Source organism: Bordetella genomosp. 5 (assembly GCF_002261475.1).
Lineage (GTDB): Bacteria > Pseudomonadota > Gammaproteobacteria > Burkholderiales > Burkholderiaceae_B > Bordetella.
The window spans coordinates 1-426947 of record NZ_NEVN01000008.1 but is presented as its reverse complement, the minus strand read 5'-3'; the positions used below and the strand labels follow the sequence as shown (position 1 = coordinate 426947).

General features: G+C 67.3%; 363 protein-coding genes and 6 tRNA genes. 201 read left to right on the top strand and 168 right to left on the bottom strand.

Features of this window, described 5'->3' with window-relative positions; genetic code table 11:
• The first annotated feature begins 258 nt into the window (after positions 1 to 258).
• A complete protein-coding gene (locus CEK29_RS16435; RefSeq protein WP_369597739.1) occupies positions 259 to 717 on the top strand; it encodes a GNAT family N-acetyltransferase in 459 nt (152 codons plus the stop codon).
• Between the two features lie 52 nt (positions 718 to 769).
• Here the strand turns inward: CEK29_RS16435 and CEK29_RS16430 are convergent, their stop codons facing one another.
• Entirely contained in the window at positions 770 to 1378 is a 609-nt protein-coding gene (locus CEK29_RS16430) for a TetR/AcrR family transcriptional regulator (RefSeq protein ID WP_094858713.1), read from the bottom strand.
• Between the two features lie 142 nt (positions 1379 to 1520).
• Between CEK29_RS16430 and CEK29_RS16425 the strand changes: the two genes are divergently transcribed.
• Positions 1521 to 2744, top strand: coding sequence for a YbfB/YjiJ family MFS transporter (locus CEK29_RS16425; RefSeq protein ID WP_094858712.1), 1224 nt, complete (start codon positions 1521 to 1523; stop codon positions 2742 to 2744).
• Between the two features lie 42 nt (positions 2745 to 2786).
• Here CEK29_RS16425 and CEK29_RS16420 read toward each other — a convergent pair whose 3' ends face one another.
• Positions 2787 to 4160, bottom strand: a complete 1374-nt coding sequence (locus tag CEK29_RS16420; RefSeq protein WP_094858711.1) for a sigma-54-dependent transcriptional regulator — start codon at positions 4158 to 4160, stop codon at positions 2787 to 2789.
• On the bottom strand, positions 4157 to 6088 hold the full coding sequence (locus CEK29_RS16415; protein ID WP_255176173.1) for an ATP-binding protein: 1932 nt from the start codon (positions 6086 to 6088) through the stop codon (positions 4157 to 4159). Before CEK29_RS16415 ends, CEK29_RS16420 begins: the two co-directional genes overlap by 4 nt.
• A gap of 294 nt (positions 6089 to 6382) precedes the next feature.
• Here CEK29_RS16415 and CEK29_RS16410 point away from each other — a divergent pair, with 294 nt between their 5' ends.
• The gene (locus tag CEK29_RS16410; RefSeq protein WP_094802181.1) at positions 6383 to 7750 is read left to right on the top strand and encodes a dicarboxylate/amino acid:cation symporter; all 1368 of its coding nucleotides are present in this window, start codon (positions 6383 to 6385) and stop codon (positions 7748 to 7750) included.
• A 92-nt stretch (positions 7751 to 7842) separates the two neighbouring features.
• Here CEK29_RS16410 and CEK29_RS16405 read toward each other — a convergent pair whose 3' ends face one another.
• The 7 genes from CEK29_RS16405 to CEK29_RS16375 all read right to left on the bottom strand — a co-directional run bounded on the left by CEK29_RS16405 (position 7843) and on the right by CEK29_RS16375 (position 13104).
• Positions 7843 to 8451 carry a Maf family protein gene (locus tag CEK29_RS16405; RefSeq protein ID WP_094858710.1) on the bottom strand — a complete coding sequence of 203 codons (609 nt, stop codon included), beginning with the start codon at positions 8449 to 8451 and terminating at the stop codon, positions 7843 to 7845.
• A complete protein-coding gene (rlmH, locus tag CEK29_RS16400; protein ID WP_094802177.1) occupies positions 8448 to 8918 on the bottom strand; it encodes a 23S rRNA (pseudouridine(1915)-N(3))-methyltransferase RlmH in 471 nt (156 codons plus the stop codon). Before rlmH ends, CEK29_RS16405 begins: the two co-directional genes overlap by 4 nt.
• 10 nt (positions 8919 to 8928) lie before the next feature.
• Positions 8929 to 9315 carry a ribosome silencing factor gene (gene rsfS / locus CEK29_RS16395; RefSeq protein ID WP_094802175.1) on the bottom strand — a complete coding sequence of 129 codons (387 nt, stop codon included), beginning with the start codon at positions 9313 to 9315 and terminating at the stop codon, positions 8929 to 8931.
• 99 nt (positions 9316 to 9414) lie between these two features.
• Positions 9415 to 10002 (bottom strand): nicotinate (nicotinamide) nucleotide adenylyltransferase, encoded by a 588-nt coding sequence (nadD, locus tag CEK29_RS16390; RefSeq protein ID WP_094802173.1) that lies wholly within the window; start codon positions 10000 to 10002, stop codon positions 9415 to 9417.
• 8 nt (positions 10003 to 10010) lie between these two features.
• Positions 10011 to 10934, bottom strand: coding sequence for an oxygen-dependent coproporphyrinogen oxidase (hemF, locus tag CEK29_RS16385; RefSeq protein WP_094802171.1), 924 nt, complete (start codon positions 10932 to 10934; stop codon positions 10011 to 10013).
• A gap of 11 nt (positions 10935 to 10945) precedes the next feature.
• Positions 10946 to 12256 (bottom strand): phosphoribosylamine--glycine ligase, encoded by a 1311-nt coding sequence (purD, locus tag CEK29_RS16380; protein ID WP_094802169.1) that lies wholly within the window; start codon positions 12254 to 12256, stop codon positions 10946 to 10948.
• Between the two features lie 116 nt (positions 12257 to 12372).
• Positions 12373 to 13104, bottom strand: a complete 732-nt coding sequence (locus CEK29_RS16375) for a YebC/PmpR family DNA-binding transcriptional regulator (protein WP_094802167.1) — start codon at positions 13102 to 13104, stop codon at positions 12373 to 12375.
• A gap of 152 nt (positions 13105 to 13256) precedes the next feature.
• Between CEK29_RS16375 and CEK29_RS16370 the strand changes: the two genes are divergently transcribed.
• Positions 13257 to 14780, top strand: a complete 1524-nt coding sequence (locus tag CEK29_RS16370) for a helicase HerA-like C-terminal domain-containing protein (protein ID WP_094858709.1) — start codon at positions 13257 to 13259, stop codon at positions 14778 to 14780.
• Between the two features lie 149 nt (positions 14781 to 14929).
• Positions 14930 to 15118 (top strand): hypothetical protein, encoded by a 189-nt coding sequence (locus CEK29_RS16365; RefSeq protein ID WP_094802163.1) that lies wholly within the window; start codon positions 14930 to 14932, stop codon positions 15116 to 15118.
• Positions 15119 to 15190: 72 nt separating this feature from the next.
• Here the strand turns inward: CEK29_RS16365 and CEK29_RS16360 are convergent, their stop codons facing one another.
• The gene (locus CEK29_RS16360) at positions 15191 to 16558 is read right to left on the bottom strand and encodes an aspartate aminotransferase family protein (protein ID WP_094858708.1); all 1368 of its coding nucleotides are present in this window, start codon (positions 16556 to 16558) and stop codon (positions 15191 to 15193) included.
• 290 nt (positions 16559 to 16848) lie between these two features.
• Between CEK29_RS16360 and CEK29_RS16355 the strand changes: the two genes are divergently transcribed.
• Complete coding sequence (locus CEK29_RS16355) at positions 16849 to 17691, top strand: 2-hydroxyacid dehydrogenase (protein ID WP_094802234.1); 843 nt, start codon at positions 16849 to 16851, stop codon at positions 17689 to 17691.
• A 114-nt stretch (positions 17692 to 17805) separates the two neighbouring features.
• On the opposite strand, the gene CEK29_RS16350 is transcribed toward CEK29_RS16355, so the two are convergent.
• The 9 genes from CEK29_RS16350 to CEK29_RS16310 form a co-directional block, all read right to left on the bottom strand.
• The gene (locus CEK29_RS16350) at positions 17806 to 19299 is read right to left on the bottom strand and encodes an aldehyde dehydrogenase (protein WP_094858707.1); all 1494 of its coding nucleotides are present in this window, start codon (positions 19297 to 19299) and stop codon (positions 17806 to 17808) included.
• 20 nt (positions 19300 to 19319) lie between these two features.
• Positions 19320 to 20201 (bottom strand): DMT family transporter, encoded by an 882-nt coding sequence (locus tag CEK29_RS16345; RefSeq protein ID WP_094802158.1) that lies wholly within the window; start codon positions 20199 to 20201, stop codon positions 19320 to 19322.
• 72 nt (positions 20202 to 20273) lie between these two features.
• Positions 20274 to 21338, bottom strand: coding sequence for a histone deacetylase family protein (locus CEK29_RS16340; RefSeq protein ID WP_094802156.1), 1065 nt, complete (start codon positions 21336 to 21338; stop codon positions 20274 to 20276).
• 18 nt (positions 21339 to 21356) lie between these two features.
• Positions 21357 to 21647 carry a cupin domain-containing protein gene (locus tag CEK29_RS16335; protein ID WP_094802154.1) on the bottom strand — a complete coding sequence of 97 codons (291 nt, stop codon included), beginning with the start codon at positions 21645 to 21647 and terminating at the stop codon, positions 21357 to 21359.
• A 24-nt stretch (positions 21648 to 21671) separates the two neighbouring features.
• Positions 21672 to 22937, bottom strand: coding sequence for a 4-aminobutyrate--2-oxoglutarate transaminase (gene gabT / locus CEK29_RS16330; protein ID WP_094858706.1), 1266 nt, complete (start codon positions 22935 to 22937; stop codon positions 21672 to 21674).
• Positions 22938 to 22962: 25 nt separating this feature from the next.
• A complete protein-coding gene (locus CEK29_RS16325; RefSeq protein WP_094858705.1) occupies positions 22963 to 24591 on the bottom strand; it encodes an ABC transporter ATP-binding protein in 1629 nt (542 codons plus the stop codon).
• Between the two features lie 10 nt (positions 24592 to 24601).
• Complete coding sequence (locus CEK29_RS16320) at positions 24602 to 25441, bottom strand: ABC transporter permease (RefSeq protein WP_094858704.1); 840 nt, start codon at positions 25439 to 25441, stop codon at positions 24602 to 24604.
• Positions 25438 to 26445: an ABC transporter permease gene (locus tag CEK29_RS16315; RefSeq protein WP_094802146.1), complete on the bottom strand. Its 1008-nt coding sequence runs from the start codon at positions 26443 to 26445 to the stop codon at positions 25438 to 25440. Before CEK29_RS16315 ends, CEK29_RS16320 begins: the two co-directional genes overlap by 4 nt.
• Before the next feature lie 129 nt (positions 26446 to 26574).
• Positions 26575 to 28149 (bottom strand): ABC transporter substrate-binding protein, encoded by a 1575-nt coding sequence (locus tag CEK29_RS16310; RefSeq protein ID WP_094802144.1) that lies wholly within the window; start codon positions 28147 to 28149, stop codon positions 26575 to 26577.
• Positions 28150 to 28640: 491 nt separating this feature from the next.
• Here CEK29_RS16310 and pdxR point away from each other — a divergent pair, with 491 nt between their 5' ends.
• From pdxR to CEK29_RS16265, 10 genes are all read left to right on the top strand, one after another.
• Positions 28641 to 30194: a MocR-like pyridoxine biosynthesis transcription factor PdxR gene (gene pdxR / locus CEK29_RS16305; RefSeq protein ID WP_094802142.1), complete on the top strand. Its 1554-nt coding sequence runs from the start codon at positions 28641 to 28643 to the stop codon at positions 30192 to 30194.
• Between the two features lie 123 nt (positions 30195 to 30317).
• Positions 30318 to 31430, top strand: coding sequence for a tartrate dehydrogenase (locus CEK29_RS16300; protein WP_094858728.1), 1113 nt, complete (start codon positions 30318 to 30320; stop codon positions 31428 to 31430).
• A gap of 353 nt (positions 31431 to 31783) precedes the next feature.
• Complete coding sequence (locus CEK29_RS16295; protein WP_094858703.1) at positions 31784 to 31996, top strand: hypothetical protein; 213 nt, start codon at positions 31784 to 31786, stop codon at positions 31994 to 31996.
• Between the two features lie 83 nt (positions 31997 to 32079).
• Positions 32080 to 32352, top strand: a complete 273-nt coding sequence (locus tag CEK29_RS23940) for an acyl carrier protein (protein ID WP_176456922.1) — start codon at positions 32080 to 32082, stop codon at positions 32350 to 32352.
• Positions 32345 to 33607, top strand: coding sequence for a beta-ketoacyl-[acyl-carrier-protein] synthase family protein (locus CEK29_RS16290; protein WP_176456921.1), 1263 nt, complete (start codon positions 32345 to 32347; stop codon positions 33605 to 33607). The genes CEK29_RS23940 and CEK29_RS16290 overlap by 8 nt, the downstream gene beginning before the upstream one ends.
• Before the next feature lie 248 nt (positions 33608 to 33855).
• The gene (locus CEK29_RS16285; protein ID WP_141218356.1) at positions 33856 to 34719 is read left to right on the top strand and encodes a hypothetical protein; all 864 of its coding nucleotides are present in this window, start codon (positions 33856 to 33858) and stop codon (positions 34717 to 34719) included.
• A gap of 3 nt (positions 34720 to 34722) precedes the next feature.
• The gene (locus CEK29_RS16280; protein WP_094858700.1) at positions 34723 to 36804 is read left to right on the top strand and encodes a peptidase domain-containing ABC transporter; all 2082 of its coding nucleotides are present in this window, start codon (positions 34723 to 34725) and stop codon (positions 36802 to 36804) included.
• Positions 36801 to 38015 (top strand): efflux RND transporter periplasmic adaptor subunit, encoded by a 1215-nt coding sequence (locus CEK29_RS16275; RefSeq protein WP_094858699.1) that lies wholly within the window; start codon positions 36801 to 36803, stop codon positions 38013 to 38015. The genes CEK29_RS16280 and CEK29_RS16275 overlap by 4 nt, the downstream gene beginning before the upstream one ends.
• The gene (locus tag CEK29_RS16270) at positions 38012 to 39991 is read left to right on the top strand and encodes an ABC transporter permease (protein WP_176456920.1); all 1980 of its coding nucleotides are present in this window, start codon (positions 38012 to 38014) and stop codon (positions 39989 to 39991) included. Before CEK29_RS16275 ends, CEK29_RS16270 begins: the two co-directional genes overlap by 4 nt.
• Positions 39992 to 40003: 12 nt before the next feature.
• Positions 40004 to 41389, top strand: coding sequence for an efflux transporter outer membrane subunit (locus CEK29_RS16265; RefSeq protein WP_094858697.1), 1386 nt, complete (start codon positions 40004 to 40006; stop codon positions 41387 to 41389).
• 4 nt (positions 41390 to 41393) lie between these two features.
• Here CEK29_RS16265 and CEK29_RS16260 read toward each other — a convergent pair whose 3' ends face one another.
• From CEK29_RS16260 to CEK29_RS16185, 15 genes are all read right to left on the bottom strand, one after another.
• Positions 41394 to 42989: a DHA2 family efflux MFS transporter permease subunit gene (locus tag CEK29_RS16260; RefSeq protein WP_094802125.1), complete on the bottom strand. Its 1596-nt coding sequence runs from the start codon at positions 42987 to 42989 to the stop codon at positions 41394 to 41396.
• Positions 42990 to 42991: 2 nt separating this feature from the next.
• A complete protein-coding gene (locus tag CEK29_RS16255; RefSeq protein ID WP_094858696.1) occupies positions 42992 to 44179 on the bottom strand; it encodes an EmrA/EmrK family multidrug efflux transporter periplasmic adaptor subunit in 1188 nt (395 codons plus the stop codon).
• A gap of 17 nt (positions 44180 to 44196) precedes the next feature.
• Positions 44197 to 45615: an efflux transporter outer membrane subunit gene (locus tag CEK29_RS16250; RefSeq protein ID WP_094858727.1), complete on the bottom strand. Its 1419-nt coding sequence runs from the start codon at positions 45613 to 45615 to the stop codon at positions 44197 to 44199.
• Between the two features lie 117 nt (positions 45616 to 45732).
• On the bottom strand, positions 45733 to 46245 hold the full coding sequence (locus tag CEK29_RS16245) for a MarR family winged helix-turn-helix transcriptional regulator (RefSeq protein ID WP_094802119.1): 513 nt from the start codon (positions 46243 to 46245) through the stop codon (positions 45733 to 45735).
• An 81-nt stretch (positions 46246 to 46326) separates the two neighbouring features.
• The gene (locus CEK29_RS16240) at positions 46327 to 47226 is read right to left on the bottom strand and encodes a hypothetical protein (RefSeq protein ID WP_094858695.1); all 900 of its coding nucleotides are present in this window, start codon (positions 47224 to 47226) and stop codon (positions 46327 to 46329) included.
• Positions 47227 to 47234: 8 nt separating this feature from the next.
• Complete coding sequence (locus tag CEK29_RS16235; protein ID WP_141218355.1) at positions 47235 to 49646, bottom strand: type I secretion C-terminal target domain-containing protein; 2412 nt, start codon at positions 49644 to 49646, stop codon at positions 47235 to 47237.
• A gap of 12 nt (positions 49647 to 49658) precedes the next feature.
• A complete protein-coding gene (locus CEK29_RS16225) occupies positions 49659 to 51137 on the bottom strand; it encodes a hypothetical protein (protein ID WP_141218354.1) in 1479 nt (492 codons plus the stop codon).
• A 17-nt stretch (positions 51138 to 51154) separates the two neighbouring features.
• On the bottom strand, positions 51155 to 52246 hold the full coding sequence (locus tag CEK29_RS16220; protein ID WP_094858691.1) for a hypothetical protein: 1092 nt from the start codon (positions 52244 to 52246) through the stop codon (positions 51155 to 51157).
• 77 nt (positions 52247 to 52323) lie between these two features.
• Positions 52324 to 53484: an HlyD family efflux transporter periplasmic adaptor subunit gene (locus CEK29_RS16215; RefSeq protein WP_094858690.1), complete on the bottom strand. Its 1161-nt coding sequence runs from the start codon at positions 53482 to 53484 to the stop codon at positions 52324 to 52326.
• Positions 53481 to 55217 carry a peptidase domain-containing ABC transporter gene (locus CEK29_RS16210; protein ID WP_094858689.1) on the bottom strand — a complete coding sequence of 579 codons (1737 nt, stop codon included), beginning with the start codon at positions 55215 to 55217 and terminating at the stop codon, positions 53481 to 53483. The genes CEK29_RS16215 and CEK29_RS16210 overlap by 4 nt, the downstream gene beginning before the upstream one ends.
• On the bottom strand, positions 55214 to 56641 hold the full coding sequence (locus CEK29_RS16205) for a TolC family protein (RefSeq protein WP_094858688.1): 1428 nt from the start codon (positions 56639 to 56641) through the stop codon (positions 55214 to 55216). The genes CEK29_RS16210 and CEK29_RS16205 overlap by 4 nt, the downstream gene beginning before the upstream one ends.
• A 490-nt stretch (positions 56642 to 57131) precedes the next feature.
• Positions 57132 to 60389: an ATP-binding protein gene (locus CEK29_RS16200; RefSeq protein WP_176456919.1), complete on the bottom strand. Its 3258-nt coding sequence runs from the start codon at positions 60387 to 60389 to the stop codon at positions 57132 to 57134.
• A gap of 84 nt (positions 60390 to 60473) precedes the next feature.
• Positions 60474 to 61115 carry a response regulator transcription factor gene (locus CEK29_RS16195; protein WP_255176172.1) on the bottom strand — a complete coding sequence of 214 codons (642 nt, stop codon included), beginning with the start codon at positions 61113 to 61115 and terminating at the stop codon, positions 60474 to 60476.
• A gap of 237 nt (positions 61116 to 61352) precedes the next feature.
• On the bottom strand, positions 61353 to 61817 hold the full coding sequence (locus tag CEK29_RS16190) for a hypothetical protein (protein WP_141218353.1): 465 nt from the start codon (positions 61815 to 61817) through the stop codon (positions 61353 to 61355).
• A gap of 152 nt (positions 61818 to 61969) precedes the next feature.
• A complete protein-coding gene (locus CEK29_RS16185; RefSeq protein ID WP_094858685.1) occupies positions 61970 to 62827 on the bottom strand; it encodes a DMT family transporter in 858 nt (285 codons plus the stop codon).
• Positions 62828 to 62861: 34 nt separating this feature from the next.
• On the opposite strand from CEK29_RS16185, the gene CEK29_RS16180 reads away from it, so the two are divergent.
• Together CEK29_RS16180 and CEK29_RS16175 are read left to right on the top strand one after the other, a co-directional pair.
• Entirely contained in the window at positions 62862 to 63806 is a 945-nt protein-coding gene (locus CEK29_RS16180) for a DMT family transporter (protein ID WP_094802109.1), read from the top strand.
• A 73-nt stretch (positions 63807 to 63879) separates the two neighbouring features.
• The gene (locus tag CEK29_RS16175) at positions 63880 to 64869 is read left to right on the top strand and encodes a quinone oxidoreductase family protein (RefSeq protein WP_094802105.1); all 990 of its coding nucleotides are present in this window, start codon (positions 63880 to 63882) and stop codon (positions 64867 to 64869) included.
• A 115-nt stretch (positions 64870 to 64984) separates the two neighbouring features.
• Here CEK29_RS16175 and htpX read toward each other — a convergent pair whose 3' ends face one another.
• Complete coding sequence (htpX, locus tag CEK29_RS16170; protein WP_094802103.1) at positions 64985 to 65866, bottom strand: protease HtpX; 882 nt, start codon at positions 65864 to 65866, stop codon at positions 64985 to 64987.
• A 204-nt stretch (positions 65867 to 66070) separates the two neighbouring features.
• On the opposite strand from htpX, the gene CEK29_RS16165 reads away from it, so the two are divergent.
• Positions 66071 to 66925, top strand: coding sequence for a DMT family transporter (locus CEK29_RS16165; RefSeq protein WP_094802101.1), 855 nt, complete (start codon positions 66071 to 66073; stop codon positions 66923 to 66925).
• A 54-nt stretch (positions 66926 to 66979) separates the two neighbouring features.
• The gene (locus CEK29_RS16160) at positions 66980 to 67828 is read left to right on the top strand and encodes a sulfurtransferase (protein WP_094858684.1); all 849 of its coding nucleotides are present in this window, start codon (positions 66980 to 66982) and stop codon (positions 67826 to 67828) included.
• 51 nt (positions 67829 to 67879) lie between these two features.
• Here the strand turns inward: CEK29_RS16160 and CEK29_RS16155 are convergent, their stop codons facing one another.
• A complete protein-coding gene (locus CEK29_RS16155; protein WP_094858683.1) occupies positions 67880 to 68449 on the bottom strand; it encodes a phosphonate degradation HD-domain oxygenase in 570 nt (189 codons plus the stop codon).
• A 24-nt stretch (positions 68450 to 68473) separates the two neighbouring features.
• Positions 68474 to 69388, bottom strand: coding sequence for a LysR family transcriptional regulator (locus CEK29_RS16150; protein ID WP_094858682.1), 915 nt, complete (start codon positions 69386 to 69388; stop codon positions 68474 to 68476).
• Positions 69389 to 69554: 166 nt separating this feature from the next.
• Here CEK29_RS16150 and CEK29_RS16145 point away from each other — a divergent pair, with 166 nt between their 5' ends.
• From CEK29_RS16145 to CEK29_RS16125, 5 genes are read left to right on the top strand one after another with little or no spacing between them, the layout of a single operon-like run.
• Complete coding sequence (locus tag CEK29_RS16145; RefSeq protein ID WP_094858681.1) at positions 69555 to 70652, top strand: putative 2-aminoethylphosphonate ABC transporter ATP-binding protein; 1098 nt, start codon at positions 69555 to 69557, stop codon at positions 70650 to 70652.
• A 7-nt stretch (positions 70653 to 70659) separates the two neighbouring features.
• The gene (locus tag CEK29_RS16140; RefSeq protein ID WP_094858680.1) at positions 70660 to 72408 is read left to right on the top strand and encodes a putative 2-aminoethylphosphonate ABC transporter permease subunit; all 1749 of its coding nucleotides are present in this window, start codon (positions 70660 to 70662) and stop codon (positions 72406 to 72408) included.
• Between the two features lie 38 nt (positions 72409 to 72446).
• Positions 72447 to 73262, top strand: a complete 816-nt coding sequence (gene phnX / locus CEK29_RS16135; RefSeq protein WP_094858679.1) for a phosphonoacetaldehyde hydrolase — start codon at positions 72447 to 72449, stop codon at positions 73260 to 73262.
• 58 nt (positions 73263 to 73320) lie between these two features.
• Complete coding sequence (locus CEK29_RS16130) at positions 73321 to 74349, top strand: putative 2-aminoethylphosphonate ABC transporter substrate-binding protein (protein WP_094858678.1); 1029 nt, start codon at positions 73321 to 73323, stop codon at positions 74347 to 74349.
• A gap of 55 nt (positions 74350 to 74404) precedes the next feature.
• Entirely contained in the window at positions 74405 to 75532 is a 1128-nt protein-coding gene (locus CEK29_RS16125; RefSeq protein WP_094858677.1) for a TIGR03364 family FAD-dependent oxidoreductase, read from the top strand.
• 79 nt (positions 75533 to 75611) lie between these two features.
• Here CEK29_RS16125 and CEK29_RS16120 read toward each other — a convergent pair whose 3' ends face one another.
• The 3 genes from CEK29_RS16120 to CEK29_RS16110 form a co-directional block, all read right to left on the bottom strand.
• Positions 75612 to 76763 (bottom strand): aromatic ring-hydroxylating oxygenase subunit alpha, encoded by a 1152-nt coding sequence (locus tag CEK29_RS16120; protein WP_094858676.1) that lies wholly within the window; start codon positions 76761 to 76763, stop codon positions 75612 to 75614.
• A gap of 278 nt (positions 76764 to 77041) precedes the next feature.
• Positions 77042 to 78094, bottom strand: a complete 1053-nt coding sequence (locus CEK29_RS16115) for an acyltransferase (protein ID WP_094802080.1) — start codon at positions 78092 to 78094, stop codon at positions 77042 to 77044.
• Between the two features lie 282 nt (positions 78095 to 78376).
• On the bottom strand, positions 78377 to 79348 hold the full coding sequence (locus CEK29_RS16110) for a Bug family tripartite tricarboxylate transporter substrate binding protein (protein WP_094802078.1): 972 nt from the start codon (positions 79346 to 79348) through the stop codon (positions 78377 to 78379).
• 193 nt (positions 79349 to 79541) lie between these two features.
• Here CEK29_RS16110 and CEK29_RS16105 point away from each other — a divergent pair, with 193 nt between their 5' ends.
• From CEK29_RS16105 to CEK29_RS16050, 12 genes are all read left to right on the top strand, one after another.
• The gene (locus CEK29_RS16105; RefSeq protein ID WP_094802076.1) at positions 79542 to 80354 is read left to right on the top strand and encodes an IclR family transcriptional regulator; all 813 of its coding nucleotides are present in this window, start codon (positions 79542 to 79544) and stop codon (positions 80352 to 80354) included.
• A gap of 67 nt (positions 80355 to 80421) precedes the next feature.
• Complete coding sequence (locus CEK29_RS16100) at positions 80422 to 80688, top strand: exodeoxyribonuclease VII small subunit (protein ID WP_094802074.1); 267 nt, start codon at positions 80422 to 80424, stop codon at positions 80686 to 80688.
• Positions 80689 to 80696: 8 nt separating this feature from the next.
• The gene (locus tag CEK29_RS16095) at positions 80697 to 81608 is read left to right on the top strand and encodes a polyprenyl synthetase family protein (protein ID WP_094858675.1); all 912 of its coding nucleotides are present in this window, start codon (positions 80697 to 80699) and stop codon (positions 81606 to 81608) included.
• Between the two features lie 53 nt (positions 81609 to 81661).
• The gene (gene dxs / locus CEK29_RS16090; RefSeq protein WP_094858674.1) at positions 81662 to 83518 is read left to right on the top strand and encodes a 1-deoxy-D-xylulose-5-phosphate synthase; all 1857 of its coding nucleotides are present in this window, start codon (positions 81662 to 81664) and stop codon (positions 83516 to 83518) included.
• 177 nt (positions 83519 to 83695) lie between these two features.
• A complete protein-coding gene (gene folE2 / locus CEK29_RS16085; RefSeq protein WP_094802068.1) occupies positions 83696 to 84493 on the top strand; it encodes a GTP cyclohydrolase FolE2 in 798 nt (265 codons plus the stop codon).
• Between the two features lie 180 nt (positions 84494 to 84673).
• Entirely contained in the window at positions 84674 to 85591 is a 918-nt protein-coding gene (locus CEK29_RS16080; protein WP_094858673.1) for a DUF817 domain-containing protein, read from the top strand.
• 192 nt (positions 85592 to 85783) lie between these two features.
• Complete coding sequence (gene rpsF / locus CEK29_RS16075) at positions 85784 to 86158, top strand: 30S ribosomal protein S6 (protein WP_094802064.1); 375 nt, start codon at positions 85784 to 85786, stop codon at positions 86156 to 86158.
• A gap of 138 nt (positions 86159 to 86296) precedes the next feature.
• Complete coding sequence (priB, locus tag CEK29_RS16070) at positions 86297 to 86620, top strand: primosomal replication protein N (protein ID WP_094802063.1); 324 nt, start codon at positions 86297 to 86299, stop codon at positions 86618 to 86620.
• Positions 86621 to 86695: 75 nt separating this feature from the next.
• Positions 86696 to 86968, top strand: coding sequence for a 30S ribosomal protein S18 (gene rpsR / locus CEK29_RS16065; RefSeq protein ID WP_029579690.1), 273 nt, complete (start codon positions 86696 to 86698; stop codon positions 86966 to 86968).
• A 15-nt stretch (positions 86969 to 86983) separates the two neighbouring features.
• Positions 86984 to 87439 carry a 50S ribosomal protein L9 gene (rplI, locus tag CEK29_RS16060; RefSeq protein ID WP_094802061.1) on the top strand — a complete coding sequence of 152 codons (456 nt, stop codon included), beginning with the start codon at positions 86984 to 86986 and terminating at the stop codon, positions 87437 to 87439.
• A 193-nt stretch (positions 87440 to 87632) separates the two neighbouring features.
• Positions 87633 to 88466 (top strand): RIO1 family regulatory kinase/ATPase, encoded by an 834-nt coding sequence (locus CEK29_RS16055; protein ID WP_094802059.1) that lies wholly within the window; start codon positions 87633 to 87635, stop codon positions 88464 to 88466.
• Complete coding sequence (locus tag CEK29_RS16050) at positions 88463 to 89836, top strand: replicative DNA helicase (RefSeq protein WP_094802057.1); 1374 nt, start codon at positions 88463 to 88465, stop codon at positions 89834 to 89836. The genes CEK29_RS16055 and CEK29_RS16050 overlap by 4 nt, the downstream gene beginning before the upstream one ends.
• A 63-nt stretch (positions 89837 to 89899) precedes the next feature.
• On the opposite strand, the gene CEK29_RS16045 is transcribed toward CEK29_RS16050, so the two are convergent.
• The 6 genes from CEK29_RS16045 to CEK29_RS16020 form a co-directional block, all read right to left on the bottom strand.
• The gene (locus CEK29_RS16045; protein ID WP_094802055.1) at positions 89900 to 90868 is read right to left on the bottom strand and encodes a bile acid:sodium symporter family protein; all 969 of its coding nucleotides are present in this window, start codon (positions 90866 to 90868) and stop codon (positions 89900 to 89902) included.
• Positions 90869 to 91009: 141 nt separating this feature from the next.
• Positions 91010 to 92308 (bottom strand): UDP-N-acetylglucosamine 1-carboxyvinyltransferase, encoded by a 1299-nt coding sequence (locus CEK29_RS16040; protein WP_094858672.1) that lies wholly within the window; start codon positions 92306 to 92308, stop codon positions 91010 to 91012.
• Positions 92309 to 92340: 32 nt separating this feature from the next.
• The gene (gene pdxA / locus CEK29_RS16035) at positions 92341 to 93339 is read right to left on the bottom strand and encodes a 4-hydroxythreonine-4-phosphate dehydrogenase PdxA (protein ID WP_094858671.1); all 999 of its coding nucleotides are present in this window, start codon (positions 93337 to 93339) and stop codon (positions 92341 to 92343) included.
• Between the two features lie 114 nt (positions 93340 to 93453).
• On the bottom strand, positions 93454 to 95124 hold the full coding sequence (locus tag CEK29_RS16030) for a PhoH family protein (RefSeq protein ID WP_094858670.1): 1671 nt from the start codon (positions 95122 to 95124) through the stop codon (positions 93454 to 93456).
• Between the two features lie 56 nt (positions 95125 to 95180).
• Positions 95181 to 95645, bottom strand: a complete 465-nt coding sequence (locus CEK29_RS16025) for a peroxiredoxin (RefSeq protein WP_094802047.1) — start codon at positions 95643 to 95645, stop codon at positions 95181 to 95183.
• Positions 95642 to 96100, bottom strand: coding sequence for an Mth938-like domain-containing protein (locus CEK29_RS16020; protein WP_094802045.1), 459 nt, complete (start codon positions 96098 to 96100; stop codon positions 95642 to 95644). Before CEK29_RS16020 ends, CEK29_RS16025 begins: the two co-directional genes overlap by 4 nt.
• A gap of 236 nt (positions 96101 to 96336) precedes the next feature.
• Between CEK29_RS16020 and alaC the strand changes: the two genes are divergently transcribed.
• The 4 genes from alaC to CEK29_RS16000 all read left to right on the top strand — a co-directional run bounded on the left by alaC (position 96337) and on the right by CEK29_RS16000 (position 100642).
• The gene (gene alaC / locus CEK29_RS16015) at positions 96337 to 97524 is read left to right on the top strand and encodes an alanine transaminase (protein ID WP_094858669.1); all 1188 of its coding nucleotides are present in this window, start codon (positions 96337 to 96339) and stop codon (positions 97522 to 97524) included.
• Entirely contained in the window at positions 97521 to 98825 is a 1305-nt protein-coding gene (locus CEK29_RS16010) for a homoserine dehydrogenase (RefSeq protein WP_094802041.1), read from the top strand. Before alaC ends, CEK29_RS16010 begins: the two co-directional genes overlap by 4 nt.
• Entirely contained in the window at positions 98822 to 100234 is a 1413-nt protein-coding gene (gene thrC / locus CEK29_RS16005) for a threonine synthase (protein ID WP_094858668.1), read from the top strand. Before CEK29_RS16010 ends, thrC begins: the two co-directional genes overlap by 4 nt.
• Before the next feature lie 186 nt (positions 100235 to 100420).
• Positions 100421 to 100642, top strand: a complete 222-nt coding sequence (locus CEK29_RS16000) for a YgdI/YgdR family lipoprotein (protein ID WP_094802037.1) — start codon at positions 100421 to 100423, stop codon at positions 100640 to 100642.
• A gap of 144 nt (positions 100643 to 100786) precedes the next feature.
• Here CEK29_RS16000 and CEK29_RS15995 read toward each other — a convergent pair whose 3' ends face one another.
• Together CEK29_RS15995 and pepN are read right to left on the bottom strand one after the other, a co-directional pair.
• Positions 100787 to 101806 carry a class 1 fructose-bisphosphatase gene (locus CEK29_RS15995; protein WP_094858667.1) on the bottom strand — a complete coding sequence of 340 codons (1020 nt, stop codon included), beginning with the start codon at positions 101804 to 101806 and terminating at the stop codon, positions 100787 to 100789.
• Positions 101807 to 101815: 9 nt separating this feature from the next.
• Positions 101816 to 104521, bottom strand: a complete 2706-nt coding sequence (gene pepN, locus CEK29_RS15990; protein WP_094858666.1) for an aminopeptidase N — start codon at positions 104519 to 104521, stop codon at positions 101816 to 101818.
• 160 nt (positions 104522 to 104681) lie between these two features.
• Between pepN and CEK29_RS15985 the strand changes: the two genes are divergently transcribed.
• Positions 104682 to 105341: a DUF4136 domain-containing protein gene (locus CEK29_RS15985; protein WP_094858726.1), complete on the top strand. Its 660-nt coding sequence runs from the start codon at positions 104682 to 104684 to the stop codon at positions 105339 to 105341.
• A 258-nt stretch (positions 105342 to 105599) separates the two neighbouring features.
• Here the strand turns inward: CEK29_RS15985 and CEK29_RS15980 are convergent, their stop codons facing one another.
• Positions 105600 to 105968 carry an H-NS histone family protein gene (locus tag CEK29_RS15980; protein ID WP_094802031.1) on the bottom strand — a complete coding sequence of 123 codons (369 nt, stop codon included), beginning with the start codon at positions 105966 to 105968 and terminating at the stop codon, positions 105600 to 105602.
• Between the two features lie 123 nt (positions 105969 to 106091).
• Between CEK29_RS15980 and CEK29_RS15975 the strand changes: the two genes are divergently transcribed.
• The 7 genes from CEK29_RS15975 (at position 106092) to glcF (ending at position 115329) form a co-directional block, all read left to right on the top strand.
• On the top strand, positions 106092 to 106934 hold the full coding sequence (locus tag CEK29_RS15975; protein WP_094802029.1) for a carbon-nitrogen hydrolase family protein: 843 nt from the start codon (positions 106092 to 106094) through the stop codon (positions 106932 to 106934).
• A gap of 4 nt (positions 106935 to 106938) precedes the next feature.
• Positions 106939 to 108399 (top strand): metalloprotease TldD, encoded by a 1461-nt coding sequence (gene tldD, locus CEK29_RS15970; protein ID WP_094802027.1) that lies wholly within the window; start codon positions 106939 to 106941, stop codon positions 108397 to 108399.
• A 273-nt stretch (positions 108400 to 108672) separates the two neighbouring features.
• Entirely contained in the window at positions 108673 to 109746 is a 1074-nt protein-coding gene (gene aroG / locus CEK29_RS15965) for a 3-deoxy-7-phosphoheptulonate synthase AroG (RefSeq protein WP_094802025.1), read from the top strand.
• A gap of 114 nt (positions 109747 to 109860) precedes the next feature.
• Positions 109861 to 111270, top strand: coding sequence for an FAD-binding oxidoreductase (locus CEK29_RS15960; protein ID WP_094802023.1), 1410 nt, complete (start codon positions 109861 to 109863; stop codon positions 111268 to 111270).
• Positions 111271 to 111475: 205 nt separating this feature from the next.
• Complete coding sequence (locus CEK29_RS15955; protein WP_094858665.1) at positions 111476 to 112975, top strand: FAD-linked oxidase C-terminal domain-containing protein; 1500 nt, start codon at positions 111476 to 111478, stop codon at positions 112973 to 112975.
• Positions 112976 to 112986: 11 nt separating this feature from the next.
• Positions 112987 to 114093 carry a glycolate oxidase subunit GlcE gene (gene glcE / locus CEK29_RS15950; protein ID WP_094858664.1) on the top strand — a complete coding sequence of 369 codons (1107 nt, stop codon included), beginning with the start codon at positions 112987 to 112989 and terminating at the stop codon, positions 114091 to 114093.
• A gap of 3 nt (positions 114094 to 114096) precedes the next feature.
• Positions 114097 to 115329, top strand: a complete 1233-nt coding sequence (gene glcF, locus CEK29_RS15945) for a glycolate oxidase subunit GlcF (RefSeq protein WP_094858663.1) — start codon at positions 114097 to 114099, stop codon at positions 115327 to 115329.
• Between the two features lie 33 nt (positions 115330 to 115362).
• Here glcF and CEK29_RS15940 read toward each other — a convergent pair whose 3' ends face one another.
• Both CEK29_RS15940 and CEK29_RS15935 read right to left on the bottom strand, forming a co-directional pair.
• Positions 115363 to 116298: an alpha/beta hydrolase gene (locus CEK29_RS15940; protein ID WP_094858725.1), complete on the bottom strand. Its 936-nt coding sequence runs from the start codon at positions 116296 to 116298 to the stop codon at positions 115363 to 115365.
• 88 nt (positions 116299 to 116386) lie between these two features.
• Positions 116387 to 118594, bottom strand: a complete 2208-nt coding sequence (locus tag CEK29_RS15935) for a TonB-dependent siderophore receptor (RefSeq protein ID WP_094858662.1) — start codon at positions 118592 to 118594, stop codon at positions 116387 to 116389.
• A 205-nt stretch (positions 118595 to 118799) separates the two neighbouring features.
• Here CEK29_RS15935 and CEK29_RS15930 point away from each other — a divergent pair, with 205 nt between their 5' ends.
• Complete coding sequence (locus CEK29_RS15930) at positions 118800 to 119867, top strand: helix-turn-helix transcriptional regulator (RefSeq protein WP_094858724.1); 1068 nt, start codon at positions 118800 to 118802, stop codon at positions 119865 to 119867.
• Positions 119868 to 119895: 28 nt separating this feature from the next.
• On the opposite strand, the gene CEK29_RS15925 is transcribed toward CEK29_RS15930, so the two are convergent.
• The 5 genes from CEK29_RS15925 to CEK29_RS15905 form a co-directional block, all read right to left on the bottom strand.
• Complete coding sequence (locus CEK29_RS15925; RefSeq protein WP_094858661.1) at positions 119896 to 121335, bottom strand: NAD(P)(+) transhydrogenase (Re/Si-specific) subunit beta; 1440 nt, start codon at positions 121333 to 121335, stop codon at positions 119896 to 119898.
• A complete protein-coding gene (locus CEK29_RS15920; protein ID WP_094802011.1) occupies positions 121332 to 121649 on the bottom strand; it encodes an NAD(P) transhydrogenase subunit alpha in 318 nt (105 codons plus the stop codon). The genes CEK29_RS15925 and CEK29_RS15920 overlap by 4 nt, the downstream gene beginning before the upstream one ends.
• Before the next feature lie 2 nt (positions 121650 to 121651).
• Positions 121652 to 122770, bottom strand: coding sequence for a Re/Si-specific NAD(P)(+) transhydrogenase subunit alpha (locus CEK29_RS15915; protein ID WP_094858660.1), 1119 nt, complete (start codon positions 122768 to 122770; stop codon positions 121652 to 121654).
• A 357-nt stretch (positions 122771 to 123127) separates the two neighbouring features.
• Positions 123128 to 124003 carry an N-formylglutamate amidohydrolase gene (locus tag CEK29_RS15910; RefSeq protein WP_094802008.1) on the bottom strand — a complete coding sequence of 292 codons (876 nt, stop codon included), beginning with the start codon at positions 124001 to 124003 and terminating at the stop codon, positions 123128 to 123130.
• A 61-nt stretch (positions 124004 to 124064) separates the two neighbouring features.
• Positions 124065 to 125054: a Bug family tripartite tricarboxylate transporter substrate binding protein gene (locus CEK29_RS15905; RefSeq protein ID WP_094858659.1), complete on the bottom strand. Its 990-nt coding sequence runs from the start codon at positions 125052 to 125054 to the stop codon at positions 124065 to 124067.
• Between the two features lie 150 nt (positions 125055 to 125204).
• Between CEK29_RS15905 and gcvA the strand changes: the two genes are divergently transcribed.
• The 3 genes from gcvA (at position 125205) to CEK29_RS15890 (ending at position 128204) form a co-directional block, all read left to right on the top strand.
• Positions 125205 to 126131, top strand: a complete 927-nt coding sequence (gcvA, locus tag CEK29_RS15900; RefSeq protein ID WP_094802005.1) for a transcriptional regulator GcvA — start codon at positions 125205 to 125207, stop codon at positions 126129 to 126131.
• Positions 126132 to 126138: 7 nt separating this feature from the next.
• On the top strand, positions 126139 to 127260 hold the full coding sequence (gene mnmA / locus CEK29_RS15895; protein ID WP_094858658.1) for a tRNA 2-thiouridine(34) synthase MnmA: 1122 nt from the start codon (positions 126139 to 126141) through the stop codon (positions 127258 to 127260).
• A gap of 128 nt (positions 127261 to 127388) precedes the next feature.
• Positions 127389 to 128204, top strand: coding sequence for a sulfite exporter TauE/SafE family protein (locus tag CEK29_RS15890; protein ID WP_094802001.1), 816 nt, complete (start codon positions 127389 to 127391; stop codon positions 128202 to 128204).
• 176 nt (positions 128205 to 128380) lie between these two features.
• On the opposite strand, the gene CEK29_RS15885 is transcribed toward CEK29_RS15890, so the two are convergent.
• The gene (locus tag CEK29_RS15885) at positions 128381 to 128992 is read right to left on the bottom strand and encodes a glutathione S-transferase (RefSeq protein WP_094858657.1); all 612 of its coding nucleotides are present in this window, start codon (positions 128990 to 128992) and stop codon (positions 128381 to 128383) included.
• Positions 128993 to 129139: 147 nt separating this feature from the next.
• Between CEK29_RS15885 and purB the strand changes: the two genes are divergently transcribed.
• Entirely contained in the window at positions 129140 to 130516 is a 1377-nt protein-coding gene (gene purB / locus CEK29_RS15880) for an adenylosuccinate lyase (protein WP_094802224.1), read from the top strand.
• 71 nt (positions 130517 to 130587) lie between these two features.
• On the top strand, positions 130588 to 131043 hold the full coding sequence (locus CEK29_RS15875; RefSeq protein WP_094801997.1) for a c-type cytochrome: 456 nt from the start codon (positions 130588 to 130590) through the stop codon (positions 131041 to 131043).
• Positions 131044 to 131146: 103 nt separating this feature from the next.
• On the opposite strand, the gene CEK29_RS15870 is transcribed toward CEK29_RS15875, so the two are convergent.
• Both CEK29_RS15870 and CEK29_RS15865 read right to left on the bottom strand, forming a co-directional pair.
• The gene (locus tag CEK29_RS15870) at positions 131147 to 131821 is read right to left on the bottom strand and encodes a cytochrome b/b6 domain-containing protein (RefSeq protein ID WP_094858656.1); all 675 of its coding nucleotides are present in this window, start codon (positions 131819 to 131821) and stop codon (positions 131147 to 131149) included.
• 54 nt (positions 131822 to 131875) lie between these two features.
• A complete protein-coding gene (locus CEK29_RS15865) occupies positions 131876 to 132157 on the bottom strand; it encodes a hypothetical protein (RefSeq protein WP_094801993.1) in 282 nt (93 codons plus the stop codon).
• 1064 nt (positions 132158 to 133221) lie between these two features.
• Between CEK29_RS15865 and CEK29_RS15860 the strand changes: the two genes are divergently transcribed.
• Both CEK29_RS15860 and CEK29_RS15855 read left to right on the top strand, forming a co-directional pair.
• Positions 133222 to 133893: a DUF3053 family protein gene (locus tag CEK29_RS15860; protein WP_176456917.1), complete on the top strand. Its 672-nt coding sequence runs from the start codon at positions 133222 to 133224 to the stop codon at positions 133891 to 133893.
• Between the two features lie 54 nt (positions 133894 to 133947).
• Positions 133948 to 135072: an AI-2E family transporter gene (locus CEK29_RS15855; RefSeq protein WP_094858654.1), complete on the top strand. Its 1125-nt coding sequence runs from the start codon at positions 133948 to 133950 to the stop codon at positions 135070 to 135072.
• 88 nt (positions 135073 to 135160) lie between these two features.
• On the opposite strand, the gene CEK29_RS15850 is transcribed toward CEK29_RS15855, so the two are convergent.
• Positions 135161 to 135496, bottom strand: coding sequence for a YnfA family protein (locus CEK29_RS15850; protein ID WP_094801987.1), 336 nt, complete (start codon positions 135494 to 135496; stop codon positions 135161 to 135163).
• Positions 135497 to 135606: 110 nt separating this feature from the next.
• On the opposite strand from CEK29_RS15850, the gene CEK29_RS15845 reads away from it, so the two are divergent.
• The gene (locus CEK29_RS15845; protein ID WP_094801985.1) at positions 135607 to 135984 is read left to right on the top strand and encodes a hypothetical protein; all 378 of its coding nucleotides are present in this window, start codon (positions 135607 to 135609) and stop codon (positions 135982 to 135984) included.
• 1 nt (position 135985) lies between these two features.
• Here CEK29_RS15845 and CEK29_RS15840 read toward each other — a convergent pair whose 3' ends face one another.
• The gene (locus CEK29_RS15840; protein ID WP_094801983.1) at positions 135986 to 137425 is read right to left on the bottom strand and encodes a diguanylate cyclase; all 1440 of its coding nucleotides are present in this window, start codon (positions 137423 to 137425) and stop codon (positions 135986 to 135988) included.
• A gap of 106 nt (positions 137426 to 137531) precedes the next feature.
• Entirely contained in the window at positions 137532 to 138710 is a 1179-nt protein-coding gene (locus CEK29_RS15835; RefSeq protein WP_141217942.1) for a GGDEF domain-containing protein, read from the bottom strand.
• A gap of 829 nt (positions 138711 to 139539) precedes the next feature.
• Here CEK29_RS15835 and CEK29_RS15830 point away from each other — a divergent pair.
• Complete coding sequence (locus tag CEK29_RS15830) at positions 139540 to 140145, top strand: HD-GYP domain-containing protein (protein WP_094858652.1); 606 nt, start codon at positions 139540 to 139542, stop codon at positions 140143 to 140145.
• A gap of 55 nt (positions 140146 to 140200) precedes the next feature.
• On the opposite strand, the gene gvpU is transcribed toward CEK29_RS15830, so the two are convergent.
• From gvpU to CEK29_RS15815, 3 genes are all read right to left on the bottom strand, one after another.
• Positions 140201 to 140686 carry a gas vesicle accessory protein GvpU gene (gvpU, locus tag CEK29_RS24135; protein WP_249279118.1) on the bottom strand — a complete coding sequence of 162 codons (486 nt, stop codon included), beginning with the start codon at positions 140684 to 140686 and terminating at the stop codon, positions 140201 to 140203.
• A gap of 74 nt (positions 140687 to 140760) precedes the next feature.
• Complete coding sequence (locus tag CEK29_RS15820) at positions 140761 to 141726, bottom strand: 2-hydroxyacid dehydrogenase (RefSeq protein WP_094858723.1); 966 nt, start codon at positions 141724 to 141726, stop codon at positions 140761 to 140763.
• A gap of 91 nt (positions 141727 to 141817) precedes the next feature.
• Positions 141818 to 142810 carry a Bug family tripartite tricarboxylate transporter substrate binding protein gene (locus tag CEK29_RS15815; protein ID WP_094802219.1) on the bottom strand — a complete coding sequence of 331 codons (993 nt, stop codon included), beginning with the start codon at positions 142808 to 142810 and terminating at the stop codon, positions 141818 to 141820.
• A 156-nt stretch (positions 142811 to 142966) separates the two neighbouring features.
• Here CEK29_RS15815 and CEK29_RS15810 point away from each other — a divergent pair, with 156 nt between their 5' ends.
• Complete coding sequence (locus CEK29_RS15810; protein ID WP_094801977.1) at positions 142967 to 143872, top strand: LysR family transcriptional regulator; 906 nt, start codon at positions 142967 to 142969, stop codon at positions 143870 to 143872.
• 71 nt (positions 143873 to 143943) lie between these two features.
• Here the strand turns inward: CEK29_RS15810 and CEK29_RS15805 are convergent.
• From CEK29_RS15805 to egtD, 3 genes are all read right to left on the bottom strand, one after another.
• Positions 143944 to 144020: transfer RNA gene (locus CEK29_RS15805), tRNA-Met, on the bottom strand.
• A 123-nt stretch (positions 144021 to 144143) separates the two neighbouring features.
• On the bottom strand, positions 144144 to 145505 hold the full coding sequence (egtB, locus tag CEK29_RS15800) for an ergothioneine biosynthesis protein EgtB (protein WP_440588330.1): 1362 nt from the start codon (positions 145503 to 145505) through the stop codon (positions 144144 to 144146).
• Between the two features lie 2 nt (positions 145506 to 145507).
• Positions 145508 to 146479, bottom strand: a complete 972-nt coding sequence (gene egtD, locus CEK29_RS15795) for an L-histidine N(alpha)-methyltransferase (RefSeq protein ID WP_094858651.1) — start codon at positions 146477 to 146479, stop codon at positions 145508 to 145510.
• Positions 146480 to 146802: 323 nt separating this feature from the next.
• Here egtD and CEK29_RS23720 point away from each other — a divergent pair, with 323 nt between their 5' ends.
• Positions 146803 to 147390: a hypothetical protein gene (locus CEK29_RS23720; protein WP_094801973.1), complete on the top strand. Its 588-nt coding sequence runs from the start codon at positions 146803 to 146805 to the stop codon at positions 147388 to 147390.
• Between the two features lie 54 nt (positions 147391 to 147444).
• The gene (locus tag CEK29_RS15785) at positions 147445 to 148899 is read left to right on the top strand and encodes a phospholipase D-like domain-containing protein (RefSeq protein WP_255176174.1); all 1455 of its coding nucleotides are present in this window, start codon (positions 147445 to 147447) and stop codon (positions 148897 to 148899) included.
• Between the two features lie 57 nt (positions 148900 to 148956).
• Here the strand turns inward: CEK29_RS15785 and CEK29_RS15780 are convergent, their stop codons facing one another.
• The 4 genes from CEK29_RS15780 to CEK29_RS15765 all read right to left on the bottom strand — a co-directional run bounded on the left by CEK29_RS15780 (position 148957) and on the right by CEK29_RS15765 (position 154410).
• A complete protein-coding gene (locus CEK29_RS15780) occupies positions 148957 to 150645 on the bottom strand; it encodes an FMN-binding glutamate synthase family protein (protein WP_094858648.1) in 1689 nt (562 codons plus the stop codon).
• A 131-nt stretch (positions 150646 to 150776) separates the two neighbouring features.
• The gene (locus tag CEK29_RS15775; RefSeq protein WP_094858647.1) at positions 150777 to 152003 is read right to left on the bottom strand and encodes a YeeE/YedE family protein; all 1227 of its coding nucleotides are present in this window, start codon (positions 152001 to 152003) and stop codon (positions 150777 to 150779) included.
• A gap of 140 nt (positions 152004 to 152143) precedes the next feature.
• On the bottom strand, positions 152144 to 153454 hold the full coding sequence (locus tag CEK29_RS15770) for an arsenic transporter (RefSeq protein WP_094858646.1): 1311 nt from the start codon (positions 153452 to 153454) through the stop codon (positions 152144 to 152146).
• A 5-nt stretch (positions 153455 to 153459) separates the two neighbouring features.
• Positions 153460 to 154410 carry an AEC family transporter gene (locus CEK29_RS15765; protein ID WP_094858645.1) on the bottom strand — a complete coding sequence of 317 codons (951 nt, stop codon included), beginning with the start codon at positions 154408 to 154410 and terminating at the stop codon, positions 153460 to 153462.
• A gap of 150 nt (positions 154411 to 154560) precedes the next feature.
• Between CEK29_RS15765 and CEK29_RS15760 the strand changes: the two genes are divergently transcribed.
• Positions 154561 to 155001 (top strand): GNAT family N-acetyltransferase, encoded by a 441-nt coding sequence (locus tag CEK29_RS15760; protein ID WP_094801962.1) that lies wholly within the window; start codon positions 154561 to 154563, stop codon positions 154999 to 155001.
• Between the two features lie 100 nt (positions 155002 to 155101).
• Here the strand turns inward: CEK29_RS15760 and CEK29_RS15755 are convergent.
• Together CEK29_RS15755 and CEK29_RS15750 are read right to left on the bottom strand one after the other, a co-directional pair.
• Positions 155102 to 155186, bottom strand: a tRNA-Leu gene (locus CEK29_RS15755).
• 262 nt (positions 155187 to 155448) lie between these two features.
• Positions 155449 to 155533: transfer RNA gene (locus tag CEK29_RS15750), tRNA-Leu, on the bottom strand.
• Between the two features lie 246 nt (positions 155534 to 155779).
• Here CEK29_RS15750 and CEK29_RS15745 point away from each other — a divergent pair.
• The gene (locus CEK29_RS15745; RefSeq protein WP_094858644.1) at positions 155780 to 156400 is read left to right on the top strand and encodes a tRNA-uridine aminocarboxypropyltransferase; all 621 of its coding nucleotides are present in this window, start codon (positions 155780 to 155782) and stop codon (positions 156398 to 156400) included.
• A gap of 241 nt (positions 156401 to 156641) precedes the next feature.
• Here CEK29_RS15745 and CEK29_RS15740 read toward each other — a convergent pair.
• A tRNA-Leu gene (locus CEK29_RS15740) sits at positions 156642 to 156726 on the bottom strand.
• Between the two features lie 320 nt (positions 156727 to 157046).
• On the opposite strand from CEK29_RS15740, the gene rnr reads away from it, so the two are divergent.
• The 11 genes from rnr to CEK29_RS15685 all read left to right on the top strand — a co-directional run bounded on the left by rnr (position 157047) and on the right by CEK29_RS15685 (position 169229).
• Positions 157047 to 159473: a ribonuclease R gene (gene rnr / locus CEK29_RS15735; protein WP_170948514.1), complete on the top strand. Its 2427-nt coding sequence runs from the start codon at positions 157047 to 157049 to the stop codon at positions 159471 to 159473.
• A 111-nt stretch (positions 159474 to 159584) separates the two neighbouring features.
• Positions 159585 to 160322 (top strand): 23S rRNA (guanosine(2251)-2'-O)-methyltransferase RlmB, encoded by a 738-nt coding sequence (gene rlmB / locus CEK29_RS15730; RefSeq protein ID WP_094801956.1) that lies wholly within the window; start codon positions 159585 to 159587, stop codon positions 160320 to 160322.
• A gap of 55 nt (positions 160323 to 160377) precedes the next feature.
• Complete coding sequence (locus tag CEK29_RS15725) at positions 160378 to 161619, top strand: cystathionine gamma-synthase family protein (RefSeq protein ID WP_094858643.1); 1242 nt, start codon at positions 160378 to 160380, stop codon at positions 161617 to 161619.
• Positions 161620 to 162085: 466 nt separating this feature from the next.
• Positions 162086 to 162358, top strand: coding sequence for an HU family DNA-binding protein (locus tag CEK29_RS15720; protein WP_094801953.1), 273 nt, complete (start codon positions 162086 to 162088; stop codon positions 162356 to 162358).
• A 97-nt stretch (positions 162359 to 162455) separates the two neighbouring features.
• Positions 162456 to 162531: transfer RNA gene (locus tag CEK29_RS15715), tRNA-Val, on the top strand.
• Positions 162532 to 163069: 538 nt separating this feature from the next.
• Positions 163070 to 163879: an energy transducer TonB gene (locus tag CEK29_RS15710; protein ID WP_094858642.1), complete on the top strand. Its 810-nt coding sequence runs from the start codon at positions 163070 to 163072 to the stop codon at positions 163877 to 163879.
• A 1-nt stretch (position 163880) separates the two neighbouring features.
• The gene (locus CEK29_RS15705; protein WP_094801949.1) at positions 163881 to 164855 is read left to right on the top strand and encodes a MotA/TolQ/ExbB proton channel family protein; all 975 of its coding nucleotides are present in this window, start codon (positions 163881 to 163883) and stop codon (positions 164853 to 164855) included.
• Positions 164855 to 165397 (top strand): ExbD/TolR family protein, encoded by a 543-nt coding sequence (locus tag CEK29_RS15700; protein WP_094801947.1) that lies wholly within the window; start codon positions 164855 to 164857, stop codon positions 165395 to 165397. Before CEK29_RS15705 ends, CEK29_RS15700 begins: the two co-directional genes overlap by 1 nt.
• Positions 165398 to 165472: 75 nt before the next feature.
• On the top strand, positions 165473 to 166144 hold the full coding sequence (locus CEK29_RS15695; protein ID WP_094801945.1) for a response regulator transcription factor: 672 nt from the start codon (positions 165473 to 165475) through the stop codon (positions 166142 to 166144).
• Positions 166145 to 166236: 92 nt separating this feature from the next.
• The gene (locus CEK29_RS15690) at positions 166237 to 167322 is read left to right on the top strand and encodes a sensor histidine kinase (protein WP_094801943.1); all 1086 of its coding nucleotides are present in this window, start codon (positions 166237 to 166239) and stop codon (positions 167320 to 167322) included.
• Positions 167319 to 169229 carry a potassium transporter Kup gene (locus CEK29_RS15685; protein WP_094858641.1) on the top strand — a complete coding sequence of 637 codons (1911 nt, stop codon included), beginning with the start codon at positions 167319 to 167321 and terminating at the stop codon, positions 169227 to 169229. The genes CEK29_RS15690 and CEK29_RS15685 overlap by 4 nt, the downstream gene beginning before the upstream one ends.
• An 80-nt stretch (positions 169230 to 169309) precedes the next feature.
• On the opposite strand, the gene CEK29_RS15680 is transcribed toward CEK29_RS15685, so the two are convergent.
• The 4 genes from CEK29_RS15680 to CEK29_RS15665 form a co-directional block, all read right to left on the bottom strand.
• On the bottom strand, positions 169310 to 170926 hold the full coding sequence (locus CEK29_RS15680; RefSeq protein WP_094858640.1) for a methyl-accepting chemotaxis protein: 1617 nt from the start codon (positions 170924 to 170926) through the stop codon (positions 169310 to 169312).
• Positions 170927 to 171166: 240 nt separating this feature from the next.
• Entirely contained in the window at positions 171167 to 172507 is a 1341-nt protein-coding gene (gene argG / locus CEK29_RS15675; RefSeq protein WP_094858639.1) for an argininosuccinate synthase, read from the bottom strand.
• A gap of 150 nt (positions 172508 to 172657) precedes the next feature.
• Positions 172658 to 173599, bottom strand: coding sequence for an ornithine carbamoyltransferase (gene argF / locus CEK29_RS15670; protein WP_094801935.1), 942 nt, complete (start codon positions 173597 to 173599; stop codon positions 172658 to 172660).
• 57 nt (positions 173600 to 173656) lie between these two features.
• Positions 173657 to 174838 (bottom strand): aspartate aminotransferase family protein, encoded by a 1182-nt coding sequence (locus CEK29_RS15665; RefSeq protein WP_094858638.1) that lies wholly within the window; start codon positions 174836 to 174838, stop codon positions 173657 to 173659.
• Positions 174839 to 175017: 179 nt separating this feature from the next.
• Here CEK29_RS15665 and CEK29_RS15660 point away from each other — a divergent pair, with 179 nt between their 5' ends.
• On the top strand, positions 175018 to 175308 hold the full coding sequence (locus tag CEK29_RS15660) for a DUF3579 domain-containing protein (RefSeq protein ID WP_094801932.1): 291 nt from the start codon (positions 175018 to 175020) through the stop codon (positions 175306 to 175308).
• Between the two features lie 159 nt (positions 175309 to 175467).
• Here the strand turns inward: CEK29_RS15660 and CEK29_RS15655 are convergent, their stop codons facing one another.
• The 3 genes from CEK29_RS15655 to CEK29_RS15645 all read right to left on the bottom strand — a co-directional run bounded on the left by CEK29_RS15655 (position 175468) and on the right by CEK29_RS15645 (position 178680).
• Positions 175468 to 176424 (bottom strand): 2-hydroxyacid dehydrogenase, encoded by a 957-nt coding sequence (locus CEK29_RS15655; protein WP_094801930.1) that lies wholly within the window; start codon positions 176422 to 176424, stop codon positions 175468 to 175470.
• 170 nt (positions 176425 to 176594) lie between these two features.
• Positions 176595 to 177536: a Bug family tripartite tricarboxylate transporter substrate binding protein gene (locus CEK29_RS15650; RefSeq protein WP_249279124.1), complete on the bottom strand. Its 942-nt coding sequence runs from the start codon at positions 177534 to 177536 to the stop codon at positions 176595 to 176597.
• A 142-nt stretch (positions 177537 to 177678) separates the two neighbouring features.
• Positions 177679 to 178680 carry a tripartite tricarboxylate transporter substrate binding protein gene (locus tag CEK29_RS15645; protein ID WP_176456916.1) on the bottom strand — a complete coding sequence of 334 codons (1002 nt, stop codon included), beginning with the start codon at positions 178678 to 178680 and terminating at the stop codon, positions 177679 to 177681.
• 205 nt (positions 178681 to 178885) lie between these two features.
• Between CEK29_RS15645 and CEK29_RS15640 the strand changes: the two genes are divergently transcribed.
• From CEK29_RS15640 to garL, 5 genes are all read left to right on the top strand, one after another.
• Positions 178886 to 179815: a dihydrodipicolinate synthase family protein gene (locus tag CEK29_RS15640; protein ID WP_094858636.1), complete on the top strand. Its 930-nt coding sequence runs from the start codon at positions 178886 to 178888 to the stop codon at positions 179813 to 179815.
• Between the two features lie 177 nt (positions 179816 to 179992).
• A complete protein-coding gene (locus CEK29_RS15635; protein ID WP_094802213.1) occupies positions 179993 to 180712 on the top strand; it encodes a FadR/GntR family transcriptional regulator in 720 nt (239 codons plus the stop codon).
• Between the two features lie 85 nt (positions 180713 to 180797).
• Positions 180798 to 181907, top strand: coding sequence for an Ldh family oxidoreductase (locus CEK29_RS15630; protein WP_094802211.1), 1110 nt, complete (start codon positions 180798 to 180800; stop codon positions 181905 to 181907).
• 154 nt (positions 181908 to 182061) lie between these two features.
• Positions 182062 to 183054, top strand: a complete 993-nt coding sequence (locus tag CEK29_RS15625; protein ID WP_094858635.1) for a Bug family tripartite tricarboxylate transporter substrate binding protein — start codon at positions 182062 to 182064, stop codon at positions 183052 to 183054.
• 78 nt (positions 183055 to 183132) lie between these two features.
• A complete protein-coding gene (gene garL, locus CEK29_RS15620; protein ID WP_094801922.1) occupies positions 183133 to 183906 on the top strand; it encodes a 2-dehydro-3-deoxyglucarate aldolase in 774 nt (257 codons plus the stop codon).
• 93 nt (positions 183907 to 183999) lie between these two features.
• On the opposite strand, the gene rpsT is transcribed toward garL, so the two are convergent.
• The 10 genes from rpsT to CEK29_RS15570 all read right to left on the bottom strand — a co-directional run bounded on the left by rpsT (position 184000) and on the right by CEK29_RS15570 (position 192407).
• Positions 184000 to 184263: a 30S ribosomal protein S20 gene (rpsT, locus tag CEK29_RS15615; RefSeq protein ID WP_094801920.1), complete on the bottom strand. Its 264-nt coding sequence runs from the start codon at positions 184261 to 184263 to the stop codon at positions 184000 to 184002.
• Between the two features lie 370 nt (positions 184264 to 184633).
• Entirely contained in the window at positions 184634 to 185626 is a 993-nt protein-coding gene (locus CEK29_RS15610; protein WP_094801918.1) for a FecR family protein, read from the bottom strand.
• Positions 185627 to 185970: 344 nt separating this feature from the next.
• Positions 185971 to 187548 (bottom strand): murein biosynthesis integral membrane protein MurJ, encoded by a 1578-nt coding sequence (gene murJ, locus CEK29_RS15605; protein WP_094858634.1) that lies wholly within the window; start codon positions 187546 to 187548, stop codon positions 185971 to 185973.
• Between the two features lie 116 nt (positions 187549 to 187664).
• Positions 187665 to 188423, bottom strand: a complete 759-nt coding sequence (locus CEK29_RS15600) for a 3-hydroxyacyl-CoA dehydrogenase (protein ID WP_094801914.1) — start codon at positions 188421 to 188423, stop codon at positions 187665 to 187667.
• A 99-nt stretch (positions 188424 to 188522) separates the two neighbouring features.
• Positions 188523 to 189179: an adenylate kinase gene (gene adk, locus CEK29_RS15595; RefSeq protein WP_094801912.1), complete on the bottom strand. Its 657-nt coding sequence runs from the start codon at positions 189177 to 189179 to the stop codon at positions 188523 to 188525.
• Positions 189180 to 189273: 94 nt separating this feature from the next.
• Positions 189274 to 190038 (bottom strand): 3-deoxy-manno-octulosonate cytidylyltransferase, encoded by a 765-nt coding sequence (kdsB, locus tag CEK29_RS15590; protein ID WP_094801910.1) that lies wholly within the window; start codon positions 190036 to 190038, stop codon positions 189274 to 189276.
• A 50-nt stretch (positions 190039 to 190088) separates the two neighbouring features.
• The gene (locus CEK29_RS15585; RefSeq protein WP_094801909.1) at positions 190089 to 190268 is read right to left on the bottom strand and encodes a Trm112 family protein; all 180 of its coding nucleotides are present in this window, start codon (positions 190266 to 190268) and stop codon (positions 190089 to 190091) included.
• Between the two features lie 75 nt (positions 190269 to 190343).
• On the bottom strand, positions 190344 to 191378 hold the full coding sequence (gene lpxK / locus CEK29_RS15580; protein WP_094858633.1) for a tetraacyldisaccharide 4'-kinase: 1035 nt from the start codon (positions 191376 to 191378) through the stop codon (positions 190344 to 190346).
• 1 nt (position 191379) lies between these two features.
• On the bottom strand, positions 191380 to 191799 hold the full coding sequence (locus tag CEK29_RS15575) for an ExbD/TolR family protein (RefSeq protein WP_094858632.1): 420 nt from the start codon (positions 191797 to 191799) through the stop codon (positions 191380 to 191382).
• Positions 191796 to 192407 (bottom strand): MotA/TolQ/ExbB proton channel family protein, encoded by a 612-nt coding sequence (locus tag CEK29_RS15570; protein WP_094801904.1) that lies wholly within the window; start codon positions 192405 to 192407, stop codon positions 191796 to 191798. The genes CEK29_RS15575 and CEK29_RS15570 overlap by 4 nt, the downstream gene beginning before the upstream one ends.
• 354 nt (positions 192408 to 192761) lie before the next feature.
• On the opposite strand from CEK29_RS15570, the gene xseA reads away from it, so the two are divergent.
• The 3 genes from xseA (at position 192762) to pcaF (ending at position 196262) form a co-directional block, all read left to right on the top strand.
• Positions 192762 to 194129 carry an exodeoxyribonuclease VII large subunit gene (gene xseA / locus CEK29_RS15565; protein ID WP_094858631.1) on the top strand — a complete coding sequence of 456 codons (1368 nt, stop codon included), beginning with the start codon at positions 192762 to 192764 and terminating at the stop codon, positions 194127 to 194129.
• 93 nt (positions 194130 to 194222) lie between these two features.
• Positions 194223 to 194801 carry a superoxide dismutase [Fe] gene (sodB, locus tag CEK29_RS15560; RefSeq protein WP_094801900.1) on the top strand — a complete coding sequence of 193 codons (579 nt, stop codon included), beginning with the start codon at positions 194223 to 194225 and terminating at the stop codon, positions 194799 to 194801.
• 255 nt (positions 194802 to 195056) lie between these two features.
• The gene (gene pcaF, locus CEK29_RS15555; RefSeq protein WP_094801898.1) at positions 195057 to 196262 is read left to right on the top strand and encodes a 3-oxoadipyl-CoA thiolase; all 1206 of its coding nucleotides are present in this window, start codon (positions 195057 to 195059) and stop codon (positions 196260 to 196262) included.
• Positions 196263 to 196368: 106 nt separating this feature from the next.
• Here pcaF and CEK29_RS15550 read toward each other — a convergent pair whose 3' ends face one another.
• Both CEK29_RS15550 and CEK29_RS15545 read right to left on the bottom strand, forming a co-directional pair.
• The gene (locus tag CEK29_RS15550) at positions 196369 to 196833 is read right to left on the bottom strand and encodes a DUF192 domain-containing protein (protein WP_094801896.1); all 465 of its coding nucleotides are present in this window, start codon (positions 196831 to 196833) and stop codon (positions 196369 to 196371) included.
• A gap of 389 nt (positions 196834 to 197222) precedes the next feature.
• Positions 197223 to 197468, bottom strand: coding sequence for a cold-shock protein (locus CEK29_RS15545; protein ID WP_094801894.1), 246 nt, complete (start codon positions 197466 to 197468; stop codon positions 197223 to 197225).
• Positions 197469 to 197690: 222 nt separating this feature from the next.
• Here CEK29_RS15545 and clpS point away from each other — a divergent pair, with 222 nt between their 5' ends.
• The 14 genes from clpS to CEK29_RS15475 all read left to right on the top strand — a co-directional run bounded on the left by clpS (position 197691) and on the right by CEK29_RS15475 (position 221616).
• Positions 197691 to 198005: an ATP-dependent Clp protease adapter ClpS gene (gene clpS / locus CEK29_RS15540; protein ID WP_094801892.1), complete on the top strand. Its 315-nt coding sequence runs from the start codon at positions 197691 to 197693 to the stop codon at positions 198003 to 198005.
• Between the two features lie 175 nt (positions 198006 to 198180).
• A complete protein-coding gene (locus CEK29_RS15535; RefSeq protein ID WP_094858630.1) occupies positions 198181 to 203415 on the top strand; it encodes an alpha-2-macroglobulin family protein in 5235 nt (1744 codons plus the stop codon).
• Positions 203370 to 205595, top strand: coding sequence for a penicillin-binding protein 1C (gene pbpC, locus CEK29_RS15530; protein WP_094858629.1), 2226 nt, complete (start codon positions 203370 to 203372; stop codon positions 205593 to 205595). Before CEK29_RS15535 ends, pbpC begins: the two co-directional genes overlap by 46 nt.
• Before the next feature lie 55 nt (positions 205596 to 205650).
• A complete protein-coding gene (gene clpA, locus CEK29_RS15525; RefSeq protein ID WP_094801886.1) occupies positions 205651 to 207960 on the top strand; it encodes an ATP-dependent Clp protease ATP-binding subunit ClpA in 2310 nt (769 codons plus the stop codon).
• A 13-nt stretch (positions 207961 to 207973) separates the two neighbouring features.
• On the top strand, positions 207974 to 209308 hold the full coding sequence (locus CEK29_RS15520; protein WP_094801884.1) for a paraquat-inducible protein A: 1335 nt from the start codon (positions 207974 to 207976) through the stop codon (positions 209306 to 209308).
• A 120-nt stretch (positions 209309 to 209428) separates the two neighbouring features.
• Positions 209429 to 211093 (top strand): PqiB family protein, encoded by a 1665-nt coding sequence (locus CEK29_RS15515; protein ID WP_094801882.1) that lies wholly within the window; start codon positions 209429 to 209431, stop codon positions 211091 to 211093.
• Between the two features lie 3 nt (positions 211094 to 211096).
• Positions 211097 to 211756 (top strand): PqiC family protein, encoded by a 660-nt coding sequence (locus CEK29_RS15510; protein WP_094858628.1) that lies wholly within the window; start codon positions 211097 to 211099, stop codon positions 211754 to 211756.
• Positions 211757 to 212093: 337 nt separating this feature from the next.
• The gene (gene putA, locus CEK29_RS15505) at positions 212094 to 215915 is read left to right on the top strand and encodes a trifunctional transcriptional regulator/proline dehydrogenase/L-glutamate gamma-semialdehyde dehydrogenase (RefSeq protein ID WP_094858627.1); all 3822 of its coding nucleotides are present in this window, start codon (positions 212094 to 212096) and stop codon (positions 215913 to 215915) included.
• 370 nt (positions 215916 to 216285) lie between these two features.
• On the top strand, positions 216286 to 217431 hold the full coding sequence (locus CEK29_RS15500; RefSeq protein ID WP_094801876.1) for a branched-chain amino acid ABC transporter substrate-binding protein: 1146 nt from the start codon (positions 216286 to 216288) through the stop codon (positions 217429 to 217431).
• Positions 217432 to 217678: 247 nt separating this feature from the next.
• Positions 217679 to 218608 (top strand): branched-chain amino acid ABC transporter permease, encoded by a 930-nt coding sequence (locus CEK29_RS15495; RefSeq protein WP_094858626.1) that lies wholly within the window; start codon positions 217679 to 217681, stop codon positions 218606 to 218608.
• On the top strand, positions 218605 to 219699 hold the full coding sequence (locus CEK29_RS15490) for an ABC transporter permease subunit (protein ID WP_094858625.1): 1095 nt from the start codon (positions 218605 to 218607) through the stop codon (positions 219697 to 219699). Before CEK29_RS15495 ends, CEK29_RS15490 begins: the two co-directional genes overlap by 4 nt.
• Entirely contained in the window at positions 219696 to 220499 is an 804-nt protein-coding gene (locus tag CEK29_RS15485) for an ABC transporter ATP-binding protein (protein WP_094858624.1), read from the top strand. Before CEK29_RS15490 ends, CEK29_RS15485 begins: the two co-directional genes overlap by 4 nt.
• Positions 220496 to 221233, top strand: coding sequence for an ABC transporter ATP-binding protein (locus CEK29_RS15480; RefSeq protein ID WP_094858623.1), 738 nt, complete (start codon positions 220496 to 220498; stop codon positions 221231 to 221233). Before CEK29_RS15485 ends, CEK29_RS15480 begins: the two co-directional genes overlap by 4 nt.
• A 164-nt stretch (positions 221234 to 221397) precedes the next feature.
• On the top strand, positions 221398 to 221616 hold the full coding sequence (locus CEK29_RS15475) for a hypothetical protein (protein WP_094801866.1): 219 nt from the start codon (positions 221398 to 221400) through the stop codon (positions 221614 to 221616).
• Between the two features lie 150 nt (positions 221617 to 221766).
• Here CEK29_RS15475 and CEK29_RS15470 read toward each other — a convergent pair whose 3' ends face one another.
• Positions 221767 to 223056: an MFS transporter gene (locus tag CEK29_RS15470; protein ID WP_094801864.1), complete on the bottom strand. Its 1290-nt coding sequence runs from the start codon at positions 223054 to 223056 to the stop codon at positions 221767 to 221769.
• An 84-nt stretch (positions 223057 to 223140) separates the two neighbouring features.
• On the opposite strand from CEK29_RS15470, the gene CEK29_RS15465 reads away from it, so the two are divergent.
• Together CEK29_RS15465 and CEK29_RS15460 are read left to right on the top strand one after the other, a co-directional pair.
• The gene (locus tag CEK29_RS15465; RefSeq protein WP_094858622.1) at positions 223141 to 223839 is read left to right on the top strand and encodes a TetR/AcrR family transcriptional regulator; all 699 of its coding nucleotides are present in this window, start codon (positions 223141 to 223143) and stop codon (positions 223837 to 223839) included.
• A gap of 963 nt (positions 223840 to 224802) precedes the next feature.
• On the top strand, positions 224803 to 225099 hold the full coding sequence (locus tag CEK29_RS15460) for a hypothetical protein (RefSeq protein WP_094858621.1): 297 nt from the start codon (positions 224803 to 224805) through the stop codon (positions 225097 to 225099).
• A gap of 273 nt (positions 225100 to 225372) precedes the next feature.
• Here CEK29_RS15460 and CEK29_RS15455 read toward each other — a convergent pair whose 3' ends face one another.
• The 4 genes from CEK29_RS15455 to CEK29_RS15440 all read right to left on the bottom strand — a co-directional run bounded on the left by CEK29_RS15455 (position 225373) and on the right by CEK29_RS15440 (position 230224).
• Positions 225373 to 226878 carry a tripartite tricarboxylate transporter permease gene (locus tag CEK29_RS15455; protein ID WP_094801842.1) on the bottom strand — a complete coding sequence of 502 codons (1506 nt, stop codon included), beginning with the start codon at positions 226876 to 226878 and terminating at the stop codon, positions 225373 to 225375.
• A gap of 11 nt (positions 226879 to 226889) precedes the next feature.
• Positions 226890 to 227312, bottom strand: a complete 423-nt coding sequence (locus CEK29_RS15450) for a tripartite tricarboxylate transporter TctB family protein (RefSeq protein WP_094801840.1) — start codon at positions 227310 to 227312, stop codon at positions 226890 to 226892.
• A gap of 546 nt (positions 227313 to 227858) precedes the next feature.
• The gene (gene gudD / locus CEK29_RS15445; protein WP_094858620.1) at positions 227859 to 229208 is read right to left on the bottom strand and encodes a glucarate dehydratase; all 1350 of its coding nucleotides are present in this window, start codon (positions 229206 to 229208) and stop codon (positions 227859 to 227861) included.
• A 65-nt stretch (positions 229209 to 229273) separates the two neighbouring features.
• Entirely contained in the window at positions 229274 to 230224 is a 951-nt protein-coding gene (locus CEK29_RS15440; protein ID WP_094858619.1) for a Bug family tripartite tricarboxylate transporter substrate binding protein, read from the bottom strand.
• A 232-nt stretch (positions 230225 to 230456) separates the two neighbouring features.
• On the opposite strand from CEK29_RS15440, the gene CEK29_RS15435 reads away from it, so the two are divergent.
• Complete coding sequence (locus tag CEK29_RS15435; protein WP_094801834.1) at positions 230457 to 231488, top strand: LacI family DNA-binding transcriptional regulator; 1032 nt, start codon at positions 230457 to 230459, stop codon at positions 231486 to 231488.
• Positions 231489 to 231603: 115 nt separating this feature from the next.
• Here the strand turns inward: CEK29_RS15435 and amt are convergent, their stop codons facing one another.
• Complete coding sequence (gene amt / locus CEK29_RS15430; protein WP_094801832.1) at positions 231604 to 232842, bottom strand: ammonium transporter; 1239 nt, start codon at positions 232840 to 232842, stop codon at positions 231604 to 231606.
• 34 nt (positions 232843 to 232876) lie between these two features.
• Positions 232877 to 233215: a P-II family nitrogen regulator gene (locus tag CEK29_RS15425; protein WP_094801830.1), complete on the bottom strand. Its 339-nt coding sequence runs from the start codon at positions 233213 to 233215 to the stop codon at positions 232877 to 232879.
• A gap of 771 nt (positions 233216 to 233986) precedes the next feature.
• Between CEK29_RS15425 and CEK29_RS15420 the strand changes: the two genes are divergently transcribed.
• The 9 genes from CEK29_RS15420 (at position 233987) to CEK29_RS15380 (ending at position 241604) form a co-directional block, all read left to right on the top strand.
• Positions 233987 to 234268 (top strand): accessory factor UbiK family protein, encoded by a 282-nt coding sequence (locus CEK29_RS15420; RefSeq protein WP_094801828.1) that lies wholly within the window; start codon positions 233987 to 233989, stop codon positions 234266 to 234268.
• Between the two features lie 192 nt (positions 234269 to 234460).
• Positions 234461 to 235969 carry a YifB family Mg chelatase-like AAA ATPase gene (locus tag CEK29_RS15415; RefSeq protein WP_094858618.1) on the top strand — a complete coding sequence of 503 codons (1509 nt, stop codon included), beginning with the start codon at positions 234461 to 234463 and terminating at the stop codon, positions 235967 to 235969.
• Between the two features lie 237 nt (positions 235970 to 236206).
• Positions 236207 to 236404 carry a 50S ribosomal protein L35 gene (gene rpmI, locus CEK29_RS15410; RefSeq protein ID WP_006387997.1) on the top strand — a complete coding sequence of 66 codons (198 nt, stop codon included), beginning with the start codon at positions 236207 to 236209 and terminating at the stop codon, positions 236402 to 236404.
• A 15-nt stretch (positions 236405 to 236419) separates the two neighbouring features.
• Positions 236420 to 236779: a 50S ribosomal protein L20 gene (gene rplT / locus CEK29_RS15405; protein WP_094801824.1), complete on the top strand. Its 360-nt coding sequence runs from the start codon at positions 236420 to 236422 to the stop codon at positions 236777 to 236779.
• Between the two features lie 76 nt (positions 236780 to 236855).
• Positions 236856 to 237878: a phenylalanine--tRNA ligase subunit alpha gene (pheS, locus tag CEK29_RS15400; RefSeq protein WP_094801822.1), complete on the top strand. Its 1023-nt coding sequence runs from the start codon at positions 236856 to 236858 to the stop codon at positions 237876 to 237878.
• A 12-nt stretch (positions 237879 to 237890) separates the two neighbouring features.
• Positions 237891 to 240308: a phenylalanine--tRNA ligase subunit beta gene (pheT, locus tag CEK29_RS15395; protein ID WP_094858617.1), complete on the top strand. Its 2418-nt coding sequence runs from the start codon at positions 237891 to 237893 to the stop codon at positions 240306 to 240308.
• 2 nt (positions 240309 to 240310) lie between these two features.
• Positions 240311 to 240655 carry an integration host factor subunit alpha gene (locus tag CEK29_RS15390; protein ID WP_094801818.1) on the top strand — a complete coding sequence of 115 codons (345 nt, stop codon included), beginning with the start codon at positions 240311 to 240313 and terminating at the stop codon, positions 240653 to 240655.
• 57 nt (positions 240656 to 240712) lie between these two features.
• Positions 240713 to 241126 (top strand): MerR family transcriptional regulator, encoded by a 414-nt coding sequence (locus CEK29_RS15385; RefSeq protein ID WP_094801816.1) that lies wholly within the window; start codon positions 240713 to 240715, stop codon positions 241124 to 241126.
• Positions 241127 to 241527: 401 nt separating this feature from the next.
• Positions 241528 to 241604 (top strand) — tRNA-Pro (locus tag CEK29_RS15380).
• A gap of 131 nt (positions 241605 to 241735) precedes the next feature.
• Here the strand turns inward: CEK29_RS15380 and CEK29_RS24195 are convergent.
• Positions 241736 to 242272 carry a DUF6622 family protein gene (locus CEK29_RS24195; protein WP_369597738.1) on the bottom strand — a complete coding sequence of 179 codons (537 nt, stop codon included), beginning with the start codon at positions 242270 to 242272 and terminating at the stop codon, positions 241736 to 241738.
• Positions 242273 to 242689: 417 nt separating this feature from the next.
• Here CEK29_RS24195 and CEK29_RS15370 point away from each other — a divergent pair, with 417 nt between their 5' ends.
• Positions 242690 to 244897 (top strand): TonB-dependent receptor, encoded by a 2208-nt coding sequence (locus tag CEK29_RS15370; RefSeq protein WP_094858615.1) that lies wholly within the window; start codon positions 242690 to 242692, stop codon positions 244895 to 244897.
• A 28-nt stretch (positions 244898 to 244925) separates the two neighbouring features.
• Entirely contained in the window at positions 244926 to 245609 is a 684-nt protein-coding gene (locus CEK29_RS15365; protein WP_094801812.1) for a Fe2+-dependent dioxygenase, read from the top strand.
• 55 nt (positions 245610 to 245664) lie between these two features.
• Here CEK29_RS15365 and CEK29_RS15360 read toward each other — a convergent pair whose 3' ends face one another.
• Positions 245665 to 246384, bottom strand: a complete 720-nt coding sequence (locus CEK29_RS15360; RefSeq protein ID WP_094858614.1) for a hypothetical protein — start codon at positions 246382 to 246384, stop codon at positions 245665 to 245667.
• Positions 246385 to 246676: 292 nt separating this feature from the next.
• Here CEK29_RS15360 and azu point away from each other — a divergent pair, with 292 nt between their 5' ends.
• The 14 genes from azu (at position 246677) to CEK29_RS15290 (ending at position 263269) form a co-directional block, all read left to right on the top strand.
• A complete protein-coding gene (gene azu / locus CEK29_RS15355; protein ID WP_094801808.1) occupies positions 246677 to 247129 on the top strand; it encodes an azurin in 453 nt (150 codons plus the stop codon).
• A gap of 194 nt (positions 247130 to 247323) precedes the next feature.
• The gene (locus tag CEK29_RS15350; RefSeq protein WP_094858613.1) at positions 247324 to 247833 is read left to right on the top strand and encodes a sigma-70 family RNA polymerase sigma factor; all 510 of its coding nucleotides are present in this window, start codon (positions 247324 to 247326) and stop codon (positions 247831 to 247833) included.
• Between the two features lie 61 nt (positions 247834 to 247894).
• On the top strand, positions 247895 to 248848 hold the full coding sequence (locus tag CEK29_RS15345; protein ID WP_094858612.1) for a FecR domain-containing protein: 954 nt from the start codon (positions 247895 to 247897) through the stop codon (positions 248846 to 248848).
• Between the two features lie 124 nt (positions 248849 to 248972).
• The gene (locus CEK29_RS15340) at positions 248973 to 251381 is read left to right on the top strand and encodes a TonB-dependent siderophore receptor (protein WP_094858611.1); all 2409 of its coding nucleotides are present in this window, start codon (positions 248973 to 248975) and stop codon (positions 251379 to 251381) included.
• 218 nt (positions 251382 to 251599) lie between these two features.
• Positions 251600 to 252106 carry a sigma-70 family RNA polymerase sigma factor gene (locus tag CEK29_RS15335; RefSeq protein ID WP_094801800.1) on the top strand — a complete coding sequence of 169 codons (507 nt, stop codon included), beginning with the start codon at positions 251600 to 251602 and terminating at the stop codon, positions 252104 to 252106.
• Entirely contained in the window at positions 252103 to 253098 is a 996-nt protein-coding gene (locus CEK29_RS15330) for a FecR domain-containing protein (protein WP_249279116.1), read from the top strand. The genes CEK29_RS15335 and CEK29_RS15330 overlap by 4 nt, the downstream gene beginning before the upstream one ends.
• A 129-nt stretch (positions 253099 to 253227) precedes the next feature.
• Positions 253228 to 255813, top strand: a complete 2586-nt coding sequence (locus tag CEK29_RS15325) for a TonB-dependent receptor (RefSeq protein ID WP_094858610.1) — start codon at positions 253228 to 253230, stop codon at positions 255811 to 255813.
• Positions 255814 to 255874: 61 nt separating this feature from the next.
• The gene (locus CEK29_RS15320; RefSeq protein ID WP_094801796.1) at positions 255875 to 256921 is read left to right on the top strand and encodes a hemin-degrading factor; all 1047 of its coding nucleotides are present in this window, start codon (positions 255875 to 255877) and stop codon (positions 256919 to 256921) included.
• The gene (locus tag CEK29_RS15315; RefSeq protein WP_094801794.1) at positions 256918 to 257760 is read left to right on the top strand and encodes a heme/hemin ABC transporter substrate-binding protein; all 843 of its coding nucleotides are present in this window, start codon (positions 256918 to 256920) and stop codon (positions 257758 to 257760) included. Before CEK29_RS15320 ends, CEK29_RS15315 begins: the two co-directional genes overlap by 4 nt.
• A 43-nt stretch (positions 257761 to 257803) precedes the next feature.
• On the top strand, positions 257804 to 258769 hold the full coding sequence (locus CEK29_RS15310) for a FecCD family ABC transporter permease (RefSeq protein ID WP_176456924.1): 966 nt from the start codon (positions 257804 to 257806) through the stop codon (positions 258767 to 258769).
• Positions 258766 to 259545, top strand: a complete 780-nt coding sequence (locus CEK29_RS15305; RefSeq protein WP_094858720.1) for a heme ABC transporter ATP-binding protein — start codon at positions 258766 to 258768, stop codon at positions 259543 to 259545. Before CEK29_RS15310 ends, CEK29_RS15305 begins: the two co-directional genes overlap by 4 nt.
• A gap of 91 nt (positions 259546 to 259636) precedes the next feature.
• Entirely contained in the window at positions 259637 to 260494 is an 858-nt protein-coding gene (gene kdsA, locus CEK29_RS15300) for a 3-deoxy-8-phosphooctulonate synthase (protein WP_094801792.1), read from the top strand.
• A 269-nt stretch (positions 260495 to 260763) separates the two neighbouring features.
• Positions 260764 to 262452: a methyl-accepting chemotaxis protein gene (locus CEK29_RS15295; RefSeq protein WP_094858609.1), complete on the top strand. Its 1689-nt coding sequence runs from the start codon at positions 260764 to 260766 to the stop codon at positions 262450 to 262452.
• Between the two features lie 61 nt (positions 262453 to 262513).
• Positions 262514 to 263269 (top strand): YoaK family protein, encoded by a 756-nt coding sequence (locus CEK29_RS15290; RefSeq protein ID WP_094801788.1) that lies wholly within the window; start codon positions 262514 to 262516, stop codon positions 263267 to 263269.
• Between the two features lie 59 nt (positions 263270 to 263328).
• Here CEK29_RS15290 and CEK29_RS15285 read toward each other — a convergent pair whose 3' ends face one another.
• Positions 263329 to 263733: a hypothetical protein gene (locus CEK29_RS15285; protein WP_094801786.1), complete on the bottom strand. Its 405-nt coding sequence runs from the start codon at positions 263731 to 263733 to the stop codon at positions 263329 to 263331.
• Positions 263734 to 263975: 242 nt separating this feature from the next.
• Here CEK29_RS15285 and CEK29_RS15280 point away from each other — a divergent pair, with 242 nt between their 5' ends.
• The gene (locus CEK29_RS15280; protein ID WP_094801784.1) at positions 263976 to 264536 is read left to right on the top strand and encodes a hypothetical protein; all 561 of its coding nucleotides are present in this window, start codon (positions 263976 to 263978) and stop codon (positions 264534 to 264536) included.
• 4 nt (positions 264537 to 264540) lie between these two features.
• Here the strand turns inward: CEK29_RS15280 and CEK29_RS15275 are convergent, their stop codons facing one another.
• The 6 genes from CEK29_RS15275 to CEK29_RS15250 form a co-directional block, all read right to left on the bottom strand.
• Entirely contained in the window at positions 264541 to 264927 is a 387-nt protein-coding gene (locus CEK29_RS15275; RefSeq protein ID WP_094858608.1) for a hypothetical protein, read from the bottom strand.
• Positions 264924 to 265751 carry an isocitrate lyase/PEP mutase family protein gene (locus CEK29_RS15270; protein ID WP_094801780.1) on the bottom strand — a complete coding sequence of 276 codons (828 nt, stop codon included), beginning with the start codon at positions 265749 to 265751 and terminating at the stop codon, positions 264924 to 264926. The genes CEK29_RS15275 and CEK29_RS15270 overlap by 4 nt, the downstream gene beginning before the upstream one ends.
• A gap of 80 nt (positions 265752 to 265831) precedes the next feature.
• Positions 265832 to 267427, bottom strand: a complete 1596-nt coding sequence (locus CEK29_RS15265) for a sensor domain-containing diguanylate cyclase (RefSeq protein WP_217903885.1) — start codon at positions 267425 to 267427, stop codon at positions 265832 to 265834.
• A 120-nt stretch (positions 267428 to 267547) separates the two neighbouring features.
• Entirely contained in the window at positions 267548 to 268186 is a 639-nt protein-coding gene (locus CEK29_RS15260) for a hypothetical protein (protein ID WP_094858607.1), read from the bottom strand.
• 14 nt (positions 268187 to 268200) lie between these two features.
• A complete protein-coding gene (locus tag CEK29_RS15255) occupies positions 268201 to 268878 on the bottom strand; it encodes an HD domain-containing protein (RefSeq protein WP_094858606.1) in 678 nt (225 codons plus the stop codon).
• Positions 268879 to 269552: 674 nt separating this feature from the next.
• Positions 269553 to 269885 carry a DUF4148 domain-containing protein gene (locus CEK29_RS15250; protein ID WP_094801774.1) on the bottom strand — a complete coding sequence of 111 codons (333 nt, stop codon included), beginning with the start codon at positions 269883 to 269885 and terminating at the stop codon, positions 269553 to 269555.
• Between the two features lie 364 nt (positions 269886 to 270249).
• On the opposite strand from CEK29_RS15250, the gene CEK29_RS15245 reads away from it, so the two are divergent.
• Positions 270250 to 270804, top strand: coding sequence for a DUF4142 domain-containing protein (locus CEK29_RS15245; protein ID WP_094858605.1), 555 nt, complete (start codon positions 270250 to 270252; stop codon positions 270802 to 270804).
• A 303-nt stretch (positions 270805 to 271107) separates the two neighbouring features.
• On the opposite strand, the gene CEK29_RS15240 is transcribed toward CEK29_RS15245, so the two are convergent.
• Positions 271108 to 271383, bottom strand: a complete 276-nt coding sequence (locus tag CEK29_RS15240) for a hypothetical protein (protein ID WP_094801770.1) — start codon at positions 271381 to 271383, stop codon at positions 271108 to 271110.
• 178 nt (positions 271384 to 271561) lie between these two features.
• On the opposite strand from CEK29_RS15240, the gene CEK29_RS15235 reads away from it, so the two are divergent.
• Both CEK29_RS15235 and CEK29_RS15230 read left to right on the top strand, forming a co-directional pair.
• Positions 271562 to 273436, top strand: coding sequence for an ABC transporter ATP-binding protein (locus CEK29_RS15235; RefSeq protein ID WP_094858604.1), 1875 nt, complete (start codon positions 271562 to 271564; stop codon positions 273434 to 273436).
• 80 nt (positions 273437 to 273516) lie between these two features.
• Positions 273517 to 274116, top strand: a complete 600-nt coding sequence (locus CEK29_RS15230) for a low affinity iron permease family protein (protein WP_094801766.1) — start codon at positions 273517 to 273519, stop codon at positions 274114 to 274116.
• Between the two features lie 16 nt (positions 274117 to 274132).
• Here CEK29_RS15230 and CEK29_RS15225 read toward each other — a convergent pair whose 3' ends face one another.
• A complete protein-coding gene (locus CEK29_RS15225; RefSeq protein WP_094801764.1) occupies positions 274133 to 274603 on the bottom strand; it encodes an Lrp/AsnC family transcriptional regulator in 471 nt (156 codons plus the stop codon).
• A 153-nt stretch (positions 274604 to 274756) separates the two neighbouring features.
• Here CEK29_RS15225 and CEK29_RS15220 point away from each other — a divergent pair, with 153 nt between their 5' ends.
• From CEK29_RS15220 to CEK29_RS15210, 3 genes are all read left to right on the top strand, one after another.
• Positions 274757 to 275689 (top strand): DMT family transporter, encoded by a 933-nt coding sequence (locus CEK29_RS15220; RefSeq protein WP_094858603.1) that lies wholly within the window; start codon positions 274757 to 274759, stop codon positions 275687 to 275689.
• Between the two features lie 195 nt (positions 275690 to 275884).
• Positions 275885 to 276478, top strand: a complete 594-nt coding sequence (locus CEK29_RS15215) for a BPSL1445 family SYLF domain-containing lipoprotein (RefSeq protein ID WP_094801760.1) — start codon at positions 275885 to 275887, stop codon at positions 276476 to 276478.
• A gap of 82 nt (positions 276479 to 276560) precedes the next feature.
• The gene (locus CEK29_RS15210; RefSeq protein WP_094801758.1) at positions 276561 to 276842 is read left to right on the top strand and encodes a CsbD family protein; all 282 of its coding nucleotides are present in this window, start codon (positions 276561 to 276563) and stop codon (positions 276840 to 276842) included.
• Between the two features lie 120 nt (positions 276843 to 276962).
• Here the strand turns inward: CEK29_RS15210 and CEK29_RS15205 are convergent, their stop codons facing one another.
• Entirely contained in the window at positions 276963 to 277145 is a 183-nt protein-coding gene (locus CEK29_RS15205; RefSeq protein ID WP_094801756.1) for a hypothetical protein, read from the bottom strand.
• Positions 277146 to 277862: 717 nt separating this feature from the next.
• Between CEK29_RS15205 and CEK29_RS15200 the strand changes: the two genes are divergently transcribed.
• The 6 genes from CEK29_RS15200 (at position 277863) to CEK29_RS15175 (ending at position 281757) form a co-directional block, all read left to right on the top strand.
• Positions 277863 to 278084, top strand: coding sequence for a hypothetical protein (locus CEK29_RS15200; protein WP_094801754.1), 222 nt, complete (start codon positions 277863 to 277865; stop codon positions 278082 to 278084).
• Positions 278085 to 278241: 157 nt separating this feature from the next.
• The gene (locus tag CEK29_RS15195) at positions 278242 to 278454 is read left to right on the top strand and encodes a hypothetical protein (protein ID WP_094801752.1); all 213 of its coding nucleotides are present in this window, start codon (positions 278242 to 278244) and stop codon (positions 278452 to 278454) included.
• A gap of 219 nt (positions 278455 to 278673) precedes the next feature.
• Positions 278674 to 279792 carry an AGE family epimerase/isomerase gene (locus CEK29_RS15190; protein ID WP_094858602.1) on the top strand — a complete coding sequence of 373 codons (1119 nt, stop codon included), beginning with the start codon at positions 278674 to 278676 and terminating at the stop codon, positions 279790 to 279792.
• 278 nt (positions 279793 to 280070) lie between these two features.
• Positions 280071 to 280286, top strand: coding sequence for a hypothetical protein (locus tag CEK29_RS24130; RefSeq protein ID WP_094801748.1), 216 nt, complete (start codon positions 280071 to 280073; stop codon positions 280284 to 280286).
• Between the two features lie 283 nt (positions 280287 to 280569).
• Positions 280570 to 280902 carry a hypothetical protein gene (locus CEK29_RS15180; RefSeq protein WP_094801747.1) on the top strand — a complete coding sequence of 111 codons (333 nt, stop codon included), beginning with the start codon at positions 280570 to 280572 and terminating at the stop codon, positions 280900 to 280902.
• A 156-nt stretch (positions 280903 to 281058) separates the two neighbouring features.
• Positions 281059 to 281757 carry an alpha/beta fold hydrolase gene (locus CEK29_RS15175; RefSeq protein ID WP_255176171.1) on the top strand — a complete coding sequence of 233 codons (699 nt, stop codon included), beginning with the start codon at positions 281059 to 281061 and terminating at the stop codon, positions 281755 to 281757.
• A gap of 42 nt (positions 281758 to 281799) precedes the next feature.
• Here the strand turns inward: CEK29_RS15175 and CEK29_RS15170 are convergent, their stop codons facing one another.
• A complete protein-coding gene (locus tag CEK29_RS15170; RefSeq protein ID WP_094801745.1) occupies positions 281800 to 282174 on the bottom strand; it encodes a Rieske (2Fe-2S) protein in 375 nt (124 codons plus the stop codon).
• A 61-nt stretch (positions 282175 to 282235) separates the two neighbouring features.
• Entirely contained in the window at positions 282236 to 284182 is a 1947-nt protein-coding gene (locus CEK29_RS15165; RefSeq protein ID WP_094858601.1) for an ABCB family ABC transporter ATP-binding protein/permease, read from the bottom strand.
• A gap of 183 nt (positions 284183 to 284365) precedes the next feature.
• Between CEK29_RS15165 and CEK29_RS15160 the strand changes: the two genes are divergently transcribed.
• Together CEK29_RS15160 and CEK29_RS15155 are read left to right on the top strand one after the other, a co-directional pair.
• Complete coding sequence (locus CEK29_RS15160; protein ID WP_094801743.1) at positions 284366 to 285193, top strand: aldo/keto reductase; 828 nt, start codon at positions 284366 to 284368, stop codon at positions 285191 to 285193.
• 50 nt (positions 285194 to 285243) lie between these two features.
• A complete protein-coding gene (locus CEK29_RS15155) occupies positions 285244 to 286224 on the top strand; it encodes an aldo/keto reductase (protein WP_094858600.1) in 981 nt (326 codons plus the stop codon).
• Positions 286225 to 286282: 58 nt separating this feature from the next.
• Here CEK29_RS15155 and CEK29_RS15150 read toward each other — a convergent pair whose 3' ends face one another.
• Both CEK29_RS15150 and CEK29_RS15145 read right to left on the bottom strand, forming a co-directional pair.
• Positions 286283 to 286468: a hypothetical protein gene (locus CEK29_RS15150; RefSeq protein WP_094801739.1), complete on the bottom strand. Its 186-nt coding sequence runs from the start codon at positions 286466 to 286468 to the stop codon at positions 286283 to 286285.
• Positions 286465 to 287640, bottom strand: a complete 1176-nt coding sequence (locus CEK29_RS15145) for a PepSY-associated TM helix domain-containing protein (protein WP_094858599.1) — start codon at positions 287638 to 287640, stop codon at positions 286465 to 286467. Before CEK29_RS15145 ends, CEK29_RS15150 begins: the two co-directional genes overlap by 4 nt.
• A gap of 201 nt (positions 287641 to 287841) precedes the next feature.
• On the opposite strand from CEK29_RS15145, the gene CEK29_RS15140 reads away from it, so the two are divergent.
• Positions 287842 to 288606: a metallophosphoesterase gene (locus CEK29_RS15140; RefSeq protein ID WP_094801735.1), complete on the top strand. Its 765-nt coding sequence runs from the start codon at positions 287842 to 287844 to the stop codon at positions 288604 to 288606.
• A gap of 90 nt (positions 288607 to 288696) precedes the next feature.
• On the opposite strand, the gene CEK29_RS15135 is transcribed toward CEK29_RS15140, so the two are convergent.
• On the bottom strand, positions 288697 to 291342 hold the full coding sequence (locus CEK29_RS15135) for a penicillin-binding protein 1A (protein ID WP_094858598.1): 2646 nt from the start codon (positions 291340 to 291342) through the stop codon (positions 288697 to 288699).
• Between the two features lie 231 nt (positions 291343 to 291573).
• Positions 291574 to 293487, bottom strand: a complete 1914-nt coding sequence (locus tag CEK29_RS15130) for an alpha/beta hydrolase family protein (protein ID WP_094801731.1) — start codon at positions 293485 to 293487, stop codon at positions 291574 to 291576.
• 167 nt (positions 293488 to 293654) lie between these two features.
• Between CEK29_RS15130 and CEK29_RS15125 the strand changes: the two genes are divergently transcribed.
• Positions 293655 to 294107 (top strand): BPTD_2524 family lipoprotein, encoded by a 453-nt coding sequence (locus tag CEK29_RS15125; RefSeq protein ID WP_094801729.1) that lies wholly within the window; start codon positions 293655 to 293657, stop codon positions 294105 to 294107.
• Between the two features lie 2 nt (positions 294108 to 294109).
• Here CEK29_RS15125 and CEK29_RS15120 read toward each other — a convergent pair whose 3' ends face one another.
• The gene (locus CEK29_RS15120) at positions 294110 to 294541 is read right to left on the bottom strand and encodes a PaaI family thioesterase (RefSeq protein WP_094858597.1); all 432 of its coding nucleotides are present in this window, start codon (positions 294539 to 294541) and stop codon (positions 294110 to 294112) included.
• A gap of 218 nt (positions 294542 to 294759) precedes the next feature.
• Between CEK29_RS15120 and dinB the strand changes: the two genes are divergently transcribed.
• Positions 294760 to 295842: a DNA polymerase IV gene (gene dinB, locus CEK29_RS15115; protein WP_094801725.1), complete on the top strand. Its 1083-nt coding sequence runs from the start codon at positions 294760 to 294762 to the stop codon at positions 295840 to 295842.
• Positions 295843 to 295897: 55 nt separating this feature from the next.
• Here dinB and CEK29_RS15110 read toward each other — a convergent pair whose 3' ends face one another.
• Positions 295898 to 296356 carry a GatB/YqeY domain-containing protein gene (locus CEK29_RS15110; protein WP_094801723.1) on the bottom strand — a complete coding sequence of 153 codons (459 nt, stop codon included), beginning with the start codon at positions 296354 to 296356 and terminating at the stop codon, positions 295898 to 295900.
• Positions 296357 to 296499: 143 nt separating this feature from the next.
• On the opposite strand from CEK29_RS15110, the gene hmpA reads away from it, so the two are divergent.
• The 3 genes from hmpA (at position 296500) to CEK29_RS15095 (ending at position 299666) form a co-directional block, all read left to right on the top strand.
• Positions 296500 to 297717 (top strand): NO-inducible flavohemoprotein, encoded by a 1218-nt coding sequence (hmpA, locus tag CEK29_RS15105; RefSeq protein ID WP_094858596.1) that lies wholly within the window; start codon positions 296500 to 296502, stop codon positions 297715 to 297717.
• Between the two features lie 59 nt (positions 297718 to 297776).
• A complete protein-coding gene (locus CEK29_RS15100) occupies positions 297777 to 298217 on the top strand; it encodes an Rrf2 family transcriptional regulator (protein ID WP_094858595.1) in 441 nt (146 codons plus the stop codon).
• 201 nt (positions 298218 to 298418) lie between these two features.
• A complete protein-coding gene (locus CEK29_RS15095; RefSeq protein WP_094858594.1) occupies positions 298419 to 299666 on the top strand; it encodes a D-amino acid dehydrogenase in 1248 nt (415 codons plus the stop codon).
• Between the two features lie 59 nt (positions 299667 to 299725).
• Here CEK29_RS15095 and CEK29_RS15090 read toward each other — a convergent pair whose 3' ends face one another.
• The 3 genes from CEK29_RS15090 to imuA are packed head-to-tail and all read right to left on the bottom strand — an operon-like array spanning position 299726 to position 305061.
• Entirely contained in the window at positions 299726 to 302929 is a 3204-nt protein-coding gene (locus CEK29_RS15090) for an error-prone DNA polymerase (RefSeq protein ID WP_170948511.1), read from the bottom strand.
• Positions 302930 to 302933: 4 nt separating this feature from the next.
• Positions 302934 to 304397: a Y-family DNA polymerase gene (locus CEK29_RS15085; protein ID WP_094801715.1), complete on the bottom strand. Its 1464-nt coding sequence runs from the start codon at positions 304395 to 304397 to the stop codon at positions 302934 to 302936.
• On the bottom strand, positions 304330 to 305061 hold the full coding sequence (gene imuA, locus CEK29_RS15080; protein ID WP_094801713.1) for a translesion DNA synthesis-associated protein ImuA: 732 nt from the start codon (positions 305059 to 305061) through the stop codon (positions 304330 to 304332). Before imuA ends, CEK29_RS15085 begins: the two co-directional genes overlap by 68 nt.
• A 265-nt stretch (positions 305062 to 305326) precedes the next feature.
• Between imuA and ypfH the strand changes: the two genes are divergently transcribed.
• Entirely contained in the window at positions 305327 to 306031 is a 705-nt protein-coding gene (ypfH, locus tag CEK29_RS15075; protein ID WP_094858593.1) for an esterase, read from the top strand.
• An 82-nt stretch (positions 306032 to 306113) separates the two neighbouring features.
• On the opposite strand, the gene CEK29_RS15070 is transcribed toward ypfH, so the two are convergent.
• Entirely contained in the window at positions 306114 to 306713 is a 600-nt protein-coding gene (locus CEK29_RS15070; RefSeq protein ID WP_170948510.1) for a C40 family peptidase, read from the bottom strand.
• 224 nt (positions 306714 to 306937) lie between these two features.
• On the opposite strand from CEK29_RS15070, the gene CEK29_RS15065 reads away from it, so the two are divergent.
• Positions 306938 to 308416, top strand: a complete 1479-nt coding sequence (locus CEK29_RS15065; protein ID WP_432759246.1) for an AMP nucleosidase — start codon at positions 306938 to 306940, stop codon at positions 308414 to 308416.
• Positions 308417 to 308667: 251 nt separating this feature from the next.
• Complete coding sequence (locus CEK29_RS15060) at positions 308668 to 309501, top strand: EAL domain-containing protein (protein ID WP_094801707.1); 834 nt, start codon at positions 308668 to 308670, stop codon at positions 309499 to 309501.
• A gap of 40 nt (positions 309502 to 309541) precedes the next feature.
• On the opposite strand, the gene CEK29_RS15055 is transcribed toward CEK29_RS15060, so the two are convergent.
• The 5 genes from CEK29_RS15055 to cyoA all read right to left on the bottom strand — a co-directional run bounded on the left by CEK29_RS15055 (position 309542) and on the right by cyoA (position 314668).
• Entirely contained in the window at positions 309542 to 310345 is an 804-nt protein-coding gene (locus CEK29_RS15055) for an SURF1 family protein (protein WP_255176170.1), read from the bottom strand.
• Between the two features lie 71 nt (positions 310346 to 310416).
• Positions 310417 to 310884 carry a cytochrome o ubiquinol oxidase subunit IV gene (gene cyoD, locus CEK29_RS15050; protein WP_440588327.1) on the bottom strand — a complete coding sequence of 156 codons (468 nt, stop codon included), beginning with the start codon at positions 310882 to 310884 and terminating at the stop codon, positions 310417 to 310419.
• Positions 310881 to 311519, bottom strand: a complete 639-nt coding sequence (cyoC, locus tag CEK29_RS15045) for a cytochrome o ubiquinol oxidase subunit III (protein WP_094801705.1) — start codon at positions 311517 to 311519, stop codon at positions 310881 to 310883. The genes cyoD and cyoC overlap by 4 nt, the downstream gene beginning before the upstream one ends.
• Complete coding sequence (gene cyoB / locus CEK29_RS15040) at positions 311512 to 313515, bottom strand: cytochrome o ubiquinol oxidase subunit I (protein WP_094801703.1); 2004 nt, start codon at positions 313513 to 313515, stop codon at positions 311512 to 311514. Before cyoB ends, cyoC begins: the two co-directional genes overlap by 8 nt.
• 100 nt (positions 313516 to 313615) lie before the next feature.
• On the bottom strand, positions 313616 to 314668 hold the full coding sequence (gene cyoA / locus CEK29_RS15035) for a ubiquinol oxidase subunit II (protein ID WP_094801701.1): 1053 nt from the start codon (positions 314666 to 314668) through the stop codon (positions 313616 to 313618).
• Positions 314669 to 314984: 316 nt separating this feature from the next.
• Here cyoA and CEK29_RS15030 point away from each other — a divergent pair, with 316 nt between their 5' ends.
• A complete protein-coding gene (locus CEK29_RS15030) occupies positions 314985 to 316349 on the top strand; it encodes an MFS transporter (protein ID WP_094801699.1) in 1365 nt (454 codons plus the stop codon).
• Between the two features lie 267 nt (positions 316350 to 316616).
• On the opposite strand, the gene CEK29_RS15025 is transcribed toward CEK29_RS15030, so the two are convergent.
• Positions 316617 to 317552 carry a YicC/YloC family endoribonuclease gene (locus tag CEK29_RS15025; protein WP_094801697.1) on the bottom strand — a complete coding sequence of 312 codons (936 nt, stop codon included), beginning with the start codon at positions 317550 to 317552 and terminating at the stop codon, positions 316617 to 316619.
• A gap of 194 nt (positions 317553 to 317746) precedes the next feature.
• Between CEK29_RS15025 and rph the strand changes: the two genes are divergently transcribed.
• On the top strand, positions 317747 to 318481 hold the full coding sequence (gene rph, locus CEK29_RS15020) for a ribonuclease PH (protein ID WP_432759245.1): 735 nt from the start codon (positions 317747 to 317749) through the stop codon (positions 318479 to 318481).
• 98 nt (positions 318482 to 318579) lie between these two features.
• Here the strand turns inward: rph and CEK29_RS15015 are convergent, their stop codons facing one another.
• Positions 318580 to 319962 carry an MmgE/PrpD family protein gene (locus CEK29_RS15015; RefSeq protein ID WP_094801693.1) on the bottom strand — a complete coding sequence of 461 codons (1383 nt, stop codon included), beginning with the start codon at positions 319960 to 319962 and terminating at the stop codon, positions 318580 to 318582.
• A 21-nt stretch (positions 319963 to 319983) separates the two neighbouring features.
• Positions 319984 to 321144, bottom strand: coding sequence for an acyl-CoA dehydrogenase family protein (locus CEK29_RS15010; protein WP_094858592.1), 1161 nt, complete (start codon positions 321142 to 321144; stop codon positions 319984 to 319986).
• A gap of 133 nt (positions 321145 to 321277) precedes the next feature.
• Here CEK29_RS15010 and CEK29_RS15005 point away from each other — a divergent pair, with 133 nt between their 5' ends.
• Entirely contained in the window at positions 321278 to 322198 is a 921-nt protein-coding gene (locus tag CEK29_RS15005; protein WP_094858591.1) for a LysR family transcriptional regulator, read from the top strand.
• Between the two features lie 174 nt (positions 322199 to 322372).
• Positions 322373 to 324064 (top strand): methyl-accepting chemotaxis protein, encoded by a 1692-nt coding sequence (locus CEK29_RS15000; RefSeq protein ID WP_094858590.1) that lies wholly within the window; start codon positions 322373 to 322375, stop codon positions 324062 to 324064.
• A 7-nt stretch (positions 324065 to 324071) separates the two neighbouring features.
• On the opposite strand, the gene CEK29_RS14995 is transcribed toward CEK29_RS15000, so the two are convergent.
• Positions 324072 to 324452 (bottom strand): RNA-binding S4 domain-containing protein, encoded by a 381-nt coding sequence (locus CEK29_RS14995; protein ID WP_094858589.1) that lies wholly within the window; start codon positions 324450 to 324452, stop codon positions 324072 to 324074.
• A gap of 144 nt (positions 324453 to 324596) precedes the next feature.
• Between CEK29_RS14995 and CEK29_RS14990 the strand changes: the two genes are divergently transcribed.
• Positions 324597 to 325253 carry an SMI1/KNR4 family protein gene (locus CEK29_RS14990; RefSeq protein WP_094858588.1) on the top strand — a complete coding sequence of 219 codons (657 nt, stop codon included), beginning with the start codon at positions 324597 to 324599 and terminating at the stop codon, positions 325251 to 325253.
• A 177-nt stretch (positions 325254 to 325430) separates the two neighbouring features.
• On the opposite strand, the gene CEK29_RS14985 is transcribed toward CEK29_RS14990, so the two are convergent.
• Entirely contained in the window at positions 325431 to 327269 is a 1839-nt protein-coding gene (locus CEK29_RS14985) for an EAL domain-containing protein (RefSeq protein ID WP_094858587.1), read from the bottom strand.
• 234 nt (positions 327270 to 327503) lie between these two features.
• Between CEK29_RS14985 and rdgB the strand changes: the two genes are divergently transcribed.
• The 6 genes from rdgB (at position 327504) to CEK29_RS14955 (ending at position 334928) form a co-directional block, all read left to right on the top strand.
• Complete coding sequence (gene rdgB, locus CEK29_RS14980) at positions 327504 to 328127, top strand: RdgB/HAM1 family non-canonical purine NTP pyrophosphatase (RefSeq protein ID WP_094858586.1); 624 nt, start codon at positions 327504 to 327506, stop codon at positions 328125 to 328127.
• A gap of 23 nt (positions 328128 to 328150) precedes the next feature.
• Positions 328151 to 329377, top strand: coding sequence for a radical SAM family heme chaperone HemW (hemW, locus tag CEK29_RS14975; protein ID WP_094858585.1), 1227 nt, complete (start codon positions 328151 to 328153; stop codon positions 329375 to 329377).
• 182 nt (positions 329378 to 329559) lie between these two features.
• Positions 329560 to 330972 (top strand): type I glutamate--ammonia ligase, encoded by a 1413-nt coding sequence (gene glnA, locus CEK29_RS14970; protein WP_094801675.1) that lies wholly within the window; start codon positions 329560 to 329562, stop codon positions 330970 to 330972.
• Between the two features lie 92 nt (positions 330973 to 331064).
• On the top strand, positions 331065 to 332126 hold the full coding sequence (gene glnL, locus CEK29_RS14965; RefSeq protein WP_170948520.1) for a nitrogen regulation protein NR(II): 1062 nt from the start codon (positions 331065 to 331067) through the stop codon (positions 332124 to 332126).
• Positions 332123 to 333661, top strand: a complete 1539-nt coding sequence (gene ntrC, locus CEK29_RS14960; protein WP_094858584.1) for a nitrogen regulation protein NR(I) — start codon at positions 332123 to 332125, stop codon at positions 333659 to 333661. The genes glnL and ntrC overlap by 4 nt, the downstream gene beginning before the upstream one ends.
• 214 nt (positions 333662 to 333875) lie before the next feature.
• The gene (locus tag CEK29_RS14955) at positions 333876 to 334928 is read left to right on the top strand and encodes an ankyrin repeat domain-containing protein (protein WP_094858583.1); all 1053 of its coding nucleotides are present in this window, start codon (positions 333876 to 333878) and stop codon (positions 334926 to 334928) included.
• Between the two features lie 125 nt (positions 334929 to 335053).
• Here CEK29_RS14955 and CEK29_RS14950 read toward each other — a convergent pair whose 3' ends face one another.
• Complete coding sequence (locus CEK29_RS14950) at positions 335054 to 335755, bottom strand: GntR family transcriptional regulator (RefSeq protein ID WP_094801667.1); 702 nt, start codon at positions 335753 to 335755, stop codon at positions 335054 to 335056.
• 207 nt (positions 335756 to 335962) lie between these two features.
• On the opposite strand from CEK29_RS14950, the gene araD reads away from it, so the two are divergent.
• From araD to CEK29_RS14935, 3 genes are all read left to right on the top strand, one after another.
• On the top strand, positions 335963 to 337693 hold the full coding sequence (gene araD, locus CEK29_RS14945) for an L-arabinonate dehydratase (RefSeq protein WP_094801665.1): 1731 nt from the start codon (positions 335963 to 335965) through the stop codon (positions 337691 to 337693).
• Positions 337694 to 337808: 115 nt separating this feature from the next.
• Positions 337809 to 338528 carry a ribonuclease activity regulator RraA gene (locus CEK29_RS14940; RefSeq protein WP_094801663.1) on the top strand — a complete coding sequence of 240 codons (720 nt, stop codon included), beginning with the start codon at positions 337809 to 337811 and terminating at the stop codon, positions 338526 to 338528.
• A 135-nt stretch (positions 338529 to 338663) separates the two neighbouring features.
• Positions 338664 to 339659, top strand: a complete 996-nt coding sequence (locus tag CEK29_RS14935; RefSeq protein WP_094858582.1) for a Bug family tripartite tricarboxylate transporter substrate binding protein — start codon at positions 338664 to 338666, stop codon at positions 339657 to 339659.
• Positions 339660 to 339744: 85 nt separating this feature from the next.
• On the opposite strand, the gene CEK29_RS14930 is transcribed toward CEK29_RS14935, so the two are convergent.
• On the bottom strand, positions 339745 to 340704 hold the full coding sequence (locus CEK29_RS14930) for a LysR family transcriptional regulator (protein WP_094858715.1): 960 nt from the start codon (positions 340702 to 340704) through the stop codon (positions 339745 to 339747).
• A 183-nt stretch (positions 340705 to 340887) separates the two neighbouring features.
• On the opposite strand from CEK29_RS14930, the gene CEK29_RS14925 reads away from it, so the two are divergent.
• Both CEK29_RS14925 and CEK29_RS14920 read left to right on the top strand, forming a co-directional pair.
• Positions 340888 to 341586 carry a pirin family protein gene (locus tag CEK29_RS14925; RefSeq protein WP_094801657.1) on the top strand — a complete coding sequence of 233 codons (699 nt, stop codon included), beginning with the start codon at positions 340888 to 340890 and terminating at the stop codon, positions 341584 to 341586.
• 122 nt (positions 341587 to 341708) lie between these two features.
• On the top strand, positions 341709 to 342617 hold the full coding sequence (locus CEK29_RS14920) for a pirin family protein (protein ID WP_094801655.1): 909 nt from the start codon (positions 341709 to 341711) through the stop codon (positions 342615 to 342617).
• A gap of 10 nt (positions 342618 to 342627) precedes the next feature.
• On the opposite strand, the gene CEK29_RS14915 is transcribed toward CEK29_RS14920, so the two are convergent.
• The 3 genes from CEK29_RS14915 to CEK29_RS14905 form a co-directional block, all read right to left on the bottom strand.
• Positions 342628 to 343407, bottom strand: a complete 780-nt coding sequence (locus tag CEK29_RS14915) for an ABC transporter ATP-binding protein (protein WP_094858581.1) — start codon at positions 343405 to 343407, stop codon at positions 342628 to 342630.
• Between the two features lies 1 nt (position 343408).
• Positions 343409 to 345094 (bottom strand): ABC transporter permease, encoded by a 1686-nt coding sequence (locus CEK29_RS14910; protein ID WP_094858580.1) that lies wholly within the window; start codon positions 345092 to 345094, stop codon positions 343409 to 343411.
• 97 nt (positions 345095 to 345191) lie between these two features.
• Positions 345192 to 346250, bottom strand: coding sequence for a Fe(3+) ABC transporter substrate-binding protein (locus CEK29_RS14905; RefSeq protein ID WP_094801649.1), 1059 nt, complete (start codon positions 346248 to 346250; stop codon positions 345192 to 345194).
• Between the two features lie 354 nt (positions 346251 to 346604).
• Here CEK29_RS14905 and CEK29_RS14900 point away from each other — a divergent pair, with 354 nt between their 5' ends.
• Positions 346605 to 347381, top strand: a complete 777-nt coding sequence (locus CEK29_RS14900; protein WP_094801647.1) for a ferredoxin--NADP reductase — start codon at positions 346605 to 346607, stop codon at positions 347379 to 347381.
• Positions 347382 to 347500: 119 nt separating this feature from the next.
• Here CEK29_RS14900 and CEK29_RS14895 read toward each other — a convergent pair whose 3' ends face one another.
• Genes CEK29_RS14895 through CEK29_RS14885 form a run of 3 tightly spaced genes read right to left on the bottom strand, consistent with a single transcriptional unit; the run spans position 347501 to position 350265 of the window.
• Positions 347501 to 348478 (bottom strand): Bug family tripartite tricarboxylate transporter substrate binding protein, encoded by a 978-nt coding sequence (locus tag CEK29_RS14895; protein WP_094801645.1) that lies wholly within the window; start codon positions 348476 to 348478, stop codon positions 347501 to 347503.
• Between the two features lie 43 nt (positions 348479 to 348521).
• Entirely contained in the window at positions 348522 to 348914 is a 393-nt protein-coding gene (locus tag CEK29_RS14890; protein WP_094801643.1) for an AtuA-related protein, read from the bottom strand.
• The gene (locus CEK29_RS14885) at positions 348907 to 350265 is read right to left on the bottom strand and encodes an acyclic terpene utilization AtuA family protein (protein ID WP_094858579.1); all 1359 of its coding nucleotides are present in this window, start codon (positions 350263 to 350265) and stop codon (positions 348907 to 348909) included. The genes CEK29_RS14890 and CEK29_RS14885 overlap by 8 nt, the downstream gene beginning before the upstream one ends.
• A 139-nt stretch (positions 350266 to 350404) precedes the next feature.
• Here CEK29_RS14885 and CEK29_RS14880 point away from each other — a divergent pair, with 139 nt between their 5' ends.
• The 5 genes from CEK29_RS14880 to CEK29_RS14860 all read left to right on the top strand — a co-directional run bounded on the left by CEK29_RS14880 (position 350405) and on the right by CEK29_RS14860 (position 355718).
• Positions 350405 to 351313, top strand: coding sequence for a LysR family transcriptional regulator (locus CEK29_RS14880; RefSeq protein WP_094801639.1), 909 nt, complete (start codon positions 350405 to 350407; stop codon positions 351311 to 351313).
• Between the two features lie 122 nt (positions 351314 to 351435).
• Entirely contained in the window at positions 351436 to 351822 is a 387-nt protein-coding gene (locus tag CEK29_RS14875; protein WP_094801637.1) for a Rid family detoxifying hydrolase, read from the top strand.
• Positions 351823 to 351863: 41 nt separating this feature from the next.
• The gene (gene recG / locus CEK29_RS14870; RefSeq protein WP_255176169.1) at positions 351864 to 354053 is read left to right on the top strand and encodes an ATP-dependent DNA helicase RecG; all 2190 of its coding nucleotides are present in this window, start codon (positions 351864 to 351866) and stop codon (positions 354051 to 354053) included.
• Between the two features lie 64 nt (positions 354054 to 354117).
• Entirely contained in the window at positions 354118 to 355077 is a 960-nt protein-coding gene (locus CEK29_RS14865; RefSeq protein ID WP_094801635.1) for a LysR substrate-binding domain-containing protein, read from the top strand.
• Positions 355078 to 355208: 131 nt separating this feature from the next.
• A complete protein-coding gene (locus tag CEK29_RS14860; protein WP_094801633.1) occupies positions 355209 to 355718 on the top strand; it encodes a Dps family protein in 510 nt (169 codons plus the stop codon).
• 139 nt (positions 355719 to 355857) lie between these two features.
• On the opposite strand, the gene CEK29_RS14855 is transcribed toward CEK29_RS14860, so the two are convergent.
• The 3 genes from CEK29_RS14855 to CEK29_RS14845 all read right to left on the bottom strand — a co-directional run bounded on the left by CEK29_RS14855 (position 355858) and on the right by CEK29_RS14845 (position 361664).
• Positions 355858 to 357996 (bottom strand): capsular biosynthesis protein, encoded by a 2139-nt coding sequence (locus CEK29_RS14855; RefSeq protein ID WP_255176168.1) that lies wholly within the window; start codon positions 357994 to 357996, stop codon positions 355858 to 355860.
• A 228-nt stretch (positions 357997 to 358224) separates the two neighbouring features.
• A complete protein-coding gene (locus tag CEK29_RS14850) occupies positions 358225 to 360309 on the bottom strand; it encodes a glycosyltransferase (protein ID WP_094858577.1) in 2085 nt (694 codons plus the stop codon).
• 32 nt (positions 360310 to 360341) lie between these two features.
• Complete coding sequence (locus CEK29_RS14845) at positions 360342 to 361664, bottom strand: glycosyltransferase family 2 protein (RefSeq protein WP_094858576.1); 1323 nt, start codon at positions 361662 to 361664, stop codon at positions 360342 to 360344.
• A 354-nt stretch (positions 361665 to 362018) separates the two neighbouring features.
• Here CEK29_RS14845 and CEK29_RS14840 point away from each other — a divergent pair, with 354 nt between their 5' ends.
• Genes CEK29_RS14840 through CEK29_RS14785 form a run of 12 tightly spaced genes read left to right on the top strand, consistent with a single transcriptional unit; the run spans position 362019 to position 376894 of the window.
• Complete coding sequence (locus tag CEK29_RS14840) at positions 362019 to 362789, top strand: ABC transporter permease (RefSeq protein ID WP_094802191.1); 771 nt, start codon at positions 362019 to 362021, stop codon at positions 362787 to 362789.
• Between the two features lie 7 nt (positions 362790 to 362796).
• Positions 362797 to 363522 (top strand): ABC transporter ATP-binding protein, encoded by a 726-nt coding sequence (locus CEK29_RS14835; RefSeq protein WP_094801625.1) that lies wholly within the window; start codon positions 362797 to 362799, stop codon positions 363520 to 363522.
• 31 nt (positions 363523 to 363553) lie between these two features.
• Positions 363554 to 364735, top strand: coding sequence for a capsule biosynthesis protein (locus tag CEK29_RS14830; RefSeq protein ID WP_094801623.1), 1182 nt, complete (start codon positions 363554 to 363556; stop codon positions 364733 to 364735).
• A gap of 40 nt (positions 364736 to 364775) precedes the next feature.
• Positions 364776 to 366860 (top strand): glycosyltransferase, encoded by a 2085-nt coding sequence (locus CEK29_RS14825; RefSeq protein WP_094858575.1) that lies wholly within the window; start codon positions 364776 to 364778, stop codon positions 366858 to 366860.
• Positions 366861 to 366871: 11 nt separating this feature from the next.
• A complete protein-coding gene (locus CEK29_RS14820; protein ID WP_249279110.1) occupies positions 366872 to 367798 on the top strand; it encodes a capsular biosynthesis protein in 927 nt (308 codons plus the stop codon).
• A gap of 10 nt (positions 367799 to 367808) precedes the next feature.
• Positions 367809 to 368903, top strand: a complete 1095-nt coding sequence (locus CEK29_RS14815) for a polysaccharide biosynthesis/export family protein (RefSeq protein WP_094801619.1) — start codon at positions 367809 to 367811, stop codon at positions 368901 to 368903.
• A 21-nt stretch (positions 368904 to 368924) separates the two neighbouring features.
• Positions 368925 to 370214 (top strand): Vi polysaccharide biosynthesis UDP-N-acetylglucosamine C-6 dehydrogenase TviB, encoded by a 1290-nt coding sequence (gene tviB, locus CEK29_RS14810; protein WP_094858574.1) that lies wholly within the window; start codon positions 368925 to 368927, stop codon positions 370212 to 370214.
• Positions 370215 to 370229: 15 nt separating this feature from the next.
• Positions 370230 to 371267: an SDR family oxidoreductase gene (locus tag CEK29_RS14805; protein ID WP_094800179.1), complete on the top strand. Its 1038-nt coding sequence runs from the start codon at positions 370230 to 370232 to the stop codon at positions 371265 to 371267.
• Positions 371264 to 373330 (top strand): capsular polysaccharide biosynthesis protein, encoded by a 2067-nt coding sequence (locus CEK29_RS14800; RefSeq protein ID WP_094858573.1) that lies wholly within the window; start codon positions 371264 to 371266, stop codon positions 373328 to 373330. The genes CEK29_RS14805 and CEK29_RS14800 overlap by 4 nt, the downstream gene beginning before the upstream one ends.
• A gap of 3 nt (positions 373331 to 373333) precedes the next feature.
• Positions 373334 to 374554, top strand: coding sequence for a capsule biosynthesis protein (locus CEK29_RS14795; RefSeq protein ID WP_094858572.1), 1221 nt, complete (start codon positions 373334 to 373336; stop codon positions 374552 to 374554).
• Entirely contained in the window at positions 374551 to 375318 is a 768-nt protein-coding gene (locus CEK29_RS14790; protein WP_094858571.1) for an SDR family NAD(P)-dependent oxidoreductase, read from the top strand. Before CEK29_RS14795 ends, CEK29_RS14790 begins: the two co-directional genes overlap by 4 nt.
• Complete coding sequence (locus CEK29_RS14785; protein WP_249279035.1) at positions 375311 to 376894, top strand: LTA synthase family protein; 1584 nt, start codon at positions 375311 to 375313, stop codon at positions 376892 to 376894. Before CEK29_RS14790 ends, CEK29_RS14785 begins: the two co-directional genes overlap by 8 nt.
• A 7-nt stretch (positions 376895 to 376901) precedes the next feature.
• Here the strand turns inward: CEK29_RS14785 and CEK29_RS14780 are convergent, their stop codons facing one another.
• The 3 genes from CEK29_RS14780 to CEK29_RS14770 all read right to left on the bottom strand — a co-directional run bounded on the left by CEK29_RS14780 (position 376902) and on the right by CEK29_RS14770 (position 387073).
• Complete coding sequence (locus CEK29_RS14780) at positions 376902 to 378248, bottom strand: aminotransferase class I/II-fold pyridoxal phosphate-dependent enzyme (RefSeq protein ID WP_094858570.1); 1347 nt, start codon at positions 378246 to 378248, stop codon at positions 376902 to 376904.
• A gap of 12 nt (positions 378249 to 378260) precedes the next feature.
• A complete protein-coding gene (locus tag CEK29_RS14775; protein ID WP_094858569.1) occupies positions 378261 to 385853 on the bottom strand; it encodes a type I polyketide synthase in 7593 nt (2530 codons plus the stop codon).
• Positions 385854 to 386452: 599 nt separating this feature from the next.
• The gene (locus CEK29_RS14770) at positions 386453 to 387073 is read right to left on the bottom strand and encodes an RBBP9/YdeN family alpha/beta hydrolase (protein ID WP_094800292.1); all 621 of its coding nucleotides are present in this window, start codon (positions 387071 to 387073) and stop codon (positions 386453 to 386455) included.
• A 215-nt stretch (positions 387074 to 387288) separates the two neighbouring features.
• Between CEK29_RS14770 and CEK29_RS14765 the strand changes: the two genes are divergently transcribed.
• Positions 387289 to 388416: a branched-chain amino acid ABC transporter substrate-binding protein gene (locus CEK29_RS14765; RefSeq protein ID WP_094800173.1), complete on the top strand. Its 1128-nt coding sequence runs from the start codon at positions 387289 to 387291 to the stop codon at positions 388414 to 388416.
• Positions 388417 to 388599: 183 nt separating this feature from the next.
• Here CEK29_RS14765 and CEK29_RS14760 read toward each other — a convergent pair whose 3' ends face one another.
• The gene (locus CEK29_RS14760) at positions 388600 to 389481 is read right to left on the bottom strand and encodes a LysR substrate-binding domain-containing protein (RefSeq protein ID WP_094858568.1); all 882 of its coding nucleotides are present in this window, start codon (positions 389479 to 389481) and stop codon (positions 388600 to 388602) included.
• Positions 389482 to 389602: 121 nt separating this feature from the next.
• Here CEK29_RS14760 and CEK29_RS14755 point away from each other — a divergent pair, with 121 nt between their 5' ends.
• Together CEK29_RS14755 and CEK29_RS14750 are read left to right on the top strand one after the other, a co-directional pair.
• Positions 389603 to 390847 carry an amidase family protein gene (locus CEK29_RS14755; RefSeq protein ID WP_176456915.1) on the top strand — a complete coding sequence of 415 codons (1245 nt, stop codon included), beginning with the start codon at positions 389603 to 389605 and terminating at the stop codon, positions 390845 to 390847.
• The gene (locus CEK29_RS14750) at positions 390844 to 391815 is read left to right on the top strand and encodes a Bug family tripartite tricarboxylate transporter substrate binding protein (RefSeq protein WP_249279033.1); all 972 of its coding nucleotides are present in this window, start codon (positions 390844 to 390846) and stop codon (positions 391813 to 391815) included. The genes CEK29_RS14755 and CEK29_RS14750 overlap by 4 nt, the downstream gene beginning before the upstream one ends.
• 119 nt (positions 391816 to 391934) lie before the next feature.
• On the opposite strand, the gene CEK29_RS14745 is transcribed toward CEK29_RS14750, so the two are convergent.
• The 4 genes from CEK29_RS14745 to ugpB form a co-directional block, all read right to left on the bottom strand.
• Positions 391935 to 393023: a sn-glycerol-3-phosphate import ATP-binding protein UgpC gene (locus tag CEK29_RS14745; protein WP_094800170.1), complete on the bottom strand. Its 1089-nt coding sequence runs from the start codon at positions 393021 to 393023 to the stop codon at positions 391935 to 391937.
• 117 nt (positions 393024 to 393140) lie between these two features.
• Positions 393141 to 393992, bottom strand: coding sequence for a sn-glycerol-3-phosphate ABC transporter permease UgpE (gene ugpE, locus CEK29_RS14740; protein WP_094858566.1), 852 nt, complete (start codon positions 393990 to 393992; stop codon positions 393141 to 393143).
• A 25-nt stretch (positions 393993 to 394017) separates the two neighbouring features.
• On the bottom strand, positions 394018 to 394899 hold the full coding sequence (ugpA, locus tag CEK29_RS14735) for a sn-glycerol-3-phosphate ABC transporter permease UgpA (RefSeq protein WP_094800168.1): 882 nt from the start codon (positions 394897 to 394899) through the stop codon (positions 394018 to 394020).
• Positions 394900 to 395192: 293 nt separating this feature from the next.
• The gene (ugpB, locus tag CEK29_RS14730) at positions 395193 to 396506 is read right to left on the bottom strand and encodes a sn-glycerol-3-phosphate ABC transporter substrate-binding protein UgpB (RefSeq protein WP_094800167.1); all 1314 of its coding nucleotides are present in this window, start codon (positions 396504 to 396506) and stop codon (positions 395193 to 395195) included.
• Positions 396507 to 397031: 525 nt separating this feature from the next.
• Here ugpB and proC point away from each other — a divergent pair.
• The 8 genes from proC (at position 397032) to CEK29_RS14690 (ending at position 405919) form a co-directional block, all read left to right on the top strand.
• Positions 397032 to 397865 carry a pyrroline-5-carboxylate reductase gene (gene proC, locus CEK29_RS14725; RefSeq protein WP_094858565.1) on the top strand — a complete coding sequence of 278 codons (834 nt, stop codon included), beginning with the start codon at positions 397032 to 397034 and terminating at the stop codon, positions 397863 to 397865.
• Positions 397866 to 397939: 74 nt separating this feature from the next.
• On the top strand, positions 397940 to 398440 hold the full coding sequence (locus CEK29_RS14720; RefSeq protein ID WP_249279047.1) for a queuosine precursor transporter: 501 nt from the start codon (positions 397940 to 397942) through the stop codon (positions 398438 to 398440).
• A 326-nt stretch (positions 398441 to 398766) separates the two neighbouring features.
• On the top strand, positions 398767 to 399882 hold the full coding sequence (locus CEK29_RS14715; RefSeq protein WP_094800164.1) for a branched-chain amino acid ABC transporter substrate-binding protein: 1116 nt from the start codon (positions 398767 to 398769) through the stop codon (positions 399880 to 399882).
• 99 nt (positions 399883 to 399981) lie between these two features.
• On the top strand, positions 399982 to 400908 hold the full coding sequence (gene livH, locus CEK29_RS14710) for a high-affinity branched-chain amino acid ABC transporter permease LivH (RefSeq protein ID WP_094800163.1): 927 nt from the start codon (positions 399982 to 399984) through the stop codon (positions 400906 to 400908).
• Positions 400908 to 402143, top strand: coding sequence for a high-affinity branched-chain amino acid ABC transporter permease LivM (locus CEK29_RS14705; RefSeq protein WP_094800162.1), 1236 nt, complete (start codon positions 400908 to 400910; stop codon positions 402141 to 402143). The genes livH and CEK29_RS14705 overlap by 1 nt, the downstream gene beginning before the upstream one ends.
• Positions 402140 to 402907, top strand: a complete 768-nt coding sequence (gene livG, locus CEK29_RS14700) for a high-affinity branched-chain amino acid ABC transporter ATP-binding protein LivG (protein WP_094800161.1) — start codon at positions 402140 to 402142, stop codon at positions 402905 to 402907. Before CEK29_RS14705 ends, livG begins: the two co-directional genes overlap by 4 nt.
• The gene (locus CEK29_RS14695; RefSeq protein WP_094800160.1) at positions 402908 to 403609 is read left to right on the top strand and encodes an ABC transporter ATP-binding protein; all 702 of its coding nucleotides are present in this window, start codon (positions 402908 to 402910) and stop codon (positions 403607 to 403609) included.
• A 354-nt stretch (positions 403610 to 403963) separates the two neighbouring features.
• Positions 403964 to 405919 carry a methyl-accepting chemotaxis protein gene (locus tag CEK29_RS14690; RefSeq protein WP_176456914.1) on the top strand — a complete coding sequence of 652 codons (1956 nt, stop codon included), beginning with the start codon at positions 403964 to 403966 and terminating at the stop codon, positions 405917 to 405919.
• Positions 405920 to 406021: 102 nt separating this feature from the next.
• Here the strand turns inward: CEK29_RS14690 and CEK29_RS14685 are convergent, their stop codons facing one another.
• The 3 genes from CEK29_RS14685 to CEK29_RS14675 form a co-directional block, all read right to left on the bottom strand.
• Positions 406022 to 406765, bottom strand: a complete 744-nt coding sequence (locus tag CEK29_RS14685) for an aspartate/glutamate racemase family protein (RefSeq protein WP_094858563.1) — start codon at positions 406763 to 406765, stop codon at positions 406022 to 406024.
• Positions 406762 to 408222, bottom strand: a complete 1461-nt coding sequence (locus CEK29_RS14680; RefSeq protein ID WP_094800157.1) for an N-acyl-D-amino-acid deacylase family protein — start codon at positions 408220 to 408222, stop codon at positions 406762 to 406764. Before CEK29_RS14680 ends, CEK29_RS14685 begins: the two co-directional genes overlap by 4 nt.
• A 93-nt stretch (positions 408223 to 408315) precedes the next feature.
• The gene (locus tag CEK29_RS14675; RefSeq protein ID WP_094858562.1) at positions 408316 to 409293 is read right to left on the bottom strand and encodes a Bug family tripartite tricarboxylate transporter substrate binding protein; all 978 of its coding nucleotides are present in this window, start codon (positions 409291 to 409293) and stop codon (positions 408316 to 408318) included.
• A gap of 183 nt (positions 409294 to 409476) precedes the next feature.
• On the opposite strand from CEK29_RS14675, the gene CEK29_RS14670 reads away from it, so the two are divergent.
• Positions 409477 to 410418, top strand: a complete 942-nt coding sequence (locus tag CEK29_RS14670; protein WP_094858561.1) for a LysR family transcriptional regulator — start codon at positions 409477 to 409479, stop codon at positions 410416 to 410418.
• Between the two features lie 57 nt (positions 410419 to 410475).
• On the opposite strand, the gene CEK29_RS14665 is transcribed toward CEK29_RS14670, so the two are convergent.
• The gene (locus CEK29_RS14665; protein WP_094800154.1) at positions 410476 to 411198 is read right to left on the bottom strand and encodes a glutathione S-transferase; all 723 of its coding nucleotides are present in this window, start codon (positions 411196 to 411198) and stop codon (positions 410476 to 410478) included.
• Between the two features lie 344 nt (positions 411199 to 411542).
• Between CEK29_RS14665 and CEK29_RS14660 the strand changes: the two genes are divergently transcribed.
• Complete coding sequence (locus CEK29_RS14660) at positions 411543 to 412502, top strand: N-carbamoyl-D-amino-acid hydrolase (RefSeq protein WP_094858560.1); 960 nt, start codon at positions 411543 to 411545, stop codon at positions 412500 to 412502.
• A 28-nt stretch (positions 412503 to 412530) separates the two neighbouring features.
• Here CEK29_RS14660 and CEK29_RS14655 read toward each other — a convergent pair whose 3' ends face one another.
• Positions 412531 to 413142, bottom strand: a complete 612-nt coding sequence (locus tag CEK29_RS14655) for a glutathione S-transferase family protein (RefSeq protein WP_094800152.1) — start codon at positions 413140 to 413142, stop codon at positions 412531 to 412533.
• A 207-nt stretch (positions 413143 to 413349) separates the two neighbouring features.
• Here CEK29_RS14655 and CEK29_RS14650 point away from each other — a divergent pair, with 207 nt between their 5' ends.
• Complete coding sequence (locus CEK29_RS14650) at positions 413350 to 414579, top strand: PQQ-dependent sugar dehydrogenase (protein ID WP_303396601.1); 1230 nt, start codon at positions 413350 to 413352, stop codon at positions 414577 to 414579.
• A 46-nt stretch (positions 414580 to 414625) separates the two neighbouring features.
• Here CEK29_RS14650 and CEK29_RS14645 read toward each other — a convergent pair whose 3' ends face one another.
• From CEK29_RS14645 to CEK29_RS14615, 7 genes are all read right to left on the bottom strand, one after another.
• Positions 414626 to 416023, bottom strand: a complete 1398-nt coding sequence (locus CEK29_RS14645; protein WP_094858559.1) for a M20 family metallopeptidase — start codon at positions 416021 to 416023, stop codon at positions 414626 to 414628.
• Positions 416020 to 417003 carry an ABC transporter ATP-binding protein gene (locus tag CEK29_RS14640; RefSeq protein ID WP_255176167.1) on the bottom strand — a complete coding sequence of 328 codons (984 nt, stop codon included), beginning with the start codon at positions 417001 to 417003 and terminating at the stop codon, positions 416020 to 416022. Before CEK29_RS14640 ends, CEK29_RS14645 begins: the two co-directional genes overlap by 4 nt.
• Positions 417000 to 417986 carry an ABC transporter ATP-binding protein gene (locus tag CEK29_RS14635; RefSeq protein WP_094858557.1) on the bottom strand — a complete coding sequence of 329 codons (987 nt, stop codon included), beginning with the start codon at positions 417984 to 417986 and terminating at the stop codon, positions 417000 to 417002. Before CEK29_RS14635 ends, CEK29_RS14640 begins: the two co-directional genes overlap by 4 nt.
• Position 417987: 1 nt before the next feature.
• On the bottom strand, positions 417988 to 418917 hold the full coding sequence (locus tag CEK29_RS14630) for an ABC transporter permease (RefSeq protein WP_094858556.1): 930 nt from the start codon (positions 418915 to 418917) through the stop codon (positions 417988 to 417990).
• A 10-nt stretch (positions 418918 to 418927) separates the two neighbouring features.
• Positions 418928 to 419845, bottom strand: a complete 918-nt coding sequence (locus CEK29_RS14625; RefSeq protein WP_094858555.1) for an ABC transporter permease — start codon at positions 419843 to 419845, stop codon at positions 418928 to 418930.
• 63 nt (positions 419846 to 419908) lie between these two features.
• The gene (locus CEK29_RS14620) at positions 419909 to 421459 is read right to left on the bottom strand and encodes an ABC transporter substrate-binding protein (RefSeq protein ID WP_094858554.1); all 1551 of its coding nucleotides are present in this window, start codon (positions 421457 to 421459) and stop codon (positions 419909 to 419911) included.
• A gap of 154 nt (positions 421460 to 421613) precedes the next feature.
• Positions 421614 to 422393: a GntR family transcriptional regulator gene (locus tag CEK29_RS14615; protein WP_094858553.1), complete on the bottom strand. Its 780-nt coding sequence runs from the start codon at positions 422391 to 422393 to the stop codon at positions 421614 to 421616.
• A 228-nt stretch (positions 422394 to 422621) separates the two neighbouring features.
• On the opposite strand from CEK29_RS14615, the gene CEK29_RS14610 reads away from it, so the two are divergent.
• The 3 genes from CEK29_RS14610 to CEK29_RS14600 all read left to right on the top strand — a co-directional run bounded on the left by CEK29_RS14610 (position 422622) and on the right by CEK29_RS14600 (position 425695).
• Entirely contained in the window at positions 422622 to 423809 is a 1188-nt protein-coding gene (locus CEK29_RS14610) for a pyridoxal-phosphate-dependent aminotransferase family protein (RefSeq protein ID WP_094858552.1), read from the top strand.
• A gap of 28 nt (positions 423810 to 423837) precedes the next feature.
• Complete coding sequence (locus CEK29_RS14605; protein WP_094858551.1) at positions 423838 to 424896, top strand: serine hydrolase domain-containing protein; 1059 nt, start codon at positions 423838 to 423840, stop codon at positions 424894 to 424896.
• Between the two features lie 118 nt (positions 424897 to 425014).
• Complete coding sequence (locus CEK29_RS14600) at positions 425015 to 425695, top strand: glutathione S-transferase family protein (protein ID WP_094858550.1); 681 nt, start codon at positions 425015 to 425017, stop codon at positions 425693 to 425695.
• A 124-nt stretch (positions 425696 to 425819) separates the two neighbouring features.
• Here CEK29_RS14600 and CEK29_RS14595 read toward each other — a convergent pair whose 3' ends face one another.
• Positions 425820 to 426713: a DMT family transporter gene (locus CEK29_RS14595; protein WP_094800142.1), complete on the bottom strand. Its 894-nt coding sequence runs from the start codon at positions 426711 to 426713 to the stop codon at positions 425820 to 425822.
• Positions 426714 to 426947 lie beyond the last annotated feature (234 nt).

Sequence of the window (426947 nt, the reverse complement as noted above, 5' to 3'; positions counted from 1 at the left end):
CATCCCGAACAGGACCGTGAAACGCCTTCGCGCCGATGATAGTGAACATTCGTTTGTGAAAGTAGGTCATCGTCAGGCTTTTATTGCTCAAAACCCCACTGGCTCACGCCAGTGGGGTTTTGTCTTTGGGGCGACGCTTTACGTCATGCGCTGCGCGACCCGGAGCACACGTGCGGAGCGAGGCTCGAGCAGCATGAGCCAGGCGCCGCGTCGATGCGCCGCCCGACGAACACGGCACGCAATGGAGACTCGACGAACATGATGGATCTCACGTTTACCTGGAATCGTCTGGAAGATTTCAGCGCGCTCGCGCTGTACGACATCCTCCGGGCACGCGAATCCGTGTTCATCGTCGAGCAGCAGTGCGTGTATCAGGAGGCCGACGGCCTCGATCTCAAGGCCTGGCATCTGGCGGTGCGAACCGGCGACACACTGGTGGCGTATGCCCGCGTGGTCGAGCCTGGCTTGAAGTACGACGAACCGTCGATCGGACGCGTGATGACCTTGCCCGCGTTCAGACATCTCAAGGTGGGGCGCGCGCTGGTCGCCGAGGCGATCGCGTTTACCGAAAAGACGTATCCAGGCGCCGGCATCCGGATCGGCGCGCAAGCACACCTGCAGAAGTTTTATGGTGAGCTGGGCTTTCGCCCGGTCGGCGGCGTGTACGACGACGACGGCATTCCACACATCGATATGGTGAAGTCCCCGGCGGGCTGAACCAGGTGCGCGCCGGGCTCAGGACGCGACAGCGCGAGAGGGCGGGCTGGATTTAAGCCGCACGCGCTTGCGGTGACGCGGCCGGGGCCAGCAGGGCGTCGATCATGCTTTGCACGGCGCTGCGCAGGCGTTCGGGATCCTGGTAGATACGCTCGATCACGACCAGGCCACGCATGAATGTGATCAGGACCTGGGCCGCCTGCGCCGGCGGCAAGGTGCCCAGCTGAGCTGGGCCCGCGGCCTCGAGACGCTGCCGGAACACGCGTTCTTGTTCGTCGATCAAGCTGGCCAGGGTGTCGCGGATGCGGGCGTCGATGTGGTCGCCGCCGCCCAGCGCGGTCTTGGTGCTGAGACAGCCGCGCGAGGGCGTACCCAGCGTCATGGAACCGATCAGGAACTCGAAAAAGCCCGTGAGCGCCTGGCGCAGATCGGGATGCTCGAGGGCGCGGCGCGCCTCGCCCAGGAAGCGGGCGCGATAGCGGTCGAACACGCGCAGGAAGAGCGTCTCTTTGTCGCCATAGGCGTTGTATAGGGATCCCCGCTGCACCCCGGTGGCGGCCGCGAGCTCCTGCATCGTGGCGTCGGCATAGCCCTGTTGCCAGAACACCGATAACGCACGGTCGAGCACCGCGTCTTCATCGAACTGCCTTACGCCAGCCATCTCTGTCTCACTGAATATTTTCTGAAAGCCTCAGCCCAGTTTGTACGCCATTCTTGTCATTGCTGTCAATCTTGACTAGTATGTCAAACTTGACTGGTATGTCAAAGATGCGACGTGCCGATATCGATCTCCACGAGGCTTTATGTCTACCCCATCCGCAATCGCGCCTGCCACGCCTGCCGACACTGTCGATACGCGTCTGCTCTGGCGCTACATGTATGCCGGCGCCGGCGCCAGCCTGGCCAGCATCGGGCTGGCCCGTTTCGTCTACACGCCGCTGCTGCCGGCACTGCTGGAGGCGCATTGGTTCTCGCCCGCGGATACGGTGTATCTGGGCGCGGCCAATCTGGCCGGCTATCTGGTGGGTGCGCTGGCGGGCCGGCCGCTCGCGCGGCGCTATGACAGCGTGGCCGTGCTGCGCACGATGATGTTGTTGGTCACGCTCGCCTTCTTCGCCTGCGCGTTACCCCTGTCCGTGAGCTGGTTCTTTGGCTGGCGGCTGGCCTCCGGTATCGCCGGTGGCGTGATCATGGTGCTGGTGGCGGGCACCCTGCTGCCGCATGTGCCGGCGGGGCGCCGGGGGCTTGCCGGCGGCGCGATTTTTCTGGGCGCGGGGATCGGCATCGCGGCCTCGGGCACCTTGGTGCCATTGCTGCTCGACCAGGGGCTCGCCGCTACCTGGGTGGGACTCGGCGTGTTGTCGCTGCTGCTTACCGTGACCGGATGGCGGTGCTGGCCGGCGTCACCGGCGCGCACGCAAGCCAGCAGCACGGGCTCGGCCAGCGTGCCTTCCGAATCGGCGCGGCCGGTGATGGTGTTCTACGCGGAATACGGATTGGTGGCGCTGGGCTTCGTGCCGGTCATGTCGTTCCTGGTGGACTACGTGGCGCGGGGTCTCGGCGCGGGTGCCCACACCGGCGCGCTGTTCTGGATCATCTACGGCGCCGGTGCGATCGTGGGGCCGATGCTTTACGGCGCGCTGTCCGACCGGTACGGATCAGGACCGACCCTGCGCGGGGTGCTGGCCGTGCAGGCGGCCGTGACTGCCGGTCTGGTGCTGACCGACAGCTACGCGATCATCGCGGTGCTGACGTTCGTGCTCGGCACCTTTCCGCCCGGTGTGGTGCCGCTGGCGCTGGCGCGCGTGGCGCATGCGGTGCCGGACAACGCGGCCGTCCAGGGCCTGGTCTGGACGCGCGCGACGACGGTGTTCGCGGCCTTTCAGGCGGCCGCCGGGTATGGCTGTTCCGCCTTGTTCAACCTCAGCGGCGGCAGCCATCGCGCGCTGTATTTGATCGGCGCGGGGGCCATGGCCCTGGCGCTGGTGATCGATCTGACCGCCGGGCGCGGCCGCAGCGCGCGGTAGCGCCGTGCGGCGCCGGGCGCCGCCGCGCCGCCGTTGCGCGGCTCAGTTTTCGTTGGCGCCGGCCACGTATTCCTGGCGGTCGATGCCGTGGCGCTGCAGTTTGTCGTAGAAGGTCTTGCGCGGCAGACCGAGCTCGTCGAGCGTGGCACGTACGTCGCCGCCATGCGCGGCCAGCGCCTGGCGGATCTGCGCGGCTTCGTACTGCTCCATGCGTTGTGGCAGCGTCAGAATGGGGCCCGGCGCGGGCGCCGCGGCGGGCGTGGCCGGCGGGTTGAGCACGCCCAGCACGAAGCGTTCGGCGAAGTGGGCCAGCTCGCGGATGTTGCCGGGCCAGTCGTGCTCGCGCAGATGACGCCGCACCTGATCGTTCATCTTGGGAACCTCGCGCTGGAAACGCTGTGCGGCCTGGCCGACATAGTGGGCGAACAGCAGCGGGATATCCTCGCGCCGTTCGCGCAGCGGCGGCAGGTGGATCGTAACGACGTTCAGCCGATAGTAGAGGTCTTCGCGGAAGCGCTCGCGCAGCTTGGGATCGCCCAGGTCGACCTTGGTGGCGGCCACGACGCGCAGGTCGGCGCGGCGCACCTCGTTCGTGCCCAGGGGCGTGACCTGACGCGTTTCGAGGACGCGCAGCAGTTTGACCTGCACGCCCAGCGGCATGCTCTCGATTTCGTCGAGAAACAGCGTGCCGCCGCTGGAATGTTCGATGCGGCCGATGCGGCGCCGTTGGGCGCCGGTGAAAGCGCCTGCCTCGTGTCCGAACAGCTCGCTTTCGATCACGGTTTCGGGCAGCGCGCCGCAATTGATCGCCACCAGCGGATGCGTCGCGCGGCGACTCAGCCGGTGCAGCATCGTGGCGACGACCTCCTTGCCCGTACCCGTTTCTCCTTCGATCAGCACGTCCACATCGGCATCGGCGATATGGCGCAGCGTTTCCTTGATGCGTTGCATGGCGGGCGTGACGCCGATGAACGGGAGATCGTCGGGTTCACGTCGCGCGGCCGCCGCCCGCAGTGCGCGATTGGCCAGCACGAGCTGGCGCTTCTCCGCGGCGCGGCGCAGGGCCGCCACCAGCTGTTCGCCGGGATAGGGCTTGGACAGGAAATCGTAGGCGCCGTCGCGCATGGCCTGCACGGCCATCGGAATGTCGCCGTGCCCGGTGATGAGAATGACCGGGATATCGGCGTCCAGAGCACGAACCCGGGCGAAGAGTTCCAGCCCGTCGATACCGGGCATGCGCACGTCGGTGACGATCACGCCGTCGAAATCGGGCGTCAGGGCGCTGAGTGCGTCGGCGGCCTTGGCATGCGCATGCACCTGCATGCCCTGCAGGCGCAAGGTCTGCGTCGTGGCATGGAGCAGGTCGGGGTCGTCGTCGACGAGGATGACGGAAATCGGGGTGTCGGGAGTCGTCATGGCTGTGTCGCGGGTGGCACGGGGGCACGCCGCAGCGTGAGCGTGAATTCGGCGCCGCCGTCCGCGGGATTGCTGGCGTGCAGCGTGCCGCCGAACTCGGTGAGGATGTCGCGGGAGATCACGAGACCCAGCCCCAGGCCCTCGGGCTTGGTGGTCTGAAAAGGGGTGAAGAGTTTGGCCAGCACGCCGGGGTCGAGGCCCGGGCCGTTGTCGCGCAGGCGCAGGGCCACCGTGTCCGTGTGCTCGGTCAGGGTCAGCGAGATGGCCGGTGTGGCCGGGCCGGCGGGCTGATGCTCGAGGGCATCGAGCGCGTTCTGCAAAAGATTGACCAGGACCTGCTCCAGCCGCATGCGGTCGGCCAGCACGTCGAGGTGGGCGGGCAGCGGGTCGTAATGCAGCGCCACCTGCTGGCGCTTGAGCCGGGGGCCGACCAGCATGAGCGCGCCCTCGATGGCATCGGCCAGCCGCAATGGCACCACGTGGGCGGCCGCCTTCCGGGAGAACGTCCTCAGCTCGCCGGTCACGTTGCCGATGCGCTCGGTGAGCCGCGCGATGGTTTGAAGATTCTCCCGGGCCGGGGCGGGCTCGTCGCGCCGCAGGAATTCAGCGGCGTTATCGGCGTAGGCGCGAATGGCCGCGAGCGGCTGATTGAGCTCGTGCGCCACCCCTGCGGCCACCTGACCCAGCAGGGCCAGCTTGTTGGCCTGCACCAGTTCGTCCTGCATGGCGTGCAGGCGCGACTCGGTGCGTTGCCGCTCATCGATCTGTGCCAACAGCTCGGTGTTGGTGGCGCGCAGTTGGCGGGTGCGGGTCTGCACCTGGGTCTCGAGCTCCTGTTTGATGCGGGCCTGTTCGAGTGTGCGGCGCTGCAATTGATTGCGGCGGTAGACGAGAAAGACCGCCAGCGCACTGGCGCCGGCAAGCAGCAGCAGCACCGTGAGCTGCGCGTTGGTGGTTGCCCGTGCGACGGCGGCCTGCGTGGGCGCGAGGATGTGCAGGGTCCAGCCGGCCGTGCCCTGCACCGGCAGCGCCGAATGCAGCACCGTGGCGCCGGCCGGCAGGTTGCCGACGGATTCGCGCAGGCGGGCGAGCACGTTGCGCGGCGCGTCCGCCGTGACGGGCGGCTCGGACGAGCGCGAGGGCAGGGGCTCGAGCGGCAATGGCGTAAGCGGCGCTTCGCCGAACTGCAGGCTCTCGCGCAGCGCCTGGACGCGGGCTTCAGGCAGGGAATGGAGCGTGCGGAATTGCCATTGCGGCACGTTGCCGATGAGCAGCACGCCCTGTTCGTCGGTGACGAACAGCGGATCGCCGAAGACCTGCCAATCGGCCTCGAGCGCGTTGAACTCCATCTTCAGCACGATCACGCCCGCCAATCGACCCGGCGCCGCGTCGATGCGGCGCGAGAGGTAGAGGCCGGGTTCGTGGCTGACCGTCCCTAGCGCGAAATATTCGGCCTGGCCCTGCGCCACCGCGAGGCGGAAGTAAGGGCGGAACTGGTAATCGACGCCGACGAAGGTGGCGGGCTCGCGCCAGTTGCTGGCCGCGATGGCCCGCCCTTGTGTGTCGAGCAGGTAGATCGCCGAGGCGCCGACGCCCCGCGCCAGCGCGTCGAGTTTGTCGTCGAGCCGCTCGATCTGGGCCTGGTCGCGCTCGCGCAAGGCCAGCAGCACCTCGGGGTCCTGCGCCAGCACCAGGGGCATCGCCCGGAATTTGTCCAGGCTGCTGCGCAGCGCCACGCGGTTCAGCTGGATGGCCGCATCGGTGCGGGCGGCCACTTCATCGAGCGCGCGCTGGCCGGCCCAGCGCGTCGCGGCGAACAGGGCCACGAGGGTCAGCGCCAGGCCCGCCAGCAGCAGCGTGGCGGTCAGGCCCCAGCGGCGCGGTGAGGCCGGGGCTTGAGGCGGGAGGGGATCTGAGTCGGGGCGCATGGGGATGGCCAGCAGGCCGATCACGTACACCGCACGGGTGTGCGGAATTTCGCACAGTATAGCTTGTTCGCGTGCGGGTTTCCGCTCATTGGCGCAGCCGTTCCCGTCGCCACATCGCGCAGAAGTTGAGTGTAATCAATGGCTTGCTAGAAATCCTACGGGTCGGTCGAAACTGGCACAGGCTTTGCATAAGAAAAGACGGTGCCGCGGCAACGCGGCTTCATAAACGTCAAAACATAACCGCCTGGAGAGTGGCCGCGTGGCTGCCCGAGGGTTTCTGGTGGGGACATCCCGATGATCGACATGGATCAAGGCGCCGGCACGCCGGTGCGCAAGCAGAAGTTCTATCAAATCCTGTACGTGCAGGTGCTGTTCGCGATTGTGGTGGGCGTGCTGCTCGGCTACTTCAAGCCCGACCTGGGCGAAGCCATGAAGCCGCTGGGCGACGGTTTCATCAAGCTGGTCAAGATGATCATCGCGCCGGTGATCTTCATCACCGTGGCGACCGGCATCGCGGCCATGAGCGACCTGAAGAAGGTGGGCCGCGTAGCGGGCAAGTCCATGCTGTACTTCCTGGTCTTCTCGACGCTGGCGCTCATCATCGGCATGCTGGTCAGCCACATCGTGCAGCCGGGTGCGGGTCTGCACATCGATCCGGCCTCGCTGGACCAGAAGCAGGTGGCCGATTACGTGACGAAGGCGCACGATTCGACCATCACGGGCTTTCTGCTCAACATCATCCCGTCGACGATCTTCAGCCCGTTCGTGAGCGGCGACATCCTGCAGGTGCTGTTCGTGGCCGTGCTGTTCGGCATCTCGATGGCGCTGGTGGGCGAACGCGCCAAGCCGATCCTGGACTTCCTGAATGCGCTGTCGCGGCCGGTGTTCAAGCTGGTGGCCATTCTGATGCGCGCGGCGCCCGTGGGTGCGTTCGGCGCCATGGCCTTCACCATCGGCAAGTACGGCATCAAGTCGGTGATCAACCTGGCCATGCTGGTCGGCACGTTCTACGCCACCTCGGTCCTGTTCGTGGTCGTGGTGCTGGGGCTGGTCGCGCGCTACAACGGCTTTTCGATCATCAAGCTCGTGCGCTACATCCGCGAAGAGCTGCTGCTGGTGCTCGGCACGAGCTCGTCCGAAGCCGCTCTGCCCACGCTGATGCAGAAGATGGAGCGCGCAGGGTGTTCCAAGTCGGTGGTGGGCCTGGTGGTCCCGACCGGTTATTCGTTCAACCTGGACGGCACCAATATCTACATGACGATGGCGGCGCTGTTCATCGCCCAGGCGTGCGATATTCCGCTCAGCCTCGGTGACCAGATCCTGCTGCTGCTCGTGGCGATGCTGAGCTCCAAGGGCGCCGCCGGCGTCACCGGCGCGGGCTTCATCACGCTGGCCGCCACGCTGTCGGTGGTGCCCACCGTGCCGGTGGCCGGCATGGCACTGATCCTCGGCGTGGACCGCTTCATGTCCGAGTGCCGCGCGCTGACCAATCTGGTGGGCAATGCCACGGCCTCGATCGTGGTGGCGCGCTGGGAAGGCGAGCTCGACCACGACCAGCTCGACGCCGCGCTCAACGGTCAGCTGCCGGACGTGGCGCCCGCCGTGCCCGAGGCCCAGCCGCATCTGCCGGTCTCGCATCAGCCTTCGCATCAGGCAGGTTGACCGCCTCCGCGGCCAAGCCGCGGTGAGGATAAAAAAACCCGTTGCGCGCGCAACGGGTTTTTTCTTGGGGCGACGGCTGCGAGCGGCGCGCGTCAGGGAATGACGATGCCGGCCTCGCGCAGCAGCCCGGCGGTTTCGAATACCGGCAGTCCCATCACGCCGGTGTAGCTGCCGGAGATGTGGGCGATGAAGGCGCCGCCCAGGCCCTGGATGCCGTACGCGCCCGCCTTGCCGAAGGGTTCTCCGCTGTCGCAGTAGCGCTCGATGTCGTCCGCCTCGAGCACGCGCATACGCACCGTCGTGACCGACAACGCTTCCGCGAGCGTGCCGGCATGGGCCAGGACGACCGCGGTGCGCACCTCGTGTTCGCGGCCGGACAGGGCGCCGAGAATCCGGGCCGCGTCGGCGCGGTCGGCCGGCTTGCCCAGCACCAGGCCGTCGAGAATCACGGTGGTATCGGCGGCGAGCAGGGGGAGGGCGGGCAGATCGGACGCGGCCAGCCAGGCCATGCCGCGCTCGGCCTTGTCGCGCGCGGTGCGCCGCACATAATCGGCCGCGCTCTCGCCCGCCAGCTGCGGTTCGTCTTCGCCGGGTGGCGACGGGACGCGCAGCACCTCGTGGGCGACACCGATCTGGGTCAGGAGCTCGCGGCGGCGCGGGCTGGCCGAGGCGAGGTATACGCGGGCGTCGGACACGGTCATGCGCGGTGATAAGGGTGATTGGTCATGATGGCCCAGGCGCGATAGAGCTGCTCCGCCAGCAGCACGCGCACCATGGGATGGGGCAGGGTCAGCGACGAAATCCGGATCATGCCCGCGCAGGAGGCCTTGAGCTCGGCATCCAGGCCGTCGGGGCCGCCCACCAGAAACGCGACATCGCTGCCGCCGGCGCGCCACTTTTCGAGCTGCTGCGAGAGGGCAACGGTGGTGAGGTCGCGTCCGCGCTCGTCGAGCGCGATGCGCAGCACGCCCGAAGGCAGTGCCGCGTCGATGCGGCGGGCTTCGGCGGCCATCATCTGGGCCGGCGTTTTGCCGCTGGTGCGGGGTTCGGGCTTGATCTCGCGCAGTTCGAGCGCGCAATCGGCCGGCAGGCGCTTGGCGTAGTCGTCCCAGGCGGTTTCGACCCAGCCCGGCATGCGGGTGCCGACGGCCGCGACGATCAGCTTCATCGGAAGCCGATCAGTACGGATCGGCGTCGGTCGGCGCCGGGCGGGACGATTCGGGCAGCAGCTTGACGCGCACCGGCTTGTCGCCCCAGATCTCTTCGAGGTTGTAATACTGGCGGATCGCGGGTTGCATCACGTGCACGACGATATAGCCCAGGTCGACCACGACCCATTCGCCGGTGTCTTCGCCTTCGACCGTCACGCCGGTCAGACCCAGGGCACGGCCGCAATCGGCAGCGCTCGAGGCGAGTGCCCGGGTCTGGCGATTGGAGGTGCCGCTGACGATGATCACGCGGTCGAACAGACTCGTCAGGTGCGTCGTGTTGAACACCTTGATGTCTTGCGCCTTGACGTCTTCGAGGGCATCGATGACGGCGCGTTGTAGTTTCTGAATATCCATGGATGCAACTATAACCCGCCTCGCGCCGGGCTCAGGCCCGCCGCGAGGGTGAAAAGGGGATGAAAAAAGGGTGATAAAAACGGGGGCGGCCCCCGGGTGTCATTGGTACAGATCGTGGTGCGCGATGTACCGCGCCACGGACGGCGGCAGCAGCCCCTCGGTGGACTCCCCCCGCGCCAGCCGCCGGCGGATGTCGGAGGCCGAAATATCGAGCGGGGTGAACGGCAGCTCGCGCAGTCGTCCGCCCTGGCGGGCGAGCCAGGCGGCCAGCTCGGGCGGGGTCTTCAGGGGCGTGCCGGGGCGCACGGCCACGGCAAGCTCCACCAGGGTGGCGATCTCCTGCCAGTCGCGCCAGGTGCAGAAATTGGCGAGCTGGTCGGCGCCCAGCAGCCACGAATAACGCGCCTGACCGGGAAGCGCGCGCAGCGTGTCGACGGTGTAGGTGGCGCCGCCGCGTTCGATCTCGATCGGGTTGATCGACAGGCCGGCGTGTCCCTCGATCGCCAGCGACAACATGGCCAGGCGATGATCCGGGCTGGCGGCCAGCGGCGCGCGCTGCCAGGGGTTGGCGGCGGGCAGGAGCTGGACTTCGTCGAGGCCAAGCGCGGCGCGTGCCGCGTCGGCCAGCGCCAGGTGCGCCACGTGCACGGGATCGAAACTGCCGCCGAGCAAACCGATACGTTTCATGATGGCGCTCAGGCCCAGTCCCGCGGCTGCAGGAAGGGCGCCAGTTCGGCTTCGGGCGAACCCGGCTCGGGCTGCCAGTCGTAGCGCCAATGCGCCACCGGCGGCATCGAGAGCAGGATGGATTCGGTGCGCCCGCCGGATTGCAGGCCGAACAGCGTGCCCCGGTCGAAGACGAGATTGAACTCGACGTAGCGGCCCCGGCGATACGCCTGGAAATCGCGTTCGCGTTCGCCGTAGGGCAGTGCGCGACGGCGCTCGACGATGGGCATGTAGGCCGGCAGGAACGCGTCGCCCACCGAGCGCATCAGCGCGAACGAGGCCTCGAAACCGGGCTCGTTGAGGTCGTCGAAGAACACGCCGCCCACGCCGCGGGTTTCGTTGCGATGCTTGAGAAAGAAGTATTCGTCGCACCAGCGCTTGTAGCGCGGGTAGTAGTCGGGGCCGTGCGGGGCGAGGGCGTCGCGGCAGGCCACATGGAAGTGGCGGGCGTCGTCGGCGTGAGGGTAGTAGGGCGTCAGGTCGAGCCCGCCGCCGAACCAGAACACGTCGGCTTCGTCGTGGCCCGGCCGCGCCGCCGCCATGAACATGCGCACGTTCATGTGCGTGGTGGGAATGTGCGGGTTGCGCGGGTGCAGCACCATCGACACGCCCATCGCTTCCCAGCCCCGGCCCGCGAGCTCGGGGCGGTGCGCGCTCGCCGACGGCGGCAGGCGCGTGCCTTTGACGTGCGAAAACAGCACGCCGCCGCGCTCCAGCAGGGCGCCGCCCTCGATCAGGCGCGACACCCCGCCACCGCCCTCGGGGCGGTCCCAGGCGTCGGTGCGGAACGATTCCCCGCCCGCCTGCTCGAGCGCATCGACGATGCGCCCCTGCAGGCCGGTGAGGTAGTCGCGGACGGCGTGGGTGGGAATGCCGGAGGTGGGCTCGCTCATGGGCGCTCGGCTCAGGCGCCCGACTTGCCGGACTTCTGCTGCGAGGGCTTGAGCGCGCGCCAGCCGATGTCGCTGCGGTACTGCCGGCCGTCGAAGTGCACCTGATTGACGACCTCGTAGGCGCGTTCGCGTGCGATGCGCACGGAGTCGCCCAGCGCGGTGACGCACAGCACGCGGCCGCCGGTGGTCTGGACCTCGTTGCCTTCGATGCGCGTGGCGGCATGGAACACGACGGCGTCTTCGGTGTCGGTGGGCAGACCCTTGATGACGTCGCCGGTGCGGGGCGGGTTGGGGTAGTTGTGCGCGGCCAGCACGACACCCAGCGCGGTGCGGCGGTCCCAGACGATGTCGGCCTGATCCAGCGTGCCGTCGACGGCATGCTCGAGCGCCTCGAGCAGGTCGCTCTTGACGCGCATCATGATGGGCTGGGTTTCGGGATCGCCCATGCGGCAATTGAACTCGAGCGTCTTGATGGGACGGTCGGGGTCGTCGCCGGCGGCGATCATGAGGCCGGCGTACAGAAAGCCGGTGTACGGAATGCCATCGCGCGACATGCCCTGCACGGTCGGCAGGATGATCTCGCGCATGATGCGGTGGTGCAGCTCGGGCGTCACGATGGGAGCGGGCGAATACGCGCCCATGCCGCCGGTGTTGGGACCCTGATCGCCATCCTGCAGGCGCTTGTGGTCCTGGCTGGTGGCCAGCGCGAGCACATTGCGGCCATCGCACATCACGATGAAACTGGCTTCTTCGCCGGTCAGGAATTCTTCGATGACCACGCGCGCGCCGGCATCGCCCAGCGAACCGTCGCCCAGCATCGCGTCGATCGCGCCGTGGGCTTCTTCGAGGGTCATGGCGACCACCACGCCCTTGCCGGCGGCCAGGCCATCGGCCTTGATCACGATGGGGGCGCCTTCGGCGTCGACGTAGGCATGCGCCTGCGCCGGATCGGTGAAGGTCTGGTAGCGGGCGGTGGGGATGCCGTGACGCTCCATGAAGGCCTTGGCGTAATCCTTGGAGCTCTCGAGCTGCGCGGCCGCCTTGGTGGGGCCGAAGATCTTCAGGCCCTGGGCACGGAAGACGTCGACCACGCCGGCGGCCAGCGGCGCCTCGGGTCCGACCACCGTCAGCGATACCCCTTCGCGCTGCACGAAGGCGGCGAGATCCTCGGCGGTGGTGTAAGGCACGTTCTCCAGCAGGTCGCCGTGCTGCGTGCCGCCGTTGCCGGGCGCCACGTAGACTTTGTGCACGCGGGGGGAGCGGGCCAGTCGCCATGCGAGGGCGTGTTCGCGGCCGCCCGAGCCAATAACCAGGAGTTTCATGTTGCGGTGATTCTGAAGGAGTTGCCCGGTGGCCGGGGAACTGGCGCGGTGCCCGCGAACGGGCGCCGGCATGTCGATGCGACGCGGCCCGCCAGAAGCCGCGTCACGGTCATTGCTTACTGTGCTTCGTCGAAGACGACGTTGGTGTAAACCTCTTGCACGTCGTCCAGACCCTCGAGGGCGTCGAGGAGTTTCTGCATCTTGATGGCGTCGTCGCCGGTCAGCTCGGTTTCGTTGAGCGCCTTCATGACGATGCCATCGACCTCGGCCTTGAGACCGGCGGTTTCGAAGGCCTTGCGCACGGTGGCGAAATCGGCCGGCGCGCAGATCACTTCGATGCCGCCTTCTTCGTCGGTGGCGACGTCTTCGGCGCCAGCCTCGAGCGCGACTTCCATGACCTGGTCTTCGGAGCTGCCCGGGGCGAACAGGAACTGGCCGCAATGCTTGAACATGAAGGCCACCGAGCCTTCCTGGCCGAGGTTGCCGCCGTTCTTCGAGAAGGCGTGGCGCACTTCGGCCACCGTGCGGGTGCGGTTGTCGGTCATGCAGTCGACGATCACCGCCGCGCCGCCGACGCCGTAGCCCTCGTAGCGCACTTCTTCGTAGTTGTCGCCGTCGGCGCCGCCCGCGCCGCGCTGAATCGCGCGCTGGACGTTGTCCTTGGGCATGTTGGCGTCGGTCGCCTTGTCCCAGGCCAGACGCAGCCGGGGATTGCTATCGGGGTCGGCACCGCCGGCGCGCGCGGCGACGGTGATCTCGCGGATGATCTTGGTCCAGAGCTTGCCCCGCTTGGCGTCTTGGCGGCCCTTGCGGTGCTGGATATTGGCCCATTTACTGTGTCCGGCCATGGCTTCTCGAAAAGTGGCTGCAAAAAGGCATTTTAGCGTGCCCGGCGCACCCTCGCCGGACCGTGACCGTAATGTGTCGCGAGCGCCACGCCCGCAAGCCGGGCCGGACGCTCTACACTTGACGCCACGCCAGACACCGCCGGAGAGTTGCCATGCCCGATCCGATCGTCATTGCCCGCCACGCCGGCACCGAACTGTCCCTTTTGCCGGGCCTGGCCAATCGCCACGGCTGCATCACCGGCGCCACCGGCACCGGCAAGACCGTCACCCTGCAATTGCTGGCGGAATCGTTCTCGCGCATCGGCACGCCGGTCTTCATGGCCGACGTCAAGGGCGACCTGACCGGCATCTCGCAGGCCGGTGTGGCCTCGCCCAAGCTCCAGGAGCGCCTGCGCAATCTCGATCTGCCGGAGCCCGTCTGGGGCGCCAGCCCGGTCGCCCTGTGGGACGTGTTCGGCGAGCAGGGTACGCCGGTACGTGCCACCGTCTCCGACATGGGGCCGTTGTTGCTGGCGCGCATGCTCGAGCTCAACGACACCCAGGAGGGCGTGCTCAGCCTGGTGTTCAAGGTGGCCGACGACGAAGGCCAGCTCATCCTCGACCTCAAAGACCTGCGGGCGATGCTGCAGCACGTGGCCGACCGCGCCGCGGAGCTCAAGCTGCGCTACGGCAACGTGTCGTCCGCATCCGTCGGCGCGATCCAGCGCAGCCTGCTGCAGCTCGAGTCGCAGGGGGCCGACCGTTTTTTCGGTGAGCCCATGCTCGATGTGGCGGATCTGATGCGCACCGACGCGCAGGGCCGCGGCGTGGTCAACATCCTGGCTGCCGACAAGCTCATGCAGGCGCCGCGCCTCTACGGCGTGTTTCTGCTGTGGCTGCTGGCGGATCTCTACGAGAAGCTGCCTGAGATCGGCGATCCCGAGCAGCCGCGCCTGGTGTTCTTCTTCGACGAGGCGCATCTGCTGTTCGCCGACGCGCCGGCGGCGCTGCTCGGCAAGATCGAGCAGGTGGTGCGGCTGGTGCGCTCCAAAGGCGTGGGCGTGTATTTCGTCACCCAGAATCCGCTGGACATCCCCGATACGGTGCTCGGGCAACTGGGCAACCGCATCCAGCACGCGCTGCGGGCGTTCACGCCGCGTGACCAGAAGGCGGTAAAGACGGCGGCGCAGACCATGCGCCCGAATCCTGGCCTGGATATCGAGGCCGCCATCACGGAGCTGGGGGTGGGCGAGGCCCTGGTGTCGCTGCTCGACGCGAAGGGCCGTCCCAGCCCCACCGAGCGCGCCTGGATTCTGCCGCCGGGCAGCCGCATCGGCCCCGCCAGCGCAGCCGAGCGGCAGGCCGTGCGCCAGGGGATGCCGCTCGCGGCAAAGTACGAGCAGAGCGTCGACCGCGAGTCCGCCTACGAGGTGCTGGTGCAGCGCGCCGCGCGCCCCGCGGAGAGCGCCGGAAAGCCGCAGCCGCCCGCCCCGGCTGGAAAAGCGGGGACGGCGCCCGCCGAAGAGGAGGGCGGCCTGCTCAAGGGACTGAACGATATTCTGTTCGGCTCGACCGGCCCGCGCGGCGGCAAGCGCGACGGGGTGGTGCAGTCGGTGGCCAAGAGCACCGCGCGGCAGGTGGCGCGTGAACTCGTGCGTGGCGTGCTGGGTTCGCTACTGGGATCGCGTCGGCGATAGCCGATTGCGTCGGCCCTGGCGCGCCGCCGGGGCCGTTCTACGTCGTTTATGCGCGGCCTGTTTCGCTGCGTTTCATGACCGGAACCGCCGCCTTCGCGCGGCGGTCTTTATCTGTGGCGGCCTTGGTTTATGCCGCGATGGAGCAGGTCATGAAGATGCTGATGCGCGCGCTGGGCGGCACTGCCGTGCTGGCGCTGTTGGGCGGATGCGTGGTGGTACCGGCCCGGCCGGCCGCGGTGGTGCGGCCTTATTACTCTCAGCCCTACTATGTGCAGCCCTATTACGTGCAGCCGTATTACCGGTACCCGCGCGGCTATGGACGGCCTTACTACTGGTAGGCGAGGGCGGCGCCGCGGCATCCGGCCTCGCGTGTAGCGGACCGGATGCCGTGACGGGTGGCCAGGCCTGGCTTAGCGGCCGAGCTTGGCCGCCGTGTCGTCGAGCACGCGCGCGAAGCGGGCGACCATGTCGCGCACCTGGCTGGCGCTGATGATGAGCGGCGGGCAGAACGCAACGGTGTCCTGGATGCCGCGCACGATCAGACCGTGATCGTGCGCGCGTTCGTAGGCGTAGGCACCGGCGCTGCCGAGCGGATCGAACGGCGCGCGCGTTGCCTTGTCGGCCACGAGCTCGACACCGGCGATGAGGCCGACGCCCCGCACTTCGCCCACCAGCGGGTGACCGGACAGCGCGTTGAGCTCCTGGTGCAGCAGCTCGCCCATGTCGGCGGCATGCGCGATGAGACCGCGTTCGTCGATGATGCGGAGGTTTTCGAGCGCGACCGCGGTGGCCACCGGATGGCCGCTGGCGGTATAGCCGTGGCCGAAGGTGCCGAGCTTGCCGCTGTGAGCGGCCACCGTGTCGGCCACCTTGGAATTGAGCAGCACGGCGCCCAGCGGCTGGTACGACGAGGTGATCTGCTTGGACAGCACCATGACGTCGGGCTCGATGCCGAACACGTCGGAACCGAAGCGCTTGCCCAGACGGCCGAAGCCGGTGATGACTTCGTCGGCCACGATCAACACATCGTATTTGCGGCAGACGGCCTGGATCTTGTCCCAGTAGGTGCGGGGCGGAACGATCACGCCGCCGGCGCCCATGACCGGTTCGCCGATGAACGCGCCCACGGTGTCGGCGCCCTCGCGCAGGATCAGCGCTTCGAGCTCGTCGGCCAGGCGCGTGGCGAAGTCTTCTTCGGTTTCGTTGGGCAGCGCGTAGCGGTAGTGGTGCGGGCAGGCCGTGTGCAGCATCTGCGGCAGCGGCAGGTCGAAGTCTTTGTGGTTGCCGGCCAGGCCGGTCATGCTGGCCGAAGCCACGGTCACGCCGTGATAGCCGCGCTGGCGCGCGATGATTTTTTTCTTGGCGCGCTGGCCCAGGGCGTTGTGGTAGTACCAGACCAGCTTGACGACGGTGTCGTTGGCCTCGGAGCCCGAGTTGGTGAAGAACACCTTGGCCATGCGGCCTTCGGTATAGCCGATCAGGCGCTCGGAAAGCTCGATCACGCTCGGATGCGACTTGTGCGTGAACGTGTGATAGTAGGGCAGCTCCTGCAGCTGGCGCGTGGCCGCGTCGACCAGCCGCGGTTCGCCGAAGCCCACCGCCACGCTCCACAGCCCCGCCATGCCTTCGAGGTAGCGGTTGCCTTGATCGTCGTAGACGTAGATGCCTTCGCCGCGCGTCATGATGCGCGGTCCGACCTCACCGTGCTTGACGGCGTTGGTGTAGGGGTGAAGCTGGAAGTCTACGTCTTGCTGCTGAGTGGGACTGAGAGTGGACATGAACGTCGGTTCCGGGAGGTGTGGCGACGATGGCCACGCGCGGTGCGCCATCGTCGCAAATCAGTGCCAGCGTGCTGCGTGGCTGGGATATCATCGGGATGCATTATCCGCCAATCCGCAGCGCCTCACACGCGCGTGTCCGCCAGTCGTGACGCATTTCGCGGTTTTTTTTCAGTCAGCACGAAGTACGGGTCCCAAACGTGAAAGTTATCTTTTCTTCGAGTCATGAAATCGAACCGGCCGAGTGGCTCGATCCGCTTGCCGCCGCCTTGCCGGGCACGGAAGTCGTGATGTGGCATGCCGATCAGCCCGTGCAGGATGCCGATATCGCGGTCGTCTGGAACGCGCCCGATGCGCTGTTCGCACGAGAGCGCAAGCTGCGTGTGGCGTTCAATCTCGGCGCCGGCGTCGACGCGCTGTTCCGCCTGCCCAGCCTGCCCGCCGATCTGCCCATCGTGCGCCTCGAAGACGCCGGCATGGCCGTGCAGATGGCCGAATACGCGGCGCACGCGCTGGTGCGCGCGAGCCGTCAGTTTGATCAATACGAAGCGCAGCAGCGCGAGGGCGTGTGGCAGCCGTTGCCCGAGATCGACCGCGCGGCGTGGCCCGTGGGCGTGCTCGGCATGGGCGTGATGGGTGCGCGTGTCGCCACCGCGCTCGCCGCGCTAGATTATCCGGTGGCGGGCTGGTCGCGCAGCGGCAAGACCCCCGACGGCATCGAGGCTTTTGGCGGTTCCGCCGGCCTGTCGCCGTTCCTGGCGCGCACCCGCGTGCTCATCAACACGCTGCCGCTCACGCCCGATACGCGCGATCTGATCAGCTTCGAAACGATGCTGCAGCTGCAGTCGGGCGCGTACATCATCAATATGGGCCGCGGCGCGCATCTGGTCGAAGAAGACCTGATCACGCTGCTCGACCAGGGCCATGTGTCGGGCGCCACGCTCGATGTGTTCCGCGAAGAGCCTCTGCCCGCGGGCCATCCGTTCTGGAACGACAAGCGCGTCACGATCACGCCGCACGTGGCCGCGCTGAGCCTGCGCCGCGAGACCATCGCCCAGGTGGCGAGCAAGATCCGCGCGTTCCAGCGCGGCGAGCCCGTCAGCGGAATGGTCTCGCGCGATCGGGGCTATTGAGCCGAGCTCGGCCGCCTCTTCGGTCCCCGCGCGGGGGCCGTCGGGGGCGCGCCGGCAGCCGCTGCCCGGCCCCCCGCTACGCCCGCCGGCGTCCCGGAGGCCGCCGTCCCCGCCTTACAGCTTGAACCAGGTCGTCTTGAGCGCGCTGTATTTCTCCAGCGCGTGCAGCGACTTGTCGCGGCCGAAGCCGGATTGCTTCACGCCGCCGAAGGGCACCGTGACGTCGCCGTCGAAATAGCAGTTCACCCACACCAGCCCGGCCCGCAGGCGGCGCGACACCCGGTGCGCGCGCGAGAGGTCGGCGGTCCAGAGCCCCGAGCCGAGACCGTAGATCGACTGGTTGGCGAGCGCCACCACTTCGTCCTCGGTCTCGAAACGCGTCACCGCGAGCACGGGGCCGAAGATCTCTTCGCGCACGATGGTGTGGTCCGCGCCGTCGACCTCGAAAATCGTGGGAGCCACGAAGTAGCCGCCACTCTCGTGCCGCACCCGCTCGCCGCCGGTGCGCAGCCGCGCGCCTTCCTGCTTGCCGGTGCCGATGTAATGCATGACGCGGTCGAGCTGACGTTCGTCGACGATGGCGCCCATCATCGACGAGGGATCCAGCGGGTTGCCCGGCTGCATCTTGCCGGCCCATTCCTCGATCTTGGCGAGGAAGGCGTCGTAGACCTTGCTGTGCACATACAGCCGCGATCCGGCGATGCAGACCTCGCCCTGATTGTTGAAGATGCCGACGGCGGCGGCCAGCGCCGCGCGATCGAGGTCGGGGCAGTCGTCGAAAATGATATGCGGCGACTTGCCGCCGCACTCCAGCCAGATCTGTTTCAGGTTGGACTGGCCGGAATATTCCATGAAGCGTTTGCCGGTCGCGGTCGAGCCCGTGAACGCCAGGCAGTCCACGTCCATGTGCAGGCCGAGCGCGCGGCCGGCGACGGGACCGGTGCCCGGCACGACGTTGAGCACCCCGGCGGGTATGCCCGCCTCGAAGGCCAGCTCGGCCAGCTTGAGCGCCGTCAGCATCGATTGCTCGGCGGGTTTGAGCACCACGCTGTTGCCGGCGGCCAGCGCGGGCGCGACCTTCCAGCTCGCCATCAGCAGCGGATAGTTCCACGGCACCACCGCGGCCACGACGCCCAGCGGCTCGCGGGTGATGGTGGCGAGCGAGTCGGCATCGGTCGGCGCGATCTCGTCGTATTGCTTGTCGAGGGTTTCCGCATACCACTGATACGTGGTGGCGGTCTCGGGGATGTCGTAGGCCATCGTGTCGCCGATGGGCTTGCCCATGTCCAGCGTTTCGATGAGCGCCAGCTCTTCGGCATGCTCGCGGATCAGCGCCGCGAGCTTGAGCAGCCGCGCCTTGCGTTCGCGCCGGGGCAGGCCGCTCCAGGCGCCGCTTTCGAAAGCGCGGCGGGCGGCCGCGACCGCGCGGTCGATGTCGGCCTCGGTGCAGGCGGCCACTTCCGTCAGCACGCGGCCCGTGGCGGGGTTGATGGCGGCGATGGGCTCGCCACCGCCGCTGACCCATGCGCCGTCGATGAAGGCCTGGTTACGGAATTGGATCTGGGCAGCGCGGGCTTCCCATTCTGAGAGCGGAGGAAGTTGAGACATGAGGAGGCTCCGAAAGACGTTCAGGCCGCGCGAGGGCGGCGCGTGACGAGAAAGATGCCGGCGGCCACGATCAGGGCCATGCCGGACATGGCCAACGCGTCGGGCGGCCGGTCGAACCAGAAGGTCGAGAACGCGACCGCCATCAGCAGATGGCAGTAGTTGAGCGGGGCGAGCGTGGAGGCTTCGACGCGCTGGAAGGCGGATATCAAAAAGATCTGGGCCGCGCCGTTGCAGATGCCCAGCCCCAGGATGAACAGCGCATCCCGCAGCCCCGGAAACGGGTCGGGCAAAAAGAAGGGGGCGGGCAGCGCGGTCATGACCAGGCAGACGAAGGCAGTGTAGGCGTACTGAACCGGGCCTGGCACCTTGCCCGCCAGTTTGCGCGTCAGTACCTGGAACACGGCATAACTCACGGCGGAGATGGCCATGAGTGCCGTGCCCAGCGCGGGCAGATTGGCGCCGGGGCGCACGATCAGCAGCATCCCGGCAAAGCCCGCGATCACGGCCGCCCATTGGGCGCGTCCCACGCGTTCGCCCAGCAGCCAGGGCGACAGGGCCACCATGATGAGCGGCGACGTGAAATAGATGGCGGTGGCCTCGGAGAGCGGCATCCAGATCAGCGCCGTCATGAAGCAGGTGCCGACGGTGCCGAGCGCCAGTCCGCGCACCAGCAGCAGTCCGCGATGCGTCTGGGTGGACCAGCGCGGCACGCCATGGCGCACCAGCAGGTAGGCGGCGAGCACCGCCACCGTGCTGTAGCGCATGATGTTCAGGAACGGCGCGGGGTAGAACTGCAGCAGATGCTTGCACGCAGCATCGAAGGTGGCGAACGACACCAGCGCCGCCATGAAATACGCAATGCCGGCGCCGCGTGACGGCGCGGCCGGAGAGGAAGCGCTCATGCCGCAAGCTCCTGCGACGGTGGCGCGCGGTCCGGTCGCCCGGACCGCGCCATCAGCGGGGTGTCCATGGCGTCAGGCCGGCACCGCCGCCATGCCCTGCATGAAGGCGTCGAGCGCCCGGCCGATGCTGTCGACCTGGTAGCCGCCTTCCTGCACCACCACGGTCGGCAGGCCCAGGCTGTTGATGCGCTCGCCGATATGGCGATAGGCATCGAGGTCCAGGCGCAGCACGCTGATCGGGTCGTCCTTGTAGGTGTCGAAGCCGAGCGCGAGCACCAATGCCTGCGGCCGGTAGTCGCGCAGCGCGATCAGCGCGTTGTCGAGCGCCTCCAGGAACACGGCATTGTCGGCGCCGTGGGCCAGCGGAAAGTTGAGGTTGTAGCCGTGACCGCTGCCGTAGCCCCGCTCGTGCGCATAGCCCGTGTAGAAGGGGTAGTAGGCGGTCGGATCGGCGTGCAGGGACAGCGTCATCACGTCCGAGCGCTGATAAAAGATGTTCTGCGTGCCATCGCCATGGTGCGCGTCGACATCGAGCACGGCGACGCGGTCCCAGGTCTGCGACAGACGATGCGCGGCGGTGGCGCTGCTGTTGAGATAGCAGAAGCCGCCGGCGCGGTCGCGATGCGCATGGTGACCGGAGGGGCGGCAGAGCGCATAGGCCAGCCCGTCGTTCTGCAGCACCCAGTCGGCCGCCGCGACGGCATTGTGGGTGGAGCGCAGCGCCGAGCGCCAGGTGTGCGGGCCAATCGGGCAGGACAGGTCGCTCAGGTAATAGCCCGTCTCGGCCACGATCGAGGTCGAGGGGCAGGGACCGCGCGCCGCGTGTTCGACCCGGCCGTTGTAATAGGGCGAGAGGTTGGGCAGCACTTCCATGCCGGGCTCCAGGCCACTGCCGCGCAGCGCCTGCCAGCGGGTGTAGGCATGCTCGAGGTAGTCGAGATACTCGTTGCTGTGCACGCCCTCGAGCGGGGCGCGGCCGAAGTCGGGCGGATTCTCGACGCTGATGCCGCGGCTCTGCAACATGGCGCGCAGGGTCTCGGCGCGGGCGGGCAGATCGGTGGGCGCGCACAGGCGGCCCAGACGCATGAACTGCTGCGGTTCATGCAGCAGCTGTTCTTCTGAAAAAAACGCCTTCATGGTGGTCCTCGCGATGGCTTATGCGTGCTTGAGTTCGATCTCGACGAAGACGAATTCGGTGTCGTTGGGATTGATGACGTTGTGTTCCACGCCGACCGGGCGGGTATACGACACGCCCGTCTTGAGCGGGCTGCGCACTTCGCCGTCGGGCGTTTCGAGCAGCAGGTCGCCGGTGCTGATCGGCACCACCACGTAGTGCATGCCATGGCGGTGCCAGCCGGTCTCGCCGCCGGGCGGAAAGCGCCACTCGGTGACCTTGACCTGGTCGTTGTCGATCTGCACGGTCGGGATCGCACTGGGACGGTTCATCGATGTCTCCTTGGATGTGTATGTTCAGCCGCGCAACGCCTGACCCAGGATGTCCAGCGCCTCGTCCATCAATGCTTCGGTGATGGTGAGCGGGAACAGGAACCGGATCACGTTGCCGTCGGTGCCGCAGGTGAGCAGCAGCAGGCCTTTCTCGAGCGCGCGCGCCTGCACGCGCCGGGTGAATTCGGGGCTCGGCGCATCGGAGCCGGGCTGGCGGAACTCCACCGCCACCATGGCGCCGAGCGCGCGCACCTCGGCGATCTCGGGCACCTCGTGCCGCAGCTCGTCGAGATAGTGGCGCAGGCGATCGCCGAGCTGGGTGCCCCGCGCCAGCAGGTCTTCCTGCTCGATCACCTTGATCACTTCCAGCGCCGACACCACCGCGAGCGGGTTGCCGGCGTAGGTGCCGCCCAGCCCGCCGGGGGGCGGCGCATCCATGATCTCCGCGCGGCCGCAGACGGCCGACAGCGGCATCCCGCCCGCCAGGCTCTTGGCCATCGCGGTGAGGTCGGGCGCCACGCCGTAGTGCTCCATGGCGAACAGCTTGCCGGTGCGGCCGAAGCCGGTCTGGACTTCGTCGGCGATCAGCAGAATGCCGTGGTCGTCGCACAGGGCGCGCAGCGCCAGCATGAAATCGGGCGGGCAGATGTTGAAGCCGCCTTCGCCTTGCACCGGTTCGATGATGACGGCCGCGACGCTGCGCGGATCCACGTCGGTCTTGAACAGCGACTTCAGCCCGGCCAGCGCGTCGTCGGTGCTGACGCCGTGCAGCGCGTTGGGGTAGGGCGCGTGATAGATGTCGGCCGGGAAGGGCCCGAAGCCCACCTTGTACGGCACGACCTTGCCGGTCAGTGCCATGCCCAGCAGCGTGCGGCCATGGAAGGCCGACGAGAAGGCGATCACCGCCGGCCGCCCGGTGGCGGCGCGCGCGATCTTGACGGCGTTCTCGACCGCCTCGGCGCCGGTGGTGAAGAGCGCGGTTTTCTTGGCGAACGCGCCGGGCACCAGACGGTTGATCTCTTCGGCCAGCTCGATGTAGCTGGCGTAGGGCACGATCTGGTAGGCCGTATGCGTGAAACGCCGAATCTGCGCTTCGATGGCCTCGATCAGGCGGGGGTGCCGGTGACCCGTATTGAGCACCGCGATGCCGCTGGCGAAATCGATGTAGCGGCGGCCTTCGATGTCCCAGAGCTCGGCGTTTTCCGCGCGGTCGGCGTAGAAGTTGCACATGACGCCGACGCCCCGGGGCGTGGCGGCGTCCTTGCGCTGCGTGAGGTCGATGTTGTTCATGGTGGCGTCTCGTCGCGTGATGCGCTCAGGTCTGCGCCTGGGTCGGATCCCAGTGCTGGCCCGGTACGGCGGCAATCAATTGTTGCGTGTACGGGTTCTGCGGGCGGTCGAAAATTTCCGACGGCGTGCCGTGCTCCACGACCTTGCCCCGATGCATCACCAGCACCGAATTGCAGATCTGCGCCGCGACGCGCAGATCGTGGGTGATGAAGATCAGCGCGATGCGCAGCCGTTGCTGCAGCTCGTGCAGCAGCTGCAGCACCTGCGCCTGCACCGACACATCCAGCGCCGACACGGATTCGTCGGCGACCAGCACCTGGGGTTCGAGCGCGAGCGCGCGGGCGATGCCGATGCGCTGACGCTGTCCTCCGGAGAACTGGTTCGGGTAACGGTCGAAGGCGGAGGGGTCCAGGCCCACCAGGGTCAGCAGCTCGCGCGTGCGTGCCTCGGCCTGCGCGCGCGGCGTGCCGTTGGCGACCGGGCCGTCGCTGATGATCCGGCCCACCGTATGACGCGGATTGAGCGAGGCAAACGGATCCTGAAAGATCATCTGGATGTCTTTGCGCACCGGGCGGAATTGCGCTTCGGACAAGCCGGCGACGTCGCGGCCATTGAAGATGAGCTCGCCGCCGTCGATGCCGATCAGCTTGAGCAGGCACTTGCCGATGGTGGATTTGCCGGAGCCGGATTCGCCCACGATGCCGAGCGTCTCGCCGCGCCGCACCTCGAAGCTCACGCCGTCGACGGCGTTCACCACCCGCTTCTGGCCGAACCAGCTGCTGCCGGTGACGTAGGTTTTTTTCAGGTTGCGCACCTGCAGCACGGGCACGTCGCGCGAGGGCTCGCCCGATTCGTCGGCGCGCCGGTGCGGCACGGCGGCGATCAGGCGTTTGGTGTAGGGATGCTGGGGGCGATTGAGCACCTGCTCGGCCGGGCCCTGCTCGACCAGGATGCCTTTTTCCATGACCGCCACGCGATGGGCGATCTCCGCGACCACGCCGAAATCGTGCGTGACGAACATCACGCCCATGCCTTTTTCTTTCTGGATCCGGGCGATCAGCGCCAGGATCTGCGCCTGTGTCGTCACGTCCAGCGCGGTGGTCGGCTCGTCGGCGATCAGGAGCGCGGGCTCCAGCGCGAGCGCCATCGCGATCATGACGCGCTGGCGCTGGCCGCCCGACAGGCGGAAGGGATACACGTGATAGAGCGTGGCGGGATCGGGCAGGCCCACGAAGGCCAGCAGGTCCAGCACGCGGCGCGTGCGCGCGTCGCCCGGGTAGGCGTTGTGCACCCGCATGACTTCGGCGATCTGCTCACCCACCGTCATCAGCGGGTTGAGGGCCGACAGCGGCTCCTGGAAGATCATTGCCATGTCCTTGCCGCGCATCGCGAGCAAGGTGGACTCTTCCTGGCGCAGCAGATCCTTGCCCTGGAACAGGATCTGGCCGGCCTGCGGGGTGAGGTAATCGGGCAGCAGACCCATGATCGCGTTGGCGCTCATGGACTTGCCCGAGCCGGACTCGCCGACGATGCAGAGGATCTCGCCGGGGTTGATATCGTAGGAGACGTCCTGGACCGCATAGGGACGGTCGCCGCCCTTGGGCAGGGCGATGGTCAGGCCGCGGACGGAGAGTAGGGGCGTTTGCTCGGACATGGCAGGCTCCTTATTCGCCGCGCTTGCGCAATTGGGGATTGAGGGCGTCATTCAGGCCTTCGCCGATCAGGTTGATCGCCAGCACGGTCAGCAGGATCGCCACCCCGGGCCACACGCTCATCCACCAGGCTTCGCGGATCATGGTGCGCGCGGCGCCGATCATGAAACCCCAGCTCATCATGTTGCGGTCACCGAGACCCAGGAAGGAGAGCGAGGATTCCGTCAGGATGGCGGTCGCCACCATGAACGAGGCGGACACGATGATGGGCGACATCGCATTGGGCAGGATCTGCGAGCACACGATGCGGCCCGGCGTCTGGCCGATCACGATGGCGGCCTGGACGAACTCCCGCTGCTTGAGCGTCATGAACTCCGAACGCACCAGCCGCGCGGCCGGCGGCCAGGACACCACCGCGATGGCGCCCATGATCGAGTAGACCGAGGGGCCCAGCACCGCGACCAGCACGACGGCCATCGCGAGCTGCGGGATCGTCTGGAAGAACTCCGTGAAGCGCATCAGCAGATCGTCGATGCGGCCGCCGCAGTAGCCCGCCATGGCGCCCACCAGAATGCCGAACAGCAGCGCCACGCCGGTCGAAAGCAGGCCCACCATCAGGGACACGCGCGCGCCCCACACCAGGCCCGCGGTGATGTCGCGGCCGAGCATGTCGGTGCCGAAGGGGTAGGCCGCATCGGTGAAGGGCGGGATCAGCGGCGAGGCCACCATCATCCAGGGCGAATCTTCGTAGATCAGCGGGGCGGCCAGCGCGATGGCCACCACGGCGAGCACGATGATCAGCCCGGCCACCGCGCCGTAATTGCGCATATAGCGTTTCATGAAACCTTTCATGCCGCGGCTCCTTGCTGGCCGCCGGCCGCGATGCGCGGGTCGATCAGGCGGTAGATCACATCGGTGATGAGATTGAAGACCACGACCATGATGGACGTGACCAGGAAGATGCCGAGCAGCAGTTGATAGTCACGCTGCAGCAGGGCGTCGAACATCAGGCGGCCGATACCGGGCCAGGCGAACACGGTCTCGGTGAGCACCGCGCCGCCCGCCATCTGGCCGAGCTGGATGCCGGCAAAGGTGATGACCGGCAGCAGGGCGTTACGCAGGACGTGGGCGCGGATCACGCGGTTGGGGCTCACGCCCTTGGCGCGCGCCGTCTTCACGAAGTCCATGCCGATCACCTCCAGCATCGATGCCCGCGTCAGGCGCACATACACCGCCATGAAGAAGCAGCCGAGCGTGACGGTGGGCAGGATCAAGTGCTGGGCGATGTCCCAGGCACGCGCCAGGCCGGTGAGGTTGGACCCGACGGTTTCCATCCCGAAGGCGGGCAGCCATCCCAGCATGACCGAGAACAGCAGGATGCCCATGAGCGAGAGCCAGAACAGCGGCGTGGCATAGAGCAGCAGCGCGCCGGTCATCACGCTGGAGTCGATCCAGCGGCGCTTGTTGGCGTAACGGGCGCGGGCCGCGACCACGCCCAGGAATACACCCAGGATGATCGAAAACAGGAACGCGCAGCTCATCAGCAGAAAGGTGGCGGGCAGGCGTTCGAGGATCAGGTCGAGCACCGGCACGTGATTGCGATACGAGAATCCGAGGTCGAGCTGGACCACGCCCTTCAGGTAGATCGCGAGCTGCGTCAGCACCGGCTTGTCCAGCCCGAATTGCACGCGCAACTGTTCGACGTAGGCCGGATCGCCGGCGCCCGCCTGGCCGGCAAGCACGGCCGCGGGGTCGCCCGGCGCGAGCCGGATGAGAAAGAAGTTGATGATGACCACGCCCAGCACGACCACCAGGGCTTTACCCAGGCGCGAGGCGAAAAACGAAAGAAATTTCATGGTGCTTCTCCAGGCCGCGCCGGCACGGGCGACAGGTCTAGTGCTACAGGCCGCACCGCGCGGAGCGTCGTGGCGCGCCGCGCGGCGGGTCGGGCAGAACGGGGCGGCGTCGCCGCCGCCCGGGTGTGCTTACTTCTCGATGTAGACGTCGTCGAAGCTTTCGTTCAGGCCGATGGCGGTCTTCACGAGGTTCTTGACCTTGGCACGGTGGATCGTGGGGAACTCCATGTCCACCAGGAAGCCATTGCCCACGTCCTTCACGATCTGCTGCTGCAGCTTGGTGTAGAGCTCCTGGCGCTTGGCCGGGTCGATCTCGGAGGCGGCGTCGGTCCACCACTTGTCGGTCTCGGGGTTGCTGTAGCCCTGCACGTTCGCGAAAGGCGAGCCCTTGACGATGTTCGACGAGATGTACAGGCGCTGCACGCCCAGCGCGGGGTCGCCGTACTGGTAGGTGAAGTTCGTCGTCACGTCGAAGTCCCAGTTGCCGGTGCGGCTGGCCCAGCCGCCGGCGTCGGTGGACTCGAGATTGACCTTGAAGCCGAGCTGCTCGAGCGCCTGCTTGGTGTACTCGCCCAGGCGGTCCCAGGTGGAACCGTAGGGGAAGCCGAGCTGGCGGATCGTGTAATCCTCGGGCTTGATGCCCGATTCCTTGATCAGCTCGCGCGCCTTCTTCATGTTGAAGTCGTACGCGGGCATGTTCTTGTCGTAGAACATTTCCGTCGTGACGAACGGGCTGGTCGAGACCTTGCCCAGGCCGAAGAAGATGTTGTCGACGATCAGCTTGCGGTTGAGCGCATGCATCACGGCCTGGCGCACCTTCAGATTGTCGAAGGGCGGCTTGCGCATGTTGAGGATCAGATACGCCTGGGGCGAGAACATCTCCCAGCCCTTAGTGGTGTATTCCGTGTTCGGCAGAGCGCGCAGACGCTTCACGTCGACGTTGTCGACGTCGCCGCCGCGCAGCACATCGACGCTGCCGCGCTCATAGGCCACCGCGCGCGACGCCGAGTCCGGGATCACGTTGAACACGAGTTCGTCGAGGTAGGGCTTGCCTTCCTTCCAGTAGTTCGGGTTGCGGGCCAGCTTGATGTATTCGCCGCGCTTCCATTCCTTGAACATGAACGGACCGGTGCCGACCGGCTTCTGGTTGGCCGGGTTGGTCGCGTACTCGGTGCCTTCGTAGATGTGCTTGGGCATCATCGGCGCGAAGCCCGGTTCGAACATCAGCATGAAGGCCGGGAACGGCGTCTTGAGTTTGATGGTGACCGTCTTGTCGTCGACCTTCTCGACCTTGTCGATGAACTTGGTCAGGATCACGCGGGCACGCGCATGGGTCTTGGGCAGCAGCTCGCCCAGCGAAAACACCACGTCGTCGGCGCTGAACGGCTTACCGTCGTGCCACTTCACGTTTTCCTGCAGATGGAAGGTGTAGCTCAGGCCGTCCGGCGCGGCGTCCCACGATTTGGCCAGGCCCGGCTGCGGCTTCAGGTCGAACGAATAGGTCAGCAGGCTTTCGTAGATCTTGCCCGCCACGAACTGCGTGGGGCCTTGCTGGTTGAGGGCGGGAATCAGGATCGGCGGCTCGGGCTGCACGATCATGCTGAGGGTGCCGCCCTTGGTCTGGGCGAGCGCGTTGCCAGCGGGCAGCGCGGCGGCCAGGGCCAGCGCACCGGCGGAGAGTTTCAGGAATTGCTTGAGTTTCACTGCGGGCCTCCCGGCTTGATTGAGAAAGGATGTGCAAGCTGCCCCTGTGCGAAAGCAACGGGTATGCCAACTTTTTCTCGGTTTGACGGCTAAGTGAAGCGACTGCGTGGTGCTGCATGTCGGTGCAGCGGCCGGCCGGGCGCGGGGCGCTTCGGCATCGTGGTGGTGCATTCAGTGCGTCGGTTCCTGCGGCGATCGCGGCAAGCGTCGCGTGACGGCCGCGGCGAAGCCGGCATGCGCGCGCCGCGCTCGTCGCGTGGCGAGCGGGCAGGGCGACGCATGCCGCGTACGATGCGGCGTGCAGGAATGGGCGGGTCGGCCCGGACTGTCGCGGCCGTCTGTGCGGCTCGCGGCGATCAGCATGTGGAGCGTGTCCGGTTGCAAGTTTTTCCCCTTTGCAATCTTTGGACTACTTATTCATTTCGCTTGCAGCGTACTTAATATTTGGTACTCTCGATAGGTCCAAATCGTTTTTCGTTGGTGGTGCCACTTTGAAAGAGTTGATTCTGGCCGAGTGTCTGCTGCAGCGCCTCGAACGGGGTGGCGCTTCCCCGCTGTCGCGCCAGATCTACGACATTCTGCGAGAGCTGATTCTGGCGGGCGACCTGCCGGCCGGCACCAAACTCCCCGCTACCCGGGCCCTCGCCACGGACACAGGGTTATCCCGTAATACGGTGCTGCATGCATACGATCAGCTGCTGGCCGAGGGTTATCTCGTATCCGCGTTCGGAAGTGGTACCTTCGTTTCGGATACCGTTCCAGCCACGCAAGAGCCACTGTCTGATGCGAGCGCCGATGGCGCGCCCGCTCAGCCTCAGCCATTCACACTGTCACGCCGCGGCACCAAGCTGGTCCGGGAGGCGTCGGCGTCCGATCGCCAGTGGGGCGCCTTCGTGTCCGGCGTGCCGGATGTGTCGCTATTCCCGCGGGCCGTCTGGACCCGCCTGCAGAGCCGGCGCTGGCGCCAGCAGACGCCCGAGCTGCTGACGTATGCGCATGGCGCGGGCTACATGCCGTTGCGCCAGGCGCTGGCAGAGCATCTGCGGCTGTCTCGCTCGGTGAAGTGCGAGGCGGATCAGGTGGTGCTCACCACCGGCATCCATCAGTCGATCAGCCTGCTGTCGCGCCTGTTGGGCGACAACGGCAACACCGCGTGGATGGAAAACCCCGGCTACTGGGGCGCCCGCTCGACCCTGGCGGCCTGCGGCATCACGCCCATCCCGGTCTCGGTGGACGACGAAGGCATGGCGCCCAGCCCCGAACAGCTGCGCGAGCCGCCGCGCTTCATCTTCGTCACGCCGTCGCACCAGTATCCGCTGGGAATGGTGATGAGCCTGGCGCGGCGCCGGATGCTGCTCGAGTACGCGCACAAGCGCGGCGCCTGGATCGTCGAAGACGATTACGACAGCGAGTTCCGCTTCGACGGCCGTCCCATCGCATCGCTACAGGGCCTGGACCAGCACGATCGCGTGCTGTACCTCGGCACGTTTTCCAAGACGCTGTTTCCTGGTATCCGCCTGGGCTATATGGTGCTGCCGCGCCGCCTGGCGCCGCATTTCGCCACGGGGCTCTCCGAGCTCTATCGCGAAGGCCGGCTGATGGATCAGGCGGTGTTGGCCGACTTTATCGAAGGCGGCCACTATGCGAGCCATATCCGCCGCATGAAGCAGCGCTACGCCGCGCGGCAGGCGCTGCTGCGTGAAGCCATCGTCACGCACTTCGGCGCCGACTGGCCCATCTCCACGCAGGAGGCCGGTCTGCATCTGGTGATGCACCTGCCCGACGGCACCGATGATCTGGGCATCTCGATCGCCGCGCGCACGCTCGGTCTCAATGCGCGGCCGCTGTCGCGCTATTACGCCACCGAGCGTGAGGCGCGCCCGGGCCTGCTGCTCGGCTACGCCTGCGTGCCCGACGAGGAAATCCAGCCGGCCTTCGAGCGGCTGGTGCAGGTCATCACGCCGGCGCTGGAGCACCGCGAGCGCTCGCAGCGCCGCCCGACCTACAGCGACCGCCTCAACGCCGAGGCGTGGAGCGGCGCCTGACGGCGTCCGGCGGACGGCACGAGCGGCACCCCGCAGCGCCAGCGGTACCCCGCGGTGCCAGCGGCACCCACGTAAACGCGGCGGCGCCGGCCGCCTTTTGCAGCGGGCGCATTTATGCCTATGATGCGGGATCAGGTTTTATCCCCCATCACAAAACGGAGAGTTCGGGTGGCAGCAAAGAAACACAAGATCGCCGTGATTCCTGGAGACGGAATCGGCAAGGAAGTCGTGCCCGAGGGCCTGCGCGTGCTCGAGGCCGCGGCACGCCGCTATGACATCGGTTTCGAGTTCGATCATTTCGACTGGAGCTGCGACTACTACGCCAAGCACGGCAAGATGATGCCGGACGACTGGGCCAAGCAAATCGGCGGGCACGAGGCGATCTTCTTCGGCGCCATCGGCTGGCCGGACGCCGTGCCCGACCACGTTGCGCTCTGGGAGTCGCTCTTCAAATTCCGCCGCGAGTTCGATCAGTACATTAATCTGCGGCCCGTGCGCCTGATGCCGGGCGTGCCTTCGCCGCTCGCCAACCGCAAGCCGGGCGACATCGACTTCTTCATCGTGCGCGAGAACACCGAGGGCGAATACTCGAATAGCGGTGGCCGGCTCTTTGCCAACACCGAACGCGAAGTCGTGATCCAGGAAAGCGTGTTCACGCGGATCGGCGCCGAGCGCGTGCTGAAGTTCGCGTTCGAGCTGGCGCGCAAGCGGGGCAAGCACCTCACTGCCGCGACCAAGTCCAATGGCATTTCGATCTCGATGCCGTGGTGGGACGAGCGCGTGGCCGAGATGGGCGAGAAGTATCCGGACGTGCGCTGGGACAAGTACCACATCGACATCCTGTGCGCGCACTTCGTGCAGCACCCGGACTGGTTCGACGTGGTCGTGGCGTCCAACCTGTTCGGCGACATCCTGTCCGATCTCGGCCCCGCGTGCACCGGCACCATCGGCATCGCGCCGTCGGCCAACCTCAACCCCGAACGCAAGTTCCCGTCGCTGTTCGAGCCGGTGCACGGTTCCGCGCCCGATATCTACGGCAAGGGCGTGGCCAACCCCATCGGCCAGATCTGGAGCGGCGCGCTGATGCTGGACTTCCTGGGCTACGAAGACGCGTCCAAGGCGATCGTCGCGGCCATCGAGCAGGTGCTGGCCGACGGTCCGCGCACGCCCGACATGCAAGGAAAAGCGAGCACGAAGGACGTGGGCGAGGCCATCGCGCGCATCGTCGCCGGTTAAGCCGCTTCAGTCGAGTAACAGGCCAGCCGCAAGGCTGGCTTTTTTTTGTCCGAACGGCATGCAAACGCCGGGGCGTGCAAGGCGCTCCGGGCATGTCGCGCCCGGGTCGAGCCGGCGCGCCATTTCGCGGGGCGACGATACGAAGCTGTTACTCATCGAGTCACTTTAGCGCTTCTTCGATAGTTCACTCGGACGAAATTACGCAAAGTTCGATCGGGCATCGCGCATGTTCGATACGTTCGATTCGTCATGCCTTCGGATGCGGCGTTACGCGGTCACCCATCGGTTCTCGATCATGCCGCAGGCGCCGTGGCGCGGCGCCATCCCCTGTCATGTCACATCAAAGGAAAGCCATGCAATTCACCACTCTCTCCCGCGGCCAGGCTCGCCAGATCGTCGGCGGCGCCTCCGTCAACTTCGGCCCGACGCCCAAGAGCGCCTACATCTACAAATGCTGGGACACCGATGGCGACGTCTACTGGACCGATGTCCCCAACGACAAGGGTTGCTACAACAGCCAGACGGGCCAGACGGTCAAGGGCGGCGCCAAGCAGCGCAAGGGCTGACCCCGCAAACGCCGGTGCCCTCATGGCGAGTGCGGTGGGGGCGCCGTATCGCGGCCAGGCCCGCCGAGGCTGTGTTCATCGCCATGTCCGACATTCCCACTTCAGATGCCATCAGGCATCGCATCGCGGCCTTGCTCGAGGCCGAGTTCGGCATCTCCGCCGCGGCGCTGCTGGCCGACACCGCGTTCACCGAGATCGACAGCAAGTTCGATTCGCTCGCGCTGCTCGAGGTGCAGTTCCTGCTCGAGGCCGAATACAAAATCGAGTTTCCCACCATGCAGCCCGGCGATGTGCTGCCGGTCAATGTCTCCGAACTCGCTGCCGTCGTCCTCGAGCGGATGCAGGCCCATGGCTGAGTCGCCTCGTCATCCGGGCACTGCACGGCGGCGCGTGGTGATCACCGGCGCCGGCGTGGTGAGCGCGCTCGGAAACAGCCCCCCAGAATTCCATCGATCCCTGCAGTCGGGTCAGGCCGGCATCGTGTGCCAGCCCGACACGGAGCTGCTCCGCGCGGTCGGAGCCGCCACGTTCGACGCCAGTGCGCATTTCTCGCGGCTCGAGCTGCTGAGCCTGGACCGCGGCACGCAATTCGCCCTGGTGGCGAGCGAGCAGGCGATGCACGAGTCCGGCGTGACCCTCGCGCCCGATGCCAACGCCGGCGTCTACTGGGGCACGGGTGGCGGCGGCTTCGAAACCATCGAGGCCAGCTACGGCCGCTTCTATGGCGCTGCACCTGGCGGATCGGGCGGATCGGGCGCCGCGATGACGGTGCCCGCGGCCATGGTGCATGCACCGGCCGCGCAAGTCTCCATTCGCCACGGCGTGCGGGGCGAGTGCCTGACCTATTCCACGGCGTGCTCGTCCGCATCGGTTGCGATCGGCGAGGCCTTCCTGCGTATCGCTCTGGGTCTGCGCGATGTGGCCATCGCGGGCGGCAGCGAGTGCGCGCTGCTGCCGGGCGTGCTGAAAGGCTGGCTCGCGATGCGGGTCCTGTGCGACGACCCTCGCGAAGGCATCCCGTCGGGTTGCCGGCCCTTCGATCGCGACCGCCAGGGCTTCGCGCTGGGCGAGGGCGCTGCCGCGTTCGTGCTCGAATCCTACGAGCACGCCATGGCGCGCGGTGCCGAGGTGCTTGCCGAGCTCGTCGGCTATGGCGCGAGCAACGACGCTTCCCACATCACGCGACCCGACGGCGCCGGCCAGATTCGCGCCATGACGCATGCGCTCGCCTGTGCGGATATCGCACCGTCGGACGTGAGCTACATCAATGCCCACGGCACGGGCACCCCGTTCGGCGACGCGGTCGAGTGCGCGTCGATCGCCGCGGTGTTCGGCGAAAGCGCGCAGCGGATCCCGATCAGCAGCACCAAGGCGGCCCATGGCCATCTGCTCGGCGCGAGCGGGGCGATCGAAATGCTCGCCTGCCTCTACGCGCTGCGGATGCAGTGTGTGCCGCCCACGCTCAACTGGGTGGCGCCCGATCCCGCCACCGCCGGCTGGGACTTCGTGCCCAACGTCGGCCGGCCCGCAAACCTGCGCCACGTCATGAGCAATTCGTTCGCCTTCGGCGGCAACAACGCCGTGCTGATCGCGCGGCGCTGGCCCGGCTGACGCCGATCCTGCCCGGATCCGAACCCGTCGCCGTCAGTCTCTTTCGCTATCCGTACGCGCCGTCCTTCTCTCACATCATGCGTCCGTCCTCCCCCTCGCTGCCGGCGTTGCGCTGGCATGCCACACACGCGCTTGCCTGGCTGCGGCGCCGCGATTTAGAGCTCGTCCTCGCGGGCGCGAGCGATCGGCTGGCGAGTGCCGTCCGGTCCGGGTTGCACGCCTGCGCCCGATGCGCGCGCGACACCGTGATGGCGCCTTTGCTGCGCCACCTGCCGTATCGGCTGTTGCTCGCGGGCGCGAGGGCCATCGACGTGGTGCCGCAGCATCGCCGCGATGCGCGCCGGCGCGCGGCGTTCGCGGGCCTCAATCTCTACCAGGCGGCGGGCCGCGCGCGGGCCGGGGCGGGCCATGCGCGGCTCTGGCGTCACAAGATCGTCCTCGAGGCGGCGCTGTACTTCCGCAATCGCACGCTCATCCAGGAGCTCGAGGACTGCGCGCGCCAGCTCGCCGAGGCATTGCGTCGCGAGGGTGCGGCGGGCCAGCCGGTGATCCTGGCGCCGCTGCACATGCATTCGGATTTGCTGGCGACCCTGATGTGTGCCCGCGCATGCGCCGGGCCGGTGGCGGTCATCACCGCCCACGATGCGAGCACCGTGACGGCATCCGACGAGGCCCTGCTGAAGCGGCACGGTGGCATCGAGATCCGCCTGTTGAACCCGCTCGATCACGGCGCCGGTGAGCTGCTGGCCTTCCTGCGCGCGGTGCGCAACGGCGCGGGCACGCTGGTGGCGTTTCCTGACGCGCCGCCGGAGGCGACCCAGCGCCTTTTCGAGCGGGCCATGCGCACCTACGACTGCCGGATGTTCGGTCATCCGGCCCGGGTGCACCGCGGTCTGCCCGAGCTCGCCCGGCTGACCGGCGCGCGCGTGCTTTTTGTCTGCCTGACCCGCCGTGGCGGCCGTTTTCACGCCGACGTCGCGGCCTGCGTGCCGGCCGATCGCGTGGGCGAGCGCATGCCCGACATCATCGAGCGCGCCATCCTCGCGCGCCCGCACGAGTGGCTCTTCTGGCACACGCCTTCGCTGTTCTCCTTCAACTCCGCGGATCGCTAGACGATGAGCGACATCGACACTTCCCCGCGCAAGCCCGCCATGGTGTTTCAGGGAGAGGTCGCCGAATGCGGCCTGGCCTGCGTCGCCATGATGATCGACGCCTTGGGAGGCGACGCCTCCCTGGCGGACCTGCGGGGCAGGTTTCCGGTTTCCACGGCGGGGGCGTCATTGCTCGACCTTCAAGGCATTCTGGAGAGGTCCGGCGCGCCTGCCCTTGCCGTGCGGTTCGACCCGGCCCAACTCGCCGAGCTGCCGTTGCCGGCCATTCTGCACTACGGTGGCAATCATTTCGTGCTGTGCACCCGCCGGTCGGGCGGCGCGCTGCGTGTCTTCAATCCGGCCACGGGCAGCACGGTGGTCAGGGTCGAGCACCTGCGCGAGCACATCACGGGCTATGCGCTGGTGCTGGATCGCTCGCGGCCGTTGACGGTCCCGGGCGCACGCGTCGATGTGCCGGCGCGCCCCGATGTCTGGCGGCATACGCGCCTGCCGCGATTCTGGCCGCTGCTGCTGGCGGGCCTGGCGGCAGGCGTGCTCGGGTTTGTCGTGCCGGTCATGTATGCAGCCACGCTGGACGACGCGTCGATGATCCACGCGTTCAACGACTGGATGCCGTTCGCCGCCGCGTTCGTGGTGGCGCTGATCAGCGTGCTGATCACCGTCTATGCCGACACACGGCGCAACGTCGATGCCCAGGGCATCAGCCGGACGCGGATGTCGGAGCTCTTTGCCAGGCTGCTGCGCAAGCGCGTCGATTACTTCGAGCGGCGGCTCCTCACCGACGTCTTTCAACGCCTGTTTTCGCACGGCAGGCTGATGGGCGAACGCGGGATCACCACGCTCGAGCTGTTGCGCTCGGGTCTGATGGCGCTGGTCATCGGCGGCATCATGGCCTGGATCAGCGTACGGCTGACGCTCGTGACGCTGGTGGTCGTGATCGGGTACTGGGGTATCAGCCGGTACTTCTCCGAGCGCCGCGCGCCGCTGCTGTTGCGCGTCGAGGAGATGAGCGGCCGGCACAACGACCTGGTGCTCGAAACGCTGAGCGGCATCGGTACGGTCAAGAGCGCCGGCCTCGGCCCGCACCGCGAGCTGCAGTTCAGCAAAAGCCAGGCCTCGCTAGCCGACACCGCGCTGGCCCTGGGCCAGCTCTCGGTGCACGAGTCGGCCGCGTCGCGCACGCTGGGCTACGCCGAGGCCATTGTGGTGCTCATGCTGGGTGCCGGGCTGGTGCGGTCGGACCTGCTGTCGGTGGGTGGGCTGGTGTCATACGTGTTCTTCAAGCAGATCGCGTTGGACAGCGTCACCGGTCTGTACTGGACCGCCATGCGGCGGCGCGAGCAGAACATCCTGGTGCAGCGCAGCCATGATCTGCTGGAGGGCGCGGAGGATCCCGCCGAAGGCGCGCCGATCGTCAGGATGCGCGAGCGCATGGTGCTGACCGGACTGCGCTTTCATTATGTGGGCTGCACCCGCGTCTTCGAGCTCGATCGGCTGCAGCTGCGCTACGGCGAGAAGATTGCGCTGATCGGCGCATCGGGCAGTGGCAAAAGCACCTGGCTGAAGGTGCTGGGAGGCCTCTATCCCGCCACGGACGGCGAGGTCGTGGTGGACGATGCCGCCGTGGGGCGGCGGGCGCTGCGGGGGCTGGCCTACTGCCACCAGGCGCGCGAAGTCCTGTTCCAGGATACGGTTCTCGACAACGTCCTGCTGTCGGGATCGTGGGGGTTCGCCGACAAGCGCAGGCAGGATGCCCGCGCGCTGCTGGCAAGCCTCGGCCTGACTTCCGCCATCGAAGCGATGCCCCACGGTTGGAACACCGAGCTTTCAGCCGCCAATCCTCATCTGTCCTCGGGCCAGATCCAGCGTGTCATGGTGGCGCGGGCTCTGTGCAGCCTGCGCGATCTCGTGCTGCTCGATGAGCCCACGTCCAACCTGGACGACGAGGCCGCGGCGCTGACCTTCGATGCCATTCTCGCCAGCGCGGGCACGGTGATCGTGGCCACCCACGAGCACGCGCACCTGCATCGCTTCGATCGGGTGTTCGAGCTGGGCGCAGCGGGTCTGAGGGAGCGGACGCCATGACGGATGCCGGCAACGCCGCCAATGCAAGGGGGCGCCGGATCTGGCGTGCGGCCCGCCTGCCACTGCTCGGCGTCTGCCTGGTGGGCGCGGGCTGGCTCGGCCTGCGCGAGGCGCCCGACGTCACGTCCGCGCAGATTCGGTCCGCGCTGGTGACGCGCGCCGATCTCGAGGTCGCGGTGGAGGCGGTGGCGACGCTCGAGCCGGTCGATATCGTCACGATAGGTGCCCAGGTCAACGGGCAGATCAAACGCATCGCCGTGCAGCAGGGCGATCGCGTGCGCCGCGGCGATCTGCTGGTCGTGATCGATCCCGAGTTGCAGGAAGCGGCGCTCGAAAAGGCCCGCGCCTCGCTCGCCAGCATGGAGGCGCAACTGACGGCCAGGCGGGCGACGCTGGCCCATCGGCAGTCCATCCTGGCGCGCCAGCGCGCGCTCGCCCGCGAGGATGCGAACACGCGTCTCGATGTCGAGCAGGCCGAACTCGAGTACGAGGTGGCCAAGTCGGAGCTCGCCGTCGTCGCGTCGCAGATCGTGCAGGCCCGGCTCGACGTGCGCAGCGCGGAGGTCAATCTGACCTACACGCAGATTTCCTCTCCGATCGACGGCGAGGTCCTGGCGATCTTTGCCCAGTTTGGGCAGACCCTGGTGTCGGCGCAGGCCTCGCCGGCCCTGCTGGTGGTGGGCAACATCGATCGCATGCGAGTCCGGGCCCGGGTGTCCGAGGCCGATGTGGTGGGCCTGCAGCCCGGCGTCGAAACCTCGTTCTCGGTCGTGGGCGTGGACGCGCGCACGTATCGCGGCACGCTGCAGAGCGTCGAGCTGCCGGCCGAGTCGCTGCGCGCATTGCGCCAGTCGGGCGATGGCGCGCCCCGGGGCGATCTGCCGGTCTACTACTACGGCACGTTCGACGTCGACAATGCTGACCACGTCCTGCTGCCGTTCATGACGGCCGATGTCCGCATCGTCAAGGGCGTGCGCCAGCAAGTGCTGACCGTGCCGGTGGCGGCCATCCGGCGTCATGTCGGCGACGACGGCGCGACGGTGCGAGTCGTGGGGCGCGACGGGCACACCACGCCCCGTACCGTGCAGCTCGGCCCGGTGAGCGGGGGATGGGTCGAAGTCCGTGCCGGGCTCGACGAGGGCGAGCGCGTGGTGCTGGGCCGGCTGCCCGACGAGCTCGACGAGGCCGAGGGCGCGGGGCAGGCACCATGACGCGGTCCGTCGCTCGCGGCTCGGCGCCCGCGCTGATCGAGATGGACGCCGTGTCGCGCTGGCACGATACCGCCGCCGGCCGCTCCATCGTTCTGGATCGCTTCAGCCTCCGTATCCGGGCGGGTGAAATGGTCGCCATCCGTGGCGCGTCCGGATCGGGAAAGTCGACGCTGCTGCACATCCTGGGGGGCCTCGACTTCCCGTCCCGCGGCAGCTATCGCATTCACGGCCATGACGTCGGCGGCATGGCGCCCGACGCGCTCGCCGCGATTCGGAGCCGACTGTTCGGTTTCGTGTTTCAGCGCTATCACCTCATCCCCCACCTGACCGCCCTCGAGAACGTGTGCGTGCCGCTTTCGTATGCCGGGGCAGGGCGGGCCGAAGCCGAGCGCATGGCGCGCGACCGGCTCGTCCAGGTCGGCCTGCACGACCGCCTGCACTATCGGCCGGCGCAATTGTCGGGCGGGCAACAGCAGCGGGTGGGGATCGCGCGGGCGCTGGCCAACGGGGGCTCGGTGATTTTTGCCGATGAACCCACCGGCGCGCTCGATGCGCGCAGCGGCGCGCAGATCATGGACATTCTGTGCGCGCTGCACGCGGCCGGACACACGGTGGTGATCGTGACGCACGACGTCGGCGTCGCGGCGCGCGCGGCCCGCGTCATCGAGATCGAGGATGGCCGGATGGTCAGCGACATCCGCACCGACGCCGCCGCCGGCGCGACGCCGCCGGGCGCGGCTCACGCGGGCGGCGTCAGGCCCGACAGCCCGCTGAGGCGCCGCGCGGGCATTCTGCGCCTGGCGCTGCGCGAAGCCGCGCGCATCCTGATCCGGGTCCCGCTGCGCAGCGCCTTGACGATGCTGGGCATCGCGATCGGGGTCGGCGCCGTGGCCAGTGTGGTGGCGGTCGGGCAGGGCAGCCGCGACAAGGTGCTGCGCAATATCTCGTCGCTGGGTTCCAACACCATCGAGGTCGCCGCGGGCAGCGGGCTGGGCGATCTCGACTCGCGCGGTCGTCGTCCCTTGTCTTCGCGCGATGCCGCGCTGCTGGTCGAACAGACCCGGATCGACGCCGCGACGCCGGTGACCAGCGCGTCCGCCACCGTGCGCGCGGGACGCGCGTCGCTGCAGGTCGCGGTGCTGGGCGTGAGCGAAGATTTTCCGGAGGTTTACGCGCGCAGGATGCTGGAGGGCGCCTTCTTCGGGCGGGCCGCCGTGGCCGCCGCCGCACCGGTGGTGGTGATCGACCAGAACCTGCGCGAGCGCCTGTTTCCTCCGGGCATATCGGTGCTCGGACGGCAGATCATGGTCGGCCCGATGGCGCTGACGATCGTGGGCGTGGAGCGCAGCTCCGACGGCGTGGCGGACAGCCGGGCGGTGTTGCAGGCATACGTGCCCCACACCAGCGTGGGCCTGCGGCTCGACAAGGCGCAGCACATGATGATCGCGGTGCGGGTGCCGCCGGGCGTGCCCAACCGGCTGGCGCAGGCCGGCATCTTCGACGTGTTGCGCACGAGCCGTGGCGCGCAGGACTTCTACACGCGCTCGCTCGAGCAGATCCAGATCGCCGTGGCCAAGGCGGCGCGCACGTTCTCGCTGATGATTCTCGCCATCGCGGCGGTATCGCTGGTGGTGGGCGGTATCGGCGTCATGAACATGATGCTGGTGTCGGTCTATGAGCGCACCCACGAGATCGGCGTGCGCATGGCGCTCGGCGCCCGCGCCGCCGACGTGCTGACGCAGTTTCTCACCGAGGCGCTCGTCTTGTGCGCGCTCGGCGGTGTGGCCGGCGTGGCCGTCTCCGTGGCGTTCAGGGTGCTGCTGCCCGTGTTCCTGCCCGAGGTGCCCGTGGTCTTCTCCTGGCCCTCGGTGGCGGCGGGGCTGCTCTGTTCGTCGGTCATCGGATTGGTCTTTGGTTATGCGCCCGCACGGCGGGCCTCACGCTTGAGGCCAGTGGATGCGCTGGCCAACGAATGACGGGACGGCATCATGAGGCGACGCTTTTATTCCTATGTGCCGTTGTTGTGCGCGCTGTGGCTGAGCGGATGCGCGGCCCCGGCGGTGCCGGTCGAAACCTATCTTTCGCGTCAGACGGTGCCCGACCGCTGGGACGCCGCCGCGGCGCTGGGCAATGCACCGGCCGAGGGGAGCGCATCGGCGCAATGGTGGCGTGTCTTTGGCGATCAGCGGCTCGACGGGCTTGTCGATCTGGCGCTGGCGCGCAATCTCGACCTGCACATCGCCATGCTGCGCGTGCGGCAGGCACGCAACGACGCCAGATTGATGGGCACGATCCTGACGCCGGAGTTCACGCCGAGCGCGACCGGCGGGGTCACCAAGGATCTCGCGCACGGCAACCCGAGCCAGCGGGACTACTCGAGCCGCTTCGACGTCGGCTACGAGCTGGACCTCTGGGGCAAGTACGGCGCGGCGATCGATGGCGCCGACTGGGCGCTGCAGGCCTCGCAGTACGACCGGCGCGCCGCCGCGCTGACGCTGGTGGCCAGCGTCGCCGAAACCTACTGGACCATCGCCCTGCTCAAGCAGAAGGTGGAGATCCAGGCGCGCAACATCGAGCGGGCAAGCCGGCTGATAACCCTGATCCTGGCGCGCAGGCAGTCCGGTTTCGCCGGCACCGCCGATACCGAACGGGCGGCGCAAGACCTGGCGACGCAGCGGATCGTGGCGCGGCAGCTGGCGTCGCAGCTGCACACGACGCGCCTGGGTCTTGCCGCGCTGCTGGGCGAGGAGGCCGGCTGGGTCAATCCGCTCGAGCCGCTGGCCTTGCCGACGGAGCCACCGCCGGACGTGGCGCTGGATCAACCGGCCGCGGTGCTGGCGCGGCGGCCCGACGTGCAGGCCGCGGAAGCTCGCCTGCGTGCGTCATATTCGCGCGCCGAAGTCACACGGCTGCAGTTCTATCCCACCATTCTGCTGGGCGCCGGCCGGTCGGGCGGTGCATCGCGCGACCTGGGCGACATCCTGAGCAATCCGCTGGGTTCGCTGGGCTTCACCCTGGCGCTGCCATTCCTGCAGTTTCGCAAAGCGCAGTTCACCGTGACGCAGGCGCAGCTTCAGTATGAGGAAGTGGGGCTGCAGTTCGGCCGCACCCTGTACAACGCGCTGATCGAGGTGGAACGCGGGCTGGCCGTGGCGCTGCAGCAGCGCGACGAGGGCGCGCTGCGCCAGGCCGTGCTGGACCGGGCGCGCAAGGTCGAGTCCATCAGCGGCGCGCGCTATCTTGCGGGCCAGGATGGCCTGAAGGATTGGCTCGATGCGCAGCAATCGACGCGGCAAGCCGAATCCGACGTGCTGGACAACCGCTATGAGCAGCTGCGCACCACGCTCAGGCTCATCCAGGCGATGGGCGGCTGAGCGCTCAGTGCGCCCCGGCGGCGGCCTCGGCGGCGCCGTCGTCCTTGCCCTTGCCCTTGTTGATGCGCGGCCGTGCGAACCAGACCGTGCCGATCAGCAGAACGAAGATCAGCGCCGAGGCATAGAACACGTCGGTGGCCGACATGGTCGCGGCCTGGGTATTGATTAGGCCGTCGATGACGGTGAGCGACTGCTCGTGCGACAGCCCGGCGCTGTTCTGCAGCGCGCCCGAGATCTGGTCGAACGCCTGCTGCCCGGGCCGGGCCACCTCGGTCAGTTGCGCATGGTGCAGGGTGGTCCGGTTTTCCCAGAGGGTGGTCGAGATCGAGGTGCCGAACGCGCCCGCGGTCAGGCGCGCGAAGTTCGACAGGCCCGATGCCGCCGGGATGCGGCCCGGCTCCAGGCCCGACAGCGTGATCGAGGTCAGCGGCACGAAGAACGCGGCCATGGCGGCGCCCTGGATGATGGTCGGGATCATCAGCGTGCGCACGTCCGTCTGGGTGTTGAAACCCGAGCGCATGAAGCACACCAGCGCGAAGATCATGAACGCCACGGTCACCAGCTGGCGCGGGTCGCGCGTGGCCAGCATCTTGCCGACGATGGGCGTGAGCAGGATGGCCAGAAGCCCCACCGGCGCGGTCACCAGGCCCGCATAGGTTGCGGTGTAGCCCATCGTGCTTTGCAGCCAGAGCGGCAGCAGCACGACATTGCCGAAGAACACGCCGTAAGCCACCGCGAGCGTCAGCGCGCCCACCGTGAAGTTGCGCTCCTTGAAGAGCCGCAGGTCCACCACCGGATGCGCGTCGGTGAGCTCCCAGATCAGGAAGAACACGAAGGCCACGAAGGCGATCGCGGCCAGCAGGATGATGACCGGGCTGGCGAACCAGTCCAGCTCCTTGCCCTTGTCGAGCATGATCTGCAGCGCGCCGACCCACACGACCAGCAGCACCAGCCCCACCTTGTCGATCGGGAGCTTGCGCGTGACCGACTCGCGGTCACGATAGATGCGCCAGCTGATCCACGCCGCCAACAGGCCCACGGGCACGTTGATGTAGAAGATCCAGGGCCAGGTGTAGTTGTCGGAAATCCAACCGCCCAGCAGCGGCCCGGCCACGGGCGCCACGAGCGTGGTCATGGACCACACCGCCAGCGCCATGCCGGCCTTCTCCTTCGGAAAGCTCGACAGCATCAGCGCCTGCGACAGCGGGATCATCGGGCCCGCGACGGCGCCCTGCAACACGCGGAACGCAATCAGCGCCTCGAGCGTGGGCGCGAAGCCGCACAGCCACGAGGCGAGCACGAAGAGCAGGGTCGAGATCAGGAACAGCCTGACCTGACCGAAGCGTTGCGTGAGCCAGCCCGTCAGCGGCACCGTGATCGCGTTGGCGACGGCGAACGAGGTGATCACCCACGTGCCCTGGCTCGAACTCACGCCCAGGTCGCCCGAGATGGTCGGGATCGACACGTTGGCGATCGAGGTGTCCAGCACGTTCATGAACACGGCCGTCGACAGGGCGATCGACCCGATGATCCGGGTCGCGCCGTTCAGCGGCGGATAGGGGGCGGCCGGGGCGGCGGCGGGCCGGGCTTGATCGCTCATGATTACTCGAGGTTGGCCTTGATGATCTTGGCGATCAGCGCGTCGGCCTCGCCGTGGCCGGGTTCGAACACGGTGGTCGACAGCACGGGTTCGGCGCGCTGCACTTCAGTCAGCGGCTTGCCGTCGTCCTTGCCGATGTCGACTTCGACGTCCATCGACAGGCCGATGCGCAGCGGATGTTGCTTCAGGTCTTCGGGGTCGAGCGCGATGCGTACCGGCACGCGCTGCACCACCTTGATCCAGTTGCCGGTGGCGTTCTGCGCCGGCAGCAGGGCGAACGCGCTGCCGGTGCCGGCATCCAGGCCGATGACCTTGCCGTGATAGACCACGTCGCCGCCGTACAGGTCGGCCTTGAGCGCGACCGGCTGGCCGATGCGCATGTGGCGCAGCTGACCTTCCTTGAAGTTCGCTTCGACCCACACCTGATCCAGCGGCACGATGTTCATCAGCACCGAGCCGGGCGCGACGCGTTGCCCCACCTGGGCATTGCGGCGCGCGACCACGCCGGCAACCGGCGCGGGCAGGACGGTGCGCGACTGATTCAGCCAGGCGTTGCGCAGGGCGGCGGCTGCTTCGCGCACATCGGGATGCTGCGCCACGTCGGTGCCGCGGGTCAGCGCCAGGTTGGTGGCCAGGCGGGCGCGCGCCGCGGCCAGGGCCGCGCGGGCCTGTGCCAGGCCGGATTGCGCGGTCTTGAGCGCGGTCTCGGCGTGCAGGATTTCTTCGCCGCTGACACCCCCCGAACGGCCCAGGGACTGGCGCCGCTTCAGATCGCTCTGCGCCCGGGCGAGGTCGGCCTGGGCGCGCTCGATGTCGGCCTGACGCACGTCCACGTCGGCGGCCAGGGCATCGTTCTGCACGTACAGCGTGCGCACCTGCCGCACGGTCTGCGCCAGCTTGGCTTCGGCCTGCTGCAGCGCCACGTCGGTGTCGGCGGGGTCCAGGCGCACCATGGGCTGGCCGGCCTTGACGGTTTCGGTGTCGTCGGCCTCGATGGCGATCACGGTGCCCGGCACTTGCGGCGTGATCTGCACGAGATTGCCGTGCACGTACGCGTCGTCGGTGCTTTCGAAGTGGGATCCGAACAGGAACCACCAGATGGCGTAGGCCAGGGCCAGCACGATGAACGCCCCGGTGGCCAGCAACAGCAGGCGCTTGCGGGCGGGATGGGTTTTAGGGGTATCGGTCATGACGTCTAATCCGCGGATCAGTGGGTAGAGGGTGAGACGGGCGCGGTGGCCTTCGCGTCGTAGCCGCCGCCCAGCGCATAGGCGAGGTCGGCATCGAGCTGGTAGGCGCGGCTCTTCAGGTCGGTGTCCAGGCGGGCCTGGGTCAGCACGCTGTCCTGTGCCAGCAGCACGGCCAGGTAGTTGCCGAGGCCGTTGCGGTAGCGCCGGACGGCCAGGTCATACGCGGCGTCGATGGCCTCGCGCGCCTGGCGTTGTTCGGCCTTCTCGCGGTCGATCAGGCGCAGCGAATCGATCGCGTCGGCCGTCTGCCGCACCGCGTCGAGCACGGTCTGGTTGTAGTCGGACACCGCCAGATCGGCATCGGCGCGCCGGCCGGACAGATTGGCGTTGAGCTCGCCGCCATGGAAGATGGGCAGCGTGATGGCGGGACCGATGCCCGCCGTGCGCGAAAACCGATCGAACAGCATGTTGGTGCCGAGCGATTGCAGCCCGGCGAAGGCGACCAGATTCACGTTGGGATAAAACTCGGCCTTGGCCGCGTCGATGCCATGGCGCGCGGCTTCGGCGCGCCAGCGGGCGGCGGTCACGTCGGGGCGGTGGCCCAGCAGCTCGAGCGAGACGGCCTGCGGCACGACGCCATCGGGCGCGGTGAGCTCGTAGGGCCGAACGGACCGGCCACGATCCGGGCCCGCCGCCGTCAGTGCCGACAGCTGATTCTGCAATTGCGCGAGCGTGGTCTCGACCTGCGTGAGCTGCACACGGGCGGCGGCGGAGGCGGACTCGGCCTGCTTGACCTCGACCTGCGTGTCCAGACCGGCGCCCTCGCGGTCGCGGGTGAGCTTGAGGACGTCGTCGCGCTGCGCGATGACGCGCGAGATCACGTCACGTTGCGCATAGGCGTTCTGCAGGTTGAGATAGCTGGCCACGACCGAGCGGGCCAGCAGATTGCGCGCTGCCTGGGCGTCGGCCTCGGCCGCATCCCGTTGCGATACGGCGGCTTGCAGGCGCGAGCGGTTCTTGCCCCAGAAGTCGAGCTCATAGCTGAAATCCAGCGCCAGCCGGTTGTCGCTCACCACCGAACCGCCCAATGGCGCGGGCTGGATATAGTTGCCCGACAGGTGTTCGCGGCTGAGCTGGTAGTTGGCATCCACCCGCGGGAACAGCGGAGCACGGGCACCGGCCACGGCCGCGTTGGCCTGCGCCAGGCGTGCCTGCGCCGCGGTCAGCGACGGGTTGCCCGCCATGGCATCGTCGACCAGCGCATCGAGCTGCGGATCGCCATATCGTTGCCACCAGCGTGCGTCGGGCCAGACCGTCTCCTGCACGCTCATGCCATGCTGCGCGGCATCCCATTGCGCCACCGGCTCGGGCGCCGGGTCCATCAGGGCGCAGCCCGAAAGGGTCAGCACCCATGCGGTGATAAGTAGGCGTTTCATCCTGACGATTTGCTGAAAGTAGTTGATCAAGTTGGTATTTGACTAGGCAATCAATTGGGCCAAAAAAAACCCGGCAGCCTGCCCGCGTCGGTGGGACGCGGGCGGAACCAGGGGCCTTCAGCGCACTGCGGGCAGTCCGGCGGCGGAGCCGTTGGCCAGCATGCGCATCAGCAGGTGGCGCGCCTGCGCGGTCTCGTCGGCCGAAAAACCACGCAGGTGCAAGTTGAGCACCTTGGCAATGTACTGCGGAATCTCCCGGGCCTTCTCCTGGCCGTCGTCGGTCAGTTCGAGCTTGATGACACGCCGGTCTTCCTGGCTGCGCACGCGCCGCAGCAGGCCTTTGGCCTCGAGACGGTCGAGCGTGCGCGTCATGGCGCCGGTATCGACGCCGATCAGTCGCGCCAGTTCGGCGGGCGTGTCGGCCCGTCCTCGGAAAATCATGGCCAGCGGCCGCCATTGCATGGCCGTGAGATCCAGCGGCGCCATCTCCTGATCCAGCATGCGGTTCATGGAGTTGTAGACCAGCTTGATCAGAAAGCCGATGTTGTCGTCGGACATGCACACGCTGTCGGCGCGATAGTGGACGACAGGGATGGCGGATTCGCCGGACGGGACGGGGGACGAGCTCATGGCTGGATTTTACTGCCTAGGCAATTAATGTCAATACGCGCCGACACGACGGCGAGCGTTCAGCGTGTCCGGAGCGCCGCGTCACCTCCCGCGAGCGGCGGATGCGCAGCCGACGCTAGCTGCCTGGATAGCCACTTCGCCGCCCCGGGGGGCCGAGGCGATGCGCAAGGAAATGGTGCTCGCCGCACGCCCGCTTTCCATCAACATCTCGCGAATGCCGAGCGCCCGCAGATAGGCCGTGCGCTGATCCGCAGTGCCGCCCGGCGCGTACGCGCACACCAGAATCGGTACGTCGGGGCCCAGCGAGAGCCGGCGTAGCCCGTCGACCACTTTTGCACGATCCGCTTGCGGGACGCGGACGGCCGCTTGGGCAAAGTTCAGCACCACGCGCGGCCGTCCCGGAGGCGAGGTTTGCTCCGCCGGGCGGGCGGCCTCCGTGGCGGCGCGACTCGGGGAGGTCGGCGTTTCGGAAACGCTGCCCTCAGGAGTGGCCGCGCCGGGTGTCTTTGCCTCGGCGGGCATCGCTCCGACAACGGGCACCTCTGGTGGTGCTGCCTCGGCGGGCATCGCCCCGGCAATGGACATCTCTGGTGGCGTTGCCTCGGCAGGTGGCGACGCGGATATCGGCGCGGAGGTCGATGGCACTGCCGCCTGTGGCGCGGCCGTGGCCGTCGGGGCTTGCGCGATCTGCGCGGGGGCAGCGGAGGAGCCACCCGGCCCGGCATCCGCCGCAAGCGGCGTCTGGCTAATCCCAGCGCCCGCCGCGCCGGTCGACGCGCTGGAAGCGGCCGTCGCGGGGGACGCCGAGCCGGCGGCGGCTGTGCGCTCTTGCTCGATGTGCTCGATCTCGCCCGCCGTTCTTGCGGCTTGGAGGATGCTCAACGAGAGCGTGGCGATGAGCGCCAGAATGCTGACCGTGACGCCGGCCAGCGCCGCGACGTACCCGGGCCACACGCCACTTTGCCCACTGTGCAGAGCCATGCCCGTTCCTAGATGACCAGGGCGCCCGACGCAATCAGCGCGGCGGCAGTGAGTGAGGAGTCCGTGACGTTGCTCAGGAAAATCTGCTGAGTGACGGTGCCGGTGCCGAACCCGTCGATATCGATGGTGATCAGCAGCCCCTGCCGCCCCGCGTCCCAGCCCTGACCGCTAGGCGTGGTGGCAACGGCCGTCCTGATCCAATGGCTGATGTCGTCGGTGGCGGCGTGGAAGTTTTCGAGCAGTTTCGAGATGTCGAGTTTGTCGCCGGACGTGCCGTTCCATGCGCTGAAGTCGCGGATGACGTCGATGGCGCCATTGCCGGCGTCGCCCTGCTCCCAGACGAAACGGTTGGACTCGCCGGCGGCTCGACCGACGCCCGCGCCGCCATACATGATGTCGTTGCCTCGGCCACCCAAAATGGTGTCGTTGCCTTTGCCGGCCATGATGTAGTCGTTGCCGTTGCCGCCATGGATGTAGTCGTCGCCGTTGCCCATGTCTTGTCTGAACATGTCGGAGCTCGCCCAGAGAAACTGAGAGCGCGCGTCGCTGACGACCGTGGCGACGGTGCCGGTGGATGCCCACCCGACGTCGCCATTGCCATCGCGGTCGGTGACATAGTTGCCCAGCCCGCCGTTGTTTGCTCCAGCACCCGGGGTGCCGCCGGCGCCGGCGCCCGCATTGCCGCCCAGGCCGCCCGCGCCGCCTGCATTACTCCCGGAGCCGCCGCCCCCGCCGCCGTAGCCCCCCACACCGCCGTTGCGACTGAGGCCCCGCCCGCCGTCGAAGCCGTCGCCAAAAATGAGGTCGTCGCCATCACCGGCGTAAATCCAGTCCTTGCCGCTCCCGCCTTTTCCGGGGATGCCGGAAGCGTAGAAACCGCCACCGGCGCCGCCGCCGGAGCGATCGCCGAAGATGAGGTCACCGCCCGTGGTACCGACGATGAAGTCGTCGCCGCCGCCGCCATTTGTTCCGTTGTCGGGAGCGACACTGGTCCATTTGTAGCCGGTGCCGCCGGCGCCGGAGCCGTCGCCCCAGATGATGGCGCCACCGGTGCCATTGGCAAAATTGAAATGGCCTTCGATCGGGGTGACGGTGGAGCCGGCGGGGCCTTCCAGCTTCCAGGACATCGCTCCACTCGGGCCCGATAGCGTCTGCTGGCCGGCGGGCTGGCTGTGCTGAATCTGCAGCAAGCCGGCCAGCAGGTCTTCGAGCGTGAATTCCGTGACCGCTGTGCCGTTGCGATACACGGTCAGGTTTTCGGCTTTGACGATCACCACCTTGCCGCCCGCGTGATCCAGCAACTGTTGGACGGACAGACCGAGGTCTTTAAGGGTGAGCGGGTGGGCAGTGCCGTCCAGCTGGAAGGTCGTCGCGCCGCCACTGGGCCCGGTCATATCGAGCGTGACGGATCCGCTGCCAATGCGTTCACCGCTGGGCTGCTGCGCGACGATGATCGCGGTGGAGCCGGCGCCGGCGGTGGCAAACGCGCTACCCGGGACGACCACCGGAACGGGCTGATTGCCGGCGCCCGTGACGGTCAGGGTGGTGTTGGTTGAGCCAATGCGCAGGGTGACGGTGATGTCCATCCCCTGTGGCGCGAGGATCTCGGCGATCGCTTCACCGTTCAGTGCCTCACGCAGCGTGTAGCCGTCCAGGGCCGCCAACGCGATTTCCATACGGGGCGCAATCGTGGGCGTCTGGGGATTTGTACCCGTGCCACCGCTGGATCCGCTTTCTCCGTCGGTGCCTGAGCCCGAGCCCGAGCCCGAGCCCGAGCCTGAGCCCGTGTTCGCGTTGCCACCCGACCCGGCGCCGGTGTTCGAACTGCCGCTCGACCCGTCGCCCGAGCTTGCGCCGCCACTGCCGCTTCCCGAGCCGCTACCGCCGCTCGAGCCTGCGTTGTTTCCTCCGGCGTTCGAGCCGGCGCCACCAGGGCTCGAGTTGACCACCGTCGTGGTGGTTCCGCCGGCCGATCCTTGGCCGGACAGCGCGGCCGCGGAGATCGAGCCCACCGCGCCCGCCGTCACCACCAGGGGTTGCCAACGCTGCAGAAAGTCCAGGGTTCCCGACATCATGCCGCTGTTTGCAGCGGCGGTTGCGGTCGACGCGGCCGAGGTGTCGACCGCGCTCACCGCGGCATCCACCGGGACATCGTTGCCGGGGACCGCCGCGCCACTGCCGCTCGCCGAGCTGGCGGACAGGCGGCTCGCCGCGTCGAGCTCGATCTTGCCGCTGGATTTCAGCAGCTGATCTCCGCTGATGCTCTGATCCGTGAACTCGACGGCGAAGTCGGGGTCGGCCATCGAGCGCAGCGCGCCGTCCTTGATGACCTCTTTGCCGCCGCCGCGCAGATTGACCACCAGATCGGTGTCGACCACCTGGATGCTCTGGACGTCCGTGAACTTGGATTGGACTTTCATGTTGTCCTGCCGTTATTGGGTGAAACGGGAATCGGCATGCGCCTGCTCTTGCTCGAGCCAGCAGGCCAGCAGGGTGTCGAGTCGGCCAGAGATCCGGTCGAAAGACGCGCGGCATTCGTGCAGCGCCTCGACCGTGACCCGCATGTCCTGTCCGTTGGCGGCCGTCACGCCGGCCACGATCGCGTCGATACGCTCAGTGGCTACCTGCAGCACGACGCGGGCGTTGGCCTGCGTGGCGTCGGCGCGTTGCGTGGCGTCGGTGTGCCATTGCTCCGACATCGTTGCCAGGCTGCGGATTTCGCCGCGCAGACCCTCTATCGTGGCGGCGAAGTATTCCCAGCTGCGGGAGAGTTGACGGTCGTCGCGACTGAGCTCGCCGCGCAGGGCGTGGAGTTGCTCGCTGATATCGGCCCAGGCACGCATCCAGTGCGAGCCGGTTGACATGAAGCGATGCATCTGCGCGTCTTGTTCGGCACGGGCTTGAAACAGATTCAGGGCGGCATCGACCTTCTCGGCAATCGAGGTGCTGGTGTGGCGCAGCGCGATCGTGTCGGCGGTGCTGGATTCAAGGAGTGTCAGCAATGCGGATTGACGCCGGTGGAACTCTTCGGCGTCGATGGCGGGCTCGAGCGCTGGCGGCGACGGTTCGGCGGGGATGGCGTTGAGCCGGGCGTCGAAGCAGGAGAAGGCGTGTTCACGGACCTCGCCCAGCAGCGCCGCGACGGCACGGCTGACGATGACCAGGACGACGCCCAGCACCAGCGAGCCCAGCACGCCGTACAGCGACGCCACGAAGGCCGTGCCCATGCTCTGCATCGGCGCGTGAAGCTTGAGCAGCATGGCGCTGAACATGTCGGCCGCGCTGCCACCGGAGCCCGCCGCTGCGCTCATCATCCCCGAGAACAGACCGCCCAGTTCGCGCAGGGCACCGAGCAGGCCCACGAAGGTGCCGACCAGGCCAATCCCCACGAGCGAGCCCGCGACGTAGCCGGGCAATGTCAGCTTGCCGTCGATACTGTGCTGCGCCTCGGCGAGCCTGCGGCCCAACTCGACGCGCGCTGTCTTGCTTGGCATGGTGCCAAGGAGCGCGTATACGGACGCGTAGGCGGAGCGCCGCGCATCAGGAGCCGCAACGGAGGTGGGCTCATCCGCCCGCCGCAGGTAGGCCTCCATGCGGCGATGCTCGCGGACGGCCAGCCGCAGAACGCGATAGGTGATTACCGTGCCCACGATCATGGCAACCAGCACGCTATAGATCAGCATGGGGTGCGGCGTGTCGGTCAGGGAGGTGGCGACGTCCTGGCGGTAGACATACAGGCCGACGACCAGCGCGATCATGGGAAACAGCGCTGCTATCCAGTGGTTGCGGATGGCACCACGCCGTCGAGCCGCGGGCCGAGCTCCGCTTATAGGACTGTCTTGCGCGTCGGCGGCGAGGTCCGGCGATGGATCCGGCTGCTGCACGACGAGGGGATAGTTGGGTGAATTCATGAGTTGCCTCTCGAACGTTAGCGGGGAGTGCTTGATTTAAGGCCGACGAAAACGGTCTGACTCGTGTGAATCGCAGGCGTGGCCAGAATGCGCGTGCTGAGGGCCGTGGGCGGCAGGCCCGCGTCGAGCAGGACATTTCGGACGGCCGCGAGCCGAAGGTAGGCGGTGCGCCGCGCCAGAGGAGCCGCCGAGGCCGTGTTGATCCACAGCGCGAGCGGCTTGTCGGGGCCGATCGCTTCGCGCCGGACGTAGGCGGCCAGCAGCGTGCGATATTGCTCGGGCACGTCCATGGCATCGCCTGTGAACGCGACGCGCAGTACGGACAGGGCGGGGTCGGAGACCCGGCCCGCGGAGATCGCGACCAGGCCATCGAGCTCGTCGCGGGCGGGGCCACTGCCGAGTGCGATCCGAATCTCTTGCGCACCGCGCTCGCCGGCGGCGCGCGGGCTGCGGCTTGTCTGGCCGCCGGCGCGCGCGCTCGCGGCATCCGGGCTACCAGACGGTACGACGGAGCGGGCGGATTCCGCGATCAAGGGGGCGGTGGCGGATGCAAGGCCCGCTGCCGCAGAAGCCGTTGCGGCTGGCGCCGGTGGCAGTGCCGGGGACGATAGCGGCGCGGACAGCAATGGCGCCGTGGTCAGCGGTGCCGAAGCCAGCGGCGCCGGTGGCAACAGGGCGGAAGCCGAAGGTTGCGGCGGCAGCGGCGCGGAGGCCAGCGACGCGGATGGCAACAGGGCGGACGCCAACGGTTGCGGCGGCTGCGGTGCGGAGGCCAGCGGCGCAGCTGCCGCAGTTGCCGATGACGACGGGACAGCCGGCGTTCCGGTGGGGGAGGTGGCTACCTCGCCAGCCGGACGTCCGGCCGAGTCGCGTGCCTTGTCGAAATTTCGAGTCGACGCGGTCGCTTCGCTGCCGGTGGCGAACAAGATGCGGCCAGAAGAACTGGCAGCGGCCAACAGCGCCGCCTCCTCGGGATGGCTGGCGATCTGCAGGCCCAGCGTTCCGATCGCCATGGCCATCAGGGCCACGATGAACAGCAGGTTGAGCAGCACGTTGACCAGGGCGTCGACCAGCCCGGGCCAGTAGTTGTTTTCGTTAAGAGTGGCCAAGGTCAATGCCTCGAGTCGGATGCCGGAAGGGGCGGGCGCGATGATCGGCGGGGCATCGCATCAGGTGGTGGAACGCGTCAATGCTCACTGAATGCCTCCGACATGGTTCTGTTCAGCGGCTTCAGCAGGTACTGGGCGACGGTCTGCTGGCCGGTCACGATTTCGGCGGTGGCGGTCATGCCGGCCTGCAGACTGATGCCGGACGCGTCGGGCGCCGGGTTGGTGCTGCCCAGCGGGTGAGACGCCGGGGCATCCCGCACGGCGATCCGAACCCGGTAAAACGAAGCGTCGCGGCCGCCTTCATCGCGCCTGGCGAGCGCGTCCTGGCTGATGTACGTGACGGTGCCGACCAGCGCGCCGTACACGTTGGAGTCGAAGGCATCCAGCTTGATGTTGGCGGGCATGCCCACCAGGATCCGGCCGACGTCGCGCGGACTGACGTCGGCATCGAGAGTGAGGGCGGCGCCGGTCGGCAGCAGCGTCATCAGGACCTGACCGGGGCGCACCCGGGCGCCGATGGTGTTGATATCGATGTTGGTCACGACTGCGGCGACAGGCGCGTGGATGCGCGTGCGTTCGAGGTTGATCTCGCGGTCGGCCAGCACCTGCTCCTGTGACGAGAGCTCTTCGTTGACCTTGGACATCTCCGCCTGTGCGTCGCGCAGGAAGTTGCTGCGCTTGGTGCTGGCCGCGCCTTCGTTTTCGATGAGCTGGCGCCGCAGGCGCAGCACCTCGGCTTCGCCGATGTCGCCGTGCTTGAGCAGACGCTCGGCCAGCGAAAGCTCGCGCGAGATGGTGGCGTGAGCTTTGGCGAGCGCGTCGAGCTCCTGCTTGAGCGCGGCGGCGCGCCGGGTGTGGAGCTCGGTCTGGTCGGCGACGAACGATCCGAATCCCTTGAGCTCGGGCCCGAACCGGAGTGGCCGACCGAACACTTCGGCTTTGAGGCGCGTTTGCGTGGCCCGCAGGGCGGCGACCTTGGCGCGGCTCGCCTGTACGCCCGCGGATTCCTGGCCGTCTTCGAAGCGCGCCAGCAACTGGCCCGCCCTCACATGCTCGCCTTCTCGTACGGCGAGCTGCGCCAGCACGCCGTCGGAGGCGGCCTGCACGATCTGTGTGTGTTGCGACGACACGACCCGGGCGGGGGCGCGCGTGATGATGTCCAGCGGTGCTTCCCATGCCCAGAAGCCCAGCGCCAGCGCGGCGAGCAGCGAGCCCAGCAGGAACAGAATTTTGCTCATTGCGCGGCAGCCTCCTTGGGGAGGCTCTGTTGAACCTCGGCACGGTTGCGCATGACCACCACGCCGTCTGGCGAGATCGCCACAAGAATGTCGGCCCGGCGCACGGCCTCGACGCTGTGCGTGGCGTACACGACGGTGCGGCCTTGCGCGGCCAGCGCGTCGAGCACGTCGAGGCAACGGGACTGGGTGGTCTGATCCAGCGACTGCGTTGGCTCGTCGAGCAGATAGGCCTGGGCCGGCTGCAGGAACGTGCGAGCCAGCGCCACCAGTTGCTGCTGCCCGCCCGACAGGCCCGCGCCGTTTTCGCCCAGAGGCAGTTCGAGCCCGCGATCGTCGCCGGCGATGACAGCGTCGAGGCCGATCGCCTGGGCGACGCGCAGCACGTCTTCGTCGGGGATCTGGTCGGACGTGCAGAGGTTGCTGCGCAGCGTGCCGGCGAAGAGGCTCGGGCTTTGCGGCAGATACCCCACCAGAGAGGCCAGGGACTGGCGCGACATCAGGTTGACGCTCATGCCGTCGAGGTAGACGCCACCCTGGTGCGGTGCGTGCAGCCCCGCCATCAGGCGCAGCAGGGTGCTCTTGCCTGAACCGGCCGGGCCGATGATCGCGACCTTGGCGCCCGCCGGTATGTCGAGGTGAGGGGCGTAGATGCCGACCTTCTTGTGGACCGGGCGGTGACTGAGGCCGTGTATGGTCCAGGCGCCGCGGATCCGCACCCGCTCGATCGTGCCGGGCGGCTGGGCCGGCGGGGCGCCCAGCACCTGATCGATGGCGCGCGCGGCGAGCAGTGCCTGCGCGCTTTGAATCATCAGCGCCGGAAGCGCGGCGAGGGGCGCGAGCGCGCGCGTGCCCAGAATGGTGGCCGCCACGATCGCGCCGCTGGACAGGCTGCGCTCGGTTACGGCCTGATAGGCGCCGACGGCCACGATCAGAATGTAGCCCGCCGACTGAGCCGCCTGTACGACGTGGAGGGTGCCGTCGATGTTGCGGCGGGCCTCCAGGTCGACCTGCACGGACTCATCGGCGATATCGCGCCAGCGGGCAATGAACGCTCGTGCTCCGCGCGCCTGGATCAGTTCGAGATTCTTGACCGATTCGGTGAGGTAGCTGAGCTTGGCCGTGGCGACCGCGCGGCGACTGCGGGCAAGGGCTGACACCCGGTAGTGCTGTACAGCGCCGAGCGCCACCAACAACAGGAAGATCAGGGCGGGCACGCCTGCCATCCAGCCCCCCAGATACACCATGGCCAGGTAGAAGATGACGGCGAAGGGCAGGTCGACCACGCCGAACGACAGGACGGCGACGAGAAACGCGCGGATGGTCTCGTGGCCTTGCACCAGGCTTGCCAGATGCTGCGATCCCGCCGCGTGGCGCTCGAGCGGAAACGCGGTCAGCATTTCGTACGTGCGATTGGCGGCGTAACGGTCGGCCTCCACGATCATGTCCTGGGTCAGCGCGGACCGCACCTTTTGCAGCAGAAACTGAAACGCGAGTGCGATGAGAACGCCCGTCGTGAGCACTTGCAGCGTGGCGACGCCGAACTGCGGAAGCACGCGGTCGTAGACCTGCATGCTGTAGAGCGAGATCAGCACGACGGCCGCGTTGATGAGGAAGCCGGAGATCGCCAGCCCCATCCACGCGCCGCGAGGGCGGGACATCGCGCGCCATGTGCCACGCAGGATGCCGACGCTGCTGCTCGCCTGTACGGGAGAAAGGATGAGCTGGTCGTTCATTGCGGCGTCGTGCGAGCACCCACCCTCCCGGTGGTCAGGATGCGCAGACGCGCGTCGAGATACTTGAGGGATACGGCGTTGGCGGCCTGGTAGAGCTCGGTCGAATTTTTGTCGCGCAGGGTGTTGAGCACGTCGGTCCAGGTGCGCCGGCCGGCGTCGAACAGGCGCTGGTAGGACGCGTAGACGTCGGTGTCCGCCGCGTGCTGCGCCTTGAGCGATTCGCGCTGTGCGATCTCGGATTGCAGCTGCGCGAGCAGCTGGCGCAGCTCGATCTCGATCGCATTGGCGGACTCGCGCACGCGGGCCTGGGCATCGAGGGCGCGCTGCGCGGCGGCGTCGGAGCGAGAGATCTGCGACCAGCCGGCGCCCGGCGTGAAGCGGACGTTGACCATCACGCGAACCTGATCGTCCTGGTAGGCGTTGTTGTTGCCGCCGGTGAAGTTCTTTTGCAGGCTGACATAGAGGTGCGGCAAGCCGTTGGCGCGTTGCGCCTGGGTGTCGTGCTCCGCGGCCGCGGCTTGGGCGCGCGCCTGCGCAATGCGCGGCGAACGCGATTGAGCGGCCTGGTTAGCGGCGGTGGGACTCCAGGTGTCGAACTGGACGGGCTCGTCGATGACCTTGACGAGGGTGTCGAGTTCGTCTGCGGCCAGCTCTGCGTTGATCGTGGTTTTGAGTGCCGCCAGCGCGCTGGCCCGGGCGCCCAGCGTGTGCGCCAGCTGCGAGCGCACCTGATTCATGCGCGCCTGCACGTAAGCGCGATCGGAAGTGGCCGAGGCGCCACCGTCGATGCGGCGGCCGATGAGCGAGAGCAGGCGATCGTACTCGGCCAGCATGTCCCGGAGCGCTTTTTCCTGGACGTGGGCGAGCGTGTAATCGCGCCACGCGTCGAGCACGGCGACGGCAGCGCTGTCCTGGGCGAGCGCGACGCCCGACACGCTGGCGTCGGACCGCGCATCGGCGGCCGCGACGTTGGCCGAGATCGCGCCGCCCGTCCAGATGGGTTGCTCGAGTCGCAAGGATCCCTGGTTGTTGCCGCGATTGCCGCGGCCATATTCCATGGACGGCGTGGGCAGGTATTGGGCGCGTGCCGAACTGAGGTTGAACTCGGCTTCGCGGCGCAAGGCGTGGGCGCCCGCAACCTGCGGGCTGGATGCCAGCGCCGCACGGATCAGCGTGTCGAGATCGTGGATCGCGGGCGTGCCAGCCGTGCGGCGGCCCTCAGACATGCCGTGCGCGCCGGTCGGGTTGGTATGGGTGTCTTGCGCGATCGCGCCGGACGTGTCGACACCACTCGGCGAGGCCGGCTGCGCCTGGGCAGGCGTGCCAGCGAGGCAGGCCGCGAGGGAAGCGATCGCAATCACGGTGAAGCCGGCCTGAGCGGGGCGCTTCGAGTGGGACGGGGAGTGCGGCAGAGGGGCGTTCATCTTGGGCGTCGCGTGCCAGGACGCACGAGGCGACCCGGTGGTCGGTGTGCGGCGATGCGAGGTATGGGAACCGGGTCGCCGACGACGATAGGTATTGCGCCTATCTCACAGTCTTTTATGACGTGGAAATTCTGGCGCGAGGCCCCCTGGCCCAATATCGGAAAATTTCTGCAAAACGCCAGGCGGTTACATAAATGTATTAGGCAGTAACGCGCCAGAGCGGCGCCTCATCGTCGCGCGACCGGCGGCCGCAGAGGACCTTGAAGGCTGAACGTCCCGCGAGACACGGGGCCGCGATAGAAGAATTTCAGATGTGCCGCTGTCGTGCCTGCAGGAAGTTCTATCGCGGAATCTGACATTCCGCGCAGCATCGCGGGCGCGGTGTCGCGCATTGCCGGCAGCGTCGTGCTGTCTCGGGATCCCCGGGGGGAGGGGGCAGCCGTCGGGCGGAGGGCCGGGGCCTTGCCCGCCCGACAGGCGCGCTGCCGCCTCACGCGGGCGGTGCGCGTCGCGTCTGGCTCAGCAGCGCCTGCAGGCCCTGCGCGACCTCGGTGGTCAGCGCGTCGATGTCTTCTGTCCAGGCGCCGCCCGCTCTGCTCATGTCGAGCAGCTCGCTGCACAGGTCGGCGAGCCCGGAGGGGCCCAGTTGCATGAGCCCGCCGCACACGCGATGAATCCACCGTTCGAGTCGCGCCACGTCCTGGCTGGCGCGGACGTCGGGCAGTGCGCTCAGATCCCGTTCGATCTGCGTGGCCAGGATGTCGCGGTAGATGTCGGGCACGTCGGGCAGGTCCGGCGAGCCCTCGGGTGCCCGCACCATCGCGAGCAGATCCTGCACCACCGCCTCGAGCGCAGCGAGGGGCAAGGGCTTGGTCAGGTAGTCGGTGAAGCCGTGATCGCGTCCCGAGCGGATGTCGTCGGGCTGCACGCTGGCACTGATCGCATAGACGGGCAGGTCGGGATCGCGCTCACGCAATGCGCTGAGAAGCTCGTAGCCTCCCAACCCAGGCATGTTGACGTCGGTGAGCACGGCATCGACGCGGTGTTTCTTGAATTGCTCGAGCGCCTGCAGGCCGTCGTGCGCAGGGATGGTGTCCACGCCCAGCGTGCGCAGCTGGTCTTGCAGCAGGGCGAGGTTGAGTGCGTTGTCTTCGGCGACCAGGACGGTCAACCCGGTCATCACGAGAGGCGTGCCCTCGGGCTGGCCGGAGGCGTCGGTGCTCGTGTCAGGCAGCGTCGACGCGGCCGGTGAGGGCGTGCCGGCGGACGCATGCGACGAGGTGGCGGCGGAGTCGGCCGACGCGCGCGTCGCAGTGGCTGGCCTGGGGTCGGCCACGGCGGCGACAAGACCGGCGAGGCTGTACGCGCACACACGCAGCGCTCCGGCCGGGGTGGGTTCGGGGTGTAGCGGCCCGGCCTGGCCCGCCAGCACGATGCCCGATGTGCCGCCCCACACGACCTCGATGGCGGACAGGTCGAACTCGTCGGTCGCGACCAGGCAGTCGTAGCGCGCGGACAGGCCGGTCTCGGCCGGGCTGGCGACATGAAGCACCGTGGCTTCGCCCGCGAACACGCCGTTGAACCATTCGGTGTATTCGGATGCCTGGGCCAGCACCGCGATGCGCGTCGGCGCGGGCAAGCGCGAGCCGGTCGCGGGCTCCTGATCGGCGCTGTCGAATGGAAGGCGGATATCCACGCGGGTGCCGACGCCCAGCGTGCTGTGCAGCGCGATCGTGCCGCCCATCATCGTGACGAGGCGGGAGCAGATCGACAGGCCCAGACCGGTGCCGCGGATCTGGGTCAGGCGGTGCTGATCGCCCTGCACGAAAGGCTGGAACAGCCGCGGCAGGAGGTCTTCGGGAATGCCGATGCCCGAGTCTGTCAATGTCAGGACGAGTTGCGCGTCGATCCAGTCGGCGCGCAGGACGACCTTGCCCGACTTGGTGAACTTGAACGCGTTGCTGATGATGTTGTTGAGCACCTGGGTGAGCCGCAGCGCGTCGATGCGGATCCGGCCCGGGAGGTGCTCCGAGGCCACCAGATAGAAATCGAGCTTCTGGCGGTTGGCCACGGGCAGATGCGCGATGGCCACGTTGCTCAGCAGTTCGAGCAGGGGCGTCCACTCGGGCGTGAGCTGCAGGTGACCCACATCGATCTTGGAAAAATCCAGCACGTCGTTGACGACCTGCAGCAGATCGTTGGTGGACGACTGCATCGCTACGACCCGCGCGCGTTGCTCCGCGGACAGCGGACCGCGCGACACCAGCTCGAGGTTGCCGGTGAGGGAGGTCAGCGGCGTGCGGATCTCGTGGCTCATCGAGGCGAAAAACTGCAGCTTTGCTTTCGCGACCTGGTCGCTCGCGGCCTTGGCCTGGCGCAGGGCGTTCTCGGCCTGGACGTGGGTCGTCATGTCGGCGATGGCGCAGAAATAGACGGCGTCGCCGTTGAGCGTGGCGGGCGCGAACGTGACCTCGAGATTCGCTTCCTTGTCGTCGACGGTGAAGGAAAACGAGAACTTGCGGATGTCGGGGTCGTCGCCGTCGGGCGCTGCGCGTTCCAGGGTCTGGGTGGCAAAGGCGGCCACGAACGCGGTCGGCAGCTCCGAGGCGTTGGCCTCGAGTTGTAGCACCCGGCGGAAATGGTCGTTGGCCACCATCACCCGGAACCCTTCGCGTCGAACCACGCCGAGGCCAATGGGCGATGCGTGCACCAGCAAGTGATGCAGCATTTCGCGTTCGAGCGCCAGCTTGGCTTCGCGGTAAGTGCGGCCAATGAACTGGTAGCGCCAGAATTTGCCGCCCGCCAGCAGGGCCGAGACCGCCAGCAAGGTCAGGCAGGAGCCGAGCAGCAGCTCGGTGCGCAGCACGCTCGCGAGCTCGGTCCAGGGGACCACGGCCACGATCGTGGCGCCCTCGAACGAGCGCGATGACCAGCGCATGCCCCATTCGAACGGCGTGATCAACTTGAATTCGCCATCGGCCATCGGGCTGGTGCTCTGGAACAGCACCGCCGCGTCCGGGATCGGAAGCGTGCCGGCCAGCACGTGGCCCCCGGCATCGATCAGCGCGATGTTGCCCTGGTTCGTGTCGTGGGCGAAGGTGGGGCGCAGGTCGGAGAGCTCGATGGACGTGGCCAGCAGCAATTGCATGCCGGTGCTGTTCCTGACGGCGGCCATGCCGAGCAGGGTGTGCTGACCGAGGTTCCATTCGGCCGGCGGGACGGCCCAGACCACACGCCGGGCGGCACCGTACTTGGCGCCGGCCAGACTGCGGGGCCCCTCGGAAACATGATTGAGATACTGCTCGCGCATGTAGGTGAGGCCGGCCGAGGTCATGATCAGCTGGTCGGTGCGGGCCGTGGGGAAGTTGTGTTCGACCAGGGCATCCGTCGTCAGGTCGGCGATCAGCAAGGGGGCGTCGCCGCCATTCGCTACGAGCAGGGCGGTCGCGTCCTGGCAGGCGCTGAACAGCGGATATTCGCTCTGCTGCAGCGTGAGCGATTCGCCCCGGCACAGCGAGCTGGTCTCGACATCGCGCTGAAGCTCGCCCGAAGGCGTGCGGGCGGTGAGTAGGTAGCGGGCCGTGTCCAGCATGGCGAGCCGGCGCACCACCACCGCACTGGCGGACTCATCGGCAAGCCGCACGGATTGTTCGTACAGGCGCAGCGTGTGGGACACCTTGCTGGCCAGCATGACGAAGGCCGACCCCACCAGCACGCACACGAGAATCCCCAGGAAAAGCGAGAACATGCGCTGTTCTCGCTTGAGGTTTTTCTCGAGGGCTTGCATGGCCCGCAGCGGCGAACTGCGAGACGACGAAAGATAGCGCTCCATTTAGACGATGCCCGTGTCGGCCGCGTAGCGGATCAGGTCGGCGTTGTTGTTGACGTTGAGTTTGCGCATGGCCGAGCGCTTCTGGGTGGCGACGGTGGTGATCGCCCGGTTGAGCTGGCGCGCGATGTCGGTCAGGGAGTGCCCTTGCGCGAAGAGTCGGACAACCTCGCTCTCTTTCTGGGACAACTGCTGAACGGTGGCGATTTGCGACGGCGCGACGTAATGGCCCAGCCGCATCGCGACCCGAGGGCTCAGCACCGGCGGCTTTGCGCCGGACATCACGCTCTTGCAGATCTGGGCCAGGATCTGGCTCGGCTCGTCCTTGCCGACGATGCCGTGTACCCCGGCCGTGATCATGCTTTTGAGGATGCCGCCGTTGGGCACGGTGGTCGAAACCACGATTGGGATCGAGGGGTGCTTGCGCCGAAGCAGGCCGATGAGACGGATGCCATCGAGATTGCTGGTCGATGCTTCTTCAAAGGGAGGCATGACGAAGTCGGTGACGATCAGATCGCAAGGGGTGGCCTGCAGGGTGTGCAGCAGCTCTTCGCCGGAGTTTGCAGATGCCACGACGGTGAAGTCGCCGTCGGCGGAGAGCATTTGCGAAATCGCGATCTGAACGAGCGGATGATCGTCCGCCACGACGACGCGACAAGAGGAAGTGCGACCTGGAAACATATTTTTCTTTGTCTGGTACCGGAGTGTGTGAGGAGGCCAGGCGCTAGGGGACGGATGCTCTCTGTCGGTTTTACTATAGGAATCCTTCGGGGATAACGACGAATATCACAGAGACATGTCGCCCCCAGGGAATACCCTGAAGCAGGGCGGTTGGGGGAGCGGTGAAAGACGCCCCGGCGCGTGCGCCGGGGTGGGGTTATCTCAAGGTAAGGCATGCACGTGGTCGAGGTCGGAGGCGTGATGCCGATGAAGCGCCGCCCAGGGCGCCAGCGCGAGGGCGATCGCGACCAGCACGCACGCGCCGTAGAAGACCTTGCTCGACCAGTGGAGCGCGCCGAGGTCGACGGGGGTGATGCACGAAGGAAGCAGCCAGAGCGCGACCAGCCCCGCATAGAAGATGGTGACCAGGAGGGCGAGCGCCGCGGGCATCCACGCGACCACGCGCTCGACCGTGCGGCTGGCCGGGGCATGGTCGGTGCTGGGGGTGGGCTCGCTCCGGGCGAACAACCTGCTGCGCCGGGACGCGGGCGCGAGCCAGGCGCGCGCAGGCCGGCGCGGATGCGGCCGATGCGGCAGATTGGCGAATGCGCTTCGGCCGGTGGGGGCGGGCGTCAGTGCAGACGAATGGGCGAGGGGCGATGTGGACCTGGGATCGAGCGTAGACATGGTGACTTCACCTTGGTTACTACACTCAGGCTATCGATCGTCAGGATTCGGAAATATAGAAAAAGTGCGATTCGTGGCCGCCCTGGCGTGCTGAGGTGGCGGAAATTTCGTCGAGATCGGTCGTTATTTCGTTATTTCGGCTGCCGCCTGCGTCAGTGGGCGGGTTTGCGCAAGCCCGACCAGACGATGGCCGCCACGATGAGGGCGGCGCCGGCCAGCATGCGGGCGGTGGGCTCCTGGGCGAACAGGACCCAGGCGAACCCGATGGCGTAGACCGGCTCGAGCGCGATCACCAGGCCGGCGCTGCGGGCGTTGAGCTTGGTGAGGCTCGACACGAACAAATAATGTGAAAGGCCCGTGCAGAACACGCCCAGCAGCGCGATCCAGAGCCAGTCCATGGCGGCCAGCGCCGGCAGTTGACCGACCGCGAACGGCAGGACGATCAGCGCGACGATGGCGTTCTGCCAGCCCGCCACCTGCATGGCGTCCATGCCGGCGGCCGCGCGCCGGTTGGTCAGGGCCAGCAGGGCGAACGAGAGCCCGGAGGCGAGGCCCCACAGCAGCCCCACCGTGCCCTGGTCGGCGAAATCGAACGACGGCGTCACGAGCACCAGGCCCAGGGTGACCAGGGCCAGCACCGCCCACTCGGCGGCACGAACTTTTTCGCGGAAGACCAGACCTTCGAACAGCGTGATGAACGCCGGGAAGCTGGCAAAACCCAGCGTGGCGATGGCGATGCCGCCCACCTTGACCGAGATGAAGAACGTGACCCAGTGGCCGGCGAGCAGGGCGCCCGCGATCACGAGCACGAAAATCTGGGCCGGCGTCAGCACGCCGAGCATCGAGCGGCGCTGGATCCGCGCGAAGACGCCCAGCGAGAGCACCGCGAAGATCGCCCGGCCCGCCGTGATCACGGCCGCGCTGGCCTGAATCAACTCACCGAAAACGCCGGTCAAGCCGAAAAGGACGGCGGCGGCATGGATGTAAAGCAGGGCACGTTGGCGAGTCATGGGAGTGCGTCGGGGGACAAACTAAAATCATCGCATGAATCCACTTCAAGAGCATTTGCAGGGCTCGCGCCAGGCCCAGATGGTGGCCGGCTATGCCATGGCGGGCCTCGGTGCCATTTTGTTCTCGGCCAAGGCCATCGTCGTCAAGTTCACCTACCGCTACGGGATCGATGCGGTCACGCTGATTGCCTTCCGGATGCTGTTCGCGATGCCTTTCTTTGCCGCCGTGGCCTGGTGGCAGGCCCGCCGTGCGGCCCGCGGCGAGATTCCCGTGCTGACGGGCCGCGAGCGGGTGCAGCTGATACTTCTCGGACTGTTGGGGTATTACCTGTCGAGCTTCCTGGATTTTCTGGGGCTGCGCTACGTGTCCGCCGGGCTCGAGCGACTGATCCTGTTCCTCTCTCCTTCGCTCGTGGTCCTGCTGTCGGCATGGTGGTTCAAGCGCGGCGTGTCGCGGCAGCAGGCCTGGGCCATGGTCCTGTCTTACGCCGGCGTGGTGCTGGTTTTCGCCCACGACGTGGGGCAGAGCGCCGGATCCGAGGTGCTGTTGGGGTCTTTGTTCGTTTTCGGCTCCGCGCTCAGCTATTCTGTCTATCTGATCTGCTCCGGCGAGCTGGTCAAGCGCGTGGGCGCGACCCGTCTGGTGGCCTACGCCATGCTGGTGTCCTGTGTGGCCTGCGTGATCCAGTTCTTCCTGGTGCATCCGCCCGAGGTGCTGCTGCAGCCGGCCGGTGTTTATGGTTATTCCCTGATCCACGCCACCCTCAACACGGTGGTGCCGGTGTTCATGCTGATGTGGGCGGTCGCGCTGATCGGCGCGCCGACCGCGTCGCTGCTGGGGATGATGGGCCCGGTTTCGGTGCTGTTTCTGGCGGCATGGTTCCTCGACGAGCCGATCACCGCCTGGCAGCTGGCCGGCACGGCGCTGGTGCTGGGCGGCGTGCTCGTTCTGACCAGCCGGCGGCGTGCCCCCGGGTAGCCGGGGCGGCTTTGCGCCGGTGCTTCGAATTCGTTTGTTTCCTTTTCATCGTCATTTCCGCAAGGAGGCCCGCATGGCCAGCAAGCTCGTCAAGGCAGTCCGCATCGAACAGCACGGCGGTCCCGAAGTCCTGAAAGTGGTCGAGGTCGAAGTGCCGCCGCCCGCGGCCAATGAAGTCACGATCGCCCAGCATGCCGCGGGCCTCAACTTCATCGATATCTACTACCGCACGGGCCTGTACCCGCATCCGCTGCCGCACGGTCTGGGCTTCGAGGCCGCCGGCGTGGTCGAGGCGGTGGGCGCCGACGTCAAGCATTTGAAGGTGGGCGATCGCGTGGCGTACGGCCAGAGCCCGCTGGGCGCCTACGCCCAGGCGCGCAACGTGCCCGCCGCCCAGGTCGTGAAGCTGCCCAAGAGCGTGAGCTTCGACGACGCGGCCGCCCTGATGCTCAAGGGCCTCACGGTGCAGTACCTGTTCCGCCAGACCTACCGCCTGCAGGGCGGCGAAACCATTCTGTTCCATGCGGCCGCCGGCGGCGTGGGCCTGATTGCCTGCCAATGGGCGCGTGCCCTGGGCGTGAAGCTGATCGGCACGGTGTCGAGCCCCGAAAAGGCGGCCCTGGCCCGCGAGAACGGCGCCTGGGAGACCATCGACTATTCGCGTGAAAACGTGGCCGAGCGCGTGCTCGAGCTCACCGGTGGCAAGAAAGTCCCGGTGGTCTACGACGGCGTGGGCAAGGACACCTGGGAAACCTCGCTCGACTGCCTGGAGCCGCGCGGTCTGATGGTGAGCTTCGGCAACGCCTCCGGTCCGGTCACCGGCGTGAACGTCGGCATCCTGAACCAGAAGGGCTGCCTCTACCTGACCCGTCCGTCGCTGGGTGTGCATGTGAACACCCCCGAGAAGCTCAAGGCCGCCGCCGACGAGCTGTTCGGCCTGGTCAGCAAGAAGCAGATCAAGGTGCGCATCGACCAGCGCTACAGCCTCGAACAGGCCGGCGACGCGCAGGCCGCCCTGGCGTCGCGCAAGACCACCGGCGCAACGATCCTCACGCTCGACTGAGCGGCGCGGCTTCGGCCGGGCAAGAAAAAACCCGCGAAGGTCTGACCTTCGCGGGTTTTTTTGCGCTTGCCGCGGCTGCGGCGCGGGGGGCGTCGAGCCCCCCGGACGCGGTCGATCAGCTGGCGCGGCCGTTTTGCAGGGCGGCGATGCGCGACATGATCGGCGGGTGCGAGGCGAACAGCGCCGAGACCGCGCCACGGCCTGAAATGCCGGCAGCCTGGAAGGACTTGGGCAGATCGCCCGGCTCCAGACCGCCCAGACGGGCCAGCGCGTTGATCATCGGCTCACGCGCGCCCAGCAGCTGAGCCGAACCGGCGTCGGCACGGTACTCGCGCTGGCGCGAGAACCAGGCCACGATGATGGAGGCCAGGATGCCGAACACGATTTCACAGACGATCACGGTGATGTAGTAGCCGGGGCCGATGCCGCGTTCGGTGCGGAAGATGGCCTTGTCGACGAAGTAACCGACGATGCGCGCGAAGAACACGACGAAGGTGTTGACCACGCCCTGGATCAGGGTGAGGGTGACCATGTCGCCGTTGGCGATGTGCGCCACTTCGTGGCCCAGCACGGCGGTGACTTCTTCTTCGCTCATGCTTTCGAGCAGGCCGGTCGAGACGGCCACGAGCGAGTCGTTTTTAAACGCGCCGGTCGCGAACGCGTTGGGCGCGCCTTCGTAGATCGCGACTTCGGGGCGGCCGATGCCGGCCCGGTCGGCCAGCTGATGCACGGTGTCGACCAGCCAGGCTTCGCGCTGACTGCGCGGGGCGTTGGGGTCGATGACCTCCGCGCCCGTGCTGCGCTTGGCCAGCCATTTGCTCATCAGCAGCGAAATGAACGATCCGCCGAAGCCGATGACGAGCGAGAACACCAGCAGTGCGTTGAGGTTCAGGCCGTTGGCCGTGATGAACCGGTCGACGCCCAGGATGCGCAGCGTTGCCGACAGCACGAGCATGACGGCAAAGTTGGTAAGCAAAAACAGGAAGATACGCTTCATGCTTGATTGATTCCCTATGCGAGGGGTGGCGTGGACGTTCCGGACCCCGATCCGGACGGCGCGTCACCCGCTCCGTTTGTTTATGGTCCCCCGTTCGACCGTACGGCGAGCGTACGGTTCCCCGGAATGCCGGCGGGGTTTTACGGGGGGAGTATAGTATCGCTTTCCCCATCTTTACCCCTTTTCTCGAGCGGCAGCCCCCCCATGCAGGCACTTTGGATGTTAGTGGCGTCGGCCATGTTCGCCGTCATGGGGTCTTTCGTGAAGCTGGGTACCGAGCACGGGGCGTCCTTGCCCCAGATCGTGCTGTTTCGCGGTCTGCCCTCGGTGATCCTGTTGCTGCTGTGGGCGCGCGCCGCGCGCCAGTCCATCGTCCCCACCAGCTGGAAGCTGCACCTCTGGCGCAATGTGTCGGGGGTGTCGTCGATGTGGCTGGGGTTCTTCGCCATCGCCCATCTGCCGCTGGCCACCGCCACCAGCCTCAACTACACCGCGCCGCTGTTCATCGCCTGTTGGATGCTGGGGTGGGGCGGCACGCAACGGGATCCCGTTCGTATCGCCTCCGTCGCGCTGGGCTTCCTCGGGGTGATCACGGTGTTGCGGCCCAGCATCACCGATGACCAGTGGCTCGCCGCGTTGCTGGGCCTGTGCGCCGGCGCGATGTCGGCCGTCGCCATGTTGCAGATCCGCCAGCTCGGCCGTATCGGCGAGCCCGAGTGGCGCACGGTGCTGTTCTTCTCTGTCGGGGTGTGCCTGAGCAGCGCGATCGGCCTGCTCCTCGAAGGGTGGGGCCGGGCCGATCTGGAGGGTTACCTGGCGCTGCTGGGCGTGGGGGCGGCGGGACTTTTCGGCCAGCTCGCCATGACCCGCGCGTTCGGGCACGGCTCGGCGCTGCTGACGGCGGCGCTGCAATACACCACCATCATTTTTGCCGCACTCATCGGAATGGGCGTGTGGAACGATCACCTCGACACACTGGCCTGGATGGGCATGGGCCTGATCATTCTCGCGGGCCTGCTTTCGGTGTGGCGTACCATGCGGGATCCGGCCGGCGCCTGAGCGACGCCCACGGCGCGATCGTCCGGCCCGCCCGTTACTAGAAGGAAGCTTTCGATGTCCCAGACGCTGATTTCCGTTGCCGATCTCGCCGCCCGGCTGGGCGAGCCCGACGTGCGCGTGTTCGACGTGCGCCATGACCTGATGGACCATGCCGCCGGCCGCCGCGCCTTCGACGCGGCCCACATTCCCGGCGCGATCTACCTGGACCACGAAAAGGAGCTGGCCGCGCCCCGGACGGGCAAGAACGGCCGTCATCCTCTGCCCGAGCGCGCCGCGCTGGCCGGCCTGATGGCGGCGCACGGCGTGACGCCGCGCACGCTGGTCGTCGCGTACGACGCGAGCGGTGGCATGTATGCCGCCCACCTGTGGTGGATGCTGCGCTGGATGGGTCACGACCGCGTCGTCGTGCTCGACGGTGGCTGGCAGGCCTGGCAGGAGGCCGGGCAGCCCGAGGCGACGGGCCCGCAGGCCGCGGTGGCGCCGCAGCAGGGCGTGACCCCCGCGCCGTCGCTGGCGCCGACGGTCGATGCCGACGCCGTGCTGGCCAATATCGACGCGCCCGCGTTCACGGTGATCGATGCCCGCGCCGCCAACCGCTACCGCGGCGAAGTCGAGCCGATGGACCCGGTCGCGGGTCACATTCCCGGCGCACTGAACCGCCCCAACGGCGAAAACCTCGCCGCCGATGGCCGCTTCAAGCCCGCCGATCAACTGCGCGATGAGTTCACCCGCCTGCTCGACGGCCGCGCGCCGGAGACGATCGTGCACCAGTGTGGCTCGGGCATCACCGCCTGCCACAACCTGCTGTCGATGGAAATCGCCGGCCTCGCCGGCTCGCGGCTGTATCCGGGCTCCTGGAGCGAATGGTGCAGCGATCCGGCGCGTCCGGTCGCCAAGGGTTGAGCGCCGCGCCGGGCGCGGTCCCCAAGCTTGAACCCTGCGCCCGGCGGCGCGTCAGCTCACCGCCACGAGGCGGGCGCGTTTGCTGATGCTCTCGGCCAGCTCCAGAAAGTGCACCAGCGATCCGGTGACCATGCCGGGCGACTTGGCCTGGTCGTCCCAGCGGCGCAGCTTGATCGCGTCGGGGGCGCCCGGTAGCGAGGCGAAGTCGAGCGCCTGACCGGCCTCGAAGGCGCCGCCCTGCAACCGCAGGCTGCGGCGCGAGTCGTCGGACAGCATCATCGCGTAGCCGGGCTCGACATAGCAGAGATACCGCTTGGCCTCGACGTGCAGGCGGATCGGCTCGAGCACCTGCGCGTCGAACAGACCGCGCAGGAAGGGCAGCACGAAATACTGATGCTTGTCGTCCACGCCACGCAGCGTGGGTGTGTCGGGATCGTCGGCGATCAGGTGGCCCAGATCGTGCAGCAGGCAGGCCGTGATCAAGGCCGCCGGAGCGCCGTTCTGCTCGGCCAGCGTCGCGGTCTGGAGGGCATGCTTCAGATGGCTGACCGGTTCGCCGTCGTAGGAGCGATGGCCGCGTTCCAGAAAAATGTGTTCGATGTCGTAGAGCGAGAGGGGCATGATGGACTCCGGGGGCCGGGCCGCTCAGGGCGCGGCGGGCGCTTCGGTGGGCGGCGCGTCGAGGGCGCTCGGGGGCTCGGCGGCCAGGGGCGCCAGCTCGAGAAATCGCGCGATCAGTTGCACCGGTTGGCGCTCGCGCAGGCAATAGAGGTATTCGTGCATCAGGATGCGGGCATCGGCCAGCGCCAGCGCGGCGAGCTGAGGATGGGCCGGCACTTCGCGCGCCGGGATCAGGCTCAGCCCGAGATTGCACAGCACGGCCTGTCGGATCGATTCGCGGCTGCCGATTTCCAGCACGCGGGCGGGTGAGACGGCCGCATCGGCCAGGGCCTGCTCGGTGAGCTGGCGTGTCATCGAGCCGGGTTCGCGCAGCAGGAGGGTGTAAGGCGCGAGGTCCGCCAGGCGCACCTCGCCGCGGGCGGCCAGCGCGTGTTCGCGATGCACCACCACGCGCAGCGGATCCGCCGCGATCATGCGGCGGTACAGATGCTTGTCGTCGAGCGCATACGACGAGGTCGCCACGTCGATGCGGTACTCGTGCAAGGCCTGCAGCATGCTCTGCGAGTTGCCGATGCTGAGATTGAGCTCCACGCCGGGGTAGCGCTGGTTGTACTGGCGCACCGTCTCCATGATGTAGAAGGGGCCCGTGGCGCCCACCCGCAACTGGCCCTCGCGCAGCTCGCTGGCGTCGCGCAGGCGGAACTCGATCTCGCTTTCCTGTTGCACCAGCCGTTCGACCAGCGGCATCAGGCGGTGGCCCGCGTCCGACAGCCGCAGGCCGCGGCCCTGGCGGTGGAACAGTTCGATCCCATAGCGCGATTCCAGCTGGCGCAGTTGCCCCGTGACGGTCGGCTGGCTCACCCCGAGCTGGGCGGCCGCGCGCGTCACGGTGCCGCAGCGAGCCACGGCATAGAAGGATTTGAGTTCGGCGACGAGCAAGGAGGACGGCACGCCGGCGGCGTGTCCAGAAGGAGCAGGATCGCCAGTACACCAAAATAATTTGATGTTTTTATTACTGCATTTGCGCGAACTGTCATGGACGCTCAATGCGCCCTCCCGATACTGACCGCCAGGCACGAGGCCTGAGACGAGAACGGGAGGGGAAATGATCCACGGCAACGACACTTTTCTGTCGGTGCGCAATCTGGTGAAGCGCTACGGCGCTCACACCGCGCTGGCAGATGTGTCCCTGGATATTCGGGCGGGCGAACTGGTCTGCCTGCTCGGCCCCTCGGGCTGCGGCAAGACCACGCTGCTGCGCGCCATTGCCGGGCTGGATCCGCAGGACAGCGGCGCCATCGTGCTGTCGGGCCGCGATATCTCCCGGGCGGCGCCGGCCGAGCGCGACTACGGCATTCTGTTCCAGTCGTACGCGCTCTTTCCCAACCTGACCGTCGCGCAGAACGTGGCCTATGGGCTGAGCGGGCGGCGCGGCGAGCGCCAGCGCGTGGCGGCCCGCGTCGCCGAAATGCTGGATCTGGTCGGGCTCGCGGGCTCCGCGCACAAATTTCCCGGGCAACTGTCGGGCGGGCAGCAGCAGCGCGTGGCGCTGGCGCGGGCGCTGGCCCCGTCGCCGTCGCTGTTGTTGCTCGACGAGCCCATGTCGGCGCTCGACGCCCGCGTGCGCACCCATCTGCGTGCCGAGCTGCGCGCGCTGCAGCGCCGGCTGGCGATCACGACCCTGATGGTGACGCACGACCAGGAAGAGGCCATGGAAATGGCCGACCGGATCGCCGTGATGAATGGCGGCCGGATCGAGCAGTACGGCACCCCGCGGTCGCTCTACCGCAGCCCGGCCACGGCCTTCATCGCCGATTTCGTCGGCGAGGCGAACTGGCTGTCCTACGAAGGGGCTGACGGCGATTCCGTACGCGTCGGGCGGCAGACGCTGCAGCTCGATGCGGCGGCGCCCGCCGCGCGGGGCCGGCTGTTCGTGCGTCCCGAGGCCATTCGCCTGAGTGCCGCGTCCGAGGCCGGCCAGGCCGGCGGCTCGGCGCCGGCGCCGAACACCTTCCTGGCTCAGGTCGAGGATGGCGTTTTTCTGGGTAGCCATTACCGCGTCGCGCTGCGCATCGATGGCATGCCGGGGCACACCCTGCGTGCGGTGGTGTCGCCGCAGGCGGGCGATGGCCTGCTCGACCAACATGCTGCCGGCCGTTGCTGGGTGGAGCTGCCGCGTCATGCGCTACGTCCCTACGCTTGAGGCCCCGATGCCTCTGAACGAGGTCGACGCGGGCCGGTCCGCCGCCGCCGTTCCCGCCTTATCGCAATCGATCGCGCGCCGGCCGCTGCCCGGGGGCCTGGGCCGGAGTGCATTGCTGGCCGGGCAGGGCGCGTACGCGCTCGCGCTGATCGTGTTTCTCGCGCTGCCGCTCGCGGCCGTGCTGATGAATGCCGCGGCCGGCGGCGCCGGCGGACGCGCGCTGCTCCGCGACATCGTGCTACAGGCCGACTTTCTTGCCATGGTGGGGCGCAGCCTGGCCGTGGGGCTGACGACGCTGGCGATCGTGGTGCCGTGCGCCTACTGCTTTGCCTATGGTCTGACCCGCACCCGGCTGCCCGGCAAAGGGCTCTGGCGCGTGCTGGCCCTGTTGCCGCTGCTCGCGCCATCGCTGTTGCCCGGCATCGCCCTGATTTATCTGTTCGGCAATCAGGGGTTGTTCAAGGACCTGCTGGGTGGCGCGACCATCTACGGCTTCTGGGGCATCGTCGCGGGAGAAGCCTTCTACACCTTCCCGCACGCGCTGATGATCCTCGTGACCGGACTGACGCTGGCGGATGGCCGCCTGTACGACGCGGCGCGCGCCATGGGCGCCGGGCCGTTGCGCACGTTCCTGACGGTGACGCTGCCCGGCACGCGCTACGCGGTGTTCTCGGCGTGCTGCCTGGTCTTCACGCTCACGGTCACGGACTTCGGCGTGCCGAAGGTGGTCGGGGGCGACTACAACGTGCTGGCGATCGAGGCCTACAAGGCGGTCGTGGGCCAGCAGAACTTCGCGCGCGGCGCGGCGATCGGGCTGATGCTGCTGATTCCCGCCGTGCTGACCTTCCTGCTCGATCGCCATCTGCGTACGCGTCAGGGGGCCGGCCTGAGCGGCCGGGCGCAGCGATACGCGCCGGGACCGCATGCGGTGCGGGACGCAAGCTTTCTGCTTGCCAGTGCCGTGATCGCGGGGGCGCTGCTTCTGCTGGTGGGGGTGGCGGTATGGGCCTCGTTCATCAAGATGTGGCCGTACAACCTCTCGCTGTCGCTGCGCTCTTACGACTTCGACAATATGGATGGCGGCGGCTGGCTCGCCTGGCGCAACAGCCTGCAGCTCGCGGCCTCGACCGCGCTGATCGGCACGGCCGTGGTGTTCTGCGGCGCGTGGATGATGGAAAAGCTGCCCGCACGCGGCGCGGCGCGGGGTCTGCGCGGCGTGGTCAGCCTGCTCGCGCTCACGCCGATGGCGGTGCCGGGCCTGGTGCTCGGCCTGGGCTATATCTTTTTCTTCAACAGCCCGTCCAATCCGCTCAACGGTTGGTACGGCGGCATGGCGCTGCTGGTGGCCTGCACCGTCGTGCATTTCTATACCAGCGCGCACCTCACGGCGGTGACGGCGCTGGGGGCGCTCGACCCGGAGTTCGAGTCGGCGTCGGCCGCCCTCAAGGTGCCCGCCTTCGTGACGTTCTGGCGCGTGACGCTGCCCCTGTGTCTGCCCGCGGTGCTGGCCACCGCCCGCTATCTGTTCGTGTCCGCCATGACGACCGTCTCGGCCGTGGTGTTTCTGTACAGCCCCTCGACCGTGCTGTCGGCCGTGGCGGTGCTCAACATGGACGACGCCGGCTCGATCGGCCCGGCGGCCGCGATGTGCACGGTGATCATGGCCACGTCCGCCACCGTCGCGTTGCTCCTGCACGCCGCCAGCCACGCGCTGGTGCGCCGGACGCAGGCCTGGCGCCTCGCGCCGCGCGACTGAGCCCCCGTGTCTCTTTTCTTTCAACTGGACCCGCATTCATGACTGCATATCTTCCCCGGCTCGAGGCCGTGATCTTCGATTGGGCCGGCACGCTCGTGGACTTCGGCTCGTTCGCGCCCACCCGTGTGTTCGTCGAGGCCTTCGCGCAGTTCGGTGTCGCGATCACGCTCGAGCAGGCCCGAGGTCCGATGGGCATGGGCAAGTGGGACCACATCCGCGCCCTCTGCGATGAGCCTGTCATCGGGCGCCAATACGAGGCGCGCTTCGGCAGCCTGCCCGATGATGCCGCGGTGACGTCGATCTACGAGCGCTTCCTGCCGATGCAGCTCGAGAAGGTGGCGCAGTACTCCGACGTGATTCCGGGCGCGCTCGAGACGCTGCGCGCCGTGCGCGAGCGCGGCTTGAAGGTCGGGTCGTGCTCAGGCTATCCGGCGAGCGTGATGCAGCGCGTGCTGGCCCGTGCCGCGCAGGGCGGCATCGCGCCCGACTGCGTGGTGGCCAGCGACGAAGTGCCGCGTGCGCGACCCGCGCCGGCCATGGCCCTGCACAACGTGATCGCGCTCGGCCTCGCCGATGTGGCGGGTTGCGTCAAGGTCGACGACACGGGCGTGGGCATCGAGGAGGGCAGGCGTGCCGGCATGTGGTCGGTGGGCCTGCTGCTCTCGGGCAACGCCGCCGGCCTGACCCTGCAGGACTATCTCGCGCTCGACGCAGCGGGCCGCGAGGCCGCGCGCGAGCGTGCGCGCGCCGTGCTGGCGCCGGCCGCGCCGCATTACCTGATCGACACCGTCGCCGAGCTCCCCGACGTGCTCACCGATATCGCGGCCCGCCTCGCGCGAGGCGAACGCCCCTGATCCCGACGCTTGCAGCCGCACGGCTTCCCCTTTTTGCTTTCTCACCTGGAGCGACTCCATGTACCGGTTTTCCCGCTATTGCCTGCTGACCCTGGCGTTGAGCGCCGCCGCCACCGGCGCCGCCGTGGCCCAGACCACGCTCACCGTCTACACCGCCCTCGAGGCCGACCAGATCAAGGCCTATCAGGCGGCGTTCGAACGCGAGCATCCCGACATCAAGATTCAGTGGGTGCGCGATTCGACCGGCATCATCACGGCCAAGCTGCTGGCCGAAAAGAACAATCCCAAGGCCGACGTCATCTGGGGCCTGGCCGGCACCTCGCTGGGCCTGATGGACAAGGAAGGCATGCTGGAACCCTATGCCCCCAAGGGCCTGGATCAGATCGCGCCGCACATGCGCGACGCCAAGACCGTGCCGGCCTGGGTCGGCATGGATGCCTTCGCCGCGGCCCTCTGCTTCAACACCATCGAAGCCAAAAAGCAGAACCTGCCCGCGCCGACCTCGTGGCAGGACCTGACCAAGCCGGTCTATGCCGGCAAGATCGTGATGCCGAACCCCGCCTCGTCGGGCACCGGGTTCCTGGATGTGAGCGCCTGGCTGCAGATGTTCGGCGAAGAGAAGGGCTGGGCCTACATGGGCGCGCTGCACAAGAACATCGGTTCTTACACGCACTCGGGATCCAAGCCCTGCAACCTGGCGGCCTCGGGCGAGTTTCCGATCGGGGTGTCGTTCGATTACCGCGCCGCCAAGCTCAAGGCCGACGGCGCGCCGATCGAGCCCATCTTCCCGTCGGAAGGCCTGGGCTGGGAAGTGGAAGCCACCGCGATCGTGCGCGGCACCAAGCACGCCGACGCGGCGCGCAAGGTCGCCGATTTTTCGGCCAGCCGGGCGGCCAACGAGCTCTACAAGGCGAATTTCGCCGTGCTCGCCATTCCGTCCGTGGCCACCTCGAATCCGCATCTCCCCGCGGATCTGGCCGCGCGCATGATCAAGAACGACTTCGTCTGGGCCGCGACCGAGCGTGATCGCATCCTCGCCGAGTGGTCGCGTCGTTACGACGGCAAGTCCGAGCCGCGCAAGAAGTGATTTTTCCCGGGCGCACGCGTGCGTGCGCCCCTTTCAACGCAGGACGAGAATTGAGATGAAGACATTCGACGCGATCGTCGTGGGCGGCGGCATGCTGGGCATGGCCCACGCGTGGGCCTGCGCCCGCCGTGGCCTGCGGGTGGCGGTGGTCGAGCGCGCCCGCCAGGCGCATGGCGCCACGATTCGCAACTTCGGTCAGGTGCTCGTGACCGGCCAGGCGCCGGGCGACATGGCGCGGCTCGCGCGGCAGACGCGCGAGCTGTGGCTGGGTCTGGCGCAAGGCGCCGGCTTTCATGTGCGGGCCAACGGCAGCCTGGTCCTGGCGCGCAACGCGCATGAGCAGGACGTGCTGGAGGAGTTTGCCGCCACGCGCCTGCAGGCCGAGGGCTATGCCGCGCAACTCCTGAGCGGTCGTGAGCTGGGCGCGCTGTACGACGGCCGCCTGGACCACCACTGCGCGGCGCTGCGGGGCACCGACGACCTGCAGATCTATTCGCGCGAGGCCTTGCCAGCCATCACCCGGCACCTCGAGCAGGACCTGGGCGTGACCATGATCACGGGCACGCTGGCGCGCCGCGCCGAAGGGGGCGAGGTGCACACGACGGCGGGGGAGCTGCGCGCGCCGCACGTGTTCGTGTGCCCGGGCCACGATTACCTCACGCTGTGGCCCGAGTTGTTCGCGCCGCTGGATCTGGAAGTGTCGCGGCTGCAGATGCTGCGGGTGGCGTTCGCGGGGCAGGGCTTCGCGCTCGATCGCCCCTTGCTGACCGGGCTGTCCTGCGTGCATTACGGCGCCTTCTCGGACCTGCCGAGCGCCGTCCGGCTGCGGCAGGTGTTCGAGGAACGCAGCCCGTTCCTGATGCGCGAGGGGATCCATCTGCTGGTGAGCCCCACGCCGTACGGCGAACTGATCGTGGGCGACTCGCATCGCTATGGCGCCGATGCGCCGCCGTTCAATGACGAGGCGGTCGACGACGCCATGCTGGCGCTCGCCTCGCAGGCACTGGGCGCGCCGCTGCGCGTGCTCGAACGCTGGCAGGGCGTGTACGGTGCGCACGGCCCCGCGCCGTATTCGGTGATGCGGGCCGATGCGCAGACCACGGTGGCGGTCATGCACTCGGGCGTGGGCATGACGGTGGGGCTGGCCTTGGGCGAGAATGCCGTGGCGCAGGTACTGGGTTGAGCGCCGCCAGCGATACCCGAGAAAAACCCCGGCCAACGCACACGCTGGCCGGGGTTGTTCTGGCAGGAAGGAGGGCGTGTCAGGCGCCCGGCTCTTCCATGATGGTGCGATACCACTCGTGGAAGTGCTGCATGCCGTCTTCCATCGGCGACTGATAAGGCCCGGCTTCGTTCACGCCGCGCGTCATCAGGGCCTTGCGGCCGGCATCCATGCGCTCGGCGATCTCGTCGTCTTCGACCGCGGTTTCCATGTAGGCCGCGCGCTGTGCCTCGACGAACTCGCGCTCGAAAGCGACGATTTCTTCGGGGTAATAGAACTCGACCACGTTCACGGTTTCCTGCGGGCTCTTGGGGTAGAGCGTCGAGAGCACCACCACGTGCGGATACAGCTCGATCATGTGGGTCGGGAAATACGTGGCCCACACCGCGCCGAAGTCCGGCGCCTGACCCGCCCGGAAATCGAGCAGGCGATCATGCCACTGGCGATACACATCCGAACCCGGCTGCGCCAGGGCCTGATGCACGCCCACCTTTTGCAGGCTGTACCAGTCGTTGAATTCCCAGCTCAGGTCGTCGCAGGTCACGAAACGGCCCAGGCCCGGATGGAACGGCCCGACGTGGTAATCCTCCAGATAGACCTCGATGAAGGTCTTCCAGTTGTAATTGCACTGGTGTACTTCGACGTGGTCCAGCACGTAGTCGCCGAAATCGAACTCGGGCCGTCCGAAGAGCGGCGCCATGTCGGTGGCGGGGTCGCGCGGACCCTCGAAGAGCAGGCCATGGCAATCGCGCAGCGTGTAGCGCTGCAGATTCATGCAGGGGGTGGACTCGAACTGGGGCGCGCCCAGCAGTTCGCCTTGATTGTTGTACGTCCAGCGGTGCAGGGGGCAGACGATATTGCCCCCGGTGCCTTTCAGCGAACCGCTGTTGTTCACATTGCCACTGACGTTACCTGCCTCGCCTCCCAGCATCAGAGCCTGGCGATGACGACACACATTCGAGATGAGTTCGACGCCTTTCTGGTTGCGAACCAGTATGCGTCCCCCGTTCTCCTGGACCAAAGTCCGCCAATCGCCAATCTCGGGCACGAGTTTTTCGTGGCCGACATAAATGGACGACTGCTTGAAAATGAGTTCTTGCTCGCGGGCAAAGCGGGCTTCGTCAAAATAGGCGCTGACCGGAAGCTGGGTGCGAGCTGGCACCACATGTGCCATCCGACCAATGTCGGTCATGATTCCCTCCGCTCGGATGAAAAAGCCAGGACGGTCAGGGCGCGAGTTTTATCTCTGATATGCCCGTCAGCCGTTCTGGCGCGAAGAAAAATCGGACTGGCCGATCCCAAACCTTGCATTGTACCCGAATACAGGGTTCAGGGGGCCAGGGCGGACGGGCGTAATCCCCGTGAATACTTGCTTTCCGGCGAGCGGGCCGATTATGTACGGTTAGCTTCAGTGCCGGCTGGCGGACCATGGCGCAGCTGCTGTCCGCGCCATTTTCCTGCCCATCAAAACTAGACCAGCTTGCGCGTGAGTTTGTTCCCCCGCAGCAGCCACGCGGTCGCGAGCGACAAGGTGAACACGGCCAGGGCGAGCGCCGGCACGTGCCATGCCTGCGCCTGCGAGGGCGCGCCCACCCGGTGCGCCACGTCCAGAAAGACGGGATGCACGAGGTACACCCCGAACGTCAGCGGCGCCAGGTTGCGCAGCGCCGGCAGGCGGGGATTCGACACGATGCACTGGAAGGCCGCGAGCGACATGAAGGGCACCGTGATGCTGAAGTAATCGTAGAAATACAGATTGAGCGTCTGCGTATCGGAGAAGTGCGCGACGCCCCAGGCCGTCGCCGCGACGCTCAGCGCCAGTACCAGCGCCGGACGCGGGATCCGCAGTTCGCCGTCGAAAATCATGCGGCCCGCCACGAAGTAGCCCAGATACGGCAGGAACCACGTGAGGAAGAAGCCGTGCGGCGCGTTCAGCGCCTGGCGGTAGAGCGCGTCCAGAATGGCCACACTCAGAATGCCGACCACCCACAGGCGGCGCGCCGCCACGCTCGAACGCAGGTACAGGGCGCGCACCAGCGGGGCGAAGAGATACAGCCCCACGATCATGTACAGGTACCAGAGGTGGTAGTAGGGCTCGCCGGCCGCGACCTTGCGCGGCCAGAACGAAAAGTCCACCAGGCCGCCATCCCACCAGTCCAGGGCGCTGCGCCAGGTCAGGAAAAACACGGTCCAGAACAGCAGGGGGGCGCAGATCCGCGCGACACGCCGGCTATAGAAGCTGCGCGCGTCCTGGGGCCGCGAGCCGTCCAGCAATAGCGCGCCGCTCACCATCACGAATACCGGCACGCACCAGCGGGCGGCGGAGTCGTAGAGATTGGCCGCCAGCCAGGCATTGCTGCCGTAATTCGCCGGTTCCGACACGATGGAAGCGGCGCTGTGCAACAGCACGACCGCGAGCGCGGCGAGCCAGCGGGCGGCGTCGAGCCGGGCGTATCGGTCCGCATCCGGCAGCGCGTCGGGACGCGGGGCGGTGCGGGTGAGGGGCGAGGGCGGGTGAACCATGCAGCTCCTGGATGTTGCGTGTCGGCGACACCGAGTCCCGACCATATCAGCGCAACAGGGCCATCCTGTATCGAGCCGTTAGCGGCTGTGTTTGCCCTTGGTCACTGCAAGCCCCGTGCCTGCTGCCAGGGCCCGCGCCGCTCGTTTCCATGTGGTTGCAAAGCGCCGCAATCGTTAACGCATGCGCCCGGCGCGTGCGTGGCGCATAAAAAAAGCCGCCCTGGGCCGGGCGGCGCGGGGCGGCAAAAGAACGGGAAACCGGCGGGTTCCCGCGGAATAGCCTTACTGCAGGACGATGTTGGCCTGCTTGATGAGCTGCGACACGACGGGCTGCTCGGTCTTCATCTTTTGCGTCAGTTCTTCGGCGGTGCCGGTGCGCGGGTCGATGCCCATGTCGAGCATGCGCTTGCGCACGGTTTCGTCCTTGAGCGTGTTCGCCAGGGCGGTCTGCAGGCGCGCCAGCACTTCAGGCGGGGTGCCCTTGGGCGCGACGAAGCTGAACCACGCGCTCATGTCGAACTTGGGGTAACCCTGTTCGGCCAGCGTCGGCAGCTTGGATTGCGAGGCGAGGCGGTTGGGGCTCGTGATGCCGAACACCTTGACCTTGCCGGCGTCGACCTGCGGCATGCCGGTGGCGACCATGTCGAAGAACAGATCCACGTCGCCGCTGATCACCGCCGGCAGGGCCTGGGTAGCGCCCTTGAAGGGCACGTGCAGGATGTCGATGCCGGCCTGTTCCTTGAACAGCTCGCCGGCCAGGTGCGAGGACGTGCCGGGACCGAAGGTGGCGAAGGTCAGCTTGCCGGGGTTCGCCTTGGCGTAAGTGACGACGTCGCTCACGCTGTTGAACGGCTGCTTGGGCGAGGACAGCATCACCAGCGGGCCGATGCCGACCATGCCGATCGGGGCGAAGCTGTCCGGGTCGTACGGCAGCTCTTTATAGAGGAAGCGGTTGGTGACCAGCGTGGAGTTGGTCGCCATCAGGATCGTGTAGCCGTCGGCGTTTTCGCGCGACACATAGGCGGCGCCGATGGAGGTGCCGGCACCCGCCTTGTTTTCGACAATGATCGACTGGCTCAGGTCCTTGGCCATGCGTTCGGCCAGGATGCGCGTGAGCACGTCGGTGGCGCCACCCGCCGGGAACGGCGAGACGACCTTGATGGGGCGGCTCGGATAGGTGTCGGCCTGAGCGGCGCCGACGGCGGCGGCCGAGAGCAGCAGAGCGCTGCAGATCTTGAGCGTGGTGCGGAGCATACTTTTTCCCTTGTGCTGATTGTGCAAAACCCACCGCGAACCGGGGGAGGCAATGCTGTAACTGCGCACGGATAAGGCAAAAGACTGGCGCACTACGGCAAGGCTTTCCAAAACACGGCAGAACGGTTTAAATTCCGGAATACGAAATTTAATTTTGTTAGTTGAAACTAACTATAAAAATCCGAGACGCGAAATGCAACCTTTTTCCGATTCCCCCGGCGGGCCCGCCCGCCGCAAGCGCGCTTCGCTCGAGTCGGGGCGGTCTTCGCCGGAGTTCATCACCGCGCTGGCGCGCGGGCTGGATATTCTGCGCGTCTTCAGTCATGCGGGCGGACCGTTGGGCAATCTGGAGCTCGCGCGCGCCACGGGGCTGCCCAAGCCCACGATCAGCCGCATCACCTACACGCTGATCCAGCTGGGCTACCTGCGCTATCACACGGATACGGGCAAGTATTCGCCCGGCCATGCGGCGCTGGCCCTGGGCTTCGGTCTGCTCGCCGGTCTCGAGGTGCGCGAACTCGCCAAGGCCGACATGACGGCGCTCGCCGCCCAGACCGGCGCGGCCATCGCGCTCGGCACCTTCGACGGCGACGCGATGGTCTACGTCGAGGCGATCCACGGCTCGTCGGCGTTGTATCTGCGCCTGCCGGTGGGGTACCGCGCGAGCCTGGACACCGCGATGGGGCGTGCGCATCTGGCCGGTCTGACGCCGGCGCAGCGCGCGGAGCTGCTCGCGCAGATGGGCGCGCGGGCGCCGGGCAACGAGCTGATCGAGAACGCGCTGGCCGATATGGAGGCCACCGGCTGCTGCTTCGCGATCGGGCAATGGCTCTCCGGCATCAATGCGGCGGCCGTGCCGTTCACCGCGCTGACGGGGGAGGGGCGTTTCGTGCTGAGCTGCGGCGGCCCCGCGTCCCTGCTGTCGGAGCAGACCCTGCGCGAAGAGGTCGCGCCGGCCCTCAGGCAGATCGCCGTGCGGCTCTCGGGGAGCGCTGCCCAGGGGTGAGCGCGCGATTCCCGTACAATTCGGGGATCCAATCGAACAACCCCCTTTTCAGTGCCCGGAGACCCGCTTGGCCTCTACTAAGCAAGCCGATCCGCAGATCGATCCGTCTTCCCTGCCGCAGGATTTCGAAACCGCGCTCGCCGAGCTCGAATCGCTCGTGCAGACCATGGAAAACGGCTCCCTGCCGTTGGAGCAATCGCTGACCGCCTACCGGCGCGGCGTGGCGCTCACGCGCATCTGCCAGGATCGCTTGGCTCAGGCCGAACAGCAGGTCAAGGTCCTCGAGGGCGATTTGCTGCGCCCGCTGGATCCCGCGGCGCTCGACGACGACTGATTGCATCGATGACGCAGAACCATCTCGCTTTTCCTGACTGGCTGTCGGTGCGCGCGCAGCATGTCGAGCACGTGCTCGACGATTTCCTGCCCGCCGCCGACGTCCTGCCCGCGCGGCTGCACGAAGCCATGCGCTATGCGGTGCTCGGGGGCGGCAAGCGTGTGCGCGCCGCCCTGGTGTATGCCGCGGGTCAGGCGGTTCCGGTCTCCGGCAGCGCCGTGGCCGTGAACGCCTCGCTCGATCACGCGGCTGCCGCCGTCGAGCTGATCCACGCCTATTCGCTGGTCCACGACGACCTGCCGTGCATGGACGACGACACGCTGCGCCGTGGCCGTCCGACCACCCACGTGCAATTCGACGAAGCCACGGCGATGCTGGCCGGTGACGCGCTCCAGCCGCTGGCCTTCGAACTGCTGGCCCGCATGCCGATCGCGCCCGCGCTGGTCGCACAGGCCGTGCAGGTGCTGGGCCGCGCCGCGGGCAGCCTGGGCATGGCCGGTGGGCAGGCCATCGATCTGCTGAGCGTGGGCACGGTACTTGCCAGGGATGAGCTCCAGACCATGCACAGCATGAAAACCGGCGCGATGCTGGCCGCCAGCGTGGCATTGGGCGGCATCGTGGCGGGCGCGAGCTCGCAGGCACGGCAGGCGCTCGATGGCTATGCGCAGGCCGTGGGACTGGCGTTCCAGGTGGTCGACGACATCCTCGATGTCACGGCCGACAGCGCCGCCCTGGGCAAGACGCCGGGCAAGGATGCCGACGACAACAAGCCGACTTACGTGTCGCTGCTCGGGCTGGAGGGTGCGCGCGCCTTCGCCGGCGAGTTGCGGCAGACGGCCCTTCAGGCTCTCGGGCCGTTGGGTGATTCGAGTGCGCGCCTGGCCCAGCTGGCCGATTTCATCGTGCTGCGCGACCGCTGAAACCTTATCTGGCCGTGCGCCCTGCGCGCGGCCTCTCGAGACAACCATCAAGCATGACGACTGAATTCCTCGACCGCCTCCAACTTCCGGCCGAACTCCGCGAACTCGATCGCCGTGACCTGCGCAAGGTCGCGCAGGAGCTGCGGGAGTTCGTGCTGGCGTCCGTGTCCAAGACGGGCGGGCACCTGTCCTCCAATCTCGGCACGGTCGAGTTGTCTCTGGCGCTGCATTACGTGTTCGATACGCCGCACGATCGCATCGTCTGGGACGTCGGCCATCAGTCGTATCCGCACAAGATTCTCACCGGCCGCCGCGCCGGGATGGCCAAGCTGCGACAGCAGGGCGGCATTTCGGGATTCCCCAAGCGCAGCGAGTCCGAGTACGACGCGTTCGGCACCGCGCACTCCTCGACCTCGATTTCGGCCGCGCTCGGCATGGCCGTGGCCTCGCGCAACGCGGGCATCGAGCGTCAGCACATCGCGGTGATCGGCGACGGCGCCATGTCGGCGGGTATGGCTTTCGAGGCCATGAACAACGCCGGCGTCACCTCCGACGTCAATCTGCTGGTGATCCTGAACGACAACGACATGTCGATCTCGCCGCCGGTCGGGGCGCTCAACCGCTACCTGGCGCGCCTCATGTCGGGCCGTTTCTACGCAACCGCCAAGAACGTCGGCCGTGCCGTGCTCCAGCACGTGCCGCCGGTGCTCGAGCTGGCGCGCCGCTTCGAGGAGCACGCCAAGGGCATGGTCACGCCCGCCACGCTGTTCGAAGAGTTCGGCTTCAATTATGTCGGCCCCATCGATGGTCACGACCTCGATGCGCTCGTGCCGACGCTGCAGAATCTCAAGGCGCTGCGCGGCCTGCAGTTCCTGCACGTGGTCACCAAGAAAGGCCAGGGCTACAAGCTCGCCGAAGCCGATCCGGTGCTCTATCACGGCCCGGGCAAGTTCGATCCAGCCGTCGGCATCACGCCGGCCAAGACGCCCTCGCGCCGCACCTTCACCCAGGTCTTTGGCCAGTGGCTGTGCGATCAGGCCGAAGCGGATGAACGCCTGGTCGGCATTACGCCGGCCATGCGCGAGGGCAGCGGCATGGTCGAGTTCGAGAAGCGCTTTCCGCTGCGCTATTTCGACGTGGGCATCGCCGAGCAGCACGCCGTCACGTTCGCGGGCGGCCTGGCCTGCGAAAGCCAGAAGCCGGTCGTGGCGATCTACTCCACCTTCCTGCAGCGGGGCTACGACCAGCTGATCCACGACGTGGCCCTGCAGAACCTCGACGTGACGTTCGCGCTGGATCGCGCGGGCCTGGTGGGCGCCGACGGCGCCACCCACGCCGGCAACTACGACATCGCCTTCCTGCGCTGCGTACCGAACATGGTGGTGGCAACGCCGTCCGACGAGCGCGAGACCCGTCTCCTGCTCTCGACCTGTTACCAGTACCCCGGACCGGCTTCGGTGCGCTATCCCCGCGGCGCGGGCTGCGGCGCCGATCCCGGCACCGACCTCGAAACGGTGCCGCTGGGCAAGGGCGTGGTGCGCCGCCAGGGCGAGCGCATCGCGATTCTGGCGTTCGGCACGCTGCTGCAACCCGCGCTGGTTGCGGGCGAGGCGCTGGGCGCCACCGTCGTCGACATGCGCTTCGTCAAGCCGATCGACCGTGAGCTGCTGGCCGAGCTGGCCGCCAGCCATGCGGCTTTCGTCACCGTCGAAGAGGCCGCCATCATGGGCGGCGCCGGCAGCGCCGTGACCGAGGCACTCAACGAGGCCGGCATTACGATGCCGGTGGTTCAGCTCGGACTGCCCGACCAGTTCATCGATCACGGTGAGCAGGGCGCGCTGCTGGCCGGGCTGGGTCTGGATGCCGCCGGCATCGAGGCCTCGATCCGGCGCCGTTTTTCGGATCTGTGAAAACCCGGGCCGGCCCGCGGGCCGGCCGTTTGCCGCATGGACGCAACAGTGTGTCCCGGGCGGCGGCCTACGAATAAAAGGGTTTTCCCCATTCCCGCACCCGGATTGGGTAATAATGGTTCCCCGGTTAGATAACAGGGGGCTGGCTGTATCCCATCCGCCCTGACAGGTAACGACATGAATTCCCCGATCGATTCCGCCATCGTGATGCCCGACATCCAGAGCACGGCGGACACCCGACACATCCCGATCCAGCGCGTCGGCATCCGTGGCGTGCGCCACCCGATGCTGGTCGTCGGCAGCGACGGCGTGGCCCAGCCCACCGTCGCCAACTGGACGCTCACCGTGGCGCTGCCCTCCGAAGAGAAGGGCACCCACATGTCGCGGTTCATCGCGCTGCTCGAGAAGTACCGCACCACGCCCATGACCCCGGCGCTGTTCGCCGACATGTCGCGCGACATGCTGGGCTTGCTCCATGCCGAGCGCGGCGACATCACGGCGTCGTTCCCGTACTTCATCAACAAGTCCGCCCCGGTGTCGGGCGTGCAAAGCCTGCTCGACTACGAGGTCAAGTGGATCGCACGCGCCCAGGGCGACCAGGTCGAGTTCGAGCTGGTGGTGCTGGTGCCGGTCACCAGCCTGTGCCCGTGCTCCAAGGCGATCTCCGAATACGGCGCGCACAACCAGCGCTCGCACGTCACCGTCTCGGCCATTCTGTCGAGCGACATCGCGATGGACGCGGTGATCCGCATGGTCGAAGACGAAGGCTCGTGTGAGCTCTGGGGCCTGCTGAAGCGGCCCGACGAAAAGTACGTCACCGAACGCGCCTACGACAATCCGAAGTTCGTCGAAGACCTGGTGCGCGACGTGGCGGCACGCCTGAAGGCCCATCCGGCCATCGCGCGCTTCACGGTCGAAGCCGAAAACTTCGAATCGATCCACAACCACTCGGCCTATGCCGTGGTCGAGGGTTGAGCTTGTTCTGATGCAGGGCGGGCGCGGTGCCGGGCAGGGCCTGGTAACCGTGCCGGCAGCAGCGGCCGCGGGAGATCCCGCGGCCGTCGTGTTTCCGGAGCGCGGCCGTCGCAGCGCCGGCGGCCCTGAAAAAGCCGGTCCCCCATCCCCATACGCTGACTGACGCTACGGAATTTCACTATGCCGCTGGATCCGGCCGCCCGGGAATGGCCTCTGATCGCGCGTTGGCAGCAACGCGAGGGTGCGTTGGCCGATGCCTTCACGGGCGAGAGCCGATGGCGCACCGCCGTCTACGAGTTCGTGCGATTCGGCGTCAAGCAGGCGTGGGCCTGTCTGTTCGGCGGCCTGATGTGCGCGCTGCTGTTGGCGACCTTCTGGTGGTACCCGCAGGGGGCGGCGCTTGCCCGCTACGACTTCCTGACCCTCGCCGCGATCGCCATTCAGGGCGTGCTGCTCATGACGCGCATGGAAACCTGGGACGAGGCGCGCGTGATCCTGATGTTCCATGTGGTCGGCACCGCCATGGAGATCTTCAAGACGGCGGCCGGTTCCTGGCTCTATCCCGAGGCCAGTCTGCTGCGCCTGGGCGGGGTGCCGCTCTTCACCGGGTTCATGTACGCCGCGGTGGGCAGCTATCTCGCGCGGGTGTGGCGCCTGTTCGATTTCCGCTTCACCCGCCATCCGTCGTTGCGCGCCACGGCATTGCTGTCGCTGGCGATCTACGTGAATTTCTTCTCGCATCACTATGTGCCGGATGCGCGCTGGATCCTGTTCGCCTGGACGGCCTGGCTGTTTCGCGGCACCTGGGTGCACTTCCGGATCTGGCGAGCGCATCGCCGCATGCCGCTGTTGCTCGGCTTTGTGCTGGTGGCGCTCTTCATCTGGTTCGCCGAAAACATCGGCACCTTTGCGCATGCCTGGCGCTATCCCAATCAGGCGGCCGGCTGGCAGCTCGTGTCGCTGGCCAAGCTGGGGTCGTGGTTCCTGCTGATGATCATCAGCTACGTGATGGTGAGCGCGGTGAATCGCCCGCTGCCCTATGGCGGGGCAGGGGCGCGCGAGCCGCAGGGCATGCCGGCGGCGGCCACCGTTTCCTGACCGGGCGGCCTTCGCGCCACGTCAGGTGACGATTTCGGGGACGATTTCCCGGCGGGCTGTGCCTTTTGCTTGCACATCGGCATCCGATGCGCGATAATCGAGGGCTTTCTTGCTCGCTCCATCTTCGATGGCGGGCTGCCCCTTGCGCAGGTTTACATGTTTCCGGCGCAAGACATCCTCAAGGAGTAATACATGCGTCACTACGAAGTAGTGTTTATCGTCCATCCCGACCAAAGCGAGCAAGTGCCCGCCATGGTCGAGCGTTATCAGGCACTCGTGACCGGCCAAAGCGGCACGGTTCACCGCCTGGAAGACTGGGGCCGCCGTCAACTGGCCTACCCGATCCAGAAGCTCGTGAAGGCGCACTACGTCTGCATGAACATCGAGTGCGGCCAAGCCACCCTCGACGAACTCGAGCACTCGTTCCGCTACAACGACGCTGTCCTGCGCCACCTGGTCATCAAGACCAAGAAGGCCGTTACCGCTCCCTCGATCATGATGAAGTCGGTCGAGCGTGAAGAAGCCCGCAAGGCGTCGGCTGAAGCCGCTGCCGTCCAGGCCGAGTAACTGACAATTCAGTGATCACGTCTTGGGCTGATGAAGCTCAGGACAGGCAGGTCCGAGACTGCGATCCGGCAAACGAGCTGATTGGCTTGAATGTCCGGGTGCAAAGTCTGGCGTCAGAGCCCTCCGGAAGCAACAGGCATGAACAAGCTGGTATTGAACGCGCGAGTCCTCGAATGCGACCCGCTGCGCCACACCCCGGCAGGACTGCCCGCTCTGGAGATGCTGCTGGGGCATGAATCGGAAGTGATCGAAGCGGGGCATCCGCGCCGCGTCGAACTGACGATCACCGCAGTGGCTTTGGGTGATATCGCCACGTTGATGGCCAACATCCCGTTAGGGACCGAACTGCAGGTAGAGGGCTTTCTGGCCCCGGCCCGCAAGGATTCGGTAAAGGTCAAGCTGCACTTGCAGCTGGCCCGCAGGTTGAGCGGCAGCGTGGGCAGGGATCCCCTCACGGCTTGAGCGCCAGGCAGGACCAGACAGATTACGGCGATACGGCTTCGGCCGGTCCCGACCCCAAACAAAGAGGCACATATCATGGCTTTCTTCGGAAAACGCAAAGAAAAACGCAAGTTCACGCAGCAGAACCCGCTGTTCAAGCGCCGCAAGTTCTGCCGTTTCACGGCCGCTGGTGTTGAAGAGATCGACTACAAGGATCTCGACACGCTGCGCGACTTCGTGCAAGAAAACGGCAAGATCATTCCGGCTCGTCTGACCGGTACCCGGGCTATCTATCAGCGCCAGCTGGACACCGCTATCAAGCGTGCCCGCTTCCTGGCTCTGCTGCCCTACACCGACAACCACAATTGATCCAGGGGGCCTGACATGCAAGTTATCCTGCTCGAAAAAGTCGTCAACCTGGGCAACCTTGGCGAAGTCGTGCGTGTGCGCGACGGCTATGCCCGTAACTTCCTGATTCCCCAGAAAAAGGCCCGTCGTGCGACCGACGCCGCCCTGAAGGAATTCGAAGCCCGCCGCGCTGAACTGGAAAAGATCCAGGCCGAGAAGCTGGGCGTTGCCCAAGCCCTGGGCGAGCGCCTGAACGGCTACCAGCTCAAGATCTCGCAGAAGGCCGGTGTCGACGGCCGTCTGTTCGGCTCGGTCACCAATGCCGACATCGCCGAAGGTCTGCGCAAGGCTGGTTTCGAAGGCGTCGAGAAGTCGCAGGTTCGCCTGCCCAACGGCCAGCTCAAGGCCGTCGGCGAGTACCCGGTTCAAGTTGCCCTGCACGCTGACGTGCTGGTCGACGTGACCGTCCTGGTCGAAGGCGAAATGGCCTAAAGCCATTGCCCGCACAGGCATGAAAAAAGCCGGCCTCGTGCCGGCTTTTTTTCTGTCCCGCGCGGCGCGCGCAGGGCGCCCGCAACCGCGCCGGCGCCGCGCGACGTGCTTTCATCCGCATGGCGGATAATGCGGGATTCCGCATACGGCAGCACCTGCCCCCGGTGCGCCCTTGACGTTTCAGAGGATTGGTTTGACACAGTCGCCACTACACCAGAATGCGCCGCCCGGCCTGCGTGCCTGGCTGGAAAGCGCCGAAGCGGCGCGGGTGAAGTCGGTCAAGGAAGTGACCATCGACGGCGTGCGTTGCGTCGTCAAACGGCGCCGGCCCAGCGTGATGCGCGGCCTGAGCTACGTGCTGCGATATCTGCGCGCCTTTTTGCTCGGGCTGGGCTGCAAGATCCTGCTGGGCGAGTTTCCGCGCCCCGGCGTGCTGCTGCGCAACGGCCTGGAATACGAAGCCCAGCGCCTGCGCCGCCTGCTGCAGACCGGTTGCCGCGTCCCCGAGGTGTGGTGGCAGGAGCCCGGCACCGTCGTGCTCGAATACGTGGGTGAATCGCTGCCGCCGCTGCTGCGCCAGGCCGACACGGCCGAGCGCCTGCGCCTGACCCGCATGCTGGCCGCGGATCTGGCGGCTTTCCATGTGCGCGGACTCTGGCACGGCGGCGCCCAGGTGCGCAACGTCACGATGCGCGACGGCCTGCTCTGGCGCATCGATTTCGAAGAGAACATCGGCGGGGCGCTGTCCCTGCCCCTGGCGCAGGCCTATGATCTGTACCAGACCCTGAACTCGGTCATCGCGCTCGGGCGCATCCCCGACGCCGACCGCCCAGTCATGGGTAAACTGATTCTCGAAACCTATTTCGACGTCAATCCCGATCCCGCCGTGCGCGCCGCGCTGAACCGCCTCGCCCGCATCATCTGCGGCCTGGCTCGCGTGCTGCAGCCCCTGGCCGGCAAGATTCCCGGCAGCGACGTCCGTGCTTTTTTCCGGGTGGCCGACACCCTGAGGTCTTTTCTGCGATGAATACCCCTGCCGACAAGCAGCTCGAATATCTGCGTGTGCCGCCTCACTCGATCGAGGCCGAGCAATCGGTGCTGGGCGGGCTGTTGCTGGACAACGCCGCCTGGGACCGCATTGCCGACGTCCTGACCGAAGAGGACTTCTACCGTCATGACCACCGCCTGATCTGGCAGTCGATCGCCAAGCTGATCTCGCTGGCGCGTCCCGCCGACGTGATCACGGTCAATGAGGCGCTCACCACGGCCGGCAAGTCCGAGGACGTGGGCGGCCTGGCCTACCTGAACGCCCTGGCGCACAACACCCCGTCGGCCGCCAACATCCGCCGCTACGCCGAGATCGTGAGCGAGCGCGCCACGCTGCGCAAGCTCGTGACGGTGGCCGACGAAATCGCCGCCGGCGCGCTCAACCCGCAAGGCAAGGAAGCACGGCAGCTGCTCGACGAGGCCGAGTCCAAGGTCTTCAAGATCGCCCAGGAAGGCGACAAGGGCGGCGGCGGCTTCAAGGAAATCCAGCCGCTGCTCACGCAGGTGGTCGAGCGTATCGACGAGCTCTATCACCGCGACAGCGACTCCGACGTGACCGGCGTGCCCACGGGCTTTGCCGATCTCGACAAGATGACCTCCGGCCTGCAGGGCGGCGACCTCGTCATCGTGGCGGGCCGTCCGTCCATGGGCAAGACCTCGTTCTCGATGAACATCGGCGAACACGTCGCCATCGAGCAGGGCCTGCCCGTGGCCGTGTTCTCGATGGAAATGGGCGCGGTGCAGCTGGCCATGCGTATGCTGGGCTCGGTCGGCATGCTCGACCAGCACCGGATGCGTACCGGCAAACTGATTGCCGAAGACTGGCCCCGCGTCACGCACGCGGTGCAGCTGATGCAGGACGCCCAGGTCTACATCGACGAAACGCCGGCACTGAGCTCGATGGAAGTGCGCGCGCGCTGCCGTCGTCTGGCGCGCCAGTGCGGTCAGCTCGGTCTCATCATCATCGACTACCTCCAGCTGATGTCGGCCAACTCGGCGGGCGAGAACCGCGCTACCGAAGTGTCCGAAATCTCGCGTTCGCTGAAGGGCCTGGCCAAAGAGCTGAACTGCCCGCTGATCGCGCTGTCGCAGCTCAACCGAAGCCTCGAGCAGCGTCCGAACAAGCGTCCCGTGATGTCCGACCTGCGCGAATCGGGCGCCATCGAACAGGATGCGGACTTGATCCTGTTCATCTACCGCGACGAGGTCTACAACCCCGATTCGCCGGACAAGGGCTCGGCCGAGATTATCATCGGCAAGCAGCGTAACGGCCCGATCGGCACCGTGCGCCTGACCTTCCAGGGGATGAGCACGCGCTTCCTCAACTACACCGCGCAGCCGCAGTACTGAGCGCAGGCGCTACCCAAAACAAAACGGCCCCGCGGGGCCGTTTTGCATGGGGCGCCGGAGATGTCACTCCGGGCGGCGCGCGTAGCGCGAGGCGAGCACCGCGCACACCATCAGCTGGATCTGGTGAAACAGCATCAACGGCAGCACGATGGCGCCGACGGCCTGGCCGGCGAAGATGACCTGGGCCATCGGAATGCCGCTCGCCAGGCTCTTCTTGGAGCCGCAGAAGAGCAGGGTGATGCGATCGGCGACGTCGAAGCCGAACAGCTTGCCCATCAGTTGCGAGCCCAGCAGCGCCAGCGCCAGGATGATGGCGCAGCAGGCCAGCAGGCCGAGCAGGGCGGGCACGGGCGTGTTCTGCCACAGGCCTTCGTTCACGGCCTCGGAGAACGCCGTGTACACCACCAGCAGGATCGAGCCCTGGTCGACCCATTTCAGCATCGACTTGCGGCGGTGGACCCAGGCGCCGATCCAGGGGCGCAGCAGCTGGCCCAGCACGAAGGGCAGCAGCAGCTGCAGCATGATCTTGCCGACGGCATCGAAGGAGATCGGCGCGGCCGCCGTGCTGGCGACCACCGTGCCCACGAGCAGCGGCGTGATGAAGATGCCGAGCAGGCTCGAGGCCGACGCACTGCATACCGCGGCCGGCACGTTGCCGCGCGCCATCGAGGTGAACGCGATCGCGGATTGCACCGTGGCCGGCAGGCAGCACAGGAACAGGATGCCGAGATAGAGCTCGGGCGTCACCAGCGGCTCGAGCACGGGCTTGAGCGCCACGCCCAGCAACGGAAACATCAGGAACGTCGCCGAGAAGATCGTCAGGTGCAGCCGCCAGTGCGTGACGCCGGCGACGATGGCGTCGCGCGAGAGTCGTGCGCCGTGCAGGAAGAACAGCAGGGCGACCGCGATGTTGGTGATCCACCCGAAGATCTCGATGCCCTGGCCGTGCGCGGGCAGCAGGCTGGCGATGATGACGGTGGTGACGAGGAGCAGGGTGAAGCGGTCGGGCAGAAAGCGGGCGAGGCGGGACATGGGGCAAGCGTGAGGTTGGACCGATGAAGCGCCGCTATTGTAGACCTCGTTGCAAGGTCTGTCGGTCAGTTTGTATTCAGGTCTGCGGACAGGCGGACATCGTGCGGGCGCGCCACGGCGCCCGCACGATGACAGGAGGCGTCAGTCTTCGGCCGTCCACTCCACATCCGCGCCGAGTGCCCGGAGGTTTTCGACGAAGTGCGGGTGGGCGCGGCGGATCGGGGCGGCATAGCGGATCTCCGATCGCCCGCTGATGCTGGCCGCCACCATGAACAGCGCGATGGCCACGCGAATGATGTAGGGGCTTTCGACCACCGCGGGCGTGAGCGGCCCGCCGCCGAACGTGATCAGGCGATGCGGATCCGACTGGAACACGTGAGCGCCGAACTTGCCGAGCTCGGTGGACCAGCCCAGCGCGCCGTCGTAGACCTTGTTCCAGAACATCGCGTTGCCCTGTGCCCGCACGCCCAGCGCAATGAAGATGGGCAGCAGATCGACCGGCACGTACGGCCACGGCGCCGCCTCGACCTTGGTCAGCACGTTGCTCGTGAACGGCGTCTGCACCTTGAGCGGGCCATCGCGCAGCGCGCGCGACCAGCCGTTTTCGTGGACGATCTTCACGCCGAACTTGGCGAACGTGCGATCGATCAGCGGGAAGTCTTCGGGCGTGGTGTTGCGCACGACGACGTCGCCGCCGGTGATCGCGCCCAGCGCCAGGAAGGTGGTGATCTCGTGGAAGTCTTCGGCGAAGCGGAACTCTCCGCCCTTGAAGGGCTGGCCGCCATGCACCGTGAGGCGCGACGTGCCCAGGCCCTCGATGCGCACGCCGATGAGCGTCATGAAGCGGCAGAACTCCTGCACGTGGGGCTCGGAGGCGGCGTTCGTGAGCGTGGACGCGCCGCTCGCGGCGGCCGCGCACAGCACGAAGTTTTCAGTGGTGGTGACGGAGGCGTAGTCGAGCCAGTGATCGGTGGGCGTGAGGCGCGCGCCGCGCACCAGCAACGAGCCTTCGGCGCGCTCGACTTCACCGCCGAAACGGCGGAACACTTCGACGTGCGGATCGATCTCGCGCACGCCCAGCGTGCAGCCCTTGACGTTGTCTTCGAGGCGCGCCACGCTGAAGCGGGCGAGCAGCGGCGGCACCAGCATGATGGAGGAGCGCATCTCCTCCGGCAGGCGATGGCGGCTGGCGTCGAACGTGGTGGCGTGATGGTGCAGATCCAGCGTGCGCGTCACGGGATCGAGCTTCACGTCGCTGCCCAGCGTGCGGAAGATCTCGAGAATCTTGCGCACGTCGGTGATGTCGGGCACGCCATGCAGCCGCAGCGGCGCATCGGTGAGCAGGGTGGCGCACAGGATCGGCAGCACCGCGTTCTTGTTGGCCGACGGATGGATTTCGCCGCGTAGCGGGGTGCCGCCGTGAACGATGAGACTGGACATGATGATGAGTGTTCTGAAGTCGGGGGTGAGGCTCAGGGCGTCATGGACAGGGCCAGGTCGAACGCGGCCACCAGCGACGCCGGATCGGCGATGCCCTGGCCGGCGATGTCGAAGGCGGTGCCGTGATCGACGCTCGTGCGCACGAAGGGCAGGCCGACGGTGACGTTGACACCGTGGTCGATGCCCAGATACTTGACCGGGATCAGGCCCTGGTCATGGTACTGGGCGACCACGATATCGAACTCGCCGCGGCGTGCCCGCATGAAAATGGTGTCGCCGGGCCAGGGGCCGGAGGCATCCAGGCCCTCGGCCCGCGCCTGCGCCACGGCCGGCGCGATGATATCGATGTCTTCGCGGCCGAACTTGCCGTCTTCGCCGGCATGCGGATTCAGGCCGGCCACGGCCACGCGTGGACGGGCGATGCCCATCTGGCGGCAGGCGCGATCGGCCAGCCGGATCGCGCCCAGCTCGGACTCGGGCGTGATGAGCGCCATCACGTCGGCGAGCGCGACGTGAATCGTGACCAGCAGCACGCGCAGCTCGTCGTTGGCCAGCATCATGGCGAACTGGCGGGTCTGTGAGCGTTCGGCCAGGATTTCGGTGTGACCCGGCTGGTCGATGCCGGCCAGGTGCATCGAGTGCTTGTTCAGGGGCGCGGTCACGATTGCCCGGATCGTGCCTGCCTGCGCCGCGTCGATGGCCGCGCAGAGATAGTCGTAGGCGGCCTGGCCGGCGGCGGCGTTGACCTTGCCCAAGGGCAGGTCGGCCGCCAGCGGCGCGCCGGTGCGGACCACGTCGATGCTTCCGGCGTCCGGCCGGGCCTCGCGCGCGTCGTCGATCTCGCGGACCGCCAGCCTTGCGCCCAGCGCCTCGATCGTCCGGCGCAGCACACCGGCATCGCCGTAGACCACCACCGGCGCGCCCAACCCCTGGGCGCAGGCCTTGACGATGATCTCCGGGCCGATGCCGGCGGCGTCGCCCATGGTGATGCCCACGGGCAGGGCGGAGGAAGCGGGAGCGGATTCGGTCATGGAGGGGCGGGAGGAGCGGCAGGCGTAACCGTGACAATATAGGATGCTACACCGAGCCAGAAAAAACCCGCGCCGAAGCGCGGGTCGGGGATGGCGCGATGACGCGGCGTGGGGTCAGAGCACGTCGCCGGCGTAGTCGGCCAGACGCGAACGCTCGCCCCGCTGCAACGTGACATGGCCTGAATGCGGCCAGCCCTTGAAGCGGTCGACCACGAAGGTCAGGCCCGAGCTGCCCTCGGTGAGGTAGGGCGTGTCGATCTGGGCGACGTTGCCGAGGCAGACCACCTTGGTGCCGGGGCCGGCACGCGTGATCAGCGTCTTCATCTGCTTGGGCGTGAGGTTCTGCGCCTCGTCGATGATGAGGTACTTGTTGAGGAAGGTGCGGCCGCGCATGAAGTTCAGCGACTTGACCTTGATCCGCGAGCGGATCAGGTCCATGGTGGCGGCGCGACCCCAATCGGCCCCGCCTTCGCCATCGCCCATGTTGAGCACGTCGAGGTTGTCCTCGAGCGCGCCCATCCAGGGCAGCATCTTCTCTTCTTCGGTGCCCGGCAGGAAACCGATGTCTTCGCCCACCGGCACCGTGACGCGGGTCATGATGATCTCGGTGTAGCGCTTGGTCTCGAGCACCTGGGTGATGCCGGCCGCCAGCGCCAGCAGCGTCTTGCCGGTACCGGCCTGTCCCAGCAGCGACACGAAATCGCATTCGGGATTCATCAGCAGGTTGAGCGCGAAATTCTGCTCGCGGTTGCGGGCGGTGATGCCCCAGACGTTGTTCTTGCCGTGGGTGTAGTCACGCAGCGTGGCCAGGACGGCGGTCTTGCCGCTGACCTCGCGCACCTGCGCGTACAGCGGCATCTGGCCTTCGAAGAAGACGAACTGGTTCACCACGAACTGCGCACACAGCGGGCCGCGGATGCGGTAGAACGTCGTGCCGCCCTGTTGCCACGATTCGACGTCCTTGCCGTGCTTGTTCCAGAAGTCTTCGGGCAGCTGCATCACGCCCGAGTACATCAGGTCGGAGTCTTCGAGGACGTGATCGTTGTAATAGTCTTCGGCCGCCATGCCCAGCGCGCGGGCCTTCAGGCGCATGTTGATGTCTTTCGACACCAGCACCACCTCGCGGTCGGCGTACTTTTCCTGGAGCGCGCGCACCACCCCCAGGATCTGGTTGTCGGCCTTGCCCATGGGCAGGTCCGACGGCAGCGTGCTGTGGATGGCCGTGGTCTGGAACATCAGGCGCCCGGTGGCGTCCTTGTTGCCCAGCTTGTCGAGCGCCAGACCCTCGTCGAGCTGCGCGCCGTCCTGCACCAGGGCGTCGAGCGAACGGCTGACCTGGCGGGCGTTGCGCGCCACTTCCGACATGCCCTTTTTCTGATGATCCAGCTCTTCGAGCGTCATCATGGGCAGGAAGATGTCGTGTTCTTCGAAACGGAAGATCGACGTGGGATCGTGCAGCAGCACGTTGGTGTCGAGCACGAACAGCTTGCGCGGCTCGCCGGACGCCGGGGCGCGCGTCTTGCGCGGTGTGCTGGCGGTGCGGGGAGGCTTGGCGGTCTTGGCCGCCGGCGCGGGTTTGGCAGGAACGGCTGCAGGGGCTTTGGCCTGCGGCTCAGGGGCTTCTTTGCGGCCTGGCGCGGTCAATCCTTCGAGTTCGGGCTGAACCAGCAGATCCTCGTCGTCGAGGTCGGCGCTGGCGTCCCCCCGGGGCTTGGCCCGGGCGGCCTCTCCAGAAGGAAAGGTCAGGATCGCTGCGGGTCGGGTAGGCAACTTCGGAAGCGGCATAAGGGTCAATCTCCTGTGTAAGCCGGCTGAATGCCTGACATAACCGATATATGAGGCTAGCCGATGCTCTTGGCGGCCTGCAGGACTTCCTTGGCGTGGCCGGGCACCTTCACCCCGCGCCACTCCTGCACCAGCACACCGTAGGCATCGATCAAGAAAGTGCTGCGTTCGATGCCACGCACCTGTTTGCCATACATATTCTTCTGCTTGATGACGCCGTACAGATTGCACACGGTTTCGTCGGCGTCGGAGATGAGGGGGAAGGGAAGTTCGAACTTGGTTTTGAAGTTCTCGTGAGACTTGAGCGAATCGCGCGAAATGCCCAGCACGATGGTGCTGGCGCCGAGGAACTCGTCGTGCATGTCGCGGAAATCCTGGCTCTCGGTCGTGCAGCCCGGGGTGTTGTCCTTCGGGTAGAAATACAGCACGACCGCGCGGCCCTGGCACTGTTCCAGACTGACCGGGCCGATCGTGCTTTCGGCCGTGAACAGAGGGGCGGGCTTGCCGATGGTTGCGCTCATGGAGAGATCTCGTCGGTGGGCAGCAGGGCGACGACCACGCGCCGGCCTTCCGCCATCAGGATGTTGTAGGTACGGGCGGCCGCCTGGGTGTCCATCACCTCGACGCCGACGCCGGCCATGAGCAGCGGGCGCAGGACTTCGGGAGGCAGCATGCGTTGGCGCAAACCGGTGCCCACGATCAGGACTTCGGGCGAATCGGGCGAGCGCGTGAGCGTGGTGCTCTCGGGTTCGTCGAGAAAGGCCAGGGGATCGCGGGCGGGGGCTGCCAGGCCGGCGGCCTGCTGAAGCAGGGCGGCGGTGATGTCGGTCGCGACTCGGACCGGCCATTCGGTGACGTCGCCTTCGGGGCCAAAGGCGACCGCGTGAGAAAATCTTGCCTGGTTGACCTCGATATAGCCCTCGCCATAGGCGGTGACCGTGTTCAGGGCCGACGCAGGATCAGTATGCAGCTTCAATAAATACTCCGGCTTATACGGGTCCGATGATAGCGCATCGCCGTGACGGTATGTTGCAGGGGAATCACGGGGGCGCCGGGGACACAGCGCGGCCCATTTGCCGGACGGGCACGCTTGCGCTAGATTACAAGGTTTTGTTGCGCCGCAATCGCGCAAGAACCATGCCCGACGCCGCGCCACGCGTGCCCCCCGGGTTCCGACACCGTCTCATCCCCTCGCCATTTAGGATCATTCCCATGAGGAAGTTCTCTCGCATCGAGCGCCTGCCCCCGTACGTTTTCAACATTACTGGCGAGCTCAAGATGGCGGCCCGGCGTCGGGGCGAAGACATCATCGACATGTCGATGGGCAACCCGGACGGCGCCACGCCCAAGCACATCGTCGACAAGCTGGTCGAGGCCTCGAGCCGCGAGACCACGCACGGCTACTCGGTGTCCAAGGGCATCCCGCGTCTGCGCAAGGCCATCTGCGACTGGTATCAGCGCCGCTACGCCGTCGAGTTCGATCCGGATTCCGAAGCCATCGTCACGATCGGCTCCAAGGAAGGCCTGGCTCACTTGATGCTGGCGACGCTCGATCGCGGCGACACCGTGCTGGTGCCGAACCCGAGCTACCCCATCCATATCTACGGCGCCGTGATCGCCGGCGCCAGCATCCGCTCCGTGCCCATGACGCCCGGCATCGATTTCTTCGAAGAGATCGAGCGTGCGGTGCGCGAGTCGATTCCCAAGCCCAAGATGATGATCCTGGGCTTCCCGAGCAATCCCACGGCGCAGTGCGTCGACCTGTCGTTCTTCGAGCGCGTGGTCGCCCTCGCCAAGGAGCACGACATTCTGGTCGTGCACGATCTGGCCTACGCCGACATCTGTTTCGACGGCTACGTGGCGCCTTCCATCATGCAGGTGCCGGGCGCGCGCGATGTCGCCGTCGAGTTCTTCACGATGAGCAAGAGCTACAACATGGCGGGCTGGCGCATCGGCTACATGGTGGGCAACCGCGAGCTGGTGGGCGCGCTCGCACGCATCAAGAGTTATCACGACTACGGTACGTTCACGCCGATTCAGGTGGCATCGATTGCCGCGCTGGACGGTCCGCAGGATTGCGTGAACGAGATCGTGGCCCAGTATCAGCGCCGGCGTGATGTGCTGGCGCGCGGTCTGCACGAAGCAGGCTGGAATGTGGAAATCCCGAAGGCGTCGATGTACATATGGGCGCAGATCCCAGAGCCCTACAGGGCAATGGGCTCTTTGGAATTCTCCAAGCGTGTCCTGTCGGATGCGAAGGTCGCCGTGTCCCCCGGGATCGGCTTCGGCGAGTATGGCGACGAATACGTGCGCTTCGCTCTTATCGAAAACGAGCAGCGCACCCGCCAGGCGGTGCGCGGCATCAAAGATATGTTCCGCAAGGACGGTTTGCTGAAATGAATCCCATGAAGGTCGGCCTGTTGGGCCTGGGCGTGGTCGGTGGCGGCACCTGGAGTGTGCTGTCCCGCAACGCCGAAGAAATCGCACGTCGCGCCGGACGGCGCATCGAAGTCAGCCGCATCGCGGTGCGTGACGTGGCCAAGGCCCGCGCGCGCGTGGGCGAGGGCATCGATATCTCCACCGACGTCAACGCGCTGGTGCGCGATCCGGACATCGATATCGTGGTCGAGCTGATCGGCGGCGATACCGTGGCCCGCGAACTGGTGCTCGAAGCCATTGCCCAGGGCAAGCACGTGGTCACCGCCAACAAGGCGTTGCTGGCCAAGCACGGCAACGAGATCTTCGCCGCGGCTTCCGAGCGTGGCGTGATGGTGGCCTTCGAGGCCGCGGTGGCGGGTGGCATTCCCATCATCAAGGCGATCCGCGAAGGCCTGACGGCCAACCGGATCGAGTGGGTGGCCGGCATCATCAACGGCACCACCAACTTCATCCTCTCCGAGATGCGCTCGCGCGGCCTGCCGTTCGCCGAGGTGCTGGCCGAGGCCCAGCGCCTGGGCTACGCCGAGGCCGATCCCACCTTCGACGTCGAAGGCGTGGATGCCGCGCACAAGCTCACGCTGCTGGCCTCGCTCGCCTTCGGTGTGCCAGTGCAGTTCGACAAGGCCCACATCGAGGGCATCTCGCAACTGGCCCAGGAAGACATCGCGCACGCCGAGAAGCTCGGCTACCGCATCAAGCTGCTAGGCATCACCAAGCGCCGTGCCGAAGGCATCGAACTGCGCGTGCACCCCGCGCTGGTGCCGGCCGAGCGTCTGCTGGCCAATGTCGAAGGCGCGATGAACGCCGTGCTGGTGCGCGGCGACGCCGTCGGCCCGACGTTGTACTATGGTCAAGGCGCCGGTGAAGAACCCACCGCCTCGGCCGTGGTGGCCGACCTGGTCGACGTGACCCGCCTGCATACCGCGGACCCGGGTAATCGCGTACCGCACCTGGCCTTCCAGCCCGATGCGATGTCCGACCTGGCGATCCTGCCGATCGAGCAGGTGAGCACCTCTTACTACCTGCGCCTGCGCGTCGACGACCAGCCCGGTGTGCTGGCCGACATCGCGCGCATCCTGGCCGATCGCGGCATCTCGATCGGGTCGATGATCCAGCAACCGTCGCACATCGGCGGCGCCGACATCATCTTCCTGACCCATCAGGCCGTCGAGGGCAACGTCAACCAGGCCATCGAGCGCATCGAATCCCTGTCGTTCGTGCGCTCCAAGGTGACCCGACTGCGCATGGAAAACCTCACATGAAGTACGTTTCGACCCGCGGCGGCATGGCCCCGCAAGCGTTCTCCGACATCCTGCTCGAGGGCCTCGCGCCCGACGGCGGGCTGGCGATTCCCGAGACCCTGCCCCGCGTCGACGCCGCCACGCTTGAATCCTGGCGCGGCCTGGATTACGCCGGGCTCGCCTACGAGGTGTTGTCGCTCTTCGCGACCGACATCCCGGCCGACGTGCTGCGCCGCCTGACCGCGGCCGCCTACAACGAACAGGTGTTTTCGAGCGAAGACATCGTGCCGTTGCGGCCGCTGGGCGGCGAGCTCAAGCTGCTGGGCCTGTCCGAAGGCCCGACGCTGGCATTCAAGGACATGGCCATGCAGTTCCTGGGCCAGGTTTTCGAATACGTGCTCACCGAGCGCAACACCACGCTCAACATCGTGGGCGCCACGTCCGGCGACACCGGCTCCGCTGCCGAGTACGCGCTGCGCGGCAAGAAGGGCGTGGCCGTGTTCATGCTGTCGCCTCACGGCCGCATGAGCACGTTCCAGCGCGCGCAGATGTATTCGCTGCAAGACGAAAACATCCACAACATCGCGGTGCGCGGCGTGTTCGACGAGGCCCAGGACATCGTCAAGGCTTTGGCCGGCGATCTGGACTTCAAGAACCGCTACCGCCTGGGCGCCGTCAATTCCATCAACTGGGCCCGCATCGCGGCACAGGTGGTGTATTACTTCCACGGCTGGCTGCGCGCGACCGACGAGGGCGGTGCGAAGGAAGTCTCCTTCGCGGTGCCGTCCGGCAACTTCGGCAACATCCTGTCGGGCCACATCGCCCGCAGCATGGGTCTGCCGGTGCGCCGCCTGGTGCTCGCCACCAACGAAAACAACGTGCTCGAAGAGTTCTTCCGCACCGGCATCTATCGTCCGCGCGGGCCGCAGCACACCTACGCGACCTCCAGCCCGTCGATGGACATTTCGCGCGCCTCCAATTTCGAGCGCTTCGTGTTCGAGCTGGTCGGCCGCGACGCCGACCGCGTCAAGGTGCTCTGGGCCCAGCTCGCCGAGCAGGGCAGCTTCGATCTGTCGGAGCGTCAGCCCGACTTCGAACGCCAGTATGGCTTCGTGTCCGGCGTGAGCAACCACGACGACCGCCTGGCTACGATCCGGCAGGTGTACGAGGAGAGCGGCGTCCTGATCGATCCGCACACGGCGGACGGCGTGAAGGTCGCGCGCGATTTCCTCGAGCCGGGCGTGCCCATGCTGGTGCTCGAGACCGCGTTGCCGGCCAAGTTCTCCGACACCATCGAGGCCGCGCTGGGGCATCCCGTCCCGCCGCCGCTGGCACTGGCCGACCTCGAATCGCTGCCGCAGCGTGTCACCGTCATGGACTGCACGCAGGCGGATGTGCGCGCTTTTATCGAGGCCAACGCCAAGATCTGAGCGCCGCGCGTTGCGCAAAAGCCCCATCCGGACGCGTGCCGGGTGGGGTTTTTTCATGCTTGTTACGTTTTCGCCGGGATCTGTAGCGGCGGATACAGACCCATGCACTTTGACCACAACCCGTCACCGGCAAGGCGGCTTCGCGCAGGTACAGTGAATTCACCTTAAGACAAACGGAGAACGCCCATGCGCTTCAAGAACATGACGCTAGCCCTTGTCCTGACCGGTGTCGGCGTGATGGCCGGCTGCTCGTCGCCCACCGTCGTGGAAAAGCGTGACGGAAGTCAGGTCATGACGTCGGACGAGCCCGATTACAACAAGAAGACCGGTATGTACGAGTACGAAAAGGACGGCAAGAAGGTCCAGATGAACAAGGACGACGTGAAGACCATGGAACAGGTCAAGTGATCGCGGGCCATCGCTGATGGCCGGGTGATTGCGATCCGCCCGCCGATGACGGCCCCTAGGGGCGCCATCGGCGGGCGGTTTTCATTGAAAAGGCCGTACCGGCTTGCGCGGGTACGGCCTTTTCGTTCGAGCAGCGGATGGACGTCAGCCCGCCGCTGCCTCCTGGTGATAGCGTCCGACGCGCTCGACTTCGTTCTTCGAGCCCAGGATCACGCTCACGCGCTGGTGCAGCTGGTCCGGCTTGATGTCGAGGATGCGTTCCACGCCGTTGATCGAGGCGCCGCCCGCCTGTTCGACGATGAAGCTCATCGGATTGGCTTCGTACATCAGGCGCAGCTTGCCCGCCTTGCCCGGTTCGCGCGCATCCCAGGGATACATGAACACACCGCCGCGGGTCAGGATGCGATGCACGTCGGCCACCATCGAGGCGATCCAGCGCATGTTGTAGTCCTTGGCCAGCGGGCCGGTGACACCGGCCAGGCACTCGTCGATATAGCGTTTGACCGGGGGAGCCCAGTGGCGCATGTTCGACATGTTGATGGCGAATTCCTTGGTGTCGGCGGGGATGCGCATGTTGTCGTGCGTCAGCACCCACGAACCCATTTCGCGATCGAGCGTGAAGCCCACCACGCCATGGCCCACGGTGAGCACCAGCATGGTCTGCGGGCCGTACACGGCGTAGCCGGCCACGACCTGCTGGCTGCCGGGCTGCAGGAAATCCTGTTCGGTCACGGGGGCGCCCGCGACGTGGTGCGGTGCGCGCAGCACCGAGAAGATCGTGCCGATCGACACGTTCACGTCGATGTTCGACGAGCCGTCGAGGGGATCGAACAACAGCAGGTATTCGCCCTTGGGATAGCGGTTGGGAATCGGATGGATCGTTTCCATCTCTTCCGACGCCATGGCGGCGAGGTGGCCGCCCCATTCATTGGCTTCGAGCAGGATCTCGTTGGACATGACGTCCAGCTTCTTCTGCACTTCGCCTTGCACGTTTTCGCTATCGAGGCTGCCGAGCACACCGCCCAGCGCGCCCTTGCTGACGGCGTGGCTGATGGCTTTGCACGCACGCGCGACCACTTCGATGAGCAGTCGCACTTCGGGTGCGATGGCCTCGGTCGAGCGCTGTTGCTCGACCAGGTATTGAGTCAGGGTTTTGCGTTTCAAATGAGCCTCCTATGCGGCGAATTCCAATGCTTTCGAGACGATTTCCTGTACGTTGCGCGAAAGGTCCGGATGCTGGCGGACGCGTTCGAGCGCCTTCTGCATCGGCGCGCGCAGCGCGGGGATGAAGCGGGACCAGTTGTCCAGGGCGCGGGCCAGCCGCGCCGCGATTTCCGGATTGAGCGCGTCGAGCGCGAGCACTTGATCCGCCCAGAAGCCGTAGCCGCTCGCGTCCGTGTGGTGCATGCCGCGGGCGTTGTTCAGGCAGAACTGGAAGATCAGGGCGCGCGCGCGATTCGGGTTGCGCAGCGTGAAGGCCGGGTGCTGCATCAGCGCACGGATCTGCGCGACGCCGGCGCCACGGGCGGTGGCTTGCAGCGCAAACCACTTGTCGACCACCAGCGGGTCTTTTTCCCAGCGCTGATAAAAGTGAGCCAGCGCAGCCGCGGCCGCCTTTTCGTCGGCGTAATTCACGAGCGAGGAGAGGGCGGCCAGGCTGTCGGTCATGTTGCCGGCCTGGTCGTATTGGGTCTGGGCCAGCGCCTGCGCACCCTCGATGCCACCGGCCATCAGGTGGCTCAGGGCGAGGTTCTTGAGCGCGCGGCGGCCCACGGGGCCGGGCGCCGGGCTATACGCGCCGGGCGTCTGGTTGGCGTCGAACGCGGCGCGCCACAGCGAGGCCAGCCGGCGGCCGAGCTCGGCGCGCAGAAAGTCGCGCGCGGCGGCCAGTGCCGGCGGGTCGATCGGCTCCATGCGCTCGGCGAGCGTTTTCTCGGAGGGCAGCGACAGCGCGCGGGCGCGGTAGCCGGCGTCGAGTTCGGGGTCCGAGAGCAGGGCGCGCCATGCCTCGAAGAAGGCGTCATCCACCTCGAGCGGCGCGCCTTCGCGATGCTGGGCGGCAAGCGCGAGGATCTGGCGCGTGGCGAGCTCCTGACCGGCTTCCCAGCGGGCGAACGGATCGTTGTCATGGGCCGAAAGCAGGGCCAGCTCTTCGTCGGTCCAGTCGTATTCGACGATCACCGGGGCCGAGAAGCCGCGCAGCAGCGACGGCACCGGCGCTTCGTCGATATCGTCGAAGGTCCATTGTTGCGATTCGGCGGTGAGCTCGAGCAGCGCCGTATCGACGGTCTGGCCGCCGCTGCGCAGCGGCAGCGCACGGCCGTCGCGCCCGAGCAGGCCGAGTGCGAAAGGAATATGGAACGGTTGCTTGGTGCGGCCGTTGCCCGCGCGCTTCTCGACGCCCACCGGCGCGCAGCGCTGCGTGAGCGTGATCGTGACGCGGCGTGCCTGCGCGTCGTGGTCGATCTGGACCGCCACGCGCGGCGTGCCCGCCTGCGAGTACCAATTGCGGAACACCGTCAGGTCGCGGCCGGGATGCTGGGTGCGATACACCGAATCCATGGCGTCGACGAAGTCGTCGCAGGTGACGGCCTGGCCGTCGTGGCGGCGGAAGTACTCGGCGATGCCCGCCTGGAACCCGGCCTCGCCCAGCAGCGTGTGCTGCATGCGGATGACCTCGGCGCCTTTTTCGTACACCGTGGCGGTGTAGAAGTTGCCGATCTCCTGGTAGCTGTCGGGGCGGATCGGATGCGCCATCGGACCCGCGTCCTCGGGAAACTGCGCGGCGCGCAGCGTCACGACGTCGTCGATGCGTTTGACGGCGCGCGCGCTCGCGGCGGCGGCCGCGTCGAGGTCGCGCGCCATCATGTCAGCGCTGAACTCCTGATCGCGGAACACCGTGAGCCCTTCCTTGAGGCTCAGCTGGAACCAATCGCGGCAGGTGACGCGGTTGCCCGTCCAGTTGTGGAAATACTCGTGGCCCACGACCGACTCGATGCCGTCGTAGTTGGCGTCGGTGGCGGTGTCCGGATCCGCCAGCACATACGCGGCATTGAAAATGTTGAGGCCCTTGTTCTCCATGGCCCCCATGTTGAAGTCACGCACCGCGACCACCATGAAGCGGTCCAGGTCGAGCTCCAGGTCGAAGCGGGTCTCGTCCCAGCGCAACGCGCGTTCGAGAGACTCCAGCGCCCATTCGGTGCGCGATTCGGAGCCCGGGTCGCTGTAGACCTGCAGCAGCACCTCGCGGCCGGACGCCGTGCGCACGCGCGACTCCCGGTGGGTCAGGTTGCCCGCGACCAGCGCGAACAGATAGCAAGGCTTGGGGAACGGGTCTTCCCAGTCGGCCTGGTGGCGGCCGTCGGGCAGACGCTGCGTCGAGATGAGGTTGCCATTGGACAGCAGCAGCGGATAGGCCTCGTCGGCGCGCAGCGTGACGCGGTAGCGCGACATCACGTCCGGGCGATCGGCGAACCAGGTGATGCGGCGGAATCCCTCGGCCTCGCATTGCGTGAAAAAGTTGCCGCCGGAGACGTACAGACCCATCAGCGTGGAGTTTTCGCTCGGGCGGCAGCGGCTCAGGGTCTCGACCCGCGCTTCGTCGGGCAGGTCGCGCAGCACCAGCTGGCGCTCGGTCACGCTCCAGCGCTCGGCCGGCCAGGGCGTGCCGTCCACCGACACCGACACCAGTTCGAGGTCTTCGCCATCGAGCTCGAGCGCGGCATTCGCGGGCGCGTCGGCGCGGCGACGCACCAGCATCGCGCAGTGCACGTCGGTGCTCTCGGGCGCCAGATCGAAGGTCAGGGCGACTTCGTCGATGGTGTAGGGATACGGAACGTAGTCCTTGCGATAGATGGTGACTGGCGTATCAGTGCGCATGGCTTCCCGAGGGCTGAAGGACAAAGACGTATTGTAGGCGCAGGCCGTCATCCTCTATCGGACACGGTATTGCAAGAGTTAAACTTTTGCCTGTCGCGCCGGTCCAACTGTACAGACGCGCTCGCCTGCTCGTCTTTGGATGCCCGATATGTACGCTGACATGTTCAATAAATACGCAATTGCACGCGCCGCAGGCCCCGCCGTCGCCCGGGTGTGCCGCTGGATCGGCTTGTCCGTCGTCCTGGCGGGCGCCGCGGTGATCAGTGGCTGCGCCACCCCCACCGTGGCCGCGCGGGTCACGTCGTTCCAGCAGTGGCCGGCGGATGCCACCGGGCAGACCTACCGCTTCGCGACCGTGGATCCGGTCCAGGCCAATAATCTCGAATATCAGTCTTACCGCGACACCGTTCGCGCCGGTATCGGCGCCACCGGCCTCGTCGAAAGCCAGGGCAATGGCCCGGCGCGTTTTACCGTGTCGTTCGAATATGGCGTCGCGCAAACCCAGGTGATGGTGCGCCGCGCGTACGATCCGTATTTTTACGGCGGCTACGGCGGTTTTTATGGTCCGCGGTGGGGCGGCTTCGGCTACTGGGGCCCCGAGTGGGTCGACGTGCCGATGGTGGCCTATCGCAACCACCTGAGCCTGCGCATCCTCGACAACGCGCGCAACGGCGCCGAGGTGTATCGCTCGTCGGCCTATATCAACACCGAGCGCGACAATCTCGTGCGCACGATGCCTTACCTGGTGCGTGCCATCTTCGACAATTTCCCGGGCAACAACGGCGCGGAGCGTCAGGTGGCGTTCCCGGTAGACCAGTGAAAATACGGCGGGCGCTGTCTGTTTAATCCCACAGCGTTCCGTATTGCCTGACGATTTACTGACTTTGGCGGTGAGACAAAAATCTCGCGCCTGCGGAAAATCACCGGATATTTCACGGCGGCGTTCCGGGTTGCGGAAATATATCAATCCGCCCGTTAAATGTTGGGCAATTCGCCGAAATATTGCAGTGCGCGGGCGAAAAAAAAGCGCGTCATCGAGACGCGCTTTTTTGCCGACAATAAATCGTGTCGGGCGATGTCATTTGATCAGGAAGCTGTCGCGGGCGGCGCCGCTGCTCTCTTCGGCCACCAGCCAGCGCGGGGCTTTGCCACGGCCGCTCCAGGTTTCGCCCGTCTTGGGGTGACGGTACTTGGGCGCCACGGCGCGCTTGGCGCTGGAGCTCGCGCCGGAGGTGTTCTTGCTGCGCGGCGCGCTGCGCGGCGCTTTGGCCGAACCCAGGGCGGCGACGATCTCTTCGGGGGTGATATTGTATTCACGCATCGACTTGATGATCGAGGCGATCACCGGCTTGCGGCGCCGGGTCTGAAGGGCTTCGGCGCGCTTCTGGAGTTTGTTGATTTCCTTTTCGATCTTGAGTTGCTGCGCTGCGTAAGTCTCACGGGGCATGATTTTTGTTTCCTGGTATTGATTCAAATTCGCCGGCTTGCTTTCATATGCTTTAGTTGTTTTTCAATAATACAGAAATTATTCCGACCAGTCTCTAGACTTTTGTGAAGGAATTTGTAGCAAATGACCGACCGCCTATTTCCGTCCGAGCCAAGCGCCATGCGGGTTGCCGCCATCCAGATGGTCAGCGCGCCCGATCTCCATGAAAACCTCGAAACCGCTGGTCAATTGATCGAAACAGCGGCGCAAAGCGGCGCCAAATTGGTGGCTCTGCCTGAATACTTCTGTTTTATGGGTCGTCAAGATACTGACAAACTTGCGATCAAAGAGGCCGACGGCGCTGGCCCGATCCAGGAATTTCTGGCCCGCACCGCACAGCGCCACGGCATCTGGCTGGTGGGCGGAACCCTGCCCATGGCCAGCCCCGAACCGCAGCGGGTTTTCAATACCACCATGGTGTTCGGCCCGGACGGCAAGCCCGCGGCGCGCTACGACAAAATCCATCTGTTCAATTTCCAGCGGGGCGAAGAGTCTTATGACGAGGCGCGGGCAATTTGCCCGGGCGCTCAGGTCCAGACCTTCGATACCGAGGCCGGCAAGGTCGGATTATCGGTTTGTTATGACCTGCGTTTTCCGGAACTCTATCGTGCCATGGGACCGGTAAACCTGATCCTGGTTCCCGCCGCATTTACGTATACGACCGGGCAGGCGCATTGGGAATTGCTGCTGCGAACCCGCGCCATCGAAAATCAGTGCTACGTGCTGGCACCGGCGCAGGGCGGCACCCACCCGACGGGCCGGCGCACCTGGGGCCATTCCATGCTGGTGGATCCCTGGGGCGAAATCGTCGATGTGTTGCCCGAAGGGCCGGGCGTCATCGGCGGTACCATAGAGCCTGAGCGCATCGCGCACGTCCGGGCCAGCCTGCCCGCACTGCGCCATCGAGTCCTCTCGGCTGAAAGATAATCCAATGAAACTGATCGAACCCGCCATCCAATCCCTGGCCACTGCCAAATCGCTGTTGCTCGACCCCTGGGGGCTCACGGAAGCCGACCTGGCGCGGGCGCTGGGAGAAATCTTCACCCACAAGGTCGACTACGCCGACCTGTATTTCCAGTACACGCGCAGCGAAGGCTGGAGCCTGGAAGAGGGCATCGTCAAGACCGGCAGCTTCTCGATCGGTCAGGGCGTGGGCGTGCGGGCCGTGAGCGGCGAAAAAACCGCCTTCGCCTATTCCGATTCGCTGTCCCAACAGGCGCTGATGTCGGCCGCCCAGACGGTGCGCGGCATCGCGCGCCGCGGCGCCGGCCGCGTCAAGGTGGCGGCCCACCGGCCCGTCGACGACGCGCGGCGCCTGTATGACGACGTCGATCCGCTCACCACGCTGTCGGCCCCCGACAAGGTCGCGCTGCTGGAGCGCATCGAACGCATGGCGCGCGCCCAGGATCCGCATGTGATCCAGGTGATGGCCGGCCTCGGCGCCGAATACGACGTGGTTCTGATCGCGGGCAGCGACGGCCGCCTGGCCGCCGATGTGCGGCCCCTGGTGCGCCTTTCGCTTACGGTGATCGTGGAGCGCAACGGCCGGCGCGAGATGGGTCATGCGGGTGGCGGCGGACGCACCGGTCTGGCCTATTTCACCGACGACATCATGCGCGGCTATGTCGAGCGCGCGGTGCACGAAGCCATGATCAACCTCGAGGCCCGTCCGGCGCCCGCGGGCGAGATGACGGTCGTGCTGGGTTCGGGCTGGCCCGGCATTCTGCTGCACGAGGCGGTGGGCCACGGTCTGGAGGGCGATTTCAACCGCAAGGGCTCGAGTGTGTTCTCGGGCCGCGTGGGTGAGCGCGTGGCGTCCAAGGGCGTGACCGTGATCGACGACGGCACCATCGAAGGCCGCCGCGGCTCGCTCAATATCGACGACGAGGGCAATGCCACGCAGCGCAACGTCCTGATCGAAGACGGCATTCTGCGAGGCTACATGCAGGACACGCTCAACGCCCGCCTCATGAAGACGGCCGCCACCGGCAACGGCCGGCGCGAGTCTTTCGCGCATCTGCCCATGCCGCGCATGACCAATACCTACATGCTGGCCGGCGACAAAGAGCCCGAAGAAATCCTGCGTTCGGTCAAACGCGGCCTGTACGCGGTGAATTTCGGCGGCGGCCAGGTCGACATCACGAGCGGCAAGTTCGTGTTTTCGGCGTCCGAGGCCTACATGATCGAAGATGGCAAGGTGACCTATCCGGTCAAGGGCGCCACCCTGATCGGCAATGGCCTGGACGCCATGAACCGGGTCAGCATGATCGGCAACGATCTGGCGCTGGATTCGGGCGTGGGCACCTGCGGCAAAGAAGGCCAGAGCGTGCCGGTGGGCGTGGGCATGCCGACCGTGCGCATGGACGGTCTTACCGTCGGCGGCACCGAATAAGCGGTCCCGGCCCGCACCGCGGCCGCCCCCCCGAGGGACGGCCTGCTCAAAAAAACCGCGCGACGCGCGGTTTTTTTTGTGCTAGAGTCTGTCGCCATGAAATACGCGTCCCCCGCCTTTTATTTTTATTTTTTTGGTTTTCTGAAGCCGCTGGCGGAGGAAGGGACGCGCTCAACCTGAAGTATGTAGAGAATCCCCCGAAAAAGCCGCCAGCGATCTGGCGGCTTTTTTGTTGCCGTCAGCCTGGCGGGTTCACCACCCAGGAGCCTTACCGTGTCGCACAACACCGACGATCTTCGTATCCGTGAAATCAAAGAGCTGAATCCGCCCGCGCATGTGATGCGCGAATTTCCCTGCACCCGCGTCGCGTCCGAAACCGTTTTCGCCGCGCGCCAGGGCTCGCACCGGATCCTGCACGGCATGGATGATCGTCTGATCGTCGTCATCGGCCCCTGCTCGATTCACGATACCCGCGCCGCGCTGGAATATGCCGACCGGCTCAAGCCCCTGCGCGACAAGCTCAAGGCCGATCTCGAAATCGTCATGCGCGTGTACTTCGAGAAGCCGCGCACGACCGTGGGCTGGAAGGGGCTCATCAATGATCCCGATCTGGATGGCAGCTTCGACATCAACAAGGGCGTTCGGGTGGCGCGCGAGTTGCTGCTGGAGATCAACAACAAAGGCGTGCCGGCGGGGTGCGAATATCTGGACATGATCACGCCGCAGTACATCGCCGATCTGGTGGCCTGGGGGGCGATCGGGGCGCGCACGACCGAAAGCCAGGTGCATCGCGAGCTGGCCTCGGGCCTGTCGTGTCCGGTGGGCTTCAAGAACGGTACCGACGGCAACATCAAGATCGCCGTCGATGCGATCAAGGCAGCGTCGCAGCCGCATCATTTCCTGTCGGTGACGAAGGGCGGTCATTCGGCCATCGTGTCGACGGCCGGCAATGAAGACTGCCACGTGATTCTGCGCGGCGGCAAGACGCCCAATTACGATGCCGCCAGCGTCGAGGCCGCCAGCCAGGAGCTTGCCAAATCGGGATTGGCGCAGCGCCTGATGATCGACGCGAGCCACGCCAACAGCAGCAAGAAGCCCGAGAATCAGCCGCAGGTGGCCGACGACGTGGCCCGCCAGCTCGAGCGCGGCGACGGCCGCATCGTCGGCATCATGATCGAAAGCCACCTGCTGGCCGGCCGCCAGGATCTGGTTCCCGGCCAGCCGCTGACCTACGGCCAGAGCATCACCGATGGCTGCATCGACTGGGATGCTTCCGTGCAGGTGCTGGAGCGTCTGGCGCAGGCCGTGCGCGAGCGCCGCCGCGTGACGATGACGACCGGCAAGTGATCGCTTCCGTCCCGACCTAGGGTTGTCCCTGGGTCGGGAAGCGGGCGCCGATGCCGATCCGCCGTGCCCGCAGGCGTAGAATCGCAGGATTCCCTTCCACTCATTCAAGCTGCCATGAACGCTCCCTTGCACCCCGAAACGCTGCGCCGTCCCGTGCCCGCCGCCTGTCTCGATGCGCTGAAAGACAAGTTCGGCGAGCGGTTCACGGTGTCGGAGAGCGTGCGCGAGCATCACGGCACCGACGAGTCGCCGTATCCGCCGATGCTGCCCGACGCGGTCGTGTTCGCGCAGAGCACCGACGAGGTCGCTTTCGTGGCGCGCCTGTGCAACGAGCATCATGTGCCGCTGATTCCTTATGGCGCGGGTTCGTCGCTCGAGGGCCATCTGCTGGCCATCCAGGGCGGCATCAGCCTCGACCTGTCCCAGATGAATCAGGTGATCTCGGTCAATGCCGAAGACCTCACCGCCACGGTGCAGGCCGGCGTATCGCGCAAGGCGCTCAACGAAGAGATCCGTTCCACGGGCCTGTTCTTCCCGATCGATCCGGGCGCCGATGCCAGCCTGGGCGGCATGGCCGCGACCCGCGCCTCGGGTACCAATGCCGTGCGCTACGGCACCATGCGCGAAAACGTCATGTCGCTCACGGTCGTCACCGCCGATGGCCGCGTGATCCGCACCGCGGGCCGTGCGCGCAAGTCTTCCGCTGGCTACGACCTCACCCGCATCTTCGTGGGCAGCGAGGGCACGCTGGGCATCATCACCGAAGTCACGGTGCGGCTGTATCCGCAGCCCGAGGCCGTGTCGGCCGCGATCTGCAACTTCCCCTCGCTCGACGATGCGGTGCAGAGCGTGATCGAGATCATCCAGATGGGTGTGCCGGTGGCGCGCGTCGAATTCATGGACAGCGCGGCGGTCAAGGCGGTCAACCAGTACAGCAAGCTCACCCTCACCGAATCGCCCATGCTGGTGTTCGAGTTCCACGGCAGCCCGGCCGGCGTGCAGGAGCAGGCCGAGACCGTGCAGGCCATCACCGCCGAACACGGCGGCATGGATTTCGAGTGGGCCGAGCGTCCCGAGGATCGCAACCGCCTCTGGACGGCCCGCCACAACGCGTATTTCGCGGGCCTGCAATTGCGCCCCGGCTGCCGCGCCAGCACCACCGACGTCTGCGTGCCGATCTCGCGCCTGGCCGAGTGCGTGCGCGAGACCGTCGACGAGCTCGACGCCGCCAGCTTCCCGTACACCATCGTCGGTCACGTGGGCGACGGCAATTTCCACGTCCTGATGCTGCTCGATGCCGACAGCGAGAAAGAGTGGCAGGAGTCGGAGGTGATCAACCACAATCTCGTGCGCCGTGCGATCGCGGCCGATGGCACCTGCACGGGCGAGCATGGCGTGGGGCTGCACAAGATGCAGTTCATGGCCGAAGAGCATGGCGAAGACGCGCTGGCCCTGATGCGCAGCCTGAAGCATGCCTTCGACCCCAACAACATCCTCAATCCGGGCAAGATCATCAACTGGTGATCGGCGTGGCATCCGTGCCATCCGTTGCCTGAGGGCCACAAATTTCTGGCCGGCACCGCGCGAGCGGTGCCGGCCATTTGCTTTGCGCCACGCCGTGAGCCGTGCGCGCGCGCGGTCGCGCGGAGTGCGGCGGGCGGGTCGCGTGCGGCCCCCTGCGGGTAAATCCCGGCGTGTGCGAAGCAGGGGGGATTGTTATCGTTCCTTCATGAACTCCCTGGTCGAATCTGGCCTGAGCCACGCGCAGGCGCCGTTTTCCGCCGCATCGCTGGTGCGCGCCCTGCAGCAGGTGTTGCCCACGCACTGCGTGCTACACCGTGAAGAAGATACCCGCCCGTACGAATGCGACGGGCTGTCCCTGTTTCGGGCCTTGCCCGCCGCCGTGGTCCTGCCCGAAACCGAGGCGCAGGTGCAGGCGGTGATGAAGCTGTGCAAGCGCATGAACGTGCCGGTGGTGGCACGGGGCGCGGGCACCGGGCTTTCCGGGGGCGCGATGCCGCACGCACAGGGCGTGCTCATGGGGCTGTCGAAGTTCAACCGCATCAAGCACATCGACGCACGGGCCTGCACCGCCACGGTGGAGCCCGGCGTGCGCAACCTCGCGATCTCCGAAGCCGCCGCGCCTTACGGTCTCTATTACGCGCCGGATCCCTCTAGCCAGATCGCCTGTTCGATCGGCGGCAATGTCGCGGAGAACTCCGGCGGCGTGCACTGCCTGAAGTACGGCCTCACGGTACACAACGTGCTGCGCGTGCGCATGATCACGATCGACGGCGAGGTGGTCGAGCTGGGCTCCGAAGCACCCGATGCCGCCGGCGTCGATCTGCTCGCGGTGTTCATCGGATCGGAAGGCATGCTCGGCGTGGTCACCGAGGTGACCGTCAAGCTCATTCCGCGCCCGGCCTGCGCGCAGGTGGTGATGGCGAGCTTCTCGAGCGTCGAGGCCGCCGGCAACGCCGTCACGCGCATCATCGCCGCCGGCATCATCCCGGCCGGTCTCGAGATGATGGACCGCCAGGCGACGCACATGGTCGAACCCTTCGTCCAGGCCGGCTACGACCTCGACGCGCAGGCCATCCTGCTGTGCGAGTCGGACGGCACCCAGGAAGAAGTGGCGCACGAGGTGGCGCGCATGGAGGCCATCTTCAAGGAGGCGGGCGCCACGCGCTGCCAGGTGTCGGCCAGCGAGGCCGAACGGCTGCGCTTCTGGGCCGGCCGCAAAAACGCCTTTCCGGCCGCGGGGCGCGTGTCGCCCGATTACTACTGCATGGACGGCACGATTCCGCGCCGCCATCTGGCGCGCGTGCTGGGCGCCATCGAGCAGATGGAAGACGAGTTCGGGCTGCGCTGCGCCAATGTCTTCCATGCGGGCGATGGCAATCTGCACCCGCTGATTCTGTTCGATTCGAATAAGCCTGACGAGGTCGAGCGCGCCGAGAAGTTCGGCGCCGCCATCCTCGAGCTGTGCGTGCAGGTGGGAGGCACCGTGACCGGAGAGCACGGTGTGGGTATGGAGAAAATAGATCAAATGTGCGTGCAATTTTCGCGTGAAGAGCTCGACGCGTTCCTGGCCGTCAAACGGGCATTCGACCCGCCTGGCCTGCTCAATCCCGAGAAAGTCATCCCGACCCTCGCCCGTTGCGCCGAATACGGCAAGATGCACGTGCACGGCGGTGAACTGAGATTCCCCGACCTGGCCCGATTCTGAGGCCGGCCGCGATGGAGTTCGTTCTGTCCGAGTTGTGCGAGCAGGTCATGACGGCGCGCGCCGGCCACAAGCCCTTGTTTGTGTGTGGCGGTGGCAGCAAGTCGTTCTATGGCAATCATCGCCCCGTGACCCCACAGGATGGCCACTGCATGCTCGACATGTCGGCCTACCGGGGCATCATCAACTATCAGCCCTCGGAGCTGGTGGTGACCGCGCGTGCGGGCACCACGCTCGTCGAGCTCGAGGCCGCGTTGGCCGAGCACAACCAGATGCTGGCATTCGAACCGCCGCATTTCGAGCCGTCCGCAACGATCGGCGGCTGCGTCGCGAGTGGCTTGTCGGGGCCGCGCCGCATGGCCGCGGGCGCCGTGCGCGACTTCGTGCTGGGCGCGCGCCTGCTCGATGCGCAGGGCCGTTTGCTGGCCTTCGGCGGCGAGGTCATGAAGAATGTCGCCGGCTACGACGTGGCGCGTCTGCTGACCGGCTCGCTCGGCATCTTCGGCGCGATCCTCGAGGTATCGGTCAAGGTCGTGCCACGGCCCGCCGAAGAACTCACACTGTGTCTGGCGCTGGACGAAGCGCAGGCACTCGACGCGTTCGCGCGCTGGCGCAGCCAGCCGCTGCCGATCTCGGCGGCCTGCTGGGTGCCGGCCGCGCAGCCGGGCCAGCCCGGCCGCTGTGCCGTGCGGCTGTCGGGCGCGCCGCCGGCAATCACCGCGGCGCGGGCGCGTATCGGAGGCGAGCCGCTCGACGCGGTGGCGGCCAACGACTGGTGGCTGGCCCTGCGGGAGCAGACCCATCCGTTCTTCCAGGGAGGCGTGCCGCTGTGGCGCCTGGCGGTGCCGCCGACGGCCCCCGCGCTGAATCTCGGCCCCACCCTGATCGAGTGGGGCGGCGGGCAGCGCTGGCTGAGCGCGCGGCACGACCCATCGGCCCTGCGTGCCGCGGTGCAGGCGGCAGGGGGGCACGCCACGCTGTTTCGCGCCGCGGGCGGCGCGCCGGCCGATGGCGTGTTTCATCCGCTGTCTCCCGCGGTGGCCGCGATCACGCGGCGGCTCAAACAAGAATTCGATCCGGTCGGGTTGTTCAACCCGGGCCGTCTGGTGCCGGAGCTCTAGACCATGCAGACGCATCTTGTTCAATGGGCGCGCGAGCGTTCGGCGGGGCTCGAAGCCGACGCCATCCTGCGGCGCTGCGTGCATTGCGGTTTCTGCACGGCGACCTGTCCCACGTATCAGGTGCTGGGCGACGAACGCGATAGCCCGCGCGGCCGCATCTATCTGATCAAGCAGGTGCTGGAAGGGGCGGAGCCGACCGCGGCCACCCAGCAGCATCTGGACCGCTGCCTCACGTGCCGCAATTGCGAAACCACCTGCCCCTCGGGTGTGCAGTACGGGCATCTGGTGGACATCGGCCGCGCCATTGTCGATGAACGCGTGCAGCGGCGCTGGCCCGACCGCCTCAGGCGCTGGCTCTTGCGGCGCGGGCTGACCTCGCCGCTGTTCGCGCCCGCGATGCGGGTGGGACAAAGCGTCAGAACCCTCCTGCCGCAGGCGCTGCGGCGCAAGGTGCCGGCGCGGCGCGACGCCGGGGTGTTGCCCGACCCCGACCGGCACGCGCGCCAGGTGCTGCTGCTGACAGGCTGTGTGCAACCGGCCATGATGCCGAGCATCGATGCGGCGACGATTCGCGTGCTCGATGCCATCGGCATCGGCGCGCGCATGGCGCCGGGAGCGGGCTGCTGCGGCGCGCTCAGCTTCCACCTCGATGCGCAGGAAGACGCCTTGCAGCAGATGCGCGCCAACGTGGATGCCTGGTGGCCGCTGCTGCAGGATGGCGCCGTCGAAGCCATCGTGATCAACGCGTCGGGCTGCGGCGCGACCGTGCGCGAATATGCCCACCACCTGCGGCACGAGCCGGTGTACGCCGCGCGCGCGGCCGAGCTGGCCGACCGGATCAAGGACGTGGCCGAGATCGTGGCACCGCATGCCGACCGGCTCGCCGCGCAGCTGGGGCCCGCGCCGCGTGCCGCGTTCCATCCGCCGTGCACCGTGCAGCACTGGCAAGGCCTGCGGCCGCTGTCCGAAAGGTTGCTGGCGGAGCTGGGCTTCGTCTTGCAGCCCTTCGGCGAATCGCATCTGTGCTGCGGTTCGGCGGGTGCCTATTCGGTGCTGCAACCCGAGATATCGACCCGCCTGCGCGACCGCAAGCTTGCCGAGATCTCGCGCACCGAGCCCGAGGTCATTGTGTCGTCGAACATGGGTTGCATCGGCCACCTCCAAAGCGGCACCGAGGTGCCGGTGCGGCATTGGGTCGAGGTGGTCGACGAGCGCCTGAGCGCGCGGCCGCGCTGAGTCGGTGGCCGCGACCCGCCCGGGCGCGCGGGCCTACCGCGGCTGAGTGGCCGGGCGGTCCGCGGCGATTTCCACCGCGCGCTCGGCGGACGCCGGCAACATCGGGCCGTGCGTCAGGCCCGGAAACGTGATGTACGCGACCTCGGGATCGCGCGTGCGCAGCAGGCCGGCCAGCCCGGCCGCCTGACCCGCGGGCACCTGCCTGATCTCCGCGGTAGGGGCTCCGGGGATCGGTTTGCGCAGATGTTCCGCATCGCCCACCATGATCACGACCTCGGGCGCCGGGCCCGGGCGGGGCGCCGCCACGTACTCGCGTGCGCGGTCCATCATGTAAGGCGCCTGCCACCACATCGACGGGCTGGCCGCCACGAAGCGCTGGAAACTGCCGGGCGCCGTGAACAGCGTGTCCAGCACGAACAGGCCGCCATACGAATGCCCGTACAGCGTCTGGCGCGCCGGATCGATCGGTGCGTGGCGCGTGGCCCAGGGCTTGACCTCGTTTTCGATGAACGCGCGCCAGTCGGCCGCGCCGCCGTTGCGTCGCAGCGGGTTGCGGGGGTCGGGCGCACCTTGCGGACCGGCGCCGGGGAGGGCGGGCAGGTAGTCCCATGCACGCGCATCACCGTCCACCCGTTCGTTGGTGTCGTAACCGATCCCGACCAGCACGACACCGGCGGTCAGGTCGCCGCGGTCGCGCTCGGCCAGCGCCTGCATGGCGGCATTGCCGTCGAGCAGGTACACGACCGGCCAACCGCTGGCAGGCGCCGGCCCCGGCGGTACCGACAGCATCAGGCGCACCGCGCGCAGTCCGTCCGCGCGCGGCAGCACCTCTTGCTGTACCAAGCCCAGGCGTCCGAGCTGTGCGCGCACCTGCTCGGGGCTGAGGGTTTGACGTGCGGGCTGGGCCGCGGCCTCGCCGGCGGCGGCGAGCAGGGGGATCGACAATAGCAGTGCGGCGCGGGCTCGCATCTTCAACTCCATCAAACGGTAAAACGCCGATGCGCGCCCCTCGGCGCGCATCGGCGGGCGGCGAGGGCATGCCTCGCCGTGCGCTGCGTCAGAACGACACGGTGGCGGTCGCGAAGTAGGCGCGGCCCGGTTCGTTGTACGTGGCGGCCCCGGCATTGGCGGCATTGCCTTCACGATACAGTTGCTTGTCGAACAGGTTGTTCACGCCGACGCGGAAACGCAGGTTTTTGTTGACCTCGTAGCCCGCGCTCAGACCCACCAGGGCGTAGGGGCTGAGCTGCTGGCGGCCGCCGTCGGTGAGCGTCGCGCCGGTGCGCACGTTGGTGCTCGGGCCGACCTGCTTGCCGTAGTAGGTCACGTTGGCCTGGAACGACAGCTGCGGCGTGTAGAACCAGTCGAGCGTGCTGTTGATCGTGTACTTCGGAATCACGCTCAGCGGCTCGCCCGTGCTCTTGCTCTTGGACTGCATCATGTAAGTGAAGTTGGTGTTCCAGTCCAGGGTGCTTGCCAGCGGGATGAACAGATTGCCTTCGAAGCCCTCGACCACGGCCTTGCCGCTGTTGGTCCACTGCAGCACGCGCGCGCCGTTGGTCAGGCGGTATTCGATGTCGGTGCCGGCGACGATCTTGTTGCGATAGTCGTTGCGGAAGTACGCCATGCTGGTGCGCCACGTGCCCGGGTCGTACTCGAAGCCGATTTCCTTGTTGACGCTGGTTTCCGGCGACAGATCCGCGTTGCCCACCAGGTAGCAGCCGTTGGTGTTGGTCTCGGCGGCAATGCAACCCTGACCGCGGCTGTAGAGCAGGTAGTTCGGGTTGGACTGGTACAGGTTCGGCGCCTTGTAGGCGCGCGCGATGCCGCCCTTGATCTTGAACGCGTCCGTGACCGCGTACGAGGCGTTCAGGCTGGGGCTCCAGTTGCTGCCGAACTCGCTGTTGTAGTCCAGGCGCACGCCGGGCGTCAGCATGGCGCGCGTGCTCAGCTCGATGTTGTCTTCGACGAAGAGGGCGTAGCTGTTCTGCTTGGTCTTGGAGTCGCGGCCCTCGGCGCTGGTGCCGCCGATGGTGCCGCCGGTGTACGTCTGGCGCAGGCCGCTGGGGTCGTCCAGGCTCTCGCGCAGCCATTCAACGCCGACCGTCGCCACCTGCTCGAAGCCGAGATGGAACGGCACGTTGGCCTCGGCGGCGCCGCGCCAGTTCTTCAGTCGGGCCGTGGCGAAGCCGAGGTCGGTCGGCGCGCCTTCGGGGCCGCCGGCCAGGCCTTCCTGCTGGCGCGAGTTGCGCGTGTAGTCGTAGCCCAGCGAGGCGCGCGTCGTGCCCCAGTCGTAGCTGCCGCGATGCGTGAGCGCGTAGTTCTCGCGGTACATGATGTTGGTTTCGTCGCCATACAGACTGTCGCTGAAGTCGCTGTTGGCGTTGTTCATCGTGTCGCCGGCGTAGATGTTGCCCTGGCGGCTGTAACCCAGATCCAGGTCGAACGTGTTCTGCGCGTTGGCTTTCCAGGAGAACAGGGCGTTCAGATCCTGGTTGATGACGCCTTCGCGTCCGGCCGTGCTGGTCGTGCCGTTGGCGCCCGCCGCGGCGCGGCCGGCGTTGATGTCGCGGGCATCGGCGTTGGTCTTGTTGTAGTTGCCATAGACCCGCATCGAGAGGCTCTCGCTCAACGGGCTGGCGAGGCGGACATTGACGCGATTGGTGTTGCCTTCCTTGCTGTCCTCGGGCTGGTTCAGGTAATACGTGATCGAGCCCGACGGCTTGTCGGTGGGGCGCTTGGTGATGATGTTGACCACGCCGCCCATCGCACCCGAGCCATACCGCGCGGCGGCCGGGCCACGGATCACTTCGATGCGTTCGACCTCTTCGGCCGGCACCCAGTTGGTGTCGCCGCGCGTGTCGCGATCGCCGTTCCAGCCGTAGCGCACGGCATTGCGCGAGGACGTGGGTTTGCCGTCGATCAGGATCAGGGTGTTCTCCGGGCCCATGCCGCGAATGTCGATCTGGCGGTTGTTGCCCCGCGCACCGCTGGCGCTGTTGCCGGTCAGGTTCACGCCGGGTTCGCGGCGGATCAGATCCGAGAGATCGTTGCTCGGCGGACGGCGCGCAATCTCCTCGGCCGTGATCACCGAGACGCCCAGCGACTCCTTCACTTCTTCTTCGGCGGTGCCGAGCACCTGCACCGCGGCCATCTCCTGGATCTGCGACGGATCCTGGATCTGGGTGGCCTGGGCATGGGCGAGGCCGGACCAGGCCATGACGAGGGCGGCGCTGGCGTAGTGCAGCGGATACCGGCAAGACATACGAGGAAACTCCATGTGCGGTGCAAAGCGGCGGCGCAGGCGTGATCGGCGCCAGGGCGGGCCGGCGATTTGCTATTTAGTTGGGAATGATTTTTAATACCGTTTGATTTTTCATGATTCTGTCAGGGAACGCGGCGGCTCAGCTTTGTGCGGAAACCAACCGTCTTTGCGCCGGCGCCATATCCCGCACTTCCGTTCGATGTCCATGTCTCTGCCGACCGCGCTCTCCGACCGGCCGCGCGACCATGCCGCGCCGGTGTCCTGCTCGACTGTCGATACCCTGGTGCGCCAGACCGCCGCCGATCATTACCTGACCGTCCCCGGCGAGGATCGCCCGGTGTTCGAAGGGGTGTTCGACGTGACCGCGCTCGAACCGGGGCTGATCGCGCATCGGATCGACGTGCGTGACGTGCAGGGCAGCACGGTCAGGGCCACGCTCAAACCGGCGCTGCGGCTGGGCTTCACGATCGGGGGCTACGCCAACATGGCGATCGCCTGCCGCGCGCTGCCCACCGGTCCCGGACGGGGCGCGCCGATCACGGCGTGGATGATGGCCTTGCACGAGCCCGCGACGTTCTCGCGCCAGTCACGGCGCGGCGATGTCGAGCGCACCGTCGATCTGGCCTTCGGCGCCACCTGGCTCGCCGACCACTTCGGCGATGACAGCGCAATCGTCGCGTTCGCACGGACCCACCTTGCCACGCGCACCTGGACCCCCTCGGCCCAGGCGCTGGCCAACGTCGAGCAGATGCTGCGGCCGCCGGCGCTGGATGCCGCGACCACGCGGCTCTATCTGCGGTCGCGCGCCTTCGATCTGCTGGTCGAGGCGGCAAGCCAGCTCGGGCAGGCGTCGGATCCCTCGCCGCAGGCAGGCTCGGGACTCGGCAAGCGCGATTGGCTACGCATGCGCAGCGTGCGGGATCTGCTGGAGAGCGGGGCGGCCGACCATATGTCGCTCGAACAGATCGCGCTGCAGGCCTGCGTCAGCGCCAACACCTTGCAGCGGCATTTCCGCGCGGCCTGGGGCTGCACGGTATTCGAGTTTCTGCGCGAGGCGCGCATGCAGCGCGCGCGGGTGGCGCTCGAGCGCGACGGCGTGACCGTGGCGCAGGCGGCCTGGCTGGCCGGCTACAACAGCCCGGCGAATTTCGCCACGGCGTTCCGGCGCCATTACGGGGTATCGCCGGGACAGTTGCGCGCGCATCTGGGCGGCGCGGAGGCCGGGGCGCCCGGCCGTTCGCGCAGCGCCGGCGCGGGCGGCGCGCCGGCATAAGCTACCGGCGGCGCCCGTCGCGGGCGGTCTACTCCACCGCCTTGACCATGTCTTCGAGCACCTTCTTGGCGTCGCCGAAGACCATCATCGTGCCATCCATGTAGAACAGCTCGTTATCCAGCCCCGCATAGCCTGCCGCCATCGAACGCTTGTTCACGATCACATTGCGGGCGCGGTAGGCCTCGAGAATCGGCATGCCCGCGATGGGCGATTGCGGGTCGTTCTTGGCGGCGGGGTTCACCACGTCGTTGGCACCGAGGATCAGGGCGACGTCTGTTTGCGAGAATTCGCCGTTGATCTCGTCCATCTCGAATACCTGATCGTAGGGCACCTCGGCCTCGGCCAGCAGGACGTTCATGTGGCCCGGCATGCGGCCCGCGACGGGATGGATCGCGTACTTCACGGTCACGCCTTTCTCGGTGAGCTTGGCCGCCAGTTCCTTCAGGGCATGCTGTGCGCGCGCCACCGCCAGACCGTAACCCGGCACGATGATGACGCTCTCGGCATTGGCGAGCAGGAACGCGGCGTCTTCGGCACTGCCCGACTTCACCGGACGCTGTTGCGCATCGCCGGCCGGGCCGCCCGTGCCCGCCTGCGCGCCGAAGCCGCCGAGCAGCACATTGAAGAACGATCGGTTCATCGCCTTGCACATGATGTACGACAGGATCGCGCCCGACGAGCCCACCAGCGAGCCGGCAATGATGAGCATGGGGTTGTTGAGCGAGAACCCGATGCCGGCCGCCGCCCAGCCGGAATAGCTGTTGAGCATGGACACCACGACCGGCATGTCGGCGCCGCCGATCGGAATGATGATGAGCACGCCCAGCACGAAGGCCAGCAGCGTCATCAGCACGAAGGGCAGCCAGGCCTGCGTCGCCATGAACCAGAAGCCGCAGCCCAGCATGGCCAGCGCCAGGGCGAGGTTGACGAAATGCTGGCCCGTGAACACCACCGGCGCACCCTGGAACAGCCGGAACTTGTACTTGCCCGACAGCTTGCCGAACGCGATCACCGAGCCGGAGAACGTGATCGCGCCCACGAAGGTGCCGACGAACAGTTCGAAGCGGTTGCCGGTCGGGATCGGCGCGCCGCGCGCGGCGATGTTGAAGGCGTGCGGTTCGGCCACCACGGCCACCGCGATCGCCACCGCCGCCAGACCGATCATGCTGTGCATGAAGGCCACCAGCTCGGGCATTTTGGTCATCTCGACCCGGCGGGCCATCAGGGTGCCGACGCTGCCGCCGATCAGCAGGCCCAGCACCACCCAGCCCAGGCCGAGCGCGGCGGGACCGCCGCCCGACAGGCTGTGGATGAGCGCGCCGGTGGTGAGCACGGCGATGGTCATGCCCGCCATGCCGAAGGCATTGCCCAGGCGCGAGGTGGTCGGATGCGACAGGCCCTTGAGCGCCTGAATGAAGCAGATCGATGCGATCAGATAGAAAAGCGTGACGAGGTTCAGAGAGATCATTGCGTGCCCTCCCGCGCGGGCTTGCGTTCCTTCTTCTTGAACATCTCGAGCATGCGGCGCGTGACCAGGAAACCGCCGAACACGTTGACGGCGGCGAGCGCCACGGCGAGCACGCCCATCGCGCGCGCCAGGCCGCCTTCGGTCAGCGCGGCGGCCAGCATGGCGCCGACGATGATGATGGCGGAGATCGCGTTGGTCACCGCCATGAGCGGGGTGTGCAGGGCCGGCGTGACGTTCCAGACCACGTGGTAGCCGACGTAGATCGCCAGCACGAAGATGATCAGGTTGATGAGGGTGGGGCTGATGGCTTCCATGTTCAGGTCCTCCGCAAGACCTGGCCGCCCTCGCACATCAGGCAGGCCGCAACGATTTCGTCATCGCGCTTGATCGCAAGCGCGCCTTGGGCATCGACAATCAGCTTGACGAAGTCGAGCAGATTGCGGGCATACAGCGCCGACGCGTCGGTGGGCAGCAGGCCGGGCAGGTTGGTGAGCCCGATCAGCGTGACGCCGTGCGCCTGCACGACCTCGCCCTTCACGGACAGCGGGCAGTTGCCGCCGCGTTCGACCGCCAGGTCCACCACCACCGAACCGGGCTTCATCGAGGCGACGGTTTCGGCCGTGAGCAGGACCGGGGCCGGCCGACCCGGAATCAGCGCGGTCGCAATGACGATGTCCGCATCCTTGCAGCGCTCGGCCACGCGCTGGGCCTGACGCGCCATCCAGGCGGGCGGCATCGGGCGGGCGTAGCCACCCGTGCCTTGCGCGATCTCGCGCTCTTCGTCCGTTTCGTAGGGGACGTCGATGAATTTCGCGCCCAGCGATTCGATCTGCTCGCGCGCGGCGGGTCTGACATCGGAGGCCTCGACCACGGCGCCGAGCCGGCGCGCGGTGGCGATGGCCTGCAGCCCGGCAACGCCGGCGCCGAGCACGACCACGCGCGCAGCCTTGAGCGTGCCCGCCGCGGTCATCATCATCGGAAAGAGGCGGCCGTATTGGTTGGCGGCCAGCAACACCGCCTTGTAGCCCGCCAGGTTGGCCTGTGACGACAGCACGTCCAGGCTTTGCGCGCGCGTGATGCGCGGCGCGGCTTCGAGCGCGAAGGCCGTCAGCCCGGCGGCGGCGAGCCGCTGGAGCTGTTCGGCATCGAACGGGTCGAGCATACCGGCGAGTACCGCGCCGCTGCGCATTCGCGCGAGCTCGGCGGCATCCGGAGCCCGCACCTTGAGAACCAGCTCCGAGCCCAATGCCTGTGCGGCATCGGCGAGGCGGGCGCCGGCAGTCTCGAATGCACTGTCCGGATAATGCGCGGCCTGACCCGCGCCGTGTTCGACTACAACTGCATGGCCACTGGCGACGTACTTCTTGACCGTCTCCGGCGTGGCGGCGACACGGGTTTCCCCGTCTCGGGTTTCTTTAGGTATCCCGATCTGCATCGACGCTCCTCCTCGAAGGGTGAGCGTAGTTATACACGAGGGGCGGCATCGCGCACGCTGCGCCTTCGGCTTGCTGCCCCCCGAGGGGGCGTTTTTGTCTTGGGGCGGCCCGGCGACAAAAATGCCCCCACGCTGCGCCTTCGGCTTGCTGCCCCCCGAGGGGGCGTTTTGTCTTGGGGCGGCCCGGCGACAAAAAATGCCCCCACGCTGCGCCTTCGGCTTGCTGCCCCCCGAGGGGGCGTTTTTGTCTTGGGGCGGCCCGGCGACAAAAAACGCCCCTCGGCCTTGCGGCGCGAGGGGCGTGGGGTCGATGCGCGGTCGTGGCCGCGGCATCGCGTGCGTGCAGAACGTCCGGCGTCAGGCCGTCTGCGCGCGCGTCCAGTCAACCAGCGCGATGGTCAGTTCGCGCAGATGGTTTTTAAGACGAACGTAGTTTTCGCTGGGTTGCAGCGACACTTCATCCATATACAGCTTGCGGTTGATCTCGATCTGCAGGCTGTGGCGGCCTTCGGCGGGGCGGCCGAAGGCGCGCACGAGTTCCACGCCCTTGTACGGATCGTTGACCGTCACGTTGTAGCCGCGCTCGCGCAACCAGGCCGCGACGAACTCGCGGAAGGCCGGGTCGCTCGTCGCGCCGTCGCGGTCACCCAGCACGAAGTCGGGGTGCACGAGGCCGGGCTTGTCGGTCGCGTAGGCGCCGGCCACGCTGGGCATCGAGTGGCAGTTGATGTGCCATACCTTGCCAAAGCGCGCGTGCGCCTTGTCGAGCAGGGTGCCGAGCTGCGCGTGGTAAGGCTTCCAGCAGGCTTCGATGCGATGACGCACTTCGGCCACCGACAGCTTGCGGTCGTACAGCGGGGTGCCGTCGTCGAGCATGCGCCAGATCAGGCCCTTGCCCAGGCGCACCTTGGGCGACTCGCTGATCGCATCGGGCCACGCTTCGTCGAGCAGAAGCTGGTCGATTTCTTCGGCGCCGCGGTTGGCGTCGATGTAAGCGCGCGGAAAGGAGGCGCCAAGCAGCGGCACGCCCAGGTCCACCGCATCGCCCCACAGATCATCCACCCACGTATCTTCCGCGGTGCGCAGGGCGCCGAAGCCGACGGCGGGCGCGAAATCCGGCGGGTACGTCGTGCCGCTGTGCGGCGAGTCCAGCACCAGCGGTGCGCAGAGCGGCGCGTCCGGGTAGTTCTGCGGCGAATCGAGTCGGTAAGACAGGGGCTTGATGATAGGCATGACGAAACGGGTGCTACGAAAAGGGGTGATGGTCCCCGCCCGGGGGCGGGGACCCGATCGCTCAGTCGATCTTCACGTTGGCTTCTTTGGCGATACGCTTGTTCTTGGCGATTTCGGTAGCGATCTGCTGCGCGAATTCGGCCGGCGTGTTCGCCACGGGCGCGGCGCCCAGGCCTTCGAGGCGCTTCTTCACGTCGTCTTCGGCGCTGACCTTGACGACGGCGGCGTGCAGCTTCTCGAGGATCGGAGCGGGCACCTTGGCCGGGGCCACGAGGCCGAACCACGACGAATCATTCACTGGCGTGAGACCCGCTTCGGCGAAGGTCGGCACGTTGGGCAGCGCGGCGACGCGCTGGGGCGCGGCCACGGCCAGCGCGACCAGGGCGCCTTGCTGGATGTGCGGCAGCGAGGAGGGCAGGTTGTCGAACAGCACGTCGACCTGGCCGGCCAGCGTGTCGTTCAGCGCGGGGCCCACGCCACGGTAAGGCACGTGCATCAGATCGGTGCCCGAAGCCATCTTGAACATTTCGCCCATCATGTGCGAAACCGAGCCGTTGCCGGCCGAGGCGTACGTCAGCTTGCCCGGCTCTTTCTTGGCCAGCGCGACGAAGTCGGCCATGCTCTTGGCCTGCACCTTCGGATTCACGGTCATGACGTTCGGCACGGCAGCCAGATTCGAGATCGGGCTGAAGTCCTTTTCGGCGTCGAACGGCAGGTTGTGATAGATGGCCGGGTTGATGCCGTGCGTGCTGACGGTGGCGATGCCCAGCACGTAGCCGTCGGGCGCGCTCGAGGCGACGAAGGCGCTGCCGATCGAGCCGCCGGCACCGCCGCGGTTCTCGACGACGACGGTCTGACCGAGTTCCTTGGTCAGCTTGTCGGCGAACAGGCGGCCGACGATGTCGGTGGTGCCGCCCGGCGGGAAGGGCACGATCAGGCGGATGGGTTTGTTCGGATAGCTGTCTTGCGCGTGGGCGACACCGGCGGCAAACGGCGAGGCCAGGACAGCAGCGGCGAGGGACAGGCCCAGAATGACATTGCGACGTTGCATGAGTTTCCCCTGTAGGAAATTAGTTCGGATGCATAAGCAAACCTGTCGATTCTGAAAGGTGCCCCTGGTTTGCACAAACGAAAGATTCTCCGTAAGCTATTCCTTTTACTCATGCCAGAGCTGTAAGCAAATCTGGCGGTATTGCGAAGTATGCGTCGATTCTGTCCCTCGCTGACCGACCTGCAGGCCTTCGAAGTGGCTGCCAGGCATAGCAGTTTTACCCGCGCCGCCCAGGAGCTCTGCGTGACGCAGGGCGCCGTGAGCAAACAAGTGAAACATTTGGAAGAGTTCGTCGGTGTCGAGCTATTCCTGCGGATCAGGCAAGGGCTGGTCCTGACCGAGGCGGGCCGCAGCTATCTGAAGAAGGTGCAGGCGGGCCTGTCGCAGATCGAGGCCGCCACCGTCGAGCTCATCGCCCACCAGGGGCGCGGCGGCACGCTCAACCTCACCGCCATGCCGACCTTCGGCGCGCGCTGGCTCATTCCGCGGCTGATCGCCTTCAATCGCCTGCGTCCGGATATCCACGTCGAATTCATGCCGCACCGGCAGGGCTACGACTTTTCCACGCCCGAGCTCGATGCGGCCGTGCGATTCGGCGAGGGGATCTGGCCCGGCAGCGGCGCCGACTACATCGTGGGCCGCGAGATCGTGCCCGTGTGCAGTCCGCGTCTCATTGCCGAGGGCTGCGACGACGCGGCCGACCTGCTGCGCTATCCCTTGCTGCACCACACCTCGGCGCTCGAGGGCTGGTTCGAGTGGTTCGAGCAGGCCGGCTGCGACACGCGCCGCAGCCTCGAAGGCGCCCGCTTCGATCAATACTCGCTGTTGTCGCAAGCCGCGGCCGCGAGCTTCGGCATTGCGCTGATTCCGCGCTGTCTGATCGAGGACGAGCTGCGCGACGGCAAGCTCGTCGTGCCCATTCAGCTGCCCATCCGGGCGCGCCAGGGCTACTACCTGTGCTACCCGGAGCAGAAGGCCAACCTGCCCACGCTGCAGGCATTCCGGGCCTGGCTGATGGAGGTGTCGCGCGCGGCCGAGCCCGTGCCGGCCGCCACGGACGCCATCGCACTAAAATAGAGTCATCATGCTTCATACCTCCACCAAGAAAGGCCGCGTCGTGGTCGGGATGTCGGGCGGGGTCGATTCGTCGGTCACGGCCTGGCTTCTCAAACAACAAGGCTATGAGGTCGTCGGCCTTTTCATGAAAAACTGGGAAGACGACGACGATTCCGAATACTGTTCCACCCGCCAGGATCTGCTCGATGCCGCGAGCGTCGCGGATCTCGTGGGCGTGGACTTCGAGTTCGTCAATTTCGCCTCCGAGTACAAAGACCGCGTGTTCGCCGACTTCCTGCGCGAATACTCGGCGGGCCGCACGCCCAACCCGGATGTGCTGTGCAATGCCGAGATCAAGTTCAAGGCATTCCTGGATCACGCCATGGCGCTGGGCGCCGAGCACATCGCCACCGGCCACTACGCGCGCGTGCGCGCGGTCGAGGCGGCCGGCGGGCAGGGCACCGAATACCAGTTGCTCAAGGCGCTCGACGCCTCGAAAGATCAAAGCTATTTTCTGCATCGCCTCAACCAGGCGCAGCTGTCGCGCACGCTGTTTCCGCTCGGCGAGCTGCACAAGACCGAGGTGCGGCGCATCGCGCACGAGATCGGCCTGCACAATGCCGCCAAGAAAGACTCGACGGGCATCTGCTTCATCGGCGAGCGGCCCTTCCGCGAGTTTCTGAATCGCTATCTGCCGACGGCGCCGGGTCCGATTCTGACGCCCGAGGGCAAGCGCGTGGGCACGCATCACGGCCTGTCGTTCTACACGCTCGGCCAGCGCAAGGGCCTGGGCATCGGCGGCGTGAAGGGCAGCCAGCGCGACGACGGCACGGCAGACGCCTGGTACTCGGCGCGCAAAGACCTCGAGAACAACACGCTCTATGTGGTGCAGGGGCACGATCATCCGTGGCTGCTGTCCAGCCGCCTGAACGCGCAGGATGCGAGCTGGGTGGCGGGACACGCACCCGAGGCGCGAGGGTTCGGCGCCAAGACCCGCTATCGCCAGACCGACGCCGCGTGCCAGCTGGCGCAGGCCGACGGCGAGGGATTCACGCTCGAGTTCGCGCAACCGCAGTGGGCCGTCACGCCCGGGCAATCCGCGGTGCTTTACGATGGCGAAGTTTGTCTGGGCGGTGGCATCATCGCCTGACGCGTGGCCACCCGACGGTGGCTGCGATGTTGCAATGCCGGTCTTCGAGGGGAAGACCGACAGGTTCCAAGGGGCCGGCCAGCGATGGCGGGCCCCGATTTTCATAAATCGATAGAGAGGGGAAGGTTGTGGATGTGACGTTGGTGATTTGCCTGTTGGCGCTGGGCGCGCTGGTGGGATTTGCTGCAGGTTTGCTGGGCATCGGCGGTGGGATGTTGCTGGTGCCGTTCCTGACCATGCTGTTTACCTGGCAGGGCATGGCGCCCGATCTGGTCGTGCACGTGGCGATCGCCACCTCCATGACGTCGATTCTGTTCACGTCCGTCTCGAGCGTGCGCGCGCACCAGCAGAAGGGCACGATCAACTGGAAGATCGTCGGGGCGATGGCGCCCGGCATCATCATCGGCGGCCTGATTTCCGGCGGCGCGGTCTTCGCCGCCCTCAATACGGGCTGGCTCTCGCTGGTGTTCGCGATCTTCGTCGGCTACTCGGGCTGGAGCATGCTGCGCAACAAGAAGCCCAAGCCCACCCGGCAGATGCCGGGCGTGGTCGGCACGACGGCGGCCGGCGCAGGTATCGGCTTCCTGTCGGGTCTGGTCGGGGCGGGCGGCGGTTTTCTGTCCGTGCCGTTCATGGTGTGGTGCAACGTGGCGCTGCATACCGCGGTGTCCACGTCGGCGGCCCTGGGCTTTCCCATTGCGCTGGCCAACAGCGTGGGCTACATCATCTCGGGCCTGAACGAAGAAATCTCGCGCCCCGGCATGCTGGGCTTCATCTACTGGCCCGCGCTGCTGGCGCTGATCTGCACCAGCGTGCTGACCGCACCCTTCGGCGCGCGCATGGCGCATCGCCTGCCGGTGGTCACGCTCAAGCGCGTGTTCGCCTTCCTGCTGTTCGCGCTGGCGGCCTACATGCTGTTCAAGGCCTGGCAGGCATTTGCCTGACGAGGCGGCGGCGCGCCCACGGGCGCGCCGTGGGTGAGGGTGGGGCCGCCTAGGTGGGGCCGCCTAGGTGGGGCTGCCCGGCCCGCCTGAGGCCCCATGCAAAACGCCCCGGATCCCGCATTGCGGCGTCCGGGGCGTTTTGCATCACGGGGCGCGAGCGCCCTGCGTCGTTCAGATCAGGTGTTGGGCGGCAGCGTGTCGATGAACGACTGGCGCGCGCTCAGCTTTTCGTGCAGACGTAGCAGGTTGGGCTGCGATGCGCGCCAATCGAGCTCGGCGAAGCGCAGGTCGAGATAGCCGAGGGCGCAGCCCACGGCGATGTCGGCCAGGGTGTAGTTCACCCCCATGCAATGCACGTTGTCGCCGAGGCTGTTGTTCATGGCGTCGAGGCTGGCGTGGATCTTGGCGTACTGACGCTCGATCCAGCTGGCGCTGCGTTCGGCGGCCGGTCGCTTGTTTTCCTGCACGATCGTCACGCAGGCGTCGAGCAGGCCGTCGGCGATGGCTTCCCAGCACTTGACCGCCGCGCGGTCGCGGCCGGACTGCGGAATCAGCCGCGCCACGGGAGACAGGGTATCGAGATACTCGACGATGACGCGCGAGTCGAACAGCGCGCCGCCATCTTCCATCACCAGGCAGGGAACCTTGCCCAGCGGGTTGTATTGCTGGATCTGCGTATCCGCGGACCAGACATTTTCGAGCTCGAGCTTGTAATCCAGCTTTTTTTCCGCCATGACGACGCGCACTTTGCGCACGTAAGGACTGGTAAGCGAGCCGATGAGTTTCATTTTTGTAAGGCGTAGTCGAAGCGGGCGCAGTATAGCGCAGGACCGACCCCCATTTGTCGCAGGGGCCAATCCGGGCGACGCCAGATTGTTACAGAAGGGCGGGTGATAAAATCGTGGCCCGCCTCCCAACCGCTATTTTTGATGATCATGCAGATTGCCGCCCAGCTTACCCAACTCAATGCCCTTTCGCCACTCGACGGGCGCTACGCGTCGCGCGGCGATGCGCTGCGGGGGCTGCTGTCCGAAGCCGGCTTCATGGCCCATCGTGTCGAGGTCGAAGTGGCGTGGCTGATCGCGCTCTCCGATGCCGGCCTGCCCGAGCTGCCGTCCTTCACGCCGGCCGCCCGCGAGCGCCTGGCCCAGCTCGTGCGCGACTTCTCCGAGTCGGATGCCGAGCGCATCAAGGACATCGAGCGCGTCACCAACCACGACGTCAAGGCGGTTGAATACTGGCTCAAGGAGCGCGTGGCCGACGACGCCGAGCTGGCGCGCGCGGCCGAGTTCATCCATTTCGCCTGCACCTCCGAAGACATCAACAACACCTCGCATGCGCTGATGCTCACTCGCGCGCGTGATCAGGTGGTGGTGCCGCGCCTGCGCGACATGGTCGCCAAGCTCAACGAAATCGCCACCGCTCAGGCCGACCAGCCCATGCTGTCGCGCACCCACGGCCAGCCCGCCAGCCCCACCACGCTGGGCAAGGAATTCGCCAACGTGGCCGCCCGCCTGGCGCGTGCCGTGAGCGCGATCGAGGCCGTCGAGCCGCTCGCCAAGCTCAATGGCGCCACCGGCAACTACAACGCTCACCTGTCGGCCTATCCCGAGATCGACTGGCCCGAGTTCAGCCGCAAGGTCCTGGCCGGCCTGGGTCTCACGCAAAACCGCCACACGATCCAGATCGAACCGCACGACTGGATGGCCGCGCTGTTCGACGCCATCGCGCGCGCCAACGTGATCGTGCTTGACCTGGATCGCGACATCTGGGGCTACATCGCGCTGGGCTACTTCAAGCAGCGCCTGAAAGAAGGCGAGGTCGGTTCCTCCACGATGCCGCACAAGGTCAACCCGATCGACTTCGAAAACTCCGAAGGCAATCTGGGGCTGGCCAACGCCGTGCTGCGTCACCTTTCCGAGAAGCTGCCGGTGTCGCGCTGGCAGCGTGACCTGACCGATTCCACGGTGCTGCGCAACCTGGGCGTGGGTCTGGGTTACTGCCTGGTCGCGTGGGATTCGTGCATGCGTGGCCTGGGCAAGCTCGAGGTCAACGCGGCCGCGATCGACGCCGACATCGACGCGTGCTGGGAAGTCCTGGCCGAACCGGTGCAAACTGTCATGCGCCGCTATGGTCTGCCCCAGCCCTACGAGCAGCTCAAGGCGCTGACCCGTGGCAAGGGCATCAACGAAGAAGGTCTGCGCGAGTTCATTACCGGTCTCGAGCTGCCCGAAGAGCCCAAGGCGCGCCTGCTCGCCATGACGCCGCGCAGCTATATCGGACTGGCCGCGAAGCTCGCCCGAACGGTATAGTGTGGCCACGCTGGCATGGCCTCTCGAGGGCCGTGCCAGCGGGTCCCATTGCCGTCTCAGGAGAGAGCCCCATGAAGAAGTTGTCCGCGATTGCCGCGCTCGTCTGTACGTCGCTTGCGCCGCTCATGATCGCGCCGGCGCATGCCCAGTTCGCCAAGGCCGAGGATGCGGTCAAGTACCGCGAAGCCTCGTTCAAACTCATCGCATCGCATTTCGGCCGCATGCAGCCGGTCGTGCGCGGCCAGGCGCCTTACGATGCCGCCCAGATCAAGGCCAACGTGGACGTCCTCAAGACGCTCGCCACGCTGCCCTGGGCCGCGTTTGGTCCGGGCACCGAAGGCGGCGACGCCAAGCCCGAGATCTGGAGCAACGCCGATGATTTCAAGGCCAAGCAACAGCGTCTGATCGACAACGTCAATAAGCTGTCTGTTGCCGCCGACGCGGGTGACCTCGACAAGGTGCGTGCCGCATTCGGTGATGTGGGCGCCAGCTGTAAGGCCTGTCACGACGCCTATCGCAAGAAGTGATCGGACGCCGCAGCGTCAGGAGCCCCACCGGATTTCTGGCACCGCAATGAAAAACGCCCGCTGGCAGCGATGCCGACGGGCGTTTGTCTTTGGAGGCTCGGAATCAGTAGCTCGGCACGACCTCGAGGGTGCGCAGCCACAGGACGAAGGCGGTGATGGCAACGGCCAGCACCAGCGCCGCCACGCGCGTGCCCCAGCCATCGCGCGCGGGCGTGGTGTCGAGCGGCAGCTCGTGGACCGGGGCGTTGCCGGTGATCATCGCGCGCACCAGCCGCTGGCGCCGCACCAGGGCATACCAGAGCACCGCCAGCAGGTGCAGGCCCAGCAGGCCGTAGATGATCCATTCGTTTTGCTTGTGCAGCGACGTCAGCGTGGCCGCCAGGTCTTCGCTCGCGTAGCTATACAGCGGGCCCTGGATCATGATGTCGTCGGTGGTGAACAGACCGCTCGCGGCCTGAAAGCCCAACACCAGCAACATGGCGATGACCGACAGTGCGCCCAGCGGATTGTGCCCGGCCTGACGCGCGCCGCGCAGGTAGTCGCGCAACGCGCTCGGGCCGCGCACGAAGGTGGTGAACCGTGCGTAGCGCGGGCCGACGAAGCCCCAGATCAGGCGGAACAGGATCAGGCCGAACGTGGCCAGCCCGAATCGGACGTGCCAGTCCATATAGAGGCCCCCCAGTTTCACCGTGACCAGGGCGCCGATCACACAGGTGGCGAGGGCCCAGTGAAAGAGTCGGGTGGGGAGATCCCAGATACGAACGGCGGAAGCGGACATGGCGGGTAAAGGGCGGCGATAGATCGCCGCACTTTAGCACGCAGCCATGGCCGTTTACGCGTGCTGCTGGTGACGTACGGACTCGATCCGATGCACGTGTTCGTGACGGAAGCGAATGCGGGCGGCGCGAGCGCCGGCGCCGTTGCCGGCGCACACCAGGTCGGTGGTGTAGGTGGTCGTGCCGTTGTACGGCGCGTTGTAGATCACCTTGGCGCGAATGGCTGGGCCATCGGCCACTTGCAGATGGACGACATCGCCCACGTTGATCTGCATGTTGTCGAGTGCGGAGCGATCTGCGCGGCGCACGAGATTTTTAATGTTGAAAAGCGAATTCATGAGTTTCCTCGTTCAAGTTCTAGTTGTGGAAACGGCAGTGCGGGATGCTTCGGAGGCGGCGGGCGCCGACCTCCTGGCTCCGGCGGGTGCCGGGGTGTCGCCGTTCTGACCACGGAGGGTCGGGACAGAGACGGACCCGCTGCACAGTGCAGCGGTCGACAGGCGCGTCCGATGCCGATGGCAAAAGGCGCGCCACAAGGCCGGGCGGGTCGCGTTCTGGAAACACGCGGAACTCGGCCTGCTCGTGCGTTGGGTGAGTCGCACGAGGTTTAAAAGCCACGTCGGCTAAGCCGCCCTGGCTGGGTTGGAAATCGAGCGCGACGTCCTCGAGCTGCCCTTGCGCACCGGGATGGTTATCGGAGTAGGGTGCGCCACCGCTACGGCTTGAACGACATTCCCGTGACGCAAATAAGCGTGGGGGTGTGCGGGTAGCGCGGCGGGTTCGGGTTCGGGTTCGGACGCGACGAGATTCGAAGCGGGTGCCGGTAAACGATGCTCTGGCAAGGCCTCTGTGGGGTTGGAGGCCATGCTTCTGACGGTGCTATCCGAAAGAGGGTCGATCGAAAGAAGGTCGATCGAGAGAAGTCGTTCGCTTGCGGCGGCGTGCTGCGGGTGCGGTACTGCAATGGCAGTGATGCAGGGCGCAGGGCCAGGAAGTTGGCGTAATCCGGTGCATGAGATGCATGCCGGCAGCGCCAAGAATACAGGCAAGACTGCGATCATATCTCTAAGCCTTTGTTCTGTCAAGGCTTTTGTTTGCGCTCGGCATCAGGGTGCCGAGCGCGACGCCGGCCGGCAGGCACGCGACAGGTGGCATCGCGCGCGCTCATCCGGCGTCCGGTGGTCTCGAACGGCGCTAGGCGCCGGCCGTGTCACAGAGCGATTCGATGGCAACAAAGTCTGGGCGAATGCAAACCCGGCCCGGGCGCTGCGCTAAGCTCGATGCATCCCTTTTTTTGGCTGCCGAGGGGCGCCGCAGGTGTATGCCCGTGCTCGATTTTGTGGTTCGTCCGTTGTTCTCAATGCCACGCTGGCGGGCGCTTGCCCGTGGCCTGTGCGGCGTCGTGGCCGCTGGCCTTCTGGTGGCCTGCGTCAATCGTGAGCCGCAAGAGCGCGCCGCCTTCATTGCCTTTCTGCGCGATCACGTCGTGGTCATGCAGGGCGTGATCGCGCCGCCGCTCACGCCGGAGCTGCGCGAGGCTATCGGTGGCTACGACAAGCACTATGAGGTGCTCACGGTCTTCCAGGCCGGCGTTCGGGATGCCCTGCGCACCTCGGACGAGGCCACCCAGACGCTGAGCGTGCACACCGTCGAAGAACTGCTCGAGCGCCGCGCGCAATGGCTCAACCTGCGGGCCGAGGTGCACCGGCAGGCAACGGAGCTGCCCCGTGCGCTGGCTCAGGCCAGGCAGGCACGTGCCGATCTGATGCAGGCCGCCGAGCTCAAGACTGTGTACGACCAGGCTTTCGAGGCCGCGGTGGAACGGCCGGCGCGGGAGCTCGAGCCGCTCTGGCCGCTGCTGGAGTCGACGCTCGCGAGCGCGCTGGACGCCGCCGATTTCGTCGCGCTGCGACAGGGCGAGATCGCCACGAAGGGGCCGCTCACGCAGGTGCGCGACCCGTCGGTGCGCGACGCGCTCAACGCGCGGCTGGCCGCCTTCAACCAGCATGCCGATGAACTCGGCCAGGCGCGGCAACGCTATTGCGCGCTGAACCCGCAATCGTGTGCGCGCTGACAAGGCGCTTGGATACAATGACGCGACCGCGGCTTGCCGCACTCGAGATTACCCATGAATCAGCCCACGTTGCTCCATAACCGCACCTTCATCGCGCTTCTGATCCTGGTGACGATCGCGTTCGGCTGGATTCTCTGGCCGTTCTACGGGGCGGTGTTCTGGGGCACCATCCTGGCCATCATCTTCGCGCCCGTGCATCGCCGCGTGCTCGCCAGAATGCCCACGCGCAACAACCTGGCGGCGCTGATCACCCTGCTGATGGTGCTGCTGCTCGTGATCCTGCCGCTCATCGCCATCACGGGCTCGCTCGTGCAGGAGGGCGCCAGTCTCTATCAGCGCATGAAGTCGGGCAACCTGAACTTCGGCAGCTATTTCCAGCAGGCCATGGACGCGATGCCGGCCTCGGTGCACGACATGCTGGCGCGCTTCGATCTGGCCGACCTCGGCAGCATCCAGGAAAAGCTGTCTTCGGGTGCCATGGCGGCGAGCCAGTTCTTCGCGACCCAGCTCGTCAACATCGGTCAGGACACCTTCCAGTTCCTGGTCGGGTTCGGCGTGATGATGTACCTGCTGTTTTTCCTGCTGCGCGATGGCCGGCATCTGTCGGCCCGCCTGCGCGCGGCCGTGCCCCTCGAGACGCACCAGAAGCAGCATCTGTTCCGCAAGTTCACGACGGTCATCCGCGCCACGGTCAAGGGCAACATCGCCGTGGCCGCGTGCCAGGGCGCGCTGGGTGGCGTGATCTTCTGGGTGCTCGGCATCCAGGGCGCCTTGCTGTGGGCCGTCGTGATGGCGTTCCTGTCGCTGCTGCCCGCGATCGGCGCGGGCCTCATCTGGGCTCCCGTCGCCATCTACTTCCTGCTCACGGGCGCGATCTGGCAGGGCGTGGTGCTGATCGCGTTCGGGGTGCTGGTCATCGGCATGGTCGATAACGTCCTGCGCCCGGTGCTGGTGGGCAAGGACACCAAGCTGCCCGACTATGTCGTGCTGATTTCCACGCTCGGCGGGATGGCGCTGTTCGGTCTGAACGGCTTCGTGATCGGACCGCTGGTGGCTGCGTTGTTCGTCGCGTGCTGGGACCTGTTCGCGCCGCCCCATGCCGATGGGTCGGAGGCACGCGACGCCGAGGTGCCCACGGCACCGCCGCCCATACCCGCGCGGGCGCGCGATACCGAATAAAGACGTGTGATCGGGCCGGCTGTTTCAGCCGGCCCGTGTCGTTGCGGGGTGCCGGTCGTGCGCGGCCTCGCCGCCGCGCGAGACCGACTCAGGCGCGTGCCGGCTGCAGGCCGATCACGGCCATTCCGGCGAGCGCCAGCACCGCGCCCGCGGCGTCCCAGCGGGTGAGCTCGACGCCGTCGACCACGCGCAGCCAGACGAGTGCGATCACGATGTACATGCCGCCATAGGCGGCGTAAGTGCGCCCGGCCGCGGCGGGGTGCAGCGTGAGCAGCCAGGCGAAAAGCGCCAGCGCGACGGCCGCCGGCACGAGCAGCCAATAGGATCGCCCCTGGTTCAGGACCAGCCACGGCAGGTAGCAGCCCACGATCTCGAAGAGCGCGGTGACGGCGAACAGGGCAACCAGCTTGATCAGGTCGTACATGAAGGCAACTTCCGGAGCGAATTCAGAGGCGAGTGAGACGCTCGCAAAAATGTGAAAGTGGTCGCGGGCTTGGTATATAGTGCCCGTTCAGATTGCCTGAGGAGTGAGTCATGACTGGCCCCAAGGTTTTTGCTGGATTGTTGCTGCTCGCAAGCGTGATCGCGCCCGTGCATGCAGCCCCGCCCGTGTATCTGAACCACAGCATTATCGTCAATATCCCGAAGGCCGACCTGCCCTCGTTCCGCGCCGCCGTCAGCCAGGCGCTCAACGATTCGGCCGACGGCCAGACCACGAACTGGACCAGCACGAAGCAGCGTGGCCGCGCGCCCGTCAGCGTGGCGCTCACGCCGTCCCAGACCACCCAGACCCAGAAAGCCGATCGTTGCCGCATGCTGCACGGCCGCTTCACGCAGAGCGGGGGCAAGGAGGATTGGTCTTTCTGGTTCTGCCGCCAGCCCGAAGGCAACTGGAAGGCCAGCAGCCACTGATCTAGCGCGCTTCGATGGGCGGCCCTTGCCAGGCGCCCTCGTCGCCGTGCAGGTTCGGGTCATGGCGATCGTCCGCCAGCACGCAGCGGTTTCGCCCTTCGTCCTTCGCCCAGTACAGCGCCCGGTCGGCGCGCTTGAGCAGCCGTTGATAGTCGGGATGGCCGTCATGGGCGGCCACGCCCACGCTGAGCGAAATGCGCACATGGGCGCCATCGGGCAACACCATCGCCTTGTCTTCGACCCGGCGCCGCAGCGATTCCGCCACGTTCAGCGCCTGGCTCGCGCCGGCGTCCACCAGCACCACCAGAAATTCCTCGCCGCCGAGCCGGAAGGTGTAGTCGCCGCCGCGGCTGTATGACGAGATCAGCGAGGCGGTCTGCTGCAGCACGAGATCGCCCGCGTCGTGGCCGTGCTCGTCGTTGATCTTCTTGAAGTGATCCACATCGGCCACCAGCACCGACAGCGGCGCGCCCGTCTTGCGGGCGTACGCGACCTCTTTGCTCATCACCACGTGCAGATATTTGCGATTGAGCAGATGGGTCAGCGTGTCGCGGCCCGATTCGAGATTGCTCGCCTGCTCGAACAGATCGTCCACCAGAAAGCCGATGGCCTTGGTCGTATCGCGCACCGCATGCAGCAATTCGATGCGCTCGGCGGCCTCACCGCTGTCGTCGCGAATGCGGTCCAGCCGCTGGTCGATTGCCTCGATATGGCCGCGCACGTCGCGCGCTTCCGGTGATCCGTCGAACGCATGCGCCGCCTTGTGCGTGAACCACAGACCGAACTCCGACTTGCCCAGTCGCGGCAGTTCGCGCCATTGCTGGCCTACCGACAGGCCGAACATCAGCTGGTTCTCCCAGTCGAGCAGCGCGGCGCGCTGGCGTTCCTTTTCGGCGCCGACGTTCTGCGACAGCGCCAGCAGGCGATAGCCTTCCTCGGCGCGTGCATTGCGGTCGTGCGACACGGCGTAGGCATGGCACATCATCTCGATCGCGATCAGGGTGACGTCGTTGATGTACTTCGACGTCTGGATGAGGGTGTCCAGGTCGATATCGCGGTGAGCGGCGAGCAACTCGTGCATGCGCCGGATCAGGGCGCGTGCGCCCCGCATGACCAGGTGCACCGGGATCTCGATGCGGGCATGGACCTCGCCGACGCGGCGCTGAAACGCCACGGCCTGCTCGAACTGGCCGCCCGGCGCGGCGGCGAACACGGCGCGCAGCCAGTCCTGCATCGACGCATGAAGCTTGTTGCGCACCAGTTGGTCCGACAGGAAAAAGGCGGCGTTCGGGTCGATCAGCATCCGGTTGTAGAAGTAATCGGCCAGTACGACGGTGTTGGCCTCGATCAGGGTCTGGGCCAGGGCAATTTCGGTGGCGCCGTAAGGCGCGCAGGTTTCTTTCCAGCGTTGGGCAAGAAGTTCGGTGGAGAGCTTGGGCACGGCGGAGAATCGGAGCAACGTATGGCCCGGCGGCATCGAGCCGCGCGGGCGGGATGGAGATGGCCGCGGGCGCGGGCTGCGCGCCGCGCGGGCGAAATGCGCGGTATCAGGTCATGCCGAATTCGGAGACGGCGTCGGGGCTCTGGCGAACCACGCGGTTGCGGCCGTCGCGTTTGGCCTGATAGAGAAGGGCGTCGGTACGACGCATCCAGCTGGACACGTTATCACCCGGCACCAGCATCGATATGCCCGTGCTGGCCGTGATGACGTGGTCGTGCGCGAACTCGGCCAGCCGCACCTCGCGCAGCTGGTCGGCGAGGCATTGGGCCAGTTCGTGAGCCGCGTCGACGTCGCGCTGCACGACGACGGCGAACTCTTCACCGCCGACGCGGCCGGCCAGTCCGTCCGCGCCGACGGTGTCACGGATGATGCCGCCGAACACTTTCAGTACATGATCGCCGGTGGCGTGGCCGTAGCGGTCGTTGATGGACTTGAAGTGGTCGATGTCGATCAGAAGCAGGGCGTGCTCGGCGAGGCCGGCGTGACCGATCATCGCGGCCGCGCGCTCGTCGAGCGCACGCCGGTTCCAGAGGCCGGTGAGCCCGTCGATGTCCCGGTCGTCGCGCAGCCGCGCGATCATGTCCGCCAGGCTCGCGACCAGCAGCGCCAGAGCGAGGATCAGGCCCGTGAGCACCAGGGTCAGTTGCAGCAGCAACCAGAACGTCGCGCTGCCGACCACGTTGGGTACGAAGGGCAAGGGCAGGGCCATGGTGAGCAGCGTGCGCGGAAAGAAGCTCATGCCGAACAGCGCGAACACCCAGAAAATGCAGCGGTCGATGCGGGTGGTCCGCGTCGCGCGGCGGATGCGCCACGCGGCCGCGCAGAGCACGGTGCCGATGCCGAAATTGAGGGTGTACGTGCGGCCGTTGAGGTCGGGTCTGCCGAAGTGGTAGTAGGCCACCGCCCCGAACAGCAGCACACAGGCGGCGGTCAGCGCGAGTTCGGCGCGCACGCCGTAGCGCCGCAGAATGCCCGCGGCCATGCAGCCGATGCTGGCCAGATAGATGCCCGCGGAGAGCGCGGAGTTCATCTCCGGGTCTACCGGCCAGGCCAGGATCTGCATCACCGCGCCGGCGGCGTAAAACAGAAAGGCGAGCGCCAGCATCGGGAGATACGACCGGCGGTCGAAAAATCTCCAGATGCACAGGAAACAGCCCGACAGCACCAGGGCAATCGCGGGGCTGCCCAGTGTGAGGACTTGAGTGGCGCTGAGTGAGAGAGTCACGGCGGAGTCTGCGTCGGGCGCAATACGTGCCTGCAGCGTGCGGTGAGGCACGCCCGTTCAGGCTGCCGGCCAGCGCCAAGGCGCGTGCCGGCGAATTGCGGCGTGTGGCGCTCAGCGCGCCGAACGGCGGTCGACGTGACGGCCTGGCTGCGCCCGCGTCCCGCCTTGGCGGGTCCGGGCGGGCGACATCGTAGCGATCGATGGGAACAGCAAGTGGCGATTCATCATGACTCCCGGAAGTAGCGATGTGCAAACGTGGCTGATCTTGGTGTAAGCCAGGTACGGTGCCTCGGTCTTGCAGGTGCCGGGAATATATGGAAATCCCCTGGCGTGCATCCCCGGAATGCGCGGTCTGATACGCGCGCATGAATATTCGCTTCGCCCTCGAGGATTATCTTGCCGAACGGAATTTTGGAATTCCGGTGGGAGGTGCTTCCTGTGGCATTCGTTTTATTTTTTTGTTACAGCGACGGCAGAATGGTTACGCCGGGGCTATGTAACAGGGGTGATGCTGAAGCGTATCGTAACGCAGTCTCTTGCTGGATAGGAAGCGAAAATCGCAAAAAAGCCCTTAAAAATCCGCTTATTTACGAGTCTGGGCTACCTGCCCGAGTCGCCCCAATTCGGTAAGGAAATATTACGGCAAGGTCGGAAATATTGCGCATAGGTGAGCAAATGAGCGCATCAAAGTAAATTGCTTTGAATTGATTATTGCAGCCGCTGCATTTTTCTATTTTGTGTTTTTTATATTCGGCCGCGTGTTTTTGGCAGGCTCGAGAAAATCCCGGGATAATCGCGGCTTGTTGTTCCGTCGTGCCCGAGTTCGCCCTTGTCCGATCCGCTTTCATCGTCCGCTTCCGCCGAGCATCCCGCCAGCGCCGCCCTGTCCGCCGTCGTGCGGGCCCGTGACACCGCCTGCCATGACCATTGCGATCGCGTGAATCGCCTGGTGTTTGGGCTGGCGCGGCGCAGCGGCGTGCGGACACGCGACCTCGCGCCGCTGGCGCTCGCCGCGCGTCTGCACGATCTGGGCAAGATCGGCGTGCCGGACGCCATCCTGCACAAGCCCGGCCGCCTCGACGACGCGGAATGGAAGGTGATGCAGCAGCACCCGGTGATCGGCGAGGAGATCGTCCGGCTGGCCGGCCTGCCGCGGGGCGAGGAGGTCGCGGCGCTGGTGCGCTGGCACCATGAGCACTTCGACGGCAGCGGCTATCCCGATGGCTTGCGGGGCCACGACATTCCGCTGGGCGCGCGCATTCTGACGGTCTGCGATATCTACGATGCGCTCGGCGAGCCGCGCGTCTATCGGCCCGCGCTCGCGCACGACGAGATCATGACGATCATGGCGCAGGAGGCGGGAGGCCACACGGACCCCGTCCTGTTCGAACGCCTGGAGCGCGTGGTCGTCGAAGACGGCGCGCTCCAGCGCTGAACGCAAAACGGCCCCGCGCGGCGGTGCCGCGCGGGGCCGTCGGGCGACACGACGATCAGCTATTGCCGGCGGGCGTGTTGGTCCATTGCAGGTTGCCGAGCACGAACCCGTCGACTTCTGCCAAGCGGCCGCGCCACAGCACGGGCTGATGCGAGATCGGCTCGCCATTGGTCGTGAAGAACTGGGCGTTGGTCAGGTGAATGTAGTTGGGCAGCGGCGATGCCGGCTGCTCCTGGCGGAACACATCGCCGAACCCGGCCAGCGCGGTGCGCACGGCTTCGCGCGATCCCGCCTGCTCACCCGTGAGCGCGTCGGAGAACGCCACCGCGAAGCGGTCGAAGTATTCGGCGCCCGAGACGATATGGCCTGCGACGAGCATACCGTCGATCTGCAGCGTGACGCCCACGCTCTGCAGCGCGGTGCCGCTGTTGACGAGGTTGACCAGAAACTGCAGAAAGGCGTCGGCCTGCGGGCCGGATTGCGCGGCCGTCTGCGGCGCCGCGGCGCCCGGGGCGAGGTCGCCGGTATCGATGTCGCTCATGAAAATCCTGAGATCCGTGGTGGAGGTGAGCGCACGATACCGCAAACCCGCCTCGCGAGCCTACTGTCGCGTGCTCAGACGACGCGCGTGTGCACGCGCCCCTCGGAGAACCAGTCATCCAGATTGGCCAGCATCAGGTCGGCCATGGCGCGGCGGGTTTCGTGCGTGCCGCTTGCGATGTGCGGCAGCAGCACCACGTTGTCCATGGTATTGAGTTCGGGCGGCGTCTGCGGCTCGTGTTCGAACACATCCAGCCCCGCGCCGGCGATCCGGCCTTCGACCAGCGCCCGCACCAGCGCGGTTTCATCGACCACGGTGCCGCGGGCGATGTTGATGAGCCAGCCCTTCGGGCCGAGCGCGTCCAGTACGGCCGCGTCGACCAGATGCCGGGTGTCCGCGCCGCCGGGCACCGCCAGCACCAGCACATCGCATTGCGCCGCCAGCGTGCGCAGGTCGGGGCAATAGCGGTAATGCGCGGGCGCGTCGGCGCGCGGGCTGCGGTTGAAATACGAGATCTCCATGTCGAAGGCCTCGGCGCGGCGCGCGATCTGGCGGCCGATGTTGCCCAGCCCGGCGATGCCGCAGCGTTTGCCGGTCAAACGCGTTCCGAGCTCGAAGCCTTCCTTGGTCCATCGGCCGGCGCGCACGAAGCGGTCGGCCTGTGCGATGCGGCGCGTGGCCGCGAGCATCAGCGCGAGCGCGGTATCGGCCACGCAGGCATCCAGTACGCCCGGCGTGTTGGTCACCGCGACACCGCGTGCGCGCGCGGCCTCGATGTCGATGCTGTCGTAACCCACGCCGAAGCTGAAGATGCCCTCGAGCGCGGGCAGGGCGTCGATGAGCTCGCGTTTGGCGCCGAAGCGGCCGCTGGTGGCGATGCCACGGATGCGCGCGCCGTGTTCGCGCAGGAACGCCGCCGGGTCCTGCGCCTCCCAGAGCCGGTGCACGCGATAGCGGCTTTCGAGCGTGGCGATCAGATCGGGCAACAGGGGGCCGACCATCAGAATCTCGGTCGAGGTTTGGCGCGGGGTATCGGTCATGGCGTGCAGCTTGGTGAATTGAAAGAAGAGGCGAAGCGTAAAGTCGGGCAGCGCCGGGCTGGACAAGCCACTCGGCGCCGCGGTCGTGCGTTCAATTGGTCTGGATATTCCGGCTCTTGATGATCTCGCCGTAGCGGGCGCGTTCGCGGGCGGCGAGGTCGGCCAGTTCCTTCGGCGTCGATCCGTGCGCCACCGCGCCCTGGGCCTCGAGCTTGGCCTTCATGGCGGGATCGGCCGCGATGTCGCGGATGGCCTGCGACAGCTTGTCGATCACCGGCTGCGGCGTGCCGGCCGGCGCCAGGACGGCGGTCCACGAGCCCGACTGCGCATTGCGCACGCCGGCCTCGTCGATCGTGGGCACATCGGGCATGGCGGGGGATCGCGCCGCGCCGGTGACGGCCAGCGCCCGCAGCTTGCCCGCGCTCACATACGGCATGGTCTCGAGCACGGACGCGAACAACATGTCGACGCGGCCGGCCATGAGATCCGTCATGGCGGGACCGCCGCCTTTGTAGGGCACGTGCATGAGCTCGGTGCCGGTCGCCTGCTGGAAGATCTCGCCGGACAGGTGCGGTGCGCCGCCCGTGCCGGAACTGGCGAACGTGTGTTTGCCAGGCGCATTGCGCGCCAGGCCGACCAGCTCCTGCACATTCTTTGCAGGCAGGGTCGCGGGCACGACCAGCACGAAGGGCAGATCGGAGAACAAGGACACCGGCGCGAAGGCCTTGGTCGGCTCGGCGTTCAGCTTGTAGATCCATGGGTTGATCGCCAGCATGCCGGAGTTCGCGAACAGCAGGCTATAGCCATCGGGCTGCGCGCGCGCCACCAGGTCGGCGGCGATCTGGCCGCCCGCGCCCGGGCGGTTGTCGACAACCACCGACGCGCCGAGCTTCTGCTGCAGCGCCGCCGCGAGCAGGCGCGCCGAGATGTCGGTCCCGCCGCCAGGCGAGAACGGCACAATCAGATTGATGGGGCGGTCCGGATACTCGGCCTGCGCGGCCACGGGCAGCGCGGCGCAGACGCTCGCTACCAGGGCCGCCGCGACGAGGCGGATGCGCGAACGCGCGGGTTGGGTTGTCTCCATGATCTTCTCTTTGTGTTTGGGCGGCGGTGGGCCGCGGGGCGCCTGCATCGAGGCCTTCCGGGGCACCCGTCTGCATGCCGGGCCAGTATAGGGAGGCGATGTCATGGATAGCCATTCGAGCTATAAATAGCATTGATCAATACCAGGATTGAATCGATGGAATTCCGCCAGCTCGAATGTTTCGTCGCCGTGGCCGAGTCGCTGCACTTCGGCCGCGCGGCCGAACGCCTCTGCATGACGCAGCCGCCGCTGTCGCGCCAGATTCAACTGCTGGAGCAGGCCTTGGGCGTCACGCTCTTCGAGCGCAACAGCCGGCAGGTCGAACTCACCGCGGCGGGACGCCATTTCCTGCGCGATGCGCGCCACCTGCTGGAGTACTCCGCCCGTGCGGCCGCCACGGCGCGTCGCGCGAGCGGCGGCGAGGCGGGGCATATCACGTTGGGGTTCACGGCGGTGGCGTCGTACCGGTTGATGCCGGCCATGATCATGCAGGCGCGCAAGGTGCTCGCCGACGTCGAGATCCAGCTGCGCGAGACCGTCTCCACCGACCTCAATCGGCTGCTGCTCGCGCGCGAGGTGGATGCCATCCTGGCACGCAGCGTGCCGCAACAGCCGGGGGTCGAAGCGCGGCTCATCGTGCGCGAGCCGCTGGTGCTGGCACTGCCCGACGGCAATGCGCTGCTCGAACATGAGTCGATCACGCTCAAGCAACTGCACGGGCAGCCGTTCGTGCTGTACTCGCCGCGCGAGGGCAAGTTCTTCTACGACCGCATCGTGGGAGCGTTCGGGCTGGCGGGCGTGCAGCCGCGATTCGTGCAGAGTGCCGGCCAGACCCACACGCTGCTCGCGCTGGTGCGCGCCGGCCTGGGCGTCGGCATCGTGCCGGATTCCGCCCGCGAGCTGCGGCTCGACGGCGTGCACTACCGGCCGCTATCGGTGCGCAACTTCAACGCCGACATGTATCTGGCATGGCACGCCCAGCACGAGAACCCGGCGCTTGCGGCCTTTCTGGAGCGGGTGGCCCGCATCGACGATGCGCCGCAGGCGTTGCGGGCGCGGTGAGCTTGGAGGAGGGCGCGCGAACTGCGAAGCCAATGCAAAACGGCCCGCATCTCTGCGGGCCGCTTAAATTCTGGTGGCGCATCCCTGATTCGAACAGGGGACCTGCGGATTATGATTCCGTCGCTCTAACCGGCTGAGCTAATGCGCCATCTCGCTGTTTGGTCGCCGCAAGTGATTGCGTGATCAGCGAAGAACGAAATTCTAGCACAAAGTTTTTGGCGCGTGCAACAAGGATGACATCTCTGCGAGCTGATCGTGGGCACAAGGCTGGTCAGGCGTCGCGCGCCAGCCGGATCCCGGAGAACTGCCAGCGCGCATCGGCCGGGAAGAAGTTGCGGTAGCTCGCGCGGATGTGGCTTTCCGGCGTGGCGCAGGAGCCGCCGCGCAGGACGTACTGGTTGCACATGAACTTGCCGTTGTATTCGCCGACGGCGCCCGCCGGCGCGGTGAAGCCCGGGTAGGCGTCGTAGCTGCTGCTGGTCCATTCCCAGGCATCGCCGTAAAGCTGCACGGGCCCGCCCGCCGCATTGGGCCGGGGCGCGGGGCAGGGGCCCAGGCGACCGCTCTCGAGGAAGTTGGCGTGGGCGTCGGCGCCGGGCGCCGCGCCCTGGCGCGAGCGCGTGGCGTATTCCCACTCGGCTTCGCGGGGCAGCCGCACTCGCGCCCAACGCGCATATGCGTCGGCCTCGAAATAGCTGACATGCACCACCGGCGCCTGCAGGTCCAGGGGCTGCATGCCGTGCAGCGTGAAGGCCTGCCACTCGTCTTTCTGGCCCTGCCAATACATGGGCGCACGCCAGCCCTGGGCGCTGACCTGATCCCAGCCCAGCGAGAGCCAGAGCTCCGGACGGCGGTAGCCGCCGTCCAGCATGAACGCCAGATACTCGCCCTGCGTGACGAGCCGATTGGCCAGGTGGAAAGGCTGGAGCAGGACGTCGTGCGCCGGCGATTCGTTGTCGAACGCGAACCCATCGCCTTGATGGCCGATGCGTACGACGCCGCCGTCGTAGCGGGTCCAGCCGGCCGGCGTGCCGGGCGGCAGGGCGGGCAGCGGCGCGTCGGCGTAGGCGGGCGCGATCGGGTTGCACGACAGCAGGTGCTTGACGTCGGTGAGGATCAATTCCTGATGCTGCTGTTCGTGATGCAAGCCCAGCTCGATCAGCGCATGCGCGGGCTCGCCGTCGGGGTCATCGCCCAGTTTGCGCAGCAGGGCCTGCACCGAGGCATCCACGCGTTCGCGGTACTCGAGCACCTCGGCAAGCGTGGGGCGGGTGAGCAGGCCGCGTTGCGGGCGGGGGTGACGCTCGCCGACGCCGTGATAGTACGAATTGAACAGCACGCGGTACTGCGGATTCACGGGCTGATGAGCCGGGTAGTAGCGCGCCAGCACGAAGGTCTCGAAGAACCAGGTGGTGTGCGCCAGATGCCACTTCACCGGGCTGCAGTCGGGCATGGACTGGGCCTGACAGTCTTCCGGCGACAGGGGCGCCGCGAGCGTGCGCGACTGCGTACGGACGGCGTGGAAGCGTTCGGCCAGCGTGGGCGGGCCGGCGCGCATCGCCGGCGGATGCGTGAGGGCACAGGAGCTGTCCAACACGGGAGCATCGGGAGAAAACGTGCGGCGCGCCATCATGATCAGGTCCTTGCGCTGAAGACGCTGAACCAGTCGCGTTGATCCGACCAATGACGGATGCCGCGAAAGCCGGCTCGCTCCAGCAAATCGGTGAAGCCTTCGACCGAATACTTGTAGGAATTCTCGGTGTGGATCGTCTCGCCGGCGGTAAAGACGCGCGTGGCGCCAGGCCAGGTCAGGACGAGGTCACGCCGAGCGACCACATGCATCTCGATGCGGCTTTCTTCGGTGTTGAAATGAGCGCGATGCTGCCAGTCGCTGACATCGAAATCGCTGCCCAGCAGCTGATTCACGTGGCGCAACATATTGAGGTTGAAGGCCGCGGTGAGGTGCAACGCGTCGTCGTAGGCGGGTTCGAGAATGTCGCGCGACTTGATGCGATCCACGCCGACCAGCAGTCCGCCGTTCGGGCTTTGGTTGCGGATGCGCACCAGCATGGCCAGCGCGGCGTCGGGGTCGAGGTTGCCGATGCTCGATCCCGGATAGAAGAACAGGCGTCCGGCGGGCGGCACCGAGCTCGGCAGGCGCAGGCCCTGCGAAAAGTCGAGTCCGAGCGCGGTGATCGAGATGTCCGGCCAGGTGCGTCGCAAACGGGCAACCGCCTGGTCCAGATACTGCGCCGAAATATCCACCGGAATGTAACGCCGCGGGCGCAGCGTGGGGAACAGCTTCTCGGCCTTGACGCAGTCGCCCGCGCCGAGGTCAATCAGGGATTCCACCGTGCCGATGTGATCCGCCATGGCCTGCGCATGCGTGGCGTAGATCTCCGCCTCGCAGCGCGTCGGGTAATACTCGGGCAGCTGGGTGATGGCCGTGAACAGGCTCGACCCCAGCGTGTCGTACAGAAACTTCGGTTCGATCAGCGCCTGCTCGCGCAGCAGGCCTTCGCTGATTGCGCTACGGACTTCGTGGGAGGGCCCCTGGCCGGCGTCGGCCTCGAGGTCGGCGTTCAGCTTCTTCTGCGGGTGAGCCATGTGGTATTCCCCTAGCAATGGTGTCGTAGCGCGCGACTGAAGGGCTATTGTGCGTGCGGGCGGGCGCGGGGTGTCAAGGCGAGGCCCGCGCGCAGCAATGGACTTTTACGAATGGCAAAACCCCGTGGTCAGGGCGGATCTGTCGCGTCGCCGCTTTTGCCTCGTGCAACCGTGTGCGGGCCCGGCCACTGTGAAGAATTGGTTGCGGCAGAAATACTGCTTTACGGCTGGTTGCCAAACCTGAGGACAGCAAAAAGTGACGGGACGAGAATAAGGTCATAGAGGCGCCTAGCCTAGTCTGACTCTGAGCCAGGAGGCGAACCATGACCACAATCGTCGTCGCACGGTTTGACAGCGTCCCATCGGCACGCAGCGCGGCACATGCCCTGTTGGCGGATGGGTATCGGGAAGATGCGATCAGCATCCTGTATGAAGATCCACCGAAGGGGTCGCGACAGCGGCGCACCGGTGGACCCGATCTCAGTTCTCCCGCTGCGCGCTACGGCGCCGTGGCGAGCGCGGCTGCGCTTGCGACTTTGGGCGCCATCCTGGGCGCGCTGGCCATGTTGACCCTGCAAGATCCGGGCAGCATGGCGCTCGTCATGGGTGCGGCGCTCGGTGCGTATCTGGGCGCCCTCGCGGGCACGGTCTGGGTCCTGACCGGCCTGCGGCGTGCGCTGACGGCCGAGGACGAGGACGAAGCGCTCGCCGAGCGCGTGGTGCTGCTGGCCGTGCAGTCGGAGCCGGGCGCCGAGCTCGGCGCGGTCACCCTGTTGCGCGACGCGGGGGGCCAACATATTCAGCGCGAACGCGGCCGCTGGCGCGCGGGCCGTTGGGCAGAACGTGAGCCGGGTCGCCGCATGGTGACCAGCAAGCCGGCGACGGCGCATCATACTCAATGGCAGCCCTGAATGAGCCCTGTCGCATTGGTGGCGCCCGCGGGCGGGTGCGAGCGTGGATGGCTGATGCGCCGGGTCGCGCAATGGCTGGCGGTAGGTTCCTTGTTGCTCGCCGCCGGCTGCGCCAGCGTGCCGGGGCCCGAGGCCCTGAGCGAGCGGCGGGCGCAGGCGGGCCTCTCCGCCGATTCGGGTTGGGATAGTTATCAGCGCGGCCATGACATCGCCGCGCGTGTCGCGTCCTCTTCCAAGGGCGGCAAGGGTGACGAGGCGTCGTTCATGGCGCGCCACCTCGCGGTGGAGCAGGCCATCAGCGGCGCGCCGCTGGTCGACGGCAATGGCGTCAAGCTGCTGGCGGACGGCCCCGCGACGTACAAGGCCATGCTGGCGGCGATTGCGCGCGCCGAGCGGTACGTCCATATGGAGACGTACATTTTCGAAGACGACGAGGAAGGGCGCCGGTTTGCCGATGCGCTGATCGCCGCGCGCCAACGCGGGGCGAGCGTCGCCGTCATGGTCGACGCCGTCGGCACGATCAGTACGCCTGATGCGCTCTTCGCGCGGATGCGCGACGCCGGCGTGCAAGTCGTCGTGTTCAATCCGGTCAACCCCGTCGCCGCGCGGGCAGGATGGTCGATCAATCAACGCAACCATCGCAAACTGCTGGTCGTGGACGGCGAGGTCGGGTTTCTCGGCGGTATCAACGTCAGCAGCGTCTATTCGTCGAGTTCGCGCGGAAGCAGTGGTGGAAGCGGGCGCAGTGGGGGCGGAAGCGGCCGCGGCGCCAGTGGGGCCGGTGCGGATGGCCCGCAACCGGATGCTTCGAGCATGCCGTGGCGCGATACGCATATCGAGATCCGCGGTCCCGCCGTGGCCGAAATCGAAGAGGTCATTCTGGATGCCTGGGCCGCGCAAAAGGGCCCGCCGCTGGAGGGCGACCGCTTTATCCGCATCGTGCCGCGTCAGGGCGATCTGTCCGTGCGCATCCTGGCCAACGACCCCGACGATACCGAGGATGGCTATGCGGTCTATCTGACCTTGATGTCGGCGTTCGAAAGCGCCCAGAAATCCATTCACATCACCATGGCCTACTTCGTGCCCGATCCGGCATTCATTCGGGCGCTGGCGCAGGCGGCGCAGCGCGGCGTCGAGGTGATCCTCGTGCTGCCGGGCTTCAGTGACTCGGGTCTCGTGTTTCATGCGGGGCGGTCCCACTATCAGGACTTGCTCGAGGCGGGGGTGCAGATCTACGAGCGCCGCGACGCGCTGCTGCATGCCAAGACGGCCGTCGTGGATGGTGTGTGGTCCACCGTGGGCTCGAGCAACATGGACTGGCGCAGCTTCGCGATCAACTATGAGCTGAACGCGGTGATCCTCGGGCCGGGATTCGGCGCAGAGATGGAGGCGCTGTTCCGCGAAGACGTCGCCGCCTCCGTGCGTATCGACCCGCAGACCTGGCGAGAGCGAGCGGCCGACGACCGTTTCAAAGAATTCTTCTCGCGCATGTTCGAGCGCTGGCTCTGAAAACGCGATCCGCGGCCCGGGGCCGCGGATCGACGTGCGCAAGCCCTGCGGCAAGCCCTAGGCGGGCGAGGGGGCCGGCAGGTCGGGGCGGATCGGCGCCGAGGCCGGCTGATGCGCCTGGGCGAGGGCCGACGTGATGTCGGTCGCGGGTGCGAAAGAATCCGCGCGCGCCATCGTCCAGCCCACCAAAAACACGTTGTGGCGGAATTCGCCGCGCAGCAATTCGCCGGGCGCCAGCTCGGGAAACAGCGCGGACAGCAGCCGCACTTCCGACGAGGACACGCGGCGCGCAATATGGTGCGGCCGCAGCTGGCTGGGATGCGTGAGCCCGGCCGCCTGCAGCAGCTCGGCCAGCGCATGCAGCGTGTTGCGATGGAAGTGCATCACACGCTGCGCCTTGTCCGGCACGACCAGCGCGCGTTGACGCAGCGGATCCTGGGTGGTGACCCCGGTGGGGCACTTGCCGGTATGGCAGGCCTGCGCCTGGATACAGCCGATCGCGAACATGAAGCCCCGCGCGGCGTTGCACCAGTCGGCGCCCATCGCCATCACGCGCGCCATGTCGAAGGCGGTGATGATCTTGCCCGAGGCGCCGATGCGGATGCGGTCGCGCAGGTTCACACCGATCAAGGTGTTGTGCACCAGACGCAGCGCCTCGCGCAGCGGCGTGCCCACGTGGTCGACGAACTCCACCGGCGCCGCGCCGGTGCCGCCTTCCGCGCCGTCGACCACGATGAAGTCGGGCGTGATGTTGGTCTCGAGCATGGCCTTGACGATGGCGAACCATTCCCAGGGATGCCCCATGCAGAACTTGAAGCCGACCGGTTTGCCGCCGGACAGCTTGCGCAGCTTCGCCACGAAATGCAGCAGACTGATCGGCGTGTCGAAGGCGCTGTGACTGGACGGTGAGTTGCAGTCCTGCCAGGCTGCAACGCCGCGCGCCTCGGCGATCTCCGGCGTGACCTTGCCGGCCGGCAGAATGCCGCCATGCCCGGGCTTCGCGCCTTGCGACAGCTTGATCTCGATCATCTTCACTTGCGGCAACGTGGCGTTGCGCACGAAAGCCTCGTCGGAAAAATTGCCGTGCGCATCGCGGCAGCCGAAGTAGCCGGAGCCGATGTTCCAGACGAGCGCGCCACCGGGTTCACGGTGGTAGCGGCTGATCCCGCCTTCGCCGGTGTCGTGCGCGAAGTTGCCGGTGCGGGCGCCCTCGTTGAGCGCCAGCACCGCGTTCGCCGACAGCGCGCCAAAGCTCATCGCCGAGATATTGAACGCCGACATTGAGTAGGGCTGGGTACAGTCCGGACCGCCCACCATCACGCGGAAATCGGGATCCTCGATGGCCGCGGGCGTGAGCGAATGGTTGATCCACTCGTATCGGTCGCCGTACACATCTTCCTGCGTGCCGAACGGGCGCTTGTCGATATCCTGTTTGGCGCGCTGATACACGATGGAGCGTTGCGCGCGCGAGAACGGCGCGGCATTGGTGTCGTCTTCCAGGAAGTACTGACGGATTTCCGGGCGGATGAATTCGAACAGAAAGCGCAGGTTGCCGATCACGGGGTAGTTGCGCCGGATGGCATGGCGCGTCTGCACCAGGTCGTAGACGCCGAGCACGCTCAGCGCGGCGAGCGGCAGGGCGGCCCAAAACCATCCCCAGGCGCCACGGAAGCCCAGCGCGGCAGTCACCACGGCGGCAATCACGATCAAGGCAAAAGCGGTGTAGCGGCCAAACAGCCTGTCCATGGTTGTTCTCCTCGTGCGGCAGGGGGCTTCACCATAACAGAGGCCCTCGCCGGGTGCGCCATGCGCGGGGGCCGCCCGGATGCAAAAAAGCCCGGCGGCGCCGGGCTTGTGGGTAGCAGAGCCGGTAGCGCTCAGCAGCTGGCGGCGGGAGGCGTTTTTTCCACGGCCAGGCCGAACAGCGGGCGCAGCTGCACGCCGAGGGCGCTGCCCGCGAATGCGGCCGGGAGCCACATCCAGGCGTGCAGGCTGCCCGACAGGATGCCGCTGAAGTACGCGCCGATGTTGCAGCCGAAGGCGAGGCGCGCGCCGTAACCCAGCAGCAGGCCGCCGACCACCGCGCCGACGAGCGAGCGTGCCGGCACCTTCCAGATCGGCGCGAACTTGCCCGCCGCTGCGGCTGCGGCCAGGGCACCGAGCATCAGGCCGATGTCCATCACGGTCGTCACGTCCTGGCGCAGCGGCGCGTTGAGCGAGGCCTGCTGCTTGACCCAATAGCTCCAGGTGGCGACGTCGCCGCCGACGGCGTCGTAGGCCTTGGCGCCCCACAGTGCGAAGGCCGACGTAATGCCCCACGGGCGCCCGGCCAGCGCGAGGGTGGCGAAGTTGAGCAGCACCAGCGCGACGCCGCCCCACAGCAGCGGCCACGGCCCCTGCAGGAACGAGCCCGGGCGCGCGGTGCGCGACGCGAACGAAATCAGTTGGCCGTGACGGCGCTTTTCGAGCCAGGTCGTGAACCACGCAATGAAGCCGAATACGGCGAGGTTAGCCACGAGTGCGGTGCCCAGCCCCCAGGACTTGACCAGCGAGGTCGGCGCGAGCGCGGGCAGGTTCGACCACCAGTCGAACTGCGCCGTGGCGATCACCGAGCCGATGATGAAGAACAGCAGCGTCACGAGCATGCGGGTGTTGCCGCCGCCAACGGCGAACAGCGTGCCCGAGGCGCAGCCGCCGCCCAATTGCATGCCGATACCGAACAGGAATGCGCCGAGCACGACCGACACGCCCGGGGGCGACACGAAGCCGCTCACCGGCTGGCCGAACAGGGTGCCTTGCGACAGCACCGGGAAGAACAGCAGCACGCCGAGGGCCAGCATGAACATCTGCGCGCGCAGGCCGGCGCCACGCCGGTCGGCCACGAACACGCGCCAGGCCTGGGTGAAGCCGAACGACGCGTGGTAGAGCGCCACGCCCAGCAGGGCGCCGATGATCCACAGTGCGCTCTGCCGCAGGCTCACCGTCTGCAGCAGATAGACCGCGCCCACGGCCAGCAGCGCAAGCGCGACCCAGAGCGGCTTGCGGTTGATCTGAATGGGCGGGAGAGACGAAGGAAAGGGCAGGGTAGAAGCGGGTGTGCTCATGGCGCGTTCCAGGCAAGGTAGGGCGCGCGCAGGGCGGCACCCGACTCGGAAAGATGCTTTAGTCTAGGGATAACCCTTAATTCCGTGAAGAATTGAATTCGTCTAATTACATAACCAAAAGCAATAAGACGAGGGGCGGCCTAGGAGAACTGCAGGCGCAAGGCCAGGGCGGCGAGCGTCACGAACAGCACCGGCAGGGTCAGCACGATGCCCGTGCGGAAGTAATAGCCCCACGAGATGTGCAGCCCCTTGCGCGCCAGCACGTGCAGCCACAGCAGCGTGGCGAGGCTGCCGATCGGCGTGATCTTGGGGCCGAGATCGCTGCCGATCACATTGGCGTAGATCATCGCGCTGCGCACGGCGACGTCCGTCGTATGTACGTCTGCGATAGCGAGCGCGCCCACCAGCACCGTGGGCAGATTGTTCATGATCGAGGCCAGCAGGGCCGTGATGAAGCCCGTGCCCAGCGCCGCGCCCCAGACGTTGCCGCCGGCGCCGTCGGCGTCGATGCCGGCGGTCCAGGCGAGCGCGCGGCTCAGCCACGCGGTGAACCCGGCGTTGTGCAGGCCATAGACCACCAGATACATGCCCAGCGAGAACACGACGATGTGCCACGGGGCGCCGCGCATGATGCGGCGCGTGCCCACGATATGCTGGCGGCCCGCCACCAGCAGCAGGCCGGCCGCGCCCACGGCGGCGATCGCGCTCACGGGAATGCCGAGCGGTTCGAGCACGAAGAAGCCGACGAGCAGCAGGGTCAGCACGACCCAGCCGGCGCGGAAGGTCACCGGGTCGCGAATGGCGCTGCGCGGGTCCGGCAGGCTGCCGGTATCGAAACGCGCCGGGATGTCGCGGCGGAAGTACAGCCACAGCACGGCCAGCGTCGACAGCACGGCCGCCACATTGACCGGCACCATCACCGCCGCGTATTCGCCGAAGCCCAGGCCAAAGAAATCGGCCGACACGATGTTCACGAGGTTCGACACGATCAGCGGGATGCTGCCCGTGTCGGCGATGAAGCCCGCCGCCATCACGAAGGCGAGCGTGGCGCCCGGGCCGAAGCCCAGCGCAAGCAGCATCTCCATCACGATGGGCGTGAGGATGAGCGCGGCGCCGTCGTTGGCGAACAGGGCGGTCACGGCCGCGCCCAGCAGCACGATGAGGATGAAGAGGCGATGGCCGCTGCCGCGGCCCCAGCGGGCCACGTGCAGCGCCGCCCATTCGAAGAAGCCCGCCTCGTCCAGGATCAGGCTGGTGATGATGATGGCGATGAAGGTGGCCGTCGCGTTCCAGACGATGTGCCAGACCGCGCCGATATCGCTCAGATGCACGGCGCCGGTCAGGAGCGCCAGGCCCGCGCCGATCAATGCGCTCCATCCCACGTTCAGTCCGCGCGGCTGCCAGATTACCAGGACCAGCGTAAAGACGAACAGCGAGAGAGCGAGCAGCATGGCGTTCAGACGAGGGGGTGCCGGCTGATCCACGCAACCAGCAGGCTGACGGTGACCACGGAGGCGAGGGTGGAAACGAGGATGGCGCGCGACGTGGGCGTGGCGTCACGGCCGTACATCTGCGCAAGCATGAAAGGTCCGGTGCCGATCGGGAGGGCGGCCATCAGTACGGCGGTCCAGGCCCAGACCGGCGGCATGTCGAACACCCAGAATGCCAGCAGCGCCGTTACGCCCGGCTGAACGAGCAGCTTGGCCAGCACCATGCGACCGACGCTGTGATTGCCGCCGGCGGCGGGCGTCTGTGCGAGAAACAGGCCGATGGTGACCAGGGCACATGGGCTGGCCGAGGCGCCGAACAGCTCGAGATAGTGATCCATGCCGCTGGGCACCTGCAGGCCGGCCAACGCGAGCACCAGGCCGGTCACCGGTGCGATCAGCAGCGGGTTGCGGGCCAGCGCGCGTGCGACCTTGGTCAACGTGGCGGCCCAATGGCGGTCGCGATGCTGGTCGAATTCGATCAGGGCGATCGTGGCCGCGAACAGCGCGCAGGCGGTCAACAGGGTCGCGATGATGGCGGGCGGCAGGCTGGCGGGCCCGAGCAGCGCCAGGCACAGCGGGATGCCCATGTAGCCGGCATTGGCGTAGGCGCCCGCCAGGCCCTGCAGGCTTCGATCAGAGAACGCGGTGCCCGACTCCCGGCGCGTCAGCGGCACGAAGGCCAGCACGAACGTCACGCAGATGCCGCCCCAGAAGGCGCCGATGTAGCCCCAGTGATTGAGCTGGGTGAGATCCGCGTTGGCCATGGCGCGAAACAGCAGCGCCGGCAGCGACAGGTAAACCACGTAGCGGTTGAGCGCCTGCGTGGCGGATTCGCCGAGTATCTTCGCGCGAGCCGCCAGCCAGCCCGTCAGGATCAGGGCGAATACCGGAAAGGCGGCATTGACGACAGCGGACATGGGGTGCGGGCAGGCGCGCGATCGAAGCGCGGCAGGCGGTGGAAGAAGGCGCCCATTCTACTGTCAGCGCGCGCGGGCGGCGTGCACGGCGTCGGGCGGGAGTGCGACAATGTGCGCTGCCTTATGAATCCAAGCTGCAAAGGAAGAGACATGATCACTCCCGCTGAAGTCCGCGTCGTGCTGGGCACCTGGGACCGCCTGCGCGATGACGCCAGTGCGGTGCGTTTCGAGGTGTTCGTGCAGGAACAGGCCGTGCCGCCCGAGATCGAGCTCGACGACGACGATGCCGTGAGCGTGCACGCCGTGGCGTACGACGCCAACGATCGCGTGCTGGGTACGGGCCGTCTGCTGCCGGATGGCCATATCGGCCGCATGGCGGTGCGCAAGATCGCGCGGGGCGCCGGCGTCGGCGGTCAGATTCTCGATGCGCTGATCGAGCAGGGCCATGGCGATGGGCATCGTATGCTCGTGCTGCATGCGCAGAGCCACGCCAAAGGCTTTTACGAGGCGCACGGCTTTCAGGCCGACGGCGACGAATTCATGGAGGCGGGCATCCCGCACGTCGTGATGACGCGCGAACTCACGCGCTGAGTTTCGCCACGCCACATTATCGAAGCCCGCATCGAGCGGGCTTTTTCCTGGGCGCTGAAAAGCAAAAGGCCCGCATTTCTGCGGGCCTTTTGAGGAATTATGGTGCCCAGGAGAGGACTCGAACCTCCACACCTTGCGGCACACGGACCTGAACCGTGCGCGTCTACCAATTCCGCCACCTGGGCTCTGTTGATCTTCTGCGGCGTTGCCGTCGCGTCGAATCAGCAGGAGGCGAATTATGCACACATTTTTAAAAACGTGCACGCGAATTCGCGGACTTCTCGAAAATATTTTTTCTGGCAGGGCTGGGCGGCGTTTTCAGAGCCGCAGACCCGAGTCGACCGCTTCGACTCAACCGCTTCGAATCAACCGCTTCGAATCAACCGCTTCGACTATCGCGCCACAAAAGCAAAGAGCCCGCATTTCTGCGGGCTCTTTGGGAATTTATGGTGCCCAGGAGAGGACTCGAACCTCCACACCTTGCGGCACACGGACCTGAACCGTGCGCGTCTACCAATTCCGCCACCTGGGCTCTGTGTTTTGGCGTTGCCGTCAAAATCAACAGAAGCGAGATTATGCACAGTTTTTTTCGTTTGTGCAACTCCGTCCTGGAATTTTTCATTCCATGCGCAAGAGGCCGGCCCGTCACGGTCATTGCGTCAGGCTGCGACGGCCGGCGCGGGGGCGGGGGTTTATCCTTGCGGCTGCGCGGTCAGGGCGCGACGCGGTGTCGGCGCGGATCCTGGCCGCGCCGACCCTTTCGTCACGTTCAACCTCAATGTCCCGTCCTGCCTGCCCCCGCTGCCTGCGCCCCGTGCCTCTGTGCCTGTGCGCGGACATTCCCGCTCTCGATAATGCCGTGCGCGTCCTGGTGCTGCAGCACCCCGACGAAGCGCGGCATGCGCTGAACACGGCGCGCCTTGCTGTGCTTGGGCTCGAACATGCGGAGCTGGTCACCGGCACCCGCTTCGACGCCACTCTCTGGGAACGCCCGCAGCGCGATTGCTATCTGTTGTTTCCGGGCGAGGGCGCTCGGACGGCGCAGGACCTGGCCGCGCCGATCGCGGGCGGACATGAGCGACTTCTCATCGTGCCGGACGGCACGTGGCGCCATGCACGCGCGCTTCTGCGCGACAACTCGGCCCTGGCGGCGCTGCCGCGGATCACGCTGGCCGAGGGCGCCGTCACGCGATATCGGGTGCGGCATGCCGATGCGGCCGGTGCGCTGTCGACCATCGAGGCCATCGGCGCGGCATTGAACGCATTCGAATGCACATCCCGCTACGACGCGTTGCTCGCGCCATTCGAGCGCCTCGTGGCCCAGCAGATCGCGGCGATGGGTGAGGATGTGTACCAGCGCCACCACGTGGACCGGACCGGCACGCGCCGCAAATCGTAGGGGCGTCGTCTGGTTGCGCGCGCAATCGGGCAGGGCGGCGCTGAAAAAGCAAAAGGCCCGCATTTCTGCGGGCCTTTTGAGGAATTATGGTGCCCAGGAGAGGACTCGGTCACACAAGCGCGACCCCGGCCGCGCGAGCACGCGCGGCCCTTCTCGTCCTCACGCAAAGCGCGCAGGCGCTTTGCTTCCTGGGCGCTGAAAAGCAAAGAGCCCGCAGAAATGCGGGCTCTTTGGGAATTTATGGTGCCCAGGAGAGGACTCGAACCTCCACACCTTGCGGCACACGGACCTGAACCGTGCGCGTCTACCAATTCCGCCACCTGGGCAAAGATCAAGCGTTGCTGGGCGCTGACACGGGGTCGGGCTTCGCGCTGGCCTGATGTCTCGATTGATTCAATGATTTGTCTTTCGGCAATTCGATATCGTCGGATCGAGGAGTGGTGCAATCTCTTTTGTGATTGGCTCATGTAGACTAGCTACTGTGCTTCACATCAAGCATCACTCTTTCAGTACTACTTTATTGCTGCAGTTATTGACGTTGTTATCGCCGTTGGGCTAACCGCAGAGCTGCGCAGTATAAACGGGATTTTCACCTTTGGCAAAACGATCGAACAACGACTCCAATAACAACAGATCAACTTCCGTAATGCCCGAGGCGCCGCCCGATTTCGATCCTGATGTGCCTTCTCGCGAAGACATTTTGCGGGCACTGCGATCGGCCGGGGCGCCTTTGTCGCCTGACGAGCTGGCGCAGCGTATGGGAGTCGAGCGGGAAGCCACGCGCGTGGGCTTCGACCGCCGGCTGGGCGCGATGGAGCGTGACGGTCAGTTGATGCCCAACCGCAAGGGCGTGCTGCTGCTCGCGACCAAACTGGATTTCGTGGCGGGCCGTGTGCAGGGCCATCGCGACGGCTTCGGTTTCCTGGTGCGCGATGATGGCGGCCAGGATCTGTTTCTGTCGCCGCGCGAAATGCTCAAGGTGCTGCACGGCGACCGCGTGCTGGTCAAGCCTTCCGGTGAATACCGGGGCAAGCCCGAGGGCACGATCGTCGAGGTCATCGAGCGCCGCACCAACAAACTGGTGGGCCGATTCCTGCACGAGCATGGCCTGTCCATCGTCGTGCCCGAAGATCAGCGCATCAAGCACGACATCCTGATTCCCCCCAGCGACACCAACGGCGCGCAGCACGGCCAGGTGGTCTCCGTCGAGATCATCGAGCAGCCCACGCGTCACACCCAGCCGCTGGGCAAGGTGTTCGAGGTGCTGGGCGAGATCGACGATCCCGGCATGGAGATCGAGATCGCGGTGCGCAAGTTCGACGTGCCGGTCGAATTCAGCGAGGCCGCGCGCAAGCAGGCGGCCCGCCTGCCTGACGTCGTGCGCAAGACCGACCTCAAGGGTCGTATCGACCTGCGCGATGTGCCGCTCATCACCATCGATGGCGAAGACGCACGCGACTTCGACGATGCGGTCTACTGTGAGCCGGTGGATCTCGGCACCGGTCAGCGCAAGCGGCCGGGCTGGCGTCTCATCGTCGCCATCGCCGACGTCAGCCATTACGTGCAGCCGGGCGAGCCGCTCGACGACGACGCGCTCGAGCGCGGCACCAGCGTCTACTTCCCGCGCCGCGTGATCCCGATGTTGCCCGAGTCGCTCTCCAACGGCCTGTGCTCGCTCAATCCCAACGTCGACCGCCTCGTGCTGGTGTGCGACATGGTGATCCCCGCGACGGGCGCCAAGGCGGGTTCGGTCACGGCCTATCAGTTCTACAACGCGGTGATGCACTCGCAGGCACGCACCACGTACACCAGCATCTGGGAAGCGTTGCAGCAGCCGGGTGGCCCCGCCGCCGCTGCCATGAAGACCATCATGCCGCACGTGCAGCACCTGTACGAGCTGTTCCAGTTGCTGGTCCAGAATCGCAAGAAGCGCGGCGCCATCGATTTCGACACGGTCGAGACCAAGATCGTCTGCAATGAGCTGGGACGCATCGAACAGATCGTGCCCTCGGTGCGCAACGACGCGCACAAGCTCATCGAAGAATGCATGCTGGCCGCCAACACCTGCGCCGCCGACTTCATGGCGCGCAGCAAGCATCCGGGCCTGTTCCGCATTCACGAAGGCCCGACGCCCGAGCGCCTGCAGGCCTTGCGCGACTTCCTGCGCACGATGGGTCTGTCGCTCGGCGGTGGCGAGACGCCCACGGCCAAGGATTACGGCGAGTTCCTCGATTCCGTGCGGGGCCGTCCTGATTTCCCGCTGCTGCAGACCATGTGCCTGCGCTCGATGCAGCAGGCCGTCTACAGTCCCGACAACATGGGCCACTTCGGCCTCGCCTACGCAGCCTACGGCCATTTCACCTCCCCGATCCGCCGCTATCCCGATCTCTTGACGCACCGCGTGATCAAGGCGCTGCTGCAGGGCAAGCGGTATGTGCCGCAGCTCGAGGGCCAGCCGCTGGTCATCGGCCGCGGACAGCGCGAGCACGAGCACGCGATCTGGGAAAAGCTGGGTCTGCTGCTGTCTGCGAGCGAACGCCGCGCCGACGAGGCCTCGCGCGACGTCGAAGCCTGGCTCAAGTCCTGGTTCGTCAAAGAGCGCGTGGGCGAAGACTTCAGCGGCACCGTCACCGGGGTCGCGAGCTTCGGCATCTTCGTCACGCTCGATACGCTGCACGTCGAGGGCCTGGTGCACGTCTCCGAGCTCGGCGGCGAGTACTTCCAGTTCAACGACGGCCTGCATGAGCTGCGCGGCGAGCGCACCGGCATGCGCTACCGCCTCACCGACAAGGTGCAGGTCCAGGTGTCGCGTGTCGATCTCGAGGCGCGCCGTATCGAGTTCCGCCTGGTCAAGGGCACGAGCTTCGACGCCCTGCGCAAAGAGGCCCGTCGCAATCCCGACGAGCCGCGCCGCGTCAAGAAGGCCGCCGCGCCCAAGCCCGAAGCGCTGAAGGGCCAGACGGCCAAGCAGCGTCGTGCCGAGGCCAAAAAGGCCAGCCAGCCGCCCAAGACGCCCAAGACCGCGTCGCGCAGCGGGGGCGCGGCCAAGAAGGCGAGCCGTACCCGCCGCTGACGCGGGCGCGGTAACATTGCGGAATCGTCTACGCCCGCCGGTTCGCCGGCGGGCGTGTTCCGCCCACCTCGGGCGGGGTTTGTAGTCATTCCAATATAGGTAGTCGAGATCATGGCGTCGGCCCAGGTTCTGGCGGGTTTTCACGCGGTCGTCGCACGTCTGCGTCACGCGCCCGAGTCCATCAAAGAAATCTACGTCGAGGCATCGCGCCGCGACAAGCGCATGCAAAGCCTCATCGAGCAGGCAAACAAGGCCGGTTGCCGGGTGCATCCCGTATCGGCCGAGCGGCTCGACGGCATCGCGCGCGGCACGCGCCATCAGGGCGTGGTCGCGCTGGCCGACGAGCGCCAGCTGGCGGTCGATGTCGACGAAGTGCTCGACGTGATCGAAGGTCCCGCGTTTCTGCTGCTGCTCGACGGCGTGACCGATCCGCACAATCTGGGCGCCTGCCTGCGCACGGCCGACGCGGCCGGCGTGCATGCCGTCATCGCGCCGCGTGATCGCGCGGTGGGCCTGAACGCCACGGTGCAGCGCGTGGCTTGCGGTGCGGCCGACACCGTTCCGTACATCACGGTCACCAATCTGGCGCGCACGATGCGCGAGCTCAAAGACCGCGGCGTGTGGCTCGTGGGCACGGACGATCAGGCCGACCACGACATCCATCAGGTCGATGCCAAGCAATCGATGGCCTGGGTCATGGGTGCCGAAGGGGAGGGCATGCGCCGCCTCACGCGCGAGACCTGCGACGAGCTGGTGCGCATCCCCATGCAGGGCTCGGTCGAGAGCCTGAACGTCAGTGTCGCCAGCGCCGTCTGCCTGTACGAGACCGTGCGCCAGCGCCGCGGCTGATTTTTCGCGGGCAGCCGTCGCGGCTGCCGATCGTCATCTCCGAGTCCAGATCATCATGCATCAGAACGGCTTTACCACCACGATTCTTCATTCCGACCGCGATCAAGGCGTCGAGCATGGCGCCGTGCACAAGCCCATGCACCCGTCGTCGGAGTTCGCCTACGCCGATGCGCATGAGCTCGCTGCGGTGTTCCAGGGCAAGGCGGGTTTCACGTACGCCCGCCAGGGCACGCCCACCACCACGGCGCTCGAGGCCAAGATCTCGCGCATGGAAAACGGCAAGGGCACGGTGAGCTTTGCGACCGGGATGGCGGCGCTGGCCGCGATCTTCACGACGCTGCTGCGCCGTGGCGATCATCTGGTGTCGAGTCAGTTCGTGTTCGGCAATACCAACAGCCTGCTGGGCACGTTGACCGAGCTCGGCGTCGAGATCACGTCGGTCGACGCGACGGATATCGAGCAGGTGCGTGCCGCGATCCGTCCCAACACGCGCATGGTGTTCACCGAAACCATCGCCAATCCCGGCACGCAAGTGGCCGATCTCGCCGGCATCGGCGAGCTGTGCCGCGAGCGCGGCCTCGTGTACGTGGTCGACAACACGCTGACCTCGCCCTGGTTGTTCCAGGGTCGCGATGTGGGCGCGTCGCTGGTGATGAACTCGCTCTCCAAATACATCGCGGGTCACGGCCACGCGTTGGGCGGCTCCGTCACCGACACCGGGCTGTTCGACTGGCAGGATTACGCCAACATCTACGACGCCTACAAAAAGGGTCCGTCCACCGGCTGGGGCCTGACGCAGATCAAGAAGAAGGGTCTGCGCGACATGGGCGGCACGCTGGCGGCGGAGCCGGCTCACCGCATCGCGATCGGCGCCGAAACCCTCGCGCTGCGCATGGATCGCCACAGCAGCAATGCCCTGGCGCTCGCGCGCCTGCTGGCCTCGCATGCCGGCGTGGCGCGCGTGCACTATCCGGGTCTCGAAAGCCATCCGCAGCATGCACGCGCCAAGCAGCTCTTCAAAGGCCGTTTCGGCGGCCTGCTGGGCGTGGAGCTGGCCGACGGCATCGATTGCTTCGACTTCCTCAACCGGCTGAACATCGTGCTCAACGCCACTCATCTCGGCGACACGCGCAGCCTCGCGTTGCCCGCCGCGCACACCATCTATTACGAGATGGGCGCCGAACGGCGCGCGCAGATGGGCATCGCCGACAGCCTGATCCGCGTGTCGGTCGGTATCGAAGACGAAGCCGATCTGCTGCACGATTTCGACCAGGCGCTCAACGGCGCGATGGCCTGATCCGCCTCGCTTCGCCGCGCGCATTGCACCATCTCGAGCGCCGCTTCATGCGGCGCTCGTCACGTCCAGTGTCATGCGCGCTCGAGGTTTTTGTGTGCGCTGCGAGCGTGGTGCTCACGCACGATTTCTGCTTGAGATTGGACCTTGCATCAAAGTGTGCGCGAGTGTTTGCTAGGCGTTTTTGTTTATTGCGCAAAGCTCTAAAAGCTAGTATTGGCGCGGCTTCCCGCTGGGTTTTCCCTTGACAGCCGCAGACGCGCGAGGCTTAATATCACTCTGCGTCGCAGCTATCCGGGCACCCTTCACGGCACCCTGAGAACTGCGACGCAGCAGTTAAAAAGTTGTGCTTTGCAGCGCAAGAACTATTTCTTCCACACCGTCCGTTCTATCTCCGGCCTGCGCAGTCGCCGTCGCGAGCTTTTGCGCCAAGGCCGCGAAAGCCATACCTTGTGAGGGGTAAACCTGAATGAACAAAACCGAACTCATCGATCACATCGCCAGCAAGGCTGATATCTCGAAGGCCGCCGCCGGCCGCGCGCTTGACGCCCTGATCGGTGGCGTCAAAACGACCCTGAAGAAGGGCAACACGGTGACCCTGGTGGGCTTCGGCACCTTCGCCGTCTCGTCGCGCGCCGCCCGCACGGGCCGCAATCCGCGCACCGGCGAAACCATCAAGATCAAGAAGGCCAAGGTGCCCAAGTTCCGTCCGGGCAAGGCCCTGAAGGACGCCGTCAACTAATGACGTGCCCGTCGGCTCGACGCAGATCGATCAGATCATCCGCGTCATTTGCCGACTTCAATGCGGTCCGCTATACTGCGGGCCGCGTTTGATCCCGGGGTGCTTAGCTCAGTTGGTAGAGCGGCGCCCTTACAAGGCGTAGGTCACAGGTTCGACCCCTGTAGCACCCACCAATCTCCCGGTTTCAAATTCTCCGCGTCCGAGCCCGACTGCACAGTCCCGGTTCCGCGACCCATCTCCAAGCTCCCTCCGTATTACCCTCGCACGATCCCACGTGATCCGCGCGTGTCGGGTTTTGCTTGTTCGCCGTGCGTCATTCGCCCGTTCGGGCGCTCTCAAGTTTTCGTTGCTCGTCCTTCGCTTGCCACGCAACGCCGTGCGCCACGCTTTGCTTCGTCGTGTTCGTCTTCGCCCATGCGCTTCATCGCGGTTTGCGCTGCGCCGTGCCCGGATCGCTGAACAAACCGCGTGCGGGCAGGGCGGACGCGCGTGCACTGTCAAAACCTGGGACGAGCGGCATCTGGTCGAACTCGAGCCCCGGCCCACGCGCCGGGTAGACCGCGTTTGCCGCGCGGCGACGCGCTGCGGTACGATCAATTTATTAAACTAACTTGCGAATCATTCGCATTTGATATATCGTGCCGTGTTTACGGTCGTAGCGCGCCCCGAGGGTGTTGCGGTGCGGCATTGATCAATGATTTTGGCTGATTCATGCCTAGCGTTCAAAGCGGTCGGAATACTTCGCAGGTGACTTTCGCATTGCGCGCAGGGGCCGGCACACTCGTCGTAGCGGCTCACGCCGCGGTGGTTGGCGCTATTTTCTTCGCCACCCCCGACAGCCCCCCTGTGTTGCTCGAACCCGAGGCGGTGATGGTCAGTGTGATCGAGGCGCCCACGCCTCAGGTCGCCAAGGCCGAACCCACGCCCGAGCCCCCCCAACCCCCGGTCGAAGAGCCGCCTCCGCCGCCGCCGGAACCCGAGATCGAGCCGGAACCCGAGCCCGAGATCGAGCCCGAGCCGGAACCGGAGCCGGAGCCTCCCCCGGTGATCGAGAAACCGCCGGAGCCCGCGCCCAAGCCGAAGCCCAAACCCAAGCCCAAGCCGCAACCCAAACCGCAGCCCAAGCCTGAGATCAAGCAGGAGCCGAAGCCCGAGACCCCGCCCACGCCGCCCACCGGCGCGCCCGAAGGCGCGCAGGTCACGCAGGCGCCACGTCAGGGCCCGCCGCCCGACGAGGCCATCATGCTGTCGCAGGTGGAGTACGTGGGTGCGCGCCCCGCGCCGACGTACCCGATGTCGTCCCAACGCCTGAGGGAAGAGGGCCGTGTCGTGGTGCTGGTCGAGATCAACACGCAGGGTACGGTGGACAAGGCGTCCATCGACTCGTCGTCCGGTTATTCGCGTCTCGATGAGTCCGCGCTGTCCGCTGCCCGCAAGGCCCGATTCAAGCCGTTGATGCGTAACGGCGTGGCCCTCCCGGCCAAGGCAAAACTCCCATTCGATTTCGTACTGAGGAAATAAGATGTTCAACGCGATCCAGAACGCCATCTTCATGATGGCTCAGGCGGGCACCACCGCGCCGGCTGGGCAGGGCGCCGCCACGTCGGGCGTCGCTACGCCGGGCGCCACCGCACCGGCCGCGGGCGCCACCGCGCCCGGCACCGTGCAGCAGGCCGCCGATACGCTCAATACCGCCGCATCGTCGGCCGCGCCCGCGGCTGCCGCCGCATTGCCGCCGGCAGCGCCGCCGGCCCCCGACATGGGGTTCATGCACTTCATCGCGCAGAGCGACTTCGTCGGCAAGACGCTCTTCATCATCCTGATCATCATGTCGCTGGTCACCTGGTACCTGATCGTCGTCAAGGCGTTCTCGAACCTGTCCATGCGCAAGCGCTCGGCCGACTTCCTGAACAAGTTCTGGTCGTCGGGCTCGCTCGAGCAGGTGCAGAACGAAATCGCCACGCACGGCGCGCGCGATCCGTTCTCTCATCTGGCCAGCCACGCGATCCATGCCCAGACCCACCACGCCAAGTACGGTGCGACCAAGCTCGAAGAGGCCGGCAGCAACGGCGAATTCGTGACCCGCACCATGCGCAAGGTGATGGACGAAGAAACCGCCAAGCTCGAAAACGGCCTGACGATCCTGGCCTCGGTCGGCTCGACGGCACCGTTCGTCGGCCTGTTCGGCACGGTGTGGGGCGTGTATCACGCACTGGTCGGCATCGGCCTGTCGGATGGCGTGACCATCAACCGCATCGCGGGTCCGGTGGGCGAAGCGCTCATCATGACCGGTCTGGGTCTGGCCGTTGCCATCCCGGCGGTGCTGGCGTACAACGCGTTCGTGCGCAACAACCGCGTGTTCCTGTCGCGCCTCGACGCATTCGCCCATGACCTGTTCGCCTTCCTCACGACCGGCCAGCAAGTCGCCGTGTCCGATGGCAAGGTCCGTGCGCTGCGTCGTCAGGGTACGCAACCCGGCGCGCGTGGGAGCGAGTAATGGCCTTCGGCAGCTTCGACAATAAGGGCTCTGGCGGCCACACCGTGTCGGAGATCAACATGGTGCCGTTGATCGACGTCATGCTGGTGCTGCTGGTGATCTTCATCATCACCGCGCCGCTGCTCGCGCACTCGATCAAGATCAACATCCCGCAGGTGAGCGCCGAACAGGTGCAGGAAGATCCCAAGACGGTGGATCTGGCGATCGATGCGTCGGGCGCGCTTTTCTGGGATGAAAAGCCGGTCCTGCTCGACGACCTGCCCAATCGGTTCCGTGCGCTCGCCCAGGACAAGCCCCAGCCCGAGATCCGTATCCGCGCGGACCAAAACACGCGCTACGAAACCCTGGCCAAGGTCATGGCCTCGGCCCGCCGCAGCGGCATGACGCGCATCGGCTTCATCACGCAGCCGGGCGCGACCGCCCCTGGCGAGGCAGGCGCACCGGCGGCCGGCGCACCGGCGGCAGGCGCACCCGCTGCCGGCGCACCGGCCGCTCCCGCGGCGGGCGCTCCCGCGGCGGGCGCCCCCGCCCCGGCCCGCTGACCCGCTCGGCCATCCGGTGGCCGGACAATCTCAGACAGTTGAGTGTCCGGCCCCGGTTCGCGCTAGAATCGCAGCATGCGAGTTCTCGTAATCGAAGATGACACCACCCTGGGCCACGCGCTCCAGGAATTCTTGTCCGACCAGGGCTATGCCGTCGACTGGCTCACCGAAGGTGACAAAGTCCAGGGCGCACTGGCGGGGCAGCCCTACGACCTGCTGCTGCTGGACCTGAACCTCCCTGGCCTGAGCGGCCTCGAGGTGCTGCGTCAGGTACGCCAGGAAAACAACCAGGTCCCGGTCCTGATCCTCACCGCCCGCGATGGTCTCGACGACCGTGTGGCCGGCCTGGACGCCGGCGCCGACGACTACGTCACCAAGCCGTTCGACCTGCCCGAGCTCGCCGCCCGCGTACGCGCCCTCGGCCGCCGTCGCACGGGTCAGGCGCAGCCACTGATCGAAGTCGGTCCGCTGGTCTTCGACACGGTCGGCCGCGAAGTCCGCGCCAATGGGCATCGCCTGGCGCTGTCGGTGCGCGAGCTGTCCGTGCTCGAGATGCTGATGGCCCGCGTGGGCCGCGTCGTCACCAAGCGCCAGATCGTCAATTCCCTGTCCGCCTGGGACGCCGACTTCAGCGAAAACGCCGTCGAAGTCTATGTCTATCGTCTGCGCAAGCGCCTCGAAGGCACCGGTGCCAGCATCCAGACGGTGCGCGGCTTCGGCTACATGCTGGACGTCGAACCGGCGTGATGCCCTCCGGCGGACCAGGCTCCATGCTCACGCAACCCTGACCGCCTCACATTCCCATGCCGGATACGCAGACTCCGCTGCCCCCGCCATCAATGCATAGCGGCTTCAGATTGCCGCGCGGCTCGCTCGCGCGGCATCTCGTCGTGCGGCTCATGCCGCCCATTCTGCTGCTCGTCCTGCTGGATCTCGCCGCGACCTGGGTCATTACCCACAAGATCGACATGTCGGTCTGGATGCTGGAAGACTTCTTCTGGCTGATGGTCGTCGGGCAGGTGCTGCTGGTGGCGCTGTTCGCCTGGGTCGTCATTCAGGGCGTGCGCTCAGGCTTGGCCTCGGTCAATCATCTGGCCGAAGAGATCCGCCTGCGTTCGATCGACGACATGCAGGCCATGGCGGTCAACGGCTTGCCCGCCGAGATCGCGCCGCTCGTCACCCACATCAATGATCTGCTGCTGCGCCTCGATGCATCGCTCGCGGCCCAGCGGCGTTTCATCGGCCATGCGGCGCATCAATTGCGCACGCCGCTGAGCGGCCTGCGGCTCGAATCGGAGCTCATGCTGGCCCGCCCGCTGCCCGACGACGTGCGCGCCCGGGCCGAACGCATTAAGGCCGTGAGCGACCGCATGATTCGCCTGGGCCAGCAGTTGCTGGTGCTCGCGAAGGCCGATCCCAATGCCCGTCCGCAAGACCGCTTCGTGCGGCTCGACCTCTGCGAATGGGTGCGCGCCAGCGGTGCCGAATGGATTCCGCACGCGCGCCTGTCGCAGGTCGAGATCGACCTCGCGGCGCCCGAGCATCCCGTCTGGATCGATGGCGATCCCTTGCTGCTCGACGAGCTGCTGGGCAATCTGATCGACAACGCGCTGCGTTACGGCCAGCCGGCCGGACGCATCGTCCTGACCGTCGGTGAGAACCCGCCGGCCCTGACCGTCGAAGACGACGGCCCCGGCATCCGGCCGGACGAGCGCGAACGCGTCTTCGAGGCGTTCTACCGTTCGCCCAGCGCCACCGCCGACGGCTCCGGTCTGGGCCTGGCCATCGTGCGAGAAATCGCCCATGCGCATGGCGCGTGGTGGAAGTTGGTAAGCCGCCCCGAGTTTTCGGGCACCCGCCTGTCCGTTGTGTTTCCCGGCCCGCGCAAGGGCACTCAACTCTCGCGTCAAGAACGACTGCTATGAGCCAGACCTCTTCCAGCGTCACGCCCGGGGCCGGCGTGCCTGCGCACGTTCCTTCGCGGCAGGCCGCGCTGATGCTCGGCGCGCTCGGCGTCGTGTACGGTGATATCGGCACCAGCCCGCTCTATACCCTGCGCGCCTGTCTCACCGGCTTCGCCGACCTCGAGCCCGCCCACATCCTGGGTGTGCTGTCGATCCTGTTCTGGCTGCTGATGCTGGTGGTGTCGTTCAAGTACGTGATGCTCGTGCTGCGCGCCGATAACCGCGGCGAGGGCGGCACGCTCGCGCTCCTCGAGCTGGCGGTACGCGGCCACACCGGCAAGGCGCGCTGGCTGCTCGTCGTGCTGGGTATCTTCGGCGCGGCGCTGTTCTACGGCGACAGCATGATCACGCCCGCCATCTCGGTGCTGTCCGCGCTCGAGGGCATCGGGATCGTGTCCCACACGCTCGACCCCTGGATCGTGCCGCTGGCCCTCATCGTGCTGATCGCGCTGTTCGTGATCCAGTCGCGCGGCACCGGCGCCATGGGCAAGCTGTTCGGGCCCGTCATGGGCGTGTGGTTCCTGACGCTGGCGGTGCTGGGCGGATGGCAGATCTGGCAGGCGCCCCAGGTGCTGGCGGCGCTCAATCCGATCTGGGGCCTGCGCTTCATCGTCGAGCTGCCCATGATGAGTTTTCTGCTGCTGGGCGCCGTGGTGCTCGCGCTCACGGGCGCCGAGGCGCTGTACGCGGACATGGGGCATTTCGGGCGGCCGGCGATCCGGCGTGCCTGGTTCGCCGCGGTCCTGCCGGCGCTCACGCTTTGCTATTTTGGCCAGGGCGCGCTGCTGTTGCGCGACCCCACGGCGATTCGCAATCCGTTCTTCCTGATGGCGCCCGAGTGGGGGCTGGTGCCACTCGTGGTGCTTGCCACGATCGCGACCGTGGTGGCCTCGCAGGCCGTGATCTCGGGCGCATATTCCGTCACGCGCCAGGCCGTGCAGCTCGGCTTCTGGCCGCGGATGCAGATCCTGCATACCTCGGCCATCGAGAAAGGTCAGATCTACCTGCCGCAGGTCAACGCGCTGCTCCTGTGCGCCGTGCTGGTGCTGGTGGTGCTGTTCCAGGACTCCGAAAGCCTGGCGGCCGCCTATGGCTTCGCCGTGACCGGCACCATGCTCGCCACCTCGGTGCTTGCGTTCGCGGTGCTGCCGCGCGGCAGCAGCGGCGCCAAGCGCGTGCTGTGGCTAGTGGCGCTGGGCGTGCTGCTGGTGGTCGACATCCTGTTGTTCAGCGCCAATATCTTCAAGATCCATGAGGGCGGTTGGTTGCCGCTGGTCGTGGGCATCGTCGTATTCACGTTGATGATGACGTGGCGCCGTGGCCGTCATCTGCTGGCCGAGATGCAGGCGCGCGATCGTCAGCCTCTCGTGTCGTTCATGGAACAGCTCGAAGCCTATCCGCCCGCCCGCGTGCATGGCACGGCCATCTTCATGACCATGAATCCGGATCACGTGCCGCCGGCCCTGTTGCACAACCTCAAGCACAACAAGGTGCTGCACGAGCACGTCATCTTTCTGACCATCAAGGTCGCCGACGTGCCCTACATCGCCGCGCACGAACGCTTCGTGGTGGAGAAGATCAGTGCCTCCAGCTGGACCGTGGTGATCCATTACGGCTTCAAGGAAGATCCCGATGTCCCGGAGGCCCTGCGCCTGGTGACCGAGGCCTATCCGGAAATCGATCTCGAGCCGATGCGCACCTCGTTCTACCTGTCGCGCCAGACCGTCGTGGCGGCGCGCCGTCCGGCCCTCTCGGGCTGGCGCCGCGCGGTGTTTTCTTTCCTCGCGCGCAATTCCACGCGCAGCACCAAGTTCTTCAAGATTCCGCCCAACCGCGTGGTCGAAATGGGCATGCAGGTCGAGCTCTGAACCGATCCGGCCATCAATGAAAAGAGGCGGTCCGCCTGAGTGCGGACCGCCTCTCTTTTTTTTCGTGCGCGTCGAACCGCTCAGGCGCCCTGCGGCTCCCAGTTCAGCCGGGCCGCGTGGGCGGGCAGGGCGGTGGCGACCGGGGCCTGCTCGAGACGGAAGATGGCGACGGCGCGTTGCAGTTGCTGCGCCTGGTCTTCCAGCGAGCCGGCCGCAGCGGCGGCTTCCTCGACCAGTGCGGCGTTCTGCTGCGTGACGTCGTCCATCTGCGAAACCGCGCGGTTCACCTCTTCGAGGCCGCGCGTCTGTTCGGAGGAGGCCGTCGCGATCTCGCCCATGATGGTGGTGACGCGGTGCACCGCCTGCACGACTTCCTCGATGGTGGCGCCCGCCTGTTCCACCAGCGCCGAGCCGGTTTCGACCTGGCCGACGGATTCGCCGATGAGGTCCTTGATCTCGCGGGCGGCGCTCGCGCTACGCTGCGCCAGGCTGCGCACCTCGCCCGCCACGACCGCGAAGCCGCGGCCCTGCTCGCCGGCGCGCGCGGCCTCGACCGCGGCGTTCAGCGCCAGGATGTTGGTCTGGAAGGCGATGCCGTCGATCACGCCGATGATGTCGCCGATCTTGCGCGAGCTGGCGGTGATGCCACGCATCTTGTCGACCACCTGGTTGACGACCTGGCCGCCCTGAGCCGCCACGTTGGAGGCCTGCGAGGCCAGCTCACTGGCTTCGCGTGCGTTGTCGGCGTTCTGACGCACCGTGGAAGTCAGCTCTTCCATGCTCGAGGCGGTTTGTTCGAGCGATGCGGCCTGCTCTTCGGTGCGCGAGGAGAGGTCGGTATTGCCGGCGGAGATCTCACGCGCGGCCGCGTCGATCGAGCCTGCCGCGATCTGGATCTTGCCCACGGTCTCGGCCAGGCGATCGCGCATGTGCGCAATGGCCGCCATCACGCTCTGGTCGTCGCCGGGACGCAGCGTGACGCGCGTGCTCAAGTCGCCCGCCGCGATGCGGCCGGCCACCTGGGCGGCCACGTCGGGCTCGCCGCCCACCGAGCGCTGGATGCTGCGCACGACGAGCGCGGCGACCCACGACATGAGCAGGCCCAGACCGGCCAGGAGGCCGATCGACTTCATCAGCGCGCTCATGAAGGCTTCCTGGATGTCGTCCATGTACGTGCCCACGATGATGTCCCAGGACGCGGGCTTGTAGCGCATCACGTAGCCGAGCTTGGGGCTGGCTTCCTTGGCGCCGGGGCGCGGCCACCAGTATTCGAGATAGCCGTTGCCGCTCGAGCTTGCGCCAGCGCGCGCGATCTCACCGTAGAGGTCGCCGCCCTTGGCATCGCGGAAGCTCGACATGTTCTTGCCGTTCAGGCTCGCGTTGATCGGGTGCATCACGATGTTGGACTGCGCGTCGGTCAGCGTGACATAGCCGTCGCTGCCGTAGCGCAGTGCGCCCACGCGCTCGATGGCCTGCTTGCGAGCCTGCTCGGGCGTGAGCTTGCCTTGTTCGCCCAGCTTCATCGAATCCACGATGAGGCTGTGGGCCGCTTCGGCCAGATTCGACAGATCCTGGCGGCGTTCGGCGAGTTGCAGCGAACGCGCCTGAAAGGCGTTGAAGACCGTGACAGCCAGCAGGCCGATCCAGGCCATGGCCAGGGGAATCCAGAGTTTTTGACGCAGGGTTAAGCGGGGCATGTCGGGTCCAGTAAGCGCGACCCGGAATAGAGAAGGGAGGGCCGCGCACCCTTAACGTCAGCTTGGGCGCCGGTCTTTAATGTTTTGTATGAAAAGTACCGTCGATTTTTAGAGGGCCAGATCGGTGGTTCCATCGACCCGGAGGGCGGACCCGGCCAGGCACCCGCGCGCCATGCCGTCAGACCGCCGGCGAAAAAAAACCGGATCGCGAGATCCGGTTTTTGCTGACGCGGCAAGGACTTACTTGTTGCCGGTGTCTTTCAGCTGCGGCAGCGACGCGCCGCTGGACGGTGCCAGCAGGCCAGTCTGCACGTAGGTGAAGAGCTTCTCGCGCGTATCGACGATGTCGAGGTTGCGCATGGTCAGCTGGCCGATGCGGTCCGCCGGGGTGAAGGGGGCGTTCTCCACCTTCTCCATCGAGAGACGCTCGGGCGCGTACGTCAGGTTGGGCGACACGGTGTTCAGGATCGAGTAGTCGTTGCCGCGGCGCAGTTCGACCGTGACCTCGCCGGTGATGGCGCGGGCGACCCAGCGCTGGGCGGTCTCGCGCAGCATGATGGCTTGCGGGTCGAACCAGCGGCCCTGGTACAGCAGTCGGCCGAGCTTGCGGCCGTTTTCGCGGTACTGCTCGATGGTGTCTTCGTTGTGGATGCCGGTGACCAGACGCTCGTAGGCGATGAACAGCAGCGCCAGGCCCGGGGCCTCGTAGATGCCGCGGCTCTTGGCCTCGATGATGCGGTTTTCGATCTGATCGCTCATGCCCAGGCCATGGTGGCCGCCGATGCGATTGGCTTCGAGCATCAGCTCGACCGGGTCGGCGTATTCGACGCCATTGAGCGCGACCGGTTGGCCGGCTTCGAAGCGCACGGTGACTTCTTCGGCCTTGACGACCACGTCATCGCGCCAGAAGGCCACGCCCATGATGGGCTTGACGATCTTGATGCCCGAGCTCAGCTGCTCGAGATCCTTGGCTTCGTGGGTGGCGCCCAGCATGTTCGAGTCGGTGGAGTAGGCTTTCTCGGCCGACATCTTGTAGTCGAAACCGGCCTTCTGCATGTACTCGGACATCTCGGCGCGGCCGCCGAGCTCGTCGATGAACTGCTGGTCGAGCCAGGGCTTGTAGATCTTGAGGTCGGGGTTGGTGAGCAGACCGTAGCGGTAGAAGCGCTCGATGTCGTTGCCCTTGAACGTGCTGCCGTCGCCCCAGATGTTGACGCCGTCTTCCTTCATGGCGGCGACCAGCATGGTGCCGGTCACGGCGCGACCGATGGGGGTCGTGTTGAAGTAGGTGATGCCGGCGGTCGTGATGTGGAACGCGCCGCTCTGCAGGGCGGCGATGCCTTCGGCGACGAGCTGCGCGCGGCAGTCGACCAGGCGGGCCTTCTCGGCGCCGTACTGGGTGGCGCGGCGGGGGATGTCGTCGTAGTCGGGCTCGTCGGGCTGGCCGAGATTGGCCGTGTAGGCGTAGGGAATCGCACCCTTTTCGCGCATCCACAGCAGGGCCGCGCTGGTGTCCAGGCCGCCGGAAAAGGCGATGCCGACCTTCTGGCCGGTGGGAAGGTTCGGGAGAATGGTAGTCATTGTGTGATCGAGAGCGCCAACAGGACTGACGGCGACGTGCCGCACGACGCGCGCCGCCCGCAGGCGGCGCGAGATTGAAATCAACGGGCTATTTTAGCGCGTTTGAGGCGGGCCTCGCCGCGCCGCGGCCCCGGGGGGACGGATACGCGATCAGGGCAACTGGCCGAGCAGCAGGAACTCCATCAGCGCCTTCTGGGCGTGCATGCGGTTCTCGGCCTCGTCCCAGACGACGCTTTGCGGGCCGTCGATGACCTCACCGGTGACCTCTTCGCCGCGGTGGGCGGGCAGGCAATGCATGAACACGGCCTGCGGATCGGCCACGGCCATCATCTCGGCATCCACGCACCAGTCGGCGAAGGCGCTGCGACGCTCTTCGTTTTCGGCTTCGTAGCCCATGCTGGTCCAGACGTCGGTCGTGACCAGGTGCGCGCCCTGGCAGGCTTCCATCGGATCCTTGAACTGCTTGAGGACGGACGGGGGCGGCGTGCCGATGCGGGCCGGGTCGAGCTGATAACCGGCCGGCGTGGACACATGCAGCGTGAAGCCCAGCAGCTCGGCCGCCTGCAGCCAGGTGTACGACATGTTGTTGGCATCGCCCACCCATGCCACCACCTTGCCCGCGATCGGGCCGCGGTGCTCGATGTAGGTGAACAGGTCGGCCAGGATCTGGCAGGGATGGAACTCGTTGGTCAGGCCGTTGATCACCGGCACGCGCGAGTGCGAGGCGAAGCGTTCGATGCGGGTCTGCTCGAACGTGCGGATCATGACGATGTCGACCATGCGCGAGATCACGCGCGCGGTGTCCTCGATGGGCTCGGAGCGGCCCAGCTGCGAATCATTGGAGGTCAGGTTGATGACCGAACCGCCCATCTGGTACATGCCGGCCTCGAACGACACGCGGGTGCGGGTGCTGGCTTTCTCGAACACCATCGCCAGCGTGCGGTCGTGCAGCGGCATGTGGGGTTCGTAGCGCTTGAACTTGGACTTGATGATGCGGGCGCGTTCGAGCACGTAGCCGATTTCGGCGGCGGAAAGATCTTTGAACTGCAGGAAGTGCCGCAGCGGGCCGTTCTGATTCGAGGGAGAAGTCATGTTCGATGTCACAGGTCGTTTGTGCGGGCTGGGGCGCGTGGCGCCGCCCGCCGTTGATTATGCTTGTTCGGCCAGGAACTGTTTGATGAGAGGCACGAGGATACCGACGATCTGGTCGGCCTCGTCTTGCGTGAGGATGAGCGGGGGCAGCAGTCGGATGACCTTGTCGCGCGTCACGTTGATGAGCAGGCCCGCTTCCATGGCGCGCAGCGCCAGGATGCCGCAGGGCCGGGCCAGCTCGATGCCCAGCATGAGGCCGCGGCCGCGCACCTCGGTCACGCCGGGCAGCGCCGCCAGCGCACTGGCCAGGGCTTGTTTCAGGTACTCGCCGATGCGTTCGGCATTGTCGAGCAGCCCTTCTTTTTCGATGGCGTCGAGCACGGCCAGGCCGGCGGCGCACGCGAGCGGGCCTCCGCCGAAGGTCGTGCCGTGGCTGCCGGGCGTGAAGACGCCCGCCGCGGGGCCGCGCGCCAGCATGGCGCCGATGGGCACGCCACCCGCCAGGCCCTTGGCCAGCGTGATGACGTCGGGCTCGATGCCGGCCCACTGATGGGCGAACCACTTGCCGGTGCGGCCGATGCCGGACTGGACTTCGTCGATCATCATCAGCCAGCCGCGCTCGGTGCAGAGCGCGCGCAGGGACCGCAGGTATTCGGTGTCGGAGGGGCGGATGCCGCCTTCGCCCTGGAGCACCTCGAGCAGCACGGCGGTGACGCGCGGTTCGCGGTCGCCGGCCTCGCGCACGGCGGAGAGGTTGTTGTAGGGCACCTGGATGAAGCCCGTGGGCAGCGGCTCGAAACCCTTGCGGGCCTTTTCGCTGCCGGTGGCGGCCAGCGTGCCGAGCGTGCGGCCGTGCCACGACGAGTCCATCGTGATGATGTGGGCGTGCGTATTGCCGTTTTTATAGCCGTAGTAGCGGGCCAGCTTGATGGCCGCCTCGTTGGCCTCGGAGCCGCTGTTGTTGAAGGCGACTTCTTCCATGCCCGACAGCGCGTTCAGGCGCGCCGCGAGCTGCGTCTGCTGCGGGACTTCGTAGATGTTGGACGTGTGGATCACGCGCGCGGCCTGCTGCGTGATCGCCTGCACCAGACCGGGATGGTCGTGACCGAGGCACGATACGCCGATGCCCGCCAGGGCATCGAGATACTTGCGGCCTTGCGGGTCCCACAGCCAGACGCCCTTGCCATGCGTGAACGACACGGGAAGGCGTGAATAGATATTGGCCAGAGGGGTAGACATCGCGATCATCTCCACGGATATGCCCCGGTGGCGGGGGGCGGGTCGGGACCTTCCGTCCCCTGTCGGCACCTGCCTGACAGGAGGGCAAAGGATCAATCATATACAATTCGCGGCGCGGGTCGCATGTTTGAGACGCGGCCGATCCGGCGTCCGCGCGCGCAGCCCGCAGTGAAGAATCCATGGCAAATCGCGTCAAACAATTCGTTATTCATGGTGTGACCGAGAGTGGCTCACGCTTTCGTCCCAGTGACTGGGCAGAACGCCTCGCCGGCGTGATGGCCCAGTTCCGTCCGCCCGGCAGCGCCGGCAATCACCTGACCTACTCGCCTTATGTGCTGCCCGTCGTGATCGACGGCGTGCGCGGCATCGTGGTCGATCTGCGTCTGCGCGAGCTCGAACCGCTCGCCTACAAGTTCGTGGTCGATTTCGCCCGCGACAACCAGCTCAAGACCGAAGAACGGGAAATCTGATCCCGCGGGCGGCCGTGACCGTCCCGCCCGGACGGCGCGCCGCCTTGTGCGCCGCGCCCACGAAAAAAGCCGCCGGGGAGCGTGACTCCCGGCGGCTTTTGCCTTCCTGCGAGGGGCGTCCGCCGGCCCGGCACGCGGGCGCGCGGCGGTCGGCCCGCGTTATTCGGCCGGCGTGACCACCGTGCCGGTTTCGAAGTACGACTTCAGGTTGGCGAGCATCAGGTCTTCCATGCCCATGCGGGTCTCGTAGGTGGCGCTGCCGATGTGCGGCAGGACCACGGCCTGGTCGCCCGTGCGCAGGGCTTCCGGCACCTTGGGCTCGTGTTCGAACACATCCAGCGCGGCGAAGCCGAGCTTGCCGCTGGTCAGGGCCTCGACCAGGGCGGTCTCGTCGATGACCGGGCCGCGCGCGATGTTGACGACGATGCCCTTGGGGCCGAGGGCTTCGAGCACCTCGCGGCCCACCAGATGACGGGTTTGCGGACCGCCGACAGTGGCCACGATCAGGAAATCGGCCCAGCGTGCGAGATCGACCAGATTGGCCTCGTAGCCGTAGTCGACGTCGTCGCGCTGGCGGCGGTTGTGATAACGCACTTCCATGTCGAAGCCCAGACCGCGGCGGGCGATCGCGTCGCCGATGCGGCCTAGGCCCACGATACCGAGCTTCTTGCCGCTCACACGCATGCCGAGCGGGATGTTGCCGTGCACCTGGCCCCACTGGCCGGCGCGCACGAAGCGCTCGCCCTGGCCGATGCGGCGGGCGGCGGCGATGAGCAGGCCCCAGGCGAGGTCCGCCACGCAGTCGGTGAGCACGTCGGGCGTGTTGCTGACGAGGATGCCACGCGCCTTGGCGGCGGCGACGTCGATGGTTTCATAGCCCACGCCCCAGCTGCAGATCGCCTTCAGGTCGGGCAGTGCATCCATCAACTCGGCGCTGCAGCCGAAGGTGGCCGAGGTCACCAGCGCGGTCACGCCCTTGCCGTGCTCGGCCAGCGCCGCCTTGCGGTCTTCGTGCTTCCAGAGCTCGAAGACGTCATAGCTTTCGGCCAGACGGGCATTGGCGCTGGGAGATCCGGCATACGAGCCGACCTGGATGATGCGTTGCTTGGTAGTCATGGGAATCGAATCTGGGGGTGGCAAAACGAAAATGCTACTTGATCGCGTGGCGCTGGCATAGCGCACGGCGGGAAGAGGGCGCGGCCGGGAGGCGCGCGGCGGGTGCGGCAGGGGTCGAGCGACCGCGAGGGATGCCGGTGCGGGCATCGGCATCCCTCATGCGGCGTGCGTCATTCGAGCTTGATGTTGCCCTTTTCGATCACGTCCTTCCAGCGCTTGACCTCTTGTTGCTGAAACGCGGCGAACTCCTTCGGGGTGTTGGCCACGACCTCGAAGCCCAGGCCGGCCAGCGTCTTGGCGACCTGTTCGTCGTGCAGCGTCTTGATGAGCGCATCGGACAGCTTGCTCACGATGGGGGCGGGCGTGCCCTTGGGCACGGCGAAGCCCTGCCAGGAATACACCACCATGTCCTTCACACCGGCCTCCGCGAGCGTGGGCACGTCGGGCAGGTCCTTCACGCGCTCGGCACCGGTGATGGCCAGCGCCTTGAGTTTGCCGCCCTTGATGTGCGTCTGCACCGCGCCGAGGTTCTGGAACGACACGTTGACCTGCGCGCCCATCAGATCGGCGATCGCCGCGCCGCCGCCGCGGTACGGCACGTCCACGCCCGTGGTGTCGGTGCGCTGGCGGAACATCACGGCCGACAGGTGATCCGAGGAGCCGGTGCCCGACGAGGCGTACGAAACCTTGCCGGGGTTTTTCTTCGCGTATTCGACCAGTTCGGCGACCGTGTTGGCCGGGAACGAGGGCGGCGCCACCAGCACGTTGGGATTGCGCACGGCCTGCGTCAGGTAGATGAAGTCCTTGCTGGGGTTGTAGGCGAGGTTCGCGTACAGGGCCTCGTTGATCGAGAACGTGCCGATCGATCCCACCATCATGGTGTAGCCGTCGGGCGTGGAGCGCGCGAGCTGCTGCGCGCCGATCGAACTATTAGCCCCGGGCTTGTTCTCGACCACGAAGGTCTGGCCTAGGATCTTCGACAGGCCCGGCGTGACCGAGCGCGCGGTGATGTCGGAGGATCCGCCCGGCACGAACGGCACGATCATGGTGACCGGCTTGTTGGGCCAGGACTTGGCATCGTCGGCGGCGTGCGCGAAGGGGGCGCAGGCCAGAGTGGCGAGCGTGAGGCTCGCGGCGGCAAAGTGGAAGCGTTTCACGGTGTCTCCTGGCGCGCGTATGGTGTTGTGATGCCCGTTGCCGCGCGCATCGGCAGCGGGCGTTTATGCCGGTTGCCCGGTGACCGAGGCGCGGGCCTCAGTCCACCTTGGCGCCGGATTTCTGCACGACGGCTGCCCATTTCTTGGTCTCGTCCGCCATGAAGGTCTTGAATTGCGCGGGGCTGATGCCGGAAGGAACGGCGCCCTGGGCCAGTAGTTGCGCGCGCACCTGGTCGAGCTGCAGCACCTCCGCCACGTCGCGCTGCACCTTGGCGACGATGGCGGGCGGGGTGCCGGCGGGCGCGAGCAGGCCGAACCAGCTCGAGGCCTCGTAGCCGGGCACGCCGGCCTCGGCGAGCGTCGGCACGTCGGGCAGGGCGGGCGATCGGGTCGCGGTGGTCACGGCCAGCGGCTTGAGCTTGCTGCCCTTGATGAAGCCCATCGAGGAGGGCAGATTGTCGAAGATGAGATCGGCCGAACCGGCCATCACGTCGGTCAGCGCGGGGCTGCTGCCCTTGTAGGGCACGTGCGTCATGCGCGTGCCGGTCATGGTCTGGAACAGCTCGCCCGACAGATGGGTGGACGTGCCGTTGCCCGTCGAGGCCATGTTGACCTTGTCGGGGTTGGCCTTCAGATACTTGATCAGGTCCGCCACGGTGTTGATGTTGTGGCGTTTGGCGAAGGCCGGGTTGAGCTCCAGCACGTTCGGCACCGGAATGACGAGCGTGACCGGCTCGAAATCCTTGACCGGATCGTAGGGCAGTTCGCGGTAGACGGATTGGTTGATGGCGTGCGTGCTGACGGTGCCCATCAACAGCGTGTAGCCGTCGCCCTTGGCGCGTGCGGCCTCGGCGGTGCCGACGTTGCCGCCGGCGCCGGCCTTGTTGTCGACGACCACCGCGCGGTTCCAGCGCTTGCCGAGTTCGGCGGCCACGGTGCGCGCGGCGATGTCGGCGGTGCCGCCGGCCGGGAAGGGCACGAGGATGCGGACATCACGGTCGGGATAGTTAGCGGCGGGATCGGCATGGGCTGCCGGGGTGGCCAGTGCGGCGAAACAGGTGGCGAGCGCGAGCGCGCCTCGGCGCAGTGTCAGGTGCATCGATCTTGTCTCCGGATGTGCGCCTGTGCTGTGCCGGCGCATCGTGTGGTGTGCCCCGCGAGCGTGGACGCCCGTCGGGGTGAATCGGCCTGCTTGTAAAACAAATATAGGTAGGCAGCGCAAACTTGTCAATCAAGTGTTTTTTCCGCATACTGGCCGCCACTTTCGCGCCGCCGTGCGCCGTCCGATACGAGGATTCAGGCTCATGAAAACCACCCCGGTCACCCCCGCCGACCTGCAGCGTTCCGTGATTGCCGTGCCGCCGCTGGCGCGCCACGCGGACCTTACGCTCAACGAAGAGGCCAACCGCAAGCTGCTTGGCCATCTCGAGGCGGGCGGGGTGCGCAATGTGATGTACGGCGGCAATGCGAATTTCTACAACGTTGCCGTGAGCGAGTACGCGCGCATCGTCGATTTTCTGGCGGAAGCGGCCGGCCCGGATACCTGGGTGCTGCCCTCGGCCGGTCCCGACTACGGCAAGCTGATCGATCAGGCCGCGATCCTGCGCAGCCGCGCATTTCCGACCGCCATGCTGTTGCCGATGTCGTTCCCGTACACGGATGCGGGCCTGGCCGACGGCGTGCGGCGCTTCTCCGATGCCCTGGGCAAGCCGGCCGTGGTCTACATCAAGGCGGCGGATTATCTGCGTCCGGACACGGTGGCGAAGCTGATCGAAGAAGGGCGCATCGTTGCGCTCAAGTACGCCGTCGTGCGCGAAGATCCTTCGCGCGATCCCTATCTCACGGCCTTGCTGGCCGAGGTGGAATCGCGCTGGATCGTGAGCGGTATCGGCGAGCGTCCGGCGGTCGAGCACTACCGTCATTTCGGTCTGAAGAGCTTCACTTCGGGCTCGGTGTGCCTGGCGCCGCGCGGCTCGATGCGCATCCTGCAGCTGCTGCATAAAAGCCGTTTCGACGAGGCCGACGCGCTGCGCGAGCAGTACATGGCGCTGGAAGATTGCCGCGACGAGATCAGCCCGCTGCGCGTGCTGCACGACGCGGTGACGCTGGCCGGCGTGGCCGACATGGGTCCGATGCTGCCGTTGTTGAGCAATCTGTCGGCCGATGAAAAGAAGCGCGTCGAGCCGGTGGCGCGTGCCCTCTACGCCTGGGACCGCGAGGCGGTGCCCGCCTGAGGGCGGCTGGCCGCTAGCCGCGCGCCGCTCGCCGCGCGCCGCTAGCCGCGCGCCGCTCTCCACGCGTTGCATTCAAGCGCAGGTGCGCGGCGGAGGCTACGATAGCGTTCGCCGTTCAGATGTACAGGAGTCCGCGTGCCCCGTAAGACCTCGTCCGAGAAGCAAGCCGAGCCCGTGATGGTGGCCGAGGCCGCGCCGCTGGAGCGCGGCCAGCGCGTGCGCCTGGCCGATCAGCTCTATGGCAAGATCTTCGAAAGCATCGCGTCCGGCCGGCTCAATGTCGGCGACAAGCTGCCGTCCGAACACGAGATCTGCGATCAGTTCGGCGTGTCCCGCCCGGTGGTGCGCGAAGCGCTGTTGCGCCTGCGCGCCGATGGGCTCGTGACCGCGCATCAGGGCCTGGGCACCTTCGTGAGCCATCAACCGGCGCCGCGCCTCAAAACCTTCCCTGACGTCCAGAACGTCGGTGCCTATCTGCGCGCCCAGGAGGTCCGGGTTGCGCTCGAAGGCGATGCGGCGCGGCTCGCCGCGCTGCGCCGTAACGACGAACAGCTCGAGCGCATCGCGGCCGCGCATCGCGCCTTCGTCGCCGCGCTGGAGCAGGGCCAGGTGTCGGCCGAAGCCGATCTGGCCTTTCATGCCAGCATTGCCGACGCGAGCGGCAACGATTTTTACTGGGGCGTGCTCGAGAACATCCATGAGGCCATCAGCGGCTTCATGCGACTGAGCCTGAGCCTGACCCGGACCGGTTCGCGCCAGCGCGCGCAGCGCGTCGCCGACGAACACGCCGCGATCCTGTCGGCCATCCGCGAGCAGGATGGCGAGCGCGCGCGCGTCGCGATGCAGTTTCACCTGGGTCAGGCGCGGCACCGCCTGGTCGACCGGGAGCGCGACTAGCCGCGGCGTGCCGGCCGCAACACGTACCAGACATCGGGGCATCAGACCCCAGGGAGACAACGTGCAGGACAGCGGCAAGCAAAATATGACGACGGCGTCTCTGGCGCCGGGAAGGGTTTCGTTCGCGCAGATCCGCGAGCAGATCGATGTGATCCTGCGCGCGTGGGGCATGCCTGCCGACCTGGCGGCCATCACCGCCGAACTCATGGCGCAGACCGATCTGCTGGGCGTCGATTCGCATGGCATCTCAATGCTGCCGGCCTATGAAGACAAGCGTGCCGCGGGCACGCTGCGCCTGGATGCCCGGCCGCGCATCGTGCGCGAGGGCGGGTCGAGCGCACTGATCGATGGCATGGGAGGCCTGGGCCACCCCGTGAGCGCGCAGGCGATGCGCCTGGCCTGCGACAAGGCCCTCGAACATGGCGTGGGTGCCGTGGCGGTGCGCAACTCGCATCACTTCGGCGCGGCGGGCGTGTATGCCCGCATGGCCGTCGAGCGCGGGCTGGTGGGTCTGGTGACCAGCAGCGCCACCACGCTGATCCTGGTGCCCACGCACGGCGCCATGCCCATGCTGGGCACCAATCCGATCGCCTTCGCGGCGCCGGCGGCCCAAAACGAACCGCTGGTGCTCGACATGGCCACGACCACGGTCGCGGCCAACAAGGTCAAGGTGTACGACTATCACGGCAAGACGCTGCCGTCGGGCTGGGCCGTGGACGGGCAGGGCACGCCGATCACGGATTCGGCGCAGGCCATGCACTTCATCTTCAAGCGGGCGGAGGGCGGCCTCACGCCGTTGGGCGGCACGGCCGCGATGAGCAGCCACAAGGGCTACGGGCTCGCGCTGATGGCCCAGGTGCTGGGCGGCACGCTCGGCGGCAGCTCGCTGGCGGTGCGCCAGCAGGCACTGCGCAAACCCGGCGATCCCGACGACGTGGGGCACTTTTTCCTCGCGCTCAATCCCGATGCCTTTCGCGATGCGGGCTCGTTCGAAGACGACCTCGACGAGCTCATCGACACGATGCGCGACACGCCGCCCGCCAATGCGGCCCAGCCGGTGCTGGTGCCGGGCGATCCCGAGGTGGCCGCGCGCGACGAGCGCATCCGCTCGGGCGTGGCGCTGGCGCCGGCCTTGATCGAACGCCTGGCGGCCATCTGCGAACGCAGCGGCGCGCCGTTCGTGCTGCGCGGCTGACGCGCCTCGCCGTTCAGAACCACAAACGCCGCCAGGGTGGTTGCGCACGCAAGCAACCATCGAGCGGCAGCCGTCCGCCGGCATCAGGCCGGCAGGACAGCCCGGACAGGTAGGTGCAAGGGGTCCGGGTCTACCACCACAACAGGAGACATCCATGAAACATCGCCGTAACTTGCTGCGCAGCCTTGTGTCTGTCGTCGCGCTCTCGATCGGGAGCTGGGTCGTGCCCGCCGCCGCCCAGGCCCAGGGCGCCTATCCGGACAAGCCGGTGCGCCTCATCGTGCCGTTCCCGCCCGGAGGCAGCACCGACGCCGTCGGCCGCCTGCTGGCCGCGGAGCTGGGCAAGGATCTGGGGCAGACCGTCATTGTCGAGAACCGCGGCGGTGCGAATGGCAACATCGGCTCGGATGCCGTGGCCAAGTCCGCGCCCGACGGCTACACGCTGCTGCTCTCGGGCGTGGGTTCCAATGCGATCAGCTACGCGCTCTATCAGAGCATGCCGTACCAGGACAGCGACTTCGTGCATATTTCGCTGTTGGCGACCGGGCCCAACGTGCTGGTGGCCAACAATGATTTCCCCGCCAAGACCTTTGCGGACTTCATCAAGCTCGCCAAGGAAAACCCGGGCAAGTACACCCATGCGAGCTCGGCCAATGGCTCGTCCGGTCACCTGGCAATGGAAATGCTCAAGCAGGCGGCCGGCATCGACCTGGTGCATGTGCCGTACAAGGGCGGCGCCGCCGCGATCACCGACACGATCGGCGGGCGCGTGAACGTCCTGTTCTTGAATCAGGACAACCTGCTGCCGCAAGTGCAGGCGGGCAAGGTGCGCGCGCTGGCCGTGGCCAGCGCCAAGCGCAATCCCGCCTATCCCGATGTGCCCACCATCGCCGAATCGGGCTATCCCGGCTTTGCGGCGGAATCGTGGTTCGGGCTGTCGGCGCCCAAGGGCACGCCCGCACCGGTCGTCGACCGTCTGCACAAGGCCACCGTGAAGGCGCTGGCGCAACCCGAACTCAAGAGCAAGCTCGAAGCCGTCGGCTTCGTGGTGGTGGGCAATGGCCCCCAGGCCTTCTCGCAGTTCGTGAGCGCCGAGATCGACAAGTGGGGCAAGGCCGCGCGCGCGTCGGGCGCCCGCATGGATTGAGGCCGGGCGTCCGCCCGTGTCATGATGAGGCGCGCGCCATGGGTGGCGCGCGCCAAGTAGTCGGAGAACCGCAACACTATGACTTCACCTTTCCCCAATCGCTTTCGCCAGCGCATTCTCGCGCGCGAGCGGGTCATCGGCTTCTGGATGTGCATGTCGAGCCACATCACCGCGGAGCTCGCCGGCCTGGCCGAGTTCGACTGGCTGCTGCTCGATGGAGAGCATTCGCCCAACGAGGTGCCCATGTTCCTGCAGCAGCTGCAGGCGCTGCAGGGCAGCGGCAGCGCGCCGGTCGGGCGGCCCACCTGGAATGATCCCGTCGAGATCAAGCGTCTGCTCGATATCGGCTTCTACAACCTGCTGATTCCGTTCATCGAGTCCGAAGACGACGCGCGCCGTGCCGTTGCCGCCACGCGCTATCCGCCGCAAGGCATGCGCGGCGTGGCCGGCCTGCAGCGCAGCAACCGCTATGGCACGGTGCCCGACTACCTGAACACGGTCAACGACAACATCTGCGTGCTGCTGCAGATCGAGAGCCGGCCGGGCGTCGAGGCCGTCGATCAGATCGCGGCGGTCGAGGGCGTGGACGGCGTCTTCATCGGCCCGTCGGATCTGGCCGCGGGCCTGGGGCATCTCGGCAATCCCGGCCATCCCGAAGTGCAGGCAACGATCCGCCACCTCTACGAGCGCGTGAGCGCCGCCGGCAAGGCGGTGGGCATCCTGGCGCCGGTCGAGGCGGATGCGCGCCGCTACATCGACATGGGCATCCATTTCGTGGCGGTGGGCACCGACCTCGGCATCTTCAAGCAGGCGACCTTCGCGCTGCGCGAGGCGTTCCCGACGCCCAAGTGACGCTCGGGTCGAGCAAATAAAAAAGGATGCCCGGAGGCATCCTTTTTTATTTGCCGACTCGTGTCGCCCCTCGAGAGGGGCGGCACGTCACAATCAGGCCAGCGCCTTGACGGCGGCAGCCAGGCGGCTCTTGTGGCGAGCAGCCTTGTTCTTGTGGATGATGTTCTTGTCAGCCACGCGGTCGATGACGCTGGTCGCTTTGCGCAGCGTTTCGCCAGCAACAGCCTTGTCGCCGGCTTCGATGGCCTGGCGAACACGCTTGATGGCGGTGCGCAGCATCGAGCGCAGGCTGGAGTTGTGCTTGTTACGCTCAACCGATTGGCGAGCGCGCTTGCGGGCTTGGGCGGTATTGGCCATGTTGCTTAAAAAGTAGTGAATTCGGCAAAGTCAGACATTGTATCAAGTCTCATGGGTAATGCAAGCCCCATGTGCAGACAGGCACAGGATCCGACCAGAACGCCGACGGGTTGATCTGTAGTGGAAGTGCAACAACAAACCGCTGCGAGGCACTCGCCTCGTGCAGCTGCCGGCCCTTGTTGCCCGTGAGATAGCAGCAATGGCGCGGCGCGGATACGTCCGTGGTGGCCCGGATGAGGGGCTTGGGGGTACGCGCGGATTTGTCGTAACGGCGCAGGCTGGTCTGGGCGGGGAGGCGACTAGATGGGAAGCTCCAACCCCGCGAGACACACAGGGCTGCGGTCAGATCAACCGGCACAACGTTGCGATTTTATGTCGATACGCTGATAGACACAAACCATGGCGTCATACGGCTGACCTGGATGGGCATTTGCTGCTCCAGGGCGCGCAGCGCCGAATCGGTGTCGTCGAGCGAAAACATGCCGGTGACGGGCAGCCCGCCGGCCGCCATCGACACGCGCAGCGTGCCGTGGCGATACGGGCGCAGCGCGGCCACGACCTCGGCCAGCGGCCGGCCCTGCGCGTTGATCCAGCCGCGTTCCCAGGCGGCCTCGGCCGTGAGCTCGCTGCGCTCGGTGTCGAGGCGGGCGGCATCGAAGCGGGCACCCATGCCGGCGCGGACGGTGCCGCGGGCGCCGCCCACGGTCTCGATATCGACTTCGTTTTCGTGGACCACCACCAGCGTGCGGCGCGCCTGCTGGCGCACCATGTACTGCGTGCCGGGCGAGCGCACCACGCCTTCGGCGGTCTGGACCAGGAAGGGGCGGGCGGGATCGTGCGGCGCGGTGACCGACACGGCGCCTTCGAGCAATTGCAGGCGGCGGTAGCTGGAGGTGTATTCGAGGTTGATGCGGCTGCGGGCGTCGAGCAGGAGCTGCGTGCCGTCGGCCAATTGGTAGCGGCGGCGCTCGCCCGTGGCCGTGGCGGCGTCGGCCGCCACGCTGGCCAGGGGATAGAAATCGCGCACGGCGAGGACGCCGCCCGCGACGGCGGCGCCGCCCAGCAGGGCGGCCAGACCCAGGAAGCTGCGGCGGGCGGGTTGCTCCGGCGCTTCGGGTTGGGCGGCGATCTCGATCTCGATCGAGGGCGTGCGTGCCGGTGCGGTGGCGTATCCCGACGGATAGGCGTCACCGAGCCGCCCGGTGGTCGGGCCACCAAGCGCGTGTGTCAGTTGTTGCCAGGCGCTCTCGTGCATCGGGCTGGCATCGCGCCACGCCATGAAATTGGCGTAGTCGTGGCGCGTTGCTCGGCCCGAGCGCAGCAGCAGCAACCAGTTGATGACCTGGTCGGAGAGCGGCGGCATTTCGGTGGATATCACTTCTTTTTCCACGCTGGACCCTGTTGGGTCAAAGATTGCAGTCGGTAAATAATAGTCTTTTTTACGAAAAATTACCCTAGCGTAGCAGGGTGTGACGCCAAAACAAATGAAAAGATCCTGGCGCGTGCCAGGAAGTTCCCAGGTTTTTCTCGAAAAATTCCCTGATGTATCAAGGGAAAGGCGCAAAACCGCGCGTAGCGGTCAGTCTGCATTCTGAATATTGCAGTTGGTGTAACGTGTGCGCGAATGTTGCGGAATATTCCCGCAATGTCCCCGTTTTGTCCAGTCTGGCGAGCCGAAGGCCCGCCAGTCGCCCTGTCGCCAGGGGCTCAGGCCGGAGGAGGCGCGGTGCTCGTGGGGCGGCGGGTGAAGTCGCGAGGACGCGCGCCGAGCAGGAAAAGCACGCCGAAATAGGCGATGCCGCTGGCGGCCAGGACGCCGGCCAGCCAGCCGGCGCGCAGCAGGGGATAGCTCTGCAGCGCGATCCAGTCGAGGTTCTGGTCGGCCCACCAGAGCACCCCCGCCATGGCGGCGAGGGCGGGCAGGGTGCGCACCAGGAAGCGGCCCCAGCCCGGACCGGGCTGGTAGACGCCACGGCGGCGCAGGCCGGTGAGCAGGGCCAGCGCGTTGATGCAGGCGCCGAGCCCGATCGCCAGCGCCAGGCCGGCGTGCGCCAGCCACGGCACGAACACCGCGTTCATCACCTGGGTGAGGATCAGGATGACGATGGCGATCTTGACCGGCGTGCGGATGTCCTGCTTGGCATAGAAACCCGGCGCCAGGATCTTGACGGCCAGCAGCCCGATGAGGCCGACCGAATACGCGATCACGGCGAGGCGGGTCTGGCCCACGTCGGCGGCCGAGAAGGCGCCGTAGTGGAACAGGGTGGCGACCAGGCCGTCGGAGAGCAGGGCGAGGCCCAGCGCCGCCGGCAGACCCAGCAGCAGGGTCAGACGCAGGCCCCAGTCGAGCAGCGCGCTGTAGCCCGCCTGATCGGCCCGGGCGTGGGCAGCCGACAGGCTGGGCAGCAGCACGGTGCCGAGCGCGACGCCCAGCAGGGCGGTCGGAAACTCCATCAGACGGTCGGCGAACGACAGCCAGCTCACGCTGCCCGGCGTCAGCCAGGTGGCGATGTTGGTATTGATGAGCAGGGAGATCTGCGCCACCGAGACGCCCAGCGTGGCCGGCCCCATCTGGCGCAGGATGCGCTGTACCGTCGGGTCGGCCCAGGCCTGGCCGATACGCATGGAGAACCGGGGCGTGAGCCCCAGGCGTGCCAGGGCCACCCACTGCACGGCCAATTGCGCGACGCCGCCCGCCATCACGCCGAGCGCGAGCGCGTAGATCGGCACGTCCAAACGCGGCGCAAGCCAGACGCAGGCGACGATCATGGCGACGTTGAGCAGGACCGGCGTGAAGGCCGGCACGGCGAACCGGCGCCAGGTGTTGAGCACGCCGGATGCAAAGGCGATCAACGACATGCAGAGGATGTACGGGAACATCACCCGCGTCATCCACACCGCGGCGCCGAACTCGGTGTCCTGCCCGGAGCCGCGCAGCCCGCTGGCCATTGCGGTGACGATCCAGGGCGCGGCGACGATGCCCACCACGGTGACGAGCATGAGCGCGAGGGTCAGCAGCAGCGCGACGCGGTCGAGCAGGGTGCGCACCGTTTCTTCGTCATGCTGGTTGCGCGCCGCGCCGAGGATGGGCACGAAGGCCTGCGCGAAGGCGCCTTCGGCGAACAGGCGGCGCAGCAGATTGGGAATGCGGAATGCCACCCAGAAGGCATCGGTGAGCGGTCCGGCTCCGAAAGCGCGCGCGACCAGGATGTCGCGGGCGAGGCCCGTGATGCGCGAGAGGAGCGTGAAGCTGCTGACGGTAGCGGCCGAACGGAGCAAAGCCATGGGTGGAGAACGTGAAAATTCGGAAAAAGGCGTGGCGTTCTGGCAAGGCGGCAGGCCCCAGACCAAAAACGCCGGACAATCCGGCGCTTTTGATCGGGTAGGCCGTGCCAGCGTGCTTACTTCGGCGGCATGCGGATCGCGCCGTCGAGGCGGATCGTTTCACCGTTCAGCATGTCGTTGGTGATGATGCTCTGGACCAGCTTGGCATAGTCTTCCGGGCGGCCGAGGCGCGCGGGGAAGGGGATGCTCGCGGCCAGCGAATCCTGCACTTCCTGGGGCATGCCGAAGATCATGGGCGTACCGAAGATGCCCGGCGCGATCGTCATGCAGCGGATGCCGGTCTTGGCGAGGTCACGCGCGATCGGCAGGGTCATGCCGGCCACGCCCGCCTTCGAGGCGGCGTAGGCGGCCTGGCCGATCTGGCCGTCGAACGCGGCCACGGAGGCCGTGTTGATCATCACGCCGCGCTCGCCCGTGCTTTCGGGCTCGTTGGCGCTCATGGCCTCGGCGGCCAGGCGCATCATGTTGAAGCTGCCGATCAGGTTGATCGACACGACCTTCTGGAACAGGTCCAGCGGGTGCGCGCCGTTCTTGCCCACGATCTTGGCGGCCGGCGCGACGCCGGCGCAGTTGACCAGACCGAACAGCTTGCCCAGACCGAGGGCGGCCTGCACGGCGGCGCGGCCATCGGCTTCCTGGGTGACGTCGCAGTGCACGTAGACCTGGCCGAGCTCCTTGGCCAGCGCCTGGCCCGGTTCGTCCTGCACGTCCGCGATGACGACGCGGCCGCCATTGGCGACCAGCATGCGCGCGGTGCCCGCGCCCAGACCGGACGCGCCGCCGGTCACGATGAATACCTTGTTCGTGATTTCCATATCAGATGTTCTCAAACGCAGTGGAATTCATGGCGGCTCCGCCCGGGGGGAGCCGTGAGGGGCGGCGCGGCCCGCGCGCCGCCGGTCCGGTGAAGCGGCTCAGTCTTTCAGCGCCTCGAACACGCGGCCCTTGATCTCTTCGACGGCGCCCACGCCCGAAATCTTGCGGTACTTGGGGGCGGCGGCGGCGTCCTGCGTGGCCCAGCCGGCGTAGTAATCGACCAGCGGGCGCGTCTGCTTCTGGTAGACGGCGAGGCGATTGCGCACGGTGTCTTCGCGGTCGTCGTCACGCTGGACCAGGTCTTCGCCGGTCACGTCGTCTTTGCCTTCGACCTTGGGCGGATTGAAGCGCGTGTGGTAGCTGCGGCCGCTGGCCGGGTGCACGCGACGGCCGCTCATGCGCTCGATGATGTCTTCTTCGGGCACGGCGATTTCGACCACGTAGTCGAGCTTGACGTTGGCGTTCTTCAGCGCGTCGGCCTGCGGAATCGTGCGCGGGAAGCCGTCGAACAGATAGCCGTTGGCGCAGTCGGGCTGCTTCAGGCGATCCTGGACCAGACCGATGATGATCTCATCCGACACCAGACCGCCCGCGTCCATCACCTTCTTTGCTTCGAGGCCCAGCGGGGTGCCGGCCTTGACCGCGGCGCGCAACATGTCGCCGGTCGAGATCTGAGGGATCCCGTATTGTTGGGTGATGAAAGCGGCTTGGGTGCCTTTGCCGGCGCCGGGCGGTCCGAGCAGGATGAGACGCATGAGTGCTCCAGAAGAGGGATTGGTTTTTTATAGTCGGGGGCGATTATGCCGCAATGCAGCAGCGCGTGTTGGGCCGGACCATGAGACATAACCCTTATAACCGATTTGCGTACGCGGCCCGCACGCGTTCGAGATCCTCCGGCGTGTCCACGCCCGCCGCCGGCGCCGCGGGCGTGCGCAGCACCGCGATCGTGTAGCCATGCTCCATCGCGCGCAGTTGTTCGAGCGATTCGAAACGTTCGAGCTGACCCTGCGCGAGCGTGGGGTATTGCCGCAGGAAGGCCACCCGGTACGCATACATGCCGATGTGGTGCAGCGCCGGCAGGCCGGGCGCCATTACGCGCTCGCCGGTGGCCAGGGCATCACGGGCCCAGGGGATCGGTGCGCGCGAGAAATAGAGCGCGCGGTCGGCGGCCGTGCAGACCACCTTGACCACGTTCGGATTGAAGAGCGCCTGCGCGTCGGCCAGCGGGCAGGCGCAGGTCGCGATCGCGGCCTCGGGCGCGTCGACCAGACGCTGGGCGACGGCGTCGATGAGCGCGGGCTCGATCAGGGGCTCGTCGCCCTGCACGTTGACCACGATTTCATCGTCGGTGAGCTGCAGCTGAGCCACGGCCTCGGCGAGGCGGTCGGTGCCGGTCGGGTGGTCGGCGCGCGTGAGCAGGGCTTCGAAGCCGTGTGCGCGGGCCGCGGCCCGTACGCGTTCGTCGTCGGTGGCGATCGCCACTCGGCGCGCGCCCGACAGAACGGCGCGTTCGGCCACGCGCACGACCATCGGCTTGCCGGCGATATCGGCCAGCGGTTTATCGGGCAGGCGTGTCGACGCGGTGCGCGCCGGGATCAGGGCGACGAAGCTCAAGCAGAGGCTCCGGAAAGGATCAGGAAGAGCAGGGCGTGCGCCCGCAGGGATCAGGCTTCGGTGGCGGGGTCGAGCACGCGCGCGTCCTGCTCGAGCATGACGGGGATACCGTCGCGCACGGGGAACGCCAGTCGGTCGGCGTGGCAGACGAGCTCGGACGCTTGCCGCTGGAAGTCGAGGCGGCCCTTGCACAGCGGGCACACGAGGATGTCGAGGAGGCGGGATTCCATGGCGCGATTCTATCGGAGAAAAAAGGGCGCCTTGGGCGCCGGACAATGGGGCGATGGTACCACCGCCCGTGCGAGTCAGCGGGCCGTCGCGTCGCGCAGGCGGCGATCGACCCACGCCAGAAAACCCGGGTCGGAGAAGCGCGCGCCGACCTCCACCACCCATAGCCGCGGGTCGGTCAGGGCGGCGCACTTGATGGCGTCCTTGGCGGTGATCAGGATCGTGTCGGCCGACAGACCCGCGAACGGCGAGCTGGTGTAGGCGTAGTGGTCGGGCAGGCCGAGTGTGGTGGCGGGATGCACGCCTGCGGCCGCCAGCGTGGCGAAGAAGCGGGCCGGGTTGCCGATGCCCGCCACCGCGGCCAGGCGCGCGGCGGGCAGGGCCGCGAAGGCCGAGAGCGGCCGGGGGTCGCCCGTGGTCAGCTGCGTGACCCGCGTCGGCTCGAGGTGCATCGTCACGCGGCGCGGGGTCGCGGCCGTGGCGGGCGGGGCAGGCGTGGTGGCGTCGTTGGTGACGATGGCGTCGACCTCGTCCAGGCGCGACGGCGGCTCACGCAGCGGCCCGGCGGGCAGCATCAGGCCATTGCCGATGCCGCGCGCGTCCTGCACGACGATCTCCAGGTCGCGCGCGAGCGCCAGATGCTGCAGGCCGTCGTCGGACACGATCACATCGACCTCGGGGTGCGTCCGCAGCAGCGCGGCCGCTGCATCCGCACGGCGCGGATGCACCGAAATGGGCGCGCCCGTGCGGGCCGCGATGAGGGCGGGCTCGTCGCCGAAGCGGGCGGGATCCACCTCGCCCTGACCGACGCGAGGTTCGCCTTCGATCTTGACGCCGTAGCCGCGGCTCACCACGCCGGGGTGCCAGCCGAGTGCGCGCAGGCCCTCGGCAACGGCGATGACGACCGGGGTTTTGCCGGTGCCCCCGACGTAGATGTTGCCCACCACGACGACCGGCACCGGCGCGCGCCATGCCGTGCGGCGGCCGTCGCGATAGGCCGCGCGCTTGGCGGCGACCACGCGTTCCGCGATCGCGGCGAGGGGTTGCAGCAGCCGGGCGAGCCAGCCGCGCCGAGCCCAGTGCCGGGCCAGGAAAGAGCCCCGGGCGGCCATGTCAGCGCGGCGCCTGGGCGGCGAAATTCACGCGCCCGATGCCGGCCTGCCGCGCGGCCTCCATGACATTCACGACGGACTGATGCGAGGCCTGGGCATCGGCATTGATCACGACCACCGGCGTGGTCTGGCTGCCGGCGGCCAGGCGCAGCGCGTCGGCCATGCTGGCGGGATCGGCGCCGTCGAGCAGCACGCCGTTCAGGGCGTAGTGGCCGTCCTGGCTGATGGCGACTTCGAGGGGCGCGGTGGCCTGCTCGTTGGCCGTGGCCTCCGGCAACGTGACCTTGAGCTGGGTGTAGCGCGCGAACGTGGTGCTCGCGGCCAGGAAAATCAGCATCACGAGCAGGACGTCGATGAGCGGAATCAGGTTGATGTCCAGCTCGTCGCCGCCGCGATGGCCTCGGCTGCCCCGGAAATTCATGCGCGCTCCTGACCCGGCGCCACCTGCCGCGCCAGGCGGGCGGCCGCTTGTTCCATCGTGTTGAGGTAGCCGTCGATGCGGCTGCGCAGGTAGCGATGCACCATCATCGCGGGAATCGCGATCAGGATGCCGAAGCCGGTGTTGTACAGGGCCACCGAGATGCCGTGCGCGAGTTGCGCGGGGTCGCTCGAGCCCGGGCTGTACGCGCCGAAGATCTCGATCATGCCGACCACCGTGCCGAACAGGCCCATCAGCGGGGCCACCATGGCGACGGTGCCGATGGCGGGCACGTAGCGGTTCAGGTCATGCGCAACGGCACGCCCGGTGTCTTCGACCGCTTCGCGCAGCACGGCGCGGGGCTGGTGGCGGTGGCGCAGCACTTCGGCAAGCACCCGGCCCAGCGGCGAGTTGCGCTCCAGGCGCTGCAGCGCTTCGGGGGTGTCCTGGTGGCTGCGCAGCATGTCGGCGACCTGATCCGGCAGGCCGCGCGGCAATATCTGGCTGCGGCGCAGGGAGAGCAGCCGCTCGAGGATCAGGGCCAGGCCGAACACGGACAGGGCCAGCAGCGGCCAGATGGGCCAGCCGGCATCGCGGATCAGGGTCAACAAAAGGGAGCTCCAGGGCGGAAGACAGGCGTGGAGGCGCGCGTGGCACGCCAGCCTTGTCCAAGGCCGAACTGTAACGGGCGCCCAGCCCGCAGGCAAGTAGGGACGGATCAAAACTATCCACAGATTCTGTGGATAATTCTGTGTAAAACTTCCCGGAAACGCGCATCTACGCTGGTTCCGCGCTAGGGTGGGCACGAAACGTGCGCAAGCCTTTCTCTTTATTTCTCTATTAAATCAAGTGCTTGCACGGAAAACGCTGGCGTTCCGGGCAGCCACTGGCGCGTTTTCAAATTTGAGGTATCATGCGAGCCCGTCAAACCGGGCCTGTGGACATATATCCCCTTTGGAAGCCTCATGACAATTGGATTTGCTGTCACAGATGACGCATTTACGCGGGAAATCCTGTCGGTTGCCCAGTTGAACCAGGCCGTAGGCCAGCTGCTGGAGCGCAGCGTGCCTGCGCTGTGGGTTCGCGGCGAGGTCTCCAATTTCACGCAGGCGGCCTCCGGCCACTGGTATTTCACCCTCAAGGACAGCCGCGCCGCCGTGCGCACGGTGATGTTCCGCGGGCGGGCGCAGTCAGTCGGCTTCGTGCCGCGGCCGGGTGATCAGGTCGAGGTGCGTGCCCGGGTGTCGCTCTACGAGCCGCGCGGGGATTATCAGCTTCAGGCCGATGCGATGCGTCGCGCCGGCGTCGGCAACCTCTACGAAACCTTCCTGCGCCTGAAAGAAAAGCTGGCGGGGGAAGGGCTGTTCGACGCCGAGGTCAAGCGCACGCCGCTGCGTCTGCCGCGGGCCATCGGCGTGATCACATCGCTTCACGCCGCCGCGCTGCGCGACGTGCTGTCTGCCCTGGCGCGCCGTGCGCCGCAGGTTCCCGTGGTCATCTATCCGGCGCCCGTGCAGGGCGCAGATTCCGCGCCCCGCCTGACGGCTCAGCTGCAGCGCGCCAATGCGCGCGCCGAGGTCGACACGCTGCTGCTGGTGCGGGGCGGCGGCAGCATCGAAGACCTCTGGAGCTTCAACGACGAAGACCTCGCGCGGGCGATCGCCTCCAGCGCGATTCCCGTCATTTGCGGTGTGGGCCACGAGACGGATTTCACGATTGCCGACTTCGTGGCGGACCTGCGCGCGCCCACGCCCACGGCCGCGGCCGAACTGGCCTGCGTGCCGCGCGAAGACCTGCTCGGCGCGACCCGCCACGCGGCGCAGCGGCTGATGCGTGCGCAGGAGCGCCGTCTCGACCAGGCCGCGCAGCGGCTGGACCGGGCCGCGGCCCAACTGATTTCACCCGCCCAGCGCCTGGCGCACCAGCGCGAGCGGCTCAATACGCTGCGGCACCGCCTGGCGGCGGCCGGGCAGCGGCCGGCGCAGCAGCGCCAGAGTCGTCTGCAGGTGCTGATGCAGCGCCTGGCGCGCCGCGTGCCCGACACCGCGCGCGCTGGCGAGCGGCTCGAGCGCGTGGTGGCGCGCCTGGCCCGCACGCAGCGTCAGGGCATCGACGGCGCCGAGCGTCGTCTGGCGGCGGTGGCCGCGCATCTGCGCGCGCTCGACCCCGACAACACGCTGCAACGCGGCTATGCCATCGTGCGCGATGCGCAGGGCGCCATCCTGACCGACGCTGCCGCGATGCATGCCGGCGACCGTGTGCGCATCGATCTGGCCCGCGGCCGCGCCGAGGCCGACGTGGTGTCCGCCGAGCCCGACCGCCCCGTCCCTTAACCCACGCCAACGCGGGGTTAAGCGTGGTGGTGGCATGAACTGCCGATACAATGTCCCGGCTTGATCGTGCACCCACAACAGAAGGAATCGACGATGGCACATACTCTTCCCCCTCTGCCGTACGCGCTCGACGCGCTGGCTCCGCACATCTCCCAAGAGACGCTGGAATTCCACTACGGCAAGCATCACCAGACCTACGTCACGAACCTGAACAACCTGATTCCGGGCACCGAATTCGAAAACGCCTCGCTCGAAGACATCGTCAAGAAGTCCTCCGGCGGCGTGTTCAACAACGCGGCCCAGATCTGGAACCACACGTTCTACTGGCACAGCCTCTCGCCCAACGGCGGCGGCGAGCCCACCGGCGCCCTGGCCGATGCCATCAAGGCCAAGTTCGGCAGCTTCGACGCTTTCAAGGAAGCCTTCAACAAGTCGGCCGCCGGCAACTTCGGTTCGGGCTGGACCTGGCTGGTCAAGAAGGCCGACGGCTCCGTCGACATCGTGAACACCAGCAACGCCGCCACGCCGCTCACCACGGCCGACAAGCCGCTGCTGACCTGTGATGTCTGGGAACACGCCTACTACATCGACTACCGCAATGCCCGTCCCAAGTACCTGGAAAACTTCTGGGCACTGGTGAACTGGGAATTCGCCGCGAAGAACTTCGCCTGATCGATGCGTGTTCCCGTGTGTCCGGCCTGGCCGGACACCGCGACGGCCCGGCCCTGCGCCGGGCCGTTTGTCATGGTGCCGGCGCCGGGCGGCGCATGGGCCGGCACGGTGCAGGGCCGCACCGAGTCGGGGCCGGATGTCCAGTGGCTAGACAGCGTCCGCTGAACGGACATCCCGCGTTTGCACCAAGGTGGCGCCTGAAACCCTGCGGTAACATGCCCCGCATTGTCCGACTTCCCTCACATCGAGCTCGCCATGACTGTGCATGCCTTTATCTGTGACGCGATCCGTACTCCCTTTGGCCGCTACGGCGGTGCGCTCTCTTCGGTGCGCGCCGACGATCTGGCCGCGATTCCCATCAAGGCCCTGATGGCCCGCAATCCCAACGTGCGTTGGGAAGAGCTGGACGACACGATTTTCGGCTGCGCCAACCAGGCCGGTGAAGACAACCGCAACGTCGCGCACATGGCCACGCTGCTGGCCGGTCTGCCGGTCGACGTGCCGGGCTCCACCGTCAACCGCCTCTGCGGTTCGGGTCTGGACGCCATCGGCACCGCCGCTCGTGCGATTCGTGCGGGCGAAGCGGCGCTGATGCTGGCCGGTGGCGTCGAGAGCATGAGCCGCGCTCCGTTCGTCATGGGCAAGGCCGACTCGGCCTTCTCGCGCAACGCGGCCATCTACGACACGACCATCGGCTGGCGCTTCGTCAACAAGCTGATGAAGGCGCAGTACGGCGTGGACTCCATGCCGGAGACCGCCGAAAACGTCGCCGACGACTACAAGATCAGCCGCGAAGACCAAGACAAATTTGCGCTGGCCAGCCAGCAAAAGACCGCCCGTGCCCAGAAAGAAGGCGTGTTCGACGCCGAGATCGTGCCGGTGTCGATCGCCCAGCGCAAGGGCGATCCGGTCATCGTGGGCGTCGATGAACACCCGCGCGAAACCAGCCTCGAAGCGCTGGCCAAGCTCAAGGGCGTGGTGCGCGAAGGCGGTTCGGTCACGGCCGGCAATGCGTCTGGCGTGAACGACGGCGCCGTGGCCCTGCTGCTGGCGGACGAAAAATCGGCGGCCCGTCACGGCCTCACCCCGCGCGCTCGCGTGATCGGCATGGCCACCGCCGGCGTCGCGCCGCGCATCATGGGCATGGGTCCCGCTCCGGCCACCCGCAAGGTGCTGGCGCAGACGGGCCTCACGCTGGCTCAGATGGACGTGATCGAACTGAACGAAGCCTTTGCCGCGCAGGGCCTGGCCGTGATGCGTGACCTCGGTCTGGACGACAACGACCCGCGCGTGAACCCCAACGGCGGTGCGATCGCACTGGGCCATCCGCTGGGCGCCAGCGGCGCGCGTCTGGCCACCACGGCCATCAACCAGCTGCACCGCACCGGCGGCCGCTACGCGCTGTGCACCATGTGCATCGGCGTGGGCCAGGGTATTGCCCTCATCGTCGAGCGCGTCTGATCCGATTCGGATCGCCGTTCAGGGGTGGCTCGCGCCACCTCAAAAAACAGAGGCCCGGGACATCCCGGGCCTTTGTTCGTGAAGAGCGATGGGCCGACGCGCGCGCTCAGGGCAGGCCGTCGATCTTCGAGCCCGCCTTCAGGCCATGGCGTGCGAACCAGCCCTGGGCCATCTCCAGCGCATAACGCACCGGCTTGCGCGAGCAGTGCGAGTTTTCGGTTCGCGGCGCCATATCTTCGATATTGGTCACGGTGCCGTCATCGGCGATGAACGCGATCGACAGCGGAATCAGCGTATTGCGCATCCAGAAGCACTGCATGTCCGGGGCTTCGAAAACGAACAGCATGCCTTCGTTGCCGGGCAACTCGGTGCGGCCCATCAGGCCGATCTGACGCTTCTGGTCCGTATTCGCGAGCTCGGCCTGGATCACGTGGATGCCCGCCGAGAGCTGGGTCACGGGCAGGCGCGGTTGCGCGGACTGGGCCGAGGCGGCCAGCGGCAGCAGCGCGCTGGCGGCGAGAACGAGCGAACGCAGAAGAGAGCGGGCGGACGAGACGAAGGGCAGGGGCATGGTGCGGCGTAGGTGCGGGTTCGTGCGCGAGCGCGCGGGCGGCCTCATTGAACCACAAGCCCGCCTCGGATCGGTGGATTCGGGCCGGATCGAAGCGGGCCGGGGGATGCGAGGTGATCTTGCCAAGGCTGGCGAGGTGCGGCCGGCGAGGTGCGGCCGGCGGTACGATTTGCGGTTCGCGTGGCGGGAACCGCCGCTGCCCCCTAGAATAGAGGCTGGCGCGAGCATGTGACGCCGGTGCGGTAGGGGCGCGATTTGCGGGCGCAGCGATGGCCGGGTGGGTTTATAACCGCCGGCGTGCGTCGTGCAAATGAGAAAGGCGGGGCTCGCGCCCCGCCTCAGAGTCAATACCGGTGACGACCAGCGTGCGTATCACGCACTGCCCGGAATCAAGCCGACGTAATATTCAAAGCCTGTTTGCCCTTGGGACCTTGAATAATCTCGAAAGAGACTTTCTGGCCTTCTTTTAGGGTTTTGAACCCGTTCATCTGGATTGACGAAAAATGTGCGAAGAGATCTTCACCTCCGTCATCCGGAGTAATGAAGCCAAAACCCTTTGCATCGTTAAACCATTTGACGGTGCCCGTCGATTTAGGATTGTCCCCTTGGACAGTGGGTGCGGTCGTATCAGACATGCGGACTGCCTCATTGAATCGTATGTGGACGAAAGGGCTGTCGCCCAGCGTGCCGCCCTTCCGGGTTACGGTTGCGCTTTCAACGAGTTGAAAGGCCGCCGAATGCGTGGATAATGCGCTCCTTTTCTTTCCGTCGTCAAGTATGGAAACTACGCATTTCTGCGTGTAAGTTTGCGTAAGTATCGCGATTGAATTTGGCCGATTAAATAGAATAGCCGCCCTATGAGTTCTACCTTGGATTCCCAGAATGATGTGGTCGTGGAAAAGCAGCCGGCAAAGACCGCGCCGCCGCCCATGTACCAGGTCGTGTTGTTGAACGACGATTACACCCCCATGGAATTCGTGGTGAAGGTCCTGCAGAAATTCTTCGGCAAGAATCAAGAAGAGGCGACCCGCATCATGTTGCAGGTCCACCATGAAGGACGCGGGATCTGTGGGGTTTATCCGCGAGATCTGGCGGCCACGCGTATTGCGCAGGTCGCTCAGTACGCGCGGGCTCGGCAACATCCGTTGCAGTGTGTGATGGAACCCGTCTGAGGCCTTGTAGTTCGTGCGGCGATCGCACGTGGCAATCTGACATGCTCTACATCGGCCGCACGTTCGTGCGGCCGTTGGGCTCGTGCCTTCGGTGCGGGCCACCGGCTCTATAGCAAGACGGACGTGGCGCGAGGGGCGCGACGTCGGCGGTATCTCGTCACCATAGAGGTGTGCCTTGAGTGCAAAGAACAACAAGACCGCGATTGCGGTCGGCGCCGTAGCGATCGTTGCGGCCGCCCTTGGGTTGGGATGGTGGTTTGGACAGCAGAAGTCCGAGCCCGCGCCGGGAAGCAATCCCCCGGCGGTAACTGCTCCCGCGGCCAAGCCGCCGGGCGAGGGTGCGAGCCCCCCGGCCGCAAGCCCGGGCGCGACGCCGCCCGCGCAGGCCAATATCGGCAAACCCGACCCGTTCGCAGTGCTCTCGTGCCAGGCGCGCCAGTACAACGACTCGCTCGCGCTGGCGGTGACCTTCACCCAGCCGCTCGATCGCAAGACGACGCTGAACAAACACATCCAGGTCGTCGATAGCGGCGCCGCCAAGAAGGAAGGCGGTCCTCAGCCGGCCAGCGACTCGACCCAACCCGGCAACGTACGCGCCGCCGACACCCTGCCCAAGGGCAAGGCCGTCGAAGGCAGCTGGGTCATTGGCGACAATCCCCGCGTGGCGTACTTTCCCTATGTACAGCCGCTGCGCAACTACGCCGTCAAGGTCGCGGGCGATCTGAGCACGGGTTCGTCCAAACTGGGCGAGGCCATCCGCTGCGACGTGCCGACCGAAGCCATGCCGCCCTCGTTCTATTTCGCGAGCCGCGGCGTCGTGCTGCCGGCGGGCCAGAATGGCGGGTTGCCCGTCACGACCGTGAACATGCCGGAAGTGGACGTGCAGTTTCTGCGCGTGAATCCGCAGCGCGTGCCCGAGTTCTTCGACACGGTGCTGGGCGTCGGCCGTTCGACCGTGCGCGATAGCGACGACGAAAGCGAAGGCGCCGGCGAGGGCGAGGGCGACGAAGAGGATAGCTGGCGCTATTCCGACAACCGCAGCCTCAAGGGCCTGGTGAGCAACTGGGATCTGGACCGGCTGCACAGCCTGACCGAAAGCGCGTATCAGGGCCGATTCGTCACCGACGACAAGCCGAATCGCCGCCATGTCACGTTCCTGCCGGTCGAGGGCATCAAAGAGCTCCAGGAGCCGGGCATTTACGTGGCCGTCATGAGCCAGCCCGGCCGCTTCCGCTACGAGTATCAGGTCACGTACTTCTATGTGAGCGATATCGGTCTGCACACCCGTCGGTACCCGGACCGCACCGAGGCCTACACGGTGTCGCTCAAGTCGGGCGAGCCCGTGAGCGGCGTGCAGGTCGAGCTGGTCGACGGCGCGGGCAAGTCCCTCGCCAAGGCCGCGTCCGACGCGACCGGTCATGTCCGGTTCGACGGCAGCCACGCCAACGCGCGCGTGCTGCGCGCCTCGCGCGGCAAGGAGATGACGGTGCTGGCGCTGGGCGAACCCGCGCTCGACCTGTCGGAGTTCGACATCGGCGGGCATCCGTCGCGCAACAACAATCTGTTCGTCTACTCCGGGCGCAACCTCTATCGCCCTGGCGAAACCTTCCATGTGTCGGTGTTGCCGCGCGATCCCGACGGCCGCCCGATCAAGACGGCGCCGCTGACCGCGACGCTCAAGCGTCCCGATGGCCGCACCGTCCGCACGTCGCTGTGGCAACCGCAGAAAGACACGCCCAATTATCTCGAGCAATCGATCGAGCTCCCGGCCGACGCCCAGACGGGCAGCTGGTCGCTGGAGCTGCGCGTCGATCCGGCCTCGCGCGTGCCCGACGCCGCCTGGAAATTCCAGGTCGAGGAGTTCCTGCCCGAACGCATGAAGCTCACGCTCACGTCCGAGCAGCCCGTGCTGACGTCCGACGAGCAGTGGCAGATCGACGTGCAGGGCGATTACCTCTATGGCGCGCCCGCCGCCGGCAACCGCCTGCTGTCCAGCCTGCAGATGCGTCGCGACCGTCAGGCGCTGCCCAAGCAGTGGCCGGGCTTTGTCTTCGGCGACGTGGCCGACGACAGCCGTCGCGCGTTCCAGGAGCTGCCCGAAACGGAACTCGACGCGCAGGGTCGTGCCACGCTCGACGTGGATCCCCTGACCGCCGGCACGCGTTCGCCCATGAAGGTGCGCGTGTCCGCGAGCCTGCTGGAATCGGGCGGCCGCCCGGTGGTGCGCTCGATCGAGCGCAACGTCTGGCCGGCCGAGACGCTGATCGGCGTGCGCCCGCTGTTCGATAACGACGTCGCACGCGAAGGCGCGCCCGCCGGCTTCGAACTCACCCGCGTGAATACGCAGGGCGTGTCGCAGCCGGTGCAGGGGGCGCAGATGCGCCTGTACCGCGAATATCGCCAGTACTACTGGCGCTTCGACGACCAGCGCGGCTGGAACAGCGGTTACACCGAAAACGAGGACCTGGAAGATTCGCGCGTCATCGATATCGGCGAGCGCACGCCGCTGACGCTGCCGGTGCGCTATGGCCGCTATCGTCTGGAAGTGGCCGATCCCGACACCGGCGAAGTGCTGCGCTATCGCTTCTACGCCGGCTGGGGCGCCCAGGACGCCGACGCGATGGGCAATCGCCCCGACCGCGTCCAGATGAAGCTCTCGGACGTGCCGGCCAAGCCGGGCAGCACGGTCAAGCTCACGCTGACCCCGCCGCACGACGGCCAGGCGCTGATCACGGTGGAAGGCGACCGCATGCTCTGGTCGAAGTGGATCGCGGTCAAGACCGCGGGCACCGAGGTCGAGATTCCCGTGGACGCGAGCTGGAAGCGTCATGATCTGTACGTGGCGGCCACGGTGTTCCGCCCGGGCAGCCAGGGCGACCGCGTCACGCCGGCGCGCGCGCTGGGCCTGGCGTTCCTGCCGATCGACAGTGGTGACCGCAAGCTCAAGGTTGCGATTACCGCGCCGCAAAAGACCGAGCCCGAACAGAAGGTGCCGGTCAAGGTGAAGGTCGAAGGCGCCCAGAACAAGGTCGCGCACGTCACGTTGTCGGCCGTGGATGTGGGGATTCTCAACATCAACCAGTACCCGACGCCCGATCCGCTGGACTTCTTCTTCGGCAAGCATCGCTACGCGCCCGAGCTGCTCGATATGTACGGCAAGCTCATCGAGAAGATGGACGGCACGCAGGGCAAGCTGAAGTGGGGCGGCGACGCCGCCATGCGTGGCGACAGCCGCAGCCTGCCCAAGAAGGTCAAGCTGGTCGATCTGTTCTCGGGCGTCGTGCGCCTGAACGATCAGGGCGAGGCGGAGATCCCGCTGGATCTGCCCGATTTTAACGGCACGCTGCGTCTGATGGCCGTGGCCTTCACCGACGAGCAGTACGGCAGCGCCGATACCGAAATGGTCGTCGCGGCTCCCATCGTGGCCGAGCTGAATACCCCGCGCTTCATTACGCCGGGCGATCAGGCCGCCGTGGCGCTCGACCTCACCAACCTGAGCGGCGCGCCGCAGAAAATCACGGTGCGCCTGCAGGCCCTCGACCCGCTGGCGATCGCCGACAGCACGCGCACCGTCACGCTCAAGGACAAGCAACGCACCACGCTGCGCTTCGTCGCCACGACCACCGGCTCGTACGGCCTCGGCCTGATGCGTCTGACCGTGGACGGCGAGGGCGGTGCCAAGCCTGTGCACATCGTGCGCGAGTCGGTGCTGCAGGTGCAGCCGGCCTATGCCGCCGAACGCCGCGTGCGCCGCGTGCGCCTGAACCCGGGCGAGACGTGGAACGCGCCGTCTGACTGGACGGGCAGCTATTTCGCGGACTCGGTCACGATGTCCATGACGCTGTCCAATCGTCCGCCGATCAACGTGAATCGCATGATCGAAGGCCTGCTCACGTATCCGTATGGGTGCACCGAGCAGACCATCAGCGGCGCGATGCCGTGGATCGTGGTCGACGACGCCACCGCCAAGCGCTTCGGCATCAAGGCGCATCCGCAGGCCGAACGGCAGAAGCGCATCGACGGCGCGCTGGCGCGCCTGTCCGGCATGCGCAACGCCGCCGGCGCGTATTCGCTGTGGGGCAACGCCTCGTCGCGCGATACCTGGCTGACCGCCTATGCGCTCGCCTTCATGCAGGACGCGCGCGACGCCGGCTTCTCCGTGCCCGACAGCTCGCTCGAGCGCCCGCGCACGTGGCTGCTCGAGCAGCTGCAGCAGACCTCGCGCAACTTCGGCACCTGGTCGGCCAATCTGCGTACGGCCGTCGAAACCGGCCGCTACGACAACGTCAATACCGAGGTGCTGCGCGAGGATCATCGCCGCTTCGCCGGCCTGGCCGCGGCCGCGCTGGTGCTGGCGCGCGACGGTAAGGCGCCGCTGTCCACGGTGCGCCAGCTGTACGACGGCTACCAGGACCGCGTGCGTTCGCCGCTGCCGCTCGTGCAACTGGCCGTGGCGTTCAAGCTGATGGGCGACGAAGGCCGCATGAAGGCCGCGCTGGCCGAGGCCATGAAGCGCCCGTATGGCTTCGCCCGCCGCAACGCCTCCTACGACGATTGGCTCGGCGACTACGGCACGGCCGTGCGTGACTACGCCTTGTCGTACGCGCTGATCAATCAGTACGGGTTGACCGGTCAGGATCCGTCGCCGTTGCTCGATCAGCTCAACGGCCGCCTCGGCAGCCGCAGCTATCTGTCGACGCAGGAGCAGTATGCGCTGCTGGTCGCGGCCAAGGCCGCGGGCGGTGACCGCAACACGCCGTGGGAAGCCATGCTGCAAACGGGCGCCAGCGGTTCGCGCAACCTGACCGGCAACAGCGACCTGACCGTTCCGGTCAGCCGCGACGAAGCCGGCCTCATGCAACTGCGCAACAACGGTAGCCAGGCGCTCTTCGTCGAGTTCGACGTACAAGGCACGCCGCTCACGGCGCCCGCGCCGCGCAACGACACCATCCGGCTCAAGCGGGGCTGGTATTACCCCGACGGCCGTCCGTGGGATGGTGGCATGCTGCAGACCGGCGACATGCTGGTGGTGTGGATTCAGGCCGAAGCCAATCAGTACATCCCGGATGCGCTGATCGTGGATCGGGTGCCCGCCGGCATCGAGGTCGAAAACCTCAATCTGTCGCAGAGCCCCGATATGCGTGAATGGCAGATCGGCAAGGTGCGGGTGGCCGACGCCATGGCGAGCCCGAACCTGAAGCACCGCGAGTTCCGCGATGATCGCTATGTGGCGGCGGCGTCGCTCGGTCGTGGCCGGGTCGACATCTTCTACATGGCGCGCGTAGTGACGCCGGGTCGGTACAGCGTGCCGTCCACGGTGGCTGAGGATATGTATCGGCCCGAGATTCGTGGGGTGGGTGAGCAATGGGCCACGGTCGAGATCCGGGACCGGGCCGCGAAGCGTCCGTAACCCCGTCCGCGACACCCGCGCGGCCCCGGCGGCTCCGCCGTCTCGGCCGCGCGGTGCTGGTGCTGTGCGGCCTGGCGTTCGCCGCGCTGTGGCTGGCCGACACGCTCGACCCGCTGCCGCCGATCGGCGAGGGCGGGGCGCGCGTGGTCGTGGCCGCGGATGGCACGCCGCTGCGCAACTACCCCAGCCGCGACGGCATCTGGCGCTATCCGGTCACGCCCGACAAGGTGTCGCCGCGCTACCTCGAAACCCTGCTGACCTACGAGGATCGCTGGTTCTACTGGCATCCCGGCGTCAACCCGGCGGCGATGGCGCGCGCCGGCTGGCAATGGATGGCCCACGGACGCATCGTGTCGGGCGGCTCCACGCTGACGATGCAGGTCGCCCGCATGCTCGATCCCGAGCTGGCCGGCCAGCCTTCGCGCAATCTGTCGGCCAAGTGGCGCCAGGTGTGGCGCGCCGTCCAGCTCGAGATGCACTACAGCAAAGACGAGATCCTGTCGCTGTACCTGAGTCACGCGCCCATGGGCGGCATCGTCGAGGGCGTGGAAATGGGATCGCGCCTCTGGCTCGGCAAACCGGCCAGCGACCTGAGCGATGCCGAGGCCGCGCTGCTGACGGCCCTGCCGCAGGCGCCGTCCCGATTGCGGCCGGACCGCCACCCGGAGCTGGCGCTGGTCGCGCGCGACAAGGTGCTGGCGCGCATGGCCGAGCGCGGCGTCTGGAGCGAGGCGCGGGTGGCCGACGCCCGCATCGAAAACGTGGTCGCGCCGCCGCTGCGGGCACGCTGGCTGGCGCCGCTGGCCGCGCAGCGCCTGCTGGCCCAGGCGCCCCGTCGCGGCCGCGACGTGGTGGCGTCCACGCTGGATGCCGACCTGCAGGCCACGGTCGAGCGCATGCTCGAAGACCGGGTCGACGCCTTGCCGCCCAAGGTGTCGATGGCGGTGCTCGTGATGGACAACGACACGCTCGAAATCAAGGCCTATGCCGGATCCGCCGATTTCGGCGATGCGAGCCGCTATGCGCACGTCGACATGGTGCGGGCGGTGCGGTCGCCCGGCTCGACCCTCAAGCCCTTCCTGTATGCCCTGGCCCTCGACGACGGCCTGGTGCATTCGGAGAGTTTGTTGCTGGACACGCCGATGTCATTCGGCGGCTACGCGCCGGGCAATTTCCAGGCGGCGTTCTCGGGCCCGGTGAGCGTGGCCCAGGCCCTGCAGCGCTCGCTGAACGTACCCGCGGTGGACCTCCTGGATCGCATCGGACCGGTGCGATTTGCATCGGTTATGCTGGGGGCCGGCGTGCGGCTGCGGCTGCCCGCCGGCGCCTCGCCCAATCTGAGCTTGATTTTGGGCGGGGGTGGCACCACATTGGAAGAGTTGGTCGGCGCCTACCGTGCGCTGGCACGCGACGGTCTGGCCGGCGTGCCCCGGTTGTCGCCGGCCTCGCCCCGCATCGAAACCCGCGCCATGAGCGCGGGTGCCGCCTGGATCGTTCGCGATATCCTGGAGGCGGGCGGGCACCCCGACCGGCCGCTGCACCAGACCGGTACACCGGGCCGGCAGCTCGCCTGGAAAACCGGCACCAGCTTTGGTTTCCGGGATGCCTGGGCGGTGGGGGTGACGGATCAATGGACGCTCGGCGTCTGGGTGGGCCGTCCCGACGGCACGCCCAACCCCGGGTTTTTCGGCGCCAACATCGCGGCGCCGCTGTTACAGGACATCGTGGCCGCGTTGCCGGCCGGTGCGCCGCGGCAGCGTTTGCGGCCGGCCACCGTGCACGCCGTGACCACCTGCTGGCCGCTGGGCTGGCGGCTCGGCAGTTCGCCCGACGGTGCGTGCCCGCAACAGCGCGCGGCGTGGGCGCTCAACGACACGGTGCCGCCCACGTTCGCGGGCTACGCCGATACGTCGACCGGTCCGCTGCGCATCGAAGGCGTGGCGCAGGGCTCCATCCTGCGGCCGGTGCCGGGCGCGCGGGAAGTGGGCGTCGACGTGGGGGTGAGCGGTGCGAGCGGACAGGTATGGTGGTTGCTAGATGGTAGGTTATATGGGCAGGCGGAGGCCGATGTAAGACAGACCCTCGCCTTGACCCGCAACGGTCGGCATGCGCTGACCGTCATGGATGCGCAGGGCCGTTATGCCGGGCTTGAATTTGAAATCGCTGGCGTTACGCCCTGATCGGCATAGAATATGAATCGTGTACCAGACCGCTTCGGTGCGTTACGGAGGAAGCGTGATTTCCCAAGAGCTTGAAGTCAGCCTGCATATGGCATTTGTCGAGGCGCGCTCGGCCCGGCATGAATTCATTACCGTCGAGCATTTGCTGCTGTCGTTGCTTGACAACGCCTCGGCTGTCGAAGTGCTGCGCGCTTGCGCCGCCAATCTGGATGACTTGCGCCGTAACCTGCGTCAGTTCGTGACCGAAAATACCCCGGTCATCCCCAGTGGCGCCGAAGTGGATACGCAGCCTACGCTCGGTTTCCAGCGCGTGATTCAGCGCGCGATCATGCATGTATCGGCAGGCGGCACGGGCAAGAAGCCCGTTACCGGTGCCAATGTCCTGGTCGCCATCTTCGGCGAAAAAGACTCCCACGCCGTGTACTACCTGCAACAGCAGGGCGTCACGCGCCTGGACGTGGTCAATTTCCTGTCCCATGGCATTACCAAGCAGCCGCAGGAGGAGTCCTCCGCCGTGCAGCAAGAGAAGCAAGCCAGCAGCGAAGAGCAGGGCGAGTCGCGCCAGTCGCCGCTCGATCAGTACGCCACCGACCTCAACGCCGCCGCGCTGGCGGGCCGCATCGATCCGCTGATCGGTCGCGAGCACGAGGTCGAGCGTGTGATCCAGGTGCTGTGCCGCCGCCGCAAAAACAACCCGCTGCTCGTCGGCGAAGCCGGCGTGGGCAAGACCGCCATCGCCGAAGGCCTCGCCTGGCGCATCACGCGCGGCGAAGTCCCCGAGATTCTGCAGGCCGCCCAGGTCTACGCGCTCGATATGGGCGCGTTGCTGGCCGGCACCAAGTACCGCGGCGACTTCGAACAGCGCCTGAAGGGCGTGCTCAAGCAGATCCGCGGCAACCCCGACGCGATCCTGTTCATCGACGAGATCCACACGCTGATCGGGGCCGGCTCGGCCTCGGGCGGCACGCTCGACGCGTCCAACCTGCTGAAGCCGGCCCTGTCCTCGGGCCAGCTCAAGTGTATCGGCGCGACCACCTACACCGAATATCGCGGCGTGTTCGAAAAAGACCACGCCTTGAGCCGCCGGTTCCAGAAGATCGACGTGCCCGAGCCGTCGGTCGAGCAGACCGTGCAGATCCTGCGTGGCCTCAAGAGCCGCTTCGAAGAACACCATAACGTGCGCTATTCGGCCGCGGCGCTGTCCGCCGCCGCCGAGTTGTCCGCGCGCTATATCAATGATCGTCATCTGCCCGACAAGGCGATCGACGTGATCGACGAGGCCGGCGCGGCCCAGCGTCTGCTGCCGCGTTCGCGCCAGAAAAAGGTCATCGGCAAGGGCGAGATCGAACACATCGTGTCCAAGATCGCGCGCATCCCGCCGGCGTCCGTCTCCAACGACGACCGCAGCAAGCTGGCCACGCTCGACCGCGACCTCAAAACTGTCGTGTTCGGCCAGGACCAGGCCATCGAGGCGCTCGCCGCCTCGATCAAGATGGCCCGTTCCGGCCTGGGCAAGCCCGACAAGCCGATCGGCGCGTTCCTGTTCTCCGGCCCGACCGGGGTGGGCAAGACCGAGGTCGCGCGTCAGCTCGCCTTCACGCTCGGCGTGGAGCTGCTGCGCTTCGACATGTCCGAATACATGGAGCGCCATGCCGTCTCGCGCCTGATCGGCGCGCCGCCGGGATACGTGGGCTTCGATCAGGGCGGTCTGCTCACCGAGGCGATCACCAAGCAGCCGCACTGCGTGCTGCTGCTCGACGAAATCGAGAAGGCGCACCCGGATATCTTCAATATCCTGCTGCAGGTCATGGACCACGGCACGCTCACCGACAACAACGGCCGCAAGGCGGATTTCCGCAACGTCATCCTCATCATGACGACGAATGCGGGCGCCGAAACGCTGAATCGTCCGTCGATCGGGTTTGCCAACAGCCGCGCCACGGGCGACGAGATGGCCGAAATCCGGCGCATGTTCACGCCGGAATTCCGTAACCGCCTCGATTCGATCATTCCGTTCGCACCGCTGTCGCGCGACATCATCCTGCGCGTCGTCGACAAGTTCCTCATGCAGCTCGAAGATCAGCTGCACGAGCGCCGCGTCGAAGCCGTGTTCACCGAGAAACTGCGCGACTTCCTCGCCAAGAACGGGTTCGACCCGCTCATGGGCGCACGGCCGATGCAGCGTCTCATCCAGGACACGATCCGCCGCGCGCTGGCCGACGAGTTGCTGTTCGGCAAGCTGGCCGACGGTGGCAATGTCACGGTCGACCTCGACGACGAAGACAAGGTCGTGCTGAGTTTCGAGACGCCGGACAAGGCGGCGCCCAAGGCGTCCGACAAGCCGGAAGTCGAGTTGGTCGACTGAGTCCGGGCACCCCTTGAGCGACGACCGTCACTCGCTGCTCTCGTGCGAACACTGCGGCAACGTCTATCGTTGGCACGCATTGGCCCCGCGCGAGGCAGCGAGCTGTGCACGCTGCGAATCCACCCTGTGGCGCTACAGCGGGCTCACGCCCGCTAACTGGTTTGCGCTCGCGCTCGGCACGCTGATCATCTTTCTGGTCGCCAACATCTATCCGGTGGCCACCCTGACCGTGCAGGGCATGGTCAGCGACGCCACCTTCCTCGACGCAGTGGCCATCACCTGGCGCCAGGATCACTGGGCCGTGGCGATCATGACCGGCATCGTGGGATTCCTGATCCCCTTGCTGCAGATCGTGTTGCTGTTGTGGGTGCTGGGGCCGCTTGCGCGCGGGCGGCTGGCGCCGGGCTTTCGCACGGTGCTGCGTATGCTTGGCCTGGTGCGGCCCTGGAGTATGGTGCCGGTATTCCTGCTGGGCGTGGTCGTCTCCGTGGTCAAGCTGGCCGGCATGGCGTCGGTCGCGCCGGCCGTGGGTCTGCTGGGCTTCGGCTTTCTCACCATCCTGCTCACCATCATGAGCCGTCTCTCGCCGGCCGCCGTATGGCGCATGGCCGAGCTCGAGGGCGCGACCGAAGTCCATCTTCCCGACATGAGCGGCGCGACGGTGCTGGCCGGCTGTCATGTGTGCGGTCAGGTGCAGGCCCTGTCCAGCGCCGAAGACCCTGAAGCCACGCACCATTGCCGCCGCTGCGACGCCGTGCTGCACTATCGCAAGCCCGACCACCTGGCGCGCACCTGGGCGCTGCTGCTGGCCGCGGCGGTGTTCTACATTCCCGCCAATGTCCTGCCGGTGATGAACATCACCTCGTTGCTGGGCGACGGCGCGCATACCATCCTGGGCGGCGTCGTCGAGCTCTACGAGACCGGCTCATGGGACATCGCGTTGATCGTGTTCATCGCGAGCGTGGTGGTGCCGCTCACCAAGATCCTCTCGCTGGCGTTCCTGGCTTTCACCACCCAGAACGGCAGCGCCACCAATCTGCGCCAGCGTACCCGCCTGTATCAGCTGGTCGAGTTCATCGGGCAGTGGTCGATGCTCGACGTCTTCGTGGTGATCCTGCTTGCCGCGCTGGCGGATTTCCCGGGCCTGATGCAGATCAGCGCCGCGCCCGGTGCGGCGGCCTTCGGGCTCGTGGTGGTGCTCACGATGCTCGCCGCCATGAGTTTCGACATGCGCCGGGCATGGGACGTGCAGGAGCGGTCCGAATGGGCGCACGACCATCCGCACTTTCATGAGCAGGTCCAGGCGTCGCGGCCTGCCGAGCGTTCGCCGGCGTCGCCTACGGTCTGAACGCGGCGGGACGCCGCATCCGCGCCTTTAAGGCACAATGGCATTCAATGATGTAACTGGCACAATTGCCGGAGTTGCCCATGCCCCAGGCATGCGGCGTCGTACAAAGGAAACGTGACAATGGCCGAACAGACTCCTCCTGGTGGCACCCCGGTGCACAAGGTGTCCGTCTCGAAGAAAGAACGCTCGCGCATTTCCTGGATCTGGCTCGTTCCGTTGATCGCGGCGGTGGCCGGGCTGTCGCTCGTGGTTCGCACCTGGATGCAGAGCGGTCCGGAGATCACCATCCAGTTCGAGACCGCCGAAGGGCTCGAAGTCGGCAAGACGCAGCTGCGCTACAAAGACGTGACCATCGGGCAGGTCAAGGGCATCGGTTTCAACGAAGACCGCAGCAAGGTCGTCGTCGAGGCCGAGCTCACCCGCAACGTCTCCAATCTCGCGCGTGAAGGCACCAACTTCTGGGTGGTGCGTCCGCGCCTGGGCGTGAGCGGCGTGTCCGGCCTGGGTACCCTGGTGTCGGGCGCCTACATCGGCGTCGATGCCGCCGAAGACACCGGCGAGGCGCCCGCCAAGGCCAGCAAGTTCGATTTCGTGGGGCTCGAAACCCCGCCCGCCGTCACGCACGATCGCGAGGGCAAGCGCTTCATGCTCAAGGCGCGTGACCTGGGTTCGCTCGATATCGGCTCGCCCGTCTACTACCGCCGTATCAGCGTCGGGCGGGTGGTGGGCTACTCGCTCGACCAGGACGGCAAGGCCGTCAACGTCGAGATCTTCGTCGATGCGCCCAACGACAAGTTCGTGACCAGCGGCACGCGCTTCTGGAACGCCAGCGGCGTCGATTTTTCGGTGAACGCGGAAGGGCTGAAGGTGCGCACGCAGTCGCTGGTGTCGGTGGCCATCGGCGGCATTGCGTTCGAAGACGTTTCCCCGCGCAATACCGAGGTGGCCAAGGAGAACGACACGTTCGAGCTCTACACCGGCGAAGGCGTTGCCAAGGCCAACACCGATGGCGAGCCGTTCCCCGTGCGCATGCGCTTCGATCAGTCGGTGCGCGGCCTGTCGGTCGGCGCGCCGATCGACTTCCAGGGCATCACGCTCGGCGACGTCACCAAGATCACGATCGACTTCGACAGCAAGACCAAGCGCTTCTTCGCCTGGGTCGACGCCACGCTCTACCCCGAGCGTCTGGGCCGTCTGTACGAAGAGATCCGCGCCGAGGCCGAAAAGGTGGGCACGGGCCATCTGGCGCCGGGCCAGGTCATGACCGTGATGGTGAAGTACGGTCTGCGCGCGCAGATGCGGTCGGCCAACCTGCTGACGGGCCAGCTCTTCATCGTGCTCGACCACTTCCCGAAGGCGCCGCCGGTGGATTACAAGCCGACCGAGCCGATGACCATCCCGACCATTCCGGGTCAGTTCGATCAGCTGCAGGAGCAGATCACCAGCATCGTCAACAAGGTCGAGAAGATCCCGTTCGAGCAGATCGGCAACGAGCTGCGCAGCACGCTCGCCAACACCTCCAAGCTCATGGGCCGCCTCGAGAAAGACGTGGCGCCCGAGGCGCAGTCGGTCCTCAAGCAGGCGCGTCAGTCGCTGTCGGCGGTCAACGAATTGCTCGCTTCGGATTCGTCGCTGCCGGTCAATACCGAGCGCGCCATGCAGGAGCTTGGCCGGGCCGCGCGCTCGCTGCGTGCGCTGTCCGATTATCTCCAGGCCAATCCCGAAGCCTTGCTGCGCGGGCGTGGGGAAGATCCCATCCCGGGCGCGGGCCCTGTCAGGAACTAATCCATGAAGTCCATTTTCTTGCGCGGTCTGCCGTATGTGGGCGTGGCGGTGGCACTCGCGGCCTGCGGCTCCTCGCCCACGCCTCGCTATTACACCTTGCTGGCGCCCCAGCAGGCGGCGCCAGCGTCCACGGGCAATGCGTCGTACATGATCGAGGTGCTGCCGGTGACGGTGCCCAGTCAGGTGGATCAACCTCAGATCATGCTGCGCACGGGGGCGGGTACCGTGGCGCCGCTGTATTCGGACCGCTGGACGGGCGCGCTGCCCGACGAACTGCGCTCGGCACTGTCCGACGGCCTCACGCGCGAATTGGGCGTGCTCGACGTGCAGGTGGTGCGGCCGGCCGCGGGCGCGCCGGTGTGGCGCGTGCAGACGGATGTGCAGCGCTTCGACATGAACGACGGGGGCCCGGCCGTGCTCGACGCCACCTGGCGCGCGCGGCCGCTCAATGCGCAGGGCCGCGGACTCGTCTGCCGCACCGTGGTGAGCGTGCCGGTCGAGGGTGCGGCCGTGACCGGCCTCGTCACCGCGCAGCAGCAGGCCGCGCAATTGCTCGCCCGTACCATCGCCAGCGCGGTGCGTTCCGGCGGGCAGGACGCCCAGCCGGCGAGCGAACAGGTGAGGGTCTCCGGCTGCACCCAACTGGCGGACGGGGCCCGCTGAAGACATTTTCGGATCCGAAGGCGCGGGTAGCACCGCGCCTTTTTTATTTTGTCGACGCGTTGCCGGCTGATCGGCCTCATTTGTCCCGTTTTGGAGCCGGGAGGGGCGGGCGAGGCGCCGTGTTGATTCCGGTCATTCCGAAGAATCTCTCTTGTTTCCATGCGGTTAACCCGAGGTATGTAAGGGTTAACCTGTATATCGACCGGGTTGCAACCTGATTAGCATACGGTGGCACCGAGGTGCTCCGGGGCCCCCGATCGTCTGTGGGTTTCACCAGGGCACGCTCGCCATGCCGCCTCGCGCGGCCTTCCCATGCTGTATCAGGAACCCACGATTTATGGCTAGCACGACCCTGGGCGTCAAGGTCGACGACGCGCTGCGGGATCGCCTCAAGGCGGCCGCACAAAAGCTGAACTGCACACCCCATTGGCTGCACAAGCAGGCCATCGTCTCCTATCTCGACAAGATCGAACGCGGCCAATTGCCGCCCGAGATGGCGCATCTGGGCCGTGAAGACGGCGGTGTGGACGACCTCGACGACACGCCGGTCGTGAATCACCCGCCGTTCTATGATTTCGGCCAGGACGTGCAGCCGCAGTCGGTCCTTCGCGCCGCGATCACGGCTGCCTACCGCCGCCCCGAATCCGAGTGCGTGCCGCTGCTGCTGGGGCAGGCCCGCATGCCGCAGCTCGAAAAGACGCATGCGATGGCGGCCAAGCTGGTGCAGGCGCTGCGCGCCAAGCGCACCGGTGGCGGTGTCGAAGGGCTGATCCAGGAGTTTTCGCTGTCGAGCCAGGAGGGCGTGGCCCTGATGTGTCTGGCCGAAGCGCTGTTGCGCATCCCCGATCGCGCCACGCGCGACGCGCTCATCCGCGACAAGGTCGCCCGCGGCGACTGGAAGTCGCACATGGGCGGTTCGCAGTCGCTGTTCGTCAATGCCGCCACCTGGGGCCTGATGATCACCGGCAAGCTGGTGTCCGTGAGCAGCGAACAATCGCTGTCGCGCGCGCTCACGCGCCTGATCGGCAAGGGCGGCGAGCCCCTGGTGCGCAAGGGCGTCAACATCGCCATGCGCATGATGGGCGAGCAGTTCGTGTCGGGCCAGACGATCTCCGAGGCGCTGGCCAACAACCGCAAGCTGGAGTCGCGCGGCTTCCGTTATTCCTACGACATGCTGGGCGAGGCCGCCACCACGGCCGAAGACGCCGAGCGCTACTACGCCTCGTACGAACAGGCCATCCACGCCATCGGCAAGGCGGCGGCCGGCCGCGGCATCTACGAAGGCCCGGGCATCTCGATCAAGCTGTCGGCGCTGCATCCGCGCTACTCGCGTGCCCAGCGCGAGCGCGTGATGGCCGAGCTGCTGCCGCGCGTGCGCGCGCTCACGATCCTCGCCCGCCAATACGACATCGGCCTGAACATCGATGCCGAAGAAGCCGACCGCCTGGAAATCTCGCTCGACCTGCTCGAAGCGCTGTGCTTCACGCCCGAACTCGACGGCTGGAACGGCATCGGCTTCGTGATCCAGGCCTATCAGAAGCGTGCGCCTTTCGTGATCGATTACGTGATCGATCTCGCGCGCCGCAGCGGCCACCGCGTGATGGTGCGCCTGGTCAAGGGCGCCTACTGGGACAGCGAAATCAAGCGTGCCCAGGTCGACGGCCTCGAGGGCTACCCCGTCTATACGCGCAAGGTCTACACCGACGTGGCCTACCTGGCCTGCGCGCGCAAGCTGCTCGGCGCGCCCGAGGCGGTCTACCCGCAGTTCGCCACGCACAATGCCTACTCGCTTGCGGCCATCTATCACCTGGCCGGGCAAAACTATTACCCCGGCCAATACGAGTTCCAATGCCTGCACGGCATGGGCGAACCGCTGTACGACGAAGTGGTCGGCCCCGTGGCCCAGGGCAAGCTCAATCGCCCCTGCCGCATCTACGCCCCGGTGGGCACGCACGAAACGCTGCTCGCCTATCTGGTGCGCCGCCTGCTCGAAAACGGCGCCAACACCTCGTTCGTGAACCTCATCGGCGACGAGACCATTCCGGTCGAGCAGCTGGTCGCCGATCCGGTCGAAGCCGCGTCGCGCGTGGTGCCGCTGGGCGCGCCGCACGAGAAGATCCCGCTGCCGCGCGACCTGTATGGCAACACCAGCGAAGGGGTGCGCGCCAACTCCGCCGGTCTGGATCTGAGCAACGAACATCGCCTGGGATCGCTGTCGGCCGCACTGCAGACCAGCGCCGCCATCCCGTGGCGCGCCGCGCCGATGCTGGGCGAGGGCGATCCGCTCTGGGACGATGCCCGCGCCATCGACGTACTCAATCCGGCCAATCAGCGGGACGTGGTCGGCCGGGTGATGGAAGCCAACGAAAACGAGGCCGACATTGCGCTGCGCGGCGCGGCCAACGTCGCCCCGATCTGGCAATCCACGCCGGTCGTCGAACGCGCGCAATGCCTGCGCCGCGCGGCGCAGATGCTCGAAGAGCAGATGCAGAATCTGCTCGGCCTGATCGTGCGCGAGGCCGGCAAGTCGTTGCCCAACGCGATTGCCGAGGTGCGCGAGGCGGTCGACTTCCTGCGTTATTACGCCGACCAGGCAGAGCGCGAGTTCGACAACGACACGCACCGTCCGCTGGGCACCGTGCTGTGCATCAGCCCCTGGAATTTCCCGCTGGCGATCTTCACGGGTCAGGTGGCCGCCGCGCTGGCCGCCGGCAACACCGTGCTGGCCAAGCCGGCCGAGCAGACGCCGCTGATCGCGGCCCAGGCCGTGGCCATCCTGCGCGCCGCCGGCGTGCCGGCGGGCGCGGTGCAACTGCTGCCGGGGCGTGGCGAGACCATCGGCGCGCGCCTGGTGGGCGCCGCCGCCGTGCGCGGCGTGATGTTCACCGGTTCGACCGAGGTGGCGCGCATCATCGCCCGCAGCCTGGCCGAGCGCCTCGACGACGACGGCCACACCATTCCGCTGATCGCCGAGACGGGCGGCCAGAATGCGATGGTGGTCGACTCGTCGGCCCTGTCGGAACAGGTGGTGTTCGACGTGCTGAGCTCGGCGTTCGATTCGGCAGGCCAGCGCTGCTCGGCGCTGCGTGTGCTGTGCGTGCAGGAAGACAACGCCGATCACGTTCTCACCATGCTGCGCGGCGCGATGCGCGAGCTGCGCGTGGGTAACCCCGATCGCCTCTCTACCGACGTGGGTCCGGTGATCGACGGCGAAGCCCAACACAACATCCTCAACCACATCGACACGCTGCGCGCGGCCGGCCATCGCGTCGACCAGGTCGAGCTGGCACCGGAATGCCGCGGCGGCACCTTCGTGCCGCCGACGCTGATCGAGATCCAGGACATCGGCGAACTCAAGCGCGAAGTGTTCGGCCCCGTGCTGCATGTGGTGCGCTACGCGCGAGGCGATCTCGACCGCGTGCTGGAGCAGATCAACGGCACCGGCTACGGCCTCACCTTCGGCGTGCACACGCGGATCGACGAAACCGTGGCGCACGTGACCGAGGCCGTCCAGGCCGGCAACCTCTACGTCAACCGCAATATCGTGGGGGCGGTGGTGGGTGTGCAGCCCTTCGGCGGTGAAAACCTCTCCGGCACCGGTCCCAAGGCGGGCGGTCCGCTGTACATGTACCGCCTGCTGTCGGTGCGTCCGCAAGGCCTGCCGCCGGCGCTCAAGGGTGCCACCAGCATGCCGGTCGCGCTGGCGCTGCCCGGCCCTACGGGCGAAACCAACACCTATATGGTCGAGCCGCGCGGCGCGGTCTATTGCGTGGCGGCGACGGATGCCGGTGCCCGCGCGCAATGGGCGGTGGCGCGCGCCACCGGCAACCAGGCCTGGTTCGCCGACACGCCGGCCGCGCAGGCGCTGCTGGCCGGTCTCGATGCTGAGGCACGCGAGCAGGCCGCCATCCTGGATGACGCCGAGGTCGACGAGGCGCAGTATCAGGCCGTATTGTTCGAGGGTGATGGCGACACGCTGCGGGCGCTCAACCAGCGCGTGGCGCGTCGTGCCGGCCCGCTGGTGGCGGTGCATGGCCTGTCGTCGGATGCGCTTGCCGCCGGCGCCAGCTACGCGCCCGAGCGCCTGCTGTGCGAGCGCTCGTTGAGCGTGAATACGGCCGCCGCCGGGGGCAATGCCAGCCTCATGACCATCGGTTGAGGAAGAAAGAATAGGGGGCGATTCGAGCTAGGGCTAACCCGATGTACAACCTCGGGTTATCTCCAATACCAGCCCGGGTTGCACCCGTTCACAATCCGCTCCCACCGGGATATACAGCAGTCAGATTGCAGTTGCTTTACCGTCGTTTCCGGTCGTTTTCCTGCAGTGCCCGGTGCCTGTTGCAAGGCGCCGGCTTGTCGGACCCCGAACCCGGGGTGCCACAAGACCTGCCCCGTGCAGCGCCTGCGGCCTCTGGCTCCTTCGAGAGCGCAGTCCCAGGCCCGCCCGGCGGCAGAAAAACCGGCTTCGGGCCACAAGCCCGGATATAAAACAAAGCAAGGCATTTCGTGCGACCTATCGGGAGGAAACCATGACGTTGCGCACCCCCATCAAACTGCTGGCCGCGGGCATTGCCGCCGCCTGCGTGGCAGGCGCCGCCCAGGCTGCCGACATCAAGTTCGGCTTCGCGGCGCCCCTGACCGGCCCGCAATCGCACTACGGCGAAGACATGCAGAACGGCCTGAACCTGGCGCTCGAAGAAGCGAACCAGAAGGGCATCAAGATCGATGGCAAGCCGGCCAAGTTCGTGCTGGTGTCCCGCGATGACCAGGCCGACCCGCGCGTTGCCGTGCAGGTGGCTCAGCAGCTCGTCGACCAGGACGTCAACGGCATCCTCGGCCACTTCAACTCCGGCACCACGATCCCGGCGTCGCGCGTCTACCACGACGCCGGCCTGCCGCAGATCGCCATGGCCACGTCGCCCGAGTACACCAAGCAAGGCTACGAGACCACGTTCCGCATGATGACCAGCGACACCCAGCAGGGCGCCGCCGTGGGCAAGTTCATCGTCGAGAAGCTCAACGCCAAGAAGGTCGCGATCATCGACGATCGCACCGCCTACGGCCAGGGTCTGTCCGACGAAGTCGAGAAGGCCGTCAAGGCTGCCGGTGGCCAGATCGTGCGCCGCGAGTACACCACCGACAAGGCCAACGACTTCACGTCGATCCTGACCAACATCAAGGGCAGCGCGCCCGACGCCATCTTCTTCGGCGGCCTCGACGCGCAGTCCGGCCCGATGAAGCGCCAGATCGCGACGCTGGGCATCAAGGCGCCGCTGGTCTCGGGCGAAATGACCCGCAGCGACACCTTCATCAAGCTGGCAGGCGACGCCGCCGACGGCACCTACGCCTCGCTGGCCGGTGTGCCGCTCGACAAGATGACCGCGGGCAAGGACTTCGCCCAACGTTACGAAGCCCGCTTCAAGAAGGCCCCCGGCGTGTACGCGCCCTACGCCTACGACGGCGCCTGGAACATGATCGCGGCGATCGAGAAGGCCAACTCGGCCGATCCCTCGAAGTACCTGTCGTCGCTGGCCAAGCTCGAGCGCAAGGGCGCCACCAGCGAGCACATCTCGTACGACAAGAACGGCGACCTGAAAGAAATCTCGGTCACGATCTATCAAGTCAAGAACGGCAAGTGGGAGATGGTCGAAACGATGGTCAGCCAGGCCAACTGAGCCGACCGACCCCGGCACCTGCCTGGCGCCTGACGGCCCGGCATGTGCCGTGTCCACGCGGCGAAGCGCACCGCGCTTCGTCCGCCGACCGTGCCGCGGCCGGCGGCCGTCCGTACCGCCCCGACACCGTGTCGCCGCGGCGGACCGGCCTCCGCGCCGCCTGCCATAACGGCGCCGACCCCTCACCGGGCGCGCACCGGTGCAGACCGCACGGCGGCCTGTTACCCGGCTCCTTTTCGAAGCCCGTATGGATATCTTCACTCAACAACTGATTAATGGCCTCACGCTGGGCAGCGTGTATGCGCTCGTCGCGTTGGGCTACACCATGGTGTACGGCATCATCGGTCTGATCAACTTCGCCCATGGCGATGTGGTCATGATCGGCGCGATGACCGCCACCATGATCGCCGCCGCCATGGTGGGCGCCGATCCCAACGCCTCGGCCTTCATGGTGCTCGGCGTGGGCATGCTGGTCGCCGTGCCGCTGTGCATGGCGGTGGGCTGGACCGCCGAGCGCATGGCCTACCGGCCGCTGCGCCGCGCGCCCCGCCTGGCCGCGCTCATCACCGCCATCGGCGTGTCCATCATTCTGCAGAACGTCGCGATGATGGTGTGGGGGCGCAACTATCTCAACTTCCCGCAGGTGCTGCAGCCCGACGTGCTGAACATCTTCGGCGCCCGCATGAGCACGCTGCAGATCGCCATCGTGGTGATCGCCGCCGCGATCATGGGCGCGCTGCTGGTGGTCGTGCACAAGACCCGCCTGGGCACCGCGATGCGCGCCACCGCGCAGAATCGCGAAGTGGCCGGACTGATGGGCGTGAACATCAACACCGTGATTTCCGCGGCCTTCCTGATCGGCTCGGCGCTCGCCGCCGTGGCCGGCATGATGATCACCACCTACTACGGCGTGTCGCAGTACACGATGGGCTTCATGCTCGGGCTGAAGGCCTTCACGGCCGCCGTGCTGGGCGGCATCGGCAATCTGGTCGGCGCCATGGCGGGCGGCCTGCTGCTGGGCATCATCGAAGCGCTGGGCTCGGGCTATATCGGTGACCTCACCGGCGGCTTCCTGGGCAGCCACTACCAGGACGTGTTCGCGTTCGTCGTGCTGGTGCTGGTGCTGATCTTCCGTCCGTCGGGCTTGCTCGGCGAACGGGTGGGGGACCGCGCATGAGCACGCTGCCTTCCAACCGCTCGGGTATCAACACCCGCCAGCTCGCCGCCATCGCGCTGATCGGCGTGGTGCTGGCCGTGCTGCCCTTCGTGATCGGCATGGCCGGCCAGAGCTGGGTGCGCATCATGAACTTCGCGCTGCTCTACGTGATGCTGGCGCTGGGCCTGAACATCGTGGTGGGCTTCGCCGGCCTGCTCGATCTCGGCTATATCGCGTTCTACGCGGTCGGCGCCTATGTGTGGGCCTTGCTCGCATCGCCGCACTTCGGCCTGCACCTGCCGTTCTGGGCCATCCTGCCGATCAGCCTGGCACTGGCGTGCGTCTTCGGCGTGCTGCTTGGGGCGCCCACGCTGAAGTTACGGGGCGACTACCTCGCCATCGTGACGCTGGGCTTCGGCGAGATCATCCGGATCTTCCTCAATAACCTGAACGCGCCGATCAACATCACCAACGGGCCGCAGGGCGTGAACCGCATCGATCCGTTCCGGGTGGGCGACTTCGCCTTCAATCGCACCGAAACGCTGATGGGCATCCGCTTCACGGGGCCCGAGAAGTACTACTACCTGCTGGTGGGACTCACGCTGCTGATCATCCTGGTGTGCGCGCGACTGCAGAATTCGCGCATCGGCCGCGCCTGGGAAGCGATCCGCGAAGACGAAATCGCCGCCAAGGCCATGGGCATCAACACGCGCAACATCAAGCTGCTGGCCTTCGCGATGGGCGCGTCGTTCGGCGGCGTGGCGGGCGCGATGTTCGCGGCCATGCAGGGCTTCGTCAGCCCCGAGAGCTTCAGCCTCACCGAATCGATTTCGATCCTGTGCATGGTGGTGCTGGGCGGTATGGGCAACATCCCGGGCGTGATCCTGGGCGCCATCATCCTGGCCGCATTGCCCGAGTTCCTGCGCGCGGTCGTCGAGCCGGTGCAGCACATGCTGTTCGGCGCCGTGGTCCTCGACCCCGAAGGCATCCGTATGCTGCTGTTCGGCCTGGCCATGGTCTGCGTGATGCTGTTCCGCCCGGCCGGCCTGTGGCCCTCGGCGGTGCGCAAGCGCGAGCTGGCGGGCAACCGCCAGCAGGGAGGTGCGGCATGAGCGTGATCCTCAAGGCCGAAGGACTCGGCAAACGCTTTGGCGGCCTGCGCGCGCTCACCGACGTGAGCTTCGATATCGAAGAGGGCGAGATCTACGGCCTCATCGGACCGAACGGCGCGGGCAAGACCACGCTGTTCAACGTGCTGACCGGGCTGTACATCCCCGAAGACGGCAAGTGCACGTTCAACGGCATTTCGCTGGTGGGCACCAAGCCGCACGAAGTCGCGGCCGCGGGGCTGGCCCGCACCTTCCAGAACATCCGCCTGTTCGCGAACCTGAGCGCGATCGAAAACGTCATGATCGGGCGTCACGTGCGCACCCGCGCCGGCGTGTTCGGCGCGGTGTTGCGCACGCCGGCACAGCGCGCCGAAGAGGCCGCCATCGAGCGCCGGGCGCATGAGCTGCTCGAGTACGTCGGCATCGGGCATCGCGCCAACGACGTCGCACGCGCGCTGTCGTATGGCGATCAGCGACGCCTGGAGATCGCGCGGGCGCTCGCCACCGATCCCAAGCTGCTCGCGCTCGACGAGCCGGCGGCGGGTATGAACGCTTCCGAGACCGTGGTGCTGCGCCAGCTGATCGAGAAGATCCGCGCCGACGGCATCACCGTGCTGCTGATCGAGCACGACATGAAGCTCGTGATGGGCCTGTGCGACCGTGTACTCGTGCTCGAGTACGGCAAGGTGCTGTCGATGGGCAAGCCCGCGCAGGTGCAGCGTGACCCCAAGGTCATCGAAGCCTATCTCGGCGCCGGTGCGGCCACCGATCCGCTGTTGTATCATTCGGAGGAGCCGGCATGAGCACTGCACAACCCTTACTGGCGCTGCGCCAGTTCGAAGTCGCCTACGGCGGCATCCGTGCCGTGCGCGGCATCGACCTGCATGTGAACGAAGGCGAACTGGTGTGCCTGATCGGTGCCAACGGCGCCGGCAAGAGCACCACGCTGCGCGCGATCACCGGCCTCGTGCCCACCGCGGGCGGCGTGGTCGAATACAACGGCCAGTCCATCGCGGGCAAGCGCTCCTACGAACTCGTGCGCCAGGGGCTCGTCATGGTGCCGGAAGGCCGGGGCATCTTCGGCCAGCTCACCATCGAAGAGAACCTCGCCATGGGCGCCTATACCCGGCGCGACGCGGCGCAGATCCGGCAGGACACCGAACGCGTGTTCACGCTGTTTCCGCGTCTGGCCGAGCGGCGCAAGCAGGCCGCCGGCACGCTGTCGGGCGGCGAGCAGCAAATGGTGGCCATGGGTCGCGCCATGATCGCGCGTCCCAAGCTGTTGTTGCTCGACGAGCCCTCGATGGGCTTGGCCCCGTTGATGGTCGAGAAGGTCTTCGAGGTGGTGCGCACCATCGCCAACGAAGGCGTCACGATTCTGCTGATCGAGCAGAATGCGCGTCTGGCGCTCGAGAACAGCCATCGCGGTTACGTGATGGAATCGGGCGAGATCATCCTGGCGGGCCCCGCCCGCGAGATGCTCGACGAACCGAAGGTGCGCGCGGCCTATCTCGGCGAGGTCGAAGCCGAGGCCTGAGCGGCTGCGCTCGGGTGCCGCCACGCAAGCCTCCAAGCCCCGGTAAGCCGGGGCTTGTCGTTTGTGCGGTTCGAGCGGGGCCCGTCCGCCCGGTGTTACGGCGCGGTCGCGGCACGGCGCATGCTGATAGGGGGGTTGTCCCCGTCCGCCCAAAGGAGAGCAGCATGAAGACCCAGATCCAGTTCAAGAAGACCGACGGCAGCGAAGGCGTCGCGCTCGTCAGTGGCGATGCCACCGACGTGGTGCAGGCCAAGAGCGCGCTCGCCGATCAGCTGGCGCGTCCGCCCGAGGCCGAGGGCGGTCAGGAGGCCAGCGCCGACGAGCGTCTGCGCAAGGCGGGCATCGACCCCGCTTCGGTCAAAGGCACGCACATCGCCGAGTAGGCGTTGCGCATCGAGGTCAGCGACACGAGACCTCGACCGGCGCGGCGCAAGCCCGGCGATGCAAACCGCCCCCCGGCGCATTGGGAAGTAACCCATGCGCCGGGGGGCGGTTCGTTTGTGCAGCGCGCTTGATGCGCCCGGCGCTGGCCGTCAGGCCGGCTGCGCGGCCGCCGTGGCCGGGCGGCGGGCGATCATCAGGGCAATCACGGCGGCGATCAGGCCGGTGGCGCCCGCGATCACGAAGGCCCACTGGTAGCTGCCCGTGGATTCGCGCACGTAGCCGCCCATCCAGGCGGCGCTGGCCGCGCCGAGCTGGTGGCCCGCCACGATCCAGCCGAACACGATCGGCGCGTCGCGTTCGCCGAACGCCTCGGTGGTCAGGCGCAGCGTCGGCGGCACCGTCGCGATCCAGTCCAGCCCGAAGAAGATCGCGAAGATCGACAGGCTGTAGAACGAGAAGTCGGAGTAGGGCAGATACATCAACGACAGCCCGCGCAGGCCGTAATACATGAAGAGCAGACGGCGTGGGTCGTAGCGATCGGTGAGCCAGCCGGAAGCCGTGGTGCCGACGAGATCGAAGATGCCCATCAAGGCCAGGAGGCCCGCAGCCTGGATCTCGGCGATGCCGTGGTCGCCGCACATGGCGATCAGGTGCGTGCCCACGAGACCGTTGGTGGTGAAGCCGCACACGAAGAACGTGGCGAACAGATACCAGAACGTGCGCGTGACGGAAGCCCGGCGCAGGGCCCCGAACGTCGCGGCCAGCAGACCGGTGCGCGGCGCGGAGGAGGGCGGCGGCGCGTCGGGCGCGCTGCCATAGGGGCGCAGGCCGACGTCGGCCGGCCGGTCCGGCACCAGCCAGATCGCGAACGGCACCAGCACCGCGGCACCGGCCGCCACGGCCCAGACCACGCGCGTCCAATCGCCCGACGAGGCGAGCGCGGCCAGAATGGGCAGAAACAGCAGGTTGCCGGTCGCGGTGCTCGCGGTCAGCAGGCCCATCATCAGTCCGCGACGGGTGGCGAACCAGCGATTGACGATCGTGGCGCCGAGCACGACGGCGACCGCGCCCGAGGCGATTCCCGAAAATACGCCCCAGGTCAGCAACAGCTGCCAGGACTCGGTCATGAACGCGCTGGCCGCGCTCGAGGCCGACATCAGAATGAGCGCGCCGATCAACACCCGGCGCAGGCCGAAGTGCTCCATCGCGGCCGCCGCGAACGGCCCGGTCAGGCCGTACAGAAAGATGCCGACGGCCGCCGCGAACGAAATCGTGGCGCGGCTCCAGCCGAAGTTTTCTTCGAGCGGCACGATCAGCACGCTGGGCGTGGAGCGCAGCCCGGCCGAGATCAGCAGGGCGAAGAAAATCACCGCCACGACCACGAAGGCGTACTTCTGGCCATAGCGGCGGAAAGGGGCAGGAGGCTGGGCTATACTCATGTTACTGACCGGTAAGTAATCAGGAACTCGAATCGTACGTACCGGTCAGTAACATCGTCAAGCGTTTTTTCTGGAGGAGACACGATGGCTTCCAAGACGACGGATTCCCCTTCCGCGGCTCCCCGCGCGACGGAAGCGGGGCAGGCAAGCCAGGCCGGGCCGCGTCAGGCCGGGCCGCGTGAGGCCGCGCCGCGGCAGGCCGGCCCGCAACCCGCCACGCCGCGCCTGGCCGCCGACCGTATCCGCGAAACCGCGCGCCGCATGTTCTACCGCGACGGCATCCGTGCCGTGGGCGTCGATGCCATCGTGAACGAGGCGGGCGTCACCAAGCCCAGCCTCTACCGGGCGTTTTCCTCCAAGGACGAGCTCGCCGCCTCCTACCTGCGCGACTACGAACAGGAGTTCTGGGCGCGCTTCGACGCCGGCCTCGACACCCATCCCGATGATCCCCGCGAGCAGGTGCTGGCCTACTTTCGCGTGTTGTCCCAGCGCGCCACCGAGCTGCCGAACTACCGGGGCTGCGGTCTGAGCAATGCCTGCGTGGAGTATCCCGAGCCCGACCATCCGGCGCGGGAAGTTGCGGTCGCGCACAAGCATGTATTGCGTGACCGCATGGTCGAACTCGCCCGGGCCATGGGCGCGCAGGATCCCGACGAACTGGGCAACGGTCTGCTGCTCATGCTCGAAGGCGCCTTCTTGACCGGCCAGATGTTCGGCGAAGACGGCCCGCCCAAGTACCTCGTCGCCGCGGCCGAGCGACTGATCGACGCCAGCCTGCGCTGAGCCGCGGGCCACGCCAGGCCGCGGGGCACCGCCATCGTTGCCTCCGCTGCCTGCGCCTCACCCCTTCCTCTCTTTCCCTGAGCCGACCCCTCGGGTTCCGCCAACCGGCGGCCCGGGCGCGTCGGTGCGCACCTGCGCGCGGCATCCCTAAAAACTGCATGCAATTCGAGCGAAGGCTCGCGTTGTCCTGAAAGGCCAAGGTGAGACGTCTCCGCTGACGGCGGCGACCCGCGCCGCGTCCTCAGCGCCCGGGCGCGGCCCTTTCACGAATTGCATGCACTTGGCGCACGCGCTCGCGCCATCCCTCGCACCACGCGTGCTTTTCAATCAACAGCCGACCACGCGCACTTCGGAACGAAGTGCATGCACTTCATATCGCCTGCCTCGTGTCGGGAGCCGACGTGGCATGCGCTACGCCGTTGCGCGGCCGCAAAAGGTGGGTGGCGACGTCCGTCCGAAATCGCGGGTGGGCAGAAAGATCGGATGTGACTGCACCGACACTGAACAGGCAGGTTTCGCGTCGGGGTAGCGCAAGCTGCCGCCGGCGATGGGCCCGCAACAACCAGCTAGAGCAGAAACGTGGCCGATCGACACACACAGGCGGGACCCAGCAAGACTCGACTTCACCTGGCAGCCGGGATCGTGGCGCTCGGTGCGCTCAGCGCGGCGGGCTTCGCCCACGCCCAGTCGCAGCCCTTGCCGCCCGAGGCCGCGCCCCGGCACGAGATCGAACGGCGCCAGCAGCAGGAGATCGAGGCGCAGCGCGAGCGGGCGCAACACCGGTGTCAGACTGCCCTCTCGCTTCGATCTGCTCTATCCATTCCTGTCTCACAGCGAATTTGAAGTTCCGGTGGTAACTTCATCAGCTTTCCCGTCCGGTAAGACATCTCCATGTCATATGCCCGGCACGGCCCAAGCACTTGCCCGCTATTGCCTCATCCGAACCCCAGCCGCGAATCCTTCATGAGCACCGAGCCCGATCAGCCGATAGACACCCTCGTTTTGGGGGATGAGTACGACGATGCCTTGCGCAGCGCGCTGTGGCGCGTGTTGCTCGAGATGGATATGGAGCTGTTGGATCGGACGTGGGGCGTGGGTGGGTCTCAGGAAGTCGAGACGATGCGTCTGCGGGTCGCGGGGGAGTTGGTCACGGTGGAGTCAGAGACCTACATGGGGCTGAGCATCGCAGGCCCCAGTGGCTTGGTCGAACGCATCGCGCTGGCGGTGCGTCAGGTGCTGGGGGGCGGGTCGCCTGAGTGACCCCGGCGCCGCGGGTGGGCGCTGCACTACGTACAGATAAAGTAAGCCCTGGGGGAAATCGAACTGACCGCCAGAAGTTGGATGGTCAGAAGCTAAAGCCCGTAGATAAAGAAAGCCCGGCGAATCAACTAACCCCCGAAATTTGGACACTGATCCGATCTTCGGGGGGGAGTTCAGAATGGCAGATAGAAAGGCCCACGGAATCGGCAGATAAAAAAATGCCCGGGGAATCGGCAGAAAACCCGGGCAAAGAGCCAATCTATTCGGTGTGGGTCAGTCGACGTCGACGAACGCCTCTTCGCGTTTCTTGCGCAGCGCGGGCAGGGCCACGAGTACCAGCAGCACGGCGGCGGCGGCGAGCAGCGAGGCCGAGAGCGGGCGCGTGACGAAGGTCGTGAAGTCGCCGCGCGACAGCAGCAGGGCCCGACGGAAGTTTTCTTCCATCATGGGGCCGAGCACCAGGCCCAGCAGCAGCGGCGCGCCTTCGCAACGCAGCTTGCTCCAGATGTAGCCGATGATGCCGAAGATCGCGAACATGAAGACGTCGAAGACGTTGTAGTTCAGCGAATACACCCCGATGGTGCAGAACACCAGGATCGCCGGGAACAGCATGCGGTAAGGCACGCGCAGCAGCTTGACCCAGATGCCGATCAGCGGCAGGTTGAGCACCACGAGCATCAGGTTGCCGATCCACATCGAGGCGATGAGGCCCCAGAAGAGTTCGGGGTGGCTGGTCATGACCTGCGGACCCGGCTGGATGTTGTGGATCGTCATGGCGCCGACCATCAGCGCCATCACGGCGTTGCCCGGGATGCCGAGCGTGAGCAGCGGGATGAACGAGGTCTGCGCGCCCGCGTTGTTGGCCGACTCGGGGCCGGCGAGACCCGCCGGGTGGCCCTTGCCGAAGCGTTCGGGGTTCTTCGAGATCTTCTTCTCGAGCGTGTACGACGCGAACGCCGACAGCACCGAACCGCCGCCCGGCAGGATGCCGAGGATCGAGCCCAGCGCGGTACCACGCAGCACGGCGGGGGCCGCTTCGCGGAATTCCTGGCGGCTCGGGTAGAGCGAGCCCACCTTGTCCTGGATCTCGACGCGTTGTTCTTTCAGCTCGAGGTTGGCCATGATTTCGGAGAGGCCGAACACGCCCATGGCGACAATGGCGAAGTCGATGCCATCCTGCAGCTCGGGGATGCTGAAGTCGTAGCGCGCCACGCCCGAGTTCACGTCGGTGCCGACCATGCCGAGCAACAGGCCCAGCAGGATCATGCAGATGGCCTTGGGCAGCGAGCCCGAGGCCAGCACGACGGCGCCGATCAGGCCCAGGGCCATCAGCGAGAAGTACTCGGCGGGGCCGAACGCGAAGGCCACATTGGCCAGCGGCGGCGCGAAGGCGGCGAGCAGCAGGGTGGCCACGCTGCCCGCGAAGAACGAGCCGATGGCCGCCAGCGACAGGGCCGCGCCGGCGCGGCCGTTGCGTGCCATCTGGTGGCCGTCGAGCACGGTCACCACCGCGGACGTCTCGCCAGGCAGGTTCACGAGGATGGCCGTGGTCGAGCCGCCGTACTGCGTGCCGTAGTAGATGCCGGCAAGCATGATGAGGCCCGCCGTGGGCGGCAGCACATACGTGATGGGCAGCAGCATGGCGATGGTGGGCACGGGGCCCAGGCCGGGCAGCACGCCGACGAGCGTGCCGAGCAGGCAGCCGATGAAGGCGTAGAGCATGTTCTCGGGGGTGAAGGCCACCGAGAAGCCGAGCATCAGGTTGTCGATCAGTTCCATGTGTGTGCTCCTCAGTTGCCCAGCGCCGCGGGCCAGAGCGGGAAGATCAGGCCCAGGCCGCGGATGAATGCCACATAGGAGAACAGCACCAGGAAGAGGCCGTTCGCGACGGCGACCTTCCAGTTGAACTCATGGCTTGCGAAGCTGCTGACGATGACCAGCAGGAAAAGCGAGAGGTAGAGGCCGAGCGGACGCAGGGCGAAGCCGTACAGCACCACCGATCCGACCACCAACGCGACGATGCGGAAATCGAAGCGCGACACGTGGGTCTCGGTGGCGCGCTTGTTGAGGGCGCCCAGCATCACGATGGCGCCCATGAGCGCGAGAACGATGCCGAGCCAGAATGGGAAGTAGCCGGGGCCCATGCGGGCAGCGGTGCCCATGCTGTATTGCGTGGCCTGTACTGCAAAGCCAGCCCCCAGGCCGATGAACATCACCCCAGACCAAAAGTCTTGTCTGTTTCTTAACAACGTCGTGTCTCCAAGTTCTGGCGCGCCCAAATAAAAAAACCGGGGTAGCCCCGGCGGGAACGCATTCTGACCTCTCAACTCGCTTTCATGAAGAAAGCGTATTGAAAGCAAAGCGAAAGCAGACGGAATGGTACCGGTATCGGAATTTCCTGAAAACCCGTAATTGCGATAAATTTTTCCGGGATTTCCCCTAGTCCAGAGAATGAACGCTCGAGCGTGCGTCGTTCGCATGCGCGAATTGCTTACGGCATGAAAGCTGACTGACAGGCGTTCGGACGAGGGAAGGGCGACGGTCCGCCGCGAAGGCAAGCCGTGTGCCCGGGGGCTTGGCGCCGGGGGAGGAGGTGCTGCGGATGCGGGGAAGAGGGGCGCTGCCCGCCGCAAAGGCGGCTGGCACGCGGCAGGTGTCATGGGGACTCGACCCGGCCGCGCGGCGCGGGCGCGAACGGGGCTGCGGCGCGTCCGCGCGCGCCGCAGCCTGCCTTGGAAACTAGGCCCGGAGCCCGGGGCTCAGCGCACCATGCACGGACGCTTGCGGTCGAAGGTCCAGCCCGGGATCAGATACTGCATCGCCATGGCGTCATCCCGCGCACCCAGACCATGTTGCAGATAGAGCTGGTGCGCGCGCTCGACCGCATCCATGTCGAGTTCGATGCCCAACCCGCCGGTTTGAGGCAGTTCGATGTAGCCGTTGCGGATCTGCAGCGGGTTGCGCGTGAGGTATTGGCCGTCCTGCCAGATCCAGTGCGTGTCGATCGCGGTGACGCGGCCGGGTGCCGCGGCACCCACATGCGTGAACATGGCGAGCGAGATGTCGAAATGGTTGTTCGAGTGCGAGCCCCACGTCAGGCCGAACGCCTGGCAAGTCTGGGCCACGCGCACCGAGCCTTGCATGGTCCAGAAGTGCGGGTCGGCCAGCGGGATATCCACGGACTGCAACGAGAGCGTGTGCGCCATTTCGCGCCAGTCGGTGGCAACCATATTGGTGGCGGTGGGCAGGCCGGTGGCGCGGCGGAACTCGGCCATCACCTCGCGTCCCGAAAACACGCCTTCGGAGCCGCAGGGATCTTCGGCGTAGGCCAGCACGCCGTGCAGGTCGCGGCAGAGCCGCACCGCCTCGTCGAGCAGCCAGCCGCCGTTCGGGTCGAGCGTGATGCGGGCCTTCGGAAAGCGTTCGTGCAGCGCGCGGATCGCTTCCACCTCGGCATCGCCGCTGAGCACGCCGCCCTTGAGCTTGAAATCTTCGAAGCCATAACGCTGATAGGCCGCCTCGGCCAGCTTCACGATGGCTTCCGGCGTGAGCGCTTTCTCGTGGCGCAGGCGCAGCCAGTCGTCGGCTTCGTCGGGGGCGCTGGCGTAGGGCAGGGGCGTCGCGTTGCGATCGCCCACATAAAACAGATAGCCCAGCATCTGTACCGAGGTGCGTTGCACCCCTTCGCCGAGCAGCGCGGCCACGGGCACGCCCAAATGCTTGCCCAGCAGGTCGAGCAGCGCCGATTCGGCGGCGGTGACCGCGTGGATCGCCACGCGCAGGTCGAAGGTCTGCTGGCCTCGGCCGGCGCTGTCGCGGCTGGCGAAGGCCTGGCGCATCCGGTTGAGCGTCTGGTTGTATTGGCCGATCGAGCTGCCCACGATGAACTCGCGCGCGTCCTCGAGGGTGGCGCGGATCTTCTCGCCGCCCGGCACTTCGCCCACGCCGGTATTGCCGGCGCTGTCGGTCAGCACGATCAGGTTGCGCGTGAAATAAGGGGCGTGCGCGCCGCTCAGGTTGAGCAGCATGGCGTCCTGACCGGCAACGGGGATCACGCGCATCTGCGTGACCGTGGGCGTGGAAGAGGGGCTTTGCGAGGTGTGGGACATGATGAGCTGCTTCTACAAGTTGGGCCCGGCGCGCCGCGCGCGCCGGGGAATGCGTCGAGGTGAAATTACTGCACCGTGATGCCGCCGGCTTCGATCACCTGCTTCCAGCGCGCGCTTTCTTTCTTCTGAAACTCGGTGAAGGCTTCGGGCGAGTTGGCCACGACTTCGAGGCCCACGTCGGTGAAGGGCTTGCTCACCGCCGGATCCTTGATGGCCGCGGTGAGCGCCTGCGAAAGCTTGTTGCGCACGTCGTCCGGAATGCCCTTGGGGGCGACCACGGCTTGCCACGCGTACACCTCGAGTCCGGGCACGGACGCTTCGGCGAAGGTGGGCACGTCGGGCAGCACCGGCGAACGCTTGTTGCCCGTGACGGCGATGGCCTTGAGCTTGCCGGCCTTGATGTGCGGCAGCACCGCGTTCACGTTCTGGAACGACATGTCGACCTGATTGCCCAGCAGATCCGAGATCGCGGGGGCGCCGCCCTTGTACGGAATATGCAGACCCTTGGTGCCGGTCTTCTGCCAGAAGAGCTCGGCGGTCAGGTGATCCGACGAGCCGGCGCCCGAGGTGGCGAAGCTGATTTCGCCCGGCTTGGACTTCAGCAGCGCCAGGACGTCCTGCACCGAATTGATCTGCGGCGCGAGCTTGGGATTCACGACGAGCACGTTCGGGGTCTGCACGGCCACCGTCAGATAGGTGAAGTCTTTGGCGGGATCGTACGGAATGCCTTTCATCAGATGCGGGGCGACGACCAGCGGCGCAAGCGACGTCACCATCAGCGTGTAGCCGTCGGGAGCGGCGCGCGCAGCCTGGGCCGCCCCGATCGTGCCGGTGGCGCCGGCCTTGTTCTCGACCACGAACGACTGCTTGAGGGATTCGCCGAGCTTGTTGGCCACGGAGCGGGCGACCGAGTCGGTCGCGCCGCCCGGCGGGAAGGGCACGATCATCGTCACGGGCTTGTCGGGCCAGGCGGCCTGGGCCGAGCTGGCGACCACGAGCAGGCCCAGTCCGGCCATCCACCGGCGTGCAGTGAGGTTCAATCTTTGTCTCCTGGTTGAATTGGTATAGGCCCTGTCGGTGGAGTTAACGTTACCATCTGCGTTGGTAACGTTAACAACAGGATTTTGGTAGGATAGGTTCAGGCGGGAGCGCATCGCTACCCCGTATAAACCCTAGGCCTGCCGCCGCGCCATGGCGGGCTGCAGCAGGTAGGCTGTGGCCCTTATTCCTTCACACGATCCGATCCGCATGCCCACGTCCGCCCCGAAACCTCGCGCCCGCCGCGCCGATAAAGCCGGCGTCACCGTTCGCGAAGTGGCGCGGGCGGCGGGCGTGTCGATGATCACCGTGTCGCGCGTGATCAATACGCCGCAACACGTCTCGCCCGCGACGCTCGAAAAGGTCAACGCCGCGATTGCACAGCTCGGTTATGTGCCCAACCTGATGGCGGGCGGGCTGCGGCTGTCGCGCAGCAATCTCGTGATGGTGCTGGTTCCTTCGCTGGCGGGGCCGCTGTTCGGCGGCATGCTGAGCGCGCTCACGCACTCGCTCGAGGCCAAGGGCTATCAGTTGATGGTGGGGCAGAGCGGCTACGACGCACCGCGCGAAGACGCGCTGTTGCGCGCCATCATCGGCCGGCGGCCCGATGGCATCGTGCTCACCGGCGTGATGCATTCCGCGCAGGGGCGGGCGCTGCTGCAGGCGTCGGGCATTCCGATCGTCGAGACCTGGGACACCACGCCCACGCCGATCGACATGCTGCTCAGCCTGTCGCACGCCGACATCGGCGCGGCGGTCAGCCGCTATCTGCATGCTGCCGGCAAGACACGCCACGCGGTGCTGAGCGGGGGCGACGAGCGCGCCCGTCTGCGCGCGCAGAGCTTCGTGCGCACGGCTGGCGAGCTCGGTCTCGCCGAGCCACCGGTGCACTATGTGCGACCCGCGACCACGCATGCGCAAGGGCGCGAAGGCCTGCGCGCGTTGCAGGCGCAAGGGCATCCGATCGACGCGGTGTTCTGCAGCTCCGATCTGATGGCGGCGGGCGTGATCACCGAAGCGATCGCGCAGGGCCTGTCCGTGCCGGGCGATCTGGCGGTCGTGGGCTTTGGCGACATGGAATTCGCCGCATCGATGCAGCCCGCGATCACCTCGGTGCATGTGGACGGCGCGGCCATCGGGGCGCAGGCAGCGGACATGATCGCGGCCCGCGCCAACGGCGATGGGCCGCATAGCGACGTCGTCGAGATCGGATTCCGCATCGAGGCCCGCGACAGCGCGTAAGCCGCGCAGCTTCGTCGCGCTCGTCAAAAAAACACGGCGCCCCGAGGGGCGCCGTGCGCTTTCTGCCTGCCCCCGACCCGGGAGACTTCGGGCGGGGCAGGGCGAGAAACCGAGATCAGCTGTGGTACGCGGATTCGCCGTGGCTGGTGACGTCCAGGCCTTCGCGTTCCTGGTCTTCCGGCACACGCAGGCCGCAGAGCATGTCGGCGATTTTGTAGGCGATCCAGGCGACGATGCCCGACCACACGATGGTCAGCAGCACGCCTTCGAGTTGCACCCACACTTGGCCGAGGATCAGGCCGGCGCTGTCCAGGCCCGGGCCGCCGAGGGCCTTGGCGTTGAACACACCCGTCAGGAGCGCACCGATGATGCCGCCCACGCCGTGCACACCGAACACATCCAGCGCGTCGTCGGCCTTGAGCAGGCGCTTCAGACCGTTCACACCCCACACGCAGATTGCGCCGGCGGCGATACCGATCAACAGCGCGCCCACCGGACCCACCAGGCCAGCGGCCGGGGTGATGCCGACCAGACCGGCGATGGCACCCGAGGCGGCACCCAGCATCGAGGGCTTGCCCTTGATCGACCACTCGGTGAAGATCCAGGCCAGCACGGCGCCAGCGGTAGCGACCATGGTGTTGAAGAAGGCCAGCGTGGCGCCTTCATTGGCGGCCAGGGAAGAGCCCGCGTTGAAACCGAACCAGCCCACCCACAGCAGCATCGCGCCGATATAGGTCATGGGCAGGTTGTGCGGCTGCATCGCTTCGCGGCCATAGCCCACGCGCTTGCCGATCACGTAGGCGCCCACCAGACCGGCCACGCCAGCGTTGATGTGCACGACCGTGCCGCCGGCGAAGTCCAGTGCGCCACGCGCATTGAGCAGGCCCGGCGCGGTTTCGGAAGCGAACCACACCATGTGCGCGATGGGGATGTAGGCAAACGTGAACCAGATCAGCGTGAACACCAGCACGGCGGAGAAGCGCGCGCGCTCGGCGAAGCTGCCCACGATCAGCGCGCAGGTGATGCCGGCGAACGTGGCCTGGAACGAAGCGAACAGCAGCTCGGGCAACGTGCCGGACAGCGCGAAGGTGCCGTCCGCCGGGTTGAAGATGCCTGAGAAGAAGGTACGGCTGAATCCACCGAAGAAGGCGTTGCCTTCGGTGAAGGCCAACGAGTAGCCGTAGACAAACCACAGCACGACGGCGAGCGCGAAGGTGCAGAGCACCTGCATCAGCACCGACAGCACGTTCTTGCTGCGCACCAGGCCGCCATAGAACAGGGCCAGGCCCGGCACGGCCATCATGAGCACGAGCAGGGTCGAGACCAGCAACCAGGAGATATCCGCTTTATCCATTTTTCATGGCTCCAAAGAGTCTTGCTTATCGTTATTACAGGGCTGCTTCGCCCGACTCGCCGGTCCGGATACGGATGACTTGTTCCAGCGGGGCGGTAAAGATCTTGCCGTCACCGATCTTGCCGGTACGGGCCGCTTGTTCGATGGCTTCGACGACCTGGTCGACCAGGTGGTCGGGCACGGCGGCTTCCACCCGCAGCTTGGGCAGGAAATCGACGGCGTATTCGGCGCCCCGGTACAGTTCGGTGTGACCCTTCTGGCGGCCGAAGCCTTTGACTTCGGTGACCGTCAGCCCCTGGACGCCGATCCCGGACAGAGCCACCCGCACTTCGTCGAGCTTGAATGGCTTGATGATGGCGATGACGAGTTTCATGGCTTTTCCTCTCATGGTTGCACGTTGGCATGGGCTATCAAGCAACATCCATGCCAACTTTTGCTGGCCCGCTGGTCAGGGACGGGTGCGAGAGGACAGGCACAGTTTCCGCGCACGCAGCGCCAAACTGGGGCATAAAGCGGGGCGTCCATGCATCAAAATGGTGCGAAGGCGCCGTCGGCTCACGCGCTGCAACGGAATGTGTGAAGCGTCGCGAGTTTGTAGCAAATTGCGTATCCGGGGCGCTGCGGGGTCGCGTCGCGCCGTGCGTGGCCGGGGTCCCCCGTCGGCGGATTTTTCGGGCGTAGACCCTTGATTTGCTGGGGCGGTCCGCCGGTCTCGACATGCCGCCGGCGTCCTCGCCATGGCCTGTTCCGGCCACGTTATTACCGCGCCGCTGAAACGCGGGTTTACACGTATGCGCTTGTTGACCTGACCCGGCTGGGGAAGAATCGAGGCGTTGTTAGTGCATTGCGCGAGCAACAGCCCGTCGGATGTCGCGGCAATCGATATCCGGCAGGTTTTGGGGGTGCGCCTTGACGGCAGCTTCCTGGAGTCGCCTCCCGGCGATTCTGTTTTTCTCCTGTGCTTTGAAAAGCGGCGCCGACATCGGCCCGCTTTTTTTTTGCCACCGGCGGGGCGCGTTGTCCGGGCTGTCCATTCGCGCCATCCCAGCGGAGCCCGATGCGGCCCCGTCGCGATGAGTCTGCAGGGAAGCCCGTCAGGCTCTACACTGGCAGTGTTGTCATTCATACGAAGGCGAGCGCAATCATGAACCGCACCCAACAATGGATGGAAGAGTTCCAGAAGAACATCTCCGACCTCATCGCACGCAGCCCCGCAGCGGATCTGGAGCGCAACATGCGCTCCATGATGACGCAGGGTTTTGCCAAGCTCGATCTGATCACGCGTGAAGAGTTCGACGTGCAGACCGACCTGCTGGCGCGCGCCCGCACCCGCGTGGATCAGCTGGCCGCGCAGGTTCAGGCGCTGGAAGCGCGCCTCGACGCGTTCGAGCGCAGCCGCACCGGCTCGCCCGCCAGCGAGGCCTGAGCCTCGCACCGCGTCGGGCTCGGTTGCTATCGGGTCCGACGCGGTGAACCCGACTCAGCGCGAGGCCGCCCCCGCGGCTTTGCGAACCGCGCCGCCTGCGCCGTGCAGGGGTGCGACCAAAGCGTCCCGGCGCGGCCACGAAGCCCGTGCCGGCGTTGCATACTGCCACTCCCCCTGACTGCTGGAGTGGCCATGACCCTGGCCGTATTTGCCAGCCGCGCGCTGGCCGGACTCGATACCCCTGTCGTCCGGGTCGAGGTCCATGTGGCAGGCGGCCTGCCGGCGTTTACGGTCGTCGGGTTGGCCGACACCGAGGTGCGCGAGAGCCGCGAGCGCGTGCGCGCCGCCATTCTCAATAGCGGATTCGATTTTCCTCACGGCCGGGTCACGGTGAACCTGTCGCCCGGCGATCTGCGCAAGGCGTCGGCCCGGTTCGATCTAGCGATCGCGCTCGGGGTGCTGCAGGCCTCGGGCCAGCTGGTGCTGGCCGAGGCGCAGGCCCAGGCCTTGACCGATATGGTGTTGGCCGGCGAGCTATCGCTCACCGGCGCGGTGGTGGCCGTGGCACAGCCGCTGGCGCTGGCGCTGGGCGTGGCCCGCCAGCAACCCGACGCCATATTGGTGCTGCCGGCCTCGTGCGCGCCGATCGCGGCGTGGGTGCCCGGCTTGCGGGTGCTGGCCGCGCACACGCTTGGCGAGGTGGCGGCCTGGCTGGCCGGGCAGGGCGCATTGATCCCGCCGGCCGCCGCGCCACCGCCCGCGGGTCCGCCCTGGCCCTGCCTGTCGGACGTGCGCGGCCAGGCGCAGGGGCGGCGCGTGCTCGAGGTGGCGGCCGCGGGCGGCCACAGCCTGCTGCTGACGGGGCCGCCGGGGGCGGGCAAGAGCATGTTGGCCCAGCGCCTGCCGGGCTTGTTGCCGCCGCTGCGCCGCACGGCGGCCCTGCAGGTGGCCGCGATTGCCGATCTGGCGGGCCAGGCCGTGCATTTCGGTCGGCTGCCCTGGCGCGCGCCGCATCACTCCGCGAGCGCCGCGGCGCTGGCAGGCGGGGGCGGGCGGCCGCGTCCGGGCGAGGTGACCCTGGCCCATCACGGTGTTTTGTTTCTCGACGAACTGCCGGAGTTCGGCCGTCAGGCGCTCGAAACCTTGCGCGAGCCGCTCGAAAATGGCGAGGTCATGGTGGCGCGCGCCTTGCATCGGGTGCGTTTTCCCGCGCGATTCCTGCTGGTGGCCGCGATGAATCCGTGCCCGTGCGGCTGGCGCGGCCATCCAACCCGCCCGTGTCGCTGTACGCCGGATCAGGTCGCGCGATATGTGGGGCGCGTGTCGGGGCCACTGCTCGATCGCATCGATCTGCATGTGCATCTGCCGCCGGTCGCGCCGGCGCGGCTCGAGGACGGACCCGGCGAAACCTCGCAGGCGGTGCGGGCACGGGTGCGGCGCTGCCGCCGCCGGCAGCGCTTGCGGCAGGGCTGCGCCAATGGGCAGCTCCCGGTGGATGCGCTGGCGGGGGTGTGCGGGCTCGATGGCGGCTCGCAGGTCTGGCTGGCGCGCGCCCTCGAGCGGGCGGGGGCGTCGGCGCGTGCCGCGCATCGGCTGTTGCGGGTGGCCCGCACCCTGGCCGATCTGGAGGGCGCGCAGCGGGTAGAGGTGCCTCACCTGGCCGAAGCACTCCAGTACCGGCACGCCGGAGCGGTTCGCTGAGAGGTCTCTCCGACCCTAATTTATCGGGCCCGAAACGCCCGCCGTCGCCGCTATCCGACACGGCTGTGTCAGGCGAATAGACAAGCGACGCAAAATCACCATATAATCAAAGGCTTTCCGGCATTCTCTGTCGGGAAAATTAGAAGTGGCGCGGGTCTACAAGTTTTGGTTTCTCCTTCTTGGGCGGATCAAGCACCTGTTGCCACAATCAATCAACAAAGCCTTTTAGGAATCATCATGCCCAAGATGAAGACCAAGAAAAGCGCTGCAAAGCGCTTTCAGGTCCGCGGCAGCGGATCCATCAAGCGCGGTCAGGCGTTCAAGCGTCACATCCTGACCAAGAAGACCACGAAGAACAAGCGCCAGCTGCGCGGTTCGGCTGCGGTCCACGAAACCAACGTCGCTTCCGTGAAAGCGATGATGCCTTTCGCTTGATAACGGAGATCTGATATGCCTCGCGTCAAACGTGGCGTTACCGCCCGTGCCCGTCACAAAAAAGTCCTGACCGCCGCCAAGGGTTACCGCGGCCGTCGTGGCAACGTCTTCCGCATCGCCAAGCAAGCGGTGATGCGCGCCGGTCAATACGCCTACCGTGACCGCCGCAACAAGAAGCGTACGTTCCGCGCTCTGTGGATCACCCGTATCAACGCCGCCGTGCGTGAACAGGGTCTGTCGTACAGCGTGTTCATCGCCGGTCTGAAGAAGGCTGCGATCGAACTCGACCGCAAGGTGCTGGCCGATCTGGCCGTGCGCGACAAGGCTGGCTTTGCCGCCATCGTGCAACAAGCCAAGGCGGCCTTGGCTGCCTGATCGCGTCCACATACATCGCGGATCGCTGCAAACGGGGCTGTAATGGCCCCGTTTGCGTTTTCAAGGCTCACATTTCATGACTCTACTGGCTGACGACCTGGTTTCCCAGGCGCAAGAACGATTCGCCGCCGCCACCGATGCGGCCGCGCTGGAAAACGCGAAAGCGCTATTCCTGGGCAAGGACGGTGCGCTCACCGTGCAGCTCAAGGCGCTGGGCAAGCTCGATCCCGAAGCCAAGCGCGAGGCCGGCGCCCGAATCAACAAGGCCAAACAACAGATCGAAGAGCTGCTCAATGCTCGCCGCGCCCAGATGGCGCAGGCTGAGCTCGACGCACGCCTCGCTTCGGAAACCATCGATGTCACCTTGCCCGGCCGCGGCCGTGTGGCAGGCGGCATCCATCCGGTCATCCGCACCTGGGAACGCGTCGAAGCCATCTTCCGCTCGATCGGTTTCGATGTGGCCGACGGCCCCGAAGTCGAAAACGACTGGACCAATTTCACCGCGCTGAACAATCCGCTGGATCATCCGGCGCGGTCCATGCAGGACACCTTCTACGTCGACATGAACGACGCCGATGGCCTGCCGCTGCTGCTGCGCACGCACACCAGCCCGATGCAGGTGCGCTACGCCCGCATGCACAAGCCGCCGATCAAGGTGATCGCGCCGGGCCGCACCTATCGCGTCGACAGCGACGCCACGCACTCGCCGATGTTCCATCAGGTCGAAGGCCTCTGGATCGCCGAAGACATCTCGTTCGCCGACCTGAAGGGCGTCTACACCGACTTCCTGCGTTGCTTCTTCGAAAGCGACGACCTCGTCGTGCGCTTCCGTCCGTCGTTCTTCCCGTTTACCGAACCCTCGGCCGAAATCGACATGATGTTCACCTCGGGTCCGAACCGTGGCCGCTGGCTGGAAATCTCCGGCTCGGGTCAGGTGCATCCGCAGGTGGTGCGCAACTTCGGGCTCGACCCCGAGCGCTATATCGGCTTCGCGTTCGGCTCCGGCCTCGAGCGCCTGACGATGCTGCGCTACGGCGTGAACGACCTGCGCCAGTTCTACGAAGGCGATTTGCGCTTCCTGCGCCAGTTCAACGAATAAAGACGGCTGATCATGCAATTTCCTGAATCCTGGCTGCGCACGCTCGTCAACCCGGCGATCGCAACCGACGAACTCGCGCACCAGCTCACGATGGCCGGGCTGGAAGTCGAAGAAACCCTGTCCGCCGCGCCGCCGTTCTCAGGCGTGGTGGTGGCGCGTATTGCCGAGATCGCGCCGCATCCCGATGCCGACAAACTGCGCGTGTGCAAGGTCGATGACGGCTCGGGCGAACTGCTGCAGATCGTGTGCGGCGCGCCCAATGCGGCGGCCGGCATCACGGTGCCGCTCGCCCGCGTGGGCGCCGAGCTGCCTGGCGGCATGAAGATCGGCGTGGCCAAGATGCGCGGCGTGCAGTCGTCGGGCATGCTGTGCTCGGCACGCGAACTCGGCCTGTCGCAAGATCACGGCGGCCTGCTCGAGCTCGCCGGCGACCTCGCGCCCGGTACCGACATCCGCGCCGCGCTGTCGCTCGACGACACGCTGTTCGTGCTCAAGCTCACGCCCAACCGCGCCGACTGCCTGTCGATCCTCGGCGTGGCGCGTGAGGTGTCCGCGCTGACCGGCGCCGCGCTCACGCTGCCCGCGTTCGAGCCCGTGCCCGTCACGCTGAACGACCGCCTGCCGGTCTCCATCGAGGCCGCCGACCTGTGCGGCCGCTTCGCCGGTCGCGTGATCCGTGGCGTGAACGCCCGGGCCGCCACGCCCGACTGGATGCGCGAGCGCCTCGAGCGTTCGGGGCAGCGTTCGGTGTCCGCGCTGGTCGACATCTCCAACTACGTGATGCTCGAGCTGGGCCGTCCGTCGCACGTGTTCGACCTGGACAAGATCCAGGGCGACATCAACGTGCGCTGGGCGCGCGCCGGTGAATCGCTCGAGCTGCTCAATGGCCAGACCGTCACGCTCGACCCGAAGGTCGGTGTCGTGACCGCCGGCGAGCAGGTCGAAAGCCTGGCGGGCATCATGGGCGGCGAGGCCACCGCCGTCACGCTCGACACGCAAAACATCTACCTCGAAGCCGCGTTCTGGTGGCCCGAGGCCATCGCCGGCCGCGCGCGCCGCTACAAGTTCAGCTCCGAAGCCAGCCATCGCTTCGAACGCGGTGTCGATTTCGACAACATCGTCGCGCACATCGAACGCATCACGCGTCTGATCGTGGACATCTGCGGCGGTCAGGTCGGCCCGGTCGATGACCAGGTAGCCCGTCTGCCCGAGCGCGCGCCCGTGCGTCTGCGTCTGGCGCGTTGCCATCGTGTGCTCGGCGTGCCCGTCACGGCCGCCGAGGTCGCCGACATCTTCACGCGTCTGGGCCTGCCCCATACCCGCGAAGGCGACGACTTCATCGTCACGCCGCCGTCGTATCGCTTCGATATCGAGATCGAAGAAGACCTGATCGAAGAAGTGGCCCGTGTCTATGGCTTCGAGCGCATCCCCAGCGTGCCGCCGGTGGCGCGCGCCAAGATGCACGCCACGCCCGAAGTGCAGCACGGTCCGCACGCGCTGCGCCGCGCCACCGCCGCGCGCGACTATCAAGAGGTCGTGAACTACAGCTTCGTCGAAGCCGACTGGGAACGCGACTACGCCGACAACACCAACCCGGTGCGCCTGCTCAACCCCATCGCCAGCCATCTGTCGGTGATGCGTTCGAGCCTGATCGCCGGCCTGGTGGCCATCGTGCGCCACAACGCCAATCGCAAGCAGTCGCGCGTGCGCCTGTTCGAACTGGGCCGCGTGTTCGTGCGCGATGCGCAGCTGGCCGATGGCCCCCTCGAAGTGGCGGGCGTGCGCCAGCCGATCAAGCTCGCCGGCGTGGCCTGGGGCCCCGCCAACGAAGAGCAGTGGGGCGAGCCCACGCGTCAGGTCGATTTCTTCGACGTGAAGCTCGACGTGGTGGCACTGTTCGGCGTGCGTGGCCCCGAGCTGCGTTTTACGGCCGATCGTCATCCCGCGCTGCACCCGGGCCGTAGCGCCCGCATCGAGCTCGACGGCAAGGTCGTGGGCTGGATCGGCGAGCTGCACCCGCAGTGGGCGCGTCAGGCCGACCTGGCGCATGCGCCGGTCGTGTTCGAACTCGACGCCGACGCGCTTGCCGCGGGCCGTCTGCCGCGCGTGGCCGAGCTGTCGCGCCAGCCGGTGGTGGTGCGCGACCTGGCCCTGTGGGTCGACGAGGGCGTGCAGGTGCAGTCCATGCTCGATACCGTGGCCGCCACGGTGGCCGCGGATCCGCAACTGGCGGTGGTGCAGGATGCACGCCTGTTCGACGTGTGGCGCGACAAGCCGCGCGACGGTCAGCCCGTCACCGAGAAGAGCCTGGCTTTCCGCTTCTGGCTGCAGGACACTGCGGTAACATTGGACGAAGCCCGCGTGGCCGACTGCCTGGCCCGCCTCAAAGACGCGCTGGTCTCCGCACACGGCGCACGTCAACGGGTGTGATCATGGGGAACCCTATGCTTGCCGAGCCGCGCACGCTCACCAAGGCCGAACTCGCCGAACTTCTGTTCGAGCGGGTCGGTCTGAACAAACGCGAGGCCAAGGATATCGTCGATACCTTTTTCGAAGAGATCCGCGAAGCCCTGGCCCGTGGCGATGCCGTGAAGCTCTCGGGCTTCGGCAATTTCCAGGTGCGCGACAAGCCGCCGCGTCCCGGGCGCAATCCCAAGACCGGCGAAACGATCCCGATCGCGGCGCGCCGTGTGGTGACATTCCATGCCAGCCAGAAGCTCAAAAGCGTGGTCGAGCACACCCCGGCGTCCGACCCTCTCATCAACCCCGCGGAGTGATACGCTTTGTCGGCAATTGTTATCGGTCCTCGAAGCGTTGCGGCATAAAATCCACCTATGACTCGTCCCGAATCCACTGTCACGCTACCGCCCATTCCCGCCAAGCGCTATTTCACCATCGGTGAGGTGAGCGACCTGTGCGGGGTGAAGCCCCATGTCCTGCGGTACTGGGAACAGGAATTCACGCAGCTCAAGCCGGTCAAGCGTCGTGGCAATCGGCGTTATTACCAGCACCATGAAGTCCTGTTGATCCGCCGCATCCGTTCCTTGCTTTATGAGCAAGGCTTCACGATCAGCGGTGCCCGCAATCGCCTCGGCGATGCGCGCGATGTGCCGCACGATGCCGACGCCGCCGTCCGCCTCAGCGCAGCCGAACTGCAATCGCTGCGCAACGAGCTGGGCGACATCTCGGCCTCGCTGGCCGAAGCGCTCGGCACCTCGAGTTCCAAGCCTGCCAGTCAGGCCGCATGACGCGTGGCAGGGGAGGGCGCGGCTCTCGCCACACACGCATTCGCAAAGGCACCTTCGGGTGCCTTTTGCTTTGGTGCGCGCGGATGTGGCCGCCGCGGCATCCCCTCATGTCATCAGCATGAAAAAAAGTCGTCGATGCGCCGCACGCGTCTTTTTTATGGGGTATTATTCCGGCCCGGTCGTAGCTCAGCGACGCGGCACGAAGAGCAGGGCATCGCAAGATTTCCGCCTCCGTTTCGCGCAGTCTGTTCGTGCATTCCGGCATGCGCGTGGCATGCGAGGCGTTCCCCAAACGCCAGGCTCGCCACCCGCCATCGATGTGATCTCGCTTTTGCGTGGCTTGCAAAGATAGATGCCCGGATTTGCGCAAATTGATTTAGTTCTGATATACTTTCGGTCTTCGGGGCGTAGCGCAGCCTGGTAGCGCACTTGCATGGGGTGCAAGGGGTCGCGAGTTCGAATCCCGCCGTCCCGACCAAAAAGAAAGGCCGTCAGTGAGAAATCACTGACGGCCTTTGTCGTTGTGGGGCATCAAAAGACTCGGCTTAAGCGTTGGCCAATGTGGCCCGCGCGGTGATCACGATCCAACCACTGGCCATCCACCGTTCATCATTGTCCGCTGCCCCCAAACGGCGCGCCCTTCCGAGGCCAAATTTCATGCCGCAATGGCCACAATTGGCGGATGGTGAATCCCCAGAGCAGGCCGTCCGCCAGTCCCGTGAAGCCGCCGGATGCCAGCGTGAATATGGCATCGGAAGTCAGTGACGGGTTTCGTGCGGCCATCGCCGAAATGACGAACTTGCAAACGAAGATGATGATGAGCGACACGAGCGTTATCGGGGAGCCTGGCCGGGCGATTCGCCTACTCAGGCTGTCGTAGGTGGCACCTAGGCGTCCTGGCCAGATCAGATAGCCCGCAACGCCGCCTACGCAAACAAAAATGCCAAAAGCTGCGTAGGCGAGAAGCCGCACATGGGCGTCCGCATGGATAGACGCCAACCCCCAAACGAGAAATGCAGAGGGGAGTAGCAGCGTTTGCAGCAACGTGCTTCGGCGAGGGCTTAGTGCGCGAATTCCCCGGTAGATCAATAGCAGCAACACGCCCCACACCCACAGTGGCGTGTGACGCAGAAACTCCGTAGGCATTCGACCTTCCTATTCGACCGCCCAGGAGGGACATGAGCGCTGGGTTGTGCTCGCACAGAAGGGCGAGCTTCGGATGGATCCTGCGTGGCCCCACGATAAAGCGACTTCGCAGGCTCGACGGCGGCATGCCAATCCGTCAGAACTTCGTTGCCGAGGGCCCGAGCCCTGGATCCGAAGGAGGCCGCGAAGGGGCCCCGCCGCTCGCCCCATTTCATATGCAGTCCCACAACGTAACTCCTCGAAAACTCGCTGCAACCTCGAAGTGAGCCCGGAACGCGGCCGCGCCACGGCGCCGCGGCATGGGGCGGCGTCCAGTTTTCATCAGTCTTTGCGGTTTGCTCGCGTGCAACCATCGGTCGGCTGTGTCTCCGTCTATCCAGGAACCGTAATGGTTCTCATTAAAGGATCAATGCTCCGATGAAATCGCCGCACATTACCGCTCGCGCGCTTCCTCCCCGTTCTTGCCTGGCGCCCGCGTTGGCTGCTGTCGCCGTTCTTGGCGTGCCGGCGCAAGCCAGCGGGGCTTCGCCCAACGACGCCAGGCCGCCGGTGCAGCTCGCGCCGGTGACCGTGACGGGAGATGCGCCCCAGGGGTCGAAGACCGATGCGTCCGCGTCGGGCAAGTACGCCGCGCCGCTGATCGACGTGCCGCAGACCATCACGGTGGTGCCGCGCCAGGTGCTCGACGAGCAGAACGCGCTCAGCCTGCGGCAGGCGCTATCCAACGTCTCCGGCATCACGTTCAACGCGGGCGAGGGCGGTGGCGGCAGTGGCGACTCGATCAATATCCGCGGGTTCAGCGCCAATGCGAGCATGCAGGTTGACGGCATGCGGGACAGCGCGCAAACGAGTCGCAGCGACCTGTTCAATATTGAATCGGTCGAGGTCATCAAGGGGCCCAACTCCGTCTTCGGCGGAGCGGGCACGACGGGCGGCAGTATCAACATGATCAGCAAGGCGCCCAAGTCCTCCGACCTCACCACGGTCGGCGCGGGCCTGGGCACCGACCGGTACAAGCGCCTGACCCTCGACACCAACCAGGCCTTCGACGACGGATCGCGCGCGTTCCGCCTGAACCTGATGGGGCATGGCAACGACGTGCCCGGCCGCGATCAGATCGAGAAAAAGCGTTGGGGGATCGCGCCGTCGTTCGCGTTGGGCCTGAACGGCCCCACCACCTTTACGGTCAGCGTATTTCATCAGACCGACGACAACGTGCCCGATTATGGCGTGCCGGCCTTCCGCGGCAAGCCGCTCGATGGCGTGTCGCGCCACGCTTACTTCGGCTGGCGCAATCTCGACAAAGACAAAATTCAGTCCGACACGGCGACCGCCCGGCTCGAGCATACGTTCTCGGAAAGCCTGAAGCTGCAGAATACGCTGCGCTATGCATCGTTGAATCGCGACACCGTGATCTCCGCCTCGCACGTGAACCGCCAGGGCATGCGCACGGGCTACTACAAGCCCGCCGGCCCGCAGGCTTACGGGCGCGATTCGCACACGACCATGTGGGCCAATCAAACCAATCTGACGAGCAAGTTCGGCACGATGGGGCTGCAGCACACCCTGGTGACGGGCGTGGAGTTCTCGCAGGAAGACTACGAGCGGGACACGTACTCGTACAACATCAGCAGGCTGTTCCCCGCGGCGGGTTATGCCCTGGCCAATCCGCCGGGGTATTGGCGCGGCGCCGTCGATAAAAAGATATCGGCCCGCAACAAAACCCGGCTCGACACCAAGGCGATCTATGCCATGGACACGGTCGCGCTCAGCGAGCGTGTCGATGCCAACGTCGGGCTGCGCTACGACTGGATCGACGGCCGCTCGGCCAGCCATTCGGTCTCTGCCGCGAGCACCGACGACCACACGTCCGATCGCAAGCTCAGCTCGCGTTTCGGGCTCACCTACAAGCCGGCGCAGAATGGCCGTGTTTACGTGGCCTACGGCACGTCGTTCAATCCGTCCGCCGAGTTTCTCGTCACGACGGGCTCGGGCGTGAGTCAGAGCACGTCCTCGCTCGCACCCGAGAAAAACCGCACGCTCGAGCTGGGCACCAAGTGGGAGTTGTTCGACAAGCGGCTCGCCGTGGGCGGTGCGCTGTTCCAGGTCGACAAGACCAATGCCCGCGAAGCGCTGGCCGATGGCTCCTACCTGCTCGCGGGGGCGCAACGCGTGAAGGGCGTCGAGCTCGATGCCTCGGGCAAGCTGACGCCGAAGTGGGATGTGTTCGCCAACTACACGTACAGCGACAGCGAGACGCGACGGTCGCTGGTGACGCCCGCGCGCATCGGCCAGGCGCTGGGCAACACGCCGCGCCATTCCTTCAGTCTGTGGACCACGTACGTGCTGCCGCAGGGCTGGACGGTGGGTTACGGCACGCGCTTTGTCGGCTCGCGCAATGTCACGTCGCAGGGCGATGGCAAGCTGAGCCCCTATTGGGTGCACAGCGTCATGGCGTCGTACGACGTGACACGCAACCTGAAGCTGCAGCTCAATATCGAGAACCTGACCGACGAGCTGTATGTCGAGCGCGTGCGCCAGACCGCCGGCACGCAGGCGCGGTCGTCGGCGATCGAATACGGCGACGGCCGCTCGGCCATGCTGTCCGCGCTGTATCGGTTCTGATGCCCACACACATCCGGAGGTCAGCGTCATGATGGTTCACATACCCAGCGTGCTGAGCGCCGACGAGGTGCACGCGTGCCGCCAGCTCCTGCTGCAGGCAGACTGGCAGGACGGGCGCGGCACGGCCGGCTTTCAGTCGGCGCTGGTGAAAGACAATCTGCAGCTGCCGCCGGATTCGGAAGAAGGGCTGAAGGCCGCCGCCCTGATCGACGCGGGGCTCGCACGGTCCGCGTTGTTCATGTCGGCGGCACTGCCGGCGCGCATCTTTCCCAAGCTGTTCAACGTGTACGGCGAGGGCCAGTCGTTTGGTCTGCATGTCGACAACGCCATCCGCCGCATTCCGGGCACGGGTGTGAGCATCCGCACCGATCTGTCCGCCACGCTGTTCCTGGCCGAGCCGGACAGCTACGACGGCGGCGAGTTGCGGGTGCAGGACACCTATGGCGAGCACGCGGTCAAACTGCCGGCGGGCGACATGGTGCTGTACCCCTCGGACAGCCTGCATTACGTGACGCCGGTGCGCCGCGGGATGCGGCTGTGTTCGTTCTTCTGGATGCAAAGCATGGTGCGGGACGAGGGCCAGCGAACCTTGCTGTTCGACCTCGACTGCGCCATTCAGGATGCGGGCAGCCAGCTCGGTCCGGGCCACGACACCGTGGTCCGGCTGACGCGCACGTATCACAACCTGCTGCGCCGGTGGGCGACGCCGTAGGGCTTTGCCGGTACGTGCCCGGGTATTGCAGAGCTGGTCAGCTGGTGCGGGCGCGCTAGGTCAGGGGAAGCACCTTCCAATGGGCGTACTCGCCGAAATTGGCGCGGCAGAACGGGCATGTTTCGCTTAGAAGAGGGATGATCTTCTCGCAATTGGGACATCGGCCCTTCGGGGCCTCCTGAAAGGCCAGTTCTTCCATGCGTGCAAGCGCCTTTTGTTCGGCGTAGGGGTCTGGCCAGACGGCGGGAGACAGGACGCGAGACTTATAGATCTCCGCATCTTCGGCTGCGATGGCGCCCGCAGCCACTTGGGCAGAGATGAGCTGGACCCGTGCATTAGCCCATTGAGCGTTCATGCGCCTGAGATGCACAAAAACTTCCGACAGGTAAATGCGCAAGGCGCCTGGCTCCATCAGACCGTAGTGCAGATGCAGCTCACCGAAGTTGGTGGTGATGGTCAGGAACGTGTGGGTCGTCTTCTTTGTTGTGAGTGCATTGAGCACGCCGGCGATGGCCATCCCCTGCAGCGCTCCCTCGACGCCAAAGCCTCCGCCCAAAAATCCTCCGCCACTGACGGTCGTCCCCGGGCCGGTTATCTCAATATCCAACACTTCGACGAGTGAAAATTTGGCGATTTGCTGCCCGCTCGTGCATATGACATCGGCGCCGAGAAAGCCGATAGTGACAGGGGTCCCGGTGTCGAACGGAAAGCCACTGGCACCAAGTACCGTGCAATCTTTGAGGGCAATGAGCGATTCGGAGTTGGGATTGGTCATGACGAGCTCGCGTGAAGAAGTGCCGACTATAAATGGTCGCTGTCGAGTAGCGGGCAAAAGCGCAATTTGAATCGGCATTCCGTTTGCGCGCGCCCACTCTTGATGAGAAAGAACAACGGTGTTCGTTCTCGGAGCGCGTGCTCGATACTTGTCCCATATCAACACTATTCTTCAACTGCAGCGGTACGCTCTGTCTGCGTCGTCGTGCGGTTACCGGGTCATGGCCGGGACACCGTGAGATGCGCGCCGCGCGCGGGGTGCGCGCGGCTTACCGAATTCGAAGGAGTGTTCCGTGGTATTCGCCAAACATGCTGCATTGATCGCACTGACCCTGCTTGCCTCGCCGGCGTTCGCCAATGAGTGCGCGGTCGAGATCTCGTCCAACGACCAGATGCAATACAACACCAAGGCCATTCAAGTGCCGAAGTCGTGCAAGACGTTTTCGGTGACGCTGGCGCATGCGGGCAAGCTGCCGGTGAACGTGATGGGCCACAACTGGGTGCTGTCGAGCACGGCCGATATGCAGGGCGTGATCGGCGAAGCCATGGCGGCCGGTGCCGCCAAGGGCTATTTCAAGGAAGGCGATACCCGCGTGATCGCGCACACCAAGATGCTGGGCGGCGGCGAGAAAGACACCGCCACGTTCGATGTGGCCAAGCTGGCCGCGGGTCAGAAGTACAGCTTCTACTGCACGTTCCCGGGCCACTCGGCGCTGATGAAGGGCGAGCTGACGCTGGCTCCCTGATTGACGGTCTCCCTGCTCGGCGACGGTGTGGGCCAGGGTGCAGCGCCGTCGCCGGCACGGGGTTGGCCGGCGCCCGGCAGACATAGCCGCAACGCAACCGCCGGCCCGTTGTTGCGCCCGCGCCGCGGTGGCACCGGGTGCTTCGTTCTAATTAATAGTATTTCTTATTCGCATTCGGTAGACTGCAGGGCATCTTGTCATCTACCGACTCTCTTTCTCTCCCCGCGGTCGAGCAGTTGTATCGCCATCACCATGGCTGGCTGCAAACCTGGCTCCATCGCAAGCTGGGCGACAGCAGCGACGCGGCCGATCTGGCGCAGGACACGTTCGTGCGGCTGATGGCCGCGCAGCGTCCACCCGTACTGCAGGACGAGCCGCGCGCGTTGATCACGCATATTGCCAAGGGATTGCTGGTCGATCATTGGCGCCGCCGCGCGGTGCAGCAGGCCTACATTGAGGCGATCGCGCACCTGCCGCAGCCGCAGGTCCCGCCGCCCGAAACGGGTCTCATGATCGTGCAGACGCTGGTGGCGATCGACGCCATGTTGCAGCGGCTGCCCGCGGCCACCCGCGAGATGTTCCTGCTGGCCCAGCTCGACGGGCTGACGCTGCAGCAGATCTCCGAGCAGACGGGCAAACCCGTCATCACGGTGCGGCGCCACCTGCAGAAAGCGTTGGTGGCGTGCATGACGGCCGCCGCATGACTTCCCATGTGATTGCGCCGACGTCGGTGGCCTTGCCTGTGCCCGCCTGGGTTTTCAGGCCATGACGGTTGGACCTGACGATCCACTGTTCGAAGAAGCGGCCGATTGGGTGATCCGGCTGCGCTACGAGCCCGCCGATGTCATCACGCACCGCGCATTCGAACGCTGGCTGGCTCAGGGTGAGGCGCACGCCCGGGCTTGGGCACGCGCGGAGCAGGTGCTGGGCGCCTTCGAAGGGGTGCCAGCGCGCATCGGACACGATGTGCTGCGCGCCACGCGCAAGCGGCAGGGCAGGCGCGCCGTGCTGCGCGCCACGCTGGGCTTGGGCGTGGCCGTGCCGGTCGGCTGGATGGTGTGGCGTGAGGCGCCCGCCTGGCGGGCGGATCTGCGTACCGCCGCGGGAGAGCCACTGAGCCGCACGCTGGAAGATGGCACACGGCTGGTATTGAACAGTGGCAGCGCGGTCGATCTGCGCTACGGCGCCGCCGAGCGCAGGCTGGTTCTTTTGGCCGGCGAGGTGCTGGTCACCACGGGCCAGAAGCCGCAGGGCGCCTACCGGCCCTTCGTGGTGCAGACGCCGCAAGGCGAGGTGCAGGCATTGGGGACGCGCTTTTCGGTGCGCCTGCTCGAGGACCGTACGCAGGTGATGGTGTTCGAGCACGCGGTGATGGCGCGTCCAGTGCATGCCCCGCCGCTGCGCATCGACGCGGGGCAACGGGCCAGTTTCACGGTTGCCGGCACCAGCGCGCTCGCGCCGGTGGACGACAGCGCGGCGTTGTGGGAGCGGGGGATGCTGGTCGTGCGCGATCAGCGCCTCGCCGATGTGGTGGCGGAGCTGGCCCGGCACCGCCCCGGCGTGTTGCGCTGCGCCCCTGCCGTTGCCGAGCTGCGGGTGTCGGGCGCGCTGTCGCTGCGCGACACCGATGCGGCGCTGGCCGCCCTGGCCGAACGCCTGCCGATCGCGGTGCGGCGCGTCACGCGCTATTGGGTGTCGGTGGGGCCGGCCGACGCTTGAGCGGTGGCGCCAAAATATTTTGCTGCGACGTGATCACTTTTTCGTTCTCGTGCGGAGTAGGTAGTGACACCGCATCGAGGGGATGCGGGCGCTTCTTGCTTGACGACGAAAGGATGAAAGAGTGATGGCACGTGTACGCGCACCGCGGGGCAGGGGATCCCGCAAGGCATTGATCTGGTCGGCGCTCTGGTGCTCGGCCCTGGCGAGTGCCGCTGCCGGCGCACAGACCGCCGCGCCGGCTTCGCAGATTCACGACGTGGCGATCGGCCCGGGCCCGCTCGATACCGTGCTTGCCCGCTACGCCGCCGCGGCGGGGGTGCAGATCGTGTACGACCCCGCCTGGCTGGCGGGCCGCCAGAGCACGGGGATCTCCGGGCAGATGAGCGTGCAGGAGGGTTTCGACCGCCTGCTCGCGGGTTCGGCGTATCGTGCCGTGCCGAGCGGCGCGGGTACCTATTCCTTGCAGAGCGCGGGCGGCGTCACGCAGCTGGAGGCCGTGACCGTAATGGGCGTCGGCGAGCGCGCCACCAGCGAAGGCACGCAGTCATACACCAGCAATGCGGTCACGCTGGGGAAGGGCACGCAGACGCTCAGAGAGATTCCGCAGTCGGTGTCGGTGGTGACGCGTCAGCAGCTCGATGACCAGAACTTGAACAGCCTGTCGGACGCGATGCGCAACGTGACGGGGATCACGGTGGAGACGCTTTCGAGCGGCGGCGATATCTCGGGCTTTATCTCGCGCGGCTACACGCTCGACGCGATTCAGGTCGACGGAATGCGCACGCCTGCGGGGGCGGGGAATCTGTCGGCGGGTTTCGATCTCGCCATCTACGATCGCATCGAAGTGCTGCGTGGCCCCTCCGGGCTGTACCAGGGCACAGGCGAGCCGGGCGGCAGTGTGAACCTCGTGCGCAAGCGGCCCCTGCAGGACTTCGCCTTCAGCGCGCAAGCCAGTGTGGGCTCGTGGGATTACTACCGCGCGGTGGCCGATCTGAGCACGCCGTTCGACAGCGAGGGAAAGGTGCGTGGACGGTTCATCGCCGCTTATGAGGATCGCGGTTCGTTCGTGGATCGCGTGAGCTCGGAGCGGCCCACGCTCTACGGTATCGTCGAGGCCGATCTCACGCCGCGCACCAAGCTGGCCACCGGCCTCACGCATCAGCGCTCGCGCAGCACGCCCGCGTTCGGCCTGCCCGCGTACGCCGACGGCTCGCTACTCGACGTGCGCCGCGGCACCAACCTGAGCGCTGCCTGGAATCGGATCGAAGAGGAAACCACGGAGCTGTTCGCCGACCTGGAGCACGGGCTGGCGGGCGGCGGCATTGTGAAGGCCAGCGTGTTCCATCGAGACACGGATACGCCGACGCGCCTGACGACCTGGCCGAATCGGGCGGTGGATCCCGTCACCGGCGCCACCAATCTCATCGCATGGTCGTACCGCAATCACTGGAAAACCACCGGTGCGGATGCCAACCTGAACCTGCCGATCGAGGCCTTCGGGCGCGAACACAGCCTGCTGGTCGGCGCTGACTACAGCCATACGCGCAAGCAGTTCAGCTACGGCGGCGGCACCGTGTTTCCCACCAATGTCTACGCGCCGGTCATCGATATGACGCTCCCGGACATGGACCAGGTCAACGGCAACGATGGGCGTACCAGCGAGTTCGGTTTGTATACGCGCGCCAACATCCAGGCTACCGACCACCTGAAGGTCATCGCCGGCGCCCGGCTGGCGTGGTGGAAGAATGACGCGCGCAACGCCAACCAGTATTTCGGCGACTTCAGCCAGGCCGAGACGCGCATCGCCGCGCGCACCACGCCGTATGCCGGGCTGGTGTACGACCTGACGCCGCAGTTGTCGGCCTACGCGAGCTACACCAGCATCTTTCAGCCGCAGACGGACATCGACGCGCAGGGCAATACTCTGGCACCGCGCGTGGGGCGCCAGATCGAGACCGGCCTGAAGGGCGCGTTCATGGATGGCCGCCTCAACGCGCATGCCGCGCTGTTCCAGATCGTGGATCGCAACCGCGCGATGAACGATATCGATAACCCGATGTACTCGGTGGCGGCCGGTAAAGTGCGCAGCCAGGGTTTCGAGACCGAGATCAGCGGCTCACCGCTGCCGAACTGGGACATCGTGGCGGGCTACGCTTACACGCAGACCAAGTACCTGGAGGCGGCCGCGGGCACGGAGGGCTTGTCGTACAGCACCATCACGCCGCGCCACGCCATCAATCTGTGGACGCGCTACCGCTTCACGCAACCGGCGCTGCAGGGTTTCAGCGTGGGCACGGGCGTGCGTTGGAACAGCGGCAACTACCTGCAGAGCGGCAACGTGCGATGGGACCAGGGCAGCTACGCGCTCGTGTCGGCGCAGATCGGCTACCGGTACGACCGGCACATCGAGGGCACGCTGACGGTCGATAACCTGTTCGACCGCAAATACTACGAGAAGCTGGGCGGAGCCTCGCGGCAGAACTATTACGGCCAGCCGCGAAGCGTGATGTTGACCCTGCGTTATCAATACTGACGCGCCGGCGAGCCCAGCCAGGGCGGGGGCTTCGGACGATACGCAATGTCCGGCCGCCGCCCCTGTGCCGGGGCCATAGACCTCGGCGAGTAGCGGAATCGGACGGTGTCAAACCAAATCTCGGACGAAAGCCTCAACAAAATCGTTACAGATTCTTGAAGAATCCTGATTTTTATTTAGAATGATAGCCAATCTCATTTGCAATGATTGGGTCTATCGTGCCGTCTACCCTCGCTGCCCCGGACGCCGTCCGCGATCTCTACACCGAACACCAGGGGTGGCTGCACGGCTGGCTGCGGCGCAAGCTCGACAGTACCTTCGATGCCGCCGACCTGGTGCAGGACACCTTCGTGCGGGTGCTGCGGCACCGTCGCGAGCTGGCGGCGGTGCGTGAGCCGCGCGCCTATCTGGTCACGATCGCGGGCCGCCTGGTCATCAACCTGTATCGCCGCCGCTCGCTCGAGCGCGCCTTCGAAGAGGCGCTGGCGACGATGCCCGAGCCCCTGGCGCCGTCACCCGAGCAGCAGCTGCTGATTCTGGAGGCGCTCGACGAGATTGATTGCCTGCTGGCCGCCATGCCCGCGGCCGTGCGCGAGGCGTTTCTGCTGGCGCAGGTCGATCAGATGCCCTATGCCGAGATCGCCGAGCGCATGCAGGTGTCGGTGCGTACCGTGCAACGGCACATCGTGCGTGCCTACGAGCAGATCATTCTGGCCGCGCCATGACGCCGGTGTCCGATACCGCGATGGGCGCGGATCCGATCGATCGCCGGATCGCCCGCGAGGCCGCGCTGTGGCTGATGCGCCTGGGCGAGGGCAGCCACGATGCCGAGACGCATGCCGAATGCGCGCGCTGGCGCGCCCGCAGCCAGATGCACGAATACGCCTGGCAGCGGGCCCAGCGCATCAATACCCTGTTCGGCCAATTGCCCGCGGAGCTGGCGCGCGGGGCGCTGACCCGCCCCGATATGAGCCGGCGCAAGGCGCTGAAGGCCATGGCCGTGTTGATCGCGGCCGGCCCGCTGGGCTGGGCCGGGTGGCGCTCGGCGCGCGAGCAGGGCTGGCTGGCCGAATACCGGACGGCCGCGGGCGAGCGCCGCGCCATCACGCTTGCCGACGGGACGCGCGTGCACATGAATACGGGTACCGCGGTCGACGTGTCTTACGGCGATCCGGTGCTCGGTGGCGAGACGCTCGTGCAACTGCGCGCGGGCGAGATCTACGTCGAGACGGCCGGGCCGTGCGCCGTGCGCACGCGGCAGGGCAGTGTGCGCGCGCGCCATGCGCATTTCAGCGTGCGCCATTCCGACGCGCAGTGTCTTGTGGATGTGATGCAGGGCGAGGTCAGCGTGCAGCTGGCCCTGGCCGACATGGCGGGCGTCGCGCCGCACCGGATGCTGGCGCCGGCCAGGGCGCGGCTCGACGCGGCCGGGCTGCATGTGCTCGCGCCAGGGGCGGCCAACACGCCGCCCGATTGGATGCGCGGCGTGCTGCATGCACGCGACATGCGGCTGGACGCGTTCGTCACCGAGCTCGCGCGCTATCGCCAGGGCGTATTGCGCTGTGATCCCGACGTCGCCTCGCTGCGCCTGTCGGGCGCCTTCCAGCTCGACAACATCGACGGCATCCTGCAGGCGCTGCCGGCGCTGCTGCCCGTGCAGGTGCGCACGCGCACCGCGTATTGGGTGGTGGTGGGCCCGCGCGAGCAGTCGGCCTGAGGTCCGCGTCAGGCCCGCGGGCCGCTGTTACAAAAAAATGAGGCCAATGCTGTCCGGTTTGCCGCCGCCGGGGGTCATGGGAAGTAGTGGCACTCAGTTGCCGGCTTCACTTTGAACGGAACGACCCTCATGGCTCACGCACGTCATCCTGTCTCTCCTGGCGCGCGCCGCGCGCTGCCTCAGGCACTCGGCGCCGCCTTGTGCGCGGTGGCATTCGCCGCGCCGCTGCTGGTGTTCGGCACGCCGGCCGCGGCGCAGTCCAGCGCTTCGGCCGCCAGCCGCAGCTTCCAGATTCCCGCGGGCGATCTTGCCGAAGCGCTCGCGCGCTTTGCCGACACGGCCGGCGTGACGGTGCTGTATCAGCCCGAGAGCGTGGCGGGGCGCCGCAGCGCGGGTCTGTCGGGCAGCTACGATGTGGCCGAAGGGCTGCGTCGTCTGCTTGCGGGCAGCAGCCTCTCGGCGCGGCCGCAGGGCGATGGCACGTATGTGGTTCAGCCGCAGGACGCCGTGACGCAGCTCGCGCCGGTCATGGTGGAAGGGGCCACGCCGCGCGCGGAGCCGGCCTGGGTGAGCACCACCACGCGCCGCCAGCTCGATGGCGTGCAGGCGCGCAGCTGGAGCGACGTGGGCAAGCGCCTGGACCCGGGCGTGTCGTTCAATCGGCAGAACAACAGCATCAACATCCGCGGTCTGGACGAGAACCGCGTGGTCACTCGCATCGACGGGATCCGCGTGCCGTTTCTGGATGACGGCGCGCGTGGCGTGAAGGGCGGCCTGGACACGATCGACTTCAATTCCCTGTCGCGGCTCGATATCGTGCGCGGCTCCGATTCGGCCAGCGCCGGTTCGGGCGCGCTGGGCGGCGCGGCCAATCTGAGCACGCTCGAGCCGGGCGACCTGCTGAGCGGCGACCGCAACTTCGGCGCGCTGACCAAGACCGACTACGACAGCGCCGACAGCAGTTGGGGCGCGAATGCCGCGCTCGCGGGCCGGGTGCAGGAAAACACCTCGTGGCTGTTGCAGGCGGGCATGCGCCGCGGCCATGCGCTCGACAATCGCGGCGACCAGGGCGGCTACGGCGCCGCGCGCAGCGAGCCCACACCCGAAAATTATCTCCAGCAGAACTTCCTGCTGAAGCTGCAGCAGAAGGTCGACGGTGGCCACAAGTTCGGCATCACGGGCGAATACTTCAAGCGCCACGCCGACATGGACAGCATGTGGGAGCAGGGCCCGGGCACGAGCTACCTGATCGGTCAGAACAGCACGATCAAGACCACCAAGCGCGAGCGCGTGTCGGCCGATTACTCGTACGTGGCGCCGTCGTCCGGCGGTCTGGTCGATCGTGCCAGCGCCGTCGTGTACTGGCAGCGCATGACGCTCGAGAACTCGCTGGAAGGCGTGCGCAGTCGCGATGCCCGCGCCTCCATCATTCCGCGCGACCCCTTCCGCTACGGCTTCCCTTCGGGCGACTACGGCCGCAGCAACTCCATCCAGGAGTCGCTCTTCGGCGTGAGTGGCCAGGCGCAGCGCCGGTTCGACGGCGCGGTGTCGCAGCTCTGGACCGTGGGCGGCGAGTGGGTTGGCAACCGCACGGAGCAGTATTCGGGCGGCTACGACAACTGCCCCACGATCGCGCCGGGATTGCCCGCGCCGTTCGGTCCGCGCTCCTGCGACATGCTGCACACCAACCAGGCCGACATGCCCCGGGTCAAGGGCAGCCAGTTCGCCCTGTGGGTGCAGGACGAATTCGGCTTTGCCGACGGACGCTACACGCTCACGCCCGCCTTGCGCTACGACCACTACGAGCAGAAGCCGCAGAACACCGCGGCTTACGATAGCAACGGTAATTCGGCCGGCGGTCTGCCGCCGTCCTCGTCGGGCGGCCGCTTCTCGCCGAAGCTGCTGGGCTCGTGGAAGGCCGCGGAAAACGTGACCCTGTACGCGCAATACGGCTATGCCTACCGCGCGCCGTCGGCCAGCGAGCTCTACACCAACTACGGCGGCGCGGGCACGTACCTGCGCGTCGGCAACCCCTACCTGAAGCCCGAGACCAGCAAGGGCTGGGAGCTCGGTGGCAAGTTCGGCGACGATACGCTGGGCGGCTCGCTGTCGTTCTTCGACAACCGCTATCAGAACTTCATCGACAAACAGGTGCCGCTCAATGCGAGCTCGCCGCAGTGGCAGCCGGGCTGGAGCGCGTATCCGCTGGGCGTGACGGGCGCCGTGAACCGCGCGCGTGTGCGCATCTACGGCGCCGAAGCCGCCGGACAATGGCGCTTCGCGCCGGGCTGGCGCACGTGGGGTTCCGTGGCATGGGCGGTGGGCAAAGACCAGGTCACCGGCCAGTACCTGAACTCGGTGCCGTCCGTGAAAGGCATCGTGGGCTTGGGCTATGAACGCGAGCAGTGGGGCGTGGACGCCATGCTGACCGCGGCCGCCAGCCGCAGCAAGGTCCAGTACGACGGCAACTCGGCCGCCGCGCCCAATCCCGACTTCCAGGCGCCCGGCTATGGCATCGTCGATCTGTCGGGCTACTGGCGCCCGGCGGCCGTGAAGGGCGTGCAAGTTCAGCTCGGCGTCTATAACCTGTTCGACAAGAAGTACTGGGAAGCGATCAACGTGCCCACGGCCGGCGCCGTGGCGATCCCGCGGCCGGTGGATTGGTACACCGAGCCCGGACGCAGCGTGCGTCTGTCGCTCACCTATCAATACTGAGGCCCGAGGCCGCCCCTGGCGGCCGGAGGTTCCGGCCGCCGCATCAACGAGGAGTGTAGTGATGACCGATTTGAGTTTCGAAGCGCGCGCGGAGGCGTTGCGTGGCCGCGCGGCCGAACTGGCCGAGCGCGAGCCCAAGATGCGCGCCCGCAATCAGGCGCAGGCGCTGGGCGTGAGCGAGGCCGAGCTGGTGGCTGCCGGCTGTGGCGGGGCCGATGTCACGCCGCTGGGTGGCGAGATGCAGGCCCTCTTTCGCGACATCGGCACGCTGGGCGAGGTGATGGCCCTCACGCGCAACGACGCGTGCGTGCATGAGCGTCACGGCCGCTACGAGAACATCAACGCCACCGGCATGGTCGGTATCGTGCTCGGTCCGGACATCGATCTGCGCGTGTTCTTCGAATGCTGGCAGAGCGCGTGGGCCGTGCATCAGGATGGACGCCACAGCATTCAGTTCTTCGACCGCGCCGGCGTCGCCGTGCACAAGGTCTATCGCACCGACGAGAGCGATGTGGCGGCCTGGGACGCCTTCGTGCAGAAGCACACCGTGGCGCCGGTCTGGCCCGAGACGCAGGCCATCGCGCCGGCCGAGGAGCAGCCCGACGTGACCGACGCCGCCGCGTTCCGCGACGCGTGGCTCGCCATGACGGACACGCACCATTTCTTCCCGCTGCTGCGCAAGTACAAGGTCTCGCGCCTGGGCGCGCTGCGCGCCGCCGGCCACGATCTCGCGCAACAGGTGCCCACCGACGTGGCCGAGCGCATGCTCACGCAGGCCGCCGAAGACCTGCTGCCCATCATGTGCTTCGTGGGCAATCGCGGCATGATCCAGATCCACACCGGCACGGTCAACAACCTGCGCCGCACCGGTCCGTGGTTCAACGTGCTCGATCCGCGCTTCAATCTGCACCTGGATACCACCGCGATCGAGCAGGCCTGGATCGTCAACAAGCCCACGACCGACGGCTGGGTGACGTCGATCGAGTGCTACGCCGCCAATGGCGACCTGATCGTGCAGTTTTTCGGTGAGCGCAAACCGGGCCAACCCGAGCTCACCGCCTGGCGCAAGCTGCTCACGGGCTATTGCACGGAGCCGCTCGCCGCATGAAGCGCCTTTTTGCAGCAGGGCTGTGGCTGACGGCGCTCCTGCCGCTCGCCACGGCGATGGCCGCCGGACCGCAGCGCGTCGTCACCCTCGGTGGCAGCGTGACCGAGATCGTGTTCGCGTTGGGGCAGGGCGATCGGGTCGTGGCCGACGACCAGTCCAGCCTCTATCCCGAGGCGGCCACGCGCCTGCCCCGCGTGGGCTACTACCGTGCCGTGCCGGTGGAAGGCGTGCTGGCCCTCGCGCCGGATCTGGTGCTGGCGTCGGAGCAGGCGGGCCCGCCCGCCGCGCTCGCGCGCCTCGCGTCGGTCGGCGTCAAGGTCACCACCGTGTCGGATGCCGCGTCGGTGCAGTCGCTCTACGACCGGATCGCGCAGGTGGCGCAGGCGCTGGGCGTGCCGGAGCGCGGCGAGCGTCTCGCCGCCGAGGTGCGCGAGGCCCTGGCCACGGTCGCGGCCATGCCCGCCTCGCAGCGCAGCACCGTGTTGCTCATGAACCGCGCCGGCACGCCGCAGGCCGCCGGCGCGGGCACCGCCGCCGACCTCGTGATGCGGCTGGCGGGTCTGCGCAATGCGCTGTCCGAACAGCAAGGCTACAAGCCCCTCAATGCCGAAGCCCTGGCCGCGCTCGCACCCGAAGTGATCGTGGTGACGGCCGCGTCGATCGAGGGCAAGGGCGGCGTCGCGCAGGTGCAGACCTGGCCCGGCGTCGCGGCCACGCCGGCGGCGCGGCGCGGCTGCATCGTCGTGATGGACGATCTGCTCGCCCTGGGCGCCGGCCCGCGCCTGCCGGAGGCGTTGCGCATGCTCAAGGAGACCGCTTGTGTCGCCAGCGCTGGCTGAGGCCGCGCCGCGTGCGTATCGCTGTCCGCGCCAGATCGGGGTGATGCTCGGGCTGGCCGCGGTACTGGCCGTGGTGGCGCTGGTGGCGGCGGCGACCGGGGCGGTGCAGATTATGCTGTCCGCGATTCCGCGCGTGCTGTGGGCACCCGCGGACGCGCAGGACGCGCTCTGGCGCAATGTGCTGCTGGAGTTGCGCTTGCCCCGTGTGCTGTTCGCCATGGTGGCGGGCTGCGCGCTCGCCGTGAGCGGCGCGGCCATGCAGGCCCTGTTTCGCAATCCGCTTGCCGAGCCCGGCCTGGTCGGGATCTCGGCCGGTGGTGCGTTGGGCGCGGTCGCGGCGATCGTGCTGGGCGCGGGCGGCTTCGCGCTCGTGGCGCCGAGCGCCTTCGTCGGCAGCCTCGCGGCCACGGCCTGCGCGTATGTGCTGGGCCGGCGCGTGCCGGGCGTGGCCGGTCTGCTGCTGGCCGGCATCGCGATCAACGCGGTGACCGGCAGCCTGATCGGGCTGCTGACGTTCTTCGCGACCGACGCGCAACTGCGCGACCTCACTTTCTGGAACATGGGCAGTCTGGCCGGCGCGCGCTGGTCCTTGCTGTCCTTTCTGCTGCCCTGGACGCTGGCCGGCTCGTGGTGGTTATGTCGTCAGTGGCGCGTGATGAACGCCCTGCTGCTGGGCGAGCGCGAGGCCGCGCATCTGGGCTACGCGCTGCGCGCCGTGCGGGTGCGGCTGGTCGTCATGACGGCGCTGCTCGTGGGGCCGCTGGTGGCCGCCACCGGGGGCATCGGCTTCGTCGGGCTGGTCGTGCCGCATCTGGTGCGTCTGACGCTGGGCGCGGATCACCGCTGGCTGTTGCCGGCCTCCATGCTGGGCGGTGGCCTGGCACTGGTGCTGGCCGATCTGCTCGCCCGCATCGTCGTGGTGCCGGCGGAGCTGCCGATCGGCCTGGTCACGGCGCTGGTGGGCGGACCCTTCTTCCTCTGGTTGCTGGCCCGCGGAGGGCGTTTCTGATGTTGCAGGCCCAAGGATTGACGCTGATGCGCGGCGGCCGTCAGGTCGTGGCGGACGTGTCGCTGCAGGTGGCGCCGGGGCGTCTGGTCGGTCTGCTCGGCGCCAATGGCGCGGGCAAGTCCACCTTGCTGGCCGCGCTGGCCGGCGAACTGAGCTTGCGCGCCGGCACGGTGCGTTGCAATGGCGATGTGCTGGCGGACCTGACGCCCGCTGCGCAGGCGCGGCGCCGTGCCGTCCTGCCGCAGCAGCCCGGCCTGAGCTTCGATCTCGGCGTGGACGACGTGGTCGCGATGGGCGCCTATCCGTTTCCGGAGCTCAGCCCCGCGGCCGTGCGGCGTGCCTCCGAAGCGGCGCTGGCACTCGCCGGCGTGGCGCATCTCGCCGGGCGGCGCTATCTGTCGTTGTCAGGGGGCGAGCAGCAGCGGGTGCAATTCGCGCGCGTGTTGCTGCAGTGCCGTGCGGCGTCCGGGCCCAGGTATCTGCTGCTGGACGAGCCCACGGCCAGCCTGGACCCGCGCCATCAGCTCGACCTGCTGGCCGTGGCGCGCGATCTGGCGCACGCCGGCGATACCGGGGTGCTCGTGATTCTGCATGACCTGAACCTGGCCGCGCGCTGGTGCGACGAGCTGGTGCTGCTGGCCGAGGGCAGGGTGGCCGCGGCCGGCGCGCCTGCCGCCGTGCTGACCGCCGCGCACCTGCGCACGGCCTATGGCGTTCAGGCCGAGATCCTGCCGCATCCGCACGCGCCCGAGCGGCCGCTGGTGCTGGTGCATTGACGCCGCCCCGTTTCATGACGCGCCCGCCCGAAGCGATTCTCTGCCGCATTTAGTACAGTAGCGGCTGTCCCAGTCGTTTCCGGTTTTCATCATGAGCGCTCCTCTTGTTTCCATCGCGTCGGATATCCGCTGCGCCAATGACCTTCCGTTCGTGCTGTTCGGCGGCATCAATGTGCTCGAGTCCAGGGATCTGGCCCTGCGTGCGTGCGAGGAATATCAGCGTGTCACGCGCAAGCTGAATATCCCGTATGTGTTCAAGGCGTCGTTCGACAAGGCGAATCGGTCCTCGATCCATTCGTACCGCGGCCCTGGGCTGGAAGAAGGCCTGCGTATTTTCGAGGCGGTCAAAGAGAACTTCGGCGTGCCGGTGATTACCGACGTGCACGAGCCCTGGCAAGCCGCGCCGGTGGCCGAAGTGGTCGACGTGCTGCAACTGCCGGCGTTCCTGGCCCGGCAGACCGATCTGGTCGTCGCGCTCGCCAAAACGGGGCGCATCGTCAACATCAAGAAGCCGCAGTTTCTGAGCCCGACGCAGGTCGGCAATATTGTCGAGAAGTTCGTCGAAGCCGGTAACGACAAACTGATTCTGTGCGAGCGTGGCGCCAATTTCGGCTACGACAATCTGGTGGTCGATATGCTGGGTTTTGGTGTCATGAAGAAAACCTGCGGCGATCGCCCGGTGATTTTCGACGTGACCCACGCCTTGCAGCAGCGTTCGCCGCTGGACACCGCGTCGGGCGGCCGTCGCGAACAGGTGGCCGAGCTCGCGCGCGCGGGCATGGCCGTCGGTCTGGCCGGGCTGTTTCTGGAGGCGCACCCGGATCCCAGCCAGGCAAAGTGCGATGGTCCGAGCGCGCTGCCGCTCGACAAGCTCGAGCCCTTCCTGACTCAGCTTAAGGCGATCGATGACCTGGTGAAATCCTTCCCGGCGCTCGACATTCAGCCCTGATACCCGCCCTATCCCTGACGCGGTGTCGCGCCGGAAATACAGTCCGGAGCGGCGCCGCGTTTTTTGTTTGATTAATGCGATGCGGCGCTGCGGCGGCCTGTGCCCTGATAGATAAGGGATTTATTGCGCATTATTACGGTCGCCGTGAAATTAGGGTATCAAGGTGCCGCTATTTGCGTTTCACGGATATGACGGTTTCTCTACATTGATTATTCCGCCGGGCGCAGTGTGGCGCCCGGGGTTAATCCATTACTGGCGAGAAACATTCCATGCGCAAGAATCTGCCCATTACGGATCAGGAATTCGTGCTGCAGGACGATCAATACCTGATCTCCAAGACTGACCTGAAGGGCCGCATTACGTACTGCAATCCGGCTTTCGTGGCGATCAGCGGGTTCACCCGGGAAGAGTTGCTTGGGCAGCCGCACAACATTGTGCGGCACCCCGATATGCCCCCCGCGGTGTTCGAAGACATGTGGGACACGCTGGCGGCCGGCAAACCCTGGCTTGCCGTGGTGAAGAACCGGCATAAATCCGGGGGCTATTACTGGGTGCTGGCCAATGCGACGCCGGTGATCGAGAACGGCGAGGTCACAGGCTACGCCTCGGTGCGGGTCAAGGCCAGCGCCGAGCAGATCCATGCCGCCGCCGCGTTCTACGAGGAAGTGGCCGAGGGCAATCTGGGCGGTTATGCCCTCAAGCACGGGCGGCGTGTGCCGGCGGGCTGGCGCCGCGGCGTGCGCGCGCTCGGCATGCCGTTTCGCGGCGGCCTGCGGCCGGCCATGCTGCGCGTGGCCGTCGGTGCCGCGGCCCTGGGTGCGATTCCGACCTGGCTTGCCGCGCGTGCCGCGCCGGCCGAGCAGTTGCCCTGGTATTGTGGCGGCTATGCCGTGGCGGCGTTGGCGGTGCTGTGGGCGACGCAGCGCGTGGCGGGCAGGTTCAGCCGCCAGCTGGTGAACGCCGAAGAGGCGGCGCGCCAGATCGCGGCCGGCAACCTCGTGAACGAGGTGAGTACCGATGCCCGCGGCGAGCTGCGCAATCTGTACTTCTATCTCGACATCATGCGCAAGAGCCTGATCGGGATCTCGACCGAGGTGATCGGGAAGACCAGCGATCACGTGCGCACGATCTCCAAGCTGCACACGGACAGCCAGGGCCTCGCGGACCGCACCGAGGCGCAGGCGGGCTCGCTGCAGGACACGGCAGCCAGTGTCGAGCAGCTGGCCGCCACCGTGGCGCGCAACGCGGAGAGCGCCCGCAGCGCGGCCGCGCTGACGCAGGAAAGCCGGGTGGTCGTGGGGCAGGGCGGTCAGATCGTGAGCCAGCTGGTGTCGACCATGCACGGCATCGACGAGAGCTCGCGCAAGATCTCCGACATCGTGTCGGTGATCGAGGGCATCGCGTTCCAGACCAACATCCTGGCCTTGAATGCCGCCGTCGAGGCGGCGCGGGCGGGCGATCAGGGCAAGGGCTTCGCGGTCGTGGCCGGTGAAGTGCGCAGCCTGGCGCAGCGCACCACGCAGGCGGCCAAGGAGGTCAAGACGCTGATCGAAGAGTCGGTGGGCCGCATGTCGGCCGGCTCGAACCAGGCCAGCCAGGCCGGCGCCACCATGCAGGAAATCCTGCAGTCGGTGGAACGGGTCAGCGTGCTGATGGAAGAGATCTCGACCGCCTCGCAAGAGCAGGCGCAGGGGGTCGACCGCATCAGCTCCGCCGTGAACGAAATGGACGGCGTGGTGCAGCAGAACGTCTCGCTCGTGGGCGAGCTCTCGCACGTGGCGGAGCATCTGGGCGAGGAGTCGGCGGCGCTGGCGCAGGCGATCGGCGTGTTCCGCACGCCGGCGAGCCGCGCCGCCCCGGACGCGGTGCAACTGCGCAGCGAGGCGCGCGCGACGCGCCTGGGGCAGGGTGGCGGACACGTCCAGCGTCTGGCACTGGCCTCCGCCCGCGACGAGTAGACGCCGGCAGGACGAACCGGGTCTAGAATGAGCCGGTTCTGTTCATGCGGGGGCAACCATCGTGGCCATTCCGTATCTGCGTACGCTCACGGCCTTGCAACGTAGTCCCGAAGCCAACCGGCATCTGGCCTACATCCTCAGCCTGGTGGCGGGGGCGGTCAATGCCGGCGGCTTCCTGGCCGTGCAGCAATACACGTCGCACATGTCGGGCATCGTCTCGAGCATGGCCGACTATCTCGCGCTCGGCGGGCTGGTGGTCGTGCTGCAAGGCGCGGCTGCCCTGATGTCGTTCGTGGCCGGCGCGGCCACGTCCGCGTTCCTGATCAATCTGGGCAAGCGCGCGCATCTCGCGAGCGGCTATGCCTTGCCGCTCGCGTTCGAGGCCGCGCTGCTGCTGGCGTTCGGCCTGCTCGGCGCCAATCTCGAGCAGCATCGCTGGCTGTATGTGCCGGTCACGGTCATGCTGCTGTGCTTCATCATGGGTCTGCAGAACGCGATGATCACGAAGGTCTCGCGCGCCGAGATCCGCACCACGCACATTACCGGCATGGTCACGGACATCGGCATCGAGCTGGGCAAGCTGTGCTACTGGAACGCCGCCCGCATCGATGACCCGGCGCTACACGTGCGCGCCGATCGCCTCAAGCTGCGCGTGCTGATCACCCTGGTGCTGCTGTTTTTCGGCGGCGGCGTTGCCGGCGCTTATGCGTTTGCGCACTTCGGCTTCGGCGCGACGCTGCCGCTGGCGGCCATGCTGGCGCTGCTCGCGGCCGTGCCGATGGTAGACGACCTGCGGCAGTGGCATCTGCGCCACTGAGCGGCGTCAGAGCGGCGGGCGCGCGCGCTGGCCGCCGCGCCGCCGAAGCAATCCCGGCGTCAGTGTTCGCCAGGCCAGAGCTCACCCGGGTGGCTCACCTCGATCAGTCCGCCGGGCAGGTCCTGCAGCAGCGGCGCGGGCACGGCGTGCGCCAGACCGCTGCGCACGTAGGCGTGACGGCCGTCGTCGTCGAGCGCCACGAAGCCGAAGCGCTGCATCGCGGCGTAGACCAGATGGCGCAACGGGTCGGCCAGATCGGCATCTTCGAAGCCGATCGCATCGACCGAGATGTCATCGCTGCTGTCGATCCAGGCCAGCCGGGCGGGCTGACCATCGGTGAAGGCCACCTCGAAGCGCTCGTCGATGTGCGTGATCTCGCCGTAGGGCGAGAACAGGGCGAGCACGTCGGCCAGCGGCGCCGGCGGGGCGGCGGGAAAGTGTTCGAGAAAGACGTTGGTCGACATGGCGGCCCCGGCACGTAAGAAACCCCGCATTTTCGCATAGGGGCGCGCGAGCCGCCGGGCCGCCGGGTCGCCGGCCGCCGGATCGCCGGGCGCCGGGTCGCCGGCCGCCGGTTTGCGCCCGCGTGCCGGCGAACGTTATTCTTGCGCCTCGCCGCCGCGCCTGTCCGTGGCCGCCGCAGTAGCCCGCGGGCCGCTGCCGGCGGCACGCCCGCGGCCCCGCCGCCTTCCCGATATTGCCTTCCATGATCGATCTGCTTCGCGCTTCCTGGCGTGCCGCCTTGCTCAAGCCCCTGCCGCTGTCCGCCTACGATTACCCCACGCACTGGTCGGTGCTGGCCGTGATGCTGGTCGGCATCGCCTCGGGAGCGCAGATCAGTATGGGCACCGTGTTCGCGCCGCAGGATCCGTCGATCGCGCAGATGCTGATGCCCCGCTTCATGGCGACCGAAATGGCGGGCGCGTGGGGGGCGATGCTGGCCGTGTGGCTGGTGAGCTTCGGCTGGCTGCGGGTGACTCAGCGCTGGGATGGCGAGGGGAGCCTGTTCAATCTCATCATCGCCTGCTGGTTCGTGCTCGATATGGTCGTGGTGGTGCTGTCGGCGCTCGGCCTGCCCAACGCCTTCCTGATCGCGGTGCTGTTGTATTCGCCATGGGTGCTGGCGACGGCGCTCAGCGCAGCCATGCCGGACGTGCGCCGCCCGGTGGCCGCGGCCTGGAGCTATTTTGCGCTGGTGCCGGCGTTCACGATCTCGATGCTCGCGCACGGCGCGGTGGCGAGCAAGGTCTTCGCCACCGGCCAGTAGCCGGTCACTGCCCCGGCGCGCTCGCGCTGGCTTCGCCAGGCACCGGCCGATTCGGAAATACGTTGAGCGACATGATCTTGTCGGGATAGGTCGTCATGAGCAGGCTCACCATGCGACCGTGCAACAGCCCGAACAGCTGCCAGCTCAGGCCTTCGCTGCCCGGCAGCAGGTCGAGCAGCAGCAGTTGCCCGGTGCGCACCGTGCCGACGAAATAAGCGCGCTTGTCGTACTCGCCCGTCTTGGGGGCGTAGTAGACCTTGGTGGAACGTTCGGTGTCGTCTTTCTTCCAGGTGCCTTCGCCCGCGACCGATCCGTCGTTGATGCGTTTGAGGCCATCACGCAGGTGCTGCCAGAGGGCTTTGGCATCGGCGGTATGGACGACTATCGTCATTGCGTATTCTCCGTGGCGGTTTTGAACAGGTCGTTGATCTCGTTGTACATGACGGCGCCCCGCACCAGCGGCTCGGCCCGGCCATCGGCGAGAAAGCCCGAGACCAGCGCGCCGGCGTGGCTCCAGAGGGTCTGGGGCACGAGCGATCCCATGCTGACGCGGCGCACGCCGAAGTCCCCGAGCTCGCCCACGGGCGGCAGGCCCTGGGCCACGGCCAGCGCCAGGGCGAGCCGCGTGCCGGCGGCGATGTCGCGCATCTCGAAGGTATTGGTGAGGCCGAGCACGAACAGGCCGTCGGCGCCGGCGGCTTCGTATTGCGCGGCCCGGCGCAATACCTCGGCCACGCGCTCGCCGGGCGCGACCAGGTCGCGGGCATAAACATCGGTGCGGGCGTTGATGAAGAGCGGGACGCCGCGCGCCTCGCCCGCGTGGCGCGCCGCTTCGATCTTGCGGGCCAGCAGATCGGGTTCGCTGGTGCCATCCTGGATGTTGATGCCGATGGCGCCCAGATCGATGAACCGCGCGACCGCCTCGCCGACCTCTTCGGGGGTGCGCGAATAGCCGCTCTCGATATCGACCGACAGGGGGATGCGGATCACGCGGGCTATCAGCGCCACCTGGGCCAGATAGAGGTGCTGCGGCACGGTGTTGCTGTCGGGGTAGCCAAGCGACCACGCCACCGCGGCGCTGCTGGTTGCCACGGCCTGCGCGCCGAGGTTCTCGATCTGGACGGCGCTGCCCGCGTCCCAGACGTTGGGCAGGCGCAGGGGCTGGGCCTGCTGGTGCAACTTGCGAAAGACGGCGGCTTGCAGACTGGCGGACATGGTGGGCTCCGAGGGGGCTCCAGAGGGGCGTCGAAGGGGCCTGCCGGGTGCTGCCTGAGGCGGCCCTGCTGAGGGTGCGCCTAGTGTATGGCCGCCGCGTCTTCCGCGGTGGGCGCGCATTCCGTCCGGTTACGTCCGAGCTGCTTCGCGCGATAGAGTGCGGCATCCGCGCAACGCAGCGCCTGGCCCTGAGCCTCCGGCATGCCGTCGCAATGGGCCACCCCGATCGACACGGTGACCTGGCCGGCGCCGGAAGCGTGGGCGGCGACCGCCATGCGCAGACGTTCCGCCAGATGACAGGCCTCGGCCAGTCCCGTGTCGGGCAGCAGGATCAGAAACTCCTCGCCGCCGGTGCGACAGCAGATATCGCCGCCGCGCACCTGTTGGGTCATGACGCGGGCGATCCGGCGCAGCACCTCGTCGCCCTCGGCATGGCCGAGCGTGTCGTTGATGCGCTTGAAGCAATCGGTGTCGATGGCGAGCACGGAGAAGGCGCGCCGCTCTGACTGCCATTGTTTGAGCCGCGCCTGCAGGCCGCGCCGGTTGAGCAGGCCCGTGAGCGGGTCGGTCAGCGTGACCTGATTGAGCGAGCCGATGCGTTCGTGCAGCACGGTCAGCGCGGTGAGGGCGGCACGGCGCAGCTGGTGTACCTCGAAGTACCACGCGCGCACGCCCTTGACCTGCTTGGGCACGTCCGGCGCTTCGGCGGCCTGTACCGCGTGGGCCAGATCGCGCAGGGGCTTGGAAATCAGATAGGCCAGCCACCAGATCAGCCCGAGCGCGACCAGCGTGAGCGGCAGCAGGTAGACCGTCATGCGGCCCATGATGGATCCCATCGACGCGAGCGCTGCATCGACCGGCCGCTGCGACACTACACCCCAGCCGGACGCGCCCACCGGCGCGTAGCCCGCCAGCATGGGCACGCCGCGGCTGTTGATGACGTTCTGCGCGCCGGACTCACCGCGCAGCACGGCATCGATCGCCAGGTTGCCGCCCACGACCTCGCCGATGCGATCGCGCTGGGCGTGATAGAGGATGCGGCGCTCCTGATCGACCACGTACAGATACGATCCGTCGCGGTAGTAGTGCACGCCCAGCAGGGTCTGGAGCGCGCTGTTCTGCTGCAGATAGATCGTGCCGGCCACGTAGCCCTGATAGGCGCCGTTGCCGCCGCGGATCGGATAGCTGATGTGGATCATCAGGTTGCCGGCCGCGGAAACGTAGGGCTTGCTGATCAGCGGGGCCTGCGAGGAGAGGGCACCGCGCGAACCGGTGGTGTCGAGGACGGTACCCACGAGACGCTGGCCGATGTTCTCGGGCATGGCGGCAAGCACGCGCCCGTCGGCATCGACGACCACGGTGGAATTGAAGCTTTGCTGGGCATCGCGCAGCCGGCTGACTTCGTTGTAGAGCCGGTCCGCGTGGCCGGTCTGGTCGGCCAGCAGGCCCGCGCTGTAGGCAAGGCGCTGCTGCGCGGTGGTGAGGAATTGGTGCGTGTTGTCGGCGAGCTTGGCGGCGTAGCTGCGATTCGCTTCGAGGGTGGCCTCGAGCACGACGTCACGTTGGAGACGGTACGAAGCCTGCAGGCCGTTGGCCAGGGTGAGCAGCGCGCTGCCGACGGCCAGGGCCAGGATCAGGCGCAACAGGTCCACACGAAACAGCTGCTTCAGGCGCATAAGCACGCGTCCTTGCTACGGTGTTTGGGGGGTGTGTTACATGATAGGTCATTCGGAGCGTCCTTGTCGTTTTTTTGACACTTCCCCCCACGTGGCTGTCCGGGCGCTCGGGCCCACCGCTCAGCGTACGGGCAGTTCGGGCTTGAAGCTCAGCATGCGATCGGCCTTGTGGTCCAGGAAAGCCTTGAATGCCGCGGCATTCTTGGGTGCGGCCGGGCCGAGCACGATCACGTAGGCCACGTTGACCCCGCGCCGCATCACGGCGACCACGCCGCTCGGATGCGTCTGCCGCTCGCCCTGCGCGGCAGACCAGGCGGTGACGTCTTCCTGCCAGCCCTTGAGCCCCTCGAGCGGCGCCAGGGCGAGCGCCTGTTTGATGGCGTCGCCGCGCAGATCGGTGGCGGTCTGGCGGAACACCGCCCGGGCCTGCTTGGCGTCGCGGCTGACGATCACCCCGGACACCAGAATGAGGCCGCCCGCGTTCTGGTAGGCATAGGTCAGCGTGTACGGCCAGCCCTCGGGAGGCCAGTTTTCGTGCACGTCGTTGACGGACACCTTGCCGGCTTCGAGGGCCGGGAGCGCGTCTTTATTGTCGGCGGTCAGGTAGGCGGCCGCATCGCGCGCATTGACCAGCACGTCGGCCGACGCGTTCGTCGCGTTGAATTGCGCGGCGTGAGCCAGACTCGCGCTGGCGAGCAGGACGGCGCCCGCATAGTGGGCCACGCGGCGGATGGCGCGATCACAGTTGGTGTGAGGCATGAGGAGCGGAGGGTTCAAACGGCGGGAGAGGTGGCGCTGCCGGACCATTGTGCCGCAAAGCGCTCGCGGAAATCCCGCATCCAGGCGAGCCGCGCTTCGCCGAGCGCGCGCCCCGCCGCGGTACGCATCGTGGCAGGCAACGTGGCGAGCTTCACTTCGATGTGGTCGAGCGTGTAGCGGCTGTCGTCCAGGGGCCGCGCCTGCGCGAGCGGATCGTCCGGGTGGGCCATGGCCCGCCCGAGGCTCGCCCCGGCGTGGAGCATGCGCGCCAGGCCCACGGGGCCGAGCGCGTCGAGGCGGTCCGCATCCTGCACGATGCAGGCTTCGAGGGTGCGCGGTTCGATCCCGGCGGAATAGCTGTGGGCTTCGATGGCGTGGGCCACGGCGTCGAGGCGGTCCGCGGGAAAGCCGGCGTCGGCCAGCGCGGCCCGCGCTTTGCGCGCGGCCAACGTGGAGGCCTGGGCGCGCTGCGGATGATTCTTGGGCAGATTGACCAGATCGTGCAGGTAGGCGGCGGCCATCACGACGAGGACATCCGCTTCGGGGTGGCCGCGCGCCAGTTCGAGGGCAGTGCCCCAGACCCGGCGCAGGTGTGTGAGGTCGTGCGCCGCGTCGCCGTCGAGCGCGGCGGTGGCGATGGCGATGACGCGGGGTTCCCAGAGGTCGGGAGAATACGGGCGAGCGAGTGACAAGCGAAGGCTCCGGCGATCGAACCGCAAAGCTTAGCGTCCGGCGCCCGCCGGTGCAAAAGCCCGGCCCGGCGGCGTGGCATGTGGGCGCCGTGCAACGGGCGCCGTGCAACGGGCGTCGTGCAACGGGCGTCGTGCAACGGGCGCCGTGCAACGGACCGCGTGCGACGGGCGCCGTGCAACGGGCGCGGCGATGCGGGCTCCGCGTACGGGCGGCGCGTGATACGGCCGCCCAAAAAGGAACGCCGGCGCGATGCGCCGGCGTTGGACTGCCCCGGGTGTGTTGCGATACCCGGTTAGTGCGCGGGCGTGCAGCGGCGCTGGCCGCGAACAGGTATACAGCGGACCTGGAACGCGGCCGGGCGTGCAGCGGCCCGATCATGCGCCGGACCCTGACGGCTGATCCGGATGAGGCGCCGGGTGTGTTGCGAGACCCGGTTCATGCGCCGGGCAGACTGCACGCCCGGTCCTGCGCCGGACCCCTGACAGCGGATCCGGGTGCAGCGCCGGGCGTGTTGCGAGACCCGGTTCGAGCACCGGGCCTGACTGCTGCCCGGATGAAGCGCCAGGCATTGCTGCCGCCTGGGTGTTGCACCGGGTTCGTACCGCAACCCGGGTACCGCGTCTGGACCGTACTGCGTCCAGATTGCCCCCTAGAGAGGGTGTCGCCGCTCGCCTTACTTGGCGACGGGCGGGTAGTCCAGTTCGCCGAAAGTGTAGGTGCCGTCGGCCTTGGCTTGGGCCAGCTCGGCACGCACTTGATCGCGGCTCAGCGAGGCGCCCGACGTGGCTTGCACGGGCGGGTAGTCGTTTTCACCGAACGTGTAGGTACCGTTGGCCTTGGCCTGGGCCAGATCGGCCTGGACCTGGGCGCGGGTGGCGCCGTTGGCGTCAACCTGGCCGTACACGCCCTGGAAGGGCACGTTGTTCGGTTCGATGTTTTGCGCCGCCAGGGCGCCGGTGCTCATCACGGCCATCGATAGGAAAAGGGCGCTGGTAAGGGTCTTCATGGTGCATTCCTCCGTTCACTTGGATCTGGGATCCGGACACGGCGGGTTATTCCGTCGTCGTTCGTGTTGTGTTTCCCAATGAACGAATTGTGCACTCCGTTTGACTAGGGATAAACCCTGTATATCTGAAAAGATTATTCCATTGAACGATGTAATCATCACGAAAAATCATTTGCGATCATTGTATGGGAAAGTGGTATCGCAATGTGACAATCGGGTGAACTGTCTTGATTGTTCCAGGCTCTAAACCGGGACATGTCCTCGTCGCCCCGTCGTCGCCACGTGGGCGGGCTGCCCGGTAAGCTGGAGGTGTGTTTCACCCCGGACAGGGTCGGGCAGGCACGGCCCCTATAAGGAGAACGCCATGCATAAAACCGATTTCCTCCCCGCCCGGCGCGCGCGCCGCGCCCACGTCGCCCGCGCGCTGATCGCCGCCACCGCCCTGGCTTGCGGCGCCGCCTGGGCCGACGGTCTGACCGCCACGGATCGTGATTTCATCGAGCGCGCCGCGCGCGGCGGTCAGACCGAGCTGGCTGGCAGCACACTGGCGCAGGGTCGCAGCGCCGATCCGGACGTCAAGGCGTATGCCGAGCAGGTGCACGAGACCCAATCGCGGGCTTTGGACAAACTGGCCCAGTTGGGACAGGCGAAGGGCGTGCGCGTTCCCGAGGGGCCGTCATTCGTGGGCAAGGGCAAGTTGGCGGCGCTGGTGGGCGAAGAGGGCGCTGCGTTCGATCGTGCCTACGCGGCACGCTTCGGCGTGGCGGCGCATCGGGACGCGCTGGTGCTGTTTCAGGAGGCGGCCCACCAGACGCAGGATCCCGATGTGCGGGCGTACGTCGAGGAACGCCTGCCCGCCTTGCAAAAGCAACTGGACCTGGCGCGCAGCCTGCAGGACAAGGTCGACCTCAAGCCCTAGCGCGGGCAGCAGCGCCGGCCCGCGCATCGCGGGCTTGCCGAACCCCTGGGCGGGCAGGGGGATTCCGGATGCGCATCGGGCTTCCCGCTAGAATGCAGCCTTGCCCTCACTCGCCACACAGGAGGTCCGCGATGCCCAAGACCATCAACTATCGTGCCACGGCGACCGCGCCGTTGCCGCGACCGGCTCGCCCACGTCCTCCGCTCGAGCGGCACATGACGCATCGCGGTCCGCGCTAGGCGGATCCGTCGAGCGCCCGGCCTGCGCCGCCCGACGGGTGCCAGGCGGACGGCCTCGCGGCGTTCAGCCGCGCGGCGCGAGCGACGGGCTGCCCGCCGTTTCCAGGTAGGCGTTGATGGCCAGGGTGACCTGAGCCAGCGTCGAGCCCGTGAGGGCCTGGCCGTCGGCGCCCACCATCAAGCCTTCCGTGGCCTGCTGGAAAGACGCCAGGAACTGCTCACGCTGTTCCGCGGGTTGCGCGGTAATGAGACTCTGCAGCACGGCTTCGGCGACGGCCTGCTTGGCCGCCACGCTTTGAATGGCCTGCGCCAGCGCGATGAGGATTTCCTGATTTTCCATGGTGATGTCGTGCCCGAGTGGCGCGTGATGAACAAAACCCCGAGTGTACGGGCAAGGCCGTCCGCCGCGCAGGCGCAACGGCTGCCCCGTGCGCCGGGTCGGGGCCGCGGCCTCGCAACATCGCGAGGCGGGCCCTCGCGCAAAGGAGCGTGCCGCGCATCGCGCGGCCAGATGGCATATGGCAAGTAAACCTTCATTGTTTCGTGGCGAGGTCTTCAAGGAAGTCCTGGGGTTCACCTTCAAGCACTGGGTGCGGCAGCCGCTGCGCATTGTGGTGATCGCATTCCTGGCGCTGGCGGCCGCGGCCGCCGATATCGCGACGCCGCTCTTCGCGGGCCGGCTGGTCGACGCGGTGGCGTCGGGCGTGGCCTCCGATGAGCTCGCCTGGCAGGCCGCGATCACGGCCTTCGTGACGCTCGCGGCGCTGGGCCTGACCGGCACCCTGCTGCGCCAGGGCGTGTACATGAACATCATCCGGCTCACGCTGAAGATGATGAGCGACATCGCCACGCATTCGTTCTATCGCGTGCAGCGCTTCTCGAGCGACTGGCACGCCAACAGCTTCGCCGGGTCCACCGTACGCAAGATCACGCGCGGCATGTGGTCGCTCGACCTGCTCAACGACACGCTGCTCATCGCCTTGCTTCCGTCGGTGGCGATGCTGGTGGGCGCCACGGTCATGCTGGGCCTGCACTGGCCCATCATGGGCGTGGTGGTGGGCGTGGGGTCCGTCGTCTATGTGTCGGTCACGGTGGCGCTGTCGCTGGGCTTTGTGGCGCCGGCCGCGCGTCTGGCCAATTCGTGGGATACCCGCATGGGGGGCGCGCTGGCCGACGCCATCAGCTGCAACGCCGTGGTCAAGGCCTTCGGCGCCGAAGACCGCGAACAGGCGCGCCTGGGCCGGGTCATCCTCAAATGGCGCTCGCGCACGCAGCGCACCTGGGTGCGCGGCACCCTGAATGGCGGCGTGCAGGGGCTGATGCTGGTGCTCATGCAGGTCGGCATGCTGGGCGCCGCGCTGTATCTGTGGGCCAGCCAGCAGGCGAGCGTGGGCGATATCACCTTCGCGCTCACGATGTTCTTCGTGCTCGAAGGCTACCTGCGCGACGTGGGCATGCACATCCGCAACCTGCAGCGCTCGGTCAACGACATGGAAGAGCTCGTGGCGATGGAGCGGCAGCCGCTGGGCGTGGAAGATGTGCCCAAGGCGCCGGCCATCCGCATCGGCGCCGGTGAAATCCGCTTCGAGAACGTGACGTTCCGCTATGGCCCGCGCAGCACGCCGCTGTACGAAAACTTCTCGATGCGCATCGCACCGGGCGAACGCGTGGGGCTGGTCGGCCACTCGGGCTCGGGCAAGACCACCTTCGTCAAGCTGATCCAGCGCCTCTACGACATCAACGCGGGCCACATCCTGATCGACGGACAGGACATCGCGCGCGTGAGTCAGGCATCGTTGCGCAGCCAGATCGCGATCGTGCAGCAGGAGCCCGTGCTGTTCCACCGCACCCTGGCCGAGAACATCGCCTACGCCCGCCCTGGCGCGACGCGCGCGGAGATCGAGGCGGCCGCCGCCCTGGCCAGCGCGCACGATTTCATCATGCGTCTGCCCAAAGGCTACGACACCCTGGTGGGCGAGCGGGGGATCAAGCTCTCGGGCGGCGAGCGCCAGCGCGTCGCGATCGCGCGCGCCTTTCTGGCGGATGCGCCGATCCTGATTCTGGACGAAGCCACGTCCAGCCTCGATAGCGAAAGCGAGATGCTGATCCAGCAGGCCATGGAGCGCCTCATGGTCGGACGCACCACGCTCGTGATCGCGCACCGGCTGTCGACAGTGCGGGCGCTCGACCGTCTGCTCGTCATGGAACGCGGCCGCGTCATCGAAGAGGGCACCCATGCCGAACTGGTGCGCCGCGACCAGGGTCTCTATCGGCGCCTGTTCGAGCGCCAGGCGCTGGAACTCACGCGCGGTCTCGAGCCGGACGGTGACGAGGGCGACGACGATCGGCCGCAGGCCTCGGAGGGGCCCGCGCCGTGGAACACGGTGTATTGAGGCTCCCGGCCGTGTGATGGCTTGTCCGGGGCGGGGCGCTGCGCTATGTTGGTTGCAGCCTAGGCCACGGAGACTCGTACATGAGCCTGCCATCGCGCAAGTTTGCAACACGCCCCGACCGCAGCACCCGGCGCGCCGCCACGCCGCACAAGCCTTCCCGGGGGCAGGCCTGTCATTCGCCGCCGGGGCGAGCCAGTCGCGACGCGGGGGACGCGCGCGGCGACGCGGACGAGCGCCGCGACGCCGGCGAGGACGGCGCTGCCGCCGCCCACAAGCACGGGCACATCTTCGATCGCTTCGCACGGACGGTCACGCGCTGGACGGGGTCCTCCGTGGCGTTCGGCCTGGCGCTGGCGGCCATCGTGATCTGGTGCGTGACCGGACCGTTGTTCGGCTTTTCCGAGACCTGGCAACTGGTGGTCAACACCGGCACCACGATCATCACTTTCCTGATGGTGTTTCTGATTCAGCAAAGCCAGAACAAGGATAGCCAGGCGGTGCACCTCAAGCTCGACGAGCTGCTGCTCGCCCTGCGCGGCGCGGACGACCGTCTGGTCGACGCGGAAGACCTGGACGAAGACGAGCTGCGCCATCTTGCCGAGCATTACACGCGGCTGGCCCGGCATGTGCAGGGCCGGATCTCGCGCATCGACGAGCCCGGCGATCGGCCGGGCGACTGAGCGGGCGAGCGGCGTCTCAGGAAAGCGGAACCGCGGTGGTGTAGAGCACCTGCTTGAGCGCAAAGCTCGACCGGATGCTCGCCACGCCCGGGATGCGGGTGATGTGTTCCACGATCAGCCGTTCCAGGGCGTCCACGTCGGGCACCAGCGCGCGCACCAGGTAATCCGCGTCGCCCGACATCAGGTAGCACTCCATGATCTCCGGAAGCACCGCGATCTCGCGTTCGAACACATCGAGCGCGGCCTTGCGCTGCTTGTCGAGCGAGATCGAGATGAACACATTGACCTTGAGGCCCAGCTTGCGCGCGTTGAGCAGGGTGACGCGGCGGTCGATCAGCCCGTCGGTTTCGAGCTTGCGCACCCGTGCCAGGCATGGCGACGGCGACAGGTTGACGCGCTGCGCGAGCTCCACGTTGGTCAGGCGCGCATCACGCTGGAGTTCGTTCAGAATTCGGATGTCAGTGGCATCCAGGGAGATGTCCAGCATGATATGCCTCAAATATTGAAAATACCGTTCTCGCATGCTGTGCGTGCGGCCTGGCGCAGTGTATTGCAGTCACCTCTGCGGCGCCACCCCCGATAGACTTTGCTGCGTTGCAGGGGCTGCCGCCGGTGGCCCGCGAAGGGTCGGTAGTCAAAGATGGCGCAGCAGGGAATGTGGGGCAGGTTCGGTCCGCTCATCGGGGCGGTGGTGATCTGGGGCGGCAATTGGCCCGTCATGAAACTGGGCCTCGGGCATATGAGCCCGCTGTGGCTCGCCGCCAGCCGGTTCGCCTCGGCGGCGCTGTTGAGCGTGGTGGTGCTGGCGCTGCTGGGCCGGCTGCGCCGACCCACGCGCAGCGAGTGGCCGCTGGTGGCGGGGGTGGGGCTGCTGCAGATGGGCGCCTTCACCGCGCTGGCGCTCTGGGCGCTGCAATATGTGCCGCCCGGCCGGGCGTCCATCATCGCGTACGCAACCTCCATCTGGGTCATCCCGCTCTCGTCCCTGCTGTTGCGCGAGCGCCTCACGGCCGCTCAATGGCTGGCCACCGTCCTGAGCTATGCCGGCATCGGCGCCATCGTGGCGCCGGCCTTTTCGCCCTGGCAGCCGCAGACCGTCATCGGGCTCGTCATGCTGCTGGGCGCGTCGTTCGCATGGGCGTGCAACATCATCCAGCTGCGCGCCAGCCGCCATGTGCGGCTGGGCGTGGACATGATTCCCTGGCAGACCGCCGTGGCCGCGGTGCCGTTGCTGGCGCTGGCCTGGCTGCACGACGGGGCGCCGGTGTTTCTGGCGGACGCCGCGGTATGGCCGCTCATCGCCTACACCGGGCCGCTCGCCACCGCGCTCACTTTCATCGTCGTGCTGGGCATGACGCAGCGCATGCCGCCGGTGGCCACGTCGATCGCCATGTTGTGCGTGCCGCTCATCGGTCTGCTGATTTCCGCCGGGGTATTCCAGGAGCGGCTGTCGGCGGACCTGATGGTGGGCCTGGCGCTGATCGGCGCGAGCGTGCTGGTGTCGGCGGTCGGGCACCGCCTGCCGGCCATGGGCCGGGGCGTGGCCCGAAGCGCGGCCCGAAGCGCGGCCTAGCGGGATCGGTCCGCGCGGAGCTTACGGATCCATGAAAGGCCCACGCACGCGCGTCGGGCACACCTGGCAGGGGCTGGGCACGGTACTTGCGGATACCCGCCCCAATCATGACGGGACGCGTGTCGCGTCGCTGTCGTGGTCCGATACAAGCACCTTGCCAGGGTGGTTGTGTATACAACAATCAAGGAGAGTTCCATGTTGGATCAATTTCCCGGTTTGCGCCGTGGTGGTCTTGCTGCGGCAACGGTGGCCCTCGCAGGGCTGGTGTTCACGGGTTGCACGACCACCTCTCCGCAGAGCACCGCTTCGTCGACCAGCCAACGCCAGGAGATCAACTCCGGCGCCGATGCCACGCTGAGCAAGCTGTATCAGACTTCGCCGCAGGCGAAGGATCTCGTGCAGAAGGCCAAGGGCGTGCTGGTCTTCCCGTCGGTGCTCAGCGCGAGCTTCGTGGTCGGCGCCCAGCACGGCAAGGGTGTGCTGCGCGTGAACGGCGCCAACGCCGGGTACTACAGCACCACCGCCGGTTCGGTGGGCTTCCAGGCCGGCGCGCAGTCGAAGGCCGTCGTGCTGCTCTTCATGACGCAAGAGTCGCTGGACAAGTTCCGCAACAGCAATGGCTGGACCGCCGGTGCTGACGCGTCGGTCGCCGTGGCCAACATCGGCGCCAACGGCCGCATCGATACGAACACCGCGCAGCAGCCCATCGTCGGCTTCGTGATGAACAACACCGGCCTGATGGCGGGTGTGTCGCTCGAAGGCGCGAAGATCAACAAGCTGGATCTCTGATCCGCCCTGATCGCAGCAACCAGCGGGGCGCCCGCGCGCCCCGCGCAATGCTTCCTCTCAGGAGGCCTCAAGGAGTCCCAATATGTCGATGGATCGTGCAGCAGGAAAAGTGAAGGACCTGGTCGGACGTGGCGAAGAGGCGCTCGGTGATGCGTTCTCCGATCCCGAAGCCCGCCTGCGCGGTGTCGCGCGCCAGGTCGAAGGCAAGGTGCAATACGCCGTCGGCCACGCCGCCGAAGGCCTGGACACCTTCGCCGACAGCGTGAGCACGCTGGTGCGCCGTCACCCGGTCGGCGCCGTGGTCGCGGTGGGCGTTCTCGCCTATCTGATCGGCCGCGTGCGCAGCGGTTTCAGCCGCGACTAAAAGCCACGTCGTCCCGCAAGGGATGCGCAGGCAGAAGAACCCGTCCTTGTGGCGGGTTTTTTCATGCATGCTGCGCCGAACGAAACGGAGTCCGGCCGCAGCGCGGCCGGACTCCGGTATTCATTCGAAGCTTTGTACGAGCACGAGGCTCACGGGAAGGATCAGCAGGAAGGCGAATGTGGATCCGCCCAGCGCCGCCGAAACGCGTGCCGATCGCTCGGCACCCGCGAATCGGATGGTTGCCACCAACAGGGCCAGAATGGCCAGGATCACCAACAACGAACAGACTGCTACATAGGTCATGTTGCCTCCGTCCTTACCCACCAGGGGAAAGTCAGTGCCGCGTACGCGATGCGCCGGGGCTTGGTCTTGTTTCCATTGCGGAATCGATGCCTGATGCTCGTGCTGCTGTCGAGATCAATCTACGCCGCTTTTGGCGAATTGCTGTGGGGGTTTTCCTGGGGCCCGGCATGGCGCGTGCGGGGGCATCACAGAGGAGGGCGGTCGCGCGCTGCCGTGCAGCAAGCCCGCCGCGTGCCGCAGGCACTGGAGTTGCGGGGGATCTGTCGGCCAAGGCTTGTGCATCGCGTCAGCGCGAGCGGCGCAATGCCTTGTCACAGTTTGGATGAGATCCCGCGTGTGGGGAGCGGGCAACAGCAGTGCTTACCCCCTCGCGCATCCGATGGATTGCGCCGCGCGCGGCGTTCGTGCCAAAGTGGGGCGACGATGTAACGCGCGATTAAGAAGGCGGCGAAAGCTGCCGTAGAACAGTCATGAAGGCAGGCGCGGGAGGCAGCAGGGCCATCATGCGTGGGGCGCACAATGAAGAGCGCCCCAGCTCGTGGATGAGTCTGGGGCGCTCTTGCCGGCCTACGCACGCATTGGGTGTCAGTGGGCCCGGCAAGTCCAATTTATTGCTGTGAGCCTCGGGCTGCAAGCACAAAATTGTTTCAGCCGATCACGGGTCGCTGATGGGTCGCGTGGTATGGTCTACGCTTTCATTCATAGGTACGAGCGTTCATGGCAAGCCCCCGCATGCAGCAAGGAGAATTGGCCTACTGGCTTCAGGTCGTGGCCGAGCAAGAGCAGGGGAAGGGCCTGGAAGCCACCGTGCCCGAGCAGTTCGTTGCAGCGTTGACGACGCTGCGATGCGTTACGCAGTCCGAAGATGGCCGGCTGGTGTTGACGGAGAAAGGCAAGCTGGCATTGCATATGGAAGGACCGGGTGCGATACACCGTTGACCTTGCAACATCGAACACACTGTTGCGGTAGTCGCATCAATAACGGTTGAACTTGCAGGCATTGGGACAGTCCAAGTAGTAAATGGCGGTGCAAGCCGGCCGCCGACATGCAGATCATCCGATCTGTGTGCTGCAGTAAATCGACTGGGAGGACGCCATGCAGCATCGTGACCAGGAAGTACTGATCGACGTATCCACGGCAGCCATGGATACCGGCGGATACGGGGTCTTGCTTACCGTGACCGCCGAAGGCGGTACTGAAGTCGACGCGGCCTTTTCTTATCTGGGCGCCTGCGATTCGCTCGACGAGGCACGCAATCGCGCCGAGGCTTTCGCGCAAGATTGGTTGCGCGAAAACATCTATCGCTGATCTTCAGCCTCTCCGTGGATGCCGCGCCTGGCGCGGCATCCCGTCCGGCCCCACGGCCTACCCGCATTTCCTTCCTCGCTTTATCCCCCCTGATTCGCCATTTGGCCTGCGTTTGATCTAGACACGCGCGAGGCGCGACCGAACTGCGGTATTGTCCCGGGTGCGTGCAGCCAGGCGGTCGTCCTGCGCCACGATCCCGGTTCTGGTGTCATTGCCCCTATGCCTTCCGCCCCGTCTCCGTCGTCCTCGAGCACTCCTCTCGCGCTGTCCGCCGCGCTGCGACAGCACTACGCCGTCGTTGTATTGCCGCCGTGGCGGGTGCAGGGATGGAACGCGGCGCTGGGTCTGGCGCATGAATCGCTGGATGGCGCGAGCGCCCAGCCCTTGCCCGATACCCGCTACCGCGCGATGGCGTGTGCGCGGCAGCTTTATGTGCACGCGATCGATCCCGACCCGGACGCCGGCCGGCATGCCGGTGAGCTGTTCGCGTCGTTGCAGAAGCACTTCATCAACCGTGAGCACGGCGGCTGGTATTACAGCGTGGACGCGGCCGGCGCGCCGCTGGACACCACGCAGGATCTCTACACCCATGCGTTCGTCGTGTTCGCCTGCGCCGCCTGGGCGGCGCGCAGCCAGAGCGCGACGGCGCGCAAGCTGATGCTGGCGACAGCGGAACGCGTCGAGTCGCAGTTCCGGCGCGCCGATGGGCACTATGTAGCGGCGCTGGCCAGCGATTGGGACGCGGTCCTGCGCGGCCCGGCCCAGAATCCCGTGATGCATCTCACCGAGGCCTATCTGGCCGCCGCCGCCGTGGCGGAACCCGCGCGCTTCGCCCAGCTGTTGCGCCACATCGCGCAGGATGTCGCCGACCTCTATCTGCACGGTCCCACGCTGTGCATTGCCGAGGCGCCGATCGGCACCCCGGACAATCGCATCGAGCCCGGGCATCAGTTCGAATGGCACGCGCTCGTCACCCGCTCGCCGGAGGTGTTCGAGGGCCTCGAGCTCGAGACCGCCACGGTGCGAGGCGCGGCCTGGGCGCGCGTGCACGGCGTGCGCGCCGATACCTCCGCGGTCGTGGCGGCGCTGGATCTGAGCGGCGCCATCGCCGACCCCGTGGAGCGTATCTGGGCGCAGACGGAGTACACGCGCTACCTCGCGCTGCTGGGGGAGCACGATGCGCTGGCGCGGCAGCTCGACGCGCTGCGCCGCCGCTTCCTGCACGAGCGCGGCTGGCACGAATGCCTGAGCCCCGACGGCACCGTGGTGCGCGCCGACATGCCCGCCACCACGCCCTACCATCTCGCCACCGGCTATGCGGCGCTGCCTTCGGCCTAGCGCCGGCGGGCGGCGGGTGCAACTTTGAAACGTCACTCGATGTGAACGGAGGCGGCGCTTCTGGCTGCCGGGCGTCCGGCCGGGTGCACGCGCTTGCGTGCGCCCACTCGCCTCGCTGACCGACCCCACGTCCGCACTGCTGCGCTCTGCTTCCGCAGATATCGGATTGTGGCTAAATTGACGTATGAAGTTACTTTCATAGTCGTAAAACGTTACCGCAACACGCGGATCGGACCGAATCCCTTACAATTTGCGAGTTATTGTGAAGGGAGTAAGCCATGAGCGTGATGTGTCCTGCGTGCCAGGCGATTTACCCTGGACAGTCGGGGGTGCAACCGCATCACCGGATGGGGCACCAGGGATTCACGAGTCCCACCCAGAAAGGTCGAGAAGAGAATCGGGAAGATCACTTCCGCTGCATCGAGTGCGGCGCCAAGTGGCTGCGCGAGACCGACAAGTGGGGCGTGGACCTCGGATTCCGACTGGCACCCTGACAAGCCTGATGCGAAGGCGGCTTGCGTGCTTGGCCTCCGTCGCATCCGGCTTGCCCTGGTAGCCGTGCCGGCCATTTCGACCGCGTGATGGGCATGTCGACGACATGAACCCCACGCGGTTTTTGCTGCGCGCTCGCCGGGCCGCCTTCCTTCGACACGCATCGCTCGCCGGGCCGACACCGTCGGCGGTGGTGCCGGCCCGGCGACCCTTAAGTTTCCGTTTTTTGCGGCCGTTAACCCTGAATTACGGCATGGCCGGGCAATGGGTTGACGGAGAGGCGTGATGGCGGAAAAACTGATCAATGGGTTTGCGCTGGTTGCATATGCGACCCAACCCGAGCATGGGATACCGCCGCGCGCCTTCATCGAAAGCCGTCGCCTGCCGCCCAAGGTCGATCCCAAGGCCGCGCAGGCCGACAAGGCGCAGGCAGAGGCGGGCGACGCCGATCCGGTGGAAGAGGATGTCGCGCCGGAGCCCGAGGCGCCCCAGGCGTTCGAAATCTTCATTTCGCGGCGCTTTCGCAGCACCGTGGAAGCCATGTCCGCCGCGCGCAATGCGCTGGACCGCGTGCGCACCGTCGACGAGGACGGTGTGCCCGACCCGCTGCCGGAATGAGGCAAGGCCCGCGCGGGCGCCATCGCTGCGCCGCGCCGCCCGGCCTTCGCGTAGGATGACGCGCGTGGCGGCCGGTGCCGCGTCCGCACGGACGCGCCCCGGCGCGCAGTTTCGGGCTCGCAGCGGGCCCCTGGAGCGCTGCATGGATCTCTATCGATGGTGACCCTGGTGTTGCTGCCCGGCATGGACGGCACGGGACGGCTGTTCGCGCCTTTTGTCGACGCGCTCGGCGATGCGCTTCCCACGGTGATCGTGCGCTATCCGGTGACCGGCGAGCAAAGCTACGCCAGGCTGACCGAGCATGCCGCACAGGCCCTGCCGCCGGACGGACCGCTGCTGCTGCTGGGCGAGTCGTTCTCCGGCCCGATCGCGGTATCGCTGGCGGCCCGATTGCCCGAGCGCGTGGCCGCGCTCGCGCTGTGCTGCAGCTTTGTGTCGAATCCCCGTCCCGGCGCGGGCGCATTGATGGCGCTGGCCGGGCGCCTCCCGCTGCCTTCGCCGCCCCGGCTCCTCGCGTCCCGGGCGCTGTTGGGCCCGTTCGAGACGCCGGCCTTGCGGCTGGCGTTGGCCGAGGCCTTGGCGGAGGTGCCCGCCGCGGTGCTTGCGCGGCGCCTGCGCGAAGTGGCGCGCGTCGATATGACCGCGGCGCTGCGGGGCCTGTCGGTGCCGTTGCTGTATCTGCAGGCCCTGCAGGACAGGGTGGTGCCGCCAGCGGCGGCGGCGCGCATCCAGGCGGCTTATCCCGCGACCCGCATCGAGGCGGTGCGCGGGCCGCATTGCCTGTTGCAGGCGTCGCCGGAAACGACCGCCCACGCGCTCATCGCGTTCAGCCGCGGCCTGCCGGATCGAAGCTGAGCGCGCCCGGGTGGGCAGGTGCGGCGCCTCGAAGCCGGATGCTCAGGCGGACGGCAGGGGCTGGATCTTGCCCGCGGGCAGCCAGTAGACGGCGTCTTCGCGCTCTTCGACCTGCAGCGGCGTGAGGCGGCTGCCGCGGCAGGCGCCGCCGGCGCACAGACCCGTGTCCGGGTGGTAGGTGGCGCCATGGCGCGCGCACATGATCAGATCGCCCGCACGCGTGAAGAAGCTGTTTTCCCAATCCATCTCGACGCCCACATGGGTGCAGCGGTTGAGGTAGCCGTAGGCACGGTCCTGATAGCGCACGAAGAAGACCGTGGTTTCGTGCGTGCCGTCGGTGACGGGGACTTTGACGCCCAGGCCGCCATTGACGAGATCGGAGGCGGCACAGACGCGGACTGCGGGAGAATCGGACATGGCGGGCAGGGAATAAGTCTAGGCTGAGGCGCAACAGCGGGCAGTGTAATGCCTGCCCGCGTCAGCGCGGGGTGACGTCGGTGGGCGGCACCTCGCCGGGGGCTTCGCCCGGTCGTGCCGCAACGGCGCCATCCGGTGCGACGGTGCCATCCGATGTGTCGGCGCCATCTTGTGCGTCGGCGTCCGCAGCGGATGCCGTGCCGGCCCCGCCTGCTTCGGCCTGACGCGCGCTCTCTTGCTGGCGCGACCACATGCCGGCGTACACGCCGCCGGCTGCCAGCAGCTCGTGGTGACGGCCGCGCTCGAGGATCTTGCCGCCGCCCAGCACCAGGATTTCGTCGGCGTAGGCGATGGTGGACAGCCGGTGCGCGATGATCAGCGTGCTGCGGCCCGTGCTCACTTCGCGCAGATTGGCCTGGATCTCGCGCTCGGTATGGGTGTCGAGCGCGCTCGTGGCTTCGTCAAAGAGGAAGATGCAGGGGTTCTTCAGCATGGTGCGCGCGATCGCCACGCGCTGCTTCTCGCCGCCGGATAGTTTGAGGCCGCGCTCGCCGACGACGGTGTCGTAGCCCTCGGGCATGCCCATGATGTGATCATGGATGTGAGCGAGGCGCGCCGCATGCTCGACCTCGGCCTGGCTGGCGCCGGGCCGGCCGTAGGCGATGTTGTAGCGGATGGTGTCGTTGAACAGCACCGTGTCCTGGGGCACCACGCCGATGGCGGCGCGCAGGCTGGATTGCGTGACTTGGCGTATGTCCTGCCCGTCGACGAGGATGGCGCCGCCGTCCGGGTCGTAGAAGCGGAACATCAGACGCGCCAGCGTGGACTTGCCCGCGCCCGAGGTGCCGACCACCGCGGCCGTCTTGCCCGCCTCGATGGTGAAGCTCACGCCTTGCAGAATGGGTCGGCGCGCGTCGTAGCCGAACGAGACATCGCGGAACTCGATGCGGCCACCGCGCGTGACGAGCGCCGCCGCGCCGGCGGCATCGGCCACCTCGCGGTCCTGGCCCAGCAGCTCGAACATGCGCTCCATATCGATGAGCGCCTGCTTGATCTCGCGATAGATGAAGCCGAAGAACGACAGCGGGTCGTAGAGCTGCAGCAGGTAGGTGTTGACCAGCACGAAATCGCCCAGCGTATAGCGGCCGTCGGCGATGCCTTGCGCCGCCATCCACATCACCAGCGTGAGACCGACGGCGATGATGACGGCCTGGCCGATATTGAGAATCGACAGGCTCACCTGGCTGCGCACGGCCGCGCGCTCATAGTCGCGCAACGAGGCGTCGTAGCGGCGCGCCTCGTGTTCTTCGTTGCCGAAGTATTTCACCGTCTCGTAGTTGAGCAGGCTTTCGATGGCCTTGGTGTTGGCCTGCGCGTCGGTCTCGTTCATCGCGCGGCGGAACTTCGCGCGCCACTCGGTGACCACCAGCGTATAGGCGAGGTACAGCGTGACGGTCGAGCCGGTGGCCAGGGCCAGCCAGCCATCGAAGAGCTTCCAGAGGATGATGCAGACCAGGCCGATCTCGAAGAACGTGGGCAGCACGTTGAACAGCAGGAACGTGAGCAGGGTCTGGATGCCCTTCGTGCCGCGTTCGATCGCCCGCGTCAGGCCGCCGGTCTGCCGCGCCAGATGAAAGCGCAGCGCGAGGGCGTGCAGATGACGAAAGATCTGCAGGCCCACCGCGCGGATGGCATGCTGCGCCACCCGCGCGAAGACCGCATCGCGCAGCTCGGAAAACAACAGCGACAGCACCCGCGCGGCGCCATAGGCGAGGATCAGGCCCAGCGGCACCGTGACCGCGCCCGGGGCACCCGCGCTCAGCGCATCGATGGCCGACTTGTACAGGATCGGCGTGTAGACCAGCGCCGCCTTGGCGATCAGCAGGCTCAGCACGGCCAGCACCACGCGCAGCTTGAGGCCGGTCTCGCCCTTGGGCCACAGATACGGCATCAGCGTGCGGAAGGTGGCGAGATTGCTGCGTGGCGGGGGTGTTTCGGAGGACGACATGGAGGCGCGCGAAAGGGGCGCCGTGCGCGCCCGGTGGGCAAAGTAGGGGATTTCTGGCCATTATCCCGCACGGCGCTATCATCGAGGGCAATACCCCCAGGCCGCGCAGGGCGCATCGCGGGGGGCGGTTCCGGGTCCGTCCTGGCCGGGCCGGCATTGCGTCTATCTGAATCGGGAGGTGGTATGACGAAGGTCCCCGCAATCACGTTGAACGACGGCAACAAGATGCCGCAGCTGGGTCTGGGCGTATGGCAGGTGCCCAACGAGCAGGCATCGGCGGCCGTCAAGACCGCGCTCGATGCCGGCTACCGTTCGGTGGACACCGCCGCGATCTACGGCAACGAGGCGGGCGTGGGTGAAGGCCTGCGCGCGGCTGGCCTGGGCCGGCGCGAACTCTTCGTCACCACCAAGCTGTGGAACGACAAGCACGACTACGACGCGGCGCAGCGCGCCATGGACGAGAGCCTGCAGAAGCTCGGCCTGGCCTATGTCGATCTCTATCTGATCCACTGGCCGGTCGCGGGCAGCGACAAATTTCTCGACGCCTGGCGCGCCATGGTCGAGATGAAAGAGGACGGCCGCGCCCGTTCGATCGGCGTGTCCAACTTCACCCGCGAAAACCTCGAACTGCTGATCGACCAGACCGGCGTCGTGCCGGCGGTGAATCAGATCGAGCTGCACCCGGGGTTCGCGCAGCGCGAGCTGCGTGCCTACCATGCGGAGCAGGGCATCGCGACCGAATCGTGGAGCCCGCTGGGGCAGGGCGAGGCCCTGCACGACAAGGTGATCGCCGGCATCGCGCAGCGCCTGGGCAAGACGCCCGCTCAGGTCATCCTGCGCTGGCATCTGCAGAGCGGCTTCATCGTGATCCCCAAGTCCGTCACGCCGGCGCGCATCGCCGCCAACATCGATGTGTTCGGCTTCGAGCTCACTGCCGACGACATGGCCGCGATCGACGCCATCCCGGAAGGCGGCCGGCTCGGTCCGGATCCCGCGCGGTTCAAGGGCTGATTCCATTCCAACCGGCCGCGCCCGCCGGCGCGGCGCTTTCGAGAGCCACCATGCAATATGTGAATCTGGGCAGTACCGGTCTGAAGGTGTCGCGCCTGTGCCTGGGCTGCATGACCTACGGCGAGCCGTTGCGGGGCAAACATCCCTGGACGATCGGCGAGGCGGCCAGCCGGCCTTTCCTGAAGCAGGCGCTGGACGCCGGCATCAACTTCTTCGATACCGCCAACAGCTATTCCGACGGCACCAGCGAAGAGTTCGTCGGCCGTGCGCTCAATGAATACGTGAAGCGCGACGACGTGGTCATCGCCACCAAGGTGTACTTTCCGATGCACGAGGGCCCCAACGGCGGCGGCCTGTCGCGCAAGGCCATCATGCGCGAGGTCGACGCCAGTCTGCGCCGGCTCGGCACCGATTACATCGATCTCTATCAGATCCATCGCTGGGACTACGACACCCCGATCGAAGAAACGCTCGAGGCGCTGCACGACGTGGTCCGCGCGGGCAAGGCGCGCTACATCGGCGCCTCGTCGATGTATGCGTGGCAGTTCGCCCGCGCGCTGTATCTAGCCGATCGCCACGGCTGGACCCGCTTCGTGACCATGCAGCCGCACTACAACCTGCTGTATCGCGAAGAAGAGCGCGAGATGCTCAAGCTGTGCGCCGCCGAAGGCATCGGCGTGCTGCCCTGGAGCCCGCTGGCCCGCGGCCGCCTCACGCGTGATGCGACGCAGTCCAGCGACCGTGCGCGCAGCGACGAGGTGTTCAAGCGTCTCTACAGCGCCACCGAAGCCGCGGATGCCCGCGTGATCGATGCGGTCGGCGAAGTGGCGAGCGAGCGCGGCGTGCCGCGCGCGCAGGTGGCGATGGCGTGGCTGCTGGCCCAGCCCACCATCACCGCGCCCATCATCGGCGCCAGCCGGCCGGGGCACATCGAAGACGCGGTGGCCTCGCTGTCGCTCAAGCTGAGCGACGACGAGATCGCGCGGCTCGAGCGCGACTACGTGCCGCACGCGGTGGCTGGCTTCAGTTGAGCCGGCAGCACTCATGCAAAACGGCCCCGAGGGGCCGTTTTTTGTGCAGCGGTGCCGCTCAGCGCGGCTGGCGCGGAATGATCCAGAAGCGTGCCATCACCACCAGCAGCCACGTGAGCGAGGCCCACGAGGCCCAATGCCACACGCCGGTGCCGAGCAGGGCGGCCAGCAGGCCGAAGGTGCTCAGGATGCCGAGCAGGATGGGCATGCCCCAGACGAACAGAAAGCGTTGGCGCGGGGTCATGCGGGCGTCCTTTGCGGCTCGGCCGCCTGTTGATGCTTGCGGATCAACTCGGCCACGCGCGCCTCGGTGGCTTTGCGGCGGGCGAGCCAGAGATAGAGGCCGCTGACCAGCACGACGATCGTGATCAGATCCAGCAGCGCCCAGATGATCTTGAGCGGAAGGCCCGCGTAGTCACCGAAGTGCAGCGGACGCGAAAGCTCGAGCGCGGTGAGGTACCAGGGCATGTGCGCCACCTTGACCAGATCGCCGCTGACGGCATCGACCAGGACAGGGGTGTTCATCTTCGAGGTGAGCGGCGTGTCGCCGCGCAGCCAGACGATGAAGTGATGCGGACTGCCGAAGGCGTTGCCGGGATAGGCGATCGTGGTGAGCTTGCTGCCTGGCACCGCGGCAAGCGCGGTTTCGGCGACGCGCTGCGGCGCGGCGACCTGGGTCGGCACCGGCTTGCCCTGGAACGGCGCGACCAGCGCGGTGAGTTCGTTGGCCTGCCACATGCGGAACAGCGGCGTGGACAGCTCGTTGATGACGCCGGTGACCCCGACCACGAAGGCCCACACCAGCGTCACGATACCCAGCATGTTGTGCAGGTCGAGCCATTTAAGGCGCGTGGAGCGCGACGCGCGCACCGTGCCGAACTCCAGCTTCTTCATGAACGGGCCGTAGAGCACCACGCCGGAGACGATGGCGATGCAGAACAGCAGGCCCATGAAACCGAGGAACAGCTCGCCCGGCAGACCGGCGAACAGGTCCACGTGCAGCGCGAGCATGATCCCCATGAACGAGAACTTGTCTTCCGAATATAGCGGCCCGTCGTGCAGGACCCCTGCCGTCCGCGTGTCGACGCGCACGGCGTGCCCCTTGGCGATGCCTTCGCCCGGCGTGGGCGCCATGCCGACGTAGGCCTGCGGCTCCTCGGCGTCGAGAAACAGGTAGTCGACGACTTCGTTGGGATACAGCGCCCGGGCCGTGGCCTCGACCTTGTCGAGGCTGGCGAGCGGCGTGTCGGCCGGCATCTCGACGATCGGCTTGCCTTCGTCGAGCCAGTGTTCGATCTCGTGGTGAAAGATCAGCGGCAGCCCGGTGAGGCAGATGATGAGGAGAAAGACGGTACAGACGAGGCTGGTCCATTTGTGGACCAGGTACCAGGTTTTGATGCGGGCGGCGTTTGTCATGGGATGCGAGCGGACCGGGGGACGTGTTTCGACCGGGAATAATAGTTATTCTCAGAATTCTAGTGCATCGCGGCGAGCGATCGGCGATTCGCCTCGCGCCGCGAGCGGCGTTACCATGGAACGCTGGCGCGCCCCGGTCTTTTTGTGGCGCGCATGCCGCAAACTCACCGCTGTTCCGGCCGCGTGCCGGCCTCATCCGTCATGACCGACGCCCTGCAGACCCCGGCCATCCCGGCCCCTTCCGACCCTCTTTCCGCCGACGCCGCCTGCCCCGTGGTGCAGCGCGTGCCGCCCAATACCGAAGGGCGGGATTTCGCCGTGGGCGATATCCATGGCCATTTCTCGCGGCTGCGCACGGCGCTCGATCGCATGGGATTCGATCCCGCGCGCGACCGGCTGTTTTCGGTCGGCGATCTGGTCGATCGCGGCCCCGAGAACGAAGCCTCGCTCGACTGGCTGGACGAGCCCTGGTTCCATGCGGTGCAGGGCAATCACGAGGATTACGCGATCCGCCACGTGCGCACCGGGCGGGTGGAACTGGAGAGCTGGCGCCGGTATGGCGGCGGCTGGTTCATCGATCTGCCGCCCGCCCGGCAGCGCGAACTCGCCGCGCGTTACGCGCGTCTGCCCGTCGTGATCGAAGTGCCGACGCCGATGGGGATCGTGGCGGTGCTGCATGCCGACAGTCCGGTCAGCCACTGGGACAATCTGCCGGGCCGCTTTCTGACGCGCAGGCGCCGCACGCGCGCCACCTGCCAATGGTCACGCGAGCGGCTGGCCCTGCGCGACAGCAGCGGCGTGGCGGGCGTACGGGCGGTGGTGGCGGGGCATACGCCCGTGCCCGAGCCGCTGGCGCTGGGCAACGTCTATCACATCGATACCGAAGGCTGGCAGCCGCACGGCTACTTCACCTTGCTGGATTTGCAGGCCCTGTCGGCCTGGCCGCGGCCCGTCGTGCACGGCTGAGGCGCGCACGCGCGCCGGTCAGGGGGGCGCTGAATGGAAAAATGCCCGCCGGGTGCGAACCCGGCGGGCATTTTTTGACGCGAAGGCCGATCAGAGCGGACGCGCGGTGAGGCCGCCGCCGGTCGTGACGGGCGTGGTCGATACCGGCGACGCCTGGGCCGCGGGGCCGTCGGCGCGCGGCACGGGGATCGCGGGGAAGGCGGCGGGCGTGCCGTCGGCCGCTTGGCCTCCCATCGGCGTGCTGCTCACCGGGCCAGCGCCGTTGGGCGCCGCGCCGGTGCCCGGCACGCTCATGGGCTGCGGCGGCTGGCCGGCGCCGGAAGGCGCGGCGGGCTGCCCCGGCAGCGGATTCACGCGCGTGGGCGCGTTGTCGCTGGGCCGCATGTTGTTCAGGAAGTCGGTGAGCTGATCGCCCGACGAGAGGTCGAGCGCGGCGACGGCCTGTCCCGGCGGGAACTCGGAGAAGTACAGGTCGCCGTTGGCGGCGATCAGGCCCTGCGGCCGGGGTGGCGGCGGGGTCTGCGGCTTGTCTTTCAGGTAGGGCTGGGCGAAGTCCAGCCAGGCGGACAGCGCCAGGCCACTGCCGAACTCGTTGCTGCCGAGCGGGCGAGGGCGGTCGAAGCCCATCCAGACCGTGGTGACCATGTGCTGGTTGAAGCCCGAGAACCACACGTCCACGGCGTCGTTGGTGGTGCCGGTCTTGCCGCCGATGTCCGTGCGCTTGAGCGTGCGCGAGGCGCGCGCGCCGGTGCCCTTGGTGGTGGCATCGCGCAGGATGTCGTTCATCAGCCAGGCCGTGCGCGGATCGATCGCGCGGTGGGTTTCGTCGCCCGCCTTCACGGGTTCGGCCTGCATCAGCACCTTGCCCGCGCTATCGGTCACGGTGTTGATGAGATAGGGCGTGACGCGGAAGCCGCCGTTGGCGAACACGCCATAGGCGTTCGCCACCTGCAGCGGCGTGGCGGCGCCGGCGCCCAGCGCCATCGGCAGCACGGCGGGCCAGCGCTCTTTTTCGAAGCCGAAGCGGGTCAGGTAGTCCTGGCCGTACTGCGGCGTGATGGCCTGCAGGATCCGGATCGACACCATGTTTTTCGAGCGGTACAGGCCCTCGCGCAAGGTGAGCATGGGCTCGTACTGATTGCCGTCGTTCTTGGGCGTCCAGTCGCGCGACCCGGTCTGGGCGGCGGTCAGCATGAAAGGCTGATCGGAGATCTGCGTGCCCGGGGTCAGGCCGCGCTCGAGCGCCGCGGCGTAAATGAAGGGCTTGATGTTCGAGCCGGGCTGGCGCCAGGCCTGCGTCACCCGGTTGAACGAGCCGCGATAGAAATCGAAGCCGCCGATCATGGCGCGGATGCCGCCGTCCTGCGGGTCGAGCGTGATCAGCGCGGCCTGCAGCGCCGGCATGTTGATCACTTCCCAGGTGTCGCCGGTCTTGTGCACGTAAACGACCGAGCCGCGGCGGATGCGCAGGTCGTCCTTGGCATTGGGCGCGAGCGCCCGCGCCACGACGGCCAGCGCCTTCTTGTCGTCGATCGTGAGGATCTCGCGGGCGCTGCGCGCCACCTTGATCTCGGTGGGGCTGGCAGACAGCACCACGCCCGAGTACAGCTCGCCGCTGTCGGGCGCCTTGTCCTGGACGCCGTCGATGATCTCGTCGAAGGCCTGCGGATCGTTCTCGACCCCGTCGGGCAGGTCGATCTGGTCTTCCGGGCCCGGATAGGCGGCGCGGCGCGTGTACGCCAGCACGTTGTCGCGCACGGCGACGTAGGCGTCCTGCTGGGCCTTGGAATCGATCGTGGTGTAGACATTGATGCCGCGGGTGTAGGCCTCTTCCTGGAAGACACCGTACATCAGCTGACGCACCAGTTCGGCGGGGTATTCGCCGTGCACCGCGAAGCCGCGCGCCGGTCCACCCTCGGAGCCGCGCACCGAAATCTGCTCGTCGCGCGCGGCCTGCGCCTGCTCGGCGGTGATGTAGCCGAGCGTCTGCATGCGGTTGATCACGTAGTGCTGGCGCGTCTGGGCCCGGCCGAAGTTGGTGATCGGGTTCGAGCGCGAGGGCGCCTTCGGAATGCCGGCCAGCATGGCGGCCTCGGCGGGCGTGACCTCGGAGAGCGGCTTGCCGAAGTAGGTGCGCGACGCGGCCGCGAAGCCGTACGCGCGATGACCCAGATAAATCTGGTTCATGTAGAGCTCGAGGATCTGATCCTTGGTGAGCTCGGACTCGATCTTGAAGGTCAGCAGCAGCTCGTAGAACTTGCGCGAATAGGTCTTCTCCGACGAGAGATAGAAGTTGCGCGCGACCTGCATGGTGATGGTGCTGCCGCCCTGCGCCTTGGCCATGCTCACCAGATTGGCGAGCACCGCGCGGGTCATGCCGGCCCAGTCCACGCCATTGTGGTGATAGAAGCCGTCGTCTTCGGCGGCCAGCACGGCCTGCTTCATGACCTGCGGAATCTCGTCGGCGCGCAGCACGTTGCGGTGCTCTTCGCCGAATTCTCCGATCAAGACCTTGTCGGCCGTGTAGATGCGCAGCGGCACGCGCGGCCGGTAATCGGTCATGGCGTGCAGCTCGGGCAGGCTGGGCCAGGCCAGCGCCAGGGCCAGGCCGATCGCGATCGCGCCGCACAGGCCGAGGCCGGCCATCGCCACGGCGGCGCGGATGGCCCACTGCTTGATGCGGGCGCGCGACCAGGCGCGGCCCGCGCTGTTGGGGGAATGCTCAGGGTTTTTCATCGGAGCCGATTCTAGGGCAGAACCGCATAGACCGTTGGTCGGGCCTGAAGGTTTCAGTAACCAAACATGCCCGGCGTGACGGCGGAGAAATACAGGGACGAGGCGCAGGCGGCCGGGGCCGGGCGCCCGGGGGAGGCGAGGCGCGCGTCGGAACGCGGCGTCACGCCTGCCCTGCGCAAAAATTGATCACGGGCCGGACGGTGGTGTCCGGCCCGTGGACGCCCATGGCAATCAGGGCTTGAGATGCGTGGTCAGGAATTTTTCCATGGCTTCGTAGAACTCGAACTTGTTCTCGTCGTTGTGGAAGCCGTGGCCTTCGTTTTCCTTGACCATGTACTCGACCTCGACGCCGCGCTTCTTGAGGGCTTCGACGACCTGATCGCTCTCGGCCTTGTTGACGCGCGGATCCTTGGCGCCCTGGGCGATGAACAGCGGCGTGGTGATCCGGTCGACATGCAGCGCGGGCGAAGTCGCGGTCAGACGCTCGCGGTCGCGCTCGGGATCGCCCACCATGTCTTGCATCTTTTCGAGCATGGGCTTCCAGTAGGGCGGGATGGTCTGCATGAACGTGAACAGGTTCGAGACGCCCACGTAGTCGACCGCGGCGGCGTAGAGGTCGGGCGTGAAGGTCACGCCGGCCAGCGTGGCATAGCCACCGTAGCTCGCGCCATAGATGCCGATGCGCTTCGGATCGGCGATGCCCTGATCGATCAGCCATTTGACGCCATCGGTGATGTCGTCCTGCATGGCCAGGCCCCATTGGCCGAAGCTCGCTTCCCAGAACTTGCGGCCATAGCCGGTCGAGCCGCGGAAGTTCATCTGCAGCACGCAGAAGCCGCGGTTGGCCAGGAACTGCACCTCGGGGTTGTAGCCCCAGCCGTCGCGGGCCCACGGGCCGCCGTGCGGATTGACGATGCAAGGCAGGTTGCGCGGATCGCGTCCGACCGGCAAGGTGAGGTAGCCGTGGATCGTGAGGCCGTCGCGCGAGGTGTAGCTGATGGGCTTGACCGGCGCCATGTCGGCCTCGGGGATGGCCGGGTTGATGTCGGCCAGCTTCGTGAGCGTGTCGGTGGCGGCGCTGTACAGATAGCGCGAGCCGGGCGTGCGGTCGTTGTAGGCGGCCACGATGAAGGTGTCTTCTTCGCGGTTCCAGCCCTGCAGGGCGAAGTCGTAGCCGGCCAGGTGCGCCTGCAGTTTGCCGTAAAGGGCCTCGGTCTGCTTGTCGAAGAAGCGGTACTGCGGCTTGTCGGTCTGGTAGGCGGCGAGCGTGAGCACCTTGCGCTTGCGCGAATAGCCGGCGGCGTCGAGATCGACCTCGTCGGGCACGAAGATCAGCTCTTCGGCATCGGGTTTGGCCGGGTCGAGCACGACCAGCCCGAGTTTGTCGCGGCCGCGGTTCGACAGCGCATACATCTTGCGGTCGTCGAACGTGAAGAACATCGGGCTGACGCTGCTGCGATAGTCGGTCGTGACGAGCGGGCGGAACGGCGCGGCCTCGTCGTCGCGATAGAGCAGGGTGGTGTTCAGGCCGTCGCTGGTGATGGCGGCGCGCACCTTGCCCGCGTGATCGGTCTGCCAGCCGACGATGTTGCCGGGGTTCTGGGCCACCAGCACCGCGGCACCGGTACGCACGTTGACGCGGTACACGTCGAAGACTTCGGGATCGCGGTGGTTGTGGCCGATCAGCACATGATCGGGATCGTCGGGCAGGTCGTCTTCGATGCCGGCGCGCACGCCGTCGTAGGGGGTGAGGTCGGTCACCTGGCCGGTCTTGGTGTTGACCGCCACGACGTGGAAGTTTTCGTCGCCGCCGAAGTCCTTCTGGTAGAGCACGACGTCGGAGCCCTTCCAGAAGTAGTTGCTGATATCGCGCGCGCTTTCGCTGGTGAGCTTGCGGGCCTCGCCCTGCGGCTTGCCATCGACGAGCGGTTGCACATAGATGTTCATGCGCGGCGGGCTGCCGTCGACGCTGACCGGTTGCATGAAGCCGAGCGTGCGGCCGTCGTCGGCCAGGCGGAACGCGCCGCGCTCGGGGTTGCGGAAGAAGTCTTTCAGGGGATAGGCGCGCGGCGGCTGGGCAGCCGCACCGGCGGCCGCGCCAATCAGGCTGGCGGCGATCAACGTGCGCTTCATGAAATTCAGCAAGAGAGCCTCCGGTAGATGCGATGACGGCCGCGCGCGGCGGGTGCCGGGGCCATCATGGGGCCGGCGCGAGGGGTGCGCCGAGCGTGACCGATCATGCCACAGCGCCGATGACGGTGTCGAACCGCGCAAGATGCGGGATAATCGCGCCCAAGCACTATGGAGGAATCATGCTCAAAGCGATTGCGGCCGCGCTCACGCTAGGCGCCGGTCTGGCCGGTTGCGCCGTCGGTACGGCACCCGGCGCGGGTGCCGTCAACGGCGACTACAAGGTCAATGTGTATTACCTCGATGCCTATCGCGCGGCGATCGCGCAATCCGAACGCTGCCTGCTCGGTCAGGGCGGCTACCGGCTGGTGAACGAGGTCGACGAAGGCCAGCGCAAGGCCAGCGTGCGCGTGCTCGCGCCGTTCAGCGATAGCGAAATGGCGAGCGTGACCATCGCCGGCACCGACGCCAAGAGCTCGGATGTGCGCATTTCGATGTGGGGCAAGAGCATCTGGAATTCGGATGCTCTGCGCGCGATGCGCGAAGCGGTCGTGTATGGCCTGCCGTCGTGCGTGGCCTACATGCCGGGCGATCCGCAGCCCTCCGAAGAGGTCTGGCGTCTGCGCCAGCGCTGAGCTCAGTCGCTGCCGGGCCGGCGGCGCACCACCTTGAAGGTGGCGCTGGCCTTGCAGACCAGTTCTCCCGAGGCGTCGCGGATCTCGCCTTCGCAGAAGGCGATCGACATGCCGCGGCGCAGGCAGCGCGCCTCGACCACGAGGTCGGTGCGGCCGGGCGACAGAAAGCTCGTGGTCATGTCGATGGTGGCCATGCCCACGTCGGTCTCGTGGCCCCGGGCCGCCGCGCTCAGACAGAAGTCCAGCACGCTCATCAGCGTGCCGCCATGCACGTCGCCACGGCTGTTGGTGAGGTCGGCGCGCCAGGGCAGGCGGCAGCGTGCCACGCCATCGCCGGCCTGCTCTGGCACCAGGCCCAGCAAGCTCATGAACGGGATTTCGAGGCCGAAATAGCTGGCCGCGGGGGAAGTCTCGGGGGTGTTGTTATCGGTCATCGCAAGACGCGGCGCGGGGTGCGCTCGCGGGTCGGGTTGCTGCAAAGCAGCGACTGTAGCGCACATCGGCGGGTGTGGCAGCGCCGGTGTCCGGTCACCGGCCGCCCGGTCGATCCGTCCTCGGCGGGCGCAAAGCCGCGGGGCGCGGCATAATAGCGGTACCGTATATATATCCAGTAGTTTTGGCGCGTGCCTGGCGCCGGTTCCGCCCGCTTCCCATGCCTTCCCCGACCCGCAAGATCGTGCACATCGACATGGACGCCTTTTACGCGTCGGTCGAGCAGCGCGACCAGCCCGAACTGCGTGGCCAGCCCGTGATCGTGGCCTGGACGGGCAATCGCTCGGTGGTGTGCGCGGCCTCGTACGAGGCCCGCAAGTTCGGGGTGCACTCGGCGATGGCGGTGGCGCGGGCCCAGCGGCTCTGTCCGCAGGCCGTCTATGTGCCGCCGGATTTCGCGCGTTATAAGGCCGTGTCGGCGCAGGTGCGCGAGATCTTTTCCCGCCATACCGACCTGATCGAGCCGCTCTCGCTCGACGAGGCCTATCTCGACGTCACGCACAACAAGCTCGGTCTGCCGTCCGCGACCGAGGTGGCCGAGATCATCCGCCGCCAGATCCGCGACGAGACCCGCCTGACCGCCTCGGCCGGCGTGGCGCCCAACAAGTTTCTCGCCAAGATCGCCTCCGACTGGAACAAGCCCGACGGCCTGTGCGTGATCCGCCCGGCCCAGGTGCTCGGATTTCTGCAGGAGCTGCCGGTGCGCAAGGTGCCCGGGGTGGGCAAGGTGATGCAGGGCAAGCTCGAGGAGCTTGGCATCGCGACGGTCGGCGATCTCGCCCGTCATCCGCGCGCCGCGCTGGAGCAGCGCTTCGGGCGCTATGGCGTGCGGCTGCACGAGTTGTCGCAGGGCATCGACGAGCGCGAGGTGCAGCCCGACCAGCCGCTGCAGCAGGTGTCCGCCGAGACCACCTTTGACACCGATCTGCGGATCGTGGAGCTCGACGCCGCGCTGGAGCGGCTGTCGGGCAAGGTCTGGGAGCAGGCGCTGCGCAAGGCGCGCATCGGCCGCACCGTGGTGCTCAAGCTCAAGACCGATCGGTTTCGCATTCTCACGCGCAGCCAGACGCTGCCAACGCCGCCGGCCACCGCGGCGCAGCTTGCGCAGGTGGCGCGGCATCTGTGCGAGCGCGTGGAGCTGCCGGCGCATACGCGCTACCGGCTGGTGGGGGTGGGGATGAGCAACTTCGCGGACCCGGAGCTGACAGCGGTGCAGCCGGATCTTTTTGGCGGGGTGTTCTGAAGAACGAGGAACGTTCGGCGGGGCGGCCGCGGATGCGCCGCCCCGTGCGCCTTGATCAGAGGCGCGACTTCACCTGACCCGACAGCTGCGACATATCGGCGCGGCCTGCCAGCTTCTGCTTGAGGATGGCCATGACCTTGCCCATCGCGGGGGCGCCGGTCACGCCCTGCGCGGCCACTTCGGCCACTGCGGCGTCGATCGTGGCCGCCACTTCTTCGGCGCTCGCCGCTTGCGGCATGAATTCCTGCAGCACCACGACTTCGGCCTTTTCCTGCTCGGCGGTCTCGGTGCGGCCGGCCTGTTCGAACGCGGCGATGGACTCGCGGCGCTGCTTCACCTGCTTTTCGATGATGGCGGTGATTTCCGCGTCGTCGAGCTCACGGCGGTCATCCACTTCTTTCTGTTTTACTGCGGCGAGCAGGAAGCGCAGGGTGGCGAGCCGGGCGCTGTCCTTGGCGCGCATCGCGTCTTTCATGGCGTTGGACAGACGGGTCTTGAGCGATTCGGTGCTCATGGCAAATCCTAATAAGTGACAACCAGAGCCGGTGTTTTAACCGGCCCATACCCACACTCGCAAGTCGGCGCCCGCATCCTGCGATTTAAAAGATGAAAATGCATCTTTAACACCGGGCGTGTGGCCCGGCCAGGAGTCGATGCATGTTGAGCGAAACCATCCGCGCGCAGGTCAAGGCGACCGCACCCGTTCTGCAGGCCCATGGCGAGGCGCTCACGCGCCACTTCTATGCGCGGATGTTCCGCGGCAATCCGGAGCTGTTGCAGGTCTTCAACCAGGGCCACCAGCAGGGCGGACGTCAGCAGCAGGCGCTGGCCGGCGCGCTGGCCGCCTATGCCGTGCATATCGATGATCCCTCGGTGCTCGGCCCGGTGATCGAGCGCGTCACGCACAAGCACGTGAGCCTGGGCATCCGGCCCGAGCACTATGCGATCGTGGGCAAGCATCTGCTGGCCTCGATCGGCGAGGTGCTGGGCGACGCCGCCACCGACGAGCTGATCGCCGCCTGGGCGGCCGCGTACCAGCAACTGGCCGACGCGCTGATCGCGCAGGAAGCCGCGCTGTACACGGCCGCGGCCACGCAGCCGGGCGGCTGGAGCGGCTGGCGGGGCTTCAAGGTGGTGGGCAAGGTGCCGGAGAGCAGCGAGATCACGTCGTTCCACCTGGCGCCCGCCGACGGCGGCGAGGTGCCCGACTTCAAGCCGGGCCAGTACATTTCGGTGCGCGTGTTCGTGCCGTCGCTGGGCATGATGCAGCCGCGCCAGTACAGCCTGTCGGACGCCGCCGGCCAGGGCCGCCTGCGCATCTCGGTCAAACGTGAGCGTGGCGTGGCCACCAGCCCGGACGGCATGGTGTCCACGCTGCTGCACGAGCGCTACAACGAGGGCGACGTGCTGGACCTGGCGCCGCCGCAAGGAGACTTCGTGCTCGACGAATCGCGCGACACGCCGGTGGTGCTGATCAGCGGCGGGGTGGGCATCACGCCGATGCTGTCGATGGCCAAGACGCTGGCCGCGCGCGGTGCCGGCCGCGAGGTGCGCTTCGTGCACGGCTGTCGCGATGCCGCGTGCCACGCCATGCGCGACGAAGTCGACGCGCTGGTCGCGGGCAGCCCCACGATGCGCAAGTGGATTCATTACGAGACCGTGGGCGCCGCCGACCGCCAGGGCGTGCACTACGACCGCGAGGGCCGAATCGACCTGGCCGCCCTGAAGGACGAGGTGGTGCTGCCCGAGGCGGACTACTACCTGTGCGGCCCGCTGCCCTTCATGCAGGCGCAGCACGCCTCGCTGCTGGCGCTGGGCGTGCCGCCCGCGCGCATCCATGCCGAGGTGTTCGGCACGGGTGGCACGGGGCTCTGAAGTGCGCGGGCGGGTGCGGTGTATGCTTGCCGCTGCCCGCCCGGCACGGATCACCGACCATGCAACTCAACCGTTTCACCGACTTCGGCCTGCGCGTCATGATGTACCTGACGCAATGCCGCGATCGCGCCCAGCCCGTGACGATCCCCGAGATCGCCGAACGCTTCGGCATCTCGCGCAACCATCTCGTGAAGGTGGTGCATTTCCTGTCGCAACAGGGCCTGGTGGCCGCCACGCGCGGCAAGGGCGGGGGCCTGGCGCTGGCGCGCCCGGCCGATAGCTATCGGGTCGGGGAGCTGGTGCGCTTGCTGGAACATCAGGGCAATCTGGTCGAATGCGCCGATCCGCCCTGTGCGCTGCACGGCGCCTGCCGTCTGGCGGGCGTGCTGCACGACGCCCTGCGCACCTTCTACGCCGAGCTCGACCGCTACACGCTGGCGGAGCTGGTGCGCCAGCCCACCGGCGCCGCCATCATCAGGCTGCACGGGCTGGCGGCGTAGGGGCTTTCGCGCGGCGCCGCGCCGTCACTGACCCTGGGCGCGGGCGCCGGGTTCCGGGCCACGTCGCCTGGTCTTGCCCGCGCCGCGATCGGCGGACGAGACCAGCCCATAGACCGAAGTTATGGCTGCTGCGGCGCTGGCTATTTGCGCGTGGGGCCCGACCGCGGACAGAATGGGCAATTGTCCTTGCAGGGAAGGTTTATGCGTGTCTGTGTCGTGGGGGCGGGTGTCGTCGGTGTCACCTCGGCGTATTTCCTCGCCCGTGAAGGGCATGAGGTGGTCCTGGTCGACAGCCGGGCCTATCCGGCCGAGGTGTCCAGCTTCGCCAACGGCGGACAGCTGAGTTATAGCTACGTGGCGCCGCTCGCCGGACCGGGCGTGTTGCCCAGCGTGCCGGGCTGGCTGCTGCGCAGCGATTCTCCGTTGCGCTTCCGGCCGCGTCTCGACCCGCATCAGTGGCGCTGGTGCCTGCAGTTCGCGCTCGCGTGCCGCGCCTCGGTGGCGCAGCGTTCCACGGCCGAGTTGCAGCGCCTGTCCTATCTGAGCCGCGACGTGATGAACCGCCTGCTCGAACAGGAGCCGCTGGCGTTCGGTCATCTGCGCAACGGCAAATTGATCGCCTATCGCAGCCCCGAGCTGCTCGACAAGGCGCGCAAGCTGGTGGCCTATCAGGCCGGGCTGGGCGCCGAGCAGCGTGTGCTGGATGCGCGCGAGACGCTGGCGCTCGAGCCCGCGCTGGCGGGCATGGGCGCGAGCCTGGCCGGCGCCATCTACACACCGAGCGAAGAGGCGGGCGATTGCCGCCAGTTCACGCAGGCGCTCTTCGACCGCCTGGGCGCGCTCGACCGGGTCGAGTGCCGCATGTCGACCGAGGTGTTGGGGCTGCGTACCAATGGTCCGGTCGTGACGGGCGTGCGCACCGATGCCGGCGATATCGGCGCCGACGCCGTCGTGCTCGCGACCGGCGTGGGTTCGCGGGCCCTGTTGCGGCCGCTGGGTCATGACGTGCCCATTTATCCGCTCAAGGGCTATAGCCTGAGCGTGCCGCTGGCCGATGACGACGATACCGCGCCCCGCATCAGCGTGACCGACTACGAACGCCGCATCGTCTATGCGCGGGTGGGCCGGGTGCTGCGCATCGCGGCGATGGTGGATATCGGCAGCCGCGACACCGGCATCGATCCGGCGCGCGTGGCGCTGCTCAAGCGTCAGGTGCTGGAGGTCTTTCCGCATCTGGACCTGTCCGACGCGCAGCCGTGGGCGGGTCTGCGGCCGGCGACGCCGACCGGCAAACCGCTCATCGGGCCCGTGCGCGGGGTGGACAATCTGTGGCTCAACATCGGCCAGGGCGCGCTCGGCTTCACGCTGGCCTGCGGCAGCGCCGCGCTGCTCACCACGCGCATGAGCGGCGTCGAGCCGCCCATCGACGACTCGCCGTTTCTGCCCTGACGCGATCGCGCGGAACCCACGCGTCCGGGCCCGGGGTGCGCGGGGTTGCGGGCTCGAGCTCAATGGAAGTTGCGGCTGCGCGCCGGCAGGCCGGCGTCGTCGAGCTCGCGCAGCAGCGGGCTCATGTCGACCAGCCGGCGTGCGACCAGGTGGCGCACGCCATCGAGGCTTTGCCAGACCCCGTAGACACCCAGCAGCACCGATTCGAGCAGCTCGCGCCGCTGTGACTCGATCAGCTCCGGCCGCACCACCACGTTGACCGGCCCCGTTTCGTCTTCGAGCGTGACGAAGATGGTGCCCTTGGCGGTCTGGGGCCGTTGCCGCACGGTGACGATGCCGCAGGCGCGGGCGAGGCGGCGGTTGGGGTAGGTGTTGAGTGTCTGCGAGGTCTCGAAACGGCGCGCCGCCAGTTGCGCGCGCAACAAGGCGAGGGGATGGCGTCGCAGGCTCAGGCCGGTGCTGAGATAGTCGGCCGAGATGCCCTGGCCTTCGGAGGGGGCCGCGAGCTCGGCCACCTGGGCCTCTTCGATCGGCGCATCGCGCAGCAGGTCGCGGTCGGCCACGCCGGCCGCCGCTTCCCAGCTGGCCTGGCGCCGATGCCCGGCGAGGGCGGCCAGCGCGTCGGCCGCGGCCAGCGCATCGAGCTCGTGGCGGCCCAGCCCGGCGCGCCGCGCCAGATCGGCGGTGTTGGCGAAGGGCCGCTGTGCCCGCGCCTGCTCGATGGCGCGCGCGCTGTCTTCGGACATCCCCTTGATCTGATTGAAACCCAGGCGCACGGCGGGGCGGGCCGCATCCGCGCGCGGCTCGAGCGCGGCCTCCCAGCCGCTGTGCATGATGTCGACCGGCAGCACGCGCACCTGATGGCGCCGGGCATCCTGCACCAGCTGCGCGGGTGCATAGAATCCCATCGGCTGGGAGTTGAGCAGGGCGGCCAGGAAGGCCTCGGGTTCGTGGCACTTGAGCCAGGAGCTGGCGTAGGCCAGCAGCGCGAAGCTCGCCGCGTGGCTTTCGGGAAAACCGTACTCGCCGAAGCCCTCCACCTGCCGGAACAAGGCCTCGGCGAACTCCAGGCTGTAGCCGTGGGCGAGCAGGCCGCCCACCAGCTTGGCGCGGAATTTGTCCACGCCGCCCTTGCGGCGCCATGCAGCCATCGAGCGGCGCAGCTGGTCGGCCTCGCCGGGCGTGAAGCCGGCCGCGACCACCGCGATCTGCATCACCTGTTCCTGGAAGATCGGCACGCCCATCGTGCGCGACAACACGGCCTGGACCGCGGGCCCGGGGTAGGTCTCGGGCTCTTTGCCCTGACGCCGGCGCAGATAGGGGTGCACCATGCCGCCCTGGATCGGACCCGGGCGGACGATGGCCACCTGCACGACGAGGTCGTAGTATTCGCGGGGCCGCAGGCGCGGCAGCATGCTCATCTGCGCGCGCGACTCGATCTGGAACACACCCACCGTGTCGGCTTCGCAGATCATGTCGTAGGTGGCCGTGTCGTCTTGCGGAATCTGATGCAGGGCCAGCGGCTCGCCGCGGCGCGCGCCGGCCAGTTCGAGCGCGCGGCGCAGCACCGAGAGCATGCCCAGGGCGAGCACGTCGACCTTGAGCAGGCCCAGCGCGTCGAGGTCGTCCTTGTCCCATTGCACGACGCTGCGATCGGCCATGGCGGCGTTTTCGATGGGCACCAGGCGCGAGAGCAGGCCGCGCGACATCACGAAGCCGCCCGGATGCTGCGACAGGTGGCGCGGGAAGCCCATCAGGGTTTCGGACAGGATGGCCCATTGGCGCGCCACGCGCGAGGCCGGATCGAGCCCGCAGTTGCCGAGCGTGCGCAGCATGGCCTTTTTTCCGTCCCACCATTGGTGCGCGCGCGCCACCGCATCGATGATGGTCGGATCGATGCCCAATGCCCGGCCGGTATCGCGCAGCACACTGCGGGGCCGATACGAAATCACGACGGCGGTGAGCGCCGCGCGGCGCCGGCCGTATTTGCCGTAAATATATTGGATGATCTCTTCGCGCCGCTGATGCTCGAAGTCGACGTCGATATCGGGCGGCTCGTTGCGCTCTCTGCTGATGAAGCGTTCGAAAAGCGCGTTGCCGTTGGCGGGATTGACGGCGGTGATGCCCAGGCAATAACAGACCGCCGAATTGGCCGCCGATCCGCGGCCCTGGCACAGGATGCCCAGCCGGCGCGCCTCGCGGACCAGGTCATGGACGGTGAGGAAGTAGGCCTCGTAGCCGAGGTCGGCAATGAGCTCGAGTTCTTTTTCGACCTGCGCCTCGACGATCGGCGGCACGCCGTCCGGGTAGCGCTCGCGCGCGCCTTCGTAGGTGGCGCGGCGCAGGTAGCTGGCGGGGGTTTCGCCCGGCGGCACGATCTCGTCGGGATATTCGTAGCGCAGCTCTTTCAGTGAGAACGTGCAGCGTCGCGCGATCTCGAGCGTCTGCGCCAACGCGGCGGGCGGGTACAGGCCCGCCAGCCGCAGACGCGAGCGCAGATGCCGCTCGGCATTGGCCGCGAGTTCGTAGCCGCATTGCGCCACCGGGCGGCCGAGGCGGATGGCGGTGAGGGTGTCGTGCAGCGGCTTGCGCGAGCGCACGTGCATCTGCACCTGGCCGACCGCCACCTGAGGCAGTGCCGCGGCCTGCGCCGCCGCGTCCAGCGCGGCGCGATGCAGGTCGTCGCGCGATCGATGCAGCAGCGTGAGCCCGAGCCAGGCGCGTTGCGCAAACACGCGGGCCAGCCAGCGGGCCTGCGCGACGATCTGCGCGGTGTCCAGCCCGTAAGTGGGCGTGAGGATGGCCAGGCAACCCGGCAGGCCGCGCAGATGCGCGAGCGAGGCGGGCGGGGCGGCGAGATCGTCGGCGCGCAGGTGATAGCTGCCCTTGGCCGCGCGGGAGCGGCCCAGCGTGATGAACTCGGTGAGATTGCCGTAACCCTCGCGATCCTGGGCGAGCAAGGTCAGTTCGATGGGCGGGCCGGGCTCGTCGTGGAGCACGAAGCGGCTGCCCACGATCAGCGCCAGCCCGAGTTTTTCGGCCTCGACATGGGCCCGCACGACGCCGGCCACGCTGCATTCGTCGGTGAGCGCGAGCGCGGCGTAACCCTGGCGATGCGCGCGTTCGGCCAGCTCTTCGGGATGCGAGGCGCCTTGCAGGAACGAGAAGTTCGATTGGCAATCGAGCTCGGCATAGCCGGGCAGCCCCGCGCCGATATCGGCGGGCGGGAGCGGCAGGGAGGCGGGTTCGTGGGGTGGCTGCATGGAATCAGGCGTAGCGTCCGTGCAGGAACCAGCGCGCGGTCTCGCCGCCGCGTTCGCGATAGAGCCAATAGCGCGCGCCCGCGGCGTCTTCGGCCACGAAGTAATCGCGCTGGGTATTGATGGCGTCCCACCAGCCGCTTTCGATGCGCTCGGGGCCGCGCGTGAGGCGCAGCGCCTGGCCCTGGTAGACCGGCCGGTGCGCGCGAATTTCGAGCGCCTGCGCGGGCTCGATCAGCCAGAACGGCCGTTCCAGGGCGGGCGGCAGCACCGGCGGGCGGCCTCCCGCCGCCTCCAGGGCGACCCAACGGTTGGCCACTTCAGGCCGATGATCGGCCAGGGGGGCGGGCCGGCGTACCTGCTCGGGGCCGAGCCGCGCGCACAGCAGGTCGAGCAGGCGGGCGTGATCGGTGGCGTTGCCGCCCGGCTCGGGAAAAAGCGTGGTGCTGATCGCGGGCATGTCGACGGTGAGCGGCGCGGACAGCGTGACGGCGATCACGGGCGCGGCCAGCTCGAGCCGCGACAGGCGTTCGCGCAGCAGGCCGCGCAGGTGCGCGCTCTGCCACACCGGCTCGGCCATGGCCAGATGCAGTTGCGAGGGATCGCGCGCGTGACGGCCTCGTTCGTGTTCGAGCGTGAGCGTGATGGCGCGCACCGCGAGCCGCTGCGCGCCCAGCCAGCCGCTCAGTTGTTCGGTCAGGCGGCCGCTCACATGCAACAGCGCCTCGGCGTGCTCCACGTAGTCCATCAGTTCGGTGCGCGCCTCGAAATGCGCGGGCGGCGTGAGCCAGGCGTGGACTTCGGCGGCATCGCCATACGCGGCGTCGAGCGCGCGCAGCAACGCCGGATCACTGCGCCGCTGCAGGCCCGCGCGCGGCAATCGCCGCAGGTCGGCCAGGCGCTTGCAGCCCAGGCCCTGCAGCCAGGCCAGGCGGGGCTGGGCCTCGGGCAGCAGCACGAGAGGCAGCGCATCGAGCCGGCGGGCGAGCGCGGGTTCGCGCAAGACCCGGCGCCGCCCCGGACTGCGCGCCAGCAACCAGGCACCGCGTGCGGTCGGCGCCACCGCGATGCCGGCCTGCAGGTCCAGGGCCGCGAGGGTGTCGCGCACACGCCGGTAGAGGGCGCGCGGGCCGCCGAACACCATCAGGCTCGCGCCCACATCGAGCAGCAGGCTGTCGCCGTCGGGGACGGCCAGCTGCGGCGTGTATTGCAGCAGGGACAGCGCGGCGGCCTGGAGCGTGCGGGCCTCGGCCGCCGGATCGCGCTCGAGCAGCAGCGCGTCGGGACACAACGCCAGCGCGCCGGCGCGGCGCAGGCCGAGGCGCAGGCCCGCCGCACGCGCCGCCGGGGTGAGGGCGATCACGCGCTCTTGTTCGAGCACGGCGCACACCAGCTCGGGCTGCTCAGACCAATGCGGTCGTGCGGCGTCCAGCGGCAGGCGTGGCAGGAAGACGGCGATCCAGAGGCGCATGGGGCAAGGGGGAATGCAGCGGCTGTGCCGGTACGGCGGGCAGCAGGCGGCCGGTGTTTTCTTCGAAAGGCAGATACAGGGTGACGTCGCAGACCGGACCGCGGCGCTTGAGCACCTGCACGCTCAGGCCGGCCGCGGCGGGCGCCAGCGCGAGCCGCAAGGGCGCCGGCGAGGCGTGCTGGGCCGCATTGGCGGGCCGCAGGGCAAAGAACAGGGTTTCGCTGCCCTGCGCGGCCAGGTGCAGCCGGCGCAGCGACTCGGGCCGGACCTGCGGCAGCCAGCACAGCAGAGCGGCGCAACTGCCGTGCTTGAGCACCTGGTCGGCGGCCCAGAGCGTGTCGCGCGGCGAGGCGGGCGTGAGCCACAGCAGACGCTGCGGATCCAGGCCCCAATGCATCCATGTGGTGATGTGCGGCGTGAACGGCGGCTGCAGCAGGACGATGTCGCGATGGGCGGGCAGGGCGGTCAGTGCCGGACGCAGCAGGCTCAGCTCGCCGCAGCCGGGATGAGGCGCCAGCAATTCGGTGAGGCTGCCCTGCGGCCAGCCCTCGTCGGGCAGCAGCGCCGACAGCGCGGCATGGCCGGTGGGCACGGCGCGCGCACTGCCCTGCGCCAATTGCGTGGCGCGCCACAGGGCGGGATGGATGAGTTCGGGCGAAGGCATGGCCGGCGGGCGGGTCGCGCGCGGCGATCCATAGCATCAGAATAGGACTGTACAAATATACAGTAAAATTGAGCGTGGGTCCGAATCCACTGGCAACCAAGCGCGGCTTCCCTTGACCACGGCCAGCATCGGGGGGTGCCGCGTGGCCCGCGCCACCCGCCGGATGGGCGGCCGCCTGGGTCGGCCCGCCGGCCGGATCCGCCGCGCGCACACGTATAGAATGTTTTCTTGGGCCGTTCGCCGGCCGTTCCTGGATTTGCGCATCATGTCTTCGCCCAGCGTCATCGAATTCCTGCCCACCCCCGACGGAGAGGTCAAACAGCTGTTCGTGCTGTTGCATGGCGTGGGCGGCACGCCGGAGGGGCTCGAGGGGCTTGCACAGGCCATCCGGCGGGCGTTTCCCGCCGCCGCGGTGCTGATCCCCCAGGGCTTCGCGCCCTTCGAGGGCGGCGGCGCCGGGCGCCAGTGGTTCTCGGTGCAGGGCGTCACGGACGAAAATCGCCCCGAACGCGTGGCGCAGGCCTTGCCGGCGCTGGTGGATTACATCCACCAGGCCCAGGCGCGCTTCAAGCTGCTGCCCCCCGCCACCGCGCTGGCGGGCTTCTCGCAGGGGGCCATCATGGCGCTCGAGGCCGTGCAGGCACACGAAGCGCTGGCGGGCCGGGTGCTGGCTTTCTCGGGGCGCTATGCCGAGCTGCCCAAGGTGCCGCCGCCTTACACCACCATCCATCTGCTGCATGGCGCGGCCGATCCCGTGATGCCGGTTCAGCTGGCACAGGCGGCGCAGTTGCGCCTCGACGAACTCCATGGCGATGCCACCCTCGACATCGCCAGCACGATCGGCCACGAACTGCATCCGGCGCTCATCGAGCGCGCGATCCAGCGCCTGCAAACCTGCGTGCCCTTGCGTAGTTGGGAAGCGGCGCTCGGCCTGGACCAATCGCCGCCCGCCGGCACCAGCGTGCACTGAGCGGTAAAAAATACAGAAGCAGGGTGTAAAAAAAGCGGCGTTGCGCCGCTTTTTCTGTGCCGCGAAGCGTCGCTTTGCCGACTCAGCCCTTGGCGGCCACCAGGGTGCCGCCGTCGAGCGTGCTCTCGTCGAGATAGGCGCGCGCGCCCAGATAGCGCTTGGACCAATAGGTATTGTCGAGGCGGTCGACACGGACCTTCGCACCGCGCGAAGGCGCATGCACGAACTGGCCCTGGCCGATGTAGATCCCCACATGCGAGGTCACGCCGCGGCCGCGCGTGGCGAAAAACACCAGGTCGCCGGGCTTGAGGCGGGTGCGTGCGACATTCTTGCCGGCGCTGCGCTGGGCACGCGACGTGCGAGGCATATCCATGCCAGCGATTTCACGGTACACGAACAGCACCAGACCGCTGCAGTCGAAGCCGTCGAGCGGATCATCGCCGCCCCAGGAATAGGGCGTGCCGATGGCTTGCAGACCGGCCTGCACGACGCGGTCGCGCAGCGTGGGAACGGTGGGTTCGTTGGCGAGCGCCAGACCATTGAGGTTGGAGCGGGCCGTGGGGTGCAGCGAGGCCTGGGCCGCGCCACTGAAAGTGGTCAAACAAAGCGCCAGAAGCGGGGCGCTGATCAAAGCAGACAACACAGAGGATTGTCGGCGGACTTCTCGCGTGGGTGGAGTCATTAGCGACACTTCAAAAATCGGAGTGGGCGTGATGGCTGCAACGTGCTAGCCGGCGGCAGTGCGCATTCTGTCATCGAAGCGCCGTCCGATTGTAATGCAATAGTATTTCATTACATTTGCAATGAAATGCTGCATCGATGTGCGCGAATGTACGCGGTGCGATGCGAGCCATGCGGCATAATCCCTCCACCGGCGCCGCGTCGGCGTCGGCCATGGACCGGAACATGACCGCAGCCCCTCTGTACAGCCCCGACCCGATCCCTTTCGAGCCTTTCGACGACGCCGAACGCGCGGTGGAGCGCCTGCTCGAAATCTACGCCCGCAATACCGGTTTTCTGCGCGACGCCTTCCAGGAAGTCCTGCAGGGCAAAGACCTGCGAACCCGGGTGCGCGCCTGCTATCCCGCCGTCCGAGTGGGCGTCGACACCTACGATCCCATCGATACCCGCCTTTCTTATGGGCATGTGGCCGAGCCGGGCAGCTACCAGACCACCATCACCCAGCCGCTACTGTTCCGCGACTACCTGATCGAGCAACTCGGCCAGCTGCTGCAGAACCACCGCGTGCCGATCGAGGTGGGCGAATCCGATATGCCGATCCCGCTGCACTTCGCCTTTCCCGATGGCGCCTATGTCGAGGGCGAACACCTCGAAAGCCTGAAGCGGCCGCTGCGGGATCTGTTCGACGTGCCCGATCTGGCCGTCACCGACGACGCCATCGTGAACGGCTCCTGGAAGGGCCGCGAAGGCGAGCCGCGACCGCTGGCGCCGTTCACGGCCACGCGGGTGGATTATTCGCTGCATCGCCTGCAGCACTACACCGCCACGGCGCCGTCGCATTTCCAGAACTTCGTGCTGTTCACCAACTACCAGTTCTATGTCGACGAGTTCTGCGCGCGCGCGCGGGCCCTGATGGCCGAAGGTGGCGGCGACTACGACGCGCTGGTGGAGCCGGGCAACCGCATCACGCGCCGCGGTGAAAGCGCACCGAACGACGCCTCGTCGGTGCGTCTGCCGCAGATGCCGGCCTATCACCTGATCCGGCCGAATCATTCCGGCATCACGCTGGTCAATATCGGCGTGGGACCGTCCAACGCCAAGACCATCACCGATCACATCGCCGTGCTGCGCCCGCACGCCTGGCTGATGCTGGGGCATTGCGCCGGCCTGCGCGATTCGCAGCGCCTGGGCGATTATGTGCTGGCCCACGGCTATGTGCGCGACGATCACGTGCTCGACGCCGACCTGCCGACCTGGGTGCCCGTGCCGCCGCTGGCCGAAGTCCAAGTGGCGCTGGAACAGGCGGTCGAAGAGGTGGCCGGGCTGTCGGGCTGGGACCTCAAGCGCATCATGCGCACCGGCACCGTGGCCACGATCGACAACCGCAACTGGGAGCTGCGCGACCAGGGCGAGCTGGTGCAGCGTTTCGCCCAGTCGCGCGCCATCGCGCTCGACATGGAGTCGGCCACCATCGCCGCCAACGGCTTTCGCTTCCGCGTGCCGTACGGCACGCTGCTGTGCGTGTCCGACAAGCCCTTGCATGGCGAGCTCAAGCTGCCGGGCATGGCCAGCGCGTTCTACCGCCGCCAGGTCAACCAGCATTTGGAGATCGGTATCCGCGCGCTCGAGCTGCTGCGCGACATGGCGCCCGAACGCCTGCATTCGCGCAAGCTGCGCACCTTCACTGAAACGGCGTTTCAATAAGCCGCGGCGGGCCCGCACCATCCTGGTGCCGGCCCGCGTGAGGCGAGGCGCGCGCAGCAGGCGCGCGCGGCGGGCACGCGTCCGGCTCGCGCTTCGTCGGCGCTTTTTTTTTCTCCTCGCATCGAGCCACGCTCGGCAGTCCCGCGCACAACGCGTTAAGCTTGGCCTGCGCTCGCCAGGGTCACGCCGGTCCGGCCCGCGGCGCCGAATGCACGGCAGCCACGCGGTGGCAAGGACACAGGAGACCGGGAGTGACGCAGGAACAAGAAGGCAATCGCGCGCTACCCGACGCCGTCGGGCTGCGCGCCATGCTCGAGTCAGCGGGGCGCGATGCCGCCCTGCGGGCGCAGTTTCGCGCGGTGCTTCAGCCCATGCTGGCCCTGGAGTCGGGCCATTGCGTGGGGGCCGAGGTGCTCATGCGCTGGCGCCTCGACGATGGCACCGACGTGCCCCCCGAACGCTTCATTCCGATCGCGCGCGAGCTCGGCTGCCTGCCCGTGCTGAGCCGGGAGGTGTTCGTCCATGCGGCCAGCGCGCTGGCCGCCATCGGGCTGCCCGACGGCTTTCACGTGTCGTTCAACGTGCCGGCCGGTTATCTGCTCGATGACCGCTTCGATGCCCATCTGGCCGAGATCGACCAGATCCTGCCGCCGCAGGCCGACATCTGGATCGAGCTCACCGAAGACGAAGCCTTGCCGGACAGCGAGGCCGCACTGACCCGGCTCGCCAGCGTGCGGCACGGCCGGGTGAAGATCGGCGTCGATGATTTCGGCACTGGTTTCAATGGCGTCGAGACCGTGGCGCGCGTCCAACCCGATTTTCTCAAGCTCGACCAATCGCTGACCGCCGCGCTAGGCACGCCCGACGAAAACCGGGCGCTGCTCGACGTGGCCCGCTATGCGGGCGCGTACCGGGGCGTGCGGGTCGTGGCCGAGGGCATCGAAAATGCCATGCAGGTGGTGCGCCTGCGCGAGCTCGGCATTCAGGGCGGTCAGGGATTTTTCTTCGACCAGCCCATGTCGCTCGAGGCCTTCGCGGTGTGGTTGCCGCAGGCCGAATTGCGAGCCGGCGCCCCGGCGGGCTAGACCGGAGCACGGGGCGCGTGGCGCGCCCCGCGGCACTTCTCTATCGCCCGGATGCCTGCTGCTGCCTGCGCGTGCGCAATTCTTCGCGGGCGACGATGCCCGCGCCCACCAGCACCATCAGCGCCAGCGCGAACCAGGTGATGGCATAGCCCAGGTGGTGGTTGGCGAAGCTCAGCACCGTGAGACCGCCGACCGGCGAGGTCTCGGGATCGCGGGCGCTGCTGGCGCCGGCGTCGATGAAGTAGGGGGCGACCAGCGCCGGGTCGATGCCACGGCGCGTGGCGATCGCGGGCAGGTCGCGCGAATACCAGCGGTCGGCCTGGGCGTCGTTTTCGCGCAGGAATCCGCCGGGGCCTTCACCCATGCGCAGCAGCCCCTCGACCTTCACGGGCTCGCTCGTGCCGGCCTCGGGGGCGCGCTTGCGCCAGCCCGGCAGCACGAAGCCGCGATTCACCATGATGAGAGAGCCATCGGCCTGCTGCAGCGGCGTCATGACCCAGTAGCCGCTGCCGAGTTCGGTCGCGGCCTGCACCAGGGTCTGAAGATCGTGGCGCAGCACGCCCTGCGCCAGCACGTGGCGATACTCGGCACTGGCATTGTCCAGGCCGGCCCACTCGGCGCGCGCCGGCGCCGGCACCGCCGGCGCATGCACGCGGCTTTCGACCTGCGCGATCAGATTTTCTTTCCAGGCCAGACGCTGCACCTGCCACTTGCCCAGCGTGCAAAGCACGGCGAACAGGAACGCGGCGATCAGGGCCAGGATCACGAGGGTGAGCGTGCCGCGGGGGCGGCGGGGCGGCTCGTCGGAGGCGGGGCGGGGCGGAAGGGAATCGGGTCGGGTCAAGATGTCTGCTATTGGAAATAAGGCGGGGGCCCAGCCGGGCCCCCGTGCACGACGCGTGTGCGCCAGGTCCGCTAGGGCATGTTGCGCATGTCGTGCGGGGCCATTGGCATCATGTTGCTGTTGAGGTGATACATGATCCAGATCGAACCCGACAGGGTGATCACGACCAGCACCAGCGTGAAAATCAGCGCCAGCATACTCCAACCGCTCTCCGACTTCGTGTCCATGTGCAGGAAGTACACCAGGTGCACCACGATCTGCACCGCCGCGAAGGCCAGGATGATGAGGGCCGTGGTGCGCGAGCTCTCGAACACCTGATTCATCACCAGCCAGAACGGGATCGCGGTCAGGATCACCGCGAGCACGAAGCCCGTCATGTAGCTCTTGAAGCTGCCGTGGCTCGCGCCGCCGTCGTCGTCGTGGTCGTCGTGGCCGTGGCCGCCGCCCTGGCCATGGCCGCTGCCGCCGTGAGGCGTCACGTGGCGCGGATCCGGGCTCGACTCCAGGTTGCCCATGTGATCGCTGCGGGTGGTGCTCATGGCAGGACTCCCATCAAATACACGAAGGTGAAGACGCCCACCCAGATCAGGTCCAGGAAGTGCCAGAACATCGACAGGCACATCAGCCGCCGGCGGTTTTCGAGGATCAGCCCGTGCCGCTGCACCTGCAGCATCAGCACGACCAGCCAGATGATGCCGAACGTCACGTGCAGACCGTGGGTGCCGACCAGCGCGAAGAACGACGACAGGAAGGCGCTGCGTTGCGGGCCCGCGCCCAGCTGGATCAGGTGGTGGAACTCGTAGATCTCGACGCACAGAAAGGCCAGACCGAAGAGCCCGGTCACGGCCAGCCAGCCCTGCGTGGCGCCGATGCGCCGGCGCCGCATCTCGAGCATGGCGAAGCCGTACGTGATCGACGAGAGCAGCAGCAGCGCGGTGTTGAGCGCCACGAGCTCCAGCTCGAACAGATCGGCGCCCGAGGGGCCGGCCGCATAGTTGCGTCCCAGCACGCCGTAGGTGGCGAACAGGCACGCAAAGATGAGGCAGTCGCTCATCAGGTAGACCCAGAAACCGAGCAGCGTGCCGTTCTTGGGGTGATGTTCTTCGGGAATGTAGAAGAGCGGCCGGTCCGCCGGCGCGCCCGAGGGAGTGAGGTGAGCCGCGGTATCAGACATGGTTGGCCATCAGCAAGGTGCGATCGGCTTCGCAGCGGGCCACTTCGTTGGCCGGCACGTAGTAATCGCGTTTGTAGTTGAAGGTGTGAACGATCGATACCAGCACCAGCGCCACGAAGGTGAGCACCACGGCCGGCCACATGTGCCAGATCAGCGTGAAGCCGAGCAGGGTGGAGAGCCCGGCCAGCACGATGCCGGCCCAGGTGTTCTTGGGCATGTGGATCGGAATGAAGCCGGATTGCGGGCGCTCGTAGCCGTATTGCTTCATCTGCCACCAGGCGTCCAGATCATGCACGCGCGGGGTGAAGGCGAAGTTGTATTGCGGCGGCGGCGACGAGGTCGACCACTCGAGCGTGCGGCCGTCCCAGGGATCGCCGGTGGTGTCGCGCAGCTGCGCGCGGCGGCGGAAGCTCACGACCAGTTGGATCAGGAAGCTGGCGATGCCCATCGCGATCAGGATGGCGCCGAAGGCCGCGATCTGAAACCAGATCTGCAGCGACATGTCTTCGAAGTGGTTGACGCGGCGCGTCACGCCCATCAGCCCGAGCACATAGAGCGGCATGAAGGCGACGTAGAAGCCCACCAGCCAGAACCAGAACGAGCACTTGCCCCAGAACGGATCGAGCCGATAGCCGAACGCCTTGGGGAACCAGTAGGTGATGCCGGCCATCAGGCCGAACAGCACGCCGCCGATGATCACGTTGTGGAAGTGGGCGATCAGGAACAGGCTGTTGTGCAGGACGAAGTCGGCCGGCGGCACCGCGAGCAGCACGCCGGTCATGCCGCCGATCACGAAGGTCACGATGAAGCCGAGCGTCCAGAGCATCGGCACTTCGAAGCGGATGCGGCCGCGGTACATCGTGAAGAGCCAGTTGAAAATCTTGGCCCCGGTCGGGATCGAGATGATCATCGTCGTGATCCCGAAGAACGAGTTCACGCTCGCCCCGGACCCCATCGTGAAGAAGTGATGCAGCCAGACCAGGTACGACAGCACCGTGATCACCACCGTGGCGTACACCATCGACGCGTAGCCGAACAGGCGCTTGCGGCAGTAGGTGGAGACCACCTCGGAGAAGATGCCGAAGGCCGGCAGAATCAGGATGTAGACCTCGGGGTGGCCCCAGATCCAGATGAGGTTCACGTACATCATGGCGTTGCCGCCGAAATCCGCCGTGAAGAAGTTGGTGCCGACGTAGCGGTCCATCGTGAGCAGCGCCAGCACGGCGGTCAGCACGGGGAAGGCCGCGACGATCAGGATGTTGGTGCAGAGCGAGGTCCAGGTGAACACCGGCATGCGCATGAGCGACATGCCGGGCGCGCGCATCTTCACGATGGTCACGAGCAGGTTCACCCCCGATAACAGGGTGCCCACCCCGGCCACCTGCAGCGCCCATATGTAGTAATCCACCCCCACGTCCGGACTGTGCAGGATGCCCGACAAGGGGGGATAAGCCAGCCAGCCGGTCCGCGCGAACTCGCCCACGAAGAGCGAGGCCATCACCAGCATCGCGCCGCCGGCCGTCATCCAGAAACTGAAGTTGTTGAGAAACGGAAAGGCCACGTCGCGCGCGCCGATCTGCAGCGGCACGATGTAGTTCATCAAACCCGTGACCAGCGGCATGGCCACGAAGAAGATCATGATGACGCCGTGCGCGGTGAAGATCTGATCGTAGTGGTGCGGTGGCAGGTAGCCCATGTTGTCGCCGAACGCCACGGCCTGCTGCGCGCGCATCATCAGCGCATCGGCAAAACCGCGCAGCAGCATCACCAGGCCCAGGATCACGTACATGATCCCGATCTTCTTGTGATCGATGCTGGTGAACCACTCCCGCCACAGATAGCCCCATTTGCCGTAATAGGTGATGGCGCCGAGCAGCGCGGCGCCGCCCAGCAGCACGGCGGCGAAGGTCGCGATCAGAATGGGTTCATGGTAGGGAATCGCTTCCCAGGTGAGCCGTCCGAAGATCAGCGTGGTGATGTCTGATGATTCTGGCATCTCGATTCCCGGCTAATGAATCCGGTCGGGGAGGGCGCCGACCGGCAGTACTTGCTTGGCGCGTGCATCAAGCGCCGTGCCAAGGGCCCGGCGCCTGCGATCAGAGCGGAATGCGTGCGGACTCGTTGGCCGCCGTGCACATCGCGCCCACGTACTGACGCAGCGGCCCTTCGGTGAGACCGAGGCGTTCGCGCAGGGCGGGGTCGATGGTGGTGACGTTGAGTGCGCCCGGAATGCCCAGGCCGCCCGCGGCGTCGATCGCCATGGCGTCTTTCATGCACATGCGGTTGGGTTCGACGCAGCGGTTGACGATGGCGTCGAACAGTCCGGGCGCCACGCTGGCGTAGCGGGCGACGGGGTTGCGTTCGCTGGGCTGCTCGAGCTGCAGGAAGGTCTCGCGCGAGAGGGCGGAGCCGTCTTTCTTGGCTTGCGCGATCCATTGGTCGAAGCCGGCCTGGTCCAGGCCATGAAAGCGGAAGCGCATGCCGGAGAAGCCTTCGCCGCTGTAGTTGGCGGAGAGCCCGTCGTAGTCGCCGGGGCGGTTGATCACGGCGTGCAGCGTGGTCTGCATGCCGGGCATGGCGTAGATCATGCCGGCCAGCGCGGGCACGAAGAAGGTGTTCATCACCGTGGACGAGGTGATCTGGAACTCGATCGGCCGATCCACCGGCGCGGCCATCTCATTGACCGTGGCCACGCCCTGCTCGGGATAGAGGAAGAGCCACTTCCAGTCGAGCGCGACCACCTGCACGACGAGCGGCTTGGTGCCCGCGGGCACCTCGCGGCCCTCGGCCACGCGGGTGAGCGGACGGTAGGGATCCAGCTGGTGAGTGCTGACCCAGGTGATGGCACCGAGCGCGATGATGATGAGGAGGGGGATCGACCAGATCAGCAGCTCCAGCATGGTGGAGTGATTCCAGTCGGGATCGTAACGGGCTTCGGTATTGGTCTCGCGATAGCGCCACGCAAAGACGAACGTGAGCACGATGACCGGCACGATGACCAGCAGCATCAGACCTGTAGAGATCAGGATCAGATTGCGTTGCTGCCAGGCGATATCTCCCGACGGGGCCATCAGCACGGTGTTGCAACCGGCAAGCATGGGGATGCAGGCCAGCAGCGCTGCTCCGCGGAGTCTTTGGAATAACGGCATTGCCATACCCCGAAACGTAACCGTGGGAAGAGTCTCAACCCTACGCTGTAAGGTCGGAAAAATCCAGGGCCAAAAGAGTAAAAATGCGGTGACGGATAGCGCCGGGTGTTGCGCGCACAACGTCTTTCGGCGCTGGCCATAGCAAGTGCGATGCCTGAATCACGTGCCGTGGCGCGCGTGCCGCGCGACGCGCGCCGCCTCTTCCGGTCGGGCGCGGAACGTGCGACCATGGCCCTGCAACTGTGATGCAGGATCGTAGACCCGGGCAGACAGCGCGCCTTCGCGCCGCAGCCGGCCTCTTTCAGCGAGTGCGCATATGTCGACCACCACGCAGTACCCCGGTTCTCTCCCACCCAAGCCTGGTCAGACCGATCAGCCGGGGTCTCTCCCTCCGGGGTCGGTACCGACGCTGGGCGCCAGCCATACGCAGGTGGCGCCGAGCGAGATCGCCGTCGGCGTCGTGATCGGCCGCACCTCCGAATACTTCGATTTCTTCGTGTTCGGCATCGCATGCGTGATGGTGTTTCCACGCGTGTTCTTCCCGTTCGAAGCGCCGCTCGAAGGCACGCTGTGGTCCTTTGCGGTCTTCGCGCTGGCCTTCGTGGTGCGCCCCGTGGGCACGGCGATATCGATGGCGATCCAGCGCCGCTGGGGGCGCGGCATCAAGCTCACCGCGTCGCTGTTTCTGCTGGGTACCGCGACCTGCGGCATCGCGTTTCTGCCGCGCTACGATTCCATCGGCATGTACGCCATCATCCTGCTCGCCGTGTTCCGCGCGCTGCAGGGCATGGCGCTGGGCGGCTCCTGGGACGGGCTGCCGTCGCTGCTGGCGCTGAATGCGCCGGCGAAGCGGCGCGGCTGGTTCGCGATGATCGGTCAGCTGGGCGCGCCGATCGGCTTCATGATCGCGAGCGCGCTGTTCCTGTATCTGCATCTCACCCTGACCGACGAAGACTTCATCGACTGGGGCTGGCGCTATCCCTTCTTCGTGGCGTTCGCGATCAACGTGGTGGCGCTGTTCGCGCGGCTGCGGCTCGTGGTCACGCAGGAATACACCGAGCTGCTCGAAGAGGGCGAGCTCGAGCCGATCGGCACCAGCGAGATCGTGCGGGAGCAGGGCTACAACATGTTCATCGGTGCATTCGCCGCGCTTGCGAGCTATGCGCTGTTCCACCTCGTGACGGTGTTTCCGCTGTCGTGGATCGTGGTGAGCCAGACACAGCCCGTGGCGGATGTGCTGGTGGTGCAGATCGTGGGCGCGCTGGTGGGTATCGTCGGCACGATTTTCTCGGGCGTGATCGCCGACCGCATCGGCCGCCGCAACACGCTCGGCGTGCTGGCCGTGCTGATCGGTATCTTCGCGCTCTTCGCGCCCTGGCTGCTGGGCGGCGGGCCTTACGCGCAGGACGCGTTCATCCTGATCGGCTTCGCGCTGCTCGGCGTCTCGTATGGTCAGGCCGCCGGCACGGTTACGTCCAACTTCACGCGGCGCTACCGCTACACCGGGGCCGCGCTCACCACGGACATGGCGTGGCTGATCGGCGCCGCGTTCGCGCCGGTCGTCGCGCTGGGCCTGTCGGACCGATTCGGTCTGGCCGCGGTGAGTGTGTATCTGCTGTCGGGTGTGGTGTGCACGCTACTCGCTCTGCGCATCAACAAGCTGCTGGAGTCGAGAGATTGAAGGTGCCCCCACGCTGCGCCTGCGGCTTGCTGCCCCCCGAGGGGGCGCGCCCACCTTGGGGCGGCCCGGCGGTGGGCGTTGCCCCCACGCTGCGCCTGCGGCTTGCTGCCCCCCGAGGGGGCGCGCCCACCTTGGGGCGGCCCGGCGGTGGGCGGGCCCCCACGCTGCGCCTTCGGCTTGCTGCCCCCTAGCTGCGCCTTCGCGGACCGGTAAAAAAAGGGCCGTCATCGGTAAGGATGACGGCCCTTGTTTTTGGCGCGGCGGCGCTTACTCGAGATTCTGCGCCTGTTCGCGCATCTGCTCGATGAGCAGCTTCAGGTCCATGGCGGCGCGCGTGACCTCCATGCTGCCTGCCTTCGAGCCCAGCGTGTTGGCTTCGCGGTTCATTTCCTGGAACAGGAAGTCGAGGCGCTTGCCGGCGCTGCCGCCCTGTTTGCCGCCGGACTTGCCCGCCTTGCCACCGCCCTCGGTGAGCAGGTGGCGCAGCTCTTCGAGGTGCGAACGCAGGCGCGACAGCTCTTCGGCGACGTCGATGCGCAGCGCGAAGAGGTTGGCTTCCTGAGACAGGCGTTCGGACAGCTCGGCACCCGAGATGTGCGTGAAGCCGCCCGGGAAGGCGTTTTCGATCGTCTCGCGCAGCTTGGTGGCGAGCTTGTCGCGATGGTCGGCCAGCAACTGGGGCAGGTGGGTCTCGACCTGATCGACGATGGCGGCCACGCCATCGGCACAGTCGCGCATCATGCCGGCGAGGCGTTCGCCTTCGCGCGTACGACCCTCCTGCAGCTGCGCGAGCGCCTGTTGGCCGGCCTGCACGCAGGCGGCGCCCCAGACCTGCGGGTCGAGCGCGTCGTTGGTGCGCTGGCCGGGCCAGTTGAATAGCTCGACCAGGCGCGGCGCGGTGGTCTCCGGCAGGATCTTGCGCGCGGCCTGCAATTGGTCGGCCAGGCGGGTGAGCCATTCGGGATCGAGCTGGGTCACTTCGGTGTTGCTGGCACGCGTGAACGAGGCGCGCACTTCCACCTTGCCGCGCGCCAGGTTGGCGGTGAGCAGCTCGCGCAACGGGGTCTCGGCGTGGCGCAGTTCGTCGGGCAGCCGGAAATAGAGATCGAGGAAGCGGCTATTGACGCTGCGCAGTTCGAGCGCGAGCGTGCCTTGTTCGAGGTCGACGCGGGCATTGCCGAACGCGGTCATGCTGCGGATCATGGTGCGATATCCTGAAGAGGGCCCGGGGCCGATGGCCGCGGGCACGGGGTAAGACGAAGGTAGACAGGGTGTCGCGCGGTCTGCTTGCCGGGCGAGCCGCGCCCACGGCCGCAGGATAACCGATGCGCGCGGCCGTTGTAGCCGTCGAGCCCGTACAATTCGGCTCTTCTTACGATCAACACCTGGAGCTCTCCGTGAACGCCACCTCTACTTCCCGCCCCAGCGGACGCGCCGTCGACGAGCTGCGCCCGTTCTCGCTCACGCGCGGTTTCACCCGGTATGCGGAGGGTTCGGTGCTGGTGCGGGCCGGCGACACCCATGTGCTGTGCACGGCCAGCGTGCTCGACAAGGTGCCGCCCTTCATGAAAGGCCGCGGCGAGGGCTGGGTCACGGCCGAATACGGCATGCTGCCGCGCGCCACGCACACGCGCGGCGATCGTGAGGCCGCGCGCGGCAAGCAGAGCGGCCGCACGCAGGAGATCCAGCGTCTGATCGGCCGCAGCCTGCGCGCCGTGTTCGATCTGTCGGCCCTGGGCGAACGCACGCTGCATCTCGATTGCGATGTGATCCAGGCCGACGGCGGCACCCGCTGCGCCAGCATCACGGGCGCCTGGGTCGCGGCCAGCGATGCCATCAATCTGCTGCTCGAGCGCGGCGACATCGAACGCAACCCCATCCGCGACGCGGTCGCGGCGGTGTCGGTGGGTCTGGTCGATGGCCGTCCGGTGCTCGATCTGGACTACCAGGAAGACTCGGCCTGCGATGCCGACGTGAACGTGATCATGACGGGCGCCGGTGCCTTCGTGGAAGTGCAGGGCACGGGCGAGGGCGCCACCTTCACGCGCGCCGAGCTCGACACCATGCTCGGCCTGGCCGAGACCGGCATCGCCCGGCTGGTGGCGCAGCAGCGCGCGGCGCTGGCAGGCTGAGCGCGCGCGTCGTTCGGCGCGAACCGCCCCGATTCGGGGGCATGAAAAAGGCGGGCCGTGCGATACGGGCCCGCCTTTTTTGTCGCCGATGCAGCGGCTCAGGTGGGCAGCAGACGCCCCACGCGCGGCAGCTCGGCCAGGCGCCAGACCTGATCGATGAGCGCGCGCATCTCGGCCTCGGTGGCCGCGCCCGCGTAGGTGCCCAGTCGCATCGCCTTGTCTTCGATCTCGCCGCGCGAGAGCGTGTTGCCCGGATCGCCCTTGGGCTCGTCCACCCGCGCCGACAAGATGCGGCCGTCGGTCGTGCGCACCGACACCTTGCCGATCCAGCGCTGCGGATAGGCCTCGTCGACTTCGGCGTCGAACGACATGCGCACGCGCTCGCGCAGCCGCGCCACCTCGGCGTCGTGCAACGCCGCATCGAACTCGGCCAGGCCCGCGCGGCCCTCGCGGGCGATCAGCGCCAGCACCGTGCCCATCGAGAACTTGGATTGGTGCACGGTGGTGGGATTCACGACCGGCCCGAGCACGTCGATCGCGCCCTGATGCACCTGGGCGTCGACCTCCGCGAGGTCGTCGGCCTTCAGGCCATGGTCGCGCATCAGCGCCAGCAGCGCGTCGGCCGCCGGATGGGTGTGACGGCACGACGCGTGAAACTTGAACGAGGTCTCGGCCAGGGCCCAGCGCTCGCCGAGGCGGTCGGTCAGACGGGAGGGATCGGCGTCGGTCGACATGCCGGCCGCCATGCCCTGCTTGCCCTCCAGGATGCGCTGCGCGCCGGTGAAGCCATCCTGCGCGAGATAGGCGGCGGTGAGGCCGTCGGCCGCCGCCTTGGCCGTGTGCAGCTGCTTGGAGTCGGCGGCATCGCGCAGAAATTCCCATAGGCCCGCGGCCTGGGTGCCGGCCGAGCCGAGCGCGTGCAGCATGCGGGCAGGATCGAGCCCGAGCAGCCGGCCCACCGTGACGGCGGCGGCCAGCGTGCCCACCGTGCCCGTCGTGTGGAAGATCTTGTAGTGCGAGCGGCCGAGGTATTCGCCGGCGCGGATGCCGACCTCATAGCCCGCGACCGACGCGGTCAGCAGGTCGCGGCCGCTCGCGCCCAGGGCCTGCGCCACGGCGAGCGCCGGCGGAAATACGACCGCCGCGGGATGGAATACCGAACCATTGTGGACGTCGTCCTGTTCCACCACATGGGCGGCCGCGGCATTGACCATGGCCGCGAAGAGCGGGGTGGTGCCGCGCCGGTCGATCAGCACTTCGGCGGGGCCCTGCGCCGGTCCCATGGTGCTGGCGTAGCGGCCGATGGTCTGGACGGCACGCGAGCCGGCGCCGGCGAGGATGGAGCCGAGCGTGTCGAGCAGCAGGTCTTCGGCGCGCCGCACGACGGCGGCGGGGATGTCGTCGAACTGCAGCGTGCTGGCAAACTCGGCGAGCGTGGCCGAGGGGTGGGCGTCGGGCAGGGAGCGAGGCAGGGCAGACATGGCGGTCCCGGAAGAATGGGCTCAGAAGGAGCGGGGCAGGCCCAGCACATGCTCGGCCACGTAAGAGAGGATGAGGTTGGTGGAGATCGGCGCCACCTGGTAGAGGCGCGTCTCGCGGAACTTGCGTTCGACGTCGTACTCGTTGGCGAAGCCGAAGCCGCCATGGAACTGCAGGCAGGCGTTGGCGGCTTCCCAGGAGGCGTCGGCCGCCAGCAGCTTCGCCATGTTGGCCTGCGCGCCGCAGGGCTCGTGCGCGTCGAACCGGCGCGCGGCCTCGTAGCGCATCAGGCTGGCCGCTTCGACGTTGATGTGCGCGCGCGCGATCGGAAACTGCACGCCCTGGTTCTGGCCTATCGGCCGGCCGAACACCACGCGCTCCTTGGCATAGGCGGTGACCTTGTCGATGAACCAGTAGCCATCGCCGATGCACTCGGCCGCGATCAGCGTGCGCTCGGCGTTCAGGCCATCGAGGATGTACTTGAATCCCTTGCCTTCTTCGCCGATCAGGTTTTCGGCGGGAATCTCGAGGTTGTCGAAGAACAGCTCGTTGGTTTCGTGGTTGACCATATTCGGGATCGGCCGCACCTCCATGCCGTGGCCGATGGCGTGGTGCAGGTCGACCAGAAAGATCGACATGCCCTCGGACTTGCGCGTGACCGCTTCGAGCGGCGTGGTGCGCGCCAGCAGAATCATCAGGTCGGAATGCTGCACGCGCGAGATCCACACCTTCTGGCCATTGATCACGTAGCGGTCGCCCTTGCGCACGGCCGTGGTCTTGATGCGGGTGGTGTCGGTGCCGGTGGTGGGTTCGGTCACGCCCATCGATTGCAGACGCAGCTCGCCACTGGCGATGCGCGGCAGATAGGTGCGCTTCTGCTCGTCGCTGCCATGGCGCAGCAGCGTGCCCATGTTGTACATCTGGCCGTGGCAGGCGCCTGAGTTGCCGCCGGACCGGTTGATTTCTTCCATGATGACGGACGCTTCGGTCAGGCCCAGGCCCGAGCCGCCGTATTCCTGCGGGATCAGCGCGGCGAGCCAGCCGGCCTCGGTGAGCGCGCGCACGAAGGCGTCGGGGTAGCCGCGCTCTTCGTCGACCTTGCGGAAGTATTCGGCGGAAAACTGCGCGCACAGGTCGCGCACGGCTTCGCGGATGTCTTGGAAATCGGTTTGGGTATCAACCATGGGGTGCGTCGTCTCGAACTCTCGGGTTACAGGTCGGGCAGGGTCAGCCCGCACTTTGCCGGATGCGGTCCAAGCTGCCAATTTATGATTGCTTAATACGGGGTTTTCCAATCCCGAAGGTATAGGGGGACGAATGGCTACACACTTTGACCTGACCGATCTGCAGCTCATGGTGCACATCGGCGACTGGCACAGCCTGACGCGCGGCGCGGAAAAGTCGCATCTGTCGCTGCCCGCGGCGAGTACCCGGGTCAAGAACCTCGAAGAGCACTTCGGTACCCAGCTGCTCTATCGCACCAGCCAGGGCGTCACCATGACGCCATCGGGCGAGGCGCTGACCCGCCATGCCCGCACCGTGATGCAGCAGATCGAGCAATTGCGCGGAGACATGCAGGAGTTCGCGCGCGGCGTGAAAGGCCATGTGCGCGTGCTGGCCAACACCACCGCCATCACCGAATTCATGCCCGGCGTGCTCGCGCGCTATCTGGCCGGCCACCCCGACGTGAACGTCGAGCTGCGCGAGCGTCTGAGTTATCTGATCGTGCGCGCCGTGGCCGATGGCTCGGCGGATCTGGGCATCGTGGCCGGCTGCGGTCCGGATCCCAAGCTCCAGTTCATTCCGTACCGCAGCGACCGGCTGGTGCTGGTCACCGCGGCCCGCCATCCGCTCGCCACCGAAGGCGCCGTGCCTTTCGCCGATTCGCTGGCGTACGACTACGTGGGTCTGTCGGAGTGGAGCGCGATTCATCCCTTCCTGGTGCAGGCGGCCGCGGCGCTGGGCCGAACCTTCCGCTTTCGTGTCGAGGTGGGCAACTTCGAGGCCGCGTGCCGGATGATCGAGAGCGGCGTGGGGATCGGCGTGATCCCCGAATCGGTGGCGCTGCGTTATGCCCGCGTGCTCGATATCGCCCTGGTGCCGCTCACCGATGAATGGAGCCTGCGCAAGCTGCACATCGTGGTGCGCGACCTCGACGCGCTGCCGACGTTTGCGCGCGAGCTGGTGCAGACGCTCATCGACGACATTCCGGCCGACGAGCGTCAGCCGGGCATGTAGGGCGCGGGCGTCAATTTGGCCGTCAATTCGGTTTATTGCGATTCTTGACGTCGTGATAGCGCTGTAAAGAAACTGCCAAGTCCGGCGCACATAATTCGTTACCGATTATGGCGGCACATTTCTGTGCCGCCGTCTGCCCGCGCATCGGCCGGGCGAGCTCGTAACGGATCATTCATGCGCAAAAATCTACGCGTCGCAACCGCGCTGTCGGCGACCTTGCTTCTTTTCGTTCTGATCTTCGCGCTGGCCGCCGCCGGTGCGATCGCCGTGCTGCAGGAAAGCCGTGGACACGTCGAGGCGCTGGGGCGGGGCAGCATCGAGCGCGCCGGCGATCTGAACGACACCAGCAGCTGGCTGTTCCGCGCCCGTGCGCTGCTGACCGACGCCAAGACGGCGATGGAAGGCGGCATGGAGGAGCAGCGCGACGAGTTCCTGGGCCGGGTCGACAAGCTGCTCGGCAGCGCGGCCGAGAGCCAGAAGCGCCTCGCCGCCAATCCCGAGACCGGTGCCGAGGGCGCGCCCCTGTTCGACGCGATGCTCAAGGCCTACACCGGGCTGGCCGACCAGGCCCTCGTGCCGATGCGCGACGCGATCTCGAAATGGAACGGCATCGAGGCCAATCGCATCAACGACAAGGTCCTGCCGCAGGCGGTGCAGGGCTACGTGCAGGCGGTGGACGCGTTTCAGGGCCATGCCCGTGCGCAGGGCCGCGCGGCGGTCGCCGATGCCGGGACGCGTCTGAACCATGCCATCGCCGCCGCGCTCGCGCTGGTGGTGTTCGTGGCCCTGGCCGCGCTGGTGATTCGTCTGGCCTTCCGCCGTGCCGTGCTGCGGCCCCTGAGCGAGGCGGGCCGGCACTTCGATCACATTGCCGACGGCGATCTCACCGGCACCATCCAGCGCCGTGGCGAGAACGAGATCGGCGTGTTGTTCCTGGCCATGCGCCGCATGCAGGACGGGCTGTCCAAGGCCGTGCACGCGGTGCGGCACGGCGTGGAAGAAATCCACGGCGGCGCCGGCGAGATCGCGGCCGGCGGCTCGGAGATGGCGATGCGCACCTCGCGTCAGGCCGCCTCGCTGCAGGAAGCCGCCGCCAGCATGACGCAGCTCGCGCAGAACGTGCACGCCACGGCGAGCAACGCCGAGCAGGCCCGCGAGCAGGCGCGCGATGCGACCGAGCTGGCGCGCACCGGCGGCCGCTCGGTGCACGAAGCGGTCGACACGATGGGCGGCATCGCCGCCTCGGCGCGTCGCATCGGCGAGATCGTGGGCGTGGTCGACAGCATCGCGTTCCAGACCAATATTCTGGCGCTCAACGCAGCCGTGGAAGCGGCGCGCGCGGGCGAGGAGGGCAAGGGCTTCGCGGTGGTCGCGGCCGAAGTGCGCTCGCTGGCGCAACGCAGCGCGCAGGCCGCGCGCGAGATCAAGGTGTTGATCGACGAATCGGGCGCGCGCGTCGAGGCGGGCGTGCGCCAGGTCGGCCAGGCGGGCCAGACCATCGACGACGTGGTGCAGGCCGTGGAGCGGGTCACCGTGATCGTGGAAGAGATCTCGCATGCGGCGGGCGAGCAGGCGGGCGGCATCGCGGCCATCAATAACGCGGTGTCCGACGTGGATCGCGCCACGCAGGAAAACGCCGCCATGGCCGAGGAAACCGCGGCCGCGGCCGCCGCGCTGGAGGGTCAGGCGCAGGCGCTGCGCCAGGCCGTCGCCGTGTTCCGTCTGATGTCGGAGGCGGGCGAGGCCGATCCCACCGCTGAGGTGATCGAGATGCGCCCGGCCTTGCGCGCGGTGCGCGACGAATCCGCCGCCCAGCCCGCGATGACGATGCTACACTTCGCGCCGCCGGCGCGGCGGGCGGCCTGAGCCTGTTTTACTTGCCGCGCACCAGATCGATCTGGCGGCGGTCGCGCTTGGTCGGACGGCCCGCGGCGATGCCGAGCGCGGGCTCGGGGGCGAGGCGGCGCATTTCGGCGGCGCGTTCGCGCGCCGTGCGGCTCGCCTCGGTCTCTTCGTAGAGCAGGCGCGCCGCCGGGGCGGGACCGCGCACGGCGCTCAGCGCCACCACGCGCACTTCGATGGCGGGATCGTCCTTGCGGATCGTGATCAGGTCATCGGGCGCCACTTCGCGGGCGGGCTTGGCCGGCTGGCCGTTGACCTGCACGCGGCCTTTGCCGATTTCGCTGCTCGCGAGGCTGCGCGTCTTGTAAAAGCGCGCGGCCCAGAGCCATTTGTCGAGTCGAATCTTGTCCATGAGTGCACAGGCGGGCGCGTGGAGTACGCGCGACCTGCCTATGATAGCCCGTGGGATACCCGCGCCACGCCGTGCGGGCCGCGTGTCACGCGCTCGTGGCAATATGACGCAGTCAGGAACGGACGCGAGGCGTCGGGAGGCCATATGGAATTGCTGGAAAGGTTCACCGCGATCGCGCGGGACGCGGGCTTCGATCTGCCGGCGCCGCTCGCGCAGTGGTATCGCACGGATAGCGCCGGCAACCACACGGGCAAGGCCATGGACGGCGTCTATGACTTCGAATGGCTCACGCCCGACGCCAGCGAGCGCGAGATCGAAGAATGGCTCAATCCGGATGCGCAGCAAGGCATCCGGTTCTTCCCGTTCGCGCAGTCGGGCGGGGGCGATTTTTACGCGCTGGTGCGCCTGGCCGACGGCCGCGAGGGCGTGGCCTGCATCTGGCACGACGACGAAAACAGCCAGATCGATTACGCAAATTTCGCGGACTTCGTCGCGGCCTCGTATCTCCAGTCGTACGCCGATCTCTCGCATCTGGGTGACGACGAAAGCGCGATCGCCGACACGATACGCGCCGGCCTGGCGTGCAGCACGCCGGCGCTTCCACCCGCGCATGCCGAGGCGCTGCTGGTGCCGGCGCAGAATGCGGTCGTGGCGCGCGCCTACCAATCGGGTCCGCGCGCGTGGCCGATCCAGGTGCCGGCCCTGCTGGCCCAGGAAGACGCCGAGGCGCGCGCCGCGTCCTTCACGCTGAAAGAACCGCTGGTGTTCGCGGTGGTGCCGTCCTGGGAAGTCGACGGCTGAAGGGCGGGCGCGGGCGCCGGCGCCGTTGCCCTCGCTGGTCGCCCTGGCCGGTCGCCCTCGCCGGTTGCATGAGCCGGGCACTCAGGCAATCGGGCGCTCACGCACTCAGTTACTCGGGCACGCAGTCACTGAGTCACTGAGTCGCTCAGTCACTCAGTCACTCAGGCATTCAGACACTCAGGCGCGCTCCGTTGCCCAGCTCTGGCGCAGATAGTTTTCCACCACCAGCGAGTGGTCGCCGTGCTTGACCTTGTGCTTGACCTGCGCGGCGGCCGACGCGATGTCTTCGGGCCGCACGCGCACGCCGCTGGCGGCGATCTGCGGCGGGTTCACGATCAGCGCGCCGATGCCCAGCGTCACGAACGGAAAAAAGCGCAGCACGCCGTAGCGGTCTTCGGCATGAATGCCGCCCTCGCTGCGCCCCTGTTCGTCGTACAGATCCAGGGCCAGCAGATTGAATTGCGCGATCACGGCCTCGGTGCGGCTGCGCCAGTCCTCACTGCGCATGGCAAACACGAAGTCGTCGCCGCCCACATGGCCGACGAAGTCGCGCTGCGCGTCGCAATGGCGCTTGATGGCCTCGGCGCACAGCAGAATCATGTCGTCGCCGCGCCAGTATCCATACACGTCGTTGAACGGCTTGAAGTTGTTCAGGTCGGCATAGCAGATGACGAACTCGCCCGGCTCTTCCAGCAGATGCGCGATGTGCTGGCTGATGGGAATGTTGCCGGGCAGGGACGTGAGCGGGTTGGCGTAGCGCGCGGCCTCGAGCCGGATTTCGGTCACCGAGCGCACCAGGGCTTCGCCGGTGCCGAGCCCGTCATAGCGGCCGTCGCTGGTGACGATGAAGCCGTCCGCCAGGTAGCGCTGGTCGTCCGAGGTCAGCACGTGGCTGAGCTGGTCGATCGAGGTGGCCACGTCGATCAGCACGGGGTCCGGGTTCATGAACGTGCTGCACGAATTGCGGCCGAACAGGTCGCGCGTGTAGCGCTGCGAGTAGTGCTCAAGAAAATCGCGGCGGTTGATGATGCCCACCGGCCGGCTGTCGCCATCGAGCACGGCCACCGCGTGCAGGCCGCGCTGTTCCTGAAACAGCCGGTGCACGTCGTCGTTGCTGTGCTTGCTCAGCAGCACCGGGCGCGCCTGCACGCGCAGCGCCGACGCGGTGCGGCCCGATCCCACCGTCGAGGCACGCGGCCGACCGGCCGCGCGCGGCAGGCTCGACATGGCGTGCTCCAGTGCGTCGGGCAGGCGGGGCAGGGGCTGCGCCTCGGGGCGGCCCAGGTGCCAGCCCTGCGCGTAACGGATGCCGAGTTCGCTGATCGCGGCCAGGTCTTCGTGGCATTCGACGCCCTCGGCCACGACCGCCGTGTTCATGTGCTGGGCCACGGCCAGCATGGCGCGCACCAGCTGCATGCGGCGCTCGTCGCGGGCGATGTCCTTGAAGAAATAGCGGTCGATCTTGACGAGATCGGGCCGGATCTCGGCCCAGAGTTGCAGCGTGGCATGGCCGACGCCGTAGTCGTCCAGCGCCAGCCGCATGCCGTGTCCGCGCAGGGTGTCGAGCGCCTGCGTGAGCACCTGCAGGTCGCCCTTCGCGGGATCGTGCTCGGTCAGTTCGATCACAATCTTGGTCGGGTCGATCCGGCAGCCTTGCAACAGTTGCTCGGGCAGGGCCTCGCGCCATTGCGTCCAGTAGTGGCAGAGCGCCGAGCCCGACAGGTTCAGGAAGATCTTGCCGTGCGCGGCCGTGTCGGCGAACTGGGTCAGGCCGGTGCGAAACGCCTGCCACTCGAGCTGCGTCTGCAGTTGCTGGCGATGCGCGGCGGCGAACAGCGCGTCCGGCATGTGCAGCGGACAATCGTGCGGGCCGCGGATCAGGCTCTCGTGGCCGTAGATGCGGCCGCTGGCCAGGTCGACCACCGGCTGAAAGCGCGGGGCCAGCAATTCCTGCTGGAGGATGGATTCAAGCGAAAGGTCCGCGGCCCTGATGGCCCGGGCTTGGAGGGAATTCATCTGAGGTCTGAGGGCTGCGCCACGTCGGAGTGGCCGAGGTCCTCACTATGCCGCGCGTTTATGTCCCGAATGTTGCAAATTGTCATGTTTGCGGAATGACGACATTCCGGATCCGCATGACTCGGGCGCTCGCGTCGGCACACGGTACAAATCGGTGCAGACGTCTACCCCCGACCCTGCCGCCATCAGGGTGGCCGGCCGGGCAGGGCGGGGCGCGCTCTTTATAATGGCGGGATGTCTACCGATACCTCATCCGGCGCCCCGCGCCGCGTCGTGCTCGCCTCGAACAACGCCGGCAAGCTGCGTGAATTTTCCGCTTTGTTCGCACCGCTGGGCATCGAGCTGATTCCCCAGGCCCAGCTCGGCGTGTCCGAGGCCGAAGAGCCGCACGTCACCTTTGTCGAAAACGCGCTGGCCAAGGCCCGCCACGCCAGCGCCGCCACCGGTCTGCCGGCGCTGGCCGACGACTCCGGCCTGTGCGTGGCCGCGCTCGGCGGCGCGCCCGGCGTGTATTCGGCCCGCTATGCCCAGCTGCACGGCGGCCCGCGCGAAGACGGCGCCAACAACGCGCTGCTGGTGCGCAATCTGGCCGGTCAGGCCGATCGGCATGCCTGGTACGTGGCCGTGCTGGTCATGGTGCAAAGCGCCGACGATCCCTGTCCGCTCATCGGCGAAGGGCACTGGCACGGTGAGATCGCGGCCGAGCCGCGCGGCGAGCATGGGTTCGGCTACGACCCGCACTTTTTCCTGCCCAGCCTGGGCAAGACGGCGGCCGAGCTCGATCCGGCCGAAAAAAATCGGGTCAGCCATCGCGCGATGGCCCTGGCTCAATTGCTGGAGAAGCTGCGCGCCCGCTGAGGCGGCGCGCTGCCCGTCATCGCATGGCCATCACCATTCCTATTCTGTCCGCCGGCGCGGCCCCGGTGCGCGCGCCGGTCGTGCTGCCGGCCGGCGCCACGCTCACCAGCCTGCCGCCCCTGTCGGTCTATGTGCACGTGCCCTGGTGCGTACGCAAGTGTCCTTACTGTGACTTCAATTCCCATGCCACCGCCGGCGGAGAAGAGATTCCGGAACGCGCCTATCTCGACGCGCTGCGCGCCGACCTGGAGCAGGCGATCCCTTCGATCTGGGGGCGCCAGGTCGTGTCGGTGTTCATCGGCGGCGGCACGCCCAGCCTGTTGTCGCCCGAGGGCCTGGACGAACTGCTCGCCATGTTGCGCGCCTGTCTCAATGTGCTGCCCGACGCCGAGATCACGATGGAGGCCAATCCGGGCACGGCCGAAGCCGGACGCTTCAAGGCCTACGCAGCGAGCGGCGTGAGCCGGGTGTCGCTGGGCATCCAGAGTTTCGACGACGCGCAGCTCAAGAAGCTGGGCCGGATCCACGACGCGGCGCAGGCGCGCGCGGCCATCGAGATGGCCCAGGCGGCATTCGGCCGGGTCAATCTGGACATGATGTTCGCCTTGCCGGGCCAGGATCTGGCGGCCTGCGAGGCCGATCTGCGCCAGGCGCTGTCGTTCGGGACGGAGCACCTGTCGCTCTATCACCTGACGCTCGAACCCAACACGGTATTCGCCAAGTACCCGCCCGAGGTGCCGGACGACGACACCAGCGCCGCCATGCAGGATCTGGTCGAGGACACCCTGGCCCAGGCCGGGTTGGCGCGCTACGAGGTGTCGGCCTACGCCCGGCCGGGGGCGCGCTGCCGCCACAACGTCAATTACTGGGAGTTCGGCGACTACCTCGGCCTGGGCCCCGGCGCGCACGGCAAACTGTCATTTCACGACCGTATCGTCCGCGAGGCACGGATGAAGAACCCGGAATCGTGGATGGAACGGGTGGCCCGGCGCGACGGCAGCCATATCGCCGAAACCCGGCTCGTGGGACCCGACGCGCTGCCGTTCGAGTACATGCTCAACGTGCTGCGCCTGAAAGAGGGCGTGGCGGCCTCGGCCTTCGAGGAGCGCACCGGAATGTCGCTCGCCACCATTGCGCACCAATTGGAGGCGGCCACCCGACGCGGTCTCCTCGACGCGGATCCCACCCGGCTCAAGGCCAGCGCACTGGGATGGCGCTTTCTCAACGATCTCCAGGAAATCTTCCTGTAATTGATCGGCACCAAACTGGGGCAATCGTGCCCCACGTTTTGCACCATTACGGTGCTACCATTTTCCAGAACCGTGCATGACCCCCGGGGATTCCCCCGGGGAAAACCTGGCACGCATATTGCTTCCTTGTTTTATGCCGGTCGGGCGACATAGCCCTCGACGCTTTTTCTAATGGAGATGACATGGCAAGCCCCAAAGACGTTCTCAAGCAGATCGCCGATAACGAAGTCAAGTTTGTAGATTTCCGCTTCACCGACACGCAAGGCCGTGAGCACCACGTCTCCGTGCCGACTTCGGCGGTCGATGAGGACAAGCTGGAAAGCGGTCAAGCTTTCGACGGCTCCTCGATCCCGGGCTGGAAGGGCATCGAAGCTTCCGACATGCTGCTCATCCCCGACCTGACCACCGCCAACCTGGATCCGTTCCGCGAAGAGCCGACGCTGATCCTGTCGTGCGACGTGGTCGAACCGTCGGACCTGAAGGGCTATGACCGCGACCCGCGTTCGCTGGCCAAGCGCGCCGAAGCCTACCTCAAGTCCTCCGGCCTGGGCGACACCGCCTACTTCGGTCCGGAACCCGAATTCTTCGTGTTCGACGGCGTGACCTGGAACACCGACATGTCGGGCACCTTCGTCAAGATCAAGTCCGAAGAAGCCCCGTGGTCGACCGGTCTGGAATTCGAAGGCGGCAACATGGGCCACCGTCCGGGCGTGAAGGGCGGCTACTTCCCCGTGCCCCCGGTCGATTCGTTCCAGGACATGCGTTCGGAAATGTGCCTGCTGCTCGAGCAGATGGGCGTGCCGGTCGAAGTGCACCACCACGAAGTGGCCGCACCGGGCCAGCTCGAAATCGGTACCAAGTTCAGCACGCTGGTTCAGCGCGCCGACTGGAACCAGATCATGAAGTACGTGATCCACAACGTCGCGCACGCCTACGGCAAGACCGCCACGTTCATGCCGAAGCCCGTCGTGGGTGACAACGGCTCGGGCATGCACGTGCACCAGTCGATCTGGAAGGACGGCCAGAACCTGTTCGCGGGCAACGGCTACGCCGGCCTGTCGGAATTCGCGCTGTACTACATCGGCGGCATCATCAAGCACGCTCGCGCGCTGAACGCCATCACCAACCCGGGTACCAACTCGTACAAGCGTCTGGTTCCGCACTTCGAAGCTCCGGTCAAGCTGGCCTACTCGGCCCGCAACCGTTCGGCCTCGATCCGTATTCCGTACGTGGGCAACCCCAAGGCGCGCCGTATCGAAACGCGCTTCCCGGATCCCCTGGCCAACCCGTACCTGGCCTTCTCGGCCCTGATGATGGCCGGTCTGGACGGCGTGCAGAACAAGATCCACCCGGGCGATCCGGCCGACAAGAACCTGTACGACCTGCCGCCGGAAGAGGATGCAAAGATCCCGACCGTCTGCGCGTCGCTGGAAGAAGCGCTGGCCGCGCTCGACAAGGACCGCGAGTTCCTGACCCGCGGTGGCGTGTTCAGCAACGAAATGCTGGACGCCTACATCGAGCTCAAGATGCTCGAAGTGACGCGTCTGCGCATGACCACGCACCCGGTCGAGTTCGACATGTACTACAGCCTGTGATCTTCCGCGGCTTGATGGGGGCCTAGGCCCCTTCCAGGGGCGGGCCAAGCGGTAGCTGGCCCGCCGACTGACCCGCCCCGGAGCCCCGAATGATGAACGTAGATGCTTTTGATTTTCTCGCCACGTCCGTTTTTCTGCTGAACGAGCGCGGCCACATCGAATACGCCAATGCGGCTTCCGAAGACCTCTTCGGCCGCTCCCGCAAGCAGTTGCGCGGCGCTTCGGCCGCCACGCTGTTCGACCATCCCGAAGATCTGCAGACGTCCATCGATGGCGCGGTGGCCGGCAAGTTTGCCGACGTGCGCCAGTTGTCGTCTTTCCGCCGCGGCTCCGAGTCCGCGGAAGTCACGGTCACCACCGTGGCGCTGACCGGCCAGACCTGGCCCGTCCTGATTGAAACCCGCGAGATCGAGCAGCGTGTGCTGGCCGACCGCAATCATCGCCTGGTCGACGAAATCGAGTCGCACCGCGAGCTGCTGCGCAATCTGGCGCACGAGGTCAAGAATCCCCTGGGTGGGCTGCGTGGCGCCGCGCAATTGCTCGAGGCCGAGCTGCCGAGCGCCGAGCTGGCCGAATACACGCAGGTCATCATTTCCGAAGCCGACCGCCTGCAGGCGCTGGTGGACCGCCTCAGCGGCCCGCAACGTGTGCCGCTCAATACGCGGCCGGTCAATATCCACGAGATCTGCGAGCGCGTCTGCGCGCTGATCCAGGCCGAGTTCCGCGACAGCGTGACGCTCGTGCGCGACTACGACGCGTCGGTCCCGGACATCCCGGGCGATGCCGCGCGCCTGATGCAGGCCGTGCTCAACGTGGCGCGCAATGCCGCGCAGGAGCTCAATCTGCAAAAAGGCAGCGACGTGCCGCCCGGACAGATCGTGCTGCGCACCCGCGTGGCGCGGCAGGTGATGCTGGCGCATCGCCACCACCGCCTCGCCCTCGTGCTGTCCATCATCGACAACGGTCCCGGTGTGCCCGAGCACATCCGCGACCGCATCTTTCATCCCCTGGTGACCGCCCGTGCCGGCGGCACCGGCCTGGGTCTGAGCCTGTCCCAGGATTTCGTGCAACAGCACGGAGGCATCATCGAATTCGAATCCCGTCCCCGGCATACCGAGTTCCGTCTGGTCCTTCCGATGGAGTCTTCATTGTGACGAAACCCGTTTGGATCGTCGACGACGATCAGGCCATCCGTTGGGTGCTCGAGAAAGCACTGGCCCGCGCCGGCATCGCCACCCGCAGCTTCCACCAGGCGCCCGATGTGCTGGATGCGCTCGCGCATGACATGCCCTCGGTGCTGGTGTCCGATATCCGCATGCCGGGCGGCAACGGCCTCGAGCTGCTGCGCCAGATCAAGGAGCGCCACGCCGGCCTGCCGGTGATCGTGATGACGGCGTTCGCCGATCTCGACAGCACCGTGTCGGCCTTTCAGGGCGGCGCGTTCGATTACCTGGCCAAGCCGTTCGACGTGAACGAAGCCGTGGCGCTGATCCAGCGCGCCATGCAGGAGTCCGAGCCGGCCTCCACGCAAAGCGAGAACAGCGAGGCGGCACAGAACAACGAGCGCTGGATGATGACGCAGTCGGCGTCCACCGCCATGCAGGAAGTGTTCCGCGCGATCGGCCGACTGGCGCAGTCCAAGGTCACCGTGCTGATCACCGGCGAGTCCGGCACCGGCAAGGAGCTGGTGGCGCGCGCGCTGCACGGCCACGGCGCCCGCGCGTCGGGTCCGTTCGTGGCGCTCAATGCCGCGGCCATCCCGCGCGACCTGCTCGAGGCGGAGCTGTTCGGTCACGAGCGCGGCGCCTTCACCGGCGCCAACACGCTGCGCCGCGGCCGCTTCGAAGAGGCCCATGGCGGCACGCTGTTCCTCGACGAAATCGGCGACATGCCGATCGAGCTCCAGACCCGCCTGCTGCGCGTGCTGGCCGAAGGCAGCTTTTATCGTGTTGGCGGTGCCCAGCCGGTGCGCGTGGACGTGCGCATCGTCGCGGCCACCCACCAGCCGCTCGAGCAGCGCGTGGAGCAGGGGCTGTTCCGCGAAGACTTGTTCCATCGCCTGAACGTGATCCGCCTGCGTCTGCCGCCGTTGCGCGAGCGCATCGAAGACATCCCGGCGCTGGCCAATCACTTCCTGGCCGCGAGCGCGCGCTCGCTCGGCGTGCCGGTCAAGCGCCTCACGCCCGAGGCGGTGTCGGTGCTCACCAAGTTCGATTTCCCGGGCAACGTGCGCCAGCTCGAGAACTTCTGCCACTGGCTGACCGTGATGGCGCCGGGCCAGACCATCGATCGCAATGACCTGCCGCCCGAGATCCGCGCGGTGGAGCATCAGTCGCACGTCATCAACGCCAATCCGGCGCGGCCGCTGGCCTCGTCCGAGGCCGGCCCTGGCGCCGCCGCGCCTGCGCCGGCCGCCGGCGGCTATGGCGGCGCAGCGGCGAGCGCCTATGCCGCCGTCGACGAGGTGCCCCGCAACTGGCAGGACGCCCTGTTGCGCGACGCGCAGTACCGTCTCGAACGCGGCGAGCCCGCCGTGATGGCGACGCTCACGCGTCAGTTCGAGAAAATCCTGCTGCAAAGCGCGCTGGACGCCAGCCGCGGCCGCCGGGTCGAGGCCGCATCGCGGCTCGGCATCGGCCGCAACACGATCACGCGCAAGCTGCGTGAATTGGGAATTGCCGACGAATAGATCAAGGCAGCCAACCCAAGGGGAAAGGGGAGAGCGCAAAGCGCCGCCCGGAACGATCCCCCCAGCGCCGGGCGTTGGGGGGATTTTTCTTGGATGCGCACCCGATCCAGCCGCTCACACGCCGTTTCAAACTGACAACGATGCGCGTGCGTCGCGGTTTACGCTCTGGCCCCGAGCCGGCGCGATGCCGGCGCCAGTCTGGAGATCCACGCGCATGGCCAAGGCGAAGAAGAAACTGCTGCCCAAGAATTTCGACGAACTGCTCGAGGCGGGCGACCACGAGGCGCTCAAAGCGGTATTCGAGACCTGCGCGCTCGATGCGCGCGGTGGCTACAGCAAGCAGACGGCGCTGGCGTTCAACGACTTTCCGGATGCGCTGGTGCGCTGGCTGGTGGAGCAGGGCGCCGACATCGGCGCGGTCGACAGTTACGGCGAGACGCCGCTGCATGCGCGGGCCGGCCATTGGGAGGGCAGGATCGAGGTGCTGCTGGATCTGGGCGCGGACGTGAATGCGGGCGAGGGGGCGCGCGGCACGCCGCTCCAGGAGGCCGCGGGCGTGGGTAACGCGGCCACTGCCCGGCTGCTGCTGGCGCGGGGCGCCAGGGTCGACGCGCTGAATGCGCAACGGCTCACGCCGCTCGAGTATGCGCTGCAGCGTTGCAGCAATACGCAGTTGTGCGGCATGGCCGAGGTGGCCTGCGTGCTGCTCGACGCCGGCGCCGCCCGCACGCCGCGCATGACGGATTTCGTGACCCGGCTCGGCGAAAACTTCGAGTTTCATCGCGCCAATTTCGATCCCGATTCGGTGGCGGAAACCAGCGCGGCGCTGGATCGGCTCTACGCGCTGTTCGACGTGCCGCCGGTGCCGCGCCGGGTGTTGCACGACGGCAAGACGCCGATCGTCGCGCGCGCGGGCACGTGGGAAGACCAGCATCAGGAACTGTGGGAGTTGCTGGTGCCCTCGAGCGGTGCCGCGGCCACGGTGCAGGGCGAGGTGATCCGCGTCACGGGCAAGATCCATCGCGAGCTTTACGGCAACGGCGGGGCGAACTGGGGCGCGGATTTCCGCGCCATGGCGGATGCGCTGCTCGTGCATCTGGGCTCGGGCGCGGCGCTGCCGGCGGCGCAGCGCGACGAGGCGGCCACCCTCGTTGCCGAGGTCAAGCGCAAGGACGGCGATACGTTCCGGCTCTGCGAACTGGCGGTGGCCTGGGTGGCGCTGAATCCGAAGCCCGTGGCGTTGCCGGCGCCGGCCTACAAGCGCTAGGCGGGGCGGCAGGGCGTGTCCGGCAAGCCCGGCCGCGCGCGATGCGCGGTGCGTCATCCGCGATGCGCGATCCGTGATGCGCGGTACGCGATCCGGGATGCGCGATGCGGGACCCGCGAGCCGCGCTACGCCAGCCTGACGTAATCCGGATAGCGCTGACAGATCTCTTCGACCTGGCTCAGCGTGCCCGACAGATGCTCGCGCAGCGCCTGCTGCGCGCCCGTGGCATCGTGCGCCGCGATGCGGTCCAGGATGCGCTGATGGTCGTCGAGGATGCGCTCGGCCTTGCCCGTTTCGGGCAGGTGCAGGCGGCGCAGGCGGTCGACATGGCCGCTGTAGCGCTGTTCCAGGTCCCAGAGGCCGGCCACGCCGGCGGCCTCGTGCATGTCGCGGTGAAACGCCTGATCGGCGGCGATGAAACGCGGGTAGTCGTCGGCGCGGCGCGCGGCCTGCTGCGCGTCGATGTGCAGTTGCAGGCGGGCGATCAGCGCCGGGTCGTCGCGCTGGGCCAGCAGGTTGACGATTTCGAGCTCGAGCGAACGGCGCAGAAAATGCGCCTCGCGGGCGGCAGCCACATCGATGCGGCTGACCACGGTGGTGTGCTGCGGAAAGATGTCGACCAGGCCGGCCTCGGACAGCCGCATGAGGGCGTCGCGGATCGGCGTCTGCGACAGACCGAAGGCCTCGGCGAGCTCCGGCCGGGCCAGCACCGTGCCCGGTTTGAGCTCCAGCGACACGATCAGGTCGCGCAGCTTTTCGAAGACCTGCGGCGCGGCATGGCGCGAGCGGTCGAGGTTGAGCACGGGCAGGACGTCGGCGAGATTCATGGGCGAAAAAGTGCGGTAGCCAGGATAGAGCCACGAGGTATTGCACGACCCTCCGGCGTGTCGCCAGAAGGGCCGCGGAAGCGCGCCGGCCTAGGGATTTTACCGGTCGGCGCTTCGTTGACATACTAATATATTAGTGTTTCAATCTTCTGCATAGCCGGTGCAATCCCGGAACAGACCGGCGCACCCGGCACCATGGAGACAGCAATGAAGCGGAGTTACGAGAGCCTGCGCAGCGCGCGCTGGATGGCCAAGGACGACCTGCGTTCGTTTGGTCATCGTTCACGCATGATGCAGATGGGTTATGCGCCCGAAGACTGGGTCGACCGGCCGATGATCGCGATCATCAACACCTGGTCCGATCTGAACCCCTGTCACAGCCACTTCAAGCAGCGCGTCGACGACGTGAAGCGCGGCGTGTTCCAGGCGGGCGGATTCCCGGTGGAGCTTCCGGCGATCTCGGTGTCCGAGTCGTTCGTCAAACCCACCACGATGCTCTATCGCAACTTCCTCGCCATGGAAACCGAGGAGCTGCTGCGCAGCCATCCGGTCGATGGCGCAGTGCTCATGGGCGGCTGCGACAAGACCACCCCCGGGCTCATCATGGGCGCCATCAGCGCCAATCTCCCCTGCGTCTACGTGCCCGCCGGCCCGATGCTGCGTGGCAACTGGAAGGGCAAGATTCTCGGTTCCGGTTCGGATGCCTGGAAGCTCTGGGACGAGCGCCGCGCCGGCAACATCAGCAAGGCCGAATGGACCGAAGTCGAGGGCGGCATCGCCCGCAGCTACGGCACCTGCATGACCATGGGCACCGCCAGCACCATGACCGCCATCGCCGAGGCCATCGGCATGACGCTGCCGGGCGCCTCGTCGATTCCGGCGGCCGACGTGAACCACATGCGCATGTCGGCCGAGTGCGGTCGCCGCGCCGTGGAGATGGTCTGGGAAGACCTCACGCCGCAGAAGATCCTCACCACCGCCTCGTTCAAGAACGCCATCAACGTGGCCATGGCGATGGGTTGCTCCACCAATGCCATCGTGCACCTGGTCGCCATGTCGCGCCGTGCCGGCTGCCAGGTCACGCTCGACGACTTCGACGCGGCCAGCCGCAAGGTGCCGGTGATCGCCAACATCCGGCCCAGTGGCGACACCTACCTGATGGAAGACTTCTATTACGCCGGCGGTCTGACGGCGCTGATGGAGCGTCTGGGCGAGCATCTCGATCGCAGCCCGCTCACCGTGACCGGCAAGTCGATCGGCGAAAACATCGCCGGCGCGCAGGTCTACAACGACGACGTGATCCGGCCGCTGGACAATGCCATCTACGACGAGGGCGCGCTCGCGGTCCTGCGTGGCAACATCGCGCCCGACGGCTGCGTCATCAAGCCGAGCGCCTGCGCGCCGCAGTTCCTGCAGCACACCGGGCCCGCGCTGGTGTTCGACGACTATCCCAGCATGAAGGCCGCGGTCGACGACGAGAACCTCGACGTCACCGCCGACCACATCATGATTCTGCGCAATGCGGGGCCGCAGGGTGGCCCGGGCATGCCGGAGTGGGGCATGCTGCCGATCCCGACCAAGCTCGTGAAGCAGGGCGTGCGCGACATGCTGCGTCTGTCGGATGCACGCATGAGCGGCACCAGCTACGGCGCCTGCATTCTGCACGCATCGCCCGAAGCCTATATCGGCGGTCCGCTGGCGCTGGTGCGCACCGGCGACCTGATCACGGTCGACGTGCCCGCCCGCACCATCCACGTGAACGTGAGCGACGAAGAGCTCGCCGCCCGCCGCGCCGCCTGGACGCCGCCGCCCAAGCGCTACGAGCGGGGCTATGGCTGGATGTACTCGCAACACATTCTGCAAGCCAACGACGGCTGCGACTTCGATTTTCTCGAAACCGATTTCGGCGCGCCCGTGCCGGAACCCGACATCTTCTGATCCCCGCGGGGCTGGCGCCTCGGCCCGGCCCCCGCGACGCATCTCGCGCCCCGCACCGCCAGCCGCACCTCGGCGCGTCGCGCCTCGCATCGCCCCCTTTCACCGGAGATTCGCCTTGTCCAAGCTCAACCCCGATACCCGCAAGCGCCTCTTGGGCGTGAGCACCGCCACGCTGTGCACCGCGCTCTTCAAGCGCGGTCTGCGCAACCAGTTCATCCAGGACGTGCATCCGCTCAATCCGAACCAGCCCAATATGGTGGGCGAGGCCTTCACGCTGCGCTACATCCCGGCGCGCGAAGATCTGAACTCGATCAAGGTGTTCGAAGACCGCAGCCATCCGCAACGCCTCGCCGTCGAGACCTGCCCCGAGGGCGCGGTCATGGTGATCGACAGCCGCAAGGATGCGCGCGCGGCTTCCGCGGGCTCGATTCTCGTCACCCGCCTGATGAAGCGTGGCGTCGTCGGCGTGATCACCGACGGTGGCTTCCGCGATTCGCCCGAGATCGCCGAGCTCGGCATCGCGGCCTATCATCAGCGTCCCTCGGCCCCGACCAATCTCACGCTGCATCAGGCGCTCGACATCAACGTGCCGATCGGTTGCGGCGACGTGGCGGTGTTTCCGGGCGATGTGATGGTGGGCGACCGCGAAGGCGTGGTCGTGATTCCCGCGCATCTGGCCGACGAGATCGCGGCCGAAGCCGTCGAAATGACCGCCTTCGAAGACTTCGTGACGGAAGAAGTGCAGGGCGGCGCGTCCATCCTGGGCCTGTACCCGCCCACCGAACCGGGCACGCGCGAGCGTTTCGCCGCCTGGCGCCAGCAGAAGGGCCGCTAGCGCGAGGCTTCATATACGCGGGCGGCAGTGCGCCGGCGTCATCGGAGGCAGGCGGGCAGACATAAGCCCGCCGCGTCCAGCTCGTCCGGCGTCCCATCGCGGGCGCCGGGCTCATCGAGAAGGCAGGAGACAAGCATGAACTCTTTACGCAACCCGGTTGCGCGCGCCGTCGTGGCCGTCGCGACGGCCGGCGCCGCCCTGGCTTTCGGCGCGGCGCAGGCCGCCGACTGGCCGAGCCAGAAGCCGATTTCCTATGTCGTGCCGTTCACCGTGGGCGGCTCGACCGACGTGGTGGGCCGTGTGATCGCGCAGAAGCTGGGCGAGCGCCTGGGCCAGAGCGTGGTGGTCGAGAACAAGCCTGGCGCGGCCGGCGGCATCGGCGCGACCTACGTGGCCAAGGCGCCGCCCGACGGCTACACGCTGTTCGGCGGCACCATCAGCACGCACGCGATCAACGCCAGTCTGTACAAAAGCCTCAAGTACGATCCCGTGAAGGACTTCGAGCCCGTGTCGCTGGTCGCCACGCTGCCGAACGTGCTGCTCGTCGATCCCAATCTCAACGTGAACTCGGTGCAGGACCTGATCGCGCTGCTCAAGCGCGACCCCACCAAGCGCACCTTCGCGTCGTCCGGCGCCGGCACCTCCACCCATCTGACCGGCGAGCTGTTCGCCCGCACCATCGGCGTGCCGCTCACGCACGTGCCGTACAAGGGCACGCCGCCCGCGATGATCGATGTGTCGTCGGGCGCGGTGACCTTCATGTTCGACCAGATGACGGCCGCGCTGCCGCTGCTGCAGCAGGGCAAGCTCAAGCTGCTCGCCGTGACCACGCCCAACCGCATCGCCCTGTCGCCCGACACACCCACGCTGGCCGAGGCCGGCGTGCCGGGCTTCTCGGTGGCGTCGTGGCAGGCCGTGTACGCCCCGAAGGGCACGCCCAAGCCCATCGTCGACCGCCTGTCCAAGGAGATCGCCGCGATCCTGAAAGAGCCGGACGTGCAGGAGCGCCTGGGCACGACCATGGGAATGGAACTCGTGGGCGGCACGCCCGAGCAGCTGCGCGAGCTGATGGCCTCGGAAATCCCGCGCTGGGCCAAGGTCGTGCAGGAGTCGGGCGCAAGCGTCGACTGACCGCCTTCCCGGCATCCCGAACCGGCCCGCATGGGCCGGTTTTTCATTGCGCGCCGGGCGCCGGGCGCTTCGGCCGTGGCCGCGGCTAGTCGGCGCGCACGCCGAGCAGCGACTCGCACAGCCGCGGCGAGCGCAGGCGCTCCAGCCACCACTTGAGCGCCTGCCCGGCCGCTTCGGGGCGCCACGCGTACACGACGTGTTCGGTGAGCGGGATCACATCCGACGTGGGGCACACCACGAGTCTGCCCTGGGTGATGTACGGGGCGGCCAGGGTGAGCGGCAGGTGGCCGCAGCCCAGGCCGCGCATCTGCGCTTCGATCTTGGCCTCCATGGTGGGCATCACGATCATGGCCTGGTTCTGCAGCACGCCCCGCGTGCGCGGCGGCAGGTTGCGCGAGGTGTCGGCCACCACGATGACGCAGTGCGCGGCGATGTCCTGCGGCGTGAGCGGGCGGTCCAGGCGGGCGAGCGGATGATGCGGAGCCACGCAAAAGCCGAACTGCGTATCGCCCATGGGCTGGCTGCGATAGGCCCCCGCGGGCGCGGCGGCCGCGTCGGCGCCGATCACGAGGTCGGCCCGGTTGGACATGAGCGCATCCCAGTTGCCGCTCAGTACCTCGGTGGAGAAGCGCAGCGTGGTGGCGCTCGCCACCGATTCAAACTCCCGCATCAGGTCGTAGAGCGGCTCCAGCGGCAGCACGGCGCTGACGGCGATGCGCAGCTCTACCTCCCAGCCGGTGGCCACGCGCTTGACGCGGCAGGCCAGATCATCCAGCGACTGCAGCACCACGCGGCCATCGTCGAGCAAGGTCTGGCCGGCTTCGGTGAGCCGCGCCTTGTGCCCGGAGCGGTCGAACAGCAGCACGTCCAGGCCGTCCTCGAGCTTGCGCACCGCGTAGGTGACGGCGGAGGGCACCTTGCCCAGCTCGCGCGCCGCGCGGGCGAAGCTGCCGTGGCGCGCGATGGCGTCGACCATGGCGAGCAGCTCCGGGGTGATCGAGGTGATGTCGGGGGCGGCCGGGGCCGGGCGGAAGGGGCTGTTCATCGAGGGGCGGCGGGAGATCATTCAATTAATTTGAATGATCTCATCAAATCCACGCCACCTCAATGCCGGGCCCGGCGCGCAGAATGTGATTCATCCGGTGAACGACACCGGAGCGCCAGACGGAATAGGCCGGACTGGCATCCGACAACAGATCGTTCATCAAATCGAAACCAGGAGTACACCATGATCACCCTTCGCCCCGCCGCCGATCGAGGACACGCCAACCATGGCTGGCTGGATTCTTGGCACACGTTTTCGTTCGCCAACTACTACGATCCCGAGCACATGGGTTTTGGCCCGCTGCGCGTGATCAACGACGACCGCATCGCGGCCGGCCGCGGCTTCGGCACGCACGGCCATCGCGACATGGAAATCATCACCTACGTGCTGGACGGCGCGGTGGCGCACAAGGACAGCATGGGCACCGGCTCGACGGTGCGCCCGGGCGATGTGCAACGCATGAGCGCCGGCCGCGGCGTGCTGCATTCGGAGTTCAACCCGCAGCCCGACGCCGGTACGCACATGCTGCAGATCTGGATTCAGCCCGACGTGACCGGCATCGAGCCCGAGTACGATCAAAAGTCGTACTCCGCCGAGGACAAGCGCGGCAAGCTGGTGCAGGTGATTTCGCCGGACGGCGCCGACGGCTCGATGCGCATTCACCAGGACGCGCGTCTGTACGCCGGCCTGTTCGATGGCGCCGAAACCGCCGAGCTGCCGCTGGCGGCGGGCCGCAAGGCCTGGGTGCATCTGGCCCGCGGTAACGTGACCGTCAATGGTCAGGTGCTGCAAGCCGGCGACGCCGTGGCGCTCGATGGCGAAGCCAGTGTGCGCATCGAACACGGCGATGCCGCCGAAGTGCTGGTGTTCGACTTGCCGTAAAGTGGGATGCGTGGCGCGCCCCGGCCTCGAGCCGGGCGCGCCGCGCCGAGTCCCGCGCCGCCTTCGCTCTTGCCTGTCCGGGCGCCTTGCCCAACTCTTCCTACCTCCGACTCAGGTGTCTCATGTCCGATCTGTCCCATTCCGAACCCTCCAGCGCCGTCGATACGGTCGTCGTGCCCCGCACCAGCGACCTGGGCGATTTCGAGGTGAAGCGTGCATTGCCGTCGGCCCAGCGCCGCTCGGTCGGTGCGTTCGTTTTTCTCGATGAAATGGGCCCGGCCCTGTTCCCCGCGAACACCGGGATGGACGTGCGGCCGCACCCCCACATCGGCCTCGAGACCGTGACCTACCTGTACGAGGGCGGCATCATGCACCGCGACAGCGCGGGCCACACGCAGCTGATCTCGCCGGGAGAAGTGAACTGGATGACCGCCGGCCGCGGCATCGTCCACTCCGAGCGTTCCTCGGAAGAAGCGCGCAAGGGTCCGCAGCGGCTCTACGGCCTGCAGACCTGGGTGGCCCTGCCGCGCCAGCACGAAGAGACCGATCCGGGTTTCACGCACTACGGCCTGGACGCGCAACCTATCGTCGAAGGCGAGGGCGTGCGCACGCAGGTGGTGGCCGGTACGCTGTTCGGCAAGACCTCGTCGGTCAAGACCCTGTCGCCGCTGTTCTACGGCGACGTGCAGATGCGCGCCGGTTCGCAGGTGCAGCTCGACGCGGAGTACGAGGAGCGCGCCGCCTATCTGGTGCAGGGCACGATCGAGGTCGATGGACTGGTGTTCGAACCGGGCCGTCTGGTGGTGTTCAAGCCCGGCTGTCCGGTAACCGTGAAGGCGCTCACCGAAGCGCGCTTCGCGGTGTTGGGCGGCGAGCCGCTCGATGGCCCGCGCTTTATCTGGTGGAACTTCGTGTCGAGCAGCAAGGACCGCATCGAGCAGGCCAAGGACGACTGGTCGCGCGACCGCTTCAATCAGGTCGTGCCGGGCGACGAGAGCGAGTTCATTCCGCTGCCGCCGCCGCGCGTCTGAACGATCTGCCTCAGCGGCCCCGCGCGTAGGCCTGTTCGCGCTGTTCTGCGAGGGCTTCGCGGCGGATGAAGTCGCGCACGAAGTCGCTGGCCGGCAGATGGCGCAGGTTGTAGGGCGTGTCCCACTGCGCGATCTCGCCCTTGGCCATGATGCCGATCCGATCGGCGATGGCGAAGGCCTCGGCCTGGTTGTGCGTGACCAGAATGGCGGTGTGGCCGGTCTTCTTGAGGATGTCGCGCACCTCGAAGGCGAGGCGTTCGCGCGTGTCCACGTCGAGATTGGAGAAGGGCTCGTCGAGCAGCAGCAGCTCGGGCGAGGGCGCCAGCGCGCGCGCCAGGGCCACCCGCTGCTGCTGGCCGCCGGAGATCTCGTGCGGATAGCTGCCCGCCACATGCCCCAGGCCCACGAGCTCGAGCATCTCGGTGACGCGCTCGGACCGCGCGGTGCGCTCCAGCTTGCGCAGGCCGAAGGCCACGTTCTCGCTCACCGTGAGATGCGGGAACAGCGCGTAGTCCTGGAACATCATGCCGACGTTGCGGCGTTCGGGCGCCACCTGCTCGGTGGGCGAGGACAGCACGCGTCCGGCCAGCGCGATGTGGCCGGCGCGCACCGGCTCGAAACCGGCGATGCTGCGCAGCACGGTGGTCTTGCCGCAGCCGGATTCGCCCAGCAGGCAGCCGATGTGGCCGGCGGGCAAGCCCAGGCTCAGATCGCTCACGATGGTCTTCAGGCCGGCGGGCGTGTCGTAGCCCAGCGCGATGTTCGAAATTTGTAGCAGGTCGGACGACATCTCAATGTCCCATCTTCAGGTTCGTGCGCGCCAGCAGGATCACGGGCAGGAGTCCGGCCAGCACGATGGCCAGGGCCGCGACCGCGCCTTCTTCGTAGGTGCCGCGCGCGGCTTCGGCGTACAGCCAGGTGGCCAGCGTGTCGAAATTCATCGGCCGCAACAGCAGGGTGGCGGGCAGCTCTTTCATGGTGTCCACGAACACCAGCAGGGCGGCCGCGGCCAGGGCCGGGCGCAACAGCGGCAGGTGCACGCGGCGCAGCGTGCCGGCGGGCGTTTCGCCCAGCAGCCGCGACGCCTGTTCGAGCGAGGCCGGAATGCGCGCCAGGCCGGCCTCGATGCCGCCGGTGGAGATCGCGAGAAAGCGGATGGTATAGGCGCAGACCAGCGCGCCCATGCTGCCCATCAGCAGCATGCCTTCGAAGCCGAACAGGCCGCCCGCGGCGCGGTCGATCCAGGTGAACGGCGTGAGCAGGCCGATGGCGAGCACGGTGCCCGGCACGGCGTAGCCCAGGCTCGCCACGCGGGCGCACATGCGGCCCGGGTTGAAGCGGGCGCTTTCGCGCAGCGTGCGGCCGGCCCAGGCCACGATCAGGCCGCAGACGAGCGTGATGACCGTGGCGGCCGTGGCGATGATGAGCGTGTTCTGCAGGCCGGTGAGCAACTGCCCCGAGACCCCGCCCACCAGATGCAAGCGCTTGTAGGTTTCCCAGACCAGATAGGCCGCGGGCGCCACGAAGCCCAGCAACACCGGGATCCAGCCCAGCACGATGGCGAGCACGGCATGCACGCCGCGCAGACTGCGCGGCTGCATCGGCCGCATGCGCTGGGTGTTGGCATAGCGCTGGCGCTTGCGGCCCTGGCGTTCGAGCAGGATCAGCGCGACCACGAACAGCAGCATGGTGAGCGCGATCTGGGCCGCGCCCGCCAGGTCGGAGCGCGTGACCCAGGTGGTGTAGACCGACACGGTGAGCGTCTGCACGCCGAGGAATTCGGAGGCACCGATGTCGTTGAGCGTTTCGAGCAGCGCCAGGCTCACGCCCACGGCGATGGCGGGGCGGGCGAGCGGCAGCGCCACCCGCACGAAGACGCCGACGCGGCCGGCGCCCAGCGAGCGCGCGGCCTCGAGCAGGCTGGCGGCCTGCGTCATGAACATCACGCGCGTGCTCAGGTAGACGTAGGGGTAGAGCACGAAGCCCAGCACGAAGATCGCGCCCCAGATCGAGCGCAGGTCGGGCAGGCGGAACTGGCGCGGGCTGTCGTAGCCCAGCAGAGTGCGGATCGCGCCCTGGATCGGGCCGATCGGATGCAGCAGATCGAGGTAGGCGAACGCGATGATGTAGGTCGGTACGGCCAGCGGCAGCAGCAGCGCCCAGGTCAGCATCCGCCGGGTCGGGAATTCGTAAGCGGTGACCAGCCAGGCGGCGCCGGTGCCCAGCAGCGTGACCAGCACGCCCACGCCGGCCAGCAGCATCGCGGTGTTGGCGAGCGCCTGCGGCAGGACGTACTGCGCCAGGTGCTGCCAGTGGGCGAGGTCGGCGTCAGCGGCCCACCAGACGAGGGCGGCGATGGGGGCGGCGACGGCCAGCGCGATCAGCAGGGCGCCGATGAGCCAGCCCGCGCCACGTTCTGAACGGCGCGGCCACCAGCGGACGGGGGCGGGCACCCTCGCGGTCGATTCGATATGCATGCTTCTTCAGGTAGGGAAAGCACAAAAGCGGCACGAGGCCGCTTTGCCGATCTGCACTGCATGACGCGCCCCGCGCAGGCGGGACGCGTCACGGGCATCAGTTGTCGAATCCCACCTTGTCGACCAGCTCGCTGGCCTGCTTGCGATGCTTGGCGATCTCGGCGACCGGCAGTTGGTCGACCTTCAGCGGACCGAAGCTCTGTACCACGGCGTCGAGCTTCACGCCCTGACGCACGGGATACTCGTAGTTGGCCTGGGCGTACAGCGTCTGGGCGGGCTCGGACACGAGGTATTCGAGCAGCTTGACGGCATTGGCCTTGTGCGGGGCGTGGGCAGCCACGGCGGCGCCGCTCACGTTGACGTGCGTGCCCTGGCTCTTGTCGTTGGCGAAGGTCGGGCGGATGACCTTGATGGCGTCGCCCCACTTGCGCGCGTCGGTGCCGGGCTCGGCGTTTTTCATGTGGCCCACGTAATAGGCATTGGCCAGGCCGATGTCGCAGATGCCGCCGAGGATGTCGCGGGCGACGTCACGGTCGCCACCGGCGGCCTTGCGGGCCAGGTTGGCCTTCACGCCGCGCAGCCACTTCTCGGTGGCCTCGGCGCCGTCGTGCGCGATCATCGCGGCGATCATGGCGGTGTTGTAGGGGTGCTGGCCCGAGCGGATGCAGACCTTGCCCTTCCACTTGGGATCGGCCAGATCTTCGTAGTTGAACTTCTCGAGCTTCAGGTCTTTTTCGACGTAGAGCACGCGGTCGCGCAGCGACAGGGCGTACCACTTGCCATCGGCGCCGCGCAGGTTGGCGGGAATCACCGAGTTGAGCGTGTCCGACTTGATCGACTGGGTCACGCCGCCGTCGACCAGGTCGACCAGGTTGCCGATGTCCACGGTCATGAGCACGTCGGCGGGCGACTTGGCGCCTTCGGCCTTGACGCGCTCGAGCAGGCCGTCCTTGACGAACACGGTGTTGACCTTGATGCCGGTGTCTTTCGTGAAGGCGTCGAGCAGCGGCTGGATCAGCTTGGGTTCGCGGGTGGTGTAGAGGCTCACTTCCTCGGCCGCGTGGGCCGTCTGCGCGATACCGACGGTGGCGCCGGCGAGGGCCAATGCTGCCATCAAGGGACGCAGCGAAAGGGACGAGGATCGCTTGGTCGACATGAGAGTCTCTCCTGTACTCGCCAGCGCGGTCTGCGCTAACGTAAATGATTATCAACTGAGAGCCGGACAATACCAGAAAACGCTGATTTCATTCAACTTCCTGACAGCTGAGGCCCACGATTCTCAGCCGTCGGAGAGGCTTGCGGGGCGGGGCTTGCGGCGCTTTTGCGTTCCAACTTTCGGACCTGATTCCGGGGTTTGACCCAGCGCAAACGCTATAAGGGTATTACTGATTAATGAGAGCAATTCTTAGATAGATCGAGTAGAATCGGGATAACCCTAGGGCCTGCGGGCCAGCCTTCACGGCCCCGCCATCGCCCCTCCGGCCTCGTGCCGCAACCCCTCGAATACGACATGGCAGCTTTCAACACCGAGCGCGTGCTCAGCGTGCGCCACTGGAACGACACTCTCTTCTCCTTCACCTGCACGCGCGACGCCGCGCTGCGCTTTCACAATGGTCATTTCGTGATGATCGGCCTGGAAGTCGAAGGCAAGCCGCTGATGCGCGCCTACAGCATCGCCAGCGCCAACTACGAAGAGAACCTCGAATTCTTCAGCATCAAGGTCCAGGACGGCCCGCTGACCTCGCGCCTGCAGCATCTGAAAGAGGGCGACACGATCCTGGTGAGCCGCAAGCCCGTCGGCACCCTGGTGGCCGACGATCTGCGCCCCGGCAAGAACCTGTACCTCTTCGGCACCGGCACCGGCCTCGCGCCCTTCATGAGCATCATCAAGGATCCCGAGATCTACGATCGCTACGAGAAGGTCGTGCTGCTGCACGGCGTGCGCTGGGTGAGCGAGCTGGCCTATGCCGACTTCATCGAACGCGAGCTGCCGCAGAACGAATTCTTCGGCGACGTCGTGCGCGAGAAGCTGATCTACTACCCCACCGTCACGCGCGAGCCGTTCCGTAACCAGGGCCGCATCACGGATCTGGTCGAAAACGGCAAGCTGTTCGAAGACATCGGCCTGCCGCCGCTCGACCCCGCGGTCGACCGCGCCATGATCTGCGGCAGCCCGCACATGCTGGCCGACATCCGCGACATGCTCGACAAGCGGGGTTTCGAGGTCTCGCCCGGCGTGGGCGAGCCCGGCGACTACGTGTTCGAGCGCGCCTTCGTCGAGAAGTAATCGACCGGCCGCGCCACGAAAAAAGCGACCTGTGCAGACAGGTCGCTTTTTTTACGTCTGGCGGCGCCCGCGCGGGCGCGGCCCGGCTGCCGCGGCGAGCCGCCGCGGCAGACCAGGATTTACTCGGGCTGGATGCCGGCCTTCTTGATGATGCCGCCCCACTTGCCCGATTCCTCTTTCTGGAACTTGGCGAGCTCTTCGGGGGTTGACGTGGCCACGTCGGTACCGGTCGACGCGTAGAACTGCTTGGCCGCGTTGCTCTCGGTGGCCTTGACCATGAGCTCGTGCAGGCGCTTGACCACCGGCGCCGGCGTGCCGGCCGGCGCATAGGCGGCGAACCAGTAGCCCATCTCGTAGCCCGGCACGCCGGCTTCGGCGATGGTGGGCACGTCGGGCGCCAGCGGGCTGCGCTTGGTGCCGGTGACGCCGAGCGCGCGCAGCTTGCCGCTCTTGACCTGCGGCAGGCCGGTCGCGGTGTCGGTGATCATCATGTCGATCTGGCCGCCCAGCAGATCGGTGACCGCCAGCGGATTGCTCTTGTACGGGACATGCAGCAGTTGCACGCCGGCCATCTGCTGCAGCAGTTCGCCCGCGATGCGGCTGCTCGAGCTGCCGCTGCCGAAGCTCAGCTTGCCCGGATTGGCGCGCGCCTGCTCCAGGAATTGCTGCACGGTGGTGGCCTTGGAATTCGGATTCACGACCATGATCTGCCCGCCCTTGCCCAGCAGGGTGATGGGCGCGTAGTCCTTGACGGGGTCGTACGAAAGCGACTTGTAGAGGTGCTCGTTGGCCGCGTGCGTCGTGTTGGTCGTGATCAGCACCGTGTAGCCGTCGGGCTGGGCCCGCGAGACATACTGCGCGCCGATCATGGCGCTGGCGCCCGGCTTGTTTTCGATGACGACGGGCGTGCCGGTCTGTTCGGTGATGCCTTGTGCGATGGCGCGGCCGATCTGGTCGGTGGCGCTGCCCGGGGCGAAGGGCACGACCAGCGTGACGGGCTTGGTCGGGAACGTGTCGGCGGCCAGGGCGGGCGCGGCAAAGCCCGCGCTGCAGGCCAGGGCCAGGGTGGTGAGCTTGCCGAGCAAGGGGTAGCGCATGGGGATGTCTCCTGGGTGTTGTTATAGGACGAACATGTGACCGTCAGGCAGGCGCCGGCGGGTCGGGGGGCAGGGCGGGAATGTCGGGCAGGCGTGCCGCCAGGTCGGCGGGCACGGACACCGGCATGTCCAGCAGGTGGAAAGAGAGGCTCTTGCCGTGGGCATCGAGGTTGAGCGCATCGTTCACGCCGCCATCGAGCACGCCTTCGAGCACGAAGTTCATGGCCTCCAGACCGGGCAGGTCGTAGCGGGTGACACGCGCCGGCTCGCGGTTGGCGAACCACTGCGCCACGCGCGCCTCGGTGACCTCGGCGCGGATGACGGCATAGCAGGCGCTATCCCAGGCGATCAGGCTGATGTTGGAGGTGTTGCCCTTGTCGCCGGTGCGGCTGTGCGCCAGGCGATAGAGCGGAACGGTGAGGGTACGGTCAGTCATGGGAATCCTCCAGCCAGCGCCAGCCCGACGGCACCGCCTCGCGCGGGATCGTGCACGACATCATGTTCAGACGCGGACGCAGACTGGTGCGCACGCCGCCGCCGCCCGCGGGGCCGCAGGTGTAGAGCGCCGTCACCTCGCGCAGCACGCGCTCGGCGACCTTGCGATCCGCATGTTCGCCCGCCACGCGCAGGCGCACGTCGCGGCGCTGGCGGTCGGGCTCGCTGGCCAGGCCACGTCCGGCGTCATCGCCCAGGATGCTGAGCGCGCCGATCAGATCGAAGCGCAGGGGCAGGGCGGCGCCGATCCGGCGGCCGACCATGTCGGCGGCCAGCCGCGCGCGCGCCTCGGCCTGCACGCCCGCATACGAAATCTCGGCCTCGGCCAGCCAGCCGCCGTGATAGCAGACGTTGACCTTGAGCTCGGCGGGACGCGCGTGCCCGGTGATGCCATGCACGGCCACGCGCTCGGCGCCGAGGGTCTCGACGTGCGCGCCGCTCAGGTCGGCCGTCACGTCGGGCGTGAGATACCGCGCGGGGTCGTGCACTTCGTAGAGCAGCTGTTCTTTGACGGTGAGCGCATCCAGACGACCGCCGGTGGCGTCGGCCTTGCCGATCACGAAACTGCCGTCGGCGTGGATCTCGGCGATCGGAAAGCCTGCGTCGTGCAGGTCGAGCACGTCTTTCAGGCCCGGCACGGCGAAATAGCCGCCGCTCACCTGCGTGCCGCATTCGAGCATATGGCCGGCCATGGTGGCACGGCCGAGCTCGGGCCAGGCGTCGGCCGGCCAGTTGAAATGGGCGAGGGCCGGTCCGAGGGTCAGCGAGGGGTCGGCCACGCGGCCGGCCACCACGATCTGCGCACCGGCGCGCAAGGCTTCGGCGATGTCGGTCGCGCCCAGATAGGCGTTGGCGCTGACGACGTCGACCTCGTCCAGGCGCGGGCCCAGGCGCTCGCGCAGCAAGGCGCGCTGTGCCGGGCTGTCGAGCTGGTCGCCATGCACGACGGCGATGCGCGGGACGGGCAGGCCCTGTTGACGCGCCAGCTCGGCGATGCGGCGCGCCGCGGCGGGCGGATTGGCCGCGCCGAAATTGCTCACGATGCGGATGCCGTGCCGCAGGCAATCCGCGAGCACGGGCGCGACCAGCTCGTCCAGCAGCGGCTCATAGCCGGCCTCGGGGTTCTGCCCGCGCGCCAGTTGGGCGAGGGCGAGGGTGCGCTCGGCGAGCGTTTCGAAGATCAGGGTGCCGCCGCCCCGGGCGATCAGGGTGTGCACCACGGCGGGGGCGCCGTCGGTGCGATCTCCCGAGAAGCCGGTGGCGCAGCCGACCAGGCAGATGGAGTCGGGCATGAAGCGTGTCTCTTCCAGTGTTGCGGTGGCGGCGCGCGTCGTGGCGCGCCTTTCTGTCTGCACTATAGGCAGGGGGGCATCATGCGTAAAATAGAAAGATAAGATGAATTAATCCAAATCATCTATGAATCGGCCGCCGATGAATCTCTCCGCCCGCCAGCTGCGCGCCTTTGTCGCGCTCGTCGAAGAACGCCATTTCACGCGCGCCGCGCAGCGCTGCCATCTCACGCAGCCGGCGTTCTCGGCCTTGATCCGCACGCTCGAGGAGGCGGCCGGAGTGCGGCTGTTCGACCGCAATACGCGGCGCGTGGAGCTCACGGCCGAGGCGCGCGTGCTCGAGGTGTCGGCGCGGCGGCTGCTCGCCGACATGGAGCTGGCGATGGAGGATCTGCGCGACCACGCGGCGCGGCGGCGCGGACGGGTGGCGGTGGCGGCCTTGCCCTCGCTCGCCGCGGGCTGGCTGCCGCCTCTGCTCGCGCGCTTTCACGCCGAGTATCCCGGCATCGAGCTGCATCTGCGCGATGCCTTGCTGGATCCCTGTCTGGACATGGTGAGCCAGGGCGAGGTCGACTTCGCGGTCGCGTCGCGGCGCGCCGATATGTCGGGGCTGGACAGCGCGTTTCTGCATGCCGACCGCTTTCATCTGGTGTGCCGCGCCGATCATGCGCTGGCGCAGCAGGCCACGGTGCGGCTGCGCGACGTGCTGCGCTGGCCGTGGATCGCGCTGGCCCGCAACAGCAGCGTGCGCAAACACCTCGACCAGGCCCTGGGCGAGGCGGCGCCGCCGCCGCTGCTGGAAGTCGAGCACCTGGCTACCGTGACGGGGCTGGTGCAGGCGGGGGTGGGGGTGAGCCTGGTGCCGGGGATGACGCTGTTCCATTTCCAGCGGCCCGGTCTGGTGATCCGGCCGCTGGCGGGCCGGGCGCTGACGCGGCCTCTCTATATGGTGAGGCGCAAGGGCCGCGCGCTGTCGGTGGCGGCGCAGGGGCTGCACGACCTGCTGCTCGCGCATCCCATGTCCGAGGGGGCGGGTGAGGCCGGTCCGTGACACGCGCGGAGCATGTCTTGTGGTGATAATGGACGGTTCGAAGGCCGATGCAGGGCTTTCGCAAAAGTCTATTGCTGTTTAAACTTCGATAGTCATCCTTTTTGCCCACGCAGGAGTGTCCCATGAGCAAGCAGATCATTCACACCGACGCCGCACCCGCCGCCGTTGGCCCCTACTCGCAAGCCGTGGCCACCACCGGAACCAAGACGGTGTATCTGTCGGGCCAGATCGGTCTCGAGCCCGGTACCGGTGACCTGGTGTCCGAGAACTTCGACGCCCAGGTGCGCCAGGCGTTCGCCAACATGGAAGCCGTGGTCACGGAAGCGGGCGGCAAGCTCGAAGACATCGTGAAGCTAACGCTGTTCCTGACCGACCTGAGCAAGTTCACGGCCGCCAACGCCATCATGGCCGAGCTGATTCCGCAGCCGTTCCCGGCGCGCTCCACCATCGGGGTGGCGAGCCTGCCCAAGGGTGCGCAGTTCGAGGTCGAGGCGATCCTGGTCCTGTAAGCGGCCCGCACGCGCAGTACGTCATACGGTCCAGCCGCTACATGCCGGCGACGCTCAAATCCCGCAAATCCGCCGGTGCCAAGCCGGCGCCCGTGCCCGAGGGTGCGGTGGCCGGTGCTGCGGCGGCCGGTGCTGCGGCGGCCGATGCCGCGGCGGCCGGTGCCGCGGCGCGGCCGGCCGCGCCCGCGGCCCGCAAGCTCACGGACGTCGAGCGCAAGCTGCGCAATCTCGGCCTGCTCACCGCCGATGATTTCGTGCTGCACCTGCCGCTGCGCTACGAAGACGAAACCCGCGTCGTGCCGATCGGATCGGTGCGGCCGGGGTTTTCGGCGCAGGTGGAGGGCGAGATCCGCGGCACCGAAGTGCAATACCGGCCGCGCAAGCAGCTCACCGCGGTGATCTTCGACGACACCGGCGAGCTGCAGCTGCGCTGGCTCAATTTCTACCCCAGTCAGCAAAAGCAGCTCACGGCCGGCCGGCGCCTGCGCGCGCGCGGAGAAGTGCGGGGCGGTCTGTTCGGCCGTGAGATGGTGCATCCGCGCATGAGCCAGGCCGACACCTCGCTGCCCGAGTCCCTGACGCCCGTGTACCCGAGCACCGACGGACTGCCGCAGCCCACGCTGCGCAAGGCGGTGCGCGAAGCGCTGGCCAGCGCAGACCTGAGCGATACGCTGCCGGGGGCGCTGTTGCGCAAGCTCGATCTGATGGCCTTCGAACCCGCCGTGCGCCTGCTGCATGCACCGCCGCCGGGCATCGCCGAAGACGATCTGATGGAGCGCGCGCATCCGGCCTGGCGCCGGATCAAGTTCGATGAGTTGCTCGCGCAACAATTATCGCTGGCCGCCGCGCGTGCGGCTCGCCGCGAAAAGCGCGCCCATCCTATGCCGGCCGAGGCGCCGGGCGCGGGACTGACCGCGCGGTTGCACCAGACCTTGCCCTTCACGCTCACGGGCGCCCAGCAGCGCGTGGTCGCCGAGATCGCGGCCGATATGGCACAGCCGTTTCCGATGCATCGGCTGCTGCAGGGGGATGTGGGCAGCGGCAAGACGGTGGTGGCCGCGCTGGCCGCGGCACAGGCGATCTCGCGCGGATTTCAGGTGGCGCTGATGGCGCCCACCGAGATCCTGGCCGAACAACACTATCGCAAGCTCTGTGCTTGGCTCGAACCTCTCGGGGTAAAGCTGGCCTGGATGAGCGGCAGCCTGACGCCCAAACTGCGTCGCGAAGGCGCGGCCGCGGCCGCCGACGGCTCGGTGCAGCTGGTGGTCGGCACGCAGGCGCTGATCCAGGATCACGTGAGCTTCCATCGCCTGGGGCTGTCCATCGTGGACGAGCAGCATCGCTTCGGCGTGGGCCAGCGGCTCGCGCTGACCCGCAAGGGCGAAGGCGAAGGCGAGGCCGGCCTCATCGTGCCGCACCAGCTCAACATGAGCGCCACGCCGATTCCGCGCACGCTCGCGATGACCTTCTTCGCCGATCTCGACGTGTCGGTGATCGACGAACTGCCACCGGGCCGCAAGCCGGTGCTGACCAAGCTGCTGTCCGATGCCCGCCGCGAAGAAGTGTTGGCGCGCATCGGGCAGGCCGCCCGCCAGGGACGCCAGGCCTATTGGGTCTGTCCGCTGGTCGAAGAGAGCGAGGCCCTGCAATTGCAGACGGCCGTCGATACCTATCAGACCATGCAGGAAGAGCTGCCGGACCTGCGCGTCGGTCTGGTGCACGGCAAGCTGCCGCAGGCCGAGAAGGCCGCGGTGATGCAGGCCTTCCGCGCGGGCGAGATCGATCTGCTGGTGGCCACGACGGTGATCGAAGTCGGCGTGGATGTGCCGAACGCCTCGCTGATGGTGATCGAGCATGCCGAGCGCTTCGGTCTGGCGCAGCTGCATCAGCTGCGTGGCCGGGTGGGGCGGGGCGAGGCCGAGTCGGTCTGCGTGCTGCTCTACCAGACGCCGCTGTCGCAGGTCGCGCGTGAACGCCTGCGTGCGATGTTCGAGACGGGCGACGGTTTCGAGATCGCGCGCCGCGATCTGGAGCAGCGCGGGCCCGGCGAGTTTCTGGGCACGCGTCAGTCGGGCATGGCGCTGCTGCGCTTTGCCGACCTGGAGCGCGACGTGGCGCTGGCCGAGCAGGCGCGCGACACGGCGGTATGGCTGCGCCAGTCGGCGCCGGACGCGGTGGCGGCGCATCTGGCGCGGTGGATGCGCGGGCGCGAGGATTTCCTGCGCACATGACATCATCTTTCGGGCAAAATCAGGCGCGCGCCCTCGCGTGCGCCGAATTCGAGGAGCAGGTCGCATGACCCTGACCGAACTCAAGTACATCGTGGCCGTGGCGCGCGAACGCCATTTCGGCCGCGCCGCCGAAGCCTGTTTCGTGAGCCAGCCCACGCTCTCCGTGGCGATCCGCAAGCTCGAAGACGAGCTCGGCGTCACGCTCTTCGAGCGCGGCGGGGCGGAGGTCGGCGTGACGCCGATCGGGCAGCGCATCGTGGCCCAGGCCCAGAAAGTGCTCGAAGAAAGCGCCAGCATCAAGGAGATCGCGCGGCAGGGCCACGACCCGCTGGCCGGCCCGCTGCGCGTCGGCGTGATCCACACCATCGGCCCCTATCTGCTGCCGCGCCTGGTGCCGCTGCAGATCGAGCGCACGCCGCAGATGCCGCTGCTGCTCCAGGAAAACTTCACCGTCCGGCTGGTCGAGCTGCTGCGTCAGGGCGAGATCGATTGCGCCATCATGGCGCTGCCGCTGCCCGAGGCCGGGCTGGTCATGCAGCCTCTCTACGACGAGCCGTTCGTGGTGGCCGTGCCGCACGAGCATCCCTGGGCCGACCGCGAGTCCATCGACGCGCAAGACCTGAAGCAGCAGACCATGCTGCTGCTCGGCAGCGGTCACTGCTTTCGTGACCAGGTGCTCGAGGTCTGTCCGGAGCTCTCGCGCTTTTCGGCCTCCAGCGACGGCATCCAGCGCACGTTCGAGGGCTCGTCGCTCGAGACCATCCGCCACATGGTGGCGGCGGGCATCGGCGTGACGGTGCTGCCCGTAACGGCGGTGCCGGAGCACCCGGCAAGCAAGAGCCTGCTGCGCTATATCCCGTTCACCGGCATGCCGCCGGAGCGGCGCGTGGTGCTGGCATGGCGTCGCAGCTTTCCGCGCCTGGCCGCGATCGAGGCGTTGGCGCAGGCCGTGTATGCCTGCGACCTGCCCAACGTGCGCATGCTGAGCGAAGAAGCGGCCTCGCAGCAGAGCGCTGCCGCCTGATTGTTCGTGCCGGCCCGTGTTGCGTGGCATTTGATGTCGCGCAAGGCGAGCCGACCCTGCTTTGCCGCGCATGACGAATGGCGTGATGTGCGGTGTATTCTTGATCATGTATCCCTCAGAAGGAGCAAGACATGTCCAAATCGTCCAAGAAATCGACCGCCGCTTCGGGCGCCCTGAGCATCAACATCGGCATCTCCGACAAGGACCGCGCCGCGGTCGCCGGTGAGCTGTCCAAGCTGCTGGCCGACTCGTACTCGCTCTACCTGATGACGCACAACTTCCACTGGAACGTCACGGGTCCGCTCTTCAACACGCTGCACAACATGTTCATGACGCAGTACACCGAAGAGTGGGGCGCGCTCGACGCCGTCGCCGAACGTATCCGCGCGCTGGGTCACTACGCGCCCGGCACGTACCGCGAGTTCGGCAAGCTGACCTCGATCTCCGAGCCCGAGTCGGTGCCCGAAGCCCTCGAGATGGTGCGCCTGCTGGTCAAGGGCAACGAAGCCGTGGCCAAGACGGCACGCGCCGCGTTCGAAAAGGCCGATGCCGCCAACGATCAGCCGACGGCCGACCTGCTGACGCAGCGCCTGGACGTGCACGAAAAGAACGCGTGGATGCTGCGCAGCCTGCTGCAGTGATCGCGTAGACCTGGCCGGCCGCGCCTCGCCGGCCGCGCCTCAAATGCAATCGCCCCACCGAGGTGGGGCGATTTTTTTTGCCGCCAGGGCGCGTCGGGAACATCGGGGCGGGCGTGGGCCCGCCCCGTGTCCGACGGCGTCAGGCCGGCGCGCCTTCGAGGAAGCGATTCAGGATGCGGCGGCTTTCGGTGAGATTGCCGTTGCGCAGGTTCTGCATCACGAGCTCGATGTTGGCATCGCGGTCGAGCGGGCTGGCCTCGATCACGCGGCGTGCGCTCTCGGCCAGATCCGCCGGGTTGGCGGCCGACTGCTCGCGCTGGCTCTGGAACTCGCGGCGGTGCGCATCGTTGAGCGAGCGTTGCAGGGACGACAGGCCCGGGTACTCGGCGTCGATGCGCTTGATGGCTTCGAGCTCCTGTTCCGCGTCGCGCAGATTGCCTTCGGTGAGATGCTTGCGCACCGCACGCGCCAGGGCGCGCAGATTGCGGTCGATCAGGTCGTTGGCCTGGTCGGCCGGCACGGCGCCGCTTTGCGCCAGACGGCGATAGACCTCGGCGGCTTGCGTGTGGGCCTCGAGCTGGCTGAGGCGGCCGGCGGCCAGCACCACGGTTTCGCGTTCCGCGGGCAGGTCGCTGTTGGCCAGACGCTGCCAGCATTGGATCGCCGCGGCGCGATGGCCGGCGGTCTGCAGGCCCTTGGCGGCGCGCTGCACATAACGCGGATCCACGGCCTTGATCGCGGCGAGCTGGCCGAGCAGGGCGATTGCCTGTTCGCTCTGCTGATACTCGGACACCGTCTCGAAGGCCTTCAACAGGCGGCGGTAGGCCTGATTGATTTCGTCGTTGAACTCCGCCAGACGGTCGCCGGCCAGGGTGAGCAGCGCGTAGAACGCGCCCGGGCTGGGCAGGGCCGCGCCGGCACGGCCGGTGTGGCGCACTTCACGCGAGGCGCGCTTGAGCACCAGGTCGCGGGCGGTTTCGAGCGAGCCCGAGTCCACGGCATGCGTGGCGGCCAGCGCATTGATCATGCTGGCGGCCTCTTCCAGGGCGGTCGAGCCGCGCACCGCGTAGCGCAGGGCGCGATCGGGCGTCTGCTTGGCGCAGATCAGGAAGGCGCGTTCGGCTTCCTTGTTCTGGCCCAGGCGGGCATGAATGCGGCCGAGCAGCAGCGCAGTCTTTTCGTCGGCCTCTTTCTCGAGCGAAGCGCTGGCCCATTCGAGCGCGAGCGCATCGTTCTGCAGCGACAGCGCGGCTTCCGCGGCCTGGCGCAGGATGTAGGCATTGCGGTTGGCGTCGATCGCAAGCGCGGCGCTCCAGGCGTCGAGCACGTCGTCCGTCTGGTCGAGCGCGGTGACGGCGCGCGCCCGCAGCACGTAGGCGGCCGAGATGGTCGACTTCAGATCGATGGCGCGGTTGGCGTACAGCAGCGCGCGATCCCATTCCTGTGCCTGGGCGGTTTCCTTGGCGCGCTCGATGCACTGCTTCCAGTTCAGGCCTTCTTCGCCCGCGGGCAGCGCGGCGAGCTCCTGCACGCCCAGCAGCTTGTCGGCGATTTCCTTGCCCACGAGGCGAGCAAAGGAGGGCGTGTAGTGCGCGGTGTCGCGGCCGTCGTCGGGCATGCCGCGCTCCTGGCCGTAGGCCGTCAGCAGGGCGCCCGGATCGACCAGCGTGATGCCGGCGCGCGAGGCCGCGCGCGACACGCGTTCGACCATCTTGGCGCGCTCGGCGATGAGCTGGTTCTGTGCGTTCATCGCATTGCAGTGGGTCACGAGCACGAAGTGCTGGCCGAGCATCTGCACCACTTGCTTGAGGTCGGCTTCGATCTCGGCGGCGGTCTGCGTGCGCAGCACGGTTTCGCGCAGCACGTCCTGCACGTTGGCCGGCACACGCGAGAACGAGGGCGTGGCTTGCAGCGCGGCCAGTCGTGCGGGGATGGCGTCGGCGTCGGGATGGTCGAAGAAAATCTTGCGCAGGTCCGGGCAGAACGACAGCGCTTCCTTGAAGCGCACGAGCTGCAACTGAACGCCGCGGAACTCGAGGACCTTGATGGAGCTGATCTCCACCACATGGCGGTCTTCCTTGGGCACGTCCTCGCGTGCACGCGCCGGGTTCGACGCGCGGTAGGGCTGGTCGGACAGGAATTTCCAGGCGGCTTCCGGAATCGTCAGTTCACCGCGCATGTAGCGGATAGCCTGGATCGTTTCCTTGGTGTTGTGCGTGTAGCCATACAGCAGCCGGTTATCCAGCACGAAATTGCGCTGGGCCTGGACTTTGGTCATGGGGCCCGCAACGCGGCAGGAACCGATCGTAGAGATAATCACTGGTCGATACTCCGTCTAGTACAACAAGGAGGGAAAGATACTGGAACGTGCCCGCCGGTCCTGCTGCGGGCCGTGTGATTACGTAACGGGGTTTAGGCCGTCACGCGGCGCAAACGGTCAGTGGCGCAAACACAGGCGTAGGGCAATGTTGCATCTGAGTGCATGGCGGCTACGTTCCTCGAAACTTCAAGATGCGCGCTTCAGATGCAGCAGGCGCGGTTCCGCGCGCCGCGCCGGATCGCGCGGCTCGGGTTGGGCGGCTTGCAACAGCATGGCCGCCAGTCCTTCTTCATAGTCCTGCCACGCCGCACGGCGTTGCACGCTTTCGCGCGCGCGCCTGCCCATCGCGCTCAGTGCGTCGGGCGCCTGCAGCACCTCGATAACCTGCGTGGCGGTGTCATGCGAGGGCGCGGCCATGTCGATGCACAGACCGTTGTCGCCGGCATCGACCAGATTGGTGTAGGCCACGCTCGGGCCGACCGCGGGGCAGATGCCCAACGCCATGCACTCGAGCAGGTTCGCGAGCGACGGCACGATGGCCGCTTCGGCGCGTGTCGTCTGATACGGAAACAAGGCCAGCTCCACGCGCCGCAGCAGCAGCTCGCGCGATACGGCGTCGGTGAGGTCCGGCGCGAAGATCACCTGGTCCTCGTGCAGCCCGATGGCGACGGCATGACTGCGCATCGCGGCGGCCGTCTTGCCGCCGGAGAGCACGAGCAGCACCGCATCGGTCTGCCGCAACGAGATCTCAGCGTACAGGTCGATCACCGCGCGGGCGATCAAGGCGGGCGGCTCGTCTTCGGTGAGCGCGATCACGCGCTTGCCTTCGAGCTGGCGCAAGGTGGAGGTGAGCTGCATATCCGCCGGGCCATCGTCACGGCCGCGCAGATTGGCGGCCGGCAGCGGCAGGGGCGGCACGATGGTGCAGTTGCGCTCCGTGCCGATGAGGGTCTGCACGGGCTCGTGCAGCGCGGTGCTGCCGAGCGCGAGCATGTCGGTCTGGCGCAGCGCACGGCGCAGCAGACGCAGATCCACATGCGCGCGCTGCGACAGCGTGTGGTTGGCCGCCGTCTTCTGGAAATAGCGCATGCCGTTCAGCACGAGGCCGCTGGGCACACGCAGCTTGCGCGCGGCGGCATGCGCGCCGAGCGCGCAATGCGCGTCGTCCCACGCCAGCACCGCGCGCGGACGCTGCTGCACGGTGGCGGCAAGGATGGCTTCGGACAACAGATCGGCCAGCGCGTCGGCCGGTTGCGTATCGAGGGCGGGTTGTGGCGCGGCCTTGTAGGCGATGCCGTCGAGTTGCAGCTCGGCGCGGGCGAGGTTGGGATCGGCGTCGTCGGATTCGACCGGCGCGAGGCTGATCACCAGCACATCGCCGAAGCGGGCCTTCAGGCTCGTCGCGTAACGATGCAGCGCGTTGTCGCTGGCGCCGCGGCCGTGCAGGATCGAACGCTGGGTCAGCACCACCAGCGGGCCGTCACCGTGCAGATCGAAGCGCTGGCCGTCCGGCTGCAGTCCGTCGTCGTTCCATTCGAGAATGCGTTGCGACTGCCGGATACGATCGCTGCGCAGCTGCTCGGTCGCGTTGAGGCGCACGCCGCTGTCGAGCGCCGCCTGCAACAGCCGCGCGGACGCCGTGACGATGCCCGCATCGTAGAGGCTGTAGGCCAGCTGGCGCGCATGCGGTGCGCCCGGATCCAGCGTGGCGAGCTGTTCGGCGATCTGCTCGGCGATCTCGGGGTAGCTGGTGCGCGCCCAGCGGGCGACCTCGCACAGCACCTTCGAGCGGACGTCATTGGGCCAGGTCTGGCGCGCGCACCACAGGATCACCTCGGGGCTGCGCACGCGCTTGACGTAGTCGAGCGCTTCCTTGATGGCATTGGCGGTCTCGGCGGGCAGGGCGGCCGCGCCCTTGCGGGCCTGCGGCGTCTGGCGCAGTTCGCGCTTGTGCTCGCGCGACAGGCGGGCGAGCTGATAGGGCAGCATGACATAGGCGCCGAGCGAGTTGGCGCGCGTGACGGCCTCGCCGAACTGCCAGGTGAGCGTGCGTCGCTGCTTCGCGAGTTGCTGGTTGGATTCGCGCAGCAAGGCCTTCACGCTCGCGAGATCCTTTTCGGCCTGCACGCGGGCCGCGCGCTCCTGCTCGAGCCGGGCGTGCGCGTTCTGGGCTTCCTGCAGCAGCTCGTGCAGCCGCTGGTGATCGGCGGAGGCGTTACTGCGTCCCGCCTCGCTCAGTGGCATCACGCGTGCGGTGTTGCGATTGTCCATGGGTCTGGTTCTTCTGAAGAGTGGGGGCAGGGTCAGCGCGCGTTGCGCTGCTGGGCGAACTGTGCGTGCCGGCGGACCCAGTCCTCGCGGTAGCGGATCCGGGCGCGGCGGCCCTGTTCGGATTGCAGGCCGGTATCGCCGCGCTGCGTCAGAGAATCACCGTGATGCAGCGCGATGGTCTGTATGGTGGCGTCGCGCACGATGCCGTGCCGGCCCATGTAAAGCTGCATACGATGTTCGAACTCCTCGTCTGCCCCGTAACGGACCTCTTCGAAGCCGCCGGTGACCGCCACGGCGGACCGGCGCAGCATGATCGAAGAGGGGTTATGGCGGATCAGCGGATAAATGCGGGGTGCAACGGGCACCCCTTGCGTCGTGATGCGCAGCAGGCGGCTCACGACCGCACCGGCACCCGAAGCGAGCAGGCGTGCCGCCTGTTGTTCCAGGCGCAGCGGCAGCATTATGTCGTCGGCGTCCAGAAAGGTAATAAGGTCACCTTTAGCCAGGCGCATACCCATATTGCGAGCCGCATAAACACCGCTGTTTTCCAACCTGGCGGTATTTATACGCGGATTCTGGTCCGCCATTTCCTGCATATGTAGGAATGTGTTATCCGTCGAACCGTCATCAATCGCAATGATTTCGAGGTTGCCGTAACTCTGCTGCAGCACCGAGCGCAGGGCGGAGCGAATATGAGGCGCGGCATTATAAGCACAAATAATGACGCTGATCAGGGGGGCATGCGCGGCGCAAACGGGGGGCGCCGCGCCGGTGGCGGTCAGAAAATCGTTGATTTTCATAGGGGCGCCGCGATCAGGTAACTCGATGCGCTGATCTGTCAGCACATGCATTAAATGTTTGCGAGCGCGGCGATTATCTCCCTGACGAGTGTGCAGCGCAGCAAACATTGCATGCAAATTATGCGAATTCCTCATATTTGCGGACATTTGCATACGAAGGGCCAGCCACCGCGCCCGGTCCAGGTCACCGGCGCCCAGGGCCGCGGCCAGCGCCAGCTCTCGCTCCGCGGGGCGCAGCCACTCCGCGGCGCGCTCCGGCGCCAGGCGTGCCAGCGCCAGGGCGTACTGCCGCCGCTCATGGTCGGAGACCTTGCCCCGGTAGGCCCGCGACGGTTCGACGCCCACGGATGAATCCCACTCGAGTGCCGCACGCGCACGCGCGAGCGATTTTTCCGAGACACCCGTCTCAGTATTGCGAGAGGTATCAAACAGGCCGATCCGGTTAAGCAGAACGGGGTCATGCGGGCCTTGCTGGTAGATGCGATGCGCGCATTCACCCCAGGTCTGCTCGTGTACTCGTCTTTGATAAAGATTTAACAGAGTTGTTCTCAGCATCTGCCCTGGGCGCTCCCTTGCGGTGGGCGTGGAGGCCCTTCCGCTTGTCAAAACCGTACGTGAACCCTCTGTAAATGCAGGGTGCCGCTATTAATTATAGGCGCTGGTCTACACGATAAATGCTGCCGAAAATCCAGACCCATGCTTGGTGTTGATTTGATATAAGTTGAAATGTCCGCCCCTGGGGCCGCCGATATGATGCCCCCCAGTTCCACGAGACCGGATTAATAACCGGCGGTGGAATTTATTTTTCCTTATTCAAATAATTGATTTGGATCCGCCGGAAAGTCATCAGGCGGATCAACGGGAGCGGCGAATGAAGCGACACGGAGCGGCGGCTTGAGCGCGCAGGTGCTGACGCAGGCGCTGGGCGTGCAGGCCCGGGTGGTGATGTCTCTGATCTACCGGGAAACCCGGGTGCGGTTTGGCGGGACGCGGCTCGGCTACCTCTGGGCCCTGATCGAGCCCATCCTGCACGTGGCGGTGCTCTCGACCATCTATGTGGTCTGGGGCCGCCAGGCGCCGATCGGCAACCTTCAGATGTTCTTCATCACCGGCATCATGCCGTTCTTCCTGTTCAGCCATACGTCGTCGCGGCTGGCCCGTTCGATCTCGTCGAACGTGCAACTGCTGCGCCTGCCGCCGGTGACCAACATGGACATCGTGTTCGCCAAGGCCATCCTGCAGGGGCTCACCTGGGTCGCGGTGTTCGTCATCCTGCTGTTCCTGCTGATGCTGGGCGACAAGATGATCGTGCCGGAGAACATCGAAACCTGCGCGGCCGCGGCCTTCTTCACCTTCCTGCTGGGCTTCGGCGTGGGCCTGATCAACGCCGTGCTGAACATGCTGTTCAAGTCCTGGGAGCATTTCTACAGCGCCGTGACGCGGCCGCTGTACCTGCTGTCGGGCGTGTTCTACCTGGTGGACTCGCTGCCGGACCAGGCGCGCCGCGTCCTCGTCTACAACCCGCTCGTGCATTCCATCGAGTGGTTCCGCGTGGGCTACTTCGCGAACTTCAGTTCGCTCACGCTGGATCGGGCCTATCTCATCCAGTGGGCCATCGGCAGCGTCGTGATCGGCCTGTGTCTCGAGCGTGCGATGCGCCGCCGCCTGCATACCCGCTGAGGACGCCATGGACAAGAAAATCGTGGTGTCGCTGCGCGATGTGCGCAAGGGCTTCCGGTCGAAGAAGGGCACGCGTCATGTGCTCGACGGCGTGAGCTTCGATTTCGCCGCCGGCGAGAACGTGGCGATCTTCGGCGCCAACGGCAGCGGCAAGTCGACGCTCGTGCGCATGATCAGCGGCATGGAACTGCCCGACTCGGGCCGGATCCACCGTCATGCGGTGATCTCCTATCCGCTCGCCTTCGCGGGCGCCATCAGCTCCAACATGACCGGGCGCGACAACGTGCGCTTCGTCGCCCGTGTCTACGGCTGCGACGTGGGCGAGGTCGAGCGCTTCGTGTACGAATTCTCCGAACTGGGCCGCGCCTATGACCTGCCCGTGGCGACCTACGCCAACAGCATGCGCGCCCGACTTTCCTACGGCATTTCGATGGCACTCGTGTGCGACGTGTACGTCGTCGACGAGATGCTGGCCGTTGGCGATATGGCCTTCAAGCGCAAATGCCTGGAGGTGTTCGCCGAACGCACGCGCGGCGCCACGATTCTGATGGCCTCCAGCGCCACCACGACCGTGCGGCGCTTCTGCACCCACGCGGTAATCCTGCGCGACGGCCGGCTGGTGGACTTCGGTCCGCTGCCCGAGGTGGCCGAGCGCTTCACGCAGGACGGTGCCCCGGTCGCCAAGGCCGAGCCGCTGCCCGACGACGTGACGCAGGAAGAACCGCAGTCCTGAACCCCTTTTTGAACCAAGACGACGATTGCTTATGACGAGTCCGGAGAGTACTTACACGGGGCCGCGCCTGCCTGGCGGACGCCCGCGGCAGAAGACGCACTGGTTGCGCTGGTCGGCCATTCTGCTGATCGGCGTGCCCGGCGTGCTGCTGGCCCTGTATCTGACCTTCATTGCGCACGACCAGTTCGTGTCGGAGGCGCGCTTCGGCCTGCGCGCGGGCGCCCAGACGCAGTCGACGGCGGCGAGCCGCGACGGCCGCGCCACGCTGGGCGGCAGCGAAATGACGGCCGAGCTGTTCGTGGACTCGTTCGCGGTGGTCGACTACGTCAAGTCGCGCCAGATCGTGCGCGAGCTGGACAAGCAGCTCAATCTGCGCGACATGTGGTCCAAGCCGACGATCGACCTCTGGTACCGCATCTCGAGCGACGATACCGACGAGGCGCTCTGGCGGCAATGGAAGCGCATGGTGGACATCGAGTTCGACATGTCGACCGGCGCCATCATTCTGCGCGTGCGCGCGTTTACGCCGGAAGAGTCGTTGCGCCTCGCCCAGGCCATCCTGACCGCCAGTGAAAAGCTGGTGAATCAGATGTCCGTCAAGGCACGCGAAGACAGCGTGCGCTTCGCGCAGGGCGAAGTTCAGACCGCCGAAAAGCGTCTGGTGGCCGCCCGTATCGAGGTGCAGGATCTGCGCGCCCGTACCGGCGTGCTGGACCCCGTGAAGGAAGCCGAGGCGAATCTGCAGATCGCGGCCAAGGTGCGCGCCGATATCGCCACCGCGGCGGCCGAGCTGGACGCCATGCGCGCCGGCGGACTGCGCAGCGGCCCGGCCTACGAGCGGGTGCAGGCGCGCCTGCAGGCGCTGCAACGCCAGCTCAAGGAGCTCAACGATCACCAGATCAGCGTGGCGCGTGCGTCGACCACCGGCCAGGAGAAGGGCTCTCTGTCGGCCGTGCTGCGCGAGTACGAAGCGGCCGAAACGGAGCGGCAGTTTGCCGAGGTGTACTACACCGGCGCCCTCAAGGCGCTCGAAGAGGCCCGTGGCCTGGCCGCGCGCCAGATGCTCTACACGGTGGTGGCATCGCAGCCGACGATGGCCGACGAATCCCAGTATCCGCGCCGCCTGATCGATACGGCGCTGGGCATTCTGGGCCTGTTCATCCTGTGGATCGTGGCGGTGCTGGTGGTGTACGCGATCAAGGACCACGCCTGAGCCCGGTGGGCGAGGGCAGATAGCCGAAAGCGAGATCTCGATGTTTTCCTTTCTCTCACGTCTTCGCAAGCCGCGTCGTGCCGAGCCCGGCGACGGCCCGGCCGGCGGCCGCCCGAGCACGCTGGCTGTCGTCGATATGTTGACCGCGGCCGCGACCGCCGAGCCGCAGAACGAGGAGCCTTCGCGCGACACGCTGCTCGAGGCGCGCAAGCTGCTCGAACAGCATGTGGCCGCCGGCGACCCGCAGGGCGCCGTGCCCAAACTGCTCGAATATGTGCGCCACTATCCCGAAACGGAGCTGTTCCAGGTGCTGGTGGCGCGCAGCCTGGAGGCGGCGCACAAGCCCGACGAAAGCCTGGTCGTGTGGCGCAGCATCCACCAGCGCTTTCCGGATTCCTCGGATGCCTTCATCCTGATGCTGCGCGGCGTGAAGCGCCAGCTGGGCGTGGAGGCGGCACGCGGCGAGCTCGAGCTGTACTTCTCGGGCGGCAGCACCAGCGCGCGTGACATCCTGCTCGAAGCCAAGAGCTGGGACGAGATCGGTAATTCGGACGAGGCCGACCGTTGCTTCGCGCGGCTGGTCGCGGAGCATCCCGCATTCGAGAACGGCTACGTGGGCTGGGCCCAATCGCTGGTGCGCCGCGGCGCGCTCTGGCGTGCCCGCGCCATGCTGCGCACCGGTGCGGCGACGCTGGGCGATGCCGGGCGCAAGGTCGCGCGCCGGCTGGGCGAACTCGACAACGACATCGCCGCCTTGCGCCAGTTGGGCGTGGAGGGCGAAGGCCGCGACGTGCCGGTCAGCATTCTGGTGCTGGAGCGGCTGTTCCAGGAGATCGGCAAGCGCCGCAACGCCGAGTACGACGCGGGCCCGGAATCGTTCGTGGGCACCGTCCTCATGATCAACGGCTCGCTCGGCGCCGGCGGCGCGGAACGGCAGTTCGTCAACACCGCGGTGGCGCTGCAGACCGCGATCCAGTCGGGACAGTCGGTGGCCGGCTATGGCGTCGTGGGCCCGGTGCAGGTGGTGTGCCGGTCGCTGCGCAGCCGCGAGGGCGCCGACTTCTTCGCGGCGACGCTGCGCGAGAACGGTATCCCCGTGTCGGTCTACGCGGACATGCAGGCGTGGGGCGGCTGCGAGTATTCGTCGCTGCTGGCCCCGTACCGCGAATATCTGCGCTTTCTGCCCAAGCAGATCATCGAGGGCACCACCAAGCTCACGGACGTGATGCGCTCGTCGGTGCCGCAGGTCGCGCACATCTGGCAGGACGGTTCGATCTTCGCGACCGCACTGGCCGCGCTGCTCGCGGGCGTGCCCCGCATCGTGCTGTCGGTGCGCACCATGCCGCCGGTGGACCGGCCCGACCGCTACCGCGTCGAGTACGACACCATCTACTCGGAGCTGCTGAAGATGCGCGGCGTGGTGTTGAGCTCCAATTCCCAATTCGCCGCGCACCGCTATGCCGACTGGCTCAAGGTCGATGCGCGCCGGATTCCGGTGGTCTACAACGGCCTGGCGCCGCTCAAGCCGGCCAGCGACGACAAGGCGCTGGGCCTGATGGCCGAGTTCGCGTCGCGCACCCCCGAGCAGACGTTCACGGTGGGCACGGTGATGCGCGTGGATGACAACAAGCGGCCGTTCCTGTGGGTCGAGGCGGCGCAGAAGTTCGCCGCCACGCACCCGCACGCGCGCTTCATCATGGTGGGCGGCGGTCCGCTGCTCGAGCCGGTCAAGGAGTTCGCGCATCGCATCGGCATGGCCGACCGCATCCTCTTCACGGGTCTGTCCAAGCGCGTGGGCTACTGGCTCACGCAGTTCGACGCCTTTCTGCTGCTGTCCCGTTTCGAGGGGCTGCCCAATGTGCTGATCGAGGCGCAGTTCTCGGGCGTGCCGGTCGTGACCACGCTCGCGGGCGGCGCCGGCGAGGCCGTGCAGGAAGGCGTGACCGGTCTCACGCTGCCCGCGGACACCGTGACGGCCGACGACGTGGCGCAGGCCCTCACGCGCATCCATGAGATGTGCCAGGCCGACGCCCGCATCGCCGAACACGCCCGCCAGTGGGCCACGGCGCGCTTCTCGCTGTCGCAGATGATCGCGTCCACCGTGCGTTGCTACCAGAATCCTTGAGGAAACCGCCGATGATCCAAGCCGTCCAGGCGCCCCTGCATACCGCGTCCACCCCCGATTCCGCCGCCCTGAACCTGTTCGTGCTCGGCAGCTGCCGCGTGCACCGTCCGGTGAAGCTGCTGCAGGAAAGCGGGAGTGCGCGGTTGCACACCTCCGGCGTCAGCGGCTACATCCACAGCACCCGCGAGGCCGCGCAGCGTGTGCGCTGGCTGGCCGAGCGCACCGGGCTGGACCGTCAACTGCTGCCGTTCCTGTTTCCGGCCGCGCGCGTGCCCATCGTGACGCCGGCGCTGGCCGACGAGCTGCGCACCGCGGACCTGCTGGTGGTGGAGGCGGCCGCCGAGCGCAGCGTGAGCGTCGACGGCGTGTTCCTGCAGAAGAATCTCGTCGTGCGGCATCTGGTGCGTGAACTGGGTGACGAAGGCATGGCCTGGTGGCGCTCGCTGGTCCGCAACGGCCGGGTGCTGCCCGAGGCCTACGACGCGGTGCGGCCGGTGTTCGAGCACGTGATCGACGATGCGCTCAAGCCGGCGGGCGAGCGCGTGCTGCGCGGCGCGGTGTGCGCCGAGGACACCGAAGCCGATGTGCGCGCCGATCTGCACTATCTGGCCCGCGTGGTCGACAAGCCGCTGCTCGCGGTGACGCACGTCGACGTGGCGCGCCCGGACGGCCGCCGCATGGTGTCGCGCAGCCGTCACGTCGAGCGGGTCAAGACCGCGGCCGAGGGCGTGCCCGGCGTCGAGGTCATGGATCCGCTGGAGATTGCCCAGGGCTGGGACGAAGCCGCCTTGCTCGACAAGGACGGGGCCGACGTCAATCACTATTCCCCACGTTTCGAGGCTGTGCTGGCCGAACACATGCTGGACCGCGTGCGCGCGCAACTGCGCCGCTCGGGTCCGGCTCGCGCCGCACGCCATTCCTTTTCTTTACCGGAGTAACAAGACGGGCATGAATAAGAACCTATTTCGACTGCTATCGGTGCTGGCCGTACTGGCGCTTTCCGGCTGCGGCGTGCTGTCCGGCTCGGGGCCCACGAAGGGCGCGATCCTGGATGGCGCCAAACCGTCGGGCGATGCCCAGCCCGCCTACGAGGTGGTGGATGTGCGGGCCGACACGATCGCACCGTATGTGCTGGTGCGGCACGACGCCGACGCCGAAGGCGCGACCAGCGACGGCTACGTGGGCAACATGACCGTCATGCCCGGCGACGTGCTGCGCGTGCTGGTGGCCGACAGCATGGAAGGTGGCCTGTTCGCGCCGCTCGCCAATGGCGGCACGGTGTTCGAGGCGGTGCGCGTCGATGCCTCCGGCTCGATTTCGCTGCCCTATGTCGGCCGCCTGAAGGTGCGGGGCAAGTCGCTGGAAGCCATCGAGCAGCAGGTGCGCGGCGCGCTGCGCGCCAGCGCCGCGGTGCAGCCGCAGGTCATGGTGGACCTGGCGGACGACCGCTCCAACTCCGTGCTGGTGGCGGGCGCCGTGCCCCGGCCGGGCCGCTTCGGTGGCAACAAGGGGCCGCTGACCGCGCTGGACGCCATCACGCAGGCCGGCGGCTCCACGCTGCCGCCGTATCAGGCCGACGTGGTGATCCGCAGCGGCAAGAAGGTCAAACGCATTCCCTACCAGCAATTGCTCAATGGCCGCAACGTGGCCGTCGAGCCGCGTTCCGAGGTGGTGGTCGAACCCAATCTGAAGCGCTTCGTGGCGATGGGCGCGCTGACCAAGCCGGGCCTGCACGAGCTGCCCTCCAAGCAGACCAATCTGCTGGACGCGCTGGGTGTGGCGGGCGGTCTGAATGACCGCGCCGCCGACGCGACCGGCGTGTTCGTGTTCCGCCTCGATGGGCGCAATGCGGGCGCCGCGCCGCATCCGACCGTGTTCCGTCTGAACATGCGCAACCCCGAGTCGATGTTCCTGGCCAAGCAGTTCGAGCTGATGCCGGAAGACGTGGTGTACGTGAGCAACGCGCCGATGTACGAGTGGGAAAAGATCATCACTCCGATCGTCCAGGTCCTGATCGTCGGCCAACGTGTCGGCTCCAACTGATTTTTTTGTAGAAGGTGTTTCATGTCGCAATTGCTTAAATCCTTGGACCAAATCAAGCTCGCCGTCGTCGGCCTGGGCTATGTGGGCCTGCCCCTGGCCGTCGAGTTCGGCAAGAAGCGCGAGGTTATCGGCTTCGACATCAACGAGCGCCGCGTCGATGCGCTGCGCAAGGGTCATGACCACACGCTGGAGGTGGATGACGACGAGCTGGCCAGCGCCAAACAGCTGAGCTACACCACCGACAAGGAAACCCTCGGCCGCGCCAACGTGTTCATCGTGACGGTGCCCACGCCGATCGACGAGTACCGCCAGCCCGACCTGACGCCGCTGGTCAAGGCGAGCGAGACCATCGGCGCCGTGCTCAAGCGCGGCGACATCGTGATCTACGAGTCCACCGTGTACCCGGGCGCGACCGAAGAAGACTGCGTGCCGGTGCTCGAGCGCGTGTCGGGCCTGAAGTTCAACGAAGACTTCTACGCCGGCTACAGCCCCGAGCGCATCAATCCGGGCGACAAGGCGCACCGCGTCAGCACCATCAAGAAGGTGACCTCGGGCTCGACGGCCGAAGTGGCCGAGCTGGTCGACCAGCTGTACAAGCAGATCATCGTGGCCGGCACGCACAAGGCGCCGACGATCCGCGTGGCAGAAGCGGCCAAGGTGATCGAGAACACCCAGCGCGACGTCAACATCGCGCTGATCAACGAGCTGGCCCTGATCTTCAACAAGATGGGCATCGACACCGAAGCCGTGCTGCAGGCGGCCGGCACCAAGTGGAACTTCCTGCCGTTCCGTCCGGGTCTGGTGGGCGGTCACTGCATCGGCGTGGACCCGTACTACCTCACGCACAAGGCGCAGGCCATCGGCTACCACCCCGAGATCATTCTCGCGGGCCGCCGCCTGAACGACTCGATGGGCGGCTATGTGGTGTCGCAGCTGGTCAAGGCCATGACCAAGCAGCGCATCTACGTGGAAGGCGCCCGCGTGCTGGTAATGGGCCTGACCTTCAAGGAAAACTGCCCCGACCTGCGCAACACGCGCGTGGTCGACATCGTGAAGGAACTCGGTGAGTACAACGTCGCTGTCGACGTGTACGACCCGTGGGTCGAGAAGGAAGAGGCCGAGCACGAGTACGGCATCACGCCGATCGAATCGCCCGAGGCAGGCAAATACGACGCCGTGATCCTGGCCGTGTCGCACGACGAGTTCGTCAAGATGGGCGCCGCCGAGATCCGCAAGCTCGGCAAGGCCAAGCACATCCTGTACGACCTCAAGTACGTGCTGCCGGCCGACGCGGCCGACATCCGTCTGTAAGCGGGGGGAAACGACATGAACGTACGTTTCGATAACCGCTTCGACACCCTGTGCGCGCAGCTGCGCGCCACGCCGGCCAAGTGGCTGGTGACCGGCTGCGCCGGCTTCATCGGCTCGAATCTGCTGGAAGCCCTGCTCAAGCTGGACCAGACCGTGGTCGGCCTGGACAACTTCGCGACCGGCCACCAGCGCAATCTGGACGAGGTGCGCGAGCTGGTGACGCCCGAGCAATGGGCACGCTTTTCCTTCATCGAAGGCGATATCCGCGACCTGGACACGTGCAAGCGCGCCCTCGAGGGCGTGGATCGCGTGCTGCACCAGGCCGCGCTGGGCTCGGTGCCGCGTTCGCTGGCCGATCCGATCACCAGCAACGAGGTCAACATCAGCGGTTTCCTGAACATGCTGGTGGCCGCGCGCGACGCCCAGGTCAAGTCCTTCGTGTACGCCGCCTCGAGCTCGACGTACGGCGATCACCGTGCGCTGCCCAAGGTCGAAGAGAACATCGGCAAGCCGCTCTCGCCGTACGCGGTCACGAAGTACGTGAACGAGCTGTACGCCGACGTGTTCGCCCGTTCCTATGGTTTCAATACGGTGGGCCTGCGCTACTTCAACGTGTTCGGCCGCCGCCAGGATCCGAACGGCGCCTACGCCGCGGTGATTCCGAAGTGGACCGCCGCCATGATCCAGAACGAGACGCTGGTCATCAACGGCGACGGCGAGACCAGCCGCGACTTCTGCTATGTCGACAACGCGGTGCAGGCCAACCTGCTGGCGTCGCTGGCCGACGAGAAGAGCGTGAACCAGGTCTACAACGTCGCGTTCGGTGGCCGCACCACGCTGAACCAGCTGTTCGGCTTCCTGCGCGACAGCCTGGCGAAGCAGGGCGTGCGCTACGAGAAGGACGCCGAGCACGCCGAGTTCCGCAAGGGCGACGTGCGCCACTCTCAGGCCGACATCGGCCGCGCGCGCCGTCATCTGGGCTACCAGCCGCGCTTCGACATCCTGCTGGGTGTCGACGCGGCCATGCCCTGGTACGTCCGGTTCCTGCGATGATCGAGATCCACTCCAGCGGTATTGCGCGGATCCCGCTCCTGGCCGAGTTGCTGGGTGCGGCGATCACGCGTTATCGGCCCTGGCGGCCGGCCGCGCGCCGCCGCCTGCAGGCGGTCGCGGGGTGGGGCGCCAAGCCGAGCGCGCAGGGTGCGCGCCGGCGCGCGGACCGGCTGGGCCTCCCGTACCTGGCCCTCGAAGACGGCTTTCTCCGTTCGTTCGGCATGGGGCAGGGCAGCCCGACCCTGTCGCTGGTGGTGGACCGGCTGGGCATCTACTACGACGCCACGCGGCCGTCGGAGCTCGAGGTCATGCTGCAGAGCGACACCGACCTGCTGGCGGACCTCGACGACGCGGTGCCCGACGCCATGACCCGCGTCCGCGCGCATCGGCTCTCCAAGTACAACCACACGCCGTTCGAGCCGCCGCTGCTGGCCCCGGCCAACGGGCGCAAGCGCGTGCTGGTCGTGGACCAGACGCTGGGCGACACCAGCGTGACGCTCGGGCTGGCCGACGCGGACACGTTCCAGCGCATGCTGGCGGCCGCGCGCGCCGAACACCCGGACGCGCTGATCCATGTGAAGACGCACCCCGAAGTGGTGGCCGGCACCAAGGCCGGCTATCTGGGCGAGGCGATCTCGGATCCCGATCTGGTGCTGCTCGACACGGACATGAACGCGATCGGCCTGCTCGAGCAGATGGACCACGTCTACGTGGTGACGTCGCAGATGGGCTTCGAGGCGCTGCTGGCGGGCAAGCCCGTGACCTGCTTCGGCATGCCGTGGTATGCCGGCTGGGGCCTGACGGACGACCGGCAAAGCTGCTCGCGCCGCACGCGCAAACGATCGCTCGAAGAGCTGTTTGCCGCGGCCTATTTTCACTACACGCGTTACATCGATCCGCTCTCGCACGGGCGCGGCACGATCTTCGACGTGATCGACTGGCTGGTGCGGCAGCGGACGATGGCGCGCCGCATGCCGGTGCGCACCATCCTGGTGGGTACCCGGCGCTGGAAGACGGCGCATCTCTCGCCCATCCTGTCGCCGTTCCCCGGTGGCGTGGTGAGCGCCGAGAACGCCGCCCAGGCCGCCGCGTTGCAGCCCGAGCCGGGCGAGGCGCTGGCGTTCTGGGGCGCGGAGCCGCCGGGCGGCCTGACGGAACTGGCCGAGCGCACGGGCGCGGCGCTGGTCGCGATCGAGGACGGCTTCATGCGCTCGGTGGGGCTGGGTTCCGACCTGATCAAGCCCATGAGCCTGGCGCTGGACGGCAGCGGCATCTACTTCGACCCGCGCCGTGAGTCGGACCTGGAGCGTGAGCTCAACCACGGCCACTTCAGCGTGGGCGACCGCGCGGCCGCGCAACGGATACGCGCCTTCATCGTGGCGCACGGCATCACGAAGTACAACGTGGCGCAGCCCGAGCCTGCGGGCTGGGACACGCAGGGCAGGGAAGTGGTGCTGGTCCCGGGTCAGGTCGAGGACGATGCCTCGGTGCGCTTCGGCTGCGAAAGCGTGCGCACCAACCTGGCCCTGCTGGCCGAGGCCCGGCTGGCGCATCCCGATGCCTATATCGTCTACAAACCGCATCCCGACGTGCTGAGCCGCAACCGGCGCGGCCGCGTGGCCCAGGCCCAGGCGCTGGAGTATGCGGACCATATCGAGCAGGATCTGTCGGTGGTGAGCTGCATCGAGGCCTGCGACGTGGTGCACACCATGACCTCGCTGTCGGGCTTCGACGCCCTGCTGCGCGGCAAGCGCGTGGTGGTCTACGGCCAGCCTTTCTACGCCGGTTGGGGGCTGACCGAAGACCGCGGCCGCATCGTGCGCCGGCACCGCCGGCTCACGCTCGACGAGCTGGTGGCCGGCACGCTGCTGCGCTATCCGCTGTATTGGGATTGGGAGCTGCGCGGCTACACCACCTGCGAGGCCGTGCTGACCCGCATCATGCAGACGCGCGAGCGCCTGCAGGCGCAGGGCCGCCTCGCATCGTTGCGCGCGGGTTATGCCCGGCGGCAGGTGCGCAAGCTCCAGGCGGTGTGGCAGGCCCGTCTGGCGTATCGGGGCTGAGCCATGCACGCGAGCTATCTGTTCCTGCAGGGCGTATGTTCGCCGTTCTTCGCCTGCCTCGCGCTGGCGCTGCGGCAGGCCGGGCACTCGGTCGCCAAGATCAACTTCACGGTCGGCGACCAGGCCTATTGGCGCGGCGGCGGCGCGGTCGCTTATCGAGGCGATGCCGAGGAGAGCGGTGCGTTCGTCGAACAGCAGATGAACCAGCGCGGCGTGACCGACGTGGTGCTGTTCGGTGACCGCCGCCCCGTGCACCGCCAGGCGGTGGCGCGGGCCCGCGAGCGTGGCGTGCGTGTGCACGTGTTCGAAGAAGGCTACTTCCGGCCGCACTGGGTCACGCTCGAGCGCGGCGGCGTCAATGCCCACTCGCCGCTGCCGCGCGATCCGCGCTGGTACCTCGATGCCGCCGCGCGCGTGAGCGAAGAGACGGCCCAGACCTTCAAGGCGCCGTTCTGGCTGCGCGCCTGGCACGACGTGGCGTACCACAGCTGCAGCGCCTGGAATCCCGTGTTCTATCCCAAGTACCGCACCCATGCGCCGTATGGCGTCGCGCGCGAGTACGCCGCCTATGTGCGGCGGGCGGTCACGTTGCGGCGGCAGGTCGCCGACGACGCGCGCACCGTCGCCGCGCTGGCGGGCGAGTCGCGGCCGTATTACATGCTGCCGTTGCAGCTCGAAAGCGATGCCCAGATCCGCGATCATTCGCGGTATGGCTCCATGCGCGAGCTGGTGAACGAGGTGATGACCTCGTTTGCCCGCCACGCGCGCTCGGACGCCTTGCTGGTCGTGAAGAATCATCCGCTCGATCCGGGCTTTGCGAACCATGGCGCCACGGTGGCGGCGCTGGCGCGACAGCACGGGCTGACCGACCGGGTGCGCTATCTCGAGTCGGGGCACCTGCCCACGCTGTTGCGCCATGCGCGCGGCGTGGTCACGGTCAACAGCACCGTGGGTACCGCGGCGCTCGATCATGGTTGTCCGACGCTCGCGCTGGCCAGCCCGATCTACGCGCTGCCCGGGCTCACCTGGCAGCATGGCCTGGACGCCTTCTGGCGCGAGGCCGGCCCGCCCGACAATCTGCTGTACCAGGCGTTTCGTCGCATCGTGATCCATGCCAGTCAGGTGAACGGCGGCTTCTACAGCGCCGAGGGCATCCGGCTGGCGGTGCGCAACGCCGTGTCGCGCATGACGCAGGTGCATTCTCCGCTGGAGGCGCTGCTATGAAACGCCCGGGCTCGATCCTGATCACCGGTGCCACGGGCGGCATCGGCGCCGCGCTCGCGCTGGCCTATGCCGCGCCCGCCACCACGCTGATTTTGCAGGGCCGCCGCGAGGACCGCCTGGCGGAGCTGGCCACGCAATGCCAGGCGCGCGGCGCGCGCGTCAGCACCCAGGTGCTCGACGTGCGCGACCTGGCCGCGCTCGACGCGTGGCTCGCCGCCGTGTGCGCGACCGGTGTGCCGGACCTGGTGATCGTGAATGCAGGCGTCAACATCCACGCCCGCGCCAACGGCATGGGCGAGGATCGCGAGGAGTCGCGCATGCTCATCGATGTGAACGTGCGGGCGGCCATGGCGACCGTGCAAGGGGTGCTGCCCGCCATGCGGGAACGCCGCGACGGGCAGATCGCGCTCATCAGCTCGCTGGCCGCGTGGCGCGGCTTGCCCGAGACGCCGAGCTACAGCGCGAGCAAGGCCGCGCTCAAGGCCTATGGCGAGGCGCTGCGCGACGGCCTCGCCGGCTACGGCGTGCGCGTCAATGTAGTGATGCCGGGTTACGTCGAATCGCCGATGTGCGAGGCGATGCCCGGACCCAAGCCGTTTCTGTGGCAGCCGGCCCGCGCGGCGCAACGCATCCGCCGCGGGCTGGCGGCCAACCGTGCCCGCATCAGCTTTCCTTTTCCCCTGAACTTCGGGTGCTGGCTGCTGGCCGGCATCCATCCCGCCGTGTCGGGCTTCATTCTGCGCAGGCTGGGCTATCGTGACTGAGTTTTGGCAATTCGCCGGCCTGTGGCCGGTCAGCGCGTGGTGGCAGTCGCATGCCACCCTGGCGTTGCCCTGGGCCTGCGGGCTCGTGTTGAGTTTTCTGATCGAAGGGGCGCTGCGGCCCGCACCCCGCGCGCCGTGGCGGCGCCCGGTGTCCGCGCTGTGCCTGCACGCGGGCGGGTGGACGGTGCTGTTCGCGCTCGAGCTGGCGCTGTTCCGGCGGCCCTGGTTCGCCATCGCCAATCTGGTGGTGGTGCAGGGCATCCTGGTGGGCGTGAGCAACGCGAAGTATCGCTCGCTGCGCGAACCCTTCGTCACCGCGGACTTCGAGTATTTCATCGACGCCCTGCGTCACCCGCGCCTCTATCTGCCGTTCCTGGGCTGGGCCGGCGTGGTGGTGCCGATCGCCGTCTACGCGGCGAGTGTGTGGGTGGCCCTGCGCTTCGAGCCCGCCTACGGCGCGGCCTGGACCGACTGGCTCGGGGCCGTGGCCGCCTTCCTGGCGGCGGGCGCCGCGCTCGCATTGCTGGCCGCCCGGCGGCTGCCGCGCGCGTCGTTCCGCGCCCGCAGCGACCTGCGCCGTCTCGGCATGGCCGCCTTGCTCTGGACGTATGGGCGTGCCGAGCGTCGCGAGCCGCCCAAGCCGCTCGCCGGCTTTCCGTTCGTCAACCTGCGGCCCAGGCCCGCCGCGGCGCTGCCGCATCTGGTGTCGGTGCAGAGCGAGTCCTTCTTCGATCCGCGCAGCCGCTATCCCATGGTGCGCCCGGAGGTCCTGGCGCACTGGGACGGCCTGCGCGCGCAGGCCGAGTCCAGCGGGCGGCTGCGCGTGGCCGCCTGGGGCGCGAACACGGTGCGTTCGGAATTCGGCTTTCTTGCCGGCGTGTCGGCCGAGGAGCTGGGCGTGCATCGCTATAACCCGTATCGCCGGCTGTGTGCGCGGCCCGTGCCCACGCTGGCCTCGCATCTGCGGCAATGGGGCTACCGCACGGTGTGCGTGCATCCCTATCACGGCGGCTTCTATCGGCGCGACCGGGTCTTGCCCCGCCTGGGCTTCGACGCCTTCACCGACATCGCGGCCTTCGATCCGGCGGATCGCGTGGGCGCCTACGTGGGCGACGTGCCGGTGGCGGAACACGTGGCGGCGCTGCTGCGCGAGGCGGGCGATCAGCCGCTCTATGTGCACGTCATCACGATGGAGAACCACGGTCCGCTGCACTGGGAGTCCCTGGACCCGGCGGAAGTGGCCGAGTTGATCCGGGGCGAGTTGCCGGCCGGCTGCGACGAGCTCGGCGCCTATGTGCGCCATCTGCGCAATGCCGACCGCATGTTCCAGACCCTGGCCGACACCATGCGCTCGCTCGACCGGCCCGCGACCCTCTGCGTGTACGGCGATCACGTGCCGATCATGGAAAAGGTCTACGGCGCCTTGGGCGAGCCCGACGGCCTGACCGACTACCTGGTGTGGAATGCGCGATCGCAAGGCGCGCGGGCCGTGCGCGAGCTTGCCGTGCACGATCTCGCCCAGACCTTTCTGGCCGCCGCCGGGCTGTACCGCGGCGGCGCCCGCGTGGCGGCCTGAGCGCCGCTCAGAGCCGCCGGATTTCCTGCGCCGTCAGCTGCACCGCGTCGCGGATGTCGGCTTCGCTGTGCTCGCTGCAGATGAAGAAGCGCAGGCGCGCGGACTGCTCGGGCACGGCAGGGTGCAGGATCGGCTGCACATTGAGCCCGCGGTCGAACAGGGCGGCAGAGAGTCGGGCCGCCTTGATCGAGTTGCCGATGATCGCGGGGATCACCGCCAGGCCCGTGCTGGTGCCGGTGTCGATGCCCTCGGCGCGGGCCTGGGCGAGAAATGCCTGGCCGCGCTGTTGCAGCGTGCGGACCCGGTCGGGAACCTCGTGCAGGCGTTGCAGGGCGGCCAGCGACGCGCCGGCCACCGGCGGCGGCATGCCCACGCTGTAGAGAAAGCCCGGCGCGAGAAACTTGAGGTGCTCCACCAGCGCCGTCTCGCCGGCGATGTAACCGCCGCAGCCCGCCAGCGTCTTGCTCAGCGTGCCCATCCAGATATCGACGTCGTCGCCGGCCAGACCGAAATGCTCGCGGATGCCGTGACCGCGCGCGCCCATGACGCCCAGCGAATGGGCTTCGTCCACCATCAGGAAGCACTGATGGCGCCGCTTGAGCTCGACGAAGGCCGGCAGATCCGGGTAGTCGCCGTCCATGCTGTAGATGCCTTCCAGCACGATCAGCACGCGTTCGAAGCCGCGCCGCTCGCGGGTGAGCAACTCATCGAGCGCGGCGGCGTCGTTGTGCGGGAAGGACAGGCGGCGCGCGCCCGCGAGCTGAATGCCCTGCAGCACGCTGTTGTGGATCAGTTCATCGTGCAGGATCAGATCGTTCGGACCGAACAGGTGGCCGATGGTCGACACATTGGTCGCGTGGCCGCTGACGAAGGTGATGGCGTCGTCCACGTCGTAGAGCTCGGCCAGCGCCTGTTCCAGCGCGCGGTGGATCGGCCGTTCGCCCGAGACGAGGCGGCTGGCCGATACCGACGTGCCGTAGCGGTCGATGGCGTCTTTGGCCGCCTGTGCGACGACGGGGTCGCCCGATAAGCCCAGATAGTTGTAGCTCGAGAAGTTCAGATAGCGCTCGCCACCGATCCGCGTGCTCGCGGCGGCCGAGCCCTCGTGCACCTTGAAAAACGGATTGGCCACGCCCAGCCGCGCGGCGCCGTCGTTGATGATGCGCAACTGCTGATAGGCCGGATGCTGGTCGAAGCGGCAATGGGCGTCGGGCACCGGCGCGCTGGCCGGCGCGGCGGCGCCGACGGCGGGCACCGGGGCCGATGCGCGGTTCAGCCGCCGTTCCAGGGCATGACGGATCAGCTTATCTTTCAGGCTGTCGCCGGGCGCCTTGGCGGGTTTGAGTGTAGCCATGGGTCCGTGTCCTCAGCGGATCATGCGCGGCGCGCCGGCGTCGGCGCGCTGCTCGAGGTGGGTGGCGAAGTCGGCGATGGCCTCCAGGGGCACGTCCACGGCGTGTTGCGCCACGACCTGCTCGATCTGGCTCGACACGGCCGGCGCCTGGGCGGCGGCCGTCTCCTCGCCGCGCAGCAGCACCACCAGGCGGCGGGCCAGCTTGTCGATGGTGGCGCTCTCCGACAGGGCCATCACCGGCAGGCGCTGGCCGAAGCGCTGTTCCAGCGCCACGACCAGTTCCACGCCCATCAGGGAGTCGAGCCCCATGTCGTAGACCGACCGGAGCGCATCGATGCGCTCAGGCGCCACGCGCAGGATTTCGCCCACTTCGCGCTTGACCATGTCGACCACGCGCTCGTGGAGGGACTCGTCGTCCAGCGTGTCGAGCAGGTGCGCGATGTCGTCGCCCGCCTCGCCGTCGGCGCCGCCACCCGCACGCGCCAGCTCGGCGAAGCGCGGGTGCCCGGCGGCGGGCAGGAAGCGTGCCAGCGGCTGCCAGTCGAGCTCGAGCACGCCCAGCCCGCTCGCTTCGTGGGCCAGCATGTCGCCCAGCGCGTGCAGGGCCAGCGTGGCCGGCAGCGGCCTGCCGCCCATGCGGCTCGCGAGCGCATCCTTGATCTGCGTGTTGCGGGCCAGATAGCCCGCATCGTCGATGGCGCCCCAGCACACCGCCGTGGCGGCCTGGCCCCGGGCGCGGCGCTGGCGCACGAAGGCCTCCAGCCAGGCATTGGCGGCGACGTAGTTGCCCTGGCCCGGGTTGCCGAATTGTGTCGTGGCCGACGAGAAGCAGACGAACAGGTCGAGCGGATCGTCGCGCGTGAGACGGTCGAGGTGCAGGGCACCCAACATCTTGGGCGCGAGCACGCGCTGGATGCGGCTCGCATCGAGGCTGCGCGCGAGGCCATCGTCCAGCACCATGGCCGCGTGCACCACGCCACGCAGCGCGGGCATCGTGGCGCGCGCCTCGTCGAGCAGCGCGGCAAGCGCCGTGGCGTCGGTCACGTCGCACGCGCGCGCCAGCACGTTCACGCCTTGCGCCCGCAGGGCGGCCAGCGCGTCGGTGGCCTCGGCGTCGGCCGGACCGCTACGGCTGCACAGGATGAGGTGGCGGGCGCCACGCTCGGCCAGCCATTGCGCGGTGCGCAGACCGAAGCCACGCAGTCCGCCGGTCACGAGGTAGCTGGCTTGCGAGCTGGCTTGCCAGGCCGGCGCCGCGTCGTTCGCCGTGACGCCCGCGGGCAGGCCGCCGTCGTAGGTCACGACGATCTTGCCGATCTGGCGCGCCTGCTGCATATGGCGGAAGGCGTCGACCAGATCGCGTGCCTCGAAGCCGCGATAGGGCAGCGGCCGCAGCGTGCCGGTCTCGAAGAGCGCCATCATCTCGCCAAACAGCCGGCGCGTCAGGGCCGGGCGCTCGCGCATGAGCTGATCGGCATCGATGCCGAAGTAGCTGATGTTGTTGCGGAACGGGCGCAGGCCGATCCGGGTGTTTTCGTAGAAGTCGCGCTTGCCCAGTTCGAGGAAGCGGCCGAACGGCTTGAGCACCGCGAAGTTGCGGTTGATCGCTTCGCCCGCCAGGGAGTTGAGCACCACGTCCACGCCGTCGCCGCCGGTGGCCGCGAGGATCTCGTCGGCATAGCTCAGCGCGCGCGAGTCGTAGATATGCTTCACGCCCAGGAGGCGCAGGAAGTCGCGCTTCTCGGGGGTGCCGGCCGTGGCATGCACCTCGGCGCCCAGCGCCTGCGCATACTGAATGGCCGCGATACCCACGCCGCCCGCCGCGCCGTGGATCAGGATGCGCTCGCCCGCCTCGAGCCGCGCCAGATGGTTCAGCGCGTAATACACCGTGAAAAAGGTGCTCGGAATGGTGGCCGCGGCGGCGGCGCTCAGGTTGCGCGGAATGAGGGCGATGGCGTCGCCGGTGGTCAGCACGCGATTGCTGAAGCTCGCCGGACCGAACCCCACCACGCGGTCGCCCGGCTTGTAGTCGTGCACCTCGCTGCCGGTCCGGCGCACGACGCCGGCGAATTCGAGGCCGAGTGTGGGCCCGGCAAAACCCTGTTCGATGGCTTCGTCGGACAGCATGCCCAGGGCATACATCACATCGCGGAAGTTCAGCCCGGTCGCCTGGACATCGACTTCGATCTGGTTGGCGGCGGGCGCCGGGGCGGCCACGCGTTCCCAGCGCAGGTTGCGCAACTGACCCGGGAACGACAGCCCCAGGCGGACCACGGTGTCGCCCTGATCCCGCGCCGGACCGCGCGGTGCCTCGACCTGCCGCAGCCGCACCGCGTGGCGGGCGCCGGCCGCGCTCAGCACGATCTCGGTTTCTTCATCGGGGGTGAGCAGCTCGCGCAGCAGGGCCTCCCAGTCGGTGCCGGCCTCGTGTGCCGGCAGGTCGATCTGGCGCACGGCGTAGTTGGCGGCCTCGTTCTGCAGCGTGCGGCCGAAGCCCCACAGCGCGGCGTCGTCTTCCTGCGACCCGGCGCCGGTCAGGTGCTGGGCGGCGTTACGCGTGAGCAGAATGAAGTCTATCGGTGCGGGCAGCGCTTCGCAGGCCTGCGCGACCAGGGCGGCCAGCGTGACGCGGCGCGTCTGGCGCGCGAGCCGCGTCTCCGGGCCGTCGTCCGCCGGCGACAGGCCGTCGGCATGGATCACGCCGTGCAGGCTGCCCGCGGTGTCCAGCGCCATGGCGAGGCTGGCGGCCACGGCCGGCGCGTCCGCGGCGACATCGCGCACCAGGATGGCCTGGTCCCCGCGTTGGTGCAGGCGCGCCTGCAACTGCTCGGCCCAGTCGGCCGACGCATCGTCGGCCAGGATGAGCCAGGCGCGCGCGGCGGAGGCGGGCTCCGCGCCGTCGGCGCCGTCGGCGTTGGCGTTGGCGTTGGCCGTCTGGGCCTGTGCCCACAGCAGATAAGGGCCCGCCTGAACGGCGTCGTCTTCTTCCTGCGCGAGCGGCGTCAGGCCGGCGGCCTCGAGCGCGCCACGCCAATGGGCGGCGGGCTGCAAGGCCGGGACGGCGCCGCCTTCGGCCGACTCCGCCCACCAGTCGGCGCGGGCGCCGAACACCAGATCGAGCCAGCCGTCTGGGTGATTGCCGGTCAGCGCGAGCAGGCCGTGCGGCGCGAGGGCGGCGCGGCCCGCGGCAAAGGCGGCCTGGCTCTGCGACAGCGCGTGGCAGGCCGTATGCACGATCACCAGATCGAACGCGCCGTCCTGCACTGCCTCTCCGGCGGGCTGGATGCGGGCGGCGGGCCAGTCTTCGAGCGCGCTGGCGGCGGCATCCTGCGCGTCGGGATGCAGCGCCAGATAACGGTAGTCGGCGCGATCGAAGTCGAGGGCCGCGCAGCAGGCGGCGCCCAGCTCGGGGCCGCAGCCGCCGATCTCCAGCACGCGTAGGCGCGCGCCGGCCGGCAGGGCATCCTGCGCGGCGGCGATGGCGTCGGCCACCGTCTGTTGCCAGTGCAACTGTCCGGCGCGCCCGAGGATGGCGGCTTGCGCCTGTCCCGGCGTGAATGCGCCCTGCGGCTCGGCGGCCGCGCCGTCGCCGCGCAGCAGCGCCGGCAAGGCCATGCCGAGGCGCGAGCAGGCCTGCATCAGGGCGAACTCGTCCGGATAGTCGTGCGAGAGCAGATTCCAGATGTCGGCCGCCGTGGGGCTGGACTCATCGGTATGGTCCGTCACGAAGCGCCAACCCGCCGGGGTGGGCGCCAGCCAGCCGGCGGCCGTGCCCTGGCGCAGCAGATGGTCGAAGAGCGGCGCGATGTCGCGGGCTTGCTCGCGCAGGCGCGTCACGGTGGCCGCGGGCAGCAGACCCTCGTCGTCGGCCAGCGTCTGCAATGCTTCCAGGCCGAACTGTTCGCTCAGCGCGTAGAGCAGCGGCTCGACCTCGTCGGCGTAGTGATACTGGCGCTCGCGCGCCGGCACGGAGGTCTGGCCGAGTCGCTGGAGCAGGGCTTGAGGGAAGGGCTGTGCCGGCGTGCTGGCACGCGGATGCGGCGCGGCCACGGCTGCGTCGGCCAGGTAATGGAGCGCGGGCGTGCCCTGTCCACCGAGCCGCACGCTGCGAAAGCGCGCCTGCCGGACCGCGGCCACCGATTGCCCCTCGGCGTCGTACAGGTCGAATTCGGCGGTGAGCGAGTGGGGATTGCGGCGCAGCAGCCGCGCGCGCACCCAGCGCACCGGACCCGCGCCGCGGCGCACCGTGATGCGTCCCATGCGCGCGGGCACGAAGGTCATGCCCGCGTAGCGATGGGCATGCTCGCGCATCAACATGATGATGAGCTGGAAGGTGCAGTCGAGCGAGCCCGGATGCAGCAGCAGATCCTGCCACAGCGCGTCCGCCGCGGGCGCGTCCAGTTCGGCCAGCACGGTGTCGGCATCGGTCAGCCAGCCCTGGCGCACCATGCTGAAATGCGGCCCATAGGCCAGGCCGGCGGCGCGGGTCAGCCGCGCGTGCAGGGCGTGGTCGAAATCCGCCGCGCGGGCAGGCGCCGCGGGGGCGCCCTGATCGAGATGCGCCGGTGCCGAGCCGGTCAGTACGCGCGCGGTGGCATGCAGTGTCCACGCGGCATCGCTGCCGGTCGCGCGGGCGCTGATGCGCACGCTGGCATCGGCAGTGTCCAGCTCGGTGCGCACGCGTTGCGCCTGCTCGCCGTCGAGCAACAGCGGCACACGGATCTCGAGGTCTTCGATGTCGAGCAAGGCGGCGTCGGGGGCGTGCTGCGCGGCCGCGCCCAGGGCCAGCTCGGCGAAGCCGGTGCCGGGGAACACCACGGCCTCGCCCACCACGTGGTCGGCCAGCGGCGCATGGCGCTCGGCGTCCAGCCGGTTCTCCCAGGTCCAGGGGTGCTGAGGCAGGGCGTAGCCCAACAGGGGATGCAGATCCGGGCGGCCGAGCAGGCTGGCGCTCTCCGGCGTCTCGTCGTGCCAGTGGCGTTCGCGCTGCCAGGGGTAGGCGGGCAGGGTCAGCGGCCGGCCGGCGCGCGGCAGCAGCGTATCCCAGCGCGGCGTCGCACCCGCCACGATGGCCTGGGCGGCGGCGTCCAGGATGCGCGCCGGATCGTCTTCACCGCGGGCTGCCGTGGTCAATGCGCGGCCCGTCAGGCCGGCCGCCTTCAACGCGTCGTTGAGGTAGCCGCGCAGCACGGGATGCGGGCCGATTTCAAGATAGAGCACATCGCCCTGCGCGGTCAGGGTCTCGAGCGCCTGTTCGAAACGCACGGGCTGGCGCACGTTGTCCCACCAGTACTGCGCGTCCAGTTCGGTGCCGATCAAGGGCGCGCCGGTCACGGTGGAAATCATGGGCACCGCCACCTGCTCGGGCGCGAGGCCCGCGAGCGACTCGCGCAGGCCCGCCTCGATGCTGTCCATGGCCGTGCTGTGAAAGGCGTAGTCCAGATCCAGCCGGCGCTGGAACTGGCGCTGGGCCTTGAGTTGTCCTTCGATCACGCTCAAGGCCCGCGGGGTGCCGGCCAGCGTTGCGCCCCGCACGCTGTTGTAGCCGGCCACGCAGACCTCCTGGCCGAGCCCGGCGGCGTCGATCAGGTCCTGGGCGGCGTTGCCGCTCAAGCCCACGGCCGTCATCGCGCCCACGCCTCGGGTCGTGCCCTGCAGGCGGCTGCGGTGGTAGATCACCTGCACCGCGTCCTGCAGCGTCAGCGCGCCGCTGGCCCACGCCGCGGCGACTTCGCCCACGCTGTGACCGAGCACGGCACCGGGTTGCAGGCCGCGCTCGGCGAGCAGGTGAGTGATGCCGACCTGCAATGCGAATAGGGCCGGCTGCGCGTACTCGGTGCTGTCGTAACGGTTGGGCGCGTCCTGGCGCCGCAGCTCGTCGGCCAGCCGGTAGCCGGCCAAGGGTTCGAACAGGCGATCGATGGCGTCGACCGCTTCGGCGAAGACGGGATGGGTCATCAACCGGCGTCCCATGCCCATCCACTGCGAGCCGTTGCCCGAGTAGGCGTAGACGACGCGCGTGGCGTCCGGCAGCGCGGTGCCGTGCGCCAGCGCGTGGCGCGGCGCATGACCCGCAGCGTGTTGCGCGAGGGTCTGGGCCACGGCCGCGGCATCCTGACCGAAAACGAGCGCGCGGCTCGCATGCCAGTCGCGCCGCAGGCAGCTCTGCCAGGCAATGTCGTACAGCCGCTCTGGTTGCGCACGCAACCGTGCCGCGAGGTCGAGCGCGGCCTGTTGCAGCGCGGCCTCGGTCCGGCCGCTCACGAAGACGGGCACCTCGCGCGCGGGTGGCGCGAGCGGCGCCGGCACGCTGGCGGCGGCCAGTTCGGGCGCGCTTTGCAGAATGACGTGCGCGTTGGCGCCGCCGAAGCCGAACGAGTTCACGCCGATCGTGAGCGTGCCTTCGGCCGGCAGCGGCAGATTGCGGGTGACGATGTCGATGTTCCAGCCGCTGCAATCGATGTTGGGATTGATCTCCCGGACGCCGATGGTGGCGGGCACTTCACGATGGCGCAGCGCATGCAGGGCCTTGACCAGCCCGGCCACGCCGGAGGCGGCCTCGAGGTGGCCCAGGTTGCTCTTGACCGAGCCGATCGGCAGCGGCTTGCCCTGCGGGCGGCGCGCGCCCAGCGCCATGCCGATGGCGCGGGTCTCGATCGGGTCGCCCACGCGCGTGCCGGTGCCGTGCGCTTCGAGGTAGTCGAGCTCGGCGGGGTCGATGCCGGCGCGGCCATAAGCCTGCTCCAGCAGTTGCGCCTGCGCCTGCGCGCTGGGCACGGTCAGGCCCGACTTGCGGCCGTCGGTATTGACCGCGCTGCCCGCCACGACGCCGATGATCGGATCGCCGTCCGCCAGCGCCTGGTCGTAGTCTTTCAGAACGAACAGCCCGCCGCCTTCCGAGCGCACGTAGCCGTCGCCCGACGCGTCGAACACGCTGCAGCGTCCGCGCGGCGACAGCATCGACGCCTTGGAGAACGTGATGAAACCATAAGGGTGCAGGTGCAGGCTCACGCCACCCGCGATCGCGTGGGTGCATTCGCCGCTGGCGATGGCGCGCACCGCCTGATGGAAGGCAACGAGCGCCGAAGAGCATGCGGTATCCACCGCCATGCTGGGGCCGCGCAGGTCGAACACATACGAGAGACGATTCGCCGCGATGCTGCTGGTGTTGCCGGTGGCGACCGTGCTGTCGAGCAGGTCCAGGTCATGCGCCATGCGGTAGGCGTAGTCGGCCGTCGAGATCCCGATGTAGACGCCGCAATCGCTGCCGCGCAAACGCTGAGGCGGGATGGCGGCGTCTTCCATGGCTTCCCAGCACAGCTCGAGCAAAAGGCGCTGCTGCGGATCCATGACCGCGGCTTCACGCGGGGAAATGCCGAAAAAATCGGCGTCGAATCCGGAAATGTCGCCGAGCGTGCCCGCGCTGCGCGTATAGGCGGTGCCGGGATTTTGCTTGGACGGGTGGAAATAGCGGTCGGGAGACCAGCGTCCGGGGTCGATTTCCGTTACCAGATCCTTGCCGGCCAGCAGATCCGTCCAATATTCGGCGGTGTTGGTGCTGGGAAAACGGAACGACATGCCCACGACGGCGACGCGCTTTGCCATTTAACTTCCTTTAGCAATAGCTGAGGGCAGCGTCGCCGGATGAGGCGTCGGAATGAGTTGCAGCGCCAGCGAATCGGGTGCCGGCAGGCACTGCGCGACCTGTTCGGCCCCTGTCCGGATCAGTCGACGCTGCGATTATTTGTATTTAGAGCCTGCGTGATCGGTGCCGGGCTGCCGGCAGGCGGATTCACGGAGTGAGATTCTAGGGAGCGGGGCGGGGGAGAGTATGTCAAGACCCGACAGTATTAATGGCAAAGTTGCCAATATTTATCGGAAGCCCCGGGGGCGCCCCGGTGGCCGGGAGGGGGAAGGGGGGAATGCTGCCCTGCAACAACGAACGACTGCTTACATCGGCGCGGCGCGATTTACATGGCCCTTACAGGTGCCCAATCCATCATTCGGAAACATTATTCGGGGCGCGGCGTATTTATATGTATCGACCGCAGAAAAATGTGCGAGTTCCCATTTTCGGGGTGGCGTTTTAATCGGCCTTTAATATTTGCCGGTCAGAAAATCCGGCCGCGTAGGCCACGTGCCGCAGCCCGACGAAAAACGCCGCCCTCGGGGGCGGCGGATTATCCCGGCTGCGGCGGCGCGCCTCAGGTATTCGAGAGTCTCGTGCCCGCGCCTAGCGGTGCGAGCTGGACGGGGGATATTTTCTCGGGCGGCGGCGAGACCCGCCAGCTGGCCCGGCGCCTGAGCGCGCCCAGCAGTTTCAATCCCTGGGGCCATTGGCCCAGGCCGCTATCGGCATTGATGTGGCCGGCCTGTTCGAGGACCACCAGACGGCTGCCCCAGTCCTGTGCGAATTGGTGTGCGCGTTCGAGTCGACAATAAGGATCGTCGTCGCTCGCCACCACCACGCTCTGAAACGGCAGCGGCTGACGCGGCACCGGCGCGAACGACTGCAGGCATGCCGGCGCATGCGGCCGTTCCACGTCCGCCGGCGCCACCAGCAGCGCACCCGCCACCTTGCCGCGCAGCGGCACGGGCAGGCTGGCGCTGATCAGGCAGCCGAGGCTGTGCGCGATCAACAGGACGGGACTCGTCGCCTGGTCGACGGCGGCCGACAGGGTGGCGAGCCACTCGCCGCGCTCGGGATGCTCCCAGTCGCGCTGGCGCAGGCGCCGTGCGTTGGGCAGCTGCTGCTCCCAGAGGGTTTGCCAGTGGCCGGGACCGGAATCTTTCCAGCCAGGAACGAGGAGGGGCTGAAGTCTCATGACCAGCATGATGCAATCGGCGCTTAAGAACACAAACGAATAAATAGGCGATTGCATATGTCCGAAGCGGTATATGGAATGCGTCCGCTGCGTGGCCGGTCGGTCCGGTCTTTCAGTGTATGCTTCCCACGCCAAAGCACGGGATCTGGAGGCCGGCGCGAGCCGGTGTCCCGTGATTGAGATCAACGACGACAAGCCTTTGAAGGAGCAAGCCCATGAAGAAATCGATTCGTCTGACCCCGCTGTTCGCCGCGCTCGGCGCAGCCGCCAGCCTGACGTTCGCCGCGGGCGCGCACGCCGAGACGATCAAGATCGGCGTGGTCGGTCCGACCACGGGTCCGGTCACGCAATATGGTGAGATGGTGCGCGAAGGCGTGAACACCGCCATCGAGCGCATCAACGCCGCCGGCGGTGTCGATGGCAAGCAGCTCGAGGCCGTGGTCATCGACGACGCCTGCGAGCCCAAGCAGGGCCCGGTCGCCGCCAACCGCGTGGTGAACGGCAAGATCGGCTTCGTGGTGGGCCATGTGTGCTCGGGCGCCACGATCGCCGCCACCGAGATCTATAACAACGAAGGCGTCGTGATGGTCACGCCGTCGGCGACCTCGCCGGCCGTGACCGACGGCAAGAACTACGAGTTCATCTTCCGCACGATCGGCCGCGATGACCAGCAGGGTCCCGCCGCCGCCAAGTTCGTGCTCGAGAAGATCAAGCCCAAGACCGTCGCCGTGCTGCACGACAAGCAGTCGTATGGGCAGGGCATCGCCACCGCCGTGAAAGACACGCTCGAGAAGGCGGGCGTCAAGATCGCCGTGTTCGAAGGCATCAACGCGGGCGACAGCGACTTCTCGGCCGTCATCACCAAGCTCAAGAGCAATGGCGTCGACTTCGTCTACTACGGTGGCTACCACCCCGAAATGGGTCTGCTGCTGCGCCAGGCGGCCGAGCAGGGCGTGAAGGCCCGCTTCATGGGCCCCGAGGGCGTGGGCAACCCCGACATCAACGCCATCGCGGGCGACGCCGCCGAAGGCATGCTGCTGACGCTGCCGGCCGACTTCACCCAGAACGCCGCCAACGCCGACATCGTCAAGGCGTTCAAGGACAAGAAGCGCAATCCCAACGGCGCGTTCCAGCTCACGGCCTATGCCGCCACCCAGGTCATCGCCGATGGCATCAAGGGAGCAGGCAGCACGGATCCGGGCAAGGTGGCCCAGTACCTGCACGCCAACAGCTTCAACACGCCGATCGGCAAGACGGCCTGGAACAAGCAGGGCGACCTGACCGACTTCGAGTTCCAGGTGTTCACCTGGCACAAGGACGGCAGCAAGTCGGCCTTCAAGTAAGCCAGCAGTGATCCCGCGCGCTCCACGAGGAGCGCGCGCGCCGGGCCGCGATGTGATCGCGGGCCCGGTTTTTTTCGTCCGGGCCCGGCGCGCCGGAGTAGGCGACCCGGCCGCGCCGGGCGGCCATGAAGCCAGCCGCGGCCAGTCGCGCCCGTGGCCGTCGGGCATCACACCCATGCCCCGCTAACGCGACCCGCCGCGCAGTTGCGCGATCAGGGAGCGGGCGGCCGCCGATGCCTCTGCGCTCAGGTGCGCCGCCAGAATGCGTGCCGGCTCCGCCTCGCGCAGCGGCAGGAACACCAGCGGTTCGCCGCGCATGCGCGACAGCGACTTCGGCACGATGGCCGCACCCACGCCCACTTCGACCAGGGTCAGCAACGTGGGAATCACGCTTTCGCGCACGATGGACGGGTGCGCGCCGATGCGCGCGAACATCCGGTCCAGCAACTGCCGGAAGTACGGCGAGGCCGACTGCGCATAACCGATCAGCGGCAGCGTGCAGGCCTGCGCGATATCGATGCTGCGGCGCTTTGCCCACGGATGATCCTGGCGCAGCACCAGCATCATGGGCTCACGCCAGATCTCCACGGTGGCTATGCCTGCGTCGAGGGTCATGGGACGCATGATGGCGACGTCGATGTGATGGCCGCGCAGCATGGCCTCCATCCGGTTGGAATTGGCCTCGACGAGATCCAGCTCCACGTCCGGATTCGCGCTGCGGTAGCGATACAAGGCGTCGGCCAGCGGTGAGTAGGCCGCCGTGGGCGCGAGTGCCACTCGCAGTGGTCCGGCTTCGCCCAACGCGGCCCGGCGCGTGGCGCGCAGCATCGCGGCGGTGCTCACGGCCAGCCCCGCCGCGTGCCGAGCCATCACTTCGCCGGCGGGCGTGAGCCGGACCGAGCGCGTGGTGCGCTCGAACAAGGGCACGCCCACGAGGGTTTCGAGCCGCTTGATGTGCTGGCTGAAGGGCGGCTGGCTCATGAAGACGCGCGCCGCGGCCCTGCCGAAATGCAGCTCTTCGGCGGCGGCGCAGAAGCAGGCCAGCATGCGGTCGTCGAGAAACATTGATTCGCTATTGCTCATAATCCATGTCGAATTCTGAATTGGACCGTAGGTAATGGGCTGTTTAACATGCGGCTGTCCTTCCCGGCCAGCGATCGCTTGCCGGGCCCGTTCAGAAGCTGCCATGTCCCTTTCTCATTCCGATCTCGCCCGCCTCGTCGCGGACCTCACGCAAGCCGACCGGGTGCTGCACGCCTGGGTCTGCCTCGATTCCGCGCCGCGGGCCGCGGCGCATGGACCGCTGGCGGGCCTGGTTTTTGGCGTGAAAGATGTCATCGACGTGGCGGGCCTGGCGACCCGTTGTGGCTCGCCGGTCACGGACGACCGCCCCGCGGCGGTCGATGCCGACTGCGTGGCTGCCTTGCGCGCGGCCGCGGCCCTGCCGCTGGGCAAGACCGTCACCGCCGAGTTCGCCCATGTCTCTCCGGGGCCGACGCGCAATCCCCGCCAGCTCTCCCACACGCCGGGCGGATCGTCCAGCGGCTCGGCGGCCGCCGTGGCCGCCGGCATGGTCGACTTCGCGCTGAGCACCCAGACGGGCGGCTCCATCATCCGCCCCGCGGCGTTCTGCGGAGTCGTGGGCTTCAAGCCCAGCTACGGCGCCGTGTCGCGGGCCGGCATGCAGGTCGTGTGTCCGAGTCTGGACACCATCGGCTGGCATGCCCGCGACGTGGACACGGCCGCGCGCGTGGCCGGCGTATTGCTGCCGCCGCAGCCCTGCGAATCGCCGCGCCGGCCGCGCGTGCGCGTGCTGCCGGCGCAGCCGGGATACCGCCTGGAACCGGCCGCGCTCGAGGCCGTGCGCCAAGCCGCCAGGGCGCTCGGCGACGCTGGCTACGCGGTCGCGCAGACCGAAGCGATGCCGCAATCGCAGGACCTGCTGCGCACGCACGGCACCGTGGTGCATTACGAACTGACGCGCGCGCTGACCGCGCTGAGCGCCGATGCCGATCCCGCCCGGGACGAGCGCCTGAGCCCGCGCCTGCGCGCGGACCTGCGGCAGGGCCAGGCGCTTGCGCACGCGGATTACGAAGCCGCGCTGGCGCGTCTGCATGCCGCGCGCCGGCGCGACTGGGAGGCCGATTTCGGCGATGCCGACCTCGTCCTCACGAGCAGCGCGCTCGGCCCGGCCCCGCACGGCCTGTCCCACACGGGCGAATCGGGCTTCAACAAGGCCTGGTCCGTGCTGGGCTGGCCCTGCCTGCATCTGCCCACCACGCAGGACGATCGGGGCCTGCCGCTGGGCGTCATGCTGGTGGCGCGCCCGGGCATGGACCCGGCGCTGCTGCGCTGGGCGGGCGAGATCCATTCCCTGATCGACCGGCGTGATACCGCGTCGCTTCCTTCACTTAACCGGAGTCTGCCGTGATTCGACTGCATCAACTGTTCAAGCCCGCCGTGCTGCTGTGCGGCCTGCTGGCCATCCTTCCCGCCCGGGCCGAGTACCCGGACCGCCCGATCACCGTGACCGTGCCGACCGCGCCGGGCGGTACCGTGGACATCGTGGCGCGCATCATGGCGACACAGCTCGCCGATACGCTCAAGCAGTCGGTCATCGTGAGCAACAAGGCCGGGGCGGGCGGCGTGGTCGGCACCCAGGCCGCCAAACGCGAACGGGCCGACGGCTACAACCTGCTGTTCACCGCCAACAGCAACCAGCTCATCGTGCCGTGGATCTACGCCAAGCCGGGTTTCGATCCCTTGCGCGACTTCGAGCCCATCGCGGCGGTGGGCGTCGTCCCGAACGTGCTGCTCGTCAATCCCGGCTTCCCGGCGCAGGACCTGAAGGGCTTCATCGCCGAGGTCAAGGCGCATCCCGGCAAGTATCGGTACGCCTCGGCCGGCACCGGCACGCTGAATCATCTGCTGGGTGCGATGTTGAACGAAAAGGGCGGCCTCGAACTCGAGCATGTGCCCTACAAGGGCGTGGCCCCCGCCATGACGGACGTGCTGGGCAATCAGGTGCCCATGCTGTTCGCGAGCCTGCCCTCGGCGCTCGAGGCGGTCAAGGCGGGCCAGTTGCGCGCCATCGGCGTGAGCAGCGCCAGCCGTGTGCCCTTGCTGCCCGACGTGCCGGCCATTGCCGAGGCCTTGCCGGGCTTCAGCGGCGATCTGTGGGTGGCCTTCTACGCGCCGGCCGGCACGCCCAAGGCGGCCACGAGCAGGCTCTACGAGGCCATCGAGGCCGCGCTGGCCGCGCCCGCGGTTCAGCAACGCTTCCAGCAGCTCGGCGTGACCGTGTTGCATGATGGTCCCGAGGCGCTGGCTCGCCGCCAGGCCGCGGAGTTCGAGCAATGGCGCGACATCGTCAAGGCATCGGGAGCGAAGGCGGACTGAGCGCGCATCGGGCTCGACCCCGACGTCGTCCGGCGCAGGGCAGGGCAGGCGTCATCATGAAATAAAAAAGGGCGTCCGACAGGCATCGGACGCCCTTTGTCATGCTGCCCGCCGAAGGATCAGAGGCCTTCGACGCGGCGGCCGGTGTCGGCCTCGAACCAGTGCAGCGGGTGGCGGCCATCCGAACCGATGTTCAGCGTGTCGCCGACCTTGGCGGGCGACTCGTTGAGCTGGCGCGTGGTGCAACGCACGACCAGCATGGTCGGGCCGCAGCGGCCGTGCACCAGCTGCTCCGAGCCCAGCGTCTCGACCATCTCGATCTCGACCGGCACGCCCGGCGCGTTGAGCAGCATGTGCTCGGGGCGCAGGCCCATCACGACCTTGCGGCCGCGCACCTGGCTGGGCACCTGCAGCGGCGAGATGTCGAGCGCGCGGCCTTCGGCCGTCTGCACCGTGCCATCGCCCGCCACGACCACGTCGATCAGGTTCATCGGGGGCGAGCCGATGAAGCCGGCCACGAACGTGGAGGCGGGCTTCTCGAACACTTCCATCGGGGTGCCGATCTGCTCCGGCACGCCCTGGTACATCACGACCATGCGGTGGGCCAGCGTCATGGCCTCGACCTGATCGTGCGTGACGTACAGGCTGGTGGTGTTCAGACGGCGGTGCAGCTTCAGGATCTCGAGGCGCATGGCCACGCGCAGCTTGGCGTCGAGGTTGGACAGCGGCTCGTCGAACAGGAACACCTTGGGTTCACGCACGATGGCGCGGCCCATGGCGACGCGCTGACGCTGGCCGCCCGACAGGGCACGCGGACGGCGATCCAGCAGCTTGCCCAGCTCCAGGATCTGCGCGGCGGCCTCGACGCGCTTGCGGATCTCTTCTTTCGAGAATTTGCGGATCTTCAGGCCGTAAGCCATGTTGTCGTACACGCTCATGTGCGGGTAGAGCGCGTAGTTCTGGAACACCATCGCGATGTCGCGCTCGGCCGGCTCCAGCGTGTTCACGACCTTGTCGTCGATCACGATCTCGCCGCTCGTCACGGACTCGAGGCCCGCGACCATGCGCATCAGCGTGGATTTGCCGCAGCCCGACGGACCGACGATGACGATGAACTCGCCATCCTTGATGTCCATGTCGATGCCGTGGATCACCGGCACGTTGCCGGCGTAGGTCTTCTTTACGTTGCGAAAGCTGAGGGTAGCCATGTGTTTCTTCGTCTGCGTAATCTTGTTCGGAGGGGCTGCTGGCGCCGTGGCGGCGGGGTCGCGCCGAGATCGATGCTGACTCGGGCGGCCGCACGCCGGCGGCGCGGCGTGCAAACCTTATTTCTCGGTGTCGACCAGGCCCTTGACGAACCATTTCTGCATCAGGATCACGACCAGGGCGGGCGGGATCATGGCCAGGATGGCGGTCGCCATGGTGATGTTCCATTCGGTGACGCTGTCACCGCCGCTGATCATGCGCTTGATGCCGATGACCACCGGGTACATGTCTTCCTGGGTCGTGATGAGCAGCGGCCACAGGTACTGGTTCCAGCCATAGATGAACTGGATCACGAACAGGGCCGCGATGCTGGTCTTGGACAGCGGCAGCAGCACGTCGCGGAAAAAGCGCATCGGACCCGCGCCGTCGATGCGCGAGGCCTCGACCAGCTCATCGGGCACCGACAGGAAGAACTGCCGGAACAGGAAGGTGGCGGTGGCCGAGGCGATCAGCGGCAGGGTGAGACCGGCGTAGCTGTTGAGCATGCCCAGGTCGGCGACGACCTTGTAGGTGGGGGCGATACGCACTTCGACCGGCAGCATCAGCGTGACGAAGATCATCCAGAAAAAGAACATGCGGCCGGGGAAGCGGAAGTACACCACCGCGAAGGCCGAGAGCAGCGAGATCAGGATCTTGCCGAGCGAGATCGCCAGGGCCATGATCAGGCTCACATACATCATGCGCGCCACCGGGGTGCCCGACGAACCGCCGCCGGACCCGGCGAACAGCGCCTGCATGTAGTTGTCGACGAAGTGCTTGCCGGGGATCAGCGACATCGGCGCGGAAGCGACTTCCTGCGCGGTCTGGGTCGATGCGACAAACGTGACGTAAATCGGAAAGGCGACCAGCGCCACCCCGCAAAGCAGGATGACGTGGGCCAGAATGTCCAGCCAGGGACGGCGTTCTACCATGATTCGATACCTGTTCTGTCTTGTATCAGTACTGCACTTTGCGGTCGATGTAGCGGAACTGGATCACCGTGAGTGCCACCACGATGAACATCAGCACCACCGACTGCGCGGCCGAGGAGCCCAGATCCAGGCCGCGGAAACCGTCGCTGTACACCTTGTAGACCAGGATCGAGGTCGAGGTGCCCGGACCGCCCTGCGTCGTGGTGTCGACCACGGCGAAGGTGTCGAAGAATGCGTAGATCACGTTCACCACCAGCAGGAAGAAGGTGGTGGGCGAGAGCAGCGGGAACACGATGCTCCAGAAGCGTCGCGCCGGCGAGGCGCCATCGATGGCGGCGGCCTCGATCAGCGAACGCGGAATCGATTGCAGGCCGGCCAGGAAAAACAGGAAGTTGTACGAGATCTGCTTCCAGACGGCGGCGATCAGCACCAGCGTGAGCGCCTGGTTGCCGTTCAGACGCGGATTCCAGGGCACGCCCATGCCGTTGAGCGCCACGGCCAGGATGCCGACCGACGGCGAGAACAGGAACAGCCACAGCACGCCCACCACGGCGGGCGCCACGGCGTACGGCCAGATCAGCAGGGTTTTGTAGAGCCCGGCGCCGCGGATCACGCGATCGGCCATGACGGCCAGCAGCAGCGATACGGCCAGGCCCACGAAGGCCACGAGCACGGAAAAGATCGCGGTGACGCGGAAAGAGTCGAGATAGCTGTCTTGAGAGAACAGCTCGGCGAAGTTCGCCAGACCGACGAATTCGGAGGACAGGCCGAACGCATCTTCGATGCGCATGGACTGCCACATGGCCTGACCGGCAGGCAGGAAGAAAAACACCACCGTGATGATCAGCTGCGGAGCCAGCAGCAGATAGGGCAGTGTCTTGTGGCCGAAAACTACACGTTTTTCCATGGGGCGGATGCCTAGGAGGATTCAATGAAAGCGTTGCACGAGGCAGCGCCAGTACCGCGCCGGCGGGGTTGCCGCGACGCCAGGCGGGAACGAAACATTCCTGCCCTACGACGTGTGCGCCCGACCGGGCGCACAACGAAAAATTCCGCAGCATGCTGGCTCGCCCCCGGCGTGCGGGCCGGGCAGGGCGGGCGCAGCATCTGCGGCTGCATCATAAACGGCTGGCCCGTCGCGCCGGAAAACCGGCGGCGACGGGCCAGCGGCCGGGCGAACCCGGCCCAGGGCGTCGGATCTTACTTGACGCTCTTTTCGAACTTCTCGAGCAGCTCGTTGCCGCGCTTCACGACGCTGGCCAGACCGTCCTTGGCGTTGGTCTTGCCCGACACGATGCGCTCGATCTCGGCGTCCTCGATCTCACGGATCTGGGGCAGGTAGCCCAGACGCAGACCGCGCGATTGCGCCGTCGTTTCGACGTTGAGCTGCTTCACGCCCACTTCGGTGCCCGGGTTCTTGTCGTAGAAACCTTGCTTCTTGGTGAGCTCGTAGGCCGCCACGGTGACCGGCACGTAGCCGGTCTGCTGGTGCCAGCGGGCCGCGACTTCAGGGGTGGCCAGGAACTTGAAGAACTTGGTCACGCCCTTGTAGATCTCGGGCTTCTTGTTGGCGAAGACCCACAGCGAGGCACCACCGATGATGGTGTTCTGCGGCGCGCCCTGCACGTCGGCGTAGTAGGGCACGGTGGACGTGCCGAACTCGAACTTGGCGTTCTTCGCGATGTTGGCGCGCAGACCGCTCGAGCCGGTGATCATGGCGCACTTGCCGCTGATGAACAGCGAGTTGGGCTCGTCGCCACGGCCGCCGTACATGAAGATGCCTTCCTTGCCCATCTTGGCGAGGTTTTCGAGGTGGCGCACATGCAGCGGGGTGTCGATGGCCAGACGCGCGTCCAGACCGCCGAAGCCGTTGTCCTTGGTGGCGTACGGGACGTTGTGCCAGGCCGAGAAGGTCTCGAGCTGGGTCCAGGACGGCCACGAGGTGGTGTAGCCGCACTCTTGGCCGGCGGCCTTGAGCTTGGCGCCGGCGGCGGCCAGCTCTTCCCAGGTCTTGGGGGGCTTCTCGGGATCCAGGCCCGCCTTCTTGAAGGCGTCCTTGTTGTAGTAGAAGACCACGGTCGAGCTGTTGAACGGCATCGACACGAGCTTGCCTTCGGGCGACGAGTAGTAACCCGCCACGGCGCCGATGAAGCCCTTGGGATCGATCGGATCGCCGGCTTCCTCGGACATCTGCTGGACCGGCTTGATGGCGCCCTTGGCGTACATCATGGTCGCGGTGCCGACTTCGAACACCTGGAGGATGTCGGGGGCATTGCCGGCGCGGAACGCGGCGATGCCGGCGTTCATCGACTCACCGTAGTTGCCCTTGTAGACCGCCTTGACCTGGTAGTCGGGGTTGGCCTTGTTGAATTCTTCGACGAGGCCGTTGACGCGGTCGCCCAGCGCGCCTTCCATCGAGTGCCAGAACTGGATTTCGGTGGCGGCGTGCGCCGAAGCACCCGCGAAGGCCGCCATCAGGGCGGCGAATGTGAGTGCGAGACGTTGGGGTCGCATGAGATGTTCCTCCGGTTTGAGCGACCGCGCGATTCGGATCCGGATCGCGCGAAGCGTTACACCTTATGAATTGTTTGTGACAAAGGCGTGACTTTAAACGATGCCGTGGCCCTGTCAAATGCAAAAGGAAAAGCTGCCCCACGCAACGCCTTCGGGTTAGTGCCCCCACGCTGCGCCTTCGGCTTGCTGCCCCCCGAGGGGGCTTTTTTGTCTCCGGGCGGCCGTTCGACAAAAGTGCCCCCACGCTGCGCCTTCGGCTTGCTGCCCCCCGAGGGGGCTTTTTTGTCTCCGGGCGGCCGTTCGACAAAAAGTGCCCCCACGCTGCGCCTTCGGCTTGCTGCCCCCCCGAGGGGGCGTTTTTGTCTCCGGGCGGCCGTTCGACAAAAAGTGCCCCCACGCTGCGCCTTCGGCTTGCTGCCCCCGAAGGGGCTTTTTTTGTCGAAGGGGCGGCCCTACGACAAAAAACCGTCCCCGAATCGGCGAGCCCATTCTGCGCCGTGAGTGGCGGGTTTACAATCCTGCCCCATGGAAAATCAACTCTCTATCGCCTTCATCGGCGGCGGCAATATGGCCGCGGCGCTGGCCAGCGGCCTGGCCGGCAAGGTCTGCCCGGCGGGAAACATCCACGTCATCGACATCAATACCGAGGCCCATGCGGCCTGGCAGGCGCGTGGCATGACCACCGCCACCGCCGGTGACGAGGCCCTCGCGCGGGCGCGCGTGTGGATCTATGCGGTCAAGCCACAGAACATGCGCGACGTGGTCGCCTCGACCCGCCAGTGGCTGCGCGACGACACGCTGGTCATCAGCGTGGCCGCCGGCCTGCGTGCCGACACCCTGGCCGACTGGCTGGGCGCGCCGGGTCAGCCCTGGCAGCGGCTGGTGCGCTGCATGCCGAACACCCCCGCGCTGGTGGGCGCCGGCATGACCGGCCTGGCCGCGCTGGACGGCGTGGATGCCGCCGACCGCGAGCTGGCCGCGCGGCTGCTGGGCTCGGTGGGCGAGGTCGTGTGGGTCGCCGACGACGCGGCGCTGGATGCGGTCACGGCCCTGTCGGGCAGCGGCCCGGCCTACGTGTTCCTGTTCCTGGAAGCGCTGATCGAGGCGGGCCAGTCGCTGGGGCTGAGCGCCGAGCAGGCCCGCCAGCTGGCACTGGGCACCTTTGCCGGCGCGACCCGCCTGGCGGCCGAGTCGTCGGATCCCCCGGGCGTGTTGCGCGAGCGCGTCACCTCCAAGGGCGGCACCACCGCCGCGGCGCTGGGCGTGTTCCAGGACGGCGATTTCCGCGGCCTGGTGGGCCGTGCGCTCGAGGCGGCCGCGAACCGCTCGCGCGAGCTCGCACAGGAGTTCGGCAAGTGACATCGGGCGTATCGGCCGGGCAGGGGCGTTTCGAGCCGCTGCGTCCGGCCCAGTTTGCCATCGCGGTGCTGTGCATGTGCGCGGTGGTGGTCGGGTCCAACATCCTGGTCCAGGTGCCGCTCAACGACTGGCTCACCTGGGGCGGCCTGTCGTATCCGGTGGCGTTTCTGGTCACCGACGTGCTGAACCGCCGGTTCGGCCCGGTGGCTGCGCGCCGCGTGGTGTGGTTCGGCTTTGCCGCCGCCTTGCTGGTGTCGATGTGGGTGGCCTCGCCTCGGATCGCGCTCGCATCCGGCCTGGCCTACCTGTGCGCGCAACTGATCGACATCCAGGTGTTCGATCGCCTGCGCGATCAGCGCTGGTGGCGCGCGCCGCTGTTGTCGGGCATGTTGGGCGCGATCTTCGATACCGCCATTTTCTTTTCGGTGGCGTTCGCCGCCACCGGAACCCCGTGGGTCACCTGGATGCTGGGCGACCTAGCCATCAAGCTGGTGGTGAACATCAGCATGCTGGCCCCGTTCCGTGCCCTCATGTGGAATCTGGCCCGGCCGGGCGGCGTGCCGCAGGCCCGCTGAAAGCCATCGGGGCGCCATCTGGCGCCCCGATTTTTTTGGCCGGCGGCGCGCCCGCGGCGCGGTATTTCATTTTCCTAAAACACCAGGCTTACGTGACGATTACGTCGGTTAATTCTGCGTATCCGTCACGTTTTTTGTGGCAAAACAAAATATTGGGGAATACACGCAGTGACAGGCTTTAGGCTTGCTTTCAGAATACCGCCGACATTGGTTTTTCGCCCAAGAAGCCGGTAATGCAGGCGCCTCTGGCACGGGTTTTATCGGCCCGTTCTTCCGGTCAATGCAAAGCCGCTGTAAACCAACCCTCTAAGCCGGGAGAATTCCGCATGAAGTTGTCGCAACGCTTTACTCCGCTTGCCCTGGCGATCGGTGCGTTGGCACTGGCAGGTGCCGCCCACGCCGCCGATACCATCAAGATCGGTATTCCCCAGCCCATGACCGGCCCGAACACCCAATACGGTGATCAGATCCAGGCCGGCGCCCTCACTGCCATCGAAACCATCAACGCCAAAGGCGGCGTCAAGGGCAAGAAGCTCGAGGCCATCCTGATCGACGACGGCTGCGAACCCAAACAGGCCGTTCCCGCCGCCAACCGCGTGGTCAACTCGGGCGCCAAGTTCGCCGTCGCGCACGCCTGCTCCGGCGTGACCGTGGCCGCCGTCAACGTCTACGAACAGGAAGGCATCGTCGGCATCACCCCGGGCGCCACCTCGCCGCTGGTCACCGACACGATCAAGCCGCACTTCTTCTTCCGCACGATCGGCCGCGACGACCAGCAGGGTCCGTTCGCCGCGCGCTATATCGCCAACACGATCAAGCCCAAGAAGGTCGCCGTTCTGCACGACAAGCAGACCTACGGTTCGGGCGTGGCCACCCAGGTCAAGAACACCCTCGACAGCGAGAAGGTCAACATCGTCCTGTTCGAAGGCATCAACGTCGGCGACAGCGATTACTCGGCCGTCATCACCAAGCTGAAGTCGGCTGGCGTGGATTTCGTATACTTCGGCGGCTATCACCCCGAGCTGGGTCTGCTGCTGCGCCAATCGCGCGAACAGGGCCTGAATGTGCAGTTCATGGGTCCGGAAGGCACGGCCAACCAGGATCTGGTGGCCATTGCCGGTCCGGCCATCGAAGGCCTGCTGGTGACGCTGCCCTCCGATTTCACCAAGCTGCCCGGTAACGAAGGCGTGGTGAAGGCATTCAAGGACGCCAAGCGCGATCCCGACGGCGCGTTCCAGATGCCGGCATACGCCGCGGTGCAGCTCATCGCCGAAAGCATCAACGCGGTCGGCGAGGATCCCGCCAAGGTGGCCGACCACCTGCACAAGAACACCTTCAATACCGCCATCGGCAAGGTCGAGTACGATGCCAAGGGCGATCTGAAGGACTTTGAATTTGCCGTCTTCAAGTGGGATAAGGCCGGCAAGAAGACCCAGCTGTAATCACGCGCCGCCGGCTTCGTGCCGGCGTGTCGTATACGCCCAGGTTTCCGGCTCCGGGTCGTCCTACCGGAGCCGGTTCCGTTTGGAGCATGACTCAATATGTCCGATCTACTCCCACAACTCACCCAGCAGTTCTTCAACGGACTGTCCCTGGGTGCCATTTATGCGTTGATCGCCATTGGCTACACAATGGTCTACGGCATCATCGGCATGATCAATTTCGCGCACGGCGAGATTTATATGATCGGGGCCTACGTGGGCCTGGTCACTTTGACGGCGATCGGCACCAACAGCGGCCTGCCGCTGCCCTTCGTGATTGCCGCGATGCTGGTCGTCGCGATCGTGGTCACGAGCATCTACGGTTTCTCGATCGAGCGGGTGGCGTACCGGCCGGTGCGCACCAGCCCGCGCCTGGTGGCGCTGATCTCGGCCATCGGGATGTCGATCTTCCTGCAGAACTGGGTGGCCCTGGGTCAGGGCGCCCGTGACATGGCCGTGCCGTCGCTCGTCTCCGGCGCCATGCAGTTTCACATGGGCACCGACTTCGACGTCACCATCCCGTACTCGCGCGTGATGATCATCGTGGTCACCGTGCTGCTGATGATCGCGCTCACGCTCTTCATCAAGTATTCGCGCATGGGCCGTGCGTCGCGCGCCTGCTCGCAGGACATGCACATGGCCAACCTGCTGGGCATCGACACCAACAAGGTGATCTCGTTCACCTTCATCCTCGGTGCGGCTCTCGCGGCCGTGGGCGGGGTCCTGATCGCCATCACGGTGGGCAAGCTCAATCCGTTCATCGGGTTCATCGCCGGCATCAAGGCGTTCACCGCGGCGGTGCTGGGCGGCATCGGCAGCATCCCCGGCGCGATGCTGGGCGGCGTGCTGCTGGGCCTGGCCGAGACCTTCGCGGCGGCCTATATCTCGTCGCAGTACAAGGACATCGTGGCGTTCGGCCTGCTGGTGCTGATCCTGCTGTTCCGTCCCACCGGGCTGCTCGGTAAACCTGAGGTAGAGAAAGTCTGATGGCCAACAACGCTCTCAAGAATGCGACGATCGCGGCCGTCCTGACCGCCTTCATCGTCACGCCCATCTTCGGGCTGCAGCTGGTCCGGCAGGGCGCGCGCACCCTGATGGAGCCGCGCTGGGATCTGGTCGCGATCGCCGTGATCGGTGTGTTCGTGTTCCAGCTGCTGCGTCCGTGGCTGGCCAAGCCGTTCCGCGCGCTCAAGACCAGCCTGCCGGTCCTGCCGGCCGCGCCCACCAAGGGGCGCAAGTGGTTCTTCCTGCTGATCGTGGCCGCGGCCATGATCTGGCCGTTCTTCGCGGGCCGCAGCAACGTCGACATCGCCACGCTCGTGCTGATCTACGTCATGCTGGGCCTGGGCCTGAACATCGTGGTCGGTTTCGCGGGCCTGCTCGACCTGGGCTTCGTGGGCTTCTACGCGGTGGGCGCCTATACCTACGCGCTGCTGTATCACTGGGGCGGCTGGAGCTTCTGGGAAGCGCTGCCGTTCGCCGGCGCGATGGCCGCGCTGTTCGGCTTCCTGCTGGGCTTTCCGGTGCTGCGCCTGCGCGGCGACTACCTCGCCATCGTGACGCTGGGCTTCGGTGAAATCATCCGCCTGCTGCTCATCAACCTGAACACGGTCACGGGCGGTCCCGACGGCATCTCCGGCATTCCGAAGCCCACCATCTTCGGTCTGGAGCTCACGCGGCGCGCGAGCACCGAAGGGGCGGAGACCTTCCATCAGTTCTTCGGCCTGACCTTCCAGAACAACCACATGGTGATCTACCTGTACCTGATGGCGCTGTTGCTCGCGCTCATCACGTTGTTCGTGTCGACCCGCCTGATACGCATGCCGGTAGGACGCGCCTGGGAGGCGCTGCGCGAAGACGAGATCGCCTGCCGTTCGCTGGGCCTCAATCCCACCCGGATCAAGCTCTCGGCGTTCACGCTGGGCGCGATGTTCGCCGGCTTCGGCGGCGCGTTCTTCGCGGCGCGTCAGGGCATGGTCAATCCCGAATCCTTCGGCTTCATCGAGTCGGCGCTGATCCTCGCGATCGTGGTGCTGGGCGGGATGGGCTCTCAGGTCGGCGTGATCCTCGCCGCGATCCTGCTCACCGTGCTGCCCGAGCTGGCGCGCGAGTTCGCCGAGTACCGCATGTTGATGTTCGGTCTGTTGATGGTGTTGATGATGATGTGGCGTCCGCAAGGCCTGCTCCCCATGAAGCGTCCGCACGTGGAGCTGCGCAAATGAGCCAAGCCTTGTTGAAAGTATCCGGCCTGACCATGCGGTTCGGCGGCCTGCTGGCCGTCGACAGCGTGGCCTTCGAGGTCCAGCGCGACGAGGTCTTCGCCATCATCGGCCCCAACGGCGCCGGCAAGACCACCGTGTTCAACTGCGTGGGCGGTTTCTACAAGCCGACGGCGGGCGAGATCACGATGGACGGCAAGTCCATCGTCGGTCTGCCCAGCCACAAGGTGGCGCGCCACGGCCTGGTGCGCACGTTCCAGAACGTGCGTCTGTTCAAGCAGCTCACGGTGCTCGAGAACCTGCTCGTGGCCCAGCATACGCAGGTGGAATCGCGCCTGCTGCCGGGGCTGCTCAAGCTGCGCGGCTACCGCCAGGCGGAGGCCGACGCGCTCGACCGCGCGGCCGAATGGCTGGATTTCATGGGGCTGCGCGAGTTCGCCAACCGCGAGGCGGGCAACCTGGCCTACGGCCATCAGCGCCGCCTCGAAATCGCGCGCTGCATGATCACCAAGCCGCGCCTGCTCATGCTCGACGAGCCGGCGGCCGGCCTGAATCCCCAGGAAAAGCGCGATCTGCAGGCGCTGATCGACCAGCTGCGCCGCGAGTTCGGCGTGGCGGTGCTGCTCATCGAACACGATATGAGCCTCATCATGGGCATTTCCGACCGCATCCTGGTCATGGAGCACGGCAAGCCCATCACCACCGGCACCCCCGATGCCGTGCGCAACGACCCGCGCGTCATCAAGGCGTACCTGGGGGAAGAATAAATGCTGAAGCTCGAAAACATTCACACCTACTACGGCGCCATCCAGGCTCTCGACGGCGTGTCCGTCGAGGTCAATCAGGGCGAGATCGTCACGCTGATCGGCGCCAACGGCGCCGGCAAGACCACCTTGCTCATGACGGTTTGCGGCAACCCGCGCGCCCGCTCGGGCAAGATCTCGTTCGAAGGCCGCGACATCACCCAGGCCGACACGCACGAGATCATGCGCGCCGGCATCGCGATCTCGCCGGAAGGGCGGCGCGTGTTCAAGGACCTCACCGTCGCCGAAAACCTGATGATGGGCGGGTTCTTCTCGACCCGCGATCAGATTCAGGACGGCATCGAGCACGTGTACAAGCTGTTTCCGCGTCTCAAAGAACGCGCGTCGCAGCGCGCCGGCACGATGTCCGGCGGCGAGCAGCAGATGCTGGCCATCGGCCGCGCGCTGATGTCGCGGCCGCGGCTGCTGCTGCTCGATGAGCCCACGCTGGGCCTGGCGCCGCTCATCATCGCGCAGATCTTCGACATCATCCGCACGATCCGGGAAGAGGGCGTCACGGTCTTCCTGGTCGAGCAGAATGCGAACAAGGCGCTGCAGGTGGCCGATCGCGGCTACGTGCTCGAAAACGGCCGTGTCGTGCTCGAGGACACGGGCGCCAATCTGCTGGTCAACGACCAGGTGCGCAAGGCGTATCTGGGCGGCTGACGCGATCGCGGTCTGCCTGGCATGAATCGGCCCCGGAGGAGACTCCGGGGCCGATTTTCTTTGGGCGGCCGGCGCCACGGCGTCGCGCCCGGCCGGTCACCGCCGTGTAGACAGCGCTGTCATGTGTGCAACCGTCACGGGCAGGCGCGGCCTGCGCGGATCCGGGCCGATTCGCGCCGCCCGGCCGGTTTTGAGACACGTATCTCACCGATTCTGCAGCCAAGTGCATGCAATTTCATGTATCTAAACGTACCTTCGGCGAAATATTTAAGTTTTCTTAGTAGACGTCGTAGTCGTTAAGTGCGCCGCAGCATGAATGTCTCGGGCTGCCCCGCACTTTTGCAAGAGGACTGCATGACCGTTGCATCGACTGGCCGCGCCTGGAGCGTGGCGACCCGTCTTTCCCTGATGGTGCTCTGCCTGGTGACCATCGTTTTTGTGGGCTTTACCTGGGCGCTCTACCGCGGCATGGTGGCCAGCGTGGAGCGCGAGGCGACCGAACGCATGCGCGTGGAAGCCCAGGGCATCGCCGCCATGGTGCGCATGTACAGCGCCACCGTGCAGGCCGAAGCCGATCGATTCACGAACGTGTTCGAGGCCGACCTGGCGCAACCCTACACGCTGTCGCCCGCCGAGCGCGTGGCGGTCGGCGAGCGCCAGACCCCGACGCTGCGCGCGGGGGAGGTGGTGCTGAACCAGAACATCGCGCTGCCCGATCGCTTTACCGAACGCACCCAGGGCGTGGCCACGATCTTCGCCAAGGACGGCGACAATTTCGTGCGCATCACGACCTCGGTGAAGGACGCCGCGGGCAATCGCGCCATGGGCACGCTGCTCGCCCGTGACAGCGCTGCCTATGCCAAGGTGAGCAAGGGCGAGACCTACTCGGGTCCGGCCACGCTGTTCGGCACTTTCTACATGACCACGTACCGGCCGATGAAGGATGCCTCGGGCGCCGTGATCGGCGTGCTGTTCGTGGGCGTGGACATCGGCGCCACCACGACCGCGCTCAAGCAGGACGTGGCCCGGCGCAAGGTCGCGCAAACGGGCGACTACCGCGTGGTGTCGGGCGCGGCCGGTCCGGCGCACGGCCAGTATCTGGTCCCCGAGAACTTGCTGCAGAAGAGCGCGCTGACGGGCCCCGATGCGCTGGTGGACGACGCGGGCACGGCGCTGGTGCCGGGCATGCTGAGCGCGCGCGATGGCACGTTCACGACCGGCCTGCGGGGCGAGCCGCACATCGTCGCGCACGCCTACATGCCCGAGTGGCAGTGGCTGGTGGTGGGACAGGCGAGCGTGGCCGAGCTGACGGCCGACGTGCGGCGCGCCCGGCTGCTGTATGTGGGGGCGGCGCTGGTGGCGATCGCCGGCCTGACGCTGCTGCTGTTCTTCATGATCCGGCGCACGGTGGGCCGGCGCCTGAACGCCGCGATGGCCGTGGCCGAAAAGCTGGCGCAGGGCGACCTGCGCGCCCGCGCCGACATCGGCCGGCCCGACGAGATCGGCCGGCTCACGGCGGCGGTCAACGGGATCGGCGACGGTCTGATCGCCATCGTGCAGCGCGTCCGCGCGGCGAGCACCACGATGGGCGTGCAGACGCAGGAGATCGCCAACGCCAGCGCCGACATGTCGAGCCAGAGCGAGAGCCAGGCCGCCAACGTCGAGGAGACGGTGGCCAGCCTCGAGCAACTGACGGCGACGGTGGCGCAGAACGCCAGCAACTCTGACCAGGTGGACGAGCAGGTGCGGCATGCCGCGCGCGCGGCCGACGAGGGCGCCGTGGTGGTCGACACGCTGGTCGAGGCGATGGACGGTGTGCGCATCGCGGCCGACAAGATGTCGGAGATCATCGCGGTGATCCACAGCATCGCATTCCAGACCAACATTCTGGCGCTCAACGCCGCGGTCGAGGCCGCCCGCGCGGGCGAGGAGGGGCGCGGCTTCGCGGTGGTGGCCTCGGAAGTGCGCCAGCTCGCGCAGCGCAGCGGCGACGCGGCCAAGGTGATCGAAGGCCTCATCCACACGGCGCTCGAGCAGGTGGGCGCCGGTCATCGGCACGCGGGCGAGACGCGTCTGGCGATCGCCGGCATCGCGGGCCAGGTGCGCGAGGTCGCGGTGCTGGTCAACGACATCTCCACCGCCGGCCGCGAGCAATCGGCGGGTATCGCGCAGATCAACTCGGCGGTGGCGCACATCGGCGACATGACCCAGCGCAACGCGGCGCTCGCGGACGAGGCGGCGCGCATCGCCAGCAGCCTGGCGGATCTGGCCGGTCAGCTGGATGAGTCGGTGGGCGTGTTCCAGACCTGAGACGCGCTGCAACGACGGGCGCGCCCGCGCGCCGGTCGCCGAAAGCAAACGGGGCGATGATCGCGTGTTGCGATCATCGCCCCGTTTTCATGCATGCCGGGATCAGGCGGCCTGGCGCTGCGCCGAGCGCACGCGCTCGTAGTAGGCGATGGCGGCCAGCGCCAGCGCGTCGATCGAGTCGGTGAGCGGCACGCCGAGACTCGGGCGCAGGGCATGCGGCACGGCCAGCGGCAGTTCGGTACATCCGAGCACGACCGCGTCGGCCCCGCGCGCCTTCAGGCGCGTGATGCATTCGGCGGCGGGCGCGTAGGCGTTCTCGAGCCGGTTGCCCTTGACCGCGGCGATCGAGGGGGCGCACAGCGACTGCACTTCGTCGTCGGTCGGCACGATGCATTCGTAGCCGTGGCGCTCCAGCGTTTGCTGGTACAGGCCCAGCGCCAGCGTCGCGGGCGTGCCCATCAGGCCGATGCGACCCTTGGGAATGCCCTGACGGCGCAGGTCTTCGGCCACGGCCTCGATGATGTGCAGCACCGGGCACTGCGCGGCTTCGGCGATCTGCTCGTACCAGAGGTGGGCCGTGTTGCAGGGGATCGCGATGAGCTGCGAGCCCGCATCGTTCAGAAAGCGCACGCGCTCCAGCATGTGCGGCAACGGATCCTCGCCGCCTGCGAGCCGCGCGGTGCTGCGGTCGGGAATGCGGGGATCGTTCAGGAGCAGGGTGGGGATGTGCTGCTGGTCGACGCTGGCGGGCGTGAGGGCGGCCAGCCTGAGGGCGAAGGCGGCGCCGGCCATGGGGCCCATGCCACCGAGCACGCCCAGAAAACAAGATTGCTTCGGGTGATTCATCCTACGACTTCCGTACCGGCGCCGCGGGCAGGCTTGAGTACCTGGCCCGGCAGTGCGCCACTGGGCTGCTGGCCGTTCCAGACCAGTTCGCCATTGACCCAGACCGCGTCGATGCCCTGGCTCTGCTGCACGGGGGCGGCAAAGGTGGCCAGGTCGGTGACGGTCTCGGGATCGAGCAAAACGACGTCGGCATGATACTCCTTTCGCAGGAGCCCCCGTTTTTCGAGCCCGTACTGCTCGGCGGCCAGGCCGGTCATGCGGTGGATGGCGGCCGGCAGGCTCAGCACCCGTTCTTCGCGCACCAGGCGGCGCAGCACGTGCGTGAACGTGCCCCACTGGCGCGGGTGCGGATGCGGATCGAAGGGCAGGCCGTCGGAGCCGACCATCGTGAGCGGGTGCTCGAAGATCCGCGTGACGTCCTGCGGATCCATCAAAAAGTAAATGGCGCCGGCGGGCGCGAGGCGCGCCAGCATGGCGTCGTCGTCCAGACCGAGTTCGGCCTGCACATCGCTGTAATCGCGCCCGGTGGCCTCGGGGTAGCCCTGCGACCAGGTGATCATCGTGCGGCTGGCCAGGCGCACGCGATCGAGCCGCAGCATGGTCGAGGTGGCGGGGTAGGGATGGCAATCCAGGCAGACCGGCTGCGATTCGGCGGCGCGCGAGATCAGGTCCAGCGTTTCGCGGCTGCGGCCGTGGTTGCGCTCGCCCGCCAGCTTGTGGTGCGAGAACACCACGCGGGCGCCGGTGGCGCGGCCGATCAGCAAGGCTTCTTCCATGGCGGGCACGATGGCGTCGGCCTCGTCGCGCAGGTGGGTGGCGTAGATGGCGGCACGGCCGGCGAGCGGGGCGCACACATCGAGCAGCTCGTCGGTCGGGGCTGCGCTGGCCGGCGGATAGAACGTGCCCGTGGAAATGCCGAACGCGCCCGCGTCCATGGCCTCGTCGAGCAGGGCGGCCATGGCGCTGCGTTCGGCGGGCGTGGCGGCGCGGCTCGTATCGTCCATCACCGCGACGCGCAGGGTGGTGTGGCCGACCAGCGGGATCACGTTGGTCGCGGCCGGTTGCCGGGCCAGGCGCGCGAGCCAGTCGGCGAAGGTGTCGAAGCCGAACAGCGCCGGCGGGCCCAGCAGGTCGAGCGGCTGCGGCAGCGCATCGCGCGCCGACAGCGGCGCGAGGCTGATGCCGCAGTTGCCGGTGACCACCGTGGTGATGCCTTGCGATACCTTCGGCCGCATGTCGGGATGGGCGAGCAGATAGCCGTCGTCGTGCGTGTGCGAATCGATGAAACCCGGCGCCAGCACCTTGCCGCGCGCGTCGATGCAGGGCACGCCGTCGGGCAGCGCGAACTGGCCGACCGCGGCGATGGTCTGGCCTCGGATCGCGAGATGACCCGGCACGGCGGGGGCGCCGGTGCCGTCGACGATGAGCGCATTGGTAATGATGAAATCGGCTTGCATGGGCAGGGTGCGGCGAAAGCGTGGAGAAGGGAGGCGCGGGTCGGGCGGCGCGCCAAGTGCGGCGCGCGGCCGGGGCCGCGCGCGGGGTCGGGCTCAGTCGAGCTTTTCGATGCCGGCCGTGTCGATGATCTTCTTCCACTTGGCCGTTTCGGCGTCGATCAGCTTCTGGAAGTCGGCGGGCGAGCCGCCGGCGGGCTCGGCGCCCAGCCCGGCCAGCCCGGTCTTGACCTCGGGGGCGGCCAGCGCCTTGACCAGCGCCGCGTTCAGCTGCTCAACCACCGCGGGCGGGGTGCCCTTGGGCGCGACCACGCCGCCCCAGGCGATGGTTTCGTAGCCCTTCAGGCCGCTCTCGTCGAGCGTGGGCACCTCGGGCAGCAGCGTCAGGCGCTTGAGGCTGCTCACGCCCAGCGCGCGCACCTTGTTGCTCTTGATGAGCGGCACGGCTTCCGAGGTGTTCACGAAGATGAAGTCCAGACGGCCACCCAGCAGATCCTGCAGCGCGGCCGGGCCGCCGTTGTAGGGGATGAACATGACATCGACCTTGGCCATGCTCTTGAAGAGTTCGCCGCCCATGTGGCCGGTGGTGCCCACGCCGGACGCGCCGTACGAGAGCTTGCCCGGCGCGGCCTTGGCGCGCTCGATCAGGTCCTGCACCGACTTCACGGGCGACTCGGCCGGCACGATCAGCACGTTGTAGAGGTCGAACAGGTGCGCCACCGGCGTCAGGTCCGCGTCGACGTCGTAGGGCAGCTTCTTGAAGAGCGAGCGGTTCACGGCCAGGGTGTTGATGTTGCCGTAGCCGATGGTGTAGCCGTCGGCCGCCGCGCGCTTGATGAGCGAGATGCCGATGTTGCCGGCCGCGCCCGGGCGGTTCTCGACCACGACGGTCGCGCCGGTGTCCTTGGACATCTGCGTGGTGAAGAGGCGCGACAGCACGTCGGGCGAGCCGCCGGCGGCCGAGGGCACGACGAAGGTGATGGGCTTTTCCGGGAAGGCGGCCGTGGCGCTGCCCGCGAAGAGGGAGGCGGCGAGGGCGGCAATGCCCAGGCCGCGGTTGACGATGCGATTCATGGTGATTTCCCCTGTTGTGATGTGATACTGCGTCGGGCAGGTTATCACCGGGGTCACGCCGGTCCCTCATCGAAAAATGTCCCAAACCTATAATTCGCCGTTATTGCCCGAGACCGACTTTTTGGGCTTCGCCACCGCCATTCGAAGGTGCGGCGAGGCTCTTCGAACACAGGATGCGCCGCCATGCCCGATGACGAATTTGCCGACGACGCCAGCCCCGGCCCCGCGGGGAGCCGGCCGCTGAACCTGCGGCAGATCGAGGTGTTTCGCGCCATCATGATGGCAGGCTCCATCAGCGGCGCCGGCCGCATGCTGCACGTCTCGCAGCCGGCGGTGAGCCGCGTGCTGGCGCTGACCGAGTCGCGCCTGGGCTACGCGCTGTTCGAGCGCGGCCGCAGCCGTCTGGTGCCCACGCCGGAGGCGCGGCGGCTGTATGGCGAAGTGGAGCAGGTCTACGGCGGGATCCAGCGTGTGAACGATCTCGCCGCGGCGCTCGGGCAGGACGGCGCCGGCATGCTGCGCGTGGTGTCGAGCGCGAGCTTCGGCCAGCGGCTGGTGCCGCAGGCCTTGCAGCGCATGCGCCAGCGCAACGAACGCAGCCGGGTCGATTACCGCAGCGTCACGTTCGACGAGCTGGCCGGCTACTTTCTCACCGGGCGGGCCGACGTCGGGCTGTCGATGTCACCGCCCGAGCACCCGAACCTGAGCTCGACGCTGGTGGGCGAGGTGCCGGTCGTGTGCCTCGTGCCGCGTGGCCATGCGCTGGCCGGACACGAGGTGGTGCATGCGGCCGATTTCTCGTCGGCGCAATGGATCGGCTACCCGCCCGACACGCCGCTGGGACGCGCGCTCGCGCCTTTTTTCGGCGGCGCGCCGGCCTGTCCGGCGGCGGTCGAGGTGCATTCGCCCGTGACCGCGTGCGCCTTCGTGCTGCAGGGGCTGGGCCCCGCGCTGGTGGATCGCTGGTGCGTGACGCCGGAGCTGGCCGATCACGTGGAAATCCGGCCCATCGAGCCGCCCGTGCACGCGTCCATCTGGGCCACGCACACCAATCTCGCCCCCTTGCCGCTGCTGGGCCGGCGCTTCCTGGCCGCGGTGGGCCAGGTACTCGAGGGTCAGGACTGAGATCCGCCAAAGGCCGAAGCCGCGCGCACGGCGGCGATGCTTGCGCCGTCGTGCGGGTCACTCGCGCGGGTCGAGCTCTTCGTAATGCCGGAAAATGCCGTCGCCGAAGGGCAGGCGCCGGTCGCTCTTGAAGTAGTCCTGCAGCTCGGGCAGGGTACTGACACGCTGGTGCAGGGCCATGAGGCGCGGATATTTGTGCGCGATGGTCAGCATGCGGCGCGGAAACGCGAAGCGCAGGCCGTCGATCAGGAAGAAGAGCGACAGGTCGGCATAGGTCCAGCGCCCCGCCGTCAGCCAGCCATCGGGCTGGATCAGCTTCTCGAAGTAACCGAGAAATTTAGGCATGCGGTTGGCGCGGAAATCCTCCGCGCGGCGCAGGGCCTCGTCTTTCTGGTCTTCGTAGTACATGCCGGCCGCGATCGGGTGATGCACGTCGTGCACCTCGGCCACCATGTCGGCGATGGTGAGCTGAATCTGATTGACCCAGAGCCGGCCCTCCAGGTCTGCGGGGGCCAGGCCGTGCTTCTCGCCCAGATACAGGAGGATGTTGGCCGCCTGACCAATCGTCATGCCATCGGCGACGAGGTAGGGCGGGGCGAACGGCGGGTGGGGCCGGTCGCGCTGCAGGTCCTCGACCAGACTGGCGGAATCGCCGTCATGGTTCTTGCCGTCGTCCTCGCGGGCGCGGTCGCGGTAGGGGATGCCGGCGGCTTCGAGCGCCAGCCGCACGAATTCGCCGCGGCCGGGAATGCCGTCCCAGTACCAAAGGTCGTAGGTCATGGCGGGACTCCTTGAAAGGGGAAGGCCGTCCGGCAGCACGCGGCGTGCCCGGCGCGGCGATAACGGCCGCCGCCCGCCGCCAGGCGTTCTGGTGGCACGCACCGGCGCGCGCAGGGACTCCGGTCATTGAATTTTGTGCCTGCGCCATAACGTGGCGCTATCGCCGCGCCGCGATGCACCGGCCGCAGCGCCAGCATTGGCGCGGGTTCGCGCCTGATCACGGGCACCCGCGCGGCGCCGGGGTCGCCGCTATGCCACGGGCCCGACTCGCGGCATTCTTACGCCTTTGCGGCGTGCGCGGGGCTGGCGAGGGCGTCGGCCGGGCCGCCGATCGAGGACAAAACATGAGCGAGACGGGGAAGAACAAGCGCAGGATCGGGCTGGCGGTGGCGCAGATGGGGCCGGTGCATCTGGCCGACACGCGCGAGCGCGTGGTGGCCCGGCTGGTCGAGATGCTGCGCGAGGCGCACGGTCGTGGCGCCGAGCTGGTGGTGTTTCCGGAGCTGGCGCTCACCACGTTCTTCCCGCGCTACTGGATGAGCGACGAAGAAGCGCGCCAGCGCTTCTTCGAGACCGCCATGCCCAACCCGCAGGTGCAGCCGCTGTTCGACGCGGCGCGCGAACTGGGCGTCGGCTTCTATCTGGGCTACGCCGAGCTCACGCCGGAGGGCGTGCCGTTCAACACCGCCATCCTGGTCGACAAGGCCGGCACCATCGTGGGCAAGTACCGCAAGATCCACCTGCCGGGGCACGACGATCACAAGCCGGATGCGCCGTTCCAGCATCTGGAAAAGAAGTTCTTCAATGTGGGCGATGAGCCCTTCGGCGTGTGGGACGCGCTCGGCGCGCGCATCGGCATGTGTCTGTGCAACGACCGCCGCTGGCCGGAGACGTGGCGCATGATGTCGCTGCAAAGCGCCGAGCTGGTGGTGCTGGGCTACAACACGCCGTCGCACAACATCCATTGGCCCGAGCCGGTGCATCTGCGGATGCACCACCACCTCATCACCCTGCAGGCCAGTGCCTATCAGAACTGCGTCTGGGCGGCGGCCGCGGCGAAGTGCGGCTCCGAGGACGGCCACCACATGATCGGCGGCTCGGTGATCGTGGCCCCCACGGGCGAGATCGCGGCGCAGACCGTCACGGAAGACGACGAGGTGATCGCCGTGAACGTGGACCTCGATCTGGCCGAAACCTTCCGCCGCAACGTGTTCGACTTCGCGCGGCACCGCCGTCCCGAACACTATTCGCTCATCACCGAACGCGTCGGTCCGGGCGCGCCGCTGCCGCGCAAGCCCGTCTGACGCGGGCTCGCGCGGCGCGGGCCGGCGTTTACTGCAGGTCTTCCGCCTTGAGCGCGGCCTGCACCTTGGCGTCGGCCTGCATGCGTTCGAAGAACGTGGCGAGATGGCGCATGCCGCTCAGGTCGACCTCTTTGGCGTGGGCCCAGCGCAGCACGACGTACAGGTAGGCGTCGGCGATCGTGGGATTGGGGCCGGTCAGGTAAGGACGGCCACCCAGCTGCGTGTCGACGATGCCGAACAGCTTGCGCAGCTGCGTGAGGGCCGAGGCGCGCAGCTCCTGCTGCGCGGCTTCTTCGCTCACGAAGCGCTGCGGGCCGAAGACCAGCGAGAAGGTCTTGTGCACGTCGGAGTTCAGGAAGCCCAGCCAGCGGCGCACGTCGGCGCGGCCGCGCGCGGAGCCATCGCCCAGCAGGTACGGCGCGGCCTGTTCGGCGATGTATTCGAGGATCGCGACGTTCTGCGTGAGCGTGAGATCGCCGTCGGTGAGCGTGGGCACGGCGCCCAGCGGATTGAGCGCGAGATAAGGCGGCTCTTTGAGCTCTTCGCGCGAGACGCGCTGCGTGTCATAGGGCTTGCCGGCCCACTCGAGCACGATGTGACCTGCGAGCGAGCAGGCGCCAGGCATGTAGTACAGTTTCATTGAACGTGGTCTCCAAGAGGCCGGGCGGCCTTGCCGTCCGGGCATCGCGTTATGGTACGCCAATCGGACGGCGGCCTCGTGCCGATCGTGGTCCCGCGATTTTTCGCATCGGCCCGGCCTCTCGCATCGTGTCATCTGCGCATCGCAGCATGCTTCCGCCGGGGCTTTTCTTCCGTACGCCAACCACCTTTCGCGGGGAGGTCTTCAATGACGTTTTACGGTGCGCCTGCCGTCGCTTCTCACACTGCCGCTCGCTCGAGCGCGCGTTCCGCCTTCATCCTGTCCACGGCCACGCGGCCGCGCCTGAAGCTCGCCGCATGGGCGAGCGCGCTGGCCCTGGCCTGCGCGGCCTTCGCGCCAGCCCAGGCCATGGAGAGCCTCGCGCCTCAGAAGGTGCAGGCCCAGGTCAGCGAAATCGCGCGCGGCCTCGAACATCCCTGGGGCCTGGCCTTCCTGCCCGACGGCAGCATGCTGATCACCGAGCGCCCGGGCCGTCTGCGCCTGCTCGACAAGAGCGGCCGGCTGTCGGCGCCGCTGGCGGGCGTGCCCACCGTCGAAGCCGATGGTCAGGGCGGGCTGCTCGACGTGGTGCTCTCGCCGGGCTTCGCGCAGGACCGGCGCGTGTATCTGTCGTTCGCCGAAGCGGGTGGCGGCAAGGCCGGCACGGCGGTCGGCTATGGCCGGCTCGCCACCGACAACCGTTCGCTGACCGACTTCAAGGTGATCTTCCGCCAGGAGCCCAAGCTCTCGACCGGCAACCACTTCGGTTCGCGCATCGTGTTCGACGAGAAGGGCTATCTCTTCGTCACGCTGGGCGAGAACAACCAGCGCCCCACGGCGCAGGATCTCGACAAGCTGCAGGGCAAGGTGGTGCGCCTGACCGCGGAAGGGCGCGTGCCGCAAGACAATCCGTTCGTGGGCCGCGCGGGCGCGCGTCCCGAGATTTGGTCGTACGGTCACCGCAATTCGCAGGGCATGGCGCTCAATCCCTGGACCGGCGTGCTGTGGGAACACGAGCATGGCCCGCGCGGCGGCGACGAGATCAATCTGATCGAGCGAGGCGCCAACTATGGCTGGCCGATCGCCACCCATGGCATCAACTATTCGGGCCTGCGCATTCCCGAAGCCAAGGGTGACTCGATGGAGGGCGCGGTCGATCCCTACTACTGGTGGAAGAAGTCGCCGGGCGTGAGCGGCATGGCGTTCTATACCGACGACCGCTATCCGGCGTGGCAGCGCTCGCTGTTCATCGGCGCGCTGGCCGAAGAAGACCTGATCCGTCTGCAGCTCGACGGCGACAAGATCGTGCGCGAGGAGCGTCTGCTGGGCAAGCACCAGGCCCGCGTGCGCGATGTGCGCCAGGGGCCCGATGGCGCGATCTACGTGCTGACCGATGCGCCCGAAGGCGCCTTGCTGCGCGTGACGCCGGCAAACTGAGGCCGACGCGGCCCCCCGTTTCGGGTGGGCCGCTGCCCGGCTTCCGTCAGGCGGGTGCGCGACCCTCGGCGGCCGCGGCGCCGATATCCCAATACAGTCCGGTCATGCCCAGCAGCGCCTCGCGCAGCAGCTCGGGCGGCAGGTGCTCGTTCGGCGCGTGCTGCGAGCAGCCGGGATACGAGTGGGGCACCCAGACGGTGCGCAGGCCCAGCACCTCGGTGAAGATGTCGTTGGGCAGCGAGCCGCCCAGATTGGGCAGGATCGCCGGTTTCTTGCCGGTGGTGCGGGCCAGCGACTCCACCGTGAAGCGCACCCAGGCGTCGTCGGGATCGATCCGGGTGGCGTTGAACATCGTTTCGCGCGTGGTGCTGATCTGCACCATCGGATAGCCCTGGCGGTCGAGATGGCGGCGCAGCGCCGGCAACAGATCATCGGGATCCACGCCGACCACGAAGCGCAATTGGCAGCGCGCCCATGCGCGCGGCGGAATCGCATTGACGGGCGTCTCGGGATTGCCGGTCTTGTAGGCCAGCACCTCGAACGAGCACCAGCCGAACACGCGTTCCGCGGGCGACAGGCCCGGCTCGCCCCACCACGGCTCGATCTCCGGGCCGTCGCTGCCGCCGTCGACCTCGCAATCCGCCAGCGCGCGCCGCACCGAATCGGGCAGTTCGCGCGGAACCCATTCGGGGATGCGGATCTGGCCGGTGGGCGACACCAGGCTCGCGATGGCGTGCGCCAGCTGAATGCCCGGATTGGAGATCAGGCCGCCCCAGTTGCCCGAGTGATGCCCGCCCGCGCGGGCCTCGATGGTGAGGTCGAAGTTGAGGCTGCCGCGCGCGCCCAGAAACACGGTGGGCCGGGTGGGCGCCAGGCGCGGGCCGTCGGAGGCGATCAGGAGATCCGCCCGCAGCGCCTCGCGTTCGGCCTCGCACAGTTCGCGCAGGCCCGGCGAACCGGTCTCCTCGCCCATCTCGATCAGATACTTGGCGTTGAAGCCCAGCTTGCCGCGGGTCTGCCGCACCAGCCGCATCGCTTCCATATTGATGCTGTGCTGGCCTTTGTTGTCGGCGATGCCCCGGCCATACCAGCGGCCGTCGCGCTCCTGCATCTGCCACGGCGACAGGCCGGCGTGCCACTCGGGTTCGAGGCCGCGGATCACGTCGCCATGGCCATAGCCGAGCACCGTGGGCAGTGCCGGATCCTCGATGCACTCCGCCAGCAGGAAGGGGGCGCGCGCCTTGGGGTGCGTGAGCGTGCGGCAGCGGAAACCCATCTCTTCGAACGCCGGCTTCATCTCTTCGTCGAGGTAGCGCGCCAGATCGGCGCCGCGGTCGGGGTTCTGGCTTTCGGTGGGGATGGCGATGCGGCGCGCCAGCAGGCGGCCGAAGTCGCCCGAGTCGAAGCGGGCGGCGGCATGTTCGAGGGCGAGGTCACGGCTCATGACAGGGAGGCTCCGGATGACGTGGCGGGATGGAGATGGCAGGCAACCTGGACCGCGCCGACCTGCCGCAACGGCGGCCGTTCGCTGCTGCACTGAGGCATCGCGTGCTGGCAGCGCGGGTGGAAGGGGCAGCCCGAGGGCGGATTGACGGGATCGGGAAACGACAGGCCCAGGCCCATGTCGGGGATGCCCAGGCCCGGCTCGGGCGTGAGCACGGAGGCGAGCAGCGCCTGGGTGTAGGGGTGCAGGGGCCGGGCGTAAAGCTCGGTCGTGGGGGCCGACTCGACCACGCGGCCCAGGTACATCACCGCCACATGCGTGGCGATGTGCTCCACCACCGCGAGGTTGTGGCTGATGAACACATAGGTCAGATTGAAGTCGCGCCGCAGCTCCATCAGCAGATTCATGATCTGCGCCTGCACCGAGACGTCGAGCGCGGAGGTGGGCTCGTCGCAGATCACGAGTTCGGGCTTCATGACGAGCGCGCGGGCGATCGCCACGCGCTGGCGCTGGCCGCCCGAGAGCTGATTGGGCGTGTTCTGCGCCAGCCGCGGCGGCAGGCCCACGCGCTCCAGCATCTCGATCGCCTTGGTCTGGCGCGGATTGGCGATGCCGTGCACCTCCAGCGGCAGAGAAACGATAGACGCGATGCTGCGGCGCGGGTTGAGCGAGGAGTAGGGGTCCTGGAAGATCGGCTGCACGCGGCGGGCCATCGCGCGGCGGTCGAGCGCCGTGATGTTCTGGCCGTCCAGCTCGATCTCGCCGGCCGAAGGCGGGGTCAGGCCCAGCAGCAGCCGCGCGAGCGTGGACTTGCCGCAGCCCGACTCGCCGACGATGCCGAGCACCGAGCCGCGCTCGACCTCGAGATCCACGCCGTTGACGGCATGAAGCGTGCGGCGCGGCTTGAACATGCCGCCGCCGATCTGGAAGCTGCGCTGGACCTGGCGGGTGCGCATCAGAGGAGCGTGAACGGTGCTCATGCGACGGCTCCAAGGTCGGTGTGGATGCAGCGCCATTGCTGGCCGCGCTCGTTCGCGTGCACCGGCACGGCGGATCGGCACGCGGCCTCGGCGTAGCGGCAACGATCGGCGAAGGCGCAGCCCGCGATGTCGCCCACCAGCGAGGGCACGACACCCGGAATGGTGCCGAGCTCGCTGCCCGGCGTGTTGCGCCCGGGCACCGGGATACAGTCGAGCAGGCCACGCGTGTACGGGTGGCGCGGCGTGGCGAACAGCTCGCGCACCGGCGCGGCCTCCACGACCTGTCCGGCGTACATCACCGCCACCTGATGCGCGATGCGGGCCACCACGCCGAGGTCGTGGGTGATGAGCACCATGGCGATGCCGAGTTCGGCCTGCAGATCGGCCAGCAGGCGCAGGATCTGCGCCTGGATGGTGACGTCGAGGGCGGTGCTGGGCTCATCGGCGATCAGCACCTCCGGGCCGCACATGAGCGCCATCGCGATCATCACGCGCTGACGCAGCCCGCCCGACAACTGGTGCGGATACTGGCCCAGCCGCTCGCCGGCCGACGCGATGCCGACCTTGTGCAGCAGCTCCGCCGCGCGTTCGCGGGCCTGCGCGCCGCTGGCTTTGCGATGATGAATGTAGTGTTCGGTAAGCTGGGTGCCGATCGTGTAGGCGGGATTGAGCGCCGTCATGGGCTCCTGGAAAATCATCGCCATCTTGTCGCCGCGCAGGGCGTTGGCGCGGCGCCGGCTCGCATGCGCCAGGTCTTCGCCCATGACCGCCAGCCGGCGCGCGCGCCGTTGCGCGGAGCGGGGCAGCAGGCCCATGATGGCCAGCGAGGTCATCGACTTGCCGCAGCCGGATTCGCCCACCAGGCACAGCGTCTCGCCGCGCTTGACCTGGAACGAGACGTCGCGCACCGCGTGCAGCGTGCCGCCCGCGGTGTCGATATCGACCGACAGGCCTTCGATTTCCAATGCGTGTTCGTGTGTCATCTCAGCTCCTTTCCTGCGGCGTCAGCAGTTGATGCAAGCCGTCGCCGGCGAGGTTGATCGCGAAGATGAGCACCGCCAGCGCGGTGCCGGGAATGGCGATGAGCCAGAACGAGAAGAACATGTAGGCCTTGGCCTCGGAGATCATGAGCCCCCATGAGGGGAGCGGCGGCTGCACGCCCAGGCCCAGGAACGACAGCGAGGCCTCGAGCAGGATGGCGCTGGCGGCTTCCAGCGTGGCGATCACGATCAGGTGGGGCACCACATTGGGCAGGACTTCGCCGCGGATGATGCGCCAGGTCGAGGCACCGGCGGCCTGCGCCGCCGCCACGTACTCGAGCGAGCGCACCTGCTGCGTGGCGCTGCGCATCACGACGGCGTAGCGGTCCCACTTGAGCAGGCCCAGCACCAGGATCACGACCCACAGCGAGCCGCCCACCAGCGCGACCGTGGCGAGCGCCACCAGGATGACCGGCAGCGACAGGCGCGTGGTGATCAGGAACGACACGACGAGGTCGACCTTGCCGCCGAAGTAGCCGGCGGCCATGCCCATGGTGGTGCCGATCAGGCCGGACAGCAGCGCGACACTCACGCCGATCAGGAGCGAGATGCGGGCGCCATACATCAGGCGCGACAGGTAGTCGCGGCCGAGCTGGTCGGTGCCCAGCGGATGGAGCCAGGTGCCCTTTTCGTACCAGACCGGCGGGGCGGTGCGGTAGGCCAGATCCTGGAAGTAGGGGTCGTGCGGGGCCAGCCAGGGCGCGAACAGGGCCACGAAGACGATGAGGGCGAGCAGGCCGCCGCCCACCACCAGGGCCATGTTGCGCTTGAGCGCGCCGCGGCGCTTGCGTCGGGGCGGCGCGGCGGCCGGGCTGAGCTGGGGCGCCGCCGGCCCCTGGGTGGGCGGCGCCGAGGCGAGGGTGCGTATATCCATGATGCGTTCCTCAGGCGGCGCGGATGCGCGGGTCGAGCCAGGCATTGGCCACGTCGGCGGCCAGCGTGAGCAGGACATACAGCACCGACAGCAACAACACGATCAGCTGCATCACCGGGAAATCCTTGTAGGTGATGCTCTGGTAGGCGAGGTAGCCCAGGCCATCGAGCGCGAAGATGGTCTCGACCACGACCGACCCGCCCAGCAGATAGCCCAGCTGCACGGCGGCCAGCGCCACCACGGGCACGATGGCGTTGCGCAAGGCATGCTTGAAGATCACGGTGCCGGCCGGCAGGCCCTTGGCGCGCGCGGTGCGGATGTAGTCGGCGCCCAGCACTTCGATCATGCCGGCGCGGATCAGCCGCATGAAGGCCGGCGCGACGTAGTAGCCCAGCGCGATCGAGGGCATGACGAAGTGCTGCCAGGTGCCGCTGCCCGACACCGGCAGCATGCGCAGGGTCAGCGAGAACAGCATGATCAGGATCAGGGCGAAGAAGAAGTTCGGCAGCGCCTGGCCGAGCACCGCGATGGCCAGACAGAGCCGGTCGATGAAGCTGCCCTTGTAGAGCGCCGCCAGCACGCCCAGCGGGATCGAGATCAGCAGGGCCACGGCGAGCGCGCCCATGCCCAGCATCAGCGTGGTCTGGAGCTTGCCCCAGATCAGCGGACCCGCCGGCGTCTTGAAGTACACCGACATGCCGAAGTCGCCCCGCACCACGTGCCAGAGCCAGTCGGCGTACTGCACCGCCAGCGGGCGATCGAGCCCGTAGGCCTTGCGCACCGCATCGATATCGGCCTGCCGCGCGCCTTCACCGGCCAGCGCCAGCGCCGGATCGCCCGACAGATGCAACAGCAGAAACGCCAGCACGGACACCGTCAGTGCGACGAGCACCGCCAGGCCCAGGCGTCTGAGCGTATAACCCAACATAGACATCCACCTCTTGCTTGCATGACCACAGGCCCGGCGCGACAGGCGCCGGGCCGCTCGTGCTTACTTCCAGCTCATGTCCCAGAAGCGGATCAGCTCGTCGGAGTAGGGCTTGATCTGCAGGTCTTTGTTGGCGACGTAATAGGCCGGCAGCGTCCAGAGGGGCACGGCGTAGGCCTTGTCGGCGATGATGCCGAGCGCCTCTTTGTAGGCGGCGGCGCGGGCGCCGGGCTCGATGGTCTGATCGCCCTTGTCGAGCAGCTCCTTGACCTTCGGGTCGCGCGTGATGTCGTCGTTGCCGAAGCCGAAGTACACCGGCGTCGAGGCCGAGACGTCGTTGACGAGGTTCGACGCCCAGGTCTGATGGGTGAGCGATGCCTTGCCGCCACGGATCATGTCGCGCATGGCCGCGTACTGCAGGAAGCTCAGACGCGGGCGGATGCCGACCGCCTGCAGGTAGTTGATGATGGCCTCGGTCTGATTGCGCTCGCGGTAGGCGACGAGGTCGAGGTCGAAGCCGTTCGGGTAGCCCGCCTCGGCGAGCAGCTTCTTGGCGAGCGCGGGATCGTATTTGTAGCTGTGCACGTCCTGCGTGCATGCCACCTGCGACGGCGTGCAGACGGCGTTCAGCAGCGAACCGCCTTCGCCCACGATGTTTTTCAGGATGGCCTGGCGGTCGATCGCGTGGTTGATCGCCTTGCGCACGCGCTCGTCTTTCAGCGGCGCGGCGGGCGTGTTGTCGAGGATGTTCATCTGCATGAACACGATGCGCATGGTCTCGCCGTTGATCACCTGCAGCGAGGGCACGCTCTTGAGTTGCTCGGCCTGATCTTTCGGCACGCTCATGATCAGGTCTTCGCCGCCGGAGATCACTTCGGCCATCTGCGTCTGGCGATCCGGGATGAAGCGGATCACGACCTTGCCGACCTTGGGCTGGGCCTTGGGCGAATCCTTGAAGTAGTCGGCATTGCGCTCGAGCGTGATGGACTTGCCCGGCTGATAGTCCACTACCTTGTACGGGCCGCTGCCCACCGGCTTGGCGTTCATGCCTTGCGGTCCGACCTCCTGGTAGTACTTGGCCGGATGGATCGCCACGGTGGTGGACAGATATTCCTTGGCCGCGGGGAAGGGCTTCTTGGTGGTGAGCCGCACGTGGTATTTGTCGATCTTTTCGACCTTGTCGATCCACGCCACGTTCTGTTGCGTCACGGCCTTGTTCTTCGGATCGGCGACGAAGTTCAGCGTGTACACGACGGAGTCGGCGTCGAACTCTTCGCCGTTGTGGAATTTCACGCCCTGGCGCAGTTCGAACTCGAGCGTCTTGTCGTCGACCTGCTTCCAGCTCTTGGCGAGCTGGCCCTTGTACTCGTTCGTGACGGGGTCACGGTAGAGCAGCGTGTCCCAGACGTTGGCGGCGATGATCACGCCGATACGCACGTTGTTGTAGTACGGGTCGACGCTTTCGGGCGCCTGATCGTAGGCCATGCGGACGGTGTCGTCTTTCTTGGCCGCGTGCGCCGGCAAGGCGAAGGCGAAGCCGAGCGCGAGGGCGCCGGCGGTCAGGCGCAGCCGCTGGAGGCGGCCCGAAAAGCGGTGAGCGGGCGAGAGTGCCATGTCGTGATTCCCCTGTTCCTGCCTCTGTACGAGGCCTGTATGGTTGGACGAGATGCTGCCGGGTGCTGCGTCGAAACTGCACTGCTGATATCTGTCGTCTCCGAGGCCGGCGTGGGCCGCCGATCCGTTGGAATGGGTCTTGCGCCGACGCCGTCTAGCCGCTCTCCGGAGCGGCGACGCCGTGGCTGGCGAGCGCGCGCAGGGCGGCGTCGCATTTGCGTTGGAGATGGCCGCGCAGAATGCCGGCCAGGCGTTCGCCATCGCGGGCGCCCAGGGCATCGGCCATCTCGACGTGCTCGCGCATGGCCTGATCCCACTTGGCGGGGTCTTCGTTGGACGCGAAGCGCAAATGCTGGATGCGGGCGTTCTGCGTGTCGTAGAGCTGATTGAGCAGCGTGTTGTGCGCCGCCTTGCTCAGGCACTCGTGGATGGCGTGATTGAGCCGGTAGTACGTGGGGAGATCACGCCGCGCATGGCTGGCCTGCATCTCGAACGTGAGCGCGCGGATCTCGGCGATCTCGGCGTCGGTGGCGCGCTCGCACGCGAAGCGGCTCGACATGGCCTCGAGCCCGCCGATCACCTCGAACGCTTCGCGGATGCGTGTCTCGGACATGGCGACCACCTGCGCGCCGCGTTTGGGCTCGAGCTCGATCAGCCCTTCGGCGGCGAGCAGCCGGAACGCTTCGCGCAACGGCGTGCGCGACACGCCAAGCAGTTCGCAGAGGTAGCGTTCGTTCAGGCGCGCGCCCGGCGGGAACTGGCCCTGCACGATGCGCTCGCGCAGGCTGACGGCCACGGTGGCGGGCAGCGTGGCCGCGGCGCGGGGCGCCGGACTCGGCGTGCCGCGCGCGGGCGGCGCCCCGGGCTCGCCCGCGTCGTCGGACGGGGCGAAGTGCGGGCGAGGGCCCAGTGCCAGGGTGGAGTCACTGCTCATTGGTATACCAACTCGACCGGTGAATAGCGGCCACTATAGACCCGCTCCGGCGATTTACTGCATGCGTGAATACCCTGCGTTCCAAGCGCGAAAACAATGGGATAGAGTGGCTGCGGGCGAGATATCGGGTTCGCCGGGGTCGGCTCGCGTTCGTGCGCGGGCGGGCCGTTTGCCGCCCACTCCGCTCGTGCCGTGCTTTGGTATACCACCCTGAACATGAGGCCACGCATGCTTGCCCTGAACCGTCATCCCTCCGGTCGACATTTTCTGCAGATTCCCGGCCCGACCAATGTGCCCGATCGCGTGCTGCGCGCGATCGATCAGCCGACCATCGACCATCGCGGACCGGCCTTCGGCGAGCTGGGTCTGGCCGTGCTCTCGGGCATGCAGGCGATTTTTCAGACGAGCGGCCCCGTGATCATCTATCCGGCCAGCGGCACCGGCGCCTGGGAGGCCGCGCTGGTCAACACGCTGTCGCCCGGCGATCACGTGCTGATGGCCGAAACCGGGCACTTCGCGAGTTTGTGGCGCCGGCTGGCCGACCGCCTGGGTCTGCGCGTGACCTTCCTGCCCGGCGACTGGCGCCACGGCGTGGATGCCGGCGCGATCGAGGCGGCGCTGCGCGCCGACGCGGGCCAAGATATCGCCGCCGTCTGCGTGGTGCACAACGAAACCTCCACCGGGGTGGTCAGCGACATTCCGGCCGTGCGGGCCGCGATGGACCGCAGCGGCCACGGCGCGCTGCTTATGGTCGACACGATTTCGTCGTTGGGCTCGATCGACTATCGCCACGAGGAATGGCGTGTGGACGTGAGCGTATCGGGTTCTCAGAAGGGCCTGATGTTGCCCCCCGGTCTGTCGTTCAATGCCGTGAGCGAACGCGCGCTGGCACGCGCCGAGACGGCGAAGCTGCCCCGCGCCTACTGGGACTGGCGCGACATGCTGGGCGTGAACGGCAAGGGCTATTTCCCGTACACGCCGGCCACCAACCTGCTTTACGGCCTGCACGAGGCCATCGAGATGCTGCGCGCGGAAGGCTTGCCCGCCGTGTTCGCACGCCATCGCCGCCACGGCGAAGCCACCCGCGCGGCGGTGCAGGCCTGGGGTCTCGAGATTCTGTGCCAGGAGCCCGACGGTCACAGCCCGGCGCTGACCGCCGTGCTGATGCCCGAGGGGCACAGCGCCGACGCCCTGCGCAAGACCGTGCTCGAGCGCTTCGACATGTCGCTGGGACAGGGCCTGGGCAAGCTCACCGACCGTATTTTCCGCATTGGCCATCTGGGCCATTTCAACGATCTGACACTGTGCGGCACGCTGGCCGGTGTCGAGATGGGCCTGGCGGCCGCCGGCGTGCCGCACCGGGCCGGCGGCGTCGCTGCCGCCATGCGGCGGCTCGCGCAGGCCCCCGCCGTCTGAAGCGCACAACTTACCAAGAGGAAGCGAGATGAACCCATTGATGAAGGACGCGATCCAGTTCGCGACCGAACACGAATCCACCTGGGACCGCAGCGTCAAGGGCAATTGGGGCGTGCACCAGAACGACCCGCCGCCGTACAACCGGCTCTACGGTCCGGTCCACGACCGCGGGCCCAACACCGGTGTGGTGGTGGTCGACGGCAAGACGGTGGCGTCCTGGGGCGAGCCCGAGCGCGCCGACCTGACCTTCAGCGTGGCCAAGATGTATCTGGCCCTGCTGGCCGGCGTGGCGCATGACCGCGGCCTGTTGCCGGACGTGAACGAGCGCGTGGGCGCGCGGGTGCCCGGCATCGGCTTCGACGAGGGCCAGAATGCCGAGATCACCTGGCGCCAGCTGCTGCAGCAGACGAGCGAATGGGAAGGCGAGCGCTTCGGTCTGCCCGATCAGGTCGACCGCTACCGTGCGGTCACCTTCGGCGTGCCGCCCGATGGCAAGAAGGGCGATCCGCGCCCCTTGCAGAAGCCCGGCACGTACTGGGAATACAACGACGTCCGGATCAATCAGCTCTCGTACGCGCTGCTGCATCTGTTCCGCAAGCCGCTGCCGGAGGTGTTCCGCGAGGCCATCACGCGGCCGGTGGGCGCCAGCGAAAACTGGCAATGGGTGGGCTACGACACCGCGTGGGTCGAGATCGACGGCAAGCGCATGCAGTCGGTGCCGGGTGGCACGCACTGGGGCGGCGGCATGTCGATCAGCGCCAAGGATCAGGCGCTGATCGGGCAGATGCTGCTCGACGAGGGGCAGGCCAATGGCAAGCAGGTGCTGTCGCGCGAGTGGCTGCGCGCGATGCGCGAGCCGGTCGATATCGCGCCGTACTACGGCTATCTGATCTGGCTCAATCACGAGCGCAAGATGTTCCCGAGCCTGCCCGCATCGAGCTTCTTCGGCGTGGGCGCTGGCAGTTCGTTCACGTGGGTCGAGCCCGAGCGCCGCATGGTGGCGATCGTGCGCTGGCTCGATTCGGGCCATGCCGACGCGCTGTTCGGCAAGATCCTGGCGGCGGTGGACGCCGAGCAGCAGGGCTGAGCCGAAGACCCGGGCCGGGCGCCCCGCGCCCGCCCTGGCGCGCTATAGTGGTCCGTGTGACATCCCCCCACGATCCGTAGCGCGCGCCGGCAGCTTCGCGGCGTGCAGGGAGCGCATCATGCCAGCCACCCGCGAGACTGCGCCGCAGGGCGCCGCAGGACCCGGTTCGTTCGAGCTCATCGGCTCGCGCGGCTGCGGCTCGGCCATCGTCGAGGCCGCGCTGCGCCTCACCGGCCTGCCGTTTCACCTTACCGATCTGCCTTATCTCAAGCCCGGCCCCGGGCGCGACCGCCTGCTTCGGCTCAATGTGAGCGGGCAGGTGCCCACGCTGGTGCTGCCCGACGGCGGCATCATGACCGAAAGCGCGGCGATGATCCTGCACCTGCACGATCTCGCGCCGCACGCCGGGCTCGTGCCGCCCGCCGGCACGCCGGAGCGCTGGCGCTTCTGGAATCTGCTCGAGCGCCTGATCGGCTCGGTCTATCCCACCTTTACCTACGGCGACGATCCCGCCAAATGGGCGGGCCCCGGCGCGGCCGCCGAGCTCATGCGCGTGAAAGTGCACGACCGCCGCGCCGAGCTCTGGCAGGAGATCGAGCGCGAGATCGGGGCGCCGCATGCGCTGGGCGCGCATTTCTCGGCACTCGATCTGTACGTGGCGGTGATGACGCGCTGGCGCCCCGGGCAGGATTGGTTCCGGCGCAGCTGCCCCAGACTCGCCGCGGTGGCGGAGACGGCCGCGCTCGAGCCGCATCTGGCGGCCGTGCTCGACCGCCACTTCGATCCGCCGCTGGAGTAACGGGCTCTCGCGCAACGCGGCGTCGACGCGCACGCGGGGCAGGTGCGGCGCGCGTCACGTGCGGCCGGGTGTGAGGCCTCCCGCCGTTGCCCGACAGGCACCGTCTCCCGCCGCCGCTCCGGCGCTACGCGCGCTTGCGCCGGCGGCGCTCGCCGCGCGTTTCGCGCAGCGCGATGTACAGGCCGCTGCCGGCGATGAAGGCCGCGCCGACATAGGCCTGCAGGTCGGGCTGCTCGTTCCAGATGATCCAGCCCAGCAGGGTGGCCCAGATCAGGCCCGTGTAGTCGAACGGGGCCACGACCGACGCGGGCCCGATCCGAAAGCCCTGCGTGATGAGCGTGAGGCCCAGCGTGGAAAAGAGCGCCACGCCCGCGAAGTAGGGCAGGTGCTCGGCGGCGGGCGTGTTCCAGAACCACGGCACCGCGACCGCGCTGCACACGAGCTGGCCCGCCACGATGTAGAACATGGTGGTGAGCATGCTCTCGCCGCGGCCGATGGCGCGCGCGGTGATCATCATCACGGCATAGAGCAGCGCCGTGATCAGCGGCCACAGGGCCGCGATCTGGAAGCCGCCCGAGCCCGGGCGCACGATCACGAGCACGCCGGCAAAGCCCGCGCCCACGGCGAGCCAGCGCGCGCCGTCGACCTTTTCCTTCAGCAGCAGCACCGACAGCGCGGTGACGAACAGCGGCGCGGCGAACGCGATCGCCGTGTTTTCGGCGAGCGGCAGATGGGTCAGCCCGATGTAGAAACAGGTCGCCGAGACGATGTTGATCGCGCCGCGCAGGAGATGGATGAGCGGATACTGCGTGCGCAGGCTGCGGCGCCCGCCCAGGGACGCCACGACGGCGAGCACCACGGGCAGCGCGATCAGTGCGCGCATGAACAGAATCTGAATCGGCGAGTAATGATCCCCCAGCCACTTGGCCTGGGCGTCGCTCAGGGTCAGACAGAAAATGCCGCCCATCACGCAGGCGATGCCGGCGAAGGGGGAGGGCGTGCGGACAGCGGAATCCATGATGCGATCCAGACAGATGAAGACGCGCGTCGGGTGACACGACGCGCAGAAAGGGCAGAAATGGCGGGGAGCGATCCCTGCCCGGAACGCGCGGCCGGGTGCCGCGTCAGTGCGTGCGGTTCGGGCCGGGCCGCGTAGGCCGCGCCGCGTAGGCCGGGCCGCGGAGGCCGCGCCGCGTAGGCCGGGCCGCGGAGGCCGCGCCGCGCAGGCCGCGCCGCGCAGGCCGCGCCCCGC

Bases quoted from the DNA above. Each gene is read 5' to 3' on its own strand.
- cyoB (WP_094801703.1), bottom strand. From the start codon at position 313,515: ATGCCAGAATCATCAGACATCACCACGCTGATCTTCGGACGGCTCACC.
- CEK29_RS15220 (WP_094858603.1), top strand. From the start codon at position 274,757: ATGGCGCAGCAGGGAATGTGGGGCAGGTTCGGTCCGCTCATCGGGGCG.
- CEK29_RS15325 (WP_094858610.1), top strand. From the start codon at position 253,228: ATGGCTCACGCACGTCATCCTGTCTCTCCTGGCGCGCGCCGCGCGCTG.
- CEK29_RS14670 (WP_094858561.1), top strand. From the start codon at position 409,477: ATGCCCGATGACGAATTTGCCGACGACGCCAGCCCCGGCCCCGCGGGG.
- CEK29_RS15710 (WP_094858642.1), top strand. From the start codon at position 163,070: ATGCCTAGCGTTCAAAGCGGTCGGAATACTTCGCAGGTGACTTTCGCA.
- CEK29_RS24130 (WP_094801748.1), top strand. From the start codon at position 280,071: ATGAGCGTGATGTGTCCTGCGTGCCAGGCGATTTACCCTGGACAGTCG.
- egtB (WP_440588330.1), bottom strand. From the start codon at position 145,505: ATGATGGCGCGCCGCACGTTTTCTCCCGATGCTCCCGTGTTGGACAGC.
- CEK29_RS15385 (WP_094801816.1), top strand. From the start codon at position 240,713: ATGACTCGTCCCGAATCCACTGTCACGCTACCGCCCATTCCCGCCAAG.
- CEK29_RS15295 (WP_094858609.1), top strand. From the start codon at position 260,764: ATGCGCAAGAATCTGCCCATTACGGATCAGGAATTCGTGCTGCAGGAC.
- CEK29_RS16095 (WP_094858675.1), top strand. From the start codon at position 80,697: ATGACGCAGAACCATCTCGCTTTTCCTGACTGGCTGTCGGTGCGCGCG.
- CEK29_RS16050 (WP_094802057.1), top strand. From the start codon at position 88,463: ATGAATACCCCTGCCGACAAGCAGCTCGAATATCTGCGTGTGCCGCCT.
- CEK29_RS15480 (WP_094858623.1), top strand. From the start codon at position 220,496: ATGAGCACTGCACAACCCTTACTGGCGCTGCGCCAGTTCGAAGTCGCC.
- CEK29_RS14675 (WP_094858562.1), bottom strand. From the start codon at position 409,293: ATGAATCGCATCGTCAACCGCGGCCTGGGCATTGCCGCCCTCGCCGCC.
- clpS (WP_094801892.1), top strand. From the start codon at position 197,691: ATGAGTTCTACCTTGGATTCCCAGAATGATGTGGTCGTGGAAAAGCAG.
- CEK29_RS15095 (WP_094858594.1), top strand. From the start codon at position 298,419: ATGCGTGTCTGTGTCGTGGGGGCGGGTGTCGTCGGTGTCACCTCGGCG.
- CEK29_RS15240 (WP_094801770.1), bottom strand. From the start codon at position 271,383: ATGGAAAATCAGGAAATCCTCATCGCGCTGGCGCAGGCCATTCAAAGC.
- CEK29_RS15440 (WP_094858619.1), bottom strand. From the start codon at position 230,224: ATGGCCGGACTGGGCCTGCTCGTGGTCGCCAGCTCGGCCCAGGCCGCC.
- CEK29_RS14760 (WP_094858568.1), bottom strand. From the start codon at position 389,481: ATGTTTCTCGACGACCGCATGCTGGCCTGCTTCTGCGCCGCCGCCGAA.
- CEK29_RS15845 (WP_094801985.1), top strand. From the start codon at position 135,607: ATGACTGGCCCCAAGGTTTTTGCTGGATTGTTGCTGCTCGCAAGCGTG.
- CEK29_RS15005 (WP_094858591.1), top strand. From the start codon at position 321,278: ATGGCTACACACTTTGACCTGACCGATCTGCAGCTCATGGTGCACATC.
- gabT (WP_094858706.1), bottom strand. From the start codon at position 22,937: ATGAACAACATCGACCTCACGCAGCGCAAGGACGCCGCCACGCCCCGG.
- CEK29_RS15235 (WP_094858604.1), top strand. From the start codon at position 271,562: ATGGCAAGTAAACCTTCATTGTTTCGTGGCGAGGTCTTCAAGGAAGTC.
- CEK29_RS14805 (WP_094800179.1), top strand. From the start codon at position 370,230: ATGAACGTACGTTTCGATAACCGCTTCGACACCCTGTGCGCGCAGCTG.
- CEK29_RS14695 (WP_094800160.1), top strand. From the start codon at position 402,908: ATGCTGAAGCTCGAAAACATTCACACCTACTACGGCGCCATCCAGGCT.
- CEK29_RS15930 (WP_094858724.1), top strand. From the start codon at position 118,800: ATGTCTCTGCCGACCGCGCTCTCCGACCGGCCGCGCGACCATGCCGCG.
- CEK29_RS16240 (WP_094858695.1), bottom strand. From the start codon at position 47,226: ATGGCTCTGCACAGTGGGCAAAGTGGCGTGTGGCCCGGGTACGTCGCG.
- thrC (WP_094858668.1), top strand. From the start codon at position 98,822: ATGAAGTACGTTTCGACCCGCGGCGGCATGGCCCCGCAAGCGTTCTCC.
- CEK29_RS14615 (WP_094858553.1), bottom strand. From the start codon at position 422,393: ATGAGCAGTGACTCCACCCTGGCACTGGGCCCTCGCCCGCACTTCGCC.
- CEK29_RS16280 (WP_094858700.1), top strand. From the start codon at position 34,723: ATGAGCGACATCGACACTTCCCCGCGCAAGCCCGCCATGGTGTTTCAG.
- rpsF (WP_094802064.1), top strand. From the start codon at position 85,784: ATGCGTCACTACGAAGTAGTGTTTATCGTCCATCCCGACCAAAGCGAG.
- ugpA (WP_094800168.1), bottom strand. From the start codon at position 394,899: ATGGAAAAACGTGTAGTTTTCGGCCACAAGACACTGCCCTATCTGCTG.
- CEK29_RS16415 (WP_255176173.1), bottom strand. From the start codon at position 6,088: ATGCGCCCCGACTCAGATCCCCTCCCGCCTCAAGCCCCGGCCTCACCG.
- CEK29_RS15170 (WP_094801745.1), bottom strand. From the start codon at position 282,174: ATGTCCGATTCTCCCGCAGTCCGCGTCTGTGCCGCCTCCGATCTCGTC.
- CEK29_RS15205 (WP_094801756.1), bottom strand. From the start codon at position 277,145: ATGACCTATGTAGCAGTCTGTTCGTTGTTGGTGATCCTGGCCATTCTG.
- CEK29_RS15760 (WP_094801962.1), top strand. From the start codon at position 154,561: ATGATCACTCCCGCTGAAGTCCGCGTCGTGCTGGGCACCTGGGACCGC.
- pheS (WP_094801822.1), top strand. From the start codon at position 236,856: ATGACTCTACTGGCTGACGACCTGGTTTCCCAGGCGCAAGAACGATTC.
- nadD (WP_094802173.1), bottom strand. From the start codon at position 10,002: ATGAAACGTATCGGTTTGCTCGGCGGCAGTTTCGATCCCGTGCACGTG.
- tviB (WP_094858574.1), top strand. From the start codon at position 368,925: ATGTCGCAATTGCTTAAATCCTTGGACCAAATCAAGCTCGCCGTCGTC.
- livG (WP_094800161.1), top strand. From the start codon at position 402,140: ATGAGCCAAGCCTTGTTGAAAGTATCCGGCCTGACCATGCGGTTCGGC.
- CEK29_RS16225 (WP_141218354.1), bottom strand. From the start codon at position 51,137: ATGAATTCACCCAACTATCCCCTCGTCGTGCAGCAGCCGGATCCATCG.
- CEK29_RS14605 (WP_094858551.1), top strand. From the start codon at position 423,838: ATGAACCCATTGATGAAGGACGCGATCCAGTTCGCGACCGAACACGAA.
- CEK29_RS14910 (WP_094858580.1), bottom strand. From the start codon at position 345,094: ATGCATATCGAATCGACCGCGAGGGTGCCCGCCCCCGTCCGCTGGTGG.
- CEK29_RS15120 (WP_094858597.1), bottom strand. From the start codon at position 294,541: ATGACCGATAACAACACCCCCGAGACTTCCCCCGCGGCCAGCTATTTC.
- CEK29_RS15310 (WP_176456924.1), top strand. From the start codon at position 257,804: ATGCTCGGGCTGGCCGCGGTACTGGCCGTGGTGGCGCTGGTGGCGGCG.
- CEK29_RS14665 (WP_094800154.1), bottom strand. From the start codon at position 411,198: ATGACCTACGACCTTTGGTACTGGGACGGCATTCCCGGCCGCGGCGAA.
- CEK29_RS14655 (WP_094800152.1), bottom strand. From the start codon at position 413,142: ATGAAACTGTACTACATGCCTGGCGCCTGCTCGCTCGCAGGTCACATC.
- CEK29_RS15165 (WP_094858601.1), bottom strand. From the start codon at position 284,182: ATGTCGTCCTCCGAAACACCCCCGCCACGCAGCAATCTCGCCACCTTC.
- CEK29_RS15585 (WP_094801909.1), bottom strand. From the start codon at position 190,268: ATGGAATCCCGCCTCCTCGACATCCTCGTGTGCCCGCTGTGCAAGGGC.
- phnX (WP_094858679.1), top strand. From the start codon at position 72,447: ATGACTGCATATCTTCCCCGGCTCGAGGCCGTGATCTTCGATTGGGCC.
- CEK29_RS14800 (WP_094858573.1), top strand. From the start codon at position 371,264: ATGATCGAGATCCACTCCAGCGGTATTGCGCGGATCCCGCTCCTGGCC.
- CEK29_RS15425 (WP_094801830.1), bottom strand. From the start codon at position 233,215: ATGAAACTCGTCATCGCCATCATCAAGCCATTCAAGCTCGACGAAGTG.
- CEK29_RS15510 (WP_094858628.1), top strand. From the start codon at position 211,097: ATGAAGTCCATTTTCTTGCGCGGTCTGCCGTATGTGGGCGTGGCGGTG.
- livH (WP_094800163.1), top strand. From the start codon at position 399,982: ATGTCCGATCTACTCCCACAACTCACCCAGCAGTTCTTCAACGGACTG.
- rsfS (WP_094802175.1), bottom strand. From the start codon at position 9,315: ATGGATATTCAGAAACTACAACGCGCCGTCATCGATGCCCTCGAAGAC.
- CEK29_RS15230 (WP_094801766.1), top strand. From the start codon at position 273,517: ATGAGCCTGCCATCGCGCAAGTTTGCAACACGCCCCGACCGCAGCACC.
- CEK29_RS15695 (WP_094801945.1), top strand. From the start codon at position 165,473: ATGCGAGTTCTCGTAATCGAAGATGACACCACCCTGGGCCACGCGCTC.
- CEK29_RS16110 (WP_094802078.1), bottom strand. From the start codon at position 79,348: ATGCTCCGCACCACGCTCAAGATCTGCAGCGCTCTGCTGCTCTCGGCC.
- CEK29_RS16270 (WP_176456920.1), top strand. From the start codon at position 38,012: ATGACGCGGTCCGTCGCTCGCGGCTCGGCGCCCGCGCTGATCGAGATG.
- CEK29_RS15770 (WP_094858646.1), bottom strand. From the start codon at position 153,454: ATGCTGCTCGCTCTCTCGCTGTTCGTCTTTACGCTGGTCCTGGTAATC.
- rdgB (WP_094858586.1), top strand. From the start codon at position 327,504: ATGTCTACCGATACCTCATCCGGCGCCCCGCGCCGCGTCGTGCTCGCC.
- CEK29_RS16360 (WP_094858708.1), bottom strand. From the start codon at position 16,558: ATGTCCACTCTCAGTCCCACTCAGCAGCAAGACGTAGACTTCCAGCTT.
- CEK29_RS16405 (WP_094858710.1), bottom strand. From the start codon at position 8,451: ATGACCGTGTCCGACGCCCGCGTATACCTCGCCTCGGCCAGCCCGCGC.
- CEK29_RS16355 (WP_094802234.1), top strand. From the start codon at position 16,849: ATGTGGCATGCCGATCAGCCCGTGCAGGATGCCGATATCGCGGTCGTC.
- CEK29_RS16030 (WP_094858670.1), bottom strand. From the start codon at position 95,124: ATGCCGCTTCCGAAGTTGCCTACCCGACCCGCAGCGATCCTGACCTTT.
- CEK29_RS15775 (WP_094858647.1), bottom strand. From the start codon at position 152,003: ATGAGCACACCCGCTTCTACCCTGCCCTTTCCTTCGTCTCTCCCGCCC.
- CEK29_RS16295 (WP_094858703.1), top strand. From the start codon at position 31,784: ATGCAATTCACCACTCTCTCCCGCGGCCAGGCTCGCCAGATCGTCGGC.
- CEK29_RS15100 (WP_094858595.1), top strand. From the start codon at position 297,777: ATGCAACTCAACCGTTTCACCGACTTCGGCCTGCGCGTCATGATGTAC.
- CEK29_RS14995 (WP_094858589.1), bottom strand. From the start codon at position 324,452: ATGGACAAGATTCGACTCGACAAATGGCTCTGGGCCGCGCGCTTTTAC.
- CEK29_RS16345 (WP_094802158.1), bottom strand. From the start codon at position 20,201: ATGAGCGCTTCCTCTCCGGCCGCGCCGTCACGCGGCGCCGGCATTGCG.
- dinB (WP_094801725.1), top strand. From the start codon at position 294,760: ATGCCTTCCCCGACCCGCAAGATCGTGCACATCGACATGGACGCCTTT.
- CEK29_RS14815 (WP_094801619.1), top strand. From the start codon at position 367,809: ATGAATAAGAACCTATTTCGACTGCTATCGGTGCTGGCCGTACTGGCG.
- CEK29_RS16130 (WP_094858678.1), top strand. From the start codon at position 73,321: ATGTACCGGTTTTCCCGCTATTGCCTGCTGACCCTGGCGTTGAGCGCC.
- CEK29_RS15125 (WP_094801729.1), top strand. From the start codon at position 293,655: ATGCTCAAAGCGATTGCGGCCGCGCTCACGCTAGGCGCCGGTCTGGCC.
- rnr (WP_170948514.1), top strand. From the start codon at position 157,047: ATGCCCGAGGCGCCGCCCGATTTCGATCCTGATGTGCCTTCTCGCGAA.
- CEK29_RS16285 (WP_141218356.1), top strand. From the start codon at position 33,856: ATGGCGCCTTTGCTGCGCCACCTGCCGTATCGGCTGTTGCTCGCGGGC.
- CEK29_RS15765 (WP_094858645.1), bottom strand. From the start codon at position 154,410: ATGTCCGCTGTCGTCAATGCCGCCTTTCCGGTATTCGCCCTGATCCTG.
- CEK29_RS15645 (WP_176456916.1), bottom strand. From the start codon at position 178,680: ATGCACCTGACACTGCGCCGAGGCGCGCTCGCGCTCGCCACCTGTTTC.
- recG (WP_255176169.1), top strand. From the start codon at position 351,864: ATGCCGGCGACGCTCAAATCCCGCAAATCCGCCGGTGCCAAGCCGGCG.
- CEK29_RS16105 (WP_094802076.1), top strand. From the start codon at position 79,542: ATGCAACCTTTTTCCGATTCCCCCGGCGGGCCCGCCCGCCGCAAGCGC.
- hemF (WP_094802171.1), bottom strand. From the start codon at position 10,934: ATGAGCGAGCCCACCTCCGGCATTCCCACCCACGCCGTCCGCGACTAC.
- xseA (WP_094858631.1), top strand. From the start codon at position 192,762: ATGACAATTGGATTTGCTGTCACAGATGACGCATTTACGCGGGAAATC.
- proC (WP_094858565.1), top strand. From the start codon at position 397,032: ATGGAAAATCAACTCTCTATCGCCTTCATCGGCGGCGGCAATATGGCC.
- CEK29_RS15870 (WP_094858656.1), bottom strand. From the start codon at position 131,821: ATGTCCGCTTCCGCCGTTCGTATCTGGGATCTCCCCACCCGACTCTTT.
- CEK29_RS15915 (WP_094858660.1), bottom strand. From the start codon at position 122,770: ATGCAGATCGGGATACCTAAAGAAACCCGAGACGGGGAAACCCGTGTC.
- sodB (WP_094801900.1), top strand. From the start codon at position 194,223: ATGGCACATACTCTTCCCCCTCTGCCGTACGCGCTCGACGCGCTGGCT.
- CEK29_RS15475 (WP_094801866.1), top strand. From the start codon at position 221,398: ATGAAGACCCAGATCCAGTTCAAGAAGACCGACGGCAGCGAAGGCGTC.
- egtD (WP_094858651.1), bottom strand. From the start codon at position 146,479: ATGGCTCACCCGCAGAAGAAGCTGAACGCCGACCTCGAGGCCGACGCC.
- CEK29_RS16175 (WP_094802105.1), top strand. From the start codon at position 63,880: ATGGCCAGCAAGCTCGTCAAGGCAGTCCGCATCGAACAGCACGGCGGT.
- ugpB (WP_094800167.1), bottom strand. From the start codon at position 396,506: ATGCGACCCCAACGTCTCGCACTCACATTCGCCGCCCTGATGGCGGCC.
- CEK29_RS16320 (WP_094858704.1), bottom strand. From the start codon at position 25,441: ATGAAAGGTTTCATGAAACGCTATATGCGCAATTACGGCGCGGTGGCC.
- CEK29_RS14720 (WP_249279047.1), top strand. From the start codon at position 397,940: ATGTGCGCGGTGGTGGTCGGGTCCAACATCCTGGTCCAGGTGCCGCTC.
- cyoC (WP_094801705.1), bottom strand. From the start codon at position 311,519: ATGTCTGATACCGCGGCTCACCTCACTCCCTCGGGCGCGCCGGCGGAC.
- rlmB (WP_094801956.1), top strand. From the start codon at position 159,585: ATGGCGTCGGCCCAGGTTCTGGCGGGTTTTCACGCGGTCGTCGCACGT.
- CEK29_RS15330 (WP_249279116.1), top strand. From the start codon at position 252,103: ATGACGCCGGTGTCCGATACCGCGATGGGCGCGGATCCGATCGATCGC.
- imuA (WP_094801713.1), bottom strand. From the start codon at position 305,061: ATGCCTTCGCCCGAACTCATCCATCCCGCCCTGTGGCGCGCCACGCAA.
- cyoA (WP_094801701.1), bottom strand. From the start codon at position 314,668: ATGCCGTTATTCCAAAGACTCCGCGGAGCAGCGCTGCTGGCCTGCATC.
- CEK29_RS16160 (WP_094858684.1), top strand. From the start codon at position 66,980: ATGTCCCAGACGCTGATTTCCGTTGCCGATCTCGCCGCCCGGCTGGGC.
- CEK29_RS15545 (WP_094801894.1), bottom strand. From the start codon at position 197,468: ATGTCTGATACGACCGCACCCACTGTCCAAGGGGACAATCCTAAATCG.
- rlmH (WP_094802177.1), bottom strand. From the start codon at position 8,918: ATGAAGCTGATCGTCGCGGCCGTCGGCACCCGCATGCCGGGCTGGGTC.
- CEK29_RS15705 (WP_094801949.1), top strand. From the start codon at position 163,881: ATGTTCAACGCGATCCAGAACGCCATCTTCATGATGGCTCAGGCGGGC.
- CEK29_RS14745 (WP_094800170.1), bottom strand. From the start codon at position 393,023: ATGGCTACCCTCAGCTTTCGCAACGTAAAGAAGACCTACGCCGGCAAC.
- CEK29_RS16430 (WP_094858713.1), bottom strand. From the start codon at position 1,378: ATGGCTGGCGTAAGGCAGTTCGATGAAGACGCGGTGCTCGACCGTGCG.
- dxs (WP_094858674.1), top strand. From the start codon at position 81,662: ATGACGACTGAATTCCTCGACCGCCTCCAACTTCCGGCCGAACTCCGC.
- ugpE (WP_094858566.1), bottom strand. From the start codon at position 393,992: ATGGTAGAACGCCGTCCCTGGCTGGACATTCTGGCCCACGTCATCCTG.
- CEK29_RS14630 (WP_094858556.1), bottom strand. From the start codon at position 418,917: ATGGATATACGCACCCTCGCCTCGGCGCCGCCCACCCAGGGGCCGGCG.
- CEK29_RS14950 (WP_094801667.1), bottom strand. From the start codon at position 335,755: ATGAATCTCGCCGACGTCCTGCCCGTGCTCAACCTCGACCGCTCGCGC.
- CEK29_RS15575 (WP_094858632.1), bottom strand. From the start codon at position 191,799: ATGAATTTCCGGGGCAGCCGAGGCCATCGCGGCGGCGACGAGCTGGAC.
- CEK29_RS16215 (WP_094858690.1), bottom strand. From the start codon at position 53,484: ATGAGCAAAATTCTGTTCCTGCTGGGCTCGCTGCTCGCCGCGCTGGCG.
- CEK29_RS16200 (WP_176456919.1), bottom strand. From the start codon at position 60,389: ATGTTCTCGCTTTTCCTGGGGATTCTCGTGTGCGTGCTGGTGGGGTCG.
- CEK29_RS15285 (WP_094801786.1), bottom strand. From the start codon at position 263,733: ATGTCGACCAACGTCTTTCTCGAACACTTTCCCGCCGCCCCGCCGGCG.
- CEK29_RS16260 (WP_094802125.1), bottom strand. From the start codon at position 42,989: ATGAGCGATCAAGCCCGGCCCGCCGCCGCCCCGGCCGCCCCCTATCCG.
- CEK29_RS15030 (WP_094801699.1), top strand. From the start codon at position 314,985: ATGTCGACCACCACGCAGTACCCCGGTTCTCTCCCACCCAAGCCTGGT.
- CEK29_RS15655 (WP_094801930.1), bottom strand. From the start codon at position 176,424: ATGACTACCAAGCAACGCATCATCCAGGTCGGCTCGTATGCCGGATCT.
- CEK29_RS14625 (WP_094858555.1), bottom strand. From the start codon at position 419,845: ATGTTGGGTTATACGCTCAGACGCCTGGGCCTGGCGGTGCTCGTCGCA.
- CEK29_RS16115 (WP_094802080.1), bottom strand. From the start codon at position 78,094: ATGGTTCACCCGCCCTCGCCCCTCACCCGCACCGCCCCGCGTCCCGAC.
- CEK29_RS15160 (WP_094801743.1), top strand. From the start codon at position 284,366: ATGACGAAGGTCCCCGCAATCACGTTGAACGACGGCAACAAGATGCCG.
- CEK29_RS15000 (WP_094858590.1), top strand. From the start codon at position 322,373: ATGCGCAAAAATCTACGCGTCGCAACCGCGCTGTCGGCGACCTTGCTT.
- CEK29_RS15370 (WP_094858615.1), top strand. From the start codon at position 242,690: ATGAAATCGCCGCACATTACCGCTCGCGCGCTTCCTCCCCGTTCTTGC.
- CEK29_RS15195 (WP_094801752.1), top strand. From the start codon at position 278,242: ATGCAGCATCGTGACCAGGAAGTACTGATCGACGTATCCACGGCAGCC.
- pepN (WP_094858666.1), bottom strand. From the start codon at position 104,521: ATGCGCACTGATACGCCAGTCACCATCTATCGCAAGGACTACGTTCCG.
- CEK29_RS14780 (WP_094858570.1), bottom strand. From the start codon at position 378,248: ATGGCTACACTCAAACCCGCCAAGGCGCCCGGCGACAGCCTGAAAGAT.
- CEK29_RS16210 (WP_094858689.1), bottom strand. From the start codon at position 55,217: ATGAACGACCAGCTCATCCTTTCTCCCGTACAGGCGAGCAGCAGCGTC.
- CEK29_RS15015 (WP_094801693.1), bottom strand. From the start codon at position 319,962: ATGTCTGCCCTGCCTCGCTCCCTGCCCGACGCCCACCCCTCGGCCACG.
- CEK29_RS14690 (WP_176456914.1), top strand. From the start codon at position 403,964: ATGACCGTTGCATCGACTGGCCGCGCCTGGAGCGTGGCGACCCGTCTT.
- htpX (WP_094802103.1), bottom strand. From the start codon at position 65,866: ATGAAGCGTATCTTCCTGTTTTTGCTTACCAACTTTGCCGTCATGCTC.
- CEK29_RS15700 (WP_094801947.1), top strand. From the start codon at position 164,855: ATGGCCTTCGGCAGCTTCGACAATAAGGGCTCTGGCGGCCACACCGTG.
- CEK29_RS15455 (WP_094801842.1), bottom strand. From the start codon at position 226,878: ATGGAACTGATCGACAACCTGATGCTCGGCTTCTCGGTGGCCTTCACC.
- pheT (WP_094858617.1), top strand. From the start codon at position 237,891: ATGCAATTTCCTGAATCCTGGCTGCGCACGCTCGTCAACCCGGCGATC.
- kdsA (WP_094801792.1), top strand. From the start codon at position 259,637: ATGAGCGCTCCTCTTGTTTCCATCGCGTCGGATATCCGCTGCGCCAAT.
- CEK29_RS14635 (WP_094858557.1), bottom strand. From the start codon at position 417,986: ATGACACACGAACACGCATTGGAAATCGAAGGCCTGTCGGTCGATATC.
- CEK29_RS15010 (WP_094858592.1), bottom strand. From the start codon at position 321,144: ATGGTTGATACCCAAACCGATTTCCAAGACATCCGCGAAGCCGTGCGC.
- CEK29_RS14835 (WP_094801625.1), top strand. From the start codon at position 362,797: ATGGACAAGAAAATCGTGGTGTCGCTGCGCGATGTGCGCAAGGGCTTC.
- glnL (WP_170948520.1), top strand. From the start codon at position 331,065: ATGAACGTAGATGCTTTTGATTTTCTCGCCACGTCCGTTTTTCTGCTG.
- CEK29_RS15630 (WP_094802211.1), top strand. From the start codon at position 180,798: ATGACGACGGCGTCTCTGGCGCCGGGAAGGGTTTCGTTCGCGCAGATC.
- CEK29_RS15865 (WP_094801993.1), bottom strand. From the start codon at position 132,157: ATGAATTCGCTTTTCAACATTAAAAATCTCGTGCGCCGCGCAGATCGC.
- CEK29_RS24195 (WP_369597738.1), bottom strand. From the start codon at position 242,272: ATGCCTACGGAGTTTCTGCGTCACACGCCACTGTGGGTGTGGGGCGTG.
- CEK29_RS16185 (WP_094858685.1), bottom strand. From the start codon at position 62,827: ATGACTCGCCAACGTGCCCTGCTTTACATCCATGCCGCCGCCGTCCTT.
- argF (WP_094801935.1), bottom strand. From the start codon at position 173,599: ATGACTTCTCCCTCGAATCAGAACGGCCCGCTGCGGCACTTCCTGCAG.
- CEK29_RS14820 (WP_249279110.1), top strand. From the start codon at position 366,872: ATGATCCAAGCCGTCCAGGCGCCCCTGCATACCGCGTCCACCCCCGAT.
- CEK29_RS15025 (WP_094801697.1), bottom strand. From the start codon at position 317,552: ATGATCCGCAGCATGACCGCGTTCGGCAATGCCCGCGTCGACCTCGAA.
- CEK29_RS14925 (WP_094801657.1), top strand. From the start codon at position 340,888: ATGATCACCCTTCGCCCCGCCGCCGATCGAGGACACGCCAACCATGGC.
- CEK29_RS15780 (WP_094858648.1), bottom strand. From the start codon at position 150,645: ATGGACAGGCTGTTTGGCCGCTACACCGCTTTTGCCTTGATCGTGATT.
- CEK29_RS15200 (WP_094801754.1), top strand. From the start codon at position 277,863: ATGGCAAGCCCCCGCATGCAGCAAGGAGAATTGGCCTACTGGCTTCAG.
- CEK29_RS15090 (WP_170948511.1), bottom strand. From the start codon at position 302,929: ATGCAGCCACCCCACGAACCCGCCTCCCTGCCGCTCCCGCCCGCCGAT.
- CEK29_RS14860 (WP_094801633.1), top strand. From the start codon at position 355,209: ATGTCCAAATCGTCCAAGAAATCGACCGCCGCTTCGGGCGCCCTGAGC.
- CEK29_RS15885 (WP_094858657.1), bottom strand. From the start codon at position 128,992: ATGAAACTCATCGGCTCGCTTACCAGTCCTTACGTGCGCAAAGTGCGC.
- CEK29_RS15975 (WP_094802029.1), top strand. From the start codon at position 106,092: ATGACCGACCGCCTATTTCCGTCCGAGCCAAGCGCCATGCGGGTTGCC.
- CEK29_RS15550 (WP_094801896.1), bottom strand. From the start codon at position 196,833: ATGCCCCTGCCCTTCGTCTCGTCCGCCCGCTCTCTTCTGCGTTCGCTC.
- CEK29_RS16325 (WP_094858705.1), bottom strand. From the start codon at position 24,591: ATGTCCGAGCAAACGCCCCTACTCTCCGTCCGCGGCCTGACCATCGCC.
- CEK29_RS14895 (WP_094801645.1), bottom strand. From the start codon at position 348,478: ATGCGCTACCCCTTGCTCGGCAAGCTCACCACCCTGGCCCTGGCCTGC.
- CEK29_RS14985 (WP_094858587.1), bottom strand. From the start codon at position 327,269: ATGAATTCCCTCCAAGCCCGGGCCATCAGGGCCGCGGACCTTTCGCTT.
- CEK29_RS15340 (WP_094858611.1), top strand. From the start codon at position 248,973: ATGGCACGTGTACGCGCACCGCGGGGCAGGGGATCCCGCAAGGCATTG.
- CEK29_RS15875 (WP_094801997.1), top strand. From the start codon at position 130,588: ATGAAGAAGTTGTCCGCGATTGCCGCGCTCGTCTGTACGTCGCTTGCG.
- CEK29_RS16245 (WP_094802119.1), bottom strand. From the start codon at position 46,245: ATGAGCTCGTCCCCCGTCCCGTCCGGCGAATCCGCCATCCCTGTCGTC.
- CEK29_RS15085 (WP_094801715.1), bottom strand. From the start codon at position 304,397: ATGCGCCTCTGGATCGCCGTCTTCCTGCCACGCCTGCCGCTGGACGCC.
- rpmI (WP_006387997.1), top strand. From the start codon at position 236,207: ATGCCCAAGATGAAGACCAAGAAAAGCGCTGCAAAGCGCTTTCAGGTC.
- CEK29_RS23720 (WP_094801973.1), top strand. From the start codon at position 146,803: ATGACCACAATCGTCGTCGCACGGTTTGACAGCGTCCCATCGGCACGC.
- CEK29_RS15070 (WP_170948510.1), bottom strand. From the start codon at position 306,713: ATGACTCCACCCACGCGAGAAGTCCGCCGACAATCCTCTGTGTTGTCT.
- CEK29_RS16265 (WP_094858697.1), top strand. From the start codon at position 40,004: ATGAGGCGACGCTTTTATTCCTATGTGCCGTTGTTGTGCGCGCTGTGG.
- CEK29_RS15495 (WP_094858626.1), top strand. From the start codon at position 217,679: ATGGATATCTTCACTCAACAACTGATTAATGGCCTCACGCTGGGCAGC.
- CEK29_RS14850 (WP_094858577.1), bottom strand. From the start codon at position 360,309: ATGGACAATCGCAACACCGCACGCGTGATGCCACTGAGCGAGGCGGGA.
- glcE (WP_094858664.1), top strand. From the start codon at position 112,987: ATGGAGTTCGTTCTGTCCGAGTTGTGCGAGCAGGTCATGACGGCGCGC.
- folE2 (WP_094802068.1), top strand. From the start codon at position 83,696: ATGAATTCCCCGATCGATTCCGCCATCGTGATGCCCGACATCCAGAGC.
- glnA (WP_094801675.1), top strand. From the start codon at position 329,560: ATGGCAAGCCCCAAAGACGTTCTCAAGCAGATCGCCGATAACGAAGTC.
- CEK29_RS14845 (WP_094858576.1), bottom strand. From the start codon at position 361,664: ATGCTGAGAACAACTCTGTTAAATCTTTATCAAAGACGAGTACACGAG.
- CEK29_RS16190 (WP_141218353.1), bottom strand. From the start codon at position 61,817: ATGTCTACGCTCGATCCCAGGTCCACATCGCCCCTCGCCCATTCGTCT.
- CEK29_RS15145 (WP_094858599.1), bottom strand. From the start codon at position 287,640: ATGACAAACGCCGCCCGCATCAAAACCTGGTACCTGGTCCACAAATGG.
- CEK29_RS15600 (WP_094801914.1), bottom strand. From the start codon at position 188,423: ATGGAAATCACGAACAAGGTATTCATCGTGACCGGCGGCGCGTCCGGT.
- CEK29_RS14885 (WP_094858579.1), bottom strand. From the start codon at position 350,265: ATGCCCGACTCCATCTGCCTGGTCGGCTGCGCCACCGGCTTCTCGGGA.
- CEK29_RS16045 (WP_094802055.1), bottom strand. From the start codon at position 90,868: ATGTCCCGCCTCGCCCGCTTTCTGCCCGACCGCTTCACCCTGCTCCTC.
- CEK29_RS14990 (WP_094858588.1), top strand. From the start codon at position 324,597: ATGGAATTGCTGGAAAGGTTCACCGCGATCGCGCGGGACGCGGGCTTC.
- CEK29_RS14595 (WP_094800142.1), bottom strand. From the start codon at position 426,713: ATGGATTCCGCTGTCCGCACGCCCTCCCCCTTCGCCGGCATCGCCTGC.
- CEK29_RS15390 (WP_094801818.1), top strand. From the start codon at position 240,311: ATGGGGAACCCTATGCTTGCCGAGCCGCGCACGCTCACCAAGGCCGAA.
- rpsR (WP_029579690.1), top strand. From the start codon at position 86,696: ATGGCTTTCTTCGGAAAACGCAAAGAAAAACGCAAGTTCACGCAGCAG.
- CEK29_RS14640 (WP_255176167.1), bottom strand. From the start codon at position 417,003: ATGAGCACCGTTCACGCTCCTCTGATGCGCACCCGCCAGGTCCAGCGC.
- CEK29_RS14610 (WP_094858552.1), top strand. From the start codon at position 422,622: ATGCTTGCCCTGAACCGTCATCCCTCCGGTCGACATTTTCTGCAGATT.
- CEK29_RS15935 (WP_094858662.1), bottom strand. From the start codon at position 118,594: ATGTCTTGCCGGTATCCGCTGCACTACGCCAGCGCCGCCCTCGTCATG.
- CEK29_RS15925 (WP_094858661.1), bottom strand. From the start codon at position 121,335: ATGATCTCTCTGAACCTCGTCACGCTTTTCTATCTGATCGCATCGATC.
- CEK29_RS14905 (WP_094801649.1), bottom strand. From the start codon at position 346,250: ATGTCGACCAAGCGATCCTCGTCCCTTTCGCTGCGTCCCTTGATGGCA.
- lpxK (WP_094858633.1), bottom strand. From the start codon at position 191,378: ATGGCCGCCCGGGGCTCTTTCCTGGCCCGGCACTGGGCTCGGCGCGGC.
- CEK29_RS14685 (WP_094858563.1), bottom strand. From the start codon at position 406,765: ATGAATCACCCGAAGCAATCTTGTTTTCTGGGCGTGCTCGGTGGCATG.
- CEK29_RS15460 (WP_094858621.1), top strand. From the start codon at position 224,803: ATGAGCACCGAGCCCGATCAGCCGATAGACACCCTCGTTTTGGGGGAT.
- priB (WP_094802063.1), top strand. From the start codon at position 86,297: ATGAACAAGCTGGTATTGAACGCGCGAGTCCTCGAATGCGACCCGCTG.
- CEK29_RS15815 (WP_094802219.1), bottom strand. From the start codon at position 142,810: ATGGAGACAACCCAACCCGCGCGTTCGCGCATCCGCCTCGTCGCGGCG.
- CEK29_RS15905 (WP_094858659.1), bottom strand. From the start codon at position 125,054: ATGCAACGTCGCAATGTCATTCTGGGCCTGTCCCTCGCCGCTGCTGTC.
- CEK29_RS15470 (WP_094801864.1), bottom strand. From the start codon at position 223,056: ATGAGTATAGCCCAGCCTCCTGCCCCTTTCCGCCGCTATGGCCAGAAG.
- CEK29_RS15110 (WP_094801723.1), bottom strand. From the start codon at position 296,356: ATGAGCACCGAATCGCTCAAGACCCGTCTGTCCAACGCCATGAAAGAC.
- CEK29_RS16205 (WP_094858688.1), bottom strand. From the start codon at position 56,641: ATGAACGCCCCTCTGCCGCACTCCCCGTCCCACTCGAAGCGCCCCGCT.
- CEK29_RS16235 (WP_141218355.1), bottom strand. From the start codon at position 49,646: ATGAAAGTCCAATCCAAGTTCACGGACGTCCAGAGCATCCAGGTGGTC.
- CEK29_RS15955 (WP_094858665.1), top strand. From the start codon at position 111,476: ATGAACTCCCTGGTCGAATCTGGCCTGAGCCACGCGCAGGCGCCGTTT.
- CEK29_RS15415 (WP_094858618.1), top strand. From the start codon at position 234,461: ATGACCCTGGCCGTATTTGCCAGCCGCGCGCTGGCCGGACTCGATACC.
- CEK29_RS15850 (WP_094801987.1), bottom strand. From the start codon at position 135,496: ATGTACGACCTGATCAAGCTGGTTGCCCTGTTCGCCGTCACCGCGCTC.
- CEK29_RS15685 (WP_094858641.1), top strand. From the start codon at position 167,319: ATGAGCCAGACCTCTTCCAGCGTCACGCCCGGGGCCGGCGTGCCTGCG.
- glcF (WP_094858663.1), top strand. From the start codon at position 114,097: ATGCAGACGCATCTTGTTCAATGGGCGCGCGAGCGTTCGGCGGGGCTC.
- CEK29_RS16010 (WP_094802041.1), top strand. From the start codon at position 97,521: ATGAATCCCATGAAGGTCGGCCTGTTGGGCCTGGGCGTGGTCGGTGGC.
- CEK29_RS16290 (WP_176456921.1), top strand. From the start codon at position 32,345: ATGGCTGAGTCGCCTCGTCATCCGGGCACTGCACGGCGGCGCGTGGTG.
- tldD (WP_094802027.1), top strand. From the start codon at position 106,939: ATGAAACTGATCGAACCCGCCATCCAATCCCTGGCCACTGCCAAATCG.
- CEK29_RS16335 (WP_094802154.1), bottom strand. From the start codon at position 21,647: ATGAACCGTCCCAGTGCGATCCCGACCGTGCAGATCGACAACGACCAG.
- CEK29_RS15135 (WP_094858598.1), bottom strand. From the start codon at position 291,342: ATGAAAAACCCTGAGCATTCCCCCAACAGCGCGGGCCGCGCCTGGTCG.
- CEK29_RS14620 (WP_094858554.1), bottom strand. From the start codon at position 421,459: ATGGCACTCTCGCCCGCTCACCGCTTTTCGGGCCGCCTCCAGCGGCTG.
- CEK29_RS16340 (WP_094802156.1), bottom strand. From the start codon at position 21,338: ATGAAGGCGTTTTTTTCAGAAGAACAGCTGCTGCATGAACCGCAGCAG.
- CEK29_RS14650 (WP_303396601.1), top strand. From the start codon at position 413,350: ATGACGTTTTACGGTGCGCCTGCCGTCGCTTCTCACACTGCCGCTCGC.
- cyoD (WP_440588327.1), bottom strand. From the start codon at position 310,884: ATGAGCACCACCCGCAGCGATCACATGGGCAACCTGGAGTCGAGCCCG.
- CEK29_RS15720 (WP_094801953.1), top strand. From the start codon at position 162,086: ATGAACAAAACCGAACTCATCGATCACATCGCCAGCAAGGCTGATATC.
- CEK29_RS15265 (WP_217903885.1), bottom strand. From the start codon at position 267,427: ATGCGCCTGAAGCAGCTGTTTCGTGTGGACCTGTTGCGCCTGATCCTG.
- CEK29_RS14600 (WP_094858550.1), top strand. From the start codon at position 425,015: ATGCCAGCCACCCGCGAGACTGCGCCGCAGGGCGCCGCAGGACCCGGT.
- CEK29_RS15515 (WP_094801882.1), top strand. From the start codon at position 209,429: ATGGCCGAACAGACTCCTCCTGGTGGCACCCCGGTGCACAAGGTGTCC.
- CEK29_RS15420 (WP_094801828.1), top strand. From the start codon at position 233,987: ATGAACCGCACCCAACAATGGATGGAAGAGTTCCAGAAGAACATCTCC.
- hmpA (WP_094858596.1), top strand. From the start codon at position 296,500: ATGTTGAGCGAAACCATCCGCGCGCAGGTCAAGGCGACCGCACCCGTT.
- CEK29_RS14875 (WP_094801637.1), top strand. From the start codon at position 351,436: ATGAGCAAGCAGATCATTCACACCGACGCCGCACCCGCCGCCGTTGGC.
- CEK29_RS15810 (WP_094801977.1), top strand. From the start codon at position 142,967: ATGGAATTCCGCCAGCTCGAATGTTTCGTCGCCGTGGCCGAGTCGCTG.
- CEK29_RS15980 (WP_094802031.1), bottom strand. From the start codon at position 105,968: ATGCCCCGTGAGACTTACGCAGCGCAGCAACTCAAGATCGAAAAGGAA.
- garL (WP_094801922.1), top strand. From the start codon at position 183,133: ATGACTTCACCTTTCCCCAATCGCTTTCGCCAGCGCATTCTCGCGCGC.
- CEK29_RS14795 (WP_094858572.1), top strand. From the start codon at position 373,334: ATGCACGCGAGCTATCTGTTCCTGCAGGGCGTATGTTCGCCGTTCTTC.
- CEK29_RS15690 (WP_094801943.1), top strand. From the start codon at position 166,237: ATGCATAGCGGCTTCAGATTGCCGCGCGGCTCGCTCGCGCGGCATCTC.
- CEK29_RS14645 (WP_094858559.1), bottom strand. From the start codon at position 416,023: ATGAGCCGTGACCTCGCCCTCGAACATGCCGCCGCCCGCTTCGACTCG.
- rplI (WP_094802061.1), top strand. From the start codon at position 86,984: ATGCAAGTTATCCTGCTCGAAAAAGTCGTCAACCTGGGCAACCTTGGC.
- CEK29_RS15450 (WP_094801840.1), bottom strand. From the start codon at position 227,312: ATGTTCATCGGCCTGGGGGCTGGCTTTGCAGTACAGGCCACGCAATAC.
- CEK29_RS14915 (WP_094858581.1), bottom strand. From the start codon at position 343,407: ATGTCGTCCGACCTGCTACAAATTTCGAACATCGCGCTGGGCTACGAC.
- CEK29_RS14770 (WP_094800292.1), bottom strand. From the start codon at position 387,073: ATGAGACTTCAGCCCCTCCTCGTTCCTGGCTGGAAAGATTCCGGTCCC.
- CEK29_RS15465 (WP_094858622.1), top strand. From the start codon at position 223,141: ATGGCTTCCAAGACGACGGATTCCCCTTCCGCGGCTCCCCGCGCGACG.
- CEK29_RS15725 (WP_094858643.1), top strand. From the start codon at position 160,378: ATGCATCAGAACGGCTTTACCACCACGATTCTTCATTCCGACCGCGAT.
- CEK29_RS15360 (WP_094858614.1), bottom strand. From the start codon at position 246,384: ATGACCAATCCCAACTCCGAATCGCTCATTGCCCTCAAAGATTGCACG.
- CEK29_RS16370 (WP_094858709.1), top strand. From the start codon at position 13,257: ATGCCCGATCCGATCGTCATTGCCCGCCACGCCGGCACCGAACTGTCC.
- CEK29_RS16425 (WP_094858712.1), top strand. From the start codon at position 1,521: ATGTCTACCCCATCCGCAATCGCGCCTGCCACGCCTGCCGACACTGTC.
- CEK29_RS15985 (WP_094858726.1), top strand. From the start codon at position 104,682: ATGTTCAATAAATACGCAATTGCACGCGCCGCAGGCCCCGCCGTCGCC.
- CEK29_RS15225 (WP_094801764.1), bottom strand. From the start codon at position 274,603: ATGCTGGACATCTCCCTGGATGCCACTGACATCCGAATTCTGAACGAA.
- CEK29_RS14680 (WP_094800157.1), bottom strand. From the start codon at position 408,222: ATGCAAGCCGATTTCATCATTACCAATGCGCTCATCGTCGACGGCACC.
- CEK29_RS14660 (WP_094858560.1), top strand. From the start codon at position 411,543: ATGAGCGAGACGGGGAAGAACAAGCGCAGGATCGGGCTGGCGGTGGCG.
- CEK29_RS16040 (WP_094858672.1), bottom strand. From the start codon at position 92,308: ATGTCCAGTCTCATCGTTCACGGCGGCACCCCGCTACGCGGCGAAATC.
- CEK29_RS16410 (WP_094802181.1), top strand. From the start codon at position 6,383: ATGATCGACATGGATCAAGGCGCCGGCACGCCGGTGCGCAAGCAGAAG.
- CEK29_RS16375 (WP_094802167.1), bottom strand. From the start codon at position 13,104: ATGGCCGGACACAGTAAATGGGCCAATATCCAGCACCGCAAGGGCCGC.
- CEK29_RS16000 (WP_094802037.1), top strand. From the start codon at position 100,421: ATGCGCTTCAAGAACATGACGCTAGCCCTTGTCCTGACCGGTGTCGGC.
- CEK29_RS14755 (WP_176456915.1), top strand. From the start codon at position 389,603: ATGTCCCTTTCTCATTCCGATCTCGCCCGCCTCGTCGCGGACCTCACG.
- CEK29_RS15280 (WP_094801784.1), top strand. From the start codon at position 263,976: ATGATCGATCTGCTTCGCGCTTCCTGGCGTGCCGCCTTGCTCAAGCCC.
- CEK29_RS14890 (WP_094801643.1), bottom strand. From the start codon at position 348,914: ATGACTGACCGTACCCTCACCGTTCCGCTCTATCGCCTGGCGCACAGC.
- CEK29_RS14715 (WP_094800164.1), top strand. From the start codon at position 398,767: ATGAAGTTGTCGCAACGCTTTACTCCGCTTGCCCTGGCGATCGGTGCG.
- CEK29_RS15635 (WP_094802213.1), top strand. From the start codon at position 179,993: ATGGTGGCCGAGGCCGCGCCGCTGGAGCGCGGCCAGCGCGTGCGCCTG.
- gudD (WP_094858620.1), bottom strand. From the start codon at position 229,208: ATGTCCCACACCTCGCAAAGCCCCTCTTCCACGCCCACGGTCACGCAG.
- CEK29_RS15065 (WP_432759246.1), top strand. From the start codon at position 306,938: ATGACCGCAGCCCCTCTGTACAGCCCCGACCCGATCCCTTTCGAGCCT.
- CEK29_RS15210 (WP_094801758.1), top strand. From the start codon at position 276,561: ATGTCGATGGATCGTGCAGCAGGAAAAGTGAAGGACCTGGTCGGACGT.
- CEK29_RS15245 (WP_094858605.1), top strand. From the start codon at position 270,250: ATGCATAAAACCGATTTCCTCCCCGCCCGGCGCGCGCGCCGCGCCCAC.
- CEK29_RS16025 (WP_094802047.1), bottom strand. From the start codon at position 95,645: ATGAGCGCAACCATCGGCAAGCCCGCCCCTCTGTTCACGGCCGAAAGC.
- CEK29_RS14790 (WP_094858571.1), top strand. From the start codon at position 374,551: ATGAAACGCCCGGGCTCGATCCTGATCACCGGTGCCACGGGCGGCATC.
- CEK29_RS16275 (WP_094858699.1), top strand. From the start codon at position 36,801: ATGACGGATGCCGGCAACGCCGCCAATGCAAGGGGGCGCCGGATCTGG.
- CEK29_RS15175 (WP_255176171.1), top strand. From the start codon at position 281,059: ATGGTGACCCTGGTGTTGCTGCCCGGCATGGACGGCACGGGACGGCTG.
- CEK29_RS14705 (WP_094800162.1), top strand. From the start codon at position 400,908: ATGGCCAACAACGCTCTCAAGAATGCGACGATCGCGGCCGTCCTGACC.
- amt (WP_094801832.1), bottom strand. From the start codon at position 232,842: ATGGATAAAGCGGATATCTCCTGGTTGCTGGTCTCGACCCTGCTCGTG.
- ypfH (WP_094858593.1), top strand. From the start codon at position 305,327: ATGTCTTCGCCCAGCGTCATCGAATTCCTGCCCACCCCCGACGGAGAG.
- CEK29_RS14825 (WP_094858575.1), top strand. From the start codon at position 364,776: ATGTTTTCCTTTCTCTCACGTCTTCGCAAGCCGCGTCGTGCCGAGCCC.
- putA (WP_094858627.1), top strand. From the start codon at position 212,094: ATGGCTAGCACGACCCTGGGCGTCAAGGTCGACGACGCGCTGCGGGAT.
- CEK29_RS16125 (WP_094858677.1), top strand. From the start codon at position 74,405: ATGAAGACATTCGACGCGATCGTCGTGGGCGGCGGCATGCTGGGCATG.
- CEK29_RS15270 (WP_094801780.1), bottom strand. From the start codon at position 265,751: ATGTCCGCCAGTCTGCAAGCCGCCGTCTTTCGCAAGTTGCACCAGCAG.
- CEK29_RS15500 (WP_094801876.1), top strand. From the start codon at position 216,286: ATGACGTTGCGCACCCCCATCAAACTGCTGGCCGCGGGCATTGCCGCC.
- CEK29_RS14930 (WP_094858715.1), bottom strand. From the start codon at position 340,704: ATGAACAGCCCCTTCCGCCCGGCCCCGGCCGCCCCCGACATCACCTCG.
- purB (WP_094802224.1), top strand. From the start codon at position 129,140: ATGCAGATTGCCGCCCAGCTTACCCAACTCAATGCCCTTTCGCCACTC.
- rpsT (WP_094801920.1), bottom strand. From the start codon at position 184,263: ATGGCCAATACCGCCCAAGCCCGCAAGCGCGCTCGCCAATCGGTTGAG.
- hemW (WP_094858585.1), top strand. From the start codon at position 328,151: ATGGCCATCACCATTCCTATTCTGTCCGCCGGCGCGGCCCCGGTGCGC.
- CEK29_RS15485 (WP_094858624.1), top strand. From the start codon at position 219,696: ATGAGCGTGATCCTCAAGGCCGAAGGACTCGGCAAACGCTTTGGCGGC.
- CEK29_RS14855 (WP_255176168.1), bottom strand. From the start codon at position 357,996: ATGACCAAAGTCCAGGCCCAGCGCAATTTCGTGCTGGATAACCGGCTG.
- CEK29_RS15365 (WP_094801812.1), top strand. From the start codon at position 244,926: ATGATGGTTCACATACCCAGCGTGCTGAGCGCCGACGAGGTGCACGCG.
- CEK29_RS16315 (WP_094802146.1), bottom strand. From the start codon at position 26,445: ATGAAATTTCTTTCGTTTTTCGCCTCGCGCCTGGGTAAAGCCCTGGTG.
- CEK29_RS15625 (WP_094858635.1), top strand. From the start codon at position 182,062: ATGAAACATCGCCGTAACTTGCTGCGCAGCCTTGTGTCTGTCGTCGCG.
- CEK29_RS16140 (WP_094858680.1), top strand. From the start codon at position 70,660: ATGCCTCTGAACGAGGTCGACGCGGGCCGGTCCGCCGCCGCCGTTCCC.
- CEK29_RS14865 (WP_094801635.1), top strand. From the start codon at position 354,118: ATGACCCTGACCGAACTCAAGTACATCGTGGCCGTGGCGCGCGAACGC.
- CEK29_RS16255 (WP_094858696.1), bottom strand. From the start codon at position 44,179: ATGACCGATACCCCTAAAACCCATCCCGCCCGCAAGCGCCTGCTGTTG.
- CEK29_RS14830 (WP_094801623.1), top strand. From the start codon at position 363,554: ATGACGAGTCCGGAGAGTACTTACACGGGGCCGCGCCTGCCTGGCGGA.
- CEK29_RS23940 (WP_176456922.1), top strand. From the start codon at position 32,080: ATGTCCGACATTCCCACTTCAGATGCCATCAGGCATCGCATCGCGGCC.
- CEK29_RS14935 (WP_094858582.1), top strand. From the start codon at position 338,664: ATGAACTCTTTACGCAACCCGGTTGCGCGCGCCGTCGTGGCCGTCGCG.
- adk (WP_094801912.1), bottom strand. From the start codon at position 189,179: ATGCGTCTCATCCTGCTCGGACCGCCCGGCGCCGGCAAAGGCACCCAA.
- CEK29_RS15150 (WP_094801739.1), bottom strand. From the start codon at position 286,468: ATGACCCCGCGCCAACGCTTTCTGTTCGTCTGGGGCATGCCCATCCTG.
- CEK29_RS15155 (WP_094858600.1), top strand. From the start codon at position 285,244: ATGCAATATGTGAATCTGGGCAGTACCGGTCTGAAGGTGTCGCGCCTG.
- CEK29_RS15665 (WP_094858638.1), bottom strand. From the start codon at position 174,838: ATGTCTACCCCTCTGGCCAATATCTATTCACGCCTTCCCGTGTCGTTC.
- CEK29_RS16350 (WP_094858707.1), bottom strand. From the start codon at position 19,299: ATGTCTCAACTTCCTCCGCTCTCAGAATGGGAAGCCCGCGCTGCCCAG.
- CEK29_RS15910 (WP_094802008.1), bottom strand. From the start codon at position 124,003: ATGCCTATCATCAAGCCCCTGTCTTACCGACTCGATTCGCCGCAGAAC.
- CEK29_RS15820 (WP_094858723.1), bottom strand. From the start codon at position 141,726: ATGACCGATACCCCGCGCCAAACCTCGACCGAGATTCTGATGGTCGGC.
- CEK29_RS15215 (WP_094801760.1), top strand. From the start codon at position 275,885: ATGTTGGATCAATTTCCCGGTTTGCGCCGTGGTGGTCTTGCTGCGGCA.
- CEK29_RS15660 (WP_094801932.1), top strand. From the start codon at position 175,018: ATGGCAAATCGCGTCAAACAATTCGTTATTCATGGTGTGACCGAGAGT.
- CEK29_RS15490 (WP_094858625.1), top strand. From the start codon at position 218,605: ATGAGCACGCTGCCTTCCAACCGCTCGGGTATCAACACCCGCCAGCTC.
- CEK29_RS16155 (WP_094858683.1), bottom strand. From the start codon at position 68,449: ATGCCCCTCTCGCTCTACGACATCGAACACATTTTTCTGGAACGCGGC.
- CEK29_RS15680 (WP_094858640.1), bottom strand. From the start codon at position 170,926: ATGCCCCGCTTAACCCTGCGTCAAAAACTCTGGATTCCCCTGGCCATG.
- CEK29_RS16165 (WP_094802101.1), top strand. From the start codon at position 66,071: ATGCAGGCACTTTGGATGTTAGTGGCGTCGGCCATGTTCGCCGTCATG.
- CEK29_RS14920 (WP_094801655.1), top strand. From the start codon at position 341,709: ATGTCCGATCTGTCCCATTCCGAACCCTCCAGCGCCGTCGATACGGTC.
- CEK29_RS15260 (WP_094858607.1), bottom strand. From the start codon at position 268,186: ATGCCTCACACCAACTGTGATCGCGCCATCCGCCGCGTGGCCCACTAT.
- CEK29_RS16145 (WP_094858681.1), top strand. From the start codon at position 69,555: ATGATCCACGGCAACGACACTTTTCTGTCGGTGCGCAATCTGGTGAAG.
- CEK29_RS15920 (WP_094802011.1), bottom strand. From the start codon at position 121,649: ATGGAAGCCATCAGCCCCACCCTCATCAACCTGATCATCTTCGTGCTG.
- mnmA (WP_094858658.1), top strand. From the start codon at position 126,139: ATGCTTCATACCTCCACCAAGAAAGGCCGCGTCGTGGTCGGGATGTCG.
- CEK29_RS15320 (WP_094801796.1), top strand. From the start codon at position 255,875: ATGACCGATTTGAGTTTCGAAGCGCGCGCGGAGGCGTTGCGTGGCCGC.
- CEK29_RS14955 (WP_094858583.1), top strand. From the start codon at position 333,876: ATGGCCAAGGCGAAGAAGAAACTGCTGCCCAAGAATTTCGACGAACTG.
- CEK29_RS16300 (WP_094858728.1), top strand. From the start codon at position 30,318: ATGCGGGATCAGGTTTTATCCCCCATCACAAAACGGAGAGTTCGGGTG.
- CEK29_RS16435 (WP_369597739.1), top strand. From the start codon at position 259: ATGATGGATCTCACGTTTACCTGGAATCGTCTGGAAGATTTCAGCGCG.
- pcaF (WP_094801898.1), top strand. From the start codon at position 195,057: ATGACTGTGCATGCCTTTATCTGTGACGCGATCCGTACTCCCTTTGGC.
- CEK29_RS16080 (WP_094858673.1), top strand. From the start codon at position 84,674: ATGCCGCTGGATCCGGCCGCCCGGGAATGGCCTCTGATCGCGCGTTGG.
- CEK29_RS16250 (WP_094858727.1), bottom strand. From the start codon at position 45,615: ATGAAACGCCTACTTATCACCGCATGGGTGCTGACCCTTTCGGGCTGC.
- CEK29_RS15315 (WP_094801794.1), top strand. From the start codon at position 256,918: ATGAAGCGCCTTTTTGCAGCAGGGCTGTGGCTGACGGCGCTCCTGCCG.
- pbpC (WP_094858629.1), top strand. From the start codon at position 203,370: ATGGGCCACGGTCGAGATCCGGGACCGGGCCGCGAAGCGTCCGTAACC.
- CEK29_RS15855 (WP_094858654.1), top strand. From the start codon at position 133,948: ATGAATCAGCCCACGTTGCTCCATAACCGCACCTTCATCGCGCTTCTG.
- CEK29_RS14880 (WP_094801639.1), top strand. From the start codon at position 350,405: ATGAATCTCTCCGCCCGCCAGCTGCGCGCCTTTGTCGCGCTCGTCGAA.
- CEK29_RS16120 (WP_094858676.1), bottom strand. From the start codon at position 76,763: ATGACCGACATTGGTCGGATGGCACATGTGGTGCCAGCTCGCACCCAG.
- CEK29_RS15250 (WP_094801774.1), bottom strand. From the start codon at position 269,885: ATGAAGACCCTTACCAGCGCCCTTTTCCTATCGATGGCCGTGATGAGC.
- CEK29_RS15345 (WP_094858612.1), top strand. From the start codon at position 247,895: ATGACGGTTGGACCTGACGATCCACTGTTCGAAGAAGCGGCCGATTGG.
- CEK29_RS14900 (WP_094801647.1), top strand. From the start codon at position 346,605: ATGGCAGCTTTCAACACCGAGCGCGTGCTCAGCGTGCGCCACTGGAAC.
- CEK29_RS14775 (WP_094858569.1), bottom strand. From the start codon at position 385,853: ATGGCAAAGCGCGTCGCCGTCGTGGGCATGTCGTTCCGTTTTCCCAGC.
- CEK29_RS14765 (WP_094800173.1), top strand. From the start codon at position 387,289: ATGAAGAAATCGATTCGTCTGACCCCGCTGTTCGCCGCGCTCGGCGCA.
- rplT (WP_094801824.1), top strand. From the start codon at position 236,420: ATGCCTCGCGTCAAACGTGGCGTTACCGCCCGTGCCCGTCACAAAAAA.
- CEK29_RS15785 (WP_255176174.1), top strand. From the start codon at position 147,445: ATGCGCCGGGTCGCGCAATGGCTGGCGGTAGGTTCCTTGTTGCTCGCC.
- CEK29_RS15180 (WP_094801747.1), top strand. From the start codon at position 280,570: ATGGCGGAAAAACTGATCAATGGGTTTGCGCTGGTTGCATATGCGACC.
- purD (WP_094802169.1), bottom strand. From the start codon at position 12,256: ATGAAACTCCTGGTTATTGGCTCGGGCGGCCGCGAACACGCCCTCGCA.
- pdxA (WP_094858671.1), bottom strand. From the start codon at position 93,339: ATGACCGAATCCGCTCCCGCTTCCTCCGCCCTGCCCGTGGGCATCACC.
- CEK29_RS16365 (WP_094802163.1), top strand. From the start codon at position 14,930: ATGAAGATGCTGATGCGCGCGCTGGGCGGCACTGCCGTGCTGGCGCTG.
- CEK29_RS16180 (WP_094802109.1), top strand. From the start codon at position 62,862: ATGAATCCACTTCAAGAGCATTTGCAGGGCTCGCGCCAGGCCCAGATG.
- CEK29_RS15745 (WP_094858644.1), top strand. From the start codon at position 155,780: ATGTCCCGTCCTGCCTGCCCCCGCTGCCTGCGCCCCGTGCCTCTGTGC.
- CEK29_RS15960 (WP_094802023.1), top strand. From the start codon at position 109,861: ATGAACGCTCCCTTGCACCCCGAAACGCTGCGCCGTCCCGTGCCCGCC.
- CEK29_RS15435 (WP_094801834.1), top strand. From the start codon at position 230,457: ATGCCCACGTCCGCCCCGAAACCTCGCGCCCGCCGCGCCGATAAAGCC.
- gcvA (WP_094802005.1), top strand. From the start codon at position 125,205: ATGCGTCGATTCTGTCCCTCGCTGACCGACCTGCAGGCCTTCGAAGTG.
- CEK29_RS16420 (WP_094858711.1), bottom strand. From the start codon at position 4,160: ATGACGACTCCCGACACCCCGATTTCCGTCATCCTCGTCGACGACGAC.
- araD (WP_094801665.1), top strand. From the start codon at position 335,963: ATGAAGCGGAGTTACGAGAGCCTGCGCAGCGCGCGCTGGATGGCCAAG.
- CEK29_RS15940 (WP_094858725.1), bottom strand. From the start codon at position 116,298: ATGCGAGCCCGCGCCGCACTGCTATTGTCGATCCCCCTGCTCGCCGCC.
- argG (WP_094858639.1), bottom strand. From the start codon at position 172,507: ATGACTACCATTCTCCCGAACCTTCCCACCGGCCAGAAGGTCGGCATC.
- gvpU (WP_249279118.1), bottom strand. From the start codon at position 140,686: ATGAGCGACATCGATACCGGCGACCTCGCCCCGGGCGCCGCGGCGCCG.
- CEK29_RS15140 (WP_094801735.1), top strand. From the start codon at position 287,842: ATGACCGACGCCCTGCAGACCCCGGCCATCCCGGCCCCTTCCGACCCT.
- murJ (WP_094858634.1), bottom strand. From the start codon at position 187,548: ATGGCTTTGCTCCGTTCGGCCGCTACCGTCAGCAGCTTCACGCTCCTC.
- alaC (WP_094858669.1), top strand. From the start codon at position 96,337: ATGAGGAAGTTCTCTCGCATCGAGCGCCTGCCCCCGTACGTTTTCAAC.
- CEK29_RS15610 (WP_094801918.1), bottom strand. From the start codon at position 185,626: ATGCCGCCGCTCTCCGACCAGGTCATCAACTGGTTGCTGCTGCTGCGC.
- CEK29_RS15640 (WP_094858636.1), top strand. From the start codon at position 178,886: ATGAAAACCACCCCGGTCACCCCCGCCGACCTGCAGCGTTCCGTGATT.
- CEK29_RS15275 (WP_094858608.1), bottom strand. From the start codon at position 264,927: ATGACGATAGTCGTCCATACCGCCGATGCCAAAGCCCTCTGGCAGCAC.
- CEK29_RS15190 (WP_094858602.1), top strand. From the start codon at position 278,674: ATGCCTTCCGCCCCGTCTCCGTCGTCCTCGAGCACTCCTCTCGCGCTG.